The organism is Leptothrix mechoopdaensis (SeqCode) (assembly GCF_053893855.1).
The window spans coordinates 3,185,168-3,641,186 of record NZ_CM132699.1; the positions used below are offsets into that span (position 1 = coordinate 3,185,168).

Here is a 456,019-nt window from a genome sequence, read left to right on the forward strand (position 1 = left end):
CAGCACCTCGTAGAGCATGCGGGCCGAGCGGCCGGTGCGGCGCTCGGCGCGCAGGCGTTCGAGCAGGCTCCAGGCGTGCTGGCCGAGCAGGCGCTGGACGATCTCGCGATCGGACAGGGACGTGTAGTTGTAGGGAATCTCGCGCAGGCGCGGTGCGGTGGCGACGGTATCGACATCGGCCGCCAGGGCAGCGGGCGTCAGGGGAAGCGGAGCATTCATGGGCTGAGGACCGCGGGCGCAGGCAGCGCGCGAGAGATGCGCGGCGGGCAGGTTTCCCGCCGCTGGATACGGGGCTCGGAGACCGCCAAAGGCAGGCCTGAGCGCGATCGCAGATGGTAGCGCAGGGGCGTATTTTCCCTGGGTGGAAGGCCCTTGCCGGCCCTTCCGCTTCGTGACACAAACCTGACGTCCGCCGCGACGCCATCAAACGGTCACGCACCTGACCGAAGCTCGCGGCTTCTTCCCTGATCGTCGACCCCTCCGGAGCTTCCCCGATGAACAAGTCCGTCGCCCACCTCAGCCTGGCACTGGCCGGCCTGGTCGCCAGCTTTGCCAGCCAGGCCCAGACCGAGATCCAGTGGTGGCACTCGATGACCGCCGTCAACGGCGAGTGGGTCAACGACCTGGCCGCGCAGTTCAACGCCAGCCAGTCCGACTACAAGGTCGTGCCCACCTACAAGGGCAGCTACGACGAGTCGATGACCGGCGCGATCGCCGCGTTCCGCGCCGGCAACGCGCCGCACATCCTGCAGGTCTTCGAGGTCGGCACCGCCACGATGATGGCCAGCAAGGGCGCCGTGGTGCCGGTCGGTCAGGTCATGAAGGACGCCGGCCTGAAGTTCGATCCTGCCGCCTACATCCCCGCCGTGGCCGGCTACTACACCGCCCCGAACGGGCAGATGCTGAGCTTCCCGTTCAACTCGTCGACGACGGTCTTCTACTTCAACAAGGACGCCTTCAAGGCCGCCGGCCTGAACCCCGACAAGGCCCCGGCGACCTGGCCCGAGGTGGCGCTGGCCGCCGCCAAGCTCAAGGCCAGCGGCCACAAGTGCCCGCTGTCGATCGCCTGGCAGGGCTGGACGCAGCTCGAGAGCTTCTCGGCCTGGCACAACACCGAATACGCGACCAAGTCCAACGGCCTGGCCGGCCTGGACGCGCGGCTGAAGATCAACTCGCCGCTGCACGTGCGCCACATCGAGAACCTGGCCAACATGGCCCAGCAGGGCCTGTTCGTCTACAAGGGCCGCGCCAACGTGCCCGAGGCCAGCTTCATCTCCGGCGAGTGCGCCATGATGACGACGTCCTCGGGCTTCTACGGCAACGTCAAGAAGAACGCCAAGTTCGCCTACGGCCTGTCGCCGCTGCCCTACTACCCCGACGTCACCGGCGCGCCGCAGAACACCGTCATCGGCGGTGCCAGCCTGTGGGTGCTGTCGGGCAAGAAGCCGGCCGAGTACAAGGGCGTGGCGAAGTTCTTCGACTTCCTGTCCAACGCCGAGGTCCAGTCGGCCAGCCACAAGCGCACCGGCTACCTGCCGATCACGCTGGCGGCCTTCAAGCTGACCGACCAGTCCGGCTTCTACAAGGACAACCCGGGCACCGACGTGGCCGTCAACCAGATGGTGCGCAAGGTGACCGACAAGTCGCGCGGCATCCGGCTGGGCAACTACCTGCAGATCCGCACCATCGAGGACGAGGAACTCGAACAGGTCTGGGCCGGCAAGAAGACCGCCAAGGAAGCGCTCGACAGCGTCGTCGCACGTGGCAACGAGCTGCTCGAACGCTTCGAGAAGGCCAACCGCTGAACACGCGCCGGCCTGATCCGTGTCCGCCGACAAGCGCGTCGTCTTCCGGTCCCGCTGGCTGCCCTGGCTGCTGCTCGCGCCGCAGCTGGCGGTGATCGGGGCGTTCTTCTTCTGGCCGGCCGGTCAGGCGCTGCTGCAGTCGCTGCAGCAGAGTGACGCCTTCGGCACCTCGGTCGAATGGGTCGGGCTGGAGAACTTCCGCAACCTCTGGAACGACCCGCTCTACCTCGCGTCGTTCAAGACGACCGCCGTGTTCTCGGTGCTGGTGGCGGGGCTGGGCCTCACGCTGTCGCTGCTGCTGGCGGTGTTCGCCGACCGGGTCGTGCGGGGCGCCACGTTCTACCGCACGCTGCTGATCTGGCCCTATGCCGTCGCGCCGGCGATTGCCGGGGTGCTGTGGCTGTTCCTGTTCTCGCCCGGCATGGGCGTGGTCGCGCACGCGCTGCGCTTCGTCGGCATCGACTGGAACCACCTGCTGCGCGGCGACCACGCGATGGCGCTGGTCGTCATCGCGGCGGTCTGGAAGCAGATCTCCTACAACGTGCTGTTCTTCATCGCCGGGCTGCAGTCGATCCCGGCCTCGCTGATCGAGGCCGCCGCGATCGACGGCGCGCGACCGTGGCGGCGCTTCTGGACCATCCAGCTGCCGCTGCTGTCGCCAACGACCTTCTTCCTGCTGGTCATCAACATCGTCTACGCCTTCTTCGACACCTTCGCGATCGTCGATGCGGCCACGCAGGGCGGGCCGGGCAAGGACACCTCGATCCTCGTCTACAAGGTCTACCACGACGGCTTCAAGGCGCTGGACCTGGGCGGCTCGGCGGCGCAGTCGGTCGTGCTGATGGTGATCGTGGTCGGGCTGACCGTCCTGCAGTTCCGCTTCGTCGAGAAGAAGGTCACCTACTGATGACGAATCGAGTCGCCCGATGATGGTCGAACGCCGTCCCTGGCTGGACCTGCTGGCCCATGCCGTGCTGCTGCTGGGCGTGCTGGTGGTGGCCTTCCCGGTCTACGTGACCTTCGTGGCATCGACCCACACGGCACAGGACGTCGTGCAGTCGCCGATGCCGCTGCTGCCCGGCGGTCATTTCGTCGACAACTACCTGACCGCCCTGGCCGGCACGCGCGAGGGCACCGGCTCCAAGGCCGCCGTCGGCCACATGATGGCCGTCAGCCTGGTCATGGCGCTGGGCATCGCGCTGGGCAAGATCGCGATCTCGCTGCTGTCGGCCTTCGCGATCGTCTACTTCCGCTTCCCGCTGCGCCGGCTGTGCTTCTGGGCCATCTTCGTCACGCTGATGCTGCCGGTGGAGGTCCGCATCGCGCCGACCTACAAGGTCGTCTCGGACCTCGGCATGCTCAACAGCTACGCCGGCCTGACGATCCCGCTGATCGCCTCGGCCACCGCGACCTTCCTGTTCCGGCAGTTCTTCCTGAGCGTGCCCGACGAGCTTGCCGAGGCCGCCCGCATCGACGGCGCCGGGCCGATGCGCTTCTTCAAGGACGTGCTGCTGCCGCTGTCGGCCACCAGCATGGCCGCGCTGTTCGTCATCCAGTTCATCTACGGCTGGAACCAGTACCTCTGGCCACTGCTGGTGACCACCGACGAGCGCATGTACCCCGTCGTCATCGGCATCAAGCGGATGATTGCCGGCGGCGACGCGCAGATCGAATGGAACATCGTGATGGCCACCGCCATCCTGGCGATGCTGCCGCCGGCGCTGGTCGTCGTGCTGATGCAGAAGTGGTTCGTCAAGGGCCTGGTCGACACCGAGAAATAACGTCAGGCATCCAGTTCAAGGACCACCCCGTGGCAGCTCTCTCCCTGCGTCAGGTCATCAAGCGGTACGGCTTCGGCAAGTCCGCCCAACAGGTCGTGCACGGCGTCGATGCCGAGATTGCCGACGGCGAGTTCATCGTCATCGTCGGGCCCTCGGGGTGCGGCAAGTCGACGCTGCTGCGCATGGTCGCGGGGCTGGAGGAGATCAGCGCCGGCCAGATCGCCTTCCGCAACGCGGCCGGCGAGCGCATCGTCAACGACCTGGAGCCGGCCGAACGCGACATCGCGATGGTCTTCCAGAACTACGCGCTCTACCCCCACATGAGCGTGTACGACAACATGGCCTACGGCCTGAAGATCGCCGGTCTGGACAAGGCCGAGATCCGCCGCCGGGTCGACAAGGCTGCGGCCATCCTCGAACTCGGCGCGCTGCTGGAACGCCGGCCGCGCCAGCTGTCGGGCGGCCAGCGCCAGCGCGTCGCGATGGGCCGCGCGATCGTGCGCGAGCCGCAGGTCTTCCTGTTCGACGAGCCGCTGTCCAACCTCGATGCCAAGCTGCGCGCGCAGACCCGGCTGGAGATCCGCCGGCTGCACGCCGAGCTGGGCATCACCTCGCTGTTCGTCACGCACGACCAGGTCGAGGCGATGACGCTGGCGCAGCGCATGATCGTCATGAACGCCGGCCGCATCGAGCAGATCGGCACGCCCGAGGCGGTCTATGCCGAGCCGGCGACGCCGTTCGTCGCGACCTTCATCGGCTCGCCGCCGATGAACCTGGTCGAGACCCGCGTCGAGCCCGGCCGTCAGGCGCGCTGCGCCGGTCTGGCGCTGGCCCTGCCCGGCGACCTGCCCTTCGCGCTGCCGGCACCCGGCGCGCCGCTGCTGCTGGGCGTGCGGCCCGAACACCTGGACATCGCCCCGCCGGATGCGGCCGGCTGGCCCGCCGTCGTCGAGATGGTCGAGATGCTCGGCGCCGAACGGCTGGTGCACGCCCGCCTGGCGACGCCCGAACCGCAGGCCGCGCCGCTGCTGACCGCCCGCATCGACGCGGCCCGGCCGGCACCGGTCATCGGCCAGCCGGTGTCGCTGGTCTGCGCCCACGAGAACCTGCACGGCTACGACCCGCAGACGCAGAGACGGCTGCCGCGCGCCTGAAAATCGGCGTCTTTCCGACCCGTGGCCCCCGGGCCCGAACCACCATGTCCGCTGCCCGCCTGACCCCCTGGCCCTACCCGCGCTGGATCGCGCACCGCGGCGCCGGCAAGCGCGCGCCCGAGAACACGCTGGCCTCGTTCCGCCACGGCGCCGCGCTCGGCTGGACCAGCTACGAATGCGACGTCAAGCTGAGCGCCGACGGCGAGCTGTTCCTGCTGCACGACGACACGCTCGATCGCACCAGCAACGGCCACGGCGTGGCCGGCGCGCAGGACTGGTCGGCCCTGTCGCGGCTGGACGCCGGCGCCTGGCACGGCCGGGCCTACGCGGGCGAGCCGCTGCCCCGGCTGGAGGCCATCGCCCGGCATTGCCTGGCGCGTGGCCACACGCTCAACATCGAGATCAAGCCGACCACCGGCACCGATGCGCCGACCGGCCGGGCCGTCGCGCTGGCCGCACGCGAGCTGTGGCGCGAGGCGGTCGAGGCCGGCCGCAGCCCGTGGCCGCTGCTCAGCAGCTTCCGCCCCGACGCGCTGGCCGCCGCCCGCATCGCCGCGCCCGAGCTGCCGCGTGCGCTGCTGCTCGACAGCCTGCAGGCCGACAGCTGGCAACGCGCCGACGAGCTGGGCTGCGTCGCGGTGGTGCTGAACCACCGCCTGATCGACGGCCCCGAGCTGATCGCGCATCGCCATGCCGACGGCCTGCGCGTGCTGGTCTACACCGTCAACGACGCAGCCCGCGCCCGCGAGCTGTTCGACTGGGGGCTGGACGGCGTCATCAGCGACGCGGTCGACGACATCCGCGAACAGGTCGGCGCGTTGCCCGAGCTCGCGCCATGACCGGTTCGGCTGACGTGATGCGGCCGCTCGCCACGCTGAAGGTCGTCGAGTTCGAGGGCCTGGGCCCCGGCCCGCTGGCGGGCTGGATGCTGGTCGGGCTGGGCGCGCAGGTCACGCTGGTGCGGCGTCCGGGCGGCAACCCGATGGCCGATCAGCTGGGCGGCCCGCACGGCACGCGGCTGGTCGACGGCAAGCGCCACGTCACGCTGGACCTCAAGCGCGCCGAAGGCCTGGCCGCCGCGCGCGAGCTGATCGCCACGCACGACGCGCTGATCGAGGGCAACCGCCCCGGCGTGATGGAGCGCCTGGGCCTGGGCCCGGCCGACGTCGCCGCGCTCAACCCGAAGCTGGTCTACGGCCGCATGACCGGCTGGGGCCAGACCGGGCCGCTGGCGCAGGCGGCCGGGCATGACCTGAACTACGTTGCGTTGAGCGGCATGTTGTCGCTGGGCGCGCGTCGTGATGGCGAGCCGCCGATCGTGCCGCCGACCGTGCTGGGCGATGCCGGCGGCGCGCTCGGCCTGGCGCTGGGCATCGTCAGCGGCGTGCTGGCGGCGCGTCAGCCGGACGGGTGGGGTTGCGTGGTCGACGCGGCGATCGTCGACGTCGTCGCGATGCTCGGCACGCTGGCGCTGTGGATCCACGGCGGCGGCCAGCTGGCCGGCCCGCGCGCCGACAGCCCCTTCCACGACTCGCCGTTCTACGAGGTCTACCGCTGCGCCGACGGCGGCTGCATCAGCCTGGCTGCGCTGGAGCCGGCGTTCTGGGCCATCGCGCTGCAGCGGCTGGGGCTGGACGACATCGCCCCGGACGGCCAGTACGACGTGCGGACCTGGCCGGCGCTGAAGGCGCGCCTGACCACGCTGTTCGCGAGCCAGCCGCGCTCACACTGGGATGCGCGCCTGGAAGGCAGCGACGCCTGCTACGCCCCGGTGCTGGGTCTGGCCGAAGCCGCCGCCCATCCGCACAACGCCGCGCGCGGCACGCTGCGGGTCGACCCGGTGACGGGGCAGATCCATGCCGCGATGGCGCCGAGGTTCTCGGCGCTGGATCAGGACCGGTGATCGGGACCGAAGATCAAGACCGGTGATCAAGACCGGTAATCGGCGTTGATCTTCACGTAGTCGTACGACAGGTCGCAGGTCCAGACGGTCGCCCGCGCGTTGCCGCGGTGCAGGTCGACGCGCACGGTGATCTCGGCCTGCTTCATGACACGCGCGCCGTCTTCCTCGCGGTAGTCGGGGTGGCGGCCACCCTGGCGGGCGACATGCACGTCGTCGAGGAACAGGTCGATGGTCGACTGGTCCAGGTCGGCGATGCCGGCGTAGCCCACCGCCGCGAGGATGCGGCCGAGGTTGGGGTCGCTGGCGAAGAAGGCGGTCTTGACCAGCGGCGAATGGGCGATGGCGTAGGCCACCTGGCGGCACTCTTCCTTGGTCCGGCCGCCCTCGACGCGCACGGTGATGAACTTGGTCGCGCCTTCGCCGTCGCGCACGATGGCCTGGGCCAGCTGCTGCGAGACCTCGATGACCGCCTGGCGCAGCAGCGCGCCGTCGGGCGATTCCAGCTGCTCGATCGGCGCGTGGCCGGCCTGGTGGGTCGCGATCAGCAGGAAGCTGTCGTTGGTCGACGTGTCGCCGTCGATCGTGATGCGGTTGAAGCTGCGGTCGGCGGCCTCGCGCACCAGTTCCTGCATCAGGTGCGGCGCCACGACCGCGTCGGTGGCGACGTAGCCCAGCATCGTCGCCATGTTCGGCCGGATCATCCCGGCGCCCTTGCTGATGCCGGTCACCGTGACCGTGCGCCCGCCGATCTGCACCTGCCGCGACGCCGCCTTCGGCAACGTGTCGGTGGTCATGATGGCCTCGGCGGCCAGTGCCCAGTTGTCTTCCTTGCGATCGGCCAGCGCCGCCGGCAGACCGGCCTGGATGCGGTCGTTGGGCAGCGTCTCCATGATCACGCCGGTCGAGAACGGCAGGACGTCCTCGGGCGCCAGGTCCAGGTGCTGGGCCAGCGCGATGCAGACGGCGCGGGCGCGCGCCAGGCCGTCCTCACCGGTGCCGGCGTTGGCATTGCCGGTGTTGATGACGATGGCGCGCTTGGCCGGGCCGGCGGCCAGGTGCTCGCGGCAGATCTGCACCGGCGCTGCGCAGAAGCGGTTGCTCGTGAAGACGCCCGCGACGCTGCTGCCCGGTGCCAGCGTGATGACCGTCAGGTCACGTCGGTTGGCCTTGCGCACGCCGGCCATCGCCACGCCGAGTTCGACGCCGGCGACCGGGTGGAGTTCTTCAGGCAGGGGGGCGCGCAGGTTGACGGGCATGGCGGCGGCTTCGGGGTGGGGTGGACGGATCGGGAGACGGTTCGACAGACGGTTCGGCTCAGCTCAGCTTGCCGTGGCAGGCCTTGAACTTCTTGCCGCTGCCGCACGGGCACGGATCGTTGCGGCCGGCGCGCATCGCCTGGGCCAGCGGCTGGCCTTCGGCCGGCGCGGCGTCCTGCGAGACGCTGCCGTCCTCGTTCGGATGCGTGTAGGTCACGTTCTCGATGTGTTCGGCGCGCGCCTCGATCGCCTCGGCGGCCTGCTCGGCCTCCTCGCGGGTCTGGATGCGCACGGTCATCAGCACGCGCGTGACCTCCAGCTTGGTGCGGTCCAGCAGCTGGCTGAACAGCTCGAAGGCCTCGCGCTTGTATTCCTGCTTCGGGTTCTTCTGGGCGTAGCCGCGCAGGTGGATGCCCTGGCGCAGGTAGTCCAGCGCGGCCAGGTGCTCGCGCCAGTGCGAGTCGATGTGCTGCAGCAGCACCATGCGCTCGAAGCCGGCGAACTGCTCGCGGCCGACCAGCGCGACCTTGGTCTCGAAGGCCTCGTCGGCCGCCTTCACGACCGCCTCGACGATCTCCTCGTCGGTGACCGCATCGCTCTTCTCGACCATCGCGCGCAGCGCGACGTCGACGTGCCAGTCGTCCTTCAGCACCTTCTCCAGCGCCGCCAGCTCCCACTGCTCCTCGACCGACTCGGCCGGCACGTGCAGGCGCACGATGTCGGTCATCGCGCCACGGCGCAGGTGGGCGATCTGGGCGTGGACGTCGGTCTGCTCCAGCAGCTCGTTGCGCTGCGCATAGATGACCTTGCGCTGGTCGTTGGAGACGTCGTCGTACTCCAGCAGCTGCTTGCGCATGTCGAAGTTGCGGGCCTCGACCTTGCGTTGCGCGCTCTCGATGCTGCGGGTGACGATGCCGGCCTCGATCGCCTCGCCGTCGGGCATCTTCAGGCGTTCCATGATCGCCTTGACGCGGTCGCCCGCGAAGATGCGCATCAGCGAGTCTTCCAGAGACAGGTAGAAGCGCGAGCTGCCCGGGTCACCCTGGCGACCGGCGCGGCCGCGCAGCTGGTTGTCGATGCGGCGGCTCTCGTGGCGTTCGGTGGCGATGATGCGCAGGCCGCCGAGCGACTTGACCTGCTCGTGCAGGCCCTGCCATTCGCTCTTGAGCTGCGCGATGCGCACGGCCTTCTCCTCGTCCGACAGGGCCGCGTCGGCCTCGACGAACTGGACCTGCTTCTCGACGTTGCCGCCCAGCACGATGTCGGTGCCGCGACCGGCCATGTTGGTGGCGATCGTGACCATGCCCGGCCGGCCGGCCTGGGCAATGATCTCGGCCTCGCGGGCATGCTGCTTGGCGTTGAGCACCTGGTGCGGCAGGCCGGCGGCGGTCAGCATCTTGGCGACCAGCTCGGAGTTCTCGATCGAGGTCGTGCCCACCAGCACCGGCTGGCCACGCTCGTGGCACTCGCGGATGTCGGCGACGACCGCCTCGTACTTCTCGCGGTCGGTCTTGTAGACGAGGTCCAGCTCGTCCTTGCGGATGGTCGGCCGGTTCGGCGGGATCACCACGGTCTCGAGGCCGTAGATCTCCTGGAACTCGTAGGCCTCGGTGTCGGCCGTCCCGGTCATGCCGCCGAGCTTGCCGTACATGCGGAAGTAGTTCTGGAAGGTGATCGAGGCGAGCGTCTGGTTCTCGGCCTGGATCTGCACGCCTTCCTTGGCCTCGACGGCCTGGTGCAGGCCGTCGCTCCAGCGCCGGCCGGTCATCAGGCGGCCGGTGAACTCGTCGACGATCGTGACCTCGCCGTTCTGCACCACGTAATGCTGGTCGCGGTGGAACAGGTGATGCGCCCGCAGCGACGCGTAGAGGTGGTGCACCAGCGTGATGTTGGCCGCGTCGTACAGCGACGCACCCTCGGCCAGCAGGCCGGCCTGGGCCAGCAGCGCCTCGGCCTTCTCGTGGCCTTCCTCGGTCAGGAAGACCTGGTGGCTCTTCTCGTCGGCGGTGAAGTCGCCCGGCTCGATGACGCCTTCGCCGGTGCGCGGATCGGCCTCGCCGATCTGCTTCTTCATGTGGGGCACGACCGCGTTGATCGCCACGTACATCGAGGTCTGGTCCTCGGCCTGGCCGCTGATGATCAGCGGCGTGCGGGCCTCGTCGATCAGGATCGAGTCGACCTCGTCGACGATCGCGTACTGCAGCGGGCGCTGCACGCGGTCGACGACCTCGTAGACCATGTTGTCGCGCAGGTAGTCGAAGCCGTATTCGTTGTTGGTGCCGTAGGTGATGTCGGCGGCGTAGGCGGCCTGCTTCTCCTCGCGCGGCATGTTCGGCAGGTTGATGCCGGTGGTCATGCCGAGGAAGCCGTAGAGGCGCCCCATCCACTCGGCGTCGCGGCGCGCGAGGTAGTCGTTGACGGTCACCACGTGCACGCCCTTGCCGGGCAGCGCATTGAGGTAGACCGGCAGCGTGGCCATCAGCGTCTTGCCTTCGCCGGTGCGCATCTCGGCGATCTTGCCGTTGTGAAGCACCATCCCGCCGATCAGCTGGACGTCGAAGTGACGCATCTTCAGGACCCGCTTGCTGCCTTCGCGCACGGTGGCGAAGGCTTCGGGCAGCAGGTCGTCGAGGCTCGTTCCCTGAGCCAGCCGCTGACGGAACTCGGCGGTCTTGCCGCGCAGCTCGTCGTCGGTGAGCTTCTCGAACTGGGGCTCGAGCGCATTGATGCGCTCGACCACGCGTCGGTACTGCTTGAGCAGGCGCTCATTGCGGCTGCCAAAAATGGACGTCAGGAGCTTGGGCAACATGGACGGGACAAACGTGACGGCCCTGGCGCGAGGGCACCCGCCAGGGCCGGTGTGATGGGCTTCGTCGTCGACGTGTCAGGCGACGGGAAGGAGACCGGAGCAGGCCTGCAGATCAGGCCGGAACGTCACCTTGCAAGGACCCCGGGAAGAGCCCTTTCCCCGTGTCGCCGACGGTGCGGGTCGACGCAGAAAAATCGCGTGAGTCTATCACCGGGCCCCGGGGGCTCCAGGCTGTGCGGCAGCCCGGGCCTCGGGGCGGTCACCCTTCAGCGACAGGCTCTCGCCACGGGCCAGGAACCGCGCCGGGTTCTGCGGCACGCCATTGAGCAGCACCTCGAAATGCAGGTGCGAGCCGGTCGAGCGACCGGTGTTGCCGATCTGCGCGATGGCCTGCCCACGACGCACCAGCTCGCCCGGCTTGACCATCATCTTCGAGGTGTGGGCGTAGCGGGTGATCAGGCCGTTGCCGTGGTCGACCTCGATCATCTGGCCGTAGGCGCCGGACATCTCGGCAGTCAGGACCACCCCTGCGGCGGCCGAGCGGATCGCCGTGCCGACCGGGCCGGGGAAGTCCAGCCCGGTGTGCAGCGCCGGGCGCGAGGTGAACGGGTCGATGCGGAAGCCGAAGCCCGAGCCGACCGGGCCGACCACTGGCGGCGCGCTCGGCACCATCATCAGTTCGAGGCGCCGTTCGAGCAGCCGCGACTCGATCAGCGTGAAGACGTCGCCGCTGCGGCCGGCCTTGGCGTCGAGCGAGTCGACCAGCTCGTTGAGGTGGGCCATCGAGGGCGTCTCGGCAGCCGGCGTCACCGGCAGGTAGGGACCGCCCGCGCCGCCCTTGGCCACCGGCAGGTTCTTCCCATCCAGCGTCGACGGCGCAGCCTCGGCGGCGCGGATCTCCTCGGGCTTGATGCCGGCCAGACCGGCGACGCGCTCGCCCATCGCTTCCAGCCGGACGACCTTGGCCTGCATCTCGCCGACCTTCTGGGCGATGGCGTCGAGGTTCTCGCGCAGGAAACGGTCGCGCTGCTCGGTGTCGTCGGTGACGACCAGCCCGGCCAGGTCGCCGACGATGGGCCAGCCGGCCCGCGCCGCCTTCAGCACGACCATGTGGTAGATCACGCCGGAAAGCAGCATCAAGGCCAGCAGCAGGCCGACGACGGCGGTCACCAGGCCAGCGGGGCTCACGTGAAAGGAACGCGTGCGAGCCAGGCCGCCGTGGGTGATCAAGATGTCCATCGTCACTAAACTCCTGGTGTGAAACACAGCCCGCCCGCCGTTCCCGACGCACTGGCCATGGGTCAGGCGCTCGCCCGTTGCGAGCCCCTGCTGAGCCTGCAGCGGCGCCTGGCCGAAGCCGACGCGCGCATGCAGGCCATCCGGCCTCTGCTCCCCCCAGGTATGTTGGTTTCGGTGTCCTCGGGCCCGACCGAAGCCGATGGCTCGGGCTGGACCCTGCTGGCCGCCAATCCTGGTGTGGCCGCCAAGCTGCGCCAGCTGCTGCCCCGATTCGAGGCGGCGCTGCAAGATCGAGGCCTGCAGGCTAGCCCAATCCGGATACGCGTTCAATCGACCCGACGGCCCTGACCGTTGTGCCATCCCCCGCCCGCAGGGGCCGGATCCAGCGGGGCTGACAGCTGCGATTCATGCCGCCCCAGTCGAGCGTGACCTGAACCACGAAACCCTCGCCGGACATGTCAGGAGACGTGTTCAGGCCCTCGCGGCGCGCAACGTGCGCGCGAATTCCGCCAGTGCCGCGATGCCACTCTCCTCGGCACGTCGGCACCAGGCCTGCAGGTCCTGGACGAGTTGGTCGGCCGACACGTTGGTGCGGGTCCAGAGCGCGCGCAGTTCCTCGCGCATCGCCACCAGCTTGGCCAGCGCGGCACTCTCGTGGCAGGCCTGCGCGACCTCGCCCTGCAGCTCGGCAGGGATCTTGTCGGCGTCACGGTGCAGCCAGCGGGCGGCCAGGCGCATGCGGCGCCAGGCGTCGGTGCCCTGCATGCCCTGCGTGCGCAGGCGCTCGAGTTCCTCGGCCACGACGCTGCGCAGGCCGCCGGCGTACTGGGCCATCACCTCGTAGCGGTTGGCGATCAACGCTTCGAGCGTCTGGTTGTCGGCCACCGGCTTGACGGTGCCCAGGCGCAGCTGCGGCGGGGTCTTGCGGACCTTGGCCAGACCGACCAGCTCCATCGCGCGGATGTAGCCCCAGGCGATGTCGAACTCGTAGGGCTTGACCGACAGCTTGGCCGAGGTCGGGTAGGTGTGGTGGTTGTTGTGCAGTTCCTCGCCGCCGATCAGGATGCCCCAGGGCGAGACGTTGGTCGACGCGTCGACCGCCTCGAAGTTGCGGTAGCCCCACCAGTGGCCGATGCCATTGATGATGCCGGCGGCGGTGATCGGGATCCACAGCATCTGGACGGCCCAGACGGTCGCGCCGATGGCGCCGAACAGCAGCAGGTCGATGACCATCATCAGGCTGACGCCCAGCGCGCTGTAGCGGGTGTAGACGTGGCGCTCGATCCAGTCGTCCGGCGTGTTGTGGCCGTACTTGCGCAGCGTTTCCTGGTTCTTCGCCTCGCTGCGGTAGAGCTCCGAGCCGGTCAGCAGCACGGTGCGGATGCCGCGCGTCACGGGGCTGTGCGGGTCATCGACCGTCTCGCACTTGGCGTGGTGCTTGCGGTGGATCGCGACCCACTCCTTCGTGACCATGCCGGTGGTCATCCAGAGCCAGAAGCGGAAGAAGTGCGACGGGATCGCATGGAGGTCCAGCGCACGGTGCGCCTGGCTGCGGTGCAGGAAGATCGTCACGGCGGCGATCGTGATGTGCGTCACGACCAGCGTGTAGGCCACGATCTGCCAGCCGCTGGCGTTCAGCAGGCCGTCGGAGAACAGGTCGAGCAGGGCGCTCGCAATCTGGGAAAACTCGGGCATCGGGGTCCTTCGGGGTCACGGTCGGACGGGTCGGTCCGACCGCCGATTGTATTGGGGGGGTCCCGAAAGCCCGAAACCCGGGCAACCCCGTTCGAGGGATACCCTGATGCCGACCCGATTCGGTCCTGACCTGCGTCAAGCCCGCGTTCACGCCGGCCGATGCCGGGGAACTTTCAGCGCCGCTGCCAGACCGCCGCGAAGAAACCGTCGGTGCCGTGCCGATACGGCCACAGGCGCAGGTGGCCGGCGTCGACCAGCTCGGCCGCGTTGGCCACGCCCTGGCGCGTCAGCACCTCGGTCACGTCGACCGGGATGAAGTCGGGGTGCGCGGCGCTGAAGGCGTCGGCAATCTCCTCGTTCTCGGCCCGCAGCAGGCTGCAGGTGGCGTAGACGAGCCGCCCGCCCGACTTCACCAGCCGCGCCGCGCTGGCCAGGATCGCGCCCTGCTTGGCGGTCATCTCGGCGATGGCCTCGGGGCCCTGGCGCCACTTCAGGTCCGGGTTGCGGCGCAGCGTGCCCAGGCCCGAACACGGCGCGTCGACCAGCACCCGGTCGATCTTGCCGGCCAGCCGCTTGACGCGTTCGTCGCGCTCGTGGGCGATGCCGGCCGGGTAGACGTTGGACAGGCCGCTGCGCGCCAGACGCGGCTTCAGCGCCGCGAGCCGGTGCGCCGAGACGTCGAAGGCGTAGAGCCGGCCGGTGTTGCGCATCATCGCGCCCAGCGCCAGCGTCTTGCCGCCGGCACCGGCGCAGAAGTCGACCACCATCTCGCCGCGCTTGGCCTCGGTCAGCAAGGCCAGCAGCTGGCTGCCCTCGTCCTGCACCTCCATGTCGCCCCGCAGGAAGGCGTTGCTGCGGTTCAGCGGCGGCTTGCCCAGCGCGCGCAGGCCCCACGGCGACCACGGCGTCGGCGTGGTGTGGATGCCTTCCTCGGCCAGCGCGGCCTGGGCCAGTTCGCGCTTGGACTTCAGCAGGTTGACGCGCAGGTCCAGCCCGGCGGGCTGACGCAGGCTCTCGACCAGCGGCCAGAAGCCGTCGCCGACCTGGTCCTTGAGCGGCGCGGCCAGCCATTCCGGCAGGTTGTGGCGCAGGCTGTCGGGCTGCTTGTCGAGGCTCAGCAGGCGGGCCGTCGTCAGCCACTTGAGTTCCTCGGGCGTGGCGGCGGCGCGCAGGAAGGCCTCGGTGCCTTGCCAGGCCAGCAGGCTCAGGCGGCGTTCGAGCGAACCCTTGCCCGACTTGGCCAGGTACTGCAGCCGGATCTTGTCGCGCAGCACCGCGTAGACCGTCTCGGCCAGCGCGTGGCGCTCGCGCATGCCCAGCGACTTCTCGCGCCGGAAGAAGGACGAGACGACCGAGTCGGCCGGCTGCGTGAAACGCAGCACCTCGTGCAGCAGTTCGTCGCACAGCGCGAACAGGGCTTTGGGATTCATGTCGTGTCCTTGCCACCGGCCACGTCGGCCAGCAGGTGTTGAGCGGCGGCGCCGGTGTGGCGCACGCGCAGGCCGTCGAGCGCCAGTTCGCCAAGGACGAACCAGCGCACCGCCATCGGGTAGAGGCGATGTTCCTGGACCAGCACGCGGCTGGCCAATGTCGGGGCGTCGTCGCCGTCCAGCACCGGCACGACCGCCTGGGCGACGATCGGGCCGTGGTCGAGTTCGGCGGTGACGAAATGGACCGTCGCGCCGGCCACGCGGCAACCCGCGTCGATCGCGCGCCGGTGCGTGTCCAGGCCGGAAAACGCTGGCAGCAGCGACGGGTGGATGTTGAGCATGCGGCCTTCGTAGCGCGCCACGAAAGCCGGCGTCAGGATGCGCATGAAGCCGGCCAGCACGACCAGGTCGGGCTGGTGGCGGTCGATCTCGGCGGCCAGCGCGTCGTCGAAGGCGGCACGGTCGGCGTGCGCGCGGTGGTCGAGACCGATGGCCTCGATGCCCTGTCCGCGGGCCCAGTCGAGGCCGGCGGCGGCGGGCTTGTTGCTCAGCACCGCGACGATCCTGGCCGGCCAGCCTTCGCTCAGGCAGGCCTGCTGGATCGCCTGGAGGTTCGAGCCGGTGCCGGAAATCAGGACGACGATGCGCTTCATGAGGGGGGCGAGTGTAGCGAGGGCCTCCCGCGCGGCCGGCCGCGACGGGTCGCCTGCCTACAATCCGCCCTCCCCGCGACAGGCCCGATCACCACGGGTCCGGCGGCCGATCCGGGCCGCGCGCCGCAGCCGTCCACCACCCTTCCAGACACGACCCCGCCACCATGTCCAACCGCGTCCTCACCGGCATCACCACCACCGGCACCCCGCACCTGGGCAACTACGTCGGCGCGATCCGGCCGGCGATCACCGCCAGCCGCGAGCCGGGCGTCGAGAGCTTCTTCTTCCTGGCCGACTACCACGCGCTGATCAAATGCGACGACCCGGCCCGCATCGAACGCTCGCGGCTGGAAATCGCCGCTGCCTGGCTGGCCGCCGGGCTGGATCCGGCCCGCGTCACCTTCTACCGCCAGAGCGACATCCCCGAGATCCCCGAGCTGACCTGGCTGCTGACCTGCGTCACCGCCAAGGGCCAGATGAACCGGGCGCACGCCTACAAGGCCGCCGCCGACGCCAACGTCGCGGCTGGCGAGGACACCGACGCCGGCATCACGATGGGGCTCTACAGCTACCCGATCCTGATGGCCGCCGACATCCTGATGTTCAACGCCCACCGCGTGCCGGTCGGCCGTGACCAGATCCAGCACATCGAGATGGCGCGCGACGTCGCCCAGCGCTTCAACCACCTGTTCGGCGCCGGCCGCGAGCTGTTCGTGCTGCCGCAGGCCGAGGTCGAGGAAAGCGTCGCGACGCTGCCGGGGCTGGACGGCCGCAAGATGTCCAAGAGCTACGACAACACCATCCCGCTGTTCGACGGTGGCGCCAAGGCGCTGCGCGAGGCGGTCGCGCGCATCGTCACCGACTCGCGCCTGCCGGGCGAGCCCAAGGAGCCCGAAGGCACCGCGCTGGTGACGATCTTCGACGCCTTCGCCGATGCCGACGAACGTGCCGCCTTCCGCGCCGCGCTGGTCGGCGGCCTGGGCTGGGGCGAGGCCAAGCAGCGGCTGGTCGACCAGATCGAACGCAGCGTCGCGCCGATGCGGGAACGCTACGAGGCGCTGATCGCCCATCCGGAGCGGATCGAGGAGACGCTGCAGGCCGGCGCCGCCAAGGCCCGAGCGATCGCCCGCCCGCTGCTCGACGAACTGCGCCACGCCGTCGGCCTGCGCCGCATGCAGCCGCGCGCCGCAGCCGCCGTCGACACCAAGGGCGGCACCAAGGCGAACGCCGCCGCGCTGGCCCAGTTCAAGCAGTACCGCGAGGGTGATGGCCGCTTCCACTTCAAGCTGGTCGCGGCCGACGGCTCGGTGCTGATCCAGAGCGAGGGTCTGGCCGAAGGCCGCGAGGCCGGCCGCTGGGTCCAGCAGCTGAAGAACGGCGACGCCGCCGCGCTGGACGCCGCGCCGATCGAACGCGGCACCGGCTACGACCGCTCGGCCGCGCTGGCGGCGATCGAGGCGATCGCCCGGGCCGCCGCCGAACAGCAAGCGAGCAAGGGCTGAGCGCCGCCCGCCACGAGCACGCCATGCCGGCGCTGCACCTGACCGACATCGAGGCCGCCATCAACTGGTGGCGCGAACGCCGCCCGACCCCGGACGGCGCGCCCCTGTGCCCGGAGCTGACCGCGCTGGCCGAGGTCTACGCGCTGATGGTCTATCACCGCGAACGGACCTGCGACGAGGCGACGATGCCGGCCACCGCGCGCGAGGCCTGGCTGGCCTGGTACGCGACGACGCCCGACGCGCCCTGCATCGCGATCTGCTCGACCACCCAGGGTGACGCCGTCTGCAAGGGTTGCGGCCGGACCTGGGACGAGGTCCAGCACTGGCCGGCGATGGGTCCGGCTGCCAAGCGCGAGGTCTGGCACCGCATCACCGCAGAGGGCACCGCCTGGCGCTTCAACCGCTACGCCGAGCGGGCACGCGGCCACGACGGGCAGGCGCCGATCTGAGCCAGGGCCGCCGGTTCAGTCGGCGGGGATCTTGGCGACCATCGCCTCGACCCGATCGATCAGTTCGAGCGGGCTGAAGGGCTTGACCAGATAGGCATCGGCGCCCGACTGCTCGCCGGCACTGACGTCGCTGCTCTGGCCGCGAGCGGTGAGCATCACGACCAGCGTCGCGCTGAGCTCTGCATCGCCCTTGATGGCGCGGCAGACCTGAAAGCCGTCGAGGCGGCCCGGCATCATGACGTCGAGCAGCATCAGGTGCGGACGCATCTTGCGAGCCAGCGCCAGGCCGGTCTCGCCGTCGGGGGCCTCGTGGAGTTCGAAGTCGCTGAATTCCAGCGTCATGCGGATCAGCTTGCGGATGTCCGCCTGGTCTTCAACGATAAGGATGCGGTGGGTCATGGCGGATCTGACCTGTTCGGTTGGGAGCGCGGCGCATCGTCACGCGGGAATTTCGCTTGGGTTCGGTCTGGTGAGACTGTAACGGCAGGCGCTGCAGCGGTCATCACCGTTGTCCGATGCCCGGGGCACGGGCAATCGGGCACCGGTGTCCGGGACGGCGTCAGGCCTGCAGATCGCGGTGGGGCGATCGACCCAGTCGCGCCAGCTCGCTTTCGGCCCAGCTGCGCACGGCCATGCCGGGCACCGGCTGGTGCATCACGCGGACCCGATCCGGCAGACCGCCACGTTCGGCAATCTGCTGCGGCGACTGGGCGGTGATCGCCAGCACGCGCAGGTTCGAGTAGTCGTGAAGGCCGGCCAGCGTCAGCAGCATCGCGTAGCCGTCGATGTCGGGCATCGACAGGTCGGTGATCAGCAGATCTGGCGTTTTTCGTCCGAGCTGAAGTAACCCGGTGTAACCATTGTTAGCCCCACGCAGCGTGATGCTGCCGTAGAGCGGCTGCAGCGCCTCCTGCCAGACCTGCAGCTGGTCGACGCTGGCGGCGACCAGGAGGACGTCCAGCGGCGCCATCGCGGGCTGCAGCATCTGGGTCGTCTGGGCGGCGGCCCGCAGGCCGCTGCGCTGGGCCAGGGCCTCGACGGCCGACAGGCGGATGCGGCGATGACCGCCGGGCGTGCGCCCGGCTGGAAGCGTTCCCGCCTCCACCCAGAGCTGAACGGTACGCAGGGAGACGCCCAGCCGCATCGCCGCTTCGCGGGTCGTCAGCAAGGGGTCGAGAGGGTCGGGCGCAAAATGCGGACGGGACATGGCGGGGGTCCTCATGGAGGTGGCGGGCAAGCTCAGGACGTTCAAGATCGCGTGACTCCGGTGCTTGATCAGAAGTGCGAGTTCTTGTGTCTTCGGCTGCCGTGTCCCTGAACTGAAGTGCCGAGTTTACAAAATGTGACATTCACCACAACCTGAGCACGAAATCTGCAGTTCAGCGCTTGGATTCCGCCGGCCTCTCCAACGGTGCCAGGCCGCTGATTGCCGACCGGACAAGACGACCGATGAGCAAGGCCTTCACCAAAGAGAACGATGCCGACGACGACGAGGACCAGGCCGGGGGCCTGCCGCCTCTGCCGGCGGGGACGCGCAACTACCTGACGCCCGAGGGATATCGACGCCTGCGCGACGAACTGTTGGGGCTCATCGACGTCGAGCGCCCGAAGATCGTGGAAGTCGTCTCATGGGCCGCGAAGAACGGCGACCGCTCGGAGAACGGCGACTACCTCTACGGCAAGAAGCGGCTGCGCGAGATCGACCGCCGCATCCGCTTCCTCACGAAGCGGCTGGACATCGCCGAGGTGGTCGACCCGTCCGCGCATCACGGCAGCGACCAGGTCTTCTTCGGCGCGACCGTGACCTACGCGAACGCCGATGGCAGCGAGCGCACGATCACGATCAAGGGGATCGACGAGGCCGACAACCTCGCCGGCGACGTCAGCTGGGTCTCGCCGATCGCCCGGGCGCTGATCAAGTCGCGCGAAGGCGACGAGGTCCAGCTGATGACCCCCGGCGGGTTGACCCGGCTGGAGGTGATCGAGGTGCGCTACCCGGCACCGGGCGGGCCGCTCAGCCCTTGATCCGGGCGACCTTCTCGACCGCCGGGGCGCGCCGCACGACACGCAGCACGTCGGCCAGGTGCTGGCGGTCGCGCACGGCCAGCAACAGCCGCAGCTCGGAGGTCTCGCCCGACTGCGCCGCGTCCATCTCGATGTGGGCGATGTCCGCCTCGGCCCGGCTGACCGCCTGGGCCACTTCGGCCAGCACGCCCTTGCCGTTGTTGACCAGCACGGCGACGGCGCTCTGGAACAGGCGCTTGGGCTGCTCGGCCCATTCAACCGCCAGCCAGCGTTCCGGGTCGCGCTCGTGCAGCTTGCGCCCGACGGCGCAATCGGCGGTGTGGACCGTCAGGCCTTCGCCGCGACCCAGGTAGCCGACGATGTCGTCGCCCGGGATCGGGTGGCAGCAGTTGCCAAGCTGGACCGTCGCGTTCTCGCTGCCGTCGATCACGACGGTGCCCTGCGTCGGCGCCTCGCTGTCGGACGCGTAGCGGCCCAGGCTCAGCGTGACGGCATCCGGGCGCCGGCCGGCCTCGGCCATCTGGCTGGCCAGGCGCTTGGCGACGATCGTCGCGATCTTGCGGCCCAGGCCGATGTCGACCAGCAGCTCGCGGCGGTGGCGGTTGCCGCTCCAGCGCACCAGCGACTGCCACAGCGCGACATCCGCATCGGGCGCGTCGTCGCCATGCGCGGGCATCTGCAAGCCCTCGGCGCGCAGCGCCTGCGCCAGCAGCTTGTGGCCGAGCTCGTAGGACTCGTCGGCCTCCATGTTCTTCAGGAAGTGCCGGATCTTGGAACGCGCCTTGCCGGTGCGCACGAAGTTCAGCCAGGCCGGGTTCGGCCGGGCGGACGCCGCCGTGACGATCTCGACCACGTCGCCCGAACGCAGTTCGGTGCGCAGCGCGACGGCCTCGCCGTTGACCTTGGCGGCGACGCAGTGGTCGCCCACGCGCGAGTGGATCGCGTAGGCGAAGTCGATCGCGGTTGCGCCACGCGGCAACGCCAGGATCTTGCTCTTGGGGGTGAAGACGTAGACCGACTCGGGGAACAGGTCGATCTTGACGTGCTCCAGGAACTCGGCCGAGTCGCGCGTCTCGCTCTGGATGTCGATCAGCGACTGCAGCCACATCGTGCCGAGGTTCTCGGCCTCGGGCACATCGGTGCCCGACTTCACCTTGTAGATCCAGTGCGCCGCGACGCCGGCCTCGGCCACCGCGTGCATGGTCTCGGTGCGGATCTGGAACTCGACCGCCGTGCCGACCGGGCTGACCACGGTCGTGTGCAGGCTCTTGTAGCCGTTCGCCTTCGGGATCGCGATGTAGTCCTTGAAGCGCCCCGGCACCGGCTTGTAGAGCTGGTGCAGCACGCCGAGCGCGAGGTAACACTCGGGCAGCGTCGCCACCACGATGCGGAAGCCGAAGATGTCGCTGACCTGGGCAAAGCTGAGGTGCTTCTCCTGCATCTTCGAGTAGATCGAGTGGATCGTCTTCTCGCGCCCGTAGACCTGCGCCGGCACCGTCGCCTGCGCCATGGCGTCCTCGACCTCCTGGCGAACCCGGTCGACCACGTCGCGCCGGTTGCCACGCGCCTTGTGGACGGCCTTGGACAGCACGCCGTGGCGCCACGGCCGGAGGTACTGGAACGACAGCTCCTGCAGCTCGCGGTAGGTCTGGTTCAGGCCCAGTCGATGGGCGATCGGCGCGTAGATCTCGAGCGTCTCGCGGGCGATGCGGCCCCGCTTGGAGGCGGCCATCGAGTCCATCGTCCGCATGTTGTGCAGGCGGTCGGCCAGCTTGACGAGGATGACGCGCAGGTCGCGCGCCATCGCCAGCAGCATCTTGCGGAAGGACTCGGCCTGGGACTCCTCGCGGGTCGAGAACTGGAGCTTGTCGAGCTTGGTCAGGCCGTCGACCAGTTCGGCGGTCTGGGCGCCGAAGCGCTCGACCAGCTCGGTCTTGGTGATGCCGCAATCCTCCATCGCGTCGTGCATCAGCGCGGCCATGATGGCCTGCGCATCGAGCCGCCAGTCGGCACACAGGCCGGCCACCGCGATCGGATGGGTGATGTAGGGCTCGCCGCTGGCGCGGAACTGGCCGAGGTGGGCCTCGTCGGCGAATCGGTAGGCCTCGCGCACGCGCTTGAGGTCGGCGGCGTCGAGGTAGTCGAGCTTCTCGGTCAGCGCCGCGAAGGACGAGGCGCTGACCCCGTGCGCGCCGGGCGTCGGACCGCGCACCGGCGCGGCGATCGCCGCCCCGCCCTGGTCGTCATCAGGCGCAAGCCGCGCCGCCCCCCGTCCGACCCAGGGAGTGAAGAACACACGTCGAAGGACATCGGCAGCACGAGACACCATGCTGTCACTCTACCCTGCTTGGCGTGGGCATGGCAGGCTGGCGGGCTTGGCCGCACCGCCCGGGTGCGGGTGCGCCACGATCAGGGGCGCGAAGAAGCCGCAAGACAGGCCGATCCCGACACTTCAGGCCGGCCCAGAAACGAAAAATCCGGCTCGAGGCCGGATCCTTCAGCGAGCGCGCGGACCGATCAGCCCGGCACCTTGCGCAGCATCTCCAGACCGACCTCGCCAGCGGCGATCTCGCGCAGCGCGGTCACGCCGGGCTTGTTCTTGGTCTCGACCTTCGGCGCGTGACCCTGGCTCAGCATGCGTGCGCGGTAGGTTGCGGCAAGCACCAGCTGGAAGCGGTTCGGGATCTTGTTCAGGCAGTCTTCGACGGTGATGCGGGCCATGTGATTTCCATCCAGCGGCATGAGGAGCCAGCCCGGCGGGCTGCCCCCTGTGGCGGCGTCAGTTCAGTTGAAGGGCGTCGAACACAGCCGACCGGCTGCGACGCTGAGCCGCCCATTTTAGCCGCTGCGCGTGGACGATCGCCTTCAGGTCGAACAAGGCGGTCTCGAACAGGGCATTGACCACGACGTAATCGAAGTGCCGGGCCTGCGCGACCTCATGGCGCGCGTTGACCATGCGCTGCTCGATGACCTCGCCGGCGTCCTCGCCACGGCGCAGCAGGCGCTGACGCAGTTCGTCCCAGGACGGCGGCAGGATGAAGATCAGCACCGCCGTCGGGAAGATCTGCTTGATCTGCAACGCGCCCTGGTAGTCGATCTCGAGCACGACGTCCTCACCCTGGCTGAGGCGGGCCTCCATCGCGGCGCGCGAGGTGCCGTAGAGGTTGCCGTGCACCTCGGCCCACTCGAAGAAGTCGCCGCGATCGATCATGGCGCGGAACTCGTCCTTGCCGATGAACCAGTACTCGCGGCCGTGGCGCTCCTGGCCGCGCGGCGAACGTGTCGTGTGGGAGACCGACACCATCAGGCGCGAATCGAGTTCCAGCAGCGCCTTGACCAGGCTGGACTTGCCGGCTCCGGAAGGGGCGGCGACGACGTAGAGATTGCCGGGGTATTCCATCTCTGTCACTCCGTTCACTCGACGTTCTGGACCTGTTCGTCGAGTTGACGCCTAAGCCGTTGTTCTTGCACCTGTTTTGCCTCGACTTATCGCCCGAACCCCACAACTCACCCCACAGGGGTCAGCTGCACGATGTTCAGCGACGGAACCAGAGAATGTCAGCAGGGCAGAACTGTAGCTTGAGCGTGCGCCGAGGAACATCGAGCGGGAGATGCAGACTTCCGAAACGGGCGGCCTGGGCTGTCTAGCCGGCCCACTCCTCGGCCCGGACGCACCGAATCTTTTGAAATGACTGTCAACCCGGTCGAGTCCTACCGCACCAGTTCGAGGATCAGACGCTGCGGCGAGCCCACGCCCATGAAGCCACCGATCATCAGCGTGACGCCGTCAGGTATTGCCTCGACATGCCCCGCGACGGCCAAGCCGCCGAGCGCATCAGCCATTCCAACTTCACTGACTCCGCCTACTGGACGGTGGCGCAGCTCGTGGCGCATCACACTGTGAACGGCCGCGCGCCGTCCAACGGCGACTTGTTCGGCATCAACAGGTTGCCGGACGGACGCATCATCGTCGGTGTCGATTTCAAGGGAGTGAAGGAACGGGCTTCCTACATAACGCCCGTGCTTGACAGCGTCAGGCCGATGGCGGTGATGACATTGATGGTCTACACGCTGAGCTCGGCGGAGCGGGCGGCGACAGCAGTTCACTAGGTCCTCGGCGTCGGAGATGGCAGCACTTTTCGAAGCAGCGAAATCTCACGCGCGGCCACCTCCGCCGCACTCTCACCGCTCAGCGGGTATTCGATCGCCCACGGCGCCGCAACCGGAAGACAACGAAGCACCGAGCGCCAAGGCGCGGCCGAATCTTCCGGCATGACCGCGACCCACCGGTCAGGACGGCGCTGCACGCCCTTGACGTGCACGTACTGGACACGATGTGCCAAGGCCTCGGCCGCCAGCCGCGGGCAAGGTACAGAAATACGACAAAGCGTCAGCACCGCACCGAGCGACGCCTCGGTCCTTTGAAGACTACGCCAAGGCGTTGGACATGACCTCGCCGACCTGCTGGAGGCGTCCACCCCAAGCTGCGGCAGTCAGAAGGCCGCAAGTATTCGATTGGCCTGCAGGACTCAACCACGGTACGACACGAACGCGATACTCCGGCTGTCCGGCGCCCACGAGTTGACGTTCATCGTGCCCTGCCCGCCGAACAGCTGGACCAGGGCTCGGCTCTCGCCACCCTCGGCAGGCACGAGGCGGATCTCGACCTGGCGGTCGGGCGGGTGGTCGCCCGGGGCGACGTCGTCACGGCCATAGGCCACGTAGACGACCCAGCGGCCGTCGGGCGAGACGTGCGGGAACCAGCTGTTGCGGTCCTCCTGGACCATGTGGGTCGGCTCGCTGCCGTCCGCGCCCATGCGCCAGACCTGCATCAGGCCGCTGCGGGTCGAATTGAACCAGATGTGGCGGCCGTCGGGCGAATACTCCGGCCCGTCGTCCAGCCCGGGCGTGTCGGTCAGGCGCGTTTCCGGGCCACCGTCGATGTCGATGGTGTGGATGTCGTACTGCCCGCCCCGCTCGGCGCAATAGGCCAGTCGACGGCCGTCGGGCGACCAGCCGTGCAGGTAGCTCGGGCCACGCTCGGTCACCAGTCGCGGCTCGCCACCACCGATGGGCACGCATGTAGATGCGCGAGGCGCCGTCCTCGTGCGCGAAGTGGCTGATGGCCAGTTCCGTGTTGTCCGGTGACATCACGTGGTCGTTGTTGCAGTCGACCGCGTAGCCAGTGTCGATGCGGCGCACCTCGCCGCTGGCCAGCTCGTAGGCGTACATGCCGCCCTGGCTGTTGTAGACCAGCGTGCGGCCATCGGCCGTCCAGTTCGGCGCCTCGATGACGACGTCGAAGACCTTCAGCACGGTGCGCTCGCCGCTGAAGACATCCAGTGTCTCCAGCACGCTGGTCGAGGCCCGCCGCGCCAGCAGGGCGCGCAGTTCGGTGAGGGTGAGCTTCTGGCTCATGGTTCAGCGCATCTCGTCGAGGGGCTGTGCCGCGCCGCTCAGCAGCGCCTGCATCAGCAAGGTGTGGTCGGCTGCATGATTGACGCTGAGCTCAAGCCCGAGCGCCGCCTTCGAGTCGACATAGCTGTAGGACCCGCCCGGCCAGTAGCCCACGTGGTACGGCAGGCCCACGCCGATCTCGCCGAGCGTCTGCTGGAAGGCCCTTCGGTCATCCACCTTCAGGCAGACGAGGAAGACACCCGGCCCATGCCGATCGAGGTGATCGCGCCACGGGCTGGGGCCGGGACCTGGCTGCATCAGCTCCAGCACGAGGTGACCGAGGTCGTACTTGGCGACCTGCAGGTCGGTGTAGTCGGCCGGCCGTGCGTCTGGTGCACGATGCCGCCGGCGAATAGGGTCTCCACCGGCGCCTCGGGCCGGCCGAGCACGCGGGACCAGTGGGCGCTGGCCAGGTGGGCGTCGGGGACGACGAGGCAGATCTGGAAGATGTCGGGCGAGGAAGGCATGGCAGAGGGTCCTGGTGGAACACCATGATCCCACCGATGACGCGAAGCTCGCGCATCGGTGAGTCGGTCCGGTTCAGACCCGCTCGACGACGACTGCGATCCCCTGCCCCACGCCGATGCACATGGTGCACAGCGCGTAGCGTCCGCCGATGCGGTGCAGCTGGTTGACGGCGGTGGTCACCAACCGCGCACCGCTGGCACCCAGCGGGTGGCCGAGCGCGATGGCGCCGCCGTTCGGGTTGACGCGGGCGTCGTCGTCGGCGAGGCCGAGGTCGCGCAGCACCGCGAGACCCTGGGCGGCGAAGGCCTCGTTCAGCTCGATCACGTCCATCTGATCAAGCCGAAGCCCGGTCAGCGCGAGCACCTTGCGTGTCGCCGGGGCCGGGCCGAAGCCCATGATGCGCGGGGCCAGTCCGGCCGTGGCCATGCCGACCACACGGGCTCGCGGCGTGAGCCCGTGACGCGCCGCGCTCGCCTCATCGGCCAGCAGCAGCGCGCAGGCGCCGTCGTTGACGCCCGACGCGTTGCCAGCGGTCACGGTGCCGTCCGGGCGCACGACGCCCTTCAGCTTGGCCAGCGCTTCGAGGCTGGTTTCGCGTGGATGCTCGTCCAGGCTGACAACCACCGCATCGCCCTTCTTTTGAGGGATGGTGACCGGGCAGATCTCGGCCGCGAACACGCCGGCCTTCTGCGCCGCCACGGCCTTGAGCTGCGAGGCCAGCGCCATGCGGTCCTGCGAGGCCCGGTCGATGCCGAAGTCGGTGGCGACGTTCTCGGCCGTCTCGGGCATCGAGTCCACGCCGTACTGCGCCTTCATCAGCTTGTTGACAAAGCGCCAGCCTATCGTCGTGTCGTAGACCGCGTTGCTGCGCGAGAAGGCCGATTCTGCCTTGGGCATGACGAAAGGCGCGCGGCTCATGCTCTCGACGCCACCGGCGATCATCAGCCCGGCCTCGCCGGCCTTGATGGCGCGCGCGGCCGAGCCGATGGCGTCCATGCCCGAGCCGCACAGGCGGTTGATGGTCGCGCCGGGCACGTCCATCGGCAGGCCCGCCAGCAATGCGCTCATGCGGGCGACGTTGCGGTTGTCCTCGCCGGCCTGGTTGGCGCAGCCGTAGAGCACGTCGGTTACGGCCGACCAGTCGACGTTCGGGTTGCGTTCCATCAGCGCACGGATGGGGATGGCGCCGAGGTCATCGGCACGCACCGACGACAGCGCGCCGCCGTAGCGGCCGAAGGGGGTGCGAATGGCGTCGCAGATGTAGGCGAGGGTCATGGGCAGCAGGCGTCCGTTCAATCCACCAGCAGGGCGCCGGTCATGCCCTGCAGCGTGGCCCGGTCGAGGCCGTCGACCCGGTCGATCACGCGCAGGCCGCCGGGCACGACGTCGAGCACGGCCAGGTCGGTGTAGATGCGGCTGACGCAGGCCAGCCCCGTCAGCGGGTAGGTGCAGCGGTCGACGATCTTGGGCTCGCCGGACTTGGTGACGTGGTCGGTCATGACCCAGGTCTGGCGCGCGCCGACGGCCAGGTCCATCGCGCCGCCCACCGCCGGAATCGCGTCGGCCGCACCGGTGTGCCAGTTGGCCAGGTCGCCACCGCCGGAGACCTGGAAGGCGCCGAGCACGCAGATGTCGAGGTGGCCGCCGCGCATCATCGCGAAGCTGTCGGCATGGTGGAAATAGCAGCCGCCCGGCAGCAGCGTCACCGGTTGCTTGCCGGCGTTGATGAGGTCGTAGTCCTCCTCGCCCTCGGCCGGCGCGGGGCCGAAGCCGATCACGCCGTTCTCGCTGTGCATCATCAGTTCGCGTTCTGGCGGGATGTGGTTGGCCACCAGCGTGGGCAAGCCGATGCCGAGGTTCACCACGGCGCCATCGGGGATATCGCGCGCCACGCGCTGCGCGATCTCGTCTCGGGTCCAGCGTTTCATGGGCATGTCTCCTTCAGGCCGCCGCCTTGAATCCGCCGGCCGCCGTGACGGCCCGCTCGATTGGCACGACCCGCTGCACGAACAGGCCGGGGGTCACGACCGCCTCGGGATCGAGCGCACCGAGCTCGACCACCTCGTGCACCGTCGCGATCGTGCAGCGCGCGGCCATGGCCATCACCGGCCCGAAGTTGCGCGCGGTCTTGCGATAAACCAGGTTGCCCCAGCGGTCGCCGCGTTCGGCCTTGATCAGCGCGACGTCGGCATGGATGGGCGACTCCAGCACATGCATCTGGCCGTCGATCTCGCGCGTCTCCTTGTCGGCGGCCAGCGGCGTGCCGTAGCCGGTGCGGGTGTAGAAGCCGCCGATGCCGGCACCCGCTGCGCGGATGCGCTCGGCCAGGTTGCCCTGTGGCACCAGTTCCAGCTCGATGCGGCCTTCGCGGTAGAGCCGGTCGAAGTGCCAGGAGTCGGCCTGGCGCGGGAAGCTGCAGATGATCTTGCGCACCCGCCCGGCACCGAGCAGCGCGGCCAGCCCGGTATCGCCGTTGCCGGCGTTGTTGTTGACGATGGTCAGCTCGCGCGCGCCCTGGTCGATCAGGGCGTGCACCAGCTCGTTGGGCAGGCCGGCGGTGCCGAAGCCGCCGACCATCACGGTGGCGCCATCGGCGATGTCGGCCACGGCGGCGGCCAGCGTGGGCATCAGCTTGTCGATCATTCGGGGATCTCGAAGTCCAGCACGTGGCGCTCGCGGCGCAGCGGTCCGATGCGCTGGCTCACCGCCTGATGCTGGGGGTGTTGAAGGTAGGCCTCGAGCGCGGCCCGGTCGTTGAACCACGCCACCAGCGCCACGTCGACGTTGCCGGGCAGGTCGTCCCGGGCTAGGCCGACGTCGTAGCGGCGGGTGCCGGCAACGATCGAGCGGCAGCTCAGGAGTTCGGCCTGAAAGGTCACGGCGTCGCGCGGGTCGTGCAGCCGCCAGAGCACGCTGTGGCAGATCACGGCGCCTCGGCCGCGACGGGGTTGAGCACGAAGGTGTGGCGCAGCGCATGCCGGCCTGAAGCCTGCATCGGCATGTCGGCCACCAGCGAGCTGCGCACGCCGAAGACGACGTCGCTGTCGAGGTGATCCGAGCCTTCGCGGAAGATGTGGGTCACCAGCGTCTCATGCCCCGCCGCGCGGATCAGGAAGTGCACATGCGCCGGTCGCCACGGATGCCGGCCGGTGGCCAGCAGCAGCTGGCCGACCGGACCGTCGGTCGGCACCGGATAGGGCGTGGGCAGCAGCGCGGTGAATCGGGCCCGGCCCTGCGCATCGGTGCGCAGTACGCCACGGGCTCGGCGCTCCGGCAGGTCGGCATGCTGGACGTCGTAGAGCCCGTCCGCGTCGGCCTCCCAGACATCGACCTCGGCATCGGCCAGCGGCCGGCCGTCGAGCGAGCGGACCTCGATCTCGACGTCCAGTGGCTCACCGGGTGCGCCACCGCGCAGGTCGGCGCCGTCGGCCAGCTGCGGCGCGTCCTCGGTGTGGAAGGGCCCGAACACGGTCGCCTCGGTGCAGCCGGCCGGCTTGTCGTGGTTCTGCGCCACCAGCAGCATGGACAGGCCCAGCACGTCCGACAGCAGGATGAACTCTTGGCGCGTAGCGCTGCAGGTCTGCCCGGTCGCGGTGAGAAACTGGATGCCGGCCATCCACTCGTCCTCGGTCAATTCGACCTCGCGGGCGAAGTCGTGCAGGTGGGTGACCAGTGCGCCGATGACCTGCTTCAGGCGCGGGCTGCCGCAGCCCTCGATGCGCTGCAGGAAGGCGGGCGTGATGGTCTGGGCGTCGATGTTGCGCATGGTGGGTCCGGGTCAGAGCCGCAGCGTGCGGCGGGTCGGGAACAGGCTCAGGCCCCAGCGCTGGTGCAGCCAGCCGGCCAGGCCCTGCTTGAAGCGCAGCGTCATGACGATGGCCAGCAGGCCCAGGCCGAGCAGGTAGGCGCTGCCCCAGTCGCTGAAGGCCTTGTTGAGGCCCCAGAAAACCAGCGCGCCGATCAGCGGGCCCTCGATGCGGCCGATGCCGCCGATGACGACCATGAAGATCGCGAAGGCACTCCAGTTGACGCTGAAGGCCGCGTCCGGGCTGATGCGCAGGTTGCCGACGAAGTAGAGGCCGCCGGCCAGCGCCGCGCCGGCCGAGGCGACCACGTAGACCGCCAGCTTCATGCGGCCCACGGCGATGCCCTGGCTCTCGGCGGCAACCTCGTTGTCGCGGATGGCCTGCAGCGCCAGGCCCTGGCGGCTGCGCAGGAACAGGTAGACGCCGGCCAGTGCCAGCACCACGCAGGCCAGCGCGGTCCAGAAGGTCAGGCTCTCGCGGGTGGCCTTCGGGATGCCGCGCAGCGCCGTCAGGCTGGTGCCGGACCCGCCGCCGACCAGGGCCAGGTTGGCGAAGCCGAGGCGGAAGACCTCGGCGATGACCCAGGTGCCGATCGCGAAGTAGCCGCCCTGCAGCCGGAAGGCGATGCGCGAGACCGGCACCGCGACCGCCGCAGCGACGACCGCCCCCAGCCCGATCGCGACGAAGGGCTTGACGCCGCCGAAGTTGGCCAGCATCAGCATCACGTAGCCGCCCAGGCCGAAATAGGCCTGCTGGCCGATCGACACCATGCCGCCGTAGCCGGCCAGCAGGTTCCACATCAGCGCGAACAGGAAGTAGCAGGCGATCTCGACGAACTCGCGCATCCAGCTCGGTTCACCCCAGGCCGGCAGCGTGGCGGCCAGCACGACCAGCGCCAGGCCGACCCACAGGGCGATCCGGCTGGCACGCGTGGCGCGGATGACCTCGACGGTCTCGGCGGCCGGCCCGGCAGGCATCACAGGAACTACGACGGCAGCAGTCATCTCGGCTCAAGCCTTGGTCTTGGGAAACAGGCCCTGCGGACGCACCACGAGCACCGCGAGGAAGACGATATGGCCGACCCAGATGCCCCAGCCGGGGTCGAGCCGGAAGCCGACCTGCTGGGTCACGCCCAGCAGCAGCGCCCCCAACCAGGTGCCCCAGAACGAGCCCATGCCGCCGATGATCACGGCCTCGAAGGCGAACAGCAGCAGCAGCGGGCCGTCGGACGGCGAGACCGTCGTGCGCATGGCCTGCAGCACGCCGGCCAGCGCGATCAGCGTGAAGGCAATGGCGGTCGCCAGCGCATAGACGTGGCGGGCGTCCAGGCCCATGGTCTCGGCGATCTCGCGGTCGTCCGAGACGGCGCGGAAGGCCCGGCCCAGCGCCGTGTGGCCGAACAGCCATTGCAGGCCGGCGGTGGCCAGCAGCGCGACGGCCGCGATCAGCAGCGGCAACACGCCGACCGAGCGTTCATCGGCCAGCACGATGGCCTGCGTGGCCAGCGCCCCGACGTCGATCGAGCGCGGGTCGGCCGAATAGACCGCCAGCAGGCCGTTCTGGATCACGATGGCCAGCCCGAAGGTCACCACCAGCGAGGGCAGCGGATCACTGCGCACCCCGCTGGCCAGCGTGCTGTTGAGGACCTGGCGCTGCAGCAGGTAGCCGGCCGCGAAGGCCAGCGGCAACAGCAACAGCAGCGCCAGCAGCACGGCCAGCAGGCCGCCGGCGGCGCCCATCAGCGGCGCGACCAGCGAGATGGCGGCAAAGGCGCCCAGCACGATGAAGTCGCCCTGGGCGGTGTTGGTCAGGCGCATGACGCCGAACATCAGCGACTGGCCCAGCGCGAACAGCGCGTACAGGCTGCCCAGCAGCAGGCCGGGGATGAGGATGTCGAAGATCGCTTGCATGGTCCTGGCCTCAGGCGGGCTCGATGCCGAAATAGGCCGCGCTGACCTGCTCGCGGGTGACCGACAGGCTGGCGCCGGTCAGCGACACGCGGCCCTCCTGGAAGCAGTAGAGGCGGTCCGACACGCGCTGCGCGGTGCCGACGTCCTGTTCGACGACGACCACGCTCAGGCCCTCGGCCACCAGCTTCGGCAGGGCGTCGTAGATCTCCTTGATGACGATGGGCGCCAGGCCCAGCGACAGCTCGTCGCACAGCAGCACCTGCGGGTTGCTCATCAGCGCCCGGCCGATGGCGACCATCTGCTGCTGGCCGCCCGACAGCGCGGTGCCCGGGTTGCGGCGTTTCTCGGCCAGCACGGGGAACATCGCGTACAGGCGGTCCAACGACCAGGGTCCGGGTCGGCCGGCCTGTGCGCCCATCAGCAGGTTCTCCTCGACCGTCAGGCTGGGGAACAGCCGCCGGCCCTCCGGCACCATCGCGATGCCACGGCGCACGATGCGTGCGGGCGAGTGGCCGCCGATGGCAGCGCCTTCGTGGCGGAACTGTTCGGCCGCCACCGGCACCAGCCCGGTCAGCGCCTTGAGGAAGGTGCTCTTGCCGGCGCCGTTGGCGCCGATGATGGCGACGACCTCGCCGGCCGCGAGCCGGAAGTCGATGCCAAACAGGGCCTGCGCGTCACCGTAGGACGCACACAGGCCGCGGGTCTCGATCAGGGGTGCGTGAGGGTTGGCCGTGCTCATGCCTCGATCCCCATGTAGACCCGGCGCACGTCCGGGTCGGCCATGACGTCCTGCGGCTTGCCCTCGGCCAGCGCTCGGCCGAAGTTGATGACGAAGAGCCGGTCGGCGATGGCCAGCAGCGCATGCACCACGTGCTCGATCCAGACCATGGTGACGCCCTGGGCCTTGATGCGGCCGAGTTCCTCGACCAGCTCGTGGGCCTCGTGTTCGGTCAGCCCGCCGGCGATCTCGTCGAGCAGGAGCAGCTTCGGGTCGGTGGCCAGCGCGCGGGCCAGTTCGAGGCGCTTGCGGTTGAGCAGCGTCAGGCTGCCGGCCAGGCGGTTGGCCTGGGCCTTCAGGCCGGTCTGTTCCAGAACCTCGGCCGCACGCTGCCAGGCCGCCTTCTCGCTCAGGCCAGCGCCGAAGACCGCGGCGGTGACGAGGTTCTCGAACACCGTCATGTGGCCGAAGGGCTGCGGCACCTGGTAGCTGCGGCCGATGCCGGCGCGGCAGCGCTGGTGCGGCTGCAGGGTGCCGATGTCGCGGCCGTCGTAGCGGATGCGGCCGCTGTCGGCCCGCACGTCGCCCGAGATCAGGTTGAACAGCGTGGTCTTGCCGGCGCCGTTGGGGCCGAGGATGCCGAGCGTCTCGCCCGGCGCGACTGACAGCGAGATGCCGTCGGTCACCTTCAGCGCCCCGTAGGACTTGCAGACCTGGTCGAGCACGAGCAGCGACATGGCGGACTTCGGGGCGCGCGCCGCTCAGAGCAGCGACAGCTTGCCGCCGGCCGGCACCTTGGGCGCCGCCGCGTTGTTGACCACCACCAGCTCGACCTTGTTCTTCGAGCCGGCCGGCGTCTTGACCCACTGGCCCAGCACCAGCGGCGTCTTGCTGACGTTCTTGAACGGCCCCTGCCCGCCCCAGGCCACCGGGCCGACGACGGTGTCGAGCTTGGACGCCGCGACCGCGTCGCGCACATCGGCCGCCTTCAGCGACTTGCTGCGCCGCAGGGCATCGGAGGCCACCTCGAACAGCGCATGGGCGAAGCCGATCGGCTGGGTCCACTGCTTCTTCGTGCCGGCTTCGTAGGCCTCGGCCAGCGCCTTGGCCGACTGCTTCGTCAGGCTGGAGGCAAAGGGATGCGACGGCGTCCACCAGACCTCGGTGCTGAGGCCGTGGCCCAGGTCGCCGAGCGCCTCGATCGCGCCGGGGAACAGCAGCGCCTTGCCGAGCGTGATGACCTTGGGCTTGAAGCCCTGCTGACGCGCCTGGGTCAGGAAGGTCTTGGCATCGGGCGGGATGACCACGCCGGTGACGATCTCGACGCCGTCCTTCTTGAACGCGGCGATCTGGGCGCTGAAGTCCTGCGTGCCGTTCTGGAAGCGGCCCGGGTCGGTCAGCGTGTAGCCCATGCCGGCCAGCGGCTTGGGGAAGCCCAGCTCCTTGTCGCCCCACGCATTGCCATCACCGTCGTTGGGAAACAGGCCGCCAACCTTCTTGTTGGTGGCCACGCTGTTCCAGCCGTTGGTGAAGTTGGCGATGACGTCCTCCAGGCCCCAGAAGAGGTGGTAGGTCCAGTCGAAGCCGGTGGCCGGGTTGCCCTTGCGGCCGAAGAACCACGGCTGCCACGGCACGACCGAGCTGATGCAGGGGATCTCGTTGAGCTCGCAGGCATCGCTGACCGGGTTGGCGGTCTCGGGCGTGCCCGCCGTCAGCACCAGCGCGACCTTGTCCTTGAGGATCAGGTCATTGGCCACCTCGCCGGCGCGGTTGGGGCTGGACTGGCTGTCCTTCAGCACGATCTGCACCTCGTGCTTCTTGCCGCCGATGACGAGGCCGTCCTTGAACGCGGCCTTCATCTGCTCGATGACCCACTTGTCGGCCTCGCCGAACGGAGCCAGCGGGCCGGTCTGCGGCGACACATAGCCGATCTTGACCACGTCGGCTGCCCACAGCACGGGCGTGACGGTGGAGGCGGTCAGGGCGGCGGTGCCCTGGACAAAGTGGCGGCGGTTCATGGTCATGGCGGTCTCCGTGCTTGTTGGGGAATCGATCGTTCAGGACGCGGGTGTCGTGCCGTCCTGGGCCCGCTGCAGCAGCTCGCGCAAGGCGTCGCGCACGAGCGGTCGTGGGTTCGGGTAGGGCGTGCTCACCGCCAGGTCGGCCACCCGGTCCAGGCCGTCCTCGGGCATGCCGATGGCGGCCAGCGTGGTGGGGGCGCCGACGCGGCGCGCCAGGGCCTGCAGCGCGATGGCGGCATCGACCGGCCGGTCGCCGACCTGCGCCTCGCCGGCAGCCCGCAAGGCCCGCGCGATGCGGGCCATGGCCGGCGCGGCGGCCTCGGCGTTGTAGGCCAGCGCGTGCGGCAGGACGACGGTGTGGACCTCGGCATGCGGCAGGTTGAAGCTGCCGCCCAGCGTGTGGCAGAGCTTGTGGTGCAGGCCCATCGCGACCGCACCGAGCACGCTGCCGGCCAGCCAGGCGCCATACAGCGCATCGTGGCGTGCGGCCAGGTCCTGCGGGTTGCGCAGCAGGCCGCCCATCGCGGCGGCACTGGCCCGGATGGCCTCCTCGGCCATCAGCGCGACGACCGGGTTGCCGTCGTGCGCGTAGAGCCCTTCGGCCGCATGGGCGATCGCGTTCATCGCGCTGGTCAGGCTCATCGCCAGCGGCAGGGTCAGTGTCAGCAGCGGGTCATAGAGGACCGTGCGCGGCAGCACGCGGGCGTCGCGCCCGGTCTTCTTCACGCCGTCCTCGGTGATGCCCCAGATCGAGGTCATCTCGCTGCCCGCGTAGGTGGTCGGGATCGCGAGGATGGGCAGGCTGGATTCCAGCGCAATGGCCTTGCCCAGGCCGGTGGTCGAGCCGCCGCCGATGGCCACGGCGCAGTCGGCGCCCAGCCGTTCGGCCTCGCCGCGGGCGGCCCGTGCGGACTCGATCGGCACGTGCATCACCGCCTTCGGGTGAATGCCGGCACAGCGGTCGCCCAGATGGCGGGCCACCCGCTCGGCACTGTCGACCTGTTCGGGTGTGCACAGCACCAGCGCACGGCTCGCGCCCAGTTGCGCGACCTCGGCCCCAACCTGCTCCAGGCTGCCGGCGCCGAACACCACGCGCTGCGGGTGGCTGGTGTAGACGAAGGGGGACATGCCGGTCACCGCAGATACCAAGGGGCGATTTGCGCATCGACGTTGACCCAGACGCTCTTGACCTGGGTGTACTCGCGCATGGCCTCGAAGCCCATCTCGCGGCCGTAGCCGCTCTGGCCCACGCCACCGAAGGGCGAGCCGGGGTTGACCCGCTTGTAGCTGTTGATCCAGACCATGCCGGCCTTGATCTCGCGGGCAAAGCGGTGGGCGCGCTGCAGCTGGCCCGTCCACAGGCCGCTGCCCAGGCCGTAGTCGGTGCTGTTGGCGATCTGCAGGGCCTCGGCATCGTCCTTGAAGGTCAGCACCGTCACGAAGGGGCCGAAGACCTCTTCCTGCGCGATGCGGTCGGCCGCGCTGAGGGCCCGCACCACCGTCGGCTCGACATAGCAGCCAGCGGCCAGGTCACCGCCCGGCGCACGCCCGCCGAGCAGCACCTCGCCGCCCTGCTCGCGCGCCACGTCGACATAGCCGAGCACGCGGTCGCGATGCTGGCGGCTGGTCAGCGGGCCCATCTCGGTCTGCGGGTCCATCGGGTTGCCGACCCGGATCGTGCTGGCCAGCGCGGTGAAGCGTTCGAGGAACTCGTCGGCGATGCGCTCGTGCAGCATCAGCCGGCTGCCGGCGATGCAGGCCTGGCCCTGGTTGTGGAAGATGGCCCAGGCGCTGCCGTTGACCGCCGCGGTCAGGTTGGCGTCGTCGAAGACGATGTTGGCGCCCTTGCCGCCCAGCTCCAGCTGCACCTTCTTGAGGTTGCCCGCGCTGGCCTGCACGATGCGCCGGCCGGTGGCGGTGCTGCCGGTGAAGGCGATCTTGCCGATGCCCGGGTGTTCGGCGATCAGCTGCCCGGCGACGTGGCCGAGGCCCGGCACGATGTTGACGACGCCGTCGGGCAGGCCGGCCTGGCTCATCAGCTCGGCGATCTTCAGGCTGGTCAGCGGCGTGATCTCGGCCGGCTTCATGACGATGCAGTTGCCGGCGGCCAGCGCCGGGGCCATCTTCCAGCTGGTGAACATCAGCGGGAAGTTCCACGGCACGACCTGGCCGATCACGCCGATGGGCTCGCGCTGCACGTAGTTCAGGAAGCCCGCCTCGACGGGAATCACGTCGCCCTGGAACTTGTCGGCCATGCCGCCGAAGTAGCGGTAACAGGCGGCGGTGCGCGGCACGTCCAGCGCGCGGCTGTCCTTGATCGGATGCCCGGTGTCGAGCGACTCCAGCCGCGCCAGTTCCTCGGCATTCGCCTCGATGAGATCGGCCAGGCGCAGCAAGATGCGCCCCCGGTCGGCCGCCGCCATGCGGCTCCAGCCCGCAAACGCCCGCTGCGCCGCCGCGACCGCCCGGTTGATGTCGGCCGCCCCCGCCATCGCCACGTCGGCAATGACCGAGTTGTCATGCGGGTTCAGCGTCGCCAGCGTCTGCCCGTCGAGCGCGTCGACGAACTGCCCATCAATGAAAAGCTGGTGCCGTATGGGCGTGCGCAAGCCCACCGCAGCCTCGATATCCGCGAGATTCATAACGCATCCAAAGAATGAGGAGGGCCGCCACCAGGCGCCCGACACCCCAGCACGCACGGTGGATCCGGCTCCGCCGGTCCACCCGTGCGCCCCCCCGGGGGGGTGCGGCGTCAGCCGCTCCGGGGGGGGTTCAGAACTTCACAGGCACTTCGGGCGACTCGCCCTTCTGGATCTCGTAGACCAGGCTCGGCGAGCCGTTCTCCCAGACCAGCAGCATCGAACGCTTCGGGCTGTAGCCCTGGTGGCGGCAGTAGGCCGGCATGGCAGCCATGTCACCGGCCTTCATGATCACGCGGGCCAGCGGCTTGCCGGTGTGCTTGTCGGCGCAGTCCCAGTGGATCTCGTCGGTCATCTGGAAGAACCACTCGACCCGGTCGTTGGCGTGGATGATGGGCAGGATGTGCTCTTCCGTCGTCGGGCACATGTAGCTGTACTTGACCACGCTGGTGAAGCTCGGATTCCAGGTCACCTGGCTGCGCGACAGGAAGCCGAACAGGTTGAAGGCGTGCACCTCGTTCTCGAAGCCCGGCTCGGGATGCAGCTCGGGCTGCTCCTGCGGCACGTCGGCAAAGCCTCGGTTGACGGGCGCGCCACGCTCGTCGCTGCGCAGGTTCAGGTCGCCCTTCAGGCCGACGCAGCGGGTCGCCAGTTCACGGGCGCGGGTGATGGCCGCCGTGTTGTTGCCGCTCTTGCGGCCATAGGGCGAGCCGGTTTCCTGCGGTGCGCCGAAGGGGTCGAAGCCGGCGTTGGTCCAGTCGTCGAGGATGGCGAAGAAGGTCGCGCCGATCTGCTCGGTCGGGAAGTTCTCGAGCCGGTCGACGCCGGCGTCCTTCATCGTGCCGTTGAAGCTGCCGCAGTACAGGTCGACCGTCTTGTAGTGGTTGGTCGTGCCCAGCACGTGATCGAAGTTGACGCCACCGTAGAAGAAGCCCCAGGCCACGTCGCGCATCAGCGCCCGCAGGAAGTTGCCGATATCCATGGTGTGCGAGAGCGGGCGGCCGTCGCGGGTGGTCCAGTTGATGTGGGCGAAGTACTCGTCGCGGCGGAAGCGGAAGCCGCCCAGCTCGAAGGCCTTGTAGCCGAGCGTCGGGTCGGGCTGGCTGGCGATCACGTGGGCGATGTCGGCGGGTGCGTTCATGGGGAACTCCTGGAAGCGTCGGTGGGCGTCGTGTCGGGTCGGTCAGGCCGTCTGGCAGATCTCTGCCCAGCGTTCGATCGACAGCTCGCCCTTGCAGGTCTGCAGCACCAGCACGCCGGGGCTGGCCGAGCGGAACTGGTAGGCGGTGTTCTTGGGCAGCAGGCCCTGGTGGCCGCGCTTCAGGCGCATCCAGCCCATGCGGGCACCGCGCGGTTCGCCCTGCACCAGCACCGCGCCGTTCTTCTCGGTGTCTGCCACGCGCTGCGCGGCATCGAGCTGGATCAGGTGGACCTCGACGTCGCCGTCCATGCACAGCGCGAACTCGTCGTGCGCACAGGTGAACCACGGCGAGCTGCCGTCGGCGCGCAGCGTCTCTAGCACGTAGATCTGGTTCTGGCCGAAGACCACCTTCTCGTAGGGCCGCGATTTGTTCGCGATTTCAAAGCAATTGGAGAAGGCGTAGTTCTTGACGTCGTCGTCGATGGCCTGGACACCACCCTTCTCGTAGGACGAGATCGAGCCGAACTGGGTGACGTACTGAAGGTCTTGCATCGTGAGTCTCCTGGGGTCTGCCGCTCGCAGCGCGGTCTTCACCGTCTGCGCTTGGCGCCAGTCTAGGAGCCGGCCCTAGGGATCACTAGCGGGCAGTGTTCGACCGCTTTGTTCGGAACAACCGAACAATCACAGGGGAAAACCCTGTTCCTTCAGTCGACCAGACGGGCGTCGATCAGGCCGGCGGCGAGCAGCGCCTGATCCCAGGGCGGCTCGCCGCCGTGGAAGCTCTCGTTGAGCATCTCGAGGAAGAAGCGCAGCTTGAGCGAGCTGCGCATCAGGGCCGGGTAGAAGACGCTGAGCCAGAAGGAACTGAGCTGCCATTGCGGCAGCACCAGCGAGAGCTTGCCGGCCAGCACCGGCTCGCCCGCCACCAGCGTGGGCAGGCAGACGATGCCGGCGTGTTCCTCGGCGTATTCGCGCAGCAGGTGCACGCTGTTGGTCAGCATGACCGGCGCCAGTTCGGTCGCATAGGGCCCGTCCGGCCCGTGGAAGACCACCCGTTCGCGGGTCGGATAGCCCGAATACCAGCCGATGCGATGCGCCTGCATCTCGCGCGGATGCAGCGGCCGGCCATGCTGCTCCAGGTAGGCGGGCGTGGCACAGAAGACCCGCCGGACCGGGAACAGGCGCCGCGAGACCAGTTCCTCCGAACGCGGCGGGAAGATCTGCAGGGCGCAGTCGAAGCCTTCCTTGACCGGGTCGATGGCGGCGTCGTTGACGACCATCTCCAGCGACACCTGCGGGTAGCGCGACTGGAACTCGCGCAGCACGCCGGCCAGATGGCCCAGCACGAAGCCCGGCAGCGCGTGGACGCGCAGCTTGCCCACCGGCGCGGTGCCGGCGCCGCGCATCTGGTCGACCACCTCGTTGGTGCGGCCGACCAGGTCGACGCACTCGCGCAAGAAGGCCTGGCCGAGGTCCGACAGCCGCACGCTGCGGGTGTTGCGGTGGAACAGCGGCGCGCCGATGAAGGCCTCGAGCTGCTGGATACGCTCGGTGATGACCGAGCGCGAGACCCGCATCTGGCGCGCGGCGGCGGCGAAGCTCTGGGCTTCGGCGACGCGGACGAAGGCGTCGATGGCTTGAAAGCGATCCATGGAAGAGGTGGCTACCTGCGCGAGGCCATCAGCAAGCCCATCATTCTGCAGGGCCCGCCTGGCCAGCGGCTGCCCACACGGCGCATCGGGTCACGCAGATGGCCCCCCCCAAGACTCTGAATGGTGCGGCGGGGGGCAGGGACGGGAACATGGGGCGAGGCGATCACGCAGTCACACGACCGATTGGTCGTCTTGCGCAAGCCATGCCTAGATGGCTGGCTCGCTGCCTTGTCGCCTCGGCCGACAGCTTCGGCGTTGAGCTCCGCCGCATCCGGTTGCCGGGATAGAACAGCCGGTCACCCCGCAGCACGAGCACCCCGTCAATGTTCGAAACGGATGTCATGGCAACCTCCTGAAGTCACGGACGGGCGGATTGCACTGAACGTCGCGGCTGAAGATCGGACAAGGCCCGAGAGGACATGCGCAGGTGAGCTCGCACCTCGTCGGCCACCGTGTCGAGACGCTCCCGATAGAACCTCGCCGCCTGGCTCTCGCCACGGGCCAGCAAGTTCGTCAGGTGGCGCAGGTCACGGCCGAGGCTGGACATCTCGGCGTTCGAGGCGGTGAGCGCCGCGAGACTCCCCAGCCGGTCGCCTTCACCGCCCAGCGCCGCCACACCCTCGAGTAGGCCGGCCACGTGGTCGCCCAGGCTCAAGCCCGCTCGACGGGCCGCGTCGTTCAAGGCCAGCACGTGAACCGGCCGCATGCGCAGCGACACCCGCTGGACGGCGCCGCGCGAACGCCGCGAGCCACGGGGCCGGTCGGATCGGTGGCCAATTGGTTGAGCGGCCAATGCATCGGCCAGCACACGGCGCACGACGTCCGACGGCGACACGCCCATCTCGTCGGCACGCTTCAAGAGCGCCGCCTTCAGGCCCTGCAGGTCGACGCTGATCCGGTCTCGCGCGGTCGGGTTCATCTCGGACTCCTGAGCTCGGAGAGCAGGTCGGACCGTGTCCGACAACTGGCGCCAATGCGCCTATCTCTGCACTCACCAACGCCTTCAGTCTGATCTCGAATCGAAGCCTTTTGGGCGATGACTTCGAGGTCAAATTCATCGATGGGAACGGGCCGAATCGAAGAGAGGCACAGCCAAAGCGGAACACGACCGGAACACGACCGGAACACAACCGGAACGCGACCGGAACAAATCCGGAACACAAGCGGAACAAGACCGGCACAAAAGCGGAACAGATTCCCCCGTCGAATCGATCTGCCGACGTGCAGTTGTCAAACCGTTTGACAACTCACCCGCACCGCCCAAGAAAAAGGGGCGCCACCTGGGCGCCCCGATCGATGGTGTGCGAGCGGCTTCAATCGACCATGAATCCCAGCAGCGCCAGTCCTTCCACGGCCACCAGCAGCGGCTCTGGGCCGCCTATCCGCCGGATGTACATGTGGCCCGGTTCGGCGGGATGCACGTCGACCACCAGCTCGAAGCGCTCGCCGGCCTTTTCGACCATCAGCTTGACGGGTCCTGGCGTCGTTGGTCGTCCCTGGTCGGCCCGAGCCGCGACATTGCTGTTCATCAGGTCGAACTCCAACTGTGCGGGGCTGTTCGATATCAACGCTGTCGGCCCAATTGCCGGCTGCATGACCTCGATCCCTGGCATTCGAGCTTCGGTCGACGGATCCGACAGACTTGCCCGAAGTTCGTCAATCCGACGTCGAGTGATCTCGGGCTGCGCGGCTAGCCAGGTCTCCAGCTGCTGCGGGTGACTCTCGTGAAGCTTCCGCAGCTCATGCAGCTCCAGAAGTCCCCGGCACCGTCCTTCGCGGTAGGCCTGCAGCAACCAGTCCGGTGGATCGATCATGGCCGTCACCAGGGTGACCCACTGCCGGCTCTTGCCCAGCTGCCGCGCGATCTCGGCCTGGCTCTCGCCGAGCTGCAACCGCTTCTGCACGAACATCGCCAGCTCGAGTGGACGCAGGCCCTCGCGCTGCTCGTTCTCGATGACCTGGTCGTATCGATCGGCCGTGGTGTCGACGAAGACCGGGATCTGCTGCAAGCCGGCCAGTCGTGCCGCTCGCAGTCGCCGGGCGCCGAAGTTCAGCACCCAGCGGCCCGGCGGGGTCGTGCTCGGGCGAACCGACACCGGCTGACGAACGCCTCGCGCGCGGATGGTGTCAGCCAGCTCGTGCAACGAGCCTTCATCGAACTCCCGGCGCGGCTGGTCCGGGTCCTCGTCGATCGCATCCAGGTCCACCAGCAGCGGCGTGCCACTGGTGTGCGGCACGGGCGCATCCAGCGCCACCAGGTCAGCCAATAGCAGCGTCATGGCGCGCCTCCTGGGTGATGGTCGACGCCGTGCTCGTGATCGGCGAGGTCAGGTCATTGGAGAGCAGGGTCGCGACGGCAGACTTGCCGACACCGCCCTTCTGGTTGCACAGGACCAGGGTCTTCATGGGAACACTCCAGCTGCAGGGGATGAAGCCGGGTCGGCGGGTGTTCGAGCCCGTGGCACCGGCGCTGGCGCGTGTGCATCGTGCGGTGGTTGCAGGGCACGGAGGCTGCCCGGCGCCCGGTCCTCGATGGATCGGCGACGGGCCTCGCGAGCCGGCCGTCACGCGGACGGCGAGCCGTTTTTGAACCCCCTGCCCTGCGCCCCAAACAACGAACGCGCGCTGGCTCAACGATGGAGCCAGCGCGCGGGCTTGGGGGCGATGAATCCGGGGGCAGATCCATCACCGGGGCGGTTCTGGCGCCCCGGATGTCCTCGGATCAGGTCTTCAGCTTGCGCATCTCCTCGGCCAGGATCCACAGCGCGCGGTTGAGGCTGACGCTGCGGTCGATGCTGCCAACCGGCCGCGTCTCGATGCGGCGGCCCTGCGCGCTGCGGCCCGGCAGGCCGCCCCGCAACGCGTTCTCCTGGACCCGCTGGAAGGTGTGCCACAGGCTCGGGCCGATGTCCTCGAAGCGGCGCGGCATCGTCAGCTGCTCGACGGTGACCGGCGCAGGGTGCTGGCCGTCGACGGACTCGCCGAAGCGCAGGGCCAGGGCGGCCGTCGCGAAGGCACGTTCCTCACTCTCTTCCATCCGGATGGCCTTCATCTGCGCGGTCGACTCGTTGACGGCGCCGAAGTCTTCCAGCACGCGGTAGGCGCCCTCGATGACGTCGTGCTCGATGTGGCCCTTGTGCGGGATGCGGATGTCGCGTGCGACCTGACCAACCACCAGGCCGTTGCAGCACACGAAACGGAAGACCCCGGCCAGCATCTGGTAGGCGCTGGCGCCGTCGTGGCTTCTATGAGGATTCTTCTGTCAATGCCGCCTTCACGGCGGCCGTGGCGGTGCGCAGTTCGATCGTGGGTCGGAGACCTTGAATGGTCCGAGGCTGAGCTCGATCCAACTTCTATCCGTGTGGGCATCGACCCACACCACATGCCGCATGCGCGCCAGTTGCGCTGGCAAGTCTCCAGTTACCGATGCGCCCCTTCTGTTTGATCGGCCAATGTCGAGCAGTGACCCGCCACGACGCCGGGCGCATCGACCCGAAATCAAGTTGCTGCGAAGGACCACGTGAAGCCATCCATTCAGCGTCTGAAGTTTGGAAAGGATGTGGCCGCTACGAAGTTGGCGTCACCAACTTCAGACGAGCCCCCAGCGGTATCTCACCGTTCTGGAGAAACCGCCACATGGCGACGGCCAGGCGGCGCGCAAGGGCCACGATTCCGACGCGGCGCATGCGGGCGCCAGCGTTTGCGAATCGTCGATTGAACCAATGTGTCAATCCACTGTCTGGTTGGCGTCGTAGCCAGCCCCAAGCCAGTTCCACGAGCAAGGCACGGACGCGTTTGTTGCCCACCTTGCTGATGCCCTGCTCCGTTTCGCTGCTACCGCTGGCGTAGGGAGTGGGGGCCAGTCCGAGGCAGCCAGCAAGCTCTCGACGATTTGAGAATCGTCGCCAGCCAAACACCTCGTGCACAAGCACCCAGGCGCCCTTCGGACCGATCGCACCCAGACGTGCAAGCTGCGCGACCATCGGATGTTGACCCTTGGCCAGTTCGCGCCGGCGCTCCAGTTCAATCGCCCGCACCTGGTCCTTCACCAGCTTGAGGCGAGCAATCTCACGCTCGATCTCTTCGCGTAGCTTCGGAGCGACCTGTTCGCCATACTCTTGCCACCAGGCCGGCCAGTCACGTCCAGCGATGCTGACGTCGGGTCGCAGGTTGTGAAGCACGAGCAGCGCGCGAATGCGGTTCATGTGCGAGGTTCGCTCGTGCATGAGTCGATGCAACTCGCGGTGCACACGGCGCGCGTCCTCGTCCATCTCCGTCGGCTCGCGCAGCACCGACCACACATGTTCTCCACCGTGTTGGCGTACGAGCATCGTTCGCAGCTTCTCTGCGTCGAGGCGGTCGGTCTTGGCCCGGCGTGCCCGCCGGTTGACCTCAATGCTCGAAGCGTCAACCACGATGCTGTCCACGCCCAACGCCACAAGCCTCCGGTGCAGCCACCATCCGTCGCGACCCGCCTCGTAGCAGCTATGTACCGCAGCGTCGTGCGGCGCCTTCAGTCGCGAGCGGGTCGTCTCAATACAGGTGACGACGGCCTCCACGTCACCGGCTGGGACGTCGTAGCGGCTCGCGCGATGCCGAACGTCGCCGATGCTCAACTTCCACCGCTTGTCGCCGAGCTCCAGGCTCATGAACAGGTCATCTCGCAGCGCCACATGCTCGTCGCGAGGCAATGAATCGATCGATGTCATTTCCAGGCTCCTTCCGGGTCTGAGTTGGCGAGAGATACGTTGTAGTCCAAACAGGACCGTGGGCGGCAGCATGGCCTCGCGAGGGCATCAAGTGCTGGTTCGGCCCGGCTGTCGACGCCGGATGTGATGTTCAGCCTCCATAGCATCTGTTGATCAGGATGATCTCGTTGGCCTCGCTGTCGCGGCCGCGTGCCTGGACCTGGCCGGCGTGACGCATGCGGATCAGGTGCTTGGTGTACGCGGTCTTGCCCTCGGTGCGGCTCTGGCTCTGCGCGACCATGTAGGGCTCGAAGCCTTCGCGACGCAAGCCGCGCAGAACCTCGATGGTCGGGATGTAGGTGTACCTTTCCGAACGGCTCGCGTGCTTGCCCTCGGCAAAGATGGACGGCGCTGCGGCGCGCATCTGTTCGTCGTCGATCGGCGTGTCGCTGCGATGAACACGGGTGTTGCGCGCTAATCGGGTGGCGAGTTGCGGGCGGGTCGACGGCGTCGCCAGGGGCTGGTTGAACGGGTGCATGGTCATCTCCTGCGGGTGCGGTGGAGGAACCGGGCCGGCCTGGCCGACCCGGTCGAGTCGGGACGGATCAGGCGGCGCTGTGGCTGGGCTGGAGGTCGCTGCGCGGCTTGTGGCTCGGACGGGTGCGGCTCTGGTGCGCGCTGGCAGCGGTGGCCGGCGTGCGGGCGTCGGTGTCGTCGATGCCTTCCGCGTGGCCGTCGCGTTCGCGGCGGGCTTCGGACTCGGCGCGGCTGTCGAGGTAGTCGACCTCGTCGGCCGTGAAGGTCAGCGTGTGGACCGTCTCGCCGTCCTTCTCGTACCGGTGATTCCGGACCCGGCCGATGATGTTCACGTGCGAGCCCTTGCCCAGGTAGCGCGCGGCGTTCTCGGCCTGGGCACCCCACAGGGTCCACTGGATGGCGGTGGCTTCCTCGTTGCGGTTGTCGCCGGATCCGCGCCGGTTGTTGCTGATCGCGGTGAGCACCGCGCGGGCGATCGGGCCTTCGCGGCCGTTGACGGTGTCGAGCTTGACGGCGCCGGCCAGGTGGGCGTGGCGCTGGGTGACGTGGACGTGGGCCATGACGGACTCCTTGCGTGAGCGCATCGGCCGGGCCCCGATCCGGGTGTCCCTGGAAACCGATCCTCTCGCTTGGGCCTTCCTCGCACCCGCCCACGGGCGGGCGGGGGGTGGGCAGGGCCCCTTCCCTCACGGGAAGGGGTGGGGGATGGGTGGTGTGTCCTGCAGCCGGTGCGGTGCGCCAGTCTCCTGGCCCACCGCTGAAAGATCCCCCACAAGTCCCCCTCGCCCAAAGGACGGGGGCTTGTGGGGGGAGCGCGGTGGGCCGGTCTGGTGCAGGGCTGCCTCCCGCCTGCGGGCGGCGAAGAGCATCGAAGTCGACCGCGATGACCCGAACCCCGGCGCCTCTGCGGCCGACGTGCCACCAAGGCAGCGTCAGCGGACGACTGGCGCGGCGGGCGAGACGGGGTGAGCCAGATCGGCTGTTCGGATTGCCGTCGCGCGGCCCGGCATCGGGCGTGGCGGGTGAACGGTGAGGTCGATCAGCCGGAAGGCACGCGAGGCGGGACGGGCGGCTGTTCGGCCAGCGGGCCAGCGTGGGCGGCGCAGCCGCTCAGGCGGACAGGACCGCGATCACCGGGCACGGGAAAGAGCCGCGCTTCCACATGCCGCCGCCTGGGCCGGCCCGGCTGGATTGCGTGAGGGACGGCCGCCCGGCAGGGGCGAGACACCGGACACTGGCCGGAGGCTCGACGCGCAGCGCAACGGCCCGACCCCGCGCAGCGGGGGACGCCCAAGCTCGCTGGGACATGGCTCGGGTATCGGACAAGTGGCTAACCCGACATCACGCCAGCCAAGGTGGGCCTCTACGACCGCAACGCCACCCGAACTCTTTCCGTCGCGGTCGAACCAGGGGGGTGCCGAAGAACTTCATCGGCGTCTTCGCGCGGCTGCTGACGGTGGAACTGGGCCTTACGATGGCTCAGACAAGGCAAGGCGATGGACCAGACGGTCGGGCGGTCGGCACAGATCGCACGGGTTCATTCTGCAAAGTCTTGAGGGGTCAACTCACCCTGCCTTGAATCAGCCGATGTCTTCAGCACATAGCCGAGCAGGCGATAGCCCTTCTGACGCCGCTCCCACATCCGCTCGAGCATCGGATGGCCAAGGTCGACCACGTCGACCACGCGAACGTCCGACTTGCCGGCATGCGTGCGGTGAAGGCGCCCGACATACTGCTGCAAGGTGCCCTTCCAGGATATGGGCATCGCCAGGATCAGCGTGTCGAGTGGCGGGTGATCAAATCCTTCGCCGACCAGCTTCCCTGTGGCCAGAAGGACACGTGGCACATCGGGCGGCAAGGCATCGAGTTGGGCCAGCACGGCGGCGCGCTGCTTGCTGGACATCCGGCCCTGCATGACAAACACCGGCGTGGCGCGACCTGCCAGCAACTGGGCGATGGCCGCCAGATGCTCGGTCCGCTCCGTGAGCACCAGCACCTTGCGTCCCGCCGCGACAGCGGCGACGACTTCCTCGACGACCTCCGCCGTTCGATCTGCATCGCTGGCCAGGTGCTGGAAGAGGCTTTGCACGGGCACATCGCTGGCCAGCCCGATCGACCGCGACATGAACCGCGGAACGACCACCAGGTCGCTCGGCGCACCGATGGGACGACCCGCCTGGTGCCGGATCGGACCGCACTGCATGAAGATGATGGGCTGCTGGCCATCCCGACGAATCGGCGTGGCGGTCAGGCCGACAACAAATCGCGCCTTGACCGTCCTGAGGATGGCGTCGAATGACGTCGCGCCGATGTGGTGGCACTCATCGACGATGACCTGGCCGTACTGCTCGACCCTTGCATCCACCTCGCCCTTGCGTGACAGGGACTGCATGACGGCAACGTCGATGATTCCCGTCGGCCTGTCCTTGCCGCCCCCGATGACGCCGACGTTCCTGCCGTCGACGCCGAGGAATGCTTCGAGACTCTGCCGCCACTGCCTCAGCAGCTCGGTCCGGTGGACCAGGACCAGCGTGCTGACGGCGCGCCTGGCGATGATGGCCGAGGCAACCACTGTCTTGCCAAACGCGGTCGGCGCGCACAGGACACCCGAATCTGACGGAAGCAAGGCCTCGGCGGCATTCGACTGATCTTCACGCAGGACGCCAGCGAAGCGCACATGGATCGGCTGACCACGGGTGCGCTCGTCACGCACGTTGGCTGCGATGTCATTGCCGCGCAGGAGTTCCAGCGCGGGCTCGAGGCAGCCCCTGGGCAGGCCGATGTGATGCGGGAAATTCTCGGCGCAGCCGATCACCCTCGGCTTGTCCCAGACCGACATCCGCAGGGCCTGGGCCTTGTAGAAGTCCGGGTTCTGGAACGCCGCCAGCCGAACAAGCCGGTCTGGCCAGCGCCTGCGGCAGCTGGGCCTTCTCGAAGTACACCAGGTTCGACAGCGTGATGTCCAAGGAGCTTGGCAAGGTCTCCTTCAGTCGGTCGTCGTCGACTGAGCGGCGCCGCCATGGCTCCCGCAGGTCTTCTTCCTCGACGAACGTGACATCCAGGGGATGGCCTCCTGCCGTGGCTCGCAGCACCGTCGGCTCGATGTCCGGTATCGCCATGCGCGCCACGCCCGCCAGGTAGGTCCACTGATCGTCGTAGGGTCGCCAGTCCGGGTCGACGAAGACGCTGTTGCCAGCCTCGCGGGGTGTCTTCTGCAACGGCAGCGCGATGAGGTTGCCGAAGCCGCCCTTGGGCATCGTGTCCTGGTTCGGAAACAGGCGGTCGTACGAGGTCAAGGCCAGCTGACGGGTCGCCGCGCACGCATGGCTGATCACGGCCGTGGCCAGACGACGAGCCTCCCGCGCGGAGACCCGGCCGGAGAAGAAGATCCATGCATGAGCGCCGTTGCCGGACCGGGACACCTCGATCGAGACCGGCACACCCAGCGCGTCACAACTGCGCCGGAAGGCCTGGGCATCCGACCGCCAGTCCTCGTCGTCGAAATCCACCGCCACCAGATGGCAGCTGTCGTCCGGCAGCAGGGGGTACAGACCAGCGGTCAGCTCGCCGGCGAGGTGGCGGTAGAGCACGGCGTCCGTCAGCGGGATCAGCTCGCGACGGTTGCACTCGGAACACTTGATGCGCGGCTTCTCGCACACGCCCGGCCGCCATTCGTTGGCGCAGGCCGGCGCGTAGCCTGACTTGCCGGAGGTCTTGCTCTCCCAGCGCACCGGGAAGACGTCGGTCCGGCCCTGGAAGAGCCGACCGAACAGGGCGACCTTCTCGCCGGGACTCAGCCGGACCGGCGGCGGTTGTGGCGACGACGCTACCGCCTTCGGCAACGGCAGGTCAGCGCCGCGCTGGTCAGCGGCGACGCCCGGCAGGACACGCTCGCGCCATTCGATGCCGTGAGCATCGAGCAGCTTGATCAGTCGCGCGTTTTCTGCGCGCAGGGCGGGTGCTTCGTCAGGATCGGCCAAGCCTGTCGACCTCGGCATGGCCTGCCATCTGCTCGGGTGTCGAGCGTCGCAGGCGGGGGTGGGGGTTGGGGTTGGGGGTGGCAAGGGTTCGAGCGGCGGACTGCCCGTCGATCCGGCGAACAATGTCAGATACTTTAGTACACTTCTGACTTCCAGAGCATGCCACCCAGCCTACCCATGTCCGCAGCCACCATGAGCCTGCCCGAACAAATCGTCCAGCAAGCCAGGTCGCTGCCGGAAGGCGGCGTGCTGTCGCCCAAGGAGTTCCTGCATCTGGGCAGCCGGGCGGCCGTGGACCAGGCCTTCTCGCGCCTGGTCAAGGCCGGCAGCCTGCTTCGCGTGGCGCGGGGCAGCTACACGCTCCCGGTGGCCAGTCGCTTCGGGACCCGGGCGCCCGCGCCGCAAAAAGTCGTCGAATCGCTGGCGGCAGCCAGCGGCGAGACGGTGGTTCCGCATGGCGCCGCCGCCGCGAACGCGCTGGGCCTGACCCAGCAGGTGCCGATCCGCGAGGCCTACCTGACCACCGGGCGCACGCGCAAGCTCAAGCTAGGCCGCTCTGAAGTCATCGTGAAGCAGGCACCGCGATGGATGTTCGTGCTGGGTTCGCAGCCTGCAGGCGCCGCCATCCGGGCGCTGGCCTGGCTGGGGCGCGAGCACGCCCAGGCGTCGCTGCGAAAGCTCCATCGCAGCCTGCCGCCGGCCGAGTGGCAAGCCTTGACGAGCCACCGCGCCAGCCTGCCCTCCTGGATGGCCGAAGCCATCGGGCGAGAAGCACTTCGTGGCTGATGCCTTCTTCGCGCTGAGCGACGCGGACCGGCGTGATGTGCTGGAAGTGGCTCGCGAGTGCAGCGGCCGCCCGACGCACCTGCTCGAGAAGGACGTCTGGGTCGTCTGGACGCTCGCCGCCCTCTTCGACTCGCCCGTTGCCGACCAGTTGACGTTCAAGGGTGGCACATCGCTGTCCAAGGCCTACCGCATCATCGAGCGCTTTTCCGAGGACATCGACCTGACGGTCGACATCCGCCGCCTGATCCCGGATCTGGCCGGCGAAGGCCGGGAACTGCCGGCCAGCCGCAGCCAGGCCGACAAGTGGACCCGCGCCGTGCGCGACAGCCTGCCGGGCTGGGTCGATGCCCAGGTGCGCCCGTGGCTCGCGCAGCGCCTCGCCGAGAGTGGCATCGCAGCGGAGTTGCACGTTGCCGGCAAGGAGAACGAGCAACTGCAGCTGCACTACCCAGCACTGAGCGGGGGAACCGGTTATGTCGCGCCTGTGGTGACCCTCGAATTCGGAGGCAGGGCAACCGGCGAGCCTCATCAGACGATGCCGATTGCCTGCGACATGGACGGCCATGTCGAGGGCGTCGAGTTCCCCACGGCAGCACCCCAGGTGATGAGCGTCAGCCGCACGTTCTGGGAAAAAGCCACCGCAGCGCACGTCTACTGCGCGCAGGCGCGGTTGCGCGGTGAGCGGTTCGCCCGGCATTGGCACGACCTGGCCGCCATCGCGCGGTCGACCCACTTCGACCAGGTCGTCGCCGACCGTGCCGTCGCCCAGACGGTGGCGGACCACAAGTCGTGCTTCTTCGCCGAGAAGGATGCGACGGGGTCCTGGATCGACTATGGCCTGGCGACGCGTGGTGGCCTTCAGATCGTGCCGGCGGGCGCGGCGCGCGAGGTGCTGGCCGCAGACTATGCGGCCATGGTCGCCGACGAGGTGATGCTGGGTAGCGCCGTGCCGTTCGACGCGCTCATGCGAGCCTGTGAGGACCTGCAGGACCGGGCGAATCAGGTGTGAAGGCTCGAATGCCTCGTCGAAGACTCTGAACGGTCGGACGATCACTCGGGGTGCCGGGCATCGTGCCGACCAGCTTCACCGGGGTCGGGGCCCACGACGTCGGCCTTCGCCGGTCGATCAAGGCGGGCAGGACGATGTCCAGGTTGGCGACTTGCCGACGGCTCTCCAGCGACCGGGTCAGGAGGTACCGAACGAAGCACCGACGGACGGGGCTGGCTTCGCGATGGAAAGTGCCTCTTGCCACCAATGCGAGACGCACTTGTCGGATCCGACAACCGCTCACCGCGCTCGATGCGGGCCAGCAGTCGTGACCACACGCCCAGCGCGGCAGCCCGTTCCGCAAAGTAATCGTGCCGGTCGTAGATGCCTTCGACATGGCCGAGCTTGTGGTTCAGGGACCGCTCCGCGACGAAGCGGTCCACCCCCAGACCGGCCAGATGCGTCCGCGCCGTCCGCCGCATGTCGTGCACCGTGAAGTGCTCGATGTCGAGCACATTCAGGCGCTTGAGCGCCACGTTCAAGGTGTCGGGCCCGACGTGGTCGAAACGGTTCGATCGCACCACACCCATGCGGAGTCGTATCAGCCGACGGGCCGGGAAGACGTACGGGCTGCCACACGCGTAGATCCTGGCCTCCTCCAGCCATCCGATGACAGGTTTCGTGAGCGGGATGCGGATGGAGGTCCGTGTCTTGGTGCTGTCCCGGCTCAGGGTCCAGACCCCGGCCTCGAAGTCGAACGCATCCCAACGGGCCGACAACAGCTCCATCTTCCGGACACACAAGGCCAGCAGCAGCCAGACGGAGAGCTCGTTCTCGCGCCCGAAGTTCGGGGTGGTGCGCATGGCCAGCGCCAGTTGCTGGAGCTCCTTCTGGGTCAGCCAGCGATCGCGCGAGGATTCGGTGCCACCCGCATCCTGCAGGTCGAACTCCGCTGCCGGGTTGCGGTCGATCCAGTGGTTGCGCACACCCATCCGGAACATGCGGCACATGTAGCGCAGGGCATCGTTCGCGACGGTCGGCGCCCCGGCGGCCACGATGCGCGTGAGCACGCGGTCGACGTGGACGGGCAGCACGTCAGCGGGTGCCACGTTGCCGATGACCGGATTGATGTGAAGGCGCAGCACGCGCTCGACGACGTCCGGGTGCTTGTACCGGGGCAGGATGTAGCGCGCGAACCAGATCTCGCCCAGGCGCTGCACCGTCGGCACCTGGAGCTCCAGGACCTTCTCGGCCTGCTTGATGGCGGCGACGTCGACACCGCGCTCGATCTGCTCCCGGTCCTTGCGGACCCGCTCGCGGGCGTCCTTCAGCGAGATCTCGGGGTAGCGACCGAGGACCTTCTCCTTGGACCGGCCGTTCAGCCGGTAGCGGAGGATCCATGACGCCTTGCCGGCCCGGGCTGCGGCGGCGCTGGCCACGAAGGTCAGGCCTTCACCGATGCCACGGTCCACCGGGCCGGCGGCCAGCCAGGCGCGAAGGGCCCGGTCCGTGATGGGTCGATGCTGTTCGTTCATGTCCCGTTGCTCCTGTGAAGCTGTGGGGTCTTTTGTCGGATGAGCACGCCAAGGGAAGCGCTCGCCCCGAAAAACCCCACAATAAACCCCACAGGTTGAGCGCGCTGCGCTGACATCACCCGGGACAGCCTGGGACAGGCCGAGACAAAAAACCCTTACAGAACAACGGGTTGTAGAACATTCCGGGACCCTTGCGGATCGCCTGAATCGTCATTCCAAATTTTGGACCTGTTCGCGCAGCTGCTCGATCGCGACCTTCATCTCGACCGAGATCTGGGTCAGCTCCAGCGCCGCCGATTTCGAGCCGAGCGTGTTGGCCTCGCGGTGCAGTTCCTGGATCAGGAAGTCGAGCCGCTTGCCGACCTCGCCGCCGGCCTTCAGCAGGCGCTCGATCTCGTCGAGGTGGGCGCCCAGGCGGGACAGTTCCTCGGCGACGTCGATGCGCAGCGCATAGGCCGTGGCTTCGGCCAGCGCCCGCTCGGCCAGGGTCTGCGTGGGCAGGTTGGCGGCTGCCCCGGCGGCCTGCAGGGCCTCGTTCCAGCGGTCGATGAAACGCTGCTGCTGGCGCGCCACGACCTGCGGCACCAGCGGCACCGCCTGGGTCGCCAGCCGACGCAGCGTGTCGATGCGCTCGGCCATGATCTTGACCAGCCGATCACCCTCGCGGGCACGAGCGTCACGCAGACGTTCGATGCACTGCTGGACCGCCGCGATCACCTCGGCGTCATCGGGCGGCGAGTCGGACTGGTTGCGGCACCAGTGCAGCACCTCCTGCACCGACAGCGCCGCGGCTTGCGGCAACTGGTCACGGACGAGGCGATCGACCTGCGCGAGCTGCTCCAGCTGCTCGCGTCGGGGCATCGGCGCGATGCCTTCGGACTGGCGTTCGCTGCTGAGCCGGAGCTCGATCTTGCCGCGCTTGAAGGCGGCCCCGACACGCTCGCGCAGCTGGGGTTCCAGACCGCGCCATTCGTCGGGCAGACGCAGTGCCAGATCGAGGAAACGGCTGTTCACCGAACGCAGCTCAACCCCGATGGACACGGAGGTTCCGGCCCCTTGCGCCCCCGACTGTGGCGCCTGTGCCGACAGGCCGGCCGCAACGCTTGCAAAGCCGGTCATGCTGTAAACTGCCATGGCGGATACCGCTAACCAAAACACGATTATGTCAAAGCCAAAACCTGCCCCGTTGCCCGCTGGCACAGTGGTAGGCGGCTATCAAATCGTTCGCAAACTGGCGGCAGGGGGTTTCGGCGTGGTTTACCTCGCCGAAGACGCCGAGCGACGATTGGTGGCCCTCAAGGAATACCTGCCTTCGTCGCTGGCCGAGCGGGCTGTCGGCGAGCTGATCCCGGTGGTCAAGGCAGAGAAGCAGCCGCTGTACCGGCTGGGCCTCAAGAGTTTCTTCGAAGAAGGCCGCTCCCTCGCGCAGATCTCGCACCCGAGCGTCGTCTCGGTGCTGAACTTCTTCCGCGAGAACGAGACCGTCTACATGGTGATGAACTACCTGCAGGGCGACACGCTGCAGGACTTCATCGTCACCGCGCGCGACCTCAAGCGCGACAAGGTGTTCCGCGAAAGCACGATCCGCTCGCTGTTCGACGAGATCCTGCGCGGCCTGCGCATCGTGCACCAGCACAAGATGCTGCACCTGGACATCAAGCCGGCGAACATCTTCATCACCAACGACAACAAGGCGGTGATGCTCGACTTCGGTGCCGCCCGCGAGGTGCTGTCCAAGGAAGGCAACTTCATCCGCCCGATGTACACGCCCGGCTTCGCCGCGCCCGAGATGTACCGGCGCGACGGCACGCTCGGCCCGTGGACCGACATCTACGCGATCGGCGCCTGCATCTACGCCTGCATGCAGGGCTACCCGCCCAACGACGCGCCGCAGCGCATCGAGAAGGACCGCCTGAGCCTGTCGCTGTCCCGGCTGCGCAATGTGTATTCGGACAACCTCATCGAGGTGACCGAGTGGTGCATGTCGCTCGACCCGCTGGCCCGTCCGCAGAGCGTGTTCGCGCTGCAGAAGGAACTGGCGCGCGAGACCGAGCGGCGCTACACCAAGCTCAGCTTCAGCGAACGGCTGAAGCTGCAGCTCGAGAACATCAAGAGCGGCGCCAAGGCCTGAGCGGCCGGCCGCTCCTGCCTGCCTCCTTCCCCTCCGCACACGCCTCCCCTCGCCCATGCGTTTCTCCGTCTACCAGATCAGCCGTCGCGGCGGACGCGAGAAGAATGAGGACCGGATGGGCTACTGCTACACCCGCGAGTCCGGCCTGTTCGCGCTGGCCGACGGGATGGGCGGCCACCCGGAAGGCGAGGTCGCCTCGCAGCTGTCGCTGCAGACGCTGGCGGTGATGTTCCAGCGCGATGCCAAGCCGACGCTGAAGGACCCGCGCCGCTTCCTGACCGAAGGCATCCTCGCCGGCCACCACCAGCTGATCCGCTACGCGACCGAACGCGCGCTGCTGGACACCCCGCGCACGACCATCGTCGCGGCGATCCTGCAGGGCCGCGAGGCCTACTGGGCCCACTGCGGCGACTCGCGGCTTTACCTGGTGCGCGGCGGCAAGCTGCAGGCCCGCACGCGTGACCATTCCTATTCCGAGCTGCAGGAGACGCTGGCCGGCGTCGTGCCGATCGGCGAACGCGTGAACCGCAACGTGCTGTTCACCTGCCTGGGCAGCCCCGGCAAGCCGGTGATCGACCTGATCGGCCCGCTGACGCTGCAGCCGGGCGACAAGATCCTGCTGTGCTCGGACGGCCTGTGGGGCGCGATCGACGACGACACGATCACCGACCACCTGACCCGCAGCCCGATCACCGACGCCGTGCCCGACCTGGTCGAGCTGGCCTTGCGGGTGGCCGGCGAGAAGAGCGACAACGTCACCGTCATCGCCGTCGAGTGGGAATCCGCCGAGGACGAGGAAACCACGCCCGGCATCGAGACCGACGACCTCGGCAGCGACGTCTTCGCCTCGACCATCCAGGCCAGCGTCGGCCCCGGCAACCCGGACGACCTGCTCGACGAGGCCGAGATCGAACGCTCGATCCGCGAGATCAACGAGGCGATCAAGCGCAGCGCACAGAAACGTGGCTGACCACGGCTGAGCCTGCCCGGCGATGCCCCTGCAGCGGCCCTGGTGGCCGCTTTTTTCACGACCTTCCTTCCCGAGAATCCGCCCATGACCTCCACCCGTCCGAACGGCCGCGCGGCCGACGCGCTGCGCCCGGTGCGCATCACCCGCAGCTACACGAAACATGCCGAGGGCTCGGTGCTGATCGAGTTCGGCGACACCCGCGTGCTGTGCACCGCCAGCGTCGAGGAACGTGTGCCGCCGCACAAGAAAGGCAGCGGCGAAGGCTGGGTGACGGCCGAGTACGGCATGCTGCCGCGCGCCACCCACACGCGCAGCCAGCGCGAGGCCGCCAAGGGCAAGCAGACCGGCCGCACGCAGGAGATCCAGCGCCTGATCGGCCGCTCGCTGCGCGCGGTGTTCGACCTGGCCGCCCTGGGCGAACGCACGATCACGCTGGACTGCGACGTGCTGCAGGCCGACGGCGGCACCCGCACCGCCGCGATCACCGGCGCCTTCGTGGCCGCGCACGACGCGGTCGAGACCCTGCTGGCCGCCGGCAAGCTGGCCGCCAGCCCCATCCGCGACCACGTCGCCGCGATCTCGGTCGGCCTGCTGGACGGCGTCGCGCTGCTGGACCTGGAGTACGTCGAGGACTCGGCCTGCGACACCGACATGAACGTCGTGATGACCGGCGCCGGCGGCTTCGTCGAGCTGCAGGGCACGGCCGAGGGTGTGCCCTTCACGCGCGAGCAGATGGACACGCTGGTCGAGCTGGCCCGCGCGGGCATCGTCGACCTGGTGCAGGCGCAGAAGCGCGCGCTGGGGCTCTGATGACGATGCGGGTCGTGCTGGCGTCGAACAACGCCAAGAAGCTCAAGGAACTCGGTGCGCTGCTGGCGCCGGCCGGCGTCGAGCTGGTCACGCAGGGCTCGCTGGGCATCGCCGAGGCCGACGAGCCGCACCACACCTTCCTGGAGAACGCGCTGGCCAAGGCCCGCCACGCGGCGGCCGCGAGTGGCCTGCCGGCGCTGGCCGACGATTCCGGCCTGTGTGTCGACGCGCTCGGCGGCGCGCCGGGCGTGTATTCGGCCCACTACGCGACGCAGGATGACGCCGACCTCGCCGGCCTGGACCGCGAATCGCTGCGGACCCGTCAGGACGCCGCCAACAACGCCAGGCTGCTGCAGGCGCTGGCCGACCGCCGCACGCCGGCCGGGCGCAGCGCGCGTTTCGTCTGCACGCTGGTGGCCGTGCGCAGCGCCGACGATCCGGAGCCGCTGGTCGCCTTCGGCCGCTGGCCCGGCCAGATCCTCGAAGCCGCACGCGGCGAGGGCGGCTTCGGCTACGACCCGCTGATGTGGATCCCGGCGCTGGGCGCCAGCGCGGCGGAACTCGACGCCGCCGTCAAGAACGCCCACAGCCACCGCGCGCTGGCCGCCGCCGAGATGCTGCGCCAGCTCGACGCGGCCTGGTCGCACCTGCTCTGACCATGTCCAACACCCCGCTGAACGCCGCCGCCGCCGACCGTTTCCTGCGCGCCGGCACGCTGAACCTGACGGCGCAGCCGCCGCTGTCGCTCTACGTGCACCTGCCGTGGTGCCTGAAGAAGTGCCCGTACTGCGACTTCAACTCGCACGAGAACGGCGGCCAGGCGCTGCCCGAGGCGCAGCAGCGGCGCTACCTCGACGCGCTGGTCGCCGACCTGGAGGCCGCGCTGCCGCTGGTCTGGGGCCGGCCGGTGGTGTCGGTCTTCATCGGCGGGGGCACGCCCAGCCTGTTCCCGCCCGAGGCGATCGCGCGGCTGGTCAGCGACATCCGCGCCCGCCTGCCGCTGATCCCGGACGCCGAGGTGACGCTGGAGGCCAACCCCGGCACCTTCGAGCGCGAACGCTTCCGTGCCTACCGGGCCGCTGGCGTGACCCGGCTGTCGATCGGCATCCAGAGCTTCAACGACCGCCACCTGAAGGCGCTCGGCCGGGTCCACGACCGGGCCCAGGCGCTGGCGGCGGCCGAGGAAGCCGCCGCGTCGTTCGAGACCTTCAACCTCGACCTGATGTACGCCCTGCCCGGGCAGACGCTGGCCGAGCAGGCCGAGGACCTGGCGACCGCGCTGGCGCTGCAGCCGCCGCACCTGTCGGTCTACCACCTGACGATCGAGCCGAACACGCGCTTCGCGATCGACCCGCCGAACGTGCCCGACGACGACCAGGCCGCCGAGATGCTCGACCAGATCAGCGCGATGACCGGCGCGGCCGGCCTGCAGCGCTACGAGGTGTCGGCCTACGCCAAACCCGGGCACCGCTGCGCGCACAACCTGAACTACTGGTCGTTCGGCGACTACCTGGGCATCGGCGCGGGCGCACACGGCAAGCTGAGCTTCCCGCACCGCGTGCTGCGGCAGGTGAAGTGGCGCGAGCCGGCGCGTTACATGGACGAGGCGCTGCGCGGCACCGCCACGTCCAACGAACACGAGGTCGCGCGCCAGGACCTGCCGTTCGAGTTCATGCTGAACGTGCTGCGCCTGCGCGACGGTTTCCCGCTGACGCTGCTGGCCGAACGCACGGGCTTGCCGATGTCGGCGATCGAGGCCGGCCTGGCGCGGGCCGAGCAGCACGGCCTGATCACGCGCGACTGGGCCCAGGTGCAGCCGACCGCTCGCGGCTTCGACTTCCTGAGCGACCTCCAGGAGATGTTCCTGGCCTGACCCCGTTCAGACCCGCGACAGCGCCACGCCCGAGGTCGAGCGCAGGTGCTCCATCAGGTAGGGGCCGATGCGCTTGAGCGGCAGCACCTCGTGGCAGGCGCCGGCGGCGATGGCCTCGCGCGGCATGCCGAAGACGACGCAGCTGGCCTCGTCCTGCGCCACGTTGTGGGCACCGGCATCGCGCATGACCTTCATCGCCCGGGCGCCGTCCGCGCCCATGCCGGTCAGCATCACGCCGATCGCGTTGCGGCCGGCCACGCGGGCGGCCGACAGGAACAGCACCTCGACGCTGGGCCGGTGGCGGTTGACGGGTTCCTCGCTGGTGACGCGGGCCACGTAGTTCGCGCCCGAGCGTTCGATCGACAGGTGGAAGCCCCCGGGCGCCAGGTAGGCGTGGCCCGGCAGCACCCGTTCACCGTCGACCGCCTCCTTCACCGCGATGCGGCACAGGCTGTCCAGCCGGGCCGCATAGCTCTTCGTGAAGCCGGGCGGCATGTGCTGGGTGATCAGCACCGCCGGCGCGTCGGCGGGCATCGCCATCAGCACCTCGCGGGTCGCCTCGGTGCCGCCGGTGGAGGCGCCGATGAAGATCAGTTTCTCGGTCGACAGCCGCCCCAGCGCGGCCACCGGCGCCGCACTCTCGCCGGCCGCAGGCGCGTGGCCCTCGGGCGTCGGCGGGGCCGAGACATGGCGGGCGACCTTGGCCTTGGCGGCCACGCGGATCTTGTCGGTGATCTCCTGGGCCAGCTGGCGGATGCCGTCGGTGATGCCGATCTTGGGCTTGGCGACGAAGTCGACCGCGCCCAGTTCGAGCGCCCGCAGCGTGACCTCGGCGCCGCGTTCGGTCAGCGTCGAGACCATCACCACCGGCATCGGCCGCAACCGCATCAGCTTGGACAGGAAGTCCAGCCCGTCCATCCGCGGCATCTCGACGTCCAGCGTGATGACGTCCGGATCGAGGTTGCGGATCATCTCGCGCGCCGCATACGGGTCGGCCGCCGCGCCGACGCAGGTCATGTCCGGCTGCCGGTTGATGATCTCCGCCAGGATGCTGCGGACCAGGGCCGAGTCGTCGACCACCACCACGCGCGTCTTCGACGTGTTCGGCATGTTCGGCATGGTCTCTCCTTGTCGCTTGTCGTCTTGTGGTGCTGAGCTCAGAACAGGTCGACGCTGCCGCCGGCGCTGGTCGTCGTGCGGGCCTTCTGGGCCGCGTCGCGGTCGGTCGCCGCAATCGCCTCGACGCTGGTCGGCGCCAGGCGCTTGACCATCGCCTTGCCGCTGGCCGGGAAGAAACACACCTTGCGGGGGTAGATCTCCAGCACGTCCTTGGAGACCACCGGGATGCGCTCGGTCGACAGGTAGTCCAGCACGAAGGCGGTGTTGCGCTCGCCGACGTTGAGGCTGCTCATGCCGCTCATGACCGCGCCGCCGCCGAACACCTTGGCCTCCAGCGTGCCGCGCGACGCACCGCGCTTGAGCAGCTCGTTGATCAGCAGTTCCATCGCGTAGGAGCCGTAGCGCCCGCCATCGGTCGCGCCCAGGCCGGCGTCCGGCAGCATGAAGTGGTTCATGCCGCCGACACGCGCATTGCGGTCCCACAGGCAGGCGGCGATGCACGAGCCCAGCGTGGTCATGATCAGCAGGTCCTCGTCGTGCACGAAGTACTCGCCGGGCAGGACCTTGACGGCATCGGCCTTGAAGAAGGCGTCGTAGAAGAAGAACGAGGCCTCGCCCGGCTTGCGCGGCTGGCCGCGCAGCTGCTCGATGCGGCTGCTGCGCGGGGGTGAGGGACGTGCCGGCGCGGAGGAAGAGGGGGTCATCGGGAGGCCTGCTGGATACGACGGAGGAGGCTTGGCGGCCGTGACCGCGCTGGCGTGGGTGGCCATGGTGTTCAGGCCCTCTGGTAGACCGTCTTGCCGCGCAGCTGGAACAGGTCGCGCGAGTCGGTGAAGTTCTCGGAGTGGCCGACGAACAGGTGGCCGCGCGGCTTCATCACCGCATGCATGCGCTCCAGCACGCGGCGTTGGGTCGGGGCGTCGAAATAGATCATCACGTTGCGGCAGAACACGATGTCGAACGGCTCTCCGAGGGCCCAGTTCGGGCTCATCAGGTTGAAGGGCCGGAACTCGATCAGCTTGCCCAGCTCGGGCCGCACGCGGATGTAGCCGGCGTTGTTGCCGGTGCCGCGCATGAAGTGGCGCTTGAGGCGCTCGGGGCTCAGGCCGCGCGAGTCGTGGGCGTAGACGCCGCGCCGCGCGGTCTCGAGCACCTGGGTGTCGATGTCGCTGGCGACGATGCTCAGCGCCGGGTTGTTGCCCAGCGCTTCCAGCGCGCACATCGCGATCGAATACGGTTCCTCGCCGGTCGACGCGGCGCTGCACCAGATGCGCACCGGCGTGCGCGGGCCGATCGCGCGCAGCACCTCGGTCAGCACCGGGAAGTGGTGTTCCTCGCGGAAGAACGAGGTCAGGTTGGTCGTCAGGCAGTTGACGAACTGCTGCCACTCGCGCTCGCCGGCATCGCCGCTGGCGCTCTCCAGCCATTGCAGGTAGGACGAGAAGCTGCGGTGGCCGGTCTCGCGCAGGCGGCGCGACAGGCGGCTGTAGACCATCGCCTGCTTGTGCTCGTGCAGGCTGATGCCGGCACGCTGGTGGATCAGCTCGCGCACCCGCTGGAAGTCCCGCGTGTCGAAGGAGAACTCGCGTCCCTGGACATCCAGGGACATGTCCGGGGCAAGGATCGGGTCGGAGAGGGACATGGCGTGGAGGAGTGGCGAACAGGGACGGCTCATCGGGCGGACGCCACGACGCAACGGTTCCAGTGTGTCGGCCCGGCCCCCTGCGCCACGCCCGGAGTTGAGGCGCCAAACACGGCCATTTCCATTTCGGGCGCAAATCGGGCTCGCTGTAGACTGAACCCAACCGCAATGGAGGGGCGAGGCCGCCCTGCCGAGCGCCCCACGCCCACCAGCCGCCGTCCACGTGAACGACCAGCGCACGTCCCCCGGATTCCTCGATGCCCGCGGCACCGCCCACGAAGGCGGCGACAGCGTGCTCGGCGCGTTCGACTACCCGACCGGCTACGGCGACTTCGACGCCCACACCAGTCCCCTGTCGACCCCGCCGATCGGCGTGACCGGCGGGATGCTGCAGCTCGACCTGGCGCTGCGCCTGCTCGAACGCAGCGGCCACCGCTTCCCGGTCGACGCGCAGGTCGGCTCGCAGGCCTGGATGCAGAGCCTGGTCGACGGGCTGTGCAACCTGTCCAGCCGCGACCCGCTGACCGGTCTGCCGAACCGGCGCGAGTTCGAGTCCGCGCTCGAACAGCAGGTCGACCGCGTCGCCCGTTCGGGCGAACCGGCCGTGCTGCTGCTGTTCGACATCGACCACTTCAAGCGCATCAACGACACCTGGGGCCATGCCGTCGGCGACCTGGTGATCCAGGCCATCGCACGCGGCCTGCAGGACAGCGTGCGGCCGATGGACAGCGTGGCCCGGCTGGGCGGCGAGGAGTTCGCCGCCGTGCTGCCGAACTGCCCGCCGACCTTCGGCCACATGGTGGCCGAGCGGGTGCGCCGCAACATCGAGTCGATGAAGATCCCCATCGGCCAGGACCGCCATGTCCAGGTCACCGTCAGCGTGGGCGGTGCCTACGCGCCGCGCTGGGTGCGCTCGTCGCGCACGATCTGGCTCGAAAGGGCCGACCAGCAGCTCTACCGGGCCAAGGGCGAGGGCCGCAACCGGACCTGCCTCGAGACCCCTCTGCAGACCGATGTGAGCGCAGCCGAACGCGGCATGTTGCTGGGCGCGTCGCCGTCAACCTACCCGCCCGAATCCGAGACCTCCGCGCCATGACCGCCCCGACCCCGAACCCCTCGCCGGCCAGTCCGCCGAACCCTTCGCCGCTGGCCACCGCGGCGGCCTCGGCCAACGCGGCCAACCGCACGCTGGCGCGCATCACCGCCGTCACCAGCGGCAAGGGCGGCGTGGGCAAGACGATGGTCTCCGCCAACCTGGCCGCCGCGCTCGCCCGCCGTGGCGAGCGTGTGCTGGTGATCGATGCCGACCTCGGCCTGGCCAACCTGGACGTGGTCCTGAACCTGCAACCGCGCGCCACGCTGCACGACGTCTTCACCGGCAAGGTCGCGCTCGAGGCCGCGCTGGTCGAGGCCCCGGGCGGCTTCCACGTGCTGCTGGCCGGCTCCGGCCTGGTCGAGTATTCGCACCTGACGCCCGAGGTGCGCGAGCAGCTGGTGGCCGTGCTGGCCAAGGTCCGGCCGCGTTATGACCGGGTGCTGCTCGACACCGGCGCCGGCATCTCGGACGTCGTGCTGTTCGCGGTCTCGCTGGCCGACGAGGTGCTGGTCATCGCGACCCCCGAACCGACCGCGATGGCCGATGCCTACGCGACGATCAAGGTGCTGGCGATCCAGCAGGGCCGCGATGTCGTGCAGCTGGTCGTCAACCAGACCCAGCGCCTGGGCGAGGGCCGCAACGTCGCCCAGCAGCTGCAGACCGTCATCGACCGCTTCGTGCAGCGCCCCGACGGCCAGCCGGTGCGGCTGAACTACGTCGGCGAGATCCCGTCGGACAACTCGGTGCGCCATGCGGTGCAGCGCCGCCAGCTGATGGTGGCGACCTACCCGGGATGCCCCGCCGCGCTGGCCATCACGCAGGTTGCGGGCAAACTCCCGGCCCTTGCCCAGCGCTGATGGGCCTTGCCGGACCTGCCCACCTGACCCGATGACCGACGCCGCTTCCGACCCGAACAACGACTCCGACACCACCCGCCCCGCCACCGCCTTCGACTGGGTCGGCGGCGAAGCCAAGGTCCGCGCGCTGGTCGACCGCTTCTATGACCTGATGGACCTGGAGCCCGGCTACCGCGAGCTTCGGGCCACCCACGGCACCACGCTGGACGATGCCCGCGACAAGCTGTTCTGGTTCCTGTGCGGCTGGCTCGGCGGCCCGCAGCACTACGTCGAGCGCTTCGGCCACCCGCGCCTGCGGGCCCGTCACCTGCCCTTCGCGATCGGCCTGCGCGAGCGCGACCAGTGGCTCGCCTGCATGCACCAGGCGATGAACGAGACGGCGCTCGATCCGGCCCTGATCGCCCGGCTCGACGAGAGCTTCTTCGGCACGGCCGACTGGATGCGCAACAAGGGCGGCTGAGGGCGGCTGAGACCGGCGACCGGCTCAGCCCGGCGCCGGGTCGCCCCGCTCCACGCGTTCCACCCGCGCCGCCTCGGCCCGCCGCCGCTGCTCGCGCTGGCCGCGTCCCAGCGAGCCGGCCAGCAGCACGATCAGCGCGCCGGCACCGCCGTCCGGTCCACGTGCCTGCGTGAAGGCCAGCACCTCCTGGCGCTGCACCAGCCAGCTGCGCACCTTGCCCTTGAGCACTGGCTCGCGGCCCGGTGAACCCAGCCCCTTGCCGTGGACCACGCGCACGCAGCGCCAGCCGCGCTTGCCGGCGTCGGACAGGAAATTCGCCAGCGCCTCGCGGGCGTGGTCGCGGGTCAGGCCGTGCAGGTCGATCTGGCCCTGCACCGTCCAGCGGCCCAGGCGCAGCTTCTTCAGCACGTCCGGGCCCAGTTCGAGGCGCCGGAACGACAGCTGGTCGTCGGTCTCCATCAGCGTCTCGGGATCGAACTCGTCGGACAGCGACGCGCGCAGCACCTGGCGGTCGTCGAGCTCGCGCTGCAGCGGCTCGGGCGCGGGCCGCGGACGCTCGATCGCCGCCAGATCGCTGGGCGGCAGCGGCGTGACGTTGCCGAGCGTGTCGCGCAGCGTGTGCAGGAACAGCGCCTGTTCGCGCCGGCGCGCTTCCTCGCGCTGGCGGGCCAGCTCGGCGGCGCGCTCCTCGGCCTCGCGGCGCGCCTGCGCCTCCTTCATCAGGCCCTTCAGGTCGGCCAGATCGCGCCAGCCGCCGCCCTGGCGCGGGCCCGGTCGCGGCGATCTCACATCAGCCCCCGCTCGGCGAAGCTCAGGACCTGCGCGCCGCCCACGATGAAGTGGTCCAGCACCCGCACGTCGACCAGCGCCAGCGCGTCGGTCAAGCGGCGCGTCAGCACCTCGTCGGCGCGTGACGGCTCGACCTGGCCGGACGGGTGGTTGTGCGCCAGGATCACCGCCGAGGCGTTCAGCGCCAGCGCCCGCTTGACGACCTCGCGCGGGTAGACGCTGGTCTGCGCGACGGTGCCGCGGAACATCGGCTCGTAGGCCAGCAGGCGGTGGCCGGTGTCGAGGAACATCACGCCGAAGACCTCGTGCTCGTGGGCGCCGAGCTGCAGCCGCAGGAAGTCGCGGACCTTGTCGGGGCTGTCGAAGACCGGCTGGCCGGCCATCTCGGCACGCACCGCGCGCCGCGCCAGTTCCAGCACCGCCTGCAGTTCGGCCCGCCGGGCGGGGCCCAGGCCCTTGACGCCCTTGAGCGCCTGGTTGTCGGTGCCGATCAGGCCGGACAGGCCGCCGAAGCGGGTCAGCAGCTCGCCGGCCCACTCCATCACGCCGGTGCCCTTCAGGCCGGTGCGCAGCAGCAGCGCCAGCAGTTCGACGTCGGCCAGGGCGGCAGGCCCCATCGCCAGGAGCTTCTCGCGCGGTCGCAGCGTGGCGGGCAGGTCATTCATCGGGGTTCCAGTCCGTCGGCGCGGGCCGCGCACCTAAAATCAAGGTCAGTCTACCGAACACAGGATCACCGCGTGCCTCAGGTCCAACCGGGTTCTTTCCTCACCCTGCACTATCGATTGGCCGGCCCTGACGGGGCCGACATCGTCAACACCTTCGACGAGAAGCCCGCCACGCTGTCGCTGGGCACCGGCGAGCTCGCGCCCGCGATCGAGGCACAGCTGCTGGGCCTGGAGGAAGGCACCCACACCACGCTGACGCTCGACCCGGGCGTCGCCTTCGGCCAGCGCAACCCCGAGCTGCTGCAGCGGGTCAAGCTGGCGTTGCTGCGTGACCTGGGCGACCCGGACGCCGAGTACCACGTCGGCGACGTCGTCCAGTTCCCGACGCCGGACGGCCAGGGCAGCTACGCCGGGGTCGTGCGCGAGGTCAGCCCGCCCGAGGACGACTGGGCGCTGTTCGACTTCAACCACCCGCTGGCCGGCCAGGCCGTGACCTTCGAGGTCAAGCTGATCGGGGTGCTGTGATGGCCTCGAACGAAGGTGCTGTCCGGACCATCGCGCTGCAGGAAGTGGTGCTGGCGCAGCCGCGCGGCTTCTGCGCCGGCGTCGACCGCGCGATCGAGATCGTCGAGCGCGCGCTGACCCTCTACGGCGCGCCGATCTACGTGCGCCACGAGATCGTGCACAACACCTTCGTCGTCGCCGACCTGAAGGCCAAGGGCGCGATCTTCATCGAGGACCTGGCCGACGTGCCGGCTGGCGCGACGCTGGTCTTCAGCGCCCACGGCGTCAGCCAGGCGGTGCGCCTGGAGGCCGCGCAGCGCGGCTTCCAGATCTTCGACGCCACCTGCCCGCTGGTCACGAAGGTCCATGTCGAGGTCGCCAAGCTGCGCCGCGAGGGCTACGAATTCATCATGATCGGCCACAAGGGCCACCCGGAAGTCGAGGGCACGATGGGCCAGCTCGACGACGGCATCTACCTGGTCGAGGACGTCGAGGACGTCCTGCGGGTGCAGGTGCGCCAGCCCGAAAGGCTGGCCGTGGTGACGCAGACCACGCTGAGCGTGGACGACGCCTCCAGCATCCTGGCCGCCGTCAAGGCCCGGTTCCCGCTGGTGCGCGAGCCCAAGAAGCAGGACATCTGCTACGCCACCCAGAACCGGCAGGACGCCGTCAAGCTGCTGAGCGCGGAGGTCGACATCCTGATCGTCGTCGGCAGCCCGACCAGCTCGAACAGCAACCGGCTGCGCGAGGTCGCCGAGCGGCGCGAGATCGCCGCCTACATGGTCGACAACGCCAGCGAGCTGAAGGCCGAGTGGTTCGAGGGCCGCCAGCGCGTCGGCCTGACCGCCGGTGCCTCGGCGCCCGAGCTGCTGGTGCAGCAGGTGATCGAACGCCTGCGTGCGCTGGGCGCGACCAGCGTGCGGACGATGCCCGGTGTCGAGGAGACGATCGAGTTCCCGCTGCCGCTGGGCCTGGGCGACCGCTCGATGGCGGCCGCCGCCGCGTCCCGATCCTGACGCTGCTCCGCGCCCATCGATCGAACGCCCGCGGCCCGCAAGCGCCTTCACGGGCCCACCACCGACACGACGGCACCGAACGCCCCGAAGGCGTCGGCGCCGAGCTGATCCAGAAAGACCTCCCATGCTCGACATCACCCTGCTGCGCCGCGATCTCGACGCCGTGCTCGAACGCCTGGCCACGCGCAAGAACCCGCAACCCTTCCTCGATGCGGACCGCTTCCGCACGCTCGAAGGCGAGCGCAAGACCATCCAGACCCGCACCGAGGAGCTGCAGGCCCGCCGCAACGCGCTGAGCAAGCAGATCGGCGCCGTCAAGGGCAAGGGCGGCGACGCCAGCGCGCTGATGGCGGAAGTCGGCGGCCTGGCCGACGAACTGAAGGCCGGCGCCGAGCGGCTCGACCAGATCCAGTCCGAGCTGTCGGACATGCTGATGCACGTCCCCAACCTGCCGCAGGCCGGCGTTCCGGTCGGTGCCGACGAGAGCGCCAACGTCGAGGTCCGCCGCGTCGGCACGCCCAGGACCTACGACTTCCCGGTCAAGGACCACGTCGACCTGGGCGGCCCGCTCGGGCTGGATTTCGAGACCGGCACCAAGCTGGCCGGCTCGCGCTTCTCGTTCCTGAAGGGCCCGGTCGCGCGGCTGCACCGGGCGCTCGCCCAGTTCATGCTGGACCTGCAGTCGGGCGAACACGGCTACACCGAGTGCTACACGCCCTACATCGTCAACCGCGAGGTGCTCGAAGGCACCGGGCAGTTGCCCAAGTTCAAGGAAGACATGTTCTGGGTCTCGCGTGGCGGGGATGAAAGCCAGCCCGAGCAGTACCTGATCTCGACCTCGGAAATCTCGCTGACCAACAGCGTGCGCGAACAGGTCCTGGCCGCCGATGCGCTGCCGATCAAGCTGACCGCCCACAGCCCCTGCTTCCGCTCGGAAGCCGGCTCGGCCGGTCGCGACACGCGCGGCATGATCCGCCAGCACCAGTTCGACAAGGTCGAGATGGTCCAGATCACCACCGCCGAGCAGAGCGATGCGGCGCTGGAGGAGATGGTCGGCCACGCCGAGGCGGTCCTGCGCAAGCTTGAACTGCCCTACCGCGTCGTGCTGCTGTCGACCGGCGACATGGGCTTCGGCGCGGCGCGCACCTATGACCTGGAGGTCTGGCTGCCGGCCCAGGACACCTACCGCGAGATCAGCTCGTGCAGCAACTGCGAGGCCTTCCAGGCCCGTCGGATGCAGACGCGCTACAAGAACGCGCAGGGCAAGAACGAGTTCGTGCACACGCTCAACGGCTCGGGCCTGGCGGTCGGCCGCGCCCTCGTCGCGGTGCTGGAGAACCACCAGAACGCCGACGGCAGCATCACCATCCCGGCGGCGCTGCGCCCCTACCTCGGCGGCCAGGAACGCCTCGCGGCGGGCTGAAAGACGAACCGAACCGGTTGATCGACGCCGTTTTCGTCGTCTATACTCCGGCCTCTTTGCGGTAGAGACCCACCGCAAGGAGCCCACCGAAGCCCTGTCAGCAGGTCGACGGCCGGAGCGAACACCAGGAGAGGTGGCAGAGTGGTCGAATGCGCCGGACTCGAAATCCGGTATACGGTACCCCCGTATCGAGGGTTCGAATCCCTCCTTCTCCGCCAAGACAAAGCCCAAGTGATTGATTCACTTGGGCTTTTTTCTTGGGCGCGAGCTTGCCCCATCTCATGCCGCACCCGGCCAGAGGCGCCCGTCGCTGGGTGAACGTGAACGACAGCAGCGATCGGGCGACGATGCTTCGGTTTAAAGTCTCTCGATGGAGATGCCATCCGTGGCCGCTGCACGCCGGACGCTCGATCCCTCTTCGAGCCTGAAAGATCGGGTGTGAGCGGGCGGCCATCCAGACCATGAACATGCCCAGCCTCGATCGACGACTCTTCTGCCTGGGCCTGCCAGCCTGCATGACGGTGCCGGCACGCGCCGCGCAGACGCTGCGTGTCCTGGCCTGGCCGGGTTACGCCGACCCGGACGTCGTCGAAGGCTTCGAGCGGCGCCGGCAGGTCAAGGTCGAGGTCACCTTCATCGACTCCGACGAGGCCCTGTGGCAGAAGATCGGCCAGAACGAGGGCCGCGATTTCGATGTCTTCGCGGTGAACACCGCCGAGCTGCAGCGCTACATCGCCCAGGGGCGGGCGTCGCCGATCGACACGACGGCCATCCCCAACCTCGGTCGCCAGCTGCCTCGCTTCCGGGAACTGACCGCGATACCCGGACTGGTCCATGGCAACGCGACGTACGGCATCCCCTACACCTACTCGGAGATGGGGCTGATCTACGACCGCCGCCAATGGCCGAAGGCACCGGCGTCGATCGCCGAGCTGTGGAACGAAGGCTACCGGGGCAAGGTCATTGCCTATGACGGGGGCGTGCACAACTTCTCCCTGGCGGCGCAGGCGCTCGGGCTGGCCACGCCGTTCAGGCTGGGCGAGCGGGACTGGCCCCGGGCCGTCGACCGCCTGATCGCGCTGCGACGCAACGTCGCGTCGTTCTATACCCAGCCGGAAGAATCGGTGGCCCTGTTCCGCCAGCACAAGGCCGCGCTGATGTTCGCGAACTACGGCACGCAGCAGCTGCACGCCGTCAAGGCCGCCGGCATCGACGTCGGCTATTCGATCCCCAAGGAAGGGGCGCTGGCCTGGCTGGACTGCTGGGCGATCACGCGCGCCGTCCGGGACCGGGGGCTGGCCAACGCCTGGATCGACTACATGCTGGGGGAAGGTCCCGGCCAGGCGCTGGTGACGCGGCAGGGGCTGGCCAACACCGCCGTCACGCCGGAGTCCTTGCGGCAGGCGGCCAACCTGGTCTGGCTGCAGCCGGTCGAGAGCGAGGATCGCCGCAACCAGATGTGGTCGCGCATCATTGCCGGTGACCGTGCCAGCAAGGTGCTGATGCCTTGAAGCTCGGGATCGCGTTCAAGCTGTCGGTCCTGCTGGCGCTGGTGGGGGTGCTGGCCGCCGGCCTCACGGGCTTCTATGCCAACAACGCCAGCCAGGACCTGTTGGTGAATGCAGCCAAGAACCAGCTGCTGACGTCCACCCAGGTGCTGGCCCGGCGCATCACCCTGACGCGCGAGGAGATCGCCCGCAACCTGCAGGTGCTGGCCGATCACCCCGCTGCGCTGGCCACGATCGAGACGGCCGACGCCACGCACGCCGACCAGGTCGCGACGCTGTTCAACCTGATGATGCAGGCCAACTCGGCCTACACGCAGATCCGGCTGATCTCGGCCAGCGACCACGGCCTGGAGCGGGTCCGGGTTGACCGGGCGGGCGGCAGGACCGTCCGCGTGCAGGAGGACGATCTGCAGGAGAAGGGCCACTTTGCCTACGTGTCCCAGGCGCTGAAGCTGCGCGCCGGCGAGGTCTACCTGTCGCGGATCTCCGTCACGCACGAGCGCGGCACGAACGACGGCATCGACCGCCCTGCCCTGCAGCTGGCGATGCCGGTGACTCATGCCGACGCGCCGGCGATCGGTGTGGTGGTCATCACCGTGGACCTCGACAGCATGTTCGAACTGCTGGCGACCGACCTGCCCAGCGACTTCAAGCTCTACCTGGCCAACGGCAGCGGCGACGTGCTGATCCACCCGGACCCCAGCAAGACCTTCGGCTTCGACAAGGGGCGGCGGGTGGAGATCCAGGACGAGTTCGGCCCGGTCAACGAGATCGTCGCGGGCCAGCAGAAGGAAGTGGTCTTCGACACGGGCAAGTCAGGTGACAGCGAGACCGGGATGGTGGCGGCCTTCACGAGCCAGGCGATCGAGGGCCCGTCGGAGGACGGTCGCCTGATCCTGGGGCTGGCCCGGCCGCTCGAGAACCTTCTGGAACAGACCCGCAAGCTCGGCACCACCATGCTCCAGATCGTCTTCGGTCTCTGCGTGGCCTTCATCCTGCTGGCGATTCCGCTGGCGCGTGCGGTGATCCGCCCGATCGATGCCATCGGCAGGGCCGCCGATCGCCTGTCCTCGGGCTTGCCGCCCACCGAGCTGCCGCTGCATCGCGAGGACGAGATCGGCGCCCTGGCGCGGAGCTTCCGGGACATGCAGGACCAGCTGTCGCGGCAGCTGACCGCGCTGCTGTCCAGTCAGGCGCAGCTCGAACATCTGGCCCAGCACGACACCCTGACGGGACTGCCCAACCGGTATCTGCTGCTCGAGCGCCTCAAGCGTGCGGTGGCCGACAGCGCGCGCAGCGGCAAGCATGGCGCCCTGCTGTTTCTCGATCTGGACAACTTCAAGACGCTCAACGACACGCTCGGTCACGACGTGGGTGACCAGCTGCTGCAGCAGGTGGGCCGCCTGCTGACCGAGCAGGTGCGCGGCTCCGACACCGTCGCGCGGCTCGGTGGCGACGAGTTCGTGGTGGTGCTGGAAGACCTGGACCCGTCCGCGGACGAGGCGCTGGTGCAGACATCGAACGTGGGACGCAAGCTGCTGGCCACGCTGAACCGTGCGTTCCAGTTCGGGACCTATGCCCACCACAGCACGGGAAGCATCGGCGCGACGCTGTTTGTCGGCGACCAACGGCCGCCGGACGAACTGCTCAAGCAGGCCGACCTCGCGATGTACCAGGCCAAGACGGCTGGCCGGAACGCGCTGCGCTTCTTCGATCCGGAGATGGAGACGCTGGTGCAGGCGCGCATGGCGCTCGAAGCGGACCTGCGCCTGGCCATCCAGGGCGAGCAGTTTCAGCTGCACTACCAGGTCCAGGTCGATGCCGACGGCCGCGCGCTGGGTGTCGAGGCCCTGCTGCGCTGGCAGCATCCGCGACACGGGATGGTGCAGCCGACGTCGTTCATCCCGGTGGCCGAGGACACGGGCCTCATCCTGCCCATCGGTCAATGGGTGATCGAGGCCGCCTGCCGGCAGCTGGTGCGGTGGGCCGAGGATCCCGTCATGTCCGGGCTGACCGTGGCGATCAACCTGAGCGCCCGACAGCTCCGGCAACCGGACTTCGTGGCCTCGGTGGCGACGGCCCTGGAGCGTTCGGGCGCCCGGCCCGGGATGCTCAAGCTGGAGCTCACCGAAAGCGTGCTGGTCGAGGACGTCGAGCAGGCGATCGAGAAGATGACCCGGCTCCGGGCGCTCGGCATCCTGTTCTCGCTCGACGACTTCGGCATGGGCTATTCGTCGCTGGCCTACCTCAAGCGCCTGCCGATCGACGAACTGAAGATCGACCGGAGCTTCGTCAGGGACATCCTGACCGACGTCAACGATGCGGCCATTGCGCGGATGGTCGTGGTCCTGGCCGACAGCCTCGGATTGCGGGTGGTCGCCGAAGGCGTGGAAGACCAGGCCCAGATCGACATGCTGACGAAGATCGGCTGCCGGATCTACCAGGGCTACCTGTTCGGTCAGCCGATGCCGCCGGAAGCGGTCGCCGCGCTCGTCAAGCGGGTCGCGGCCACGCCGGCCTGAAGTCGACCGGCCTGATGACGACCGGCCAGAAGACCGCTTGACCTGCGCTCAGGGCGTCGACAGCTTCCACACCGTCAGCTTCGCGCCCGCCGGGACGACGAGGTAGCCCTCGCCGAAGCCCATGCCGGTGTAGGGCACCGCGACGTTGTGTTCGTCGGTCGCGGACATGCCCGTGCCGGCGCTGCCGGTCCAGAGCAGCGCACCGGTGGTGGTGTCGAGGGCATGCACGGTCCCGTCGCTGGCGCCGATGAACACGATGTTGTTGACCATCAGCGGCGCCGAGACCAGCGCGGCGGAAGCGGCGTAGCTCCAGGCGGCGAGCGAGGTGTCGAGATCGATGCGACGCAAGGTGCCGCCCTGCAGCACGTAGGCCTTGCCATCGGCCAGCACGGGGATCGCGGTGCTCGGGACCGAACCGAGCAGCTGGCCGGTGCTGGTGGCACGGACCTGCCCATCGTTGAAGACAGAAGGGTCGCGCACGAAGATCCGGGCGCCGTCGGCCGCCACGGTGCGGCCGCCACCGCCACTGCAGCCGCCGCTGACCCACCAGATCGTCTGGCCGGTCAGCGGGTCGAACTTGTAGATCTGGCAGGGATAGGACACGTAGACGCCGTCGGCCGTGACCGCCGGCGAGCTGTGGTCGCCGTTGGCCACCGGGCTGGACCAGAGCAGCGCGCCGTTCAAGGCATCGACCGCATAGACGGTGCCGCCGGACCCCGCCCCGCTGACGTAGACGAGGCCGTTGACGGCCGTCGGCGGCGAACTGAACAGGTACTGCACCGGCAGCTGGGACGACCACAGCGACGCACCGGTCGCCGCATCGAAGGCCCGCAGCAGGCCGTCGGAGTTCAACACGAAGACCCGCCCGTTGTCGTAGGCGTGGCCGGTCCACGGAAAGGTGCCCGCCAGCGACACCGGTCCCCAGGCCAGCTGGCCGGTCAGCTGGTCGTAGGCGCGCAGCTCGCGTCCGATCAACCCGGATGCGTTCGACACCGCCGTCACGAACACCTTGCCGGCGGCGATCAACGGGTAGGAGACCTCGCCGGTCAGCGTCACCGACCAGCTCGGCGACGCCGGCAAGGTCAGCGCGCCGGGCCAGGTGGCGCGCCCGCTGTGCGCCGGGTCGACCTGGAAGGTGACCGACTGCGACAGCGGCGGCGTCGGCGACGGCGTGACCTGGAAGACGTTGACCGGGAGCTGCGCACTGACCGCCCCCAGCGTGGCGTTGACGACGGCGGCGCCACGCGCCACGGCCAGCACCAGGCCGGCGTTGTCGACCGAGACGACGCCGGGCGCCTGGCTGGTCCAGGTCACCTGGCTGGTGATGTCCTGACGCGAGCCATCGGACCAGACGCCGGTGGCGGTCAGCTGACGTGTCGCCCCGGGCGCAAGCGTGATCCGAGTCGGCGCCAGCTCGATCAGACCCAAGGTCGGGACCGGCGGTGGCGGGCCGACCACCGTCACGTGCGTCTGCTGGAAGGCGTTGATGATGAAGAAGGAGTCCGGGTCGGCCTGGGCAACCGGCAGCAGGCGGCCCAGTCCGGTGATCAGCGTCGTCGGCCCGACGGGCAGACTGCCGGCCGGGAACACCGCATTGCGCTCCGACGCCCCCAGGAAGGCGAACCCGCCCGTCGGCCAGATCAACTGCCCGTTCACGTCGACGGCGCCAACGAGGTGATAGCCGCCGACACCGGCGCCGGCGTCCTGCCAGACCATCACGAGGTCGTTCGCGTTGATCCAGGTCGTGCCGGTCGCCGGCACCAGGATGGTCGGAAACGCGGGAAACGCGACAACGTCCGGGGCGTAGACCTTCCCACCCAACCGGACGGAGAACGTCACGGGATCGCCCGCGCGGATCGTGACGCCGCTGGCGTAGCTCTCGAACTGAGGGTCGTAGCTCAGCGCCGAGCCGTTCAGGGTGACGACGGCGTTGCCGATGGCGGCGCCAGTGGCGCGGTCGCGGACCTCGACGCTGATCACCGCGTTGTAGCCGGCCGGCAACGCACCGGGTGGTGCGTCGGTCGACTCGAAGCCGTACATCGTCGCGAGGATGACGGGGGCGCCACTGCCACCACCGCCTCCACCGCCACCGCAGGCACCGAGACTCATGGCCAGCAGCATCACCAGCAGGCCGAACAGCCTGCGGATTCCCCGTCCCGCGATCAACACCTCATCCCCCTCGACCCATGATGCTTGGGTTTATGGGGCGAGTGTGACATCGGTCACGGGTGACGATCCAGGGGTCGGACCCAGGGCCGACCGGGTCGCGCGGACCCGGTCTTCGAGCGGGATCAGCCGCCCAGGTACTCGACCTCGAACACCAGCGTCGCGTTCGGCGGGATGACGCCGCCGGCGCCACGGGCGCCGTAACCGAGTTCAGCAGGGATCTGCAGCACGCGGGTGCCGCCGACCTGCATGCCGGCCACGCCTTCGTCCCAGCCGCGGATCACCATGCCGGCACCGAGGTGGAAGCGGAAGGGCTGACCGCGGTCCTTGCTGGAGTCGAACTTGCGGCCACGGCCGTCGGCCTTGGTCGGGTCGTGCAGCCAGCCGGTGTAGTGCACGGTCACTTGCTGACCGGCGGTCGCGGTGCTGCCGCTGCCGACGACGGTGTCTTCGTACTGCAGGCCACTGGCGGTGGTGATCATGGGGCGCCCTTCATCGCTGAAAAAAGAGGGCGCGATGATGCCACCGTGCCTCGCTGTAACCGCTGCGTGCGAACACGCAGGATTCAGTCGGGCCAACGGGCGTCACGCCAGGCCTGCACGGCGGCGGCGAGCGTCTGCGCCACGCCGCTGGCCGGGACCAGGTCGAGCCGCAACCCGAGCACGCCGGCGGCCTGCTGCAGCGCCCGGGCCGGATCGGCCAGGTCGAGCGGCGCGGCGCCGTTCTGCTTCGACAGCTTCGCGCCGTCGGCCGCCAGCACCAGCGGCGTGTGCAGGTAACGCGGCGTCGGCAGACCCAGCGCGCGCTGCAGCAGGATCTGGCGCGCGGTGTTGTCGGCCAGGTCCTCGCCCCGCACGACATCGGTGATGCCCTGCTCGGCATCGTCGACGACCACCGCCAGCTGGTAGGCCCAGAGGCCATCGGCGCGTTTCAGCACGAAGTCACCGACCGCCGCCTCGACCGCCTGTTGTTGCGGGCCGAGCCGGCGATCGGTCCAGGAGACCGGCGCGGTGCCACCGGCCCGGCCGGTGTGCAGCCGCCAGGCCCGCGCCGCCCGTCCGGCCAGTCCGCCCCGTTCCGGTCGGCAGGTGCCGGGATAGGGGCGATCGCCGTGGCGTTCGTGGACACGGCCCGCGCGGGCGGCGGCGGCTTCGATGTCCTTGCGGGTGCAGGCGCAGGGATAGGCCAGCCCGGCATCGACCAGCCGCGCCAGGGCGGCGGCATAGGCCGGATCGCGGCGCGACTGCCAGAGCGGCGGGTCATCGCTGACCAGCCCGCAGGTGGCCAGCTGGCGCAGGATCTCCTCGGCCCACGCCGGGCTGCAGCGCGGCAGGTCGACGTCCTCGATGCGGACGATCCACCGACCGCCCCGGGCCCGCACATCCAGCCAGGACGCCAGCGCCGCGACCAGCGAACCCGCGTGCAGCGGTCCGGTCGGCGACGGCGCGAAGCGGCCCCGCACGGGCCCGCCTGGCGGCGTCACAGCACCAGGCCGGCGTGCTGCTCGAGCAGCGCCTTTCGGGTCGCCGGGCGTTCCAGCTGGGTCAGCCACCAGGTCAGGCCGCGGCCTTGCGCGGCGCTGCGGCGCCAGGCGTAGTGCAGCTGCACCTCGCGGGCCGGGTCGTCGGTCTCCAGCACGACCAGGCGACCGGCCTCGGCGTGGCGGCGCACCAGGTTCTCGGGCAGGCGGCCACAACCCAGGCCACGCAGCTGGGCCTCGACCTTGGCGGCCAGCGACGGCACGGTCAGCACGTCCTGGCCGGCCTGCACGCCGACGGTGACCGGCTCGAAGCGCTGGGCCGTATCGGCGATGGCGATGATGCGGTGGCGCGCGATGGTCTCGGAACTGAGCGGCTGCGGCTCGCGCGCCAGCGGGTGGTGCGGCGCGACCGCCAGCACCATGTGCAGCTGGCCAAGCGGCGCGGTCTGGATGTCGTCGATCGCGGTGGCCTTGGGCGCGACGCCAATGGCCAGGTCGGCCTGGCCGGTCACCAGCGCCTCCCAGGTGCCGGCCAGCACCTCGCTGCGCAGGCGCATGCGGGTCGGCGGACAGGTCGACAGCGGTGCCGAGGCAGCGCCGGCATGGGGCGGCTGGGCGTCGCGCATCGGCTCGATCGACTGGGCGTAGAACGCGTCGATCAGGTCGAACAGCGCGGCCGGCGCGATGATGTTGTCGACGGCGATCGCGAGTTCGGCCTCCCAGCCGGTGGCCACGCGCTGGACCCGGTTGGCGACCGCGTCGATCTGCTGCAGCAGGCGCCGGCCCTCGCGCAGCAGCTCGTGGCCTGCGGGCGTCAGCTGGGCCTGGCGCGAGCGGCGGTCGAACAGCAGCGCGTCGAGCGACTCCTCAAGTTGACGCACGCTGTAGGTCAGCGCGGACGGCACCTTGCCCAGCTCCCGCGCCGCTGCGGCGAAGCTGCCGGTGCGGGCGATGGTGTCCATCATCTCGAGGGCTTCGGGGGTCAGCGCAAGGCGACGTTGAGGCGAGGTCACGTGGGGAATGGGCTGAGTCTTGGCGGGGTTCGGTCGGCCGGAACGACAGGCGAGCCGGGGCTCACTTCAAGCCGCTTGAATGATGCCATCACGCCGGCTCAGACCTGGGCGAGGGCAAGCCCGCCATCATCTGGGGACCCACTGGAGAGCCTCATGTTCGCCCTGCATCGATCCGAACAACGCGGCCTGGCCGATCACGGCTGGCTGCGCAGCCAGCACAGCTTCTCGTTCGCCGACTACTTCGACCCGGCCCGCATGGGCTGGGGCAACCTGCGTGTGCTCAACGAGGACCGCATCGCGCCGGGCACCGGTTTCGGCACCCACGGCCACCGCGACATGGAGATCGTCAGCTACGTGCTGTCGGGCGAGCTGGCGCACCGCGACAGCATGGGCAACGGCGCCGCGATCCGCCCCGGCGAGGTCCAGCGCATGACCGCCGGCACCGGCGTGCGGCACAGCGAGTTCAACCACGCGCCGCAGGCGAGCACGCACTTCCTGCAGATCTGGCTGCTGCCGTCGCGGGCCGGTCTGGCACCGGGCTACGACCAGCGCGAGTTCCCGGCCGAACAGCGCCGCGGCCAGCTGCGCCTGGCCGCCGCGCCGGCCGACAGCGCCGACGCCCGGGTCGACGGCGTCATCGGCCTGCATGCCGACGCGCGGCTCTGGGTCGGCCTGTTCGACGGCGACGAGTCGGCCACGCTGGCACTCGACCCGGCGCGCAAGGGCTACGTCTTCCTGGCCCGCGGCGAGCTGGACGTGAGCGGCCACTCGCTGCGCGCCGGTGACGCGCTGGCCATCGACGGCGAAGCAGCGCTGCAGCTGTCGGGCGGGCGTGATGCCGAGGTGCTGGTGTTCGACCTGGCGCCCTGAAACGGGGGCCGTCGGACGCGTCGGCCGCTGGCGTGTCGATTGATAAAGTGAGCGCATGCCCGCCTCGTTCACCCTCTTCGACTTCCTGCCGCTGGCCGACTGGCTGGCCCTCGCGTGGTTCTTCGCCTGCTGGATCGGCTACGTGCAGTTCGCGCGTCGCCGCGCCCTGATCGACGGTTCGCTGCTGGCCGCGTCCGACGCCTTCCGGCACCGCTGGATGTACCAGACCGCCGTGCGCGAGAACCGCGTGTTCGACGGCGTCGTGCTGCAGAACCTGTCGAGCGCGCCGTCCTTTTTTGCCTCGACCACGATCTTCATCATCGGCGGCCTGATCGCCGCGCTGGGCACCTCGGACAAGGCCAGCGACCTGGTGCGCGAACTGCCCTTCGCGGCGCGCACGACCGCGCTGGTGTTCGAGCTCAAGCTGCTGCTGCTGACGGGCATCTTCGTCAGCGCCTTCTTCCGCTTCACCTGGGCGATGCGGCAATACGGTTTTGTCGCGCTGGTGATCGCATCGGCGCAGGAGCGCGAGGTCTACCAGGCCGACGAGGCCTTGCGGCAGGGCTTCGCGCAACGCGCCGGACGCATCGTCGCGCTGGCCGCCGACACCTTCAACAACGGCCTGCGGTCGATCTACCTGAGCTTCGCCGCCGTGCTGTGGTTCGTCTCGCCACTGGCGTTCGCGCTGGGCAGTGCGGCGGTCATCTGGGTGCTCTACCAGCGCGAGTTCCACTCGGACATCCGCGCCCTGCTGAAGGACGCGGCGCAGTCGCGCTGACAGGCGACCGGTGCGGTCAGCCGAGCAGGTTGGCCAGCGACATCAGCGCCAGCAGCAGCATCCACAGCACGACCGAGCGCCACACCAGGCCGACGACCGAGCGCAGGTGCGAGAACTGCGGCGTCGCGCCCGGCGTGCTGCCGTCGGACAACACGGCCTCGGCGCCGGCCTCGAGCGTGCGAGCGGTCTCGGCGGCCTGGCCGCCGGAACCCGGTGCAGACGCACCGCCCAGCGACAGGCCGACAGCACCGGCCGCCGCCGCCAGCAGCACGCCATCGTTGGCGTGGGTCCACAGGCTCGCATGGCGTCGCCAGCAGTCGACCGCATCCTCGAAGTTGCCGACGATCGCGAAGCCGGCGGCGGTCAGGCGGGTCGGCACATGGTCGATCACCGCAAAGGCCTGCTGCGAGCGCAGCGCCAGGCGCTCGTTGGTCGGCGCGCCCAGCACGCGGCTCTTGTAGGCCCAGTAGCGCGCGCAGAAGGCCGACATGCGGTAGACCACCGCCCCCATCGGGCCGAGCCCGAGCGCCGAACCCAGCACGAACCAGAAGAACACGCCGAAGACGTGGCGGTGCGCGGCGATCAGCGCGTGTTCGATGACGTGGCGCAGCAGCTCGGTGCGCGGCAGCTCGCTGGCATCGAGATGGCGCCAGGCCTGCAGCAGCTCGCGGGCGCGGTCCTCATGGCCCGCCTCGAGCGCGTCACGGATGTCGGTGAAGTAGTGGCTGAACTGGCGGAAGCCGAGCGTCACATAGAGCACCAGCAGGTCCCACGCCAGCGCCAGCAGCAGGCTGAATTCCGACAAGCCCCAGTGCACCAGGAAGACCAGCGCGGCCGGCACGAACACCGTCACGGCCCAGACGACCCAGGCGTGGTGTTCCCGTCCGGCATCGAAGTTGCGCCCGGTCCAGCGGGACCAGGCCACCAGCGCCTCATGCACCGGGTTGCCCTGCGGCAAGGGGCGCAGTTGTTCGATGACGAGGGCAAGCAAGACCGCTAGGAAACTCATCCTTCGATGATACCGGCGGCCTCCGGCGGGTCCCCGGTCGCGGCTCAGGCCGACAGCAGGTGATAGAAGTTGCGCAGCATCGCCGCCGTGGCGCCCCAGATGAAGTATTCGCGCGGCCGGCCCTGGGCATCGAGTCCCTGCCACGGCATCGACAGGAACTGGCGCGAGATGCCGTCGGCCTCGTAGCGGTGGCGGCGGTGATGCGCCGGCGTCATCAGGAAGGACAGCGGCACCTCGAAGGCTTCGGCGACCTCCTGCGGGTCGATGCGCAGCTCGAACGGCGGACGGACCAGCGCGACCACCGGCGTGACGATGAAGGACGTCACCGTGTGGTAGGGCGGCATCCGGCCGATGACCTCGACATGGCGGGCCTGCAGCCCGACTTCCTCCTCGGCCTCGCGCAAGGCCGTCACCACGGCATCGAGTTCACCCGGCTCGGTGCGGCCGCCTGGGAAGCTGATCTGCCCGGCGTGGTCCTTCAGGTGATCGGTCCGGCGCGTGAGCAGCACGTGCAGCCCGTCGTCGCGTTCGACCAGCGGGACCAGCACGGCGGCATGGGCCGGCTCGCGCGTCAGGCCCAGGCGTGCGGCGTCGCCGGCGAAGGCGGGCGTCCAGGGCGGCGGTGCGGCCAGCCGGCGGCGCAGGGCGTCGGCACTCAGGTGCTCAGGGCTGACCGGGGGCAGGTGATCGTCATGGCCGATGACGGGAATGCCGCGCGGATCGCGGATCAGGCCGGGTGGCTGGGAAGACATCCCGTCAGCTTAGGCCGGAAACGACAAGACCGCCCGGAGGCGGTCTTGGTGGTGTGGCGGCGCCGTGCGGACGGCACGTGCGCAACGCACATCGCGGAGACACCGGTCGAGTCGACCGGCGCTGGCTCAGGCCAGCTTTTCCTTGATGCGCGCCGACTTGCCGCTGCGCTGGCGCAGGTAGTACAGCTTGGCGCGGCGGACGTCACCGCGACGCTTGACCTCGATCGACGAGATCAGCGGGCTGTAGAGCTGGAAAGTCCGCTCGACGCCTTCACCGCTCGACACCTTGCGAACGATGAAGTTGCTGTTCAGGCCGCGGTTGCGACGGGCGATCACGACACCTTCGTAGGCCTGCACGCGCTTGCGGGTGCCTTCGACGACGTTCACGCTGACGATCACCGTGTCGCCGGGGGCGAAGTCGGGGATGCTCTTGTTCAGGCGAGCAATCTCTTCTTGCTCGAGTTGGCGGATCAGATCCATGGGTTCACTCCAGACGATCATGCCGACACAAGGGGCCGCAGCTTGCGAATCCGGACCCGGTCCGGAACCCGCCAACCTTCGAGCGGCACGCCCCGGGATCGGGACGGAAAGCTCGGCAGAGGATCAAAGCCAAAAATTATAACCCGTTCTCGCGCAGCCAGCGCTCATCGGCTGCACTCAGGGCGCCTGCAGCGCGGGCGGAGGCGATCATCTCGGGGCGGCGACGGGCGGTGATCAGCAACTGCTGCTCACGCCGCCAGCGGGCGATGCGGCCGTGGTGACCGGACATCAGCACCTCGGGAACCGCGTCGTCGCCCAGCATCTCGGGACGGCTGTAGTGCGGGCAGTCGAGCAGGCCGTCGGAGAAGCTGTCCTGCTGGTGCGAGGCCGCGTCGTTGAGCACGCCCGGCTGCAGCCGCGTGACCGCATCGAGCAGCGCCAGCGCCGGCAGTTCGCCGCCGGACAGCACGAAGTCGCCGAGGCTGATCTCCTCGTCGACATGGCGCTCGATGAAGCGGTGGTCGATGCCCTCGTAGCGCCCGCACAGCAGCACCGCGCCCGGCCCTTCGGCCAGCTGGCGCACGCGCGCCTGGGTCATCGGCACGCCGGCCGGGCTGAAGTGGATGACGGGCAGACGTCGGGACGATTCGCCCTGATCGGCGCGGACGGCGGCCAGCGCGCGTTCCAGCGGCTCGACCAGCATCACCATGCCCGGGCCACCGCCGTAGGGCCGGTCGTCGACGCGGCGGTAGTTGTCCTCGGCGTAGTCGCGCAGTTGCCACAGCCGCACGTCGACCTGCCGGCTCTCGTAGGCACGGCGGGTCACGCCATTGCGCAGGAACGGCTCGAACAGCTCGGGGAACAGCGTGAAGACGTCGAAGCGCATGGCTTGGCGGGCGGCGCCCCGTGGTCGGGAGGACTCAGTAGTCCAGGCCCCAGTCGACCAGGATGCGCTTGTTGGCGATCTCCACGGCGTCGACGTAGGCAGCCACGAACGGGATCAGGCGCTCGCCGTCGGCCGGCTCGCCCTTCTCGTCGGTGGACGGATAGCGCAGACGCAGCACGCTGTGCGGACCGGTGTCGAGCAGGTCGGCGACCGTGCCCAGCGATTCGCCCTGGCGGTTCACCACGTCCAGGCCGATCAGGTCGATCCAGTAGTACTCGCCATCGCGGGCGGTGGGGAAGCTCGAGCGCGACACGAAGATGCGAGCGCCCTTCAGGGCCTCGGCCGCGTTGCGGTCGGGCACTTCCTCGGCGCTGGCGACGATGCCTTCGCCGTGCTCGCGAACCTGCGTGATCTTCAGCAGGCCGGGCAGCGGCGGACCGTCACGGCGCACCGGCTTGCCCTCGGGCGGCTCCAGGAACCAGCGGCGCGAGGAGAACACCGCCTCCGGATCGGCCGCATAGGTCTGGACGCGGAACGCGCCCTTGATGCCCCAGGCATCGATCACCCGGGCGACCTCGACGAGGTCGTCCGGGCGGGAGGTGTCGTCGACCTGCGTCATGGCGTCAGCACGGATGGCCAGAGCGGGCGCAGGGCGACGGCGCGCCGATCAGGCGGCAGCCGGAGCGGCCTTGGCCTTGGCTTCCTTGACCAGGCGGGCGACCGTGGGCGACAGCTGGGCGCCGTGGGCGACCCAGTGATCCACGCGGTCCAGCGCGATGCGCAGGGCTTCGGTGCCTTCCGGCGCGACCGGGTTGTAGAAACCCACGCGCTCCAGGAAACGGCCGTCACGGCGGTTGGCGCTGTTGGCGGCGACCAGGTTGTAGAACGGGCGACGCTTGGAGCCGCCGCGAGAGAGTCGAATCACGACCATGGTGTATTCCAGACTGTCAGTGACCGGCTGCAGGCTTCGGAGCGACAAGGGCTGCACAGGCAGCCTGCAGGGTCTACATGGAGTGATCCGCCCGACCGGGAGACACGCGGGCCAGCAGATCATCGATCGGGCTCGGCGGGCGGTTCCCCGTCGCGCGTCACCCGTGCGTTCGTGCGTCTCGTCTCCGGCCCCGTCAGATACGTGCTGCGTCGATCCTGTCTGCACGACACGATCCGATCAGCCGTCACCGGAAAACCCGAGATTATAAACTGCCTGCAGAACCCATCCACCGATCGCTCACCCAAGTTGCTCATGACCCCGACCAAGTCCAAGACCCTCGCCACCTGGATCGCCGTGATCGGCGGGCCAATCGGCCTGCACCGCTTCTACCTGCACGGCCTGCGCGACCCGTGGGGCTGGGTTCACGCGCTGCTGACCTTCCTCGGCGCGATGGGGGCGCAACGGGTGCTGGACCTGGGGCAGGACGACCGCCTGGCCTGGGCGCTGATGCCGCTGGCCGGCCTGTCGGTGGTGGCGGCGATGGGCGCCGCCATCTTCCACGGCCTGCGCGCCGACGAGGCCTGGAATGCGGTGCACAACACGGATGCGCCCGCCTCGCCGCCGACCGGGTGGGCAACGGTGCTGGGTGTCGTCGCGGCGCTGCTGATCGGCGCGACCGCGCTGCTGTCGGTCATCAGCTTCAGCCTGCAGCGCTACTTCGAGATCGACCTCGACGCGACCCGCGCCGCCGAGATGGCCGATCCGGCCCGCAAATGACGCTTCAGAAGAACCGGAAGCTGACCAGGTAGGCGCCCGAGGCCACCGCCGCCGAGGCCGGGATCGTGAAGATCCAGGCCCAGACGATGTTGCCGGCCACGCCCCAGCGCACCGCCGAGGCCCGCTGGGTCGAGCCGACGCCGACGATCGCGCCGGTGATCGTGTGGGTGGTCGACACCGGCACGCCCATCGCGGTGGCGATGAACAGCGTCATCGCCCCGCCGGTCTCGGCGCAGAAGCCGCCGACCGGCTTGAGCTTGGTGATCTTCTGGCCCATGGTCTTGACGATGCGCCAGCCGCCGAACATCGTGCCCGCGCCGATCGCCAGGTAACACGACCAGATCACCCAGGACGGCGGCATCTTGTCGGCCGCCGAGGCATAGCCGGTCGCCAGCAGCAGCATCCAGATGATGCCGATCGTCTTCTGCGCGTCATTGCCGCCGTGGCCCAGGCTGTACAGGCCGGCCGACACCAGCTGCAGGCGACGGAACCACTTGTCGATGCGCTTGGGCGGCATGCGCCGGAACAGCCACGACACCGCCACCATCAGCAGCGAGCCGAGCAGGAAGCCGAGCGTCGGCGAGAGAAAGATGAACAGCACCGTCTTCCAGATGCCGGCGCCGATCAGCGCCGCCGCGCCCGCCTTGGCGACGACCGCCCCGACGATGCCGCCGATCAGCGCGTGCGACGAGCTCGACGGGATGCCGTACCACCAGGTCACGATGTTCCAGACGATCGCGCCGATCAGGGCGCCGAAGACGACGTGCTGGTCGACGATGCCCGGCTCGACGATGCCCTTGCCGATCGTGGCGGCCACCTTGAGCTGGAAGATCATGATCGCGACGACGTTGAAGAACGCCGCGAACAGCACCGCCTGCTGGGGCTTGAGCACCCCCGTGGACACGACGGTCGCGATCGAGTTCGCGGCGTCGTGGAAGCCGTTCATGAAGTCGAAGGCGATGGCCAGCAGGACCAGCACCGCCACGACCCAGAACCCGGTCTGGACTGCTTCCATGACAGCCCGCCGCTCAGGAGTTCTCGAGGACGATGCCCTCGATCAGGTTGGCGACGTCCTCGCACTTGTCGGAGATCGATTCGAGCTGCTCGTAGATCGCCTTGAGCTTGATCAGCTCGCGGATGTCCTGCTCCTCGCGGAACAGCTTGGACATGGCCGCGCGCATGACCCGGTCGGCATCCGACTCGAGGCGGTCGATCTCCTCGCAGGTCTTGATGGTGGCCTCGGCCACGCCGTTCTTGGACAGCTGCGGCAGCAGGCTCACCGCATGGGCGACACGTTCGCAGCACTTGGCGGAGATGTCGCCCAGCCGGATCACCTCCTCGGTGATGCGGCGCACGTCGTACAGCGACAGCGTCTCGGTGGTGTCCTGCAGCAGGTCGAGGATGTCGTCCATCGCGTTGATCAGCGAGTGGATCTGCTCGCGGTCGATCGGCGTGATGAAGGTCTTGTGCAGCAGGCGGTTGACCTCGGCCGTGATCTTGTCGGCGGCGTGTTCGGCACCGTCGACCTCGGCCGCGAACTTCTCGCGCAGGATCGGGTCACCGTAGTCCTGCAGCATGGCCTGGAAGGAACGCGCGCCCGAGACGATCGCCCGGCCATGCTCGTTGAACATCTCGAAGAAGTTGCCCTCTCGGGGCAGCAGTTTGCCGAACAGCATGGGGGCTCCGTGGGTCCAGGCGTGCCGTCCGGCACCGACGGCGAGTCGGTCAAACGGTCACGGAAAAGTCATTTTTGTGGCGGGCGCGAGTGTATCCGGACCTGCTTCGGTGACCGGAACAAGCGAAGCACAGAAGCGCGTGACGTCGGTGTGACGGGACCGTGACGGTACGGTGACGCCACGTTGAAGTTCCGACAGCGGCTGCGTGTCGCAGGCGCCGTCAGCCGAGCCGCTCGATGGCCTGGTCGGCGACGGCGCCGAGGTGGTCGCGCGCCAGCCCGAGGCCCGGCAGGACCAGATCGGGCGCCAGGTCCAGCAACGGTCGCAGCACGAAGGCCCGCTGGTGCAGACGCGGATGCGGCACGGTCAGGACCGGATCGTCGATGACCCGCTCGCCCCACAGCAGCAGGTCGAGGTCAAGGGTGCGCGGCGCGTTGCGGTAGGGCCGCTCGCGGCCGTGGCGCCGTTCGATGGCCTGCAGCGCGGCCAGCAGTTGCCAGGGCGCGCGCGGGTCCTCGTCGACGACATCAAGCGCGACGACGGCGTTCAGGTATTCGGGACCGGACGAGTCGATCGGCGCCGTCCGGTAGCGAGCCGAAGCGCCGACCCAGCGGCAGCCGGGCAGTTCGCGCAAGGCCGCGTAGGCCGCGTCGAGCGTCGCGTGGACGTCGCCCAGGTTGGCACCCAGCGCGACATGGCAGCGCACGGTCCGGGTCACGCGGGCCTCCCGGGCGGGATCAGGCGTCGGCGCCCTGCTCGCCTGCAGCAGGCGCGCCATCCGGGCCGGCCGAACCGGCGCCGTTGGGCTTGCGACGACGCCGGCGTTTGCGGGCCGGCGCACCGGCTGCGGCCGGGCTGGCCGCGCCGCCCGCCGCCGCGCCGCTGCGGCGCGCCTGGTCTTCCTGGCGCGCCAGGTCGAGCAGTTCGGTGCGCTGCTCGTCGTCGGCCAGCGAGTAGTCCTCCCACCAGCCGGCGAGCGAGTCATCGACCTCGCCGGCATCGGCGCGCAGGCGCAGGAAGTCGAAGCCGGCGCGGAAGCGCGGCTGGGCCACCAGTCCGGCGGCGGTCGACGGCGTGCGGCGCTCGAAACGCGGCTGCATCAGCCAGATCTCGCGCATGTCGGCGGCCAGCTTGCCGCGCCCGGAGATGTCGCCGATGCGGGCGTCGAAGACCGCGTCGATGGCCTGCTGCAGCGCCGGCAGCGGGCCTTCGCCCCGGTGGCGCAGCGCGTCGGCGCGCTTGACCACCTCGTGCCACAGCATGCAGGCCAGCATGAAGCTGGGCGCCACCGGCTTGCCCTCGCCGACGCGGCGGTCGGTATCGGCCAGCGCCATGTGGATGAACTTCTCGTGGCCGTCGTGGCGGTGCGCGTCGTCCAGCACGGCGTCGAGGATCGGGAACACGCCGCGGTGCAGGCCCTGCTTGCGCAGCTCTTCCAGGCTGGCCAGCGAGTGGCCGGTCTGCAGCAGCTTGATCATCTCGTCGAACAGCCGCGAGGCCGGCACGTTGGCCAGCAGGTCGGCCATGCGCAGGATCGGCGTGCGGGTCGCGGGCTCGATCTCGAAGCCCAGCTTGGCGGCGAAGCGCACCACCCGGACGATTCGCACCGGGTCTTCGCGGTAGCGCGTCTCCGGGTCGCCGATCATGCGCAGCACGCGGCGGCGGGCATCGGCGATGCCGTCGTGGTAGTCGACGACGATCTCGCGGCGCGGGTCGTAATACAGCGCGTTGACGGTGAAGTCGCGCCGCGCGGCGTCCTCGGTCTGCGAACCCCAGACGTTGTCGCGCAGCACCCGCCCGCTGGCGTCGACCGCATGGCTGCGGCCCTGCAGCTCGGCGCGCGAGGTCTTCTCGTTGCCCTCGACCGCCTCGGAAGCGCTGGCGTCGACCAGCGCGCGGAAGGTCGACACCTCGATGACCTCGTGCTCGCGGCCACGGCCATGCACGACGTGAACGATGCGGAAGCGCCGGCCGATGATGAAGGCGCGCTTGAACTGCGACTTGACCTGTTCGGGCGTCGCGTTGGTGGCGACGTCGAAGTCTTTCGGGCGGTGGCCCAGCAGCAGGTCGCGCACCGCGCCGCCGACGATGTAGGCCTCGTAGCCGGCGTCCTGCAGCGTCGTCACGACCTTGATGGCGCGCGGGTCGATCAGGCCGGGGTCGATGCCGTGTTCGGCGCGGCCGACCTCGACACGCTGACCCGCCGGGACACGCGCCGGCGCCGGGCGCTGCTCGCGTTCGCTCTTGCCGAGCAGCTTCTGGATGAGGTTCTTGATCATGAAAAGAGCCGCAGGATGCGCCAGCCGCGTTCGACGGCGATGGCTTCGAGCGCGGGACTCGGGTTGGTGGCCACCGCATCGGTGGCGATCTCGAGCAGCGCGAGGTCGTTGGGTGAATCGCTGTAGACGCTGACGCTGGCGAAATCCCCGAGCGTCAGGCCCTGCGCGGCGAGCCAGTCGTGCACGCGCACGACCTTGCCCTCGCGGAAGGTGGGTGTACCACGGATGCGGCCGAGCCAATCGCCGGAGCCGGTGCGCTCCAGGTCGACCGCCAGCAGGTGCTCGACGCTGAAGGCGCGGGCGATCGGCGTGGTCACGAAGGCGTTGGTCGCGGTGACGATGGCCACCAGATCGCCGCGCTGCTGGTGAAAGGCGACCAGTTCGCGCGCGGCCGGCCGGATCTGCGGCGTGATGACCTCGGCCATGTAGCGCGCATGGGCCGCCTCGGCCTCGGCCAGCGGGCGGTGACGCCAGGCCGAGGTCGCGAAGTCGATGTAGGCCGGCAGGTCGAGCGTGCCGGCCTGGTACTGGGCGAAGAAAGCGTCGTTGCGGCGCCGGAACTCGTCGCCGTCGGCCCAGCCGATGGCGACCATGAACTCGCCGAAGGCGTGGTCCGAATCGATCGGCAGCAGCGTGCCGTCGAGGTCGAACAGGCAGAGGTGGCGCGGTTCGGCCGGGGTCGGGGCGGGATTCAAGCGGTCTCCGGTTCGTTGAGCACCTCGCGCAGCAGCGGCAGCGTGACCGCGCGCTGGGTCGACAGCGCATGGCGGTCGATCCGGTCGAGCAGGTGCATCAGGTGGCTCAGGTCGCGGGCGCAGCGCTTGAGCAGGTAGTCGATCACGTCGTCGTTGAGCAGCACGCCGCGGCGGTCGCCCTCGCGGCGCAGCAGCGCGCGGACCTGTTCCTCGCTGGGCGGCACGAGTTCGTAGACGAGACCCCAGCCCAGCCGCGTGCGCAGGTCCTCGCGCAGCGTCAGGTCGATCGGCGGCAGGCGGCCGGCGGCCAGCACGGGCACGCCGTAGGTGCTGGCCTGCACGAACAACGCGAAGGCGGCGCGCTGACGTTCGGCGTCGTAGCGGTCGCAGTCGTCGAGCAGCAGCAGGCCGCACTGCTCGTCGAACTCCCACGGCAGCGGCGACTGCAGATCGTGCGCCGCGACCATCAGGCCACGTTCCTGGGCCAGCGTGGCGGCCGCGCGCAGCAGGTGGCTCTTGCCACAGCCGGCGGGCCCCCACAGGTACAGCGGCGTGGCCGGTTGCGGCGTCAGCAGCGCGGCCTGCACCTGCGGCCACTGGGTGTTGGCGCCGGGCACGAAGGTGTCGAGCCGCCAGGCGGGTTCGGGCACCAGGGCCAGCGGCACCTGGCGCATCGGGTTCGGGTTGGAGGAAGGTTGTCGGTCGACCATGTCGGCAGTCGCGCTCAGCGCAGGTACAGCGGGCTGGCCAGGTAGGCGCTGCGCACGCGTCGCAGCGCGACCAGCGTCAGCGCCCCCGCCGGCAGCGCGATCAGCACGCCGACGAAGCCGAACAGATGGCCGAAGGCCAGCAGTGCGAAGATCACCGCGATCGGGTGCAGGCCGATGCGCTCGCCGACCAGGCGCGGCGTCAGCAGGAAGCTCTCCAGCAACTGGCCGACGCCGTAGATCAGCAGCACCGCCAGCAGCCCGTACAGGTTGGCGAACTGCAGCAGCGCGGCCAGCATGGCCAGCAGCGCGCCGAGTCCGAAGCCGAGGTAGGGCACGAAGATGCCCAGGCCGGTGAAGACGCCGATCGGCAGGGCCAGGTCGAAGCCGGCCAGCGCCAGCGCCACCGTGTAGTAGGCGGCCAGCACGCCCATCACCATGATCTGGCCGCGCAGGTACTGGCCGAGCACCTCGTCGCACTCGTCGAGGAAACCCCGCACCCGGGCCGACTGGCGCGGCGGCACCAGCTCATGCAGCCAGGCGATCAGGCGCGGCCAGTCCAGCAGCAGGTAGAACAGCACGACCGGCAGCAGCACGAGGTTGCCGACCACCGCCAGCACGAAGCTGCCGCCGATGCGCGCCGAGCTGACCAGCGCGGCCAGGCTGTCGTCGACGTTGGCGTTGAGGTACTTGAGCACGAAGGCCTTGACGCTGGCCGTGTCCAGGCTGACCTGGATGCCCCAGCCGCGCAGCATCGGCACGACGCTCTCGTTGATGCGCGCGGCCAGCAGCGGGATCTGCTCGCGCAGCAGCGGCAGTTCGCGCGACAGGATCGGCACCACCAGCAGCAGCACGCCCAGCACCAGCGCCAGGGCGACCAGTTCGACGGCGATGACCGCCAGCAGGCGCGGCCAGCGCCGCCTTGCCAGCCGGTCGACCGCAGGCGCCAGCACATAGGCCAGCACGGCCGCCGTGACGAACGGCATCAGCACCGGCGACAGCAGCCACACCAGGCCCAGGCAGCCCAGCGCCAGGCCCAGCCAGGCCAGCGCCATGCGTTGTGCGGGGTGAAGGTTCATGTCGGTGCGATCACGCTTGCCGCGGTGCGGCAAAAGCCCGCGATTCTAGGAAAAGCCGGCCAGCGCCCCCGACCGATGACCGGCTCAGTGCCAGCGCGGCGGCCCGGACTCGCGCAGCGCCTCGAGCTGCGCCTGCACGTGCGCGCGGTCACGTCCGCCACGCTGGTGGCGCAGGTAGCAGCTCAGGTCCTCGATCGCGGCGGCGTTCTGGCCCAGGCGCGCCAGCGTCTGGCCACGTTCGCGGCGCCAGCTCCAGTCGTCGGGCAGCAGCGTCACGAGACGCTGCTGGACCTGCAGCAGGCGCGACCAGTCCTCCTGGCTGCGGAACAGCGCCTCGAGGTTGCGCAACATGCGCGAGACGATCTCGCGCGGCTCGGTCGGTTCGATGAAGGGCGACAGCCAGTCGGCCGGCATGCCGCCGCCTTCGAGGCCCCAGTCGCGATGCTCGCGGCTGCGCTGCGCATAGGGCTCGACCAGCGATTCCAGCTCCTGACGCGACAGCGACCGGCCGTTCAGCGGGTCGATCAGCGCGTCGCCCAGCGGCAGTCGCAGGCGGACCAGGAAGTGGCCGGGGAAGGACACGCCGCGCGCGTCCAGCCCGATCTGTCCGGCGAGTTCCAGGTAGATCACCGCCAGCGAGATCGGGATGCCGCGGCGCGTGCGCAGCACCTCGTGCAGGTAGCTGTTGGCGGGGCTGTAGAAGTCGTTGACGTTGCCGGCCAGCCCCATCTCGACGTAGAGGTACTGGTGCAGCGCCCGGACCCGCTCCAGCGGTTCGGCGTCGGCCGACAGGTGCTGGCGGGCGGCCTGGGCATGCGCGTCGAGCGTCGCCAGCACGGCCTGGGTGTCAAGCGCCGGATCCGCGTCCTGGGCCAGCGAGACGGCAGCCTCGGTCAGCGCGAACTGGTCGTCGTCCGCCACGAGCGAGGCGAAGTAGTCGAGCGGTGTGGGCGCGGTCCAGAGCATGGAACGAGTGTATCGAGGCCGGCCCGCTCGTTTCGGTCTTTGGAGAACCGGCTCAGGCCCGCCGCGCGAACTGGCGCAGGTCGACGCCGACCAGGCGCAGCGTGCCGAAGTAGGCCAGCGCCGCCGCCGTCAGCACGCCGGCCAGCACGGCCACGCGCAGACCCGGCGTCGCGCCCAGCGCGATCCAGTCCCAGTGCCGCACGGCGGCGAGCAGCAGCGCCGTCATCGCCGTGCAGCCGGCCAGCACCTGCAGGCCGAAGCGCCGCCAGCCCGCCAGCGGCCGGTAGCTGCCGCGACGGCGCAGGCCGGTCAGCAGCCAGGTCGCGTTGACCATCGCCGCCAGCCCGATCGACAGCGCCAGCCCGGCGTGGCCCAGCAGCGGCACCAGCGCCAGGTTGAACAGCTGCGTCAGCACCAGCACGGTGATGGCGATGCGCACCGGCGTGCGGATGTCCTGCCGCGCGTAGTAACCCGGCGCCAGCACCTTGATGGCGATCAGGCCCAGCAGGCCGGCGCCGTAGCCCATCAGCGCGGAGACGGTCTGGTGCACGTCGACCGCCTGGAACCGGCCGTAGTGATACAGCACGGTGACCAGCGGCTCGGCGAACACCAGCAGCGCCAGCGCGCACGGCAGCGCCAGCATCAGCACCAGGCGCAGGCCCCAGTCGAGCAGCGCGGAATAGCGTTCGGTGTCGCCCCCTGCCTGGGCCGACGACAGCTGCGGCAGCAGCACCACGCCCAGCGCGACACCCAGCAACGCGGTCGGGAACTCCATCAGGCGATCGGCATAGGTCAGCCACGACACCGAGCCGGCCGGAAGATGCGAGGCAATCTGCGTGTTGACCAGCAGCGACAGCTGCGCGACCGACACGCCCAGCAGCGCCGGCGCCATCTGCCGGAGGATGCGGTGCACGCCGTCGTGATGCCAAGCGGCCCGCACCTGGCCCAGTCTGGCACCGATGCGCGGCAGCAGGCCGACCCGGTGCAGCGCCGGCACCTGGATCGCCAGCTGCAGCACGCCGCCGATCATCACGCCCACCGCCAGCGCCTCGACCGGCGGGCGGCCGGCACGTTCGAACACCGGCGCCAGCCACCACGCGGCGGCGATCACGCTGAGGTTGAGCAGCACCGGCGTGGCCGCCGGCACCGCGAAGCGCTTCCAGGTGTTGAGGATGCCGGCCGACAGCGCCACCATCGACATGCAGCCGATGTACGGGAACATCCAGCGCGTCATCGTGACGGCCTCGGCCTGTGCGCCATCGGGCAGACCCGACGCCATCAGCCAGACCAGCACCGGCGCACCGACCACGCCCAGCAGGCAGACCAGCACCAGCACCCAGGCCAGCACGGTCGCCACCGCGTCGACCAGCGCGTGGGTCGCCTCATCGCCGTTCTGGGTCCGGCTGGCGGCCAGGATCGGCACGAAGGCCTGCGAGAACGCGCCCTCGGCGAACAGCCGCCGCAGCAGGTTCGGGATCCGGAAGGCGACCTGGTAGGCGTCGGTCGAGCTGCTGGCACCGAACGCGGTGGCGATCAGCTGCTCGCGGACCAGACCGGTGATGCGCGACAGCAGCGTGAAGGCCGAGACGACGGAAGCGGAGCGCAACAGGCTCATGAGAGGGCAGACCCAGGGACGGAGCGGCGGATTATCGGGGTCGCCCGACCGCCCGAAGCCGCCTTCGGCAGAGCGGGCATGGACGACCCCGGATGCCAGTGCTATACTTTGAGGCTTTCCACCCGGACTCCAAACACCATGGCCACCGCTTCCAAAGCCAAGAAAAAGACGGTCCGCATCGCGTCGGGCCGCAAGCGCGCCCGTCAGGACGTCAAGCTCAACGCCGCCAACACCGCCCTGCGCTCGCGCTTCCGCACCGCCGTCAAGAGCGTGCTGAAGGCTGTCGCCACCGGTGACAAGGCCAAGGCCGGCGATACCTTCAAGGCTGCCCAGGGCGTGATCGACTCGATCGCCGACAAGGGCATCTTCCACAAGAACAAGGCCGCCCGTCTGAAGAGCCGCCTGTCCGCCAAGGTCAAGGCCCTGGCCCCCGCGGCCTGAAGCTTCTCCGGGTGGACGCCTCAAGGGGCCCGCAACAGCGGGCCCTTTGTCATTGGGGCCCCGCTCCCGTCAGGCAACGTGCTTGTCGGCCTCGCTGGTGAAGGCATCGGCGTAGAAGGATTCCTCGGGCAGACCGGCCTGCGACACGAAATCGCGCTTGGCCGACTCGACCATGATCGGCACCCCGCAGGCATAGACCTCGTGACCTGACAGGTCCGGCAGGTCGGCCAGCACCGCACGGTGCACGAAACCGGTCCGGCCGTTCCAGCCCTCGCCCTCGCCCGCCTCCGACAGCACCGGCACGTAGCTCAGCCACGGCAGTTCGGCGGCGGCCTGGACGGCCCAGTCGTGCAGGTAGAGATCGGCCGCGCGCCGCGCGCCCCAGTACAGCGTCGCCGGGCGACCGGTGATGCCCTTGGCGCGCATGTGCTCGATCAGCGCCTTGATCGGCGCGAAGCCGGTGCCCGAAGCCAGCAGCACGATCGGCCGCTCGCTGTCCTCGCGCAGGTAGAAGCTGCCGTACGGCCCTTCGAGCCGCAGGATCTCCTTCTCCTTCATCGCGCCGAAGACGTGGTCGGTGAACTTGCCGCCCGGCATGTGGCGGATGTGCAGCTCGATCGACGTCGGCAGGTCGTCCGGCGCATTGGCCATCGAGTAGCTGCGCCGCGAGCCGTCGCGCAGGATGAACTCGACGTACTGGCCGGCGTGGTAGCGGAACACCTGGTTGGCCGGCAGTTGCAGCGTCACGACCATCACGTCGGGCGCCACCTTCTGCAGCGTCGACACGCGCGAAGGCATCTTCAGGATCGGGAACTGCCCCACCGCCGTGACCTGGCGCTGCTCGATCGTGCAGTCGGTCTGCGGCGTGGCGCAGCAGGTCAGGATCAGGCCGGCCTCTTCCTCGGCCACGCTGAGCGCCTTGAGCTGGTGGGCGCCGTGGATCACCCGGCCTTCGAGCAGCCGGCTCTTGCAGGACCCGCAGGCGCCGTCCTTGCAGCCATAGGGCAGGCCGATGCCCTGCCGGATCGCGGCGGGCAGGATGGCCTCGTCGCGCATCACCTCGAAAGTACGGCCGGCGGGCTGCACGGTCACGGTCAGGTTCATCTCGTTATCCTCGGCTGACAGGTCGTCGACAAGGGCGGAATTGTGCCCCGCGAGCCTGATCCGACCCTTCACCACCGTCCTGCCGATGAACCGTTCCGAGTCCCCCGCCGCCTCGCCGGCCCGTGCCCCCCTCGGCGCCCTGCCGCGCCGGATGCGCCGCAGCCGCCTGCTGATCGTCGGCTGCGGTGATGTCGGCCTGCGGGTCGCGCGGCAGAACCCCGGTGGCGAGGCCGGCCCGCGGCTGCTGGCGCTGACGTCGCAAGCCGGCCGCCGCGACGAGCTGCGCGCCCTCGGCATCACCCCGCTGCTCGGCAACCTCGACGATCCCGCCAGCCTGCGCCGGCTGGCCGCGCTGGCCGGCCGCGTGCTGCACCTGGCGCCGCCTCCCGGCCACGGTGACGGCGATCCGCGCACGCTGGCGCTGCTGCGCAGCCTGGCCCGAAGTGGCGCGGTGCAGCGGCTGGTCTACGCCAGCACCACCGGTGTCTACGGCGATGCCGGCGGTATCCGCTTCGACGAGACCCGCGCCACCGCGCCGGCCAGTGCGCGGGGCCAGCGACGGGTCGTGGCGGAACACCAGATCCGCGCCTGGGCGCTGCGCCACGGCGTCTGCGCGTCGGTGCTGCGCATCCCCGGCATCTACGCGCTCGACCGCCCGGGCGGCCACCCGCGCGAGCGCCTGCTGCGCGGCACGCCGGTGCTGCGTGACGAGGACGACGTCCACACCAACCACATCCACGCCGACGACCTGGCGCGCGCCTGCCGCGCCGCCTTGTGGCGCGGCGCGCCGCAGCGCGTTTACCACGCCTGCGACGACTCGGCGCTGAAGATGGGCGAGTACTTCGACCTCGCCGCCGACCTGTGCGGCCTGCCGCGCCCGCCACGCATCAGCCGCGCCGACGCGCAGACGCAGCTGTCGCCGATGCTGCTGAGCTTCATGTCGGAATCGCGCCAGCTGGACAACCGGCGCCTCAAGCGCGAATTGCGGGTGACGCTGCGTCACCCGCACGTGCGCACCGGCCTGCTGGCCTGACGCCGGGCCGGGCTCAGATCCCGGTGGCGCGCTTGAGCGTCATCTGCCGGTCGACCGCGTGCAGCACCAGCCGGACGATCTCGCCGTCGCGGTTGACCTCGACCTGCACGTCGCGCTCGGCATCGCCGCCCTGCCAGATGCGGCGATAGAAGCCGGGCAGGTCCTCGACGCTGGCGCCGTCGATGCGCACGATGCGGTCGCCCTCGCGCACGCCGGCGCGCTCGGCCGGGCTGTCGCGGCTGACGCGCATCACCGTCAGGCGGCCGTCGGACTCGTCGCAGTTCAGGCCCAGCCAGGCGCGCTGGCTGGCCTGCGAGCGACCGCGCTGGCGCAGCTCGTCGACGATCGGCTTGAGCAGGTTGATCGGCACGAACAGGTTGCCGGGCACACGCCCCGAAGGCGACGCATCGGACCCACCATCCTGGCGCAGCCACGCACCAGGCTGACGCAGGCTGGCACGCGCATCGCGCAGCACCAGCGAGCCGATGCCGACCAGTTCGCCGTGCCGGTTGTAGAGCCCGGCGCCGCTGTGATCGGGCCGGGCCGGCGCGGTGAACAAGGCGCCGTCGATCAGGTATTCCCAATAGCCGGCGAACTGGCCGCGGGCCATCAACCGGGCCGGGCTGACCGCCCCGCCGCTGCCACCGCTGACGAACATCAGCGTCTCGTCCGGGCCGATGGCCGCCGAATCGCCCAGCGGCACCGGCAGCATCGGCAAGGGCAGCAGCGCCTGCACCAGGCCGAAGCCGGTCGCGACGTCATAGGCCAGCGGGCGGGCGGGCACGACGCGACCGTCGTCCAGCACCAGGTCGACCTGCTCGGCCTCGAGGATCAGGTAGCCGATCGTCAGCACGACGCCGTCGTCGCCGATCACCACGCCGGAGCCCTTGCGCACGGCGCCGAGCGTCTCGGCCGACACCGACCCGTCGACGACACGGACCATCAGGCCGATCGAGGCGTCGCTGGCGCGCTGCAGCGCCTCGCCCATCGCGCGGCGCTCGTCCTCGGTCGTGGGGATCAGGCGTGGATCGGCCGGCCCGATGACCGGGACGGTGTTCGACGAGCCGCCGGGCGTGGCCGCCTCGACGGGTGTCCACATCGCCGCTCCCAGCGACAACGCGACGACCGCCAGCCAGGCCCAGCGCCAGACGTCGGGCGCGACCGTGCGCCACGACCACTGCGCACGCCACCAGCGGTGGACGGGATCGGAGCAGACAACCAGCTTCATGGTGCACCCCTTCCGGATCTTGATGCCCGGAAACCCAAGCATGAACCGGACCCGAGCCCCCAGTGGAACTGGGGACTTTTCATCGGGTGGGAAGTGCCCTGGAAGGGGCTGCGGAAGGCGCCTCGGCGTCGCCGAGGCATTCGCCCCGTTCAGCGCCGTCGGCGCGGCGGGAACGGCGGCTGGCCGCGCCAGAAACGGATCATCAGCCAGCCCCCGAGCATGCCGCCGAGGTGCGCGAAGTGCGCCACGCCGCCATAGGGGCTGGCGAAGCCGAACAGCAGTTCGAGGCCGCCGAAGACGGCGACGAAGACCTTCGCCTTCATCGGGATGGGTGGGAACAGCGGCATGATGGTCCGCTCCGGGAACATCATCCCGAAGGCCAGCAGCAGGCCGAACAGGGCGCCCGAAGCGCCCAGCGTCGGGCCGAGCTGGCCGATCAGCGCGGTGAAGACCAGCTGGGTCAGGCCACCGGCGATCGAGCTGGCCGCGAGGTACTGCATGAAGCGGCGCCGGCCCCACATCAGCTCGATCTCGGCGCCGAACATGTAGAGGCCGAACATGTTGAAGAACAGGTGCAGCGGCTCGCCATGCAGGAAGGCGTAGGTGAACAGCTGCCACGGCATGAAATGGCCGCTGGCCACCGGCCACAGCGCGAACCAGCCCTCCAGCCAGGGCCCCATCAGCAGCTGGACGCAGAACACGGCCGTGCAGAACAGCATCAGCGCCTTGGTGACCGGAGGAAGCTGGGGCATCGCGTTGGGGTGCTGGAAAAACGAAGCCGCTCAAGGCGGCGCGGAGGGGGCAGGCAAGGCCCTGGAAGCGGGCCGCCGGACGACATCGACCGCAGGCTGGTGCCGGAGGCCGGACTCGAACCGGCACACCTTGCGGCGGGGGATTTTGAGTCCCCTGCGTCTACCGATTTCGCCACTCCGGCTGCGTCGGTCGATGCGTCAAAGAGCGGCGGATTATGGCATGCACCCCCCTGGGGACCCGGCCACGAACGTGCCACGCGGCAGGGCGCCACGCCTGCTGCGACAATTTCGGCAGGAGAAGCCATGAGCCTGCACAACGACTACCCGACCATCGAAGACGTCATCGGCCGCACGCCCCTGGTGCGGCTGCAGCGGGTGCCCGGCGCGGCCTGCGATGCCCGCGGCAACGTGATCCTCGGCAAGCTCGAGGGCAACAACCCGGCCGGCTCGGTCAAGGACCGCCCCGCGATCAGCATGATCCGGCGCGCCGAGGAGCGCGGCGACATCCGGCCGGGCGACACGCTGATCGAGGCGACGTCGGGCAACACCGGCATCGCGCTGGCGATGGCCGCGGCGATCAAGGGCTACCGGATGGTCCTGATCATGCCGGAGGACCTCTCGATCGAGCGGGCCCAGACCATGAAGGCGTTCGGCGCCGAACTGGTGCTGACGCCCAAGTCCGGCGGCATGGAATACGCCCGTGACCTGGCCGACCAGATGGCCCGCGAAGGCAAGGGCCGCGTGCTCGACCAGTTCGCCAACGCCGACAACCCGCGCATCCACTACGAGACCACCGGTCCGGAGATCTGGAACGACACGCGCGGCCGCGTCACCCACTTCGTCTCGGCGATGGGCACCACCGGCACCATCACCGGCGTGTCGCGCTACCTGAAGGAACGCAACCCGGCGATCCGCATCGTCGGCGCGCAGCCGTCCGAAGGCTCGCGCATCCCGGGCATCCGCAAGTGGCCGACCGAGTACCTGCCGCGCATCTACGACCCGGCCGGCGTCGACGAGCTGGTGCTGGTCGACCAGAACGATGCCGAGGACATGGCGCGCCGGCTGGCCCGCGACGAAGGCCTGTTCGGCGGCATCTCGGCGGCCGGCGCCTGCTGGGTCGCGCTGCAGCTGGCCCAGCGGCTGGAGAACGCGACGATCGTCTTCATCGTCTGCGACCGCGGCGACCGCTACCTGTCGACCGGCGTCTTTCCGGCCTGACCCGGCCAGACTCCGGCCCCGCCCTTGAGCACCACCGCCCCCGTCTGGCGCCACTGCCCGCTGTGCGCCAGCGCGCTGGAATGGCGCGCCGAGCTGGAGGACGGCGGCCCGACCCGGCGCCTGCGCTGCAGCGCCTGCGAGTTCACGCACTGGAACAACCCGACGCCGGTGCTGGCGGCGATCGTCCAGTGCACCGACCGCGACGGCCGCATCCTGCTGGCCCGCAACGCGGCCTGGAGCCGGCCCTTCCACGGCCTGATCACCGGGTTCATGGAAGCCGGCGAGAGCCCGGAGGACGGCATCCGCCGCGAGATCGCCGAGGAGACCTCGCTGCAGGTCGAGGCGCTGACGCTGGTGGGCGTGCACGACTTCCAGCGCATGAACCAGGTGCTGATCACCTACCACGCGCTGGCGCATGGCGAGGTCCGGCTGTCGCCCGAGCTGGTCGACTACAAGCTCGTCGCCCCGGCCGACCTGCTGTGCTGGCCGGCCGGAACCGGACAGGCACTGGCGCTGTGGTTGCGCGGCCAGGGCATCGAACCGCGCTGGATGGAATAGCGGAACCGGCAGCAGGTGGCTCATTCGATGAGCCACTCACGCACGCTTCCAGTGCATCCGGACCGGCGCCGATGCACCACTTCGGATCACGCACCATCGCGTGGCCTGCGGCCTTGCAGCCGGCCGCCCAGGCTCAGCCCTTGAGCCCGTGACGCCATGGCTCGCCGTGCCGGATCGGCCGCGCGGTGCGCAGGAAGTGGCAAGTCACGCCAGTTCCCGTCGCCCATCCCCTTCAAGTGCGGGATAGGGCTGCGCCCCGATTCGTTGACGTGCCCGCACCGCGCTGCCTACCGTGACCGCAGTGCCTCGACATGCCGCCACGGCGGCCGTCGGGGCTCCGATCACCCCACGTCCACGACACCATGAACGACCTCATCAACCTTGCCTGGGTGGCGCTGTGCACCGCCTTGGTGTTCTTCATGCAAGCCGGCTTCGCACTGGTCGAGGGCGGCTTCGCGCGCGCCAAGAACTCGATCAACGTGATCATGAAGATCTACCTGGGCACCTGCTTCATCGGCGTGTGCTTCTGGGTGCTGGGCTACGGCCTGGCCTTCGGCCAGAGTGCCGGCGGCCTCTACGGCACCACCGGCTTCATGCTGCTGCAGCTCGACAGCCTGCCGGCCATCGGCCTGCTCTACCAGATGATGTTCTGCACCACCGCCGTGACCATCGTCTCGGGCGCCGTCGCCGAACGCATGCGCTACGGCGCCTACCTGGCCTTCGCGGTCGTGATGGCGCTGGTCATCTACCCGGTCTATGCCCACTGGGCCTGGAACCCGGACGGCTGGCTCAAGCAGCTCGGCTTCGTCGACTTCGCCGGTGACGGCGCCGTCCACTCGGTGGGCGCCTGGTGTTCGCTGGCCGGCCTGCTGGTCGTCGGTCCGCGCCTGGGCCGCTACAGCAAGCAGGGCGAGGTGCGCGACATCCCCGGCCACAACCTGCCGATGGTCGCGCTGGGCGGCTTCATCCTGTGGCTGGGCTGGTTCGGCTTCAACGGCGGCAGCGTCAGCGGCCTGGACAGCGCCAACCTCGGCATGGTCCTGATCAACACCTACCTCGGCGCCTGCGCCGGCGGCCTCGGTGCCCTGGCCTTCATGAAGCTCGGGCGCAAGCCGGTGCTGCTCAGCGCGTCGATCAACGGCAGCCTGTGCGGCCTGGTCTCGATCACCGGCGGCGCCGGCACGATGAACCCGGCCACGGCCATGGCGGCCGGCGCCATCGGCGGCATGTTGTGTACCTGGGGCGCCGAGAAGATCCGCCAGTGGCGGGTCGACGACGCGGTCGACGCGATCGCCGTGCACGGCATCGGCGGGGTCTGGGGCCTGATCGCCGCCGGCCTGTTCTTCGAGGGCGACCTGTTCAACCCGCACCGCGTGATGGTGCAGCTGCTCGGCGCCGCGACCGCCTTCCTGTGGGCCTTCCCGACCGCCTGGGCGGCCTTCAAGCTGATCGACCGTCTGCTGGTGGCGCGCGCCCCGACGCTCAACGAACAACGTGGCCTGGACTACACCGAGCACCACGAGATCGCCTATCCCGAGTTCCAGGACTCGCCCGGCCAGCTGAGCATGGGTGCCCGCACGGAGGCCCGCGATGTCGCTTGATCCCGCCGCCCACCGCCGCCGCGCCGCGCTGGCCACCTTCACGCCCGTGCTGGGCGAGGACGCCCTGATGGACGCGCTGTGGATGCTGCAGGACAGCCTGCACGGCCAGAGCGCGCGCGAGATCATCTCGGCGGTCGACCGCGTGGCCGCGCGCCACGGGATCGACGCCCCGACCTGCAAGCGTCTCTACGAACAGTTCTACCGCGCGCTCAGCCTGCCCGACGACCAGCTGCCGCTGGACCCGTGGCCGGTGATGCAGAGCCTGCGCCCGGCCTCGGCCGCGCCGATGCGTCCGGCCGCCGTGGCCTGGCCGGCACCCGCACCCATGACTGCACCGATGGTGGCCCCTGCCTACGCCGCGCCGGTCATGCCGCCGCCGGTCGCCGCACCGGTGCCCGCCCCTGCCCCCGCGCTGCCGGATGCGCCGCCCGCCGTGCTGGTGTTCGAGGCGCTGATCACCGCCGCGCTGGCCGAGGTCCGGCTGCGGCACCCGGGCGAGCTGGCCGACCTGCGCGACAGCTCCGTGTCCGGTCTGGACGGTTCGCGCCTGGGCGCCAGCTCACGCAACCTGGTGCGCAACGCCTGGCAGCATCAGGCCGAACCGGGCGCCTGGCGCCTGGTGCTGCCGACGCCGGAACTGGGCGAGCTGGTGCACCTGTTCTACGTCGCACTGTGCGAGGCGCTCGGCCCGGTCGACGCCGATCAGGTGCTGACGCGCGCCGTGCGCGAGGCCGAGCAGGTGCCGGCGGCGCAGCGGCATTCGCCGCGCCTGTTCCTCTGATGCCGGACGCCCTGGGCAAACACGCTCAGGGCGCACACGCTCAGGGCGCGTCCTTGTGCAGCGTCACCGGCTTGGGCGACATCCGGCTGCGTAGCCGGATGTTGATCATCTCCACGATCACCGAGAAGGCCATCGCGAAGTAGATGTAGCCCTTGGGCACGTGGGTGTCGAGGCCCTCGGCGATCAGCGTGACGCCCACCAGCACGAGGAAGGACAGCGCCAGCATCTTGATGGTCGGATGGCGGTCGACGAACTCGCCGATCGACTTGGCGGCGAACATCATCACGGCCACCGAGATCAGGATCGCCAGCACCATCACCGAGATCTGGTCGGCCAGGCCGACGGCGGTGATCACCGAGTCGAGCGAGAACACGATGTCGATGATGGCGATCTGCACCAGCACGCCCGAGAAGGTCGCCACGGCCGGGGTCCTGGCCTCGCCATCGCCCTCGCCATGACCGCCTTCGAGCGAGGCGTGGATCTCGTGCACGCTCTTCCACAACAGGAACAGGCCACCGCCCAGCAGGATCAGGTCGCGGCCTGAAATCTCGTTGCCCATCACCGTGAACAGCGGGTTCGTCAACCGCATGATCCAGGCCAGCGACATCAGCAGCGCGATGCGCGAACCCATCGCCAGCGACAGGCCGAGCCGGCGGGCGCGATCGCGCTGGGCTTCGGGCAGGCGGCCGACCAGGATCGAGATGAAGATGATGTTGTCGATGCCGAGCACGATCTCGAGCGCGGTCAGGGTCGCGAGCGCGATCCAGGCATTGGGGTCGGCGAACCAGTCGAACATGGGTTTCCCTCGGGGTTGCGTGATCTGAACGTCAAAAGGCCGGTGCCTCTCGGCACCGGCCCATTCTTGTCGAAGCGCGCTCGGATCCGGCCTCGCCGCCGAAAGTTCCCGGCTCAGAGTTCCCGGCTCAGACCTCGATCTGGATCTGGATCTGCCCGTCGGCGATGCGCGCCGGCCAGGTCTTCAGCTTGACGCACACCGGCGCCCCCAGCGGGCGGCCGTCGCGGATGTCGAAGCGGCCGTTGTGCTTCGGGCATTCGATGACGTGTTCCATCACCAGCCCGTCGCACAGGTGGACCTTCTCGTGCGTGCACAGGCCGTCGCTGGCGTAGACCTGGCCGTCGTAGCGGTAGACCGCGTAGGTCCGGCCGCCGTGGTCGAAGCGCATGACGTCCTCGTCGTCGAGGTCGTCCAGTGCGCAGACGTTCACCCAATCGCTCATCGCGGGTCTCCTGCTTTCCGGTTCAAGTGTTGTCGTGTGGAAAACGCCGGGCTCAGCCTTGCGGCGCGGCTGCAGGCATCGGTCGCTGCACGAAGTGGCCGGGCTCGCGGCGCTGGCGCAGCACGGCGGGGATGATCTCGCGGTAGGCCTCGACGGTGCTGCGGTAGGCGGGCGGGCAATCGGCCCGGATCGCCTCGTGCAGCCGGGGCAGCGCGTGGTACGGGACCATCGGGAACATGTGATGTTCGACGTGGTAGTTCATGTTCCAGTAGAGGAAGCGGAACACCGGGTTCATGTGGACCGTGCGGCAGTTGCGGCGATGGTCGGTCACGTTCTCCGGCAGGCCGGCGTGCTGCGTGAAGCCGAAGAAGTTGAACAGCCACGCACCGGCAAACGACGGCAGGCCGATGAAGAACAGCGGCAGCCAACTCTCGGTGGCGACGGCGGTGGCGACGACCGCCGCGTAGACCAGCAGCCAGACGCGCGCCTCGCGGACCATCTTCGGCCACTCCGTCTCGGGCACGAAGGTCTTCTCTTCCTCGTCCAGCCGGCCGAAGGCATTGGCGACGACCCGTGCCAGCTCGCGCGGACCGCCCTTCAGCTGGAACAGGTTCAGCAGCGTCGAGACGACATCGGTCGGCACCGGCACCGCGATCTCCGGGTCGCGGCCGGTCACCAGCGTGTCGGTGTGGTGGCGCGCATGGCTCCAGCGCCAGCGGGTCGGGCGGCGCAGCACCATGAAGCTGGCGACCTGGTAGAGCGCGTCGCTCATCCAGCGGGTCTTGAACGGCGTGCCGTGGCCGGCCTCGTGCCAGCGCGAATCGGCCGGACCGCAGTACAGCGTCGCGTAGACGAAGAAGGCCAGCGCGAACCAGGCCGTGCCCCAGCTGGCCGCCATCGCCGCACCGGCCAGCGCGATGACGCCGAACCAGATCAGCGTGTCGCGGATGGCGGGCCCGTCGCTGCGCTTCATCAGGTCCTTCATCAGCGCGCGCGGCACCTCGCAGCGGTACCACTCGGCGTTGACCAGGCCGGCGGCCTGCGCGCGTTCGCCGGCACCGCCGATCAGGGCGTAGTCGGACCGCGTCGGCTGCGGGCCGCGGATGGGGGCTGGGGGGGCCGGGGCGGCCAGCGTGGCCAGGGTTGGGGGGGATGCGCTCATGTCTCTCGTCACCTGCTGCTCGTGTGGCCGCGATGCTAGGCAGGCCGTCGGCGGGGCACAATGAAAATCCATCATTTCCCATCAGAAGCCATCAAGCATGGCGCAACGCATCATGTCATTCCCATCATTTGATTCAGGAGCAGCGACATGGGCCAGCGCGCGACCCTGACCGACGTGGCCCGCGCGGCCGGCGTCAGCAGCGCCACGGTCGACCGGGTGCTCAACAGCCGGCTGCCGGTCAAGGAGGCGACCGCCCTGCGGGTGATCGAGGCGGCCGAGCGGCTGGGCCACCACGGCGCACGCCTGATGCGCGAGCGCCTGCGCGAGCACACGGACCTGCGCTCCTTCGGCTTCTGCCTGCAGAAGCGCCACGCCTCGTTCTATCGCCGCTTCGCCGAAGACCTCAACGCCGCCGTCGCTGCACCGGGACAGGCGCGTGCGGTGGCGGTGATCGAGTACATCGACGCGCTCGATCCGGCCGAGATCGCCCGCCACATCCTGGACGTCGGCCGGCAGGTCGACGCGCTGGCGCTGGTGTCCATCGAGCACCCGCACGTCAGCGAGGCGATCCGCACGCTGCACGCCGAGGACCGGCCCTGCTGGACGCTGCTGTCGGACCTGAGCGTGCCCGAGCGCGCCGGCCATGTCGGCGTGGACGGCCGCAAGAGCGGTCGCACCGCCGCCTGGACCATCAGCCGCATGGCCCGCACCCCGGGCCCGGTGGCGGTGTTCGTGGGCAGCTACCGCTACCTCGGGCAGGAGGCCTGCGAGATGAGCTTTCGCGCCTACCTGCGCGAGCACGCGCCGCAGTTCCGCGTGCTCGACACCTTCGTGAACCTCGAGGACGACCAGCTGGCCTACGAGACCACGCTGGACCTGCTGCGCCGCCATCCGGACCTGGTCGGTCTGTACGCGGCCGGCGGCGGCGCGGCCGGGGTGATCCGCGCGCTGCGCGAACGCCCGGTGCCGGGCCCGCACGTCGTCACCGTGTGCAACGAGCTGACCCCGGAACATCGCGCCGGCCTGGCCGACGGCCTGGTCGACCTGGTGCTGGGCACGCCCACCCGGCGCATCGCCCGCACCGTCGTCGACGCCATGCACGCGGCGCTCGACCGGCGCACGTCGACCAGCGCCGCCGCCACACCCCACCCGCTGGCCGTCCCGATGACGCTGTCGGCGGAGCTGCATGTGGCGGAGAACCTGTGAGCGAAAAAAGAGGCAGACCGCTTGGCGCCGGTCTGCCTCTCATGCCCTCGAACCTCTGGCCGAGGCCGATCAGCTGCGGCGCTTGCGCTGGCGGTACTGGTCGGCCACGACGGCCGCCACGATGATGGCGCCCTTGACCATCTCCTGGTAGTACGCGTCGATGCGGATGAAGGTGAAGCCCGAGGTCATGACGCCCAGGATCAGCACCCCGATCACCGTGCCGGTGATGCGGCCCAGGCCGCCCGACAGCGAGGTGCCGCCGATGACGACCGCCGCGATGGCGTCCAGCTCGTACATCACGCCCATGCCGGACTGGCCGGAGATGGCGCGGGCGGCGGTCACCGTGCCGGCGATGCCGCTGAGCACGCCGGCCACCGCGTAGATCCAGATCAGGTGGCGGTTGACGTTGATGCCCGAGACGACGGCCGCCTGGCGGTTCGCGCCGATGGCATAGGTGAACTTGCCGAAGCGGGTGTAGCGCAGCACCACGTGGAAGATCGCCGCGACGATCAGGAAGATGAAGACCGGCACGGCGCCCGAGCCGATCCAGGCGAAGTCGTCGGTCAGCATCGACACCGGCATGCCGCCGGTGAACCACTTGGCGAAACCGCGCGCCGCGACCATCGTGCCGAGCGTGGCGATGAAGGGCGGGATGGCGGTGAAGGCAATCAGCGAGCCGTTGATGACGCCGATCACCAGCCCGGCGAACACGCCCGCGAGGATCGGGTAGATCGCCGGCAGGTCGGTCAGCTGCGGGAACACCGCGCGGGGGAAGTCCGAGACCTGCGCCAGGCTGGCCGCGACCACGGCAGATGCCGCCACGACCGAGCCGGACGACAGGTCGATGCCGCTCGTGATGATCACCAGGTTGACGCCCACCGCGATGATCCCGATCACCGCCATCTGCAGGATGATGATCTGCAGCCGCTCCGGGTTCATCAGGAAGCTCTGGCCGTTGACCCACCAGCCCAGTGCCTCGAAGAACAGGCTGATGCCCACCAGCACCAGCAGGATGCCGAGCTCGGGCGGCAGCTTGCGGCGCGGCGGCTTGAAGGTCATGGACTGCGCGCCCACGCTTGCGTTGAGTTGGTTCATGCTTGCCTCGAAATCAAAGTCTTCACTGCGACGCCAGTTCCATGATGCGGACCTGGTCGGCCTCGGCCCGGTCGACGATGCCGGTCATGTGGCCCTCGTGCATGACCATCACGCGGTCGCTCATGCCCAGCACCTCGGGCATCTCGGAGGAAATCATCAGCACCGCCACGCCCTGGCCGGCCAACTGCGTCACGAGCTTGTGGATCTCGGCCTTGGCGCCGACGTCGATGCCGCGGGTCGGCTCGTCCAGGATCAGGATCTTGGGGTTGGTCAGCAGCCAGCGGCCGATCAGCACCTTCTGCTGGTTGCCGCCTGACAGGTTCTGGATCACCTCGGCCAGGTTGGGCGTCTTCACGCGCAGCTTGGCGCTCATGGCCTCGCAGTCGCGCTTGAGCTCACCCTCCTGCACGAAGCCGAACTTGACGTAGCGCTGGCTCAGCACCGCCGCATCCATGTTGGCCAGGATGTCGAGCAGCAGGAAACAGCCGGTGTCCTTGCGGTCCTCGGTCAGGAAGGCCATGCCGGCGCGCATCGCCTGGGCCGGGTTGCGGATGTCGACCGGCTGGCCGTCGATGCGGATCTCGCCGGTCGTCGCCGGCACGACGCCGAACAGCGCCTCGGCCACGTTCGAGCGGCCCGAGCCGACAAGCCCCGCCAGGCCGAGGATCTCGCCGGCGCGCAGGTCGAAGCTGACGCCGCTGAAGATGCCCGCGACGCCCAGGTCGCGCACCGACAGCACGACCTCGCCGATCGGCACGGTCTCCTTCGGGAACATCTGCGTGACCTCGCGGCCGACCATCATCTTGATGATGTCGTCGCGCGTGACCTCGGTCGACGCGCGGGTGTCGATGTACTTGCCGTCACGGAACACCGACACCTCGTCGGCGATCTCGAACAGCTCGTTCATCTTGTGCGTGATGTAGACGATGCCTTTGCCCTGCGAGCGCAGCTGCTTGATGATGCGGAACAGGTGGGCGACTTCCTTGTCGGTCAGCGCGGAGGTCGGCTCGTCCATGATCAGCACGTCCGAGTCGAACGACACGGCCTTGGCGATCTCCACCATCTGGCGGCTGGCGATGGACAGGCTGCGGACCTCGGCCTCGGGGTCGATGTCGATGACCAGCCGGTCGAACAGGGCCTGGGTGCGGCGGCGCAGCTCGGCGTGGTCGACGAAGCCGAGCCGGTTCTTCGGCTCGCGGCGGATCCAGATGTTCTCGGCCACCGTCATGTAGGGCATCAGGTTGAGCTCCTGATGGATCATGGCGATGCCGTTGTTGAGCGCATCAAGGGGGCCTTGCAGCGTCAGGGGACGGCCCTTGACGCGCAGCTCGCCCTGATCGGGGATGTAGACGCCGGCGATGATCTTCATCAGCGTCGACTTGCCCGCGCCGTTCTCGCCCATCAGGGCATGCACGGTGCCGGCGCGCAGCTTGAAGCGCACGTCGTCGAGCGCGACGACGCCGGGAAAGGCCTTGCGCACGCCTTCGATCTCGAGCAGCGGGGGCTCGACGGCGGCAGCGGGGGCGGTGAGGGACATGCGACAACCTCTCGTACAACGAAAGGAGCGCCTGACGACCCGAAGGCCGGCAGGCGCTCCGGCACCGATCAGTTCTTGCCGGTGTACTTGCTCAGGTTGGCCGGGGTGACCAGCTCGAACGGCACGTTGACGAAGCGCTCGACCTTCTGCTTCTTGATCAGCTTCAGCGCGGCGTCGATGGCGCCCGAACCCTGGCCGGCGGCGTTCTGGAACACGGTGACCTTCAGGTCGCCCGCCTTCATCGAGGCCAGCGCGTCAGGCGTCGCGTCGATGCCGGCGACGATCGAGTTCGGCGTCCACTTCTTGGCGGCCTTCAGCGCGTTGATCGCGCCCAGCGCCATCTCGTCGTTGTTGGCGATGATGGCGTCGAACTTCACGCCCGAGGACAGCCAGTTGGTCGTGATGTCCTGGCCCTGGGTGCGGTCCCACTTGCCTTCACGCTTGTCGGCGATCTTGATGCCCGAGCATTCCTTGGTCGCGACGACTTCTTCGATGTCCTTGGTGCGGGTGCGCGCAGCTTCGTTGGACAGCTCGCCCATCAGCACCAGCACGTCGCCCTTGCCCTTGAGCAGGCGGCAGACTTCCTGGGTCTGCAGCGTGCCCGACACCTTCTCGTCGGAGGCCACGAAGGCGACGCCGGCGGGCAGCTTGTCGAAGTCGACCGGCTTGCGGTTGACGTAGACCAGCGGGATCTTGGCGTCGGTCACCATCTTGGTGATCTTCGGGGTCGCGTCGGTGTCGACCGGGTTGACGATGATGGCGTCGACCTTCTGCGCGATCAGGTTCTGGATCTGGCTGAGCTGCTTGCCCACGTCGTTGCCAGCGTCCTCGACCTGCACGGTCGCGCCAGCCTTCTTGCCGGCTTCGAGCGTGCCGTTCTTCAGGATGGTCAGGAAGGTGTCGAGCTGGGCCATCGCCAGGCCGACCTTCTGTGCGTGGGCCAGCGGGGTGGCCAGGGTGCCGGCAACAGCAACGGCAAGCAGGATCTTCTTCATGGTCAGTCTCCTCGGTTCGGAACGTTCGGGGTCGGACGTGTGGGCAGGTCGACACCCGGGTTGGGCACCGCGTCGGCGTCCGGGTGGCGCCTTCGCGATTTCGGTGTCGCCCCCCATGGACGGCACCGCTTTCGGGCTGCTGCACTGACGGGGATCAGCGTCTCAGCACGGCGCCAATGTAGTTCCGCCGCCCGTTTTTTTGGAAATGAATTTCTGCGGAGTTACCCCTAGCGAAGTTCATTTCGCTTGTTCTAGACTCGGCGCCCATCGCCTCGGCTACCCGAGGTTTCCCTTCCCGCAGCCCCATCCGATGGCGCCCCGCAGCGGGCGAAAGCGTCAGAAAGCGTCTCCATGAGTGCCTTCAACTTCCCTTCCGGCCGCCGCATCGACCTGGCCTGTCTCGGCCGCGTCGCGGTCGATCTCTACGCCCAGCAGTTCGGCAGCCGACTGGAAGACGCCCGCAGCCTGCAGATGTACCTGGGCGGCTCGTCGGGCAACCTGGCCTTCGGCGTGGCGCGGCTGGGCCTGAAGAGCGCCATGATTTCGCGCGTCGGCAACGAGCAGATGGGCCGTTTCCTGCGCGAGACGCTCGAACAGGAAGGCTGCGACGTCAGCCAGCTGCAGACCGATCCGGAACGCCTGACCGCGCTGGTGCTGCTGGGCCTGAAGGACCGCGACACCTTCCCGCTGCTGTTCGTCCGCGAGAACTGCGCCGACATGGCGGTCGACGCCGCGCTGATCGACGAGAACTTCATCGCCCAGTGCCGCGCGCTGGCCTTGACGGGCACCCACCTGTCGACGCCGACGACGCGCCGCGCCGCCACCGCCGCGCTGACCGCCGCGCGTCGCCACGGTGTCGTGCGCGTGCTCGACATCGACTACCGCCCGGTGCTGTGGGGCCTGACCTCGCGCGGGGCGGGCGAGAACCGCTACGTCGCCGATGCCAACGTGACGCTGCAGCTGCAGCAGATGCTCGGCCACTTCGACCTGCTGGTGGGCACCGAGGAGGAGTTCCTGATCGCCGGCGGCGTCAGCGACGACCTGATGGCCTCGCTGCGCGCCGTGCGCGACGTGTCGGCCGCGACGCTGGTGGTCAAGCGCGGGGCGCTGGGCTGCTGCGTCATCGAGGGCGCCATTCCGGCCGCGATCGACGACGCGCCGACCTACAAGGGCGAGCGCGTCGAGGTGCTCAACGTGCTGGGCGCCGGCGACGCCTTCCTGTCAGGCCTGATGACCGGTCTGTTGCAGGGCAAGGACTGGGCCGGCGCGACGCAGATGGCCAACGCCTGCGGCGCAATCGTGGTGTCGCGCCACGCCTGCTCGGCCGCGATGCCCACGCCGGCCGAACTGGCGCACTGGTTCGGCGGCAGCCGCAACCCGAAGGTCGATGCCGACGAGCAGCTGGCCCACCTGCACCGCGTCAGCGCCGCCCGGCCGGACTGGTCCGAGCTGTGCGTCATGGCCTTCGACCACCGCAGCCAGTTCTTCGACCTGGCCCGCGAGGCCGGTGCCGACGAGGCCCGCATCCCGAAGCTCAAGCAGCTGCTGGTCGGCGCGGCCGAACAGGTCGAGCAGAGCCACCGGCTGCAAGGCCACATGGGCGTGCTGATCGACGGCGGCGACTACGGCCGCGACGCGCTGGCCGCCGCCACCGGGCGCGGCTGGTGGGTCGGCCGGCCGGTCGAGCTGCCGGGCTCGCGCCCGCTGCGTTTCGACGGCACCCGCTCGATCGGCAGTGCGCTGATCCACTGGCCGACCGAGCAGGTCGTCAAGTGCCTCGTCCACTACCACCCGGACGACGATTTCCAACTGCGCCTGGCGCAGGAACAGACCGTGCTGGAGCTGTGGGAAGCCACCCGCGAGAGCGGCAACGAACTGCTGCTGGAGGTCATCCCGCCCAAGGCGATGACGCCCGCCGGCACCGAGGACGAGGCGGTGCTGCGCGCCGTCAAGCGCTTCTACAACCTGGGCGTGAAGCCCGAGTGGTGGAAGCTCGCGCCGATGCAGCCGGCCGGCTGGACCGCGCTGGAAGCGCTGGTCGCCGAACGTGACCCGCATTGCCGCGGCGCCGTGATCCTGGGCCTGAACCAGCCGCTGCAGTACCTGGCCGACAGCTTCGCGCAGGCGACCAACCCGATCGTCAAGGGCTTCATGGTCGGCCGCACGCTGTGGGTCGAGCCGTCGCTGAAGTGGCTGCGTGGCGAGATCGACGACGCCGCCTTCCAGCAGCAGGTCGGCCGCAACTTTGCCGTGCTGATCGAGGCCTGGCAGAACCGCCGTGGCGGCCAGCGCGCCGCCGCCTGATCCGACACGCCCGCCCCTTCAGCTTCATCGAGGCACGAGCCATGAACACGATCCGTCTCACGATGTCCCAGGCGCTGGTGCGCCACCTCGCCGCGCTGCGTGTCGAGGTCACCACCGCCGACGGCCGCACCGAGCTGCTGCCCTACTGCGGCGGCGCCTTCGCCATCTTCGGCCACGGCAACGTCGCCGCGCTCGGCGAGGCGCTGTACGCGCAGCGCGACGTGCTGCCGACCTGGCGCGCCCACAACGAACAGGGCATGGCGCTGGCCGCCGTCGCCTATGCCAAGGCCAACTTCCGCCAGCGCATCCTGGCCGTCAGCAGCTCGATCGGACCGGGTGCCACCAACATGGTGACGGCCGCTGCCGTGGCGCACGTCAACCGCATCCCGATGCTGCTGCTGCCCGGCGACACCTTCGCCAACCGCGCGCCGGACCCGGTGCTGCAGCAGATCGAGAACTTCGGCCAGGGCGATGTCAGCGCCAACGACTGCTTCCGCCCGGTCACGCGCTACTTCGACCGCATCACCCGGCCCGAGCAGATCCTGACGGCGCTGCCGCGCGCGATCCAGGTCATGACCGACCCGGCCAGCTGCGGCCCCGTCTGCCTGGCCCTGCCGCAGGACGTGCAGGCCGAGGCCTTCGACTGCCCCGAGTCCTTCCTGAAGCCGGACGTGATCCGCTGGCGTCGCCCGCCGGCCGATGCCGGTGAACTCGAACGCGCCGTCGCGCTGCTGAAGACCGCCCGCCGGCCGCTGATCGTGGCCGGTGGCGGCGTGCTCTACAGCCAGGCCTGGGACGCCCTGCGCGCCTTCGCCGACACGCACGGCGTGCCGGTGGTCGAGTCGCACGGCGGCAAGAGCGCGCTGCCCTGGGACCACCCGCTCAACCTCGGCGCGATCGGCGTCGACGGCGTCACCGTCGCCAACCAGATGGCCCGCCAGGCCGATGTCGTGCTGGCCGTCGGCACCCGCCTGCAGGACTTCACCACCGGCTCGCACGCGCTGTTCGCGCAGGCCCGGCTGCTGAGCCTGAACGTGCAGCCCTACGACGCCGGCAAGTGGAGCGGCACCGGCCTGGTCGCCGATGCGCGTCTCGGCCTGCAAGGCCTGAGCGCCGGGCTGGCCGGCTGGTCGGCCGATGCCGGCTGGACCGCGCAGGCCCGTGAACAGGCCGCTGCCGGCCAGGCCTGGATCCAGCAGATCACCACCGCCGCGCCGCAACCCGGCGTGCTGCCCTATGACGCCGAGGTAATCGGCGCGGTGCGCGACTCGCTCAACGACGCCGGTGGCGACAGCGGCGCGAAGGACATCGTGGTCTGCGCCGCCGGCACGCTGCCGGCCGAGCTGCACAAGCTCTGGCGCGCCCGTGCGCCGGGCGGCTATCACATGGAATACGGCTACTCGTGCATGGGCTACGAGATCGCCGGCGGCCTGGGCGCCAAGATCGCCGCGCCCGAGCGCGAGGTCATCGTGATGGTCGGCGACGGCTCCTACATGATGATGAACTCCGAGCTGGCGACCTCCGTGCTGCTGGGCCGCAAGCTGATCGTGGTCGTGCTGGACAACCGCGGCTACGGCTGCATCGAGCGGCTGCAGCGCGCCTCGGGCGTGCCGGGCTTCAACAACATGCTCGACGACTGCACCGCCGAGGGCGGCGAACGCAGCACGCTGGACTTCGCGCTGCATGCCCGCGCGATGGGCGCCGACGCTGTCCACGTCGCCAACGTCGCCGAGCTGAAGGCGGCGATGGTCAAGGCCCGCGCCGCGACCAAGTCACAGGTCATCGTGATCGACACCACCCACACCCGCACCTCGCCGGGCGGCTGCTGGTGGGAGGTCGCCATCCCCGAGGTCTCGCCGCGCGGCGATGTCGAGGCCGCGCACGGCCGCTACGTCGACGGCAAGCAGGGCCAGCGGCTCTGAATGGCTTTCACCATCCCCGACACTCCTTCCCCTTCTCTTCAAGACTGAGCACCGACATGAGCTGGAACGTCCGCATCGGCATCAACCCCATTTCCTGGATGAACGACGACCTGCCCTCGCTGGGCGGCGAAACCCCGCTGGAGACGGCGCTGCGCGAAGGCGCCGAGATCGGCTACGTCGGCTTCGAGCTGGGCAACAAGTTCCCGAAGGACGGCCCGTCGCTGAAGGCCAAGCTCGACGAGTTCGGCGTGGTCTGCGTCTCGGGCTGGTACTCGGGCTTCCTGGCCGAGGTCGCCCCCGGCCAGACGAACGAGGCGGCCGTCGCCGCCGAGATCGAGCGCTGCGCCGCCCACATGGCCAAGCTGCAGTTCAACGGCTGCAACGTGGTCGTCTACGGCGAGTGCGCCGGCACGATCCAGGGCCAGATCGACACCCCCGTCGGCAAGCGCCCGCGCTTTGCCAGCGCCGCCCTGTGGCAGGCCTATGCGGAGCGCCTGAACGCCTTCGGTGAACACCTGCTCAAGACCTACGGCATCCGGCTGGCCTACCACCACCACATGGGCGCCTACGTCGAGTCGCCGGCCGACATCGACCAGCTGATGGCGCTGACCGATCCGGCCAAGGTCTTCCTGCTGTTCGACACCGGCCACGCCTGGTACGGCGGCGCCGCCGACCCGGTCGCCACGCTGAAGAAGCACCTCTCGCGCGTGGTCCACGTGCATTGCAAGGACGTGCGCCCGAGCGTCATCGGCCAGGCCCGCAACGACGGCTGGAGCTTCCTGACCGGCGTCATCAACGGCACCTTCACGGTGCCCGGCGACGGCGTGATCGACTTCGACGGCGTGCTCAGCACGCTGCACGCCGCCGGCTACGAAGGCTGGCTGGTGGTCGAGGCCGAACAGGATCCGGCCGTCGCCCCCAGCTACCAGTACGCCCAGAAGGGCTACCGCACGCTCAAGGCGATCGTGGACCGGCTCGGCGCCTGAGCCACACCCGGCCCCACCTGAAGTCCCGCAGTCCCGCAGTCCCGCAGTCCCGGAGTTCGCACCATGTCCCTGCTCGTCAAGGCCCGCCCGGGCCGCGAGATCTGTGAAGTCACCCCCGCCTCGGCCGGCTGGAAACACGTCGGCTTCAAGGCCCTGCGCCTGGCCCCCGGCGATCGTGAAGGCCTGTCCACCGGCGAGCGCGAGCTGTGCATCGTCGTGCTGACCGGCACGGTCGACGTGGTGGTCGACGGCGAAACGCACACGGGCCTGGGCACGCGCGACAGCGTCTTCGACGGTCCGCCCGATGCGATCTACGTGCCCGGCGGCAAGGCGGTCGAGATCGTCGCCAGCCGCGCCGCCGAGGTCGCGCTGTGCACGGCGCCGTACAAGGGCGCGAACGGTGGTCACCCCGTCAAGCGCATCGACGGCAGCGCGATGCGGCTGAGTTCGCGCGGCAAGGGCAGCAACACGCGCCACGTCTGCGACATCCTGCCGCAGGACGATCCGTCGGCCGACCACCTGCTGGTCGTCGAGGTGATCACCCCGGGCGGCAACTCCAGCAGCTACCCGCCGCACAAGCACGACCGCGATGTGCCCCCCGAGGAAACCCTGCTGGAGGAGACCTATTACCACCGCATCAACCCGCCGCAGGGCTTCGCGTTCCAGCGCGTCTACACGGACGACCGCAGCATCGACGAGTCGTGCGCGGTCGAGGACCATGATGTCGTCATGGTTCCCAAGGGTTATCACCCATGTGTGGCACCCCACGGTTACGACCTTTATTACCTGAACGTGATGGCGGGCCCCGGCCGGCTCTGGCATTTCAAGAATGACCCAGCTCATGAATGGATGCTCAAACCGACCTGATCCGGCAAAGTCAACGTACCGTCGCGTAACTGAGACACCAACCCAACCGGGGTTTACACCCAAGCATCACGCTTGATTTCCCGCAACCGATTGCGCCCCGGGAACCCCTGTCAGGCGCACGCCCCAGGACGCTGCAGCGCACAAATCATGTGCATGCAAAGTAACCCGCTGAAATCTTGCGGTGCAGCACGCACACGATGCGTGGAAGAAACTGGTGCGGCACAAAATGACATCCAGTTTGCAGAGTGGCTTCCACGCAACGACTCGATTGCCGAAAAGCCAGCCGCAGATACAGTTCACCCCGAACTTGGATTTAACCCCGTTCACCCACGGCCGGCTCGCGGCCAATTTCGCAACCCGAGAGGAGAAACTCGAATGCAACGTTTCATCAAGCTGAGCGCCGTCATGGCCGCCGTCATCGCTGCTCCGGCCTTCGCTGCCCCGACCCTGGACGCGAACCTGGAACTGGACAACAAGGCGCAAGGCCAAGGCCGTGGCATGAGCCAAGGCGGTCGCGTCGAGTTCAACGTCGCTGGCAAGGCCGGTGACGACAACGGCTTCGTGGCCGGCCGTGGCACGCTGCTGCTGAAGAGCGACGGCACCACCGGTACCGACGACATGTGGGGCCAGATCGGCACCAAGATGGCCGACGTCAAGTTCGGTCGCTTCGAAGCCGCTGACCTGTTCCCGGCTGGCAAGGACGTCTACGTCGACAGCGCCGGTGCCGCTTCGGGCTACCGCGCCAACAAGCTGCGTGGCCGTTTCGATGGCAACCCCGCTCACTTCGCCCTGACCGTGAACGCCGGCGCCGCCGCGTTCGAACTGGGCCTGGCTGACTCGAAGGTCGCTGGCGAAGTCAAGGGCGTCCGCCCGGTCGTGTCGTTCAACGCCGGCCCCGCCGCTGTGAAGCTGGGTCTGGAAAGCGTGACCACCGTCGGTGGCGCCAAGTACGACGGCTTCGGCGCGACGGTCGGCCTGGCTGTCGGTGGCGGCAACGTCAACCTGAACGCTGCCAACGGCAAGAACAAGACCACGAACGTCAAGGACAGCAGCATTGGCGTGAACGCCGTGTTCGGCCCGGCTGGCATCGCCTACGTGCAAGACAAGACCGGCTCGGTCAAGCAGAACACCATCTACGCTGCTTACTCGCTGCCCCTGTTCGCCACCGGCGCGACCATCACCCCGGCCGTGTCGAGCAGCTCGTCGAGCGGCTTCCAGACCAAGTCGGGCGTCGCTGTCCGCGTGAACTACGCCTTCTGATGACCGGGCTGCCAGCCGCAAGGCCGGCAGCCTGAGGATGGGGTGACCCTTCCTCGACTCAGACCCCAAGGGCCGGCTTATGCCGGCCCTTGGTCTTTCTGGCATCGATCTTCTCGAAGCCCCTCCACATGAACGCTCCCTTGCAGGTCGCCCTGATCGGCCACGGCTACGTCGGCCGCACCTTCCACGCCCCGCTGATCGCGGCGACGCCCGGCCTGCGGCTGGCGCTGATCGCCTCGTCCGGCGACGCCGCCGCGCTGCGCTCGCAATGGCCGGGCGTGCGGGTCGAGCCGGACTACGTCGCCGCCGCGACCGCCGACGGCATCGACCTGGTCGTCATCGCCACGCCCAACGACCGCCACCACCCGCTGGCGCGCGCCGCGCTGCTGGCCGGCAAGGCCGTGGTGATCGACAAGCCCTTCACCGTCACGCTGGATGAGGCCGAAGACCTGGTGACGCTGGCACGCCAACGCGGCCAGCTGCTGTCGGTCTTCCACAACCGGCGCTGGGATGGCGATTTCCTGACGCTGCAGGCGCAGATTGCCGCCGGCACGCTCGGCGAGGTGCGCGAGTTCGTCTCGCGCTTCGACCGCTACGACCCGATCCCGCGTGACCGCTGGCGCGAGCGCGCCGGGCCGGGCGCGGGGCTCTGGTATGACCTAGGGCCCCACCTGGTCGACCAGGCGCTGTGCCTGTTCGGCGCGCCCGACACCGTCACCGGCGACATGACCCGCCTGCGCGACGGCAGCGAGGCGGTCGACTACGCCCAGGTCACCCTCGGCTACACGGCACCGCAGCGCCGCGTGACGCTGCATTGCACCCGCCTGGCAGCCCTGCCCGCCCCGCGTTTCGAGATCCACGGCCAGCTCGGCAGCGTCGTGTGCGAAGGCCTGGACGTGCAGGAAGACCAGCTCAAGGCCGGCCTCGTGCCCGGCGCGCCCGGCTGGGGCGAAGACCCGCGCCCGCTGCGCTGGATGGACTGGCGCGACGCCGCGCCGCACCTGCCGCAGCCGGCCAACACCCGCGCGCCGCGCGATGCCGTCGCCCTGCCCCGCCTGCCAGGGCGTTACCCGGCCTACTACGCCGGCATCCGCGACGCGCTGGCGCACGGCGCCGCCAACCCGGTCACGGCCGAGTCGGCGTTGCGCACGATGCAGGTGATGGACGTCGCGATGCGCAGCGCCGAGCAGGGCCGCACGCTCGCGTTCGCGCCGGCCTGAGCCGGCGCCACGGTCAGCGCCAGGGTCGGCGCCCAGATCAGCGCGAGGACAGCTCCACCGCGTCGGCCTGCTGTTCCAGCGAGCCTTCGCGGGCGACCGCCGCCAGCCACGGACGGGCGGCCTCGCGCTTGCCGACCTCGATCAGCGCACGCGCCAGGTCCAGCTTCAGGGCGGCCTGATCGCGCAGACGGGCGTCCTGCGTGCGGGCCTCGGCGTCGCCCGTCGGTGCGGCGACGCTGGCCGAGACGATCTCGCCGTCGGCCCCGCGCACCAGCTGCGCGGCCGGTTCCAGCGTCTCGACCGCACGCGCCAGGTCGGCCGCCGCGTTCGAGATGTCCAGCACCTTCGGGCGCCGCCGCCGGGTCACGCCCTGCTCGTCGACGAAGGTGGACGGCAGCGCGTCCTCGTTGACACGACGCGGCCGGCGCATGCCCCACCACAGGCCACCGGCCAGGCCGACCAGCAGCACGGCCATGCCGTAGGGCAGCCAGCGGGTCAGGCCATCGGTCGTGACCGGCCGGGGCGCCGGGGCGGGCGCGGCCGAGGCGGGTGCGGGGGCGGAAGCGGGTTCGGGCGCCGACGCGACCGGGGCCGGTTCGGGGGCCGAAGCCGGTGCCGGCGCAGGCTCCGGAGCAGGTGCCGGAGGCGGCGTCACCGGTGCCGGTGCGGGAGCCGGCGCAGGGGCCGGCTCGGGCGCCGGTGCCGGCTTCGGCACGATCGCCAGCGGCGTCAGCGCCGGCACGGCCTTGCCCTGGTTGAGCGCGTCGAGGTGGATGTCCACCAGCGCGGCGGCACGGCCGGCCGGCTCGGCGCGGACCGCGTCCAGATCGGGGATCTGCAGCGTCACGCCCTTGCGCAGCCGGTGCATGTTGCCGCCCTGGAAGGCGTCCGGGTTGGCGCGCAGGATCGCCACCATGACCTGCGGGCGGCTCGGCGTGTTGCCGCTGACCACCGTGCCGGCGATGGCCCACAGCGTGTCGTTGCTGACCGTGACACGGCTGCCGGCCGCGGACGCCGCCGCAGCGGGTGCCGCGGCCACCGTGTTCGCGCCCTGCTGGGCCCCGGCCGCCAGCGGCACCGAGGTCCAGCCGGCGCAGGCCGCCATCAGCAGCACGGCCAATGGCCGGAGGGTCGGAGTCGTCATCGTCGTGGGCTTCCGGAGGTTGTGGGCCTCAGACCTTCAGGGTGTCCATCAGGTCGATCATGAACTCGGTGGCTTCGGCTTCCTGGGCCATGAAGCCTTCGAGGCCGAGCGCCTGCAGCACCGCGCCGCCGTCCGAGCCGGGCGCGTCCATCGCCGGCAGCAGCTCGCGCAGCGGCGCCACCAGATGGGCCGCGCGCGGGCCGGCCAGCAGCACGTGGCGCACGTCGCCGATGTCGCTGGTGACGAGCGGGCGCAGCTGGCGGCGGATCACAGGGCTCAGGCCGTTGTAGGCGCGGGCCAGGAAGAAGCCGGCGTCGGCCTTGCCCTGCACCAGCTGCTTGGCCACCAGCACGTAGGAGCCGACGGTCGCGTTCGTGGTGTTGCCGGCGTTCAGGTCGGCGCTGGCCAGCGTGATCATCCCGAGCAGGTTGACCACCGGGTCGCTGGTGACGGCCAAACGGGCGCCGCCACGCAGGTCCTCGACCCGCTGCACCGGCGAGTCCACCGGCACGGCGATGACGACCTCGTCGGGCAGGTTGCGCGGCGCGGCCAGCGCGACGAAGCCCTTCTGGCGCACCAGCATCGCGGCGTCGTACGGGTTGGCGTAGATCAGGTCGACGCGGTCGGCGTCGATCGCCGCGCGCTGCGACTCGAAGTTCTCGAACAGTTCGAGGTGGATGCGTTCGCCCAGCCGGCGCTGCAGCCACGTGTTGAACACGTACCAGCCGGCGATGTGGTCGGGCGAGAAGTCGGGGCTGACGGTGAGCTGGAGGGTCATGTCGCGAGCTCCTCGGCTCGCATCCGCGCGTACTCGGCGGTGTGGGCCTCGACCTGGGTGCGCGAGGGCTTGCGCCGCACCGAGGTGTAGCCCACCACGACGCCGTCGCGGATGTTGGGGATCACGGTCGCCAGCACCCAGTAATGGGCGCCGTCCTTGCGCAGGTTCTTGACGTGGCCCTGCCACGTCTGGCCGCGCTGCACCGTCTGCCACAGGTCGCGGTAGGCGGCCGCGGGCATGTCCGGGTGTCGCAGGATGCAGTGCGGCTGGCCGATCAGCTCGTCGCGTTCGTAGCCCGACATCTCGACGAACGCGGGGTTCGCGTGCGTGATGACGCCGGCCGTGTCGGTGCGCGAGACGATCAGCTTGCCGTCCGGGAACGGCACCTCGTGTTCCACCGTCCAGACGGTGCGTTCGAAGCCGTCGTGATGGCGCAGCCGGTGCTCGCGCCGTTCGGGCGCGCCGGGCAGCAGCCAGGCTTCCTGGAAGTCGGTCATGGTGCGGGTCCTGGCCTCTTGCGTCAGATGACCTTGCTGATCGAGTCGGCGGCGCGCTTGACGTCCAGGAAGATCAGGCCGAGGCGGGCGTTCGGCTTGCACAGCGCGGTCAGCACGGCGTCGTTGCCGGCGTGGGTCATCAGCACGTAGCCGCGATGGCCCTTGACCAGCACCTGCTCCAGCTCGCCGCGGGCCAGCTCGCGCGAGGTCCGGTCACCCAGCGACAGCATGGCCGCGCTCATCGCGCCGACGCGGTCCTCGTCCATGCCGGCGGGCAGCATGGAGGCCATCATCAGGCCGTCGGTCGACAGCACGGCCGAGGCCTCGATGTCGGCGGTCGAGCCATTGAGTTCGCTCAGGATGGAGTTCAGTAGTTCTGCGCGCATGGCGGGTTCCTTTTCGTGGGGTTCGTGGGTGGAGTCGGGGTGCGGATCGGATCGAATCGCGACGGATCGGCCTGGGTCAGGCCGCGCCGCCGTAGCGCACGCCGAGGGTCCAGATCAGCGTGGTGTAGGCCTCCTGGTTGAAGCGCGGTTGCCCGCCCACGACCAGGATGAAGTAGTCGTCGCCGAAGTACAGCGGCCAGAAGCCGAGTTCGCTGTAGCCACCGGCGTTCATGAAGCCCCAGCCGTCGCCGCGCAAACGCATGTTCCCGTGCAGCAGCTGGGCATGGCGTTCCTGCACCGAGGCCAGGTCGGCGCCGAGCGCGGCGAGTTCCTCGGACTGCTCGTGCGCGAAGCCGGCGGTGCCCAGGTAGAGACCGCGCTTCTCGGCCAGGATCGCCTTGCCCTCGTCGGACAGCTGCGCCAGCACCGGCGGCAGCAGCGCCTCGATGCGCTCGGGCGGCACCTCGACCTGCACCGGCAGGCCCTGGATGAAGCCCGAGGACTGCATGCGGTAGACGAACTCGAGCGCGTCGTGTTCGTTCAGGCCGGTCCACTGCGCGATCAGGCCGGGGCTCAGGCGCGGCGTGGCCGGCTCGCGCAGCAGGCGCTGCAGGAAGCTGCGCGCCGGATCGCGGTCCGGCCGGCTGGCGGCGTAGTAGGCGCCGGCCGGGGTCGGGTGCAGGTAGTACTCGCCGGTGAGGGTGTAGTGGTCCATGGTGGCGCGGGGTCTCGCTGGAAGGGCGGCTGGACCGGTCTCAGATGACCGGGTCGATCGACAGCAGCATGGCCTGGATCAGCGAGGACACGTCCTCGCGGCGGCGGGCGTCGACCTCGAAGATCGGCGCGTCGATGTCCAGCTCCTTCATCTGCCGCACGTAGTCGTCGATCGTGGGCGACGAGCGCGTGTCCATCTGCGTGATGCCGATGACCAGGCGGGTGCTGGAGATGAACTCGTGGAAGGCCTTGACGTAGAACTTCATGTCCTCGAAGGGCGTCGGGCGGGTGTTGTCCAGCAGCAGGACCAGGCCGATGCCGCCCTGCGTCAGGATCTCCCACATGAAGTCGAAGCGCTCCTGGCCGGGCGTGCCGTACAGGTGGACCTTCTCGGTCGGGCCGAGCCGGATCATTCCGTAGTCCATCGCCACGGTCGTCGCCGGCTTGCGGCGCGTCGTCATGTCGGACGCCTGCTCGTCGGTGCGGATCGGCTCGATGTCGCTGATCGAGGCGATCGCCGTGGTCTTGCCCGCGCCCACCGGGCCGGTGAAGATGATCTTGTGGTCTTTGTGAGCCATGGTGTGCGCAAGGCGGCTGGCCTGCGTGGAGGTGTCGGGGTGGCGTCGGACGGGACGGCGGGTGCGGACGGTCGCGCGGCGCTCAGGCCTGCAGCCAGCCCAGCAGGCGGGTCAGCAGGCCACGGTTGCGGGCGCCGCGACGCTGGGCCCGCTTGACCGAGCTGCCGTCCTCGGTGACGAGGTCGGACGCGGCGGCCGCGCAATAGAAGGCGAACACGTGGCGCTGCGGGATCTTCAGCAGCTCGGCGGTCTCGATCAGGCCGGCGCCCCGGGTCGCCCACAGCGCGGCCACGCGCATCGCGTGGGGCGTGCGCTGCACGCGGGTCAGGTTGGGCCAGTGCTTCAGGTAGACCGGGCGCTTCAGGTCGACACCGGTCGGCAGGCGGCCCTGCGACTGCAGCAGGCCGGCGCGCCACAGCAGGCGGTCGAGCGGCTGCCAGGCCTCGCCCTCGCGCAGCTGCAGCGCGGCCTGCTCGTGGCGGTTCAGCGCCAGCGTCTTGATGCGTTCGGGGCCACGCGCCAGCAGCTCGGCCAGGCGGTCGGCCTCGAAACCGAGCAGCACGCGGTTGCGCGGCGCATCGACGATGACGCGGCCGGCGCTGAACTCGAACTGCGTCGGCACCTGCCACTTGCGGCCGATCAGGTAGGCCTCGGTCAGCGCGGCGACCAGCGACTGGCCCGGATCGAAGCGCAGCGAGCGGTCGGCCTGCAACGCCTCGGCCGTCGCATCGGCGCGGCTGCCGCAGTAGGTCAGCTCGTCGGCCTGGTCGGTCGGGCTGGACAGTCCGCGCCAGACGACGGCCGGACGGGCGACGGCCTCGTCGCCGCTGGCATTGGCGTTGTCGTTGGCGTTCGCGGCGTCGTTCGATGCGGCTTCGGCGGCATCGTCCTGCGACGTAGCCTCGGCGGTCGCGTCGGCGGCGGGTTCGCCATAGGGCTCGATGCGCACCACCGGCTCGGCCTCGAGCGTGATCACCGGCGAGGCGGTGCCGGCATCGCCGACCGGGCCGTCGTTGGCGGCCGGCGTGGCGACGCGGGCGCCGGTCTCGGCGGCGTCGGGTCCGGTCTCGTCGAGATCGTGTTCGTCGCGGTCGTCGTCATCGCCGTGATCGGCGTGATCCGTCGAGGCGGCCTGACCGCCGTCGCGCGCACCGTGCAGCACGACGCCGTTCGGGTCGACCCAGCGCGTCGGACCCTTGCGACCGCGCTTGCGCACATGGGTCTTGTTGAGCGGCACCACCACCGGGCGAGCCGCCGGCACGGCCGGACTGACGCTGGCGGTGCCGAGGACGACCGGCTCGGGCGCGACCGTCTCACGCACCGCGTCGGCGACCGGCTCACGCACGGGCTCACGTACCGGCTCACGCACCGACCCTGCCGCCGCCGGGTAGGTCGTGCGGGCGACGGCCGGACGCGCGGCGGCCTGGGCCGGCTGTGGCGCGGCCGGCGCGCCGAACAGGCGCTTGAGAAAGCCGCCGATGCCGGCCGGCCGAGGATCCGGCTGACGCGCCGGGCGCGGTTCGTGGCGCAGCGGCTCACGCGGCGCCGGGCGGGGTGCTGAAACGGGTGCGGCAACAGATGCGGCAACGGGTGCGGCAACGGGTTCGGCGATCGGCGCCGCCACCGGCGCGACAGCCGCCACGACAGGTGCCGGAGCCGGTGCCGCCTCGGCCTCGACCACCGGCGTGATCTCCGGAACGACGACCGGAACGACGACCGGCTCGGCGACCTGGGCCACGACGGGGACCACGACCGGCTCGGGCACCACGACCGGGGCCGGTGCCGGGGCAGGTGCCTGGACCACCGGCGCCGCCGCCTGCATCGGCTGCCAGCGCATCGCCCCCAGTTCGGCGGCGGCCTGCAGCAGCGCGGCCGGCGTGATGGGCTTGCGCACCCAGACCGTGCCGGGCAGTTCCTGCGGCTGGATCGACATCGCGATGCCGGGTCGACCGGTGCCGGCGTGCCAGCTCTCCCAGTGCTGGCGCGAGGCCAGCGTGTCGACGTCGAAGATCGCGGCGTGGGCCTGCTCGGGGTCGGTGACCGAGAAGCTGCTGCGACCGGTGCTGGAGAAGAAGTAGTCCAGCACGGCCTGGGTCCGCGGCGGCAGCGACAGCAGCACCACGTTCAGGCGGGAAGGCGGCTTGAGGTGATCCACGGGGTCCGGGCTCGGCTAGGGGAAATCGGTGACGGGTGGCGAGGCGAGTGCGCCTCAGGCCCAGCCCGCCGGCAACTGGCCGTATCGGGCCAGGAGGCGTTCTGCCATCGCGGTCTTCGCCGCGTCGTCCCGGCTGTGCCGGTAGATGCCCAGCAGCTCGCGCTGCACGTCGGCGTCGGTCGGGTCGTCCAGCAGGCCCTGTTCCAGCAGCGCGCGGGCGGCATCGAGGTTGCCCTCGTCGAGCATCGCGGCGGCCTGCTGGTGCAGCGTCTGCACGGCGGCGGCGACGCGCTGGTGGCTCACCATCTGAGCCATGCCGACGATGGCCGGGTGGAACAGCGAACCCGGTGCCGACGGCAGGGCCACGCCCCGGTTCAGGCCGACGTCGAGGTAGGCACGCAGGAAATGCGCGTCCTCGGGTGCCAGCCAGGCTTCGGCCTGGTCCAGCAGCCGGCCGCGCAGCGCACGGCCACGCGGGCCCAGCGCCAGGAACAGGTCGACCAGCGCGCCGAAGGCGAGGTCGGTCAGCGGTGCCACGCAGGCCAGCTGCACGCGCCGCACATGGGCTTCCAGGTCGAGCGGGTCGCGGGCAATGGCCGCGCCCAGGTGACGCCACTGTTCGCGCGCATCCCCCTGGTCGAGTGGCGCCAGGCTGCCCGGACGGTGGCGCGAGAACACCGGGTGCAGCGTCAGCCCGTCCGGGCCGGCTGCGGCGGCGAGCGTGGCGTCCAGGCTCACGCTGCGGCTCCGGCCTGCTTGTTCTTGACCAGGTGGCCGGTGATCTCGGCACCGGCCTGCATCTCGAGCGCGTCGTAGTGGACGTCGCCGGCGATGCGGGCATTGGCGCGCAGGTCGACCAGGCCGGTGGCGTAGATCGTGCCGACGATCTCGCCGTAGACGATCACGTGGGAGACGCGCACGTCGCCCTCGATGCGGCCGCCGTCGCCGATCACCAGCGTGCCGGCCTTGACGTCCGAGACGGTCACGTCACCGCGGATCGCGCCGTCGATGCGCAGGCCGCCGGTGAACACGAGGTCGCCCTCGATGCTGGTGCCCGGGCCGATCAGGCAGTCGATGCGTTCCTGCAGCGGATCGCCCTTCTTCTGCTTGCCGCCGAAGAAGGAACGCACGCCCTGGTTGGGTGCGGGAAGGGACTGGCGCTGGGTGCTCATGAGGGGTTCCGATCTGGCCCGGTGCGGGGCCGAAAAGGCGGATCTGGAAGACTTGGACCGACCTGATCGATCGGTTCCGGGAATGGAATTCATGGTAGCCACGGGCCCCCCGTGAACCGTGTCTGAAGCGTCCCCATCCCCTCGAACGAGGGTGCCGCCGCACCCCAAAAAATCCCGCTCCGACGGGCCTTCCGGCCGATCGGTGCGGCGGGCGTCAATAAGTCACACCCGCCAGGGGGCCTGGCTCATGACACGACCCTTTCCGGCTGGACTGGCTCATCGACTGAGCCACCCGGGGCGGTATCGGACGCGACATCCGGGCCACGACCGGCGCCCCGAACCGGCAAAAGAAAACCCGCCGGCGGCGGGTTCGGGGGGTGATCCGGCAGAGCCGGCGGCGGGCTGCGCCGTCGCGTCAGGTCTCGACCAGGCTGCGCACCTCGTCGAGCGAGATCTGGCCGGCCACCATCTTGTCGAGCGCGTCCTGGCGCAGGCTGTGCAGGCCCTCGTGGGCGGCCTGGCGCTGCAGGTTCCAGCCCGGCGCGCCGGCCCGCACGAGGCGGCGCAGGTCGCGGCTGAGCGTCAGCAGCTCATGCACCGCGATGCGCCCGCGCAGGCCGGTGTGACCGCAGCGTTCGCAGCCCTGGCTCTGGTAGCGGCGCAGGCGGCCGTCGCGGCCGTGGCGTTCGGTCCATGTCTTCAGCAGGGCCTCGCGGTCGGCCTGGGCGTCCTCGACGGCGCCGCCGTGGAAGTAGCCGTCGACCCAGTCGTCGATCTCGTTGTCCTTGGCGGTGCGGCTCATGCGGCAGGCGTTGCACAGGCGGCGCAGCAGGCGCTGGCTGTGCACGCCCAGCAGCGCGTCGGCCAGGTCCCAGGCCGGCACGCCCTGGTCGATCAGGCGCATCACCGCATCACCGGCGTTGCGCGCGGTCATGCCGGCGATGACCAGCCGGCCACGCAGCGCGGCTTCCACCGCCAGCCGCGCGGTCGCGGCATCGCCGACATGGCCGACCATGATCACGTCGGCATCGGTGTTCATCAGCGAGCGCAGCGCCAGCTCCATGCTCTGGCCGTCCTCGGCGCGCACCTCCATCTGGCGCAGGCCGGTCTGCAGGCGCTCGATGCGTTCTTCCAGCGTCCAGATGCGGCGCTCCGGGCGGTTCAGGTGCGACAGCATCGCGTGCAGCGTGGTCGTGCGGCCCGAGCGGGCCGGGCCGGCGCACAGGATCAGGCCGGCCGGCCGGTCGAGCAGCTGGCGCAGCCGCGCCAGGTCGTCGCCGGGCATGCCGATGGCGTCGAGCGCATAGGGCTTGAGCCGCGCCGGCAGTCCCAGCACGACGTCCTCCAGCCCGTCGTGGGTGGGCAGCGTCAGCACGCGCAGGTCGATGGCGTGCTGCGGCACCAGCCGGGCGAACGACAGGCGACCTTCCTGCGGCTTGCGGTTCTCGCTGATGTCGAGATCGGCCAGCGCCTTGATGCGCGCCAGCATCGGGCTGCGCCAGGCGGCCGGCAGCTCGCTGTGGACCTCCAGCCGGCCGTGCCGGCGCAGGCGCACCTGCAGCTTGTCGTCCACCCCCATCGCCTCGATCTGGACGCTGCTGGCGCCGCGCGCGAGCGCGTCCAGCACGATGTTGGACAAGGTCTGCAGCAAGGGGCTCTCGTGCCGCGAGGCGGCCGCCCGGGCGCGCTGCGACAGCTCGGCCGGATCGGTCGGCTCCGGGGCCGGGGGTTCGGCGGAAGCGGCCGGCTCGGGGTCCTGCAGAACCGCTGGAGCGGGCAAAGCGGCGGGAACGGGAACGGGAACGGGAGCGGGCAATGGAGCGGTCTCCGGCGCCGGCAGGTCCAGCGCGATGTCCAGCGACGGCACCTCGATGCCGGAGTCGATGACCCGTTCGGGCGAGGCCTTCGGCGGCTCGACCGGCCGGGCCGGGGACACCGCGCCCAGGCCCATCGGCGCGGTCACCTGGCGCTGCGGCGCGGGCGTGGCCGCCGCCACCGCTCGCGCCGCCGCCGCTGGCAAGGCGCGCTTGATGACCTTGGCCGTCTCGCGGTCGCTGGCCTTGAGCTCGAACGGGATCGCGTCGACGCCCGTGCCGTAGGCCCGCTCGATCGCCAGCTGGAGCGAGCCGCTGCCGGCCAGCGTCGGCGCGACATGGGTCTGGGTGATGCGTTCGACCTCGGACACCAGCTCGTGCTGGCTGGCGTCGAGCATGGCCACGACCAACCGGCCGCCGCGCCGCATCAGCGGCAGGACCTGCAGGCGGCGGGCATCGGCCAGCGGCAGCAGCGCGGTCACGCTGGCATCGACCGGGAAGTGATCGACGTCGACGACCGGATAGCCCAGCTTGCGGGCCAGCGCGATGCGCAGGTGCTGCACGTCGACCACGCCCCGCAGCAGCAGCAGTTCGCCCAGCGGCTGGGCCCGTTCGGAACGCTGCACGTCCAGCGCCTGCTGCAGCTGGCCTTCGGAGATGAAACCGAGCTGCACCAGCGCCTCGCCGAGCCGCACGGTGGGCATGCGGGCCTGGGCATCGAGCGCGGTGGTCAGCTGTTCGGGCGTGACCAGCTGGCGCGACAGCAGCTGCTCGCCCAGCTTGCGGTTGCGCTGCACCTGCTGTTCGGTCAGCGCCTGCTCCAGCTCGTCGGAGGTGGTGGCCATCTGCTCGACCAGCATCTGGCCCAGCGGGTCACCGATGCTCTGCTGCACCAGCATCGCGCGCGGCACGAAGATGCGCTGGACCGAGCCGAGCGCGTCGACCGGCGCGAACAGGAACAGGCCGGACGGCAGGTCCAGGTGACCGACCGTGCGGCCACTGAGCCGCCCGCCGTCCTGCAGGTGGACGGTGTAGGTCAGGCTGCGGCGGTGCCCCAGCACCTGGCCGACCGCGTCGCCGCTGGCGTCGGCCACCATCGCCGCACTGAGCGGCGACAGGCTGCGCTTGAGCGTGATGCGGCGGATCTGGCTGAAGCGCAGCGCCACCGGCACCTTGTCGGGCGGCAGCAGCACGCGGGCCTGGCCTTCATCGGTGTCGAAGGCGACCAGCGTGCCCATCATCAGCTGACCGCCGCGGGCCTCGACCTCGCAGGGTTCGGGCTCCAGCGACGGCGTCGGCTGCGGGTAGGCCGCCAGCGGCGGCGTCGGCCAGGCGTAGGGTGTCCAGCCGGTCGACGTCGGGTTGGCCGACGTGACGGGCGGCGAGCCGGAGGGCGCGGCAGGCGAGGCGGCGGCCGAGGTCGTCGAGCTCTGGATCGTGGCGGGTGGGGACATCGGGGGCCTCGTGGACTGCGGTGCGCCACTGCGGCGCCCTGCCCTGGCACGGACCAGGGGGTATCACGATCCTAGGCAGGCCACCCGGCCCCCAAACAACCGAAAAGCGGTCGGAAGCGGGGGCAGGTCGTCAGTTCGACGCCGCCGGCGCCACGCGGGCCGGCTCGTCACCGGTCATCGGGATGGCGACGATGCGCACCTCCAGCGACTCGGTGCCCTTCAGGTCCGCGGCCTGCACGGCGCGGCTGCGCGGGTCGAGCGCGGACTTGGGCACGCCGGCCACGCGCATCAGCTGATTGCGCACGGCGGTGACGCGGTAATAGGCCATGCGCGAGGACTCGCTCAGGCCTTCGACGTAGTCGGTCGTGATCGTGTAGCGCTGGCCGCGCGCGAACTGCTCGCCGAACTGCTTGCGGAAATGCTGCGCCAGCCGCTGCGCCTCGTCGGCGTCCAGGTCGAGTGCGCCGGGGATGAAACGCACGGTGATCGAGGTCGGGCCGAGCGCGAACTCGTGCACGCCGCGGCTCTTGGGGACCGGGCGCGACAAGGTGCCATCGGTCTTCTCCTCGCCCTTGCCGTCGACGGTCTCGACGGTCTCGCGGGCCTTCGGCGAACTGAGCACCGGCTTGTACTTCTGCTCGGCCAGGTAGAGCTTCTTCTGCAGCGTCTCGACGGTCTTGGTCAGGTCCTCGATCGACGGCTGGCGCGGCTTCTGGTCGGACTGGCCGGTGCGCGGCTGCTGCTCCTTCGCATAGGTCGGCGGCAGGGTCTCCGGGACCTTGGGTTTGATATCCGAAGGCTGCACCGGGATCGCCTCGGCGGACGGGTCCGGGAACTTCGCCTCGAAGGTCTTGGACGGGTCGGGCTGGGGCGCCTGACTGGCCTCGACCCGGGCCCGGGCGGAGAAGAAGATCACCGCCATCGACAGGATCACGATCAGCAGGATCAGGAACATGACCATGTTGACGAGGGTGTCGACGTAGCCGGGCCAGAAGTTCTGGTCGTCGTCGAGGGAAGAAGCAGCTGCAGCCATGAGGTCACCGATCTGAGGTGTTGGGGGTGGACGGGGGCTTGGACGGGGGGGACGGCAGGACCAGCGTGGAGCCGGCCGTGATGTGGACGAGGACGTTGGCCTGGTCGCCCGGCACGAAGGTGTCGGGCTTGCGCGGGCGTCCGCCCTTGAGGCCGTTCAGGCGCGCGGCCTTGGACTTCGCGGCCGAGCGGGACTGGCCGCCGATGCGGCCGATCGCGGCCATCCATTCGGGGCTGTGGTTGTCGGCCTGATCGCCGTCGCGCTCGGCCCGGTCACGCGCGGCGTCGTGCGACGGCAGGCCCGGATCGGCCGGACGGGTGGTCGACAGCAGCTCCTGCAGCGTCGGCATCGCGGGGTTCGCCGGCTTGGCGGGGTGGGCCGGCGTCGAGAGTTCATCGCGGTCGCGGAACAGGCCGTCGAGCGTCAGGTCTTGCTTGTGCATGGGCTTGTGCATGGGTCGCCTCCTCAGGTCATCGGGACGTGGACGGAGGCCCGTGGGTGCTTGCCGGAGCTGCAGGTTCGGATCACGCGTCCACGTGGCGAAACCGCCTTCGTGTCGCATGGCCCGCAGGGATCGACGTCCCCGCATGCCTGCCCCGGGATCACCGTGTTGATCGGACCTTCCGGCCGCCTCCAGGTGGTGGCGGTGGGGGTCGCGGGGGCACGGGCCTTGGGTGTCGGGCAGTCTCAAATAGCCCCTGAGTGGCTTCAATGACACGTATGGGTAGATCCGAAGCGATGAAATCGGTCACCGGTCACCGGTCCATCGGCCGCCAGGGCCGATGGACACGGTGACTCGGCGAGCCGGCCTCACAGCACCTTCAGCAGGCCGGCATCGGCCCACTGCTGCGCGCTGGTGTAGGCCGTGGTCACGCCGGTCAGCACGATGGTCTGCGAGACGCTGCCGGCGCCGCTGCCGTCGAGGTCGATGCGCAAGGTCGTGTCGACGCCGTCGTCGCCCACCTCGATCCAGTTCGACAGCACCGCACCCGCGACGTAGCCACGCAGCAGCGCGGCGACATCGAGCCGGTTGCCGTTGGCGATGTCGAAGGCGTCGATGCGGTCGCGGCCGGACTGGTTGACCAGCCACTGGAAGGTGTCGACGCCGCCCCGCCCGATCAGGTGATCGTTCAGGCCGGTGGCCTTCAGCACGTCGTTGCCGGTGGTGCCGAGGAAGACGGTCTGCGTGTCGGTCGTGTCGTGCGGCAGGTTGACGCCGTTGAACACGACCTTGTCGCCGGCATCCATGACCACCAGCAGGGTCGAGTTGTCGATCGCCAGCGCCGCATCGTCGAACGTCACCGTGTTGGCCGCGCCGTTGACGGCCCAGACCTGCTCGACGTTACGCACCCCGCTGGTCAGCGAGGTCGCGTCCAGCGCGGTGCCGCCCTGCAGGAAGAGCACGTCGTAGCCGTAGCCGGCATCGAGTCCCTTCAGCACCGACTCGCCCGACCAGGTCAGCACGTCGTTGCCCGAACTGCCGCGCAGCGTCGTCACCGTCGGCGACGCGTAGCTGCCCGGCGACGTGCTGGTGTCGCCCAGGAAGACCGAGAACTCCGAGTAGGTCACGCTCTGGTAGTAGCCGCCCGAGCCGACGCCCTGACGGGCGAGTTCCCAGGTCGCGCTGGTCGAGAACGGCACCGTCGTCGCGTCGCTGGCCACGCGCACGCCGTCCATGAAGATGGACTGCGCCGCATCGATGTGGTTCAGCGACGGCGTGCCCGCGCTGCCGGCGTTGCGGTGGACCTCGTAGACGATGTCGTTGGCGACACCCTGGCTGACGACGCCGCCCATCAGGCGGCCGTCGCCGGTGCCGGCGACGTAGTTGCCCTCGTCGAACACGAACACGTAGACGCCGCCCTGCCACTCGCCGAAGTGCGAGCTGAGGCGGTCGCGGTCACCCGCCCCGAGCTGGAACAGCGTGCCCGAGCCGGTGCCGGCCCAGTTCGACTGCACCTTCACGGAGATCACCGCATCGGTCCAGCCGGTGCCGGCCAGGCCGTTGGTCAGCAGCATCGAGTCGTCCATGCCCGAGGTCGTCGGCAGGCCGCCGGGGGCCGCAGCCACCAGCGTGCCGCCGTTCAGGCCGCTGTTGAAGCTGATGCCGTAGGAGCCGTCCGAGCGCGTGACGATGGCGCCGTTGTAGACCAGCACGCCCTGGCTGGACGCCAGCGTCTGGCCCATGTCGCGGCCGTTGCCGGACTGGTCGTACCACTTGCTGACATAGCCGTGCGCGTTCGTGCCGGTGCCGACGAAGGCCGACAGCGCGGCGGTGTCGAGCCGGCCGTAGGCGTCGAAGCCGATGTCCTGCTCGGTGTTGTCCAGGCTGCGCCGCACCCGCACCGCTGCGGTGACGAGGTTCGGGTTGACGTCGACCAGGCTGTAGATGGCCTGCATGCGCGTCGCGTCGACCTCCTGGATCACGCCGGTGCCCACGCCATCGGCGAGCACGCCGCCGACCGGTGCGCCAAGGTTGATCTGCAGCTTGTCGTTGACCTCCTTGTAGTAGTCGCCGTTGACGCCGAAGGTGATGAAGCGCGTGGTCTCGCCGGCCGCGAAGTCCAGCGTGCCCGCCGTGGCGCCCGTGTAGTCGCTGCTGGCGCCCAGCGTGCCCGGCACCTTGATGTTGTCCAGGCTGACGCTGGTGCCGATCGCCGTGGTGGCGTCCTTGAAGGTCAGCGTCGTCGTCGCCGCCGAGGCGGTGAAGGTGAAGCTGCGGGCGCCCGCAGCGGCCGAGACGACATTGGTGGCCGCCGTGTTGTTGACCGCGACGTTGACCGCCGCCGCACTGCCCTGGTCCCAGCTGACGGTGTAGGTCTGGCCGCTGACCGTGTTGAGGACCTGCGACAGCGTGCCGCCCTGCGTCGCCGTGGCATTGCCGAACTGCGCCGCACCGGCGCCCCAGGTCGGGGCCGTGCCGCCACTGGGCGCGGCCGTCCAGCCGAACAGGCTGCCGGCGGCGAAGTCGCCGTTGGCCACGCCGGTGTTCCTGACCGAGCTGAGCGCCGTGTCGACCGACCAGCCCACCGAGCCCGGCACCGACAGGTCGCCGGCCCGCGTGACCAGGTAGGCCAGCGTGCGGCTGCCGGTGTTGCCCTCGATCACGTTGGCGTTGGAGATCGAGTAGGTCGAGGCCGCCACCGGCGCGGTCGACATCACCTGCGAGCTGTTGCCGGCCCGGTCGGTGGCGGTGACCCGCGCCGTCGTCGTCGTGCCGATCGACAGGCCGCCGAAGCTGCCGCTGACCGGCGTCGCCGCGGCGGTGTTGACCGACCAGTAGCCGAGCGCATCGGTGCTGGTCGCCCAGCTTGCCTCGTAGCTGGCGGGGCTGCCATCCGTGTCGAGCTCGACCGTGATCAGGCCGTTCGGCTCGGCTGTGCCGGACAGGACCGGCTGGCTGACCACGTTGGTGCCCAGGCTGAACGCATTGGCCTGCAGCGTGGTGTCCAGCAGGTAGGGCTGGGCCAGCGTGGCGCTGGCCTTGGTCCCGGCCGCGTTCGCCACGCGGGCCTGGAAGGTGCCCGAGGCCGCCAGCGTCACGCCGGCCTGCGAGAAGGTCGTGCCACCGACCGTCGGCGGCGCGGACACGGTCTGCCAGGTGGTGCCGTTGTTGAGGCTGACCTGCACCACCTCGCCGGCCGCCAGCCCCTTGCTGAGGCTGCCCAGCAAGGTCTGGCTGGCCACGCTGGTGACGAAGTCGGTCAGCATCGGGCTGCCCGCGACGCTGCCGGCCGGTGCGGTGTCCGCGCTCAGTCGCAGGCCGCTGACCGTCGTCGCCGGCACGCCGGTGGTGTCCACCGACACCGGAACCGCCACGCCGAGGTTGCCCGTGTAGGTCGTGTCGAACGGGTTGCCGGCGCTGTCGGTCAGACCGGTGCCCTGGATGGCCACGAAGTAGATCGCGCCGCTGGGCGCCGTGTCACCGGCGGCGATGGCGTACTGGTAGACCAGGCTTCTGCTGCCCGAGCCGGACAGGTAGGTCGCCGTCCGGGCGCCGTTGCCGATCTTGATCGACAGCGTGGGCGTGCCCGTCACCGTCACGGCTTCGCTGGTCGTGAAGGTGATGCGCAGCCGGTCACCGACCGTCAGGGCGCCGGTCTTGGGCACGCCGACGCTGTTGAAGGTGGTGAGGATCGCGCCCTCCGCGACGATCGCCGGCACCGCCGTGTCGACCCGGAAGGCCGGGTTGTCGGCCACGGCGGCGAATTCGAGCACGGCGGCATTGCCCGCCAGGTCGCGGATCGCGCCGCCGTTGAGGTCCAGCGCGGTGGCTGGCGTACCGGACACCGGGATGGCGATGCCGTCGGCATCGTTCAGCCCGGCCGTCACGGTGTAGCGGAACCGCAGCGAGCTGCTGCCGCTGCCGCCAAGGTAGTCGGCCAGCACCGAGGTACCGCCCGCCGCACCGGCCAGCGAGCCGATGTCCAGCGCCAGCTTCGGCACGCCGGTGACGACCACCGGCTCGCTGAAGTCGACCTGCACGACGACCGTGTCGTCCGGGTTCAACAGGTTGTTCTGCTTGCCGGTCGCGCTCTGCAGGGAGACCGACGACACGGTGGCCGCGGTCGTGTCGGCAACGAGGTTGCCGGTCCGCACCGACACGTCGGTGACCACCTGGCCGGACGCATCCTGCAGGCCGGCCACGAGGCTGGCGGCGACGCTGATCGCGCCGTTGTCGGCCGGGGAGGCGCTGGCGATCGTGTAGGTCCAGCTGCGCGTCGCCCCGGTCGTGATGACGGGGGTCAGCGCCAGACCGGTCTCGGCGCCGATGGTCAGCGTCGGCAGACTGGCGAGCGTGCCAGTCACCGGTTCCGAGTAACTGGCGGTCACGGCCACGAGGTCACCGGCCATCAGCCGCGCCGCGCCGGACAGCGGATTGCCGGCCCGTGTCGCGCTGCAGGCCACGCCGGTCAGCACCGGCAGGCCGAACAGCAGGTGGCCGACGGCAGGGCCGGCGGGCACGTTCGACAGCGTCAGCGCGTAGGTCGTGGCGCCCACGCCGGCGCCGTCGAGGTCGAGCACGAGCGTGGTGTCCCGGCCGCTGCCGGTGGACGTCGCGCCGACCACGAAGGACGACAGGCTGGCCGGGTTGACGGCCTGGCCCTGGATCGCGACGAGGTCGGTGCCCGGCGTGAAGTCGGCGACGCTGGCCGACAGGCCGCTGGCCATGCCGTAGGCGCCGACCAGGACGGTGTCCTGGCCGTCACCGGTCCGCACGGTCGCCGCAGCGGTCTGGCCGAGCGGGATCACGTCGTTGCCGGCGCCGCCGCTGACGTCACCCATCGCCTGGCCGGCCCAGAACCAGCCCAGGGTCTGGTGCGACAGCGTGCGGGTGGCGCCGGTGGCCCGGCTGCTGGCGGTGATCGTGACGTCGTCGTGGAAGCCCGGCGCGACGCTGCTGCCCGGGATCGTCAGCGCGTAGCGGACGGTGCCGCCCGCGTCGGTGGTGGTGTCGCCGAAGGCGAGCAGCCGGCCGCCGATGCTGACGGTCACCAGCGCTGCCTGGTCCAGCGTGCCGCTGAACTTCAGGCCGTGCTGGATGCCGCCGCTGACGCCGGTCGAGGTCCGCGTGTCGGTGACCGAGGCATAGGCCGTGGTCGAGCCGTTCAGCGCGACCGGCACCCCTTCGGTGACGACCGACAGCTGCTGCGCCCAGGCGTTGACCTGGACCTGGCCGAAGACCGGCGCGGCCGAGGCCGACTGGATCGCCACGCGGACGCCGGCCGCATCGACCTTCGTGCCGGCGGTGTCGCGGTAGCGCGCCACGATGTCGTGCGTGCCGGTGCCCAGCGCCGTCCGGACGTCGAGCGCCAGCGTCCGGTCACCGCTGCCGAGGTCGGCGGCGACCAGCGTGCGCGAGCCGAGCAGCGTGCTGCCCTCGAACAGCGAGATCACGTCGCCGATCGCCGCCTTGCCGGCGTCGTAGGTGACGTCGATCGTCGGCGTGGTGTCCTCGTCCGCCAGTTCCTGGGCATAGACGATGCGCAGGTTGGCCAGCGTGTGGGCCGACGGATCGGGTGAGCCGCGGGTGCCCTTGAGCTGCAGCGTCGCGGCATGGGCGGCCGGATCGGCCTGCAGTTGGTACAGGTCGACGTCCGGCGCCAGCACGTTGGGGTTCGCGCCGCCGGCACCGTCGTTCTCGAGGCCCTGGATCGACAGCACCGAAGCGGAGGTCGCCACCAGGCCGAGGCCGGCCGACTTCACCGCCGCGCCGTCCTGCACCCGCAGGTCCACCGCCGTGCCCGACAGCGCACCGCCCGGCAGGCTGGCCACGCCCGTGGCCACGCCGGCGACATCCGCCGACACGCCGCGGATGGCCGCCAGGAAGCCGGTCGCGTTGCCGGCGTAGGCGGCCGGCAAGGCCGGGTTGCCCGACTCGCCCGGCATCAGTTGATGCGGGTCGCCGGTGCCCCACAGGTCACCCAGGTTGCCCAGCATCCGCCACGACATCTGCCGCGTGCCCGCCTGGGCGGCGGCCGACAGCGTGGCCGGCGCGGTGGCGTCCACCACCAGCGTCGCGCTGACCGAGCCGGCATTGCCGGCCAGGTCGGTCAGCGTGACCGTGGCGACACGGTTGCCCGAGGCCACGCCGGTGGCGTTGCGCAAGCCGACCGCGCCGACCAGGGCCTGCACGTTGGCGGCCGTCAGCGCGCTGCCGTCGGTCTTGCCGATCGTCAGCGTGCGGGTTGCCGCGTCATAGCCGTAGCTCAGGCCGCCCACGCCGGCCACGGTCCTGCGGTCGACGGTCGCCAGCGAGGCGGCGAGGCCGACCGGTGCGTCCAGCCACAGCGTGTCGCGGGCGGTATCCATGCCGCTGCCCGACAGGGTCCAGCCGATCGAGCGCACATCGCCCGCCACGACCGTGGCGAGCTTGGCGGCATCGACGAAGGCGACGCCCGAGGCGCCCGCCACGGCCGCGCCGGAGACGATCCGGGTCGACGCCAGCTGCGTGCCGGCCATGCCGGCGTCCAGGTCCAGCTGCGGCGCCTGGGTGTCGAAGGACAGCACGGCGGTCGAGGCCGGGCCGATGTTCGCGCCGTTCAGCAGGCGGAACTCGAACACGCGCTCGCCTTCCTGCGGCGTCGCCCAGCTGTCCTTCAGCCGGATCGCCTCGACGATGGCCTTGACCTGGGCCGCGCCCAGACCGGCCTTGCCGATCGTCAGCGTGCGGGTCGAGGCGTCATAGCCATAGCTCAGCCCGGTCACGCCGCCGACGGTCTTGCCGGTGACCGGCGCGAAGGTGGTCGCGAGGCTGACGTCGCCGTCCAGCACCAGCTTGTCGTAGCGGGCATCGAGCCCGGCACCGGACAGCTTGAGCTGGAGCCCCGTCAACGTCGACGCGGCCGGTGCGGCCACGTTCGACAGCACGGCCGCACCGGCGGCCAGCGTGGCCGGCGCGAGCTGGCGCAGCGGCTGGCTGAACTGGGTGCCGGCCAGGGCCGCGTCCAGGTCCAGCGACAGCAGCGCGCTGGCGACGCGCACGCCGCCGGACGTGACCGTCTCGACCGTGCCGCCCGCATCGGTGCCGCTGGCCTGGACGGTCAGGATCCGGTCGACCTGGTCGGACGTGACGAGGTAGCTCGCGCCGGTCGCGCCGAGGATGTCGACGCCGTTGGACTTCCAGCGGTAGGTGTAGGCGGCGGGATTGCCGTCCGGGTCGGACAGGCCGCGGGTGTCGGCCGTCAGCGTCTCGCCGGGCGACGCGCCGCCGCCGATCACGAGGCTGCCGGTGGGCAGGTCGTTGACCGCCGTGACGACCAGGCTGCGGCTGGCCGTCTCGGTGCCGCCGGCCGCGTTGGTGGCCGAGAACGTGATGGTCCGCGCGGCCGTCGACGGTGCATCGGACAGGTTGAGGTACTGCACCGCCGCAGCGGCCGCCTGCAGCTGGGCGGGCGTGAACGCGCCGGTGCTGGTGAAGGTCAGCGTGCCGCTGCCGGCGTTCCAGCTCGCGCCGGTGATCGGGCCCATCGTCGCGAAGTCGGCGATGAAGTCCAGCCGGTCCTGACCGGCGACGTAGCCGGCGCTGATCGAGACCGCCGCTGCGGTCAGCCGGCCGCCCGTGTCGGTGACCGTCAGCGAGGCATCGACGGCGGTGGCCGGCGCGTTCTCGGTGTAGGCCAGCGGACGGCTGTCCAGCGTCAGCGTCGGCAGATGGGTGTCGACCACGATGGCGCGGGCGCCGCCGAGGTTGGCCGTGCCGGTCGGCAGCGCCGTGCCGGTCATCGTGTTGCCGGCGATGTCGCGGGGCCGCTGGACGCCGCCCGCCCCACCCGGCACATAGCTGCGCACCGTCAGGTCGGCGCTGTCCTGGCCGGCGGCGACGGTGTAGGTGCCGCGCAGCAGCGTCGCGACGCTGGCGTCACGGCTCAGCACCACGGTCGCGCCCGTGTCGAGCGTGACGCTGACCTGGGCGCCGGGCTGCAGGGCCTCGGCGCTGGTGGCGGTCAGCACGATCGCGGCGTCGCGGGCATAGGTGCCGTCGGGCGACGTGGCCGAGAACGACAGCAGGGTCGGCGCGACGAGGTCGCGCATCAGCGTCGGGTTGGCGATGCTCGACGACGTGACGTTGCCGGCCGCATCGAACAGCCGGACCGAGACCATGCCGCCGTTGCCGATCGCCGCCTGCAGCTCGGCCGGCGTCGGCGTGCCGTCGCTGGTCGTGTAGGTGACGGTGGTGTCGCCGGCCGCGATGGCGGTGTCGCTGCCGATCCGCGTGGCGCCGACGTAGAACTCGGCCTTGCCGCCGGTGGCCTCGCCGGCCTTGATCGTGGCCGACAGCGCCAGCGCGGTGCTGGTCATGTTGAGCGTGTTGGCGACGACGGTGCCGCCGCTCGGCGTCAGCGTCAGCGCCGTCGGGGCGGCCGGCGCGATGACGTCGCGTTGCAGCATCGCGTTGCCGCCGGCGGACAGCGCGCTGTTGCCGGCCGCATCGAACAGCTTGACCGAGACGACACCGCCGGCCGTGATGGCGGCCTGCAGTTCCGCCGGGGTCGGCGTGCCGTCGCTGGTCGTGTAGCGGACCGCCGTGTCACCGGCGGCGATGTCGCTGTCGGTGCCCAGCAGCGTGCTGCCGATGTAGAAGTCGGCCTTGCCACCGGTCGCCTGACCGGCCGCGATGAATGCCGACAGCTCAAGCGCGGTGTTGGTGCCATTGAGCGTGTCGGCCACGACGTTGCCGCCCACCGGCTGCAGCGTCATGCCGATCGGCGCTGGCGGCGCGGTCGTGTCGACCCGCACGTCCAGCACCACCGAGGCCGCGCTGACGTTGCCCGCCAGGTCGGTCTGCACGGCGGTGTAGGCGTGCGAGGCGCTGCCGTGGCCGTCGAGGTTGACCAGCACGGCGCCCGGCTGGGCGACGGTCGTGCCGGCCCGGCCGCCGGACATGGCATCGGCCATGACCTGGGCCGCGCCGCTGTTGCTGCGCATCCAGGCGCCGGCCGGCACCTGCTCGGGCTGGCTGGCGAAGACGCCCGGCGTGGCCGAGGCCTCCCAGTACCACTCGGCCGTGCTGCCGTCGCCACGGGTCAGGTGGTAGCCGCTGCCCTCGCGGGCCCAGACGTACCAGGCGCCGCTGTCGTCACCCAGCCGGTAGACCGGCCGGCTGGCGTCCAGCACGCTCGCGCCGGACGGTGCGTAGGCATCGCTGAAGGCCGGCAGGCCGATCAGCGTGGTGGCGACCTCGGCCGAGGTCAGCAGCTGGTAGCTGCCGTTGGCGCTGCTGGCCTCGCCGGCACCGTTCATCAGGCCGCGGACCAGCAGGCGCGCCGGGACCTGCAGCGACCAGCTGCCGTCCAGCGTCGACGCGGTCACGCTGCCGACCGTCGTGCTGCCGTTGAGGACCGTCACCGTGGCGCCCTTCTCGGCATTGCCGCCGAGCGTGAAGCCGCTGCTGATGACGAGGCCGTCGCCGTTCGGATCCCCGGCCGTCACGCGCAGGCCGTCCGGTGCCGACACCACGGTGTCGACGTGGATGGCGCGCTGCACGCTGGCCGCCGCGCTGCCGTCGTTCGGCGTCGCGGTGATCTTCAGGACAGGATCGGGCCGGCTTTCACCCGCCGGGAAGGCGCTGCCCGCGATGCGCGCGGTGTAGCGGCCGGTGGCGGCGTCGTAGCTCGCGCCGACCAGCGCCACGTCGGTGCCGTCCAGTCGCGCGGTGTAGCGGCTGGCGTCGAACAGCGTGCGGCTGCCGGCATCGTTGACCTGCAGGTCGATGACGATCGGCCCGCCCCGTTCGGCCAGGTTGACGGTGTTGTCGCTGCCCGCCACGTCGGCCAGCGTCAGGTTGGACGCGGTGGTGGTGAAGTCGTAGCCGGTCGCGTCGCTGCTGCCGGTCAGGCCTTCGAACGGGTTGCCCGACAGGTCGGTCACCGCGCCCGCCGGCAGGGTCAGCACGTAATGGGCCAGCCGGGCCAGCGGACGGGCCGGCTGGATGACCAGCTGCTGGCCGTTGATGCTGACCTGGCTGCGGTCGGCAAGGTCGATGACGACGTCGGTGCCGTCGGCATACCGGGCGTCGTTGCGCACGATGGCCACGCGCGAGCGCAGCGTGTTGGCGCCCTCCACCAGCCGCACGCCCCTGGCGATCCAGGTGCTGCCGGTGCCGTCGGCCAGCACTTCCTCCAGGCCGGCCGGACGTGACCAGGTCTTGCCCGCATCGGTCGAGAACTCGATCCGCTCGTTGACCTCCAGCCGGTGGTTCAGGCTGATGCGCACGTCCTGCGCCACGAGGTTGGTGACGCCATCGTCGGCGCTGCCGTAGGCCTGCTCGGCGCCCAGCGGACTGGCGTCATCGCGGCGGGCGAAGAACGAGTCGCGGCCCGGCTCCAGCGCCACGCCGGTCACGGCGGTGCTCGGGCGGACGGTGTCGACGGCGATCGCATCGCGGCTGTCGAGCCCGGAGAAGACCTGGGCCTGGCGGCTGTTGCCGGCCGAGTCGGTGGTCGTGACGACACCGCCACTGACGCTGGAGACGGCGCTGCCGAGCACCGCGAGCGCGTCGTCGGTGATGCGCAGGCGGGCCTGGCCGGTCGAGTCCAGACGGGCCTCGGCCACGGTCACGGTGCTGCCGTTGAGGGTCAGCTGCAGCGTCGCCACGGTGCCGGCCGAGCCGCTGACGACCAGCGCGCCGTCGCGCAGCTCGTCGATGTCCAGCGTCACGCCGGCCTTCTCGCCACGGGCGGTCACGTCCGGCCGGGTCAGCGCGATCTGGTTGTCCTGGATGTAGGACACCAGCGTCAGGCCGGCATCGGCGCCGGGCAGCGGCACGGTGGCGGCCGCCTCGAACAGGCGGTCCTGGACGGTGTTGGCGTCGACCGCCGCGTTGCCGACGGTGCGCCAGATCAGGCGCGCCTCCTGGCCCGGCTGCTCGCTGTAGTTCAGCGTCGCGGCCAGCAGGTCGAGGGTCTCGTCGTGCGTGGCCTTGTCGGTGCCGGTGGCCTGCAGGGCCGAGACCAGCGCGAGCGCCAGGCCATAACCCTGCTCGCGGCGCGACAGGGCCGTGAAGGCCGCGTTGGTGGCCTCGCCGTCGTTGATCGTGACCGGCGAGGTGGTCAGCAGGTCGGGGATCGAGAACAGCGCCGCGATGGCGTTGTTGGCCTTCTGGATCGCCACCAGCGCAGCCGCCTTGCCGTCCGGCGCGGCCGACTGGCCGACCGCGTCGGCGATCAGGTCACGTGCCGTGCCGCCCGGGGCGACACCGGCCTTGCGCACCGCCAGCTCGGTCAGCGCGGTCACGTGCATGACGTGCGCACCGCCGCCGACCTCGCCGATCGCGCGCAGGTCACCGCCCATGTCCATCGCCTGGCCGGTGGCCTCGTCGGTGTAGTTGGTGCCCGCGCCGTTGTCGTGGACGACCACGGTCACCAGGCCCTTGTAGCCGGCGAACTTCGTGTCGAACTCGACCCGGTAGCTGCCGCCTTCACCCAGCGCGACCGCCTTGCCGCCCTTGTTGAGCAGCTGGCCCTGGTCGTTGTAGACCATCACCTCGGCATCGCTGAGCGTGCCCAGCGCGGCCTTGCCGGAGACGCTGGCGACCGTCGCCGTCATCGGCTCGGCGGTCAGCGCGCTGTCGTGGCTGCCGCGTTTGTGGGTGGCCACCAGCAAGGCACCCAGCACGGCCGCCAGCGTCGGCCAGGCCACGCTCCAGTTGTCGGTCTTGCGCGAGCTGACGTTGACCTCGGTGTCGCCGACCTGCTTCTGGGCGCTGGACTGGCCGTCCAGCTGGCCGGGCACCGCGGAGGCGCCCTTGGGCACGTCCTGCACCGGGCCCTTGCCCGGCTCGCGCTGATCGACCGGACCGGCCTTGTCGACCGGGTCGGAGCGGGCGGGCACCTCGTCCTCGGCATCGGCCATCGGCCGCTTCACGATCGCGTTGTTGCGGTTGTAGCGGGTGATGCCGTCGGAGCTGACGGTCAGGTTCGCTTCCGGCGACAGGCTGATCTCGTCGATCTTGCCGAACAGCTGGCCGAGGGTCAGCCGGCCGTCGCTGAACTGCAGCAGCAGCTCAGGCTGCGTCAGCGCCGCCACGGCACCGCCGCTGAGGATGACGCGGTCGCCGTTGGCCATCACCAGCAACATGTCCACGTCGAGCGCCCGGATGTCGCGGATGTTCTGGATCGACAGCTTCTTGAGCAGTTCGGAGGCGTCTTTGATCTGGACTGCGTTCGTGGTCATGTCTGGTTCCGTGAGAGAGGGTTCGGTCCGGGCGGCCTGTGCGCGCCCGGACGCTGGGAATCACGCGAGGACGCGGAAGGCCTGGTAGGCCAGCGACGTGCGGTCATCCTGGGAAATCGATTCGTGGCTGGCGGCGTACTGGAGGTGCGACGGCGAGGCGAGGTCACCGCCGGTCGCCGTCCAGAAGCCGGTGCTGCCGTCGGACGGCACCTGCCAGTCCGCCGGGATGGCCGCCTTGACCGTCCATTGCGACTGCGTCAGCAGGGCGCCGAACTTGCCGCCCGCCAGCGCCAGCCCGACGCCCTGGGCGTTGGGCACGAGGTTGCGGATGTAGGCGGTCTTGTCGGCCAGGCCGATGACGCCGTCGCCGTTGACGTCGAGCACGTAGTCGGCAAAGCCCGAGCCCTGGTGCGACAGGATCAGGCGCGCCTGCGCGGCCGGCGCGGAGGTGCCGTTGGAGAACGCGATCGCGTTGCCCAGGCCCAGCGTCGTGTTCGACTCGATCAGCTCGCTCGGTGCGGACAGCACCTCGGAGCTGACGTTGCGCAGGTCGGTCAGCCCGAGCTTGACGCTGACCTGGTGGCCCAGGTCGGCCGCCGTGGTCAGGTAGGTGCGCGCGGCCGTGCCGGAAAGCGGCCCGGTGACCGCCTCCTGGTCGCGGTACCAGGTGTAGTTGCGCGAACCGTCGAGCACGCCGTCCTGGTCGGTCACGCGGTCGACGAAGGCGAGCAGCTCGCCGACGCGGGTCACGCCCTTGACGACGATGTCGCCGTTGACCGGGCGGTTGGGCACCAGCACCGACAGCGCCAGCGTCGCGACCGGATCGGCCGTCGTGGCGTCGCCGTCACCGGCGCTGACGGTCAGCACGTCCGCGCCCTTGTCGGCCGTCGAGCGCTGCAGCACGGTCTCGTTGGGGGTGTAGGTCAGCGAATCCAGCACGGCCTGCAAGGCCGGCTGCGCGCCCTTGAGCACCAGCGTCCCGCTGCCCTGCCCCGTCAGCTCGACACCGCTGGCGGCGCCTGCGACGACGGCCAGCTTGCCGTGCGCGACCGACACCGTGACCGATGCCAGCGCGCCTGCGCCGATGTCGACGTCCTCGGCCTTCACGCCCGGCAGGGCATGGACGACGTTGAGGATCAGGTCCGACGGCGCGACCGGCAGCGTGATGACCGGCGCGTCGCCGATGCTGCGCACGTGGACCGTGAACTCGGCGTCCGAGACCAGCCCGGAACCGTCGACCGCCCGCATCTGCACGACGCGGTCGCCGTGGGCGTTCAGCACGTCGCGGTAGGTCAGGCTGGCGAGCGCCGCGTTGACGACCTCGACCGTGCCGCCGAGCGACAGCAGCTGCGGGCCCGGCCCGGTGTCGGCCGGCGCCAGCGGGGTCGTCGCTGCCGACAGGACCGGCTTGCCCGCCAGCGTCGCGCCGAGCGTGCCGGCCGCGACGGTGAGGTCGACCCGCACCAGCGCGCTCTCGCTGCCGGCCGGGTCGGGATCGGTCACGCTGACGCCGTCCAGGCCGAGCGGCACGCTGGTGGTGTCCTCGTCGACCAGCAGGCCGCCGGTCTGCAGCGCGGCGGCCAGCGTCAGCATCGGTGCCGCGAACGGACGCGGCGCGACCGGCACGGCCAGGCTGCCGCTGGTCAGCGCGCCCTCGGCATCGGTGACCAGCAGCGTCAGCGTGTCGGTCGTGAAGGTCGGGTGCAGCGCGAGGTAGTCGCCATCGCCGGTGTAGGTCAGGCTGGCCAGCGCCGTCTGCACGGCGGTCGGCGCGCCCTGCAGGCGCAGCGTCGAGCCGCCGCCGGTCGTGGCGGTGGCCGTCACGACCGCGCCGGACGCACCGGCCAGCGCGGACAGCCGGCCGTGCTGCACGCCCAGGTCGACCGTGACGCTGGCGCTGTCGACGTCGATCACGGTGATGCCCGTCATCGGCGCGGCACTGCCGGCCACGAAGCCGTTGCCGGGGCTGGTCCCCAGCTGCAGCACCGGCGCGTCGTTGACCGCACCGACCTGGATCGCCAGCGTCACCGTCTGGCTCTTGGCGCTGCGGTCCGAGACCGTCGCCACGAGCGTGTCGGCGCCGTTGAAGTCGGCCGCGCCGAGGTAGCTCAGCGAGGCCAGCGCGTCGTTGAGCTGGCGGACCGTGCCGTACAGCTCCAGCTGCGCGGAGTTGTTGCCGATCACCTGGCCGGCCCGGCCGGCATCGACCGTCAGCGAGCCGGAGCCGCGCACCGCGTCGCGGTTCAGCGTCAGCACGATGCGGTCGATCGCGCTGGCGCTGTCGGCCGCATCGGCGTCGCCCACCGTCAGCGCGGTCGCCCCGCTGGTGACGCTGGTGGCGAGCAGCGGCAGGCGCATGTCCTCGCTGACCAGCAGGCGGGCGTCGGCCACGGTCCACGGCAGCGGCAGGGTCAGCACCGGCGCGGCGGCCGTGTCGACCCGCAGCGGCAGCGTGGTGCCCACGCCCGGGTTGCCGTTCTGGTCGAAGACCGAGCTGCTCGCCACGCGGATCGTCGTGTCGGCCACGATGCTGACGGCCGGCGTGAACTCGGCGGTCCACTGCAGCGGGTTGCCGGCAACCGGCGCGAACTTCGCGAGCCGGCCCACGGCGTCGCCGCCGTAGACGCTGATGTCGTCCGGCGTGAAGCCGGTGATGGCCTCGGACGCGGTGAAGGTCAGCGTGCGCACGTCCATCGCGCCACGGCCGTCGACCGAGATCGCGATCGTCGGCGGCGTCTGGTCGGGCATGCCTTCGAGCCGGAACAGCGACGCCGGGTTGGCGTTGCCGTACTGGTCGCGGAACAGGCCGGCGGTGGCGCCGAGCGTGAACTGGCTGACACCGGTGCCGTCGGCGCTCAGCGTGGCGGTCGCCCGCCAGACCGGGATCGTGCCGTCGAGCTGCTGCGTGATCGGGCCGAGCGGGCTCAGCGTGGCGTGGCCGCCGAGATCGGTGCGCACCAGCCGCGCCAGGTCGAAGCCGAAGGGCTGCTCGTTGAACGTGAAGGTCAGCGTCGACGAGGTGTTCGGCGCCAGCACGAAACGGTCGGAGGCGATGACCAGCCCGGGTCCGGTGCGGTCGATCGTCAGGCCGTCGGCCGGCATGCCCTCGACCAGCGACGCGGCGCTCTGCCGGCCGCCCTGGATCTGGTAGGTCATCAGGCGCGTGTAGATGCCTTCCGGTGCCGGCTTCGGCGCCTTCAGCACGACCTCCGGGCCGCCGTCGACGTAGTCGATCGCGTCACCGGTGCCGCCGCGCTGGCCGAGCATCACGTCGTTGCCGTCGAAGACGTCGTTGCGGTTGCGGTCGTCGAACACGACGATGCGGGCGCCGTCGGCATAGGTGGCGGGCCGCACGGTGAACGACAGCGTCGCGGCCGAGCCGGAGACCTGGCCTTCCTTGAAGGCGATCGAGACCGGGTCCGGCGTGACCGGGATGATGCGCAGCGCCGGTGCCGGCGACGAGGCCTGCGACGCCATCACGTTGGTGGCGCTGGCCTGGATCACGCGGATGTCGGTGTAGGTGCCCTCGCCCAGCGCCTCAGCCGCGCTGACGCTGACCGAACGGACCGTGTCGCTGATCTCGGCGCTGCCGAGGAAGCGGTCACCCGCCGCCAGGTCGTAGTGGCCGTCCTTGTTCTTGTCCATGAACAGGATGGCGGTGTTGCCGCTGGTGCCGCCCTTGAAGTTGAACTTCGGCGTCGAGATGTAGGTGTAGTGGTCGACCGGCGCCATGCCCTCGCCGGCCAGGCCGCGCGCGTCCATCACCGGGTCGAAATCGAGCCCGGTCAGCACGTCGGGCTGGGCGGTCGAGATGGTCAGCGTGCCGATGTCGGGCGCGCCCTTGACGGTCTGCGCCCGGCTGACGTTGCCGGCCGCATCGACCTGCACGACCCGCAGCGTGGTGTAGTCGCCCGGCGCCAGCGCCGCGCCGACCGTCAGCTGGCCGCGCACCGAGGCGGCGCCGTCGGCATCGCCGAGCTTGACCCGGCCGAGCACCGGCCGGCCATCGGGGCGACCGGTCGCCGCCGGATCGTCGAACAGCAGCACCGTCGCGCCACCTTCGCCGACCAGCGTGAAGGTGGGCGTGTCGTCGCTGGTCTTGCCGTCGTTCTGCACGCCGCTGTCGCTGTCGGCGCTCAGGTAGGCCTGCTCGACCAGCGCCGGCGCGATCGTGTCGATGCGGTGCGGCATCGCCCCGGCGGGCACCGGCGCGCTGGTGATGACCAGCGGGTTGCCGGCCAGGTCGGTCAGCGTGCCGCCGTTCAGCGACATCGCGTTCGGCTCCAGCGTGACGCCGGCGCTGTTGTCGCCGCTGCGCACGACGTAGGAGAAGGTCAGCACCGGGGTGCCCAGGCCGCTGGTCAGCTGCGCATCGACGCTGGCGGTCGGCGACAGGTTCAGGCGCACCGACGGCACCATGCCCGGCGGCACGCCGGCAGCGGGCGCGTAGTAGGCCGCACGGCCGAAGGTCGCGGTGACGCGGATGACCTCGCCGACGGGATCCCAGGCCTGACCGACGGGCGGCGCCAGCAGGTCCAGCCGGGGCGGGGAGGCATCGGGCAGCATCACCTGGATGGGCGCCAGGACGATCGACGGGCTGCGGTTGTCGGCCACGTCGGAGAGCATCGCGGTCAGGCGCAGCACGCCTTCGGGCAGCGGTGCGGCACCGCTGGCCAGCGCGACGTCGAGGTAGCCCTGGCCGACGCCCAGCGCGGGCGCGTTGGCGAGTCCCGAACCGGTCGGGCGCACCAGCGTGCCGGACCCGTAGACCAGCTCGCCGCCATCGAAGCGGCCATTGGCGTTGGCATCGGCGAACAGGGTCACGCGGGTGTCGACCTCGCCGGTGACGCGCACCGACGGCACCGCCTTGCCGGTCACGCCATCGACCGCCGACAGGCCGGAGTCATCGCTCGCCAGCAGCGCCGCCTGCGGGCGCAGCGGCGCGTAGGTGTCGATGCGCATGTTGATCGTGTCGGCCAGCGCGTTGACGCGGCTGTTGTTGCCGGCCGCGTCATAGGCGATCGGCAGCAGCGCATAGGCCCTGCCGGCCGGCGCCGCCGCGTCGCCACCGGTCAAGCCGGCCACGGCGGTGCCGTCGGCCAGCTGGCCGACCGTCAGCACGCCGACACCTTCGGGCGACAGGCGCACCGAGCCCATCAGCGTGCCGGCGGCGTCCTTCAGCTCGACGCGCGTCAGCGCCTCGCCACGGACGTCGAACGCCGGTCGTGTCAGCGAGGTCACCAGGTCGCCGGCCTTGCCGGTGTCGAAGGCCGGCTGCAGCGCCAGCACCGGCGCCTTCGGCGGCTCGGCATCGACGCCCTGGCGGGTGTTGGTCAGGGCGGTGTCGACCAGCAGCGAGAACAGCGTGGGCAGCGCGCCGCCCGAGATGTCGTGGATCGTGCTCGACCCGTTCGGCGCGTGCAGCGCGTCCTTCGGGATGCTCAGGTTGCCGGTCAGGCCCAGGTCCTGGCGGACCGCGTAGCGGAACTCCAGCAGGAAGCCGCCATTGGCGCCGACCGGATCGACCAGCGTCGCTTAGGTCGGCACCGGACTGCCGAAGTCCAGCCGCAGCTGCGGCGCGTTGGTCGTCACGTCGACCGAGCCGTCGGCCTTCCGGAAGCCCCAGTTCACCGGCGTCGGCAGCAGGACCTTGACGCGGATCTCCTCGCCGACGCGGTAGCGGTTGTTGCCGAAGGCGTTGATCTCCGGAACGCTGGTGATCGCCACCGGCCGGTGGTCGAAGTTCATGCGGATCGCCGGCAGCACGAAGTCCGGCGCGGCATTGGCACCGGGCTCGATCGACAGGTCGTAGCGGCTGACGACGTCGGCCGGCACGGCACCCGGCTTGAGCGCCAGCGTGTTGCCGCTGGCATCGGGCCGCACGACGATGCCCTGGTCACGCGCGAACAGCGGCAGGGTCACCAGCAGCGGCGTCGGCGTCGACGAGCCCGCCGAGGTCGAGGCGGCCGTCTCCATCGTGTAGACGTAGGTGTAGTCCAGCGAGCGGCCTTCCACGCCCAGCGGGTGGAAACGCAGCAGGTAGCTGGTGCCCTTGGTCGCGCCCTTGGCCGGTGTGATCTGCAGCGTCAGGCCATCGGCCAGGCTGGTGTAGGCGATGGTGTTGGTGGTCGGGTCGATCTGCTCGCCGACCGTGGGCATGGCGGGGCTGCGCGCCACCACGGCGACCTTGGCCAGCGCCGACTGGATGTTCGAGCTGACCAGCGCGCTCTGGAAGTAGGTGTCGCCGGTCAGGTCCAGCTCGGTCTTCGCGGCGCTGCGCAGCACCGGCTTGATCGGGTCGCCACCGGCCGCCGCGACCAGGTTGTCCTGCAGGAAGGTGATGACGCCGTCGAGCCCCGGCGTGCGCTCGCTGGAGGCCATGTAGGACAGGATGCCGAGCGCCTTGCCATACGCGTTCGGCGCGGCCGAATCGGCGTTCACCGGCACGGGCGTGCTGTTGACGAGGTCGAAGGCGCCCAGCTCGCTGAACTGGTCGGCGATGGCCCGGTGGACCGCCGTGATCGCCTGGTCGGCCAGGGCCGGCGTGGCGAACAGCGCCGGGTCCGACAGCATCAGCTGGTCGATGTAGTGGGCCGCTGCGGTGGTCAGCGGCGAGACCGTCATCACCTTCGGCGACGCGGTCGTCTGGGTCGAGTCGTTGGACGCGCCCGGCGCCCGGCCGACCCAGGCCGACAGCACCGTCTCGCCCAGGCCGGTGTCGAAGGCGGCGCCGGCCGGGTTGGGCGTGTGCTCGTCATCGAAGTTGGGCGCCTCGCCATTGCCGTCGCGCACCTCGATGCGGACCGGCTCGCCACTGGCCAGGGCGCCGAAGCGGGCGATCCGGAAACGGATCTCGCCAGTGCGGGCATCGACCGTCATCGCCGCCGGATCGATGTCGCGGAACTCGCCCCGGATGTCGAGCACGCGCACCTTCAGGCCGGTCATGCGGCCGGCCATCGGCGTGACGCGGAAGGTGTAGTAGTCCGCTGCGGACGACGCCACCACCGGCACGGCGGCCGGCGATGACGACTTGCCACCCAGCGAGGCCAGCACCGCCAGACCGGCCGCGCCGCCGCCGAGCAGCACGCCCGTGCCGGTGTACCAGGGCTGGTCGTTCGACTCCGGGCCGTCCGCATCGGCATCGGCCGACGGATCGGAGGCCCAGCGCGACGCGGCCTCCGCTGCTTCCGCCGCCGCACCACGCGGCACGGCATCGCGCATCAGCTCCTCGCCCAGGTTGACGGGAGCCGCTTCACCGACCGCGTCGGCCGGTGCCGGCGCCACGAGATCGGCCTCGTCGTCCTCCGGACGCCGCGCCGCCGTCCGACCCGGACCCGTCACGCGCTCGGGACGTGGTGCCGCTGCAGGGGCATGCGGTGCCAGGGTCCCCGCAGGAACGGACAACCCGTCCAGGGCGGCAGCAGCAGGGTTCACGGGCGTCTTGGAATTCGAAGGCATGGCGATGGGTCGACTCAGGTGCGTCGCGTGCGACAGGAGAGGTCAGTGGCCAGGTGGCCACGGCGATGTCGGCGTCGGGGCGGCGGCCGGCAAGGCCGCCGCGGGGAGTCCGTCAGCCCGGTGACCGAGGGGCCTCGGCGGCCGGGTCACCCAGCAGGTCGTCCAGCAGGTCGTCGAGCTTGCGGTGCAGCTGCGCGATCTCGTGGCGCACGGCGATCTGCTCGCCCTGCTGGCCGGCGTCGAGGCGCGCCACCAGCTCCAGCAGCTGCGGCTGGACCCGGTCGGCCAGTTCCCGCAGCAGGCCGTCGAGCCCTTGCAGCGAACGGTGGGTCTCCACGGCATGGGCATCGATCCGGGCCAGCTGGCCGGTCTGCTCGGCCAGTTCGCGCGAGGTCTCGGCGACGGCGCCCAGCACGGCGGTCAGTTCGCGGTGCACGCCACCACGCAGCTCCAGATGCAGCTGCGACGACTGTTCGCGCGACTGGGCCGCCAGATCGACGATCGAGCTGCGGGTCGCCATCAGCTCGCGCAAGGCGGTGCCGTGGTGGTCCGAGATCAGCTGGGTCTGGCGCGAGATGTCCACCAGCGCCTGCGTGCCCGTCTCCGCCGAATCCACCAGCAGGCCCTGGCCCTTCTGCAGGCCATCGAGTCGGCAGGTGACGAGGTCCAGACGCTGCGTCAGCGCGTTCATCGCGGCCGCGAACTGGGCCCGCACATCCTCGGCGTCCGGACGGGCCTTCAGCGTGGCCGCGACGCCTTGCAGGGCCTCGCAGGCCAGGCGCACCTTCGACGACGACAGCACGATCGCGTCGGACTGCCGGGCCAGGTCGCCCCGCATGCCGATGAAGGCTTCGAGCTGCAGCCGCACCAGCCGGTCATCGGTCAGCTGGACCGTGCCGATCGGCTGAGCCGCCGCATCGGCGTCATCCGCAGACGCGCTCGAACATGGCATCGGCGATGCCGTGGAAGGCCGACTCGGCCGCCGCCGAGGTCTCGGACTGGACCCGGCGCAGCGTCAGCATCTGCAGGCCGTTGACCATCGAGCCGCCCAGGCCGAACAGCGAGGCGACGAACGCTTCACCCATGCCGGCGAGCGGTCCGCTCATCTGCATGAAGAAGCGGTTCATCGTGTCGGCCGAATCGCCCTGACCCGACGACGCCATGACGCCGATGAGCCCGGCCACGTCCTTGAGCGTGACGATCAGGCCGAGGAAGGTGCCGAACAGGCCAAGTCCGATGAGGGTGTTGGCGATGTGTCCCGGCACGATCAGCCGGCGCGCGGTGCTGGCATGGAACACGGCGATGCGGGCTTCGAGCACCGCCGCATCGGGCGTCGGGCTGGCCTGCAGCGTGCCGAACAGCTCGACCACGTCGATCGGCGCATCGGCCCGTGCCAGGGCACGGCCCAGGTTCTCGCGCCGGACGTCGACCAGCGCGCCGCGCGGATCCGACAGGACCATGCGCAGCTGCTCGACGAAGCGGCTGTCCCGCACCAGTCGAAACGCCTGTGCGATGGCCACGGCCTGGCCGGTCACCGTCGTCACGAGGATGAAGATCGCGAAACGCGGGTTGGCGGAACTGCTGATCAGCCGCGCGATGCTCTCGTAGAGCCAGACGTTGCCCAGCACGTAGCCGATCGACACCGCCACACAGGCAACGAGTGCCCACGGACGCGATCGGCCGGTGGCCGCCGCAAGACGAGACCGAACCGTTTTCAAGCTCATGATTGCTTTCATGTGGAAGTAGTGGGAAGTCGCCGCCATCGCAGGACTGCCCGCGGCTGAACGTGTCGATGGCGCGGGGTCCGCGGACGATTCGGTGACCCGTGCGCAAGTGATGGCGAGTCTCGGGAATGGGCCCCGGGCCTTCAATGACGACTAGAAGCCAGTGCCAGCACTTGTCCTCACATGAACTTGTATGAATCAGCGCGAATGCGTCATCGGCGACGTGATTGGCGGAAGGTCCAGGTGTTCATCGAACCCGAATCGGCAGACCTGAAACCGAGGGGCCGATCGCCGGCGCTGCCGTGCGGGAGGTCCCCCTGCCCCCTCGTGAACCCAGGCGACCCGACCGGCTGACCGGCACTGCTGCCGCCATTGACAGGCGCACCGCTCTGGCTGCGCTCACGGGCCCAGAGGTGGGCTTCGCGGTAGATCGAGGGCAGGGCCTGGGACAGGCCCGGATAGATCGCCAGCGGCCCTGGCAGCCAGCCGGCGGGCTGGCGGAACTGGCTGCGCGAGAACTCCAGCAAGGAGCCCAGCAGCCCGCCCCGGACGCTGGCGTCGGCGTCGCGGTGCTGGATGCCCAGCGTGGTGCTGACGTGGTGTCGCAGGCCGAGCATGAAGGCCTCGTCGGCCAGCGCGAGATCCTGGGGCGCGACACGGCGCGCCAGGACCTTCATCAGGCGCGCCTGCACCAGCCCGGTGTAGGTCCAGGCACGGTCGACCGGTCCGGCGTCGACAGCTTCGAGCACCATCAGCCAGGCCTGCAGGACCGCACGCGGCACGTCACCGGCCAGCTCGGACAGACGCGCCGGCCGCACCGACGACCGGGCCCGGACGCCCTCCTGCTCGACCAGCTGGCCGATGCGCATCACCGTGGCCGGATCGCTGGCCAGCGCGGTCGCGAGCGACTCGCAGGAGGCGCCGTGCTGCAGCAGCAGCCGCGTCCGCCGCAGCACGAGCGGCATGCAGGCCGGCAAGCCGGGCGCCTGGATGACATCGGGCACCGCGACGGCATAGCCCTGGGCCAGGTCGAAGCCCATCGCGCGCGCCATCTCCAGATCGGACGCCCGCTCGACCTTCTCGGCCAGCAGGCGCACGCCGTGGCGTCGCGCCAGCGCCATCATCTGCGCCAGCTCGTCGCGCCGTGCGCGTTGCCAGTCGATCTTCACGACCTCGACGTCGGCGATCAGGGCCCAGCGGCTGTCGTCGAGCGTCTCGATGTCATCGAGTGCGAAGCGCATGCCGCGCTGTCGCAGCTCGCGGACCCGCCGCACGACCGCCGGCGAGGCGACGACGCTCTCGAGCAGTTCGACGATGCCCCAGCCCGGGGTGATCGCCTCGACGATCGGGCTCATCAGCACCTGTTGATCGACGTTGACGAAGAACGAGAGTCCGTCGGTCTTGCGCGGCAAGCCCAGATCCAGCACCGCGGTGGCCAGCACCTCGCAGGTGGCCAGCAGGTCGTCGGTGATGGTGCCGGCCGCCGCGCCGCCCGCCGGTCGATACAGCAGCTCGTAGCCCAGCGCCATGCCCTGCATGTCGGCGATGACCTGCAGGCCGACACAACGGGCCTGGACGGCGGGGGCCGCCGTCGGACCGCCAGCCTCCGGACGCCACGCGGCTGGCTGCGAGCGGGACAGCGGCGTGCCGGACGGCACCAGCGGGCGGCGCATGCCGGTGGCCCAGGCGGTCGAGGCATCGTGGGCATCGGCCTCGAAGGGACGGGTGTGCATCGGCAAGGTCGTTTGCATGGTGTGGGGCTCGGGGTGACCGACCTGGCGAAGGTCGAGGGCGGGGGCTGCGGCTGGAACGGGGGGTGGGCGAGCGCCGGATCGGTCTCGTCCGGGATCGCCCGGGGCCGCCCGGGATCGCGCTCAGCCGCGCAGGGATTCGGAGACGGCGATGTCGGCCAGCGGTTGCTCGCGGACCATGCGTCCGGCGATGTCGAACAGCTCGGACATGCCACCGGCCGCCGAACTGGACGCGCTGGCGTCGAACATCAGCCGCAGGCCGATGTCGAGCACGGCACCGAGCAGGCATTGCCGGTGCAGCCAGGCGTCCTCGATCGCGGGCGCGGCCAGGGGCATCGCCGGGTGGCTGACCATCCGGGACGGCAGCGTGTGCCGGAAGTACGCGAGCTGCCCGAGCAGCGTGGCCTGGCGCTGCAGCTCGTGGCGCTCGGGGGACAGGCGCTCGATCAGCAGGCGCAGGAAGGTCGACAGGTGGCGCGCCTCGGCGGCCCAGACGGGTCGACGGCAGGCCTGGTTCTGGCGGGCCTCGTGCTCGAACACCTGCAGCCAGGCGGCACCGGTGGGGCTGCGCAGCCGCGCCACCATGTCCTCGATGGAACCGGGACGTGTCGGTGCGCCGCACAGGCCGTCACACGCCAGCAGCATCACCCGCAGCGCCAAGGCGGGATCGCGCTCGATCAGGATTGCCAGCTCGGCATCGTCGGCGCCCTGGACCATGCGCACGTGCAGCCGTTCGACCGCGACCGGATCGCAGGCCGGCAGCTGGTCGGCGGTCCAGGTGACCGGTGCGGCGAGCAGCGGACCGGAGAAGGCGTGGACACCCTGGGAGCGGTACTCGCGGAAGACATCGAGCCGGTCGATCCCGCGCAGGTGCAGCGGCCGACCGCGCAGTTCGGGCCACAGCCCCGCGAGGTTGCCGCGATCGTGCGTGCCGATGTCGAGGTGGTAGCTGTCGACCTGCCCGTCGAGCTGCTGGAGCCGCGCCGCCGTCGCGCCATTGCAGGACAGCGACACCGACAGGCCGCGCTCGCGCAGACCCTGCAGGCGTTCGAGCAGTGCCGGTGTGCCCAGGACCTGGGTCGGCAACTGGATCACGGCCCAGCGCGGCGACAGGACATCGACCAGCGAGGACGTCATCACATCCTCGCGAACCCCGATGAACACGGGCTGGTCTTCACCGAACACGCGCAGGCCGACCGACAGGACGAGGTGGCACAGACCGTCGATCCAGCCGCTCAGGTCCGTCTGGCTTGCCACGCTGCCGTGCCGCGAGAAGGCATCGTGCAGGGGCATGAGCTGGAGGGCGACCTCCTGGCCCAACGCGTTGACAACCTTGGCGGTGCGCACGCCGACCTGCGGAAGGTCCAGCACATCTGCGGCGGCCGGGAGCGAGGCCGTTGAGCGCGTGCCGGGTGTGGCCGCAGCGGCGGCGGCGGTGGCGGCGGTGTAGGGCGCGGCATCGTCGTCGGTACGGGCCGCCGGATCGGCCCTGGAGGAAGCCTCTGGCGAGGTCGACGTCGCGCCACCGTGGGCGTGGAAAGGCAGGACCGGACGGGAGGTCCGGCGCGCGGGAACCTCGTTCGGCACGGGGTTCCCGCGGATCAGGTCCGCGCTTCGGGGCTGAGGTGCAGTGGGCATGTCTGGACTCCTCGTCGGCACCGGTTTCTTCCCGGTGTGATCGACTGTCCGGCCAGTGTGCGAATCGCACCCCGGCACGCCCACTACCTATTGCCACTGTTCTCCAAAAGGGCCCTACAGCTTGAAGTTGGCCCCTTCTTGTACTGAAAAAACCGGCGCCCTCCGGAGGCCTCAAACGACCGTTTCGACCTGCCCGCTGTGCAGCGATCGGGTGATCGCCAGACCGATGCGCGTGGCCTCCATCGCGTCCGAAAGCGTCAGGTCCAGCGGCGCCACGCCGCGACAGGCAGCGACGAAGGCGTTGATCTCGCGCGTGAAGGCGCCTTCGAAGCGGGCGTGGAAATCAGGCAGGACGGCATGGCCGACACCACGCGCATCGCTGCGGATCACGCGGTCCAGCGCGGCGTGTTCGCCGACCAGCAGCTTGCCGGCCGTGCCGATCACCTCGGTGGTCGTCTCATGGCCATGCGCGAAGGTGCGCGAGGCATAGAAGACCGCGCGCGCACCGCCCTCGAACTCGACGATCGCCAGGCCGTTGTCGACGTCGTTGCACTCGGCCAGACCGGGGTGCAGCGCGATCGTGCCGCTGGCGAAGGCCCGCAGCGCCTTCGGTCGGCCGAGCATCCAGCGCGCCAGGTCGATGTCGTGCACGCTGCAGTCCATGTAGATGCCGCCGGAGGTCGGCGCGAAGCGCACGAAGAAGCCATCGGGGTCGTTCTGGTCGCAGGTCTGCGAGCGCACGAGGAAGGGCCGGCCGATGTCACCGGCGGTGATCGCCGCATGGGCGTTCTGGTAGCTGGCATCGAAGCGCCGCACGAAGCCGACCATCGCGATCTGGCCGGGATGCTGCTCGGCCACGGCCAGCACGCGCTCGCAGTCGGGCACGTTCAGCGCCAGCGGCTTCTCGACGAACACGTGCTTGCCGGCCTTCAGCGCCGCGATGGTCTGGTCCGCATGCAAGGTGGTCGGCGTGACCAGCACGACCGCGTCGACGTCCGGGTCGGCGATGAAGGCATCGAAGTCGGCGTGAACGCGCGACACGCCCAGCACGTCACGCGCATGGTCGCGTTCGGCCTCGACCGGGCTGCAGGCCGAGACCAGCTGGACATGGCGGGTCGAGAACGCCAGCGCCTCGGCATGGCGGCGGCCCAGCCGGCCCAGGCCGGCGATGCCCACGCGCAAGGGCGTGCTGCGAACGGTGGAAGAGGTCATGGGAACAGTCCTGGCGCGGGCGTGGATGGGGAAGACGGCTCAGAGCCTGACCGGCTGGCCGCTGTTGGCGCTTTCGGTCGCCGCATCGGCCAGGATCTGCGCCTTGACGCCGTCGGCCACCGTCGTGCGGAAGGCCGCGCCGGTCTGCAGGCAGTCGAAGAAGTGGGCGATCTCGGCCTTGTAGGCGGCCGCGTAGCGCTGCAGGAAGAAGGCCTCGGGCTTGTCGGCGCGCACGCCGCTGGCGTCCCATTGCACGACCTGGCTGGGCGTCTGGTTGCCGCACTGGAGCATGCCCGTCGAGCCCAGCACCTCGAAGCGCTGGTCGTAGCCGTAGGCGGCGCGGCGGCTGGTGTTGATCTGGCAGAGACGGCCCTTCTTCGTGCGGATCGTGACGGCGGTGCTGTCGTAGTCGCCCAGGCCGGCGATGGCCGGGTCGGTCAGCACCGAGCCGGAGGCGCTCAGCCAGTCGGCCTCGTCGCCGTCGGCGCAGAGGATCCAGCGGAACACGTCCAGGTCGTGGATCAGCATGTCGCGGAAGATGCCGCCCGAGGCCTTGATGTACTCGGCCGGCGGCGCGCCCGGGTCGCGGCTGGTGATGATCAGCATCTCGGGGTTGCCGATCTCGCCCTTGTCCATGCGGGTGCGGGCCTCGTTGAAGGTCGGGTCGAAGCGGCGCTGGAAACCGATCATGCAGGCCACGCCGGCTGCCTTGACGGCCTCGCCGCAGGCGATGGCACGCGGCACCGACAGGTCGACCGGCTTCTCGCAGAAGATGTGCTTGCCGGCCGCCGCCGCACGCGTGATCAGGTCCGAGTGGGTCGTCGTCGGCGAGGTGATCGCGACGGCGTCGATGCTCTTGTCGGCCAGAACGGCCTCGATCGTCGAGACCTCGGCGCCGAGCTGCTGCGACAGCTGCGCGGCGCTGTCGCCCATCGGGTCGCAGATGGACTTGAGCCGGACGCCCGGCAGCGCGGCCAGGTTGGTGGCGTGGATGCGGCCGATGCGGCCAGCGCCAAAGACGGCGACGTTCTTCATGGGTGACTCCTCGACGGGACGGGTGTTCGATAGGCGGTGCGGACTATAGCCAGACCGCCTTCTTTTTTGGAATTTTTTTTCTGAAACTGACGGTCATTGAATAATGCGTACCCGGCGTGTGACCGATCTGCGCCGAGGCCACTCCTAGGGGAAACACCGAGGAGCGGCCCGGCGACCCGGTCCGGAGACCCGTCCGATTGACCATAAAAGGTCAAGGTCCATCCGGACGCATCCGCGCCGCCGACCTAGAGTCGATGCCCATCGCACCGATCCGGATGCCGCCCCAGGAGACCCCATGTCCGCCCTTCGTTTCTGCCTGAACCGCATGTCCGCCCCGCGCATGGGCTTCGAGGCCTACGCCGCCATGACCCGCCGGCTGGGCGTGCAGGCGATCGAGATCCGCAACGACCTGGGCGGCGTCGAGATCACCGACGGCACGCCGGCCGCGACCATCGGCGCCATCGCGCGCGACCACGGCCTGGTGATCCGCTCGATCAACGCGCTGCAGCGCTTCGAGCAGTTCACGCCCGAACGCGAGGCCGAAGCCGTCGAGCTGGCCCGTTATGCCCGCGACTGCGGCGCCCAGGCGCTGGTGCTCTGCCCGACCAACAGCCGCGCCGATGCCCGTTCGGCCGACGCGCGCCACGCCGCGCTGGTCCATGCGCTGAAGGCGCTGCGGCCGATCCTGGCCGACCACGGCATCGTCGGCCTGGTCGAGCCGCTGGGCTTCGAGGAATGCGCCGTGCGCCGCAAGTCGCAGGCCGTGCGCGCGTTCGAGGAGATCGGCGCCGACGCGACCTTCCGGCTGGTCCACGACACCTTCCACCACCACCTGGCCGGCGAAGGCCTGTTCTTCCCGCAGTGGACCGGGCTGATCCACATCTCCGGCGTCGAGGACTCGGCCGTGACCGTGCCCGACATGCGCGACGGCCACCGCGTGCTGGTCGGCTCGGCAGACCGACTGGGCAACCCGGCGCAGATCCGCCGCCTGCTCGATGCGGGTTATGCCGGCTATGTGTCGTTCGAGCCCTTCGCCGAATCGGTCGCCGCGTCGGCCTCGATCGAGGCCGAGCTGGCCGCCAGCATGGCCTGGCTGGATGCGGCCGTCGCCGACGCGCAACCGGCCTGATCGGGCCAGGGCCTGAACGTGTCGATGCCAGCCCCAGCCGCGCAGGTCCGGCGCAAGCGGTCGGCCCGCTTCGTCGAGATCGCCAGCGCGGCCGGCGTCAGCGTGTCGACCGTCAACCGCGTGCTCAACGAACGCGGCAGCGTCTCGGCCGAGACCCGCGCCCGGGTCGTCGCCGCCGCCAAGCAGCTCGGCGTGCCACGCGTGCTGCCCGACCCGCGCCACGGCCTGACCCGCTACGACGTGATCCTGGCGGCCAGCCCGACGCCCTACTTCAGCCGCCTGGAACTGGCCCTGCAGCGCAGCGCGCAGATGCTGGACGCCCGCATCGTGATCCACCGCCACCGCGTCGACGCGGCCGACGAGGCCGCGCTGCAGCAGGCCATCGGCCAGCCGCGCCACCGGCGTGACGGCCTGATGGTCGCCCTGCACGACAGCCCGCTGGTGCGCGAGGCGCTGCACGGCCAGCGCGAGCGCGGCATCCCGGTGGTGACGCTGATGAGCGCGATCGGCGGCCCTGGCGAGATCGAGGGCCTGCGTTACGCCGGCATCGACAACCTGCGTGCCGGCCGCACCGCCGGGCATTTCATCGGCCGCATGACGCCGCCCGAGCCCGGCCCCGGCCCGGGCCGCGTGCTGCTGCTGACCCATCGGCTGAGCTACCGCGCCCACGCCGAGCGCATCGCCGGTTGCCAGCAGGCGCTGGCCGAACACGCGCCGCACCTGCAGGCCGGCCCGCCGGTCGAATGCCTGGACGATGCCGACCGGGTCCGGATCGCCGTGCAGCAGGCGCTGCAGGACAGCCGGCGCGACGGTGTGCCGCTGGCGGCCGTCTACCACAGCGGTGCCGGCACGGCCGGGGTCGCCAGGGCGTTGCAACAGGCCCGCGAGCTGCTGCCCCGGCGCATCACCTGGATCGGCCACGAGCTGAGCGACGACCACCGCCGCTGGCTGCGCGAGGGCCTGCTGGACCTCGTCATCGACCAGGATCCGGACGGCCAGATCGTCGCCGGGCTGCACCACCTGCTGCACGCCAGCGGCTACGTCGACGAGGCCCCGCGCGACGAGCCCAACGACTTCCGGCTGTTCTGCGCCGAGAACCTGCGCGACCTGCCGCCCTACCTGGATGGACCGCTCAATGCGCCGCTCGAGAAGATCGTGCGCTGAGGCGCGGGCCGTCGCACGGCCGGCGGCCCGATCAGCTGGTCGTGTCGCGCGTCTCGCGTGCAGCGGCCGTCGTGGTCGGCCGGTACGGCAGTTCGAGCCGGTAGGCCAGCGCGATGAACAGGCTCTGCGCCAGGCCCATCGTGCTGGTCAGCGAGCGGAAGCCGAAGGTCGAGTTGTCCTGCACCACCAGCGCGACCTGCGCGTCGCGCGCCAGCGGGCTCATGCGGCTGTCGGTGATCGCGATCAGCCGCGCGCCGCGCTGCACCGCCTGCTGGGCCACCGTCACGGTCTCCTCGGCATAGGGCGAGAACGAGATCGCGATGATCACGTCGCCCGCGCGCACCGAGCGCGTCTGGCCCTCGTGCATGCTGCCCATCGCGCTGACCAGCATGATCCGCTTGTCGGTGTGCTGCAGCGCGTAGTCGAGGTAGACGGCGACCGAGAAGCTGCGCCGCGAGCCGCAGATCCAGATCACGTCGGTCTCGGCCAGCAGGTCAACGGCCTGCTTGAAGGCCGGGCCGCTGAGGTCGTTCTGCAGCTCCTGCATGCCGGCGATGCTGCCGCCGAGGAACTCGTGCGCGATCTCGACCGACGACAGGCTGCCCGCGCCCGAGTCGATCACCTCGCGGATGCGGGCCTTGTAGTTGCGGCTCGGCGCGATCTGCTGGCTCAGGCCGTCGCGGAAGATGCGCTGCAGCTCGGTGTAGCCGCTGAAGCCGAAATGCTTGGCGAAACGCACGACCGCCGAAGGCTGCACGCCGCATTGCGCCGCCACTTCCTGGATGCCTTCGAGCCCGAGGTGGTCGCGGTGCTGTTCGACATGGCGGGCAATCAGCTTGAGCTGCTTGCTGAGGCTCTCGTACTCCTGCGAGATGCGCTTGAGCAGCTGCTCGACGCTGAGCTTCTGGGGGGCGATGTCGGACATGGGAGGCGCGGCGGTGCAGGCCCGTTGGGTGGCGTTGACGGTCGATTGTACGAAGCCGGTTTTCGTTCCTCCGCCACGGTGGAACCACGTTTTCCCCTAGCTCAAAAAATAGAAATCCATTTGCAGACGCGGGGGTCGATTCCTAGAATCGTTCCATTCCGGGCCTCTTTTCTGGCTCCCCAGGCTCCCCTGGCTCCTGCCCCGGCCCCCCGAACCCCTCTGCGAGCGCGCCATGCCCCACAACCTTGAACCCGCGATGGTGATCGTCGGCGCCGGCCATGTCGGCGGCCGCGCGGCCCAGCACCTGCGCGACGCCGGCTGGACCGGCGAGATCGTGCTGATCGGTGCCGAGACCGCCCTGCCCTACGAGCGCCCGCCGCTGTCCAAGGGCATCCTGACCGGCGAACAGACGCTGGCGCAGACGGCGATCCTGACGCCCGAGGCCTGTGACAGCGCCCGCATCACGCACTGGACCGGCACGGTCGCCTCGATCCACCCGATGGCCCGCCAGGTCATGCTGACCGACGGCCGCAGCCTCGCCTACCAGGCCCTGCTGCTGGCCACCGGCGGCCATGCCCGCGTGCTGGCCATCCCCGGTGCCGACCACCCCGCCGTGCAGGCGCTGCGGACCCAGGACGACGCGCTCGCGCTGGCGCCGCGCCTGAAGGCCGGCGCGCATGTCGTGCTGGTGGGCGGCGGCTTCATCGGGCTGGAGGTCGCCGCCTCGGCCCGCAAGCTCGGTTGCACCGTGACGCTGCTCGAAGGCGCCCCGCGCCTGATGGGCCGGGCCGTGCCGGCCAGCGTCGCCGAACGTGTGCTGGCGCTGCACCGCCGCCACGGCGTCGACGTGCGCCTGGGCGTGGTGCCGAAGTCCTTCGAGCCGGCCGGCGCCGGCCTGATCGTCCACCTGACCGACGGCGAGCCGCTGCAGGCCGACGCGGTCGTCGTCGGCATCGGCATCGAGCCGGCGACCGAGCTGGCGCGCGCTGCCGGGCTGCGCATCGAACGCGGCATCGTCGTCGACCGCCGGCTGGCGACCTCCGCGGCCGGTGTCTACGCGGCCGGCGACGTGGCCGAATTCCCGAGCCCGCTGTCGGGCCAGCCGATCCGCCAGGAGACCTGGCACAACGCCGAGACCCAGGCCCGCGTCGCGGCGCTGAACATGCTCGGCGGCGACGCCAGCTACACCAGCACCGCCTGGTTCTGGTCCGACCAGTTCGACTGGCAGCTGCAGGTCAGCGGCGAACCCGCGCTGGGCGTCACCGCCGTGCAGCGTCCGCTCGGCGACATCGATGCCGAGCTGAACCTCTACCTCGACGGCAACGGCCGCATCGTCGGCGTCAGCGGCTGCGGCCCGACCACGGCGGTCGCCAAGGAACTCAAGCTCGCCCGCACGCTGGTCGAACGCGGCGTGCACGCCACCGCCGAGCAACTGGCCGATCCGGCCGTGAAGCTCAAGAGCCTGTTGACGACCTGACCCTTCCCCGGAGACACCATGAAGAAGCCCCAACGTCCGACCATCGCCGACCTGCAGGCCCAAAAGGGTCGCCGGCAGCTGAGCATGTTGCGGGTCGAGACGCTGGACGAGGCCGCCGCCGCGCAGCAGGCCGGCGTCGACATGGTGTCGGTGCCGCCCGCGCTGCTCGGCCCGGCCTTCCGCGAGGCGGCGCCGACGATCTTCGCGATCCCCGGCCTCGAATACGGCGACTTCATCACCGCCGAGGACTACCTGCGCGCCGCCTTCGCCGCGATGCGGGCCGGCGGTGATGCCGTCTACTGCGCCGCCAGCATGGGCATCGTGCGACGGCTGCGCGACGAGGGCATCCCCGTGTGCGGCCACAGCGGCCTGATCCCGTCGCAATGCACGTGGACCGGCGGCTTCAAGGCGGTCGGCAAGACGCTCGACAGCGCGCTGCTGGTCTGGCGCCAGGTCCAGGCGCTCGAAGCGGCCGGCGCCTTCGCCGCCGAGATCGAGGTCGTGCCGGCCGAGGTCGCGACGCTGATCTCGCAGCGCACGAAGCTGCTGCTGATCTCGATGGGCGCGGGAGCCGGCTGCGACGCGCAGTACCTGTTCGCCAGCGACGTGCTCGGCTTCAACCGCGGCCATGTGCCGCGCCACGCGAAGCAGTACCGCAACTTCGCCGCCGAACTCGACCGTCTGCAGGCCGAACGGGTCGCCGCCTTCCGCGAGTACCAGGCCGACGTGGCCAGCGGCACCTACCCCGAGAAGCGCCACGAGGTGGCCGTCGCGCCAGACGTGCTGGCGCAGTTCGCCGACGCGCTCGAACGCGCCTGAGCCGGAGCCCCCGGCGACCGGCGCTTCCCCTTTACCCACTGCTTCAGAGCCCTCGTCCTGCCGGTCCGACCGGCCGGTGGGGCGCAGCCTTGTCCCTCCACACGAGTACCCGCCATGAGCCCGACCTACGTCCTCACGCTTTCCTGTCCTGACCAGCCCGGCATCGTGCACGGCGTCGCGGGCCTGCTGTATTCGCTCGGCGGCAACATCACCGAGGCGGCGCAGTTCAACGACGCGCAGACCGGCCTGTTCTTCATGCGCGTGCAGTTCGCCTGCGAGCAGACGCCGCAGGCCGGCCTGGAGAACGCGCTGGCCGAGCTGGCCGCGCAATGGCGCATGAGCACCGAGCTGACACGCGCCGACACGAAGATGTCGACGGTCATCCTGGTCAGCCAGCACGGCCATTGCCTCAACGACCTGCTGTTCCGTTTCAAGAGCGGCCTGCTGCCGATCGACATCCGCGCGATCGTCTCGAACCACCGCGACTTCTACCAGCTGGCCGCCAGCTACAACATCCCGTTCCACCACATCCCGGTGACGGCGGCGAGCAAGGCCGATGCCGAGGCGCGCCAGCTCGACATCATCCGCAACGAGGCCGCCGAGCTGGTCGTGCTCGCGCGCTACATGCAGGTCCTGAGCGACCCGATGTGCCGCGCGCTGGCGGGCAAGGCGATCAACATCCACCACAGCTTCCTGCCCAGCTTCAAGGGCGCGCGGCCCTACTACCAGGCGCTGGACCGCGGTGTGAAGCTGATCGGCGCGACGGCGCATTACGTGACGGCCGATCTGGATGAAGGACCCATCATCGAGCAGGACGTCGCCCGCGTGGACCACAGCCTGACGGTCGACGACCTGACCGCCATCGGCCGCGACACCGAGAGCCAGGTGCTGGCCCGCGCCGTCAAGTGGCACAGCGAACACCGCGTGCTGCTCAACGGGCACAAGACCGTCATCTTCAAGTGAGCATGACTGGCTCATCGAATGAGCCTGTGCCGGCAGCGCCGATCGCGCCGCTGCGGGTCGGCATCAACATCGACGGCGTGCTGCTGCACGACGGCATCCGCACGCCGCAACCCGCGACGCGCTACGCCTGGGTGCGGCACAGCGGCGCGTTCGACTACGTCGAGAAGAACATCGATCCGGGCGAGGACTTCTCGCCCTGGTTCGACCTGGTCGAGCGCCACGGCATCCCCATCGGCGTGTTCGGCGGCATCTTCTGCGCCGGCCGCGACGAGGCCCGGATGCGCTGGGGCCTCGCCACCGGCGGCCGGCTCGGCGCGACGCTGTTCAACCTGCAGCTGTACGCGCGCCATGCCGGCGGCCGGCCGATCACCGACCAGCAGGTCGCGGACTTCTATGCCGAGGCGCTCGAACACGGCGAACCGGTCGGATGCCTGCCGACGCTGGAGGTCCACGTCGACATGTGGAGCGAGGACTTCCACCGCGTCGAACGCGTGGCCGAGCTGCTGGCGCGCCGCCACCTGCCGATGCGCCTGACGCTCGACCATTCGCACCTGATCTTCAAGATCGGCCATGCCGCCGAACTGGCGCTGAGCGGCCTGTCCGACCAGCCCGACGGCGCCCGCGCGCTGCTGTCACCCGACAGCGACCTGGCGCTCTACGCGATGTGGCTGCGCGAAGGCTGGGTGGCCCACGCGCATGCCCGCAGCGTCGCGCCCGGCATCCCGCACAACGCAGCGATGAACCGCCAGCGCGGCCTGCCGGGACGGGCCATCCAGTACCCCTTCATCGCGCCACCGCCGGGCACCTTCCACGCCGAATGGCGCGAGGACGCGCTGCGCCCGTGGAAGGACGCGGTGATCGCGCTGCTCGACTGGATGCGCCAGCACCCGGACCGCGCGCCCCGGCAGATCAGCTGCGAGTTCATCCCCTTCGCCGACTACGGCGGGGGCGGGCGGTATTCGATCTGGGACAACAACCTCGCGTGCGCGGCGTGGTTGCGGGGCGTGTGGGCGGGAGCGTGTCGGTGAGGCTGCAAATCCCCCCTGCCCCCCTTTTTCAAAGGGGGGTTCAACGCGCGGTCGGGACAGTGAGTTCCGATTGCAAGAGCTGGATTCAACGCGCGGTCGGAACAGTGAGTTCCGATTGCAAGAGCTGGATTCAACGCGCGGGCGGGACAGTGAGTTCCCCCCTTTGCAAAAGGGGGGCCAGGGGGGATTTGGGCTCCCCCAACCAGCACCCCAACCACCCGCCAGCCAGCCCTACCCCCCAGCCGCCTGACCCGCCTCGGCGGTGACTTCAGCGGCTTCGACCGCCCCACCATCGGCCGTCTCGGCCCCGTCCACCGCAGCCTCCGCGACGACTTCCGCCTCGGCCGCCGCAGCCTCCGCCACCGCCTGCGCCGCCTCGGCGCGCGCCTGCTCCACCAGATAGCTCACCGCCGCCATCACGAGGTTGGCGACGCGGTGCGGCGGGTTGGCATAGAACTCGGTCCAGGCCTGCGCGCGGTGTTCGTTGTAGTCGGCCGCGACATGGCCGACGCGGCGTTCCTGCCAGCCCAGGCGGACGGCGATGCCGATCAGCACGTCCATCACCAGCCAGCTGCCCAGCCGCAGGTCCGCGTTGGCGCGGAAGATGTCGCTGAGCGCGAGCAGCGCCTCGATCGTCAGCTGGCGGTACTCGGGTGCCTGGATCTTCTCGAGCAGTTCCTCGACCTGCAGCGCGAAGCCGCGTTCGCCCGGCGTGCTGTCGGCACGGGCCAGCGTGCTGTCGAGCCGGTTGCGGGCGTCGAGCTGGTCACCGATGACGAGGCCCGGCACCTGGCGCAGCAGCGCCCAGATGCGTTCGTGGAAGTCGCCGGGCACACGCGTCAGCACGCCGCTGAGCTCGCGCCACGCCAGCCAGCCGGGCACGTCGTCGGGCAGCACCGGGTCGTGCGAGGCCGAGAAGTCGACCGCCACCAGCGCGGTCTCGCCGTCGCCGGTCTCGTGCACGCGCAGCGACTGCAGGCGCACGAGGTCGCGGCCCATCTCCTGCTCGCGGGCGATGACCTCGCGCAGCCGCGCCATCAGCGCCTGCGGGCTGCAGTCGAGCAGGTGGTCGAAGGCCTCCGCCTGGCTGATCGCATGTTCCAGCGCCAGCCGGCCGGTGATCAGCAGCAGCAGGTACCACGGCCGCAGCGTCAGCGTGCCCTTGAACAGGCCTGGGTCGGCCTTGATCATGGTGCCCAGCAGCAGCACCAGTTCCTGGATCAGCAACCGCGCCCGGGCGTCGTCACCGCCGAAGCGGCGCAGCCGCTCGAACAGCTCGGCATTGCCCAGCGGCGAGGAAATGATGGCCTGGACGTCGTAGGCGCGGCCGAGCGAGACCTGCTTGCCGCGGCCGACGATCTGCGAGACGGCGTCCTCCAGCGTCTCGTCCTGGATGTCCAGCACCGCCGCTGCACGGCGCAGCACGCCCCAGCGGCGTTCGGCGCCGGCGCGGGCGTAGATCGCCTCGGCCAGCTCGCGCACGGTGCCGCCGAGCGACGAACGCGCATCCAGCCCCCAGCGCTGCGACAGCAGCGACAGCACCTCGATCTGCTCGTAGGGGTTACGGCTGCGGGCCAGCAGGCGCTGGTGGAAGGACGGGTCGTGCTCGCGCTCCAGCGTGGCCGCGCGGGCGGGACTGAGCGCGCGCGTGGCGGCCTCTTCCCAGTGCAGCACGGCGGCGGCGACGGCGCCGGTGTCGGGCGCCGAACGTGGTTGCGGCGGCAGCGGCGGCAAGTGGTCGATGGTGCACACCGCCGTCTGCGGCAGCAGCTCGGCCAGCGTCGCGGTCGTCAGGCTGCGCAGCCACGCCAGCAGGGCGTCGGCGCCACGCGTGTCCAGCATCGGCTGGGTGATCAGCACGGCCATCAGCGGCCGTGACGGGCGACGCTCGCGGCGGTGCGGGAGCATCGGCGTGGCGTCGTCGGCGGCCACGCGGGCGTCGACCGCCCACGGCAGGTGGCGGGCATGGCGGCCCAGCCACGCGATCTCGGCCTGCATCTCGTCGATCAGCAGGCCGTTGTCCAGCCCGAGATAGAAGCCCTGGCGGTTGAACAGCGACGGCAGGAAGACCGTCGTGCGCCCGCCCTGGCGGTAGACCTTGCTGGTGGCCAGGGCGCCCAGGCGCTGGGCCGGGCGGCCGCTCAGGCCCAGGTCGTCCCAGCGGCCCAGGTGGGTCAGCGTGGCTTCCAGCTCGTCGGCATATCGGACCTCGGCCAGCGGCCGGACCTCGGCCAGCGTCTGCGCCCGGATGCCGTGCACGGCCAGCCGCGCCTGCACCAGCGGATCGGTCGCCAGCAGGGTCAGCTGCACGGTGGCATCGGCCGGACTCGACGCGGCAACGCCCTTGAGCGGCTCCAGCGTCCGTTGCCGGTTCAGCGGGTCGAGCTGTTCAGGCCGCACCCAGCCTTCCTGCAGCAGCGCGCCGACGAGGTAGAGGCTCTGGGCCCACACCAGCGGCACGTTGTCGTTGGGCTCGCGGTCCTGGCTGTGCGGCTGCTCGCGCTCGGCGTCGATCCGGTCAGCCGGCACGATGTACAGCTCGGGCAGCAGGCGCTGGCCATCGCGCTCGACCATCAGCGATTCGAGCCGCTCGCGGTAGTCGGCCGCGCCGGCCGTGTCCTCGCGCAGGCGGGCGTCGATCAGCAGATAGGTGAAGAACAGCGGCCACTCGCTCTCGATGCGGCGGAAGCGCTGCAGCTCGCCCTGTTCGTAGTGCAGCCGGCTGTGGTCCTCGACGACGGTCTGGTGGCCGTCGCGCAGGAAGCGCTTGCAGCCGTAGCGGCCCTGCAGCTTGGCGACGATGCGCGTGCGCGTGGCCTCGATCAGCGCCGGGTCGTCGACCGCGAAGGCCGGGTAGCCGATCACCGACAGCAGCGCGCCGTCGGTCTCCTTGCTCTCGGACTCGCGCGGCAGCAGCGCGGCCAGCGTGCTGCGGGCATGTGCGATGTCGTCGCCCTGGACGAGGATGCGCGGCGCCCGGCCGGGCAGCAGGTCGGCGTCGGCGATGGCTTCGAGCGCGGCCTTGGCCATGCCCACCGAGCTGGCGTTGATCTCGGCCCGGCCCTGGTTCTGCTTGTGGCCACGCTCCCAGATGCCGTAGTCGGGCGTGCGGTGGGCGCGGGCGAGGTAGTGGACGAGGTTCTGCACGAACGCGACCTCGTGCGGCTCGCGCACGATCGACAGGCCGCTGGCGCTCATCTGCGCCAGCTGCAGCAGGAAGATCGCGGTCGCGTCGATCTGCAGGTGGCCCCATTCCGCGTCACCCACGACCGGGTCGCCGGTGGTCGTCGCGTACTTGGCGTGCAGGGCGTCCAGCGGGTGCTGGGTGTGCTTGAAGCGCTCGACCTTGTGGGCCTGCTTGAGCATCGCCGCCAGCAGGCCGCGCATCAGCGCCTCGACCCGCTCGCGCAACTCGGCCGACAGGGCGGGATCGCGCTCGCGGTGGGCCAGTTCCAGCGCCCAGATGGCGAGGATGCTGTAGACGTTGTCGCGCACCCAGGCGTGGGTGTAGTCGCCATGCACCGTGATCGCGGTGCTCGCCGGCAGCAGGCCGGTGGCCGCGTCCTGGCGCGACAGGATGATCTGGCGGGCCTGCTCGACCCAGCCGGAGAGACGGTCGGTGGCGGGGGTGCCTTCGATGGGAAGGTCGGCCTGGCGGGCCGCAGCCTGCGTCGGAGGGGTCATGGTGTTCTCCCGTGACTCAAGGGTTAACCCTCATTCTGCGGGACGCCACGTCCTTCCAGTTACAGGTGGGGTTCGAAACTGCAAGCGCGTGAACGATCGCAGGCCCGTGCCCGGACCCATGCAAGCCACGGGCCCGGCGGGTGCGTCCGCTTCAGCCCGCGTCGACCACGAACATCACGGTCGCCAGCGGCGGGATGGTCAGCGACAGCGACTGCGCGCAGCCGTGCTGGCCGACCGCCTCGGTCGGGCGCACGGGGTTGTGCACGCCGCTGCCGCCGTAGACCGCCGCGTCGCTGTTGATCAGCTCGCGGTAGGCGCCGGCCTGCGGCACGCCGATGCGGTAGTTCTCGCGCACCACCGGGGTGAAGTTGCAGACCACGACGACGTGCGTGCCGTCGTCGCCCCAGCGCACGAAGGACAGCACCGAGTTCTCGGCGTCGTCATGGCTGAGCCACTGGAAGCCGTCGGGCGTGACGTCGCGCTGGTGCAGCGCGCCGTGGTGGCGGTAGACGCGGTTGAGGTCGCGCACCCAGCGCTGCACGCCCTGGTGCGCCGGGTAGTCCAGCATGTGCCACGGCAGGGCGGTGTTGGCGTTCCACTCGGTGCCCTGGCCGAACTCGCAGCCCATGAACAGCAGCTTCTTGCCCGGGTGGCCCCACATGAAGCCGTAATAGGCCCGCAGGTTGGCGAAGCGCTGCCATTCGTCGCCGGGCATGCGCGCGAGGATCGAGCCCTTGCCGTGCACCACCTCGTCGTGCGAGAGCGGCAGCATGAAGTTCTCGCTGAAGGCGTAGACCAGGCCGAAGGTCATCTGGCCGTGGTGGTACTTGCGGTGCACCGGATCCTGCTGCATGTAGCGCAGCGTGTCGTTCATCCAGCCCATGTTCCACTTGAAGTGGAAGCCCAGGCCGCCGGCCTGCAGGTCCGGACTCGGCGGGCGCGAGACGCCGGGGAAGGCGGTCGATTCCTCGGCCACGGTCATGGCGCCGTCGCGCTGGGTGCCGACGATGTGGTTCATGCGGCGCATGAAGTCGATCGCCTCCAGGTTCTCGCGGCCACCCCAGCGGTTCGGGATCCACTCGCCGTCCTTGCGGCTGTAGTCGCGGTAGAGCATCGAAGCGACCGCATCCACGCGCAGGCCGTCGACGCCGTAGCGCTCCAGCCAGTACAGCGCGTTGCCGACCAGGAAGTTGCGCACCTCCGTGCGGCCGTAGTTGTAGATCAGCGTCTGCCAGTCCTGATGGAAGCCCTCGCGCGGGTCGGCGTGTTCGTACAGGTGGCTGCCGTCGAACCGGCCCAGGCCGTGGGCGTCGGTCGGGAAGTGGCCCGGCACCCAGTCGAGGATCACGCCGATGCCGGCCTCATGGGCCTTGGCGACAAAGTAGCGGAAGTCCTCCGGCGAGCCGAAACGCGAGGTCGGCGCGTACAGGCCCGTCGGCTGGTAGCCCCAGGAGCCGTCGAACGGGTGCTCGTGGACCGGCAGCAGCTCCAGGTGGGTGAAGCCCATGTCCTGCGCGTAGGGCACGAGCTGGTCGGCGATCTCGCGGTAGGTCAGCCACTCGCCGCGTTCGTTGCTGCGCCAGGAGCCGAGGTGGACCTCGTAGACCGAGATCGGCGCCTTCATCGAGTTGGCCTCGCGGCGGGCCGGATCGGCCGGCACGACCGGCGGCAGGCCGTGGATCATCGAGGCGGTCTGCGGCCGCATCTCGGCGCGGAAGCCGACCGGATCGGACTTGACGTGCAACTGCCCGTCGGCGCCCTTGATCTCGATCTTGTAGAGGTCGCCCGGGCCGGCGTGCGGCACGAAGATCTCCCAGACGCCGCACTCGCGGCGCAGCCGCATCATGTGGCGGCGGCCGTCCCAGTTGTTGAAGCCGCCGACGATCGAGACGCGCCGGGCGCTCGGCGCCCAGACCGCGAAGCGCGTTCCGGCCACGCCGCCGATCTCGACCGGATGCGCGCCCAGCTGCTCGTAGGGCCGGTGGTGCGTGCCCTCGGCCAGCAGCCACAGGTCGGTGTCGCCCAGCAGCGTCGAGAAGCGGTAGGCGTCCTCCATCACGTGGCGATGGGTGCCCCAGTCGACGTCGAGCACGTAGACCTCGCGCTCGGCGCTCGGCGGCAGGGTCGCCTCGAACACGTCCGAGCCGGGGATGCGCGGCAGTTCGGCCAGCACGGCACCGCCGTCGCGGCGCAGCGCCCGCACGCCGGCGGCGCCTGGCAGCAGCACCCGCAGGACCCAGCCGGCGCTGGCCGGATCGCCCCCCAGCGGGTGCAGGCCGAGCACCGAGAACGGATCGCCGTGATCGCCCTGCATCAGGGCGGCAAGGGTGGCGGCATCGAGCATGGCAGTCTCCGGCGGTGGTCTGTGCGAGTGGTCTGTGCGGGCGCGCAGTATGGGTTCAGGTCAGCGGGTGCGGGCGAACAAGCGGCGAACAGGAATCGCGCGGTCCGCCAGCGGCCTCAGGCGCGGCGGCAGTCCAGCCAGACCATCTGGTAGGGCGCCAGCGTCAGGTCGCTGCGCAGGTCGTGGCCGTTCTGCGCGATCAGGTCGGCGGCCGCGCCCGGCATGCCCGAGAGCACACGTGCCGCGACGACCTGTTCCTTCTCGCTGAAGTTGGCCAGCACGAGGATGTTGCCGCCGCCGGCCTGGCCTTCGCCATTGCGCAGGAAACCCAGCACGGCCGGGTTGCCCGACCAGAACGGGGTCAGCCGGCCACCGGCGAAGGACGGCAGGTGCTGGCGCACGCGGATCATGTGCGACAGCCCCGCAAAGATGCGCCCGGCATCGGTCGACGGGTCGAGCCGCTGCTCCCAGCGCGCCACGTCGCGGGCCGGCCGGTGGACCCAGCGGCTGTCGCCGGCCTTGCCCGGGTCCTGCAGGTAGCCGTGGTCGTTGAGCGCGCCGAACTCGTCGCCCAGGTAGATCAGCGGGATGCCGCCCGAGGACAGCGCCACGCCGTACAGCAGCAGCATGCGCGCGACCGCGTGCGGGTCGCCCTGCTCCAGCCCGCACAGCGACGCGGCCGTGCCACTGATGCGGCAGTCGCCGGTGGCCGGGTTGTCCTGGAAGGGCACGCCGCGCGCGAAGCTGCCGGGGAACCGGTTGACGAAGAAGCGGTTCAGGAAGGTGCGGTGGTCGAAGCCGTGGATGCCCAGCTGGATCGCGTCCTCGTCGGCGAAGGTCCAGCCGATGTCATCGTGGCTGCGCACGTAGTTGACCCAGGCGGTGTGCTGCGGCAGGTGGTGGCGTTCGGCCAGCGCCTTCTGCAGCATGTTGACCTCGCGCGTGGCCAGCGTGTTCCACAGCAGCGCCATCTGCAGCGGGTTGTACGAGATCTGGCACTCGGCCGGATCGATGTACTTGACGACGTCGTCCGGGTGGACGATCGCCTCGCTCTTGAACAGCATGGCCGGCGCGGCGATGCGGGCGACCGCGTTGTAGGCCCGCAGCAGCTTGTGCGCCTCGGGCAGGTTCTCGCAGCTGGTGCCCAGGCGCTTCCAGATGAAGGCCACGGCGTCCATGCGCAGGAACTCGACGCCCAGGTTGGCGATGTGCAGCATCTCGCCGGCCATCGCGTCGAACACGTCCGGGTTGCCGTAGTTCAGGTCCCACTGGTAGCTGTGGAAGGTGGTCCAGACCCAGCGGTTGTCGGGCAGCGGGCTGAAGGCGCCCGGGTGCTCGTCGGGGAAGATCTCGCGCAGCGTGCGCTCGTAGGCATCGGGCTGCTCGCGGCCCTCGAAGATGTAGAAGAAGTCCTTGTGGCGCGGGTCGCCGGCCAGCGCGGCACGGGCCCACTCGTGTTCATCGCTGGTGTGGTTGAAGACGAAGTCCAGCACCAGCGAGATGCCCTCGTCGCGCAGCTTCTGCGCCAGCCGGCGCAGGTCGTCGATGTGGCCCAGGCTGGGCTTGACGTCGCGGTAGCTGCTGACCGCATAGCCGCCGTCGTTGTGCGGCTCGGGGCACAGGAAGGGCGGCATCAGGTGCAGGTAGGTCAGCCCGAGCGACTTGAAGTAGGGAATCTGCGCCTCGATGCCACGCAGGTTGCCGCCGTACAGGTCGGCATAACAGACGCCGCCGACCATGCGGTGCGACTGGAACCAGTCGGGCTCGGCCTCGCGGCGGCCGTCCAGCGCGCGCAGGTCGGCCGGGCGCGAGGTCCACGACTTCCAGCAGGTCTGCAGCAGCCGGGTCAGGAAGGCCTCGAAGTCGGGCCGGTGGCCATAGAGCGGCGCGAGCTCGCCGACCAGCGTGGTCAGGTGCTGCTGCAGCCGGGCAGCGAAGGCCGGCCACAGCGGGTCGCGGGCGTGCGCACCGGCGACGGCGGCATGGGCCCGCTGCACGCGGGCATCGGCATGGTCGAAGGCCGCGACGGTGGCGGCGGGGCTGGATGAGGTGTTCGAGGCCACGGTGGGTCCTTCCTTCATCGATGGGATCGGGGTGGTCGTTGTCGGGTTCAGCAAGCCGGGCTCAGCCGAGCAGCCGGATCACGCGGGCTTCCCACGGCCGCATCGGCAGCGCGTGCAGGTCGGCCCCGGCCGGCGTCTCGATGTTGGCGATGACGGTCTCCCAGCGTGCGGCCGGGATGTCGGTGGGCAGCTCGAACAGCTGCTCGTCGGCGCTGAAGTTGCACACCACCAGCCAGCGTTCGGCACCCAGCGTGCGGGTGTAGGCGTAGAGCGCCGGATGCTCGGCCAGCAGCAGGTCGTGGCGGCCGTCGACGACGATCGGATGCGCCTTGCGCAGCGCGATCAGCCGGCGGTAGTAGTGATAGACCGAGCCCGCATCGGCCACCGCCTGCGCGGCGTTGACCTGCGGCCAGCTCGGGTTGAGCTTGAGCCACGGCGTGCCGGTCGTGAAGCCTGCGTTCGGGCCGTCGTTCCACGGCATCGGCGTGCGGGCGTTGTCGCGGCCCTTGGCATGGATCGCGCGCATCACCTCGGCAGGGTCCTCGCCCCGTTCGGTCGTCGCGACGCGGTACATGTTGCGCGTCTCGATGTCCTGGTAGTCGTCGATGGTCGGGAAGCGCACGTTGCCCAGGCCCAGTTCCTCGCCCTGGTAGACATAGGGCGTGCCCTGGTGCAGGTGCAGCCAGGTGCCGAGCATCTGGGCCGAACGGACGCGGTGCTCGCCGTCATCGCCGAAACGCGAGACCGGCCGCGGCTGGTCGTGGTTGCTCAGGTAGAGGCTGTTCCAGCCGCAGCCGTGCAGCTCGTCCTGCCAGCGTGCCATCGTGCGCTTGAGGTCGCGCAGGTCCAGCGGCTTCAGCGCCCACTTGCCACGCGGATCGCCGGGCAGGCTGTCGAGGTCCATGTGCTCGAACTGGAACAGCATGTTGAGCGCGCCATCGACCGGGTCCGAGATCTCGCGGCCCTGCCGGGTGGTCGCCATCGGCGCCTCGCCCACCGTCAGCGTGTCGTGGTGGTCGAGCACCTCGTGGCGCATCTCGCGAAGGTATTCCAGCAGGCGCGGGCCGTTGCAGGTCAGCGCGAAGCCGGGCTGCAGGAAGCCGTCGCGCACGACCGGCGCGTCGGGCAGGCTGCCGTCCTCGCGCCACGGCTTGGAGATCATGTTGATGACGTCCATGCGGAAGCCGTCGACGCCGCGTTCGAGCCAGAAGCGCATCAGCGCATAGACCTCCTGGCGCAGGGCCGGGTTCTCCCAGTTCAGGTCCGGCTGCTTGCGGCTGAACATGTGCAGGTAGTACTCGCCGGTCGGCTCGTTCCATTCCCACACCGAGCCCGAGAAGGCCGCTTCCCAGTTGGTCGGTGGCGAGCCATCGGCCTTCGGCTCGCGCCAGATGTAGTGGTCGTGGTACGGGTTGTCGCGGCTGCTGCGGGCCTGCTGGAACCACGCGTGTTCATCGGAGCTGTGGTTGACCACCAGGTCCATCACCAGCTTGATGCCACGCGCGTGCATGGCCGCCAGCATCTCGTCGAAGTCGGCCAGCGTGCCGAACTCGGGCGCGATGTCGCGGTAGTCGCTGATGTCGTAGCCGTTGTCGTCCTGCGGCGAGCGGTAGACCGGCGACAGCCAGACCACGTCGACGCCCAGCGCCTGCAGGTGGTCCAGCTTCGAGGTGATGCCACGCAGGTCGCCGATGCCGTCGCCGTTGCTGTCGCAGAAGCTGCGCGGGTAGATCTGGTAGACGACGCTGGTTTTCCACCAGGGTGTGTTCATGACGGCATTTCCTGCTGAACGACGGGGACGCGAACGCACACACGGGCCGGCCGGCGGCCCGTGCGGGTTCGGGGTCGAGGGCCGCGGACGGGGCCCGGGGTCAGGCGCGGATCAGGCCCGGATCAGGCCGGCAATTGGACCGTGCGGCGGAAGGCCTGGCCGCCGGCATCGAACACGTGGCAATGCTCGGCCCGCACGCGCAGCGTGATGCGGTCGCCGGCGTTGGCACCGGAATGGCCTTCGACACGCAGCGTGGCCATCGGCGCGTCGGCGGCGATGTCCAGGTAGAGCATCGACGAGTCACCCAGCCGTTCGAGCTGGCGCACCGACGCATGCAGCGACGCACCGACGCCTTCGTCGCCGGCCAGCAGGTGCTCGGGGCGGATGCCCAGCGAGACCTTGTCGCCCGGCTTGGCGGCACGGGCGTCGACGGCGGCGGTGATCTGCTCGCCATGCACCTCGACGACCGCGTGGTCGGCCTCGGCACGCACCAGCTTGCCGGGCAGCACGTTCATCTTCGGGCTGCCGATGAACTCGGCCACGAACAGGTTCTGCGGCCGGTGGTACAGGTCCATCGGCGTGCCGAACTGGGCCACGCTGCCCTCTTCCTCGACCGCCTTGCCGGCACGCAGCAGCACGATCTTGTCGGCCAGCGTCATGGCCTCGACCTGGTCGTGCGTCACGTAGATCATGCTGGCGGTGCCGATGTCGTGGTGAAGCTTGGCAATCTCCAGACGGGTCTGCACGCGCAGCGCGGCGTCCAGGTTGGACAGCGGCTCGTCGAACAGGAAGACCTCGGGCTCCTTGACGATCGCGCGGCCGATCGCCACGCGCTGGCGCTGGCCGCCCGACAGGGCCTTGGGCAGGCGGTCGAGCAGGTGGGTCAGCTGCAGGATCTCGGCCGCGCGCTTGACCTTCTTCTCGATCGCGATCTTGTCGGAGCCCAGCACGCGCAGGCCGAAGGCCATGTTCTCGGCCACCGTCATGTGCGGGTACAGGGCATAGCTCTGGAACACCATCGCCACGCCACGCTGCGCCGGTTCGAGGTCGTTGACACGACGCCCGCCGATGGCCAGGTCACCGGAGGTGATGTCCTCCAGGCCCGCGACCATGCGCAGCAGCGTCGACTTGCCGCAGCCCGAAGGCCCGACGAAGACGCAGAACTCGCCCTTCTCGATGGTGAGGTTGGCGTTGTTGATGGTCAGCGGCAGGCCGGGGGCATAACGCTTGCAGATCTGCTTGAAGTCGATGCGTGACATGGCGAGCGTGGTGGGTTGGACGAGAGGTTTGGAAGATCAGCCGGCCGGTCAGGCCAGTCGGGCGAAGAACACGCCGAAGGGCTCGAAGGCCACCGTCGTGCCGTCGAGCGTGGCGCCACGCGCACCGCTGTCGGACAGGACGTCGGCCACGGCCATCGTGGCATCGAGGGGGAGCGCGGCCGTCGTCGGGCTCAGGTTGAAGGCGCACAGCACGCGCTCGCCGGCGTGCTCGCGCACGAAGGCCAGCACCTGGGCGTCTTCACCGACCAGCGTCAACGAGCCCTTGAGCAGCGCCGGCTGCGTCTTGCGCCAGGCCAGCAGGCGGCGGTAGGCGTTCAGCGTCGAGGCCGGATCGGCTTCCTGCCGGTCGACCGCCAGGGCCTGGTGGTCCGGGCTGACCGGCAGCCATGGCTTGACGCTTGCACCGGCCGGGCTGAAGCCCAGGTCCTGACCGTCGGCTTCCCACGGGAACGGCGTGCGACAGCCGTCGCGGCCCTTGAAGTCCGGCCACATCGTGATGCCGTACGGGTCCTGCAGGTCCTCATAGGCGATGACCGCTTCGGGCAGGCCGAGCTCGTCGCCCTGGTAGATGCAGACGCTGCCGCGCAGGCTCAGCTGCAGCGCGGCGGCGGCACGCACCATCGCGGCCTGGGTCTGCGCGTCGAAGCCGGTGTTCCAGCGCGAGGCCAGGCGCACGCAGTCGTGGTTGGACAGGGCCCAGCAGGCCCAGCCCTTGTCGGCCGTCGGCGCGACACGCTCGAACTTGGCGATGACACCACGCACGTACGCCGCGCTGCCGTCGGGCGACAGCAGGTCGAAGCAGTAGCCCATGTGCAGCTTGTCGAAGTCGGCGGTGTACTGCGCCACCATCAACATGCCGGACTCGTCACCGATCTCGCCGACCATCGTCGTGTCGGGGTACTGGTCGACCAGCGCGCGGATGCGCTGCAGGAAGCCCAGTGCGTCAGGCCGGCTGCGGTCGTAGATGTGCTGCTGCCAGGCGTACGGGTTGGTCGAGGCGACCGTCGGGTTCGACGCGTCGGGTTCGCCGATGCCGGGGTTGCTGCGCAGCTCGGCGTCGTGGAAGCAGAAGTTGATCGCGTCGAGCCGGTAGCCGTCGACACCGAAGTCGAGCCAGAACTTCACCGATGCGAGCAGCGCTTCCTGCACCTCGGGATTGTGGAAGTTCAGGTCCGGCTGGCTGGCCAGGAAGTTGTGCAGGTAGTACTGGCGACGCCGGGTGTCCCATTGCCACGAGCTGCCGCCGAACACGCTGAGCCAGTTGTTGGGCGGCGTGCCGTCGTCCTTCGCGTCGGCCCAGACGAACCAGTCGGCCTTCGGGTTGTCGCGGCTGGAGCGGCTTTCCTTGAACCACGGGTGCTGGTCCGAGCAGTGCGACAGGACCTGGTCGATGATGACCTTCAGGCCCAGCGCATGGGCGCGGTCGACCAGCGCCTTGAAGTCGGCCAGCGTGCCGAACATCGGGTCGATGTCGTTGTAGTCGCTGACGTCGTAGCCGAAGTCCTTCATCGGCGACTTGAAGATCGGCGACAGCCAGATGGCCTCGGCGCCGAGCTTGGCGACATGCTCCAGCCGGCGCGTGATGCCCGGCAGGTCGCCGATGCCGTCGCCGTTGCTGTCCTGCCAGCTGCGCGGGTAGATCTGGTAGATGACGCCGCTGCGCCACCACTCGTTGTTCGGGGCCTTGGTGGCGACGGCGGAGGAGGTACTGCTGCTCATGGTGTGTCTTCGGGTGATGTCAGGTCAGGCGCGGGCCAGCTGTGCAAACAGCACGCCCCAAGGTTCGAAGGCGACCACGTCGCCCTGCACGGCCGCACCGTGCACGCCGCTGCCAGCAAGGACCGGGCCGATGCGCATGGCGGCACCGTCCGCCGCTGCGGGCGACCAGCGCACCGCCGTGTCGGACAGGTTGAAGGCGCACAGCACGCGCTCGCCGTCGTGCTCGCGCACATAGGCCAGCACCTGCGGGTGCACGGCCAGCAGCGTCATGTCGCCGTGGATCAGCGCCGGCACGCCGCGCCGCCACGCCAGCAGCGCGCGGTAGGTCTCGTAGACCGAGCCGGCCTGGCCGCGCTGGCGGTCGGCCGCCAAGGCGCGGTGCGGCTCGGCCACCGGCAGCCACGGCTTGACGGTTGAACCCGCTGCACCAAAGCCCAGGTCGGCCGCATCGGCCTCCCAGGCCATCGGCGTGCGGCAGCCGTCGCGGCCCTTGTAGTCCGGCCACATCGTGATGCCGTACGGGTCCTGCAGGTCCTCGAAGGCGATGTCGGCCTCCGGCAGGCCGAGTTCGTCGCCCTGGTAGAGGCAGGCGGTGCCACGCAGGCTCAGCTGCAGCGCGGCGGCGGCCTTCAGCAGGCCGACCGGCGGGTGGGCGCCGCCCCAGCGCGTGGCCACGCGCGGGATGTCGTGGTTGGTGATGGCCCAGCACGGCCAGCCCTGGCCGACGATCTGGTTGAAGCGCGTGAACACGCCGTGCAGGTAGGTCGACCCGTGCGGCTCGCCGAGCAGGTCGAAGCAGTAGGCCATGTGCAGCATCGGCAGGCCGTCCGGACCGGGCGCGGTGTACTGCGCCACGCGGGCCAGGCCGTCGTCGTCGCCGATCTCGCCGACCATCGTCGTGTCCGGGTACTGGTCGACCAGCGCACGCAGGCGCTGCAGGAACCGCAGGTTCTCCGGCTGGCTCTTGTCGAAGTGGTGCCACTGCCAGGCGTACGGGTTGACCGGGCTGACCGCCGGGTCGCTGCCATCGGGCATGCCGCGGCCCGGGTTGGGGCGCAGCTGCTGGTCGTGGAAGTAGAAGTTGACGACGTCGAGCCGGTAGCCGTCGACGCCGAAGTCGAGCCAGAACTTCACCGAGTCCAGCACGGCCTGCTGGACCTCGGGGTGGTGGAAGTTCAGGTCCGGCTGGCTGGTCAGGAAGTTGTGCAGGAAGTACTGGCGCCGGCGCGTGTCCCATTGCCAGGCGCTGCCGCCGAAGATGCTCAGCCAGTTGTTGGGCGGCGTGCCATCGGCCTTCGCGTCGGCCCAGACATACCAGTCGGCCTTGGCGTTCTCGCGGCTGGATCGGCTCTCCTTGAACCACGGGTGCTGGTCGCTGGTGTGCGAATACACCTGGTCGATCATGACCTTCAGGCCCAGTGCATGGGCCCGCTCGACCAGCGCCTTGAAGTCGGCCAGCGTGCCGAACATCGGGTCGACATCGCAGTAGTCGCTGATGTCGTAGCCGAAGTCCTTCATCGGCGACTTGAAGAACGGCGACAGCCAGATGCCGTCGGCACCCAGCGCGGCGATGTGGTCCAGCCGGCGCGTGATGCCGGGCAGGTCGCCGATGCCGTCGCCGTTGCTGTCCTGGAAGCTGCGGGGGTAGATCTGGTAGATCACCCCACCGCGCCACCAGCCGCTGTTGCTGGCCTTCATCGTGTCAGCCCTTGACGGCGCCAGCGGTCAGGCCCGAGACGATCTTCTGCTGGAACACCAGCACGAGCACCACCAGCGGCACGGTCACGATGACCGAGGCGGCCATGATCGAGCCCCACGGGATCTCGTAGGCGGTGGCGCCCGAGATCATCGAGATGCCCACCGGCACGGTGCGGCGGAAGTCGTCGGTCACGAAGGTCAGCGCGAACAGGAACTCGTTCCACGCGCCGATGAAGGCCAGCAGGCCGGTCGACACGAGGGCCGGCGCGAGCAGCGGCATGAAGACCTCGAAGATGATCCGCATGGGGCCGCAGCCGTCCATGATCGCGGCCTCTTCCAGCTCCTTGGGCAGACCGCGCATGAAGGTGGTCAGCATCCAGACGGTGAAGGGCAGCGTGAACACGGTGTAGGGCACGACCAGGCCGATGGCGCGGTTGTACAGGCCGAGCGACTGCATCAGCTCGAACATGCCCGACAGCACGGCCACCTGCGGGAACATCGACACCGCCAGGATCGCCAGCAGCAGCGTGCTCTTGCCCTTGAAGTTGATGCGGCCCAGCGCGTAGGCCGCCGTGATCGCCATGAACATCGAGATCACCACCGTGATGGTGGCGACCATGATCGAGTTGCCCAGCTGCGTGCCGAAGGGCTGCTTGCCCTGGAACAGCGTGATGTAGTTCTGGATGGTCGGCGACTCCGGTAGCAGGCTGGTGCTGAACAGCGCGGTGCCGGTCTTGAGCGAGGTCGTGACGGTGTACAGGAAGGGATAGACCGAGATGACGACGACGAGGAACGCGAAGAAGTAGATCGCGATCGAGCCCCACAGAGGACGCTTGTTCATCAGTTGGACTCCTCGTTGAGCTTGACCCGCGCGGCGCGCATGAACAGCACGGCGGTCAGGAAGATGATGAACGTCAGCGATGTCGAGGCGGCCGAGCCGGAGCCCAGGTTGCCGTTGTCGACCATGTCGCGGCGCACGTAGCCCGACATGCTGATGGTGCTGCCGCTGTTGGACGTCAGCACGAAGATGAGGTCGAACACGCGCAGCGCGTCGAGCAGGCGGAAGATCACCGCGACCATCAGCGGATGCTTGATCAGCGGCAGCGTCACCTTCCAGAACAGGCGCAGCGGGTGCACGCCATCGACGCGGGCGGCCTCGTAGCAGTCCTTGGGCAGGGTCTGCAACGCGGCCAGGCACAGCAGTGCCATGAAGGGAGTCGTCTTCCAGACGTCGACCGCCACGACCGTCCACAGCGCATAGGCCGGATCGGCGGTGAACGCGATCTTGGTCGTGATGAAGCCGAAGTCGACCAGCAGCTGGTTGATCAGCCCGAACTGGTCATGCAGGATCCAGCCCCACATCTTGGCCGACACGATGGTCGGGATCGCCCAGGGCACCAGCACGGCGGTGCGCACCAGCGCACGGCCCTTGAACTCCTGGTTCAGCAGCATCGCCACGCCCAGGCCGGCCAGCGTCTCCAGCGCCACCGACACGATCGAGAACTGGAAGGTGTTCTTGATCGACACACCCCAGTCGGTCTCCCAGAACTCCTTGGAGAACACCGAGTTGCCGAACAGCCCGTACTCCGAGAAGTAGTTGTCGAAGCCGATGTAGCTGTATTCGGAGATGTTGTTGATGTTGGTGTCGGTGAAGCTGAACCAGATGGAACGAGCCAGCGGCCAGCCGGCCACCAGGACCATCAGGACCAGCATCGGGATCAGGAAGGTCCAGGCGATGCGCGCGCGGTTTTTCATGGGAGGGTCCCGACTGCAAAGACAGGAACGGGGCGCGACCGGTGAAGGAAGGCGCCCCGTCGGAGCTGCGCCCCGAGGGGCGCAACGTCACTCAACAGATCACCACTTGTTCTTCTTGATCTGCTTGAGCTTGGCTTCGAGCTTCTTGACGGACTCGGCGCCGGTCGACTTCTTCGACAGCACTTCGTGGGTCGCGTCCCAGAACGCTTGCGAGACTTCCGGGTACTTCAGGCCGGTCGCGGTGGCCGGACGGGCCGCAGCGTTGGTGAAGACGTCCAGCAGCTCGACCATGAACGGGTTCGCCTTGGCGATGTCGGCGTCCTTGTACAGGGCCGGGATCGTCGGGTTGTACGAACCACCGACGGCGCGCTTCTTCTGGATCTCGGCGCTGGCCATGTACAGGGCCAGCGAGGCGGCGGCGTCAACGTTCTTGGAGTACTTGTTGACGGCCAGCTGCCAGCCACCCAGCGTGGCGGCCTTCTTGGCACCCGGGCCGGAGCCGGCGGGCAGGGCGGCGACGCCGATCTTGTCCTTGATCGGGCTGTCAGCGGCCTGACCCAGCGACCAGGCGTACGGCCAGTTGCGCATGAACGCAGCCTTGCCGTTCTGCCACACGCCGCGGGCGTCTTCCTCGCCGTAGTTCAGCACGCCGCTCGGAGCGATGTTGCCGATCCACGAGGCGGCGGTGTCGAGCGCCTTGGCAGCCTGCGGGTTGTTGATGGTGATGTTGCCCTTGTCGTCGATGATGGTGCCGCCGCCGTGGCTGACGACCCACTCGAGCGCGTCGCAGGTCAGGCCTTCATAGGCCTTGGCCTGGAACACGAAGCCCTGGAAGTCCGGGGTGGCAGCGCGTTCGGCGTCCTGGATCTTCTTGGCGCCAGCGGCCAGCTCTTCCCAGGTGCCCGGAACCTTCACGCCGTGCTTGGCCAGCAGGTCCTTGCGATAGAACAGCAGGCCGGCGTCGGTGAACCAGGGGATGCCCAGCAGCTTGCCGTCGACGGTGTTGTTGGCCACGATCGCCGGGAAGTGCTCCTTCTCGACGCCCTTGCTGTACTTCTTCAGGTCGACCAGGTGGTCCTTGATGACGCCCGGCCAGACCACGTCGATCATGATGACGTCGAGGTCGGACGACTTGGCGGCGAACTGCTGACGCAGCAGGGCCAGGTTGTCGGTCGTGCTCGCCGGCGGCGTGTACATCTTGACGGTGTGGCCGTTCTTCTTGCCCCACTCTTCCGCGAACTTGCCGCAGAACTCGACGTCGGCAGCGTTGTTGCCGCAGGAGATGGTCAGCGTGGCGGCTTGAGCGCCGGCCAGGCCGCCGAAAGCCAGGGCGAGCCCGGCGACGATGTGCTTGTAGGTGATCGACATGGAAGGTGTCTCCGCAAAAAGGGGTGGCAAAAGCCGCCACGCCGCCAATGTAATTTCCATACATCGATCTCCGAATCAGGGTAAACACTGAAGTTTGGAAGGTCGTCACTCAACCGCAATCACGTTTTTGTCCAGGACAATGGACTTTCGCAATCGATTGCGAGTTGCCGATCCGAACAAACACGGATTTCCATGCGGGCCTGACCACTTCCGGGTTACAACGTAATTTCATTACACTGATTCCCATGAGCTCCCCCGAGTTGACGGTCGTGTACCCCGATGGCCTGCGGCTGCTGGCCGACGTTGGCGCCTCCAACGTGCGCTTCGCGCTCGAGTGCGCCCCGGACCAGTACAGCGCCTCGGACGTCCTGCCCTGCGCCGCCTTCGAGTCGCTGGAAGAGGCGGTGCGCAACTTCCTGGCCAGCCAGGGCAACCCGGCCGTGCGCCATGCCGCGTTCTCGCTGCCCAACCCGATCTCGGGCGACCACGTCCAGCTGACCAACCACCCGTGGTCGTTCTCGGTCGAGGGCATGCGCCGCGGGCTGGGCCTGAAGACGCTGCTGGCGGTCAACGACTACAGCGCGCTGGCGATGGGCCTGACCCGGCTCGAACCGTCCGAGCAGGTCCAGGTCGGCGGCGGTGAGCCGTCACCCGGTGGCGTGCAGGGCGTGATCGGTCCGGGCAGCGGCCTGGGCGTGTCGGCGCTGATTCCCGTGCAGGACCGCTACGTGACGCTGCCCAGCGAGGGCGGCCATGCCAGCTATGCGCCGCAGGACGCGCAGGAGGCGCTGGTGGTGGCCGCCGCGCAGGCGCGTCACGGCCATGCCTCGGGCGAACGGCTGATCTCGGCCAGCGGGCTGGAGCTGATCTACGAGACGCTGGCCGCGCGCACCGGCGGCAGCGTGCCGGCCACGCTGGCCGCGCCGGAGGTGTCGGCCCGCGCACTGGCCGAGCCGCATTGCCCGGTCGCACGCGAGGCGCTGTCGATGTTCTGCGCGATGCTCGGCACCGTCGCCGGCAACCTCGCGCTGACGCTGGGCAGCACCGGCGGCATCTACATCGGCGGCGGCATCGTGCCGAAGATCCTGCCCTTCTTCATGCAGTCCGCGTTTCGCGCCCGCTTCGAGCAGAAGGGCCGTTTCACGCGCTGGCTGCAGGCCATCCCGACGTGGGTCGTGGTGGCGCCGCGTTCGGCGCTGCGCGGCGCCTCGGCCTTCCTGGAAGACCATCTGACGGCCGACCACGGCGCCGAGCCGCTGCTCGACGATGTGCGCGCGGCGCTGCAGAAGCTGTCGACCTCCGAGCGACTGGTCGCCAACGACCTGCTGTCGGCGCCACGTGCCTGGATGAGCGACCCGATCGCCCGCATCGCCGACCGCTGCGGCGTCAGCACGCCGACCGTGCTGCGCTTCTGCCGCTCGATGGGCTTCAAGGGCCTGGCCGACTTCAAGCTGCGGCTGGGTGCCGGCCTGTCGGGCACGACCAAGGTCACGCACCGCGGTGTCAGCCCCGAAGCGCCCACGGCCGAGCGCATGGCGACCATCCTCAACAACTCGATCTCGGCGATGGTGGCGCTGCGCGACCGGCTGCATCCGGAAGCCTTCGAGCAGGCCGTGACCCTGCTCGCGAACGCCGGTCACATCGAGGTCTACGGCGTCGGCACGGCCGCGCTGGTGGCCGAGGAGGCGCAGCACAAGTTCGGCCGCGTCGGCCTGCGCGCGGTGGCCCGCACCGACGCGCAGCTGCAGAGCATCACGGCGGCCTTCCTGGGCGGCGACGACGTGCTGCTGGTGATCTCGAACTCGGGCGCCATCGAGCCGATCAACGAGGCCGTCACACGCGCCCGTCGCGGCGCCGCCAAGGTCATCGCGATGTGCCCGCAACGCAGCGACCTGGCCCGCCTGGCCGATGTCGTCCTGCCGGTCGACCACCCGGAAGACCGCCAGGCCCTGGTGCCGATGGTCTCGCGCCTGATGCAGACGGTGATCCTCGACGTCCTCGTCTCCGACCTCGCCCTCCAGCGCCGCGACCTGATCGCCCGCCAGCTCGCCCGCCAGGACGACCTGCGCTACGAGACCCTCAGCTCGCACAGCCGTTGAGTCGGCGCATCGGCACGACCGCGTCGGACGCCGCAATGGGGTGCGTGAACGACGTGGACCGCCGTGATTTCGCAATCCCTGGATGGTCGACCCGGCAGGCTGGATGCCTTGATGGTCATCTGGCCACGTCCATCCACGGCCGGAAACAGGAATGCAGCCCCTGCCCGAGCTGCATCGTGTGTAGGCGTTGTATACGGGCTTGGGCAGAGCCACTCCTCGCTTCCACGCGAACATTGTGCCCTTCGCCAACACGCACGATTTCACCGATGCGAACGCCGGCAAGAAGGTCCTGTCGTCCAGGCGCATGCTGATGCGGCACGGCGACATGCCGCGTTTCAGCGACCGCGTGACGGGCCGTGCAAAAGCCGGTTGAACGGTGTTGAAAGAAGGCTGGACACGCCGACTTCGCGCGTGACGCGCCTTGGCCCAGAGCCCGTCGGACACCGAAGGTGTCCGACCTACCAGAACGCCATTCAACGCCCCACATCCCGCCGCCCTCCGGCGGCGCCATTGGGGGTGGCCGGGCACGACCGTGTCCGACCTACCGGTGTGGGCGATGGCGGATTGAACGGGGTTCGGGCGGCATTCCGAACGGTTGCCGAACGCATTCCACGCGGCTCCCCATGACCCCCCGGTAGGTCGGACACCTCCGGTGTCCGACGGGCTCGTGCCCATCGAACCCAGGGCCGAGCGCCGGGCCGCCCCAAGCCGGCCCGGTCCCCTCGGGGGACCGACCGGTGTACTCACCGGGCGAGGGGCTGACATCCTTCCGGCCCGGTGTCCCCACGGGGGACCGCCCGGCGTACCCGCCGGGCGAGGGGCCTACATCACTTCGCCGTCGGCATCGTGAACTCGGCGCCCTTGGCGATGCTGGCGGGCCAGCGTTGCATGATCGACTTCTGCTTGGTGTAGAAGCGCACGCCCTCTTCGCCGTAGGCGTGCATGTCGCCGAACAGGCTCTTCTTCCAGCCGCCGAAGCCGTGCCAGGCCATCGGCACGGGGATCGGCACGTTGATGCCGACCATGCCGACCTGGATGTGGCGGGCGAACTCGCGGGCGACGTTGCCGTCGCTCGTGTAGCAGGCCACGCCGTTGCCGTACTCGTGGGCGTTGACCAGCTCGACCGCGCTGGCGAAGTCGGGCACGCGCACGCAGGACAGCACCGGGCCGAAGATCTCTTCCTGGTAGATGCGCATCGACGGCGTGACGTGGTCGAACAGCGTGCCGCCGGTGAAGAAGCCGCCCTCGAAGCCGGGCACCTTGAAGTTGCGGCCGTCGACGACCAGCTGGGCGCCCTCTTCCACGCCGATGCCGATGTAGCCCTCGATGCGGTCACGCGCCTGGGCCGTGACGATCGGGCCCATCTCGGCGTCCAGCTCCATGCCGTTCTTGACCTTCAGCGTGCGGGCACGCTCGGCCACGCGTTCGACGACGCGGTCGGCGATGTCGCCGACCAGCACGGCCACCGAGATCGCCATGCAGCGTTCGCCGGCCGAGCCGTAGGCCGCGCCGATCAGCGCGTCGACGACCTGGTCGACGTCGGCATCGGGCATCACGACCATGTGGTTCTTCGCGCCGCCGAGCGCCTGCACGCGCTTGCCGTGGTGCGCGCCGGTCTCGTAGATGTACTGCGCGATCGGGGTCGAGCCGACGAAGGACAGCGCCTTCACGTCGACGTGCGTCAACAGCGTGTCGACGGCGACCTTGTCGCCCTGGACGACGTTGAACACGCCCGCCGGCAGGCCCGCCTGGGCCAGCAGGTCGGCCATGAACAGGGCGGCCGACGGGTCACGCTCGCTGGGCTTGAGCACGAAGGTGTTGCCGCAGGCGATGGCCACCGGGAACATCCAGCACGGGACCATGCACGGGAAGTTGAACGGCGTGATGCCGGCGACGACGCCGAGCGCCTGGCGCATCGTCCAGTTGTCGATGCCGGTGGAGACCTGCTCGGTGTAGTCGCCCTTGAGCAGCTGCGGGATGCCGCAGGCGAACTCGACGATCTCGATGCCGCGCGTCACCTCGCCCTGGGCGTCGGTGAAGACCTTGCCGTGTTCGGCCACGATGATCGCGGCCAGCTCGTCGCGGTGCTGGTTCAGCAGCGCGAGGAACTTGTCCATCACGCGGGCACGGCGGATCGCCGGGGTCTGCGACCAGGCCGGGAAGGCGGCCTTGGCGGCGGCGACGGCGGCGTTGACCTCGTCGACCGAGGCCAGCGCGACCTGGCGGGCGACCTGGCCGGTGGCCGGGTTGAACACGGCCTGCGAACGGCCGCTGGTGCTGGCGACGACCTGGCCGCCGATGTAGTGGCCCACGTCGGCCGTGGAAGTGAATGCGTCGGGTGCGCCCATGTCGGTCTCCTGGAGGTGGGCAGACCGCCGAAGCGCAGGCTGCCGGGTTCATGTGCTGAACGTGAGGCCAGTCTAGGCAGCGGTGTCACGCCGAAAAAGGGCCGGGGCCTGACTACACTGTTCGCGGCCACGAACAATCCTCCGTGAAAAACCGGAACAAAGCCGGAGCGAAGCCGGAGCAAAGCCGGAACAACGCTCCCCCAACCCGGGACCGAACATGGACACACGCCGCGTCGACGGACTCTGGTCCCACATCCATTGGCTGGGCGTGCTGGGCGCGCTGGGCAGCTACACGGCCGCCGCGCAGCGGCTGGGGGTCAGCAAGGCGGCGATGAGCCAGCGCATCGCCGAACTGGAACGTGCCGCCGGCGTGCCGCTGGTGCGCCGCACCACCCGCAGCGTGCGCCTGACCGAGGCCGGCCAGCAGCTGGCCGACAGCACGCGCGACGCCTACTCGCAGATCGAGCGCGAGCTGGCACAGGTCAAGGACCTGGCCGCCGCCCCGAGCGGCCTGCTGCGCGTGACGGCACCGGTCGCCCTCGGACGCCAGCAGATCGTGCCGCGCCTGGCGAGCTTCCTGCGCGAGGTGCCCGAGGTCCGCGTCGAGCTGGTGCTGACCGACCAGCTGCTGTCGCTGGCCCAGGAAGGCTTCGACCTGGCGATCCGCCACACCGCCCGCCCGCCCGAGACCCACGTCGCCTGGACGCTGTGCGAGACCCGCTCCTGCCTGGTCGCCAGCGCCGACTACCTGGCCCGGCGCGGCACGCCTGCCGATCCGGCCGAGCTGGCGGCCGACCTGGGCCGCCACGACTGCCTGTCCTACGCCCGGCCGGGCGAGACGCCGACGTGGCAGTTCCAGCCGGTGCTGCCGGCCGGCGACAGCGCGGACGCTGGCACGCCGCCGCCACCGCTGACCGTCGCGATCCGCGGCCCGTTCAGCGCCAACAACAGCGAGGCGCTGCGCGAGGCGGCGGTCGACGGCCTGGGCATCGCGCTGCTGCCCGACTTCAGCGCCCAGTCCGCCTTGCGCGCCGGCACGCTGCAGGCGCTGCTGCCGGGCTGGCGGCCGGTCGGGAGCTTCGGCGAATCGCTGTTCGCGATCCGCCCCTACAGCCCCTACGTGCCGCGCGCCGTGAACGCGCTGGTCGCCTTCCTGCGCGAGAGCCTGAAGGACGGCTTCCAGCCCTGATCAGCGCGCGCGCGCCGGCAGGTCGTAGCGGTCGGCCTCCATCACCTTGACCCAGGCGCGGACGAAGTCGCGCACGAACGCGGCCTCGCCGTCGGCAGCGGCATGAACCTCGGCCAGCGCGCGCAGCTGCGCGTTCGAGCCGAACACCAGGTCGACCACCGTCGCCGTCCAGCGCCGTTCGCCGCTCTGGCGGTCACGGCCCTCGAACACGCCTTCGGCCTTGGACGACGGCTGCCAGGCGGTGCGCATGTCGAGCAGGTGGACGAAGAAGTCGTGGCTCAGCGTGCCGGGGCGATCGGTGAAGACGCCGTGTGCGCCGGCATCCGCGTGGGTGTTCGCGTGGGTGTTCGCACTGACACCCAGCACCCGCAGCCCGCCGACCAGCACGGTCATCTCCGGCGCGCTCAGGCCCAGCTGCTGCGCCTTGTCGACCAGCAGGTGGGCGGCGACGCCGGACAGCCCGTCGCGGGCGAAGTTGCGGAAGCCGTCGGCCGCCGGCTCCAGCACCGCGAAGGACGCCGCGTCGGTCTGCTCGGCCGTCGCATCGGTGCGGCCGGGCGTGAACGGCACCGTCACGTCATGACCGCCCCGGCGCGCCGCCGCCTCGATCGCGGCACCGCCGGCCAGCACGATCAGGTCGGCCAGCGAGACCCGCTTGCCGCCGATCTGGGCCGCGTCGAAGGCCCGCCGGATGGCGTCCAGCCGGTCCAGCACCCGGGCCAGCTCGTCGGGCCGGTTGACGGCCCAGTCCTTCTGCGGCGCCAGCCGGATGCGCGCGCCGTTGGCGCCGCCACGCTTGTCGCTGCCACGGAAGGTCGAGGCCGAGGCCCAGGCCGTGCGCACCAGCTCGGCGACATCCAGACCCGAGGCCAGCACCTGCGCCTTCAGCGCGGCCACGTCGGCCGCGTCGACCAGCGGGTGATCGACCGGCGGCACCGGGTCCTGCCAGATCAGTTCTTGCTGCGGCACCAGCGGGCCGAGGTAACGCGAGCGCGGGCCCATGTCGCGGTGGGTCAGCTTGAACCAGGCCCGGGCGAAGGCGTCGGCGAAGGCGGCCGGATCCTGGTGGAAGCGGCGGGCGATCTTCTCGAACGCCGGGTCCATGCGCAGCGACAGGTCGGCCGTCGTCATCATCGGCGGATGGCGGCGCGCCGGGTCGTGCGCGTCCGGGATCAGGTGCTCGGGCCGGACATCGCGCGGCGTCCACTGGTGCGCGCCGGCCGGGCTGCGGGTCAGCGCCCACTCGTAGCCGAACAGCATGTCGAAATAGCCGTTGTCCCAGGTCGTCGGGTTGGGCTTCCAGGCGCCCTCGATACCGCTGGTGGTCGTGTGCACGCCCTTGCCGCTGCCGAAGGTGTTGTGCCAGCCGAGGCCCTGCTGCTCGACCGGTGCGCCTTCCGGTGCGGCGCCGACGAGGGCCGGGTCACCGGCGCCGTGGGCCTTGCCGAAGGTGTGGCCACCGGCGATCAGCGCGACGGTCTCCTCGTCGTCCATCGCCATGCGGGCGAAGGTCTCGCGCACGTCGCGGCCCGACGCCACCGGGTCGGGCACGCCGTTCGGGCCTTCCGGGTTCACGTAGATCAGGCCCATCTGGACGGCGGCCAGCGGCCGGGCCAGTTCACGCTCGCCGCTGTGGCGCTGGTCACCCAGCCAGGTCGACTCGGGACCCCAGTCGATCTCGTCTTCCGGCGCCCAGATGTCGGGCCGGCCACCGGCGTAGCCGAAGGTCCGCAAGCCCATCGACTCCAGCGCGACGTTGCCGGCCAGCACGAGCAGGTCGGCCCACGACAGGTTGCGGCCGTACTTCTGCTTGATCGGCCAGAGCAGCCGGCGCGCCTTGTCGAGGTTGCCGTTGTCGGGCCAGCTGTTGAGCGGCGCGAAGCGCTGGTTGCCGGTGCCGGCGCCGCCCCGGCCGTCGTGGATCCGGTAGGTGCCGGCCGCGTGCCACGTCATGCGCACGAACAGGCCGCCGTAGTGGCCCCAGTCGGCCGGCCACCAGTCCTGCGAGTCGGTCATCAGTGCCTTCAGGTCGGCGATGACGGCGTGCAGGTCGAGCGAGCGGAAGGCCGCCGCGTAGTCGAAGTCCGGCGCCAGCGGGCTGGCCTGCGGGCCGTGCTGGTGGAGGATCGACAGGTTCAGCTGCTCGGGCCACCAGCGGGCATTGCCCGGGGCACCCTGGCGGGTGCGGGCACCGTGGGTCGAATGGAACGGGCATCGGGCTTCCTGGCTCATCGTCTTCTCCTGGGTTGAGGCGGTACGCGAGTCGATAGTTTTTGTCGATCGACAAAAGACTTCCATTTGCCAGATCCAATATCCGACTTAGAGAGGATGCATCGCCTTCGACGGACTTTCCGTGCGCGGGGCCACGAACCGCGCCGGTTGCCACCGGGCTTGCTCGCATGCGCGGGGCTGGGGCCGCTCCTAGCATGGACCGACAGGTCCCACCTGGAGCGAGACGATGACAACAAGACTGCGCCTGCTGGCCGGCCCTGCCGTGCTGGCCTGGATGGCCGTGGCCGGAACGGTGTCCGCCGCACCGGCCGCTCCGGCCGCATCAGCCCGGTCCGTCACGGACGAGACCGAGATCCGCCTGCCCAGCTGCGTCTCCGGCAGTGCGCCGCTGGCGCTGCCGGTATCGGTCGAGCAGGCCACCCTCGACCTGGCCGACCGGCGCCGCTTCCAGGCCGCCGCCGAGCAGCGCTACCCGCTCTACCAGCGCGGCGGCGGCGCCCCGGCCCAGGTGCTGCTGGTGCGGCGCGGCGGGCGCTGGGTCTACGTGACGCTGTGGTCGCAAGGGCACAGCGGCACCTGCGTGGCGGCGCTGTTCGCGGCCGAGCGCTTCGACTTCACGCCCGGCTGGCTGGCCAAGTACCAGCCGCGACCGCTGGACCGGCTGGACTGAGCGCCGAGGCTGCGGGCTTGCACCGTGCCAACGCGGCACGGCGTGTCGGCCTGTTCTCAGGGCTAACCAGCGCCCGGGAACTTTTCCCTAGGTGACGTGGCAGGCGGTGCTTACGGTGACGGCATGAAACCCGTCACCCCGCCCATGAACACCTTCGTCCACACCCCGATCGCGGCCGCGCTGCTGAGCCTGGCCGCGCTGTCGTCGGCCCCGCTGGCCCGCGCCCAGCAGGGCTCGGAACCGCAGCGGCTCGACCGCGTCGAGATCGTCGGTACCACGCCGCTGCCCGGTGCCGGCGTGTCGCGCGACCAGGTGCCGTCCAACGTGCAGGGCCTCGGCGCCGCCCGCATCGACGAGATCGGCGCGGCCAACCTGCCCGAGCTGCTCGACCGCGGGCTGGGCAGCGTCAGCGTCGTCGGCACGCAGGGCAACCCGTACCAGATGGAGGTGAACTTCCGCGGCTACACCGCCAGCCCGCTGCTGGGCCAGCCGCAGGGGCTGTCGGTGTTCCTCGACGGCGTGCGCATCAACGAGGGCTTCGGCGACATCGTCAACTGGGACCTGCTGCCGCGCAACGCGCTGGCCAGCCTGACGCTGGTGCCGGGCTCCAACCCGACCTTCGGCCTGAACACGCTGGGCGGCGCGCTGGCGCTGGCCACCCGCAGCGGCGACACGCACCCGGGCACCGAGGCCGAGGTCTCGCTGGCCTCCTTCGGCCGCCGCGACCTGGAGCTGTCGCACGGCCGCAAGGTCGGCGAGGACACCTACCTCTTCGTCGCCACCGACCTGTTCCGCGAGGACGGCTGGCGCGAGCACTCGCCGTCCGAGGTGCGCCAGCTGTTCGTCAAGCTCAACGGCGACAGCGGCCCGCTCGACTGGGCGCTGTCCTTCAACGGCGCGGACAACCGGCTGATCGGCAACGGCCTGCTGCCGACCTCGATGCTGGAGACCTCCCGCACGCAGGTCTACACGCGCCCGGACGAGACCCGCAACCGGCTCGCCGCGCTGACGCTGCGGGCCGGCTACGACCTGGGCGACGGCGAGAAGCTGGAAGCGCTGGCCTACCGCCGCCAGCTGGACGCCCGCACCGTCAACGGCGACGTCAACGAGGCCTACGACCCGGCCAATCCGGACCCGACGCTGGTGGTGCTGGAATCCGGTGTCGAGAACCGCACCCGCGCCCGCCAGCGCGGCGACGGCGTCGCGCTGCAATGGAACCGCCAGCGCGAGACCGGCCTCGTGACGCTGGGCGCCTCGATCGACCGCAGCCACACCCGCTTCTCGCAGACCGAGGCCGAAGGGCTGCTCGACGCCAGCCGCGCCGTCGAGGTCACCAACCCCGAGGCGACCAACGCCAGCATCCGCGGCCGCAGCCGCACCAGCAGCCTGCACGCCAGCCTGTCGGAAGCCGTCGCGCCGGGCCTCACGCTGAGCGCCTCGGGCCGTTACAACCAGACCCGCGTCAGCACGGTCGATGTCGGCCGCGCCGACCTGGGCCTGGCCACGCAGCTCGACGCCGACCAGACCTTCCACGCCTTCAACCCCGCCGTCGGCGCGACCTGGGTGCTGGACCCGGCGCTGACCGCCTATGGCGGCTACAGCCAGGGCAACCGCGCGCCGAGCCCGATCGAGCTCGGCTGCTCGGACCCCGCCACCCCCTGTGTGCTGCCCAACGCGCTGCAGGCCGACCCGCCGCTGCGGCAGGTCATCGCCCGGACCTTCGAAGCCGGCCTGCGCGGCAAGCTCGACGGCGGCTGGCGCTGGAACGTCGGCGCCTTCCGCAGCGTCAACCACGACGACATCCTGTTCGTCAGCAACGGCCGCGCCGCCGGCTACTTCGCCAACGTCGGCCAGACCCGCCGGCAAGGTCTGGAAGCCGGTCTGCAGGGCCGCAGCGGGCCGTTCGACCTGGCCGTGAACATCACCCAGCTGGCGGCCACCTACCGGACCGGCCATTGCCAGGTCGCCGCCTCCAACAGCAGCGCCAACACCAGCGCCGCCTGCGCTGGCAGCGACGAGATCGAGGTCCGCGCGGGCGACCGCCTGCCCGGCCTGCCCGACCGGGTGTTCAAGCTCGACCTGGGCTGGCGGCCGATCGCCGGCCTGCGCCTGTCGGCCAACGTGCAGGCGCAGTCGGGCAGCACGCTGCGCGGCAACGACAACGGCCAGCACCAGCCCGATGGCGTCAACTTCTTCGGCGACGGCCGGGTGCCCGGCTACGCGCTGCTGAACCTGCAGGCGCAGTGGAAGCTGGGGTCGGGCTGGGCGCTGATCGGCAAGGTCAACAACGCGCTCGACCGCCGCTACGCCAGCGGCGGCGCGCTGGCCGAGAACGCCTTCGACGCCGGCGGCGCGCTGCAGGCGCCGGCCGACTGGCGCCATGAGGCCTTCGTCGCGCCGGGCGCGCCGCGTTCGTTCGCGCTGGCGCTGCAGTGGCAGTTCAAGGACTGAACCCGGCGCTTCCGTGATCGAGCTGACAGACGCCAGCCGGATCGCCCGGCAACATGGCGTCATGACGCTCGACCCCCGCGCCCCGCCCACCCGCGCCTACGCCGGCGGCCCGACCCTCGCCGGCGAGCCGGTGCTGCTGTGGATCCGCTCCAACCACCCCAGCGACCGCAGCCAGGACCGGCTCGTCACCGTGCGCCCGGGCGAGTCGCATGACGGCCTGAGCTACGAGCACATCGCCGCCTCGTTGCAGTCGCACGGCTGGGTCGACCTGCCGCGCGCCGCGCCGGCCAGCGTGGCGGCGGCGCCCGGCTTCGATGCCGTGCGCGCCGCCTATGTCGCGCGCTTCCCGGGCGTGAAGGTGCCCCGGCCGTTCGCGATCGACGACGACGAGGTCGCCCGCGTGATGCAGGCCGCGCTCGACGCCGGCCGGCCGGTGCCCGAGGACCACGACTGGTGGTGGTTCGTGCCCACCGACGACAGCCGGCCCGCCTCGGTGTAGACCCGGGGCTGCGCGGCGCAGCCTTCCTGCGCATGCTGGTCGGGCGATGAACACCGACCCCTCCCTTGCCGACTGGCGCGACCTGGCGCTGACCCTCGAACGCGAGGTCGCGCAGGCCGTCATCGGCCAGGCGCCGACCTTGCGGCTGATCACCGTGGCGATCTTCGCGCGCGGCCATGTGCTGCTCGAAGGCGACGTCGGCGTCGGCAAGACCACCGTGCTGCGGGCCTTCGCGCGCGGCATCGGCGGCGAGTTCGAGCGGGTCGAGGGCACCGTCGACCTGATGCCCGGCGACCTCGTCTATCACACGCAGGTCGACAGCGCCGGCAAGCCGCGCATCGACCCGGGGCCGCTGCTGCGCCACGGCGAGCGGCTGACGACCTTCTTCTTCAACGAGATCAACCGGGCCCGTCCGCAGGTGCAGTCGCTGCTGCTGCGGGCGATGGCCGAACGGTCGGTGACGGCCTTCGGCGCCGAACACCGCTTCCCGCACATGACGGTGTTCGCCGACCGCAACCGGATCGAGAAGGAAGAGACCTTCGAGCTGGCCTCGGCCGCCCGTGACCGCTTCATGTTCGAGCTGGGCATGGCCACGCCGGTCGACCGCGAGGTGCGCCGCGCGCTGGTCTTCGACACCGCCTTCCACGATGCCGACCGGCTGATCGAGCAGGTCACGCCCGGGCTGCTGCCGTGGCAGCGGCTCAACGAGATCGGCGCGCTGATCCAGCGTTCGGTGCGCAGCAGCGCGACGCTGGAGCGCTACGTGCTCGACCTGTGGGACGCCAGCGAACACCCGCAGCGCCACGGCGTGCAGCTCGACGGCGTCGACATGGACAGGCTGGTGCTGGCCGGCGCCAGCCCGCGTGGCATGAGCGCGCTGCTGCGGGCCGCGCGGGTGGTCGCCTGGCTGGCCGGCCGCACCCACCTGCTGCCCGACGACGTGCAGGCGGTGCTGCCAGCGGTGCTGGGGCACCGCATCTTCTTCACCCCCGTCCACGAGCTGCGCCGCGCCGAGCTGGCGCCCGCGCTGGTGCGGGCGATCCTGGAACGGGTCGCGGCGCCCTGAGCGGCGGCTGTCCCTGACGTGAGCGGCGCGCCCGACTTCCACTACCGCCTGCCCGGCAGCGTCGGCGGCCTGCGCCCGGGCGCGCACGCCGGCCGCAGCCTGGGCACCGGGCTTGCGTTCGCGGCGCACCGGCGCCTGCTCGATCACCCGGACCCGCGCCGGCTCGACCTGCGTGCCAGCCTGCGCGACCCACGCGGCGACTGGCTGGTGCGCATCCAGCGCCAGCGTGCGGCGGTGCCGGTGCAGGTGGTGGTGGACGTGTCGGCGTCGATGGCCTTCGGTGCCGCGCGGCCCAAGCTGAACGTCGTCGCCGACTTCGTCGAGGCGCTCGGCCGGAGCGCCTTTCGCAGCGGCGACGCGCTGGGCCTGCGGGCGCACGACCACGCGCCGCGCGACGACCTGTTCCAGCCACCCCGGCACAGCCGCGGTGCCGGCCTGCTGCTCGCCGACGCGTTGCGGCGCTGCGCCGATGCACCGGCGTCCGGCACCGCGTCGACCGCCCCGCCCACGTCACCCCGCCAGACCGCCGATGCGCTGGCGCAGACGCTCGCGCCGCTGGCCGGCCGCGACGGGCTGGTCTTCGTGGTGTCGGACTTCCACTGGCCGCTCGACACGCTGGGCGCCGCGCTGGCCCGGCTGGCGCCGGCCTGCGTCGTGCCGATCGTGGTCTGGGACCGCGCCGAGACCGAACCGCCCGACGGCCGCGCGCTGCTGGCCGTGCGCGATGCCGAGACCGGTGAGCGCCGCACGCTGTGGCTGGCCGAACCGCTGCGACGGCGCTGGCGCGACGCCGTCACCGAACGCCGCGAGACGCTGCACGCGCTGTTCGCCGCCCTCGGCCTGGCGCCCTTCCACCTGGGCGAACGCTTCGATGCCGAAGCCCTGACGCGGCATTTCCTGGAGCGGGTCGCATGACGTGGGCACGCCCGGTCCGGATCGCCGTGGCAACCGCCTTGCTGGGCCTGGCCGCCTTCGCGGTGCCGGCCGCCGAAGACCCGCCCGTGCCGGCGGCGGTGGTCCGGCAACCGCGCGCCTTCGGCCATGTGCTGGGTGACGTGCTGACGCAGCGGATCCTGCTGGACGACGCGGCCGTGCCGGTGGCGCCGCCCGCCGACCGCGTCGGCCTGTGGCTGGAACGCCGCGCGCCGCGTCTGGAGGTCGATGCCGAAGGCCGGCGCTGGCTGGCGCTGGATCACCAGGTCATCAACGCGCCGCGCACCTTGACCGAGACCCGCCTGCCGGCGCTGACGCTGGTGATCGCGCCCGGGCGGCGGGTCGCGGTGCCGGCCTGGCCGATCCGGATCGGCCCCATCACGCCGGCTGATACGCCGGTTGATACGCCGGCCGACACGCGGGGCTCGGGCGCTGCCGATGAACTCGCCGCGCTGAGGCCGGACCGCCTGGCCGCCCTGCCCGCCGCCGCGCCGCTGCGCCGCCAGCTGATGGGCTCGGCCGCGCTGCTGGGCGCGGTCCTGCTGGCGTGGGCCGGCTGGTGGGCCTGGCGCGAGGCCCGCGACGCCCGCCAGCTGCCGTTCGCGCAGGCCTGGCGGCAGATCCGCCGGCTGCGCCGCTCGAACCCGTCGCGCGACGACGCCCCGGAGGCCTGGCGCGCGCTGCACCACGCGCTGAACGCCAGCGCCGGCCGGGCGGTGCAGGGCTCGACGCTGGACCGGCTGCTCGACGCCGCGCCGCACCTGCAGCCGCTGCGCCAGCCGCTGACGGACTTCTTCCGCGCCTCGGACGACCGTTTCTTCGCCGCCGTCGACGACCCGGCCGCCGCTGACCACGTCCCCGACTCGCGCCCGCCCTACCCGCTGTTGTCGCTGGCCCGCGCCCTGCGCGACGCCGAGCGGCGCCAGCAAGGCTGAACCCGCCCCGCCATGGTCGACGACTTCGCCCAACCCGCCTGGCTGCTGCTGCTGCCACTCGCGCTGCTGCCGCTGCTGCGCCGGCGCACCGACACGCTGGTGCTGGCGTCGATCGCCTGGCTGCCGCACGACCGCACCGGCCGGCTGGTCGGCCTGCTGTGGCGCGCCTGCGCGGTGCTGGCGATGGCCGGCATCGTCGTCGGCCTGGCCGGACCTGGCCGCAGCGGCACGCAGGTGCTGCGCACCGGGCGCGGCGCCGAGGTGCTGATCCTGATGGACCGCAGCGCCAGCATGGACGCCAACACGCTGCAGAAGGACGTCAAGTCCGGCGGCCAGTTCAACGCCAGCCGGCCGACCAAGAACGCGGTGGTGCGCGGCCTGCTGAGCGAGTTCGTCGCCAGGCGGCCCGACGACCGCTTCGCGCTGATGACCTTCAGCACCAGCCCGATGGTGGTCGCCCCGTTCACCGAGGACCACGCCACGATCCAGGCCGGCCTGCAGGCCACCGCCGTCGGCCGCGGCCTGCCCGACACGCTGATGGGCCGCGCGCTGCTGGCGGCGATCGACCAGTTCGAGGGCCGACCGTATTCGGGCAGCCGCATCGTCATCGTCGTGTCCGACGGCGGCGCGCGGCTCGACGACCTGCAGCGCGAGCGCATCGCCGCCGGGCTGGCGCGGCTGAAAATCGGGCTGTACTGGATCTACATCCGCAGCAGCCCGAACTCGCCCGACCTGACCACCGACGCGGTCGGCACGCTGGATTCCGAGGAGGAACGGGCGCTGCACACCTACTTCCGCAGCCTCGCCACGCCCTACCGGCTCTACCAGACCGACGACGCCGAGGCGATGGCCTCGGCAATGGCCGAGATCGACCGCCAGCAGAACCTGCCGCTGTCCTTCCTGGAACGGGTCGCGCGGGTCGACCACGGCCCGGCGTGTTTCCTGGTCGCGCTGGCCGGCTGCCTGGGCCTGCTGGCCTGCCGCGCGCTGCAGCTGACACGCTGGCCCGGAGCGGCACGATGAGGCGGCGCACGATGCACGCCGCCTTCGCGCTGGCGACGCTGGCCGCGGGCGCGCTGGTGGCCGTCCAGGGCACGCGGCTGTGGCGCCTGCAGCGGCTGCAGGCGGCGGTGGCCGAAGCGGCCTCGGCCCCTGCGACAGCCACCGACGACATGCTGCGCGACGCGCCGCGAGCCGTCCGCCTGGCCCGCGCGACCGCGCTGGCGCAGGCCGGCGCTGCCGATGCCGCCGTGCGGCTCTACGGCGGCCTGATCGAGCCCGGCCGGGTCGACGCGATCGGCCGCGATGCGCTGTTCGACCTCGGCAACCTCTACCTGCGTCAGGGCCTGGGTCTGGGCCGGGACCCGAAGGCCGATGCCGCCGCCGCCGGCCCGCTGGTCGAACTGGCCAAGCAGCGTTACCGCGACCTGCTGCGCGCCGACCCGGGCGACTGGGACGCGCGCCACAACCTCGAGCGCGCGCTGCGCCTGGCGCCCGAGGAACACGAGGCCGTCGTCGAGGCCGACAGCGAGCCGGTCGAGCGCCGCCAGGTCCAGCTGCGCGGCATGACACCGGGCGACCTGCCGTGAGGCGCTGGCGGGCCGTGCTGCAGGCCCACGGCGTCTTCTTCGCGGCGGCGCTGCTGCTGGCCGCCGCGACCTGGATGCCGCCGGTGACGCTGCAGCGGCCGACCTTCAGCTACCTCGTCACCTTCGACATCACGCAGAGCATGGACGTGCCCGACCAGCAGGTCGACGGCACCCCCGCCAGCCGGCTGGCGCTGGCCCGGGCGGCCAGCCGCGAGGCGCTGCGGCGGCTGCCCTGCGGTTCGCGCATCGGCTGGGCCGTGTTCACCGACTACCGCGTGATGCTGCTGACGATGCCGGTGGAGGTCTGCGCCCACTACGACGGCCTGCTGGCCACGCTCGACGGCATCGACGGCCGGATGCGCTGGGCCCAGGCCAGCAAGGTCGGCAAGGGCGCCAGCTGGGTGGTGCGCACGGCGCAGAAGATCGGGCCGGACACGCGTGTGGTGTTCTTCACCGACGGCCAGGAATCGCCGCCGCTGCGCACGGCCGGCGAGACGCCGCCGATCCAGGACATCACGCCCGGCGAGGTGCGCGGCTGGCTGATCGGCGTCGGCGGCGACACGCCCGCGCCAATCCCGCGCAGCGACGCCGAAGGCCGCCCGATCGGCCACTGGGCCGCCAGCGACGTGGTCCAGCGCTTCGGCCCCGGCACGCCGGGGAGTCCGCACGAACACCTGTCGGAGCTGCGCGAGCCGCACCTGAAGGGGCTGGGCGAGCTGATGGGCCTGGGCTACCGCCGGCTGGTGACGCCGCAGTCGCTGGTCGACGCGATGCTCGACCCGGCGCTGGCCAGCCCCGCCCCGGTCGTCACCGACCTGCGCTGGCTGCCGGCGCTGCTGGCGCTGGCGCTGCTGGCCTGGCGCTTCCGGCCGGACCTGCCGGGTCTGCCAGCCACACGCCTGCGGCGCAAGGCCTGAGCGGCGACACTCGCCGCCCATGCAAGCCCTGCTCGACGCCATCGCCACGATGGCCCTGCCCACCGACGCCACGCGCGTCTTCCACGGCCGCGGCGGCCGGCATCCGGGCTGCGAACACTGGACCCTCGACGCCTGGCCGCCGGTCCTCGTGCTGACCAGCTTCCAGCCGGTCGACGCGGTCGAGGTCGATGCGGTCGGCCAGGCGCTGGCGCGGCGCTGGGCCGACGTCGCGCCGGCCGGCGAGCCGCTCAACTGGGTCTTCCAGCAGCGCCAGCCCGGCGGTCGCGTCGAGACCCGGCTGATGGCCGGCGCGGTGCCCGATCCGCATGTCGTGACCGAGGACGGCACGTCCTACCTGGTGCATGTGCTGAAGGGCCAGAACCACGGCCTGTTCCTGGACATGGCGGCCGGCCGACGCTGGGTGCGCGCGCATGTCGCGCAGTGGCCCGGCATGAAGGTGCTGAACCTGTTCGCCTACACCTGCGCCTTCTCGGTCGTGGCGATGCAGGCCGGCGCGCGCGGCGTCGTCAACCTGGACATGGCCGACGGCGCGCTGGCGATCGGGCGGCGCAACCACCAGCTCAACGGCCTGCCCGCCAGCGCGGCGGCCGGGGTCAGCTTCCTGGCCCATGACCTGTTCAGCTCCTGGGGCAAGGTCGGCCGCGCCGGGCCCTACGACCTGGTGATCGTCGACCCGCCGAGCTACCAGAAGGGCAGTTTCGTGGCGACCAAGGACTACGCCCGCCTGATGCGCCGACTGCCCGACCTGCTGGCGCCCGACGGCCATGTGCTGCTGTGCCTGAACGCGCCCGAGCTGGGCCTGGCCTTCCTGCAGGAGCAGATGGCCGAGCTGGCGCCGACGCTGCGATTCGTCGAACGGGTCGCGAATCCGGACACGTTTGCAGACGTGTCGACGGAACGCGCGCTGAAGGTGCTGGTCTACGTGGCTCCTGAACCTGGAGCCCCTGCATGACCCGATCGATCTCCCAGCGCCTGCGCGAGGCCGCCGAATCGCTGTCCACCGAGCGCGTGTCCGTCGCCACGCTGGCCGACGCCCACGGTCCGGCGCTGCACGGCAGCCTGCTGCTGCTGATGGCCGTGCCCAGCCTGCTGCCGGTGCCCGGCGCCGGCACCGTCATGGGCCTGGGCATCGCGGCGCTGGCGCTGGCGATGCTGCAGGGCCGCGACGACGCCCCGCTGCCGCGCCGCGTCGCCGAGCTGGAGATGTCGCAGCACTGGGCCCGCCGCGTGCTGGGCCTGATGGCGACGATCTACGGCCTGGCCGAACGCTGGTCGTGCGAACGGCTCGCGCACCTGGCCCCCGTCCGCCCGACCGCCTGGCTGGCGCTGGTGCTGGCCGTGATGGCCGCGATCCTGGTGTTGCCGATCCCCTTCGGCAACATCCTGCCGGCCCTCGCGGTGGCGACCATCGGCCTGGGCCTGGCCTTCCGCGACGGCCTGGTCGTCGTCGTCGGCACCGTCATGGCCGGCCTGACGCTGCTGCTGACCTCGGCCGCGCTGTTCGCGCTGGCCACGCAGCTGCAGGTCTGGGTCGTCGACTGGATGTCCTGATCGGCCGCCTTCCATCCCAACCTTCCCCTGACCTGAGCACCCTGCCCATGACCCTCCTCGACCACCCCATCACCCGCCGCTGGCCCGCTCAGCACCCGGACCGTTTGCAGCTGTACTCGCTGCCCACGCCCAACGGCGTCAAGGTGTCGATCGCGCTGGAGGAGACCGGCCTGGCCTACGAGCCGCACCTGGTCCGCTTCGACACCAACGACCAGATGACGCCGGAGTTCCTGGCGCTCAACCCGAACAACAAGATCCCCGCGATCCTCGATCCGGACGGCCCGGGCGGCCGGCCGCTGGCGCTGTTCGAGTCCGGCGCGATCCTGGTCTACCTGGCCGACAAGACCGGCCAGCTGATGCCGACGGACCCGGCGCTGCGCTACGAGACGCTGCAGTGGCTGATGTTCCAGATGGGCGGCATCGGGCCGATGTTTGGCCAGCTCGGCTTCTTCCACAAGTTCGCCGGCAAGGACTACGAGGACAAGCGCCCGCGTGACCGCTACGTGGCCGAGTCGCGCCGCCTGCTGGGCGTGCTGGACCAGCGCCTGCGTGGCCGCGCCTGGGTGATGGGCGACGACTACTCGGTGGCCGACATCGCCATCCTCCCGTGGGTCAACAACCTGGTCGGCTTCTACGGCGCGGGCGAGCTGGTCGGCTGGCCGGACTTCACCGAGGTCCAGCGCGTGCTGGCCGCCTTCCTGGCCCGCCCGGCGGTGCAGCGCGGCTTGAACATCCCGGCCCGGCCCGCAACATGAACTATCTTGCCTATAAGGCACCTTGATGCATTAAAGTTCAGGTCATCCATTCCCGAGGAACCGCGATGACCGAACTTCTCCCCAACCACGTCCACGGCAGCCGGGTTACCGGCACCGGCCCCGGCACCCTGCTGACCGACCCGGTGACCGGCGCCGAGCTGGTGCGGGTCTCCAGCGCCGGCCTGGACCTGCCGCGCGCCTTCGCCCACGCCCGCGAACAGGGCGGCGCGGCGCTGCGCGCGCTCACCTTCGGCCAGCGGGCCGAGAAGCTGGCGGCGGTCGCCAAGCTGCTGCAGGCGAACCGCGAGGCCTACCACGCCATCGCGCTGGCCAACTCGGGCACGACGGCCGCCGACACCGCCGTCGACGTCGACGGCGGCATCTACACGCTCGGCCAGTACGCCCGCTGGGGCGCGAAGCTCGGCGACGCGCAGGCGCTGCTGGACGGCGGCGCGGTGCCGATGAGCAAGGACGGGCTGTTCCAGTCCCAGCACCTGCTGGTGCCCACGCGCGGCGTGGCGCTGTTCATCAACGCCTTCAACTTCCCGAGCTGGGGCCTGTGGGAGAAGGCCGCGCCGGCCCTGCTCGCCGGCGTGCCGGTGATCGTCAAGCCGGCCACCGCGACGGCCTGGCTGACCCAGCGCATGGTCACCGACGTGGTCGACAGCGGCCTGTTGCCCGAAGGCGCGCTGTCGGTCATCTGCGGCAGCTCGGCCGGGCTGCTGGATCAGCTCCAGCCCTTCGACGTGCTGAGCTTCACCGGCTCGGCCGGGACGGCTGAAGTGATCCGCTCGCATCCGGTCGTCGTGAAGAACGCCGTGCGCCTGAACATCGAGGCCGACAGCCTGAACGCCGCCGTGCTGATGCCCGACGCCAGCGCCGAGGCCGTCGCGCTGTTCGTGCGCGAGGTGGTGCGCGAGATGACGGTCAAGTCCGGCCAGAAATGCACCGCCATCCGCCGCGCGCTGGTGCCGCAGGCGCTGTACGAGACGGTCGGCGCGGCCATCGCCGCCAAGCTCGCCGGCATCACGGTCGGCAACCCGCGCGACGCCTCGGTGCGCATGGGCGCGCTGGTCAACCGCGAGCAGTTCGACGGCGTGCTCGGCGGCATCGAGCAACTCGCCGCGCTGCCGCACATGCGCTTGATGTTCGACGGCCGCCGCCAGCCGCTGGTCGACGCCGACCCGGCCGTGGCCGCCTGCCTGGGCCCGACGCTGCTGGGCTGTGACGACCCGGACGGCACCGCCGCCGTCCACCGCATCGAGGTCTTCGGCCCGGTCGCCACGCTGATGCCCTACCGCGACATCGCCCACGCCCGCGCCCTGGTCGCGCGCGGCGAAGGGTCGCTGGTGTGTTCGCTCTACGGCGACACGACACCCGAAGGCAGCGCCGCGCTGGCGGCGACCGCCACCGACCTGGCCGCCTGCCACGGCCGCGTCCACATCGTCAGCCCGTCGGTGGGCAGCACGCAGACGGGCCACGGCAACGTCATGCCGCAGTCCCTGCACGGCGGCCCCGGCCGCGCCGGCGGCGGCGAGGAACTCGGCGGCCTGCGCGCGCTGGGCTTCTACCTGCGGCGCAGCGCGATCCAGGCGGATGGCGCGGTGCTGGCAGGGCTGGGGGCGGTGGCGCTGGGGGTCTAGCCCTCCACCTCCAGCCGATACCCCACCCCATAGATCGACCGGATCGCCTCCACCCCCGGCCGGATCTGCTCGATCTTGCGGCGCAGGTTCTTGACGTGGCTGTCGACCGTGCGGTCGTTCAGCGCGCGGCTGTCGTCGTGCAGGCGGTCCAGCAGCTGGTCGCGTGACCAGACGCGGCCGGGCGTGCTGGCCAGGGCCTTGAGCAGGCGGAACTCGACCGGCGTCAGGTCCAGCGGCAGGCCGGACAGCGTGGCGAGGTGGCGCTCGTCGTCCAGCAGCAGGCCACCCGCTGACGCCGACGGCGGCGCGCCGGCACCCGCCAGCAGGCGCCGCTCGCGGCGCAGCAGCGCGTGGATGCGGGCGACCAGTTCGCGCGGGCTGAAGGGCTTGCAGACGTAGTCGTCGGCGCCGGCCTCCAGGCCGATCAGGCGGTCGACCTCCTCGACCCGCGCGGTCAGCATGACGATCGGCACGGCGCGGTTGCCGTGCGGGTTGGCGCGCAGGTCGCGGCACAGCGTCAGGCCGTCGCGGCCGGGCAGCATCAGGTCCAGCACGATCACGTCGGGCATGCGCGCCTGCACCGCCGGCATCACCGCCAGGCCGTGGTCGACGATGCGGGTGCGGTGGCCGGCCGCCGTCAGGTAGTCGCTGACCAGCCGGGCCAGGCGCGGCTCGTCCTCGACGATCAGGATGTCGGCCGGGTCGATCGCGGCGGGCGTGCTCATCGTTCGACGCCCGGGCCGATCGCCGCGTCCGCCGCGCTGGTCAGCAGCGGCAAGCGCACCTCGATCGCCACGCCGCCCAGCGGCGACGGCCGCGCGCCGATGTCGCCGCCGTGCGCCTGCACGATGCTGCGGCAGATCGCCAGCCCCAGCCCGCTGCCGCCGCCGGCCCGGCCGCGCGAGGACTCGACGCGGTAGAAGCGCTCGAACAGGCGCGGCAGCTGCTCGGCCGGCACGCCCGGTGCGCTGTCGGCGATGTCGATGACGGCCAGGCCGCCTTCGGCCGCCACGCGGATGCGCAGCGTGCCGCCCGGGTCGGTGTAGCGCACCGCGTTGTCCAGCAGGTTGTGCAGAAGCTGGCGCAGCCGGTCCGGGTCGGCCTGGACCGTGAGAGGCAAAGGCGCCGCGCCGGTGTCGACCTGCAGCGCCAGGCCGCGCTCGGCGCAGCGGGTGGCGAACTGCGCGGCCTCGCGCGCGACCAGCTCGGCGAGGTCCAGCGGCACCTTGCGATAGCGCAGCGCGCCGACATCGGCCAGCGCGAGTTCGTGCAGGTCGTTGACCAGCTGGGTCAGCGCGTTGACCTCGCCCTTGAGCACGCCGAGGCTGTCGGGCGTCAGCGGGTGGATGCCGTCCTCCATCGCCTCGATCTCGCCGCGCAGCACGGCCAGCGGCGTGCGCAGCTCGTGCGAGATGTCGGCCATGTAGTCGCGCCGGATGCGCTCGTTGCGGTCCAGCGTCAGCGCCAGCTGGTTGAAGTCGCGCGCCAGCTGGCCGACCTCGTCGTCGCCCTGCACCGGCACGCGCGTGTCGTGATGCCCGGCGGCCAGCCGGTGGGTCGCGGCGGCCACGGCCCTCACGGGAGCCAGCAGCGCGCGGGCGATCCACCAGGCGACCAGCGCGGCGAGCAGCAGCGACAGCGCGCCCATCGCCAGGCTGGCGCGCCACTGGCCGTCGCGGAAACGCACCGAGGCCTCGTCGGTGACCGACTGGATCGGCGCCAGCGCGATCCAGCCGACGGTGCGGCCGTCGACGACGATCTCGCGCTGTTCGGAGTCGGGGTAGAGGTTCGGGTAGCCGATGACGCGCTCGCGCTGCGCGTCCAGCAGCGTCAGGCGCCGGCCCAGGCCCAGCAGGTGCGGCGCGAGCAGGTCCGGATCGGCGTCCCACGGGCCGCTCAGGTCGGTGCCCACCTCCGCCTCGATCAGCCGGAACCAGATGCCCGGCCGGCCGCGCATGAACGCCCAGCTGTCGCCGTGGCCGACATAGGCCTCGCGCAGGCGCGGCAGCGCGGCGTCCATGCGCTGGACCGCCTGTTCGTTGAGGTAGCCGATGAAGCCGCGGCTGAGGCTCAGCTGCGTGGCCAGCCCCATCGCCAGCGCGACGACGGTGGCGGTGGCCAGCACGGCCAGGAACAGGCGCAGGGTGATGCTCGGGCGGGTCATGTCGAAGCGGTCATGTCGGACCGGATTGGCGCATCGGCCGGCCGCGCTGGCAAGCCTGCCGGTCAAGCCGCTGGCGCGCGAGCGGGCTTCCAAAGTTCCTGCACATTTGCCGCGCAAGCTGACGGCCATCGAAGCTCAAGCGGCCCCACGAAGGCCGCACACGACCATGACCTCGCACCGTCTCTTGCGCGCGCTCGTCGCCACGCTCGCGCTCTTCACCGGCCTGTGGCTGCTGGCCGAACCGCAGCTGCCGCAGCCGCTGACCTGGTTCTCGTTTCGCGCCGTGTTCATGCAATACAGCGGCATCGTCGCGATCGGCGTGATGAGCGTGGCGATGCTGCTGGCGCTGCGCCCGACCTGGCTGGAGCCGCACCTCGACGGGCTCGACAAGATGTACCGCCTGCACAAGTGGCTGGGCATCACCGCGCTGGTCGTGTCGGTGCTGCACTGGTGGATGGCCCAGGGCACCAAGTGGATGGTCGGCTGGGGCTGGCTGACGCGCCCGGTGCGCGGGCCGCGTCCGGCTGCGGTCGACAAGGGCCTGATCGAGGGCCTGCTCGGCGCCCAGCGCGGGCTGGCCGAATCGGTCGGCGAATGGGCCTTCTACGCCGCCGCCGTGCTGCTGGTGCTGGCGCTGGTCAAGCGCTTCCCGTACCGGCTGTTCGCCAAGACGCACACCTGGCTGGCGGCGATCTACCTGGTGCTGGTCTTCCACTCGGTCGTGCTGGTCAAGTTCCCGTACTGGGGCCAGCCGGTGGGCTGGCTGATGGCGCCGCTGCTGGCCGCCGGCAGCGTGGCCGCCGTGCTCGTGCTGATCGGCCGTGTCGGCGCGCGCCGCAAGGTGCAGGGCGCGATCCACGCACTGCAGCACTACCCGGCGCTCGACGTGCTGGAGACCCGCATCACGCTGCAGGACGGCTGGCGCGGCCATGCGGCCGGGCAGTTCGCCTTCGTCACCGCCGACCCGAAGGAAGGCGCGCACCCGTACACCATCGCCTCGGCCTGGGACCCGGCCACGCGCGAGATCACCGTCATCACCAAGGCACTGGGCGACCACACGCGCCGCCTGCCCGAGCTGCTCAAGCCCGGCATGGCCGTGACGGTCGAAGGCCCGTATGGCCGCTTCGACTTCCAGGACGGCAAGCCGCGCCAGATCTGGGTCGGCGCGGGCATCGGCATCACGCCGTTCATCGCCCGCCTGAAGCAGCTGGCCGGTGACCCCGCTGCGGCCGGCGTCGCCCGCATCGACCTGTTCCACGCCACCGCCGTCGAGGACCCGGTCGCCCTCGACAAGCTGCGCGCCGACGCCCTGGCCGCCGGCGTGCGCCTGCACGTGCTGGTCGACGCCCGCGACGGCCTGCTCGACGGCGAGCGCATCCGCGCGCTGGTGCCCGACTGGCAACAGGCCAGCCTCTGGTTCTGCGGCCCGACGCCGTTCGGCCACAGCCTCCTGCGCGACTTCATCCGCCGCGGGCTGCCGCGGTCGGTGATGCATCAGGAGCTGTTCCAGATGAGGTGAGGGGCGGTGGGCGGGACCGCCTCACCCCCCCAACCCCTTCGCGTGATGCCTCAGGTGGTCCTCCACGAAGCTCGCGATGAAGTAGTAGCCGTGGTCATACCCGGCCTGCCGCCGCAGCGTCAGCGGTTGCCCGATGGACGCGCAGGCGGCTTCGAGGGCCTCGGGGTGGAGCTGCTCGGCGAGGAACTTGTCGGCCAGCCCCTGGTCGACCAGGATCCCGCCGGGATAGGGCACCGAGGTCTGTGCCGCCATCAGCAGGCTCGCGTCGTGAGCCACCCAGGTCGACTCGTCCTGGCCGAGGTAGCCGGTGAAGGCCTTGCGGCCCCACGGGCAGCGGGTCGGCGCGCAGATCGGCGCGAAGGCCGACAGGCTGCGGAACATCCCCGGGTGACGCAGCGCCAGCGTCAGCGCGCCGTGGCCGCCCATCGAATGGCCCGTCAGGCCGAGCCGGTCGCCGTCCAGCCCGAACTGGGCGACGACGGCCGGGATCAGCTCCTGCACGAGGTAGCTCTCCATGCGCCAGTGGCCAGCCCACGGCGCGTGTTCGGCGTCGAGGTAGAAGCCCGCGCCGACGCCGAAGTCCCAGTGGTGGTCCTCACCGTCGATGCCGGCGCCGCGCGGGCTGGTGTCGGGCATCAGCAGGGCCAGACCGAGTTCGGCGGCCACCCGCTGCGCACCGGCCTTCATCGTCGCGGTCTCCTCCGTGCAGGTCAGGCCGGCCAGGTAGGTCAGCAGCGGCACCTTCTGGCCGGCGAGGGCCTGCGGCGGCAGGTAGAGCGCGAACCTCATCGGCAGGCCGATGACGCCCGATGCGTGCTTGAAGAACCGTTGCACGCCGCCGAAGCAGCCGTGTTCGTTGACGAGTTCGAGGCGGTCGAAGTGGGCGGCGCTCATCGGATCAGAACTCCACCACCGCCCGGATCGAATCGCCGCGCTTCATCAGCGCGAAGCCCTCGTTGATGTCGGCCAGCTTGAGCTTGTGGGTGATCAGGTCGTCGATGTTGATCTTGCCGTCCATGTACCAGTCGACGATCTTCGGCACATCGGTGCGACCGCGTGCGCCGCCGAAGGCCGAACCCTCCCACTTGCGGCCCGTCACCAGCTGGAACGGCCGCGTGCTGATCTCCGCGCCCGCCTCGGCCACGCCGATGATGATGCTGCGGCCCCAGCCCTTGTGCGTGCACTCCAGCGCGTCGCGCATGACCTTGGTGTTGCCGATGCATTCGAAGCTGTAGTCCGCGCCGCCATCGGTCAATTGCACGATCGCGTCGACCAGGTTGCCGCCCGCTGCGGCCACGTCCTTCGGGTTCAGGAAGTGGGTCATGCCGAACTGGCGCGCCATCGCCTCGCGACCGGGGTTCAGGTCGACGCCGATGATCTTGTTGGCGCCGACCATCTTGGCGCCCTGGATCACGTTCAGCCCGATGCCGCCGAGGCCGAAGACCACGACGTTCGCGCCCGCTTCCACCTTGGCCGTGAAGATCACCGCGCCGATGCCGGTCGTCACGCCGCAGCCGATGTAGCAGACCTTGTCGAACGGCGCATCCGGCCGGATCTTGGCCAGCGCGATCTCCGGCACCACCGTGTGATTCGCGAAGGTGCTGGTGCCCATGTAGTGAAAGATCGGCTTGCCGTCGAGGCTGAAGCGGCTGGTCGCATCGGGCATCAGGCCCTTGCCCTGCGTGCCGCGAATGAGCTGGCACAGGTTGGTCTTGCGGCTCAGGCAGAACTTGCACTGGCGGCATTCGGGCGTGTAGAGCGGGATGACGTGGTCGCCCTTCTTCAGCGTCGTCACGCCCGGTCCGACATCGACCACGATGCCCGCGCCTTCATGGCCCAGGATGGCCGGGAAGATGCCTTCCGGGTCCGCGCCCGACAGCGTGTAGTAGTCGGTGTGGCAGATGCCGGTGGCCTTGATCTCGACCAGCACCTCGCCGAAGCGCGGGCCGTCCAGATCGACCGTCTCGATGGTCAGGGGTTCGCCGGCTTTCCAGGCGACGGCGGCTTGGGTCTTCATGTCTTCCTCCTTGTTCGGATCGTGTGGACCGGGCGGGCGCGCACGGTTGGGATCGGATCGATTGTGCCCAGGCCGCCCGGTTCACCCGGCCCGGGCATGCGAGAGGTCGCGCCCTAGCCCTCGACCCGCTCCAGCGCATGCGGCCCCGCCTTCAGCCGCTCGACCAGGAAGGCCAGGCAGGCCTTCAGCCGCACGGTCTGATCCAGCCGGGCGGCGGTGACGGCCCAGACGTCGGCGCTCTGGTGGTATTGCGGCAGCACGCGCACCAGCTCGCCGCCGCGCAGCTGCTCGGCCACGTCCCAGCCGGCCAGCAGGATGATCCCGCGGCCGTCCAGCGCCCAGTTGCGCACGATGTCGCTGTGGTTCGAGCCCATCGGCCCGGTGACGCGCACGGAGGCCGGGCCGTCCGGCCCCTGCAGGCGCCAGACGCCGAAGGTCTGGTGGCGTTCGCGGTAGAGCAGGCAGTCGTGGCCGGCCAGCTCGGCCAGCGTCTGCGGCAGGCCGCGCCGGGCGATGTAGGACGGCGCGGCGCACAGCACGCGGGCGTTGCGCACGATCGGGTGGGCGATCAGGTGCGGCTCGGTGACCTCGCCCATGCGGATGTCGATGTCGAAGCCTTCGGCCAGCAGGTCGACGCGGCGGTCCAGCAGCTCCAGCCAGATCTCCAGCCCCGGGTGACGCGCCTGCAGCTCGGCCAGGATCGGCGAGACATGGTGGCGACCCAGCCGCAGGCTGGTGCTGATGCGCAGCGGGCCGCTCAGCGCCAGCGCGTCGCCGGGCGCATCGGCCGTCCGCGCGACGCTGTCCTGCAGCCGGTCGACGGCCTCCAGCACCTGCCGCGCCCAGCCCAGCGCGGCCTCGCCGGCCTCGCTGATCAGCACGCGCCGGGTGGTGCGGTGGAACAGCGCGACGCCGAGTGCCCGTTCCAGCTCGGCCACCCGCTTGCTGACATAGGCCGGCGACATGCCCAGCTCGGTCGCCGCCGCGACGAAGCTGGCGCGGCGCGCGACCAGCGCGAAGACACGCAGGTGGTCGAGGTCCCAGGCTGTGTTGGGGCGCGGGTTCATTGATGACAAGCCGTGAATTGAGACGCGACGGAAGCCCCGATTACAAGCCAGTTCGTGCGCATTAACGTCACCGTCCCGGCTTCCTACCGTCAGGACTTCCCATGACCACCGTCACGGTGCGCAATGAGCGCACGGCCCGCCCCCCCCGGACCCGCATCGCCGTCGCCGGCGCCGGCTACATCGGCCTGGCCCACCTCGACGCCATCGCCCAGTGGCCCGACCGCGCCGAGCTGTCGGCCATCGTCGACCCGTCACCCGCCGCCCGCGCGGTGGCCGACCAGCGCGGCGTGCCGCTGTACGCGTCGCTCGACGAGCTGATCACCCGCGACCGCCCCGACGGCGTCGTGCTGGCCACCCCCAACGCGCTGCACGTGCCGCAGGCGCTGAGGTGCATCGACGCCGGCCTGCCCATCCTGCTGGAAAAGCCCGTCGCCCCGACCGTGGCCGAGGCCGAGACGCTGGTCCGCGAGGTCGAATCACGCGGCGCACGCGTGCTGATCGGCCATCACCGCGCCCACAGCCCCATCATGGCCAGCGCCCGCGAGGTCATCACCTCAGGCCGACTCGGCCGCCTGGTCGGCGTGATGGGCAGCGCGACCTTCTACAAGCCGGCCGAATACTTCGAAGCCGGCCCCTGGCGCCGCGAGCCGGGCGGCGGGCCGATCCTGCTCAACCTGATCCACGAGATCCACAACCTCCGCATGCTCTGCGGCGAGATCGTCGCGGTGCAGGCGTTCTCCTCGAACGCGGTGCGCGGCCATGCCGTCGAAGACACCGTCGCCATCAACTTCCGCTTCGCCAGCGGCGCCCTGGGCACCTTCCTGCTGAGCGACACCGCCGCCTGCCCGCGCAGCTGGGAACAGACCAGCCACGAGAACAAGGCCTACGACCACCACCCCGACGAGGACTGCTACGTCATCACCGGCACCACCGGCAGCCTGTCCGTCCCCAACCTGCGCCTGAAGACCTACCCCCGCCCGGAAGACCGCTCCTGGTGGAAACCGCTCGACGCCACCACGATCCCCCTGCTCCGCGACGACCCGATCCGCCTCCAGATGTCCCACTTCATCGACGTCGTGCGCGGCGAGGCCGCACCGCTGGTCAGTGCGCGGGATGGGTTGAGCAATTTGAGGGTGACGGAGGCGGTGGTGGAGGCGGCGGGGAGTGGGGGGGGTTGTGGGGGTTGGGTGAAGGGAGGACACATCGAGGGACGGATGCTGACGTTCGGGAACTGATTTGCGAATCACAAGAACAAGCTCACAGCCGTCTAATCACGGCACCGATTTCTCGACTTCAATCCCTCAATCAACCCTTAAACCGACACAGCAACCGCGGCTTGGCACCGGACCTACAGAACTGCGAATAAATAACTCCAGCAAATGTGGCCAGCGCCCACTCGTCAAGAGTCGAGTCAAGCCAAACGCCTTGAGGCGCCAGCCATCATGACCAATTTACGACCTTTTGCACCAAGGTTTCCGCGCCAGCCTCATGAAGTCCTTGCGCTCGCAAGAAAGCACGCAGGGACTCTTGAGAATAACCATTGAACCAAAGTCGAACTGCTTCACCTTCAAGTTCAGCGATAAGCTGAGCCTGAGTCCTGAAAGTTCTAGTGGGTTTCGAAGCAGTGTCTGCGTTTGACTTTGGCTTGGATTCCGATTGCTTGTTATTCTCAGGAGACGCTGGAGCAGCGCGGCGTGTAGCCGAACGACCGATTGCCCTATCGTACTCTTTCCGACGCGACTCATCACCGAGTACATCCCACGCCTGATTGATGATCTTCATGACGCGCTCAGCGTCTGATGATGAGTTCCGATCTGGATGGTACTTCTGTGCCAACACCTTGAATGAAGCCTTAATCACTTCGATGGGTGCATTGGGTGTGACGAACAAGTTATCGTAATGTGAATGTTGAACTTCCATGCGCGCAAATGGTTGATTTTTGAAAGTTTGGCTATCGAGCGAAGCAGGTGCTCGCCGCGCCCCACAAAAACACGGCCGGCGGAGCTCTGGAGTTATCCATCAGACTTGGAATGGAAATCGGCCCATTGCGCCCTAAACGAGCGCAAGGTTGAACTAAGGATGCTCTGCACAACTCCCACCCCACCATGCTTGCCCCAACGGCCAGCCCTTGAGACGATCGCTGCATGAAACAAGCAAGCCTCGGCCTGGGTCAGTCGACCAAACGTACGCGCCGCCGCGAGTTCCTGGGTGAGATGGAACAGGTGGTGCCTTGGGCAAGCCTTGTGGCGCTGGTGTCGCCCTATTTGCCGGAAGGCCGTCGAGGCCGTCCGCCGTTTCCGGCCGAAGCGATGCTGCGTATCCACTTCATGCAGCAGTGGTTCAACCTGTCGGACCCGGCGATGGAAGATGCGCTGCACGACGTGCCGCTTTTCCGTGAGTTCGCGGGGCTGGGTGGCTGGGACGACCGCCTGCCCGATGAATCGACCATCCTTCGTTTCAGGCACGCGCTGGAGAAGCACAAGCTGGCTGATCAGATTCTCCAGACCATCAACGAACTGCTGACGTCCAAAGGCCTGCTGCTCAAGAGCGGCACGGTGGTCGATGCCACGTTGATCGCCGCGCCGAGCTCGACCAAGAACGCCAGCGGCGAACGCGATCCGGAGATGAAGCAGAGCAAGAAGGGCAACCAGTGGTATTTCGGGATGAAGTGCCACATCGGCGCAGATGCCGAATCGGGACTCGTGCATACCGTGCGCGGCACGACCGGCAGTGTGAATGACGTGGTCGAGGCCAACCGCCTGCTGCACGGTGAAGAAGCCGAAGCCTTCGGAGATGCGGGCTACCAAGGTGCGCACAAGCGCATCGACGCCAAACCGGGGGTGACGTGGCATGTGGCGATGCGGCCGGGCAAGCGCAAGTTGCTCGATCTGACCCAGCCAATCGACGCCCTGACCGAGCGGATCGAGAAACTCAAGGCGAGCATCCGAGCAAAGGTGGAACACCCGTTCCGGGTGATCAAGCGGCAGTTTGGATACGTCAAGGTTCGCTATCGCGGCCTGGCCAAGAACACGGCCCAGCTCGTCACGCTGTTTGCGTTGTCCAACATGTGGATGGCGCGCGGGAAACTGTCGGGCGCACGGGGATGAGTGCGCCTGAAAACCGGGCGCAGGGTGCCTGGCACCCGGTTTTCGGTGCTGGTTTGCGGCGCTGCGAGTCGAATTCAGGGTTTGGCGCGTCATTGGACGGCGAAGTCAGGTTGCCGAAGGGTGGGCTGGCGGGTTGTGCAGAGCATCCCTAAGTGAGCAAGTCACGGATCACCTCGCTGCGGATCTGCGGATGTACTGATTTGGTTGCTTCTATGGGCAAACACGTGATCTGCAAAACACCTCCGGACGGACATCTTTCCAGAGAAAGTCGTGATGAAGCTAGCCTGATCCTAGCGTGAACTTTCCGGTAGTTCTGCACTTGCGGCATTTCCAACGGACGACGCTTGCATGCTCAACTCGGTCGATTATTCCGCCGCAGGCGGGATGCCTTGGCAGATCAGCTTCGGCGGCAGCCATGTGCTCTTGATGTTGTTTTTTTTGTTGCCGTGCCTCCTCTTGTAATCGCAACGAGTCCTCGCGAGCGCGTAGCGTCTTCTCATCCCTCATCGATTGAACACGAAGTTCAATATAACGCGCCGCCGCCTTTACTTGATCCATCTTGCAATCCGATAAAGCTCTAGCCCACAGACCATCTCGGCGAAGACCATTTTCAATCTCGCGCAGCGCGTCTGCGTAGAGCGCCTCATCCGACAAACGGGATTCCGCAGCCTTAGCCTTGTTGAAGTCAAAGATTCCCATCAGATGCCCCCATCAATACAAACCGACCTTCGCTCGAACAGCAGCGAATCACCTGAACACAAGGATAAGTCCCAAATTGTGGCTCACCAAATGCCTAGGTCGGCGATGACGAAGTCGTTCAGCGAAGCGTTCGCCGACCGCCGTCTGCGCTCAAAAACGCCAACCCTTTTGCCAACCCGACCGCCCCCGCAACCCCTTGTCACGCCTCACTTTTCCGCCATTTCCCCGATCACTTTTGCCAGCCTTTTTGCCAACCTTTTTGCTAACCTTTTTGCCAACCCGATCACCCCCCAAACACCCCCGCCAGGAACCCCAGCGCCTCCCCCCAGGCCGCGTCCGTGCAGGCCGGGTCGAACCTCGGACCCTCGTCGCGCATGAAGGCGTGTTCGGCCGGGTGCAGGCGCTGGGTGTAGCGGGTGCCGGCGGCGTCCAGGGCGGATGAGAGGGTGGCGCGGCCTTCGGGGGGGATGTGGGGGTCGTGTTCGCCCCAGACCAGCAGCAGCTCGCCGGTGATGCGGGGGATTGCGGCGAGGGTGCCGGCGTCTGCGTCCTGGCCGAGCTTGCCGTTGTGGACGCCGGTGGCGTAGAAGCAGACGGTGGCGCGGACGTCCGGTTGCAGGGCGGCGCGCAGGGCCAGGTGGCCGCCGATGCAGAAGCCGGCGGCGCCGAGTGCGCCGGGGGTGACGGCGGGGTGGCGGGCGAGCCAGTCGAGCGCGTCGCGGCAGTCGGCGTCGAAGGCGGCGACCGGCGTGCGCAGGGCGTTGTCGAGGCCGCGGGTGCGGCCGTCGTCGTCGAAGGGGATGGCGGTGCCGGGGGCCTCGATGCGGCGGTAGATGTCCGGCGCCAGCACGGTGTAGCCGTGGCCGGCCAGGCGGGCGCAGGCGCGGCGCATCGGGCCGGTGATCTGGAAGATGTCCGAGTAGAAGACGATGCCCGGCCAGCGGCCCGGGGCGTTCGGGCGGGTCAGCAGGCAGCGCATCGACGCGCCATCGGCAGTCGGGATGTCGACGGTTTCGGTGGTGATGATCATGGCGGGCGGACGGGTTGGCGACGAGGCGCGAGGCCGAGGTGAGGCCTCGATGAAGGCCGCGAGTTTGCCGTCTGGACGGGTACAGGCCACTGCCAGAATCGCCCAACCCAAGCTGTTCGAGGAGCCCCGCCCCATGCGCGTCCTGCTGGTCGAAGACGACACGATGATCGGCGAGAGCCTGCGTGAATCCCTGCGCCGACAGGGCATGGCGGCCGACTGGGTGCGCGATGGCGACGCGGCCGATGCGGCGCTCAGCACCGAGCAGTTCGACGCCGTGCTGCTGGACCTGGGCCTGCCGCGCCGCGACGGCCTGAGCGTGCTGCGCGCGCTGCGCGAACGGGGCGACACGACGCCGGTGATCGTGCTGACGGCGCGCGACGCGCTGCCCGACAAGGTCGCCGGGCTGGACGCCGGAGCCGACGACTACCTGGCCAAGCCCTTCGAGCTCGACGAGCTGCTGGCCCGGCTGCGCGCGCTGCGGCGCCGCCACGAGGGCCGCGCGCGCACCGTCCTGCAGGTCGCCGACCTGCGGCTCGACCCGGCCACGCACGAGGTCAGCCGCAGCGGCCGGCCGGTGCTGCTGTCGGCGCGCGAGTTCTCGCTGCTGCAGCTGCTGATGGAACGCCCGGGCGCGATCGTCTCGCGCGCCCAGCTGGAGGACCGCCTGTACGGCTGGGGCGAGGAGGTCGAGAGCAACGCGATCAGCGTCTACATGCACCAGCTGCGCAAGAAGCTCGGCGACGACCTGCTGCACACCGTGCGCGGGCTGGGCTACTACTGCGGTCCGGCCAAGGACGGCACGGCCTGATGGCGCTGTTCGACACGCTGCGCGGCCGGCTGTTCGCCTTCCTGTTGACGCTGGCGACGCTGACGGCGCTCGGCGTCGGCGGTGGCACCTGGCTGAGCGTGCGGGCCGAGGCCGACGAGCTGTTCGACTACCAGCTGCAGCAGATGGCGCTGTCGCTGCGCGATCAGGGCGGCGTCACCGATGCCGAGTCGGCCGCCCTGGCCAACCCCGAGTTCGACTACGTGGTGCAGGTCTGGACCGTCGAGGGCCTGGTGCTCTACAGCAGCCGCCCGCCCGGTCACACCGAGGCGCTGCCGAGCCGCGCGGTGCTGGGCTTCAGCGACCAGCTGATCGGCGGCGAGACCTGGCGGGCCTATGGCGCGGCCACGCCGCTGCGGGTGATCCAGGTGTCGCAGCCGCTGTCGGTGCGACGCCGGCTGGCGACCCGCGCGGCGCTGCGCAGCACCTTGCCGATCGGGCTGGCCGCGCCGCTGGTGGCCGGGCTGATGTGGTGGCTGATCGGCCTGTCGCTGGCGCCGCTGCAGCGGGTCGTGCAGGCCGCCGGCGCCCGCGACGCGGCCAGCCTGGACGCCCTGCCCGACCAGGGCCTGCCCGGCGAGCTGCGCCCGCTGGTCGGCGCCTTCAACAGCCTGCTGGCCCGGCTGGCGACGGCCTTCGCGCAGCAGCGCACCTTCGTGGCCGATGCCGCGCACGAGCTGCGCACGCCGCTGACCGCGCTGAAGCTGCAGCTGGGCCTGCTGCAGGGCGCCGCGCCCGGGCCGGAACAGGACGCCGCGATCCAGCGCCTGCGCGCCGGCATCGACCGCGCCGCCCACCTGGTCGAGCAGCTGCTCGCGCTGGCCCGCGCCGAACCGGGCGCCGCTGCGCCGCTGCAGCCGCTCGACCTGGCCGAGATCGCCCGCCTGGCGCTGGCCGACGCGGCCGTGCTGGCCGAACGGCGCGGCGTCGCCATCACCTGCGACGCGGCCACGCCGGTGCCGCTGCAGGGCGACGCCCAGGCGCTGCGCAGCGCCATCCGCAACCTGCTGGACAACGCGGCCAAGTACGGCGCGCGGCAGGTCCGCGTGGCCGTGCTGACCGAGGCCGGCCGGCCGCTGCTGCGGGTCGACGACGACGGCCCGGGCATCCCGCCCGACCAGCGCGCGCGTGTGTTCGACCGCTTCCAGCGCGGCGAATCGGCCGTCGCGGGCCAGACCGAAGGCAGCGGCCTGGGCCTGGCGATCGTGCAGGCGGTGGCGCGCCGGCATGGCGCGGAGGTGGTGCTGGGGGAATCGGCGACCGGCGGGTTGCGGGTGGAGCTGCGCTGGGGGTGAGGCGGGCTTGTCCACCCCCCTTCACCTCCACCTCACCCTCCACTCACCCTCCCCTCACCCTCGGTTTCCAGAATGCCCTTCAGGTCGACGCGATCCCCGTGTCGACGGCAGACAGGAGCACCGCAGATGTCCACGCACACGAACCGCAAGCTCACCGCCACCGCGCTGGCGTCGCTGTTGATGGTGATCACGCTCGGGGCGGGCGCCGCCGATGGCTGGTCCTTGCCGGGCTGGCTGAACAAGGACAAGCCGGCCGCCACGGCCACCGCCACCGCGTCGACCGGCACCACGACCAACGCGCCGCCGGTGCTGCCGGCCGCGCAGGTGCCGAACTACCGCGCCATCGTCCAGACCCAGGGCCCGGCGGTTGTCGGCGTCACCGTCGCCGGGCTGCGGCAGGCCAGCGATGACGCGGGCAACGATGCCGCGCCGTCCGCCGACGACCCGTTCTTCCGCTTCTTCCGTGGCGTGCCCGGACTGCGCATGCCGCCGCAGGGCGCGCAGCCCTTCCGCGGCCAGGGGTCCGGCTTCATCGTCAGCGCCGACGGCCTGGTGCTGACCAACGCCCACGTGGTGCGCGACGCCCGCCAGGTCACCGTGAAGCTGTCGGACCGGCGCGAGTTCTCGGCCAAGGTGCTGGGCAGCGATCCGGCCACCGACATCGCGGTGCTGAAGATCGACGCGACCGGCCTGCCGACCGTCGCGCTGGGTGACCCGCAGCGGGCCCAGGTCGGCGACTGGGTGCTGGCGATCGGCGCGCCCTACGGCTTCGAGCAGACCGCCTCGCAGGGCATCGTCAGCGCCAAGGGCCGTTCGCTGCCGGGCGAGAACGTGGTGCCCTTCATCCAGACCGATGCGGCGATCAACCCGGGCAACTCGGGCGGTCCGCTGTTCGACGCCGAAGGCCGCGTGATCGGCGTCAACGCGCAGATCTACTCGCGCAGCGGCGGCTTCCAGGGCCTGGCCTTCTCGATCCCGATCGACGTGGCGATGCAGGTCAAGGACCAGATCGTCAAGACCGGCAAGGTCGAACATGCCCGCCTGGGCGTGACGCTGCAGGACCTGTCGGCGCCGCTGGCCGCGTCCTTCGGGCTGAAGGCGCCGGACGGCGCGCTGGTCGCCAGCGTGATGCCCGGCAGCGCGGCCGACAAGGCGGGCCTGAAGGCCGGCGACGTCATCACCGCCGTCGACGGCCGCCCCGTGCAGGTGGCCGGTGACGTGTCGACCCGCGTGGGCATGGCGCGCCCGGGTGACCGCATGAAGCTGGCTCTCTGGCGCGACAAGGCGGGCGAGGACCTGAGCGTGACGCTGGGCCGTGCCGAGCCGGACCGCGACAGCGCGGCGGCTGCGCCGGAACATGGGGCCCTGGGCCTGGCGATCCGCCCGCTCGACCGCCAGGAACTGAAACGCGCCGGGCTGGATCACGGGCTGCTGATCGAGCAGGTCTCGGGCCCGTCGCAGCTCGCCGGCATCGAGCCGGGTGACGTGCTGCTGGCGCTCAACGGCAAGCCGGTCGACCGGCTGGAGCAGGTCCAGGCGGTGCTGAAGCAGCATCCGCGGCAGGTCGCGCTGCTGGTCGTGCGCGACGGTCAGCAGCTGTTCGTGCCGGTGCAGCTGGGCTGATCAGCCTGGCGGATCACCCCGGCGCGTGGGCCCCATACACCAGCCGCTCGTCGATCGACAGGTGGGCGTGGTGCAGGCCCATCGCGCCGCCGATCGCGCAGGCGTCGGTGCCCAGGGTCGAGACCTCGATCAAGGGCAGTTCGTGCGGGGTGACCAGGTGCTTGTCGATCGACGCCAGCACCTCCCCCCGCACCGGCTCGAACAGCGCGGCGACCGGGCCGCCCAGCAGGATGCGGCCCGGGTCCAGCACGCTGATCAGCGAGGCCAGCCCGCGGCCCATCCACCAGGCCCATTCGGCCATCGTGCGCAACGCGGCCGGCGTCTGCGCGCCGAGTGCGGCGATGACGTCGTCGAGCGTGTCGGCCACACCGCCGTGATGCCGCAGGCGCGCCAGCACGGCCTCGCGGGCGACGTAGCTCTCGAACGAACCCTGCACCGCCGTGCGCGACTCGTAGCCGTGTTCGCCCAGGTGGATGTGGCCGATCTCGCCGGCCTGGCCACGCTGTCCGCGCAGCAGTCGGCCGGCGCTGGCGATGCCGCCGCCGACCCCCGCGTCGAGGTAGACGAACAGCGCCTCCGCGCCCGGTGAGCCGTGGCAGCCGAACAGCTCGGCGGCGGCGAAGGCGTTGGCATCGTTCTCGGCGGTGATCGGGCCTTGCCAGCGCAATCGTTCGGCCATCCGCTGCCGCAGCGGCACCTGCTGCCAGCCCAGGGCCGGCGCGCGCACGACCACGCCGGACGGGTCGACCAGGCCCGGCGCGATCAGGCTCAGGCCCAGCACCGGCTGGTCGGACGGCAGTTGCGCGAGCAGGCCTTCGACCAGCCCGGCGAGCCGGTCGATCACCGGTTCGACCTCGCCGTAGCCGGCCTGGAACGCGACCGTGCGGCTGTGCACGATGGCGCCGGCGAGATCGAGCGCGACCACCGACAGATGGCCCACGCCCACATCGGCGCCGATGAAGGCGGCATGACCGGCGTTGAGCTGCACGCCCTGGCCCGGGCGGCCGGTGCGGCCGGCGACGCTCGGGCTGCCATCGGTCGTCTCGCGCACCAGCCCCTGTTCGATCAGCCCGGCGATCAGGTTGCCGGCGGTCGAGCGCATCAGGCCCAGGTCTCGCGCCAGATCGGCGCGGCTGGCGGTGCCCTGGCGGTAGAGCCGGTCGAGCACGCGGACCTCGTTGATGTGCCGCACGGCACGGGGCATGGACATGGGCAGATGCTCGGGAAGGCCGATGAATGCGGGGGTTCAGGCCGGCAGGACCAGCGAGGCCGCGCCCACCAGCCCGGCGTTCGGGCCGAGCGCGGCCGGCACCACCGGCACGTCGCGGAACGACGGGATCGCGCGGCGCGCGATCTGCGCGGCGATGCCCGGCTGCAGCAGGTCGAAGCCGGCCGATACGCCACCGCCGATCAGCACCTTCTGCGGGCTGAAGATGTGCAGCAGGCTGACGATGCCGATGCCCAGCTCCTCGGCTTCCTGCGCGACCAGTTCGAGCGCCAGCGCATCACCGGCCCGCGCCGCGTCCATCACGTGGCCGCCGTGCAGGTCGGGGCCGATGGCGGCCAGCGCGCTGTCGGGCCGCAAGGCGGCGCGGCGGCGGGCGCGCTGGACCAGCGTGGTGCCCGAGGCCTGCGCCTCCCAGCAGCCCTGGTTGCCGCAGCTGCAGGTCTCGCCCTGCGGCTGGGTCGTCATGTGGCCCAGGTGCGCGGCCATGCCACGACGGCCGCGCAGCACCCGCCCGTCGGCGATCACGCCGCCGCCGATGCCGGTGCTGACGGTCACGTAGACCAGATCGGTCAGGCCGCGACCGGCCCCGAAACGCCATTCGCCGATGGCGGCGCTGACGGCGTCGTTGTCGAGCCGGACCGGCCGGCCGAGCGCCTCGGTCAGCCAGGCGACCAGCGGGATGTCGAGCCAGCCCGGCATCGTCGAGATGCTCAGCACCACGCCGGTGTCAATGTCCAGCGGGCCGGGCGAGCTGACGCCCACGCCGGCGATGCGGTCGGCGGCAACGCCCTGCGTCACCTGGTCGACCAGCCGGCGGATCTGCTCGACCACCGCGCGCGGACCACCGGCCAGATCGGTGCGGTCGGCCGCGCGCGCCAGCAGCTCGCCATCGGCCCGCATCAGCGCCGTGCGGACCTGCGTGCCGCCCAGGTCGACGCCCACGGCCAACGGCCCGACCGCGCCGCTCATTGCGCCGCCAGCCACGCCATGCGGGCGTCCAGGTCGGCATCGCCGAAGGCCAGCGAGCCCAGCACGACACCTTCGGCACCGGCCGCACGCAGCAGCGGCACGGTCTCGTGACGGATGCCGCCGTCGGCGATGACGCGGATGCGGCCGTCCAGCCCGGCCGCCTTGACCATCGCGCGGGCCTCGCGCAGGCGGTCCAGCGCGTCCTCGTGCAGGCCCTTGCCCTTGACGCCGATGGCGGTGCCCAGCAGCGTGATGAACTGGATCTGTTCCAGGTAGGGCTTGAGCGTCGCCACCGGCGTCTCGACCCGCAGCACCAGGCCAGGGATGCAGCCGCGGCGGCGGATGTGGTCCAGCGCGCCGGTCGCCACGCTGGCGCATTCGGCATGCACGGTGATGACGTCGGCGCCGGCATCGGCGAACTGGTCGATCTGCGCGGCCAGGATGCTGTCCTCGACCATCAGGTGGACATGCACCGGCACGTCGCTGGCGGCCCGCACGCGCGCCAGCAGGTCGGGGAAGAACAGGAAGGCCGGCGCGAAATGGCCGTCGGCGACGTCGATGTGCAGCAGGTCGGCGTGGGCGTCGATGCGCTGAAGGTCCCGGCCGATGTTCAGCAGGTCGGCCGACCAGACCGAGAACTCGGCGATCGGGCGGGTCGTTGGCAGGCGGTCGAACCAGCCAGTTTGGGGATGGGGCATCAGGTGGGTCTCCGCAGGGGTTGTGGACGGTGGAATCAGGGTTGACCTTGCAGGTGCAGTCGCAACGCGGCATGCAGGTCGTGGACATGGGCGGCCTTGTCGACCGCCTTCGGGGTGATCTCGACCAGCCGCGCGTGTGGCATCAAGGCGGCCAGCGCGCGGGCATGGGCCATCGGGTGGATGGCGTCGCGCTCGTGGCCGATGACGCTGACCGGCACGCGGATCGCGCGGACCTCGTCGTCGCTGACGCCGGGGCCGTCGGCGGGGATGCGGCTGAGCAGCTCGACGGTCTCGGCGATCGGCTGGCGCGAGAAGAAGCCGCGCAGCGAGGCCAGGTTGTCGGGCGCGACCTCCGCCAGCCGGCGCGCGGTCGAACTCGCCTCGAAGGCTGCCAGCGCCCGCTCGGGCTGCATTCGCGAGAGCCAGTCGCCGACCTCCAGGTTGGGCCGGCCGTTCTCCGGCGCCGGCCCGGTCACCCAGGCCGGCCGCACCAGCACCAGGCTGCGCACGAGTGCGGGCCGACGCACGGCCAGGCGCAGCGCGATGGCCGCGCCCATCGAGATGCCGCCGATGTCGACCGGGCCGCAGCCGCTGCGGTCGATGACCTGCTCGATCAGCGCGGCCACGTCGTCGGCCAGCGTCGCGATCGACAGCGCCTCGGGCGGGCCCAGCGGAGAAGGCCCGTGGCCACGGCATTCCAGCGTCAGCAGGCGCAGATCGCCGTCCTGATCGAGGTGATCCGGGCAGGCCTCGGCCGTCTGCGCCACGCTGCCGCACAGGCCGTGCTGGAACACGAAGGGCCGGCCGCTGACGGCGTCGTGCACGGCCAGGTCCAGGCCGTCGCGCGGGAGCACGCCGCGCTGCAGGCGGTCGAGCTTCATGCAGTGACCTCGGCCAGCGCCGTGCGCAGGAACACGGCGACGCCAGCGGCTTCGTCGGCCGCCAGCCCGTGCGTGATCAAGGGGCCGCTGAAGCCCACCCGCTTCAGGCAGGCGAGGTAGTGCGGATAGTCGAGCACACCGGTGCCCGCCGTCGCGAAACGGCCGTCGGCATGGCGGTCCTTGGCATGACCCATGACGATGCGGTCGGCCAGCAGGTCGATCGCGGTCGACACGGTGCGGCGCTGCTCGTCGAGCGTCGCCACCTCGAACAGGTTGGCGGGGTCCAGCACGATGCGCAGCCGGTCGCTGCCAAGCTGGTCGATCAGCGCGCGGGCCCGCGGTGCCGAGTCCACGACGTTGGCCAGCTCGGGCTCGATGCCCAGGAAGATGTCGTGCTGATCGGCAATCCCGATCGCCGTCTCCATCGACGCGAGCAGGTCGCGCCAGGCCTCGGGCGTGGTGTTGTCCGGGTGAGCGCGCCACTGGTCCTGCGCATCGCGCGTGCCGGTGCACAGCGTGATGACGCGCGTGCCCAGCGCCGCGCACGACGCCGCCAGCGTCGCCAGCCGCGCATGGCCGGCCGCACGCACGGCCGGATCGGGGTGGATCATGTTGTAGGTGCCCGAGACGGCCGTCATCGACACGCCCAGGTCACCTGCTGCCTGCGCAACCGCCCGTGCGGCAACAACCTCGATGGCATCGGGCATCGCGGCCAGGCCGGAGCAGGCCATGTTGTATTGCGTGGCCGTGTAGCCGGCCGCGCGCACGGCGGCCAGCACGGTCTGCGGATCGCTTCCGGGAAAGGTCTTGGCGAAGATGCCCAGCTGGATCGATGCCGGCATCACAGGCCCCCTTCGACATCGGCCAGCCGCACCGGCTTGCCGCTCTCGGCGCTGCGGGCGATGGCCACCATCGCGCGCACCGACTCGACGCCGTCGCGCACGTTGGCGCCGTTCATCGGCACGCCCTTGAGGATCACGTCGGCGAAGCCCTCGACCTGGCGGCGGTAGAAGTGCCCGTCGGCACCGAGCGGGCGGCGCGTGGTGGCGTCGCGCTCATGGAAGATCTCGACGTCGCTGCTCTTGTAGTACCAGGGGTTGTAGGTCTTGCCGATCACGCTGCCGTTCTGGCCGTAGATCTGGAAGCCCTCGTGCCAGTCCATGCGCACCGCGACGGTCAGGTCCATGTGGCCGAGCGTGCCGTTGGCGAACTCGGTCTCGACGAACCAGCAGCGCGCGCCGAAACGTTCCGACAGGCGGGCGTGGACCGACACGATGTCGCCCGCGAAGTAGCGCGCCGTGTCGACCAGATGGCAGCCGTGCGCCAGCATCAGGTAGCGCCGCATGTCGGCCTTCGGGTCCTGCGCCGGCTTCTTGCGCGCCGCGCTGGTCACCATCAGCGGCTGCACCGCATCGGTCATCGTGTAGCGGTGGGTCGAGTCGCAGTACCAGACCTTCAGCGCCAGCAGCTGGCCCATCTCGCCGTCGATGAAGGCCTTGGCGGCCTGCAGGCCCTCGTCGAAACGTTTCATGTGGCCGACCTGCAGGATGCGCCCGCTGGCCTCGACGGCGCGCTGCAGTTCCAGCGTCTCCTCTACCGTGATGCCCAGCGGCTTCTCGCACAGCACGTGCTTGCCCGCCTCCAGCGCCTGGATCGCGGCCGGCACGTGGAAGGGGTCGGACGTCGCGACGATGACCGCCTCGACCTCCGGATCGGCCAGCATGGCCGCGTAGTCGCTGAACTGCTTCTTCGGCGCATGCGTGGCCGCCATGCGCTCGCGCAGGTCGTCGGCGACGTCGCAGATCGCGTGCAGTTCGGCATTGCGCGCCTTGGTGCAGCTCTCGAAATGCGCGGCCTGCGCAATCGGGCCGCAACCCAGCACGCCGATGCGCAGCAGGCGTTCTTCCTTGTTGATGGGCATGGGGATCGGTCCTTGGCAGTCGGAGAAGTGGCGCGGGCGCTGACGCCGGAGGGTCAGCGGGGCAATGTTGGGTTGGCGAACAAATTAGAGAGTGCTTGGGTTTGTTTGGCATCGATGCAAACCCTGAGGGGGGCGATCCGGGGGGGGTGAGCGTAGTTGTGGGAGCCCAAATCCCCCCTAGCCCCCCTTTTGCAAAGGGGGGAACCGATCCGGCAACACCGCGCGGTCTTCCTGGAACCCCCCTTTGAAAAAGGCTCATCACGGATTCCTGTGCTGGTCAAGCCCCAACGGACACGCCGATAGGTTGTTGTACAGCCTGCCGTTGCTCAAAGACGTTGGGCGCGACGTTGCCCAGCTTCGAGTGCCTGCGCACGCTGTTGTAGAAGCCGACGATGTAGTCGGCGATGTCCTGGGTGGCTTCGCCGTGGTTGGCGTAGTCGCGATGCCAGACGCGCTCCATCTTGAGGTTCAGGAAGAAGCGCTCCATGACCGCGTTGTCCCAGCAGTTGCCCTTTCGGCTCATGCTGCCGATCAGGCCATGGCGTGCGAGCAGCGCTTGATGCTGGCCGCTGGCGTACTGGCTGCCGCGGTCCGAGTGCACGATCAGACCGGGGGCGGGTCGACGTTGGGCAATGGCCATCTGGAGCGCCGAGCACACCAGTTCGGCGGGCATGTTCGGCGCCATCGACCAGCCCACGATCTTGCGGGCGTACAGGTCCATCACGACGGCCAGGTACAGCCAGCCGCTGCGCGTGCGGATGTAGGTGATGTCGCTGACCCAGGCCTGGTCAGGCCGGCTCGGATCGAAGCGCCGAGCCAGCAGGTTTTCCGAGACCGGCAGCGCGTGCGCGCTGTCGGTGGTGTGGATGAACTTGCGTTGCCACCGGGGGCGCAGACGGTGTTCGCGCATCAGGCGGCGCACGCGGTAGCGTCCCACTCGAAAGCCCAGATCCTGCAGCGCCGAGACCAGGCGACGACTGCCGTAGACCTTCTCGTTGGCGACAAACTCGGCCTTGAGTTGCGCGCTGATCAGGCAAGCCGCTGGCGCCTGCCGTTGTCGATGTCGCGCGCCGTAGTAGCCCGATCGGCTCACGCCCAGGACGCGGCAAAGCCGCTCGACGGGGTAGGCCTTCTTGTGCAGATGCTCGACGAGCCGGTGGCTCATCGCAGTTCCCGGACGAAGAAGGCCGATGCTTTTTTTAGGATCTCCACATCGCCCCGCAACTGCCTGTTCTCGGCCTCAAGTTGCCGGATGCGTTGCTGCTCGGCCGTCAGCGGCTTGCCGATCCCCGACCGACCGGCCGCCTCTTCATCGACCTGCGTCAACCAGCGACGTACCGCCGTCTCGCCCAGCTTCATGTCTCGGCAGACCTCGCTCACGCTCAGTCCCTGATCCCGAATCATCTGCACGACCTGCAGCTTGAACTCGGCGCTGAACGTCCTTCTTTCCTTCTTGCTCATCTGTCCTCTCCGGGGGTTGACCACCTAGCGAGGTGTCCAGGGAGATTGGACCAGCACAGGGGGGATTTGCAGTCCATCCCACCGCGCCTCCCATCACCCCATCACCCCATCACCCTCCCCGCCGCCCCCAACACTCCCCTCGATCACCGCCATCACCCCATCCAACTCCATCAGCACCTGCCGGTTGTCGAACCGCAGCACCCGCAGGCCCAGCGCCTCCAGCGTCCGGGTGCGCCGCTGGTCGTAAGCCTGGGCATCTGCCTCGAAGTGCTGCGAGCCGTCGAGTTCGATCACCAGACGTTCGGCCGCGCAGTAGAAATCGACGATGTAGCCGGCGATCGGCTTCTGGCGGTTGAACCGCAAGCCCTTCACCTGCTCGCGCCGCAGACGTGACCACAGGCGCTGCTCGGCGTCCGTCGACTGGCCGCGCAGGTCACGCGCCAGGGTCTTGAGTCGGGGCTGGTAGGGCAACACCACGATCGGCTCGGCGTCGCCGCCTCACCCCCACTGCAGGCACCGCATGCTCAGCGTGCCTTCCTGGAAGCCCTCGAACACGTGCCGGACCCGTTCGCCGGTCTGCGCCGCACCCAGCGCGACCAGCATCGGGTGGTAGTGGTCCGGGAAGGGGACGGCGGCGCGGGCCTGCGGGCCGAGGCGCTGGTAGTCGGACAGCGCCGTGGTGTCGCCGGCGTCGAGCGCGGCGCGCACGGACTGGTCGAAGCCGTCGGCCCAGTCGGTCTGGCCGCGCGGGCTCTCGGTCTGGTCGACCATCACGGCGCGCAGGTTGTGGACGATGTTGCCGCTGCCCACGATCAGCACGCCCTCGGCGCGCAGGGCGGCCAGGCGGCGGCCGACGGCGAGCTGATAGGGACCGGCCTGGGTGATGTCGATCGACAGCTGGAAGACCGGCACGTCGGCAGCCGGGTAGAGGTGCTTGAGCACCGTCCAGGCGCCGTGGTCAAGCCCGCGGCTGGCGTCGATGCCGACGGGGCGCGGGGCCAGCGCGGCGGCGCTGCGGCGGGCTGGTTCCGGGGCGCCGGGGGCCGGGTAGCGCTGTTCGTGGAGGGCCTTCGGGAAGCCGCCGAAGTCGTGGATCAGCTCGGGCTGCGCGGTGGTGCTGACCTGCAGCGTGTCGCGCGTCAGCCAGTGGGCCGACACCATCAGGATCGCGCGCGGCCGGCCCAGTTCGCGGCCCCAGGCCTGCACGCGGCGCGACCAGGCGGTCTCGCGCACGACGTTCATGGGGCTGCCGTGGCCGATGAAGATCGTGGGCGCGGGGCCCTTCATCGCGGGCAGGGCTGACGCGTTGACGGCGTCGGCCGCGCGGGCCGGGTCACTCGCCAGCCAGGCCGACAGGCCGGCCAGCGCGGTGCCCAGGCCGCCGACGGCGGCGACCTTCATCAGCCGGCGTCGCGAAGGTGAAGCGTGTTCAGGGGTCATGGCTAGCCAGCATAGCGAGCGCCCCCGCGCCGCCGCTATCGTCTCGGCCCCCGCACCCCGCTGCCACGCCCCTGCCGAGAAGGACTTCCCGATGTCTACGTCCACGCTGTCGTCCCTGCGCCTCGCACCCTTCCACCTCGACGACGCGGGCATCGCCTGGGTCGAGGGCCTGCTGCGCACGCTGTCGACCGAGGACAAGGTGCGCCAGCTGTTCAACCTGGCCTGCCACGGCGACGACGACGCCACGATCGACCGGCTGGCCAGCCTGCGCATCGGCGGCGTGACGCGCTTTGCCGGCACCGACCTGGCGACCAGCTGGCGCGCCACGCGCGCGCTGCTCGAACGCAGCGAGATCCCGCCGCTGATCAGCGGGGACATCGAGGGCGGCGCGATCTCGATCCCGTTCGGCACGCAGCTGCCCAACCAGCTCGGCCTGGCCGCCACCGGCTCGACGGCGCTGGCCGAGGAGGCCGTGACGGTGCTGGCGCGCGAGGCCCGCGCGCTCGGCTACAACTGGACCTTCACGCCGGTGGTCGACATCAACGCGGCCTTCCGCAGCGCGATCGTCGCGACCCGCTCGTATGGCAGCGACCCGGCGACGATCCTCGAACAGGCCCGCGTCAACGTGCGGACCTTCCAGCGCCACGGCATCGCCGCGACCGCCAAGCACTGGCCCGGCGAGGGCTACGACGACCGCGACCAGCACCTCGTCACCACCATCAACCCGCTGTCGCCCGAGGACTGGCACGCGCGCTACGGCCACGTCTACCGCGGCCTGATCGACGACGGCCTGATGACGGTGATGTCGGCCCACATCGCCCTGCCCGCCTACGCGCAGCAGCACGGCGTGACGGGGCTGGAGACCTGCCGGCCGGCCTGCATCTCTGCGCTGCTCAACGAGACGCTGCTGCGCGGCGAGCTGGGCTTCAACGGCCTGATCGTGTCGGACGCCTGCGCGATGGCCGGCCTGGGCAGCTGGGCCGACCGGGCCACCTTCGCGCCCGAGGTCATCGCCAACGGCTGCGACGTGTTCCTGTTCCCGGCCCCGTTCGAGGTCGACTTCCCGCATGTGATGAAGGCGCTGTCGGACGGCCGGCTGAGCGAGGAACGTGTCGAGCAGGCCGTCACCCGCGTGCTCGGCCTGAAGGCTGCGCTGGGCCTGCACCGCATGACGCTGGACGAGCGCCTGCCGCCGCTGGAAGACGCCCGCGCGACGGTGCGCGCGCCGCAGCATGTCGAGGTCGAGGCGCGTGTGGCCGGCGCCAGCGTCACGAAGGTCAAGGACGTGAACGGCATCCTGCCGCTGTCACCGGACCGGCACCGCCGCGTCGTCGTGCTGACCGACCCGGCGCGCGGCGGCTTCGCCGGCCAGCCGGCCTTCCCGCTGACGCTGGCCGACGACCTGCGCGCGCGCGGCTTCGAGGTGCGCGCCTTCGACCCCGAACACCCGCCGACGCCGGCCGACACCGACCTGCTGGTCTACCTGCTGGCGCAGGAGTCGCTGCTGGTGCGCTCGCACATCTACCTGGACTGGGCCACGCTGCACGGCGACTGGCGCCTGGGCATGCGGCGCTTCTGGCACGACATCCCGACCGTGCTGGTCTCCTACGGACAGCCCTACTACCTGTACGACGCGCCACGCATGCCCTGCGTGGTCAACGCCTACACCGCCAACGCGCCGATGCAGGCCGCCGTGCTGCAGCGCCTGCTGGGCGAGGCGCCGTTCACCGGCGTCAGCCCGGTGGATGCGTTCTGCGGTCTGCCGGATGCGCGGTACTGAACGAGGACGTGAGCGACGACGAGAGCGAGGAAGAGAGCGAGGACGAGGACGCCTCACCGGCACCTGACAGGCTCAGCGCCTGAGCCACCGCCCGCGCCAGCTCGGCGCGGGTCAGCGGCTTGGCCACGCGCACGGTGATGCCGGCGGCGGCCGCGCGTTCATCGAGCTGCGGGCCGCCGTAGCCGCTGGCCAGCACGATCGGCAGGTCGGGGCGACGGGCGCGGATCTCGCACGCCAGCGCGGTGCCGCACAGGCCGGGCATCAGCTCGTCGGTCAGCACCAGGTCGAAGCGGTCGGGCGCGGCATCGAAGCGGGCCAGCGCCAGCGCGCTGTCGCTCAGGCCGGCCGGCTCGTAGCCGAGCTCGGCCAGCATCTCCTCGGCCAGCTCGACCAGCGCGGGCTCGTCGTCGACCACCAGCACGACCTGGCCGTTGCCACGCGGCAGGTCGGCCTCGCGTCCGGTCGGCTCGGGCGCGGCCGGCTGCGCGTCGACACACGGGAAGTAGAGCGAGAAGGTGGCGCCCTGGCCGGCGCGGCTGCTGACGTCGATCGCGCCGCCCAGGTCGGCCATGACGCTGTGGACGACCGCCAGCCCCAGCCCGGTGCCGCGCAGCGCCGAGCGGGTCGTGAAGAAGGGTTCGAACAGCCGGCCCATGACCTCGGGCTCGATGCCGGGGCCGCTGTCGCTGACGCTCAGGCGCGCGTAGCGGCCCGGCTTGAGCGTGCTGGCGTGCAGCAGGCGCGGCCGGCTGAGCGTCTCGACGTCGAGCGTCACGCGCAGGCGGCCACCGTCGGGCATGGCCTGGACCGCGTTGGTGCACAGGTTCATCGCGGCCTCGTGGATCAGCGTCGCGTCGCCGTCGACCGCCGCCTGCGGCGCCTGCAGCTGGCGCGCCAGCACGATCGAGGCCGGCAACGAGGCCTCGATCATGCGCAGCGCCTCGTCGACCAGCGGCTGCAGCCAGAGCGTGTCGTGGCGGCGCGGCGTGCCGCGGCTGAAGGACAGGATGCGCTCCACCATCGACTTGCCACGCTGGCCGGCCTGCAGCACCTGGTCGAGCTGACGCGCCTGGGTCGAGCCCTCGGGTGCCTGCGTGCGGGCCAGCTCGCCCCAGCCGATCACGGCGGCCAGCACGTTGTTGAAGTCGTGTGCGACGCCACCGGCCAGCGTGCCCAGGGCCTCCAGCTTGCGGGCCCGCTGCGCACGGTCCTGTTCGGCCGCCCAGGCGGCCTCGGAGGCCCGCCGCAGCGCCACCTCGCGGGCATGGCGCAGCGTCATCAGCGTGGTGACCAGCAGGGCGGATGCGGCGAAGGCGCCGATGACGCTGGCCAGCGCGGTCCAGTCGGCCAGCGCGACGTCCTGGTCGCGGCCCAGCACGACCAGCACCGGGTGATGCGCCAGCGGCTGCACGGCCACCAGCCGCTGACGGCCGTCGCGGGCGGCGTAGCGCAGGCCCTGCGACGCGTCGGGGTCGTCCCACAGGGTGTTCAGGACCTCGACCGGCATCGGCGCGATGTCCGGCGCCACGGCATCGACCGGCTGCGAGACCCGCGTGCCGTCGCGCCGGTACAGCGCCACGGCGATGTCGGGCGACGGCATCACGGAGGCGTAGCCGCCGTCGAGGAAATCGGGTTGCGTGACCAGCACGACGACGCCGCGGAAGCGGTTCTCGCGGTCGCGCCAGTCCATCGCCAGGCCGATCGACACGTCGCCGTCGTCGTAACGGCTGCGGAAGGGCTGGCCGATGTAGAGGCCGCCCGGCCCGTTGCGTTGCGCCCCGACGTAGAAGTCGCGCCGCGCCAGCGACACCGGCGCGGCCGACACGGTCGGCGCAGCGACATCGCGCGAGGTCGCCACCACGCGGCCCTGCTCGTCCAGCACGGACAAGGCCCGCGCCCGGGGCAGCGCCGCGACGCGCGCGCGCAGCAGCTCGTGCAGGTTGGCATGGCCGGGCGAGACCAGGCCGTCGCTCAGCTCGGTGCGGGTCGCGCGCAGCACCGTGTCGGCGGTGACCAGCGTGGTGTCGGCCTGCGCGGCCACCGCATCGGCGAGCGCGCCGAGCGTGCGCAGCTCGGCCTCGATCGTCTGCGCCCGCAGCGTCCACAGGCCGGCCACCACCAGCAGCGCCACCGCCGCCTCGCCGACCAGCACGGCCAGCACGCTGCGGGTGCGCAGCAGGTCGCGCCAGCGTGGCGTGGCCCAGGGCGTGGGTGGGTCGGACAGGGCCGGATCGGGGCGGGTCGGGGCATTCATGGCGTCGGCGAGCCTAGCGCGTTCATGCCGATCGCGCCGGCAACGGTGCCTGCTTACCATCCGCGCCTTCTTCTGGAGGAAGCGCAATGCAAGGCTCGGGCGTGTTCACGCAACTCATGTCTCATGTCGTCGCCGCGATCGGCCACGTCGCGATCCGCTGGCGGCGCCTGCAGGGCACCGTCGAACGGCAGGCGTTCGGCGCGCAACCCAGCATCCCGCCGGCCCGTCCGCAGGGCATCCTGCCGACGCTGAAGATGCCCACCGCACGCGGCTGGGCGCCGGGCACGAAGCCGGTCGCCGCCGCCGGCCTGAAGGTCAACGCCTTTGCCAGCGGGCTGGACCACCCGCGCTGGATGCTGGTGCTGCCCAACGGCGACGTCACGGTCGCCGAGGCCTGCTTCCTGCCCGGCACGATCAATTCGCTGTTCGACTACGCGATGGTCAGCACGATGGCCCGCGCCGCCGCCACCGGCCAGAGCGCCAACCGCATCACGCTGCTGCGCGATGCCGATGGCGACGGCGTGGCCGAGATCCAGCAGACCTTCCTGAAGGACCTCAGCCAGCCCTTCGGCATGGCGCTGCTGGACGGCACCTTCTACGTCGGCAACACCGACGGCCTGGTCGCCTTCCCCTATCAGGACGGCCAGACCCGCATCGACGCGGCCGGCACGAAGCTGGCCGACTTCAAGCCCGGCGGCCACTGGACCCGCAGCATCCTGCCGAGCGCGGACGGCAAGCGGCTCTACATCGGCGTCGGCTCGCTCAGCAACATCGGCGACGACGGCATGGCGGCCGAGGAAGGCCGCGCCTGCATCTGGGAATTCGACCGCGAGACCGGCCGCGCGCGGCTGTTCGCCGAAGGCCTGCGCAACCCCGTCGGCCTGGCCTGGGAGCCCGTCACCGGCGCGCTCTGGACGGTGGTCAACGAACGCGACGGCCTGGGCGACGAGACGCCGCCGGACTACCTGACCTCCGTGCGCGATGGCGGCTTCTACGGCTGGCCCTACTGCTACTGGGGCCGCACGGTCGACGACCGCGTGCCGCAGGACGCCGCCCGCGTCGCCAGCGCCCTGCAGCCCGACTACGCGCTGGGCGGCCACACCGCCTCGCTGGGCCTGTGCTGGATGCCGGCGGGCACGCTGCCGGGTTATCCGGACGGCATGGTGATCGGCCAGCACGGCTCGTGGAACCGCAGCACGCTGAGTGGCTACAAGGTCATCTTCGTGCCCTTCGTCGACGGCGAGCCCTCGGGCCCGTCACGCGACATCCTGAGCGGTTTCCTGGCACCGGACGAGAGCGAGTCCTGGGGCCGCCCGGTCGGCGTGACGATCGGCCCGGACGGTCGTTCGCTGCTGGTCGCCGATGACGTCGGCAACGTGATCTGGCGCGTCACGGCGGCGTGATCCCGATACGTGACGGCCGGTTGATGACATCCGGCGTCACACGATGACATCGGTCATCGCGGCGGGGTTGCAGGCGCAACGCCCGCCGCCGGACTTGCAGCTCAGGGGTAACCCTCGGGTCCGACAGTGGAGTCACCGCAAGCCACACAGGCCAGCGGATCTGCCACTCACCTGCAAGGACACATCATGACCACCCGCCTCCATCGCATCGCCGCCGCTGCCGCCCTCCTGACCAGCCTGTTCACCGCCGGTGCGGCCCATGCCGGCGGCGCCGTCGGCGTCACCGAATCGGACCGCCAGCTGGCCGAGAAGGTCCAGGCCGCCGTGCTGGCCGCCGCACCGTTCCAGGACGCCAAGACCGACCTGACCATCCGCGCCGACCAGGGCAAGGTCGAGATCAGCGGCTGGGTCGCCTATGACAACGACATCGCGCCGGCCCGCAACATCGCCCGTCAGGTCGCCGGCGTGCAATCGGTCTCGACGCAGATCCGCGCCTGGTCGACCGAGAGCGACTACCGCGTCGGCCTGGCCAACCCCGAGCTCTACAGCGCCCCGACGGCTGCAGGTCCGATGAGCACGGGCAACGTGGCCGATGACGGCCTGGCCGCCAGCGTGCGCAGCGCGCTGCTCGGCACGGGCGCCTTCACGTTGCAGAACACCGAGCTGAAGGTCAACGCCAGCGGAGGCCGCATCGAACTGACCGGCTGGCTCGCGAATGCCGGCGACGAGGACACCGTCTACCAGGCCGCCCGCCAGGTGCCGGGCGTGACCCGGGTGGTGACCCACTTCCATTCGTGGGCGAGCGAATGAGTGCGGTCCGGCGCGGACCGGTTCGCCGGCCCGCGCCACCCGTGCTTCATCTGTCATGAACGGCAAGCCCGGATCGGCTGCGGGGTCGTCGAGGACACCGCTACATTGACCGGGCCTGAGCCGCGAGCCCCATCCGGAGCCACCTGGCGCCAGGTGGAGTACCTCGCGTGAACACCTATCCGCACAGGCCCCCGGCGCTGCCGGTCGTGGCCTCGCCCCTGACGATGATGCCGATGAACACGGGCTACCCGCCGCTCCAGCCACCCGGCGATGCCGGCCCGCTCGGCCAGCCCGCCGACGAACCCGTGATCCCCGCCGGCGCCGCCCACATCCTGGTCGTCGACGACGACCCGTCGCTGCGCGAGCTGCTGCAGGACTACCTCGGCGACCACGGCCTGCGCGTCAGCGCCGTGGCCGATGGCCGCGCGATGATGAGCCGCTTCGACCAGGACGCGATCGATCTGGTCGTGCTCGACCTGCGCCTGCCCGGCGAGGACGGCCTGCAGCTCGCGCGCCTGCTGCGCCAGCGTGTGCCCAACCTGCCCATCGTGCTGCTGACCGGCGTGGCCGAGGAGGCCGACCGCGTCATGGGCCTCGAACTCGGCGCCGACGACTACGTCACCAAGCCCTTCAGCCCGCGCGAACTGCTGGCCCGCATCCGCGCCGTGTTGCGCCGGGCCCAGCCACAGGCGGGCCTGATGGCACCGGCCGCCGCGCCCGGCACGCTGGCCTCCCCGCTGCCCAGCGGCGCCGTCGCGGTCCGCGAGGACCCGCGCCGCGCCTGCCGCTTCGCCGGCTGGGAGCTGAACCTGCGCACCCGCCGCCTGAGCGCACCCGACGGCCGCAAGCTCGAACTGAGCAACGGCGAATTCAGCCTGCTGCTGGCCTTCTGCAGCGCGCCCCAGCGCGTGCTGAGCCGCGACCAGCTGCTGACGCTCTCGCGCCTGCACAACGCCGAGGTCTACGACCGCACCGTCGACGTCCAGGTACTGCGCCTGCGCCGCAAGATCGAGGCCGATCCCTTCCACCCCACCCTGATCGTGACCGAACGCGGCGCAGGCTACCGCTTCGATGCGGCGGTGGAGACGCTGTACTGAGGAGGAGAGGCAAGGCCGCCGGCTAGGTCGACGGCATCGCAATCCCGGTTCAAGGACAGCCAGATCCGCGTCATCACGTCGATCCGTTGCGACGCCCATTCGTGGTTCCACACCCGGATGATCTGGAAGCCTTGCTCGCTCAGCCACGCATCTCGCGCAAGGTCATGGGGTCGCTGTTCCGAATGCTGGCCACCATCCAGTTCAACGATCAGCCGGGCGCTGAAACAAACGAAGTCCGCCACGTATCGGCCGATCGGGACCTGCCGCCGAAACTTGAACCTGGCCAGCCGCCGCGACCGCAGGCATCGCCAGAGTTCCATCTCCTGCGGCGTCTGTTCACGTCGCAACGATCGAGCGCGATCGGCGATCCATGCCGTGAAGTCTTCAGCTTCTTCCATGTCGGCTCCCCAGGTCGATGATCGTGTGGATCATCGCGCATCAGGGCGGGCCACGGGTCTGGCGCTGGGGGTTGTGGGGCAGTGTGGGACGAAACCCCTCACCCTACCCTCTCCCGCAAGGGGAGAGGGGTTCGTGCCTCGTGTTGATCGGTTTTGTTGGCAGTGGCTCAGTCGATGAGCCAGTCACCAGACTACGTCAACGCGACACCCTTCCAACCGCGTCCTCCCTCTCCCCTTGCGGGAGAGGGACCGAGGGTGAGAGGTTTCTTACCAGCCGCGCCAGCCTCCCGTCCATCATTTGCGTCGCCGGAGGGCGACGGGGAATGGACCCCTCACCCTACCCTCTCCCGCAAGGGGAGAGGGGTTCTTGCCTCGTTTTGATCGGTGTTGTTGGCAATGGCTCAGTCGATGAGCCAGTCATCAGACTACGTCAACGCGACACCCTCCCAACCGCGTCCTCCCTCTCCCCTTGCGGGAGAGGGACCGAGGGTGAGGGGTCTCCCGCCAGCCGCTTCCCCATCACCCCTTCAGCAACCGCCTCATCACCACCACCAGCCCCCACGCCAGCAGACCGCCGGCGAGGATGGCCAGGGGGATGCCCCAGCGGGCGTCGAGGCGGCCGCCGAGCAGGGCGAGGCAGTTGCTGCCCGTATCCGGCGAGGTCGCGGCCGAGGCCAGCGCAGGGAGCGCGAGCAGGAGGCGGACGAGGAATCGAGGCATGGCGGACCAGGGGCGTATCGGGTGGGCAGGGTCGTCGATCGACCCTGATGCCAGTCTGCGCCGCTGCCGCTGCGGGTGCGTTGCGCGCGCGCCCTGTCCGTGTGACGAATGAAACCGTCGATCGCGCAGGCTCAGCCGGTGTTCAGGCGCGGGCGTCGAACTGCAGGATCGCCCGGCCGATCTGTTCGAGCGGCAGGATGTCGTCGACCGCGTGCAGCTTGATCGCTTCCTTGGGCATGCCGAAGACCACGCAGGTCTCCTCGTTCTGCGCCACGGTGCGGGCGCCGGCCTCGTGCATCTGCAGCATGCCGCGGGCACCGTCGTCGCCCATGCCGGTCATGATGATGCCCAGCGCGTTCGGGCCGGCGCATTCGGCCACCGAGCGGAACAGCACGTCGACCGACGGCTTGTGCCGGTTGACCGGCGGACCGTCGCTGACGACGGCGTAGTACTGGCCGCCGGACTTGCGCAGCTGCATGTGGCGGCCGCCCGGCGCGATCAGGGCGACGCCGCGTTCGAGGCGGTCGCCGTCGCGGGCCTCACGCACGTTCATCGCGCAGAAGCCGTCCAGGCGCTGCGCATACAGCGCCGTGAAGCGCTCCGGCATGTGCTGGGTGATGGCGATGCCGGGCGCGTCGGCCGGCATCTGGCGCAGCACCCATTCGATCGCCTGCGTGCCGCCGGTCGAGCTGCCGATCACCACCGGCTTGTTGATGGCCAGCGCATGCACGCCTGCGGCCCGGGCCCCGTGCAGCGGCGTGGGCACCGGCTCGCTGGACGCCACTTCCGCCGTGCGACGGCGCGGCCGCGAGCGGGCCGCCGCCTTGAGCGTCTGGATCAGCTCCAGCCGGCTTTCCTGCAGGTGCTGCTTGAGCCCGAGCTTGGGCTTGCCCAGCACGGCCACGGCGCCGGCGGCCAGCGCTTCGAGCGCGACCTTGCCGCCCTCGTGGGTCAGCGTCGAGCAGATCACGGTCGGGATCGGGTTGCTGACCATCAGCTGGCGCAGGAAGGTCAGGCCGTCCATGCCGGGCATCTCGATGTCGAGCAGCAGCACGTCGGGCTTCAGGCGGCGCAGCGCCTCGGTCGCGATCAGCGGGTTGGGGGCGCTGCCGACGAGTTCGATGTCGGCCAGGCCGCTGAGCAGGTGGGCAACGGTCTGTCGGACGACGGCCGAATCGTCGACCACATAGACCTGGATGGACGGCATGGGAACCTTCTTCGTGTGAGCGGGAGCGTGGGCTGGAGCCGGCTTCAGGCAGGTGCCTGCGAATCGACGACGCGGCAGACCGGCGCATCCGGTCCGACCCGCCAGCTGAGCTTGCGGTAGCCGGTGCCGCCGACGTTCTGCTCCAGCACGCGGATGCCGCCGGCTGTCAGCAGTTCCAGCACGCGCTGGACATTGCGCAGGCCGACATGCTCGGCGTACTGGCGCGGGAACATGTTGGCGCCGCCGTAGACCCGCGCCAGGCACAGCCGGGGCGTGATGCCGCGGGCCAGCAGCCCGTCGGCCATGGCCTGCAGCGCGTCGCGGGCGTGGTGGGTGTCGGGCGGTCGGCGCGGGTCGCTGTCGCTGGCATGCACGACATGGCACATCGCGCCGACCGTCCCGCGCGGGTCGACCAGCGTGACGGCCACGCACGAGCCCAGCAGCGTGTCGAGCCGGTCGCCGCTGTTGACCACGCGCACGTCGCCCGGGTTGAGCACATGCACGCGCGGCGGCGTGTAGACATCGGCCAGCGTGGCGGGTGCGGTCAGGGAGGGCATGTCGACACCTTCGGCGGTACGGCGGGGCCGGCTCAGCGTTTCGCCGGCTTGCGGAAGGCGCCCGGCACGACCGGCTCCAGGCCGGCCTCGGCATGGGCACGGCCTTCGGCGGTGCCCATGAACAGGATGCCGCCGGGCTTGAGCGTGGTCAGCACGCGGTCGATGACCTGGCGCTTGGTCTCGGTGTCGAAGTAGATGAGCACGTTGCGCAGGAAGACGAAGTCGAACGGCCCGATGCCGTGGATCGGCTTGCACAGGTTGAGCTGGCCGAAGCGGACCCGCTCGCGCAGTTCCGGCTTGACCATCACCTGCCCTTCGGCCGGGCCTTCGCCCCGCAGGCAATGGCGTTTCAGGCGATCGGGGCTGACGTGGCGCAACCGGTCGACCGGGTAGACGCCCTGCTTGGCCGACAGCAGCACGCGGTGGCTGATGTCGGTGGCGAGGATCTCCCAGTCCGGTCCGATCTGGCCGGACTTCTGCAGTTCGGACAGCAGCATCGCGGTGCTGTAGGCCTCGTCGCCAAACGACGCCGCCGCGCTCCACAGCGCCAGCGGCGCACGGCTGCGGCGGCCGACCAGCTCGCGTTCGAGCAGCTCGAAGTGGTGCGGCTCGCGGAAGAAGTAGGTCTCGTTGGTGGTCAGCAGGTCGACCGCCATCTGGAACTCGGCGGCCTCGTGTTCATCGAGCAGCAGCGCCAGGTAGTCGTCGTAGCCTCGCAGCCCGAGGCGCTGGATGCGCGGGGCCAGGCGAGACGCCACCAGCGACTTCTTCGACGCGTTCATCGACAGCCCCACCGTCTCGTACATGAGCGCGGTGATGCGGTTGAAGGTGCGGTCGGAGAAGTCGTTGACGGTCGGCTGCGGCGGCAGGGTCGCCAGCAGCGCGGCCGAGGTCGATTCAAGGGTCATGGTCTGCACACGCCGGCGGCCCGTCTCAGGCCGCCAGGCGCTCCTGTTCCTCGTCGCACAAGGAGGCCAGGGCCTCGATGTCGAGTGCGTGGTCGGTGTCCAGCAGCGTCACGAAACGCTCCTGCCGCCGCACCACGCCGCGGATGAACTCGCGCCCGATGGCGCTGCCGAACTGTGGGGGCGGCTCGACCTGGGCCGGGTCGATGTCGATGACCTCGGCCACTGCATCGACCATCAGGCCCAGCTCGACACGCTCGACATGCGTGCCGTCGAGCCGGCGGGCCTCGAAGATCACGATGCAGGTCTTCTCGCCGACCTCGGCCACGCCCCGGCCCAGCCGGGCCTGCAGGTCGATGACCGGCACGACGGCGCCACGCAGGTTGATGACGCCGCGCACGAAGGTCGGCGTGCGCGGGACCAGCGTCATCTGGCCGTACTGGATGATCTCGCGCACCGCCTCGATGCCGACGGCGAAGACACGCTCGCCGAGCCAGAAGGTCAGGTGCTGTGCGTGGCCTTCATCGGCCTCGTCCGGGACGCCGCTCATCGCCGGCTCCTCAGTAGGGGCGGAAGTTGGCCGCGCCGAGCGTGCCGGTGGCGCGGGTCGCCGTGCCGCCGCTGGCCGGACGGGCGTTCGCCACCGGGGCCGGACGGCGACGCGCGCCGCCGTCGAAGTCCACCACCGTGCGACGGCCGGCATCGGCGCCACCGCTGTGGAAGAACGAGATCGCCTGCTGCAGCTGCTCGGCCTGGCCGGACAGCTCCTCGCTGGTCGCCGCCAGTTCCTCGGAAGCCGACGCGTTCTGCTGCGTCGCCTTGCTGAGCTGGCCCATCGCGCCGCCGATCTGCGTCACCGACGAGCTCTGCTCCTCGGACGCGGCGGAGATTTCCTGCACCAGGTCGGAGGTCTTCTTGATCGACGGCACGATCTCGTCGAGCAGCTTGCCGGCGCGCTCGGCAGTCGACACGCTGTTGGACGCCAGGTCGCCGATCTCCTTGGCCGCTTCCTGGCTGCGTTCGGCCAGCTTGCGGACCTCGGCGGCGACGACCGCGAAGCCCTTGCCGTGTTCACCGGCCCGCGCCGCCTCGATGGCCGCGTTCAGCGCCAGCAGGTTGGTCTGGTAGGCGATGTCGTTGACGATGCTGATCTTGGCCGCGATCTGCTTCATGGCCTTGACCGTCAGCGTGACGGCCTGGCCGCCCTCCTCGGCTTCCTTGGAGGCCTTGGCGGCCATGCCGTCGGTGACCTTGGCGTTGTCGCTGTTCTGCGAGATCGACGCCGACATCTGCTCGATCGACGCGGTGGTCTCCTCGACCGACGCGGCCTGTTCGCTGGCGGCCTGCGACAGCGACTGCGCCGTGGCGCTGACCTGGCCCGATGCGCTGGTCAGCTGGTCGGCCGCGCCGCGCACCTCCTCGATGATCCCGGCGAGCTTCTCGCTGGTCGAGTTGGCGTCCTGCTTGACCTGCTCGAAGATGCCCTGGGCCTCGCGCACGATGCGCTGGCTGAGGTCGCCGGAGGCCAGGCCGGAGAAGACCCGGCCGACGTCCTCGATGATGGCCGCCAGCGTCTCGCTGGTCGCGTTGGCATCGGCCTTGAGCTGGCCGAAGGTGCCGGCGTAGTCGGCGGTGATGCGCTGCGACAGGTCGCCGTTGGCCAGTGCGGACAGCACGCGGCCGACGTCGGCGGAGATGACCGAGGTCGTCTCCATCAGCGCGTTGACGCCGCTGCACAGGTCGGCGATCGGGCCGGTCTTGCCTTCGAGCGGGATGCGGCGCGTCAGGTCGCCGGCGGCGGCGGCCTGGGTCACGGCCTGAGCCTGTTCGACGGCCAGCGTCAGCATCTGGCGCGAGCGGACCTCGGCGCTGACGTCGGTGGCGATCTTGACGACCTTGTTGACGCGGCCCATCTCGTCGCGCACCGGCGCGTAGACGGCCTGGATCCAGACCTCCGTGCCGGACTTGGTGACGCGCTTGAAGACCTCGCTGTGCGGCTTGCCCTCGTTGAGGTCACGCCAGAACTGCTCGTAGGCCGGGCTGACCGCATAGGTCGGCTCGACGAACATGCGGTGGTGGCGGCCGACCACCTCGTCCTCGCGATAGCCCATCAGATCGAGGAAATTCGCGTTCGCCTTGAGCACATGGCCCTTCAGGTCGAACTCGATGTAGGCATAGGACAGGTCGATCGCACCCAGGATGCCGCGCGCGTTGTGGCGCTCCAGCTCGGCCTCGGTGATGTCGTAGCGCACGCCCAGGTACTTCTCGGGCTTGCCGTTGGCACCCAGGATCGGCGCGACCACCGCGTCGACGTAATACGGCGTGCCGTCCTTCGCGCGGTTCTTGATGACGCCGCGGAAGATCTCGCCGCGACCGATGGTCTGCCACAGCGACTTGAAGGTCTCCTTGGGCATGTCCGGGTGGCGGGTCGTGTTGTGCGGATGGCCGATCAGCTCGTTGCGACCGTACTTCGAGACCTCCATGAACTTGTCGTTGATCGACAGGATGTCGCCCTTCTTGTCCGACCACGAGACGATGCTCGTGACGTTCATGATGTCGGTGCGGACCTTCAACTCGGACTCGGCGGCGGCCAGGCGGGTCAGCAGCTCGGCCTTCTCGGCCTTCTCGGCTTCGGCGGCCGCCTCGGCCTCGGCGCGGGCACTCTCGGTGGCGGCGCGGGCGCGTTCGGCTTCGGCACGGGCCCGTTCGCTGTCCAGGCGGGCCTGCTCGGTGCGCTGCACCGTCTCGGCGGCGTCACGCAGCGCGGCTCCGGCGAACAGCCGGGCGATCCAGGGGGTTTGGTTCGGGTTCATGTGGTCTGTCCTTCGGTGTTCGGGCGAGCGGATTCGGGGAAGAGCGGGGTCACGGTGGCGGTCGGACGTCGTCGGCCGCCGGGCGGCGACGCGGCCCGTTCGGCCAGCTGGCCCAGGGCCTGGACGTCGAGGATCAGCGCGACCTCGCCGTTGCCCAGGATGGAAGAGCCGGAGATGCCGCGCAGCGACCGGAAGATCGGTCCGAGCGGCTTGATGACGGTCTGGTGCTGGCCCATCAGCGCGTCGACGACGATGCCGTAGGGGCCGGCATGGCCCTTCACGACGACGATGCTGGGCAGTTCGGCGGGCGGCGCCTCCAGGTCGTAGAGCGTGCGCAGGTCGATCACCGGCAGCAGCTCGCCGCGCAGCTCGACGCAGCGCCGGCCGCTGTCGAACGCGTCGGCGTCGCTGCGGTCGATGCAGGCACGCCGGCCCTCGATGACCTCGACGACCGAGGCCAGCGGCAGCACGAAGCGCGACTGGGCGGCGCTGACGAGGAAGCCGTCGATGATGGCCAGCGTCAGCGGCAGGCGGATCTGGATCTGCGTGCCGCGACCTTCGACGCTGTGGACCGTGACGCTGCCACGCAGCGCCTCGATGTTGCGCTTGACCACGTCCATGCCGACACCGCGGCCGGACAGGTTGGTGACCTGCTCGGCGGTCGAGAAGCCCGGCGCGAAGATCAGGTGGAGGATCTCGGCATCGGCCGGCGTCACGCCCGGCTCGACCAGGCCGCGTTGCCAGGCACGTTGCAGCACCTTGTCGCGCGAGATGCCGCGGCCGTCGTCCTCGATCGTGATCAGGATCGAGCCCGACTCGTGGCGCGCGCTCAGCATCAGCGTGCCGGTGCCGGCCTTGCCCGCCGCGACGCGTTCGTCGGCCGGCTCCAGGCCGTGGTCCAGGCTGTTGCGGACCAAGTGCATCAGCGGGTCGACGATGCGTTCGACCATCGACTTGTCGAGTTCGGTCTCGCCGCCCAGGATCTCCAGCGCGACTTCCTTGCCCAGCTGCGCGGCGGTGTCGCGCACGACCCGGCGGAAGCGGCTGAAGGTCTCGCCGATCGGCACCATGCGCAGCTGCAGCGTGCCGTTGCGGATCTCCTCGATCAGCCGGCCCATGTGCAGGTGGGCCTCGATCAGGCTGCCCTGGCGGGTCTGGCGCGACAGCATCGCCGCACCGGCGCCGGCCGTGACCAGCTCGCCGAGCAGGTTGATGACGGCATCGAGCCGGTCGGCCTGCACGCGGATGTAGCGGTGCTCGTCGGCCGACGCACCCTCGCGCTCCTTGCCGCCCTTGCGTTCGGTCCGCTCTGTCTTGTCAGCCGCCGCCGACGCCATCTGGCCCTGCTTCTCGATGGCCGCATCGATGACCTTCGGGTCCAGTCCGGTGCGGGCCTGCAGCACCTCGCCCAGGCGCGGCGCCTCCGTCGACGAGCGGGCCTTCAGGGTGGCCTGCTCGGCCAGGCAATGGTCCAGGTCCTCTCGCGTGACAGCCCCGATCGCCACGAGGATCTCGCCCAGCCGAGGCCGGTCGGGCATGGCGTCGATCATGGCCTTGTAATGCGAGGCCGGCGTGCCCGGCGCGGTCAGCCGCAGCGTGCAGTCGTCACGCACGAAGGCGAAGGCGGCCTCGATCTCCTCGCGGCTGGCCGTCGTGTCCAGCGTGAACTGGAAGGCGCCGTGGCAGCTCTCCGGATCGATCCGGTCGAGCGGCGGCACGGCCTCGGTGTCGCAGCAGATGCCATGCACCTCGCCGAGCGTGTCCAGGTAGGCCAGCACCGACAGCGGATCCATGCCGTTGCGGAAGGTGTCGGGGCCGAAGGCCGCGCACAGGTGCCAGCGCGGCACGGCGGTCGACACGGGCTCGGCCGGCGCGACGGCGGCCGGCGCTGCGGCGGCGCCGTCGAGAGCCGCCAGCATCGCCTTCAGCCGGGTCGACAGGTCGGCGCGGTGGTCGCGCTGATCGGGCGTCTCGGCCTGCGCATCGGCGGCCTGGGCGATCAGCAGGCGGATCTGGTCGTTGCATTGCAGCAGCAGCGTGCTGACCTGCAGGTCGAGTTCGATGCGGCCGTCGCGCAGCCGGTCCAGCAGCGTCTCGACGTCGTGCGTGAAGGCGACGATGCGGTCGAGCCCGAAGATGCCGGCCGAGCCCTTGACGGTGTGGGCGCAGCGGAACAGCGCGTCGAGCTTGTCGCGGTCGCCCGGGTGCTCTTCGAGTTCCAGCAGCAGCTGCTCGATCTGTTCGACCTGCTCGGTGGCTTCCTGGATGAAGGTCGGCAGCGCGTCGGCCACGAAGCCGAGGTCGATCTCGCGGGATTTCCTCGTGCTCATCGTGTTTCCTCGGTGGTGACCGTGGTGGTGGCCGTGTTTGTGGCCGTGGCCGCATGGCGCTCCAGCCACGTCGTCAGGCCCAGCACCTGGCAGGCGCGGACCAGCGCATCCGTGGGCGACTGCAGTCGCCAGGCGCGTTCGTCGCGTTCGCACAGGCGCGACAGCGACACCAGCAGCTGCACGCCGGCGCCGTCGACATCGACCACCTCGGCGGCATCGACCTGCAGCGTCGTGTCGGCATCGGTGATGGCGGCCAGCGCGGCCAGCAGCGCGTCGCGCGTCTCGGTGGCCGTGAAGATGGTCAGCTCGGCCGGCAGCACGACATTCGTGGCGGCGCTGTTCATGGCAGCACCAGCTTGGCCACCGCGTCCAGCAGCACCGGCGGGTTGAAGGGCTTGACGATCCACGCCTTGGCGCCCGCCACCTTGCCCTGCTGCATGCGGTCACCACCGTTCTCGGTGGTCAGCATGATCACGGGGGTGAACTTGTAGCGGGCGTTCGCCTTCATCTGCGTGACGAAGGTGATGCCGTCCATGCGGGGCATGTTGACGTCGCTGACGACCAGGTTGATCTTGCGGCCGTCCAGCTTGGTCAGCGCGTCCATGCCGTCGCCGGCCTCGATCACCTCGTAGCCGGCGCGCGTCAGCGCGATGGAGACGACCTGGCGCAGCGAAGCGGAGTCGTCGACGATCAGGATGGTCTTGCTCATGGTCGGAGGGTCATCGGTGGGGGACGTCGGGGGACAGGGGCGACGGCGGTGTCGGCGTCAGAAGAACACCGCACCCGCACTGGCGTGGTTGGCCTGGGTCGGGTCGAGGCTCAGGTCCTTCTGCTCGGCGGTCGTGTAGCCGGCCGACAGCAGGGCATCCCATTCCTCGGCCGCCGGCAGCCGGCCGGTCTCGGCGGCTTCCAGCAGGCAGGCCCGCGTCGCGGTCATGGAGTGGGTGATCTGGTCGAGGATCTGCTGCACGCGGTCCTGGAACTGGAAGGCCACGAGCAGCTGCTCGACCTGGACGCGCACTTCCTCGCTGCGACGGGCCAGGTCGACGGTGCGGGCGTTCAGCACCTCGACGGTGTGGTCGACCCGCTCGATGACGGAGGTGATGGTCTGCTCGGACTTCTCGAACAGCTGCTGGTCGTCCTTGACCTGATCGGTGGCCTGGGCGAGCGTCTGGCGCACCTGTTCGCCGAAGGTGCGGACCTGTTCGCCGATGCGCCGGCCGGTCTCGCCGGAGGCGGTCGACAGGCGCCGGACCTCGGCCGCGACGACGCTGAAGCCGCGTCCGGCCGGACCGGCACGGGCGGCCTCGATGGCGGCGTTGATGGACAGCAGGTTGGTCTGGCGCGCCAGGCCGTCGACGTCCTCGGCCATGTCGCGCAGGCCGCTGGAGGCGCGGTCCAGGCCGCGCACGGTGCCCAGGATCTGGTCACGCGACTTGACGAAGGCGCCGAAGCTCAGCACCAGGTCGCGCAGCTCGCGGTCGCACTGCGACAGCATGTTGACGCGCAGCACGAGGTCGGAGTGGTCGACCGGTTCGGCGCTGACCGGCGTGATGTCGTCGAGCTGTTCGAGGATGACGCGGAAGCCGCCGATGAGCTGGTCGGTCGCGTCCCGCATCTGGGCCTGCACGCCTTCGATGTGCTGGGTCCAGAGCTGCGTGGCGGCCTCGATGCGCTGGGCCGCCTCCTGGGCCGACAGCGCCACGCTGGCGGATACCGGCGCATCGGCCGGGCCGGTGGTCTGTTCGCCAGCGCGCCAGGCCTGCCAGCGTCGCGGCAGGCCCAAGGCCCAGATGGCCAGCAGGGCGCCGGAGAGCCAGCGGGCCCATTCAAGCTGCAGGAGGCCGGCGGTGAGCCAGCCGAGCAGCCACAGGGCGGGCCAGAGGATCGAGGTGGGAGAGAACATGGGCGACAGCGGCGTCAGGACACGTTGGGGGGTGTCGTGACTCTCGCCGCTGGGTCGCCTGCGGATTTCCTGATGAAAGGGGTGTTTTCAGCCCAGAAAGGTGCCCACCCGGGTATGTCCTGGACAAACCCCGAGCGGATCGCCCGGGGCGTGCCGGACCGTCAGCCGAACAGCTTGGTCGCGATCGTCGCGACGTGGCGGCCCTGGAAGCTGGCCATGCCGAGTTCCTGCTCGCTGGGCATGCGCTCGCCGTTGCTGCCGGTGATCGTCGAGGCGCCGTAGGGGCTGCCGCCCTTGATCTCGTCCAGGCCGGTCTGGCGCTGTTCGGCATAGGGCAGGCCGACGTAGACCATGCCGTGGTGCAGCAGGGTCGGGATGAAGGTCAGGATGGTGCTTTCCTGGCCGCCGTGCTGGGTCGCGCTGGACGCGAACACCGAGCCGACCTTGCCGACCAGCGCGCCGGTCGCCCACAGGCCGCCGGTCTGGTCGAGGAAGTTGCGCATCTGGGCGGTCATGTTGCCGAAGCGGGTGCCGGTGCCGAAGATGATCGCGTCGTAGTTCGCCAGCTCGGCCGGCTGGGCGATCGGGGCGGCCTGGTCGGCCTTGCCGTGGGCGGCGGCAAAGATGTCGGCCGGCACGGTCTCGGGCACGCGCTTGACGTCCACCTGGGCACCGGCCACCTCGCGCGCACCGGCGGCGACGGCGTGGGCCATCGCTTCGACGTGACCGTAGAAGCTGTGATAGAGAACGAGAACCTTGGCCATGGATGACTCCTGCGCTGACGGGTGGATGGAAAGAGGGAACGAAGGGAGAGCTGCCGCGCAGGACCGGTCGACCGGAACCCAGGCGGTGGACGGATTGTGGGAAGTCCGCCTGCCACGATGACCGGATGGTTTTGATCCTTGCGTTCAATCGCGGCGAACGATAGGCGGCGACAAACAGACCCGTCCGGGCGCCGCTTCTCCGCCCACCGGCCGACGACCGGCCGGCCTAGGCTGGTGGATCGAATCGACCTCCACCGGAGCCGCCCTTGCAGTCCCATCCTTCCGCGCACCACGCCACGTCCGGCGAACCGGCCAATCAGGCCATCGGCGTCCGCGCCGACCTCATCCTGCTGGCGACGCTGGCCGCCAGTGCCGTGGCGGCCCTCGCCATCGGCAACCACTACGGCGGCATCGGCCTGGCCCTGATCGCCTCGGCCGTGCTGCTCGCCCTCGGCGGCGCCGCAGTCGGCCTGGCGCGCGGCACGCTGCTGTCGCGGCTGGTGCTGTCGGCCACGCTGGCGGCCTCGGTCGCGCTGCACATCCAGCTGGGCCAGGGCACGACCGAATTCCACTTCGGCGTGTTCGCGCTGCTGGCGCTGCTGCTGGTCTACCAGGACTGGCGCCCGATCGTCTTCACCGCCGCGCTGTTCGCCGTCCACCACCTTGTCTTCGACCGCCTGCAGGCGGCCGGGCTGGGCGTGTACTGCATCACCGCACCGAGCCTGCCGGCCGTCATCCTGCATGCCACCTACGTGGTGCTGCAGACGGCGCTGGAGGTCAGCATCGCGGTCACGATGCGCCAGCAGACCCGCCAGGGCAACGAGCTGGGCCACCTGGTCCGCCAACTGGTGCGCGACGGCCGCATCGACCTGGGCGCCGCCACCGTCGACGCCCGTACACAGGCCGGCTCGGCACTGGGCGACGCGCTGGCGCAGATCCGCGAGGCGATGCGGTCGCTGCGGGTGTCGGCCGTGCAGGTCGAGCAGTCCAGCGCCGAGATCGCGCAGGGCAACCAGGACCTGTCCAACCGCACCGAAAGCGCGGCATCCAGCCTGCAGCAGACGGCGGCCTCGATGGCGCAGATCGCCGGCACGGTGCAGCAATCGGCCGCCTCGACCCGGCTGGCCAATGAACTCGCGGATTCAGCCGCCGACGTGGCCCGGCGCGGCGGCGCGGTGGTCGGCGAGGTGATCGGCACGATGCAGCAGATCGAGACCAGCTCGCGCAAGATCGGCGACATCATCGGCGTGATCGACGGCATCGCCTTCCAGACCAACATCCTGGCGCTCAACGCCGCCGTCGAGGCGGCGCGTGCCGGCGAACAGGGCCGCGGCTTCGCGGTCGTCGCCAGCGAGGTCCGCAGCCTGGCCGGCCGTTCGGCCGAGGCCGCGCGCGAGATCAAGTCGCTGATCGGCAATTCGATGACCCAGGTCGAGGCCGGATCCGCCCATGTCCAGCGGGCCGGCGCGACGATGCAGGAGATCGTCTCGGCGGTGCAGCGCCTGACCGACACGCTGGCCGAGATCAGCGCGGTCTCGGCGGCGCAGTCGGGCGACATCGCCCAGGTCAACGGTGCGGTCGAACAGCTCGATCACATGACCCAGCAGAACGCCGCGCTGGTCGAACAATCGGCCGCAGCAGCCGCCAGCCTGCGCGAACAGGCGGCCCGGCTGACGGCGGTGCTGGACGGCTTCGGGCTGGAAGAACGGAGCTGAGGCGTGCTCAGGCCGTCATCGTCTTGACGATCTGCGCCGGCGTCGGTGCCGGCCAGCCGGCTTCCTGGCAGACCCGCACCATCGCCTCGTTGGTGTCGAAGTAGACCTGCCAGTAGTGGTCGGTGTGGCAATACGGGCGCACCGAGATGACGCAGCCGACCAGGTTGACGTCGAGCAGGTTGACCTCCGGCGCCGGGCTGGTCGCGACGTTCGGGATCTGCGCGATGGCGGCCTTGAAGCGGGCGATGGCGTCCAGCGGATCGACCCCGCCGGCCAGCTGCGCGGTGCGTTCGACGCGGCGCACCGGGCGGGCCGAGTAGTTGACGATGTTCTCGGCAAAGATCTTGGTGTTGCCGATCAGGGTCAGCACGTTGTCGGGCGTGATGATGGCCGTGCCGAACAGGCCCAGCTCGTGGATCGTGCCAACGGTGCCGCCGATCTGCACGAAGTCGCCGACCTTGAACGGCCGCAGCACCAGCATGAAGGCACCGGCCGCGAAGTTGCCGAGCATGCCGCTCCAGGCCGCGCCGATCGCCACGCCGGCACCGGCCAGCATCGCCGCGAACGAGGTCGTCTGGATGCCGAAGTAGCCCAGGATGCCCAGCACCAGCGTGATGTTCAGCGCGATGGCGACGATCGAGCCGAGGTACTTGGTCAGGGTCGGATCGACCGCGCTGCGGTTCATCGCCGCCTGCATCACCGACACCACCTTGCCGATCAGCCACCGGCCGATGATCCAGAACGCGATCGCCGCGGCGATCTTGATGGCGAGCTCGGTCAGCGTCGTGCTGAGGAAGTTCTCGATCGACTGCATGTTCATCTCGTGGCCCTCGAAGTGGTCCCGGCCGCGTCAGGACGCGCGGCTCGGTGCAAACGATTCTGCCGATTCGGGGTTACAACCCAAGCAGAATCTGAGGCGGGGCTCAGGGATGCGGCGAGGACGCGACAAGGGCGGCATCGGCGTCGGTCGGCGGGAGGGCCGGTTCAAGGCGCGCGGGAAGGGGTTGTCCATCGGCACGAGCCCGTCGGACACGGGGTGTCCGACCTACCGTGGCGAGGTGGACGACGTGGACGAGCGATGCCGATCGCCCCGGCATGGCACCGCGCGTTCCGCGCCGATCACGCGACTGGACAACCGGTCCGGGCCTGCCTGCGGTAGGTCGGACACCCCGTGTCCGACGGGCTCTTGCACATGCGCTGCCGCCCCGCTCACCCCTCCGCCAACGCCCTCGCGATGCGCTGGCGGTTGACGCGGGTCTTGGGGACGTGGAAGTCGAACCACTGGCGCACGTCCTCTTCCAGCCCGATGCCGTGCATGTAGTTGTAGAGCGCCTTGCGCAGGCCCACGCCGAGGGCGTCGTGGTCGACGCCGGTGGGGTCGTCGAAGCCGATGTCGTTGCGGGCGAAGACACGGCCCGGCGGGGGTTCGGGCAGCGGGCGCAAGGTCACGCCGTAGGCCGCCGGTTCGAGGCCGACGGGTGAGTGAACGGTGCAGGCGAAGCGGTGGAAGTAGCCCGACTGGATGCAGCCCTCGGCGAACAGCTGGCGGACGTATTCGAGTGCGTCGACGGTGTCCTGCACGGTCTGGGTCGGGAAGCCGTACATCAGGTAGGCGTGGACCAGGATGCCGGCCTCGGTGAAGGCCCGCGTGACGCGCGCGACCTGGTCGACCGAGACGCCCTTCTTCATCAACGCGAGCAAGCGGTCGGAGGCAACCTCCAGCCCGCCGGAAATGGCGATGCAGCCGCTGTCGGCGAGCTGCTCGCACAGCTCGCGGCTGTAGCTCTTCTCGAAGCGCACGTTGCCCCACCAGCTGATCGCGGTGCCGCGCCGTTGCAGCTCGGCGGCCAGCGCCTTGAGCGACTTGGGCGGCGCGGCCTCGTCGACGAAGTGGAAGCCGGTCTGGCCGGTCTCGGCCACGATCTGCTCGATGCGGTCGACCAGCACCTCGGCGCTGGCGGCGTCGTAGCGGCCGATGTAGTCCAGCCCGACGTCGCAGAAGCTGCACTTCTTCCAGTAGCAGCCGTGCGCCACCGTCAGCTTGTTCCAGCGCCCGTCGCTCCACAGCCGGTGCATGGGGTTGAGCATGTCCAGCAGCGACAGGTAGCGGTCGGTCGGCAGGCCGTCCCAGGTGGGGGTGCCGACCTGCTCGAAGGGGACGTCCGGCTCGACGAAGTTGATGTAGCGGACGCGGCCTTCCGGGCGCTCCGCATCTGCATCCGCATCCGCATCGTCACGCACGAAGGTGCGCACCAGCCGGCTGCGGCCACGCTGGCCGGCGAGGTGTTCGAGCAGCGCCAGCAACGGGCGTTCGCCGCCGTCGAGCGTGACGGCGTCGAAGAAGTCGAACACGCGGGCATCGTCGAGCGTGCGCAGCTCGGTGTTGACGTAGCCGCCGCCCAGCACGAGCACGGTGCCGGGCGCGTGCGCCTTGATCGTCTGCGCGATCCGGAAGGCCGCGTAGACAGCGCCCGGGAAGGGCACCGAGACCAGCACGACCTCGGGCCGGTGGCGCTCGAAGGTGTCCAGCGTCAGGCCGTGCAGCAACGCGTCGACCAGCGTGGGCGGCGCAGCCAGCGCCTGCGCCAGCGGGTCGAAGGTGGGCTGGCTCATCGCCAGGCTCTCGGCGTAGCGGACGAACTCGAAGCGCGGGTCGATGGCCTCGCGCACCACGTCGGCCAGATCGTTGAGGTACAGCGTCGCCAGGTGCCGCGCACGGTCCTGCTGGCCGAGCGCGCCGAAGGCCCAGGCCAGCGGGTCGCCGCCGTCCGGATCGTCGGGATCCTCGTAGGCATCGAGGCTCGCGAAGCGCGGGCCCTCGGGCAGGAAGGTCCGCCCGACGATGCGGTGGGCGATCGTGCTGTCGCGTCCCTGAAGGAAGGCGATGGCCGGGCCGATGGTCGACAGGTAACGCGCAGCCTCGTCCAGGAAGCCCTGCGCGAGCGGCCCGCGCCGGTCGGCCGGCACGGCCTCGATGCGCGCGCGGATCTCGTCCAGACCCTGCCGCGACAGCAGCCGCAAGGCCAGCGCCAGCGCCAGGTCTTCCTGGACCGCGTGATGGCCGCGCGAGCGCAGGAAGCCGGTCAGGTAGGCGCTCGACGGGTAGGGCGTGTTCAGCTGCGTCATCGGCGCGATGACGCTGAGGATGCGCGGCGTGGCGCCGAGATTCGTGGGCAAGGGCATGGCGGGCGGGATTGTCCGGCAGCCGCTACGCTGGCGGCATGAGCGCCCCTGACAGCCCTGCCCTGACCTCGTTCCCGCCCGGCTTCCACGCCCTCGTGACCGGCGCCAGCGGCGCCATCGGCGCGGCGCTGGTCGACCACCTGCAAGCCCTGCCGCAGGCGCCGCGCGTGCGGGCGATCAGCCGCCAGGGCGATCCACCGCTGGACCTGTGCGACGAGGCCGGCATCGCCGCCGCCGCCCAGGTGCTGGCGGCGGAGGTCGGTGAACACGGGCCGTTCCAGCTGGTCATCCATGCCGGCGGGGTGCTGCACACGCCCGGCTTCATGCCCGAGAAGCGGCTGGCCGACCTGAACCTGGCGCAGCTGCAGCAGACCTTCGCGGTCAACACCTTCGGCCCGGCGCTGCTGATCCGCCACCTGAGCCCGCTGCTGGACCGCCAGCGCGCGGTGTTCGCGCTGCTGTCGGCCAAGGTCGGCAGCATCGGCGACAACCGGCTCGGCGGCTGGACCGCCTACCGGGCCTCGAAGGCGGCGCTGAACATGGTCATCAAGACCGCCTCGATCGAGCTGCGCCGCAGCCAGCCCCGCACCACGCTGGTCGCGCTGCACCCGGGCACCGTCCAGTCCGCCCTGTCACGCCCCTTCCGCGGCGGCGAACTCGGCCGGCCACCGGCGCAGGCGGCGTGCGACCTGCTGCACGTCATCGACGGCCTGACGCCGGAGGACAGCGGCGAGTTCTTCAGCTGGGATGGCAGCCGGCTGCCGTGGTGAGGGTGCGCAGCTCCCGGTCGGGTCCAGGCGCATCCGGCGCGAGCCCGTCGGACACCCAGGTGTCCGACCTACCGGAACACCGGGCCCCTTGACCGGACGGCTCCGTCAGCCCGAATGCATTCTTGGGCCGGTCGGACGCGCTATTCGGTCAGTCACGTTATTCGGTCGGACGCGCTCTTCGGTCGGTCGCACCCTTCAGTAGGTCGCGCTCTTCGGTCGGTCGCGCACTTCGGTAGGTCGGACACCTGGGTGTCCGACGGGCTCTTGGCCGAAGAGGCAACACGAATGGCTTGGGAACCATCGTTCACGGCCGAGAGGCACGCGCCCTGGCGCCCCTGGCAAGCTCACATCACCTTGCCCGGATTCATGATCCCCAGCGGGTCCAGCGCGTTCTTCAGCGACGCCTGCAAGGCCCTTTCCACGGGGCTCTTGTAGCGCGCCGCCTCGTCGCGGCGCAGCACGCCGAGTCCGTGTTCGGCGGAGATCGAACCGCCGCGGGCGGCGACGGCGTCGTGGACCAGGCGGTTCAGGTCGGCCTCGTGGGCCAGGAACCAGGCGGCGTCGGCCGAGCCGGGCGGGCCGCAGCGGTCGGCGGGGGGCGAGACGTTGTAGTGCAGGTTGCCGTCGCCCAGATGCCCGAAGGTGACGAGCCGCAGCGTCGGCCAGCGCGCGGCGATCGCGGCGTCGGTCGTGGCGATGAACTCGGCCAGGCGCGAGATCGGCAGCGCGATGTCGTGCTTGATCGTGCGGCCCTCGGCGCCCTGCGCCTCGGAGACGTTCTCGCGCAGCGCCCACAGGGCCTCGAACTGCGCCAGCGAGGTCGACACGGCGGCGTCCTGCACCAGGCCGGCGTCGATCGCCTCGCCCAGCAGCGCTTCAAGCGCGGCCATCGCGTCGGCCTCGTCGCGCGGCTCGCCGAGTTCGATCAGCACATGCCACGGCGAGCGCTGCGCCAGCGGCGAGCGGCAGGCCGGCATGTGGCGTTCGACCAGGCGCAGACAGGTCTCGCTGACCAGCTCGCAGGCGGTCAGGCGCGGCCCCAGGGCGGCCTGGGCGCGCTGCAGCAGCTCGACCGCATCGGCAGGGCTCGCGACGGCGACGAAGGCGGCCACCTGGGCGGCCGGCGGCGGCACCAGCTTCAGCACGGCGGCGGTGATGACGCCGAGCGTGCCTTCGCTGCCGATGTAGAGGTCGCGCAGGTCGTAGCCGGTGTTGTCCTTGCGCAGCCCGCGCAGGCCGGACCAGAGTTCGCCCTCGGCCGTGACGACCTCCAGCCCCAGGCACAGCTCGCGCGCGTTGCCATGCCGCAGCACCTGCACGCCGCCGGCATTGGTCGCCAGGTTGCCGCCGATGGTGCAGCTGCCTTCGGCGGCCAGGCTGAGCGGGAACAGCCTGCCGGCCGCCTGCGCGGTCTGCTGCGCCTCCAGCAGCGTCAGGCCGGCCTCGACCGTCATCGTGTTGTTGAGCGGATCGACCTCGCGCACGCGCCGCAGACGTCGCAGCGACAGCACCAGCGCGGCGCCGGAATCGTCCGGCGTCGCGCCGCCCGACAGGCCCGTGTTGCCGCCTTGGGGCACGACCGGCACACGATGCCGATGGCACCAGCGCACGATCTCGGCGACCTGTTCGGCCGTCTCGGGCTGGGCGACCGCCAGCGCGCGGCCGGTCCATTTGCCGCGCCAGTCGGTCAGGTAGGGCGCCATGTCGGCCGGATCGGTCAGCAGCCGGGCGCCGCTGGCCTGTTGCAGCGAGGCGATCTGGATGGCGTCGGTCATGGCAGCGTCGGTCATGCGCCCTCCCCGTCCTGCCAGCGCACGCCGTCGAACAGCGCGCGCACCACCTCGGCGGCCGGCACGGCGCGGCAGCCGCTGGCGTTCTGGCCGGACCACAGCGGCGTGAAGTCGGCGCAGCCGACCGCCTCGGCCGCCGCACGCAAGGGTGCGAGCGCGGCGGTGGCGAGCGGAAAGGCCGGTGCGATCGGCCGTCGCGGGTCGATCGGTCCGAGCTCACGCATCAGCCGCGTCACCAGGCCGCGGGCCGGGCGGCCGGTGTAGAGGTTCGTCAGCGCCGTCCGGTCGGCCGCCGTGCCACGCAAGGCGGCGCGGTGCAGGTCGCTGGTCGTCGCCTCGTCGCAGCACAGGAAGGCGGTGCCGACCTGCACCGCGCTGGCGCCCAGCGCGAAGGCGGCGCGCACGCCGGCCGCGTCGGCCATGCCCCCGGCGGCGATGACCGGCACGCGGACCGCGCGCACGACCTGCGGCAGCAGCGCGAACAGGCCCGGCTGCGTGGCCATCGCGGCCAGCGGTTCGAAGGGCGTGGCGCGCACGGTGGCGATGTCGGCGCGGAACAGATCGATGCCGTCGGGCAGGAAGGTGCCGCGATGCCCGCCGGCCTCCAGCCCCTGGGCGATGACCGCGTCGACGCCCTGGCGTTCGAGCCAGACGGCCTCGTCCAGCGTCGTGGCCGAGGCGATCACCCGCGCGCCCATCGCCCGCACGGCATCGAGCAACTCGGGCTCGGGCAGGCCGAAGTGGAAGCTGACGACCTCCGGCCGGAACGGCGCCAGCGCGGCGGCCATCGCGGCATCGAAGGGCGCACGGCCCGGTCCGGCGGGGATCGTGGCGGCGTCGATGCCCCATTCGGCGTGGTACGGCGCCAGCGCGGCGCGCCAGGCGGCTTCGCGGGACGCATCCGGCGCGGGCGGCACGTGGCAGAAGAAGTTGACGTTGACCGGCCCGTCGTGCGCGGCGCGCAGGCCGGTCAGCTGGGAGCGCAGCGTCTCGGGCGTCAGCATCGCGGCGGGCAGCGAGGCCAGCGCGCCGGCCGCACCGGCCGCCGCTGCCAGCCGGTGGTCCTGCACGCCGGCCATCGGCGCCTGGATCAGCGGCAGGCGGGTGCCGACCTGGCGGGTCCATCGGTTCATGTCGTCTGCTTCCGGTCAGGGGGACAAGGCGCGACAGTTTGCCCGCAGCCGGCCGCTGAGGTGTTGCGTCGCCGCTGTCGCCAGCGTCGGGAAGCGGGTCGCGCCGCGATACTTGGCGACATGAACGCCCACCGCTTCCACCGTGCCGCCGCCGCGCTCTGCGTGGCCTCGTCCGCCCTGCTGCTGGCCGCCGGCCTGACCGGCTGCGTGACCACCCCGCCGCCGCCGGTGCGGGTGAAGGTGCTGGCGATCAACGACTTCCACGGCAACCTGAAGCCGCCGCTGGGCGGGATCCGGCTGGCCGATCCGGCCGATCCGCAGAAGTCGGTCTCAGTGCCGGCCGGCGGCTCGGAATACCTGGCCACGGCCGTGAAGACGGCGCGGGCGAAGAACCCGAACCACGTCTTCGTCGCCGCCGGAGACCTGGTGGGCGCCAGCCCGCTGCTGTCGGCGCTGTTCCACGACGAGCCGACGATCGAGGCGCTCGGCATGATGGGCCTGGACGCCAGCGCCGTCGGCAACCACGAGTTCGACCACGGCACCGCCGAACTGCTGCGGCTGCAGCGCGGCGGCTGTCACCCGAAGGACGGCTGCCGCGGCCCGGTCGCCGCCTGGCCGGGCGCGAAGTTCCCCTACCTGGCCGCCAGCACGATCGACACGGCCACCGGCAAGACGCTGTTTCCGCCCTACGTCGTCAAGCGCTTCGAGGGCATCCCGGTGGCCTTCATCGGCCTGACGCTGAAGGACACGCCGATGATCGTGTCGCCCAGCGGCGTGGCCGGTCTCGAGTTCCGCGACGAGGTCACGACCGTCAACGCGCTGGTGCCCGAGCTGCGCGCCCAGGGCATCGAGGCCATCGTGGTGCTGATCCACGAGGGCGGCTTCCCGAGCGGCGGGCCGAACGAATGCCCGTCGATCTCGGGCCCGATCGTCAAGATCGTCGAGGGCTTCGATCCTGCCGTCGACGTGGTCGTCAGCGGCCACACCCACCGCGCCTACAACTGCCGCATCGCCGGCCGGCTGGTCACCAGCGCCGACAAGTACGGCACGGTGCTGACGGAGATCGACCTGGCGATCGACCGGCGCACCCGCGACATCGTCGAGGCGAGCGCCGACAACGTCGTCGTGCGCCATGACGTGTACGCCCGCGACGCCGCGCAGACCCGCCTGATCGCCACCTGGGAACCGCTGGCCGCCCCGCTGGCGCGCCGCATCGTCGGCATCCTGAGCGCGCCGCTGACGCGCGACGAGAGCCCCGCTGGCGAGAGCACGCTCGGGCAGGTCGTGGCCGACTCGCAGCTGAGCGCGACCGAACACCCGTTCGAGCGGCGGCGCCCAGCTCGCGCTGATGAACCCGGGCGGCCTGCGCGCCGATCTCAAGCCGGGCGGCGACGGCCAGGTCCGCTACGAAGACGTGTTCGCCGTCCAGCCGTTCTACAACAACCTCGTCACGCTGAGCCTGACCGGCGAGCAGCTGGTGCAGGTGCTGGAGCAGCAGTGGCTGAACCAGCCCAAGCCGCGCATGCTGCAGGTCTCGCGCACGCTGCGCTACCAGTGGCGCGCCAGCGCCCCGGTCGGCCAGCGGGTGGTGCCGGGCAGCGTGATGCTCAACGGCGTGCCGATCGAGCCGCAGCGGCGCTACCGCGTCACCGTCAACAGCTTCCTGGCCTCCGGCGGCGACGGCTTCACCGTGCTGGCGCAAGGCCAGGAACGCCACACCGGGCTGATGGACCTCGACGCGATCGAGGTCTGGTTCCGCGGCAACGACCGCATCCAGCCCGGCAGGCTCGACCGCATCCAGCGGCTGGACTGAGCGCCCGTTTGGGTATCCTCGACCGTTACCCCTGCGCCTGACCGCACCGAACCACCCCTCCCCTTCCGTCCCAGGAGAGCCCCGGCATGACCCGCGTCTTCAACTTCAGCTCCGGCCCCGCCGTCCTGCCCGAGAGCGTGCTGCGGCAGGCCGCCGAGGAGATGCTCGACTGGCACGGCTCGGGCATGTCGGTGATGGAGATGAGCCACCGCGGCCCGCAGTTCATGGCCATCCTGGACGAGGCGCAGTCGCTGTTCCGTGAGCTGCTGGGCGTGCCGGACGACTACCGCACGCTGTTCCTGCAGGGCGGCGCGATCGGCGAGATGGCGATCGTGCCGATGAACCTGCTGGGCGCGAAGACCGGCATCGACTTCGTCAACACCGGCACCTGGTCGAGCAAGGCGATGAGCGAGGCCGGCCGCTACGCCCGCATCAACGAGGTCGCCAGCTCGGCGGCGACCAAGTTCGACCGCATCCCGGCCTTCGAGACCTGGAAGCTGGACCCGGACGCGGCCTACGTCCACATCTGCTCGAACGAGACCATCGGCGGCGTCGAATACCACTGGACGCCCGACACCGGCGACGTGCCGCTGGTGGCCGATGTCTCCAGCAACATCCTGTCGGCGCCGATCGACGTCTCGAAGTTCGGCCTGCTCTACGGCGGCGCGCAGAAGAACGTCGGCCCGGCCGGCCTGACGCTGGTGGTGGTGCGCGACGACCTGCTCGGCCGCGCGTTGCCGATCACGCCCTGCGCCTTCGACTTCGCCCAGCAGTCGGACAACGGCTCGATGCTCAACACGCCGCCGACCTATGCGATCTACATCGCCGGGCTGGTGTTCCGCTGGCTCAAGGCCCAGGGCGGGCTGGTCGCGATCGAGGCGCTGAACCGCCGCAAGGCCGGCCTGCTGTACGACACCATCGACAGCAGCGGCGGCTTCTACGTCAACCCGGTGGCGGTGCCGGATCGCTCGCTGATGAACGTGCCGTTCCGGCTGCCGGACGCCCGCCTGGACGCGCCTTTCCTGGCCGAGGCGGAAGCCGCCGGCATGGTCCAGCTCAAGGGCCACCGTTCGGTCGGCGGCATGCGCGCGTCGATCTACAACGCCATGCCGGTCGAGGGCGTGCAGCGCCTGGTCGACCACATGCGCGACTTCGCCCGCCGCCACGGCTGACCAGCAGGCAAGCCGCGACGATGCCCGCAGCCGCCCGTCACGCCCACGCTCCTGAGCGCCGTCGCTGGTTGCGGCTGGCCTGTCAGGCAGGCGCGCTGGGCCTGCTGGCGCCGGCATTGACGACGCTGCCGGGCTGCGCCCGGGCCGAACCGCAGCTGCGTGTGGGCAGCAACATCTGGCCGGGGTATGCGCTGCTGCACGCGGCAGAGGAACTGGGCCAGCTCGATCCGGCCCAGGTCCGGATGATCGAGATGCCGGCGGCCTCGGACGTGCTGCAGGCGCTGGCCGCCGGGACGATCGAGGCCGGCGGGCTGACGCTGGACGAGCTGCTGACCGCCCGCGCCGACGGGCTGGACCTGGTCGCCGTGCTGGTGTTCGACGAATCTCGCGGTGGCGACGCGGTGGTGGCGCGGTCGAACGTCCGGGACCTGCAGGACCTGGCGGGACGGCGCATCGGCGTCGAGCAGAGCGCCGTCGGCGCGCTGGTGCTGCAGGCCGCCCTGCGCAGCGCCGGACTGCGGCTGGACCAGGTCGAACCGGTGGTGCTGACGGCGGCCGAACATGTCGACGCCTGGCAGGACCGGCGCATCGACGCGCTGGTGACCTTCGAGCCCACCGTCAGCCTGCTGCAGGCCCAGGGCGGACGGCGCCTGTTCGACAGCCGCTCGATGCCGGGCGCGATCCTGGACGTGCTCGCCGTCCACCGCCCGGTGCTGGAACGCCACCCGCAGGGCCTGCGCAAGCTCGCGGCGGCGCACCTCGGACTGCTGGCGCAATGGCAGAAGGAGCCAGCCCGGCTGGAACCGGTGCTGGGCCGGCAGCTCGGCCTGTCACCGACCGAGCTGCGGCAAGCCTACGACGGCCTGTCTCTGCCGGACCTGGATGCCAACCGGAACTGGCTGGGCGGCCAGACGCCGATGCTGGCGACCAGCGCCAACGCGCTGGTCGACGTGATGACGATGGGCCGCATGCTGCCGCGCCGCCCGCCGCTGGAAGGTCTGACCAGCACGCTGGCCCTGCCGGCCGGAGCGCCGACATGAGCCGGCCGCTGTCGCTGCGCGTGGCGCTGCCGGTGGTGGTTGCGCTCGCCTTGCTGGGCACGGCCGGCGCGAGCCTCTGGAGCGCCTGGCGATCGTCGATCGACCGGCTGGAGCAAAGCTCGCGCAGCCAGATCCGCGCCGAGATGCACCGCCTCGTGCGCATCGGCACCGACGGCAACAACGACGGGGAAGCCCTCGACGCCGAACGCATCTGGCGCGAGATCAGCCACCTGATGACGTCGCCCCTGGTGCGCGAGGTCGCGCTGATCGACGCCAGCGGCAAGGTCCTGCATGCCCACCGGCGCAGCTGGGTCGGGCGGTCGGCGACCGAGGTCATCCAGGACTGGGATCCCGCCTGGCTGCAGGCCAGCCTGCAGACCCGACAGCCGCAGGTGCACAGCCACCACGGCGGCGAGCACCTGTCGGGTTTCCAGAGCTTCCTGGGCCGCACGCTCGACCTGGCGCAACCGCGTCAGCTGGCCGCGACGGTCGTCTACCTCGGCATGGACCTGACCCCCGCACACGACGACCTGGCGCTGCGGGAAGTGCGCGAGCGTGCCCCCGAACTGCTCGCGCAGCTGGCCGTGATCCTGCTCGTGGCCGGCGTCGCCCAGCTGGCGATCGCCCGCCCGATCGGTCGCCTGCAGGCCATCGGCGCACGCTGGGGCCGCGGTGACCTGGACCTGCAGGCGCCGGTCAGCGGCCCGGCCGAGATCGCCGACCTGGCCACCACCTTCAACCAGATGGTCGACACGCTGCGACGCCAGCGCGACGACCTGGTCGCCAGCGAGGACCGCCTGTCGACGGTGCTGTACTCGACCGGCGACGCGCTGCTGGCGACCGACGCGCGGCAGCACATCACGCTGCTCAACCCGGCCGCCGAGAAGCTGACCGGCTGGCGCGAGCACGAGGCCTGCGGCCGGCTGGTCGACGAAGTCTTCCGGATCGAACATGCCCACACCGGACAGCCGGCCGAGATCCCCGTCCAGCGCGTGCTGGAGACGGGTCTGGTGGTCGGCCTGGCCAACCACACGGTGCTGGTCTCGCGCCACGGCAAGCGCACCCACATCGCCGATAGCGCCGCGCCGCTGCGCAACGCGCGCGGCGAACTGCGTGGCGTCGTGCTGGTGTTCCGTGACGTGACCGATTCCTACCGGCTCGAACAGGCGCTGGCCGAGAGCGAGCTGCACTACCGCGCGCTGGCCAATGCGGGCCACGCGCTGATCCTGACGACCGACAGCCGCGGTCGCAGCGTCTGGAGCAACGAGCCCTGGCGCGAATGGACCGGGCAGCGGGAGTCGCAGCTCGGCGAGGTCGACTGGCTGACCCTCGTCCACCCGGAGGACCTGGACACGGCCTGGCTGGACTGGCGCCGCGCGGTCGCCCAGGCCACCGCCTTCGAGCAGGAACTGCGCCTGCGCCGCACCGATGGCGGCCACGCCTGGGTGCTGGTCAAGGCGGTGCCCCGGCGCAACGGCGACGGCCGCTTCATGGGCCATGTGCTGCAGGCCATCGACACCAGCCGCGAGCGCGAGACCCATCAGCGCATGGCCAGCCAGCTCGACGAACTGCGGCGCTGGCAGGCCGGCGTGATCGGGCGCGAGGAGCGGGTGGCCGAACTGAAGTCCGAGGTCAATGAATTGCGCACGCGGCTGGGCCTGCCGTCGCGTTACGAGGTCGGTGCGCCGGCTACGATTTCCGCTCCGAACGATCTCGACAGGAACACGTGAGCGATCCGGCTCGTGCCGCGGCAGGTGCCGCACTCGTCTTCGCGGCCAACATCTGCCTGGCGGCGCTGGGTGCCGTCGACCTGAAGGACATCGGTGCGACGTCCTGGCTGCAGGCCGGCGGCTCCGCGCTGCTGACCGGCGCGCTGATCCTGCTGGCGCTGCGCGGACGGCAACACGCGCGCGACGAACAGGCGCGCCTGAACGAGCTCATCGAGATGGCCGACGTCGGCATGTGCCTGACCGAGGCCGACGGCCGGCTGGCGAGCTTCAACCGGCGCTACCTGGAGATCGTGGGCTGGGACGCGACGACCCTGGTCAAGATGCGCTTCCAGGACTTCACGCACCCCGACGACCTGGCGGCCGACCAGCACCAGATGGATGCGCTGACCAGCGGCCGCATCAGTCGCTACCGGATGCAGAAGCGCTACCTGCGCCAGGACGGCAGCGTGGTCTGGGCCCTGCTGACGGTCAGCCGGGCGGGGCCGGGCGACGGTCAGGTCGCGGCCGACCAGTACATCGCCACCATCCAGGACGTCAGCGAGCTGCACGACGTGCGCGAGGCGCTGCAGCTGCAGCGCGCCCAGCTCGAACAGATCATCCGCAGCATCCCCGACTGCATCGCGGTGCGCGACGTCGAAGGCCGCTACCAGCTGATCAACCCGGCGGCCGAGCGGCTGGTCGGACAGCCCGCCGCCGAGGTCATCGGCCGGCGGCCCGAGGACGTCTACCGCGACGGCGTGCTCAGCGACACCCGCGAGGTCGACCGCCAGGTGCTCGACCGCGGCGAGCCGATCCGGCGCGAGGCCGTGCTGACCGGCGAGTCCGGGGCCCAGGCCATCGTCGACCTGGTGATCTCGCCGCTGCTGGGGCCCGACGAGCGACCGCTCGGCGTCATCTCGGTCGGTCGCGACGTGACCCGCGAGCGCCACAACCTGCGCCTGCTCGAACAGGCCGGCCAGCGCAACCGCGAGCTGCTGGTCGAGGCCGAACGTTCACGCCTGGCGCTGCTGTCGTTGCTGGAGGACCAGCGCGAGGCGCAGGCCGCCCTGGCCGCCAGCGCCCGCCAGCTGCAGGCGGTCGTCTCGGCACTGCCCGACCTGATCTTCCTGTTCGACGCCGACACCCGGCTGGTCGACATCTGGACCAGCAACGAGCAGAACCTGCTCGGCCCGCGCGAGTCCTTCATCGGCAAGCGACCGCACGAGTACCTGCCGCCGGAGCTGGCCACGAAAGGCGTGTCGAGCATCCTCGGTACCCTCGCCGGCGAGCAGCCCGAGCCATTCGAGTACAGCCTGGCGCTGCCCAGCGGCACACGCTGGTTCGAGATGCGCACGGCCCGCGCCGGCGAACAGGTGGTGCTGGGCATCGCCCGCGACATCACCGGCGAGCACAACGCGCGGCAGGCGCAGCGCCGCACCGAGGAAAGCCTGCTGCTGGCCATCGACGGCACCGGCGACGGCCTGTGGGACTGGGACCTGCTGACCGGCCAGGGCAGCTACTCCGGCAGCTGCGAGCGGCTGCTGCGCTACACCGGCAGCGAGCCATTCGCCAGCGTGATCCGGCCCAAGGACCGGCTGCACCCTGAAGACCGCGACCGCACGCTGGCGGCGGTGCGTGAGGCGATCGACCGCGGCAACCGCTTCGACGCCACCTTCCGGCTGCTCTGCTACGACGGCGAGCACCGCTGGTTCCACGGCCGCGGCATGTGCCACCGCGACGCGCAAGGCAAGCCGATGCGCTTCTCGGGCGTGCTGTCCGACCTGACCGACCGGCTGCGCGACGAGGAACGCCTGCGCCTGGCCGCCCAGGTGCTCGACAGCACGCAGGAAGGCGTGATGATCACCGACGCCCAGCGCCGCATCGTCTCGGTCAACCGGGCCTTCACGACGCTGCTGGGCTACACCGAGGAAGAGGTGCTCGGCCGCAAGCCGCGCATGCTGAGCTCGGGCCGGCACGAGGCCAGCTTCTACGACTCGATGTGGCAGCAGCTGGCGCAGACCGGCCAGTGGAAGGGTGAGATCTGGAACCGCCGCAAGGACGGCGAGCTGGTGCCCGAGCTGCTGTCGATCAGCGCGGTGCGCGACGTCAGCGGCGCGATCTCGCACTACGTCGGCGTGTTCGCGGACATCTCGCTGATGAAGGATTCGGAGGCGCGGCTGGAATTCCTGGCCCACCACGATCCGCTGACCCGGCTGCCGAACCGGCTGCTGTTCAACCAGCAGATCGAGCAGGCGCTGCACCAGGCCCAGCGCGAGAAGCGTCGCCTGGCCGTGCTGCTGCTGGACCTGGACCGCTTCAAGGACATCAACGACAGCTACGGCCACCTGGCCGGCGACGAGCTGCTGCAGCACGTCGCGCAGCGCCTGACCGGGCGGCTGCGCCAGTCCGACACGCTGGCCCGGCTGGGCGGCGACGAGTTCGCGCTGCTGATGCATGACCTGCGCTACGACGACGACGCCGCACGGCTGGCCAGCGAGCTGCTGGCCGCGCTGTCGCAGCCCTGGCGCAGCAGCGACGGCGTGGAGGTCAACGTCGGCGTCAGCATCGGCATCTGCATCTACCCCGACCACGGCCAGAGTTCGCAGGCGCTGCTGCAGGGCGCCGATGCCGCGCTCTACCGCGCCAAGGGTGACGGCCGCGGCGTCTACCGCTACTTCGCCGACGAGATGACGCAGTCCGCGCGCGAGCGCCTGCACCTGGAGACCCGGCTGCGCCGCGCGCTGCAGGACAACCAGCTGCTGCTGCACTACCAGCCGCAGGTGGAGCTGCACAGCGGGCGCATCGTCGGCGCCGAGGCGCTGGTGCGCTGGATGGACCCGGACCACGGCCTGATCCAGCCCGGCCGCTTCATCCCGGTGGCCGAGACCACCGGCCTGATCGGCGACATCGGCGCCTGGGTGCTGGCCGAGGCCTGCCGTCAGGGCAAGGCCTGGCTGGACGAAGGCCTGCCGCCGCTGACGCTGGCGGTGAACGTCTCGCCGCGCCAGTTCCGCCATGCCGACCTGGCCGCGCAGGTCATGCAGACGCTGATCGAGACCGGTCTGCCGGCCGAGCAGCTGGAGCTCGAACTGACCGAAGGCGCGCTGATGGAGCGCGAGCAGGAAGCCCTGCACGTGCTGCAGCGGCTGCGCGCGATCGGCGTGGGCATCGCGATCGACGACTTCGGCACCGGCTATTCATCGCTGGCCTACCTGAAGCGCTTCCCGCTGGACGTGCTGAAGATCGACCGCAGCTTCATCGCCGACATCCCCAACGACCCGGACGACATGGAGATCGCCGCCGCGGTCATCGCGATGGGCCACAGCCTGGGCATCCGCGTGCTGGCCGAGGGCGTCGAGACGGTCGACCAGCTGGCCTTCCTGCGCTTCAAGAACTGTGACCGCTACCAGGGCTTCCTGTGCAGCCGCCCGGTCCCACCGGACGAGTTCGCCGCGCTGCTGCGGGCGCAGGGCGAGCGCGGGGCGGGGTGAAGGACTGTCGGGCTGAAGAACCGAAAGGCTGAAGGGGTCAAGGCCCGAACGGCCGTCCGGACCACCCCGATCCCCAGTGGCTCATCCGATGAGCCCGCCCGCCCGACCCTCTCGGAACCCCCCTTTGCAAAAGGGGGGCAGGGGGGATTTGGGCTCTCGGAGAGGCGCGCCGGTCAGCACCGCAAATCCCCCCTCACCCCCCTTTGCAAAGGGGGGAATGCTGCGCGGGCAGGTTGCCCGTCAGCGAAGTGATCAGCTCAGTGGCCAGCTCACTTGCGCGGCCGCTTCTTGGCGGCAGCTTTCGCAGCGGCGGCCGCTGCGGCGGCGGCCACTTCCGGCGGGGGGGCGGTGAAGAGCTTGGCGGCGCGGCCCTTCAGTTCGAGCAGTTCGGTCGGGGTGATCGAGTACTTGCGGCCGACCACGTCGACCTCGATGCGGAACTCGACTTCCTTGTTGCCGTTGCGCAGGATGCCGCAGGTGAACTCGTAGTCCCCGGACTCGGCCGGGAAGCCGTCGGCCTCCAGGTCGTGTTCCAGGTACTTCACGTCGCGGATCTCGCCGCTGGCCAGGTCCAGCATGCCGGTGGACTCGATGACGTCGTCACTGAGTTCGTCGTTGATGGTGATCGGCAGCTTCAGGTCCATGGTGCGGGGGCGGTGTGAGTTGGAAGGCCGCGCCAGACGCTCGGGTTCCGGCGCGGGGCGCGGATCATGCCACGCCGGTCTGTGCGCGGCGTCGCGGCAAGGGCACATCCAGGTTGCGCTGGATCACCTGCTGCAGGCCTTCGGGCGACAGCTGCTCGGGGGCGATCGGCGGGTCGACCAGCACCTCGACGCGGCTGAAGAAGCCGCGCCGGAACGGCCGCACCATCGCCTGGCCGCCCTCGATGCGCGAGAAGGTCGAGCCCCACAGGTTGCGCAGCGACACCGGCACGACCGGCGCCGGGTGGCTGGCGACGATCTTCATGATCCCGCCCTTGAAGGGCTGCAGCCGGCCGTCGCGGGTGATGCCGCCTTCCGGGAAGATGCCCAGCAGGTCGCCGTCGGCCAGCACCGCGCGGGCCTGCTCGAAGGCGCGCTCGTAGGCCACCGGATCGTCCTTCTGCGGCGCCACCGGGATCGCCTTGGCGAGCCGGAACAGCCAGCCCAGCACCGGCACCGCGAAGATGCGGTGGTCCATCAGGAAGCGGATCGGCCGCGGGCTGATCGCCATCAGGATGACCGCGTCGACGTAGCTGACGTGGTTGGCCGCGACGATCGCCGCGCCCTGCACCGGCAGGTGCGCATCGCCGCGCAGCCGGACCCGGTAGACGACGTGGGTCATCACGAAGGCGATGAAGCGCAGCAGGTACTCGGGCACCAGCAGGAAGATGTAGCCGGCCACCAGCACGTTGGCCAGACCGGTCGCGAGGAAGACCTGCGGGATGCTCGCGCCCGAAGACAGCAGCAGCCCCGCCAGCAGCGAGCTGGCGATCATGAACAGGGCGTTGAGGATGTTGTTGGCCGCGATGATCCGGGCCCGGTGGCTGGCCGGCGAGCGCAGCTGGATCAGCGCGTACATCGGCACGCTGTAGAGCCCCGCCGACAGCGCCAGCAGCGCCAGGTCGGCCATCAGGCGCCAGTGGGCCGGCTGGGCCAGGAAGCTCGCCAGCGTGTGGCTGGCCATGCCGGCCGGCGGCGGCAGGCCGCGGCTGGCGAAGTAGAGGTCGATCGAGAACACGCTCATGCCGATCGCGCCCAGCGGCACCAGGCCGATCTCGACGTGGCGGCGCGACAGCACCTCGCACAGCAGCGAGCCGATGCCGATGCCGATCGAGAACACCACCAGCAGCAGCGAGGCCACACGCTCGTCGCCATGCAGGACCTCCTTGGCGAAGGCCGGGAACTGGCTCAGGAACACCGCGCCGAAGAACCACATCCACGAGATGCCCAGCAGCGAACGGAACACGACCAGGTCGCGGTGGGCCAGCGTCAGGTTGGCCCAGGTCTCGGTGAACGGGTTGAAGTTGATGCGCAGGTTCGGGTCGGTCGCGGGCGTGTCGGGCACACGTTGCACCACCAGGCGGCCGGCCAGCGCCACGGCGAGGCAGGCGATGGCCACGGTGGTCGCGCCGATCTGCGGCAGCGAGATCAGCAGCCCGCCGGCGACATTGCCCAGCAGGATCGCCACGAAGGTGCCCATCTCCACCATGCCGTTGCCGCCGGTGAGTTCCTGCTCGCGCAGGTGCTGCGGCAGGTAGGCGAACTTGACCGGTCCGAACAGCGTCGAGTGCAGCCCCATCAGGAAGACGCAGCCCAGCAGGACGCTGACCTTGAGCCCGGCGTCATCGAGCAGGAAGCCCCAGGCGGCCAGCGCCATGATGGCGACCTCGAGGTTCTTGACCGCGCGCATGACGCGCGCCTTGTCGTACTTGTCGGCCAGCTGGCCGCTGGTGGCCGACATCAGCACGAAGGGCAGGATGAACAGCGCGCCGATCGCCAGCCCGGCCAGCGACGGCGGCAGCCACGCGACCTGCAGCTGGTAGGTCACCAGCACGGTGAAGGCGAACTTGAACAGGTTGTCGTTGGCCGCGCCGAGGAACTGGGTCCAGAAGAACGGCGCGAAGCGGCGCTGGCGCAGCAGGTCGAACTGGCTGGGTTCGTGCGATTCAGGGCGCATGTCGGACTCGGGTTGGCGGCAGGGGTTCGCGTCGATTGTGGTGCAGCGCGGTGACGGGCTGGCGGCAGGTCCGGCGCTCATCGCAGCACCTGCATCGGGGCGCCCAGGCCACGTCCTGCCACGAAGCCGAACACCGATTCGACCGTCACGGTGGCGATGCGGTCGCCGTAGCGGTCGGCGTCCGGGTGGTCGTCGAAGGCGATGTGGGCGGTGCCCACCCGCGCGCCCAGCCGCTTCATCGGGCCGATGCGCAGGACGGTCGGCTGGTAGCCCTTGAAGCGCAGCCAGGCCTGCGCGCCGGTGCGGTCGGCGATGGCGGGCTCGGCGGCCATCGCCAGCATCTCCAGCGCCCACTGGTTGGACTGCTGGTAGCGGGTCGCCCAGGGGTAGGCGACCATGTTGTAGGGCCGGTGCTGCAGCGCGGCCACGCGGACATCGTCCTGCAGCAGCGGCAGAAGCGCGGCCTGCAGCGCGGGGGTGGGCACGACCACGCCGGCCTCGAAGCGGTAGACGTCGTCGAGGAAGAACAGCCCCAGGCCCTGGCGGTACAGGTTGCCCGTCGCCGTGCCGCAGGCGTTGAGCTTGTGGACGACGCGCCAGCCGCAGGCCGCGTCGTCTCGGTAGGCCAGACCCAGGTGCGACCAGCGCAAGCCCCATTCGTCGAGGTTGCGGCCGGCGCGCGCCAGCAGCACGACCCGCGCGCCGGTGGCGTCGAGCGCGTCGCCGACGCGGCTCGCGAGTTCGAGCGCCTGGGCGGCCGATTCGGTCCGCAGCGGGCGGGCCTCGCAGTTCTGGCCGGCGTAGGCCGGTGCGGCGACGGCACCGATCACCGCCAAGGTCAGGGCGGCCAGGGCGGTCGAGGCGGTTTGCAGCGTCTTCTTCAGCTTGGGCATGGTGGGCTCCCGGGATTCAGCGGATTCAGCGGATTCAGTCGGTTCACCAGGTCAGGCGCTGGTCGTGCATCAGCGCGCTGGCTTCGGGCCGGGGCACGAAGCAGATCAGCTCGCCGGAGGCCGACAGCAGCGTGCCGGCGGCGACGCTGGTGACGCTCAGCGCCGTGCCCGCGCCGATCGCCGCGCCCCGTGCCATCCGACCGGAGAAGCGCAGCACGACACGGGCGCCGTCGGAGGCCCGCTCCAGCACCCAGACCGTGCCGGTGGCGGAGGCCTGCACGGCCACGACGGTCAGCACCGCCGCGCCGCCCAGCACGACGAAGCCGGTCGACGCGACGACCGCGACCGGCAGGCTCAGGGCGGCCGAGGAGGCGGCACTGGCGTCGGTCACCGCGTCGTGCTGCGCCCGGGCCGGCGCCGCGCCCAGCAGCGTCGCGCAGAGGGTCAGCGCCAGCAGGCGGCGCAGGGCGTTCGGGAGCGGAAAGGTCTTCATGGCGATGTCCTCGTGTTGGCGTCGCCCGGAAGTGGGTGACGAGGACCTCATCGTGCGAGGGCCGACCCCAAGGTGCAACGAGAAGGCACGACATATCATCGAAGCGCACCATCGGTATCGAATTGCAATACCGATGACCCACCGGAGCGTTCCACGATGTCGACCACCGCCGACCTGATCACCGTCCTGAAGCGCGAGCTGAAGACCGCCGGCATCACCTATGCACAGCTGGCCGTGGCGCTGGGCATGGCCGAATCCAGCGTCAAGCGCATGCTGTCGCAGGGCGACATGCCGCTGACGCGCGTCGACGCGATCTGCCAGGTGCTGCGCACCGATTTCGCCGAGCTGGCCCGCCGGGTGGCCGAGCAGCAGCCAGCCCGCCACGAGCTGACGCTGGAACAGGAACGCGCCGTCGTGGCCGACCACAAGCTGCTGCTGGCGGCGATCTGCTGCCTGAGCCAGTGGACCTTCGAGCAGGTGCTGGCCAGCTACCGCTACGACGAGGCCGAGCTGGTGCGCTACTTCGTGCAGCTCGACCGGCTGGGCGTCATCGAGCTCAAGCCGCTGAACCGCTACCGCCTGCGCCTGGCCAAGACCTTCCGCTGGCGGCCGATGGGCCCGGTGATGGACTTCTTCCGCCGCACCGTCGTGCCCGACTACTACGCCGGCGGTTTCGACGGCGACGGCGAGCTGCTGACGCTGGTGCACGGCGAGATCGGCCACGCCCAGGCCAGCGCCTTCCACGAACGCCTGTCACGCGTCGCCCAGGACTTCGCCCAGCAGCACCTGGCCGACCAGCGCCTGGCGGAGGCGCACAAGCGGCCCTACACGCTTGTGATCGGGATGCGCTCGTGGCTGTTCGGGCCGTTTGCCGCCTTGAAGCGCCCATGAAAAACGCCCCGCAGGGCGGGGCGTTTCAGGTCAGGCCAAGAGCCGCTCGCGGGACGAGCGCCGGGCCGCCCCAAGCCGGCCCGCGCAGCCCCCTTGGGGGGCGGCCCTGCGTATCCGCAGGGCAGGGGCCGACACGTTCAATAGTTCTGACCGAGCTGTCCGAGGATCGCCGGGTTCTCCAGCGTGCTGGTGTCCTGGGTGATCGTCTCGCCCTTGGCGATCGAGCGCAGCAGGCGGCGCATGATCTTGCCGGAGCGGGTTTTGGGCAGGTTCTCGCCGAAGCGGATGTCCTTGGGCTTGGCGATCGGGCCGATCTCCTTGCCGACGTGGTCGCGCAACTGCTTGGCGATGGCCTTGGCCTCGTCGCCGACCGGCAGCGGGCGCTTGAGCACGACGAAGGCGCAGATGGCCTCGCCGGTGGTGTCGTCCGGACGGCCGACCACGGCGGCCTCGGCGACCAGCTCGGTGCAGCTGACCAGCGCCGACTCGATCTCCATCGTGCCCATGCGGTGACCGGAGACGTTCAGCACGTCGTCGATGCGGCCGGTGATGGTGAAGTAGCCGGTCTTGGCGTCACGGATCGCGCCGTCGCCCGCCAGGTACAGCTGGCCCTTGAAGTCCTCGGGGTAGTAGGACTTCTTGAAGCGCTCCGGGTCACCCCAGATCGTGCGGATCATCGACGGCCACGGCTTCTTGACGACGAGGATGCCGCCCTGGCCCCACGGCACTTCCTTGCCGGTCTCGTCGACGACGGTGGCCTGGATGCCCGGGAAGGGCAGCGTGCAGGAGCCCGGCACCAGCGGCGTCGCGCCGGGCAGCGGGGTGATCATGTGACCGCCGGTCTCCGTCTGCCAGAAGGTGTCGACGATCGGGCACTTGCCGCCGCCAACGTGCTGGTGGTACCACTCCCAGGCGGCCGGGTTGATCGGCTCGCCGACGGAGCCCAGCAGGCGCAGGCTGCTCAGGTCGTAGCTCTTCGGGTGGACGGCGTCGTTGGCCTCGGCGGCCTTGATCAGCGAGCGGATCGCCGTCGGCGCGGTGTAGAAGATCGAGACCTTGTGGTCCTGGATCATCTTCCAGAAGCGGCCGGCGTCCGGGTAGGTGGGCACGCCCTCGAACACGATCTCGGTGCCGCCCAGGGCCAGCGGGCCGTAGGTGATGTAGGTGTGGCCGGTGACCCAGCCGATGTCGGCGGTGCACCAGAACACGTCGTCGGCCTTCAGGTCGAAGGTCCACTTGGTGGTCAGCGCGGCGTGCAGCAGGTAGCCGCCGGTGCTGTGCTGGACGCCCTTGGGCTTGCCGGTCGAGCCGGAGGTGTACAGCAGGAACAGCGGGTGTTCAGCCTCGACCCAGGTCGGCTCGCAGGTGGTCGACTGGCCGGCGACGAGGTCGTCCATCCAGAGGTCGCGGCCGGCGGTCATGCTGATCGGCGCGCCGGTGCGCTTGACGACGATGACGTTCTTGACCGAGTCGCAGCCGCCCAGCGTGATCGCCTCGTCGACGATGCTCTTGAGCGCCAGCTGCTTGCCGCCGCGGACCTGGAAGTCGGCGGTGATGACGGCCTTGGCGCCGGTGTCCTCGATGCGGTCGCGCAGCGACTGGGCCGAGAAGCCGCCGAAGACGACCGAGTGGGTCGCGCCGATGCGGGCGCAGGCCTGCATGGCCGCGACGCCGTCGATCGACATCGAGATGTAGATGACGACGCGGTCACCCTTGGTGACGCCCAGGCTCTTCAGGCCGTTGGCGATCTGGCTGGTCTTGGCCAGCAGCTCGCTGTAGGAGGCCTTGGTGACCTCGCCGCCGTCGGCCTCGAAGATGATCGCGGTCTTGTCGCCCAGGCCACGCTCGATGTTGCGGTCCAGGCAGTTGTAGGACGCGTTCAGCGTGCCGTCCTCGAACCACTTGAAGAACGGCGAGTTCTCGCTGTTCAGCACCTTCGTGAACGGGGTCTTCCACGACAGCAGCTCGCGCGCCAGACGGGCCCAGTAGCCCTCGTAGTCGCGCTCGGCCTCGTCGACCAGCGCCTGGTAGGCGGCCATGCCGGACACATGGGCGGCGGCCTGGACCGCAGCGCTCGGGTTGTACAGCTTGATCTCGGCTTCGCTCATGTGCTTGTCTCCGACAGGTCGATGGGTCTGGATGGCGGGAAGGGAATTGCCCGCACCTTAGAAAGGGGCTCTTACGAGCCCCTGACTCTCCGATGCAGCTTCGTGGCTGGGCGGTCCGGAGGCGCCGGAAGGTGACCCGATCCTGACACGGCCCCAAACCTAGAATCGCCCCGCTCTCTCGATGCTGCCGGACCGGCGGCGCCCTTTCCACCGATCGCAAACCCCTGGTTGAGCCCGATGAAGGACCCTGCACAAGTGAAGCTTGCCCCGCTGCCCAACCTGATCTTCGCCAGCCGCTGGCTGCAGCTGCCGCTGTACCTGGGCCTGATCCTGGCGCAGGCGGTCTACGTGTTCCATTTCTGGGTGGAACTGGTCCACCTGATCGAGGCCGCCTTCGGCAACCAGCACGCGCTGGAACAGCTGATCCGGAGCATCGGCTACAAGAACGACGCGGCGGTCACGGCGCTGAACGAGACCATCATCATGCTGGTGGTGCTGGCGCTGATCGACGTGGTGATGATCTCCAACCTGCTGATCATGGTCATCGTCGGCGGCTACGAGACCTTCGTCTCGCGGCTGCGGCTGGAAGACCACCCCGACCAGCCCGAGTGGCTCAGCCACGTCAACGCCTCGGTGCTGAAGGTCAAGCTGGCCACCGCGATCATCGGCATCAGCTCGATCCACCTGCTGAAGACCTTCATCAACGCCGACAACTACACCGAGAAGGTGCTGCTGTGGCAGACCACGATCCACGCGGTCTTCCTGCTGTCGGCGCTGGCCATCGCGCTGACCGACCGGATCATGACGCCGCCGCCGGCCAAGGACGGCGCGGCGCACTGATCCGCGATGCACTGATCCATCGCGGCACGGGGTTGCTTCAGGACGCCACAGCCGTTGTCAGGCTGTGGCGAGGATGGGCTGGCTAAACTGACCGCCCTGCCTGCTCACCCCCCCGTGACCGCCATGACCACCATCCGCCAAGCCGACCTCGTCGAGAGCGTCGCCGCCGCGCTGCAGTACATCAGCTACTACCACCCGGCCGACTACATCGCCCACCTGGCCCGCGCCTACGAGCGCGAGGAATCGCCCGCCGCCAAGGACGCGATCGCCCAGATCCTGACCAACAGCCGCATGTGCGCCGAAGGTCGCCGGCCGATCTGCCAGGACACCGGCATCGTCAACGTCTTCCTGAAGATCGGCATGGACGTGCGCTGGGAGGGCTTCACCGGCTCGATCGACGACGCCGTCAACGCCGGCGTGCGCCAGGGCTACCTGAACCCGGACAACGTGCTGCGCGCCTCGGTGCTGGACGACCCGATCTTTGCCCGCAAGAACACCAGGGACAACACGCCCGCCGTGATCCAGATGGAGGTCGTGCCGGGCGACACCGTCGAGGTGACGGTGGCCGCCAAGGGCGGTGGCAGCGAGAACAAGTCGAAGATGTACATGCTCAACCCGGGCGACAACATCGTCGACTGGGTGCTCAAGACGGTGCCGACGATGGGCGCCGGCTGGTGCCCGCCGGGCATGCTGGGCATCGGCGTCGGCGGCACGGCCGAGAAGGCCGTCCTGATGGCCAAGCAGGCGCTGATGGACGACATCGACATGTACGAGCTGCTGCAGCGCGGCCCCAGCAACAAGCTGGAGGAGCTGCGCATCGAGCTGTACGAGAAGGTCAACGCGCTGGGCATCGGCGCGCAGGGCCTGGGCGGGCTGACGACCGTGCTGGACGTCAAGATCAAGACGTACCCGACGCACGCGGCCAGCAAGCCGATCGCGATGATCCCGAACTGCGCCGCGACGCGCCATGCGCACTTCGTGCTGGACGGCTCCGGCCCGGCCTACCTGGAGCCGCCGAGCCTGGACCTGTGGCCGAACGTCCACTGGGCGCCCGACTACAACAAGAGCAAGCGCGTCGACCTGAACGCGCTGACGCCCGCCGAGGTCGCCAGCTGGAAGCCCGGCGACACGCTGCTGCTCAACGGCAAGATGCTGACCGGCCGCGACGCCGCCCACAAGCGCATCGCCGACATGCTGGCCAAGGGCGAGGCGCTGCCGGTGGACTTCACCAACCGCGTCATCTACTACGTCGGCCCGGTCGACCCGGTGCGCGACGAGGTGGTCGGCCCGGCCGGCCCCACCACCGCCACCCGGATGGACGGCTTCACCCGCATGATGCTGGAGCAGACCGGCCTGATCGCGATGGTCGGCAAGGCCGAGCGCGGCCCGGTCGCCATCCAGGCGATCAAGGACAACAAGAGCGCCTACCTGATGGCCGTGGGCGGCAGCGCCTACCTCGTCAGCAAGGCGATCAAGGCGGCCAAGGTGGTCGGTTTCGCCGACCTGGGCATGGAAGCGATCTACGAGTTCGACGTGGTCGACATGCCGGTGACGGTCGCCGTCGATGCCGGCGGCACCAGCGCCCACATCGAGGGCCCGAAGATCTGGCAGGCGAAGATCGGCAAGATCCCGGTCGTCGAGGCCTGACCGGGTCCTGCGCCCGCTCGATCACGCCCGCGGGATCTCCACCCCGCGTTCACGCAGCAGCGCCAGCACCAGCAGGTTGACGTCGGACTGCACGTTGCCCTGGCCATTGTCCGGATCGGCGATCCAGAAGTGGATCGCCAGCTCCAGGCCGATGTTGGCGAAGCTGCGCAAGTGGACCGCCGGGCCGGGATCGGCCAGCACGCGCGGCACGGTCGCGATGCGCTCGCACAGCTCGGGGATCAGCGTCGCCACATCGGTGCCGTGGGCCACGATCACGCTGGTCGACAGCAGCAGGCGCGAATCGGCCAGCGACAGGTTCTGCACCGTCGTGGTGATCAGGACCTCGTTGGGCACGATCGCCTCGCGACCGGTGACGGCGCGGATCACCGTGTAGCGGGTCGTGATGTCGGTGATGCGGCCCTCGAAGTCCGACACCTTGACCAGGTCGCCGATGCGCACCGACCGCTCGGCCAGGATCACGAAGCCCGAGACGTAGTTGGCCGCCAGCTTCTGCAGGCCGAAGCCGATGCCCACGCCCAGCGCGCCGCCGATGACGCTGAAGGCGGTCAGGTCGATGCCCACCGCGCTGAGCGCGACCAGCAGGCCGACGAACATCAGCATCGCCCGCAGCGCGTTCGCAGCGGCCTTGCGCAGCGACAGCTGCTCGCCCTGGGCGCCGGCCAGCAGCCGGGCCTCCAGCGCCGCCGAGATCCACAGCGAGACCATCAGCACGAAGCCGGCCGACAGCGTGCCCTCGATCAGCGTGCGCAGGCTGATCGCGTGGCTGCCCATCTTCCAGCGGATCTCGTCGAGCCCGTCCATCACCGCCGGCAGCACGCCGGTGACCCACAGCACCACGGCCGCCCAGGCCAGCCACGAGATGGTCCGCTCGACCAGCCGCATCGCCCGCGATTCGGGGAAGGCGACCGTCAGCACCCGCACGCTCAGGCGGATCAGCGCCAGGCTCAGCAGCACCGGAATCGCGACCTTGAAGACCGCCAGCGGCACGCCCGCGTCGCGCAGCAGGTGGCGTGCGAGGTAGGCCAGCGCCAGCGCCAGCGTCGGGAACAGCACGCCGTCGACCAGCGCCTGCCCGAACCAGATCGACGCCAGCGGCGCCTCCTGGCCGGCCAGCCGGCGGGCGGCCAGCACGCGCTGGCGCAACAGGGCCACCAGGCCACCGCTGACCAGCAGCGTGAGCGCCAGCACGACGGCCTCGACCAGCGCGTCGCGGCGGGTCAGGGCGGTGAGCAGCTGATCGAGTTCGGGAGCGGCAGGCAGCATCGGATCGTTTCGGCGCGGGTTCGGTGGAGCGGCTTCCCGCGCCGCAGCGGGCCCGGGAAGCGCGGCATTGTGGTCCAGCCCGTCGCCATCCTTCTGTGGCAAGGTGTACCCCGATGTCACCGCCGCCGCTGCCCCCGCTGACCCGCATCCCGCCCGAACTCGTCGGCGCGCCGCTCGTCGTGCTGCACCAGGACGAGCACCTGCTGGTGTTCGACAAGCCCGCCGGCCTGCCCTCGGTGCCCGGCCGCGGCGAGAGCCTGCAGGACTGCCTGAGCGCGCGCGCCCAGGCGATCTGGCCGGATGCGCGCATCGTCCACCGCCTCGACATGGCGACCTCCGGCGTGCTGGTGATGGCGCGCGGGGCTGATGCCCTGCGCACCCTCAGCCTGGCCTTCGAGCAGCGCCGCGTGCGCAAGGGCTACGAGGCGATCGTCGCGGGCGAGCCGGCCGAGCCGGGCGGCACCGTCGACCTGCCGCTGATCTGCGACTGGCCGAACCGGCCGCGCCAGATCGTCGACCGGCAGGCCGGCAAGCCCTCGCGCACGCACTGGCAGCGCATCGGTCCCACCGCCCTGCCCGGCACCTGCCGGGTCGCGCTGGAGCCCGTCACCGGCCGCACGCACCAGCTGCGGGTCCACCTGCTGGCGCTCGGCCACCCGATCGTCGGCGATGCGCTCTACGCGCCGCCCGAGGTGCTGGCGCTGTCGCCGCGGCTGCTGCTGCATGCCTGCCGGCTGGAACTGCCCCATCCCGACGACGGCAGGGCCATGAACTTCGCCAGCGCGGCCCCGTTCTGAGTCAGGAATCGCCGGAATGCCGAACTCCAAAATCCGCGCGTGCGGGATTTCGCGGAATGCGGCGGCAATCGGCTCCGCACGAACTCGGCCCTCTTTCCATCAGGTGTAATCCCGCTTGAATCGTCAAACTCGTTCCAAAGGAAGAAGCAGCATGACCATCGTCGCCGTCGTCGGTCTCGGCTATGTCGGATTGCCCCTCGCAGTCGAATTCGGCAAGAACTACCGCACCATCGGACTCGACATGTCCGCCGAGAAGATCGCGGCCTACAAGCGTCATGTCGATCCGACCGGCGAGGTGAGCGGCGACGAGCTGCGCGCAGCCGCCCAGCTGCAGCCGACCACCGATGCGGCCGACCTGCGCGAGGCCGACTTCATCGTCGTGGCCGTGCCCACGCCGGTCGACGAGGCCCACAAGCCCGACTTCTCGCCGCTGGTCGGCGCCAGCACCTCGGTGGGCCGCAACCTCAAGCCCGGCGCCATCGTGGTCTATGAATCGACCGTCTACCCCGGTGCCACCGAGGAAGTCTGCATCCCGATCCTCGAACGCGAGTCGGGCCTGAAGTGGAAGAAGGACTTCCATGTCGGCTACTCGCCCGAGCGCATCAACCCGGGCGACAAGCTGCACACGCTGACCAGGATCGTCAAGGTCGTCTCCGGCGACACGCCCGAGACGCTCGACAAGGTCGCCGAGGTCTACGGCAGCATCATCACCGCCGGCGTGCACCGCGCCAGCAGCATCAAGGTGGCCGAGGCTGCCAAGGTGATCGAGAACACGCAGCGCGACCTGAACATCGCGCTGGTCAACGAGCTGTCGCTGATCTTCCACCGCATCGGCATCGACACCACCGAGGTCCTGCAGGCGGCCGGCACGAAGTGGAACTTCCTGCCCTTCCGTCCGGGCCTGGTCGGCGGCCACTGCATCGGCGTGGACCCGTACTACCTGACCGACAAGGCCGAGCGCGTGGGCTATCACCCGCAGGTCATCCTGGCCGGTCGCCGCATCAACGACGGCATGGGCAAGTTCATCGCCGAGCAGACCGTCAAGGAACTGATCAAGCACGGCTCGCCGGTCAAGGGCGCGCACGTCATCGTGCTGGGCCTGACCTTCAAGGAGAACTGCCCGGACCTGCGCAACAGCAAGGTGATCGACGTGATCCGCGAGCTGGAGAGCTACGGCATCACCGTGCACGTGCATGACCCGGTGGCCGAGTCGGCCGAGGCGATGCACGAATACGGCGTCGAGCTGCGCGAGTGGCAGCACCTGCCGCGCGCCAACGCGATCGTCGCGGCCGTCGCGCACAAGGAATTCGTCTCCCGTCCGCTCGACGAGACGCTCGGCAAGCTCGCCGCCGGCGGCGTCTACGTCGACGTCAAGTGCCAGGCCGACCAGGCCGCGCTGGAAGCCCGCGGCGTGCACGTCTGGCGCCTGTGATGTGGCAGCTCCCGTCTGACCTCGCGGCCACGCTGGCCGCACGTCCGCAGCGCTGGCTGGTCACCGGCAGTGCCGGCTTCATCGGCTCGCACCTGCTGGAGACCCTGCTGCGCCACGGCCAGACCGTGACCAGCCTGGACAACTTCGCCACCGGCCACCGCCACAACCTCGAAGCCGTGCGCCTGGCCGTGGGCGACGAGGCCTGGGCCCGCCACACCTTCATCGAGGGCAGCATCGCCGACCCGGCGGTCTGCGAGCAGGCCTGTGCCGGCGCCGACCGGGTGCTGCACCAGGCCGCGCTCGGCTCGGTGCCGCGTTCGCTGAAGGACCCGCAGACGACGCACCTGGCCAACGCCACCGGCTTCCTGAACATGCTGGTCGCCGCCCGCGATGCCGGCGCGCAGCGCTTCGTCTACGCCGCGTCCAGCTCGACCTACGGCGACTCGCCGACCCTTCCCAAGGTCGAGGACGTGATCGGCCGGCCGCTGTCGCCGTATGCCGTCACCAAGTACCTCAACGAGCTGTACGCCGACGTGTTCGGCCGCTGCTACGGCATGCAGACCATCGGCCTGCGCTACTTCAACGTCTTCGGCCCGCGCCAGGACCCGGACGGCGCCTATGCGGCGGTGATCCCGCGCTGGATCGCCGGCATGCTCAAGGGCCAGCGCTGCACCATCAACGGCGACGGCGAGACCTCGCGCGACTTCTGCTACATCGCCAACACCGTGCAGGCCAACCTGCGCGCGGCGCTGGCGACCGACGAGGCCGCGATCAACCAGGTCTACAACATCGCCGTCGGCGACCGCACCACGCTGAACCAGCTGCACGCCGCGCTGGCCAGCGGCGTGATGCGCGAGCGCCCCGAGCTGACGGTGGCCGAGCCGGACTACGCCGACTTCCGTGCCGGCGACGTGCGCCACTCGCTGGCCGATGTCGCCAAGGCCCGCGAGCGCCTCGGCTACCAGCCGACGCACAACGTCTACCAGGGTCTCGAAGAGGCGATCGCCTGGTACGTGGCGAATGTCCGTTGAAGCACCTCGCATGACGGTCGACGCCGGGCTGACCAGCGTCGCGATGGTCGTCTACAACGGCCAGCAGGACATCCGCGCGGCCATCGACAGCGTGCTGGCGCAGCGCCACGTGCGCTTCGAGCTGGTCGTCGTCGACGACGGATCGACCGACGGCACCTGGGACATCCTGCAGAGTTACGGCGACCGGCTGCGGCCGGTGCGCCAGCCCAACGGCGGCCTGCCGGTGGCGCGCAACACCGCGCTGGCGAACTGCCGCGGCGATGTCATCGCGCTGATGGACCACGACGACCTGTGCCACCCGGACCGGCTGGCCTGCCAGCGCGCGGTGCTGGACAGGTTTCCCGAGGTCGGCCTGGTCAGCTCGGACTTCAGCGCCTTCGATGCCAACGGCCGCATCGACGATTCCCACATCGCCCACTACTACTCGCAGTGCAGCCCGGACGCTGGCGGCGTCGCGGCGCTCTACCCGGTGCAGGAGCGGATCGACCTGTCGGCCCTGCTCGACGAGCCGCGCATCGACGCCCGCTCGGTCGAGCTGCTGCACGGCCAGGTCTACACCTCGCTGGCGGCCGGCAACTTCGTCCATCCGCCGACCGTCATGGTGCGCCGCTCGGTGGTCGACCAGGCCGGCGTGTTCGATCCGGCGATGCGCACGATGTGCGACTGGGACTGGCTGGTGCGGGTTTCGCGCGTGACCTCGCTGGCCTACCTTGGCGCGCCGCTGCTGGACTACCGGCGCTCGGACCGCCAGATGTCGTCGCAGGCGCTCAAGCCACGCAGCAGCGTCGATGCACTGAACGTCGCGATGCACATCTGCTCGCGCGACCCGGGGCTGTTCCATGCCAGCGAACGGCTGCTGGCCCAGCTCGGCGAACTGCATGCCAGCGCGGCCTATGCGAATGGCGAACTGCAACCGCTGCTGGCACTCACGCTGATGGCCAACGCGGTGCTGCGCTACCGCTATCACGGCAAGCTGCTGCTGCCGACGATCGTGCGTTCGCTGATGCCCGGCTGGCTGCTCGATGCGCTGCGCAGCCTCAAGCAGAGGCGCTCGGCCTGAGACCGGCCGATCCCGCTTCTGCATGACGAAGGGCGCCCGAGGGCGCCCTTGTTGCTGGTCGGCCCGGAAACGCTCAGCGCCCGCTGCGCGCGCCTTCCAGCTGGCGGCCGAGCAGCAGGTCGAGCACGCCCTTGAAGGGCTGGAACATCGCGTGGATCGGGTTGGTGTGCGTCACGCCGTCGATCACGCCGAAGACCAGCTCCTCCTTCTTCTTCGGCAGGTAGAGCGTGCCGAAGGCCCAGTCCCAGATGTTGAAGAAGAAGCCGAGGTTCTTGCCGTAGTGGACCGGGTCGACGCTGTGGTGGATCTGGTGCAGCGCCGGCGAGCCGATCAGCCAGCCCAGCCAGCCCGGGAACGTGACCCAGACATGCGAATGGCGCAGGTTGGCCGCCAGCAGGTTGAACAGCTTCTGGAACATCCAGATGTTGATGAACACGTAGCCGGTGTTGAGGAAGCTCAGGTCGAACCAGATGCCCAGCAGGCCCATCGTGGTGCCGGTGATGGAGACGATCAGCAGGCTCTCGGTGATGACCTCGACCGGATGGACGCGGTACAGCGTGAACGGGTTGAGGTGCTCGGCCGAATGGTGGACGCGGTGGAACTCCCACAGCAGCGCGCTCTTGTGCAGCAGCCAGTGGTTGAAGAACGCCGCGAAGTCCTTGGCCGCGAACAGCACCAGGCCCAGCGCGACCTGGACCGGGAAGGACGCCGTCCACTGGCCGACGCCGACGTAGGGGCTGATGACGGCCTGCATGCCCTGCGCGAAGGCCAGGATGGTCAGCGCCTCGGTCAGCCAGTAGACCGGGCTGATGGTGTGGTTCAACAGGGTCAGGCCCATGTCGACCGCGAAGCTGCGGTGCAGGTACACGCGGGCCGGGAACAGCCAGGCGAAGAAGCCGCGCACGGTCTTGCGCACCTGTTCGGCCTCGCGCAGGTAGACCCAGGCCGCGAAGACGCAGCCCGACAGCAGGTAGAGCCAGAAGGTCCGTCCGCGCGAGTAGCTGACGATGTAGTGAAGGTCGGAGATCCGGTGGACGATGTCGTCGAAGATGCCTGTCATGCCTGGCCTCGGGAAAAGAAGAAGTCGACCGTCGTTCTCTCAGAGCGTGAACAGCTCCATCAGGCCCCAGTCCTGCAGCTGGGAGATGACGAGAAGAAGGATGTGGAGGAGCCGGACGCGGGTGCGCGCGAAGACGGGTCGCTTCGTCGGCACCGGCGTGCGCGTGTTGATCGGATCGGGGCCGGCGGCGCGGGCCGGCGTGGCCGCGTCAACGAAGCGGTGCAGCAGCCGCAGGCGACCGTTGCGCTGTCCGGACTGGTCCGGATCGGGCGCGTAGCCCAGCCGCTGGTAGAGCGCGATGGCGGCGGCGTTGTCGTGGCGGACCGTCAGCCCGATCTCGTCGAGCCCGCGATCACGGGCCTGCTTGCCGGCCCACGTGACCAGCAGCTCGCCGAGCCGGCGGCCGCGCTGCCGTGCGTCGACGGCCAGCATGTCGATCCAGAGCCGGTCGGCCGGCAGCCAGTGGGCGGTCTGCGCGTCCGGCTCCCGCAGCGTCACGATGCCGACGACGCGGCGATCGGGACCGCGGACCACGCCGGTCAGGCCCGGGCTGGAACACAGCGCCCGGCGCAGCTCCTGCAGGTCGATGTCCGGAAAGCTCGCCTGCAGCACACGCCGCGCCGACGGCCAGTCGCGCAGGCGCAGGCGCTGCACCGACGGGCTGGTGGGAACGAGCGGCGCGGGGTCCATCGTCAGGCTGTTTTCGGCAGGCGGCCGCGCTTCTTCAGCACGTGCTTGACCGAGCGCGCCAGCACGACCGGCATCAGCCGGCCGTGGCGGCGCTGCAGTTCGTGGGTCCAGGTGGGCACCTGGGCGGTCGACCAGTCGGTCTTGTGGCGTGTCACGCCCGACGAGGCCCGCATGCCCGACAGGTCCATCTCGCGCAGGCCCGTGCCACACAGCTCGCGCACGATCTCGGCCTGCAGCGTGACGCCGGGCGACAGCGCCGCGTGGGCGGGTGCGTAGGTGACGTGGCGCGAATGCGCGATCTCGCCATGCGTGAGGATCAGCTTGGCGCCGATGTCCTCGCCCGCATGGTGCAGGAAGTAGAACGACACCTGCGCCGGCCCCAGCCGCTTCAGCAGGTCGGCATAGAAATGGCGATGACGCTCGTTGCGACCGATGCCGATGCCGGCATCGGCCTTCCAGCTCAGGCGTTCGATGGCGACGAAGCGGTCGAGCGTGGCCTCGACCTCGTCGGCCGTCGGCCGGACATGGTCGACCACCGCCACCGGGGCCTGCTCGAACAGCTTGCGCCAGCGGCGCCGCCAGTTCTGCCGGACGCCCGAGGGCAGGCTCTCGATGTAGCGCTCGAACGGCAGGTCGAGCCGGATGGCGTGGAACTCGGAATCGGGCACCACCTGCGACTGGACCAGGCGCCGCAGCGACTTCGGCAGCGGCAGGTCGGCCGGTTGTTCGCGCAGCCGCAGCAGGTCCCAGCGCGAGCGCTGGCGCGCCAGCTCGTCGCCGACCAGCGCCCAGGCCTGCGCCTTCGGCAGCGTCGTCAGCAGGCCGGGGCGATCGCCTTCCCACATCGCGATCCACTCGAGAACACGGGCGGGGATGCGGTGGATCACGTCACGGCCGATGCGCAACGGCGCCAGCGCCACCAGGCGGCCGGCCTGGCGCACGACGACGATGAACAGCCGGTCGGCGTCGGTCGCGAAATGGCGCCAGCTGCTGGCGACGAACGCATGGGTGTCGAACAGCGTCGCGTCGGGCACCCGGGCCTCCAGCGCCTGCCATTCGTCGGCCAGCGCGGCGAGATCCTCGGGGCGGTCGAGCACGCTGACCTCGAACCGCGCCGCGTCCAGCAGCGGCTGCGCAGCCTCGCGCCGCACGGCCAGGGGGTCGGGCGTGACGGGGACGGGCAGTTCGGAAACGGTCATGACGGCGATCGGAAGAAGGCACGTGGAGGGCGTGCCGGAGCAATGGACGGGATTGTCCGCACGACCGGCCCGGCTCGGACCCATCGGCTCGGGGGGCAGGCGGGAGAAAACCGGGGGCTGCGGCAATTTCTCACCGCACCGCGCAGCGACTTGACCGGCGTCAGCGTGCGGCCGCCAGGCCGTCTTCGGCCGGTGCGTCGGCCGGGGAGGCGGCGCGGGCACGGCGGCGGCGAACCCAGTCGGTGGCGATATCTTCCAGCCGGAAACGCAGCCGCGGGCGCTGCAGCACGACCCAGTGCATCTCGCCGGCCAGCGTCGAGAGCTGGCGCTTGTAGCGGTGCTCGCCGGCCAGGAAGTCGTAGACCCGGTAGCCGGCCGCCGCGCACAGCGCGACCGCCTCGGCGTGGCAGACCAGCCCGGGGCTGTCGGAGCCGTCGACCAGCGTGTAGTCGATGCCGCTCTGGTAGTTGCCGACCTCGCCGTTGAAGACGAAGTTGTAGAGCACGCCGAGCGTGCGCTCGCCGACCTTGATCTCGATGAACTGCACCTCGCCACGCGGCCAGGCCGTCGTGATCAGGCGGCGGTGGAATTCCTGCGAGTAGTCGTTGCCGAAGGCGCCGGGCTGGCCGCGCGCCTGCCAGTAGGGCTGGTGCAGGCCCTGCAGCCGGCCGAACATCGCCAGCGCGTCGTCCAGGCTGTCGGCCGCCCGCGCGGTCACGGCACCCAGCTTGGCGTAGGCCTTGCCCGACTTGCGGACCTGGTAGCGCGGCTTCTCCTTGAGCAGCGGCAGGTAGCCGCCGGTGTGGGCCCGCACCGCGTCGAGGTCGACGCCGAAGACCGGCCGCGTGCGCGTCTGCGCCGTCACGCGGCCCAGGCCGGCCTGCAGCAGGTCATAGCCCTTGACGAAGCCCGGCAGCACCAGCTCGTCCCAGCCCGGGGCCGAGCCGACCAGCCAGCGTGCCAGCGCCTGCTGGGCGGCGGCCTCGAAGCCGCGCCGGGCCAGCAGGCCGTTGTATTCGATCGTGACGTCGTCGTGCAGCTCGTGGCCGTCGCCATTGAGGTGGAGCCGCCGGCTGATGACGAAGCCGCGCCGGCGTTGCGTGCGCCGGCCGACCACCACCATCGCGACGGTCTCGCCGCCCTGCGTCATCGTCAGGACCGGCGGGCGCTCGGCCGCCGGCATGGCACCGAGCCAGGCGCCGATCCACGTCCAGGAGGTGAAGAAGGAACCCTCGGCCTGCGCCTCGGCCGCGCGCCAGCGGGCCCCGAGCACGTCGAGGTCCGGGCACGCTGCGAGCGTGCAGATGAGTTCAGGCTGATCCATCGATTCCCTTGCGGCGCAGCTGCGCCAGTTGATGCTTCGCGCTGCGCAGGCAACCCTGCGTCAGCAGGGCCAGGTCGCCGCGCCGCGACACGCTCAGCACGAGCGTGGCGACACGGCGCCGATCCGGCCAGAGTGCGGTGATGAAGGAGTCGGCGGTCGAGCCGCTGTCGAACACGTCGATGCCGGGCAGGGCCTCGCGCACCGCGAGCAGGAAGCCGATCTCGCCGAGGATGCCGGGCGACAGCTTGGCGTGGCCCGGGTCGAAGCCGACCTTGAAGGCGAAGCCGCCGCGGCCGTCGATCAGGTTGCTGCTGCTGTGGATCACCCGGTCGCCCAGCAGCAGCTCGACCATCACGGCGCGGTCGGCCGCCGCGCTGCCACTCATCAGGTCGCGGAAGAACGCTTCCTCTTCCGGATGCGAGCGCATCGAGGTGCCCTGCTCGCCCTTCCAGCCGGCATGTTCGAGCGCGAGGTGACGCTCGATCGCGTCGGCGTCGATCTCCACGCCGCGCAGCACCCGCAGGCTGACACGCTGGGCCGGATCGGCCTTGCGCGTCGCCGACAGGTAACGCTTGGTCTGCGACGGCAGACGGGCGCAGACGGCCTCGTGGGTCTGCGCAGGCGGCGCCATCGTGGCGCGGTCGAAGGAGTCGAGCGTGCCGCTGCGGCGGCCGAGCGCCTGCACCGCATCGACCAGCGCCCGGCTGCTCGCGTCGTCGACGGCGCACAGGCGCAGCACCACGGCCGGCAGGCCGGCGCGGCGCCAGCCGTCGACCATCGCGGCGGCCGCAGCGGCCAGCGCAGCGCCGTCCAGCAGCACGCCGCCCAGGAAGCTGTGACGCGACAGGTAGCCCTCGGCATGGCCCAGCGGCACATGGCGATCGGGCGTGCGGGACTGCAGGGCCACGAGACCCTGCAGGCGCCACAGGCCGGCGTCATCACGCTGTTCGACCAGATGGATGGCAGGCGACTGGCCCGCATCGAGATGGCGCATCGCCGGCAGCATGAACTGCGGCGCCAGATAGGCATTCGGGTTCGCGGCGCGCGACACCAGATCGGCCCAGTTGTCGATGTCGCACGGTGTCAGCCGGTCGGCGGGCACGATCCGGCTGCGCCAGCCGGCGCCATGTGCGGGAGCGTGAGTCGTTCCGGTTTCGATACTGATGAATCGGTTCACGCGCAGGCAGGTCGTCGTAGGGAGGAGGCGCCGCTCAGGGCGTGAGAACAGGGAAGAAGACGGGGCCGATGACCGAGGATCCGGTCAGCTCGGGTTCAGATCGGCCGCCAGTTTAGTGAGCGCCCCCCGAGGTTCAGCGTGCATAAGCAACACCCGGGACGACTGCGTCGAGCGAGTCGACAGCCCCCCCGGAATCGGGTGGTGCGGGTGTCGCACGGTCGGGCCGACAGCAGGACTTTCGGCACACGAGCGGCGCCTGTCGAGCCCCCGACCCCTGCTGGAGCGCCAATTGCGCGGAGGACCTCACGCCGCGCGAAAAGTCGCTTCACAGGGCGATGACAGAATCTCTTCGGGTCTTCCCGGTGTCTGAACCGGAGGCCTGCGGCGCACGGCCCGAAGCCGTCCGACGACCGCATCCCGACCATCCCGGCGGGCCCGCACGACAGCCGTCGCGCCGGTCCCGACCTGTTTCCCCAGGGGAGTCCACTCTTGCCCATCCTCACGTCCATCGGCGTGCTTGTCCTGCTCGTGGCAGCGCTGCTGTTCGCGATCCTGCGCAGCCGCAACATGCACATCTGGATCAAGGACTACGTGTTCGGCAGCTGGCGCCGGCCGGCCTCGGCGCGCCAGGGTCCGACCCATGTGCTGTTCTGCTTCGTCGACCACTACGAGCCCGGCTGGAAGCGGCCCGACTACGACACCGAATGCCGCCGCGTGCAGCGCTGGGTCGACGACTACCCCAAGCTCTGCGAAGGCCACCGCGATGCCGACGGCCGCGCGCCGCAGCACACCTTCTTCTATCCGGAAGAGGAGTACCGGCCCGAGCACATCGACCAGATCGTCAAGCTCTGCCAGCAGGGCTACGGCGAGATCGAGGTCCACCTGCACCACGACAACGACACCGAGGCCGGCCTGCGCGAGAAGCTGCGCCGCTTCGTCGACACGCTGGCCGAGCGCCACCGCGCGCTGCCGGTCGATCCGGCCACCGGCAAGCCGATGTGGTCCTTCATCCACGGCAACTGGGCGCTCGACAACTCGCGTCCGGACGGCCGCTGGTGCGGTGTCAACAACGAGCTGATCGTGCTGCGCGACGAGGGCTGCTACGCCGACTTCACGATGCCCAGCGCACCGTCGGACACGCAGACGAGCACCATCAACCGCGTCTACTACGCCGAGGACGACCCCTGCCACCCGAAGTCGCACGACCACGGCGTGCGGGTGCGCGTGGGCGGCAAGCCCAGCGGCGACCTGATGCTGATCCAGGGCCCGCTGGGGCTGCTGTGGGGCTCGCGCAAGTTCGGCCTGATTCCGCGCATCGAGGCCGGCGACATCACCACCAAGAACCCGCCGACGCGCGAGCGTGTCGACGTCTGGGTCGAGACCGGCGTTCACGTCGAGGGCCGGCCGGACTGGGTGTTCGTCAAGATCCACACCCACGGCACGCAGGAACGCGACATGGACACGCTGCTCGGCCAGCCCGTCAGCGACATGTTCAGCTACCTGGAGAGCCGCTACAACGACGGCCAGAAGCACGTGCTGCACTACGTCAACGCCCGCGAGATGTACAACATCGCGAAGGCCGCCGAACAGGGCCTGTCGGGCAACCCGAACCAGTACCGCGACCACGTCGTGCCTCGCCCGGGCTTCCTGCATGACGCCTGACCTGCTGCTCGCCACGCTGTTCTGGGGCGCCTGGCTGCTGGTGGTCTATGCCCACGGCCTGTACCCGATCCTGCTGCTGCTGCTGACCCGCGGCCGCGTCGCGGCCATGCCGAAGTCGCGCCCCGACCTGTCGACCGATGACCTGGAGGCCCCGCGCGTGGCCTGCATCGTCGCGGCCTACAACGAGGAACGCCACGTCGCCGCGCGGGTCCGCAACCTGCTGACGCAGCAGTACCCGGCCGACCGCCTGCGCGTGCACATCGGCTCGGACGGCAGTTCGGACCGCACCGCCGAGCTGCTCGGCGCGATCGACGATCCGCGCGTCGATGCCGCCGTGTTCAGCGTCAACCGCGGCAAGGCCAGCGTGCTCAACGACCTGGTCGCGCGCGCCGCCGATGCCGACATCCTCGTGCTGAGCGATGCCAACACGCTGTTCGAGCCGGACGTGGTGGCTCGTCTCGTGAGCCACTTCCGCGACCCGACGGTGGGCGCGGTCTGCGGCGAGCTGCGGCTGCTCGATGCGCGCGGCAGCAACCAGGACAGCGTGTACTGGCGGGTCGAGCAGGCGCTCAAGCGCAGCGAGGCCTCGATCGGCGGCCTGCTCGGGGCCAACGGCGCGATCTACGCGATCCGCCGCGAGCTCTACGAGCCGCTGGCGGCCGACACCATCGTCGACGACTTCTGCGTCGCGATGGCGGTCGTCGCGCGCGGTCACCGGCTGGTCTACGACGCCGATGCGGTCGCACTGGAGGACACGCCCGACGACATCGCCGACGAGTACCGCCGCCGCGTGCGCATCGGCATCGGCAACTACCAGGCCTTCTTCCGTCACCCCGAATACCTGACCCGCACCAACGCGGCCACGCGCCTGACCTATGTCTCGCACAAGGTGCTGCGCTGGTTCACGCCGCAGCTGCTGGGCGTGGCGCTGCTGGCCAGCCTCGTGCTGGGCCTCCTGGGCTCGACCTTCTACGGCGCGCTGGCGCTGGCGCAGGCCGCGCTGTATGGCGGCGTGACGCTGTGGCAGCGCCTGCCCAGCCCCCCGCGCCTGCCGAAGCTGGTCAACCTCGTCGTGTTCTTCCTGGCCCTCAACGGGGCCTTCCTCGTCGCCTTCTGGCGCTACCTCACCGGCCAGTACTCGGGCTCGTGGCGTCGCACCGAACGCGGCTAACCCTCGGATCCCCAAGATGACTTTGAGAATCGGCATCGTGGGCTGCGGCAAGATCGCCGACAGCCATGTCGAGCAGGTGCGCGCCGTCGGCGGCGCGGAGGTGGTGGCGGTCTGCGACCGCGAGCCGCTGATGGCCGAACAGCTGGCCGCCCGCATGGGCATCCCGGCGACCCATTCCGACGTGATCGAGATGATCACGCGCGAGAAGCTCGACGTCGTCCACATCGCGACGCCGCCGGACTCGCACCGCGCGCTCGCCACGCTGGCGATGCGGGCCGGCGCGCACGTCTTCCTGGAGAAGCCGGTGGCGCTGGACGGCGCGCAGACGCGCGACATCGTCGCGGTGGCGCGCGAGACCGGCCGCAAGCTGAGCGTCAACTACCTCTACAACTTCGAGGCCCCGTCGCTGGAGCTGCGCGAGTGGCTGGCGGCCGACAAGCTCGGCCGCATCGTGCATGTCGACGCGACCTACGGCTACGACCTGGCCGGCGACTACGGCGTGGCCGTGCTGTCGGACGCCGGCCACTGGGTCCACCGCCTGCCCGGCAAGCTGTTCCACAACGTGCTGGACCACCTGGTCTGCAAGCTCGCGATGGTCGTGCCCAACGTGCCGGCGCAGGCCCAGTGCGTGGCCTACCGCTCGCGCCCTGCCGTCGGCAACCCCGTCATCGACGCGCTGCCCGACGAGCTGCGCGTGACGCTCAAGGCCGGTGACGTGACCGCCACCGCGCTGGTCAGCGCCCATGCCCGCCCGGTCGGCCACACGATGCGCGTGTTCGGCAGCCGCGACTCGGTGGCGATGGACTTCGTCGGCCGCACGCTGGTGCCGGTCGCCCGCCAGACCCAGCCCAGCGCGCTCGGCCGGCTGTTCCCGGCTTTCGTGCAGGCCAAGGCCTTCGCCAGCGCCGGCAAGCGCAACGTCGGCCGCTTCCGCCGCCACGAGTTCCACTTCTTCCAGGGCATGCGCCTGCTGCTGGACGGCTTCTACCGCTCGATCCGCGAGGACAGCGCGCCGCCGATCCCGTACGACGAGATCCTCTGGTCGGTCGACACGATCGACCGCATCGTCGAGGCGATCGCCGCCAGCGCGGCCGTCCCCACCGTCACGCCCGTCACGCCGGACACGGCCCCCCAAGCATGAAGATCCTCGTCACCGGCGCCGGCGGTTTCCTCGGCGCCCGCATCGTGCGCAGCCTGCTGGCCATGGGCCAGAAGGACCTGCGCTGCCAGATCCGCGAAGGCCGCGGCGCCGACAAGCTCGCCGCCCTGGCGCGCGAACACCACGGCGCGCAGGTCGAGGTCGTGGCCTGCAACCTGCTGTCGCCCGCCGACACCGTCGCGCTGCTGCAGGGCGTCGACCTGATCGTGCATGCCGCCGCCGGCACGCGCGGCGCGGCCGCCGACATGATGCTCAACACCGTCGTGGCGACGCGCAACCTGCTCGACGCGATGGTCGAGCAGAAGGTCCGCCGCCTTGCCGTCGTCAGCTCGTTCGCGGTCTACAACACCGAGGTGCTGGCCGACGGCGCGCTGCTCGACGAACGCTCGCCGACCGAGGCGCAGGGCGTCGCCAAGGGCGCCTATGCCTACTCGAAGGTGCGCCAGGAACAGCTGGTGCTGGACTACCAGCGCCGCCACGGCTTCGAGCACGTCTTCATCCGCCCCGGCGTGATCTACGGCGACGGCGGCTCGCCGTTCTCGTCGCGCGTGGGCATCCGTGCGCTCGGCTGGTTCTTCAGCCTGGGCGGCTCGGTGCTGCTGCCGCTGACCCATGTCGACAACTGCGCCGACGCGGTCGCCGTGGCCGCGCTGAACGGCGAACCGGGCGGCATCTTCAACGCCGTCGACGACGACCTGCCGACCTGCCGCCACTACCTCGACCGCTACCGCCGCGAGGTCCAGAAGCTGCGTGTCTTCCCGATGCCCTACGCGATGCTGGCCTGGGGCGCCAAGCAGCTGCTGGCCTACAACCAGCGTTCCAAGGGCCAGCTGCCGGCCGTCCTGACGCCCTACGTGGTGCGCTCGATGTACCGCCCGCTGCGCTACGACAACGGCGCGCTCAAGCGCATCGGCTGGCGTCAGGCGGTCAGCACGAAGGAAGGCCTGGACATGACGATGCGGGCGCTGAAGGCGCAGCTCGAGCGCCTCGCCCGTGGCTGATCTGGCCGGCCGCCCGCCGCGACGCCTGCTGCACCGGCTCGTCCTGGTGCTGGCGGCCGTCGGGCTGGGCATCCTGCTGGCCTGCGGCGGTGGCTCGAACGACAGCGTCGTCGATGCCCTGCCGGCCGCGACGGTCGGCGCCCACCCGCGCATCCTGCTGACGCCGGCCAAACTGGCGCAGCTGCGCGCGGCCAGCACGACGACCGAATACGCCGACTTCCGCAACCTGATCGACAACCGGCTGGCCGATCCGGCCGGCTACAGCGACGTCGGCATCTGGCCGGTGGCGCTGCTGGGCGCGCTGACCGGTGACGCGCGCTACTGCGCCGAGGCGATCCGGCTGGCCGATGCGGTCGTGCTGGGCGACGCCGACCTGTCGACCTTCGCCAGCGACACCTCGCTGCGCGGCGGCGAGATCCTGGAGGACGTGCTGCTGACGCAGGACTGGTGCCATGCGCAGGTCAGCGCCACGCAGAAGGCGCGCTGGTCCGACTACGCGGCCCGTGGCGTCGACCGCATGTGGAGCGACAACGACACCACCTGGCCGTTCGACGACCCTCACAACAACTACTGGTACAACGACCTCGAAGGCACGCTGCTGGCCGGTGTCGTGACCGAAGGCGACCACCCGCGCGCGGCCGAGTTCCGGCGCCTGTTCGCCAGCAAGTTCGTCAACGTGATGGCGCCGGCCTGGCGGGCACCGGCCTGGGCCGGACCGGGCGGCAAGGAAGGCAGCCACTACGACAAGTGGCACCGCAGGGTCTGGAAGCTGTTCGGCTGGTGGCGCGACGCGACCGGGCAGGACCTGTTCGCCCGCATCACGCCGCAGATCCCCGAGCAGCTGAACTTCTGGATGCACCAGATCACGCCCGGCCGGAACCACCTCTACCAATGGGGCGACGAGGCGCAGGACTCGACCGGCACGCTCAACAACGCCGGTCGCGAACTGATGCTGACGATGATCGGCCTGGCGCCCGGCTCGGTCGAGGCCAGCCACGCCCAGGACCTGCTCGCCAACTCGGCCTGGGCCGACTTCGACCGCCGCGCCGACCGGCCGCTGAACTTCCTGCTCAAGGCCAGCGGCGTCACGCCACGCGCGATCAGCGCCAAGCCCGACCTCTACCTCTACACCGAGCCGCGCTACGCCGGGAAGGCCTTCATCCGTTCGTCCTGGGACACCGGCGCCAGCGGCCTGAGCTACAGCTACCGCGCCCGCTGGGGCAACGCGAGCGACCACGACCACGTCGACAAGCCCGGCTTCCAGTGGTTCGCCAACGGCGAGTTCGTCGTGATCGACCCGGGCTTCTACTCGGCCTCGGGCCTGCCCGGCCGGGCCAACCAGGCCGGCGCGCAGGTGGCCAACATCGTCCGGCTGGCCGGCATCGACGCCGACACGGAGACGCAGAGCCCGCCGGTCATGCGCGCGGCCATCGCACCGGCGAACGCGGCGACCTGCACGGCCGGTGCGCTCGACTGCTTCTACTACCACGCGATCGACGCGACGACGATCTGGCCGCAGGCCACGCTGTACCGGCGCGACTACCTGCACTTCGGGCCGGACGTGCTGATCGTGTTCGACCACGTCAGCACGCCCGGTGCGATCGACAAGTCCTGGCAGATCAACACCACCGCGCTGCCGGCCGTGGCGGGCAACCAGGCCACCGTGACGACCGCCGCGAACACCTTGCGCGTGGCCAACCTGTGGCCGACCACCGCGACCGCCGCGGTGCGCGACTGGCGCACCAGCCCGACCGCCGGCGAGACCTACAGCGGCGGCTTCCGGCTGAGCTACACCGACAGCGCCAGCGACGGCTGGAGCCTGAAGGTGCTGGACATCGGCAAGCCCGCCGCTGCGGTCAACCTGGCCGGTTCGAGCTGCGCACGGGCGGGCAACACCTTGAGCTGCACGATCGTCGTGCACGGCCAGACCCGCCGCATCACCTACCCCGCCGACGCGAGCACGCCGGCCGTCATCCAGTGAAACAGGATCCTCCCTTGCCCGTGCCCTCCCCCTCCGCGCTGCGCCCGGTCGTGCTGGGCCGCAACTCGCGCGTCTGGGCCGCCGTGAAGCCGCACCTGGCCGATGGCGGCGCGCACTGGCAGGCGCTCGGTCATGCCGAGCTGGACGGCTTCGCGTTCACGCCGGCCGACCGCGTCTGGGTGCTGTCGTACTCGCGCGATCCGGCCGAGAACCGCGCGCTGCTGCAGCGCCTGGCGGCGGCTGGCGTCGCCGAGATCGTCTACCTGTCGTCCAGCTCGACGATCGTCGACGGCCGCACCCGCTGCTACGAATACCCGCGCGTCAAGGCCCTTGCCGAGGCCGAGGCGCTGGCGCTGCCCAACGGCCGCGCGCTGGTCGTCGGCCTGATGCACGACCGGCTCGACGAGCTGCCGGCCGGCCTGAACATCGCCACCCGCCATGCCGACCTGGCCGCCTTCATGGCGCGGCCGGACTGGGGCCCCGACAACGCCCGCCGCCGAACGCTGTTCGAGCCGGTCCGGCGCGACTGGCGCAGCCCGGCCGAACGCACCGCCCATGCCGTCTATGCCGGCCTGATGCGCCTGACCGGCCCGTGGCCCTGCCTGCTGCGCCCGCTCGACCTGCTGCTGCGCCTGGCCGGCTGGCGCTGGTATGGCTACACCCACCTCGCGAACCGTCTATGGATGTCGAAGATCTCGTGATCGGATCGGGCCTTGCCGCGCTGGGCGCGGTGATCGGCCTGGAACACAGCCCGTCGGTGCTGGTGCTGGCCGGCCCGGCCGAAGGCCGCCATGCCCACTACGACGAACGCGCCACGGTGCCGTGCGCCTACCTCGGCCAGGGGGGCCTGGGCAACGACTGGCACGGCGTCATCCCGACCGGCTGGCGGCGCAATTTCAACGACGCCAGCGCGGACGAGTTCAGCGCGCTGTTCGCCCGCTTCTACCCGCACACGCCGGTGCGCGAGCGGCTCGGCCAGCCTTCGCTGTTCGTGCCGTGGAAGGCGATCCGGCCGCGCCCCGAACTGGCCCGGTTGCTGGCCGAACGCGGGCCGCAGCGGCTGCGCGTCGTGCCCGCGCTGGCCGAGCGTTTCACGCGTGTGCCCGGTGGTGTCGAGGTCGAGGCCGGCGGCCAGCGCTGGCGCGCCCGCCGGCTCTGGCTGGCCGCCGGTGCGCTGCACACGCCCGAGCTGGTCGACCGTTCGCTGGGCCTGCGCGTCAGCCGCGAGACCGCGTCGGACCACATCACCTGCTACGTCGGGATGACCACCGGCGCGCCGCGCCCGGCCGTGCAGCGGCACCGCGAAGGGCTGATGTTCCCGGCCCGCTACGGCGCCCGTGAAGTCGCGCTCTACACGCTGCGACCGGCCCATTTCGAGTTCGCCCGGCTGGACCATGCGATCGAGGCCCGCGCGGTGTTCGGCATGCCGACCGGCAACGCGGTCGCCAAGATCGTCCGGCGCGCCTCGCCGGGCCTGCTGGCCGAGGCCTTCTACAACCGCTTCGGCCTGTTCGCCTCGGCGCGCGCCTACAGCGTCATGGCGCAGACGCCGCTGGTCGACGGCTACCACCGCACCGGCGACGCCGCCCGGCCGCTGGCGCCGCTGGAGCCGGCCTTCGCCCGCGCGGTCGAGGCCGTGCGCGCGGACCTGCCGCTGGACGGCGTGCAGCTGTCGCGCCGACCGGACATCCGCATCCCCGGCATCCACCTGCACCACACGCTGGACCGCGAGGCGCTGCAGGCCCACGACCTGGACCATCCCGGCTCGCCGGTGCAGGTCGTCGACGCCTCGACGCTGCGCGACATCGGCCCCGATCACCACAGCTTCAAGATGATGATCGGCGCCGTGCGCCGGGCCCGCGCCGCCGTGCCGGCGCAAGGCTGAGGCCGGCCCGATGCGGCGGCGCACGCTGCTGGGCCTTGTCCTGCCCGCCCTGTCACCGACCGTGACGCGGGCCGGTGCCACCGGCCAGACCGGCTTCACCGCCCGGCCCTACCTGTTCAAGCCCGACGAGGCACGGCTGCGGGCCTCGCGCGCGGCGCGCGATCCGGAAGCGATCGGGGCGACCAGCAACGACCGCGGCCGGCCGATCGGCTTCCTGTCGCTGGCCGCCGAGGCGCTGGTCCGGCGCCGCGACCTGGACGACCTTCCGACCTGGCATCTGGCCGTCGCCGGCTGGATCGACGAACGCCCCGCGCTGGTCGACCTGGCCTTGCGCGAGGCGCTGCAGATCGTGCTGGACGCACCCGGCGGCGACCGTGGCCGCAGCGACCGCTTCCAGCACGTCGAGGCCCGCATGTTCGACGTCGCCGCGACGATCGACCTGGCGCTCGCCGTGTCGCCCGAGCGTGTCAGCCCGGCCCAGCTTCGCCTGGCCGCCGCCTGGGTCAACGGCACGCTGGAGAACTGGAACCGCGAGAACCGCGCCTACTGGCCGCTCGACAACCCCCTCAACAACTACTGGCACAACGGCTTCCTGGCCCATGCCGTGGCCGGCCTGGCCAGCGAGGGCTGGAACCCGCAGGCATCGACCTGGCGCGCCCGTTTCGTCGAGATGGCGCGCCGCTACGCCGAGGCGACCACGCCGCCGCGCTGGCACGGCCCGGTGCAGTCCGAAGGCCACTACTACGGCGCCTATGTCAGCCATGCGCTGTGGGCGATGGCCCTGCACGACGCCGTGCTCGGCACCCGGCTGATCGACGAGGCCCAGGTGTCGTGGACCGAGCAGATCAAGCTGGTGCTGTATCAGCTGCGACCGCACCTGCAGCAGTTCTTCCTGGTCGGCTCGGAGGCCAGCGACAGCACCGCGCCGCACACGCCGGTGACCTGGTCGCATGCGCTGCAGCTGGTCCACGCCGCACGCGGCACGCCCGAGGCCGCGCTGGCGCGGCAGGTGCTGCTGCGGGTCGATGCCGAGCAGACGCTGCCGCGTGCCGAACGGGCCTGGTCGGGCTACTACTGGAACCTGCAGCGCGGCCACGAAGGCGTCAGCCCGGCGCAGCTGCCGTCGCTCTTCGTCGCGCCCACGCCGGGCGCCGGCCTGATCGGCCTGCGCTCGAAGGCCGGCTTCGAACCGCGCGATGACGCCCGCGCCGCGCTGGTCTTCGCCAACCGCTTCGACAGCAGCCCGGCCTGGAGCCACGCCAACCCGGACGCGCCCGGCTTCCAGTGGGCCGTCGGCAGCGACTGGCTGGTGACCGATCCGGAACAGGCCGGCCGCAGCGGCATCCTCGGCGAGGCCGGCGGACGGGCGCAGAGCGACATCTCCAACATCGTCACCCTCGACGGCCAGCGCAGCAGCGAGCGGGGCGGCCACCCGCGCATCCTGCGCGCCGAGGCGCTCGATGCGGCGGCTGGCGCCTGCCATGTCGTGCAGGTCGATGCGCAGCCGTACTGGACGGCGGCGTCGGTCTACCGGCGCGACTACGTCTGGCTCGACGACCTGCGCAGCGTGCTGGTGTTCGACCGCATCAGCTCGCCGATGGCGCGGACCTGGCGGCTGCACCTGCCGGTCGAACCGGTGATCGGCGGCAGCACGGCGACCTGCCGCATCGGCCGGCGCAGCCTGCAGGTCCACGACCTGATGCCGGTCGAAGGCCAGCCCTGGCAGGCCGTCAACCTGGCCGGGCAACTCACGGAACGCGAGGTCTGGCGGCTGTCACGCACGGAGCCGCGCGCCGGCCTGCGGCCCGACTACCGCGCGCTGGTGCTGTGCAGCCTGGACGGCCACGCGCGCCCGGCGGGTCTGCAGTCGGTCGACGGCACGCACGAGGTCCGGCTGATGCTCGGTGCGAAGGAGATCGTGGTGCGGCTGCACGACGACGGCCGACGGCCGGTGATCGCGGCGGCGGCGGCGCGCTGAGCCGGCCGCACGTTGCGGCGCAGGCTCACGCGATGAGCCTGTCAGGCCTCGGCCGGGTCCGGGTCGCCGTGGAAGCGGTCTTCGAGCCGCTGGATGCGCGCACGGGTCGCCTCCGAGCGCAGTCCCAGGCGCGCCAGCACGGCGGTCAGCAGCTGGAAGTCGGCCCGTTGCCAGGCCCGCAGCACGGTGGTCAGCAGCAGGCCGAGCAGCAGCACGATGACCGCGCCGATCAGGCCGCCCCAGCGTTCGGGCAGCAGCGCATAGGGCAGCGCGCCAACCAACGTCGCCAGCGCGAAGGCCACGCCCATGCGGATGCAGGGCTTCAGGTCGATGCGGATGGTCGCGCCGCGCAGGAAGTAGACGACCTGCACGGCGGCACCGCCGACCCGCGTGATCGCGAAGGTCAGCGACGCGCCGATCAGGCCCAGCCAGGGCACCAGCGCGAAGGCGCAGATCAGGTTGATCAGCAGCATCCAGCCGGTGGTGCGGACGCGGTCGTCCTGGCGGTCCTGCGTGGCCAGGAAGGCGCCGACGACCGATGAGGTCAGCGCCAGTCCGGCACCCGCGAGGGTCAGCTGCACCGCGAAGATCGCCGGCGCGTAGGGTTCGCCGTAGACCAGCAGCACGACCGGTCGCGAGGCGAAGAAGCCGGCGGCGGCGACCACCAGGCCGATGAACCAGTAGTAGCGCAGCGCCGTGTTGACGATCGGCGCCATGCCACGCGGGCCTTCACGTCCGGTGGCGTGGGCCATGACCGGCATCAGCGTGGACTGCAGGCCGGCGGTCAGGATGTCGACGGCGCCCTTGGTCAGCGTGCCGGCGATGGCGAAGAAGCCGATCTCGGCCACGGTGCCGAAGTCGCTCAGCACGAAGGTCTCGATCGTGCGGTTGGCGGCCATGCCCAGCACGACCATCGCCGCCGTCAGCCACAGGTGCTTCATGACGCGGCGGAGTTCGTCCGGCGCGATCGGGCCGGCCTTGGGCGACAGGCCGCCCCGTTGCAACAGCACGGCCACGAACAGGTAGCTCAGCACGCAGGTCAGCGCATAGCCGCCCAGGAAGCCCAGTGCATCGGGTCTCTCGCGCTGCACGACCAGCGACACCGCCAGGTAGATCAGCGCCGACACCACCGGCGCGCTGGCCGCGTAGTCGTAGCGCTGGTGACCCAGTGCGTTGGCATGCAGGAAGGTGAAGCGGGCCTTGGCCGCCACGCTGACCGCGATCAGCACGACAAAGGCGACCGGCGCATCGGCCCACTGGTCCGGCCGGATCAGTGCCGTCGCGATGGCCAGCACGGTCAGCACGATCAGCACGCCGGCCAGCTGGATCATGCCGAGCCGTGCGGCGATGGCACGTGCCAGCGCCGGGTCGTCCTTGCCGCAGGCCTCGGCCACGAAGCGGATCGCCGACATCGACGAGCCGTGATTGCCGGTGAAGAACAGCGTGCCGCTGAGCCAGATCGCGAAGCTGAAGAGTCCGAACTCGGTCGGCCCCAAGGTGCGCGCGATGACGATGCTGACCACCAATCCGATCGCGTACTCCGCCAAGTTTGCAACCGTATACAGCAGGGCGTTGCCCAGGGCGGCCAGTCTTCGACTCATCTTCGTCTACTCTCGTCTCGATGCTCAGATCAATCAGGAATTCTGCGTGATGCGACTGCTCCACATCGTCGAGTCACTCGACCGAGGCGGCCTCGAACGTGTAGTTTGTGACCTTGCCGCCGAACAATTTCGACGTGGCCATCAGGTCGAGGTGCTGTGCCTGTTCACACGCGGCGAGTTCGCCGAGGAACTCGCTGCCACCGGGGTCCGCGTCCATCAGGCCGGCAAGCGACAGGGCCTGGACTGGGCCACGCTGGCGACGCTGCGCCGCACCGTTCGGGCGGGTGGCCACGAGCTGATCCACACCCACAACCCGGTCGCCAACTACTACGCCGCGCTGGCCGAACTGACGAGCTGGCGCTCGCTGCCGATCGTCAACACGCGCCACAACATGGGCGCGCGCAACCCGAAGGACCGGCGCGAGAAGCTGTTCCGGCTGTCGGTCGCGCGCACCGCGAAGGTCGCGATGGTGAGCCAGCAGGTCAGCCAGAAGTTCATCGACACCGGCGTGGTACCGGCCTCGAAGGCGGCGGTCGTGATGAACGGCATCCCGCTGCAGCGTTATCACGTGGCCGATGCGGCGCAGCGGGCCGCTGCCCGCGCAGCGCTGGGCCTGCCGGCCGATGCGCTGGTGATCGGCACGGTCGGCCGGCTGGTCGGCGTCAAGAACCATGCGCTGCTGCTGCAGGCGGTGGCACCGCTGAAGGCGCGTCACCCGGGCCTCGTCGTCGCGATGATCGGTGACGGTCCGCTGCGTGGCGAACTGGCGGCACTGGCTCAGTCGCTGAGCCTGGGCGACGCGGTGTGTTTCATCGGCGAGCGGCCGGACGTGCCGCAGGTGATCGGCGCCTACGACGTGTTCGCGATGCCGTCGCTGTCCGAAGGCCACTCCATTGCCCTGCTGGAAGCCGCCAGCAGCGGCCTGGCCATCGTCGCCACCGCCGTCGGCGGCAACCCCGAGATCGTGCAGGACGGCCGCAACGGCCTGCTGGTGCCCAGCCAGGATGCACCGGCGCTGACCGCCGCGCTCGACCGGCTGCTGGGCGACGCCACGCTGCGGGCCCGGCTCGGCGGCGCGGCCCGGCAATGGGCCGTCGACGAGGTCTCGCTCGACGCCATGACCGATCGCTACGAGGCGCTTTACCGTGCCGCCACGCGGCGTTGAAGCGGCGAAATTCCTCTCAAGTCCCCGCGCCGTAGTCCGATAACCTCGGATCCGGCACCATCCACGCCCTGCGCGACCGTCCGTCGCGCAATTTTTTGTCCACAATAGAAGTCAGATATCAGACATGTCAGTTTCCGTTGCCATCATCGAAGACGACTCCCGGGTCCGCGATCACGTCGCTGGCCTGATCCGGGCATCGAACCTCTGCACCCTCGCGGGAACTGCGCGTGACCATGCCGAAGGCATGGCGCTGATCGCCGACAACCAGGCCGATGTCTACCTGGTGGACCTCGGCCTGCCGGACGGCGACGGGGTCGACCTCATCGCCGCCATCCGGACCCATTGCCAGCCCGCCCACAGCATGGTGCTGAGCGCCTTCGGCGACCCGCGCCACATCGGCCGCAGCATGAAGGCCGGCGCCACGGGCTACCTGCTGAAGGACGAACGCGCGCCCGCGCTGATCGATGCCATCGTGGCGCTGCACAACGGCGAATCGCCGATCAGCCCGCAGGTCGCGCGGGTGCTGGTGCAGCACGTCGCCAACCAGGGCCTGCCGGAAGTCCCGGTCGACCGCAGCGAGGCCCGCAGCCGTTTCGGGCTTCAGCCACGCGAGATGGAGGTGCTGAGCCTGCTCGGCGCCGGTCTGCCGCTGATGCTGATCGCCGACCGCATGGGCATCTCGCACCACACCGTCAACCAGCACCTGCGCGGCGTCTACCGCAAGCTGTCGGTGCGCTCACGGGCAATGGCGGTGCATGTCGCGGGCAACCACGGCCTGCTGGACGACTAGGTCGACGCCCGGCCGGCAACACCGTGCGGCTGCGGCATCCGGGCCCGCGCGCGCTCGCAGACCGCGAGCGTCTGCCGGGCCACGTCGGCCCAGCTGCGACCGAAGCGCGCGGCCAGTGCGGCGGCCGGGTAATGACCGGCCTGCACGCCGTCGAGCACCCGGCCCAGCGCGGCGGCCAGGCCGTCGACATCGCGCGGCTGGATCAGCTCGCCCGAGTCCGCATCGACGATCTCGCGCGTGCCACCGACGTCGGTCGCCACCACCGGCACGCCACTGGCCAGCGACTCGACGACCACGTTCGGGTAGCCCTCGCTGTAGCTCGGCAAGGTCATGACGTCCGAGGCCGACAGCCACAGCGCGACGTCCTGCGGCTGCACCGCGCCGGGCCGGTGGACCCGGTCGGTCAGGCCGAGCGCGGCGATCTGCGCGTCCAGCGCGTCGCGGTAGACGCCGTCGCCGACCACCGCCAGGCGTGTCTTCGGCCGTTCGGCGGCGATGCGGGCAAAGGCCTGCACCAGCTCGTCCACGCCCTTGGCCTGCACGAGGCGGCCGACGTAGGTGATCAGCGTCGCGTCGTCCGGCACGCCCAGGCCGGCGCGCACGGCGGCGCGTTCGCGCGGGTGGAACAGCGCCGTGTTGCAGCCGTTGACGAGGGTCGTGACACGCGCGGGCTCGGCGCCGTAGCGCTCGATGGCCTGCTGGCGCAGTTCCTCGCTGACGGTCAGCACCTCGGTGGCCTCTCGCAGCGCGCGGCCGGTGTAGTGGCTGGAGATGCGGTCGCGCACGCGGATGTCCGAGCCGCGCGAGCCGATCACGCACGGCTTGCCCAGACCCTGCGCGACCCGCAGCGCGGCATAGCCTTCGGGGTAGATCCAGTAGGCCAGCACGACATCCGGATCGAACGCGGCCAGGCGCGGACGCAGGCCGAACTGGGCGATCCAGCCGTTGAACGGCCGCGACACCAGCGGCAGCGCCGGGTAGTCGAAGGCCTGCATGCGCACGCCCGGCAGGCTGTAGTCGGGCGGGAAGGTGCCGTAGATGTAGCCGCGCGGCTGCAGCCGCGGGTGGCGCGGGTAGCGGGCGGTGGTGAAGAAGACCTCGACGTCGGCGATCTCGCCCAGCGCCTTGGCGGTCTCGAACACCGGGCGGCCGCGGGTCAGGTCCCACGGCACCGGGAAGACCGAGGTGACGAAGGCGATGCGGGTCGGCCGGCTCATTTGAACCACTCGGGCAGCGCCAGCATGGCGCGGAAGTAGTCGCGCGTGGTGTCGCGTTCGATCGACTGGCGCAGCAGGCCCAGCGGGTGGACGGCACCGCCCCAGTTGGTGCCGGCGTCGTAGGCCGCGCCGATCGAATAGCCGCTCAAGGCGACCTGCACCAGCGCCTCCTGGCTCACCGCATGAGCCCGTCCGGCCGGGTAGGCGATCGACAGGCAGGGCCGCTGCAGCTGGTTCTCGATCTCGCGGCGCGAAGCCTCCAGCTCGAAGCGCAGCTCGTCGGCATCGAGCCGGGCGATCAGCGCGTGGTTGACGGTGTGCGAGCCGAACTCGATGCCGCCGTCGGCCATCTCGCGGATCTGGTCCCAGCTCATCGTGCGCACCAGCGCCTGGTCCTCGGCCCGCAGCGAGGCGGCGTGTTCCTCGCGCAGCCGCCGCACCGTCGCCATCAGCTCGGCATGCGGGCGGCGCTTGAGGTAGCCCAGCAGCCGGCCGCCGGCGGCGCGGCGCTGCGCGCGGCTGTCGTCCGGGCGCAGTTCGAGCTCGCCGTCCAGCGTCGGGATCACGCCTTCGCGGGCGCGCAGCACCACGTTGGGCGCGGCGTCGTGCCAGAACGGCTCGTCGCCGCCGATGTAGCCGGTGGCGATGAAGACCGTTGCCGGGATGCCGTGTTTCTTCAGGATCGGATAGGCGTGCTGGTAGTTGTCGGCATAGCCGTCGTCGAAGGTGACGATGACCGGCCGGCGCGGCAGCTTCTTTCGGCCACGGAGGTACAGGCCCAGGTCGGACAGCGAGATCGGGTCGTACTCGCGCCGCACCAGTGCCATCTGCCAGTCGAACTCCTCCGGCGTGGCGCTGACCAGGCCGAGGTCGTAGGGATGGGTGGCCTCGTCGACCTCGGGCAGGACGCGGTGGTAGGCCAGGATCACGATCGACGTGCGGCCGCGGTCATGGGCCAGGTTCAGCGCACCCAGTGCGCCGATGCCGGCCAGTCGCGTGCCCAGCTGGACTCGGTTCATCTTGGATCCTTCAACGGTTCAGAGCGGGTTGGCCGGCAGCGCATCCAGGCGCAAGCCCTGCGCGCGCCACTGCGGCAGCAGCCGGTCCAGCGCGGGTGCCGCGCCGGCCGAGTCGTCGTGGAACAGCAGGATGTCGCCGGCCTTCGGCGGGTCCGCCTCGAAGCCCTGCACGATCTGCTCGGCGGTCCACTTGAAGTCGTAGCTGTCGCGGGTCCACATGACGATGCGCCGGCCCAGGCCGAGCGCCTGGCGGATCAGGCCGAACGACGCATAGCCGTAGGGCGGCCGGAACCAGCCGCCGTCATAGGCCGGTTGCCAGGCCGCCATGACCCGGTCCAGGCCCTCGATCTCGAGCCGCCGGGCCGGTGCGGACATGCGGTCCATGCGCGGGTGGATCAGCGAGTGGTTGCCGATGCGGTGGCCGCGCCGCACCACCTCGTCGACCAGCTCGGGATGGGCATGCACGTCGCGGCCGACCATGAAGAAGGTGGCGCGTGCGCCGTGGCGATCGAGCACGTCCAGCACCGCACGGGTGTGGCCGGCGTTCGGGCCGTCGTCGAAGGTCAGGTAGACGGTGTCGGGCGAGGGCAGGCGGTAGAGCACGCGGCCGGGCAGCAGGAGCTTGGCGAGCAGCGTCTTCAGGGAAGGCATGGGCAGCGGAGGGGGTCGGAAGTTCGGGTCGGGACCAGGGTGCGAGGCGCGGGCGGACGGCCCGTCACATCAGCAGGCGCGTGGCGGTGTAGAGAAGCAGGATGCTGGCCAGCGTGGCGGCCAGCAGGCGCTGCCACAGGTCGCCGAAGCGCACCGGCGAGAGGTCCGGCTCGCGATGCCGCGCCAGCTGGTAGACCGCGACGATCAGCGCCATCTCGACGTAGACCACGACCACGTAGGTGCGCGACAGGAAGAAGCAGCACACCAGCACGGCGACATAGCTGTAGAGCAGCGCGCGCGCCAGGCGCTGGGTCTCCTGCCAGACCTGCCGGCGCGCGTGAACGGCTGCGGTGGCGGCCTCGGCGGCCTCGTCGACCGGCAGCATCGCGCTGGCCGGCGCCACGTCCATCGTGCGGTCGACCGGCGGTTCGGCCTTCGGCAGGTCGACGGGCCAGTGGCGCACCACCCGCAGCAGCATGATCAGCGTCAGCAGCACGCCCGAGAACCAGACGAAGTAGCCCACCACGCCCAGCTCGGCCAGCGCCAGCATGAAGGAGTTGTGCGCGGTCAGCAGGTTGTGTTCGGTGAACAGGCCCTTGCCGATGCCGAACAGCGGGTTCGAGCGCAGCATCTGGAAGCCCTCGTACCAGGCGTCGATGCGGCCGGCGGCGGACTCCTCGTCGGCCGACATGTTGGCCAGACGACCCGGCGCGGCGGCGATCAGGCCCAGGCCCAGCACCGGCAGCAGCATCAGGCCGCGCTTGAGACCGTAGCGCCACACGAAGTACGCGAACAGGATGCCGCCCAGTGCCAGCAGGGCACCGCGCGAGTTGGTCAGGAACACGCCGTAGACGATCACGCCGGCCATGGCGCGCCAGAACCAGCGCAGCAGGAAGCCGGTGCCGCCGCCGCCCAGGTACATCGCCATCGGCAGCGACATCAGCATCGACATCGCCAGGTCGTTCGGATCGTTCAGGAAGCCCAGGTAGGTGATGCGCTCGTCGATCGTCTTGGCGCCGGTCCAGCCGATGCCCGCGTTGGCCATCTGGTCGGCACCGTGCAGGCTCATCAGCACGGAGGCCAGCACCAGCAGGCCGAACACGGCCTTGAACTTGGCCTCGCGGTCCAGCGAGGTCGCGAGCATGAAGAACAGGATCACGACCGGCGAGAACTCGGTCAGCACGGTGACCGCACCACCGCCCCAGCCGACCAGCAACAGCGACAGGCTCATCAGCAGCATCTGCAGCGGCAGCAGCCGGAACTGCGGCGCGCCGAGGTCCTTGCTCTGGCGCAGCAGCCAGAACACCGCCGCGCCGACCAGCAGCACCGGCAGCACCGGCACGCCCTGGAAGCTCGGCAGGTATTCGTGCGGACGCACGTACAGCACGGCCAGGTAGGCCAGCAGGTAGAGGAAGGGCTGGAAGGGACTGAACATCGGCAGGTCTCAGCGGCGGGCGACGGGAGCCGGACGCGCACGCCAGGCCTGCAGGACCCGGTCGAGCGTGGCGCGCACACGTGCTTCCCAGCTCATGTCCTTGACGGCGGCCATGCGCGCGGCGGCCCGCGCGTCGGCATCGGGCCCCCGGCCCTCGGCCAGCGCAGCCTCGATCTGGGCCAGGTAGGACTCGCGGCCATCGGCGATGCGCACGACCTCGCCGAAGCGCTCGACCTCGGGCGTGTGCACGGTCACCACCGGCTTGCCGGTGGCCAGGTACTCGCGCAGCTTCAGCGGGTTGGCGTTGAGCACCTGCCGGTTCAGGCGGTACGGAATGATCGCCACGTCGAAGGCCTTGGCCCAGCCGGGCAGGCTCTCGTAGGGCTGCGGCCCGACCATCGTGACGTTGGGCAGGCGCGCCAGCGCGCTGACGTCGACATGCGGATGGCCCACCAGCAGCCACTGCCATTGCGGGCGCTGCTGCGCCAGCCACTCGATCAGCTCGATGTCGGTCCAGGCGGCGATCAGGCCGAAGTAGCCAATCACCGGCGCCTGGCCCTCCTTCAGCCGCGCGGCCTGCGGCGGCACGACGGTGGCGGCGGCGCGGGCGCGGGCGAACAGCTCGACGTCGACGCCGTGCGGCGAGAACGTGGTCTGCGGATTGATCGCCTGCTTGGCCGCGACGAGGTTGGGCGGCGCGACGAAGACGAGGTCGCACTGGCGCGTCAGCAGGTCGTCGCACGCGGCGATGCGCTCGACGTCCACGCCCGGATGCGCGGCGTAGTCGTCGATGCAGTAGTAGACCGCCAGCTCGTGCGGCACCGCCGCCAGCATCTGCGCCGGATGCGGCACGACGAACCACAGGATCGGCCGGGTGATGCCGGCATGGCGCATCGCGCGGCGCACCGCCCAGGCACCGAAGTGGCGGCTCAGCCAGGCGACGCCCGGCACGCGCCGCCACGGCAGTTGCGGCACCGTGCAATGCCACAGGCCGTCGCTGACCTGGACCGGCCGACGCAGCGTCTGCGCCAGCTTGCGCCACAGCCGCGACAGGTCGCGGCCGCTGGCCTTGGGTGGGCGCATGCCCGGTGAATCGACATACAGCACCGGCACCTGCGCGCCCAGGCGGCGGGCGATGTGGTGGCTGCTGGTGCGGTTCTCGGCATACCACTCGTTGCCGAAGTAGACGACGCCGACACCCGGCTCCCGGCTCAGTTCATGGGTCATGGCTTGCTCATCGGCGCGGGCATCTCACCAGCGCGCCTGGTAGGAATCGGGGCGGAAGCGTGCGTCGCGGGTGACGGCCGACAGGTCGACGAACTCGAAGGCCTCGGCCCGCAGGGTCTTGAGCTGGCGGAGGGTCGCCTCCTGCCACTGCGCCGACGGGTCGCCCTGAACGAACAGGTCACTGCCGATGTCGGCCACGTAGAGGCCGTGCTCGCGCATCGCGCGGGCCAGCGCGCGGGCCTGCACCGTCCAGTCGGCAGGGATCACGAAGTCGGCCTTCAGCCGCATCAGCGCACCGAACGGCACGCCACCGGGCGTCGGCCGGCCGGCGACGTGGCGGGCCGGCCAGACCGCCTTCTTGTCGAGGATGGCGTCGCGCAGCGTCACGCGCAGCGCATGCCGGACGGCGCCGGCGCTGGCCTCGTCGACCCGCGCCAGCAGCGGCAGGATCGGCAGGCCGGCGGCATCGGCCGAGGTCCAGCCGTCCGGCCGCATGGCCATCGAGCGCAGGTCCCAGCTGGCCGTCGCGTAGCTGCTCCAGACGCCGTCGATGCGGTAGGAGAAGAAGCTCTCCCAGAGTCGGCAGGCGCCCTGGTCGACAACCAGCACATGACGGTCGCCGCAGCGCGAAGGGTCTTCGCAATGGCCGTGTTCGATCTTCTGGCCTTCGGCGAACGGGAAGCGCCGCTGGGCCGGCTCGACCCGGTCGCAGCCCTGCACCACGCGCACCGCGCCGGCCTCGAGCACGGCGCAGTCGCTTTCGGAGGGGTAGCCCTTGCCATTGCCGTCACGGGCGTCGGTGATCTCGTAGGACAGCACCGGCCAGTCGGCTTCGGTCGGCGACAGCGTCACCAGGTTCCACGGGATGCCGTAGTAGTCGTCCGGGCGGCGCGGGTCGTCCTGGCGCCCCCAGTCCGGATGCAAGCGGCGGCTGGCGCCGATCGACTGGATCCAGCGCGCACTGTCCGGATGAACCGGGAACCGCGCCGTGTCGTCGATGCGCAGGTTGAAGACGGCCTCGTCCGGAAAGACCGGGCAGCGACCCAGCATCGGGGCCGCCGAGGCGCTGCCGAGGGCCAGCGCGCAGGCGGCCAGCAGAAGTCGGGCGGAGGTGGGGAACAGCATCCGTCGTGGGGTTGGTTCGGGGCGCTCAAGGGCCACACGAAAGGGTAGGAAACCTGCCGAAAACGTGCCTTGACAGACGCTCCGACAGAGCCGGCAGACCTTAACACGGCACCCGTGAAGGGCCTTCCGGGGTGACGTGACGGACTTCACTCAGACCCGGTCGGGGCTGCGCGGCCCGCCGCGGTTACATCTTCTCGACGGCTTGTAAGCCGGATGTTTCGGCGTGACCCGCCGGCATCCCCCGAATCCGGCGGAGGCGAGCCGGCGGCGATCACCCAGGCGTGTATTCCGTCACGGTCGAGGGGACGAAAAACCGGCGAATGTGAAACCGCCCGGTCGCGAACTTGCAAATCGCGCCAATCCCGCAACGGGCACTTACATCCGAAATGGGCAGGAAATGTCGAGCTTTTGCTTACCTGGCCTTCCGGGGCCTCGCCGACATTCCACCCACGGCCTCGGCGAAACCGGACGGGAACCCGGCCAGCCGCCCGCAAGGGCCACTCCAGACAAACCGACAAGGGATATCCAGATGAACGACAACCACGCCCGCTACCTGCGCACGCTGTTCGCGCTGTCGGCCACCGCCTCGATGCTGGCGGCCTGCGGCGGCGGAAGTTCAGGCTCCTCCACCGACACCGGCACCACCACGCTGAGCTCGGCCGATCAACAGATGGCCGAGGTCCTGCGCCGCCGTCGCACCACCCCGCCGGCTCCGGCACCCGCTCCGGCGCCGGCGCCGGCTCCGGCTCCTACCCCTGCTCCGGCACCGGCTCCGGCCCCCGCTCCTGCGCCGGCTCCCGCTCCGGCGCCGGCCCCCGCTCCTGCGCCGGCTCCCGCTCCGGCGCCTGCACCGGCACCCGCTCCGGCCCCGGGCAGCACCGCCGGCTCGATCACCAACCCGATCCTGTTCGTCACCCAGGTGCCGCCGTCGGCCGACTTCGCGACCCGCACGTCGACCTTCGCCAACCACCTCAGCGACATCGAGAGCGTGCCGCGCGGCGGCGACCTGATGATCCGCTACCCCGACGGCACGCTGCGCAACCTGACCCGCGAGGCCGGCTTCGGCATGGACGGCCTGCAGGGCGCCAACGCCATCGCGGTGCGCGAGCCGACGGTCCACTGGAGCGGCACCAAGGCGGTCTTCAGCATGGTCGTGGGCGCCCCGACGGCGCAGTACAGCCAGAGCAAGACCTACTGGCAGATCTACGAGGTGACCGGCCTGGCCAAGGGCCAGACGGCGACCGTCACCCGCGTGGCGACGCAACCGGCGACCTACAACAACCTGTCGCCGCTGTACGGCACCGACGACCGGATCCTGTTCACCTCCGACCGGCCGCGCGGCGGCGAGGCCCACCTCTACCCGCAGCTCGACGAGTACGAGAGCACGCCGACCAACACCGGCATCTGGAGCCTGAACGCCGCCAGCGGCGACCTGCGCCTGCTCAACCACACCGTCAGCGGCGCGTTCTCGCCGTTCATCGACAGCTTCGGCCGGGTCATCTTCACCCGCTGGGATCACCTGCAGACCGACCAGCAGGCCGAGGACAACAGCGCCGGCGCACTGAACTACGTCAGCGAGGCGGCCGGCGCGGCCACCTCGGCCAAGGCGGAGGTCTTCCCGGAATCGCGCGTCGGCTCGACCAGCGTCTACGGCACCGTCAACCCGCTGCGCTTCAACCTGTTCACGCCGTGGCAGATCAACCAGGACGGCACCAACGAGGAAACCGTCAACCATGTCGGCCGGCAGGAACTCCAGCCGGGTTATCAGACGGCATCCTTCGCAAACGACAGCGCACTCCAGAGTTATTCCAATCCGGGCTTCACGTCGAATGGCCTGCTGATTCGTGATGACGGCGGCCTGTTCCAGCTGAAGGAAGATCCGCGCAGCCCCGGCAGTTATTTCGGGATCCTCACCAGCGAGTTCTATACCTATACCTCGGGAGCGATCGTGAGATTCAACGGCGGCACCGCCGTGAATCCCGAGGCGATGGCCTTCACGAGCGTCACGAACGCCAACATGACCGGCGGGCGCTTCCGCAACCCGCTGCCGCTGTCGGACGGCCAGATGATCGCGTCGCACACGCCGAGCACGACCATCGGCACGCCGACGTCGACCGAGTTCACGCTCAAGCAGCTGAGCTACGACGCCACGCTCAAGCAGTACACGGCCGGCGCCTCGCTGACCGGTGGCATCACCAAGACGATCTCCTGGTGGAACCCCGACACCAAGATCACCTTCACCGGCAAGCTCTGGGAGATGGAAGCCGTCGAGGTGGTCGCCCGCACCCGCCCGGTGGCTGCCGCCCAGGCCGCGCTGGACACGCCGGAGAAGGCCATCCTGACCGAGGAAGGCATCGACGAGACGGCCCTGCGCAACTGGCTCAGCGCCAACAACCTGGCGCTGATCGTGACCCGCAACCACACCAGCCGTGACCGCGCCGACAAGCAGCAGCCGTTCAACCTGCAGGTGCCCGGCGGCGTCAAGACGGCGGTCGGCACCGGCAAGGTCTACGACATCGCCAACTACCAGATCTTCGAGGCCAGCTCGGTGCGCGGCTACAGCAGCCGGCCGGGTCGCCGCCCGATCGCCCAGCCCAGCGGCACGGTGTCGGCCAAGAACCCGGCCAACGCGGCCGGCCCGATCGCCAGCGTGAAGATCGCCGCCGACGGCTCGACCGCCGCCTTCGTGCCGGCCCGCCGTGCGCTGGCCTGGCAGACCACCGATGCCGGTGGCAACGCGGTGGTCCGCGAACGTGTCTGGGTGACCTTCCAGCCGGGCGAGGTGCGGGTCTGCGCGTCCTGCCACGGTGTCAACAAGGCCGACCAGGCCGGCAACCCGGCACCGACCAACAAGCCCGAAGCGCTGCGCACGCTGATGCGCTACTGGGCCACGCTGCCGAAGTGACCTAGAAGCCGGCCCGCTCCAGCGCCAGTCGCACGGCGGCCAGCTGGCGGCGTGACACCGCCAGCCATTCACCTTCCGGGTCGACACAGACGGCCCAGCCCTCACCGGCCTCGTGGACCTCGGTCCCGGGGCCGGTTTTCCGTTGCAGCGACCGCACCGCGCGGACCGCGACGATGGCGTTGCGGTGGATGCGCACGAAGCCGGCGCCCAGCCGCGGCTCCAGCTCGGCCAGCGACTCGTCGAGCACCAGCGTGCGGCTGGCGGTGCGCACCGTGACGTACTTCAGCTCGGCCTTGAGCACCAGCACCTCGGCCAGCGGCAGGCGCTGGCGGCTGCCGCGGTCGGCGATCCAGAGCATTGGTGCATCGGCCGCCGGGTCGAGCGGCGCCGGCGCCGTCAAGGCCTGCGGATGGGTGTCGCCGCCGATCCGCGCGACCCGCGCCAGCGCCTCCTGCAGACGGGCGCGGCGCACCGGCTTGGTCAGGTAGTCGAGCGCCTGGACCTCGAAGGCCTGCAGCGCGTGTTCGGCATGGGCGGTCACGAAGACGACCGCCGGCGGGTGGTCCAGGTGACGCAGCCGGGCGGCCAGTTGCAGGCCGTCCAGCCCGGGCATGTGGATGTCCAGCAGCAGCAGGTCGCAGCGGTGCGCGGCCAGCCAGGCCAGCGCGGCCGAGGCGCTGCCGAGTTCGGCCACCACCTCGGCCGGAGGCGCGAGGCAGTCGCCCAGCAGCGTGCGCAGCCGCAGCCGGGCCAGCGGCTCGTCGTCGACGATCGCCACCTTCAGCGCCGGTCCGAAGGCCGCAGCGGTCGTGTTCATCGCGCCCCTTCCCGTCAACGATCGGCCAGCGGCACGGCGATGCGCACGCGGTAGCGGTCGCTGGCGACGACGCCGGCCTCGAAGCGCATCGTCAGGTCGTGCAGCAGCATCAGGCGCTCGCGCACGTTGCGCAGCGCCATGCCCTGGCCACGCGCCCGGTCGCCGCGCGCACCGGCCGCCGCGCGGGTCTCGGCCGCGCCGGGCAGGGTGTTGGTGACGCTGATCAGCGCCTGGCCCTTGTGGGCCTGCGTGCGCACATGCACGGTGCCGCCGTCGGCCGCCGGCTCGATGCCGTGCTTGACGGCGTTCTCGACCAGCGGCTGCAGCAGCAGCGACGGCACGCGCGCCGCATCGGTCGCAGCGTCGATCTGCCAGACCACCTGCAGGCGCTTGCCGAAACGCACCTGCTCGATGGCCAGGTAGCGGCGCGCCAGCTCGACCTCCTCGCCCAGCGTGGTCTGGTCACCCGAGCCGACCAGCGCGGCGCGGAACAGCTCGGAGAGGTCTTCCAGCACGTCCTCGGCCTTGGCCGGATCGACCCGCACCAGCGCGATCGCGCTGTTCAGCGCGTTGAACAGGAAATGCGGCCGGATGCGCGACTGCAGCTCGGCCAGCCGCGCCACGGTCGTCGCCGGCAGGCGCAGCCGGGCGCGCAGCTGCAGGCCCTGGAACAGCGTGGCGGCCAGCGCCGCACCGGTCGCCAGCGGCGCCAGCGCGCCCAGGCCGGACGGCATCAGCAGGCCGAGCTGGACGATGAAGGCCCACGGCAACACGGCGCAGAGCCCCCCCAGGCCGGCCATCGCCAGCCACTGGCCCGGCAGCGGCAGAGCCTCCCAGCGCGCCCGCAGCGCGCAGACCAACGCCAGCCACAGCAGCGTCGCGGGCAAGGCCATCGCGGTCATCAGGGCGCTGCGGGCCAGCCAGTCGGCCCAGCCGCCGGCGACATGGGCCAGCCCGAGCGCCAGCACGCCATGCACCGCCAGCAGCGCGCGCAGCACGACGCCGGCCTGGCAGACGTCGAACACCGAGGCGGGTGCGGCCGTGGCCGCCGGACGCGCCGGACGGACCGTGCCGGCGTCGGGCGCGCGGCCCCGGCTGGCCGCATCGTCGAGCCGGCCGTGACCGGTCGACAGCCCGGTCAGCCCGGCCGGCGAGGTGTGATCGCCGCCCTGCGCCAGCACGTCGTCCAGCCAGGTGGTGGGGCCGACATCGACGTCGTCGCGTGGCGGTGCCGAGGGCCGGGGCGGCGGCACCCCGGCCGGGCGGGAGGCGGGCGGATCGGGCAGATCGGGCATCGGAAGGCGCTCCCTACAATCCCGCCATTCTCCCAAAAGCACCCTTGACGCCCCATGAGCACGCACCAACTCGACACCAAGTCCCAGGCCTGGTCGGCCCTGTTCTCCGAGCCGATGAGCGAGCTGGTCAAGCGCTACACCGCCAGCGTGTTCTTCGACAAGCGGCTCTGGCAGGCCGACATCGACGGCAGCCTCGCGCACGCCGAGATGCTGGCCGCGCAGGGAATCATCGGCGCGCAGGACCTGGCCGACATCCAGCGCGGCATGGCGCAGATCCGCGCCGAGATCGTCGCCGGCACCTTCACGTGGAAGCTCGAACTGGAGGACGTCCACCTCAACATCGAGGCCCGCCTGACCCAGCTCGTCGGTGACGCCGGCAAGCGCCTGCACACCGGCCGCAGCCGCAACGACCAGGTCGCCACCGACGTGCGCCTGTGGCTGCGCGGCGAGATCGACGCCATCGCCCTGCTGCTGACCGACATGCAGCGCGCGCTGGTGCATGTGGCGAGCCAGAACGTCGACGCGATCCTGCCGGGCTTCACGCACCTGCAGGTGGCTCAGCCGGTGAGCTTCGCGCACCACCTGCTGGCCTACGTCGAGATGTTCGCGCGTGACGCCGAACGGCTGTCGGACCTGCGCCGCCGCGTCAACCGCCTGCCGCTGGGCTCGGCCGCGCTGGCCGGCACCAGCTACCCGCTGGACCGCGAGCGCGTGGCCCGCACGCTGGGCTTCGAGGGCGTCTGCCAGAACAGCCTGGATGCCGTCAGCGACCGCGACTTCGCGATCGAGTTCAGCAGCTTCGCGACGCTGGTGATGGTCCACGTCTCGCGGCTGGCCGAGGAGATCGTGATCTGGATGAGCCAGAACTTCGGCTTCATCGACCTGTCGGACCGCTACTGCACCGGCTCGTCAATCATGCCGCAGAAGCGCAACCCGGACGTCGCCGAGCTGGCACGTGGCAAGAGCGGCCGCGTGGTCGGCCACCTGATGGGCCTGATCACGCTGATGAAGGGCCAGCCGCTGGCCTACAACAAGGACAACCAGGAAGACAAGGAACCGCTGTTCGACACGGTCGACACGGTCAAGGACACGCTGCGCATCATGGCCGAGATGATCGGCGGCGAGGTTGCCGCCGACGGCACCCGCAGCGCCGGCCTGAAGGTGAAGCGCGACGCGATGGAACGGGCCGCGCTGCGCGGCTACGCGACCGCCACCGACCTGGCCGACTACCTCGTCAAGAAGGGCCTGCCGTTCCGCGACGCGCACGAGGTCGTCGCCCATGCGGTCAAGACCGCCATCGGCCTGGGCCAGGACCTGTCGGAGCTGCCGCTGGCGACGCTGCAGGGCTTCGACGCCCGCATCGAGGCCGACGTGGCCGAGGCCCTGACGCTGGCCGGCTCGCTCAACGCCCGCAACACGCTGGGCGGCACCGCGCCGTCGCAGGTGCAGGCGCAGATCGCGCGCCACCAGGCCCGTCTGGCCTGAGTCCGAACCCACCCGCCACGATGACCGCCGACGCCACCGAGCGCCTCGCGGTCATCGCCACCGACCCGGGCGCCTCAGCCTCGCTGGTTCAGGCCCTGAAGGCCGCAACGGCCGCGAATGCCGCGAATGCCGATCAGCACGGGCTTCCCGACGACCTGCTCGATGCGGCACCGCTCGCGCAAGCGGTGCTCGCCGGCCACCTGCCCGCCTGGCCGGCCGACGTCTTCCTCGTGCTGATCGGGGCCGCCGACGGTCGTGCCGACCCGGCCACCGCGACCTTGCGCACCGCGCTGTTCGCGGCCGGCGTCGACCACGCCGTCGTCAGCGGCCCGCTTGACCAGCAGCTCGCCGCCACCCGTTCCACCTGGCAGACCCGCCAGTCCGCGCGTCGCCTCGACCGCGCCGGCCTGGCCGCACGCGGCCCGAAGTGGCGCCATGCCTGCGGGCGCTGTGGGGATGGGGACTGCGAGGCGCGGCTGTTCGAGGCGGTCAGACGCGCCCGACCGACCGCGTGAGGGCGCGGCCTCGCGACAGGTCGTCGAAGGACCGGCGGGCGTGATCCCTGATGGGCTGCCCGTTCACGGCAAGGTCGCGACGCTGCGCACGCCGTAGGCGCCCATGCCGATGGTCGGCGCAGCGGCCGCGTAGCCGGCCAGCAGCAGTTGACGCTTGCCCGAATTGCCTTCGAGCAGGTGCGAGAGCGCCATGCCGTTGATCGTCTGCCCCTTGAAGGCGCACAGGTCGGCGGTGTCGAACGTCAACGTCGCATCGAACAGGTTCTTGCCCGAGGCCCGAGGCGTCAACTTGCCACTGAACGGGCAACCACCGGCCATCGAACCCGTGATGACCCCGGCGGTCGACACCGACAGGGTCAGGGCCTCGGCAGGCGCTCCCGCGTTGTTGTAGCTGTCGAGTGTCCAGGTGCCGGCGACATCCGCCAGCTTGGCAGCCTTGTGGTAGTCGATGAGGGTCGCCGAAAGCTCCGCGCCCTTCACGCTCACACCGCCGTATTGGCCGGACCAGGTCCACGCATTGGTGTCATAGGTCGCCGTCAGGGCCTGCGCGGCCGGGCCGGCCACGCCGTAGTCGATCAGGTCGGTGGCGCTGTAGGCACCATCCTTGTACGAGCCCTTGGCATGGAGGAAGCCCTGCATCGTGAAACCGGTCGAGCCGTTGCCGCCATAGAGGCCCCACAACTGACCGTCTTCCAGCAACAGCAGACGGACCGTGCTGGCGGTCGCCCCGGTGGCCGTGCGGGTGCCGCCGTAGACGCCTTCGGGTGATGCGGGCGGGGTCGCCGAGGTCGAGCCACTGCCGTTGCCGCTGCCGCCGCCACACGCCGCGAGGCTGGTGATCGCCACGAGGGCCACGACGGCCAGGCAGGTCTTGAGGGAGTCGATCTTGTCGGTCATGGGCACGTCCCGGGACGGTTGTGAGGGTGAGCGGAATTCTTCGATTCCGGCCCGCGGCCGTCTGTAATCCAGATGGACTACCCCGCCTCACGACACCTGGACGGGCTCACGTCTGCCCTGGGCGGGCGCCGATCACGCGCTCGCGTTCGCACTCGCACTCGCACTCGCACTCGCACTCGCACTCGCGTTCGCGATGCGCGAGCCCATCCCCGTCACAGGCTCACCTCTTGAGCCACCCCGCGCTCAGGCCGCCCGCCCCAGCGGCTCGCGTTCGGCCAGGCTGCTGCGGCTGTAGGGCTCGTCGCGGACGCGGGCGACGGCGTAGAGCCAGACGGCGTCGCGGAAGGCGGCCAGCGACAGGGGCGTGTGGAAGCTCGGGCGGCGGATCACCGCCGCCAGCAGCGCGGCGACGCCGTGGGCGTGCCAGGCGTCGCGGATCGCCGGCCAGATGTCGGGGTGCTGTTCGAGCGGGGCGCCCTCGTAACCATCGGCGTCGCCGAGGTCGGCGCGGACGTTGTAGTGCATGCACAGCTCGCCCAGCACGCGCTCGACGTTGGCTGGCTGACCGAGCTGGCGGTAGTGGTCCAGCAGACGCAGGTAGATGCCGGGGCTGCGGCCGATGCGGCCCTTCAGAGCGCCTTCCAGCAGCGTCGCGCTGGCGGCGGGTGCGCCTTCGGCGGCGATGGCGTCGATCTTCTCGAGCAGCAGCGCATGGCGGGTGTCGTCGAGGCCGTCGGGGTCGAACTCGGCCTCCTCGGGCGGCAGGACCTGGGGCACCGGCATGTAGGCGCGGGTCGAGACCTTCGGGCGCGGCGGCATGTCGGGGGCGACACGCGGGCGCTCGGGCGGCGCCTCGGTGTTCGGGCTGGCGGCCTCGCGCGGCGGGTAGGCATCGCGGCCCCAGGCGGAGTGGGCGACCGAGACGCTCCAGCGCGACGGCGCGACGGCCGCGTCGACCTGGGCCTCGGCCTCTTCCTCGAACAGCTCGAAGCGGGTGTCGCGGCCGATCGCCTCGGGCTTGCGACGGCGCCGGTTGATCGCGTAGCGCACCAGCAGCCAGGCGAAGCCGAGCACGCGCGGCAGCACCAGCAGGCCCAGTCCGCCGCCCACGACGAGCAGGGCGACACGCATCCAGCCGGCGCTTTCGCCAACGCGGTCGCGTTCCTGCTCGGTCTGGTCCAGGCGCTCGCGCAGCGCGGCCAGCGTTTCCTGCGAACGACGTTGCTCGTCGCGCATCGATTCGAGCTGCTGGTAGAGGCGCTCGACGGCCGCCGTCATCTCGGCCGCGGCCTGCGATGAGGCGACCGAAGGCGCGACCGCCGCAGCGGCCGGCGCGGGGGCCTGGGCGGCGCGCACCTTCGGGGCGGGCGCGACGGCCGGGGCCTGCGCGGCCTTCGGCGAACGGGCACGCGGCGCGACCTTCAGGCTGGCGTTGCCGCCTGCGGCCGAAGCCGCCGCGTCGACCGTGCCCGGGCCGGGCAAGGCGGTGCCGGTGGCGATGCCGGCGTCGCCGCCGTCACGGGCCAGGCCGGGGGCGTCCAGCGGCGGATCGACCAGCAGCGTGAACTCGCGCGTGTAACGGGCGCCGCAGACCAGCGCCGTGCGCACCCGCACGACCGGTTCGCGGACCGATTCCTCGTCGCGCAGCGTCACCCACAGCTCGCCGTCGGCCGCCGTGCTGGACTGGACGACGCGCAGCAGCGACACCGCGCCGGCGTCCTGGCCGTGGAACACGGTGGCCTGCACGCAACGCGACAGCGAGGCGCCGGGCTCGATGTCGGTGGCGCGCACGCGCAGCACGACCTCGATCGGCGCGCCGACACGGGCCCGCACCTGGGCCACGTCGATGGATTGCGCCTGGGCCAGCCCGACCTGGAGCCAGCAGACGGCCCAAGCCACGCGCGTGAGCCGTCGGGCTGCGCGCGGGAGGCTGTCGTGCCATCGAACCGATCCGACCATGGGTTGCCGCCTTCGCTTGGGATAGCCGACAGTTTCCATTGTTTACATGCGCGGTGGTGTGCAACCAACGCACCTGAGGGGTCCCTGCCGGGAAAAAGGATCACGAGGTTGTCATGCTGCGACGCCTTTCACGCACTGCCTCCCCCGGAATGCGGGGGAGGCGCCGGAACCCTGTAACAGGGGCTCACAGCCCCCTTCGCTTGGGATCGACATACTTGGCGCGATGTCCTCCCCTGCGTCTTCTGTCCTCCCCTCGTCACCCGCCCGGCTGCCCCGGCGTCGCGCCGTGCAGCTGCTGGGCACCGCCCTGCTGCCGGGCTGGCTGTCCGGCGCGGTGCTCGCCGCCGATGCGCCGGCCGACGGCGCGCCGGCCGGCTCGCCCGATGGGGCGGCGGCCCGGCTGATCGACGCCCAGCTGTCGCCGCACCAGGCGGCGCTGGACCTCGGCCCGGTGCCCGACGCGGTGCTGACCGGCTACGTCGCCGGGGTCACCGCCGCGCTGCAGCGCACGCTGACGCGCACCGACCTGACGCTGGCCACGCGGGTGCTGCGCGCCCATCACCTGCAGGCCTACGCCTACCCGGCCGGCACGATCGGGCTGAGCCGCGGCATGGTGCTGGCGCTGCGTGACGAGTCCGAGCTGGCCGCGCTGATCGCCCTGCAGGCGGCCCATGCCGAGCTGCGCCAGATGACGCTGCCGCCCGGCGCGCGCGATGCCAAGCAGGCGGTGGTGACCCAGGCGGTCGCCGCCAGCCAGGCCTCGGCCTGGTCGCCGGCCCTGGGCATCGACGGCCGGCTGGGCACCAGCACGCTGCTGCCGGTGCGCACCGAGGCGCAGGCCCGCGAGGCCGACACCCGCGCGATGCAGATGCTGGCCGACAGCGGCTACCCGGCGATGGCGCTGTCGACCACGCTGCAGCGGCTGGCCGAGCTGCGGCGCGGTCAGCCCGGGCTGTTCGCGGCCTTCGATCTGGGCCAGCCGGGGCTCGACGCCCGCGCCGCCAGCACCCGCCTGGCGGCCGAACAGCGCCACGCCGCCACGCGCGGCCGACCGGTGCGGCGCGAGCGCTTCATCGCCGGCACCGCCGGCCTGCTGCCGGCCCAGGTCGCGATCGTCGACGCGCAGACCGCCGAGCAGGCGATGCTGCGCCAGGAATGGCCGTTCGCGCTGGAGCGGCTGCAGACCGCGCTGGGCCAGCAGCCGCGCGACTACGGCCTGCTGATGCGCAACGCGCAGTGCCTGCAGGCGATGGGCCGGCTGCGCGAAGCCCGCGGCCATGTCGCCGCCGCCCGCGAGGTCGATCCGGACGGCGCGCTGGCCTGCAAGCTGGGCGCGACGCTGGCGCTGTCGCAGCGCGATCCGGCCCATGCGTGGCTGGAACTGGAGTCACACGACCGGCTGCTGCCGGGCGATCCGGCGGTCGTCTTCCTGAAGGGCCTGACGCTGGAAGCGCTGGGCCAGGCGGCCAAGGCGGCCGAGCATTACCGCGCCTACCTGGGCTACACGACCCAAGGCCAGGCGGCCCAGTACGCCAGCGCCCACCTGAAGCTGCTGGGGCGCTGAGCCGGTCATGCCGGCTGGCTAAGATCGTCGCCGACCACCCCCGGCCCGTAGGCCAGGATGGCCTGGAACCCCAGCAGACACGGAGCAATTCCCATGGCGATGGACGTGATCGACTACGAGATCAAGGGCGCCGAGATGCAGTTCGTCGAGGTCGAGCTCGACCCTGGCGAAGCGGCGATCGGCGAGGCCGGCAGCATGATGTTCATGGACGCCGGCATCGGCATGGACACCGTCTTCGGCGACGGCAGCCAGCAGCAGGGCGGCGGCTTCTTCGGCAAGCTGCTGGGCGCCGGCAAGCGGCTGGTGACGGGCGAGTCGCTGTTCACCACGGTCTACACCAATCACGCGGCCGGCAAGCAGCGTGTCGCCTTCGCGGCGCCCTACCCCGGCAAGATCCTGCCGATGGACCTGCGCCAGCTCGGCGGCACGCTGATCTGCCAGAAGGACGCCTTCCTGTGCGCCGCGCGCGGCGTGTCGCTGGGCATCGCGATCCAGCAGAAGCTGTCGACCGGGTTCTTTGGCGGCGAGGGCTTCATCATGCAGAAGCTCGATGGCGACGGCCTTGCCTTCGTGCACGCCGGCGGCACGGTGGTGCGGCGCGAGCTGAAGCCCGGTCAGGTGCTGCTGGTCGACACCGGCTGCGTGGTCGCCTACACGCCCGGCGTGAGCTTCGAGATCCAGTACGTCGGCAAGATCAAGACGGCGCTGTTCGGCGGCGAGGGCCTGTTCTTCGCCAAGCTGACCGGCCCGGGCACGATCTGGCTGCAGAGCCTGCCGTTCTCGCGCCTGGCCAGCCGCATCTTCGCGGCCGCACCGCAGACCGGTGGCGGCGGGCGCGAGGAAGGTTCGATGCTGGGTGGCCTGGCCGCCGGCGGATTGCTCGGCGGCCTGCTCGGCGGCGACGACGACTGAGTCGCGCGCCCCGCCCCGCTCAGCGGACCACCAGCACCGGCACGGTGCCGTGTGTCAGCACCTTCTGGGTCTCGCTGCCCAGCAGCAGCGCGGCGACGCCACGGCGGCCGTGCGAGGCCATGACGATCAGGTCGCTGGCCTGGCTCTTGCCGAAGTCGAGGATGGCCTCCCACGGATGCAGCGCCTCGATCGACGCGGCCGTGCAGGCCACGCCGGCCGCCGCGCAGGCGTCCTTGACGACCTGCAGGTGCTTGACCGCGATGCGCTCCTGCGTGTCGTAGAACTCCTGCGGCGGCACCGGCTGCATCTCGGTGATGGCGCTGTACGGGAAGGGTTCCTTGACCGCCAGCGTGGCGATCTCGGCACCGGTCAGCCGGGCGAGCCCGATCGCGGTGGCGACGGCCTTGTCGGTGATGTCGGAACCATCGGTGGGAACGAGGATGCGCTTGTACATGTGACCTCCAGGGGGCGGCGTGAAAGGTGCCGCGACGAGGTCATCATGCGCCGTTGGATGCCGGGCGTCTTGACGGCGGTCAAGCCTCTCCACGCGCCAGCGGGCGCTGCGGCTGGCTGCACCATTCGCTCCAGGAGCCGGCATACAGGCGCGAGCCCGGCAGGCCGGCGATCGTCATCGCCAGCAGGTTGTGGCAGGCGGTGACGCCCGAGCCGCACTGGTGCACGACCTCCCCCGGCGAGCGGCCGGCCAGCAGCGTGTCGAAGGCCGCCCGCAGCGCCTCGGCCGGCAGGAAACGCCCGTGGCCATCGAGGTTCTGCGCGAACGGCCGGTTCAGCGCGCCGGGGATGTGGCCGGCCACCGGGTCGAGCGGCTCGACCTCGCCGCGATAGCGCTCGGGCGCGCGGGCGTCGATCAGCACGCCCTGGCCGATGCGGGCCTGCACCGTGTCGGCGTCGACCCAGGCCATGCCGGGTTCGGCCGGCAGCGGGTAGGCGCCCCGGTCGGCCACGGTCGCGGCCGGGCCGGCCTCCAGCGCGCCACCGGCGGCCTGCCAGGCCGCGAGGCCGCCATCGAGCACGAACACCGGGCCGTGGCCCAGCCACTTCAGCATCCACCAGGCCCGCGCGGCATACATGCCGCCGTGGGCGTCGTAGAGCACCACCGCCGTGTCGGGCGCCACACCGTGGCGGCCGAAGGTCGCCGCCGTGCGGGCCATCGACGGCAGGGGGTGCCGGCCGCCGCACAGCGCCGTGGCATCGCCCTTGGCGCCGAGGTCATGGTCGAGGTGCAGGTAGCCGGCCGACGGGATGTGGCCGGCCGCGAAGGCCTCCTGTCCGGCATCGGGCCGCATCAGGTCGAAGCGGCAGTCGAACAGGCGCAGCGGCGGCGCGCCTTCAGCGGCCAGCAGGGCCTGCAGTTCGGGCGCGGAGATCAGCGGGGTGGTCGGCAGGTTCATGGGCGTCGGGGCGTCGGGGCGTCGGAAAAGGGCTGGAAGGTCGATGGGCACGGGCGTTCACTCGATCTCGGGGACCAGCGTGTCGGGCCCGCGATCGGTCTTCTGGCGATCATGGCGCAAGCGCGCGGCGGCGATGCCGGCGGCCACGACCAGCAGCATGCCGGCGACCGACAGCAGGTGGACCGGGTCACCGAACAGCAGCACGCTGTAGACGAACGCGAAGGCGATGCCCAGGTACTGCAGGCTGGCGTTGACCAGCGGCTTGCCGATCGCGTAGGCCCGCGTCATCAGCAGCTGCGCGCTGGTCGCGAACAGGCCCACCGCCAGCAGCGCCAGCGCGCCCTTCGGGGTGTGGCCGTGGAAGCCGTCGTTGAAGGCGGTCAGCACCGCGCCGGCCAGCAGGCCGCCGAGCGAGAAGTAGAAGACCACGCGCGTCTCGGGCTCGCCAGCCCGGCCGAGCGCGCTGACCTGCAGGTAGGCCATCGCCGAGAGCATCCCCGACAGCAGGCCGATGACGCCGTGCCACAGCTGCGAGGCCTCGATCGTCGGCCGCAGGATCGCGGCCACGCCGCAGAAGCCGGCCAGCGCGGTCAGCACGAGGCGGCCGTCGATGCGGCTGCCGCCGAGCATCACCGAGCCGCCGATCAGGAACAGCGCCATCCAGACCGAGGACATGTAGTTCAGCGTCATCGCGGTGGCCAGCGGCAGGCCGGTGATCGCGTAGAACCACATCAGCAGCGAGCTGACGCCGCTCAGCCCGCGCCAGAAATGCATCGCCGGCACGGGGGTGCGCCACGACGTGCGCTGGCGCCGCATCAGCAGCAGCATCAGCAGCAGGCCGACGATGCCGCGGTACATCACGATCTCGGTGCTCGGGTACCAGGCCGAGGCGATCTTGACGGCCACGCCCATGCTGGCGAAGAGGAAGGCCGCGCCGATCATCATCAGCGTCGGCGACTGGAAACGTCGGAGCATCGGTCGAGTGTCGGCGCAAGGCCGTGAAGGAAACAAGGCCGCCCTGCGGGAACAGGACGGCCTTGTGGTCAGGCGGGGCAGGCGGTGTCAGGCGGTGTCAGGCGGCGTCAGTCGCCCAGCGCATCGCCCATCTGGCGCCGGTACCACTCGTGGAAGTGCTGCATGCCGTCCTCCATCGGGCTCTGGTACGGGCCGACCTCGTTGTCGCCACGCCGCATCAGGGCCTTGCGGCCGGCATCCATGCGCTCGGCGATCTCGTCGTCCTCGATGCAGGTCTCCATGTACGCGGCGCGCTGCGCCTCGACATAGTCGCGCTCGAAGGCGGCGATCTCCTCGGGGTAGTAGAACTCCACCGTGTTGAGCGTCTGCTCCGGGCTGATCGGGTGCAGCGTCGAGACCGTCAGCACGTTGGGATACCACTCGACCATGATGTGCGGGTAGTAGGTCAGCCAGATCGCGCCGTGCTTCGGGGCCACGCCGTCCTGGAAGCGCATGACCTGGTCGTGCCAGCGCTCGTAGACCTTCGAGCCCGGCTTGCCGAGCGCCTTGCCCGCGCCCTGGGCCACGCCGACCGTCTGCACCGAGTACTCGCGGCCCATCTCCCAGCGCAGGTCGTCGCAGGTGACGAAGTTGCCCAGGCCGGGGTGGAAGGGACCGACGTGGTAGTCCTCCAGGTAGACCTCGATGAAGGTCTTCCAGTTGTAGTGGCAGAGGTGCTGCTCGACATGGTCGAACACGTAGCCGTCGAAGCTCAGTTCCGCGCGCGGCCCGATGTGGCCGAGGTCGGCCTCGATGTCGCGGCCGTTGTCCTCGAAGACCATGCCGTTCCACGTGCGCACCGGGTAGTTGCGCAGGTTCAGGCAGGGGTCCTCGCGGAAATGCGGCGCGCCGATCAGCTGGCCGTCCAGACCATAGGTCCAGCGGTGCAGCGGGCAGACGATGTTCGAGCCGGTCTGGCCCCGGCCCTTGAGCATCACGGCCTGGCGATGGCGGCAGACGTTGGAGATCAGCTCCACGCCCCGATCGGTGCGGACCAGCGCACGGCCTTCGCCCTCGTGGGCCAGCGCGTGGTAGTCGCCAACCCGGGGCACCATCAGCTCATGCCCCAGGTAGCGCGGGGCGGAGGGAAAGATCTGTCGCATCTCCTTGTCGAAAAGTGCCTGGTCAAAGTAGGCCGTGACCGGCAGTTGCGTGCGACTTCTTTGTAGAGCTTCCAGTGTGATGCTCAGGTCGGACATGATCCCCAGGATCTCCAAGTGCATGTCGAACCACCACCCCGATCGGCCCAGGCTTGGACGGTATCGACGCGCTGGACACGATCAACCCGCCGGAAGCCACCGCTCGGGTGTTTCGGGCCAGTCAGAACGGACAGCGCGGGGGGCCGGGGTGGGCGGACGCCCAAGGCCAGCCGCGAATTCTAGCCGGGGGGTCGCGCAGCGGGTCGCCGCCTACAATCCCAAGCTTTCCAGACCCCTCCGAGCCCCATGACCCAGAGCGCGCCTCCGTCGTCCGAACCGGCCCACTACGAGGCCGCGCTGCAGGAGCTCGAACAGCTCGTCGCGCGCATGGAAGGCGCCCAGATGCCGCTGGACCAGTTGCTCGAGAGTTACCAGCGCGGCGCCGTGCTGCTGAACTTCTGCAAGACCCGGCTCGAAGCCGTCGAGCAGCAGGTGCAGGTCCTGGAGGCCGGCCAGCTCAAGCCCTGGAGCGACGCCGCATGAACGCGCCGGACTTCGACGCCTGGATGCAGGCCTGCCTGGCGGAGGTCGAGACCGAGCTGGGCCGCCACGTGCAGGCCGATGCACCGGCCGGCCTCGGCCAGGCGATGCGCTATGGCGTGCTCGACGGCGGCAAGCGCCTGCGCCCGCTGCTGGTGCTGGCCGCCGCCCGCAGCGTCGGCGGTGACCCCGTCGCCGCGATGCTGGCGGCCTGTTCGGTCGAGCTGATCCACGCCTATTCGCTGATCCACGACGACATGCCCTGCATGGACAACGACGTGCTGCGGCGCGGCAAGCCGACCGTCCACGTCCAGTTCGGCGAAGCCCAGGCCATGCTGGCCGGCGACGCGATGCAGGCGCTCGCCTTCGAGGTCTTGACCCCCGAGGGCGGCCGCGTCGCCCCGGTCCTGCAGGCGCGCCTGTGCGGCCTGCTGGCGCGCGCCTCCGGCGTGCAGGGCATGGCCGGCGGGCAGGCGATCGACCTGGCCCACGTCGGCAAGCCGATGGACGAGGCCGCGCTGCAGGACATGCATGCCCGCAAGACCGGTGCCCTGCTACAGGCCAGCGTGCTGATGGGCGCCGCCTGCGGCGAGACCACGCCGGCGCAATGGCAGGCCTTGTCGGACTACGGTGCGGCGATCGGCCTGGCCTTCCAGGTGGTCGACGACATCCTGGACGTGACCCAGGCCTCCGAGACCCTGGGCAAGACCGCCGGCAAGGACGCCGACCAGAACAAGCCGACCTATGTCTCGCTGCTGGGACTGGAAGGCGCACGTGCTCGCGCCCGGGCGCTGCATGCCCAGGCCCGCGCCGCGCTGGATCGCGCCGGCCTGATCGACCCGGCCCTGCTGCGCTGCCTCGCCGACCGGCTGGTCGACCGCGAGACCTGAGACCTGACGCCCCCGCCACCGCACCCGCACACGATGACCGAACCCTACCCGCTGCTCGCCCGCATCCAGTCGCCGCGTGACCTGCGCGCACTCGGCCGTGCCGAGCTGCCGCAGCTGGCGCTGGAACTGCGCGAATTCATCCTGCAGAGCGTCTCGCGCACCGGCGGGCACCTGTCGTCCAACCTCGGCACGGTCGAGCTGACGATCGCGCTGCACTACGTGTTCGACACGCCCGAGGACCGGCTGGTCTGGGACGTCGGTCACCAGACCTATCCGCACAAGGTCCTGACCGGCCGGCGCGACCGCATGACCACGCTGCGCCAGCTCGGCGGCCTGAGCGGCTTCCCGCGGCGCGACGAGAGCGAGTACGACACCTTCGGCACGGCGCACTCGTCGACCTCGATCTCGGCCGCGCTGGGCATGGCGCTGGGCGCGCAGCAGAAGGGCGAGAAGCGCCATGCCGTGGCCATCATCGGCGACGGCGCGATGACCGCCGGCATGGCCTTCGAGGCGCTCAACAACGGCGGCATGCCCCATGCCGGCCGGGTGCCCAACCTGCTGGTCGTGCTCAACGACAACGACATGTCGATCAGCCCGCCGGTCGGTGCGCTGAACAAGTACCTGGCGCGGCTGATGAGCGGCAAGTTCTACGCCGCCGCCCGCGAAGGCGCCAAGCAGGTGCTGAAGAACGCACCGCCGCTGTTCGAGCTGGCCCGCCGCTTCGAGGAACACGCCAAGGGCATGGTCGTGCCCGGCACGATCTTCGAGGAGTTCGGCTTCAACTACGTCGGCCCGATCGACGGCCATGACCTGGACGCGCTGATCCCCACGCTGGAGAACCTGCGCGACAAGCCGGGCGCGCAGTTCCTGCACGTCGTCACCAAGAAGGGCTACGGCTACAAGCTCGCCGAGGCCGACCCGATCGCCTACCACGGCCCCGGCAAGTTCGACCCGCAGATCGGCCTGGTCAAACCGGCCGCCGTGCCCAAGCCGACCTTCACCCAGGTCTTCGGCCAGTGGCTGTGCGACATGGCCGCCGTCGACCCGCGCCTGGTGGCGATCACGCCGGCGATGCGCGAAGGCTCGGGCATGGTCGAGTTCCACAAGCGCTACCCGGCCCGCTACCACGACGTCGGCATCGCCGAGCAGCACGCCGTCACCTTCGCCGCCGGCCTGGCCTGCGAGGGGCTCAAGCCGGTCGTGGCGATCTATTCGACCTTCCTGCAGCGGGCCTACGACCAGCTGATCCACGACGTCGCGCTGCAGAACCTGCCGATGGTGTTCGCGCTCGACCGCGCCGGCCTGGTCGGCGCCGACGGGGCCACGCACGCGGGGGCCTACGACATCGCCTATGTGCGCTGCATCCCCAACCTGTCGATGCTGACGCCGGCCGACGAGGCCGAGACGCGCCGCGCGCTGAGCACCGCCCACGCCCACGACGGTCCCGTCGCCGTGCGTTACCCGCGTGGCAGTGGCGCCGGCGTGGCGACCTCGCCGGACCTGGACACGATGCCGTGGGGACAGGGCGAGATGCGGCGTGAATCGTCTGCGGCGGGCGCCCAGGCGGGCCAGCCGCGCATCGCCATCCTGGCCTTCGGCACGCTGCTCTACCCGGCGCTCGAGGCGGCCGACAAGCTCGATGCGAGCGTGGCCAACATGCGCTTCGTCAAGCCGCTGGACCAGGCGCTGGTCGAGCGCCTGGCGCGCAGCCACGACGCGCTGGTGACGGTCGAGGAAGGTTGCCTCCCCGGAGGTGCCGGCAGTGCCGTGCTGGAAGCCCTGCAGGCCGCCGGCATCCAGGTGCCGGTGCTGACGCTGGGCCTGCCCGACCGCTTCATCGAACACGGCGATCCTGCCGTGCTGCTGGCCCGCTGCGGGCTCGATGCGGCCGGCATCGAGGCGTCGATCCGCGAGCGCTTCGTCAGCACCGCCGCGCCGCTACGTCACGTCGCCAACGGCTGACGCGGCTCGGTCAGCCTCCGGGCCTCCCGGCGTCAGCGCGCCAGTTCGGCGTCGCGCTGCGCCTTGGGCAAGGCGGCCAGCCGGCGCACCTCGGCATAGAAGGCCGGCCAGTCGCGGCCGACGCGCTCGAACAGGCGCTCGAACTCGGGCACCTGCGCGTTGTAGGCCGCCAGCACGCCCAGCTGCGCGTTGTTGACCCCGGCGAACCACTCGTCGTAGCCGGCAAAGCCGCGCCACGGGCCGTCGTCCGACGCCTTCAGCGCCGCATGTCCGTCCCGCAACGCGGCCAGCGCACGGGCCTTGCCGGCGCGCTTGTCGGCCTCGCTGGCATCGCTGCGGTAGAGCGCCAGGAGCTGCTCGCGCGTGGCCATCGTCAGGCGACGGAAATCGTTGCGGCGGGCCTCGGCCGCAGCCTCGGCGCGTTCGATGCGCGCACGCAGCTCGGGGCTGGCTTCCTCGGCCAGCCACTGGCGGCTGCCGATGCGTTCGACCGCCGTCGCGTAGGACTCGTTGAAGACCGTGTCGCCCTCGGCAAACGCCAGCTGGTGCGACAGCTCGTGGATGATCAGCCGCGCCAGTTCGAGCTCGCTGTAGCGCGTCACGAAGGTGTTCAGCAGCGGGTCGGCCAGCCAGCCGTGCTGCGGCACCTTGCCCAGCGTCGAATAGGCCGGCACGCCGTAGACGAAGGTGTCCAGGCCCTGCGCCTTCAGCTGCTCGGCCTCGGCCTTCGCCTCGGCCGGGTCGTAGTAGCCGCGATAGCCGACGCAGCCCACCACGACGAAGCACCAGGTGTGCAGGTCCAGGCTCAGCTCGGGCGCGGCAACGACGTTCCAGACGGCCGCCGGCCGGCCCAGGTCGGCATAACGCCGGTAGCTGCCGTTGTCGGGCAGATGCAGCCGGCGCACCGCGTAGTCGCGGATCTTCTGGCTGAAGACCAGCCGCTCGCGCAAGTCGGTCGACAGGTCCGGCCGGGCCAGCACACGCTCGACCGGCTCGGCGGCGTTGAGGATCTTCACGTGCCCCGCCGTCGACTGCCAGTAGTAGCCCAGCGTGCCGCAGCCGCTGATGCCCGCAGCGGTGGCCACGGCCAGCGCGACGGCGCCCAGCCCCAGCGCCAGGCGGCGTGGCCGGCTCATGCGGCCTCCACCTCGACCAGCACGTCGTAGAAACACGGCGCGTTGCCCATGTCGGTCAGGCGCTGGTGGGTGACCTCGTTGACGTTGGTGCCACGCAGGCCGAGCTTGCGCCACCAGATGCCCAGGCCGTTGACGACACCCGGCCGGGCCCGCGTGCTCAGGCGCGCGGTCGCGTGGTAGCTGCCGCGGTCGTTGTGGACCCGCACCAGCGCGCCGTCGGCCAGCCCGCGCGCGGCGGCGTCGTCGGGGTGGATCTCGACGATCGGCTCGGCCTCGATGTCGCGCAGGCTCTTGACGTTGACGAAGCTGGAGTTGAGGAAATGCCGCGCCGGCGGCGAGATCATCGCCAGCGGATAACGCGCCGCCAGCGCCGGGTCGGACTCGGCGCTTTCCCACGGCGCGACATGGTCGGGCAGGCCCCAGCCCAGGGCCGGCGCGCTGATGCGCACGCGGCCGTCGGGGGTCGGGAATCCGCCGTCGGCAAAGGGCGCGTCGGGCAGCGGCAGGCGCTGCCAGCCGTCGCGGCGCAGCGTGTCGAAGTCGATCGGGGCCTTGAAGGCGACCCGCGCGAGCTGCTCGTCGTCATCGCGGAAACAGGGCTCGTCGTAGCCCATCGCGGCGGCCAGGCGGCGGAAGATCTCGGTGTTCGGCAAGGCCTCGCCGAGCGGCGCGATGGCCGGCTCGTTGATCAGCACGTCGGTGTGGCCGTAGCTGGTGTGCACGTCCAGGTGTTCGAGCTGCGTGGTGGCCGGCAGGACGATGTCGGCGTGGTCGGCGGTGTCGGTCAGGAAATGCTCCAGCACGACCGTGTAGAGGTCCTCGCGCCGGAAGCCCGCGACCACCTCGGGCGACTGCGGTGCGACCGCGACCGGGTTGCTGTTGTAGACGATGACCGCCTCGATGCGCGGACCGAAGTCCGGTGATGCCGGCCGCAGCAGGTCCGCACCGATCGTGCTCATGTTGATGACACGCGGTTGGCGTCCGGCCAGCAGGTCCGGGCGCTGCAGGGCGGCGTCGTCGCGCACGGCCGCGTAGCTGCCCGAACTCGACAGCAGCAGGCCGCCGACCGCGCCGTCCGGCGTCGGCCGCCAGGCGCCGATCAGGCAGGGCAGCAGCGCGATCAGCCGCACCGCGTTGCCGCCGCCGCGCACCCGCTGCATGCCGTAGTTCAGGCGGATGGCGGCCGGGCGGGCGTCGGCGTAGTCGCGGGCCAGCGTGCGGATCACCTCGGCGTCGATGCCGCAGACGGCCGCCGCACGTTCGGGCGGCCACTGCAGCGCGCGCTCGCGCAGTCCGTCCCAGCCGTCCGGGCCGGTCTGCACATGGCGGGCGATGTAGTCGTGGTCGAGCCGGTCGTGCACGATCAGCTCATGCATCAGCGCCAGCGCCAGCGCGCCGTCGCTGCCGGGTCGCAGGGCGATGTGCTGGTGGCACTTGTCGGCCGTCTCGGTGCGGCGCGGGTCGATGCAGACCAGCTTGGCGCCGGCCCGCTTGGCCTGCTGCGCATAGGTCCAGAAGTGCAGGTTGGAGGCAATCGAGTTGCTGCCCCAGATCACGATGAGCTTCGCCCGCGCGTACTGCTGCACCCGCATCCCGACCTTGCCGCCATAGGTCAGCGCCAGCGCCGCGCCACCGGCCGAGGCGCAGATCGTGCGGTCCAGCCGCGAGGCGCCGAGCCGGTGGAAGAAGCGCCCGGCCATGCTCTCGCCCTGGATCATCCCCATCGTGCCGGCGTAGCTGTAGGGCAGCACCGCCTGCGGGTCGCGTGCGGCGATGGCCGATAGCCGCGTGGCGATCTCGCGCAACGCCTGGTCCCACGAGATGCGCTCGAACTGGCCACTGCCCTTGGGGCCGACACGCTTGAGCGGGTGCAGCACGCGTTCGGGGTGATGGGTGCGCTCGGCATAACGCGAGACCTTGGTGCACAGCGCGCCGTGGGTGGTCTCGTGTTCGGCCCAGCCCTGCACATGGACGACCCGTTCGGCGCCGGGTTCGCCCTGCACGGTGACCTTCAGGGCGCAGGTGTCGGGGCAGTCGTGCGGGCAGGCGCCATGCACCACGCGGGTCGGTGCGGCGGCGGCGGAAAGGGGCGTTGCAGCAGTCATCCACGGATCATGGCATGGCCCGGAAGGGCCGATTTCGACGGCCTGCAGAGCGGCCGGGAGCCACGGCTAAGATCGAACGGCAGGCCGGCCGGAGCCTCAACAGGAGCCCTTCCACCATGTCCCCGAGAGAACCCCGACTGATCGACGCCATCGTGGACGACGCCCCTGCGCTGGCCGAGATCCGGCGCGACATCCACGCCCATCCGGAGCTGTGCTTCGAGGAAGAACGCACCAGCGACCTGGTCGCGCGCTGTCTGGGCGAATGGGGCATCGAGCACCACCGCGGCCTGGGCCGGACCGGCGTGGTCGGCATCATCCGCAACGGCACCTCGGACCGCGCGATCGGCCTGCGCGCCGACATGGACGCGCTGCCGATGACCGAGCACAACCGCTTCGCGCACGCCAGCCGCCACGCCGGGAAGATGCACGCCTGCGGCCACGACGGCCACACCGCGATGCTGCTGGCGGCGGCCAAGCACCTGTCGCGTCAACGTGATTTCGACGGCACCGTCTACCTCGTCTTCCAGCCGGCCGAAGAGGGCGGCGGCGGGGCCCGCGAGATGATCCGCGACGGCCTGTTCGAGCGCTTCCCGATGCAGGCGATCTTCGGCATGCACAACTGGCCCGGCATGGGCGCGGGCACCTTCGGCGTCTGCCCCGGGCCGATCATGGCGTCGAGCAACGAGTTCCGCATCACCATCACCGGCAAGGGCTGCCACGCCGCGCTGCCGCACAACGGCATCGACCCGGTGCCCGTGGCCTGCCAGATGGTGCAGGCCTTCCAGACCATCGTGACGCGCAACAAGCGGCCGATCGACGCGGCGGTGATCTCGGTGACGATGATCCACACCGGCGAGGCGACCAACGTGGTGCCCGACTCGTGCGAGATCCAGGGCACGGTGCGGACCTTCTCGCTGGACGTGCTCGACCTGATCGAGCGCCGCATGCGCGAGGTCGCCGAACACACCGGCGCGGCCTACGGCGCCAGCGTCGCCTTCGAGTTCCACCGCAACTACCCGCCGACCGTGAACCACCCGGCCGAGGCCGAGTTCGTGCGTGGCGTGATGGCCGAACTGGTCGGGGCCGAGCAGGTCATCGCCTTCGAGCCGACGATGGGCGCCGAGGACTTCAGCTACTTCCTGCTGGAGAAGCCCGGCGCCTATTTCATGATCGGCAACGGCGACGGCGGCCACCGCGACCACGGCCACGGCCTGGGCCCCTGCAACCTGCACAACCCGACCTACGACTTCAACGACCGGCTGATCCCGCTGGGCGCGAGCTTCTGGGTCCGGCTGGTCGAACGCTGGCTGGCCAAGGCCTGAGGTGATGACTGGCCTGACCGGTTCAGGCGGTCACGCCGGACAGGTCCGTTTTTGACCGCCTCCGGTCCGCTGACGGCCTCGCCGCCGGCCCGCTCCGCGACGACGATGAAGGCCTTGCAACCCACCCGCCGACGCACCATGACCACCGCCCTGCTCCTGATCGATGTCCAGGCCTCCTTCCCCGCCCGCCCCTACTGGGACGAGCGCGAGGCACCGGCCTTCCTGGCCGCCTGCAACACGCTGATCGACGGCTGCGTCGAACGGGGCGTGCCGATCGTGCAGGTCTTCCACACCGACGGCCCGGACGAGCCCGCCAACCCGTTCGCACCGAGCAGCGGCCTGATCCGCCCGCTCGACGGCCTGCGCGGCTACCCGCCGGCGCTGACGGTCCACAAGCACCGCCACAGCGCGCTGGTCGGCACGGGGCTGGCGATCTGGCTGCACCAGCAGGGCATCCGCCGGCTGATCGTCGCGGGCATCCGCACCGAACAGTGCTGCGAGACGACCGCCCGCCATGCCAGCGACGAGGGCTGGGAGGTCGACTACGTGCTCGACGCCACGCTGACCTTCGACATGCGCACGCCCGACGGCGCGCTGCTGTCGGCCGCCGCGATCAAGGAACGCACCGCCACCGTGCTGGCCGGCCGCTTCGCGACGATCTGCTCGGTGCAGCAGGCGCTGTCGCGCGCTGCGGCGTGAGTGGCATGAGCGGCATGAGTGGGGCGATCGGGGTGAGCGTCGTGGACGTCCTGTTCATCGTCCTGCCCGACACCCTGCTGCTGGACCTGGCCGGCCCGGCCGAGGCCTTCCGGCTGGCCAACCAGAACCTGGCCCGGCAGGGCCACGCGCCGCTGTTCCGGCTGCGCCATGCCGGGCCGCTGGCGCAGACCACGTCGTCGGTCGGCCTGCAGCTGGCCGGCATCGAGCCGCTGCCCGATACGCTGGAGCGGCCGACCTGGGTCGTGCTGATGGGCCGCCCCGGCGAGGCCGCTCAGGTCGTGCGGCGGCAGCGGCCCTGGCTGGACACGCGGCAGTGGCTGGCCCGCGTGGTCGCACCGCAGCTGGACATGCCGGGCACGCCGCACCGGCTGCTGACGGTCTGTTCCGGCGCGCTGCTGGCGGCCGATGCCGGCCTGATCGGCACGCGCGCAGCCACCACCCACCACGAGCTGCTGGCCGACCTGGCCCGGCTGGCGCCGGCCGCGCAGGTGCGCGCGAACCGTGTGTTCATCGAGGACGGCCCGCTGCTGACCAGCGCGGGCATCACCGCCGGCATCGACCTGGCGCTGCACTGCATCGCCCGGCAAGGCGGCGAGGCGCTGGCCGCCGCCGTCGCGCAGGTCATGGTGGTGTTCCACCGCCGCGCGCCGGACGACCCGGAACGCTCGCCGCTGCTGGCCTGCCGCAGCCACCTGCATCCCGCCGTTCACCGGGTCCAGAACGCGGTCGCCGAGGAACCGGCAAGGGCCTGGACGCTGGCCGACCTGGCCGAGGCGGCGCACGTCACGCCGCGCCATCTCGCGCGCCTGTTCCTGGCCCATGCCGGCGTGACGCCGCGCGACTACGTCGAGCAGGTCCGGCTGGCCTGGTGCCACGAGGCGATGGCCGCCGGCCGGCCGCTCAAGCAGGCGCGCGAGCTGGCCGGCTTCAGCTCGGAACGCCAGTGGCGACGGGCGCGCCAGCGGGCCCGCAGCCAGACCCCGCCCGGCGCAGGGCCGGAAGCGGCCGAGGCTGGTCAGGCGTCGGCCCACGCGTGAACATCGGCCCCGGTCGCCCGCCCCGAGGTGCCCGAGGAGAACCGACATGACCCTGCCCATCCCGCGCCGCTGGCCCCTGGCCGCCGCCCTCATCGCCCTGTTCGCCCTGCTCGCCGGCCTCGTTCCGGCCTACGCCGCCGACATGCCCAGCACCGCCAGCCCGGCCGACAGCCGCACCGAGCTGGCCCCTGCCCGCCGCGCGATCGACAAGGCCGACTGGGCCGGCGCGATCCGCGAACTCGACAAGGCGCTGGCCCGCAACGAGCGCCAGCCCGAGGCCCACACGCTGATGGGCCTGGCGCTGCGCAAGAGCGGCCAGCCGGAACGGGCACTGAAGTCCTACGAACGGGCGCTGCAGCTCGATCCGCGCAGCCAGGGCGCGCACGAGTACATCGGCGAGGCCTACCTGATGCTGCGCCAGCCCGAACAGGCGCGGGCTCATCTCGTGAGCCTGAAGCAGCTGTGCGGGGAACAGTGCGAGGCCTACCGCGACCTGTCGCAGGCCATCGCGGCCTACAAGCCCTGAGCGGACCGGTTCAGGCTGGCAGGCCGAACGCGGCCAGTTCGCGCGCCGCCTGGGCGGCGTTCTCGAACAGCACGGCGTGCAGGCCGAGCGCGCGGGCCGCGTCGACGTTGGCGACGTGGTCGTCGAGGAACACGGTGTCCTCGGCCGCGATGCCGAAGCGGTCCAGCGCCAGCCGGAAGATCGCCGCGTCAGGCTTGGCCAGCTGGACGCGGCCGGAGAACACGCCGTCCTCGAACTGGCCGAGAAAGGCGTGCGTGGCCTGCAGGTGGTCGGCGAACGGCGCCGGCATGTTCGACAGGTAGAACAGCCGGTGGCCGGCCTGGTGCAGGCGGCCGATCCACGCGACCGTGTCGGGCAGCGGCTCCAGCGCCGACGGGATGGTGTCGACCAGCCGCTGCAGCTCGCGCGCCGGCAGGCCGGTCTGTGCGGCCAGTGCCTCGACCAGTTCGGGGATCTCGATCGTGCCGTGGTCGAAGCGGCCCCAAGGCCCGGTGTAGCCGCGGAAGATCCGGTCGGCCAGCGCCCGCGCCGCGTCGGCATCGGGCGCGTGTTCGGGCAGGACCTGCTGCAGCAGGTCGACCGGCTGCCAGCGGAAGACCACCGCGCCGAAGTCGAAGATCAGGTGCCGCGTCATGCCAGCAGGCGCGACAGCAGCGCGGCGGTCGAGCCGTCCAGCCCCGCCGTGTCGCCGCTGGTGAAACGCGGCAGCAGCTGGTTGCACAGCGCCTTGCCGAGTTCCACGCCCCACTGGTCGAAGCTGTTGATGCCCCACAGCGCGCCGCTGGTCCAGACGCGGTGTTCGTACAGCGCGATCAGCGCGCCGAGCGATGCCGGCGTCAGCGCCTCCAGCACGAAGGTCGAGCTCGGCCGGTTGCCGGGGAAGGTGCGGTGGCGCGCGACGGTCTGCGCGTCCAGCGCGGCGCTGGCGGTCGGGGCCTTCTCGCCCAGCGCCTCGGCGGTCGACTTGCCCAGCATCAGCGCCTGGCTCTGCGCCAGGCAGTTGGCCAGCAGCTTGACGTGCTGGTCGGCCAGGCCGGCCTTCAGCACCTCGGGCACGTCCGGGCCGTGGTTGGGCGTCTTGACCGCGATGAACTCCACCGGGATCACGTCGGTGCCCTGGTGCAGCATCTGGAAGTAGGCGTGCTGGCCGTTGGTGCCGGCCTCGCCCCAGACCACCGGGCAGGTCGCATACGGCAGCGGCTGGCCGTCGAGGTCGACGCACTTGCCGTTGCTCTCCATCTCCAGCTGCTGCAGGTAGGCCGGCAGGCGGCGCAACCCCTGGTGATAGGGCGCGATGCTGCGGCTGGTGTAGCCCAGGAAGTTGCGATACCAGACGTCCAGCAGCCCGAGCTGGATCGGCAGGTTCGACGCCAGCGGCGCGGTCGCGAAGTGGCGGTCCATCGCGTGGGCGCCGGCCAGCAGGTCGCGGAAATGGGCCGCGCCGATCGCCAGCGCGATCGGCAGGCCGATGGCGCTCCACAGCGAATAACGGCCGCCGACCCAGTCCCAGAAGCCGAAGGTGGTGGTGATGCCGAACCTGGCCGCCGCCTCGACGTTGGTCGTCGTGGCCGCGAAGTGCTTCGCGATGGCCGCCTCGCCGCCGTCGCCGTAGCCGGCCAGGAACCAGGCCCGCGCGACCTGGGCGTTGGCCATGGTCTCCTGGGTCGTGAAGGTCTTGGAGGCGACGATCACCAGCGTCTCGCGCGGGTCCAGCCGGCGCAGCACCGGGGCGATGTCGTGGCCGTCGACGTTGGAGACGAAATGCAGCGTCAGCGAGCGGCTGGCGTAGGCGTCCAGCGCCGGCACGACCATCTGCGGGCCCAGGTCCGAGCCGCCGATGCCGATGTTGACGACATGGCGGATGCCGCTGCGCGCGGTGTCGCGGACCTGCTCGACCCAGTCGAGCATGCGGTCGAGCACGCCATGCACGTCGTCGGAGAACGGCGCCACGCCGCGCGGCGCGCGCAGCGCCGTGTGCAGCACCGCGCGGCCTTCCGTGTGGTTGATCGGCTCGCCGGCCAGCATCGCGTCGCGGCGCGATTCGAGCTGGCAGTCGCGCGCCAGCTGTTCCAGCAGGCCGCGCACCGTCGTGTCCCAGTGGTTCTTGGACAGGTCGGCGTGGATCTCCGGCGCGTCGAGGCTGAAGGCCGCCGTCCGGCCCGCGTCGCCGGCAAAGGCGTTGCGCAGGTCGAAGGCACGGCCGGCACCGGCGTGGTGGTCGGCCAGGGCGGCCCAGGCGGGCGACTGGTCACAGCGGGTCACGGACATGGGTCGGTCTCCTCGTGGGCTTGGGGTCAGATCGCGAGGATCATCTGGTCGAGCTTGCCGGCGTCGACCGCGAAGGCGCGGATGCCCTCGGCGAGCTTCTCGGTGGCCATCGCGTCGGCGTTCAGCGCGTAGCGGAAGGCGGCCTCGTCGAGGCGGACCCGCTCGATCGCGGCGTCGCGCGCGGCGGCGGCATCGAGCGCGGCGGTGATCGGGGCCTCGCTGGCCTGCAGCTGGGCCAGCAGGTCGGGGCTGATGGTCAGCAGGTCGCAACCGGCCAGCGCGGTGATCTGGCCGACGTTGCGGAAGCTCGCGCCCATCACCTCGGTCGCGATGCCGAACTTCTTGTAGTAGGTGTAGATCTGGCTGACCGAACGCACGCCCGGGTCGTTCGCACCGGCGTGGGCGGCCTCGTCCCAGGCCGCGCCGGCCGACTTCTTGTACCAGTCGTAGATCCGGCCGACGAAGGGCGAGATCAGCTGCACGCCGGCATCGCCGCAGGCCACCGCCTGGCAGAACGCGAACAGCAGCGTCAGGTTGCAGTGGATGCCCTCGCGCTCCAGCTCGGCGGCGGCCTGGATGCCTTCCCAGGTCGAGGCAATCTTGATCAGCACCCGGTCGCGGCCGATGCCGGCGGCCTCGTACAGGCCGATGAGGCGGTGCGCGCGGGCGACGGTCGCGGCGCGGTCGAAGCTCAGGCGGGCGTCGACCTCGGTCGAGACGCGGCCGGGCACGACCTTCAGGATCTCCAGCCCGAAACGGACCAGCACGCGGTCGACCACCTCGTCGAGCGGCAGGCCGCGGTGGGCCTTGACCGTGTCGGCCAGCAGTGGCGCGTATTCGGGCTGCTGCACCGCCTTGAGGATCAGCGACGGGTTGGTCGTCGCGTCGCGCGGGGCGAACTGGGCGAGCTGCAGGAAGTTGCCGGTGTCGGCGACGACGGTGGTGTGGCGCTTGAGCTGATCGAGCTGGTTCATGGCGTTGGGGGTGCTGCGGCTGGGAAGGCCGGAATTAGACCGCATGAGTGGTCCGCTTGAGTTCAAGCGAGTTACGGCCGCGACAGACCGTCCGGTCGGTCATCGAACGACCGTTCGTCATGGGAGAAACGGCCTGCGGCGGCGTCCGGCCCCGGTCCCGGATTGACCTCGAAAAGAAACTCATGCATCATCGTTTCTGAAACAAAGTTACACCGCCAGCGCCGACACAGCGAACCGCCTGACGGCCCGGTGTGACCCGGCAATCGACTCCACTCGAAAAGGTCCACATGTCCTTCGACCTCGTTCTCTTTGGCGGCACCGGCGACCTCACCTGGCGCAAGCTCATGCCGGCCCTGTTCCAGGCCTTCCGCCACGGCAAGCTGCCCGGCGGCGGGCGGATCCTGGCGGTGGCCCGCGACGAGCGCAGCGATGCGGACTACCGCAAGTTCATCAAGGACCGCTTCGTCGAGGTCGAAAGCTCCAAGCGCCCGAACGAGGAAGAGTTCGCCCGCTTCGCCGAGCTGCTGCACTACCGCCGCATGGACCTGTCGCAGCCGGCCGACTACGCCGGCCTGAAGCAGTGGCTGGACGAACGTGGCGCCGACACCGTCGTGCTCTACCTGGCCACCAGCCCGCACCTGTTCACCGCGATCACCGAGCAGCTCGGCGCGGCCGGCCTGAACGCGCCGCACATCCGCGTCGTGCTGGAAAAGCCGCTGGGCCATGACCTGGCCAGCGCGCAGGAGATCAACCAGGTCGTGCGTTCGGTCTTCACCGAGCGGCAGGCCTTTCGGATCGACCACTACCTCGGCAAGCCCTCGGTCCAGAACCTGATGGCGCTGCGCTTCGGCAACGCGCTGTTCGAGCCGCTGTGGCGCCGCGAGAGCATCGCCAACATCCAGATCACGCTGGCCGAATCGCTCGGCGTGGGCACGCGCGGCGACTTCTACGACCGCACCGGCGCGCTGCGCGACATGGTCCAGAACCACGCGCTGCAGCTGCTGACGATGATCGCGATGGAGCCGCCGTCGACCAGCGACGCCGACGCGATCCGCGACGAGAAGCTCAAGGTGCTGAAGTCGCTCAAGCCGTTCACGGCCGAGAGCGTCAACCGCGACGTCGTGCGCGGCCAGTACCGCGCCGGCAACGTCGACGGCAAGAAGGTCCCGGGCTACCTCGACGAGGTCAAGGTGCCGAACGGCAGCCACTGCGAGACCTTCGTGGCGATCCGCACCGAGGTGCAGAACTGGCGCTGGGCCGGCGTGCCGTTCTACCTGCGCACCGGGAAGCGCCTGGCCGCGCGCGACGCGCAGATCGTCGTCAACTTCCGCCCGGTCCCGCACCCGATCTTCTCGGGCGTGCACCGCGCCAACAAGCTGGTGATCAAGCTGCAGCCGGAAGACGGCCTGGAGCTGCACCTGCTGGCCGCCAAGGGCACGGGCGTGGGCGACATGCTCGCGCCGGTCTCGCTGGACCTGGACTTCGACAAGGCCTTCCAGAGCGACCGCGTCGGCGCCTACGAGCGCCTGCTGCTGGACGCCATCGCCGGCCGCCTGAACCTGTTCGTGCGCAGCGACGAGCAGGAAGAGGCCTGGCGCTGGGTCGAGCCGGTGCTCGACACCTGGGCGCGCGAGCACAGCGGCGGTGGCGAAGGCCCGCGCGGCTATGCCGCCGGCAGCTGGGGCCCGGCGGCGGCCAGCGCGCTGGTCGCCCGCGACGGCAACGCCTGGAGCGAAGAGCAATGATCTGGCCGCTGCCGCCCTCCTCGACGCCCGCGTCCCCGTCGTCGGGGTTGCCGGGCGGCAGTTCGTCGTCGGGCCTGGGCCCCGGCGCATCCACCCCCTCATCCCTGGTGGATGACGGTCGAACGGCCAACGTGACACGATCGGCCCCCACCATGCTCGACCGCATCCGCGCCTCCCTCCCCGCCCTGTCGCCGGCCGAACAGCGGGTCGGCAAGCTGGTGCTGGCGGACCCGCGCAGCTTCTCCAGCCTGCCGGTGGCCGAACTGGCCGACCGCTCCCACGTCAGCAAGCCGACGGTGGTGCGGTTCTGCCGCAGCGTCGGCTATGACGGCCTGGCCGACTTCAAGCTGAAGCTCGCCGGCACGGTCAACGAGGGCGTGCCCTTCGTGCACCGCGCGGTCGACGAGGACGACAAGCCGAACGACCTGATCGTCAAGGTCATCGACAACGCGGTCAGCGCGCTGCTGAAGTACCGCGGCGACGTCGCGGCGCACGCGATGGAACGGGCGATCGAGGCGCTGACGGCCTCGGCGCGCGACGGTCGGCGGATCCAGTTCTACGGTGTCGGCAACTCGGGCATCGTGGCGCAGGACGCGCAGCACAAGTTCTTCCGGTTGGGCGTCAACGCGGTCGCCTTCAGCGACGGTCACGTCCAGGTGATGGCCGCGACGATGCTGCAGCCGGGCGATTGCGCCGTGATGATCTCGAACTCGGGCCGCACCCGCGACCTGCTCGACGCCGCCGAGATCGCGCGCCGCAAGGGCGCCCAGACCATCGTGATCAGCTGCAGCGGTTCGCCGCTGGCGCATCAGGCGCAGATCCTGCTGGCGGTGGATCACCCCGAGGACTACGACCGCTACAGCCCGATGGTCAGCCGCCTGCTGCACCTGACGGTGATCGACATCCTGACAACGGCAGTGGCGCTGCGCCTCGGCCCGGACCTGCGGCCGACGCTGCAGGAGATCAAGCGCAACCTGCGCGCCAAGCGCTACGCCTCGCCGGAATGACGGCGACCCGGCGCGCGGCCGGGTCGGTCAGAGAGATCGTTCAGAGGGTTCGTTCAAAGGCAGTTGGCCAGGCCGTAGAGGCCGGCCAGGCGCACCAGGCGCGCCGGCAGCGACTGGGTCGCGAAGGTGCGACCCTGCGCCAGCGCGTGGCGCTTGCAGCTCAGCAGCACGCCCAGTGCGCTGGAGTCGAAGCGGCTGAGCTGCTGGCCGTCGATCACGACGGGCGTGCCGGAAGGCAGCGCATCCATCTGCTCGTGCAGGGTCTTCAGCGCCGGAGGCGTCTCGACGTGGGTCAGTCGTTCAGGCAGGCTCAGCATGGGACGGACATTCGACTCGTGTTGACGCTTCGGGGATCGGTAGCCGACAGGGCCGGTTTCACTTGGCCGACGAGGACTTGTTGCGCTCGGCCAGCTTCGTGATCAAGCCATCGATTCCTGACGCGGAGATTTCCTGGTTGAAGCTCGACCGGTAGGTTTCCACCAACCACACGCCGAGCACGTTGACGTCGTAGATCTTCCAGCTGTCGCCGTCCTTCTCCAGGCGGTAGTCGAGCTGAATCGGCTCACCCTTGCCCTTGACCTCCGTGCGCACCAGCACCTCGGTGTCCTCGGGCTTGGCGCGCAGCGGCTTGACCGACACCGACTGGTCCTTCACCTGCGTCAGCGCACCCGCGTAGGTGCGCACCAGCAGGGTCTTGAACTCGTCCTGCAGACGGCCTTGCTGATCGGGCGTGGCGGCGCGCCAGTGGCGGCCCATCGCCAGCGCGGTCATGCGCTGGAAGTTCACGTGCGGCAGCACCTTGTTGTCGACCAGCGCCACGATCTTCTTGAGATCGCCGGCCTGGATGCCCTTGTCGGACTTCACGGTCTCGATCACCTCGGTCGACACCTGCTTGACCAGCGCGTCGGGCGCGACGGCCTCGGCCCGGGCGGCCGACGAGCCCAGCAGGGCGGCGGTGACGAACAGGGTGGACCACAGACGCTTGAACATCGATTTCCTTTCGGTGGCAGCCGGATCGCTGCCTGCTAGCAACGGCTGCGCCGTTGCGGCGGTGGACAGGGGGGTTTCTCGATCAGGGCCGGCTGGCGGCAGGCGCCGCAGGGGCCGGACGAGGTGCAGAGGTCGGCGCAGAGGCCGGCGCGGCGGCCGGCGCCGGCTCCTCGTCGTCCCGATACGGATTGGCGCCGCTGGGCACGTCCTCGTCACCGCCGTCATCGGGCGGGTTGCCGTTGAAGACGAGGCTGCGGCGACGCTGCAGGTAGGCATCGCGGGTGAACGTGTACTTGTCCAGCGCGATGGTGTCGAGCAGGTTGGTCGCCTGCAGCAGGTCGGCGCGCAGGTTGATGAAGCGCGTGGAGGTCACGCCCAGCGCCGCCGAGGTCGGCGAGACCAGGCTGGCCGGGCTGACGGCGATCGAGCCGGGGATGTCGAAGCTGTCGCGCAGCGTCGACGGGCCGAGCAGCGGCCAGACCACGTAGGCGCCCTGCGGGACGCCCCAGACACCCAGCGTCTGGCCGAAGTCCTCGCCGTGTTTCTCGAAGCCCAGTTCGCTGGCGACGTCGAAGAAACCCAGCACGCCGAAGACGGTGTTGGTGCCGAAGCGGCCCAGGTCGGACAGGCCGTCGCCGAAGCGCCCCTGCAGGACCAGGTTGGTGGCCGACCACAGGTCGCCGAAGTTGCCGAAGAAGTTGCTGATGCCGTGGCGCAGCGGCTGCGGCAGCACGTCGCGCCAGACCGTCGCGACCGGCTTGACCACCGCCTCGTCGACCGTGTCGTTGAAGGCGAACACGCCGCGGTTCCACGGCTCCAGCGGATCGGGCTGCTGCGCCGTCGCGCAGGCCGTCAGCAGCGCGCACAGGCCCAGCGCGAGCCAGCTGGCGACGCGGCGCATCACTTCTTCTCGCCCCCGCTGGCGTCAGCGGCCTTGTTGTAGAGGAACTGGCTGATGAGCGTCTCCAGCACCACCGCCGACTGGGTCTGCGTGATCTGGCTGCCGGCGGCCAGGTTGACCGTGTCGCCGCCGGGTTCGAGGCCGATGTACTGCTCGCCCAGCAGGCCGGCGGTCAGGATCTTGGCCGAGCTGTCCTTCGGGAAGACGAAGCGCTTCTCGAGTTCGAGCTCGACGCTGGCCTGGTAGGTCTTGTCGTCGAAGCCGATGCGCGCGACCCGACCGACCACCACGCCGGCACTCTTGACCGCCGCGCGCGGCTTGAGGCCGCCGATGTTGTCGAAGCGGGCGACCACCGTGTAGGTGGGCTCGAACGAGATGGCCAGCAGGTTGCCGGCCTTCAGGGCCAGGAACAGCAGCGCGGCGGCGCCGATCGAGACGAACAGGCCGACCCACAGGTCGTGACGGGATTTCTGCATGAGGACGGTCCGATCAGATCGAGAACATCAGCGCGGTGAGCACGAAGTCGAGCGCCAGCACGGCCAGCGACGACACCACCACGGTGCGGGTCGTCGCGCGGGCCACGCCCTCGGGCGTGGGCTGGCACTCGTGGCCCTGGTGCAGCGCGACGAAGGTGACGGTGAGGGCGAAGACGACGCTCTTGATGACGCCGTTGCCGACGTCCTTGAACACGTCCACGCCGGCCTGCATCTGCGACCAGAATGAGCCGGCGTCGACGCCGATCAGCACCACGCCGACCAGCCAGCCGCCGATGATGCCGACCGCGCTGAAGACGGCGGCCAGCAGCGGCATCGCGATCAGGCCGCCCAGGAAACGCGGTGCCAGCACCCGCTGGATCGGGTCGACGGCCATCATCTCCATCGCGGCGAGCTGCTCGCCGGACTTCATCAGGCCGATCTCGGCGGTCAGCGAGGTGCCGGCCCGGCCCGCGAACAGCAGCGCGGTCACGACCGGCCCGAGTTCACGCACCAGCGACAGCGCGACCAGCAGGCCGAGCGCCTCGGCCGAGCCGTAGCGCTGCAGCGTGTAATAACCCTGCAGGCCCAGCACGAAGCCGACGAACAGGCCGGACACGCCGATGATGGCCAGCGAATGGTTGCCCAGGAAATGCACCTGGTCGATCACGAGCCGGAAGCGGCGCAAGGCCACCGGCACCAGCACCAGCAGGCGGGCCAACAGGCGCGTGGCCAGGCCGATGTCGGCGAGCGTCTGACGGGTGCCGGCACCCAGGGCGATGAGGGCGCGCTTCATCGGCGGGCCTCCAGGCCGTAGTCCTGCGCGGCCGTGGCGGCCGGGTAGTGGAAGCGCACCGGACCGTCCGGCGCGGCGTCGACGAACTGGCGCACCAGCGGGTCTTCGGAGGCCCGCATCTGCGCGGGCGTGCCTTGTGCGGCAATGCCGCCATTGGCGATGAACACGACGTGATCGGCGATCAGGAAGGTCTCCTCGACATCGTGCGAGACGACGATGCTGGTCACGCCCAGCGCGTCGTTGAGGGCCCGGATCAGCCGCGCGGCCACGCCCATCGAGATCGGGTCGAGGCCGGCGAAGGGCTCGTCGTAGAGGATCAGGTCCGGGTCCAGCGCGATGGCGCGGGCCAGTGCCACGCGCCGGGCCATGCCGCCCGAGACCTGGCTGGGCATCAGATCGCGCGCGCCACGCAGGCCGACCGCATCGAGCTTCATCAGCACCAGGTCGCGGATCAGCTCTTCGCTCAGCCTCGTGTGCTCGCGCAGCGGGAAGGCCACGTTGTCGAACACCGAGAGGTCGGTGAACAGGGCACCGAACTGGAACAGCATGCCCATCCGCCGACGCGCGTCGTGCAGGCCGCGACGGTCGAGCGTGGCGAGATCCTGGCCATCGAACAGCACCTGGCCCGACAGCGGCGAGAGCTGGCGGCCGATCAGCCGCAGCACGGTGGTCTTGCCGCCGCCGGAGGTGCCCATCAGCGCGACCACGGAGCCGCGCGGGACCGTCAGGTCGACATCGCGCAGGATGATGCGGTCACCGTAGCCGCAGGTCACCGAACGCAGTTCGACCAGCGGGGACGACAAGGTGGAGTCGGGCGAGGCGGCAGTCAACGGGGGATGGATTCCGGCAGGTGCGTCCCTGGAGGCGGGATGCAGGTGGCACGTCGGCGGGCGGGTCAAAGGCGAGAAATGATAGGGGAAAGCCCCAGTTCAGTTCAGGCAAGGCCGAATCGTGCCCGAAAAGCATCAAGCCGCAACGCGCCGATGGCAACGGCGTGATGCGGCTTGGTGCGGCATGCGGGGAAGGCGTGACAGGCCGCAACAGCCTGTCGACGCGCTCAGCGCGGCAGCGTGGTCGAACCCATCAGGAATTCGTCGACGGCGCGGGCGGCCTGGCGACCTTCGCGGATCGCCCACACCACCAGCGACTGGCCGCGACGCATGTCACCGGCGGCGAACACCTTGGCGACGTTCGTCTTGTAGCCACCGACGACGTCGACGCCCGCCTTGGCGTTGCCACGCGGGTCCTTCTCGACGCCGAAGGCTTCCAGCACCGTGTTGACCGGGTTGACGAAGCCCATCGCCAGCAGCACCAGGTCGGCCTTGTAGGTCTTCTCGGTGCCGGCGACCTCGACCAGCTTGCCGTCCTTGAACTCGACGTTGACGGTCTGCAGGCCGGTGACCTTGCCCTTGTCGCCCAGGATGGCCTTGGTCGAGATCGCGAACTCGCGCGTGCAGCCCTCTTCATGGCTGGACGAGGTGCGCAGCTTCAGCGGCCAGTACGGCCACACCAGCGGCTTGTTCTCCTTCTCGGGCGGCTGCGGCATCACCTCGAACTGCGTGACGCTGGCGGCGCCGTGGCGGTTGCTGGTGCCCACGCAGTCGCTGCCGGTGTCGCCGCCACCGATCACGATGACGTGCTTGCCGTCGGCGCGCAGCTGGTTCTTCAGCTTGTCGCCGGCGTTGACCTTGTTCTGCTGCGGCAGGAACTCCATCGCGAAATGGACACCGTCGAGCTCGCGGCCCGGCACCGGCAGGTCACGGCTCTGCTCGGAGCCGCCGCACAGCACGACCGCGTCGAAGTCGGCCTTCAGCTGCTCGGCCGAGATGACTTCCTTGGCGTCGTTGGTGACCTTGCTGCCCTCGGGCATCGCGCCGATCAGCACGCCGGTGCGGAAGGTCACGCCTTCGGCCTGCATCTGCGCGACACGGCGGTCGATGTGCGACTTCTCCATCTTGAAGTCGGGGATGCCGTAGCGCAGCAGACCACCGATGCGGCTGTTCTTCTCGAACACCGTGACGTCGTGGCCGGCCCGCGCGAGCTGCTGGGCTGCCGCCAGGCCGGACGGGCCGGAGCCCACCACCGCGACCTTCTTGCCGGTCTTGACCTTCGGCGGCTGCGGCACGACCCAGCCCTCTTCCCAGGCCTTGTCGATGATGGCGTGCTCGATCGACTTGATGCCCACCGCGTCGTTGTTGACGTTGAGGGTGCAAGCCGCCTCGCACGGCGCCGGGCAGATGCGGCCGGTGAACTCCGGGAAGTTGTTGGTGCTGTGCAGGACGGTGATGGCATTGCGCCAGTCCTGCCGGAACACCAGGTCGTTGAAGTCCGGAATGATGTTGTTGACCGGGCAGCCGTTGTTGCAGAACGGCGTGCCGCAGTCCATGCAGCGCGCGCCCTGCACCTTCGCCTCGTCGGCCTTCAGGCCGATGACGAATTCCTTGTAGTTCTTCAGTCGCTTCTCGACCGGTTCGTAACCCTCTTCGAGGCGTTCGAACTCGAGAAAGCCGGTGACCTTACCCATGATGTGCCTTCAGTGTTCTGTGCTGTGACGTGCCGTGGCTCAAGACGTTCCGCTCACTTGGCGGGAACGGTCTTGCTGCCCTTCTTGTCGCCCTTGTCGCTGCCCTTGGCCTTGGCGATCGTGGCGTCGGTGGCCTGCTGCGCACCCATCTCGCCGAGGGCGCGGCGGTACTCGTGCGGGAACACCTTGACGAAGCGGCCACGCGATTCGCTCCAGTTGTCGAGGATGTCGCGGGCCCGCAGCGAGCCGGTCCAGCGGTGGTGGTCCTCGATCAGCTTCTTGAGCAGGGCCTCGTCGGTCTGACCCTTGTGCCAGATCGGCAACTCGATGGTCTGTTCCTGCTCGGCCGACGTGAGCACCTTCTCCAGGGCGACCTGGGCGGTGTTGCAGCGACCGGCAAAGCTGCCGTCCTCGTCGTAGACGTAGGCGATGCCGCCGGACATGCCGGCCGCGAAGTTGCGGCCCGTCTTGCCCAGCACGACCACCGTGCCGCCGGTCATGTATTCGCAGCCGTGGTCACCGGTGCCTTCGACGACCGCCGTCGCGCCCGACAGGCGCACCGCGAAGCGCTCGCCAGCCACGCCACGGAAGAAGGCCTCGCCGCTGGTCGCACCGTACAGCACGGTGTTGCCGACGATGATGTTCTTGGTCGCGTCACCGCGGAACTCGATCGACGGACGCACCACCACGCGGCCGCCGGACAAGCCCTTGCCGGTGTAGTCGTTGGCCTCGCCGATCAGGTAGAGCGTGATGCCCTGGGCCAGGAACGCCGCGAAGCTCTGGCCGCCGGTGCCTTCCATCTGGATGAAGATGGTCTGGTCGGGCAGGCCTTCCGGACGGTGCTTGATCAGCTCGCCCGACAGCATCGCGCCGACCGAGCGGTTGACGTTGCGCGCGTCCTCCATGAACTGCACCTTCTCGCCACGTTCGATGGCGGGGCGGCACTTCTCGATCAGGCGCACGTCCAGGGCCTTGGCCAGACCGTGGTCCTGTTCCTCGATGTGGCGGCGCGAGACCGAGGCCGGCACCGCCGGCTGGTGGAACACGCGACCGAAGTCGAGGCCCTTGGCCTTCCAGTGGCTGATGGCCTTCTTCGTGTCGAGCAGGTCGGCGCGGCCGACCAGTTCGTCGAAGGTGCGGATGCCCAGCTGCGCCATGATCTGGCGCGCTTCCTCGGCGACGAAGAAGAAGTAGTTGACGACGTGCTCGGGCTTGCCGGTGAACTTGGCACGCAGCACCGGATCCTGCGTGGCCACGCCGACCGGGCAGGTGTTGAGGTGGCACTTGCGCATCATGATGCAGCCCTCGACGACCAGCGGCGCGGTCGCGAAGCCGAACTCGTCGGCGCCCAGCAGCGCGCCGATCACCACGTCGCGGCCGGTCTTCATCTGGCCGTCGGCCTGCACGCGGATGCGGCTGCGCAGGCGGTTGAGCACCAGCGTCTGCTGGGTCTCGGCCAGGCCGAGTTCCCACGGCGTGCCGGCATGCTTGATCGACGACCACGGCGACGCGCCGGTGCCGCCGTCGTGGCCGGCGATCACGACGTGATCGGCCTTGCACTTGGCCACGCCCGCAGCGATCGTGCCCACGCCCACTTCCGAGACCAGCTTGACGCTGACCGAGGCACGCGGGTTGGCGTTCTTCAGGTCGTGGATCAGCTGGGCCAGATCCTCGATCGAGTAGATGTCGTGGTGCGGCGGCGGGCTGATGAGGCCGACGCCCGGCACCGAGTAACGCAGGAAGCCGATGTACTCGGAGACCTTGCCACCCGGCAGCTGGCCGCCCTCGCCGGGCTTGGCGCCCTGGGCCATCTTGATCTGGATCTGGTCGGCCGAGACGAGGTACTCGGTCGTGACGCCGAAGCGGCCCGAAGCCACCTGCTTGATCTTCGAGCGCAGGCTGTCGCCGTCCTTCATCTCGTAGTCGGCGGCGATGACCTTGCTGCCGATGACGTCCGAGACCTTGGTGCCGGCGGTGATCTTGATGCCCTTGAGCTCGTTGCGGTAACGCGCCGGGTCCTCGCCGCCTTCACCGGTGTTGCTCTTGCCGCCGATGCGGTTCATGGCCAGCGCCAGCGTCGAGTGCGCCTCGGTGCTGATCGAGCCCAGCGACATCGCGCCGGTCGCGAAGCGCTTGACGATGTCGGCGGCCGATTCGACCTCCTCGACCGGGATCGCCTTGGACGGATCGATCTTGAACTCGAACAGGCCGCGCAGCGTCAGGTGACGGCGGTTCTGGTCGTTGATGATCTGGGCGTATTCCTTGTAGGTGTCGAACTTGCCCGAGCGCGTGCTGTGCTGCAGCTTGGCGATGGCGTCCGGCGTCCACATGTGCTCCTCGCCACGGGCGCGCCAGGCGTACTCGCCGCCGGCATCGAGCATCGTCGCCAGCACCGGGTCGTCACCGAAGGCGGCGCGGTGGTTGCGGATGGCCTCCTCGGCCACCTCGAACACGCCGATGCCCTCGACCTGCGTCGGGGTGCCGCGGAAGTACTTCTCGATCAGGTCGCGGTTCAGGCCGATGGCCTCGAAGATCTGGGCGCCGCAGTACGACATGTACGTGCTGATGCCCATCTTCGACATGATCTTCGAGAGACCCTTGCCGATCGCCTTGACGTAGTTGTAGATCGCCTTGTCGGCCGACAGCGCGCCGCCGAGTTCCTGGTGCATCGCGGCGATGGTCTCCATCGCCAGGTAGGGGTGCACGGCCTCGGCGCCATAGCCGGCCAGCACGGCGAAGTGGTGGACCTCGCGCGCCGATGCCGTCTCGACCACCAGGCCGGCGGTCGTGCGCAGGCCTTCGCGGACCAGGTGATGGTGGATCGCCGACAGCGCCAGCAGCGCCGGGATCGCCACGTGGGCGCGGTCCATCGCGCGGTCCGAGATGATCAGGATGTTGTGGCCGCTCTTGATCGCGTCCACCGCCTCGGCGCACAGCGACGCGAGCTTGGCCTCCACGCCCTCATGGCCCCAGGCCAGCGGGTAGGTGATGTTCAGCTCGTAGGTCTTGAACTTGCCACCGGTGTGACCGGCGATGCCGCGCAGGCGCGCCATGTCCTCGAAGTCGAGGATGGGCTGCGCCACCTCCAGCCGCATCGGCGGGTTGACCGCGTTGATGTCGAGCAGGTTGGGCTTCGGGCCGATGAAGCTGTTCAGCGACATCACGATCGCTTCGCGGATCGGGTCGATCGGCGGGTTCGTGACCTGCGCGAACAGCTGCTTGAAGTAGCTGAACAGCGGCTTGTTCTTGTCGGACAGGACCGCCAGCGGCGAGTCGTTGCCCATCGAGCCGATGCCTTCTTCACCGTTCGCGGCCATCGGCGCGAGCAGGAACTTCAGGTCTTCCTGCGTGTAGCCGAAGGCCTGCTGGCGGTCCAGCAGCGACTCGGTCGGCGCCGGCACGGCGGGCGCGCCCTCGGCCGGGATCGCGTCGAGCTTGATGCGGACGTTCTCGATCCACTGGCGATAGGGCTTGGCCGAGGCGAACTGGTTCTTCAGTTCCTCGTCATCGATGATGCGGCCCTGCTCGAAGTCGATCAGGAACATCTTGCCCGGCTGCAGGCGCCACTTCTTGACGATCTTGTTCTCGGGGATCGGCAGCGTGCCGGCTTCCGAGGCCATCACGACCAGGTCGTCGTCGGTGACGATGTAGCGGGCCGGGCGCAGGCCGTTGCGGTCCAGCGTGGCGCCGATCTGCTTGCCGTCGGTGAACACCATCGAGGCGGGGCCGTCCCACGGCTCGATCATCGCGGCGTGGTACTCGTAGAAGGCGCGACGGCGCTCGTCCATCAGCGTGTGCTGCTCCCAGGCCTCCGGGATCATCATCATCGCGGCGTGCGCGAGCGGGTAGCCGCTCATCGTCAGCAGTTCGAGCGCGTTGTCGAACGTAGCCGTGTCGGACTGACCCTCGAAGCTGATCGGGTAGAGCTTCTTCAGGTCCTCGCCCAGCACCGGCGACTTCATGACGCCTTCGCGGGCGCGCATCCAGTTGAAGTTGCCCTTGACGGTGTTGATCTCGCCGTTGTGCGCCACCATCCGGTACGGGTGGGCCAGCGGCCACTCGGGGAAGGTGTTGGTCGAGAAGCGCTGGTGCACCAGCGCCAGCGCCGAGGTGCAGGCCGGGTTCTGCAGGTCGAGGTAGTACTTGCCGACCTGGTCGGCCAGCAGCAGACCCTTGTAGATGATCGTGCGGCAGCTCATGCTGGGCACGTAGTACTCGCGGCTGTGGGTCAGCTTGAGCTTCTGGATCGCCGCCGAGGCGGTCTTGCGGATCACGTAGAGCTTGCGTTCCAGCGCGTCCGGCACGATGACGTCGTCACCGCGACCGATGAAGATCTGGCGGATCACAGGCTCGGTGGTGCGCACCGTCGGCGACATCGGCATGTCGGCGTCGACCGGCACGTCGCGCCAGCCCAGCAGCACCTGGCCTTCGGCCTTGACCGCACGCTCCAGCTCCTGCTCGCAGGCCAGACGGGAGGCGTGTTCCTTGGGCAGGAAGATCATGCCCACGCCGTATTCGCCCGGGGGCGGCAGCACGACGCCTTGCGCGGCCATCTCGGCGCGGAAGAAGTCGTCGGGGATCTGGATCAGGATGCCCGCACCGTCGCCCATCAGCGCGTCCGCGCCGACCGCGCCGCGGTGATCGAGGTTCTCCAGGATCTTCAGGCCCTGCTCGACGATGGCGTGCGCCTTCTGGCCCTTGATGTGCGCGACGAAACCGACGCCGCAGGCGTCATGTTCGTTGGCGGGGTCGTACAGACCGCCCTGGGCGAGCGTCCGGATGTCGGACGGGGTGACGATCGTGGAATCGGTCTGCGGTTCGGTCTGGGACGTCAATCCCGAGGCGGCCTGGTTCATGGCGCACTCCTGGCGATGGAAGAAAACGGCGTGAAATTTACTGCAGTGCAGCGTGAGCCTCAATCCCAAATAAATGGGGTCAGACTCGTTAAAGAATCGCCTCGGTTACGCTGAGGAGATAAATGGGGACAGATTAATGCGCGGGTCACGCACCGGCAGCGTTCAGCGTTCGCTGTCGCCGCCCTGCCTTGGTGCGCGAGGCGGTCGCCCGCGGGGCCTGGGAGCCAGCGGACGGTCGGTCGAGCCGCCGAGATGGGCAAGAAACGCGCCCGATCCGAGTGGCCAGCCCTTCACCAGCGCGTCCTCGACCTGTTGCAGCTGCGCCACCGGGAGCGGCTCGTCGAGCAACCGCTGCCACGCCAGCTCGCGTTCGAAGGGCGTGTTGCCCAGCCCCCAGAACAGCGGGTGGGCACTCACGACCGGGTCGCGGGCGCGGCCCAGGTGGTGACCGGCGCTGGACCAGGTCCAGTCCGACGCCCGCATCACCAGCCCGGCGCGCTGGGGTGATTGCTCGATCGACCGGGCGGCGGTCAGCAGCCACGGTTCCGGCTCGATGACGGTGGCGCGGTAGCGCCCGTCCCACAGCGTGCCGGCGCGGCCGTGGCGACGGTTGTGTGCGCTCACGTAGCGTCGGCCGACGGCCTGCATCAGCTTGCTCAAGGCATCGGCGCTGGGCGGCGTCAGCAGCAGGCGGACCTGGTCGTCGAGCAGCGCGTAGGCATGCACGACGACCTTGAGGTTGGCCGATGCCTCGTGCAGCGCAGCCAGGTAGGCGCGGCGATCGTCGGCATCGGCGAAGACCGGCGGGTGCGCCAGCCCGCGCTGCAGCACGAGGTGCGGCAGGCCGGCGAGCGCGAGACGGGGCAGACGGGCCATCGGGAAGGGGCTGAAGTGACCGTCTCCAGACGGCCGACACGGCATTGTCCCGCCCCTCCAACCCCAGCCTCATGCGACAGAATCGAAGCGCCGCGTCCCGCATCCGGCGGGACCGCAGTTCCGGAGATTTCGCCACCATGCGCGCAGACAACGTCCTGGCCACCATCGGCCACACCCCGCACATCCGCATCAACCGCCTGTACGGCGCCGGCGCCCAGGTCTGGATAAAGTCCGAACGCAGCAACCCGGGCGGCTCGATCAAGGACCGCATCGCGCTGGCGATGGTCGAGGACGCCGAGGCCAGCGGCGCGCTGAAGCCCGGCGGCACGATCGTCGAGCCGACCTCCGGCAACACCGGCATCGGCCTGGCGATGGTCGCGGCCGTCAAGGGCTACGCGCTGGTCCTGGTGATGCCCGAGAGCATGAGCATCGAACGCCGCCGGCTGATGCTGGCCTATGGCGCGCAGTTCGTGCTGACCCCGCGCGAGAAGGGCATGAAGGGCGCGATCGAGAAGGCCCAGGAGCTGGTCGCGTCGACCCCGGGCGCCTGGATCCCGCAGCAGTTCGAGAACCCCGCCAACATCGCGGTGCATGTGCGCACGACGGCGCAGGAGATCCTGGCCGACTTCCCCGACGGCCTGGACGCGCTGATCACCGGCGTGGGCACCGGCGGCCACATCAGCGGCTGCGCGCAGGTGCTGAAGGCGGCGTGGCCGAAGCTGAAGGTGTTCGCGGTCGAGCCGGCCGCCTCGCCGGTCATCAGCGGTGGCAAGCCGTCGCCGCACCCGATCCAGGGCATCGGCGCGGGCTTCATCCCGCGCAACCTGCAGACCGAGCTGCTCGACGGCGTCATCACCGTCGAGGCCGACGTGGCCAAGGACTACGCCCGCCGCAGCGCCCGCGAGGAAGGCCTGCTGGTGGGCATCTCCAGCGGCGCGACGCTGGCCGCGATCGCGCAGAAGCTGCCGGAACTGGGCGCAGGCGCCCGCGTGCTGGGCTTCAACTACGACACCGGCGAGCGTTACCTGTCGACCGCCGACTTCCTGCCGCAGGAAGCCTGAAGCCGCTGGACCGGCGCCGGGCGCTTCAGCCCGGCGCGCGGAACAGCCGCCGCCCGGTCAGCCGCTCATGCTCGCGGATCGCGTAGCGGTCGGTCATGCCGGCGATGTAGTCGGCCACCGCCCGATGCAGCAGCGGCGAGCCGGCGAAATCGTCCGGCATCTCCTGCGGCCGTTCGACGTAGATCGCGAACAGCTCGGTGACGATGCGCTGCGCCGTCTCGGTCGTCTCCATCACCGCCGGATGGCGGTACAGCGCCTTGAACAGCAGCCGCTTCAGCTCGGTGCTGGCCGCGCGCATGGCGGGGCTGAAGCGGACCAGCGGCGCCATCGCGCGGGCCGCGTCGGCATCGGCCGGACGGGCCGCGTCGAGCGCCGCGCGGGTCGCGTCGATGACGTCGTAGACCTGGGCCGACAGCACGCGCCGCAGGATCTCGAACAGCAGCCGGCGCGGCCGGGCCTGTCGCAGCGACGGGTGTTCGCGCAAGGCCGCCTCGCGGTGCTCGCCCAGCAGCGGCAGCTCGCAGACCTGGTCGAGCGTGATCAGGCCCGAGCGCACGCCGTCGTCGACGTCGTGGGCGTTGTAGGCGATCTCGTCGGCGAGGTTGGCGAGTTGCGCCTCCAGCCCGGGCTGGCTGCGCTCGATGAAGCGCCGGCCGATGCCGCCGGGCTCATGGCGCTCGATCCAGCGCGCCACCCGCAAGGGGCAATGCTTGAGGATGCCCTCGCGCGTCTCGAAGCTCAGGTTCAGGCCGTCGAAGTCGGGGTAGCGCTGCTCCAGCACGTCGACCACGCGCAGGCTCTGCAGGTTGTGCTCGAAGCCGCCATGCGGCGCCATGCAGGCGTGCAGCGCGTCCTGGCCGGCATGGCCGAAGGGCGTGTGGCCGAGGTCATGGGCCAGCGCGATGGCCTCGACGAGATCCTCGTGCAGGCCGAGCGATCGGGCGATCGAGCGGCCCAGCTGCGCGACTTCCAGCGTGTGCGTCAGCCGGGTCCGGAACAGGTCGCCTTCGTGGTTCAGGAAGACCTGGGTCTTGTAGACCAGCCGCCGGAACGCGGTGCTGTGGACGATGCGGTCGCGGTCGCGCTGGAAGGCGTTGCGCGTGGGCGCCGCCGGCTCGGCGTGGCGGCGGCCACGGCTGTGGCTCGGGTCGCTGGCCCAGGGCGACAGGCGCTGGCCGGGGCCCGTCGAGCCGCGTGTGCCGCGGCGGTCGGCCCGGTCAGGCACAGGCCGCCGCGATGACCTCGCGCACCAGCGTCTCGGGCGCGCCCTGCATGCGGGCGTGGCCCATGCGGTCGATGACGACGAAGCGGATCTCGCCGCCTTCGGCCTTCTTGTCGACCTGCATCAGCGCCAGGTAACGCTCGGCGCCCAGATCGGGCGCGCGCACCGGCAGGCCGGCACGTTCGCAGATGTGGCGCATGCGCGCGACGAACCCGGCCGGCATCAGCCCGAGCCGCGCCGACAGGTCGGCGGCCATGACCATGCCGCAGCCGACGGCCTCGCCGTGCAGCCACTCGCCATAGCCCATGCCGGCCTCGATCGCGTGGCCGAAGGTGTGGCCGAAGTTGAGGATGGCGCGGTTGCCGCTCTCGCGTTCGTCGCCGCCGACGACCTCTGCCTTGATCTCGCACGAGCGCGCCACGGCACGCGCCAGCGCGGTCTTGTCGCGTGCCATCAGCGCCGGCAGCTCGGCCTCGATCCAGTCGAGGAAGGCGGCATCGGCGATCGGGCCGTACTTGATGACCTCGGCCAGACCGGCCGACAGCTCGCGCGGCGGCAGGGTGTCGAGCGTGTCGAGGTCGCAGATCACGCGCACCGGCTGGTAGAACGCGCCGATCATGTTCTTGCCCAGCGGGTGGTTGACGGCGGTCTTGCCGCCCACCGACGAGTCGACCTGCGCCAGCAGCGTCGTGGGCACCTGCACGAAGGGCACGCCGCGCATGTAGCAGGCGGCGGCGAAGCCGGTCATGTCGCCGACCACCCCGCCGCCCAGCGCGACCAGCACGGTCTTGCGGTCGCAGGTCGCGCCCAGCAGGGCGTCGAAGATCAGGTTGAGCGTCTGCCAGTCCTTGTGCGCCTCGCCGTCCGGCAGTTCGACGGTCAGCACGCGCCTGTAATGGGCCGACAGGCCGCGCCGGACCGTCTCGGCGTACAGCGGCGCGACGGTGGTGTTGGTGACGATCACGGCGGTGCTGGCCGCCGGCAGGCCTTGCCAGGTGCTGGCCGCGCCGAGCAGGCCGGCGCCGATCAGGATGTCGTAGCTGCGCTCGTCGAGCGAGACGCGCACGGTGGCGTGGAGCTTGGAATCGGTCGTCATGGGCGTGGGGAACGGGGCAGGACGCTGGACGGCACGCGCAGCGGATCGACCAGGCCTGCCAGCTCCAGCTGCATCAGCACCATGTTGATCAGCGTGGCGACCGAAGGCCGGCCGGTCTCGATGATGAAGTGGGCCGTCTCGCGGTAGAGCGGATCACGGTCGCGGAAGAGTTCACGCAGCTTGCGCAGCGGATCGGCGACCTGCAGCAGCGGCCGCTGGGTGTCGTGGCGCAGCCGGCGGAACAGCTCCTCGGGCGTGGCCCGCAGGTAGACGACGGTGCTGCCGTCGCGCAGCGTCTGCCGGTTGGCCTCGCGCAGCACGGCGCCGCCGCCGGTGGCGATGATCTGCGGCGGCTGCGCGACGATGTCGGCGATGACCTGCTGTTCGATGTCGCGGAAGGCGGCCTCGCCCTCGCGTTCGAAGAAGGCGCGGATCGAACAGCCCAGGCGCTGCTCGATGACGTGGTCCGCGTCGACGAAGGACACGCCCAGCGCATGCGCCAGATGACGGCCGGCCGTCGACTTGCCCGCGCCCGGCATGGCCACGAGGCTGAGCGAACGCTGCAGGGCTTCGCCGGCAGGGGCCGGCGCGAGGGCGGCGAGGGGATCGTGTCGGGGGTCCAAGCGGATGGGCGCGAGAGAGGCAGGTGGGCGATTGTCCACCGGCCGCAGGTCGCGGCGGCTGGCCTGGCGGCGGACCCGGTCGATCAGCGCGTCAGCGCCGAGTTCCGGTCGGTGATCACCTTGGGCGTCAGGAAGATCAGCAGCTCGGTCTTGTTGGCCACCCGCGTCTTGTTGCGGAACAGCGCGCCGACGTAGGGCAGGTCACCCAGCAGCGGCACCTTGTTGATGGTGTCGGTCTCGGTGGTCTCGAAGATGCCGCCGATCACGACCGTGCCGCCGTTCTCGACCAGCACCTGCGTCTTGACGTGCTTGGTGTTGATCGCGAAACCCGCCGAGGTCTGCTGGCCGACGCTGTCCTTGTTGACGTCGACGTCCATGATGATGTTGCCCTCGGGCGTGATCTGCGGCGTGACCTCCAGCTTCAGCGTCGCCTTGCGGAAGGCGATCGACGGCGCGGTGTTCTGGTTGCCGCCGGTCTGGTAGGGCAGTTCGGTGCCCTGCTCGATCAGCGCCTTGACCTGGTCGGCCGTGACGACGCGCGGGCTGGAGACCAGCTTGCCCTTGCCTTCGGCTTCCAGTGCCGACAGTTCCAGGTTCAGGAAGCGGTTCGAACTGGCGCCGAACAGCGACAGCGCGAAGGTCGCCGCCGAGGCGCCGCCCAGCGAGCTGGTGTTGGCCGGCAGGTTCACGAACTGCGAGTTGTTGTAGATCGTGCCGGTCGCCGTCTGCAGCGTCGTGTCGCCGATCGACGCGTAGTTGCCGCCGACGGCCACGCGGGTGTTGCCGCCGAAGCCCGGCGAGCCCACTCCGTTGATGCCGCGCAGGTCGGTCGCCCCGAGCTTGACGCCCAGCGTGCGGCCGAAGGTGTCGACCGCCTCGACGATGCGCGCCTCGATCATCACCTGACGCACCGGCACGTCGATCTTGGTGATCAGCTGGGCGACCTCTTCGAGCTTGGACGGGATGTCGGTGACGAACAGCTGGTTGGTGCGGGTCTCGAACACCACGCTGCCGCGGTTCGATAGGATGCGGGTCACGCCACCGGTCTGCTGGCTGGACGAGCTGCCGGCCTGCTGGCCGGTCAGGCCCTTGGCCACTTCCTCGGACTTGGTGTAGTTGAGCTGGAAGCTCTGGGTGCGCAGCGGCTCCAGGTCGGCGATCTGCTTGCGCGACTCCAGCTCCTGCTTCTCCTTGGCGGCCAGCTCGTCCTTTGGCGCGATCCACAGCACGTTGCCGGTCTTCTTCACGCCCAGGCCCTTGGCCTGCAGGATGATGTCCAGCGCCTGGTCCCACGGCACGTCCTTCAGCCGCAGCGTGACGTTGCCGGTGACGGTGTCGCTGGTCACGACGTTGAAGTTGGTGAAGTCGGCGATGACCTGCAGCAGCGAGCGGACCTCGATGCTCTGGAAGTTCAGCGACAGCTTGTCGCCGTTGAAGCCCGGGCCGTTGGTGAGCTTCTGCGGGTCGGCCTTCTGCGGCCGGACCTCCAGCACGAACTGGTTGTCGGTCTGGTAGGCGCTGTGTTCCCAGTTGCCACGCGGCTCGACCACCAGGCGCACCCGGTCACCGGTCTGGCTGGCGGAGTAGGCCTGCACCGGCGTGCCGAAGTCGGTCACGTCCAGGCGCTTGACGAGGTTGTCGGGCACGGTCGAACGCAGGAACTCGACGACCAGGTTCTGGCCCTGCTGGCGGATGTCGACGCCGACCTGGTTGCTCGGCAGGTCGACCACGACGCGGCCCGAGCCGTCACGGCCGCGGCGGAAGTCGATGTCGCGGATGCGCTCGGGCGCGGCGTTCTGGCTGTCGGCGAAATGGACCGCCTCGCCGGCCTTCGGCGCAGCGGCGGCCACCAGCGGCGCGGCGGCCGTGGTCGAGGCGAGGTTGGCGGCCAGCGGCACCGGCTCCAGCGTCACCAGCAGCGTCTTGCCGACCTGCTCGGTGCGGTAGCGGGTCGGCTGGCGCAGGTTCAGCACCAGCCGCGTGCGGTCACCGGCCAGCGCCAGCGCATAGGAGCGCAGGTTGCCGAGGTTGACCTCCTGCGTGGCGCGCACGGTGCTGCCGTTGACGACGCCCAGCAGGTCCAGCGCGATGCGGGCGGGCGACTGCAGCACGAAGCCGCGCGGCGGGTTCAGCAGCGGCTCGTCGAGCTCGATGCGCAAGGTCTCGCCGCCGCCCTGCTGGCTGCTGGTGATGGACTGGATGACGGTCTGCGCCTGGGCCGAAGGGGCCAGCGCCAGCGCTGCCAGCGTCGCGACGGTGGTGGCGATGCCCGCCAGCAGGGCCCGGCCGCGGGTACGCCACGGCTTGGTCCGCGTATGGGTTGCGACGGTCATCATCGACTTCTCTCCTGGGCGCGTTCCTGCAGCGTGAGGGTGCTCATGCGTTCGACCCACTCGCCGAGCGGGTCCTGCACGATCTCACGCAAGGTGATCTCTGTTTCGGTGATGCGGGTGATGCGGCCGTAGTTCTGGCCGATGTAGTCACCCACCTTGATCTGGTAGAGCAGGTTGTCGGCCCGCAGCAGTGCATACGGCCGGCCGCTGCGCACGACGCTGCCGACCATCGACAGGTTGTCCAGCGGATAGGCCTCCAGCGGCTCGCGGCGCCGGTTCATCTCGGCCGCCAGCAGCGAGTTGGGCTGGCGGGTCTCCTGCTTGAGCGCGACCTGCAGCTTCTGGATGCTGAAGGGTTCGACGTCGCGCACGGCCATGTAGGGCTGTGGATCGAACTTGCGCGGCGGCAGCAGCGGCGGCACGCGCGGCTTGGCCTCGCGGCGCTGCTGGTCCATCCAGTCCTGCAGCTCCTGGTGCGGATCACCGCAGGCGCTCAGCAGCAACGAACAGCCCAGCACGGCCAGCAGGGCCAGCGACAGGCCACGCTGCGGTCGGCGTGCGGCCGTCGGACGATCGGTCGTCGGGCGGGCGTGCATCACTTGGCACCTCCGGCCTTCTTGGCCTCGGCGGCACCCTTGCGGCGCTGCTCGACCTCGGCCGGGTCGAGGTAGCGATAGGTGCGCGCGGTGGCCTCCATCGCCAGCTGCCCGCCCGCCGCACCCGGCGCCGACGGCGTCGTCGTGCCCGGCTGGACCGGCGAGCTGATGTTCAGGTTGTGCAGCGTGACGATGCGCGAGAGGTTGGCGATGTCGGCCGCGAAGGCGCCGATGTCGTGGTAGCGGCCGGTGACGCGCAAGGCGATCGGCAGCTCGGCGTAGTAGTCCTTGATGACCACCGACCCCGGCCGGAACAGCTCGAACTGCAGGCCGCGGCCGAGGCCCGCCTGGTTGATGTCCGACAGCAGCGCGTCCATCTCGGCCTTGCCCGGCAGCTGGCGTTCCAGCTGGGTCACGTATTCCTGGACCTGCAGCTTCTGCTTGCGCAGCTCGTCGAGGTTGATCGCCTGGGCGAGCTTGCCCTTGAACTCGTCCTTGAGCTGCTGCTCGCGGGCGTTCTCGGCCGACAGCTCGTCCATGACGCCCGACAGCATCGAGAACCAGATCAGCGCCAGGACGAACAGCGCGACGATGACGCCAGCGGCGATCTTGGGCAGTGCCGGCCACTGGCCCGGCTCGTTGAGGTTGAGGCCGCGGAACTGCGAGCGGACCTGCGCGAGCGTGCTCTCGAGGTCGAAGTTGAGGTTCTGGCGCGAGGTGGCCATGTCTGTGTCTCCCTCAGGACGCCGAGGCCGCACGGGCCGGCGCCGAAGCCGCCTCGCCGGCACGCGGGACCGCATCGAGGTCCTGCGGCCGCTTGAGGGTCAGGCGGATCGCGAAGTCGAACAGGCGCTTCGGGTCGCGCACGCCGGCCGCCTGGGCGCTGGCGCGGATCTCGACCAGCTCGGGCCGCTCCAGCCAGGCCGAGTTGTAGGCCGTGTTGCGCAGGAACTCCGAGACCCGCTCGTTGGTCTGGGCCACGCCGGTCACCGCGACGGCCTGCCCTTCCTGCCGCACCGAGGTCAGGTAGACGCCCTCGGGGGTGCGGCCGGCCAGCTCGTTGAGCAGGTGCACGGGCATGTTGCGGTCGATCTGGAAGTCCTCGACGACCTTCTGGCGCGCCTTCAGCGCCTCGATCTCGGACTTCAGCGACGCGATGTCCTTGATCTGCACCTCCAGCCGCCGGATCTCGGTCTGCAGGAACTCGTTGCGGGACTGCTGGGCCCGCATCATCTCCATCAGCGCGAGATACCAGATGCCCGCCATCAGCAGGCCGACGATGCCCGCCAGGACCATGCCGGCGTAGAAGGCCTGCTTGCGGCGCCGCCGCCGCTCTTCGCGGTGGGGCAGGAGGTTGATGAGGATCATTGCAGGAACCTCCGCATGGCCAGCCCGCATGCGGTCAGGTAGGCAGGCGACTCGCGCCGGAGCTTGGACTCGCGAACGGAGCCGCCGAGCTTCATGCCCTCGAAGGGGTTGACCACCATCGACGCGAAGCCGGTCAGCTCGGTGACGCGGTCCTTCAGGCCGGGCAGCGTGGCCGTGCCGCCCGACAGCATCACGTAGTGGACGCGGTGGTGCGGCGTGCTGGTGAAGAAGTACTGCAGCGCCCGGCCGATCTCCTGCGACAGGCTGTCGACGAAGGGGGCGAGCAGCGAGCTCTCGTAGTCCTCGGGCAGGTCGCCGGCCAGCTTCTTGGTCTCGGCCTCCTCGAAGGACAGGCCGTACTGGCGCGAGATCAGCTGCGTCAGCTGGGCACCACCGAAGGCCTGGTCGCGGTCGTAGAGGATCTCGTTGTCGCGCAGCACCTTCAGGCTGGTGGTGTCGGCGCCGATCTCGAACAGCGCGACCAGCGCGTCACGGCCCTCGTTGGGGAGCGCCGCGATGACCCGGCCGATCGCCATGCGCGAGGCGTTCGACTCGATGTCGAGCACCACCGGCTTGAGCCCGGCCGCCTCGGCCAGACCCTGGCGGTCCTGCACGCGGTCCTTGCGCGATGCGGCGATCAGCACCTCGACATCGCCGACCTGGTCGGGACTCGGGCCGATCACGCAGAAATCGAGGCTGACCTCGTCGAGAGAGAACGGGATGTACTGGTTCGCCTCGGCCTCGACCTGGATCTCCATCTCCTCTTCCCGCAGACCGCCGGGCAGGATGATCTTCTTGGTGATCACCGAGGACTGCGGCATCGCCATCGCGACGTTCTTGGTCTTGGTGCCGCTCTTGAGAACGACGCGGCGAACCGCCTCGGCGATCTCGTCGAACTTCTCGATCTGGCCGTCGGTGATCCAGCCCTTCTCGAAAGATTCGCTGGCAAAACGTTCGACCACATATTCGCCGGAGGCGGTCTGCCCCAGCTCGACGAGCTTGACGCCTGAAGAGCTGATGTCCAGTCCGATCAGCGACGCATGCTTGCGACCCAAAAGGATGTCGAGAACACTCACGCGCTTCCCCAATGACGGCACATCCACCTGTGGCGGACTGTTAATAACTTACTTCAATGCTATCAACAAAGTAGTTGACGCACAAAGATTTTTCCGGTTTTCGGGTCTGTCCCGAGTTGCGCCACACCGACGCCACCGAGCCAACCCAAGCGGTGTGAAGATTGTCACGTCCTGCCCACGAAACCAAGCGTGAGAAGCGTATCGCGACACGGTCAATTCGGGGCTTGACCGCTTCCTATAATCGCGCTCCCCTGCCAGTCCAGCCCCTTTCCGGGGCGCCTCCATGAGCGAATCCGCGCCTGCCTCGTCGTCCGCCAACGCAGCCCCGGCGGGCGTGCGCCGAGGCTCCACCTGGAGCCTGCCGCTGCGCGTGCTGGCCTGGACGGCCGGCCTGATCGGCGGCGGCGCGCTGGTCGTGGCGATGCTGCTGGGCATCGCGCTGGCCACGGCCTACCCGAACCTGCCCGAGATCCGCAGCCTGGTCGATTACCGGCCGAAACTGCCGATGCGCATCTACTCGGTCGAAGGCACGCTGCTCGGCGAGTTCGGCGAGGAGCGCCGCAGCTACCTGACGATCGACGAGATCCCGAAGGTGATGCAGGACGCGGTGCTGTCGATCGAGGACTCGCGCTTCTACGAACACGGCGGCATCGACTACCGGGGCGCGCTGCGGGCGGCGATCGGCAACCTGCGCGAGGTCCGCAGCCAGGGCGCCTCGACCATCACGATGCAGGTCGCGCGCAACTTCTACCTGTCGACCGAGAAGACGCTGACGCGCAAGATCTACGAGATCCTGCTGTCGTTCAAGATCGAGGCGGCGCTGAGCAAGCGCCAGATCCTCGAGGTCTACATGAACCAGATCTACCTCGGTCACCGCGCCTACGGCTTCGCGGCGGCCAGCGAGATCTACTTCGGCAAGCCGCTCAAGGACGTGACGATCGCCGAGGCCGCGATGCTGGCCGGCCTGCCCAAGGCGCCGTCGGCCTACAACCCGCTGAGCAACCGCCAGCGCGCCGAGCAGCGTCAGCGCTACATCGTCGAGCGCATGCGCGAGAACGGCTACATCACCGACGCCCAGCGCGAGCAGGCACTGGCCCAGGTGCTGCGCTACCACGCCCCGCGCGACAGCACCTCGCACGCCGAATACGTCGCCGAGGCGGCCCGTCAGCTGGTCCACGCCCAGTACGGCGACGACGCCTACACCCGCGGCCTGAACGTCTACCTGTCGATCCGGGCCGGCGACCAGAACGCGGCCTACAAGGCGCTGCGCCGGACCATCCTGGACTTCGAGCGCCGCAAGCCCTATCGCGGCCCGGAGGCGACCGTCGACCTGCCGTCCGACAAGCGTTCGCTCGATACCCGCGTGGCCGAGGCGCTGGAAGACCATCCGGACAACGACGACCTGCTGGCCGCCGTCGTGATCGAGGCCAGCACGAAGAAGGTCGTGGCGATGCTGCAGACCGGCGACACGATCGAGGTCACCGGCGAAGGCCTGCGCAACGTCGCCGGTGCACTGGGCAGCAACGCGCAGCCGCAGGTCCAGATCCGCCCGGGCGCGGTGATCCGGGTCATGCAGGACGCCAAGAAGGCCTGGTCGATCGGCCAGCTGCCGCAGGTCGAAGGCGCCTTCGTGTCGATCGACCCGAACACCGGCGAGATCCGGGCGATGGTCGGCGGCTTCGACTACCTCAAGAACAAGTTCAACCACGTGACGCAGGCCTGGCGCCAGCCGGGGTCGAGCTTCAAGCCGTTCATCTACTCGGCCGCGCTGGAAAAGGGGATCGGTCCGAGCACCATCGTCGACGACGCCCCGCTGTTCTTCGACGCCGACGCCACCGGCAGCCAGCCCTGGGAGCCGAAGAACTACGACGGCACGTTCGAAGGCCCGATGCCGCTGCGCAAGGCGCTGGCCAAGTCGAAGAACATGGTCTCGATCCGCGTGCTGCAGGCGATCGGCCCGGACTACGCGCAGCAGTGGATCAGCCGGTTCGGCTTCGAGGCCGAGAAACATCCGGCCTACCTGACGATGGCGCTCGGTTCGGGCACGGTCACGCCACTGCAGCTGGCCTCGGGCTATTCGGTCTTCGCCAACGGCGGCTACCGGGTCGCGCCGATGCTGATCAACCGCATCACCGACAACCGCGGCAAGGTCCTGAGCCAGACCCAGCCGGTACCGCTGGACGAGTCGATGCGGGCAATCGACGCCCGCAACGCCTTCATGATGAGCAGCCTGCTGCAGGAGGTGACGCGCAGCGGCACGGCGGCACGCGCCCAGGCCACGCTGAAGCGGCCCGACCTGTACGGCAAGACCGGCACGACCAACGACTCGAACGACGCCTGGTTCGCCGGCTACCAGCCCGGCCTGGTGGCGGTGGTGTGGATCGGCTACGACCAGCCGCGCAAGCTGGGCGACCGCGAGACCGGTGGCGGCCTGGCCCTGCCGGCCTGGATCGACTACATGTCCTACGCACTGCGCAACGTGCCGGTCGCCGAGATCGCGCCGACGCCGGGCCTGTTGCAGTTCAACGGCGACTGGGCCTACGAGGAGAACGGGGCCACCGTGAACCGCCTCGAGGACGGCCCGCACAGCGCAGGAGCCGCAGCGTCCGAAGAGCGCCGCAGCATCCTGGACCTGTTCCGCAACTGAGTCAGGCCGGCTCGAAGCGCAGCGCCTTGCCGGCCTGCGCGCTGGCCTGGATCGACAGCAGCTCGAAGAACTCGGCGCCCGTGCGGGTGTCGAGCCAGCGGCCGTCGACATGGCGGAAGTGGTAGCCACCGGCCCGCGCCGCCAGCCAGATCTCCTGCAGCGGCGGCTGGGTGTTGATGACCAGCTTGCTGCCGCCCGGCATGGCCAGTTCGAGCAGGCCGCCGGTGCGATGGGCGTCGATGTCGACCACGTCCTCGTCCAGCCAGCGATCGACGCAAGCCTCGATCGCCGCGAGCACGGCGGCCGATCGGCTGCGGTAGTCGGCATCGCTCAGCGGCGTGGCGGCAGGGACGGTCGGCAAGGTCATGGTCGGTAGAATTCCGTTGATGTTTTCAAGACGTCGAACAAGGCTTCAGACGAGTTTAGCGCCGGGGTTCCGGGGCTCGATTCGCCCCGCCGGACTGCCCCTGGCGACCGTGTTGGCAGCCGTCGCGCTGCTCGCCGGCTGCGGCCAGAAGGGCCCGCTGCAACGGCCTTCGGACGCGGCAGCCGCTGCGGCCGCCGCAGCCTCCACCCCCACCCGATCCAACGCTCCCCGATCCGCACCATGACCCTCCCCGGCGCTCCCTACCTGTCCCGTCGCGACGGCCAGCTCCAGCTTGAGGACGTCGCGCTCGACGCGCTGGCACGCGAGTTCGGCACGCCCCTCTACGTCTATTCGCAGGCCTCGATGCTGGGGGCGCTGGCGGGCTACCAGCGCGCGCTGGCGGGCCGTCCGCACCTGGTCTGCTACGCGATGAAGGCCAACTCGAACCTGGCCGTGCTGCAGACCTTCGCGCGCGCCGGCTGCGGCTTCGACATCGTCTCCGGCGGCGAACTGCAGCGCGTGATCGCGGCCGGTGGCGACGTCGGCAAGGTCGTGTTCTCGGGCGTCGGCAAGACCCGCGCCGAGATGAAGCTGGCGCTGGAAGCCGGCGTGCGCTGCTTCAACGTCGAGAGCGAGCCGGAGCTGGACGCGCTGTCGGCCGTGGCCGTTTCGCTCGGCCGCGTCGCGCCGGTCAGCCTGCGCGTCAACCCGGACGTCGACGCCGGCACGCACCCCTACATCTCCACCGGCCTGAAGGGCAACAAGTTTGGCGTGGCGCACCAGCGCGCCGTCGAGGTCTACCGCCACGCGGCCTCGTTGCCCGGCCTGGCGGTGCGCGGCATCGACTGCCACATCGGCTCGCAGCTGACCGAGGTCGCGCCCTTCATCGACGCGCTCGATCGTGTGCTGGACCTGGTCGAGGCGATCGAGGCCGCCGGCATCCCCATCCACCACCTGGACCTCGGTGGCGGCCTGGGCATCACCTACACCGACGAGACGCCGCCGACGGCCGATGCGCTGCTGGGCGCGCTGCTCGCGCGCATCGACGCGCGCGGCCACGGCCACCGCGAACTGGTGTTCGAGCCGGGCCGCTCGCTGGTCGGCAATGCCGGCGTGCTGCTGACCGAGGTGCTGTACCTGAAGCCGGGCGAGACCAAGAACTTCTGCATCGTCGACGCCGCCATGAACGACCTAGCGCGACCGGCGATGTACGAGGCCTGGATGGGCATCGTGCCCTGCGTCGAACGCGCCGGTGCCGAGGCGCCGACCTGGGACGTCGTCGGACCGGTCTGCGAATCCGGCGACTGGCTCGGCCGTGACCGCGCGCTGGCGGTGCAACCCGGCGACACGCTGGCGATCGTCTCGGCCGGTGCCTACGGCATGTCGATGGCCAGCAACTACAACACCCGCGGCCGCGCCGCCGAGGTGATCGTCAGGGGCGGTCAGGCCCGACTGGTGCGCGAGCGGGAAACCGCCGCCCAGCAGTTCGCTGGCGAGCGGCTGCTCGAGGACTGACGTTCGGCAAACCCGTCAGAACAGTGGCTGGCCCTTCGGGCCGGTCAGCCGGATCGGGCCGTACCAGGCCTCGCTGCGGCTCTGGGTGTTGTCGGCGTCGGTCATGACGGCCACGCCGATCAGCGCGCCGGGCTCCTCGCCATAGAGGCGGCGGTAGTCGGCGGCGACGTCGCGCTGGTACTCCAGCCAGCGCTTCAGGCGCGACGGGCCGGATTCCAGCACCAGCTTGCGCACGCGGTCGGTACGCGCCGCGTGGATCACGCTGTCGACCGGCGCGCGGTTGTCCCACACGTACATCAGCGTCGCGTAGGGCGGGCGTTCGCCGGTGAGTGTCTCGGCCAGATCGAACAGCATGCGGTCGCGCATGCCGAGCCGGGTGTGGTCGCCGTCGAAGGCCAGCACGATGCGCACCGGTGCGTCCTCGGCATCGCGGTCGCTCAGGTCGGCGTCGGTGATCAGGCCGGGCACCTTCCAGCTGAAGCGCAACTGGCCCAGGTCCGCCGGCGCCACATGGACCTTGCGTCGCCACATGCTGGCCGAGCGGTCGGCGCTGGCATGCAGGCAGGCGCGGCCGGCGTCGTCGGCAGGCACATAACGGGTGACACGCTTGCCGGGCAGCGGCACGCCTTGCCAGTCCGGCCCGAAGCCTGCCGCCAGCGCGGCGTCGACCGTCACGGGCGCTTCGGTCACGTCCCGCCCGACGGGAGGGGTCGACGCGCAGCCCGTGAGGAAGGCGGCCAGCAGTCCGGTGGCGACAACGGACACCGGGCGGCGTTGCGCCGGAAACAAGGACCAGAAATGGGGCAAGGACAAGGACAAGGCGGATCCGGTGCGTAGGTTCGTCGGGCGCGAGCATCGGGCAGGCGCAGCGACACCGCCAACGGGGCAGAACCCGAAGACGTCGACATGGCGCGACAAAAAGGGCCGCACGAGGCGGCCCTGGTTCAGGCGGCGGTCACGGCGACCACCGGTTCGAAGGATCAGAAACGATGGCGCACGCCGATCGCGACGTTGTTCGAATCCGTGCCGGCCGTCTTCGTGAAACCACCCAGGAAGCCGGCGCCGCCAGGAGCGGCCTGCGCCAGCGGCTTGTTGTTGAAGCGCGCGAGCACGAGGTTGACGTCGGTGCGCTTGGACAGCGCATAGGTCCAGGCCACGCCGTAGGACGTGGTGTCGGCGTCCGCCGCGCGGCGGTCGTCCATCAGGCTGTAGGACACCACCGAGGTCAGCTGGCCGACGGTCAGCGTGTAGCCGACGTTGAAGAGCCTCGCATCCTGCTTCAGCGCGGTGATGAAGGCACCCTGCACCAGCGCGGCCTGGCCGGCGGTCGCGCCACCGGCGATCAGGGCGGCGGGGATGGTCGACAGGCCGCTCGGGTGCTCGTCCTTGATGGACCCGGTCATGCCCGACAGCGTGCCCGGGCCGACGGCCAGCGTCCCGCCAAACACGGCGGTCTTCAGGCTGGTCTCGCCCAGTTCGTTGTTGCGCACGTTGTAGCCACCGCCGACGGACCATCCGTCGGCCTTGTAGATCGCGTTGATCGCCTTGAGCCGGTTGGCGTTCGACGGCGTGGCGCCATCGAAGGTGACCATCGCCGCAGCGGACAGGCCGTCAAGCTGGATGCGGTAGGCCACGGCGTTGTCGACCCGGATGTCGACGCCGGACGGCACCGCGCTGACCTGGCCGGCCGACAGGCTGGACTGGGTCTTGAGCGCGTCGAAGGTGGCGAACACCTCGTAGGCCGGCGTGTACTGGCGACCGGCCAGGATGCCGCCCACCGGGGTCACGAGGCCGATGAAGGCCTGGCGATCCCAGAAGCCGTTGCGCAGGTTCACGCCGATGGTCGACCCGACGGTGCTGGCCACGCCGGTGACGGCACCCTGAAGGGCGCCCGGCAGGCCGAGCAGTGCCGCGTCGCTGAGCCGGTCCGGCGCCTGCGAGCCCGATTGCGGCCGGTTGCTGACGGTGCCGTTGTTGGCCTCCAGCCGGCTCTCCAGCACGAACAGGGTGCGCCAGCCGCCGCCGATGTCCTCGTTGCCGCGCACACCCAGGCGCGAACCGTCCATCACCCCGCTGACCAGACGGGTGTTGCCCGACTTGATCCCGCTGACGTAGTTCAGGCCGGCATCGACCACGCCGTAGAGTTCAACCGACGAGGTCGCCGGGGTCTGCGCCGATGCGGCACCGCAGGCGCCGGCCAGCGCGGTCAGGGCGAGGATCTTCTTGGACATCCGAGTCTCCGGGTTTGAATAGAACGACCGTACTATTTTGTACAGGCCTGAGGCACTTGGATCGGCCTCGTTGTCGCGCGGACACGCAGGCTTTCCCTAGCGGCACGCCCGAACATGAAAAAAGCCGCCCCGAGGGGCGGCTTCCGATTCAGCTCAGGCCGAAGCCGTGATCGACAGGTCGATCAGAACTTGTGCCAGATGCCGATGTCGGCGGTCGGCTTGCGAGCGGCCGTGCCTTCAGCAGCGGTGGCCGTCAGCTTGTTGGTCACTTCGATGTCCGAACCGCTGGTCTTGCCGATGCTGGTGTAGAACTGGGTGCGCTTGGACAGGTTGTATTCCAGACCCACGCCGACCTTCTTGGCGCTGCCGGTGGCGGCGGCGTCGTCACGGTTCATGATGCGATAGCCGACCTTGTAGGTCACGTCGCCCACGGGGATGCGCGCGCTGAACGTCAGGCGCTTGTCCTTCGTGCCGGCGGCGTTGGTGTCGCTGCGCTCGTACTGGGTGAACAGCAGAGCCGCGCCCAGGTCGTACTTGGCGTACAGGCCGGTGGTCTTCTTGTCGTTGTCGTTGCGGTCCGTGGCGGCACCGACGGCGGCCGGGCCGAAGGTGTAGACAGCGCCGAAGCCACGCGGGGCGACGGTGTTGGTCTGGTTGGTGTCACCCAGGCGGCGAGCTTGCGCAGCGTGGATCACCAGGCCACCCAGGCTGGCCGAGCGAACGTAGATCGCCTGGTTCGAGCGCAGGTTGGCTTGCGCCGGGTTCGCGCCACGGCCGTCAGCGTGGACAGCGGCCGCGCCGTCGCCACCGCTCCAGGCTTCGAAGCCACCGTTGATTTCCTGGTCGGGCATCAGGATGCGGCCCAGACGGACGTCGCCGATGTCGTTGTTCTTCAGGCCCAGGAAGGCATTGCGATAGAACTGCTGGCCGTTCACGTCGTCGCTGGCGTTGCCAACGGTCGTGGTGTTGGCGCCGTTCTGGGTGCCGCTCTGGATGTTGAAGCGGTGGTTCAGCGTGAAGAACGCGCTGTTGCCGTTGCCCAGGTCTTCAACGCCCGAGAAGGTCAGGGCGTTGCGCGACGAACCTGCACCCTTCAGACCGGTGACACCAGCGGTACGGTTCAGGCCGGCGTCCAGGGAGCCCGACAGGGTCACCGACGACTGGGCCGAAGCCACACCAGCAAACGCGCTCAGCACGGCGAGGGCGATCAGGGACTTTTTCATCAAGAATCTCCTAGGGGGACAGGATTGAGGAACCGCAATGCTTCAGGGTTGAAACTTCTTTACCTTCAGCGGCTGCGGCGAACCTCCTTGTTGGAAGGTGTCATGATTCCAACAGACGCTGGAACGCCTTGCCAAGCCGTAGTCTCCACAAGCAGGGACTTGCGTTGCCCGAGTGCAACACGCGATTTCATCACGCCGTGGGTCCGACTCAAATAGGCCGCGCGCAAGATGACTCCTTGATGTAACCCACCGCATAAGCTCATTCACGATGCAAACAAGCGACACCCTGGATCGCGTCCTCGCGACGGTCGACATCGGCCTGCGCACGGTGTGGGGTCATCACCACGCGCAACGTGCCCGCCCGCAGCCGGATGTCGTTTCCGAAGCATCGGGAAACGAGCCGGAGACGATGACCGAGGCCGAGCGCGCGCTCGCCGGTGCGCTGATGCGCGTCAACCATGTCGGCGAGGTCTGCGCCCAGGCGCTCTACAACGCCCAGGCACTGGCCACGTCGGATCGTGAGTTGCGGGACCACTTCGACGCGGCGGCGGCCGACGAGGTCGATCACCTGGCCTGGACCGAGCAGCGCATCCGCGAACTCGGCACGCGGCCATCGGTGCTGAACCCGCTCTGGTATGCCGGCGCCTTCGCGATCGGGCTGGCGGCCGGGCGCATGGGCCGCCGCGCCAGCCTGGGCTTCGTGATCGAGACCGAACGCCAGGTCGAACAGCACCTGCAGAGTCACCTCGACCGCCTGCCCGCCCAGGACCTCAGCTCGCAGGCGATCGTCACGCAGATGCGCGACGACGAGGCGCGTCATGCCACCGAAGCAGCCGACGCCGGCGGTCTGCGCCCGCCCCCGCCGGTGCGCTGGCTGATGCGGGCGGCCGCGAAGGTCATGACGACGGCCGCGCACCGCATCTGAACGGGACGACCTCGGCTCCGGTCAGGCCTCGTTGACGACCTCGACCTTGACCTCGATCTCGGCCGTCCTGGCCAGCATCGCGGTCGCCGAGCAGTACTTGTCGTGCGACATCTGGACGGCCCGCTGCACGGCGGTCTCGGGCAGGTTCCTGCCGGTCACGATGAAGGTCATGACGATGCGGGTGAAGACCTTCGGGTCGACCTCGGCCCGATCGGCCTGGACCTGCACCTTGCAGCCGCTGATGGCATGACGGCCACGCTTGAGGATCAGCACGACGTCATAGGCCGCGCAGGCTCCGGCGCCGGCCAGCAGCGTCTCCATCGGCCGCGGCGCCAGGTTGCGGCCGCCGCCCTCGGGCGCGCCGTCCATCGTCAGCAGGTGTCCGCTGCCGGTTTCGGCGGAAAAGGCCATGCCGTTGGACGGCATCCAGTTGATCGTGCATTCCATGGTGGTCGGTCGGCGACGGGCGCCAAGCATCGGTTGATCGGTCAGGGCGGCGGATTGTCACTCCGTCACATCGTTGTCTAACCCATACGGGCGGACCGTGCCGGACGTCATGTCTTGCGCGTCGATCAGGCAAGGGAATTCGTCGTTCTACGTTGCAACGCACCATGACGCCCGCATAGAATCGATCCCAAGGAAAAGAAGCGGCCAGTCACCAAAAAGTCAATCAAGTACTGCCCGCATGTCGGCTCGTCCCGACAGGTTCCACAAGTTGTCTCCTCCACCCTCCTCAAAAGGTGGATTAAGCCCAAGACCCCCGGTCTTGGGCTTTTTTTATGTCTGTTCGTGCCCATGATCCGGTCAGCAGGGCGCGGAAGGGGGTCACTTATGATCATCGCCCCCCTAGATCCGCCGCTGCCCCGCCCATGCCTTCCGCGCGCAAGACCCCTGCCTCAAAGACCCCCGCTCCGTCCGCCAAGGTGAGGTCCGCCAAGGAAACGCCCGCCAAAGAATCGCCCGCCAAGGCCCAGGCCGCCAAGGTCGCGCTGGCCAGCACCTACCTGCAGCGCATCCTGAACGCGAAGGTCTACGACGTCGCGCACGAGACCGAGCTGATGCCGGCGCAGAACCTGTCCGCGCGACTCGGCAACCGCGTGCTGCTCAAGCGCGAGGACAACCAGCCGGTCTTCAGCTTCAAGCTGCGCGGGGCCTACAACAAGATGGCCCACCTGACGCCCGAGCAGCTCGCGCGCGGCGTGATCTGCGCCTCGGCCGGCAACCACGCCCAGGGCGTCGCGCTCGGCGGCCAGCGGCTGGGCTGCCGCGCGGTCATCGTCATGCCGACGACCACGCCGACCGTCAAGGTCGACGCGGTGCGCGCACGTGGCGGCGAGGTCGTGCTGCACGGCGAAAGCTACTCCGACGCCTACGACCACGCGCTGGGCGTGGCGCGCGAGCAGGGCCTGACCTTCGTGCACCCGTTCGATGACCCGGACGTCATCGCCGGCCAGGGCACCATCGGCATGGAGATCCTGCGCCAGCATCAGGGCCCCATCCACGCGGTCTTCGTGGCGATTGGCGGCGGCGGCCTGATCTCGGGCGTGGCGGCCTACCTGAAGGCGGTGCGCCCGGAGATCAAGGTGATCGGCGTGCACACGCACGACTCCGACGCGATGGCCCGCTCGGTCGAGGCCGGCAAGCGGGTCCGGCTGGCCGATGTCGGCCTGTTCGCCGACGGCACCGCCGTCAAGCAGGTCGGCGAGGAGACCTTCCGGCTCGCCCGCGTGCTGGTCGACGACTACATCCGGGTCGACACCGACGCGGTCTGCGCCGCGATGAAGGACGTGTTCCAGGACACCCGCTCGGTGCTGGAACCCTCCGGCGCGCTGGGCGTGGCGGCGGTCAAGCAGTACGTCGAGCGCACCGGCATCCGCGGCGAGACGCTGGTGGCCATCACCTGCGGCGCCAACATGAACTTCGACCGCCTGCGCTTCGTCGCCGAGCGGGCCGAGTTCGGCGAAGCCCGCGAGGCACTGTTCGCCGTGACGATCCCCGAGGAACGTGGCTCGTTCAAGCGCTTCTGCGAGCTGATCGGCCCGCGCAGCGTGACCGAGTTCAACTACCGCATCTCGGACGAGCGCCAGGCCCACATCTTCGTCGGCCTGAGCCTGAGCAAGCCGGGCGAGTCGGCCGAGATCGCCACGCTGTTCGCGCGCAATGGCTTCAGCGCGATCGACCTGAGCCACGACGAGCTGGCGGCCGACCACATCCGCCACCTCGTCGGCGGTCACTCGCCGCTGGCGGCCGACGAGCGGCTGTTCCGCTTCGTCTTCCCCGAGCGTCCGGGCGCGCTGATGCGCTTCCTGTCCAGCATGCACCCGGGCTGGAACATCAGCCTGTTCCACTACCGCAACCAGGGCGCCGACTACGGCCGGATCCTGGTGGGCATCCAGGTGCCGAAGTCGGACCGGACAAAGTTCCGCCAATTCCTGGACACCCTCGCCTATCCCTGCGTCGAGGAAACCGACAACCCGGTGTACCGTCTCTTTCTGCGCTGATCCGGCCGCTCCGGGCCGCCCGCGCACCGGTCGCGGCCCGTCGCGATCCGACCTGTCGACCCGAGACGAGCCATGTTCACCGAGACCCCGCCGCTGGTCGCTCCCACCACGCGACCCTCGCTGCAGCAGGCGTTGCAGCTGAGGCTGCAGCGCCGTTCGGCGCTGGGCGGGCACATGGGCGAACTCGAACCGCTGGCGATCCGGCTGGGCCTGATCCAGAACGCGCTGCGGCCTCGGCTGCGCCAGCCGCAGCTGGTGGTGTTCGCCGGTGATCACGGGCTGGCGGTCGACGTCTCGTCGCCGCAGCACCGCAGCACGGCGCAGACCGTCGACGACATCGTCAGCAACCGCGTCCCGCTGCCGGTGCTGGCACATCGACAGGGGCTGACGCTGACGCTGGTCGACAGCGGCCTGAGCACGCCGCTGCGGGTCCAGCCCGGCGTGCTGGCGCGCAAGATCGCGCACGGCACGCGCAACTGCCGGGTCGCCCAGGCGATGACGCTGGAGCAGCTGCATTCGGCCATCCGCGCCGGCATGGAGATCGCCGACGCGCTGCCGGGCAACGTGCTCGGCTGTGCCGGCATCGGCATCGGGTCGGTCGAGGCGGCCGGGCTGCTGATCTCGCGCATCACGGGCCTGCAGCTGCGCACCATCCTCAACGCCGGCGACCGCATGCCGTCGATGACGCTGGAACACCTGATGGTGGTGCTGCAGGCGGCCCAGACCCGGCACAGCCAGGTCGAGGATCCGGTCGAGGCACTGGCGGCCTACGGCGGCTTCGAGACCGCGATGATGGTCGGCGCGCTGCTGAAGGCGGCCGAGAAGCGTCACCTGATCCTGATCGACGGCATCGTGGCCTGCGCCGCGCTGATCGTCGCGACGCACATCGCCGGGCCGGTGGCCGACTACTGCGTGTTCTGCCGCAGCACCGACCACGCCGGGCTGGATGCCGTGCTCGGCGGCTTCAAGAGCACCGCGCTGCTGACGTTGGGCATGGACAGCATCGACGGCACCGGCATCGCGGTGAGCTGGCCGCTGGTGGCCAGCGCGGCCTCGTTGCTGTGCGATGTCGCCGATGGCCCGGAACCGGTCGTGCTGACCGACGAGGCGCCGGATTCGGCGCGCGACTTCATCCACCTGCCCGAACGCTGAGTGCCGGGCCTGGACCCGGCCTCAGCGCAGGGTGGCCGGCGGCGGTTCGTTGACCGGCTGGGCGGCCTGGCCTTCGAGTTGCGGCACCACCGGCGGCGCCGGGTTGAATCCCGGCTGCGGGGCCTGCATCGCCGGCGCGAGCGGCGCGGCCGGGTTGAATGCCGGCTGCGCAGCGGGTACGGCCGCACCGGCAGGCGGTGACAGCTGACCGGTCTGCGGCGCGTTCGGCAAGGGCAGGTCGAGCACCGCGACGGGCGCGCCGCCGGCCGGGCCGACCTCGACCTGGCGCTGGCTCACCGACTTGACCACCCAGCCCGGCGCCACCTCGCCACCGACGGCGATCATGCGGGCCGGCAGGCCGTCGACCGACAGCATGGCCCAGCCACGATCGGCGCCACTGGCCCCGGCGACCACGCCGAGCAGCCGCAGCCGGCTCGCCGCTGCCGTCTGCTGCGGGGCTGCCGTGCCGTCGGGTTCGGACGGATTTGCAAACAATCGCAAGATGTCGCCGCGCGCGGACTGGTCCGCGCCGACGGTCCGCACCTGGTCGGGCAGGCCTTGAGGCTGCACGCCGAGACGCAAACCCCAGAAAACGAGGCTGCCCGCGAGGAGCGCCCAGACCAGCCAAGCCGTGGTACGTGCTGCCATGATCCGACCATTATGATGGACGGCTCCCCAGACGACGGACCCACCCGAACGCCGCGATGACAGCCCCGCTCCAGAAGTTCACGACCGCCCGCCACGCCATCCGGCGCGGCTTCACCCTGATCGAGCTGATGGTGGTGCTGGTCATCATCGGCGTGCTGGCCGCGCTGGTCGTGCCCAACGTGCTGGACCGCGCCGACGACGCCCGCGTCACGGCCGCTCGCACCGACATCGGCAACCTGATGCAGGCACTCAAGCTCTACAAGCTCGACAACCAGCGCTACCCGACCGGCGAACAGGGCCTGCAGGCGCTCGTGGCACGTCCGTCGGCCGGTCCCAATCCGCCGAACTGGAAGCCGTATCTGGAGAAGCTGCCCAACGACCCGTGGGGCCGCCCCTACCAGTTCGCCAACCCCGGCGTGAAGGGCGAGATCGACGTGTTCTCCCTCGGCGCCGACGGTCAGCCCGGCGGCGAAGGCAAGGATGCCGACCTCGGCTCCTGGCAGTGATCGCCCGTCGATGAGCCTTCGGCCGTGAGCCCCCTCGGCGCGACGCCGCGCGCGAAGGCGAGCCACGGCTTCACCCTGCTGGAACTGCTGATCGTGGTCGCGCTGATCGCGGTCGCCAGCGCGGTCGCCAGCCTCGCCCTGCCCGACCCGGCCAGCACGCGGCTCGAACAGGAAGCCGCCCGGCTGGCGACGCTGCTCGAAGCCGGACGGGCCCAGTCGCGGGCCCTCGGCCTGCCGGTGCGATGGGCCCCCGGGCCGGCGCCGGGCCGCGAGCCGAGGGTCTCGGCCGCCGACCTCGCCGCGCCGCCCGACGCCTTCCACTTCGAAGGCCTGCCCGACAACCACGGCCTGCCGCTGCGCTGGATGACGGCTGGCGCCGATGCGCCGCAGGTCGAGCTGCCCGAAGGCCGCACGTCGATCCCGCTCGGCCCCGAGCCGGTGATCGGCGTCCAGCGCGTGGTGCTGCACCTCGGCGATCGCCGCGCCCTGGTCGCCAGCGACGGCATCGGCCCCTTCCGCGTGATCCACGACGATGTCGCGAAACCCTGAACGCGCCACCTCGCGTCCGGCCGCTCGGGGCCTGACGCTGATCGAGGTGCTGGTCGCGCTCGCGATCGTCGCGATCACGCTGGCGGCCGGCCTGAAGGCATCGGCCGCGCTGACCGCCAACACGCAGCGCCTGGCCGACGTGCTGGCCGCGCAGTGGTGCGCCGACAACCTGCTGACCGAGCTGCGCCTGACGCGCCAGTTCCCCGCCGTGGGCGACACCGACTTCGTCTGCGAACAGCTGGGCGAGGGCTACCGCGGCCAGCTGGTGGTGCGGCCCACACCCAACCCGAACTTCCGCCGCGTCGACGCGCGCGTGGCCGACCTGCAGGGCCAGCCGATCCTGCAGCTGACGACCATCCTGCCGAGGCAATGACGATGCAGCGCCGGTCCCTCACGCCTCGATCACTGCGTCGATCACCACCCCGAACCCCGCCCCGCGGCTTCACGCTGGTCGAGGTGCTGGTCTCGCTGTTCATCCTCGCGCTGATGGCGGGCATGGCCTGGCAGGGCGTCGACATGGTCATGCGCAGCCGCGAGACCGTGCAGGCGCGCATGGACGGCCTGTTGCGGCTGCAGTCGGTGATGGGCCAGTGGGAGGCTGACCTCGGCAACGTGCTCGACACCCAGCAGGTGCCGGGCCTGAACTTCGACGGCGCGACGCTGCGGCTGACCCGCCGCAACGACGACGGCGTGCAGGTGGTCGCCTGGACGCTGCGCGGCGGCAAGCTGGTGCGCTGGACCACGCCGACGCTGCGCGACGCCGACGCGCTGCAGGACGGCTGGCTGCGCAGCTACCAGCTGCTCGGCAACGAGGCCGGCACGCTGACGATGTTCGAGCGGGTCTCGCGCTGGCAGGTGCATGTCTTCCTCAACAGCAGCAACGCCTGGAGCAACGCGCAGTCCAGCGGCGACGTCGCCAGCGACAAGGCCGACAAGCCCGAAAAACCCGACAAGCCCAAGAGCAGCCTCGTCGCCGGACAGCGCGAGACGCTGCCCGACGGCGTGCGGCTGATGCTGACCTTCGGCGACGGCGCGGCCCATGCCGGCACGCTGCAACGCGACCTGCGGCTGGTGCATCCATGAACGCGTCGATTCGACCGGCTCCGCAGCCTCAACGTCAACGTGGTGCCGCCCTGCTGACCGCGATGATCATCGTCACGCTGATCGCGACGCTGGCCGCCGGCATGGTCTGGCAGCAATGGGTTGCCGTGCAGGTCGAGGCGGCCGAGCGCAGTCAGGCACAGGCGCGCTGGATCCTCAACGGCGCGCTGGACTGGGCCCGGCTGATCCTGCGCGAGGACCAGCGCACCAGCGACGTCGACCACCTCGGCGAGCCCTGGTCGGTGCCGCTGGCCGAGGCCAAGCTGTCGACCTTCCTGGCCGCCGACCGCAACAACAACGCCGACGACGGCAGTGCGCCGGAGGCCTATCTGTCGGGTGTCATCCGCGACGCCCAGGGCCGCTACAACCTGCGCAACCTGGTGCGCGAAGGCAAGGTGCAGCCGGTCGAGCTGAAGACGCTCGAACGGCTGTGCCAGCTGCTGGGACTGCCGGCCTCGCTGGGTCTGCAGATCGGCGACGCGATGCGCCAGGCGATGCCGGGCACGACGGTCGAGATCACCGGCATGGAGGACAACCGCCGCCGCACCCCGCTGCTGCCCGCCGGCGTCGAGGATCTCGGCTGGCTGGGCCTGAACCCGGCCACCGTCCAGCGGCTGGCGCCCTTCGTCAGCTGGCTGCCGGTCAACACGCCCGTCAATCTCAACACCGCGCCGCGCGAGGTCATCGCCGCCGTGGTGCCGGGCGTCGACCTGGCCGGCGCCGAGCGGCTGACCCAGGCCCGCCTGCGCAAGCACCTGCAGACGGTCGAGGATGCCCGCGAGATCCTCGGCCCGGAGGCCGCGCTGGACACCCAGCGCATGAGCGTCAACACCCGTTTCTTCGAGGTCGACGGCACGATGCGGCTGGACACGCTGGTGGTCAGCCAGCGCTCGCTGCTGGAGCGCAACGCGCAGACCCGCGACGTGCGCGTGCTGCGCTCGGTGCGCATCGATCCGGCAACAGTTCGCACGTCACTCCAGCAATGAAGCGCAACCCCCTGATTCAGCGGGACTTCCGGACCTCGGCACCTACAATCGAACGACGTTTTTCCAGATCCCCATGAGCCTGCTGATCCTTCCCCTGCCTCCGAGGGCCCGCCTGCTGGCCGGGGCCACCTCGGGCCATGCGGAAGGTCACCAAAACCCAGGCGAAGGCTGGCGCTACCTGCTGAGCCCGGACGCCCGCAGCGTCGGCGCCGAAGGCCGTGCCCCGACCGCCCTGCTGCCGGCGGCCACCAGCACGGTGCTGGTGTGTGCGCCGGGCGATGTCAGCTTCCACCGCATCACCGTGCCGCGTGCGCCGGCCGCCCGCATGGACGGCGCCTTGCGCGGGCTGCTGGAAGAGCGGGTGCTCGACGACATCGACGGCCTGCATCTCGCGCTCGAACCCGGTGCCCAGCCGGGCGCCGAGGCCTGGGTCGCGGTGCTGGACGCCGCCACGCTGAAGTCCGCGATCGAGCAGCTCGAATCGGCCGGCCGTCCGGTCGACCGGGTGGTGCCGGCGCAAGTGCCTTCACGCGATGCGGCCGACGTCGCGACGCTCGACGTCGCCAGCATCCACACCGGCCTCGACGACGGTGCCGACCGCCACGACGGCCGCGCCTGGGTCACCCTTGACCATGCCGGCGGCCTGCTCGCCTGGCCCTGGAACGCGGCGGCCGGCAAGCCCGGCGCGCTGACCCAGGCGCTGCTGCCCGATCCGCTGCCCGCCGACCTGACCTGCAGCGCCAGCCCGTCGCTGGTGCAGGCCACCGAGGCCTGGCTCGGCCGCGCGGTCGCCGTGCGCACGCCGGCCCAGCGCCTGCTCGCCGCCGTCCAGGGCGACTGGAACCTGCGCCAGTTCGCGCTGGCACCGCGCCACCGTGGCGCCACCGTGCTGCGTGACGCCCTGACCCGCCTGCGCAGCCCCGCCTGGCGCCCGGTCCGCTGGGGGCTGGCCGGTCTGATCGGCGTGCAGCTGCTCGGCCTGAACGCCTGGGCCTGGCAGCAGCGCAGCGAGCTGGCCGATCGCAAGGAACGCATGACCCAGCTGCTGCGCAGCGCCCACCCGCAGGTCCGCGCGATCCTGGATGCGCCGGTCCAGATGCGGCGCGAGAACGAGACGCTGCGGGCCGCTGCCGGCAAGGCCGGTGACACCGACCTCGAACCGATGCTGCAGGCCGTCGCCAGCGCCTGGCCCGACAAGGTGCCGGTCCAGACGCTGCGCTTCGAGAACGCCCGCCTGACGCTGGCCGCCCCGCAGCTGGGCGACGACGAGATCGCGCAGATCCGCAACCGCCTGCAGCCGGCCGGCTGGCGGCTCGAAGGCAATGCCGGTGCGCTGAGCCTGACCCGCGCGCCCGCAGGAACCGCACCATGAGCCGCCCGATCAGCCGCCCCACCAGCCACCCGATGAACCGCGACGCCATGCAAGCGACCCGGCTGGCGCCGCTCACCGCCGCCCTGGCCCCCCATCTGGTGCCGCTGCAGGCCCGCTGGGCCGGCCTGGCGCCACGCGAGCGCCGGATGCTCGGATGGGCCGCTGCCGCTGTCGCCCTGCTGGTGGTCTGGCAGATCGCGATCCAGCCGGCGATCCGCACGCTGAACACCGTGCCGGCCCAGCGTGCCGCGCTGGATGCCCAGCTGGCCGAGATGCAGCTGCTGGCGCAGGAAGCCCGCGAGCTGCGGGCCCTGCCGCCCGTCTCGCCCGAACAGGCCGAAGCCGCCTTGCGTGCCGCCGTGACGCGCCTGGGCGCCAACGCCCGTCTGCAGATGACCGGCGACCGCGCCACCGTCGCGCTGACCGGCATCGACCCGGCCACGCTGACCGGCTGGCTGGCCGAGGTTCGCGGCGCCGCCCGCGCCCGCGTCGTCGAACTGCAGCTCAGCCGGACCGGCGGCCTGTACGGCGGCAGCGTCGTGCTGGCGCTGGGTCGACCGGCCTGACGCCGCCACGGCAAAGACACGACATGGCGCGCCCGTCCACCTCTTCCTCGCTGTCGCAACGGGCCCTGCGCGCGTTGCGTCGCCAGCCGACGGCGGCGATGGCCGGCCTGCCGTCGGCCTTCGGCGTCGCGGCTCCGGGGCATCGCCTGGCCGCCCTGAAACGCGAGCGGGAAGCCGCCGCCGCCGAACGCCAGCCGCGCCGCTGGGCGATCTGGGGGGCGGTCTGCGGCACCTTGCTGACGGCCGTGGCCTTCGCGCCGGCGCGCTGGCTGGCCGACGCGGTCGCACTGGCCACGCGCGATCAGGTCCAGTTGGCCGACGCACGCGGCACGGTCTGGTCCGGTGACGCGATGCTGGTGCTGGGCGCCGGTGCCGGCAGTCGCGAAGCCCGCGCCCTGCCTGGCCGGCTGGCCTGGACGCTGCGCCCGACGCTGGCCGACGGCGCCGGCCTGGCGCTGGACCTGCAACAGGACTGCTGCATCCACGGCATCGCGCAGCTGCGCGTGCTGCCCGGCTGGGGCCGCCTGCGGGTGCAGGTGCTGGGCCTGGACACGCGCGGCGCGCCGGCCGCGCCCGAGCCCGACGGCACGACCTGGCTGGCCCAATGGCCGGCCGCCTGGCTGGTCGGCCTGGGCACGCCCTGGAACACCCTGCAACCCGGCGGCGCCTTGCGCCTCAGCACCCGCGGGCTGCGGCTCGAATGGGCGGCCGGCCGCTTCTCGATGGAAGGCCAGGCCACCGTCGAGCTGCGCGACTTCTCGTCCCGGCTCACCACGCTGCCGCGCCTGGGCAGCTACCGCGTCGACGTCAGCGCCGACCCGGCCCAGGCCGGCACCGCCCAGGTCGGCCTGAGCACGATCGACGGCGCACTGCTGCTGTCCGGACAAGGCAGCTGGAGCGCCAGCGGCCTGCGCCTGCGTGGCGAGGCCCGTGCGGCCGAAGCCGACCAGGACGCGCTCAGCAACCTGCTCAACATCATCGGACGGCGCGACGGCGCACGCTCCCTGCTCTCGATCGGATGACCATGACGCTGCGTCCCGCTCCGGCCGCAAACCGCCCGACCCGGCGGACCTCCTTGCCACGTCCGATGCCGGCCTTGTGCGCGACGCTGCTGGCGCTCGCGCAACTCGCTCCGGCGCTGATGCCGCTGGCCGCCGCGCAGGCCAAGAAGCCGCCCGCAGCCGTCGGCAATGCCGCCACGCTGGGCGCACCGGCATCGGCCGCCGCCGCCGCGCCCCCTGCGGCCGGGACCGAAGGCCCGTTCAAGTGCCGCGCCTCGGCGCCGAACCGCTATTGCCTGAACTTCCCGAACGCCGAGATCGACGACATCTCGCGCGCGCTGGCCTCGATCCTCAAGCGCCAGATCGTGGTCGACCCACGCGTCAAGGGCACGATGCGGCTCTACAGCGACCAGGAGCTGACCCAGCGCGAGGTCTTCCTGAACTACCTGTCGGCGCTGCGCGGCATGGGCTTCGCGGTGGTCGAGTCGGGTGGCCTGCTCAAGGTCGTCCCGGAGGCCGAGGCCAAGCTGCAGAGCGGCACCGTCTCGGTCGGCTCGGTGGTCGGTCGCGGTGACCAGATCCTGACCCAGGTCTTCCGCATCCAGCACGAGAACGCCAACAACCTGGTGACGGTGCTGCGCCCGCTGATCACGCCGAACAACACGATCAACGCCAACCCGGGCAACAACAGCCTTGTCATCACCGACTACGCCGACAACCTGCAGCGGCTGGCCAAGATCATCTCGGCGCTCGATGTGCCGGCGCACACCGGGCTGGAGGTCTTCCCGCTGCAGCACGCGCTGGCGTCCGACCTGGCGCCGATCGTGCAGCGCTTCGCCGATGGCGGCGGCGCGGCAGGAGCCGCTGGCGCGCCGGGCACGACCGGCGTGTCGGTGGTGGCCGATCCGCGCACCAACGCGCTGCTGATCCGCGCCCCCAACCCGGCCCGGCTGGCCGCCGTGATCGCGGTGATCGACAAGCTCGACCGTCCGTCGGCCACGGGCGGCCCGGCCGGCAACATCTATGTCGTCTACCTGAAGAACGCCGATGCGGTGAAGCTGGCCCAGGTGCTGCGCGCGGCCTACGGCGCCGGCGCCGGTACGGGGGCAGGCGGTGGCGGCGGCGCAGCGGGTGGCACGGGCGCGGCCCTGCCGGGTCAGGGCCAGACGCTGGCGACGGCCGGTGGCAACAACGCCGCCTCGCCGCAGGCCACCTCACCGGTCGCGGCGGCGGCCAGCCCGTCGACCGGCGGCTTCATCCAGGCCGACCCGGCCACCAACTCGCTGATCATCAGCGCGCCCGAACCGGTCTACCGCCAGCTGCGCGGCGTGATCGACCAGCTCGATGCCCGCCGCGCGCAGGTCTATGTCGAGTCGATGATCGTCAAGATGGACGCGACCCAGGCGGCCGAGTTCGGCTTCCAGTGGCAGACGCTGCTGGGCAGCAAGGGCGACAAGTACGGCGTGGCCGTCGGCACCAACTACTCGGCCACGGCCGGGGCCGGCTCGAACATCGTCAACCTGTCGCTGGCGGCGGCCACCAACACGACGCCGTCGCTCGGCACCGGCCTGAACGTGGGCCTGTTCAAGGCCATCAACGGCGTCTACACGCTCGGCGCGCTGGCCCGTTTCCTGGAGTCCAACACCGGCGCCAACATCCTGTCGACGCCCAACCTGGTCTCGCTGGACAACGAGGAAGCCAAGATCGTCATCGGCCAGAACGTGCCCTTCGTGACCGGCACCTTCACCAACACCGGCACCGGCACCGGCGCGACCAACCCGTTCCAGACCATCGAGCGCAAGGACGTCGGCCTGACGCTGCGGGTCAAGCCGCAGATCGGCGAGAACGGCACCGTGCGCATGGTGATCTTCCAGGAGAACTCGACCGTCACCTCGGTCTCGTCGACCGCCGGCCCGACCACCGACAAGAGCTCGATCGAGACCACCGTCGTGGTCGACGACGGCCAGATCATGGTGCTCGGCGGCCTGCTGAAGGACGACTTCGGCGACAACGAGGAAAAGGTGCCCGGCCTGGCCAGCATCCCGCTGATCGGCAACCTGTTCCGCTCCGAGAAGCGCCAGCGCACCAAGAGCAACCTGCTGGTGTTCCTGCGCCCGGTCGTGATGCGGACCCAGGAGGACGCCAACGCGCTGACGCTCGACCGCTACGACGCGATCCGGGCCCAGCAGCAGAACGGCCAGCCCAAGCCGTCGGTGATCGGTGACGTCAACGACTCGGTGGTGATCCCCGAGATCCGCCGCCCCGGCGCCGCCGGCAGTGCGCCGGCCGCCCCCGCCACGCCGGCCCCGGCCGACTGGGGCAAGCCGGCCACCGGCCGCTGAGCGGGGCCGCGACATGCGCCACCCGCTGCCCTACGCCTGGGCCAAGGCCCAGCGCATCCTGCTGGAAGACGACGGCGAGCGCCTGGTGCTGTGGGCAGATGCGGCGGTCGACCGCAGCGCGCTGGCCGAGGTCCAGCGCCTCTACGCGATCGACGCGCTCGAGCTGGAGCCGCCCGAGTCGCTGGCCCGGCGCATCGCGGCGGCCTATGCCGGCGGCGAGTCGAGCGCGGCGGCGGTCGTCGGCGAGGTCGAGAGCGCCGTCGACCTGAGCCGCATGCTGCAGGACCTGCCGGCGGTCGAGGACCTGCTCGAAGCGAGCAACGACGCGCCCATCATCCGGATGCTCAACGCGCTGCTGACGCAGGCCGCCAAGGACGGCGCCAGCGACATCCACATCGAGCCCTACGAACGCAGCAGCGCCGTGCGCTTCCGCGTCGACGGCACGCTGCGCGAGGTGGTGCAGCCCAACAAGGCGCTGCACGCCGCGCTGATCTCGCGCCTGAAGATCATGGCCGAGCTGGACATCGCCGAGAAACGCCTGCCGCAGGACGGCCGCATCTCGCTGCGGATCGGCGGCCGCGCCATCGACGTGCGGGTGTCGACCCTGCCCGGCGTGCACGGCGAACGCGCGGTGCTGCGCCTGCTGGACAAGGGCGAGGCCAAGTTCTCGCTGGCCGGCCTGGGCATGGAAGGTGACACGCTGGCGCGTTTCCAGCGCCTGATCGCCCAGCCGCACGGCATCGTGCTGGTGACCGGCCCGACCGGCTCGGGCAAGACGACCACGCTTTACGCCGGCCTGGCCGAGGTCGACACCAGCACGACCAACGTGCTGACGGTCGAGGACCCGGTCGAATACGAGCTGCCCGGCATCGGCCAGACCCAGGTCAACGCCCGCATCGACCTGACCTTCGCCAAGGCCCTGCGCGCCATCCTGCGGCAGGACCCGGACGTCATCATGATCGGCGAGATCCGCGACCACGAGACCGCGCAGATCGCGGTGCAGGCCTCGCTGACCGGTCACCTGGTGCTCGCCACGCTGCACACCAACGACGCGCCGAGCGCCGTCACGCGGCTGACCGACATGGGCATCGAGCCCTTCCTGCTCAGCTCCAGCCTGATCGGCGTGCTGGCCCAGCGGCTGGTGCGCAAGCTGTGCACCGATTGCCGCCGCCAGGACGACCGCGGCCGCTGGCACGCGGTCGGCTGCGAGGCCTGCGGCCGCACCGGCTACCGTGGCCGGACCGGCATCTACGAGCTGATGGTGGCCGACGACAAGGTGCGCGCGCTGGTCCACAACCGGGCGGCCGAATCGCAGCTGTTCGTCGCCGCCGAACAGGGCGGCATGAAGACGATGCGCGAGGACGGCATGCGGCTGGTCGAAGCCGGCATCACGTCGAGCGAAGAACTTCTGCGCGTCACGCGGGAATGACCGACTGAGCCATGCCCGCCTACCGCTTTGAAGCCCTCGACGCTGACGGCAAGACCCAGACCGGCCTGCTGGACGGCGACAACGCCAAGGCGGTGCGCTCGATGCTGCGCGCCCGTGCGCTGGTGCCGATGGACGTGCAGCCGGTCGCCGGCCAGGAAGGCTCGGGCGCGCAAGGTGGCGCGGCGCTGGGTGGCAAGCGGGTGTTCACGTCGACCACGCTGGCGATCTGGACCCGCCAGCTCGCCGGCCTGGTCGCCGCCGGGCTGCCGCTCGAACGGGCCCTGACCGCGCTGGCCGACGAGGCCGAGGAACCGCGCCAGGCCGAGCTGCTCGCGCACCTGCGCGCCGAGGTCAACGCCGGTTCGACCTTCGCCCGCGCGCTGGCCACCGCGCCGCGCGAGTTCGACGACATCTACCGCGCCGTCGTCTCGGCCGGCGAACAGACCGGCCAGCTCGGCCTGGTGCTGGAGAAGCTGGCCGATGACCTCGAAGAACGCCAGGCGCTGAAGGCCAAGCTGATCGGCGCGGCGCTCTACCCGGCGATCGTCTCGCTGGTCGCCATCGTCATCGTCGTCTTCCTGGTCACCTACGTGGTGCCGCAGGTCGCCCAGGTCTTCGTCGGCGGCAAGCGGGCGCTGCCGTGGCTGACCAGCGCGATGCTGGGCATCAGCGCCTTCCTGCGCAGCTGGGGCTGGCTGCTGCTGCTGGCCGTCGGTGGCGCGGTCGGCCTGCTCGGCGTGATGCGCCGCAACCCGGCCACGCGCGAACGGCTCGATGCCGGCTTCCTGACCCTGCCGCTGCTGGGCAAGCTCGCGCGCGGCTACAACGCGGCCCGCTTCGCCGGCACGCTGGCGATGCTGGCCGGCGCGGGCGTGCCCATCCTCAAGGCCCTGCAGGCCGCCGCCGAGACGCTGTCCAACGAGGCCATGCGCGCCGATGCGCTCGACGCGCTGGCGCAGGTCCGCGAAGGCGCGCCGCTGGCCTCCGCGCTGGCCGCCAAGAAGCGTTTCCCCGGCCTGCTGTCGATGTTCGCCCGCCTGGGCGAACAGACCGGCGAGCTGCCGCAGATGCTGCAGCGCGCCGCGACCCAGCTCGGCAACGAGGTCCAGCGCCGCGCGATGCAGACGGCCACCATCCTGGAGCCGCTGCTGATCGTGGTGATGGGCCTGGCCGTGATGCTGATCGTGCTGGCGGTGCTGCTGCCGATCATCCAGCTCAACACCTGGGTGAAGTGATCATCACCCGCCGCTCAGCGCCTGCACGATGTGCACCGGCACGCCCGGATCGAGCCGCCGGCCGAGGTCGTGGACCGGCTGGGCCTCGATGAACACGCGCATGTGCGGCCGCAGCCGGTCCTGCTCGTCGACCATGCGGAAGCGCAGCCCCGGGTACTGACGGTCGAGGTCGCGCAGCAGCGCATCGAGCGTCGCGCCGTCGGCGTCGACCCACATGCGCTTCGTGTAGGACAGCAAGGACGACGGGATCAGCACCTTCACGACGACACCTTCACGTCAGGCCGCCCGCCAAGCGGCCTCGACCGAATAGATCTCGGGCAGGTGCCGGGCGATGCAGCGCCAGCTCTCGCCCTCGTCGGCGCTGGCCCAGAGTTCGCCTTGCGTGGTGCCGACATAGAGACCGACGCGGGCGCAGTCGTCGCGGGTCATCGCCTGGCGCTTGATCGTCCACCAGGCCTGCTCGGGCGGGAAGCCCTGGTCCTGGCGCTGCCACGTGCGCCCGCCGTTGCGGGTCACGTAGGCGGCCGGCTTGCCACCCGGCGCGGTGCGCGGCCAGACGTCGGTGCCGTCCATCGGGAAGACCCAGGCGGTGTCGTCCTCGCGCGGGTGGACCACGATCGGGAAACCGATGTCGCCGACCTTCTTCGGCATCTTCGTGCCGACCCGCTGCCAGGTCGTGCCGGGCCGGTCGAGGCGGTAGATGCCGCAGTGGTTCTGCTGCCAGAGACGGTCCGGGTTGCTGGGCGAGAGGCGCACGCAATGCGGGTCGTGGAAGGTCGGGTTGCCGACGTCGAAGCCGCCGACGACCTGCATGCCGTCGAGCAGCGGACGCCAGGTCTCGCCGCCATCGGTCGACTCGTGGAAGCCGCCGCCGGACATGCCGAAGTACAGGTGCCGGCGGTCGCGCGGGTCGAGCAGGATCGAGTGCAGCTTCGGGCCGTCGGGCGTGCCGTCCTGGACCGTGCCCATCCACGGCCGCATCGTCAGGTTGTCGTTGACGCCGGGCAGGCCGCGCCAGGTCTTGCCACCGTCGTCGCTGCGGAACAGGCCCTGCGGGGAGGTGCCGGCATACCAGCTGCCGGGCTCGTCGGCCGGGCCGGGCACGAGGTGGAAGGTGTGGTCGACGCTGCGACCGGCCTGGCCCTCGGGCGCCTTGTCGAAGGCGGGCGGGCGCTCGGCCTCGGTCCATTTCCGGCCGAAGTTGGTCGAGCGGAAGATGGTCGGCCCGAGGTGGCCCGTCTTGGCCGAGGCCAGCAGCGTGCGGCCGTCGCGCGGGTCGAGCACGAGGTGCTGGATGACGTGGCCGTGGAAGTGCGGCCCCTCCAGCGCCCAGGTCTTGCGCCGGGCGTCACCGCGCAGGATCCACGCGCCCTTGCGGGTCGCGACCAGCAGGACCAGCTCGCGCGGCGGGGCCTTGGGGGTCTTCGCTGCCTTCGGGGGTGTGGCAGTCTTGGCGGGCGTGGCGGGTGTCTTCTTCGATGCCATCGTGTCTCCTCGTGGTGCACCGGTCGGGCGCCGGCGTGGCGCAGTGTCACGCCATGACCCTGGCTCGTCCAGAGCTTGTCGAGGCCAGGAAAGCCCCGTGGTCATCGGCACGCGCATTGCTAATCCTTCACGCGAGCGGCACGTGATGTCGTCGGGAACCTCCGGATTGAGGGGCCTTCCGGGGTGACATCCGGGCCACGCCTGCTGCATGCTTTGCTGCAATGAACCACGTGTTCCCGAGCTGGAGGTCCGCATGATCCCGTCCTCGTCCACCGACCTGGTTGCCGCCCCGTCCAAGGCGATCCCGATCGCCCAGATGCGGCATGTCTACCGCCTCGACGACGTCGAGAAACGGCTGACCAAGCTGCCGCAGAAGGAACACGAGAACCTGCGCGCGACCTACGAGCGCATGCTCGAGAAAGGCCCCGAGCGCTTCCAGGTCAAGCCGTCGTCGCTGCCGGCGATGGACCACCTCTACGACACGCTGCCCAACTTCCACGAGGTGCTCGACGACGTCCGCCGCCAGCTCGCGCTGTGCGAGGACAGCCGCGACGCGCTCGAGATCACGCCGATGCTGCTGCTCGGCCCGCCCGGCGTCGGCAAGACCCATTTCGCGCGCGAGATCTCTCAGCTGCTGGGCACCGGCATGGGCTTCATCTCGATGAGCTCGCTGACCGCCGGCTGGGTGCTGTCGGGTGCCAGCTCGCAGTGGAAGGGCGCGCGGCCGGGCAAGGTCTTCGAGACCCTGGTCGACGGCTCCTACGCCAACCCGGTGATGGTGGTCGACGAGATCGACAAGGCCGGCGGCGAACACGCCTACGACCCGCTCGGCGCGCTCTATGGCCTGCTCGAACACGATACCGCCCACACCTTCATCGACGAGTTCGCCGAGGTCGCGATCGACGCCAGCCAGGTCATCTGGGTGGCCACCGCCAACGACGGCCGCGCAATCCCCGAGCCGATCCTCAACCGGATGAACGTCTACGAGGTGCAGATGCCCGACCGCGACGCCGCGCGCCGCATCGCGCTGCGCCTGTACCAGGGCATCCGCGCCGGCCACGACTGGGGCCGCCGCTTCGAGGAACAACCCGGCGACGACGTGCTCGACGCGATGGCCGACCTCGCCCCGCGCGAGATGCGCCGCGCCTGGATGACCGCCTTCGGCAACGCCAAGCTCGCCCGCCGCGAACGCATCATCCCCGCCGACCTGCCCGACGGCAGCGCCGGCAAGCGACCGAGCATCGGGTTCATGAACTAGGGCAGGCGCCCTTCGGCCGCGTCGCTGGCCGACCGTGTGCCCGACGCAGCCTCCGACGGTGCGCCCGTCAGCGGGACACGCTCGGCCGGGACGCGATCGACGAGGTCGGCGGCCAGCCTTCAGGCCGCCCGACGCCCCACCACCCGCCTCAGCCCGGCCAGATCCAGCACCCGCACGCCGCCGTATTCGATCCGGATCAGGCCTTGCTGCTGCAGCGAGCGCAGCGCCTCGTTGACGCGCTGGCGGGACAGGCCGACCAGGTAGGCGAGTTCCTGCTGGGTGATGCGCAGCACCTCGCCGACGCCGGGGTAGAGGACCGGGTGGAACAGCGCGGCCAGGCTGCGCGCGACCTTGGTGTCCGGGTCGTTCATGCGGTCGATCTCGCGTGCGGCGATGAACTGGCCGAGGCGCTCGTTGAGCTGGTTCATCACGTAGCGGTTGAAGCCGATGCTGCGGCCGAGCAGCCACTCGAAGGTCGTCACCGGCAGGCCGGCCACCACGCTCTTGCGCAAGGCCTCGATGTTGTAGCGGTAGACCTCGTGCTTGAGCAGCGTGCCCTCGCCGAACCACGCGCCGGGCGGCACGCCGGTGAAGGTGATGGCGGCGCCTTGCGAGCTGTCGTTGCTCATCTTCAGCAGGCCGTCGACGACGCCGAACCAGAAGCCGGCCGGGCGGCCGATCTTGCAGACGTAGTCGCCGACCGCCGCGTCGGCCACCTGCAGGTCGGCGCTGACGCGGGCACGTTCGTCGGGGGTCAGCAAGCGCAGCCACGGGACCATGTCGAGCTCGGCCGGCAGGGCCGGGCGGGCGCGCTGGCGCAGCGGCGTGCGGGTGGCGGCGTGCAGCGGCTCGCTCGATTCGTCCGGCTCGATCGCGTTGCTCATCGGAAGGCTCCTGATCCTCGCTGTCGGGACGCTGACAGGACCGCCCCGGGAAAGTCCTGCCCCGGGAAGTCCCGCAAATTGTCGTCGGGCCGACAACATGGCGTCAAACCTCCGGCCTAGGATCCGCTCCCGAGTGACATCGCTGCGTGGCCCCGCCCGGGCCCGCCGACCCCGAGGAGACCCGTGGTGACCGACACGTTCCCGCGCCTGCTGCTGGCGCATGCGAAGCAGCGCCCCGATGCGCCCGCGCTGCGCGAGAAGGAATACGGCATCTGGCAGACCTGGACCTGGCGCCATCTGGCCGAACAGGTCCGTGCGCTGGCCAGCGGCCTGGCCCAGGCCGGGCTGCAGCCGGGCCAGCACATCGTGGTGGTCGGTGACAACCGGCCGCGCCTGTACGCCACGATGCTGGCCGCGCAGTCGATCGGCGCGATCCCCGTGCCGCTCTACCAGGACGCGGTGGCCGCCGAGTTCGTCTTCCCGCTCAACAACGCCGAGGTCACCTGCGCGGTGGTCGAGGACCAGGAACAGGTCGACAAGCTGCTGGAGATCCGCGAGCAGTGCCCGCAGCTCTCGCACATCTGGTTCGACGACCCGCGCGGCCTGCGCAAGTACGACGAGCCCGGCCTGGCCTCGCTGGACAGCCTGGTCGAGTCCGGACAGGCTCATGCGCTGAGCCACCCCGGCTTCCTGGAAGCCGCGATCGACAAGACCCGCACGGCCGACGTCGCGGCGATGTTCTTCACCTCCGGCACGACCGGCAACCCGAAGGGCGTCGTGCACACGCACGCCTCGCTGATCGACCGGGCCGGCGCCGGTGCCCGCTTCGACAAGCTGAGCAGCGCCGAGGAGGTGCTGGCCTACCTGCCGCCGGCATGGATCGGCCAGAACTGCTTCAGCTACGCGCAGTGGCTGGTCTGCGGCTACGTCGTCAACTGCCCCGAGTCGGGCGCGACGGTGACGATCGACCTCAAGGAGATCGGCCCGACCTACTACTTCGCCCCGCCGCGCGTGTTCGAGGGCCTGCTGACCAGCGTGATGATCCGCATGGAGGACGCCAGCGCGATCAAGCGTGGCCTGTTCCACCACTACATGGCGCTGGCCCGCCGCATCGGCCCGGCGCTGATGGACGGCAAGGCGGTCAGCGCGCTGGACCGCATGCGCTACCGGCTCGGCGACCTGCTGGTCTACGGCCCCTTGCGCAACACGCTGGGCTTCAGCCGCGTGCGCGTGGCCTACACGGCCGGCGAGGCGATCGGGCCGGACCTGTTCACGTTCTACCGCTCGATCGGCATCAACCTCAAGCAGCTCTACGGCTCGACCGAGACCGCCGTGTTCGTCTGCCTGCAGCCGGACCACGAGGCCCGCGCCGACACGGTCGGCGTGCCGATCGAGGGCGTGCAGATCAAGCTGGCCGACAACGGCGAGATCCTCGTCAAGAGCGGCGGCCTGCTCAAGGAGTACTACAAGAACCCGGCCGCCACGGCCGAGGTGCTGGGCGCCGATGGCTGGTACCACACCAGCGACGCCGGCTTCATCGACGGCCACGGCCATCTGAAGATCATCGACCGCGTCAAGGACGTCGGCCGGCTGCGTGGCGGCGCCAACGACGGCGCGATGTTTGCGCCCAAGTACGTCGAGAACAAGCTGAAGTTCTTCCCCTACATCAAGGAGGCGGTGGCCTTCGGCGACGGTCGCGAGAAGGTCTGCGCCTTCGTCAACATCGACGTCGAGGCGGTCGGCAACTGGGCCGAGAAGCGCAACCTGCCCTATGCCGGCTACACCGACCTGGCGCAGAAGCCCGAGGTCTACGAGCTGATCCGCCAGTGCGTCGAGCAGGTCAACGCCGACCTGGCGCAGGACGACAAGCTCGCCGGCAGCCAGATCAGCCGCTTCCTCGTGCTGCACAAGGAACTCGATGCCGACGACGGCGAGATGACGCGCACCCGCAAGGTCAAGCGCGGCTTCATCAACGACAAGTACCAGGTGCTGGTCGAGGCGCTCTACGGCGGCAGGACCGAGCAATTCATCGAGACGGCGGTGAAGTTCGAGGACGGCCGCAGCGGCAGCGTCTCGGCCACGCTGAAGATCGTCGACGCCAAGACCTATCCGGCCGCGAGGAGGGCCGCGTGATGACCGGACAGAACCCCCTGGCCGAGACCGGCACCAAGGTCATCGGCGACGTCGTGCTCGACGTGCGCAACATCAGCCTGCGCTTCGGCGGCGTGAAGGCGCTGACCGACATCAGCTTCAACGTCCGCGAGCACGAGGTGCGCGCCATCATCGGCCCGAACGGCGCGGGCAAGAGCTCGATGCTCAACTGCATCAACGGCGTCTACACGCCGCAGGAAGGCCAGATCACCTTCCGCGGCCAGACCTTCAGCCACATGAACTCGCGCCAGGTCGCGGAGATGGGCGTCGCGCGCACCTTCCAGAACCTGGCCCTGTTCAAGGGCATGAGCGTGATCGACAACATCATGACCGGCCGCAACCTGAAGATGCGGACCAACCTGTTCCAGCAGGCCTTCCACCTCGGACCGGCCCGCCGCGAGGAGGCCGAACACCGCGCGCACGTCGAACGCATCATCGACTTCCTGGAGATCCAGGCCTTCCGCAAGACGCCCGTCGGCCGCCTGCCCTACGGCCTGCAGAAGCGTGTCGACCTGGGCCGCGCGTTGGCGATGGAGCCGCAGGTGCTGCTGCTCGACGAGCCGATGGCCGGCATGAACGTCGAGGAGAAGCAGGACATGTGTCGCTTCATCCTCGACGTCAACGACGAGTTCGGCACCACTATCGTGCTGATCGAGCACGACATGGGCGTGGTGATGGACATCTCCGACCGCGTCGTCGTGCTGGACTACGGCAAGAAGATCGGCGACGGCACGCCCGAGGAAGTCCGCAACAACGAGGACGTCATCTCGGCGTACCTCGGCACGAGCCACTGAGGCAGGAGCAACAAGATGGGTTTCTTCCTCGAAACGCTCTTCGGCGGCCTGATGGCGGGCATGCTGTATTCGCTGATCGCGCTGGGCTTCGTGCTGATCTTCAAGGCCAGCGGCGTCTTCAACTTCGCGCAGGGCGCGATGGTCCTGTTCGCCGCGCTGGCGATGGCCCGCTTCTCGGAATGGGCGCCCAAGCTGATGGGCTTCGACCACAAGATCCTGGCGAACCTGGTCGGCTTCGTGCTGGCGATGGTCGCGATGATCGCGGTGGCCTGGATCATCGAGCGGCTGGTGCTGGGCAAGCTGGTCAACCAGGAAGGCATCACGCTGCTGATGGCCACGCTGGGCATCACCTACTTCCTCGACGGCTTCGGCCAGACCGTGTTCGGCAGCGACATCTACAAGATCGACGTCGGCCTGCCCAAGGACCCGATCTTCCTGTTCGAGAGCACCTTCCAGGGCGGCGTGCTGATCAGCCAGGAAGACCTCTACGCCGCGCTGATCGCCGCTGCGCTGGTGGCCGCACTCAGCCTGTTCTTCCAGAAGACGGCCACCGGCCGGGCGCTGCGGGCGGTCGCCGATGACCACCAGGCGGCGCAGTCGATCGGCATTCCGCTGAACCGCATCTGGGTCATCGTCTGGTCGGTCGCGGGCTTCGTCGCGCTGGTCGCCGGGATCATCTGGGGCAGCAAGCTGGGCGTGCAGTTCTCGCTGTCGCTGGTCGCCCTGAAGGCCCTGCCGGTGGTGATCCTCGGCGGCCTGACCAGCGTGCCCGGCGCCATCATCGGCGGGCTGATCATCGGCGTGGGCGAGAAGCTCAGCGAGGTCTACATCGGCCCGAAGGTCGGTGGCGGCATCGAGATCTGGTTCGCCTACGTGCTCGCGCTGATCTTCCTGCTGGTGCGTCCGCAGGGCCTGTTCGGCGAAAAGATCATCGATCGCGTCTGACGCGGCCACAGAAGAACAACGGAGTCATCCCATGCTCTACCGTGAGAACGGCCAGTTCAAGACGAGTTACCCGGCGGACCAGCAGATCTTCCCGATCCGGCAGGACCGCATCGCCATCGGCCTGCTGCTGGCCTTCGCGGTGTTCGTGGTGCCGATGGTGGCGCCCGAGTACCTGTTCCGCGCGGTGCTGATCCCCTTCCTGATCCTGTCGCTGGCGGCCCTCGGGCTCAACATCCTGGTCGGCTACTGCGGCCAGATCTCGCTGGGCACCGGCGCCTTCATGGCGGTGGGCGCCTACGCGGCCTACAACTTCGCGGTCCGCATCGAGGGCATGCCGCTGATCGGCTCGCTGTTGATGGGCGGTGTCTGCGCCACCGGCATCGGCGTGCTGTTCGGCATCCCGTCGCTGCGCATCAAGGGCCTCTACCTTGCGGTGGCGACGCTGGCCGCGCAGTTCTTCGTCGACTGGGCCTTCCTGCGCATCAAGTGGTTCACCAACGACTCGTCGTCGGGCTCGGTCAGCGTGGCCGGCCTGAAGGTGCTGGGCCTGCCGATCGAGACGCCGGTGCAGAAGTACCTGTTCTGCCTGGCCTTCCTGTGCGTCTTCGGCGTGCTGGCCAAGAACCTGGTGCGCAGCAACATCGGCCGCGAGTGGATGGCCATGCGCGACATGGACGTGGCGGCCGCCGTCATCGGCATCCGGCCGGTCTACGCCAAGCTGACCGCCTTCGCGGTGTCGAGCTTCATCGTCGGCGTGGCCGGCGCGCTGTGGGGCTTCGTGCACCTCGGCTCGTGGGAGCCGGCGGCCTTCAACATCAACCGATCGTTCGACCTGCTCTTCATGGTCATCATCGGCGGCCTGGGTTCGATCATGGGCAGCTTCTTCGGCGCCGCCTTCATCGTGATCGTGCCCATCATCCTCGACAACGTGACGGTGACGCTGGGCCTGTCGACCGCCACGGCAGCGCACCTGACCTCGATGATCTTCGGCGCGCTGATCGTCTTCTTCCTGATCGTCGAACCGCACGGGCTTGCCCGCCTGTGGTCGATCGCCAAGGAGAAGCTGCGCCTCTGGCCCTTCCCGCATTGATCTCGCCGACCCACCCCATCCAACCCAGGAGACGACCATGAAACTGAAGTCCCTCGCCCTCGTCGCGGCCCTGACCGCGAGCACCGTGGCCAGCCTGCTGACCGCCACGGCCGCACAGGCTCAGGCCAAGGAACAGTATTTCCCGGTGCTGGTCTACCGCACCGGCGCCTACGCGCCCAACGGCATTCCCTGGGCCAACGGCTATGTCGACTACATCAAGCTGGTCAACGCCAACGGCGGCCTGAACGGCGTCAAGATCAGCTACGAGGAATGCGAGACCGGCTACGCGACCGACAAGGGCGTGGAGTGCTACGAGCGCCTCAAGGGCAAGGGCGCGACCGTGTTCCAGCCGCTGTCGACCGGCATCACCTTCGCGCTGACCGAGAAGGCCCCGGCCGACAAGATCCCGCTGATCACCGCCGGCTACGGCCGCAGCGAGTCGCAGGACGGCGGCGTCTTCAAGTGGAACTTCCCGCTGCTGGGCACCTACTGGATCAACGCCGACGTGCTGGTCCAGCATGTCGGCAAGAAGGAAGGCGGCCTCGACAAGCTCAAGGGCAAGAAGGTCGCGCTGGTCTATCACGACTCGCCGTTCGGCAAGGAGCCGATCCCCCTGCTGCAGGAGCGCGCCAAGATGCACGGCTTCGAGCTGCAGCTGCTGCCGGTCACCGCGCCGGGCGTGGAGCAGAAGTCGACCTGGCTGCAGATCCGCCAGAGCCGCCCGGACTACGTCTTCCTGTGGGGCTGGGGCGTGATGAACTCGACCGCCCTGAAGGAAGCCGTGGCCACCGGCTACCCGCGCGACAAGATGTACGGCGTGTGGTGGGCCGGCGCCGAGCCGGACGTCAAGGACGTCGGTGATGCCGCCAAGGGCTACAACGCCGCGGCCATGCAGCACGGCGCGCAGCCCGATGCCAAGGTGGTGCAGGACATCATCGCCAAGGTCCACGGCAAGGGTCAGGGCACGGGTCCGAAGGAAGAGGTCGGCTCGGTGCTCTACATGCGCGGCATGATCTCCGCGATGCTGGCCGTCGAGGGCGTCAAGCGCGCCCAGGAGAAGTACGGCAAGGGCAAGGTCATGACCGGCGAACAGGTCCGCTGGGGCCTGGAGAACCTGGCGCTGGACCAGAAGAAGCTCGACGGCCTGGGCTTCTCCGGCGTGATGCGCCCGGTCTCGACCAGCTGCGTCGACCACGTCGGCGCGGGCTGGGTCCGCGTCCACACCTGGGACGGCGCCAAGTGGAACTTCACCTCCGACTGGCTGCAGGCCGACGAGCAGATCATCAAGCCGATGGTCAAGAGCGCCGCCGACAAGTACGCCGCCGAGAAGAAGCTCGACCGCCGCACCCCGGCGGATTGCCAGGGCTGAGTCCGGACACAGGGAGCCACCTGCGTGGCTCCCTGTGCCTGACGAAGCGATCCGGCCTGCAGGCCGGATCGTGGGGGAGTGGTGGCAGACCACCATCTCCCTCGAAGCCTCCCGACAGCAGTCCACCGACCTTGAACGAGACAAGGGTCATCCCATGAGCCAGCAGTCCAACATCCTCCTGAACGTCAATGGCATCGAGGTCATCTACAACCACGTCATCCTGGTGCTCAAGGGCGTGAGCCTGCAGGTGCCCGAGGGCAAGGTCGTGGCGCTGCTGGGCGGCAACGGGGCCGGCAAGACGACGACGCTGCGGGCGGTCAGCAACCTGCTGGCGGGCGAGCGCGGCGACGTCACCAAGGGCAGCATCGAGCTGCGTGGCGAGCGCATCGAGAAGCTCAGCACGTCCGACATGGTCGAGCGTGGCGTCGTGCAGGTGATGGAAGGCCGTCACTGCTTCGCGCACCTCTCGATCGAGGAAAACCTGATGACCGGCGCCTACACCCGCCGCGACGGCAAGGCCGCCGTGGCGCAGACGCTGGAGAAGGTCTACAACTACTTTCCCCGCCTGAAGACGCGCCGCAACAGCCAGGCGGCCTACACCTCGGGCGGCGAGCAGCAGATGTGCGCGATCGGCCGCGCGCTGATGGCCAACCCGAAGATGGTGCTGCTCGACGAGCCCTCGATGGGCCTCGCGCCGCAGATCGTCGAGGAGGTCTTCGAGATCGTGAAGGACCTCAACACCCGCGAGGGCGTGACCTTCCTGCTGGCCGAACAGAACACCAACATCGCGCTGCGTTATGCCGACTACGGCTACATCCTGGAGAACGGCCGCATCGTGATGGACGGCGCCGCGAAGGACCTGCGCGAGAACGAGGACGTCAAGGAGTTCTACCTCGGCATGGGCGGCGGCGACCGCAAGAGCTTCAAGGACGTCAAGTCCTACAAGCGCCGCAAGCGTTGGCTGGCTTAGGCCCCCCCTACGGCCTTCGGCCGCCGGTCACTGGGCCCACCCCCTACGGCCTTCGGCCGCCCCCTCAAGGGGGCCGTCCTGGTGGACCGGCGGAGCCGGATCCACGGGACGAACTTGAAGAAGTCCTACTTTGACTGCGCAGAGGTTGGCATGACGGAAGAGTGGGGCTTTGCCGCGCCGGCGTTCAAGGTCGATGAGGCCCTGGTGCGATTGCGGCGCGACTTGAAGGAGGCCGGGCTGGTCGAGCGCGCGGGCGTGTTCGAGCGGCGCGGGACGGCGATTGCCAAGGTGGCAGCGGGTGATGGCGTCGTCGATGCGGCGATCGTCGAGCGGCCGTCGCGGCGCAGTCCGCAGTGGCGGGCGCGGCCGCTGAAGTCGGGTGCGGACGTGCGCGACTTCGTCAACCTCGTGAAGAAACAACTGGGCGCGTGGAGCCAAGACGATGAGTGAGCATCTCGACACCCTGGAGACCCGGGACCCGGTCGATCGCGAAGCGGCGCTGATGTCCGCGCTGCCCGGCCAGGTGGCCCATGCGCAGCGACATGCACCGGCGTTCGCGCAGATCCTCGCGGGCGTCGACGCGGCGCACGTCAACAGCCGTGCGGCCCTGGCGAGCCTGCCGGTCACGCGCAAGAGCGAACTGCTCGAACGCCAGAAGGCGCTGCGCGCCAGCGACGTCTTCGGCGGCCATTCGGCGATCGGCTGGATCGGCCAGCCGGGCCTGCACCGCACGCGCCGGGTGTTCCAGTCGCCCGGCCCGATCTACGAACCCGAAGGCGAGGCACGCGACTACTGGCGCATGTCGCGCGCGATCCATGCCGCCGGCTTCCGCGCCGGAGAGCTGATCCACAACAGCTTCAGCTACCACCTGACCCCCGCCGGCTCGATGATGGAGACGGGCGCGCACGCACTGGGTTGCGCCGTCTTCCCCGGTGGCGTGGGCAACACCGAGCTGCAGTTGCAGGCGATGGCCGAGCTGCGGCCGGCCGGCTACATCGGCACGCCGAGCTTCCTGAAGATCCTGGTCGAGAAAGCCGCCGAGACCGGCGTGGCCATCGCCAGCGTGCGCAAGGCGCTGGTCAGCGGCGAGGCCTTCCCGCCCAGCCTGCGCGACTGGCTGATCGAACGCGGCATCGCCGGCTACCAGTGTTATGCGACCGCCGACCTGGGCCTGATCGCCTATGAGACCTCGGCCCGCGAGGGGCTGGTGATCGACGAGGGCGTGATCGTCGAGATCGTCCGCCCGGGCACCGGCGAGCCGGTCGCCGAGGGCGAGGTCGGCGAGCTGGTCGTGACCTCGCTGAACCCGGACTACCCGCTGATCCGCTTCGGCACCGGCGACCTGTCGGCGGTGCTGCCGGGCCGTTGCCCGACCGGCCGGACCAACGCCCGCATCAAGGGCTGGATGGGCCGGGCCGACCAGACCACCAAGGTGCGCGGCATGTTCGTCCACCCCGGCCAGGTCGAGCAGGTGCGGCGCCGCCACAGCGAGCTGCTGCGCGCCCGGCTGGTCGTCAGCGGCGAGATGGCCGATGACCGCATGACGCTGCAGGTCGAGGTGGCCGGCACGCCCGACGGGCTGGTCGCCCGCATCGCCGACAGCGTGCGCGACGTCACGAAGCTGCGGGCCGAGGTCGTGCTGGTGGCACCCGGCAGCCTGCCCAACGACGGCAAGGTGATCGAGGACGCGCGCAGCTATCGCTGAGGGCCGGCGCGTCAGCCTGTCGGCGCCGATTACGTGTTTCCCGACATGGCATCACGCCCGGGCGAACCTACGATCCCGGCACCGATCCTCCACACCCAGGAGCCCCTGATGAAACACCTGATGCTGGGCGCGATTGCCGCGCTGACCGCCGCTTCCGCGATGGCCCAGGGCTACCCCGAGAAGCCCGTCACGATCGTCGTGCCCTTCACGGCAGGCGGCCCGACCGACAAGGTCGCGCGCGACTTCGCCGAGGCCCTGCGCAAGCACCTCAACAACCAGTCGGTCGTGATCGACAACGTCGGCGGCGCCGGGGGCACGCTGGGCGCCGCCAAGACCGCCAAGGCGGCGCCGGACGGCTACACGCTGCTGCTGCATCACATCGGCATGGCGACCTCGCCGGCGCTGTACCGCAACATGCCCTACAAGACGCTCGAGGACTTCGAGTACGTCGGCATGATCAACGAGGTGCCGATGACGGTGGTCGGCCGCAGCACGCTGCCGGCCAACAACTTCGCCGAGCTGCAGAAGTGGCTCGACGCGAACAAGGGCAAGATCAACCTGGCCAACGCGGGCCTGGGTTCGGCCTCGCACCTGTGCGGCCTGCTGTTCCAGCAGAGCCTGAAGATCGACATGACGACCGTGCCGTACAAGGGCACTGCGCCGGCCATGAACGACCTGCTCGGCGGCCAGGTCGACATCATGTGCGACCAGACCACCAACACCACGTCGCAGGTCGAGGGCGGCAAGGTCAAGGCCTATGCGGTGACGACGACCAAGCGCCTGACCACCCCCGCCTACGCCAAGCTGCCGACGCTGGACGAGGCCGGCCTGAAGGGCGTCAACGTCAGCATCTGGCACGGCCTGTATGCCCCCAAGGGCACGCCCAAGCCGGTGCTGGACAAGCTCAACGCGGCGCTGAAGTCCGCGCTGGCCGATGCCGACTTCGCCAAGCGCCAGGAAGCGCTGGGCGCGGTCATCATCCACGACGCACGCAACAACCCGGCCGACCACAAGAAGTTCGTCGAGGCCGAGATCAACAAGTGGGGCCCGGTCATCAAGGCCGCCGGCCAGTACGCCGACTGATCGCTGAGCGCCTCACGGCAACAGGCCGCAACCCGTCAGGGCTGCGGCCTTTTTCGTGGCCGGCTCAGATCAGGTCGTCGACGTCGCCGCTGCGCGCCTCGACGTCGGACGGCAGCAGCTGGATCGAGGCCCGCAGGCCCGGCACCGCGCTCATCAGCGCCTGCTCGACCGACGCCCGCAAGGCGGCTGCGCGACCGAGCGACCAGCCCGCCGGCATGTGCATGTGCAGGTCGACGAAGTTGCGCGCACCGGCGCGGCGGGTGCTGACGTGGTCGAACCGGATGGTCGGGTGGTCGAACTCCTTCAGCACCGCCTGGATGCGGTCCTGGATCTCGGGCTCGACGGCGTGGTCCATCAGGCCCTCCGCCGAACGCCAGACCAGCGAGCCGCCCTCGCGCAGGATGTTGAGCGCCACCGCGATCGCGATCAGCGGGTCGAGCCAGAACCAGCCGGTGAACTGCACCGCGATCAGCCCGCCGACCACGCCGATGGAGGTCCAGACGTCGGTCAGCAGATGACGGGCATCCCCTTCGAGCGCCATCGAGCGGTGTTCACGGGCCTTGCGCAGCATCGCCCAGGCCAGCGCGCCGTTCAGCCCCGAACTGATCACCGACAGCGCCAGACCCAGACCGAGCGCCTCCAGCGGCTGCGGATTCAGCCAGCGCTGGATGGCCGCGACGATGATCGCCAGCGCGGCCACGAAGATCAGCAGGCCCTCGAAGCCTGACGAGAAGTACTCGGCCTTGTGGTGGCCGTACGGGTGTTTGTCGTCCGGAGGCAACGCCGCGATCGTGACCATGGCCAACGCGAACATCGCGCCGGCCAAATTCACGAGGGATTCCACCGCGTCCGACAACAAGCTGACGGAACCGGTGGTCCACCACGCGGCGGTCTTGAGTACGATCGTGACCAGGGCCACCAACACCGACAACTTGAGATAGCTGCTGACTTGCATCGCATGATTGTCGGGGGAACGCGGGGCAGCGATCGAAGTCCGCCCCGTTCCGCACCGCACGCAAAACGCACCCATGCACATCCTGCTGCTCGAAGACGACATCGACCTGGGCCAGGCGGTCTGTGACCACCTTGAAGCCGCCGGTCACGAGGTGTACTGGTGCAAGCTGATCGCCCAGGCACGCGGCGTGACCTGCGACATGGCGCTGTTCGATCTCAACCTGCCCGACGGAGACGCCACCGACCTGCTGCGCGACTGGCGCAGCCAGGGCATCCAGACGCCGGTGCTGGCCCTGACCGCGCGCGATCAGGTCAGCGACCGGATCCGCGGCCTGCAGGCCGGCGCGGACGACTACCTCGTCAAGCCCTTCGACCTCGACGAACTGCTCGCGCGGGTCGAGGCGGTGCGCCGCCGCAGCACGCCGTCGCCGCGCCTGAAGGTGCGCGACAACGAGATCGACCTCGAACACCGCACCGTCCTGCGCGGCGGGCTGGTGCTGGACCTGACGGCGCTCGAATGGGCGATCCTGCGCTGCCTGGCCAACCGGCCTGGCCGCATCCACAGCCGCGCCGAGATCGAGTCCGAGATCTCGGCCGGCGGCCTGCACAGCGGCGACAGCAACACGCTGGAAGTGATCATCAGCCGGTTGCGCAAGAAGATGGGCACCGAGACCATCAGCACGCACCGCGGCCTGGGCTACCGGCTCGATGTCTGAGACGACGCGGCGCTACAGCCTCGAAGGGCTGCTGCGCAACCGCGTGCTGCTGCTCATCGGGGTGCTCTGGCTGGTGGCGTCGCTGGCCGCCTTCTACGGGCTGCGCGAGAAGGCCAAGATCCTGCTCGACGACACCCTGCTCGAAGCCGCCGAGCAGCTGCTGGCGATGCCCGATGCCGCGCTCGGCCAGGGCGAGGCGCCGCCCCGGGTGCTGGAGATCGGCGGCGACGAGACCGACATCGTCTATCAGGTCTTCGATGGTGCCGGCCACCTGCGGCTGCGCTCGCACGCCGCGCCCAAGGCACCGCTGGTCCAGACCGAAGAGCAGGGCCTGGTCGAGTCGGCGGACTGGTATGCGCTGGTCGTGAGCCATCCGGACCGCACCCGCCGCGTCATCGTGGCGCAGGCCCGCGCCGAACGACAGGCCACGCTGTGGAGCGTCTACGCCTGGCTGCTCGGCCCCGTGCTGCTGGTGCTGCCGCTGGCGGCCTGGACGCTGCATCACGTGCTGCGGCGCAGCTTCCTGACGCTGGAGCCGATCCGCAAGGACCTGTCGACGCGGGCGCCGCACCAGCTCCATCCGGTCGCGCACACGCAGCTGCCCGACGAACTGCAGCCGATGCTGGAGACGGTCAACAGCCTGATGGCGCGGGTCAGCAAGCTGGTCGAGGCCGAGCGTGCCTTCGCCGCCCACACCGCCCACGAGCTGCGCACCCCGCTGGCGGCGGCACGGGCCCAGGCGCAGCGGCTGGCGCACGAGGCGCTGGAGAACGGCGCGCCTCGACTGGCCGAACGCACGCAGGCGCTGGTGCGCCAGCTGGACCGGCTGACGCGCCTGGCGAGCCGCTTGCTGCAGCTCGCCCGGATCGACTCGGGCGTCGCGCTGCGCCGCGAGGCCATCGACCTGAGCCAGCTGGCCGGCCTGGTGATGGACGAGTTCGGCGAGGCGCGCGCCAGCGGGCAGCTCGACATCCATGTCGAGTCACAGCCGCTGGAGCCGATCGAAGGCGACATCGATGCGCTGGGCATCGCGTTGCGCAACCTGATCGACAACGCGCTGAAGCACGGCGGCGCAAGGTCCCGCGTGCGCATCTGTGTCGGGCCGGGGCGGCTTGCGGTGCAGGACAACGGCCCCGGCATCCCGGCCGATCAGGTCGACCGGCTGGCCCTGCCCTTCGAGCGTGGCTCGACCTTCGCCGAGGGTTCCGGCCTGGGCCTGACGATGGTGCAGACGGTCGCCCGGCAATCGGGCGCGACGCTGGCCTTCACCACGCTCGACGGCACCGATCCGGTCTGGCGTTTCGAGGTCAGCCTGAACTTCCCGGTCCAGGTCCAGGTCCGGGAACAGGACGCGGCCGGACCCGCCTGATCAGCCCAGTTCGACCCGAGCGAACTTCCGCTTGCCGACCTGGACGACATAGCTGCCGGCGGCCAGCTTCAGGCCCTTGTCCGACACGACGCTGCCGTCGACACGAACGCCGCCCTGCTCGATCAGGCGGTTGGCCTCGCTCGACGATGGCGCGAGGTTGGCCTGGCGCAGCAGCGCGCCGATGCCCAGCGGGGCGCCGGACAACGTCACCGTCGGGATGTCGTCGGGCACGCCACCGCGGGCGCGGTTCTCGAAATCCTGCTCGGCCGCATCGGCCGCTGCCGCACCGTGGAAGCGGGCGGTGATCTCGCGGGCCAGCTGCACCTTGGCGTCCTTCGGGTTGCGACCGCCGGCCACCTCGGACTTCAGCGCGGCGATGTCGGCCTCGCTGCGGAAGCTCAGCAGCGTGTAGTAGGTCCACATCAGGTCATCGCTGACCGACAGGATCTTGGCGTACATCGCGTTCGCGGGCTCGCTGATGCCGATGTAGTTGCCCTTGGACTTGGACATCTTGTCCACGCCGTCCAGACCGACCAGCAACGGCATCGTCAGGATGCACTGCGGCTCCTGGCCGTACTCCTGCTGCAGGTGACGGCCCATCAGCAGGTTGAACTTCTGGTCGGTGCCGCCGAGCTCGAGGTCGCTGCGCAGCGCCACCGAGTCGTAGCCCTGCATCAGCGGGTAGAGGAACTCGTGCACCGAGATCGGCGTGCCGGCCTTGTAGCGCTTGGTGAAGTCGTCGCGCTCCATCATCCGGGCAACGGTGTAGCGCGAGGCCAGCGAGATCAGGCCACGCGCGCCGAGCGGATCGCTCCATTCGGAGTTGTAGCGAATCTCGGTGCGGGCCGGATCGAGCACCAGGCTGGCCTGCCGGTAGTAGGTCTCGGCGTTGGCCTTGATCTGCTCGGGCGTCAGCGGCGGACGGGTGGTGTTGCGCCCGGACGGGTCGCCGATCATCGACGTGAAGTCGCCAATCAGGAAGATCACCGTGTGACCGATGTCCTGCAGCTGGCGCAGCTTGTTGAGCACCACGGTGTGGCCGAGGTGGATGTCCGGCGCGGTCGGGTCCAGCCCGAGCTTGATGCGCAAGGGCTGGCCGCTGGCCTCCGAACGCTGCAGCTTGCGGATCCAGTCGGCCTCCGGCAACAGCTCCTCGCAGCCCCGGCGGGTGACCTGGAGGGCGGCCTGGACCGCATCGGACAGGGGCTCCCGCGCGGGGGTCTCGGACGTGCGTTCAGGCTGGCTCGACATGAAAGATCGCTACGGGTTATTACAAATTTCACGGTGGTACGCGTCGGTATACTGATTTGACGCGTTCGGCGGCCCTGGATTCTAGGCGTCGCCCACCCCGCATCCGACGGGCAGGCCACCCGCCTTCCCGACCCGACATGGCCCGCCACGCGGGCACTCATCTGGTGACATCGGTTGAAGATTCGAAGCGAACACGTGCGCCTGTGCATGGCACGTGCCGAACTGGCATTGCGCCAGCATCCCCGGGTCCTGAGCGGCGCCGCCCTGACGCTGCTGCTGGGCAGCGCGGTGACGGCCTTCGGCGTCGCACCGCTGACGCCGATCGACACCACGCCGGTCAGCACCCGCATCATCACCGAGACGCTCTCGGTGCCGGATCTTGCGCAACAGGCTTCGTCGCTCGACGATCTGGCACTCGCCCTGCACCGCAACGATGTGACCCGCGCCGGCGACACCGCCGATTCGTTGCTGGCACGCCTGGGCATCCAGGATCTCGAAGCGGCCAGCTTCCTGCGTCGTGATCGCACGGCACAGCGCATCCTGACCGGCCGTACCGGCAAACGCGTGCAGGCCACCAGCCAGGCCGGCGCCAACGGGCAGCTCCGGGAACTGATCGTGCGCGGTCCCGCCCTCGACAGCTCGCGCGCACTGACCCACTTCTCGCGGGTGACGATCCAGCGAGAAGGCCGCGGTTTCAACATCCACGAGGAAGACGTGGCCCTGGGCGTCGACGTGCGCAGCAGCGCCGGAACGATCCAGTCCAGCCTGTTCGCCGCCGCCGACCAGGCTGGTCTGCCCGACTCGGTCACCGCGCAGATGGCCGAGATCTTCGGCAGCGACATCGACTTCCGTCGCGAACTTCGCAAGGGCGACACCTTCGCGGTGATCTACGAGTCGCTGTCGGCAGACGGTCAACCGCTGACCTGGGGCGCCAACGTCGGACGCGTGCTGTCGGCCCGCTTCGTCAACGACGGCCATGTGCTGGACGCTGTCTGGTTCCAGGAAGGTGATCAGCGCGGCGGTTACTACAGCGCCGACGGCAAGAGCAAGGCGCGTGTCTTCCTCGCCTCGCCGCTGGCGTTCTCGCGGGTAACGTCCGGCTTCTCGATGCGTTTCCACCCGATCCTGCAACAGTGGCGCGCCCACCTCGGCGTCGACTACGCGGCGCCCACGGGCACGCCCGTGCGCAGCATCGGTGACGGCACCGTCGAGTTCGCAGGGGTCCAGAACGGCTACGGCAACGTGGTGATCGTCCGCCACGGCGGCGAACACAGCACCGTCTATGCCCACCTGAGCCGGATCGGCGTGCGGGTGGGCCAGAAGATCGGCCAGGGCGAAACGCTCGGCGCGGTCGGCAGTACCGGCTGGGCAACCGGCCCGCATCTGCATTTCGAGTTCAAGCAGGGTGGCCGCCAGGTCGATCCGATCAAGGTGGCCCGAAGCTCCGAGGCCGTCAGCCTGAGCACCGCCGCACTGGGTCGCTTCCGCAGCATGGCTGCGCTTGAGCAGGATCGCCTCGCCGGCGCCATCGCCTCCGCCTCTGCGGTCGCCCAGATGGAGTGAGCGGCGCACGGCCGCGACGATGATCCGCTGCATCGGCCTGATGTCGGGCACGTCGATGGACGGCGTCGACGGCGTCGTCGCCCGATGGGATGACGACGGCCGCTGGCTCGGCGTGGATGCACACGCGCAATTGCCCTTCTCTGCGGAGTTGCGTGCCGGGCTGATGGCCCTGCAGGCCAGCGGCCCCGACGAACTCCACCGCAGTGCCCTGGCCGCCCATTCACTGGCGGAGGTCTATGCGGCCACGGTCGCGCGGCTCCTGTCCGACACGGGCCTGCAGCCGCAGGACATCAGCGCCGTCGGTGCCCACGGTCAGACCGTGCGTCACCAGCCCGGCCTGCACGACGGCATCGGCTACACCTGCCAGATCAACAGCCCGGCGTTGCTGGCCGAACGTTGCGGCATCGACGTGATCGCCGACTTCCGCAGCCGCGACGTCGCCGCAGGTGGACAGGGCGCGCCGCTGGTTCCACCGTTTCACGGCGCCGTGTTCGGACGCACCGATGCCACGCTCGGAGTCGTCAACATCGGCGGCATCGCCAACCTGACCGTGCTGGTGCCTGGCCAGCCTCCACGCGGCTGGGACACCGGTCCGGGCAATGTGCTGATGGATGGCTGGATCGCCCGGCACCAGGGACTCCCCTACGACAACGCTGGCCGCTGGGCCGCGCAAGGCCGGGTGGACAGCGGGCTGCTGGCCGCACTTCTGTCCGAGCCCTACCTGAGCCTGCCACCGCCCAAGAGCACGGGGCGGGACCTGTTCCACGCCGACTGGTTGCAGCACCGGCTGTCGGCGGCCGGTTGCATCGGCTTGAACGCCGTCGACGTCCAGGCGACGCTCTGCGAGTTCACGGCCGCGTCGATCGCCCAAGCCATCCAGCGCGCCGCGCCAACCGCGCGCGAACTGCTCGTCTGTGGCGGCGGCGCCTACAACGATGACCTGATGCGGCGCCTGAAGATCGCCCTCCCAGGCATGCGCGTGTGTGGCTCCGATCAGGCTGGCTTGCCGCCGATGCAGGTCGAAGCCGCCGCCTTTGCCTGGCTGGCGCACCAGCATCTCCTCGGTCGGGCCGGGAACGAGCCAGCGGTGACCGGAGCGCGCGGGCCGCGCATCCTCGGCGCCCGCTACCCGGCCTGATCTCGCTCCAGGCGTCGTCTGCGGACATGAAAAAGCCGCCCGGAGGCGGCTGATCGCGGCGTGACCGGGCGGTCAGACCGAGAAGCTCGATCCGCAACCGCAGGTGGTCGTCGCGTTCGGGTTCTTGATGACGAACTGGGCGCCCTGGAGGTCTTCCTTGTAGTCGATCTCGGCGCCGACGAGATACTGCAGGCTCATGGCATCGATCAGCAGCGTGACGCCGTTCTTGGCCATCTGCGTGTCGTCGTCGTTGACGATCTCGTCGAACGTGAAGCCGTACTGGAAGCCGGAGCAGCCACCACCCTGCACGAAGACGCGCAGCTTCAGGTCCGGGTTGCCTTCCTCGGCCACCAGATCAGCCACCTTGGCGGCGGCGCTGTCGGTGAAGATGATGGGCGCGGGCATCTCGGTCTGGACGTTTTCCGCAACGGCGCTCATGGGCGACTCCTGATTTCTGCTCGAAGGAACCCGAGGCTGCGAGGAGCCCCGGCTGGGTGGATCAATTCGTGTCGTTGCCGGTGGCCAGCAGCTTCAGCGAAGGCTTGTCGTCGATGACGGCGCCGGGGAGAACCCCGCCGCTCATGCGCTGGAGCGCTCCATCGATCGACGCGCCCTGGTGCATCTCGAGCGACTCGTAACGAACTTCGCCTTCGATGCGTGCCTTGGGCTGCAGCTCAAGCAGGTGAGTCGACTCGACCGGCCCGATCACGGTGCCGTTGATGATGACATGGCCGGCCTTGACCGTGCCCACGACCCTGGCTTTCTCGCTGATCACGAGGATGCTGGTGTCATCGGCGCTGGCGACCACATCACCCTGGACTTCGCCGTCGATGCGCAGGCCGCCGCTGAAGCGAAGAAGGCCCTGCACGACGGTGCCTTCACCGACGAGGCTGCGGATCGCAGGCTGCTTTTTCGAACCGAACATGGACTTTTCCTGGAGAACAGTGGATGAGCGAGTGGACGACGTGCAGCGCGCGCTGACGCGTCAGAGGCGTGCGGTGTCGGAGGTCTGAACCTTGCCGGCCGCATCGTAGACCTTGATTTCCACTATTTTCACAACGGCAGCTGACGGGTAGTCGGCCGCACCTTCCAGACGCTGATACTGCTTCAGATTCACGCTCTGCGTGGGCTCACGCAGCACGTGCGACCAGGCCTTGCCGTCGAGCGTGCCACTGAGCGCCAGCTCGTAGCGACCCTGGAACACCGCCGTGCGGCCGCTGGCCTGCATCAGCAGACCCTGATAGCGCAGGCGCCCGGGCGCCTCGATCTCGACCTGCAGGCCGCGCAGGTTCAGCACCCGGTTGCCGCCGGTCGAGGGCATCAGGCGCTCGAAGAAGGCCAGGTCACGGGTCAGCGCAAGGTTCTCGGCCTCGAGTGACTTCACGCGGGCGGCGAGGCTGTCCTGTGTCGCGCGCTCGGTCTTCAGCAGCGTGTCGGCCGAGTTGGCGACCGAGACGGCGCGGTCATGTTCGCCGCGCAGCCGGGAGATCTCGTCACGCAGCCGGACCAGCTCTTCCTGGGCACCACGGTCGATGCCCGCGATGTCCTTGCCGAACTCGTAGGCCCAGAGTCCGAGCGCTGCGCAGAACCCCAGCATCAAGGCGAACGCGGCCCAGCGCAGGGGCCAGGGCAGGCGGCTGCGCACGGCGACCCGTGGCGCACTGACCGACAGACGACGACGGAGTAGCTTCCAGCGCATGGAGAGGAGCAATGGGGAACCGGAGAGATGCATGGCCGGGCTCGGCAGCGCCCGCACCATACACGAAGGGCCACCCACGGTGGCCCTTCGTCTTGTGAACAGGGTTGCACCCTGTTCCAGTCCGCAGCGGACACCACCTGAAAGGGTGGTGCCGGCTGGCGCTGTCGATCAGCGCTTGCTGAACTGCTTGCGGCGGCGAGCGCCGTGCAGACCGACCTTCTTGCGCTCAACTTCGCGCGCGTCACGCGTCACGAAGCCGGCGTTGCTCAGCTCGGGCTTGAGCGCGGCGTCGTAGTCGATCAGCGCGCGCGTCACACCGTGACGCACCGCACCGGCCTGACCCGACTCGCCACCGCCGTGCACGTTGACCTTGATGTCGAACGCTTCCGCGTTGTTGGTCAGCAGCAGCGGCTGCTTGCAGATCATGATCGAGGTCTGACGGCCGAAATACTCTTCGACAGCCTTGCCATTGACCGTGATCTTGCCGGTGCCCTTCTTGATGAAGACACGCGCCACCGACGACTTGCGACGGCCCGTGCCGTAGTTCCATTCACCGATCATCGCGGCTCCTTAGATGTCCAGCGTCTTGGGCTGCTGAGCGGCGTGCGGGTGCTCACCACCGGCATAGACCTTCAGCTTCTTGATCATCGCGTAGCCCAGCGGACCCTTGGGCAGCATGCCCTTGACCGCCTTCTGGAGCGCGCGGCCGGGGTGCTTGGCCTGCAGGTCACGGAAGTTGGTCTCGTAGATCCCGCCCGGGAAGCCCGAATGGCGGTAGTACTTCTTGTCGAGCGACTTCGTGCCGGTCACGCGGAGCTTTTCCGCGTTGACGACGACGATGAAATCACCGGTATCCACGTGAGGCGTGTAAATGGCCTTGTGTTTGCCGCGCAGGCGGAGGGCGACTTCGCTGGCCACCCGTCCGAGGACCTTGTCGGTCGCGTCAATCACAAACCACTCATGCACGACCTCGGCCGGCTTGGCGCTGAAGGTCTTCATGGCAAATCTTTCATTTGCGGGTTGAGGTGCTACTGGCATCCCGGCGCATCGGTGCCGCTTGTCGGTGCGGCCTCTCAGGTCGGGCTTCGAAAGCCTGTCCGGCTTGACGCCGGATGACTTCCTGTCTTTCCGCGTAGCTGAAACGGAAAAGCCCGCGAGTATAGCGCATGCGCACACTCGCGGGCCTGGCCTGTGACCCGGGAAGCCCCGGGTCAGGCGTGCGGCATCACTTGCCGGTCGGGACCTTGCCTTCGACGCCCTTGACGTAGAAGTTGATGCCGCCCATGAACTTGTCGTCGGCGACCTCGTCCTTCTTCAGGACTTCCTTGCCGTCCTGACCCACGATCGGGCCCTTCCAGACAGCGAAGCTGCCGTCGGCCAGGCCGGCCTTGGCCTTCTCGACCTTCGCCTTCAGGTCGGCCGGAACCTTGTCGCTGATCGAGACGATGTCGATCGCGCCTTCCTTGACGCCCCACCAGACGCCGCCCGTCTGCCAGGAGCCTTCCAGCGCGTCCTTGACGGCCTTCTTGTAGTACGGCGCCCAGTTGATGATGGCCGACGCCAGGTGCGCGTTGGCCGCGTACTTGCTCATGTCGGAGTCCCAGCCGAAGGCGAACTTGCCCTTCTCCTCGGCCTTCTGCAGCACCGCGCTGGAGTCGGTGTTCTGGAACAGCACGTCGGCGCCGCCCGAGATCAGGCTCTGCGCGCCTTCGCCTTCCTTCGGCGGATCGAACCACTTGTTGACCCACACCACCTTGGTCTTGACCTTGGGGTTGACGCTCTGGGCGCCCAGGGTGAACGAGTTGATGTTGCGGATCACCTCGGGGATGGGGATCGAGCCGACCACGCCCAGCACGTTGGACTTGGTCATGCCGCCGGCGATCACGCCCGCAAGGTAGGCACCCTCGTAGGTGCGGCTGTCGTAGGTGCGCAGGTTCGGCGCGGTCTTGTAGCCGGTGGCGTGCTCGAACTTGACGTCCGGCGTGTCGGCGGCGACCTTCAGCATCGGCTCCATGTAGCCGAAGGTGGTGCCGAAGATCAGCTTGTTGCCCTGGCCGACCAGGTCGCGCATGACGCGCTCGGCGTCGGCCGACTCGGGCACGTTCTCGACGAAGCTGGTGACGATCTTGTCGCCGAACTCGGCCTCGACGGCCTTGCGGGCGTTGTCGTGGGCGAAGGTCCAGCCGGCGTCGCCGACCGGGCCGACGTAGGCGAAGGCGACCTTCAGCGGTTCGGGCTTGGCGGGTGCCGCGGCGGCCGAGGCCGGTGCGGCGGCGGGCGCGGCCGGAGCCGCCTCTTCCTTCTTGCCGCAACCCACCAGCGCGGCGGTGGCGGCCAGCGCGGCCCAGCTGGTGGCCTTGAGGATCGTTCGCTTCGAGAGCTTGGTCATGCGTTCTCCAGATGTCGTGAGAGTGACGGTCGACTGCGGGGTGAAATTATGGGGGGGCTCAGGAGCCCGGGAAGAAGGGCTTGCCGATCGAGGCCGGCATGTTGATGCGTATCCACGTCGGATTGCGCGAGATCAGCACCAGGACGACCACCGTGGCGAGGTAGGGCAGCATGGTCAGCCATTGGCTGGGAATCTGCACGCCCTCGCCCTGGAGGTGGAACTGCAGCATCGTGACGCCGCCGAACAGGTAGGCCCCGAGCAAGACCCGGGCCGGGCGCCAGGTCGCGAAGGTCGTCAGCGCGAGCGCGATCCAGCCCTTGCCGGCCGTCATGCCCTCGACCCACAGCGGCGTGTAGATGACCGACAGGTAGGCCCCCGCGACACCGCACAGCGCCCCGCCAGCCAGCACGGCGGCGAAGCGGATGCGGCGCACCGGATAGCCCAGCGCATGGGCCGATTCGGGCGATTCGCCGATCGCGCGCAGCACCAGTCCGGCACGCGAGCGGTAGAGGAACCAGGCCAGCGCGAGCATGAACAGCACGGTCAGGTAGACCATCGGGTGATGCTTGAAGAAGGCCGGGCCGATGAAGGGGATGTCGGCCAGCACGGGCACCTCGAAGCGCGGCCGCTCGGCCAGCTTGGCCTGCGTGTAGCTGATGCCCAGGAAGGCCGAGAAGCCGCCGCCGAACAGGCTCAGCGCCAGGCCGGAGGCGTACTGGTTGGTGTTCAGCCAGATCACCAGCACGCCGAAGATGGCGGCCATCGCGGCACCGGCGAGCGCACCGGCACCAAAGGCGAGCCAGTCGTTGCCGGTGTGCACCGAGGTGGCGAATCCGGCGATCGCGGCGACCAGCATCATCCCCTCGGCGCCGAGGTTGAGGATGCCGGCCCGCTCGTTGATCAGCAGGCCCAGCGCGGCGATGGCCAGCACGGTGCCGGCACTCAGGGTGGCGGCCAGCAGCAAGGCGATTTCGTTCATGGCATGGGGTTCCGATGAGGGTGTCGGGGCGCCGGCATCAGGCCGTGCGAGCCTGGCTGGTGGCCGTCTTGGCGGTCGTGGCCGGGGCTGCCGGCGCCTTGCGCGCGACCCAGCGCAGCCGGTAGACGATCAGCGTGTCGCAGGCCAGCAGCGAGAACAGCAGCAGGCCCTGGAACACGCCCGTGATGGACTTGGGCAGACCCATGCGCGACTGCGCCAGCTCGCCGCCGATGTAGAACATGCTCATCAGCACGGCCGAGAACACGATGCCCACCGGATGCAGCCGGCCGACGAAGGCCACGATGATGGCCGCGAAGCCGTAGCCGGCCGGCACGTACGGCGTCAGCTGGCCGAGCGGTCCGGCCGCCTCCAGCGCACCGGCCAGGCCGGCCATGCCGCCCGACACCAGCAGCGCCGTCCACAGCGCCGCGCGTGACGAGAAGCCGGCATAACGCGACGCCGCCGGCGCCAGCCCGCCGACCTGCAGCGCATAGCCGCGGTAGGTGCGGAACAGGAACACCGTGAAGGCCACCACCAGCGCCAGCGCGACCAGCACGCCGATGTTGGCGCGCAGCCCGGTGAACAGCTTGGGGATGCGGGTGATCGCGTCGAAGGTGACGGTCTGCGGGAAGTTGTAGCCCTGCGGATCCTTCCAGGGGCCGTAGACGAGGTAGCTCAGCACCATCTCGGCGACGTAGACCAGCATCAGGCTGACCAGGATCTCGCTGGCGTTGAAGCGGTCGCGCAGCAGCGCCACCACGCCGGCCCAGACCATGCCGCCGAGCACGCCGGCCAGCAGGACCACGACGACGATGCCGCGCCCCATCCAGGCCCAGCCCGAATCGGGTCCGACCTGCAGCGCGACCCAGCCACCGGCCAGCGCGCCGAAGATGTACTGGCCCTCGGCGCCGATGTTCCACAGGTTCGAGCGGAAGCACACCGCCAGACCCAGCGCGATCAGCACCAGCGGCACCGCCTTCACACTCAGTTCCGACAGCGCGTAGGCGTTCTTGATCGGCTCGTGGAAGAACACCTGCAGGCCCTTCACCGGGTCCTTGCCCAGCATCACGAACAGCGTGATGCCGATCAGCACGGTGATGACCAGCGCCAGCAGCGGCGAGGCCAGCGACATCCACTGCGAGGGCTGGGCCCTGGGTTCGAGCTTGAACATGTCGGTTCCTTGGTTCTCTCTCGTGCGCGGCCGTGGCCGGCTCAGGCGTGGCCGGGGACGGCGGCGGCGTCCTTCGCGTCCCACAGGCCCGACATCCATTCGCCGATGCGTTCGATGGTCGCCTGCGCCGTCGGGATCGACGGCGAGACGCGGCCCTGCGCGATGACGACCATGCGGTCGCAGATCTCGAACAGCTCGTCAAGCTCCTCGCTGACCACCAGCACCGCGCCGCCCGCGTCACGCAACGCCAGCAGCTCGCCGCGGATCTGCGCGGCCGCGCCGACGTCCACGCCCCAGGTCGGCTGGCTGATGATCAGCAGCTTCGGCTGGGCGTCGATCTCCCGGCCGACGATGAACTTCTGCAGGTTGCCGCCCGACAGCGACTTGGCCGCCGCGTCCGGCCCGCCGGCCTTGACCTTGAAGCGCTCGATCAGGCCGGCGGCCTGCGCGCGGATCGCGGCCATCTTCAGCCAGCCACCGGCGCCGACGCCTTCGGTGCGCGTCAGCAGCACGTTGTGCGCGAGCGAGAGCGTCGGCACGGCGCCGCGACCCAGCCGTTCCTCGGGCACGAAATGCAGTCCCAGCTTGCGACGCCGGCGCGGCGACGCGCGCGAGACGTCGTGGCCGAACAGCGCCAGGCTGCCGGGCGCGGCGCGCGGGTCCTCGCCGGACAGCGCGGCCATCAGTTCCTGCTGGCCGTTGCCCGACACCCCGGCGATGCCGACGATCTCGCCGCAGCGCACGTCCAGCGCGATGTCGGCCAGGTTCATGCCGAACGGATCCTGCTTGGCCAGGTTCAGGCCCTTGACCGCCAGCGCGACCTCGCCCGGCCGGCTCGGCCGGTGCTGCAGCGCCGGCGGCTCGGCGCCGATCATCAGGCGCGACAGCGACGCGTTGGTCTCCTGCGTCGGGTCGACCTCGCCGGTGACCTTGCCGCCGCGCAGCACCGTGCAGTGGTGGCACAGCGCGCGGATCTCGTCGAGCTTGTGGCTGATGTAGAGGATCGCGCAGCCCTCGTCGGCCAGCTGGCGCAGCGTCACGAACAGCTTGTCGACCGCCTGCGGCGTCAGCACCGAGGTCGGCTCGTCGAGGATCAGCAGCTGCGGCCGCGTCAGCAGCGCCCGCACGATCTCGACCCGCTGGCGCTCGCCGACGCTGAGCGTGTGGACCGGCCGCAGCGGGTCGACGTCCAGGCCGTAGACCCCGGCAACCTCGCGGATGCGGGCGGTGACATCGGCCAGGCTCATCGACTTGTCCAGGCCCAGCCAGACGTTCTCGGCCGCCGTCAGCGTGTCGAACAGCGAGAAGTGCTGGTAGACCATGCTGATGCCCAGCGTGCGCGCCTGCGCCGGGCTGGCGATGCGAACGGTCTGGCCGTTCCAGCGGATCTCGCCGGCATCGGGCTGCACCGCGCCGTAGATCATCTTCATCATGGTCGACTTGCCGGCGCCGTTCTCGCCCAGCACGGCATGGATCTGGCCGGGCATCACCGTCAGGCTGACGTCGTCGTTGGCGCGCACCGCCGGGTACTGCTTGGTGATGCCGCTGAGTTGCAGGCGAGGAACAGGGCTCATCGGTGGGCTCCAGGTCAGGCGGTCGGCCGGGCACGGCCGGCAATCCAGGTCTCGCGCAGGTTGCGCTCGTCGCTCAGCATCAGCCAGGCGAACAGGCGCTCGTGCAAGCTGCGCGCCAGCGCGTCGCGGTGCGTCGCGACCGGGCCGGCGGCCCAGTCCCAGACGCACAGGTCGGCCGTGCAGCCGGGCTCGAACGAGCCGATCTCATGGGCCAGCCCGAGCGCCTCGGCGCCGCCGCGCGTGGCCGCATGCAGGGCCTTGTAGGCCGACAGCCGCACGCCCTGCATCGCCTGCATCTTGTAGGCATCGGACAGCGTGCGCTGGATCGACAGGCTGGTGCCACCGCCCACGTCGCTGGCGATGCTGACGCGCGCGCCGGCCGCCTCCAGCGCCTGCCAGCCGAACAGGCCGCTGCCCAGGAACAGGTTGCTGCTCGGGCTGTGCGCGATCTGCGCGCCGGTGTCGGCCAGCAAGGCACGGTCGGTGTCGTCGAGCCAGATGCCGTGGGCCAGCACCGCACGCTCGTTGAGCAGGCCGGCGCGGTGGTAGACGTCCAGGTAGCTGCGCGCCTCGGGGAACAGCTCGGCGACCCAGGCCACCTCGGCGCGGTTCTCGGCCACATGGGTCTGCATGTACAGGCCCGGGATCTCGGCCAGCAGGCGGCCGGCCATCGCCAGCTGCGCGGGCGTGCTGGTCGGCGCGAAACGCACCGTCAGCGCATACGACAGGCGACCGGTGCCATGCCAGCGGGCGATCAGCTCGCGGCTGTCGGCCTCGGCGCCGACAACGTCGTCGCGCAGGCCGTCGGGCGCGTGGCGGTCCATCAGCACCTTGCCGGCGATCAGCCGCATGCCGCGCTCGTGCGCCGCCGCCAGCAGCGCATCGGCCGAGACCTTGTGGACGGTGGGGAACACCACTGCCGTGGTCGTGCCGTGCGCCAGCAGCGCGTCCAGGAAACCCGCCGCGCCGGCCCGCGCGACGGCCGGATCGGCATAACGCCGCTCGGCCGGAAAGGTGTAGGTCTCCAGCCAGTCCAGCAGCTCGGTGCCGTAGCTGGTGATCACGTCCAGCTGCGGGCTGTGCACGTGGGTGTCGATGAAGCCGGGCAGGATCAGCTGGCCGGTGCGGACCTCGCGCTGCCAGTCCGGTCCCGGGGCCTCGGCCTGCACCGTGACGATGCGGCCGTCCTCGATCAGCAGCCAGTGGCCGGGCCGATGGCGCACGCCGGGATGGCCGTCCTGCGGCGCCGACCAGCCCGGATCGGCGGTGAAGTCGAGCAGGTCGCCCTGCAGCGCGATGCGGCGCGGCGCGGTCATGACGGCTTCCCGTTGGACACGTTCGAAACGTTCGACACGTTGGTCACGCCGGGCGCGTGGGTCGTGCGGGCGCTGCCCAGCGTGCGGGCCACGTCGCGCACGGTCTCGCGCAGCCAGCGCAGGGAAGCGGCGTTGTGGCTGACGTCGTGCCACAGCTGGTAGTAGGTCATGCTCGGGAAGTTGACGGGACAGCGCACGATGCGCAGCGGCAGGCTGTCGAGGTAGCGCTGGCAGAACAGCCGGCCGGTCGTCAGCACCAGCTGGGTCTGCGCCAGCATCAGCGGCATCAGCGCGAAGTGCGGGCTGCGCACGACGATGCGGCGCTGCTTGCCCAGCCGCTGCAGGTGTTCGTCGATCACGCCGACCGCGCCGGCATGCAGGGCCGTCGGCGCGATGTGTTCGGCGTCGAGGTAGCGCTCGAGCGTCCAGCTGCGCGGGTTGCGCACGGCCGGGTGGTCCTGCGCGACGAGGCAGACGACCTCGTCGGCGAACAGCCGCCCCAGGTGCAGCTCGCCGGGCGGTTCAAGCCAGTTGCCGATCACCAGGTCGACCTCGCCGCGCGCCAGCCGGGCGCGGTAGTCGTAGTCGGCCGACAGCGGGTGGATGGTCAGGTGGGCCAGCGGCGCCTGCTGCTTGACGCGCGCCACCAGCGCGGGCAAGAAACTCGGGTCGAGGTAGTCGCTCGCCGCGATGCGGAACTCGACCGCCTGCGACTGCGGCGAGAAGGCCCGGAACGCGCGGTCGCCGAACTTGCCGCCGAACAGCTGCTCGGCACTGCGCAGCAGCGCCTCGGCCGGTGCCATCAGCTGCAACGCGACCTCGGTGGGCACCATGCCGGTGCCCGCACGCACCAGCAAGGCGTCACCGGTGAGGGCGCGCAGCCGCTTGAGCTGGGCGCTCACGGCGGGCTGGGTGGAGGCCAGGCGCATCGCGGCTCGCGAGACGCTGCGTTCGGTGATCACGGTATGGAGGACCCTGACGAGATGAAGCTCGATCTTGTCAAAGTCGACACGGCTGTTCATACGGCTTCGAGCATAGCAACCATCATTCCCGACGTATACCGCTCACAGACGAACGGAGTATCTTGCGGGTAACTCCCGATCCCGTTCCACCCGTTGCAGACGCACCCACGACGACCAAGATGACCACGATGACCATGCCCCGGCCCATCCGCTTCATCCACCGCGGCGAGATCACCCAGCCCGGCGCCGTGCCGACGACCCGCAGCCTGCTCGACTGGCTGCGCGAGGACGCCCGCGGCTGCGGCACCAAGGAAGGCTGCAACGAAGGCGACTGCGGCGCCTGCACCGTGCTGGTCGCGGAACTCGCCAGCGAGCAGGACCGCGCCACGCCCGGCGCCACGCTGATCGGCTCGGGCGACGACACCCTGCGGCTGCGCAACGTCAACGCCTGCCTGGCCTTCCTGCCCACGCTGGACGGCAAGGCCGTCATCCCGGTCGAGGACCTGCCACGCGCCTGCGGCCTGCCGCCCGGCACGCTGCACCCGGCCCAGCAGGCGCTGGTCGACTGCCACGGCTCGCAATGCGGCTTCTGCACCCCCGGCTTCGTGATGACGATGGCGGCGGTCCACGAACGCCAGTGCGCCGCCGGCGGCCCGGCCGACCGCGCGACGCTGGCCGATGACCTGGCCGGCAACCTGTGCCGCTGCACCGGCTACCGGCCGATCCTCGATGCGGCCGGGCAACTCGGCCGGCCCGGCAGCGCGCGGATCGACGCCGCCGCACTGGCCACACAGCTGCGCACGCTGGCACAGGACCCGCCGCTGCACCACGCCGCCGCGCATCCCGCCCGGCCCGATCGCATCGAGCATTTCCACGCCCCGCGCAGCCTGGACGCCGCCGCCGCGCTGAAGGCCGCCGAGCCGGATGCCCGCCTGCTGGCCGGTGCCACCGACATCGGCCTGTGGGTCAACAAGCAGTTCCGAGACCTGGGCACGCTGATCTACCTGGGCGAGGTCGCCGAGCTCAAGCGCATCGACCGCCACGACGGCCTCTTGCGCATCGGCGCGGCCGTCAACCTGGAGGACGCCTGGGCCGCGCTGGCCACGCTGGACGGTGAGCTGGTCGACGCCTGGAAGCGCTTCGCGTCCCCGCCGGTGCGCCATGCCGGCACGCTCGGCGGCAACATCGCCAACGGCTCGCCGATCGGCGACGGCCCGCCGACGCTGCTGGCGCTCGACGCCACGCTGCAGCTGCGCCTCGGCGACGTCAGCCGTGCCCTGCCGATCGACCAGTTCTACCTGCGCTACGGCGTCAACGCGCTGCAAGCCGGCGAGCTGCTGGTCGCGATGGACGTGCCGCTGCCCGCGCCCGGCACGGCGCTGCGCGGCTGGAAGGTCTCCAAGCGCATCGACAGCGACATCTCCACCGTCTACGGCGCCTTCGCCTTGCGGCTCGATGCGGCCGGCGTCGTCGCGCATGTCCGGCTGGCCTGGGGCGGCCTGGCCGCGACGCCGAAGCGCGCCGCACAGGCCGAGGCCGCGATGCTCGGCCAGCCCTGGAACGCCGCGACGCTGGCGGCCGCACAGGCCGCGCTGGCGGCCGAGTTCCAGCCGCTGACGGACCTGCGCGCGAGTGCCGGCTACCGCCAGCGCATCGCCGCCAACCTGCTGCACCGGCTGTGGCTGGAGACCCGACCGGACGACCCGCTCGATCCGTCGCGGACCCGTCTGCGCCTGGCCGGCAAGACCCTCGACACCCCGGAGGCCGCATGAACGCCCCGACCTCGCTCGCCGCCGTCACCACCGCCCGGGACCCGCGCCGCGTCGGCGTGGCCCGCGCGCATGAATCGGCCCATCTGCACGTGCAGGGCAGCGCGCCCTACATCGACGACATCCCCGAAATGGCCGGCACGCTGCACGCAGCGCTCGGCCTGTCGCCGATCGCGCACGGCACGCTGACGGGCCTTGACCTGGACGTGATCCGCGCCCAGCCCGGCGTTGTCGCGGTCTACACCGCCAGCGACTTCCCCGGCCCGAACCAGTGCGGGCCGATCGTGCATGACGACCCCATCCTGTGCGACGGCACGCTGCGCCATGTCGGCCAGCCGGTCTTCCTGGTGGTGGCACGCACGCGTGAGCTGGCTCGCCGCGCCGCCGCCAAGGCCCGGCAGGTGATCCGCGCCGAGCCCCTGCCCGCCGTGCTGACCGCCCGCGAGGCCCATGCGCTGGGCCAGTACGTGGTCCCGCCGATGGTGCTGGACCGTGGCGACGCCGACGCCGCACTGGACGCCGCGCCGCATCGCCTGGCCGGCAGCTTCAGCCTGGGCGGACAGGAACAGTTCTACCTGGAAGGCCAGATCTCCTACGCCATCCCGCAGGAGGACGGCGGCCTGCTGGTGCACTGCTCCACGCAACACCCCAGCGAGATGCAGCACATGGTGGCTCACGCGCTGAGCCTGTCCTCGCACCGCGTGCAGGTGCAGTGCCGGCGCATGGGCGGCGGCTTCGGCGGCAAGGAATCGCAGTCCGCGCTGTTCGCCTGCTGCGCCGCGCTGGCGGCCAGCCGGCTCGGTCGGCCGGTCAAGCTCCGGCCCGATCGCGACGACGACTTCGCCATCACCGGCCGCCGCCACGGCTTCGAGTTCGACTACGAGGTCGGCTTCGACGACGCCGGCCGCGTGCTCGGCGTGCGCGTGGACATGATCTCCAACGCCGGCCATTCCGCCGACCTGTCGCCGCCGGTGATGACCCGCGCGCTGTGCCATTTCGACAATGCCTACTGGCTGCCGGCGGTGCGCATGCGCGGCTACTGCGCCCGCACCAACACGCAGAGCAACACCGCCTTCCGCGGCTTCGGCGGACCGCAGGGCGCGCTGGCCATCGAGGTCATCCTCGACGAGATCGCGCGCCAGCTCGGGCGCGATGCGCTGGCCGTGCGGCAGGCCAACTTCTACGGCACCGACATGCACAACGTCACGCCCTACGAGCAGGTGGTCGAGGACAACGTGATCGAGCCGCTGGTGCGCCAGCTGGCCGAGAAGGCCGATCACGACGGGCGTCGCGCCGCCATCGCCGCCTTCAACGCCGACAGCCCGATCCTGAAGAAGGGCCTGGCGCTCACGCCGATCAAGTTCGGCATCAGCTTCAACGTCGCCCACTTCAACCAGGCCGGCGCGCTGGTGCACATCTACACCGACGGCTCGATCCTGGTGAACCACGGCGGCACCGAGATGGGCCAGGGCCTCAACACCAAGGTCGCGATGGTCGTCGCACACGAGCTGGGCGTCGGCTTCGAGCAGGTCCGTGTGACGGCGACCGACACGCAGAAGATTGCCAACACCTCCGCCACGGCGGCCTCCACCGGCAGCGACCTGAACGGCAAGGCCGCGCAGGACGCGGCCCGCCAGATCCGCGCCCGGCTGGCCGAGTTCATCGCCGCGCGCTGGCAGGTCGACGCCGCCGGCATCACCTTCGGCAACGATGTCGTCGCGCATCCGGCTGGCCACGCCATCGGCTGGAGCGAGCTGATCGGGCAGGCCTACATGGCCCGCGTCCAGCTCTGGAGCGACGGCTTCTACGCCACGCCCGGCCTGCACTGGGACCGCACGCGGCTCAAGGGCAAGCCGTTCTTCTACTTCGCCTACGGGGCCGCGCTCAGCGAGGTCATCGTCGACACGCTGACCGGCGACTGGAAGCTGCTGCGCGCGGACCTGCTGCACGACGTCGGCGCGTCGCTGAACCCTGCGCTGGACATCGGCCAGGTCGAGGGCGCCTTCGTGCAGGGCATGGGCTGGCTGACCACCGAGGAACTCTGGTGGCAGCCGATGAACGGCTCGCCCAACGCCGGCCGGCTGATGACCCACGCGCCCAGCACCTACAAGATCCCGACCGCCAACGACGTGCCGGCCGCGCTGCACACGACCCTGTTCGAGAACCGCAACGTGGCCGACAGCATCCACCGCAGCAAGGCCGTCGGCGAGCCGCCGCTGCTGCTGCCCTTCAGCGTCTTCCTGGCCATCCGCGATGCGGTCTCGTCGGTCGGCGATCACCGCGTGCAACCGCCGCTGCGCGCACCGGCGACCGGCGAGGCGATCCTCGATGCGGTCGACGCGGTCCGGGCGGCACTGCAGGCCATCGGCCCATGAACACGGCCCACGCCACGCCGCCCGAGCTGGTGCTGCACGCCACCGCGCAGCAGTGGCTGGCGGCCGGGCGCGTCGCCATCGACGTCTGCATCAGCGCCCATCGCGGCTCGGTGCCACGCGAGACCGGCACGCACATGCTGGTCTCGGCCACGCAGGTGCTGGGCACGATCGGCGGCGGTCACCTGGAGCTGCAGGCGATCGACGCGGCCCGTGCGCTGCTGGCGCAAGGCCCGGATGCGCTCGCCGCGCTGGCCGCCGCACCCCGCATCTGGCCCATCGCCCTGGGCCCGTCGCTCGGCCAGTGCTGCGGCGGCCACGTCACGCTGACGCTGCGCCCGCTCGACAGCACCGCGCTGGCGGGCTGGCACCTCAGGCCGCCGCTGCTGCACCTGCAACTGCACGGCGCCGGCCACGTCGGCCGCGCCATCGTGCGGCTGCTGGCCGATCTCCACGTGTCGGTGCAATGGGTCGACACGCGCGAGAGCGAGTTCCCGCCGCTGGCCGCGCACGAGACCGCCCACATCGAACGCCTGTGCAGCGACAGCCCCGAAGCCGAGGTCGCCAGCGCCCCGCCGGGCGCGTTCTTCCTCGTGCTGACGCACAGCCACGACCTCGACCTGCGCATCACCGAGGCCATCCTGCGGCGCGGCGACTTCGCCTGGTGCGGCCTGATCGGCAGCCAGACCAAGCGCGCCCGCTTCCTGCACCGCCACGAGGCCCGCGGCATCAGCGCCGCAACCCTGTCCCGCCTGACCTGCCCGATCGGCCTGCCCGGCATCCCCGGCAAGGAACCCGAAATCCTCGCCATCGCGGTGGTGGCGCAGTTGCTGCAGGTGGCGCAAGCGAGGTTGGCCACGACGTCCATCCCGACGGAAAGCATCCCCCGGTAGGTCGGACACCTCCGGTGTCCGACGGGCTCGTGGCGCGTGATGCGTGGGGTTGCATCAGCGAACCGACCGGGCGATGCGACGGGTGCGTTCAACGAGGTTGTGGGGCGGTGGCCCATTGGCACCAGCCCGTCGGACACGTCCCGTGTCCGACCTACCGAATGTGCGTCGGCCGATGGCGACGTTTCATTGCGTATCACACGTGGATCGAATGCTGTCCGGTGGCGAAATCCCACCGCGCATCCACCCTGTATCGAAATCCGTGGTAGGTCGGACACCTCCGGTGTCCGACGGGCTCGTGCCGCGTGATGCGTGGGGTTGCATCAGCGAACCGACCGGGCGATGCGACGGGTGCGTTCGACAAGGTCGTGCATCGGTGGCCTATCGGCGCGAGCCCGTCGGACACGTGCCGTGTCCGACCTACCGAAGGTGCGCCGGCCGATGGGCGGCGTTTCAATGCGCATCAAATCTGGTTCGAATGCTGTCCGATGGCGTCGTCTTGCCGCGCCTCAACCCTTCATCAATCGCCGTCCGGTAGGTCGGACACCTCCGGTGTCCGACGGGCTGACTCAATCCGCCAGCACCCCTGGCACCGTGTTGCGGGCCGCCGCCGTGTGCAGGGCTTCGGTGAAGTCCTCGGCCGACATGGGTTCGCCGAACAGGAAGCCCTGGAAGCGGCTGCAGCCGAAGGTGCGCAGCATCTCGCCCTGGGCGGCGAGTTCGACGCCCTCGGCGACGACGCTCAGGCCGAGGCTGGCGGCCAGGGCGACGATCGCGCGGGACAGGTGGGCGTCGACGTTGTCGTCGAGGATGTCGCGCACGAAGCTGCGGTCGATCTTGAGCTGGTCGAAGGGCAGGCGCTTGAGGTAGGCCAGCGACGAGAAGCCGGTGCCGAAATCGTCAAGCGAGAAGCCCACGCCGTGCTGGCGCAGCCGGTGCATGCGTGCGGCGATGTCGTCGACGTCGCCGAGCAGCGCGCTCTCGGTCAGCTCCAGCTTCAGGCGCGACGTCGGCACGCCGGTGCGCTGCAGGATCTCGATCACGGCCTCGACGAAATCGGGCTCGCCCATCTCGCGGGCGCTGATGTTGAAGCTGACCGTGATGTCGCGCATCTGCGGGTCCTCGGACCAGCTCACCAGCTGGCGGCAGACCCGCTCCAGCAGGGCTCGGCCCATCGGCACGATCAGGCCGGTTTCCTCGGCCAGCGCGATGAACTCGTTCGGGCCGATCAGGCCGCGTCGCGGGTGCTGCCAGCGCACCAGCGCCTCGGCGCCGAGCGCGTGTTCGCCCTCGCCGACCTGCAGCTGGTAGACCAGCCGGAACTGCCATTCCGACAGCGCCACGCGCAGTTCGGCCTCCAGCCGCGAACGGGCCTCGACGGCCGCCTGCATGGCCGGATCGAAGCTGCGCAGACAGCCCCGGCCGGCGTGCTTGGCCGCGTACAGCGCGATGTCGGCCCACTTCAGCAACTGCTCGGCCTGCTGGGCCTGGTCGGCATCGACCGCCACCACGCCGATGCTGGCCAGGCAGTGGTGCTGGCGGCCGTCGATCCGGTAGGGCTGCGCCAGCACGCGCAGCAGCCGCTCGCCGACGCTCTGGCCGACCGACTGCGCCAGCTCGATCGAGCGCTTCTCGTGCAGCAGCAGCACCGCGAACTCGTCGCCGCCCATGCGCGCGACGATGTCGCCACGCGCCACCGACGCGCGCAGCCGCTCGGCCACCTCGCGCAGCAGCTGGTCGCCGGTGTCGTGGCCGTGGGCATCGTTGATCAGCTTGAAGTGGTCCAGGTCGATCAGGTACAGCGTCGCGCCGCTGCGGCCCAGCAGGTCGCCTTCCAGGCTCTGGCTCAGCAGCTCGACCAGCTTGCGGCGGTTGGGCAGGTCGGTGACCGGGTCGTAGAAGGTCAGGCTCTGGGCCTGCGCCTCGGCGTCCTTGCGGCGCGAGATGTCGGTCAGCGTGCCGATCATGCGCAGCGGCTCGCCATTGGCGTCGTGTGCCACGACCCGGCCGACCTCGTGGACCCAGACCTCGCTGCCGTCACCGCAACGCAAGCGATGCTCGCTTTCGTAACCGCTGGCAATGCCGCGCCGGTGCCGTTCCAGGCGGCGCTGGGCGGCGCTGGCGTCGTCCGGGTGGATGCGCTCGCGCCAGTCGGCGAAAGGCACCGCCGCGCCAGCCTCGGCCGGCAGGCCGGCCAGCAGACGGCATTGCGGCGACAGCGTCACCAGGCCGCTGCCCAGGTCCCAGTCCCAGACGCCCTGCTCGGCGCCCTCGACGGCGCGGATCCAGCGTGCGTCGCTCTGGCGCTGCTGCTCCTGCGGTTCGCGCAGGTGCAGCACGTTGGCGATGCGCGCGCGCACCACGCTGGCCCGCAGCGGCCGCGTCAGGAAGTCGGTCGCGCCCAGCTGCAGCGCGCGGTCCTCGAAGACCTCGTCGGGCTCGCCGCACAGCACGACCACGGGCAGGTGGCGCCAGGCCGGCTCGGCACGCACGCGCTGCAGCAGCGCCAGCGCCTCGTCGCGGTCGTCCAGGCCCAGCAGCAGCGCGTCATGGCGGCCCTTGTGCAGGGCCGCCAGGCCGGCCGCCGCGCCGGGCGCGGTCTCCAGCAGATAGAGCGCCTGCAGGGCGGCGCCCAGGGTTTGAACGACCTGCGGGTCAGGGGTGACCAGCAGCAGCCGCATCCAGCTCGACATCTTGGTGGGATCCGTTTCTTGGAGGTCCTGACTCGGGGTCGGGGACCGTATCCGAAGCAGTATGCCCGCGCCGTTCCGAGCCCGAAACTGAAGAATATGAAACGACGCAACAGCCCGACACAAGGTGACGCTTTGCGGCGCCGACACTTTCAATTCCGGCACGGGGCGTCAGCAGGTGTCTGATTCGCAACCGGCTGAAACACCGTGAACGATTGGCGGTCCGACACCACGTCCACCCCGTTTGAGGTGCCAGACTTGGACTTCGCGCCACACCAGGGTCGGCCTTCAACGGCTATCTTGGTGACCCATCAGCACTCGCGCACCCTGGACATCACGTGGACGGCCCGACCGACAGCAGCACCCCCGCCGCCCCCCCGAGCCCCGAGGCTCCGACACCCGGCGATCCCCCCCGCGTCCGGACGACGCGACTGCGGTGGTTCGCCCGCGTGCTGCGCTGGAGCCTGCCCGCCGCAGCGGTCGGCGCGGTCGGCGCGGCCGGCCTGCACGAGCTGCAGCACTCGCGCCTGCAGGCCTGGCTGCTGAGCGGCTTCACCAGCGAGCTGCACCACGTCGTCGAGGCCGGCCCGAGCCCCGCCATCCGCTTCCCCGGCGACGGCCCGTATGACGAGCGGCTGGGCTACCACCGCCTGCCCGACTGGACCCGCTCGCTGGCCAGCCAGGGCTACCGCGTCAGCGCCCAGGCCCGCATGAGCGAGACCCAGCTCGGCCTGATCGACACGGGCCTGTTCGCCATCTACCCCGAGAAGGACCAGGCCGGCCTGGACGTCAGCGACTGCGCCGGCGAACCGCTGTTCACGTCGCGCTACCCGCGCCGCGTCTATGGCCGCTGGGAGGACATCCCGCCGCTGCTGGTCGACGCGCTGCTGTTCATCGAGAACCGCGAGCTGCTCGACCCCGAGCGGCCGCGCATGAACCCGGCGATCGAGTGGGTGCGGCTGGGCAAGGCGGTCGGCGAACAGGCGCTGCGGCTGATCGGCGACGACAGCCGCGCGCCCGGCGGCAGCACGCTGGCCACGCAGATCGAGAAGTACCGCCACTCGCCCGACGGCCGCACCGACGGCGCCGGCGAGAAGCTGCGCCAGATGGCCTCGGCCTCGCTGCGCGCCTACACCGGCGGCGAGCTGACGATGCCGCGCCGGCGCGAGATCGTGCGCACCTACCTCAACACCGTGCCGCTGGCCGCCCGGCCCGGCTGGGGCGAGGTCCACGGCATCGGCGACGGCCTGTGGGCCTGGTATGGCCAGGACTTCGACGAGCTCAACGACCTGCTGCGCGCGCCGCCGGCCGACCCGCCCGCCGATGCCGCATCGCCGCCCGCCCCCGAGGTTGCCGACGCCGCCGAACGCCGCGCCGCCGCCTTCAAGCAGGCCCTGTCGCTGATGGTCGCGCAGCGCCGGCCGTCGTTCTACCTGGGCCCGAACCAGGACCGCGCGCTGGCCGACCTGACCGACAGCTACCTGCGCGTGATGGCCGATGCCGGCGTCATCCCGGCGACGCTGCGCGACCGCGCGCTGGCGATCCCGCTGCGCCGCAGCGCCAGCCCGCCGCGCGAGCCGCAGCCGCCCTTCAGCGAACGCAAGGCCGCGACGGCACTGCGCACCCGCCTGCAGTCGCTGCTGGCGGTGCCGCGCGCCTATGACCTCGACCGGCTCGACCTGCGCGCCGACAGCACGCTCGACGCCCGGCTGCAACTGGCCGTCACGCAGACGCTGCGCAGCCTGCGTTCGGTCGACGCCGCGCGCGCCGCCGGCCTGTACGGCTTCCGGCTGCTGCAGGACGGCGACGATCCGCAGCACCTGCAATTCAGCTTCACGCTCTACGAACGCGGCGAACACGCCAACCTGCTGCGGGTGCAGACCGACAACGTCGACCAGCCCTTCGACATCAACGAGGGCGCGCGGCTGGACCTGGGCTCGACCGCCAAGCTGCGCACCCTCGTCAGCTACCTGGAGGTGATCGCCGAGCTGCACGCGCGCTGGTCCGGCCAGGACCGCGACGCGCTGAAGGCGCTGCCGCTGTCGCCCAACGACGTGCTGTCGCGCTGGACCCGCGACCAGCTGCTGGCCGCGCCCGAGCCGATGGCGCTGGAGGCGCTGCTCGATGCCGCGATGCGGCGCAGCTACTCGGCCAGCCCGCACGAAATCTTCTACACCGGCGGCGGCCAGCACACCTTCTCCAACTTCGACCCGCTCGACGACGGCCGCACGATGGACCTGCGCGAGGCGCTGCGGCGTTCGGTCAACCTCGTCTTCATCCGGCTGATGCGCGACGTCGTCCGCCACCACGCCCACCAGGGCCCGGCCGCGCCGCTGCTGCGCGAGGAGACGGGGCCCGAGGCCGAGGCGCTGCGGCGCGTCTACCTCGAACGTTTCATCGAGCACGAGGGCCGCGAGTTCCATGCGCGCTTCCACGCGCGCTACCGCAACCTGACGCCCGAGGCGGTCGAGGACCGGCTGGTCGACACGATCCGCGGCACCCCCGGCCCGGAGCGCCTGGCCGCCGCCTTCGGCGCGCTGCAGCCCGATGCCGATGCCGCCGCGCTGACCGCCTTCATCGTCCGCCAGAACCAGCGCAGCACGGCGCAGAACGGCGTCGCGCTGCCGACGCCGACGCCCGAACAGGTCGAGCGCCTGCTCAAGCGCCACGGTGGCGCCTCCCGGCAGACGCTGGAGACCCGCGCGCTGCTGACCGGCCTGCACCCGATCGAGCTGTGGACCGCCGCCGAGCTGCGCCGCGACGGCCGCCTGCGCCTGTCCGACCTGATCGCCAGCGGCGCCGAGGCCCGCCGCATGGCCGGCGCCTGGCTGCTGTCGCCCGGCAAGCGCGGCGCGCAGGAGGTCCGCATCCGCCAGATGATCGAGGACGAGTCCTTCGCCGAACTGCACCGCCGCTGGCAGCGCCTGGGCTACCCGTTCGATGCGCTGACACCGTCCTACGCGACGGCGCTGGGTGCCTCCGGTGACCGTCCGGCGGCGCTGGCCGAGCTGATGGGCATCCTCGTCAACGACGGCGAACGGCGGCCGTCGAGCCGGCTCGACCACCTCGCCTTCGCGATCGGCACGCCCTACGAGACCCACCTGCAACGCCAGGTCGAACCGGCCCGCCGCGTGCTGCCCGAGGCGCTCGCCAAGGTCGTGCGCACCGCCCTGGTCGACGTGGTCGACAACGGCACCGCCTCGCGCCTGAAGGGCAGCCTGAAAGACGCCGCCGGCGCGGTCATCCCGATCGGCGGCAAGACCGGCACCGGCGACCACCGCTACGAGGTCTACGGCCGCAACGGCCAGCTGACCTCGGCACGGGTCGTCAGCCGTTCGGGCACCTTCGTGTTCCTGATCGGCGATCGCTACTTCGGCACCATGATGGTCTACGCCGCCGCCCCCCATGCCGAGGGCTACACCTTCACCAGCGCCCTGCCCACGCAGGCCCTGAAGACCATCATGCCGGCGCTGCAGCCGCTGCTGCAGAAGGGCCTGTGCCAATCGGATGCCCAGCGGTCCACGACACCGCCCGCGCCGGTGCAGGCGGCGGGCAAGGCGGGCGGTCCGGGCTGAGTCGGAGGGTGGCGGGCCGAGCGGCCTGAAGCCGTGCCTCTATGATCGACCGGTTGGTGCTCGCGCCCTGCATCCGTGCAGGCGCAGTTCAACGGGAATCAGGACGGGCCGGCGCCAGCACGGACCAGCCCCAACCTGAGCTGCCCCCGCAACGGTAAGCGGACGGGGATCGGATCGATCCCCAGCTCGTGTCGAATCCACTGGAAAGCCTGGCTTTCCGGGAAGGGCACACGGGTCGTCTTCGCCAGCCCGGATACCGGCCAACGAAGTGGTGCGTCGCGCAAGCGGCACGCCTGATGGCGCCGGGCTGCGGGGAAGCGGCCGGGCGCGTTTTCGCTTCGGTCCTTCACATGTTCCCCAAGTCCTACCGCCTGCGGGCCACCCCGCATGGGCGCGCCGTGTTCGCGCGCCTGTCCGGCACCTTCGTCCTTTCCTTCGTTTCACTCTGCACCGCCGTCTCGGCGTATCCGTCCGTGCAGGACCCGCCCCGACCGCCCGTCACCACGCTCGAACGCGTGGTCATCACGGCCAACCGGACCCCGCAACCCCTGTCGACCGTGCTGGCCGATGTCTCCACGCTCGATCGCGACGACATCCAGCGCAGCGGCGCCATCGGCGTGGCCGACCTGCTGGCCCGCCTGCCGGGCATCGAATTCGCCCGCAACGGCGGACCCGGCACGTCCACCAGCCTGCTCGTGCGCGGCAGCGAGAGCCGCCACACCGCCGTCTACATCGACGGCGTGCGGGTCGACTCGCAGTCCACCGGCGGCGCCTCCTGGGAGCAGATCCCGCTCGACATGATCGACCACATCGAGGTGCTGCGCGGCCCCGCCGCTGCGGTGTATGGCTCGGACGCCGTCGCCGGCGTGGTGCAGCTGTTCACCCGTCGCGGCAAGGGCGAGGCCCGCACGACCGCATCGGCGAGCGTGGGTTCGCACGGCACCGCGCAGGCGCAAGCCGGCATCAGCGGTTCGGCCGATGCGCTGGACTACGCGCTGTCGGCCGGCCAGGGCCACAGCGCGGGCTTCGATGCCCGGACCGCCGCCGCCAGCGGCCACAACCCCGATCGCGACGGCTGGAAGCGCCAGTCGGCGCAGGCGCGGGTGGGCTGGCAGGTCGAGCCGGGGCACCGCCTGGACGCGTCCTGGCTGTCCAGCCGGCTGCGTTCCGGCTACGACGGTTCGGCCACCGCCGACGACGAGAACCGGCACACGCTGACGACCGGCAACCTGGCCTGGACCGGCCGCTGGCACGCGGATGCGACCACCCGGGCGCAGCTCGGCCAGACCGGCAGCAGCTATGCGACGCAGCCGAGCATCTACCGCACCGAGACCACGCTGCGCAACGCCACGCTGCAGCATGAGCAGCGCCTCGGCGGCCAATGGCTGTCGGGCACGCTGGAGCGCCGCGACGACCGGCTCGACAACGCCGCCACGAGCTATGCCGCCCGGCTGCAGGGCGACCGTCATCAGGACGCCATCGGCCTGGGCTGGCGGGGCACCTTCGACGACCACGGGCTGCAGGCCCACATCCGGCATGACGACGACAGCGAGTTCGGCGGCAAGAACACCGGCAGCCTGGCCTGGGGCTGGGCCTTCGTGCCGGACTGGCGCGTGATGGCGTCGACCGCCACCTCGTTCCGCGTGCCCACGCTCTACCAGCGCTACAGCTCGTACGGCAACGCGGCCCTGCAGCCGGAAACCGGCCGCCATGTCGAGGCAGCGCTGCGCTGGACCGCCGCAGGCGACGAGGCCAGCCTGACGGCCTGGCACAACCGCGTCAGCCAGCTGATCAGCTTCGGCGCACCCGGACCTTGCGCTGACCGCTCGGGCTGTTACGTCAACGTCGGCCGTGCCGACCTGAAGGGCGTGACGCTGGCCGGTCGCACGTCGTGGCGCACGGTCGCGTGGCGCGGTTCCGTCGACTGGCACGACCCGCGCAATGCCGACACCGACAAGGTGCTGGTCCGCCGGGCCCGGCGACTGGCCAGCGTCGGGGCCGACACCGGCATCGGCAGCTGGACGGCGGGCGCCGAGTTGCAGGCCGCCGGCCTGCGGTTCGACGACGCCGCCAACACCCGGCGCCTGGGCGGCTACGGCCTGCTGAACCTGCACGCCGGCACCGAGCTGAGCCCCGGCCTGGCGCTGGACGCCCGCATCGACAACCTCGCCGACAAGGCCCACGAGCTGGCGCGCGCCTACGCCACCGCCGGACGCCAGCTGCAGCTGACGCTGCGCTGGGCGACGCCCTGATCGGTGACAACTCCCACCACCGCAAAGCCCATGCAGATCGAATCCCCACCCACCTCGCGCGAGGACCGCCCGCCCCCGGCCGAACGGCGCGGCCTCGTCATCGTCCACACCGGCGACGGCAAGGGCAAGAGCACGGCCGCGTTCGGCCTGGCGCTGCGCGCCCACGGCCGCGGCAAGGCCGTTCACGTGCTCCAGTTCATGAAGGTGCCGTCGGCGCGCTTCGGCGAACACCGCCTGTTCGCGCAACTCGGCGTGCCGATCGAGGGCCTGGGCGACGGCTTCAGCTGGAAGAGCCGCGACCTGGACCACTCCGCGCAACTGGCCCGCGACGGCTGGGCCCGCGCCGACGCACTGATCCGCGCCGGCGAGCACTTCCTGGTCGTGCTCGACGAGATCACCTACCCGCTGCGCTATGGCTGGGTGCCGCTGGATTCCGTGCTGGCCTGCCTGCGCGAACGGCCTGCCCATGTCCACGTGGTGCTGACCGGCCGACAGGCTCCCGCCGAACTGATCGACCTGGCCGACACGGTCACCGAGATGCGCCTGGTCAAGCACCACTTCCAGGCCGGCATACCGGCCCAGCGCGGCATCGAGGACTGAGCCGGTGACGGCGAGAACGCCCGCACCATGGGCGTTCTCGTCTGAACCGACGGCCGGCCGCACGATGCGACGGGTGCGTTCAACGAGGTCGTGGGGCGGTGGCCCATCGGCACCAGCCCGTCGGACACGTCCCGTGTCCGACCTACCTAAGGTCGCCGGCCGATGACGGCGTTTCATGGCGCATCACACGTGGATCGAATGCATCGGTAGGTCGGACATCTCCGATGTCCGACGGGGCTCGTGCCGGTCGACACATTGGGTTGGATCAGCACGCACACCGCACGATGCGACGGGTGCGTTCAACGCGGTTGTGGATCGGTGGCCCATCGGCGCCAGCCCGTCGGACACGTCGCGTGTCCGACCTACCGAAGGTGCGCCGGCCGATGGCGGCGTTTCATCGCACATCAAACCTGGTTCGAACGCCTTGGTAGGTCGGACACCTCCGGTGTCCGACGGGCTCGTGCCGGTCGACACGTTGGGTTGGATCAGCACACACACCGCACGATGCGACGGGTGCGTTCAACGCGGTCGTGGGGCGGTGGCCCATCGGCGCCAGCCCGTCGGACACGTCCCGTGTCCGACCTACCGAAGGTGCGCCGGCCGATGGCGGCGTTTCATGGCGCGTCAAACCTGGTTCGAACGTCTTGGTAGGTCGGACACCTCCGGTGTCCGACGGGCTCGTGCTGGTCGACACGTTGGGTTGGATCAGCACACACACCGCACGATGCGACGGGTGCGTTCAACGCGGTCGTGGGGCGGTGGCCCGTCGGCACCAGCCCGTCGGACACGTCCCGTGTCCGACCTACAGAAGGTGCGCCGGCCGATGGCGGCGTTTCATGGCGCATCAAACCTGGTTCGAACGCCTTGGTAGGTCGGACACCTCCGGTGTCCGACGGGCTCGTGCCGGTCGACACGTTGGGTTGGATCAGCACACACACCGCACGATGCGACGGGTGCGTTCAACGCGGTCGTGGGGCGGTGGCCCATCGGCGCCAGCCCGTCGGACACGTCCCGTGTCCGACCTACCGAAGGTGCGCCGGCCGATGGCGGCGTTTCATGGCGCGTCAAACCTGGTTCGAACGTCTTGGTAGGTCGGACACCTCCGGTGTCCGACGGGCTCGTGCTGGTCGACACGTTGGGTTGGATCAGCACACACACCGCACGATGCGACGGGTGCGTTCAACGCGGTCGTGGGGCGGTGGCCCGTCGGCACCAGCCCGTCGGACACGTCCCGTGTCCGACCTACCGAAGGTGCGCCGGCCGATGGCGGCGTTTCATGGCGCGTCAAACCTGGTTCGAACGTCTTGGTAGGTCGGACACCTCCGGTGTCCGACGGGCTCGTGGCGGTCGACACGTTGGGTTGGATCGGCACGTGTAGCGGGCGATGTGCCGGGTGCGTTCAATGCCGTTGTGGGGCGGTGGCCCATCGGCACCAGCCCGTCGGACACGTCGCGTGTCCGACCTACCGAAGGCGCGCCGGCCGGTGGCGGCGTTTCATGGCGCATCACACGTGGATCGAATGCATCGGTAGGTCGGACACCTCCGGTGTCCGACGGGCTCGTGCCGGTCGACATTTTGGGTTGGATCGGCAGACGTACCGGGCGATGTGCCGGGTGCGTTCAATGACGTTGTGGGCCGGTGGCCCATCGGCACCAGCCCGTCGGACACGTCCCGTGTCCGACCTACCGAAGGTGCGCCGGCCGATGGCGGCGTTTCATGGCGCATCACACGTGGATCGAATGCATCGGTAGGTCGGACACCTCCGGTGTCCGACGGGCTCGTGCCGGTCGACATGTGGTGATGTCCCAGCGCGTGGTGTAAGTCCACAGCCCGGACAGGCTGGGATGCGCGGGTTACTCAGCGTGCCACTGCAGACAGCCGAGTCGGGACAGTATCACTGAGGGCCTGCAGGCCTTCGAGCTGCATGTAGCGCCGGGTCAGGCTCCACTCGTCGTTCTGCTCGAGCATCATGGCCCCGACCAGTCGAGTGATGGCGTTGTCATTGGGGAAGATGCCCACGACGTTGGTCCTGCGCTTGATCTCCGCGTTGAGCCTCTCCAGCGGGTTGGTGCTGTAGATCTGTGGCCAATGCGCCCTGGGGAAACCCATGAAGGCCAGCACGTCGTTCTCGGCCTCGTCCATCATGGCGCTGAGCTTGGGCAGCTTCTCGCGGAACTGGTCGGCCACGCTGCGCCATTGCATCCTTGCCGCCTCGGCCGTCTCCTGCACGAACACCGTGCCGATGGCCGCGCTCACCATACGCCGCTGCGTCTTGTTGGCATAGGCCAGGACGTTGCGCATGAAGTGCACGCGGCATCGCTGCCAAGTGGCCTTGAGCGTCTTTGCCGCGGCCGCCTTGATGCCTTCGTGGCTGTCGCTGATGACGAGCTTGACGCCCCGCAGTCCGCGTCGGTTCAGGCTGCGCAAGAACTCGGTCCAGAACGGCTCTGCCTCGCTGGCCCCGACCTTGATGCCCAGCACCTCACGCTGCCCCTCGGTGTTCACGCCCACAGCCACTATCACCGCGACACTCACGATGCGGCCCGCCTCGCGCGTCTTCACGTAGGTGGCGTCGATCCAGAGGTACGGCCAGTCGCCTTCGATCTGCCGGTTCAAGAACGCGCCGACACGCTCGTCGAGTTCGGCGCAAAGGCGCGACACCTGGCTCTTGGACACGCCGCTCATGCCCATGGCCTTGACCAGGTCGTCCACCGAGCGCGTGGAGATGCCCTTGATGTAAGCCTCCTGGATCACCGCCGTGAGCGCCTTCTCGGCGGTTCTGCGCGGCTCCAGGAACTCGGGGAAGTAGCTGCCTTGGCGCAGCTTGGGGATATTGAGTTCGACACTGCCGGCACGCGTCTCCCAGGTGCGATCCCGGAAGCCGTTGCGGCTGTTCAAACGCTCAGCGCTCTTCTCGTCGTAGCCGGCGCCGCAGCGCCCCTCGACGTCGATCTCCATGAGCCTCTGGGCCATGAACTGCACCATCTGGCGCAGCACATCAACGTCGGCTCCCTTCTCGGCCAGTTCGGCCAATGCCATAGTGGAGGTGGTCATCGTGATTTCCTTTGGACAAGGGTTGGTGGGTCGCACCTCAACCTTATCCGGGACCACGATGGCCACCCTCTACGGGCCGCCTCGCCTAAAAACTTACACCACCTCGCGGGGCATCACCCTTTGATGAGCGCCTCTTCTTCCACTCTCCCCCTGCCAAGGGGGAGTACCCCGGGCACCGGGGGGAGGGGGTCAGCGACCGTCGCAACCGCCAGCGTTGGCCGGACCGTCAGACGATCTTGTGTCGCCGCAGGAAGCCGTCGACCAGGCCGAGGCGGGCGAGCGGGTCGGGCAGGGCCATGAGCTTGTGGCGTGTGGCCAGCGGGATCGGGAGGATCTCGCACCAGCGGTTGGCGACCCAGCCGGCGTCGTCGTAGCGCAAGGGGTGCTTGAACGGCGCGCCGCCGCGGTCGTCCAGGGCGATGACGGCGCGTTGCAGCGCGGTGACCGAGCCGGCGTGTTCGGGCAGCGGGGCGACCGGGTCGTCTGCCGTGATCAGCGTGGCGCGCGCGGCGACCCAGAGGCCGTCGGGGCGCTGGCTGGCGCCGTCGAGTTCGAAGCGGCGGCCGCCGTGGCAGCGCACCTGCAGGATGCCGGGCTGGTCGGCGTCGCATTCGGCGATGCTGGCCAGGCAGCCCACCGCCTCGAAGCGGACCGGGTCCTGCGCGGTGCCGCGCACCTCGCCGCCCTGGATCAGCGTGACGATGCCGAAGCCGGTGCCCTCGCGCAGGCACTGGCCGATCAGGTCGAGGTAACGCGCCTCGAACACCTTCAGCGCCAGCACGCCGTCCGGGAACAGCACGGTGCCGAGCGGGAACAGCGGCAGGGCGTGCAGCGGCAGGTCGGGTGGGGCGGTGGTCGTCACGTGTGGGGCCGGCCGCTCAGAGGCTGGTGTCCTTGGCTTCGAGTTCGCGGTGCCGGATGAGGGTCGGGATGCGCTCGCGGAAGCGCGCCGCCAGCGTCTCGACGCCGTAGACCGAGCGGTGCTGGCCGCCGGTGCAGCCCAGCGCCACCGTCAGGTAGCTGCGCTGGTCCATGCCGTAGGACGGCAGCCAGCGATCGAGGAAAGCCTCGATCTGGTCGAGCATCTCGGCCGCCTCGGGCTGCGCCTTCATGAACTCGACGACGCCCGCATCACGCCCGGTCAGCGCTCGCAGCTCGCGCACGTAATGCGGGTTGGGCAGCACGCGCAGGTCGTAGACCAGGTCGGCGTCGCGAGGCACGCCCTGCTTGAAGGCGAACGACTCCAGCACCAGCGTCAGCGCGCTGTGCGAGGCCCCCACCAGCTGGCGCACCCACGAGCGCAGCTGCGCCGGGCGCAGGTCGCTGGTGTCGATCACCGTGGCAATCGCGTGGACGTCGGCCAGCAGCGCCCTTTCGGTCTCGATCGCCTCGAACAGCGCCGTGTAGGACGTGCCCTGGCTGTCCTGCCGGGTCGACAGCGGGTGGCGGCGGCGGGTCTCCGAGAAGCGCTTGACCAGCGTGTCGGTGCGCGACTCCAGGAAGATCGGCAGCACCCGCGTGCCTTCGCGGCGCAGCTGGTCGACCAGCGGCAGCAGGCGAGGCAGCGAGGCGGCGTTGCGCACGTCAACCGCGACGGCGATGTGGCTGACCTCGCGCTGGCGCTGCAGCCGGATGAACTCGGGCAGCAGCTCGGGCGGCAGGTTGTCGACGCAGAAATAGCCGGCGTCTTCCAGCGCGGCCAGCGCGACCGACTTGCCGGAACCCGAGATGCCCGAGATCAGGATGACCGGCTCGGGCAGGCGCATGTTGGCGGAGGGACGGGTCGGGGACTTCATGGGGCGGACGGCTCGGGACTGCAGAAGGTGGAGGGCGACGTCGTCACGACGCTCGCGCGGCCGCGCTGAGCATCTCCTGCGCATGGGCCAGGCCCGCGCCGGACAGCTGCTGGCCGCCCAGCATGCGGGCGATCTCGGCCACGCGGGCCTCGCCGGCGACCGGCGCGATGCGGCTGAGCGTGCGCCCGTCGCGGGCGGCCTTGCTGACGACCAGGTGCTGCTGCGCGCAGGCGGCGACCTGGGCCAGGTGCGTGACAGCCAGCACCTGACGCTGCGCGCCGAGCTGGCGCATCAGCCGGCCGACCGTCTCGGCGACCGCGCCGCCGACGCCCGAATCGATCTCGTCGAAGATCAGCGTGCCGGCCGCCTCGCCCTGGTCCATGCGCAGCTGGCTGGTCGTCACCGCGATGGCCAGCGCGATGCGCGACAGCTCGCCGCCCGAGGCCACCTTGCCCAGCGGGCGCGGCGTGCTACCGGCATGACCGGCGACGCGGAACTCGGCCGCTTCCAGGCCATGCGCCTGCACCTCGGCCAGCGGCTCCAGCACGACCTCGAAGCGGCCGCCGGACATGCCCAGCGTCTGCATCGCCGCGCTGACGGCGTCCGACAGCTTCGGCGCGGCCTGCCGGCGCAGTGCGGTGATGGCGCGGGCTTCCGCCAGCACGCGGGCGTGGCTGCGCTCGGCGGCCTGCGTCAGCGCGTCCAGGTCGGAAGCGGCGTCGAGCTGCGCCAGCTCGGCCTGCCAGCCGGCCAGCGTCGCGGCCAGTTCCTCGGGCGGGCGGCGGTAGCGGCGCGCCAGGCCCATCCAGGCCGACATGCGGGCATCGACCTCGGCCAGCCGTTCCGGGTCGAGTTCGGTGCGGCGCAGCGCCGCGTTCAGGCTGTGGGCCGCGTCCGACAGCTGGTCGCGCACGCCGCGCAGCACTTCGAGCGCGTTGCCCAGCGTGGCGTCGTAGCCGGAGACGCCTTCCAGCGCGTCGACCGCCCGGTCGACCAGCGTGCCGGCGCTCTCGTCGGCCTCGCTGCACAGCTGCAGCGCCAGCTGGGCGGCGTCCAGGATGCCCTGGGCATGGGCCAGGCGCTGGTGTTCGCCGTTCAGCTCGGGCCACTCGTCCTCGCCGGGCGCCAGCCGGGCCAGCTCGCCGATCTGCCAGGCCAGCCGCTCGCGCTCGCGCGCCAGCTCGTCGCCGCGGGCCCGGGCGGCGTCCAGCAGGCCCTGCTGCTGACGCCATTCGGCCCAGGCCTTGCCGAGCGCGGTCGTGTCGGCACCGGCGTAGGCATCGAGCAGCGCACGCACCGAGGCCGGCCGGGTCAGGCTCTGCCAGGCGTGCTGGCCGTGGATGTCGACCAGGTGTTCGCCCAGCTCGCGCAGCTGCGTCAGCGTCGCGGGGCTGCCGTTGATCCAGGCGCGGCTCTTGCCCTGCGCGTCGACGGTGCGGCGCAGCAGCAGCGCGCCGTCGTCGGCCAGCTCGCCGGACTGGAAGCCGGCCTCGTCCAGCCAGGCATGCAGCGTGGCCGGCACGGGCTCGAACTCGGCGCCGATCTCCGTGCGGGCGGCGCCTTCGCGCACCACGCCGGCGTCACCGCGCCCGCCGAGCGCCAGCTGGAGCGCGTCGATCAGGATCGACTTGCCCGCGCCGGTCTCGCCGGTCAGCACGCAGAAGCCGGTGCCGAAATCCACTTCGAGCGCGTCGACGATGACGAAGTCGCGCAGGGTCAGTCGCTTGAGCATGGGGAGTCGCGAGAAGGGTGAGGGGCCGGATCAGCCCGGCGCGCCGCCGTCGTGGCTGGCGGGCATGGCGCCTTCGTTCCAGTGCAGCTTGCGGCGCAGCGTCGCGTAGTAGTTCCAGCCGGGCGGATGCAGGAAGCGGACCCGGTGCGCCGAGCGCCGCACGCTGATGCGGTCGCCGTGCAGCAGGCTGGCCAGCGACTGCATGTCGAAGTTGGCGCTGGGTTCGCGGCCGGCGACGATGTCGATCGTCACCTCGCCGCTGTCGGGCAGCACGATCGGCCGGTTCGACAGCATGTGAGAGGCGATCGGCACCAGCAGCCAGCCGGCCACGCCCGGGTGCAGGATGGGGCCGCCGGCCGACAGCGCATAGGCGGTCGAGCCGGTCGGCGACGCCAGGATCAGGCCGTCGGCGCGGAAGTTGGCGACGAACTGGCCATCGACCGCCACGCGCAGTTCCAGCATCGCGGTGGCGCCGCTGCGCAGCACCACGTCGTTCATCGCGACGGCCTCGTAGATCGACTCGCCGCCACGCAGCACGCGGCCCTGCAGCATCGCGCGGGACTCTTCCTCGAAGTCGCCCGACAGCACCGCGTTGATCGCGTGGCGCAGCTGCTGCACCGGCACGTCGGTGATGAAGCCCAGCCGGCCCTGGTTGATGCCGACCATCGGCACGCCGTAGCGGGCCAGGTGGCGGGCGATGCCGAGCATCGTGCCGTCGCCGCCGACGACGATCGCCAGGTCGCAGCTGCGGCCCAGGTCATCGGCCGAGAGGGCCTGATAACCGGTGATGCCGGTGGCCTGCGCGGTGGCCTGCTCGACCGACACCTCCAGCCCGCGACGGGTCAGGATGTGGGCGATTTCCTCAAGCATCGGCCGCATGCCGTGCGATTGGTACTTGCCCACGAGCGCGGCATGACGGAAGCGGGAGGTCATCGGGAAATTACACCACAGGGTCCGCGACGGACCGGCTTCCGAAAGGGCTTCTGGCGGCGTGTTCCACCCCCATCGGAACCGGTGTCCTGCCGCCGACCCCGCGCGCCGCCGCGCTCCTAAAATCGGGCCATGCTCGACGACCGCGCCAAGATGTTGCTCAAGACCCTGGTGGAGCGGTACATCGCCGACGGCCAGCCGGTGGGTTCGCGCACCCTGTCCAAGACCTCGGGGCTCGAACTCTCGCCGGCCACCATCCGCAACGTGATGTCCGACCTCGAGGAACTCGGCCTGATCGCCAGCCCGCACACCTCGGCCGGGCGGATCCCGACCGCGCGCGGCTACCGCATCTTCGTCGACACCATGCTGACCACCCGGCGCGCGGCGGTGACCGGTGCCAATGCGGCCATCCCCGGCGGCGTCATGCTCGACGAGGCGCTGCAGCCCGATCAGCCCAAGAGGGTCATCGCGCACGCCGCGCAGATGCTGTCCAACCTGAGCCAGTTCGTCGGCGTCGTGACGGCCCCGCGCAAGGCCAGCGTGTTCCGCCACATGGAGTTCCTGCGCCTGGGCGAGCGCCGCGTGCTGCTGATCCTCGTCTCGCCCGATGGCGACGTGCAGAACCGCGTGCTGTTCACCGCGCACGACTACACCCAGGGCCAGCTGGTGGAGGCCACCAACTACCTCAACGCCCACTACGCCGGCCAGAGCATCGAGGCCGTGCGCGAGCGGCTCAAGACCGAGGTCGACGCCCTGCGCGGCGAGATCGGCGTGCTGATGCAGGCCGCTGTCCAGGCCGGCAGCGACGCGGTCCACGAGGACGCCGACCAGGTCATCGTCTCGGGCGAGCGCAAGCTGCTGGACGTGCAGGACTTCAGCACCGACCTCGGCTCGATCCGCAAGATGTTCGACCTGTTCGAGCACAAGACCCAGCTGCTGCGCCTGCTCGACGGTTCCAGCCGCGCCGAGGGCGTCAGCATCTACATCGGCGGCGAGAGCGGCGTGGTGCCGATCGAGGAGCTGTCGATCGTCTCGGCGCCCTACGAGATCGACGGCCAGATCGTCGGCACGCTCGGTGTCATCGGCCCGACCCGCATGGCCTACGACCGCATGATCCAGATCGTCGACATCACCTCGCGTCTGGTGGGCAACGCGCTGAGCCAGAAGCAGGGCTGACGCCCGCGCTTGCAGGCCGCTTCAGGTGATGCGGTAGAAGTCCAGCATCACCCGGCTCGCCTCGCGCTGGCCGACCGCCAGCGCCATCACCCGGTTCAGGTGCCGCCAGGCCGGCGCGCCGGTGGTGAAGCGCACGAGGGTGCGGAAGAAGTACGCGTCACGTTCGACCGGCTCGCCGCGCGCCAGCCGCGCCATGACCTCGTCCGGACCGTGGCGCAGGCCATCGCTCTGGACCTCGATCAGGCCGCCGTCATCGGCCCGGATGACGTAGTGCGCCGCGATCTCCAGCACCCCGTCGGCGCGCAGGATCTGCCAGTCGACGCCGCCTTCGACCAGCGTGCCGTTGAGCTCCGGCCCGCGCACCGACCCGCCGCCCAGCGGCACGTAGCGGCGTTCGCCGTGCTTGGCCGGGCCGAGCGTGACCAGCGGCTGCACCTCGCAGACCACCTGGGTCATCGGCTGCAGGACGGGGGGCGGGGGCAGGGTGTGCATCGGGCGAGGGTCAGTCAGGATGGACAGCAGGGGAGGGGCGCTGGGCATCATGCCGCCGCGCCCCGCCGTCGCACAGCCCGGCGCGGTCATCCGAGAGGATGACGCCGTCCGGCCCGGCCGCCCTGAACCCTTGTACCCCCGCACGCCACGCCACGCCACGCCCCACCATGACCGTCCTGCCCCTCGAACCCCGCACCGGCACGGCCTGGGCCGCCGGCTTCGGCGACGTGGTCGGCGCCATCGGCGAGGCCGACTTCGCCGAACGTGCGCTGGGTGCCCTCAACGCCGTGGAGCTGCGCGCCGCCTCATGGTCGGTCTACCAGGTCGGCCGCCAGCAGCCACCGGTGCTGCACCTGTCGGCCAGCCTGGGCGTGGCCGACACCACGCGGCACTGCTTCGCCGCCTACCGCGCCGGCCTGTACCGCGCCGATCGCAGCTTCGACGCCGTCCGCCCCGGCCATGCAGCCGTGCTGCGCATGCATGCCGACGAGGCCCCAAGCGCCGACCACCGCGAGGCCATCTACCGCCGCCACGGCGTGCTCGAACGCCTGTCGGTCGTGACCCGCCAGAGCAGCCCGTCGGGCGACGACCAGGTCTTCGCCGTCAACCTCTACCACCACGAACACCAGGGCCGCTTCAGCCCCGGCGAGATCGAGGGCTTCGCCGCCGTCGCCCCGCTGCTGCTGGCCTGCGTCCAGCGCCATGTGCGGCTGTGCCCGGCCACGCCGGCAGAAGACGGCCAGACCCCGCGCGCCCGGCTGCTGGCCCGCTGCCCCGCCCTGACCGACCGCGAGCTTGACGTCTGCGAGCGCCTGCTGCGGGGCTGGAGCTACGACGGCATCGCCGCCGATCTCGGCCTGTCGCTGGCCACCGTCAAGACCTACCGCGCCCGTGCCTTCGAGCGCCTGGGCATGCACTTCAAGAGCGAGCTGTTCGCCGCCTTCCTGCCGCGTCAGTGACGCCGCAGCGTGCCCGCGTTGTCCTCCTCTGGGATGACAGGTGGTCGCCCCCTCGGCCGGCACACTGCTCCGCATCACGACAGGAGACTGCCCCATGCGCACCCGCCGTCTTGCCCTGCTGGCCATGCTCGCCGCCAGCGCCGCCGCCCTGGGTGTGCCGACCGGCGCTGCAGCCCAGACCTACCCGGACCGCCAGGTCAAGCTCGTGGTCGGCTTCCCGCCCGGCAGCGGCCCGGACGTCGTCGCCCGCCATCTCGGCCAGAAGCTCGGTGACCTGCTGAAGCAGCAGGTCGTGGTCGACAACCGCGCCGGCGCCGGCGGCCAGATCGCCGCACAGGCCGTGGCCCGTTCGCCGGCCGACGGCTACACGCTGCTGCTCGGCGAGGTCGGCTCCATCAGCATCTCGCCGGCCGCCTACGGCAAGCTCCCCTACGACCCCGCCAAGGACCTGCAGGGCGTCGCCGAGGTGGTCCGCTCCGACTTCGTGCTGGTCGTGCCCACCAGCTCGCCGGCCCGCTCCGTCGCCGACTTCGTCAGCGCGGCCAGGGCCCAGAAGGACAAGGTCAACTTCGGCACCTTCGGCGCCGGCACGCCCGGGCACTTCGGCGCTGAAGTCTTCGGCGACCTCGCCGGCTTCGGCGTCGAGCCGATCCACTACCGCGCCACCGGCGACGCCGTCACCGCCATCGTCAGCGGCGACGTCAAGGGCGCCTTCGTCTCGACCGCGCTGGCGATGGCCCAGGTCAAGGGCGGCAAGATGCGCGCGCTGGCCACGACCGCACCCGAACGCTCGCCGCTGCTGCCCGACGTGCCCACGTTTGGCGAGTCCGGCTACCCCAAGGCCGACTTCTCCGCCTGGTTCGCCATCCTCGTCCCCGCCGGCACACCCGCCGCCGTGCTCGACACCCTGAACCGCCAGACCGTCGCGGCGGTGCAGTCCGCCGAGGTCCGCCAGAAGCTCCAGGAAGCCGGCTTCACCGTCATCGGCAGCAGCCGCGCCGACACCGAACGCATGCTCAAGTCCGAAGCCACCCGCTGGTCCGCCGTCGTCAAGGCCACCGGCTTCAAGGCCGACTGACCGCCCCCGCCACCCTCGTACACTCCGCGCCGCGGGCCTCTAGCTCATGCTTGGTTAGAGCAGCGGACTCATAATCCGTTGGTGCCGGGTTCGACTCCCGGGGGGCCTACCAGGACCCGGTTTCACAATGGTTTGATTCGACGGCTCGGTGCGCAGGCATCGGGCCGTTGGTGTTTGTGGGGTCGATGTTGATGTTCCTTGATCGCGGCTTTGCCGCAGCCTGGATGGGCGTGTCTGTCTCCTGATCCGAGATGGTTTCGTTCAGGTACCGGTCGCGCCAGGATACCCACGCAGGAATACGTGGACCAAGTCAACCGTTGCATCATTCAAGAGAGCCGTCTGTGCCCCGCAGCGAGAGCAAGGTCCAGGGAGCTGGAAGCGGGCACCAACCGGAATCCTTTCATCGTTGTCTGGGTGATCGAGCAGAACTGAGCCACTCGAATCGAAGTTGATGGACCTGGCTTGCCGCCCAGCCTGCCGAGCAGAGAGCATGTACAAGATCTTGATGGCCTTGGTCGCCTTTTTCGTCTCCGGCTTAGAGGCTGAAGCTGCGCCACTTGAAAGAGATGAGCGCGAGATCATTCGGAGTGCGCATGTCTTCCACATCATGGGGGCTAGCCTCGAATCAATGCAGACGCTTCGTGCGCAACTGACGGCTGTGCCGGAGGATCAACTGCTGGGTGAGTTCACAAGGCTGGCGCGCGAGAAAAGCTCAGATGTCGGCTCTGCGTCTTCCGGTGGTGACCTGGGTCTTGTCGTCGAGGGCTCGATGGACGAACAGTTCGAGTCTGCCGTTTTCTCACTGCAGCCGATGCGCATTTCGTCGCCCCACCGGTCCGCGTATGGATGGCATCTGGTGATGGTGGCTTCCGTCCAGCAGCAATCTGTTCGTGATGTCTGCGTGCGGTCTCTCCAGGAGGCTCAGAAGACTGCTCCGATCACCCCGGATGCCCTGTATCGGTTTTCGATCGAAAGGCAGTCGCCGGCAAGTCTGCACCCCGATGCCCTGCAATTCATTGGAGAAGGTTGGGGTCCCCCATTGAACTGGAAAGACAACCTCGCCTACTGGCGGGTCGAGTCCGATCCTGATCCCGGCATGACCCGACTCGTCATCCATTCTGAAATGCCATTCGCCATCTTGGGCTCTTCTCCACGTGGCTGTCGACGTTCAGAACGAGACGTTTTTCTGGTTGACTGTGCCGCAAGAACGGTTGCCTTGATCTCGCATGCGGAATATGAAGGCCGTGGTGCGGCGGGGAGACGCCTCATGAACACCGTATTCGGCCCGGACAAGCGAACGTTCCAGCCAGCGAATGCCGGGTTTCTTGCGCAGGTCGAAAGACAAGCGTGCATGAATGTCACGGTTGCGAGTTCCATGCCGTAGGTTGCAGGCGATCGAGAAGAGCTGCTGGCGAGCGATGCGGAACCCGCCGCCTCGGCAAGGCCCGAACCGCACGCACCGTTCCGCTCCGAGTCGTCCTAGCCTGCCTCTGCCATCACGCGGATGAAGGTGCGGTGACCGCCACCGGCCGTCGGGGTGTCCTTCACCTCGAACACGCCGCTCGCCACGATGGCCTCCTTCAGCGTCGGATGCCCGTAGCGCTTGGAAAGGTGTTTCATCTCCTTGGCCTGATCGGCCCACAGGTGCTGGTCGACTTCGGAGAGGTCGATCCAGCCGTCGTCCTCGCCACGCGACCGGGCGAACCGTCGTGCGGCTTCGATCAGCGGGCTGCACGCGAGAAACGCCTGTTCCATCTGGCGCTCACCCTCTGGTGACGCCATCCACTCGGCAAGCGTCTGCCGAGCCTTCCAGTCAGCCTTCAACGTTTCACGGAGAGGCTGCGCCTGCCGGTGCTGCTGATCCAGCCAAACAAGGGCGTCGCGCGTGCTGTCTGCGGATGCAGGATTCCAGCGCGACAGGAAATGGTGGACCAGTTCATTCCTGGCCTGTCGCACGGCCTCGATCTCGTTTCGCAGCCAACCATCCTCATCATCGATCGTGTAGCGGAAACCGTAGACCTTGCGGTCGCTCGGCTGGGCATCTTCCTCGTCGGCGCGAGTCGACAGCACGTCCGTCACCACCCGCTGCGCCACCTGACCCAAGGTCTGAGAACGAATCGCTTCCAGTCGCTACGCAGGCTGTCTGGCGATGTCTTCAAGGCTGCCTGCCAGTTGAGAGGCCAACCACAGATCCTTCAGTCTGGCCTCGATCTCCAGATAGAGCATCACGTTGCGCCCGATGCGCCGCAGCACCTCGTCCGCATCACCCTTCCCAGCCCCTTCAATCCCCACGCTCACCCCCACTCTTCCCATCCTCCGCCGCCGCCTCCATCCGCGCCGCCAGCTTGTCCAGGATGTTCGGGATCAGCTTCTCCGAGAACCCCGCGACGAAGGACCAGAGCAGGGCCTTGGCGGCGTCGAGGCTGCTGGCCGGGACGATGCGGAAGACGCTGGAGAAGCTGATGTAGGGCGCGTCGGCGCCCGCGAAGGCCGGGAACAGCGGGCCTTGCAGCATGCCCGTCAGGAAGAAGGCGTAGCAGACCCAGCCGAGCAGGCCGGCGATCACCGGGCTGACGTAGATCTGCAGGATCGCGTTGGCCTCCAGGTGTTCCGGGGCGATGTTCTTCAGGCGGAAGTAGGTGCTGATGACGCCGCCGCCCGCGCCGATCAGGAAGATCGCCAGCGTCAGCGGGATGTCGTCGCGGTTGGCGCTGAACCACAGGCCCTTGGCCAGCACCAGGAAGATCACGAGAGGGGGCATGCAGGCATGCACGAAGGGGCTGCGGGGCATGAGCTTCATGGTCGATCTCCGGGCGTCGGGGCGTGGGCGCGTGCGTGTCGGATGACGGCACGATTCTGATCCCGCGCCACCGCCGCCCGCCATGTCCGCAGCCGCCCGGGCGGCAGGTTTCCTCGCTGCGATCGGCCTTGTGGCGCGGATGGGTCACCAACGAAGGTTCGGGGAAACCGAACGCCGACTCCGCTCCGGCCTGCTGGGACCGATGAGCGCGCGCCGCCACACTCGCCCACCGAAGCCCACTGCAGGAGTCTGTCCATGCCCTACGCCCTCGTCTGGTCCGTCGTCCTGATCCTTCTGGCGCTCTGGTCGCTGACGGCCTGGGTGCTGCACGCCGCCAGCGTCTGGGCGGTCACGCATGCCGGCGGACTCGGCGACGTCGCCACCGGCATCGGTGCCGTTCGCCCGCCCGAGTGGCTGGCCCTCTGGGTGCCCGCCGAACTGCTCGATCTCCTGCCCGCGATGCTGGCCGACCTCGGCCCCTTCGTGCAGTCGCTGCTGGAAGCCGCGCCCGCCCTGTCGGGTGGCCTCACCGTGCTGGCCTGGGCCATCTGGGCCATTGGCGGCCTGATGCTGATCGGCGCCGGCGTGGCCGGTCATCTCGGCCTGCTGGCCTGGCGCCGTCGCACCACCCAGCCGGCCATGGCGCCGCGCCGTGTCGCGATCGTCGACTGAGCCCGCCGCGCCACCCGTTCACCCGACCCTCCGTTCCTTCTCGCCACCCACTCGCCTCATGGACACCGGCACGCTGCTTTTCGGCCTCATGACCCTGACCTTCGTCGGCGTCACCCACCACGCCTGGAGGCTGGGCAACGACCGACGCGACGTCGTGCTGCTCGGTTCGATCGGCGCGCTCTGCGGGGTCGGGGCGGTGGTGACGGCGGTTTTGTGAGGCGGGCCTCAGAACCCCTTCACGCAGCGCACGGAGCCGCTGTCCTGGCTGATCAAACCAGCACCCGGGATCGCCGCTGCGGGGTTCACCCCACCGCGAGCCCCGTGGCGATCGCCCCCATCGCCCGCGCCACATAACTCTCCTTCTCCCCCACCGGCGCCACGTAATGCAGCGCGCTGCGGGCGGCGTCTGCGCCCTTCAGGCGGGCGATGACCCAGGCGGCGAGGTAGGGCGAGGCCAGGCAGCCGCCGGCGGTGGCGACGTTGCCGCGGGCGAAGAAGGGCTGGTCCAGCACCTCGACGCCGGCTTCCTGGACCCACGGCCTGGTCAGCAGGTCGGTGCAGGCGGGCACGCCGTCGACCATGCCGAGCCGGGCCAGCAGCAGCGTGCCGGAACACTGCGCGCCGATCAGCTGGCGTTGCGGGTCCAGCGCCAGACGGCCCATCAACACGGGGTCTGCGGCAATGTCGCGGGTCTTCATGCCGCTGCCGACGATCACCGCATCGGCCTGCGCCGCATCCTCCAGCGTGGCCTGCGCATGCACGGTGACGCCGTTCATCGACGTCACCGTCGGCGTCGGACAAGCCAGGCTGACGCGCCAGCCCGGCTCCTTCACGCGGTTGAGGACGCCCAGGGCGATCAGCGAATCGAGTTCGTTGAAGCCGTCGAAGGTGAGGATGGTGATGTGCATGGCGGCGACTTTACGGGCGCCCGCCGGCTGTCGCATCCGGGCACGCAAGCCCGGCTAAGCGCCGAATCTCCATCACTTCAGGTGATCCGGGTTCGCGCGCGCGCGTGGGACCGTCGACGGTCCTGTCCACGTGACAACCCTTTCGTCTCACCTCTCTGGATCACCCGAGGCAAACCATGAGCACAACCCCCATCAAGGCGGCCACCGCCGGCACCACCCGCATCGCCACCCCCACGCTCCGTCTGGCCAGCGACAGCGGCAGCAGCAGCACGGATGGCATCACCAACGGCAAGACCATCAACGTGGACGGTCTGCAGGCCGGGGCCAGCTGGGAATACAGCCTGGACGGCGGCAGCACCTGGATCACCGGCACCCGAAACTATTTCGACTTGCCCGCGACCGTCATCGACACGGGCAAGGTCTACGCCAAGGACGCCGTGCAGGTCCGGCAGACCGATGCCACCGGCACCAGCGCCATCGGCAAGAACAGCGCAGCCTGGACCTTCGATACCCGCATCGCCACCCCCACGCTCAGCCTGGCCAGCGATACCGGCAGCAGCAGCACCGACGGCATCACGAAAAGCAGGACCGTCAACGTGGGAGGTTTGGAAGCAGGGGCCAGCTGGCAATACAGCCAGGACGGCGGCAGCACCTGGAAGACCGGCAGTGGCAGCTCGTTCGAACTGAGTGCCGACAAGACCAAGCGACTCAAGCTCGCCGATGTGACGGCCAGTTCGGTCGCCGCAACACTGGGCGGCGGCTGGGTTGAATCGAGAGAGGCCGCCACGCTCACCGATTTCCGCGTCGTCGGCGCCACCAAGACCGCCTGGATGATCGTGGAGGACGTCGGGTATACCAAGGGCGTCAAGCTGGAGTTCTCGTCAGACGCCAGCGGCAATCTGCAGGTCATGGCCGTGGATGCGGCTTTTGCCTGGGGCTCGCATATCCGTGACTGGACCAGCACGCGACTCACGACCACGGTGATGACGAACTCGGACTCGACTGCCGGATACGGGATCCAGGCCTTGAAGATCGGCGATGTGGCCGTGGCGGGCAGCGGGTATCTGGCGGGTTACTGGAGCTACAGCGTCGACGGTCTGACGGATGCGCCCGAAGGCACCACCTATACCTACGCCGTGCGTCAGACGGATGCCGCCGGCAATGTGGCGACCAGCACGCTGAAGACCTACACGCTGGACCCCCGCATCGCCACCCCCACGCTCAGCCTGGCCACCGACAGCGGCAAGAGCAGCACCGATGGCATCACCAACAAGAAGACCGTCAACGTGGGCGGGCTGGAAGCTGGGGCCGCGTGGCAATACAGCCTGGACAGCGGCGGCACCTGGAAGACCGGCAGCGGCAGCTCGTTTGAGCTGAACGATGACGTCAGGAAAATGAGACTCTCCGATGTCACCGCCAGTTCTGTCGAGGCAAGACTGGGCGGCGGCTGGACGTCATCGAGAGCATTCGGCGTGGCTGCTGACTTCCGGGTCGTGGGAGCCACCAAGACGGTTTGGATGCTCGTGGAATGCATGGGGAATACACAGGGCGTCAAGCTCGAGTTTTCGGACGACGCCAGCGGCCGACTTCAGGTCAAGGCGGTGGCGGCGGCTTCTGCCGTCGATCTGCATTTCAGTGATTGGGCGAGTGCGCGCCAGTGGCCTACCAAACTGGCGGATAACGAGGCTGCTGACGGGCTCGGGATCTGGTCCGTGAAGGTTGCCGGTCTCTCCGTGGCGAGCGACGGGTATCTGGCGGGTGCCCGGAACTACACCGTCGACGGCATGTTCATTTCGACCGAATCCACCACCTGCCTCGTGCGCCAGACGGATACGGCCGGCAATACCGCCACCAGTGCGGCGGCCAAGTACACGCTGGACACCGCCATCGGCACTCCCACGTTCAGCCTGGCCAACGACACTGGCAGCAGCAACACGGACCGCATCACCAATGCCAATGGCGTGAAGGTGAGCGGCCTGGATTCCGGAACCAACTGGCAATACCAGGTCGATGGCGGCACCTGGACGACGCTCGGGAAACTCAGGCTGGCGGACCTGAAGGCTGAACACATCCGCGGTGTCGTCGATGGCGCCATCTGGCTGGCACCACAGCCCGCCACAGCGACCGATTTGCGCACCGTCGGCTCGATCAAGACCGTCTGGATGGTGGTCGAGGAAAAGGGCAGCCTGAAGGGCGTCAAGCTCGAGTTCTCCGAGGATGCCGGCGGTCATCTGCAGGTCAAGGCGATCGATGCCGCCGTGGCCGGGGGAACGGTCGTCAGCGAATGGAGTTCGTTGTATCAGACCACCATGCCCCTGGGTTTCTCGGACGATGCCGCTGGCTACGGCGTCAAGGCCATCCAGATCGGGACGGCGTCGGTGGCCAATGGCAACTATCTGAAGGCCGACAGCCATACGGCGGTCGACACCTTGAACCTTCTCCTGACGGAAGGCACCCACAGCTATGCGGTGCGCCAGACCGACACCGCCGGCAACACGGCCACCAGCGCCACGGCGAGTTACACGCTGGATAACACGGCCCCCGCCCGTGTCAGCCTGTCGGCCGTGAACATCAGGTGGACGGACGGCGTGTCGTTCGGGGAAATCTTGAATCCCTATATCGACGTGAATGGCCTGACGCCCGGCAGGGCTTGGGAATACAGCATTGACGATGGCAATTCCTGGAATACCGGCAGTGGGAAGACATTCGATCTGCCGCGGAAGAACCTCCTTCAGAACGGCGACTTCAACGACGGGTACAACAAGTTCACGACCAACTACGCCAAGGGTGTCATGCGGCCGGGCGGCATCCTCCAGACGACCTCTTTCAATGACAAGGGCGATGTCTGGTCGGGTCAGGGCGGTGATGGCGGTGGCTTCCTTTATGTGGACGGTGCCGCACTCGGTGGGTTCTGGCATCAGCGCGTCTACATGGAGGAGGGCACCATGTATGACTTCTCGTACTACCGCAGGGCGACGGTGGACTGTCGGGCGTATGGCGTGCCCACCGTGGAGTTGACCGTCAATTGGGCGGGTAAAGGGTCGAGCGATTGGCGAGTCATCCTGCCGGGTCAGAAAGATACCTTCAGCGCCACCGGTTGGTCGCGAGTCACGCGGACGTTCACGGCCAAGGCCTCGGGCTACAGCACGCTGGCCTTGCAGGATACGAATGCGTCGGGCGATGCCAATGATTTCGGCATCGACAGCATTTCCTTGGCGAAACACGCATTCTGGGAAGGACTGGCCCGTGTCCGGGAAACCGACGCGGCGGGCAACGAGACCATCACGCGGTCGCCGACCATCACCCCCATCGCCCTCGACCTCGATGCCAGCGGCGCGATCGAGACGGTCGGGCTGGCCCATTCCGCCGGCACCTTCGACCTGAAGAACGACGGCCAGGCCGTGCATTCGGCCTGGATCGGCAAGGGCGATGCCTGGCTGGCGGCCGACGACAACGGCAACGGCAAGATCGACAGGCTCGACGAACTGTTTGGCGGACTGGGTGCGCGCGATGCCTTCATCAAGCTGGCCGGGTATGACAGCAATGGCGATGGCGTCGTGGATGCGGCCGATGCCGGGTTTGGCCAGTTGCGGATCTGGCGCGACGCCAACGGCGATCACCAGAGCCAGCCCGACGAGTTGCTGACCTTGCTGGCGGCCGGCGTGAAGAGCCTGAAGGTGCGGGCCGACACCCAGCACTGGACGGTCGACGCGCAGGGCGTGACGCACGGCGATACCGCCACGGCCACGCTGGCCAACGGGCGGGAAGTGGTGCTGACCGACCTGTGGCTGCCCACGGGTGCGTCCGATCCGGTGGCCGCGCAGCTGGCGGTGCCCGCCGTCCTGCCATTCCCCGAACTGCAGCCGGTGCCTTCGGCGGTGCTGGCCTGACGGGAAACTCGCGCGTCTCGCGCGGGTTTTGAGCAGGGTGGGTCCGAGCCCGGATGGGTTGATCCGGGCTCGGGCTGGCAAACCGGTCGGTCGGCTTTTGCCATCACGGCATTGCGTTGTACCTGCACCTTTTTTGGTGATGGGAGCGTCGACGGGTTCATGGGACTGTCGGCGGCCTTGGCCGGGAATCGCCCAGCCTGTCCGTCGACCGCCCACCATGCCCTTCCACACGATCCAGCCCGGCGCTGCCGAAACCCTCAGCGCCGATCTGAAGGCCGACAACCTGGCGCGTCTGCGCGCGCTGTTCCCTGAACTCGCCACCGAAGGCCCGGGCGGTCCGGCCTTGGATGTCGACGTGCTGCGCGCGTTGATCGGTGATGCGGCGGTGGGGGAGGGCGTCGAAAAATACGGCCTGTCCTGGCACGGCAAACGCGCCGCCCGCCGCCTCGCCCTGACCCCCAGCAGCGCCACGCTGCGCCCGTGTCGCGCCGACAGTGTCGACTGGGACTCCACCCGCAACCTGATGATCGAGGGCGACAACCTCGAAGTCCTGAAACTGCTGCAGCGAAGTTATGCGGGCAAGGTCAAGCTGATCTACATCGATCCGCCCTACAACACCGGCAAGGATTTTGTCTACCCCGACAATTTCCAGGACAGCATCCGCAACTACCTCGAACTGACCGGTCAACTCGACGGCGGCCGCAAGATCACCACCAACTCCGAGTCCAGCGGCCGGTTCCACACCGACTGGCTGAACATGATGTACCCGCGCCTGAAGCTGGCGCATTCGTTGTTGAAGGATGACGGCGTGATTTTCGTCAGCATCGCCGACCACGAGGTTCACAACCTGCGGTCGGTGATGGATGAGATTTTCGGTGGCGAGAATTTCATTGCATCGGTGATCTGGCAGAAGGTTTACGCGCCGAAAAGTTCAGCGCGGCACTTTTCGGAGGATCACGACTATTTGCTCGTTTATGCGAAGAATTCGGATGAATGGGTGCCGAACCTGTTGCCGAGAACTGCTGAGCAAGATTCCATCTTCAAGAACATGGATAACGATTCTCGGGGTGCTTGGCGTGCTAACAACATGGCGGCCAGAAACTATTACAGCAAGGGAACCTATCCGATTCGGTGTCCGGGTGGTCGGGTGATTGATGGCCCGCCGCGCGGCTCATACTGGCGAATCTCTGAAGAGAAGTTCAAGGAGTTGGATCGTGACAAGCGAATCTGGTGGGGATTGGATGGAAACAATGTTCCAGCGCCCAAGATCTTTCTTAGTGAGGTGATGGATGGGCGCGTGCCGCAAACACTCTGGACTTACCAGGAAGTTGGGCACACTCAGGAGGCGAAGCGGGAATTGTTGTCGCAGGTCGAGTTTTCAAATTCCGATGTTGTTTTTGAGACGCCAAAGCCGACTCGGCTGATTAAGCGAATACTGCAGTTGGCTACCAAGGCAACTGAAGCGGATCTCGTCTTGGACTTCTTTGCAGGCACTGGCACCACGATGGATGCCGTCTATGCGCAGAACGCTGAGGATGGTGGCAATCGTCGATGCATCTTGGTTCAACTGCCGGAAGCCGTCGAAGGGATGAATGAGCAGAACTGGCGATCGGTTGCCGACATCACCCGTGCGCGCATCAAGGCCGCCGGGCAGCGGCAGAAGGACGGGGATCCGCTGTTCACCGGCGATGTCGGCTTCAAGGCCTTCCGCCTCGACACGTCGAACTTCACCGCCTGGAATCCGAAGGTGGAGGCGTTGGGGGAGAGCCTGTTCGAGCAGGTCGAACATGTCGTCGCCGGGCGCAGTGAGGATGACCTGTTGCATGAGGTGCTGCTCAAGCATGGACACGACCTCTGCGAGCCCGTGCGGGCGCGGGAGCTTGGGGGGAAGGTGGTGCAGCGGGTCGGTGGCAAGTTCGTCTGCTTGGCCGCGCACATCGGCCGGGACGATGCCGAGCCGGTGGCGTTGGGGATCGTGGAATGGCTGCGCGACGAGCCGGAAGAGGGCGAGCGCAGTGCGCTGTTCCGGGATGGGGCGTTCGAGGATGACGTGGCCAAGGCCAACCTGGCCGCGATCCTGGAGCAGCACGGGCTCAAGCGGATGTTCAGCCTGTGAGCGGGGGCGCGTCATGAAACTCCACTTCGACCCCGACCTCCCCCACCAGCAGGCCGCCATCGAGGCCGTCTGCGACCTGTTCCGCGGCCAGGAGGTCAGCCGCCACGAGTTCAGCGTGCTGGCCGGTGCGCAGGCCGGGGCGCAGCAGGCGCTGGTCGATGCCGAGCTGGGGGGCATCGGCAACCGGCTGGTGCTGGACGACGCGGCGATCCTGGCGAACCTGCAGGCGGTGCAGCAGCGCCACGGCCTGCCGGTCAGCGAGCGGCTGACGCCCGACTTCACTGTCGAGATGGAGACGGGCACCGGCAAGACCTATGTCTACCTGCGCACGATGTTCGAGCTGCAGCGCCGCCACGGTCACAGCAAGTTCGTGATCGTGGTGCCGTCGGTGGCGATCCGCGAGGGCGTGTTCAAGACGCTGCAGGTCACGCGCGAGCACTTCGAGTCGCTCTACCCCGGCGCCAAGGGCTATGCCTTCTTCACCTACGACGCGGCCCGGCTCGGCCAGGTGCGGCAGTTCGCGACCAGCGCGCAGCTGCAGGTGATGGTGATCAGCGTCGGCGCGATCAACAAGTTCGGCGATGCCGAGGCGGCCGAGGCCGAGGAACACGACGAGGCGCTGCGCCGCGAGCGCAGCCGCAACGTGATGTACCGCAGCAGCGAGAAGACCGGAGGCGAGCGGCCGATCGACCTGGTGCGGGCGACCCGGCCGATCGTCATCGTCGACGAGCCGCAGAGCGTCGACGGCGGCATCGACGGCCGCGGCCGGCAGGCGCTCGCGCGCATGGCGCCGCTGTGTACCTTGCGCTATTCGGCCACCCACGTGGACACGCACAACCCCGTCTACCGGCTCGATGCGGTCGAGGCCTTCGAGCGCCGGCTGGTCAAGCAGATCGAGGTCGCGTCGGCCAGCGTCGAGCAGGCCCACAACCGGCCGCATGTGCGGCTGCTGCGCATCGCGCGGCGCGGCGCCCAGATCGTCGCCAGCGTCGAGCTGGACCTGCTCGGCAAGGCCGGCCACGTGCTGCGCCAGACCGTGTCGGTGCAGGACGGCGACGACCTGCAGCGGGTCACGCAGCGCGAGCTGTACGCGGGCCTGCGGATCGGCGCGCTGCGCATCGGCGTGGCTGGCAGCGGAACCGGCAGCACCCGGCAGCCCGCCCAGGACGCGCTGCTCGAACTGCAGGTGCCCGGCAACGTCGTCCACCTGCGCGAGGGCGAGGAACACGGCGGCATCGACCCGCTGGTGCTGGCGCGGCAGATGATCCGCCGCACGATCCGCGAACACCTCGTCAAGCAGCGCCGGCTGCGCCCGCTGGGCGTCAAGGTGCTGAGCCTGTTCTTCGTCGACGCGGTCGCGCGCTACCGGCTGCACGACGAACACGGCGAGCCGCAGCCGGGGCCCTACGCGACGATCTTCGAGGAGGAATACGGCCGCTGGGCGCAGCACCCGGATTTTGTCGACCTGTTCGACAAGGCCGATGAACACGGGCATCCCGGCCGACCGGAGGTGCGCGAGATCCACGCCGGCTACTTCTCGGTCGACCGCCGCCGCGTCGGCAGCCGGATGGTCGAGCTGGCCCGCGACACCAGCGGCAGCAGCGCCGCCGACGACGACACCTACCAGCTCATCATGCGCGACAAGGAGAAGCTGCTGGGCTTCGCCTCGCCGCTCGCCTTCATCTTCAGCCACTCGGCGCTGAAGGAGGGTTGGGACAACCCGAACGTGTTCCAGATCTGCCAGTTCAGCACCCGCCAGACCGACCGCTGGCGCCGCCAGACCATCGGCCGCGGCCTGCGGCTGTGTGTCGACCAGAGCGGCGCGCGGGTGCGCGGGGCCGAGGTCAACACGCTGACCGTGATCGCCCACGAGGGCTACCGCGCCTTTGCCGACGCGCTGCAGAAGGAGTTCGAGGCGGAAGGCCATGCCTTCGGCGGCCCGCGCCGGCAGGTCGAGATCCGCGACGCCGACGACCGCCGGCCGGTGCCGGTGCGCCGGGCCGTGCTGGACAGCCCCGAGTTCAAGGCGCTGTGGGAGCGCATCAAGCACAAGACGACCTACCGCGTCGCCTTCGACCCGCAGCGGCTGGTCGAGGCCTGCATCGACGCGGTGCGGCGCGCCGCGCCGATCGGCCGGGCGCGGCTGCACTGGCGCCAGGCCGGGCTGCTGATCGGCGCGTCCGGCGTCGAGGCCGACGAACGCGGTGGCGCCGAACTGCTGGCGCTGGACGAGGCCGGGCTGGCCTTGCCCGACCTGCTGACCGACCTGCAGGACCGCACCCAGCTGACGCGCCGCAGCCTGGCGCGCATCCTGGTCGACAGCGGCCGGCTGGACGACTTCCGCCGCAACCCGCAGCGTTACATCGAGACCGTCGCCGACGCCATCAACCGCTGCAAGCGGCTCGCGCTGGTCGACGGCATCCGCTACCAGCGCCTGGGCGACGAGGCCTACTACGCGCAGGAGCTGTTCGAGCAGCACGAGCTGAGCGGCTACATGAGCGACATGCTGTGCGACACGCGCCGATCGGTCCACGAACACGTGCTGGTCGACTCGGAGGTCGAACGCGCCTTTGCTGCGCAGCTCGAACGCAACGACGCGATCCGGGTCTACGCCAAGCTGCCGAAGTGGTTCCAGGTGCCCACGCCGCTGGGGGCCTACAACCCCGACTGGGCCGTGCTGGTCAACACGCCCGACGGCGAGCGGCTGTACTTCGTCGCCGAGACCAAGGGCAGCCTGATCGAGGGCGACCTGCGCGAGACCGAGGGCGGCAAGATCGGCTACGGCCGGGCCCACTTCAAGGCCCTGGCCGAGTCACTGGCACCGGACCTGCCGGCCGGCGAACAGGCGGCCCGCTACGGCGTCTGCACGGACGTCGCCGGGCTGGTCGAGCTGGCCCACGCGGCGACCGAATCCGGCGCGACCTGACCGTGCCCCCACGCCGCACCCCACACCGCACCCCACACCGGACCGCGCCCCATTCACGCCCCCTTCATCGAGCCCGTGCCAAGCTGCCGCGTCCATCGGCCTGGCGCCGCACGACGGCTCGCCGATTTCCCACCCACCGCCCCAGAGGCTTCAACATGTCCCTGCAACTTGCGACCCGCTCCCAACGCTACGACCTGCCCAGCATGGTCTTCCACTGGCTCACGGCCATCGTCGTGACGATCACCTTCATCCTCGGCCCGGGCGGCTTCGGCCGGCTGATGCACGAGGGCGTCGACCCGGCCACGCGCCTGGACATCGTCTGGCACGAGACCCTCGGCCTGTCGATCTTCGGCCTGACGCTGCTGCGCCTGCTGTGGGTCGCCATGCGCCCGGCCGCCCCGCGCTTTCCGGCCAGCCCGGTCATGGCGCTGGCCGCCAAGGCCGGTCACCTGGGCCTGTGGACGCTGCTGCTGGTGCTGCCGCTGACGGCGCTGCTGGCACTGGGCAGCGAAGGCCACCCGCTGACGCTGCTGGGCGGCGTGCGCCTCGACAAGATCCCCTTCTTCGGCTCCACCCCGCTGGGCGAGATGGCCGACTGGGGCGAGGTCCACGAACTGCTCGGCGACGCCATCATGTGGATCGCCGGCCTGCACGCGGCGGCGGCGATCTTCCACCACGTCATCCTGAAGGACGGGGTGCTGCGGTCGATGTTGCCGCGCTGAGGATCACCCCGGTGGCGATCCGCGGCGGCTTCGGCGAGGATCTCCCGCTGCGGCCGGTCGCGGGGATCGGCTCTCCACCGCAAGGGCATCGCATGAACAAGAACCGCCTGGAGGCCTTCAGCGACGGCGTCATCGCCATCATCATTACGATCATGGTGCTGGAGTTCAAGGTGCCGCATGGCGAGACCTGGCAGGACCTGCTGCCGCTGTGGCCGGTGTTCCTGAGCTACGTGCTGAGCTTCGTCAACGTCGGCATCTACTGGAACAACCACCACCACCTGCTGCACGCGGTGCGCCGCGTCGACGGGCGCATCCTGTGGGCCAACCTGCACCTGCTGTTCTGGCTCTCGCTGATGCCCTTCGCGACCGCCTGGATGGGCGAGAACCACTTTGCCGCCCTGCCAGTGGCCGTCTACGCGATCGACCTGACGCTGTGCGCGCTGGCCTACACGCTGCTGCAGGTCCAGATCATCCGACTGCACGGCCGCGACTCGCTGCTCGCCAGCGCCGTCGGCAGCGACCGCAAGGGCAAGCTCTCGCTGGCGTCCTACCTGCTGTCGGTGCCGCTGGCCTTCGCCGGCCTGCCGTGGCTGTCCGGCCTGCTGATCGCGGCCGTGGCGTGCATGTGGCTGGTGCCGGACCGGCGCATCGAGCAGCGGCTGAGTGCGTCGCCGAAGGGCGACGGGAAATGAACCCCTCACCCTTGATCCCTCTCCCGCAAGGGGAGAGGGGGTCTTGCATCGTGTTGATCGGTCTTTCTGATGGTGGCTCATTCGATGAGCCAGTCTCAAAACCACATCAGCGCGACACCCTCCCAACCGCGTCCTCCCTCTCCCCTTGCGGGAGAGGGAATGAGGGTGAGGGGTCTGTCGCCAGCCGCGCCAGCCTGCCGTCCGGCAAGTGCGTCGCCGGAGGGCGACGGGTCATGGCGCTCTGCCGCCAACCACCCCGTCAGGCTGCGCCTGCCACCCCTCCGGAGGAGGGGAATGAAGACACGTTGCCGACGGCAACGCTGATGTCCTGCGGGTATTGACGCGCCAGCGTCACTTCTTCGGCTGCGCCACGATCACCGGGTCGATGCGGAACAGGTTGGCCGAGGTTGGGTCGACCGTCACCTTGACCCAGTGCAGGCTCGGGCTGCCGAAGGTCTGCAGGCGGGTGAAGTTGGTCAGCATGTTGTTCGGCGCGTGCAGCGGCTTGTCGATCTTGAAGGCGTGGGTGTCGCCGTGGACGAACAGCACCTGGCCGTCGAAGGCTTCGGTGAGCTTGGCGATTTCGGACATGAAGTTGCGATAGCCGCTGACGGCCGGTTGCGTGCTCTCGTCGAGGTCCTCGGTCTCGGGCAGGTCGAAGCCCGGGTCGGCCTGGATGACCAGCACGATGCCGCGTGCCTTCTCGGTGCGGGCCTGTTCGAAGGTCTGCTTCAGCCAGACGATGTTGGCGGCGTCGCGTTCGAGGTATTCGGCATTGGACGCATCGCAGTCGGCGGCCTTGCGGGCGCTCTTGGCGGTGCATTCCTTGGCGTTGAGGATCACGTTGTTGTTGCTGCCCGGCACGTTCAGGCCGGCGAACACGACCGGGCCGCGGCTGAAGCGCACGTTCTCGATGTACTTGTCGCCGGCGGCCTTGCCCTGGTGGACCAGCGGCATCGTCGTCGCGCCCAGGCTGTCGAGCGTCGGGAACATCACGCGGCGCAGGTGGGCCAGGCGTTCGAGCGCGTCGTAGCCGCCGTTGTTGGTGCGGTGGCAGTCGGTCCACTCGTTGTCGCCGGGGATGTAGACGACCGGCTGCTTCATGCCGCCGAACATCTTCAGTGCATCGGTGTAGATGGCGTCGTCGCAGCGCGAGCTGCCGTCCTTGATGTCGCCGTCGTAGATCGAGAAGGCGATGTCCGAGGCGTTGATGCTGGCCAGCACCGCCGGCAGCCGGCTGTCGTCGCCGGCCTTCTTGTAGGGCATGTCGCCCCACAGGCCAAAGGTGTAGGCGCCGGTGGCGGCCGATGCGCCGTGGTGCCGGGCGTGGCGTTCGGCCATGCCGGCGCAGCCGGCGAGGCCGGCCAGCAGCAGCGGCGCGGCGAGCGTGGCAAGGCGCCAGGACAGGCGGGGGCGGTTCGTGTTCATGAGCGGTCCTTGAAAGGCAGAACGGCCCGTGTCCATCGACACGGGCCGCAAGAGCGACAGGGTTCGGATCAGCCGTTGATCAGAAGGTGTAGCGCACGCCGACGCCCAGGGCGCGCGGGTCCTTGCCGGCGGCCGAGGCGGCCGGGAAGTTGTCCGAGGCGACCAGGGTGCCGCGGGCGTTCGCGTCGTTGCTCAGCTTGGTCACGTAGCTGTAGAAGGTGACCTGCTTGTCGAAGGCGTAGTTGGCTTCGAAGGCCATGCCCTTGATGCCGTCGTTGGCGCCGCTGCTCGACTCGCCCGACGTGCCCAGGCTGGCCTTCAGGGTCAGCGCGCTGTCCAGCGCGTAGGCGCCCGTCAGCACGGCGTTGCTGGTTTCCTTGCCGTTGCTGTTGTCGAGCTTGCTGATGGCGATGCCGGCCGAGACGGGGCCCAGGGCGGTGCCGAGCGTGAACTTGGTGGCCTTCATGGCCTTGCCGGCGGCGATGGCGTCCTTCTGGTTCTCGATCGCGACGCCACCGTTGAAGGTGCCGTCGTTGTATTCGACCGAGGCGCCGAAGACGGTCTTGTTCAGCGCGGTGGTCTTGGCCTCATCGGGCGAATAGGCGACCTTGGCGACGATGTTGGCGAACTTCGGGCTGGCGTAGTGCAGCACGTTGGTCTTGCGGGTGTGCACGTTCTGGAAGTTGGCGTTGCCGATGGCGACGCGGCTGCCCTTGCCGTGGACCAGGATCTCGATCAGGTCGCCCTGGCCCCACAGGCCACCGGCGGTGCCTTCCAGCGCCTTCAGCGGCATGTCGTAGGTGCCGACCAGCACGGTGCCGGCGGCGGCGGTCTTCAGGCCGACGAAGCTGTTGCGGTTGGCGAAGGTCTTGCTGTTGGCGGTGTCGTCCGGGGCGACGCCGGTCTCGACCTGGAAGATGGCGCTCAGGTCGGCGTTGAGCTTGTGCTCGCCCTTGATGCCCAGGCGCGACGCGAAGTTGCTGGCCATGACGCGCGAGACGGCGCCGTCGTTGGTGCTTTCGAGGCCGAGGTCGACGCGGCCGTACCAGGTGAACTCGGTCGACTGGGCCGAGGCGGCACCGGCCAGCGACAGCAGGGCGGCGGCGGCGAGGATCTTGCGGGTGTGTTGCATGGTGAGGTCTGGCCTTCGGTGATGGGTTGCGGATGGCGTGGTGAAGCGCGTTCCACATGGTCGTCAGCGCATGTGGCAGATCCGTGAATACCCCGATGAACACGGGGATCGCGGCGCAGGCGCGACATTCCGAAGGGCGGCAAGGCCTGTCACGCGACGGTCATGTGACGGGGCTATTCGCGCGCCGGGCGAAGGGCTACAGAATCGCGCCATGAACACCTCCCAGCCCCCTGTCTCCGCCACCGTTTCCGCCACCGTTTCCGTCCCGGTCTCCGATCAGCCCGTCGCCGTCGTCACCGGCGGCGCGCGCGGCATCGGGTTGGCCATTGCCCGCTGGTTCCTCGACCGCGGCCATCGGGTCGCGCTGTGGGACATCGACGCCGAGACGCTCGGTCGCACCGCCGCCGAACTGGCGCTGCCCGAACGGGTGCTGGCGATCCATGTCGACGTCTCGCAGCCCGACCAGGTCCAGGCCGCGACCGACCGTGTCGTGGCCGCCTTCGGCCGCATCGACGCGCTGGTCAACAACGCCGGCGTGGCCGTGTTCAAGCCGGTCGGGCAGACCACCTGGGACGACTGGCGCACGGTGCTGTCGACCAACCTCGACGGCGCCTTCCTGTGCACGCAGGCGGTGGCGCCGGTGATGCAGCGGGGCGGGCGGGGTGGGGCGATCGTCAACATCGCGTCGATCTCGGGGCTGCGCGCGAGCACGCTGCGGGTGGCCTATGGCACCAGCAAGGCGGCGCTGATCCACCTGACCAAGCAGCACGCGACCGAGCTCGGCACGGTCGGCATCCGCGTCAACGCGGTGGCACCGGGGCCGGTCGAGACCGAGATGGCCAAGCTGGTCCACAGCGTGGCGATCCGGGCCGACTACCACGACGTCATCCCGCTCGAACGCTACGGCACGACCGAGGAAATCGCCCAGGTGGTCGGCTTCCTGTGCAGCGATGCGGCCAGCTACGTCAACGGCCAGGTCATCGCGGCCGACGGCGGTTTCGAGGCGGCCGGCGTGGGCCTGCCGACGCTGCGCCGCATGGCGCGTGGCGGCTGAGCGCCGATCCCGTCAGAGGCCCGGCCCGATGCGCGCGCCCCGCCAGATCGTCCACCCCGGCCCGTCGCGCCGCGAGGCCAGCGTGCTGCCGGTGCGGCTGGCCACGCATGATCTGAGGCTAGGCACCGGCACGAGCTTCCTGGATGCCGTCGACACGGCGGTGCGCGCGGCTTGCGGCGGCCCGGCCAGCGGTGTGCTGCACCTGAAGGGCGGGCGCTGCGAGCCGTGGCCCTATGTGCTGCCGGCGCTGTCGCGCACGCCCGAACACGCGGTGTATTTCAGCGAACGCCACGAGGCGGTCGGCGCGGTCGAGCTGGTCGAGGCGACCGTGACGCTGGGCCTGCGCGCCGATGGCCGGCCCTGGCTGCACAGCCACGTCGACTGGATCGAGGCCGACGGCACCCGCGGTTGCGGCCACGTGCTGCCCGAACAGGCCCGGCTGGCCGATGCGCCGCTGCAGGCGACGTTCTGGCAGATGCGCGATGCCGACTACACCGTGCAGGCCGACGAGGAGACGCGCTTCTCGCTGTT

General features: G+C 70.1%; 386 protein-coding genes, 3 tRNA genes, 3 pseudogenes and 1 riboswitch (2 of these 393 cut by a window edge). Of the genes and pseudogenes, 166 read left to right on the plus strand and 226 right to left on the minus strand.

The window, feature by feature from the left end:
- On the minus strand, positions 1-219 hold the 5' end (the start) of the coding sequence (locus tag ACWA7K_RS13755) for a DUF3683 domain-containing protein (protein WP_456161958.1). The gene continues 3,708 nt to the left of window position 1, outside the view; only the first 219 of its 3,927 coding nucleotides appear in the window; the start codon lies at positions 217-219; the stop codon falls past the left edge of the window.
- A 275-nt stretch (positions 220-494) separates the two neighbouring features.
- Here ACWA7K_RS13755 and ugpB point away from each other — a divergent pair, with 275 nt between their 5' ends.
- From ugpB to ACWA7K_RS13785, 6 genes are read left to right on the plus strand one after another with little or no spacing between them, the layout of a single operon-like run.
- Entirely contained in the window at positions 495-1,805 is a 1,311-nt protein-coding gene (gene ugpB, locus ACWA7K_RS13760) for a sn-glycerol-3-phosphate ABC transporter substrate-binding protein UgpB (RefSeq protein WP_456161959.1), read from the plus strand.
- Between the two features lie 19 nt (positions 1,806-1,824).
- Entirely contained in the window at positions 1,825-2,712 is an 888-nt protein-coding gene (ugpA, locus tag ACWA7K_RS13765; RefSeq protein ID WP_456161960.1) for a sn-glycerol-3-phosphate ABC transporter permease UgpA, read from the plus strand.
- A 22-nt stretch (positions 2,713-2,734) separates the two neighbouring features.
- On the plus strand, positions 2,735-3,586 hold the full coding sequence (gene ugpE, locus ACWA7K_RS13770) for a sn-glycerol-3-phosphate ABC transporter permease UgpE (protein WP_456168822.1): 852 nt from the start codon (positions 2,735-2,737) through the stop codon (positions 3,584-3,586).
- A 29-nt stretch (positions 3,587-3,615) separates the two neighbouring features.
- A complete protein-coding gene (ugpC, locus tag ACWA7K_RS13775) occupies positions 3,616-4,740 on the plus strand; it encodes a sn-glycerol-3-phosphate ABC transporter ATP-binding protein UgpC (protein WP_456161961.1) in 1,125 nt (374 codons plus the stop codon).
- A 44-nt stretch (positions 4,741-4,784) separates the two neighbouring features.
- A complete protein-coding gene (gene ugpQ, locus ACWA7K_RS13780) occupies positions 4,785-5,579 on the plus strand; it encodes a glycerophosphodiester phosphodiesterase (protein ID WP_456161962.1) in 795 nt (264 codons plus the stop codon).
- Positions 5,576-6,643, plus strand: a complete 1,068-nt coding sequence (locus tag ACWA7K_RS13785; RefSeq protein ID WP_456161963.1) for a CaiB/BaiF CoA transferase family protein — start codon at positions 5,576-5,578, stop codon at positions 6,641-6,643. Before ugpQ ends, ACWA7K_RS13785 begins: the two co-directional genes overlap by 4 nt.
- 26 nt (positions 6,644-6,669) lie before the next feature.
- On the opposite strand, the gene argJ is transcribed toward ACWA7K_RS13785, so the two are convergent.
- From argJ to ACWA7K_RS13800, 3 genes are all read right to left on the minus strand, one after another.
- Entirely contained in the window at positions 6,670-7,899 is a 1,230-nt protein-coding gene (argJ, locus tag ACWA7K_RS13790) for a bifunctional glutamate N-acetyltransferase/amino-acid acetyltransferase ArgJ (protein WP_456161964.1), read from the minus strand.
- Between the two features lie 58 nt (positions 7,900-7,957).
- Positions 7,958-10,708: a preprotein translocase subunit SecA gene (gene secA, locus ACWA7K_RS13795; RefSeq protein ID WP_456161965.1), complete on the minus strand. Its 2,751-nt coding sequence runs from the start codon at positions 10,706-10,708 to the stop codon at positions 7,958-7,960.
- A 207-nt stretch (positions 10,709-10,915) separates the two neighbouring features.
- Positions 10,916-11,947 (minus strand): M23 family metallopeptidase, encoded by a 1,032-nt coding sequence (locus tag ACWA7K_RS13800; protein ID WP_456161966.1) that lies wholly within the window; start codon positions 11,945-11,947, stop codon positions 10,916-10,918.
- Positions 11,948-11,965: 18 nt separating this feature from the next.
- On the opposite strand from ACWA7K_RS13800, the gene ACWA7K_RS13805 reads away from it, so the two are divergent.
- On the plus strand, positions 11,966-12,295 hold the full coding sequence (locus ACWA7K_RS13805; protein WP_456161967.1) for a hypothetical protein: 330 nt from the start codon (positions 11,966-11,968) through the stop codon (positions 12,293-12,295).
- 123 nt (positions 12,296-12,418) lie between these two features.
- Here ACWA7K_RS13805 and ACWA7K_RS13810 read toward each other — a convergent pair whose 3' ends face one another.
- From ACWA7K_RS13810 to purN, 3 genes are all read right to left on the minus strand, one after another.
- Positions 12,419-13,642 (minus strand): DesA family fatty acid desaturase, encoded by a 1,224-nt coding sequence (locus ACWA7K_RS13810; RefSeq protein WP_456161968.1) that lies wholly within the window; start codon positions 13,640-13,642, stop codon positions 12,419-12,421.
- Between the two features lie 173 nt (positions 13,643-13,815).
- Entirely contained in the window at positions 13,816-15,072 is a 1,257-nt protein-coding gene (locus tag ACWA7K_RS13815; protein WP_456161969.1) for an RsmB/NOP family class I SAM-dependent RNA methyltransferase, read from the minus strand.
- On the minus strand, positions 15,069-15,725 hold the full coding sequence (purN, locus tag ACWA7K_RS13820; protein WP_456161970.1) for a phosphoribosylglycinamide formyltransferase: 657 nt from the start codon (positions 15,723-15,725) through the stop codon (positions 15,069-15,071). The genes ACWA7K_RS13815 and purN overlap by 4 nt, the downstream gene beginning before the upstream one ends.
- Before the next feature lie 164 nt (positions 15,726-15,889).
- On the opposite strand from purN, the gene ACWA7K_RS13825 reads away from it, so the two are divergent.
- Positions 15,890-17,227 (plus strand): tryptophan--tRNA ligase, encoded by a 1,338-nt coding sequence (locus ACWA7K_RS13825; RefSeq protein ID WP_456161971.1) that lies wholly within the window; start codon positions 15,890-15,892, stop codon positions 17,225-17,227.
- Positions 17,228-17,250: 23 nt separating this feature from the next.
- Positions 17,251-17,676: a DUF3717 domain-containing protein gene (locus tag ACWA7K_RS13830; protein ID WP_456161972.1), complete on the plus strand. Its 426-nt coding sequence runs from the start codon at positions 17,251-17,253 to the stop codon at positions 17,674-17,676.
- Positions 17,677-17,691: 15 nt separating this feature from the next.
- Here the strand turns inward: ACWA7K_RS13830 and ACWA7K_RS13835 are convergent, their stop codons facing one another.
- A complete protein-coding gene (locus tag ACWA7K_RS13835; protein ID WP_456161973.1) occupies positions 17,692-18,075 on the minus strand; it encodes a response regulator transcription factor in 384 nt (127 codons plus the stop codon).
- 160 nt (positions 18,076-18,235) lie between these two features.
- Complete coding sequence (locus ACWA7K_RS13840) at positions 18,236-18,883, minus strand: excisionase family DNA-binding protein (RefSeq protein ID WP_305749469.1); 648 nt, start codon at positions 18,881-18,883, stop codon at positions 18,236-18,238.
- Between the two features lie 242 nt (positions 18,884-19,125).
- Here ACWA7K_RS13840 and greB point away from each other — a divergent pair, with 242 nt between their 5' ends.
- The gene (greB, locus tag ACWA7K_RS13845; protein WP_456161974.1) at positions 19,126-19,701 is read left to right on the plus strand and encodes a transcription elongation factor GreB; all 576 of its coding nucleotides are present in this window, start codon (positions 19,126-19,128) and stop codon (positions 19,699-19,701) included.
- Here the strand turns inward: greB and ACWA7K_RS13850 are convergent.
- From ACWA7K_RS13850 to gmk, 3 genes are all read right to left on the minus strand, one after another.
- Complete coding sequence (locus tag ACWA7K_RS13850) at positions 19,691-22,030, minus strand: RelA/SpoT family protein (protein ID WP_456161975.1); 2,340 nt, start codon at positions 22,028-22,030, stop codon at positions 19,691-19,693. The genes greB and ACWA7K_RS13850 overlap by 11 nt on opposite strands.
- Before the next feature lie 188 nt (positions 22,031-22,218).
- The gene (rpoZ, locus tag ACWA7K_RS13855; RefSeq protein ID WP_130483027.1) at positions 22,219-22,422 is read right to left on the minus strand and encodes a DNA-directed RNA polymerase subunit omega; all 204 of its coding nucleotides are present in this window, start codon (positions 22,420-22,422) and stop codon (positions 22,219-22,221) included.
- A gap of 58 nt (positions 22,423-22,480) precedes the next feature.
- Positions 22,481-23,101: a guanylate kinase gene (gene gmk / locus ACWA7K_RS13860; RefSeq protein ID WP_456161976.1), complete on the minus strand. Its 621-nt coding sequence runs from the start codon at positions 23,099-23,101 to the stop codon at positions 22,481-22,483.
- Positions 23,102-23,505: 404 nt separating this feature from the next.
- Here gmk and ACWA7K_RS13865 point away from each other — a divergent pair, with 404 nt between their 5' ends.
- Positions 23,506-23,811: a hypothetical protein gene (locus ACWA7K_RS13865; RefSeq protein WP_456161977.1), complete on the plus strand. Its 306-nt coding sequence runs from the start codon at positions 23,506-23,508 to the stop codon at positions 23,809-23,811.
- Positions 23,812-24,230: 419 nt separating this feature from the next.
- Here ACWA7K_RS13865 and ACWA7K_RS13870 read toward each other — a convergent pair whose 3' ends face one another.
- The 27 genes and pseudogenes from ACWA7K_RS13870 to ACWA7K_RS14000 form a co-directional block, all read right to left on the minus strand.
- Positions 24,231-24,779, minus strand: coding sequence for a hypothetical protein (locus tag ACWA7K_RS13870; RefSeq protein WP_456161978.1), 549 nt, complete (start codon positions 24,777-24,779; stop codon positions 24,231-24,233).
- Between the two features lie 343 nt (positions 24,780-25,122).
- Positions 25,123-25,416, minus strand: coding sequence for a hypothetical protein (locus tag ACWA7K_RS13875; protein ID WP_456161979.1), 294 nt, complete (start codon positions 25,414-25,416; stop codon positions 25,123-25,125).
- Positions 25,416-25,625: a hypothetical protein gene (locus ACWA7K_RS13880; RefSeq protein WP_456161980.1), complete on the minus strand. Its 210-nt coding sequence runs from the start codon at positions 25,623-25,625 to the stop codon at positions 25,416-25,418. The genes ACWA7K_RS13875 and ACWA7K_RS13880 overlap by 1 nt, the downstream gene beginning before the upstream one ends.
- Positions 25,626-25,698: 73 nt before the next feature.
- The gene (pcaF, locus tag ACWA7K_RS13885; RefSeq protein ID WP_456161981.1) at positions 25,699-26,901 is read right to left on the minus strand and encodes a 3-oxoadipyl-CoA thiolase; all 1,203 of its coding nucleotides are present in this window, start codon (positions 26,899-26,901) and stop codon (positions 25,699-25,701) included.
- A 17-nt stretch (positions 26,902-26,918) separates the two neighbouring features.
- Entirely contained in the window at positions 26,919-27,554 is a 636-nt protein-coding gene (locus ACWA7K_RS13890) for a 3-oxoacid CoA-transferase subunit B (RefSeq protein WP_456161982.1), read from the minus strand.
- A 13-nt stretch (positions 27,555-27,567) separates the two neighbouring features.
- Positions 27,568-28,269 carry a 3-oxoacid CoA-transferase subunit A gene (locus tag ACWA7K_RS13895; protein ID WP_456161983.1) on the minus strand — a complete coding sequence of 234 codons (702 nt, stop codon included), beginning with the start codon at positions 28,267-28,269 and terminating at the stop codon, positions 27,568-27,570.
- Entirely contained in the window at positions 28,266-28,553 is a 288-nt protein-coding gene (locus tag ACWA7K_RS13900; RefSeq protein WP_456161984.1) for a Dabb family protein, read from the minus strand. The genes ACWA7K_RS13895 and ACWA7K_RS13900 overlap by 4 nt, the downstream gene beginning before the upstream one ends.
- Positions 28,550-29,392 (minus strand): dioxygenase family protein, encoded by an 843-nt coding sequence (locus ACWA7K_RS13905; protein ID WP_456161985.1) that lies wholly within the window; start codon positions 29,390-29,392, stop codon positions 28,550-28,552. The genes ACWA7K_RS13900 and ACWA7K_RS13905 overlap by 4 nt, the downstream gene beginning before the upstream one ends.
- Before the next feature lie 12 nt (positions 29,393-29,404).
- Positions 29,405-30,436: a branched-chain amino acid ABC transporter permease gene (locus ACWA7K_RS13910; protein ID WP_456161986.1), complete on the minus strand. Its 1,032-nt coding sequence runs from the start codon at positions 30,434-30,436 to the stop codon at positions 29,405-29,407.
- Between the two features lie 6 nt (positions 30,437-30,442).
- A complete protein-coding gene (locus tag ACWA7K_RS13915; RefSeq protein ID WP_456161987.1) occupies positions 30,443-31,342 on the minus strand; it encodes a branched-chain amino acid ABC transporter permease in 900 nt (299 codons plus the stop codon).
- Between the two features lie 10 nt (positions 31,343-31,352).
- On the minus strand, positions 31,353-32,081 hold the full coding sequence (locus tag ACWA7K_RS13920) for an ABC transporter ATP-binding protein (RefSeq protein WP_456161988.1): 729 nt from the start codon (positions 32,079-32,081) through the stop codon (positions 31,353-31,355).
- On the minus strand, positions 32,078-32,797 hold the full coding sequence (locus tag ACWA7K_RS13925) for an ABC transporter ATP-binding protein (protein ID WP_456161989.1): 720 nt from the start codon (positions 32,795-32,797) through the stop codon (positions 32,078-32,080). The genes ACWA7K_RS13920 and ACWA7K_RS13925 overlap by 4 nt, the downstream gene beginning before the upstream one ends.
- A gap of 24 nt (positions 32,798-32,821) precedes the next feature.
- The gene (locus tag ACWA7K_RS13930) at positions 32,822-34,084 is read right to left on the minus strand and encodes an ABC transporter substrate-binding protein (protein ID WP_456161990.1); all 1,263 of its coding nucleotides are present in this window, start codon (positions 34,082-34,084) and stop codon (positions 32,822-32,824) included.
- A 33-nt stretch (positions 34,085-34,117) separates the two neighbouring features.
- Positions 34,118-35,209, minus strand: coding sequence for a maleylacetate reductase (locus ACWA7K_RS13935; RefSeq protein WP_456161991.1), 1,092 nt, complete (start codon positions 35,207-35,209; stop codon positions 34,118-34,120).
- A gap of 5 nt (positions 35,210-35,214) precedes the next feature.
- A complete protein-coding gene (locus tag ACWA7K_RS13940) occupies positions 35,215-36,678 on the minus strand; it encodes an aldehyde dehydrogenase family protein (protein ID WP_456168824.1) in 1,464 nt (487 codons plus the stop codon).
- 175 nt (positions 36,679-36,853) lie between these two features.
- Positions 36,854-37,861: a hydroxyquinol 1,2-dioxygenase gene (locus ACWA7K_RS13945; RefSeq protein WP_456161992.1), complete on the minus strand. Its 1,008-nt coding sequence runs from the start codon at positions 37,859-37,861 to the stop codon at positions 36,854-36,856.
- A gap of 42 nt (positions 37,862-37,903) precedes the next feature.
- Positions 37,904-38,413 (minus strand): hydroxyquinol 1,2-dioxygenase, encoded by a 510-nt coding sequence (locus ACWA7K_RS13950; RefSeq protein ID WP_456161993.1) that lies wholly within the window; start codon positions 38,411-38,413, stop codon positions 37,904-37,906.
- 152 nt (positions 38,414-38,565) lie between these two features.
- Positions 38,566-39,513 (minus strand): LysR substrate-binding domain-containing protein, encoded by a 948-nt coding sequence (locus ACWA7K_RS13955; protein ID WP_456161994.1) that lies wholly within the window; start codon positions 39,511-39,513, stop codon positions 38,566-38,568.
- Between the two features lie 358 nt (positions 39,514-39,871).
- Entirely contained in the window at positions 39,872-40,432 is a 561-nt protein-coding gene (locus ACWA7K_RS13960; RefSeq protein ID WP_456161995.1) for a hypothetical protein, read from the minus strand.
- A 394-nt stretch (positions 40,433-40,826) separates the two neighbouring features.
- The gene (locus ACWA7K_RS13965) at positions 40,827-41,792 is read right to left on the minus strand and encodes a ParB/RepB/Spo0J family partition protein (protein WP_456161996.1); all 966 of its coding nucleotides are present in this window, start codon (positions 41,790-41,792) and stop codon (positions 40,827-40,829) included.
- The gene (locus tag ACWA7K_RS13970; protein WP_456161997.1) at positions 41,773-41,919 is read right to left on the minus strand and encodes a ParA family protein; all 147 of its coding nucleotides are present in this window, start codon (positions 41,917-41,919) and stop codon (positions 41,773-41,775) included. The genes ACWA7K_RS13965 and ACWA7K_RS13970 overlap by 20 nt, the downstream gene beginning before the upstream one ends.
- 316 nt (positions 41,920-42,235) lie before the next feature.
- Positions 42,236-42,745, minus strand: a pseudogene (locus tag ACWA7K_RS13975) (DUF932 domain-containing protein); the annotation flags it as partial.
- Between the two features lie 334 nt (positions 42,746-43,079).
- Entirely contained in the window at positions 43,080-44,222 is a 1,143-nt protein-coding gene (locus tag ACWA7K_RS13980) for an IS110 family RNA-guided transposase (RefSeq protein ID WP_456210154.1), read from the minus strand.
- A gap of 148 nt (positions 44,223-44,370) precedes the next feature.
- Positions 44,371-44,739 (minus strand): annotated as a pseudogene (locus ACWA7K_RS13985) (DUF932 domain-containing protein); the annotation flags it as partial.
- Between the two features lie 67 nt (positions 44,740-44,806).
- Positions 44,807-45,298 carry a single-stranded DNA-binding protein gene (locus ACWA7K_RS13990; protein ID WP_456161999.1) on the minus strand — a complete coding sequence of 164 codons (492 nt, stop codon included), beginning with the start codon at positions 45,296-45,298 and terminating at the stop codon, positions 44,807-44,809.
- 977 nt (positions 45,299-46,275) lie between these two features.
- Entirely contained in the window at positions 46,276-47,577 is a 1,302-nt protein-coding gene (locus tag ACWA7K_RS13995; protein WP_456210156.1) for a DEAD/DEAH box helicase family protein, read from the minus strand.
- Positions 47,465-48,718: a TOTE conflict system archaeo-eukaryotic primase domain-containing protein gene (locus ACWA7K_RS14000; RefSeq protein ID WP_456210157.1), complete on the minus strand. Its 1,254-nt coding sequence runs from the start codon at positions 48,716-48,718 to the stop codon at positions 47,465-47,467. The genes ACWA7K_RS13995 and ACWA7K_RS14000 overlap by 113 nt, the downstream gene beginning before the upstream one ends.
- Positions 48,719-48,895: 177 nt before the next feature.
- On the opposite strand from ACWA7K_RS14000, the gene ACWA7K_RS14005 reads away from it, so the two are divergent.
- Together ACWA7K_RS14005 and ACWA7K_RS14010 are read left to right on the plus strand one after the other, a co-directional pair.
- Complete coding sequence (locus tag ACWA7K_RS14005) at positions 48,896-49,504, plus strand: DUF6088 family protein (protein ID WP_456162001.1); 609 nt, start codon at positions 48,896-48,898, stop codon at positions 49,502-49,504.
- Positions 49,497-50,513: a nucleotidyl transferase AbiEii/AbiGii toxin family protein gene (locus ACWA7K_RS14010; protein ID WP_456162002.1), complete on the plus strand. Its 1,017-nt coding sequence runs from the start codon at positions 49,497-49,499 to the stop codon at positions 50,511-50,513. The genes ACWA7K_RS14005 and ACWA7K_RS14010 overlap by 8 nt, the downstream gene beginning before the upstream one ends.
- Before the next feature lie 41 nt (positions 50,514-50,554).
- On the opposite strand, the gene ACWA7K_RS14015 is transcribed toward ACWA7K_RS14010, so the two are convergent.
- A complete protein-coding gene (locus ACWA7K_RS14015; RefSeq protein ID WP_456162003.1) occupies positions 50,555-52,027 on the minus strand; it encodes a tyrosine-type recombinase/integrase in 1,473 nt (490 codons plus the stop codon).
- Between the two features lie 210 nt (positions 52,028-52,237).
- Complete coding sequence (locus ACWA7K_RS14020) at positions 52,238-53,161, minus strand: YicC/YloC family endoribonuclease (RefSeq protein WP_456162004.1); 924 nt, start codon at positions 53,159-53,161, stop codon at positions 52,238-52,240.
- A gap of 28 nt (positions 53,162-53,189) precedes the next feature.
- On the opposite strand from ACWA7K_RS14020, the gene ACWA7K_RS14025 reads away from it, so the two are divergent.
- From ACWA7K_RS14025 to hemW, 5 genes are all read left to right on the plus strand, one after another.
- Positions 53,190-54,158: a serine/threonine protein kinase gene (locus ACWA7K_RS14025; protein WP_305749474.1), complete on the plus strand. Its 969-nt coding sequence runs from the start codon at positions 53,190-53,192 to the stop codon at positions 54,156-54,158.
- Positions 54,159-54,213: 55 nt separating this feature from the next.
- Complete coding sequence (locus ACWA7K_RS14030) at positions 54,214-55,128, plus strand: PP2C family protein-serine/threonine phosphatase (RefSeq protein WP_456162005.1); 915 nt, start codon at positions 54,214-54,216, stop codon at positions 55,126-55,128.
- Positions 55,129-55,212: 84 nt separating this feature from the next.
- A complete protein-coding gene (gene rph, locus ACWA7K_RS14035) occupies positions 55,213-55,938 on the plus strand; it encodes a ribonuclease PH (protein WP_456162006.1) in 726 nt (241 codons plus the stop codon).
- Between the two features lie 5 nt (positions 55,939-55,943).
- Positions 55,944-56,594 (plus strand): RdgB/HAM1 family non-canonical purine NTP pyrophosphatase, encoded by a 651-nt coding sequence (gene rdgB, locus ACWA7K_RS14040; protein ID WP_456168826.1) that lies wholly within the window; start codon positions 55,944-55,946, stop codon positions 56,592-56,594.
- Positions 56,595-56,596: 2 nt separating this feature from the next.
- Complete coding sequence (hemW, locus tag ACWA7K_RS14045; protein ID WP_456162007.1) at positions 56,597-57,811, plus strand: radical SAM family heme chaperone HemW; 1,215 nt, start codon at positions 56,597-56,599, stop codon at positions 57,809-57,811.
- Between the two features lie 6 nt (positions 57,812-57,817).
- On the opposite strand, the gene ACWA7K_RS14050 is transcribed toward hemW, so the two are convergent.
- The 3 genes from ACWA7K_RS14050 to ACWA7K_RS14060 all read right to left on the minus strand — a co-directional run bounded on the left by ACWA7K_RS14050 (position 57,818) and on the right by ACWA7K_RS14060 (position 60,572).
- Positions 57,818-58,930, minus strand: a complete 1,113-nt coding sequence (locus ACWA7K_RS14050; protein ID WP_456162008.1) for a protein-glutamate methylesterase/protein-glutamine glutaminase — start codon at positions 58,928-58,930, stop codon at positions 57,818-57,820.
- A 38-nt stretch (positions 58,931-58,968) separates the two neighbouring features.
- A complete protein-coding gene (cheD, locus tag ACWA7K_RS14055; RefSeq protein WP_456162009.1) occupies positions 58,969-59,634 on the minus strand; it encodes a chemoreceptor glutamine deamidase CheD in 666 nt (221 codons plus the stop codon).
- Positions 59,635-59,705: 71 nt separating this feature from the next.
- The gene (locus ACWA7K_RS14060) at positions 59,706-60,572 is read right to left on the minus strand and encodes a CheR family methyltransferase (RefSeq protein WP_456162010.1); all 867 of its coding nucleotides are present in this window, start codon (positions 60,570-60,572) and stop codon (positions 59,706-59,708) included.
- A gap of 223 nt (positions 60,573-60,795) precedes the next feature.
- Here ACWA7K_RS14060 and ACWA7K_RS14065 point away from each other — a divergent pair, with 223 nt between their 5' ends.
- The 3 genes from ACWA7K_RS14065 to ACWA7K_RS14075 are packed head-to-tail and all read left to right on the plus strand — an operon-like array spanning position 60,796 to position 62,985.
- Positions 60,796-61,668, plus strand: coding sequence for a GGDEF domain-containing protein (locus ACWA7K_RS14065; protein WP_456162011.1), 873 nt, complete (start codon positions 60,796-60,798; stop codon positions 61,666-61,668).
- Positions 61,665-62,525: a MinD/ParA family protein gene (locus ACWA7K_RS14070; RefSeq protein ID WP_456162012.1), complete on the plus strand. Its 861-nt coding sequence runs from the start codon at positions 61,665-61,667 to the stop codon at positions 62,523-62,525. Before ACWA7K_RS14065 ends, ACWA7K_RS14070 begins: the two co-directional genes overlap by 4 nt.
- Before the next feature lie 31 nt (positions 62,526-62,556).
- Positions 62,557-62,985: a group II truncated hemoglobin gene (locus tag ACWA7K_RS14075; protein ID WP_456162013.1), complete on the plus strand. Its 429-nt coding sequence runs from the start codon at positions 62,557-62,559 to the stop codon at positions 62,983-62,985.
- Positions 62,986-63,009: 24 nt separating this feature from the next.
- Here ACWA7K_RS14075 and ACWA7K_RS14080 read toward each other — a convergent pair whose 3' ends face one another.
- Both ACWA7K_RS14080 and radC read right to left on the minus strand, forming a co-directional pair.
- Entirely contained in the window at positions 63,010-63,774 is a 765-nt protein-coding gene (locus tag ACWA7K_RS14080; protein ID WP_456162014.1) for a Smr/MutS family protein, read from the minus strand.
- Entirely contained in the window at positions 63,771-64,439 is a 669-nt protein-coding gene (gene radC, locus ACWA7K_RS14085) for a RadC family protein (RefSeq protein WP_456162015.1), read from the minus strand. Before radC ends, ACWA7K_RS14080 begins: the two co-directional genes overlap by 4 nt.
- Before the next feature lie 72 nt (positions 64,440-64,511).
- Here radC and ACWA7K_RS14090 point away from each other — a divergent pair, with 72 nt between their 5' ends.
- The 6 genes from ACWA7K_RS14090 (at position 64,512) to ACWA7K_RS14115 (ending at position 71,412) form a co-directional block, all read left to right on the plus strand.
- Positions 64,512-64,964: an FKBP-type peptidyl-prolyl cis-trans isomerase gene (locus ACWA7K_RS14090; RefSeq protein ID WP_456162016.1), complete on the plus strand. Its 453-nt coding sequence runs from the start codon at positions 64,512-64,514 to the stop codon at positions 64,962-64,964.
- Positions 64,964-65,959, plus strand: coding sequence for a 4-hydroxy-3-methylbut-2-enyl diphosphate reductase (gene ispH / locus ACWA7K_RS14095; protein WP_456162017.1), 996 nt, complete (start codon positions 64,964-64,966; stop codon positions 65,957-65,959). Before ACWA7K_RS14090 ends, ispH begins: the two co-directional genes overlap by 1 nt.
- A 124-nt stretch (positions 65,960-66,083) precedes the next feature.
- Complete coding sequence (gene serS / locus ACWA7K_RS14100; protein ID WP_456162018.1) at positions 66,084-67,382, plus strand: serine--tRNA ligase; 1,299 nt, start codon at positions 66,084-66,086, stop codon at positions 67,380-67,382.
- 127 nt (positions 67,383-67,509) lie between these two features.
- A tRNA-Ser gene (locus tag ACWA7K_RS14105) sits at positions 67,510-67,600 on the plus strand.
- Between the two features lie 243 nt (positions 67,601-67,843).
- A complete protein-coding gene (locus ACWA7K_RS14110) occupies positions 67,844-68,893 on the plus strand; it encodes an extracellular solute-binding protein (protein WP_456210159.1) in 1,050 nt (349 codons plus the stop codon).
- Positions 68,890-71,412 carry a bifunctional diguanylate cyclase/phosphodiesterase gene (locus ACWA7K_RS14115; RefSeq protein WP_456162020.1) on the plus strand — a complete coding sequence of 841 codons (2,523 nt, stop codon included), beginning with the start codon at positions 68,890-68,892 and terminating at the stop codon, positions 71,410-71,412. The genes ACWA7K_RS14110 and ACWA7K_RS14115 overlap by 4 nt, the downstream gene beginning before the upstream one ends.
- A gap of 48 nt (positions 71,413-71,460) precedes the next feature.
- Here the strand turns inward: ACWA7K_RS14115 and ACWA7K_RS14120 are convergent, their stop codons facing one another.
- The 4 genes from ACWA7K_RS14120 to ACWA7K_RS14135 form a co-directional block, all read right to left on the minus strand.
- Positions 71,461-73,521, minus strand: a complete 2,061-nt coding sequence (locus tag ACWA7K_RS14120) for an outer membrane protein assembly factor BamB family protein (RefSeq protein ID WP_456210161.1) — start codon at positions 73,519-73,521, stop codon at positions 71,461-71,463.
- Between the two features lie 182 nt (positions 73,522-73,703).
- Positions 73,704-74,060: an FKBP-type peptidyl-prolyl cis-trans isomerase gene (locus ACWA7K_RS14125; protein ID WP_456162022.1), complete on the minus strand. Its 357-nt coding sequence runs from the start codon at positions 74,058-74,060 to the stop codon at positions 73,704-73,706.
- An 83-nt stretch (positions 74,061-74,143) separates the two neighbouring features.
- Positions 74,144-75,061, minus strand: coding sequence for a tRNA glutamyl-Q(34) synthetase GluQRS (gene gluQRS / locus ACWA7K_RS14130; protein ID WP_456162023.1), 918 nt, complete (start codon positions 75,059-75,061; stop codon positions 74,144-74,146).
- Entirely contained in the window at positions 75,058-76,023 is a 966-nt protein-coding gene (locus ACWA7K_RS14135; RefSeq protein ID WP_456162024.1) for a LysR family transcriptional regulator, read from the minus strand. Before ACWA7K_RS14135 ends, gluQRS begins: the two co-directional genes overlap by 4 nt.
- Before the next feature lie 201 nt (positions 76,024-76,224).
- Here ACWA7K_RS14135 and ACWA7K_RS14140 point away from each other — a divergent pair, with 201 nt between their 5' ends.
- Both ACWA7K_RS14140 and ACWA7K_RS14145 read left to right on the plus strand, forming a co-directional pair.
- A complete protein-coding gene (locus ACWA7K_RS14140; protein ID WP_456162025.1) occupies positions 76,225-76,941 on the plus strand; it encodes a pirin family protein in 717 nt (238 codons plus the stop codon).
- A gap of 55 nt (positions 76,942-76,996) precedes the next feature.
- Complete coding sequence (locus tag ACWA7K_RS14145; RefSeq protein WP_456162026.1) at positions 76,997-77,719, plus strand: DUF599 domain-containing protein; 723 nt, start codon at positions 76,997-76,999, stop codon at positions 77,717-77,719.
- Between the two features lie 16 nt (positions 77,720-77,735).
- Here ACWA7K_RS14145 and ACWA7K_RS14150 read toward each other — a convergent pair whose 3' ends face one another.
- The 6 genes from ACWA7K_RS14150 to rpsP form a co-directional block, all read right to left on the minus strand.
- Entirely contained in the window at positions 77,736-78,728 is a 993-nt protein-coding gene (locus ACWA7K_RS14150) for a CobD/CbiB family protein (RefSeq protein ID WP_456162027.1), read from the minus strand.
- Positions 78,729-78,772: 44 nt separating this feature from the next.
- On the minus strand, positions 78,773-79,480 hold the full coding sequence (locus tag ACWA7K_RS14155) for a CoA pyrophosphatase (RefSeq protein ID WP_456162028.1): 708 nt from the start codon (positions 79,478-79,480) through the stop codon (positions 78,773-78,775).
- A gap of 126 nt (positions 79,481-79,606) precedes the next feature.
- Positions 79,607-79,960, minus strand: a complete 354-nt coding sequence (gene rplS / locus ACWA7K_RS14160) for a 50S ribosomal protein L19 (protein WP_456162029.1) — start codon at positions 79,958-79,960, stop codon at positions 79,607-79,609.
- Positions 79,961-80,096: 136 nt separating this feature from the next.
- Positions 80,097-80,846, minus strand: coding sequence for a tRNA (guanosine(37)-N1)-methyltransferase TrmD (trmD, locus tag ACWA7K_RS14165; protein WP_456162030.1), 750 nt, complete (start codon positions 80,844-80,846; stop codon positions 80,097-80,099).
- A 34-nt stretch (positions 80,847-80,880) separates the two neighbouring features.
- Complete coding sequence (rimM, locus tag ACWA7K_RS14170; RefSeq protein WP_456162031.1) at positions 80,881-81,465, minus strand: ribosome maturation factor RimM; 585 nt, start codon at positions 81,463-81,465, stop codon at positions 80,881-80,883.
- A 48-nt stretch (positions 81,466-81,513) separates the two neighbouring features.
- Positions 81,514-81,777 (minus strand): 30S ribosomal protein S16, encoded by a 264-nt coding sequence (gene rpsP / locus ACWA7K_RS14175; RefSeq protein WP_456162032.1) that lies wholly within the window; start codon positions 81,775-81,777, stop codon positions 81,514-81,516.
- A 312-nt stretch (positions 81,778-82,089) separates the two neighbouring features.
- Here rpsP and ACWA7K_RS14180 point away from each other — a divergent pair, with 312 nt between their 5' ends.
- Positions 82,090-82,554: a hypothetical protein gene (locus ACWA7K_RS14180; RefSeq protein ID WP_456162033.1), complete on the plus strand. Its 465-nt coding sequence runs from the start codon at positions 82,090-82,092 to the stop codon at positions 82,552-82,554.
- 4 nt (positions 82,555-82,558) lie between these two features.
- Here the strand turns inward: ACWA7K_RS14180 and ACWA7K_RS14185 are convergent, their stop codons facing one another.
- The 9 genes from ACWA7K_RS14185 to murJ form a co-directional block, all read right to left on the minus strand.
- A complete protein-coding gene (locus tag ACWA7K_RS14185; protein WP_456162034.1) occupies positions 82,559-83,569 on the minus strand; it encodes an anion permease in 1,011 nt (336 codons plus the stop codon).
- Positions 83,570-83,582: 13 nt separating this feature from the next.
- Positions 83,583-84,230 carry a DUF47 domain-containing protein gene (locus ACWA7K_RS14190; RefSeq protein ID WP_456162035.1) on the minus strand — a complete coding sequence of 216 codons (648 nt, stop codon included), beginning with the start codon at positions 84,228-84,230 and terminating at the stop codon, positions 83,583-83,585.
- Positions 84,231-84,450: 220 nt separating this feature from the next.
- Positions 84,451-84,948, minus strand: coding sequence for a 2-amino-4-hydroxy-6-hydroxymethyldihydropteridine diphosphokinase (gene folK, locus ACWA7K_RS14195; protein ID WP_456162036.1), 498 nt, complete (start codon positions 84,946-84,948; stop codon positions 84,451-84,453).
- 19 nt (positions 84,949-84,967) lie between these two features.
- On the minus strand, positions 84,968-86,509 hold the full coding sequence (gene pcnB, locus ACWA7K_RS14200) for a polynucleotide adenylyltransferase PcnB (RefSeq protein ID WP_456162037.1): 1,542 nt from the start codon (positions 86,507-86,509) through the stop codon (positions 84,968-84,970).
- The gene (locus ACWA7K_RS14205; RefSeq protein ID WP_456162038.1) at positions 86,506-87,204 is read right to left on the minus strand and encodes an HAD family hydrolase; all 699 of its coding nucleotides are present in this window, start codon (positions 87,202-87,204) and stop codon (positions 86,506-86,508) included. Before ACWA7K_RS14205 ends, pcnB begins: the two co-directional genes overlap by 4 nt.
- Entirely contained in the window at positions 87,201-87,914 is a 714-nt protein-coding gene (locus tag ACWA7K_RS14210; RefSeq protein WP_456162039.1) for an HdaA/DnaA family protein, read from the minus strand. Before ACWA7K_RS14210 ends, ACWA7K_RS14205 begins: the two co-directional genes overlap by 4 nt.
- Positions 87,915-87,928: 14 nt before the next feature.
- Entirely contained in the window at positions 87,929-88,990 is a 1,062-nt protein-coding gene (locus ACWA7K_RS14215; RefSeq protein WP_456162040.1) for an AI-2E family transporter, read from the minus strand.
- 84 nt (positions 88,991-89,074) lie between these two features.
- Positions 89,075-89,956 (minus strand): SirB1 family protein, encoded by an 882-nt coding sequence (locus ACWA7K_RS14220; RefSeq protein ID WP_456162041.1) that lies wholly within the window; start codon positions 89,954-89,956, stop codon positions 89,075-89,077.
- Between the two features lie 52 nt (positions 89,957-90,008).
- Positions 90,009-91,571, minus strand: a complete 1,563-nt coding sequence (gene murJ / locus ACWA7K_RS14225; protein ID WP_456162042.1) for a murein biosynthesis integral membrane protein MurJ — start codon at positions 91,569-91,571, stop codon at positions 90,009-90,011.
- A gap of 138 nt (positions 91,572-91,709) precedes the next feature.
- Between murJ and rpsT the strand changes: the two genes are divergently transcribed.
- On the plus strand, positions 91,710-92,012 hold the full coding sequence (gene rpsT, locus ACWA7K_RS14230) for a 30S ribosomal protein S20 (protein ID WP_456162043.1): 303 nt from the start codon (positions 91,710-91,712) through the stop codon (positions 92,010-92,012).
- A 69-nt stretch (positions 92,013-92,081) separates the two neighbouring features.
- Here the strand turns inward: rpsT and ACWA7K_RS14235 are convergent, their stop codons facing one another.
- Positions 92,082-93,116, minus strand: a complete 1,035-nt coding sequence (locus ACWA7K_RS14235; protein WP_456162044.1) for a CDP-6-deoxy-delta-3,4-glucoseen reductase — start codon at positions 93,114-93,116, stop codon at positions 92,082-92,084.
- An 85-nt stretch (positions 93,117-93,201) separates the two neighbouring features.
- On the opposite strand from ACWA7K_RS14235, the gene ACWA7K_RS14240 reads away from it, so the two are divergent.
- Positions 93,202-94,149 (plus strand): SDR family oxidoreductase, encoded by a 948-nt coding sequence (locus ACWA7K_RS14240; RefSeq protein WP_456162045.1) that lies wholly within the window; start codon positions 93,202-93,204, stop codon positions 94,147-94,149.
- 13 nt (positions 94,150-94,162) lie between these two features.
- Here the strand turns inward: ACWA7K_RS14240 and ACWA7K_RS14245 are convergent, their stop codons facing one another.
- The 3 genes from ACWA7K_RS14245 to ACWA7K_RS14255 form a co-directional block, all read right to left on the minus strand.
- On the minus strand, positions 94,163-95,377 hold the full coding sequence (locus ACWA7K_RS14245) for a S1C family serine protease (protein WP_456162046.1): 1,215 nt from the start codon (positions 95,375-95,377) through the stop codon (positions 94,163-94,165).
- 149 nt (positions 95,378-95,526) lie between these two features.
- A complete protein-coding gene (locus ACWA7K_RS14250) occupies positions 95,527-96,129 on the minus strand; it encodes a rhomboid family intramembrane serine protease (protein ID WP_456162047.1) in 603 nt (200 codons plus the stop codon).
- A 97-nt stretch (positions 96,130-96,226) separates the two neighbouring features.
- Positions 96,227-96,311, minus strand: a tRNA-Leu gene (locus ACWA7K_RS14255).
- A 121-nt stretch (positions 96,312-96,432) separates the two neighbouring features.
- Between ACWA7K_RS14255 and cysM the strand changes: the two genes are divergently transcribed.
- The 4 genes from cysM (at position 96,433) to ACWA7K_RS14275 (ending at position 100,287) form a co-directional block, all read left to right on the plus strand.
- Positions 96,433-97,347 carry a cysteine synthase CysM gene (cysM, locus tag ACWA7K_RS14260; protein ID WP_456162048.1) on the plus strand — a complete coding sequence of 305 codons (915 nt, stop codon included), beginning with the start codon at positions 96,433-96,435 and terminating at the stop codon, positions 97,345-97,347.
- Between the two features lie 24 nt (positions 97,348-97,371).
- Positions 97,372-97,905 (plus strand): NUDIX domain-containing protein, encoded by a 534-nt coding sequence (locus ACWA7K_RS14265; RefSeq protein ID WP_456162049.1) that lies wholly within the window; start codon positions 97,372-97,374, stop codon positions 97,903-97,905.
- 362 nt (positions 97,906-98,267) lie between these two features.
- Entirely contained in the window at positions 98,268-99,506 is a 1,239-nt protein-coding gene (locus ACWA7K_RS14270; RefSeq protein WP_456162050.1) for an ammonium transporter, read from the plus strand.
- Positions 99,496-100,287 carry a hypothetical protein gene (locus ACWA7K_RS14275; protein WP_456162051.1) on the plus strand — a complete coding sequence of 264 codons (792 nt, stop codon included), beginning with the start codon at positions 99,496-99,498 and terminating at the stop codon, positions 100,285-100,287. The genes ACWA7K_RS14270 and ACWA7K_RS14275 overlap by 11 nt, the downstream gene beginning before the upstream one ends.
- 40 nt (positions 100,288-100,327) lie before the next feature.
- Here ACWA7K_RS14275 and ACWA7K_RS14280 read toward each other — a convergent pair whose 3' ends face one another.
- From ACWA7K_RS14280 to ACWA7K_RS14290, 3 genes are all read right to left on the minus strand, one after another.
- On the minus strand, positions 100,328-101,083 hold the full coding sequence (locus ACWA7K_RS14280; RefSeq protein WP_456162052.1) for a TerC family protein: 756 nt from the start codon (positions 101,081-101,083) through the stop codon (positions 100,328-100,330).
- A gap of 127 nt (positions 101,084-101,210) precedes the next feature.
- A complete protein-coding gene (locus tag ACWA7K_RS14285; RefSeq protein ID WP_456162053.1) occupies positions 101,211-101,525 on the minus strand; it encodes a MocE family 2Fe-2S type ferredoxin in 315 nt (104 codons plus the stop codon).
- Between the two features lie 52 nt (positions 101,526-101,577).
- Complete coding sequence (locus ACWA7K_RS14290; protein WP_456162054.1) at positions 101,578-102,687, minus strand: fatty acid desaturase family protein; 1,110 nt, start codon at positions 102,685-102,687, stop codon at positions 101,578-101,580.
- 147 nt (positions 102,688-102,834) lie between these two features.
- On the opposite strand from ACWA7K_RS14290, the gene ACWA7K_RS14295 reads away from it, so the two are divergent.
- Entirely contained in the window at positions 102,835-103,893 is a 1,059-nt protein-coding gene (locus ACWA7K_RS14295; protein WP_456162055.1) for a LacI family DNA-binding transcriptional regulator, read from the plus strand.
- A gap of 69 nt (positions 103,894-103,962) precedes the next feature.
- Here ACWA7K_RS14295 and ACWA7K_RS14300 read toward each other — a convergent pair whose 3' ends face one another.
- The 3 genes from ACWA7K_RS14300 to ACWA7K_RS14310 form a co-directional block, all read right to left on the minus strand.
- Complete coding sequence (locus tag ACWA7K_RS14300; protein WP_456162056.1) at positions 103,963-104,988, minus strand: ABC transporter permease; 1,026 nt, start codon at positions 104,986-104,988, stop codon at positions 103,963-103,965.
- A 22-nt stretch (positions 104,989-105,010) separates the two neighbouring features.
- Positions 105,011-106,525, minus strand: a complete 1,515-nt coding sequence (locus ACWA7K_RS14305) for a sugar ABC transporter ATP-binding protein (protein WP_456162057.1) — start codon at positions 106,523-106,525, stop codon at positions 105,011-105,013.
- A 68-nt stretch (positions 106,526-106,593) separates the two neighbouring features.
- Positions 106,594-107,520 carry a sugar ABC transporter substrate-binding protein gene (locus tag ACWA7K_RS14310; RefSeq protein WP_456162058.1) on the minus strand — a complete coding sequence of 309 codons (927 nt, stop codon included), beginning with the start codon at positions 107,518-107,520 and terminating at the stop codon, positions 106,594-106,596.
- 351 nt (positions 107,521-107,871) lie between these two features.
- On the opposite strand from ACWA7K_RS14310, the gene ACWA7K_RS14315 reads away from it, so the two are divergent.
- From ACWA7K_RS14315 to ACWA7K_RS14340, 6 genes are all read left to right on the plus strand, one after another.
- Positions 107,872-109,824, plus strand: a complete 1,953-nt coding sequence (locus tag ACWA7K_RS14315) for a bifunctional 5-dehydro-2-deoxygluconokinase/5-dehydro-2-deoxyphosphogluconate aldolase (RefSeq protein WP_456162059.1) — start codon at positions 107,872-107,874, stop codon at positions 109,822-109,824.
- Between the two features lie 41 nt (positions 109,825-109,865).
- Complete coding sequence (gene iolD / locus ACWA7K_RS14320) at positions 109,866-111,746, plus strand: 3D-(3,5/4)-trihydroxycyclohexane-1,2-dione acylhydrolase (decyclizing) (protein WP_456162060.1); 1,881 nt, start codon at positions 109,866-109,868, stop codon at positions 111,744-111,746.
- Between the two features lie 56 nt (positions 111,747-111,802).
- The gene (iolE, locus tag ACWA7K_RS14325; protein WP_456162061.1) at positions 111,803-112,732 is read left to right on the plus strand and encodes a myo-inosose-2 dehydratase; all 930 of its coding nucleotides are present in this window, start codon (positions 111,803-111,805) and stop codon (positions 112,730-112,732) included.
- 63 nt (positions 112,733-112,795) lie between these two features.
- Positions 112,796-113,599, plus strand: coding sequence for a 5-deoxy-glucuronate isomerase (iolB, locus tag ACWA7K_RS14330; protein WP_456162062.1), 804 nt, complete (start codon positions 112,796-112,798; stop codon positions 113,597-113,599).
- 375 nt (positions 113,600-113,974) lie between these two features.
- A complete protein-coding gene (locus tag ACWA7K_RS14335) occupies positions 113,975-114,859 on the plus strand; it encodes a hypothetical protein (protein WP_456162063.1) in 885 nt (294 codons plus the stop codon).
- 128 nt (positions 114,860-114,987) lie between these two features.
- Positions 114,988-116,079 carry an oxidoreductase gene (locus tag ACWA7K_RS14340; RefSeq protein ID WP_456162064.1) on the plus strand — a complete coding sequence of 364 codons (1,092 nt, stop codon included), beginning with the start codon at positions 114,988-114,990 and terminating at the stop codon, positions 116,077-116,079.
- Between the two features lie 37 nt (positions 116,080-116,116).
- On the opposite strand, the gene ACWA7K_RS14345 is transcribed toward ACWA7K_RS14340, so the two are convergent.
- The 21 genes from ACWA7K_RS14345 to iolG all read right to left on the minus strand — a co-directional run bounded on the left by ACWA7K_RS14345 (position 116,117) and on the right by iolG (position 155,294).
- Positions 116,117-117,223: a FimV/HubP family polar landmark protein gene (locus ACWA7K_RS14345; protein ID WP_456162065.1), complete on the minus strand. Its 1,107-nt coding sequence runs from the start codon at positions 117,221-117,223 to the stop codon at positions 116,117-116,119.
- Positions 117,224-117,251: 28 nt separating this feature from the next.
- The gene (locus ACWA7K_RS14350) at positions 117,252-118,001 is read right to left on the minus strand and encodes a phosphate/phosphite/phosphonate ABC transporter substrate-binding protein (protein WP_456162066.1); all 750 of its coding nucleotides are present in this window, start codon (positions 117,999-118,001) and stop codon (positions 117,252-117,254) included.
- Positions 117,998-118,498: a PAS domain-containing protein gene (locus tag ACWA7K_RS14355; RefSeq protein ID WP_456162067.1), complete on the minus strand. Its 501-nt coding sequence runs from the start codon at positions 118,496-118,498 to the stop codon at positions 117,998-118,000. The genes ACWA7K_RS14350 and ACWA7K_RS14355 overlap by 4 nt, the downstream gene beginning before the upstream one ends.
- Positions 118,499-118,521: 23 nt before the next feature.
- A complete protein-coding gene (locus tag ACWA7K_RS14360) occupies positions 118,522-118,884 on the minus strand; it encodes a roadblock/LC7 domain-containing protein (protein WP_130480888.1) in 363 nt (120 codons plus the stop codon).
- A gap of 76 nt (positions 118,885-118,960) precedes the next feature.
- Positions 118,961-119,599 carry a hypothetical protein gene (locus tag ACWA7K_RS14365; protein WP_456162068.1) on the minus strand — a complete coding sequence of 213 codons (639 nt, stop codon included), beginning with the start codon at positions 119,597-119,599 and terminating at the stop codon, positions 118,961-118,963.
- Between the two features lie 40 nt (positions 119,600-119,639).
- Positions 119,640-120,176, minus strand: a complete 537-nt coding sequence (locus ACWA7K_RS14370) for a GTP-binding protein (protein WP_456162069.1) — start codon at positions 120,174-120,176, stop codon at positions 119,640-119,642.
- 82 nt (positions 120,177-120,258) lie between these two features.
- On the minus strand, positions 120,259-122,331 hold the full coding sequence (locus ACWA7K_RS14375) for a hypothetical protein (protein WP_456162070.1): 2,073 nt from the start codon (positions 122,329-122,331) through the stop codon (positions 120,259-120,261).
- 54 nt (positions 122,332-122,385) lie between these two features.
- Positions 122,386-123,069 (minus strand): hypothetical protein, encoded by a 684-nt coding sequence (locus ACWA7K_RS14380; RefSeq protein ID WP_456162071.1) that lies wholly within the window; start codon positions 123,067-123,069, stop codon positions 122,386-122,388.
- Positions 123,066-123,503, minus strand: coding sequence for a bactofilin family protein (locus ACWA7K_RS14385; protein WP_456162072.1), 438 nt, complete (start codon positions 123,501-123,503; stop codon positions 123,066-123,068). The genes ACWA7K_RS14380 and ACWA7K_RS14385 overlap by 4 nt, the downstream gene beginning before the upstream one ends.
- 415 nt (positions 123,504-123,918) lie before the next feature.
- Positions 123,919-126,771: a GspE/PulE family protein gene (locus ACWA7K_RS14390; protein ID WP_456162073.1), complete on the minus strand. Its 2,853-nt coding sequence runs from the start codon at positions 126,769-126,771 to the stop codon at positions 123,919-123,921.
- 130 nt (positions 126,772-126,901) lie between these two features.
- The gene (locus ACWA7K_RS14395) at positions 126,902-127,804 is read right to left on the minus strand and encodes a vesicle formation protein (protein WP_456162074.1); all 903 of its coding nucleotides are present in this window, start codon (positions 127,802-127,804) and stop codon (positions 126,902-126,904) included.
- 4 nt (positions 127,805-127,808) lie between these two features.
- On the minus strand, positions 127,809-128,258 hold the full coding sequence (locus ACWA7K_RS14400) for a hypothetical protein (protein ID WP_456162075.1): 450 nt from the start codon (positions 128,256-128,258) through the stop codon (positions 127,809-127,811).
- 356 nt (positions 128,259-128,614) lie between these two features.
- Complete coding sequence (locus ACWA7K_RS14405; protein WP_456162076.1) at positions 128,615-140,476, minus strand: beta strand repeat-containing protein; 11,862 nt, start codon at positions 140,474-140,476, stop codon at positions 128,615-128,617.
- Between the two features lie 60 nt (positions 140,477-140,536).
- Complete coding sequence (locus tag ACWA7K_RS14410; RefSeq protein WP_456162077.1) at positions 140,537-145,765, minus strand: Ig-like domain-containing protein; 5,229 nt, start codon at positions 145,763-145,765, stop codon at positions 140,537-140,539.
- Between the two features lie 246 nt (positions 145,766-146,011).
- Complete coding sequence (locus ACWA7K_RS14415; RefSeq protein ID WP_456162078.1) at positions 146,012-147,817, minus strand: hypothetical protein; 1,806 nt, start codon at positions 147,815-147,817, stop codon at positions 146,012-146,014.
- Between the two features lie 229 nt (positions 147,818-148,046).
- A complete protein-coding gene (locus ACWA7K_RS14420) occupies positions 148,047-148,886 on the minus strand; it encodes a hypothetical protein (RefSeq protein WP_456210163.1) in 840 nt (279 codons plus the stop codon).
- Positions 148,858-149,577: a hypothetical protein gene (locus tag ACWA7K_RS14425; RefSeq protein ID WP_456210165.1), complete on the minus strand. Its 720-nt coding sequence runs from the start codon at positions 149,575-149,577 to the stop codon at positions 148,858-148,860. Before ACWA7K_RS14425 ends, ACWA7K_RS14420 begins: the two co-directional genes overlap by 29 nt.
- Positions 149,578-149,870: 293 nt before the next feature.
- Complete coding sequence (locus ACWA7K_RS14430) at positions 149,871-151,391, minus strand: EAL and HDOD domain-containing protein (protein ID WP_456210167.1); 1,521 nt, start codon at positions 151,389-151,391, stop codon at positions 149,871-149,873.
- 141 nt (positions 151,392-151,532) lie between these two features.
- Positions 151,533-153,047 carry a hypothetical protein gene (locus ACWA7K_RS14435; RefSeq protein WP_456162081.1) on the minus strand — a complete coding sequence of 505 codons (1,515 nt, stop codon included), beginning with the start codon at positions 153,045-153,047 and terminating at the stop codon, positions 151,533-151,535.
- A 171-nt stretch (positions 153,048-153,218) separates the two neighbouring features.
- Positions 153,219-154,259, minus strand: coding sequence for a Gfo/Idh/MocA family oxidoreductase (locus ACWA7K_RS14440; protein WP_456162082.1), 1,041 nt, complete (start codon positions 154,257-154,259; stop codon positions 153,219-153,221).
- Between the two features lie 39 nt (positions 154,260-154,298).
- Complete coding sequence (iolG, locus tag ACWA7K_RS14445; RefSeq protein WP_456162083.1) at positions 154,299-155,294, minus strand: inositol 2-dehydrogenase; 996 nt, start codon at positions 155,292-155,294, stop codon at positions 154,299-154,301.
- A gap of 295 nt (positions 155,295-155,589) precedes the next feature.
- On the opposite strand from iolG, the gene ACWA7K_RS14450 reads away from it, so the two are divergent.
- Positions 155,590-156,423 (plus strand): TIM barrel protein, encoded by an 834-nt coding sequence (locus ACWA7K_RS14450; protein ID WP_456162084.1) that lies wholly within the window; start codon positions 155,590-155,592, stop codon positions 156,421-156,423.
- Positions 156,424-156,447: 24 nt separating this feature from the next.
- Positions 156,448-157,587 carry a LacI family DNA-binding transcriptional regulator gene (locus ACWA7K_RS14455; RefSeq protein WP_456162085.1) on the plus strand — a complete coding sequence of 380 codons (1,140 nt, stop codon included), beginning with the start codon at positions 156,448-156,450 and terminating at the stop codon, positions 157,585-157,587.
- Between the two features lie 31 nt (positions 157,588-157,618).
- Here the strand turns inward: ACWA7K_RS14455 and ACWA7K_RS14460 are convergent, their stop codons facing one another.
- A complete protein-coding gene (locus ACWA7K_RS14460; RefSeq protein WP_456162086.1) occupies positions 157,619-158,512 on the minus strand; it encodes a MurR/RpiR family transcriptional regulator in 894 nt (297 codons plus the stop codon).
- A gap of 232 nt (positions 158,513-158,744) precedes the next feature.
- Between ACWA7K_RS14460 and ACWA7K_RS14465 the strand changes: the two genes are divergently transcribed.
- The 4 genes from ACWA7K_RS14465 to ACWA7K_RS14480 all read left to right on the plus strand — a co-directional run bounded on the left by ACWA7K_RS14465 (position 158,745) and on the right by ACWA7K_RS14480 (position 162,799).
- Positions 158,745-159,989 (plus strand): NAD(P)/FAD-dependent oxidoreductase, encoded by a 1,245-nt coding sequence (locus ACWA7K_RS14465; protein ID WP_456162087.1) that lies wholly within the window; start codon positions 158,745-158,747, stop codon positions 159,987-159,989.
- Between the two features lie 18 nt (positions 159,990-160,007).
- Entirely contained in the window at positions 160,008-160,808 is an 801-nt protein-coding gene (locus ACWA7K_RS14470; protein ID WP_456162088.1) for a 3-methyl-2-oxobutanoate hydroxymethyltransferase, read from the plus strand.
- Between the two features lie 114 nt (positions 160,809-160,922).
- Positions 160,923-161,771 carry a formyltetrahydrofolate deformylase gene (purU, locus tag ACWA7K_RS14475; protein ID WP_456162089.1) on the plus strand — a complete coding sequence of 283 codons (849 nt, stop codon included), beginning with the start codon at positions 160,923-160,925 and terminating at the stop codon, positions 161,769-161,771.
- 2 nt (positions 161,772-161,773) lie between these two features.
- Positions 161,774-162,799 carry a xylose isomerase gene (locus ACWA7K_RS14480; protein WP_456162090.1) on the plus strand — a complete coding sequence of 342 codons (1,026 nt, stop codon included), beginning with the start codon at positions 161,774-161,776 and terminating at the stop codon, positions 162,797-162,799.
- A 231-nt stretch (positions 162,800-163,030) separates the two neighbouring features.
- On the opposite strand, the gene ACWA7K_RS14485 is transcribed toward ACWA7K_RS14480, so the two are convergent.
- The 10 genes from ACWA7K_RS14485 to ACWA7K_RS14530 form a co-directional block, all read right to left on the minus strand.
- Positions 163,031-166,483, minus strand: a complete 3,453-nt coding sequence (locus ACWA7K_RS14485; protein WP_456162091.1) for a glycoside hydrolase family 15 protein — start codon at positions 166,481-166,483, stop codon at positions 163,031-163,033.
- Positions 166,484-166,634: 151 nt separating this feature from the next.
- Positions 166,635-168,827: a 1,4-alpha-glucan branching protein GlgB gene (glgB, locus tag ACWA7K_RS14490; protein ID WP_456162092.1), complete on the minus strand. Its 2,193-nt coding sequence runs from the start codon at positions 168,825-168,827 to the stop codon at positions 166,635-166,637.
- Positions 168,828-168,943: 116 nt separating this feature from the next.
- Entirely contained in the window at positions 168,944-170,908 is a 1,965-nt protein-coding gene (locus ACWA7K_RS14495) for an amylosucrase (protein ID WP_456210169.1), read from the minus strand.
- A gap of 43 nt (positions 170,909-170,951) precedes the next feature.
- Positions 170,952-172,661, minus strand: coding sequence for a glycoside hydrolase family 13 protein (locus tag ACWA7K_RS14500; protein WP_456162094.1), 1,710 nt, complete (start codon positions 172,659-172,661; stop codon positions 170,952-170,954).
- Between the two features lie 122 nt (positions 172,662-172,783).
- A complete protein-coding gene (locus ACWA7K_RS14505; RefSeq protein ID WP_456162095.1) occupies positions 172,784-173,920 on the minus strand; it encodes an ABC transporter ATP-binding protein in 1,137 nt (378 codons plus the stop codon).
- A 48-nt stretch (positions 173,921-173,968) separates the two neighbouring features.
- On the minus strand, positions 173,969-175,660 hold the full coding sequence (locus ACWA7K_RS14510; protein WP_456162096.1) for an alpha-glucosidase family protein: 1,692 nt from the start codon (positions 175,658-175,660) through the stop codon (positions 173,969-173,971).
- Positions 175,661-175,684: 24 nt separating this feature from the next.
- The gene (locus tag ACWA7K_RS14515) at positions 175,685-177,358 is read right to left on the minus strand and encodes an alpha-glucosidase family protein (protein WP_456162097.1); all 1,674 of its coding nucleotides are present in this window, start codon (positions 177,356-177,358) and stop codon (positions 175,685-175,687) included.
- Between the two features lie 4 nt (positions 177,359-177,362).
- Entirely contained in the window at positions 177,363-178,199 is an 837-nt protein-coding gene (locus ACWA7K_RS14520; protein WP_456162098.1) for a carbohydrate ABC transporter permease, read from the minus strand.
- The gene (locus ACWA7K_RS14525; protein ID WP_456162099.1) at positions 178,199-179,113 is read right to left on the minus strand and encodes a carbohydrate ABC transporter permease; all 915 of its coding nucleotides are present in this window, start codon (positions 179,111-179,113) and stop codon (positions 178,199-178,201) included. Before ACWA7K_RS14525 ends, ACWA7K_RS14520 begins: the two co-directional genes overlap by 1 nt.
- Positions 179,114-179,212: 99 nt before the next feature.
- On the minus strand, positions 179,213-180,481 hold the full coding sequence (locus tag ACWA7K_RS14530) for an ABC transporter substrate-binding protein (RefSeq protein ID WP_456162100.1): 1,269 nt from the start codon (positions 180,479-180,481) through the stop codon (positions 179,213-179,215).
- Between the two features lie 245 nt (positions 180,482-180,726).
- Here ACWA7K_RS14530 and glk point away from each other — a divergent pair, with 245 nt between their 5' ends.
- On the plus strand, positions 180,727-182,580 hold the full coding sequence (gene glk, locus ACWA7K_RS14535) for a glucokinase (RefSeq protein ID WP_456162101.1): 1,854 nt from the start codon (positions 180,727-180,729) through the stop codon (positions 182,578-182,580).
- A gap of 235 nt (positions 182,581-182,815) precedes the next feature.
- On the plus strand, positions 182,816-182,953 hold the full coding sequence (locus ACWA7K_RS14540; protein ID WP_456162102.1) for a hypothetical protein: 138 nt from the start codon (positions 182,816-182,818) through the stop codon (positions 182,951-182,953).
- 454 nt (positions 182,954-183,407) lie between these two features.
- On the opposite strand, the gene ACWA7K_RS14545 is transcribed toward ACWA7K_RS14540, so the two are convergent.
- Positions 183,408-184,928 (minus strand): CoA-acylating methylmalonate-semialdehyde dehydrogenase, encoded by a 1,521-nt coding sequence (locus ACWA7K_RS14545; RefSeq protein WP_456162103.1) that lies wholly within the window; start codon positions 184,926-184,928, stop codon positions 183,408-183,410.
- Between the two features lie 217 nt (positions 184,929-185,145).
- Between ACWA7K_RS14545 and ACWA7K_RS14550 the strand changes: the two genes are divergently transcribed.
- Positions 185,146-186,117, plus strand: a complete 972-nt coding sequence (locus tag ACWA7K_RS14550) for a LysR family transcriptional regulator (protein WP_456162104.1) — start codon at positions 185,146-185,148, stop codon at positions 186,115-186,117.
- On the opposite strand, the gene katG is transcribed toward ACWA7K_RS14550, so the two are convergent.
- Entirely contained in the window at positions 186,118-188,349 is a 2,232-nt protein-coding gene (gene katG, locus ACWA7K_RS14555; RefSeq protein ID WP_456162105.1) for a catalase/peroxidase HPI, read from the minus strand. It abuts the gene before it with no gap.
- Between the two features lie 226 nt (positions 188,350-188,575).
- Between katG and ACWA7K_RS14560 the strand changes: the two genes are divergently transcribed.
- From ACWA7K_RS14560 to ACWA7K_RS14620, 13 genes are all read left to right on the plus strand, one after another.
- Complete coding sequence (locus ACWA7K_RS14560) at positions 188,576-189,019, plus strand: hypothetical protein (protein WP_456162106.1); 444 nt, start codon at positions 188,576-188,578, stop codon at positions 189,017-189,019.
- A gap of 123 nt (positions 189,020-189,142) precedes the next feature.
- Positions 189,143-191,470, plus strand: a complete 2,328-nt coding sequence (locus ACWA7K_RS14565; RefSeq protein WP_456210171.1) for a TonB-dependent receptor — start codon at positions 189,143-189,145, stop codon at positions 191,468-191,470.
- 61 nt (positions 191,471-191,531) lie between these two features.
- Entirely contained in the window at positions 191,532-191,969 is a 438-nt protein-coding gene (locus ACWA7K_RS14570) for a hypothetical protein (protein ID WP_456162108.1), read from the plus strand.
- 46 nt (positions 191,970-192,015) lie between these two features.
- Positions 192,016-193,035, plus strand: a complete 1,020-nt coding sequence (locus ACWA7K_RS14575) for an AAA family ATPase (RefSeq protein ID WP_456162109.1) — start codon at positions 192,016-192,018, stop codon at positions 193,033-193,035.
- A gap of 18 nt (positions 193,036-193,053) precedes the next feature.
- The gene (locus ACWA7K_RS14580; RefSeq protein WP_456162110.1) at positions 193,054-193,950 is read left to right on the plus strand and encodes a DUF58 domain-containing protein; all 897 of its coding nucleotides are present in this window, start codon (positions 193,054-193,056) and stop codon (positions 193,948-193,950) included.
- On the plus strand, positions 193,947-194,903 hold the full coding sequence (locus tag ACWA7K_RS14585) for a calcium incorporation protein MxaA (RefSeq protein ID WP_456162111.1): 957 nt from the start codon (positions 193,947-193,949) through the stop codon (positions 194,901-194,903). The genes ACWA7K_RS14580 and ACWA7K_RS14585 overlap by 4 nt, the downstream gene beginning before the upstream one ends.
- 12 nt (positions 194,904-194,915) lie before the next feature.
- The gene (locus ACWA7K_RS14590; protein WP_456162112.1) at positions 194,916-195,926 is read left to right on the plus strand and encodes a vWA domain-containing protein; all 1,011 of its coding nucleotides are present in this window, start codon (positions 194,916-194,918) and stop codon (positions 195,924-195,926) included.
- Positions 195,923-196,492, plus strand: coding sequence for an MxaK protein (locus ACWA7K_RS14595; RefSeq protein ID WP_456162113.1), 570 nt, complete (start codon positions 195,923-195,925; stop codon positions 196,490-196,492). The genes ACWA7K_RS14590 and ACWA7K_RS14595 overlap by 4 nt, the downstream gene beginning before the upstream one ends.
- Complete coding sequence (locus ACWA7K_RS14600) at positions 196,489-197,409, plus strand: MxaL protein (RefSeq protein WP_456162114.1); 921 nt, start codon at positions 196,489-196,491, stop codon at positions 197,407-197,409. The genes ACWA7K_RS14595 and ACWA7K_RS14600 overlap by 4 nt, the downstream gene beginning before the upstream one ends.
- Positions 197,410-197,428: 19 nt before the next feature.
- A complete protein-coding gene (locus ACWA7K_RS14605) occupies positions 197,429-198,382 on the plus strand; it encodes a class I SAM-dependent methyltransferase (protein WP_456162115.1) in 954 nt (317 codons plus the stop codon).
- Complete coding sequence (locus ACWA7K_RS14610) at positions 198,379-198,981, plus strand: exopolysaccharide biosynthesis protein (RefSeq protein ID WP_456162116.1); 603 nt, start codon at positions 198,379-198,381, stop codon at positions 198,979-198,981. Before ACWA7K_RS14605 ends, ACWA7K_RS14610 begins: the two co-directional genes overlap by 4 nt.
- A 47-nt stretch (positions 198,982-199,028) precedes the next feature.
- A complete protein-coding gene (locus tag ACWA7K_RS14615) occupies positions 199,029-199,736 on the plus strand; it encodes a glutathione S-transferase N-terminal domain-containing protein (RefSeq protein ID WP_456162117.1) in 708 nt (235 codons plus the stop codon).
- A 65-nt stretch (positions 199,737-199,801) separates the two neighbouring features.
- Positions 199,802-201,379: a 3,4-dehydroadipyl-CoA semialdehyde dehydrogenase gene (locus tag ACWA7K_RS14620; protein ID WP_456162118.1), complete on the plus strand. Its 1,578-nt coding sequence runs from the start codon at positions 199,802-199,804 to the stop codon at positions 201,377-201,379.
- Here the strand turns inward: ACWA7K_RS14620 and ACWA7K_RS14625 are convergent.
- On the minus strand, positions 201,376-202,104 hold the full coding sequence (locus ACWA7K_RS14625) for a response regulator (protein WP_456162119.1): 729 nt from the start codon (positions 202,102-202,104) through the stop codon (positions 201,376-201,378). The genes ACWA7K_RS14620 and ACWA7K_RS14625 overlap by 4 nt on opposite strands.
- Positions 202,101-203,543 carry a sensor histidine kinase efflux regulator BaeS gene (baeS, locus tag ACWA7K_RS14630; RefSeq protein WP_456162120.1) on the minus strand — a complete coding sequence of 481 codons (1,443 nt, stop codon included), beginning with the start codon at positions 203,541-203,543 and terminating at the stop codon, positions 202,101-202,103. The genes ACWA7K_RS14625 and baeS overlap by 4 nt, the downstream gene beginning before the upstream one ends.
- A gap of 166 nt (positions 203,544-203,709) precedes the next feature.
- On the opposite strand from baeS, the gene ACWA7K_RS14635 reads away from it, so the two are divergent.
- Complete coding sequence (locus ACWA7K_RS14635) at positions 203,710-205,062, plus strand: ferredoxin reductase family protein (protein WP_456162121.1); 1,353 nt, start codon at positions 203,710-203,712, stop codon at positions 205,060-205,062.
- 21 nt (positions 205,063-205,083) lie between these two features.
- Here the strand turns inward: ACWA7K_RS14635 and fghA are convergent, their stop codons facing one another.
- The 3 genes from fghA to ACWA7K_RS14650 form a co-directional block, all read right to left on the minus strand.
- A complete protein-coding gene (fghA, locus tag ACWA7K_RS14640) occupies positions 205,084-205,956 on the minus strand; it encodes an S-formylglutathione hydrolase (protein ID WP_456162122.1) in 873 nt (290 codons plus the stop codon).
- 4 nt (positions 205,957-205,960) lie between these two features.
- Positions 205,961-207,079 carry an S-(hydroxymethyl)glutathione dehydrogenase/class III alcohol dehydrogenase gene (locus tag ACWA7K_RS14645; protein ID WP_456162123.1) on the minus strand — a complete coding sequence of 373 codons (1,119 nt, stop codon included), beginning with the start codon at positions 207,077-207,079 and terminating at the stop codon, positions 205,961-205,963.
- Positions 207,080-207,192: 113 nt separating this feature from the next.
- Complete coding sequence (locus tag ACWA7K_RS14650) at positions 207,193-208,146, minus strand: LysR family transcriptional regulator (RefSeq protein WP_456162124.1); 954 nt, start codon at positions 208,144-208,146, stop codon at positions 207,193-207,195.
- A gap of 101 nt (positions 208,147-208,247) precedes the next feature.
- Here ACWA7K_RS14650 and ACWA7K_RS14655 point away from each other — a divergent pair, with 101 nt between their 5' ends.
- The gene (locus ACWA7K_RS14655; protein ID WP_456162125.1) at positions 208,248-209,381 is read left to right on the plus strand and encodes a Gfo/Idh/MocA family protein; all 1,134 of its coding nucleotides are present in this window, start codon (positions 208,248-208,250) and stop codon (positions 209,379-209,381) included.
- A 205-nt stretch (positions 209,382-209,586) separates the two neighbouring features.
- On the opposite strand, the gene ACWA7K_RS14660 is transcribed toward ACWA7K_RS14655, so the two are convergent.
- Positions 209,587-210,066 carry a J domain-containing protein gene (locus ACWA7K_RS14660; protein ID WP_456162126.1) on the minus strand — a complete coding sequence of 160 codons (480 nt, stop codon included), beginning with the start codon at positions 210,064-210,066 and terminating at the stop codon, positions 209,587-209,589.
- A 224-nt stretch (positions 210,067-210,290) separates the two neighbouring features.
- Here ACWA7K_RS14660 and ACWA7K_RS14665 point away from each other — a divergent pair, with 224 nt between their 5' ends.
- Entirely contained in the window at positions 210,291-211,253 is a 963-nt protein-coding gene (locus tag ACWA7K_RS14665; RefSeq protein ID WP_456162127.1) for an IS5 family transposase, read from the plus strand.
- A 279-nt stretch (positions 211,254-211,532) separates the two neighbouring features.
- Here the strand turns inward: ACWA7K_RS14665 and ACWA7K_RS14670 are convergent, their stop codons facing one another.
- Positions 211,533-211,952, minus strand: a complete 420-nt coding sequence (locus tag ACWA7K_RS14670) for a hypothetical protein (protein WP_456162128.1) — start codon at positions 211,950-211,952, stop codon at positions 211,533-211,535.
- Between the two features lie 283 nt (positions 211,953-212,235).
- A complete protein-coding gene (locus ACWA7K_RS14675; RefSeq protein ID WP_456162129.1) occupies positions 212,236-212,982 on the minus strand; it encodes a dienelactone hydrolase family protein in 747 nt (248 codons plus the stop codon).
- Between the two features lie 133 nt (positions 212,983-213,115).
- Between ACWA7K_RS14675 and ACWA7K_RS14680 the strand changes: the two genes are divergently transcribed.
- The 3 genes from ACWA7K_RS14680 (at position 213,116) to ACWA7K_RS14690 (ending at position 216,726) form a co-directional block, all read left to right on the plus strand.
- On the plus strand, positions 213,116-213,790 hold the full coding sequence (locus tag ACWA7K_RS14680) for a response regulator transcription factor (protein ID WP_456162130.1): 675 nt from the start codon (positions 213,116-213,118) through the stop codon (positions 213,788-213,790).
- Positions 213,790-215,103 (plus strand): ATP-binding protein, encoded by a 1,314-nt coding sequence (locus ACWA7K_RS14685; RefSeq protein WP_456162131.1) that lies wholly within the window; start codon positions 213,790-213,792, stop codon positions 215,101-215,103. Before ACWA7K_RS14680 ends, ACWA7K_RS14685 begins: the two co-directional genes overlap by 1 nt.
- Positions 215,104-215,229: 126 nt before the next feature.
- Positions 215,230-216,726, plus strand: coding sequence for a Do family serine endopeptidase (locus ACWA7K_RS14690; RefSeq protein WP_456162132.1), 1,497 nt, complete (start codon positions 215,230-215,232; stop codon positions 216,724-216,726).
- A gap of 13 nt (positions 216,727-216,739) precedes the next feature.
- Here ACWA7K_RS14690 and ACWA7K_RS14695 read toward each other — a convergent pair whose 3' ends face one another.
- The 9 genes from ACWA7K_RS14695 to ygiD form a co-directional block, all read right to left on the minus strand.
- Positions 216,740-217,936: an ROK family protein gene (locus ACWA7K_RS14695; RefSeq protein WP_456162133.1), complete on the minus strand. Its 1,197-nt coding sequence runs from the start codon at positions 217,934-217,936 to the stop codon at positions 216,740-216,742.
- A gap of 36 nt (positions 217,937-217,972) precedes the next feature.
- Positions 217,973-218,938, minus strand: a complete 966-nt coding sequence (locus ACWA7K_RS14700; RefSeq protein WP_456162134.1) for an ROK family protein — start codon at positions 218,936-218,938, stop codon at positions 217,973-217,975.
- Positions 218,920-219,621 carry a ribulose-phosphate 3-epimerase gene (locus ACWA7K_RS14705; protein WP_456162135.1) on the minus strand — a complete coding sequence of 234 codons (702 nt, stop codon included), beginning with the start codon at positions 219,619-219,621 and terminating at the stop codon, positions 218,920-218,922. The genes ACWA7K_RS14700 and ACWA7K_RS14705 overlap by 19 nt, the downstream gene beginning before the upstream one ends.
- A 35-nt stretch (positions 219,622-219,656) precedes the next feature.
- Entirely contained in the window at positions 219,657-220,502 is an 846-nt protein-coding gene (locus ACWA7K_RS14710) for an alpha/beta fold hydrolase (protein WP_456162136.1), read from the minus strand.
- Entirely contained in the window at positions 220,499-221,344 is an 846-nt protein-coding gene (locus ACWA7K_RS14715) for a sugar phosphate isomerase/epimerase family protein (protein ID WP_456162137.1), read from the minus strand. The genes ACWA7K_RS14710 and ACWA7K_RS14715 overlap by 4 nt, the downstream gene beginning before the upstream one ends.
- The gene (locus ACWA7K_RS14720; RefSeq protein ID WP_456162138.1) at positions 221,344-222,423 is read right to left on the minus strand and encodes a Gfo/Idh/MocA family protein; all 1,080 of its coding nucleotides are present in this window, start codon (positions 222,421-222,423) and stop codon (positions 221,344-221,346) included. The genes ACWA7K_RS14715 and ACWA7K_RS14720 overlap by 1 nt, the downstream gene beginning before the upstream one ends.
- Before the next feature lie 277 nt (positions 222,424-222,700).
- A protein-coding gene (locus ACWA7K_RS14725; RefSeq protein ID WP_456162139.1) for an IS3 family transposase occupies positions 222,701-223,884 on the minus strand; the annotation gives its coding sequence in 2 pieces (ribosomal slippage) (positions 222,701-223,614 and positions 223,614-223,884; 1,185 coding nt in all).
- Positions 223,885-223,977: 93 nt separating this feature from the next.
- A complete protein-coding gene (locus ACWA7K_RS14730) occupies positions 223,978-224,355 on the minus strand; it encodes an endonuclease domain-containing protein (protein ID WP_456210173.1) in 378 nt (125 codons plus the stop codon).
- A 27-nt stretch (positions 224,356-224,382) separates the two neighbouring features.
- On the minus strand, positions 224,383-225,324 hold the full coding sequence (ygiD, locus tag ACWA7K_RS14735; protein WP_456210175.1) for a 4,5-DOPA-extradiol-dioxygenase: 942 nt from the start codon (positions 225,322-225,324) through the stop codon (positions 224,383-224,385).
- A gap of 91 nt (positions 225,325-225,415) precedes the next feature.
- Between ygiD and ACWA7K_RS14740 the strand changes: the two genes are divergently transcribed.
- Complete coding sequence (locus tag ACWA7K_RS14740) at positions 225,416-227,104, plus strand: glycoside hydrolase family 3 protein (RefSeq protein WP_456162142.1); 1,689 nt, start codon at positions 225,416-225,418, stop codon at positions 227,102-227,104.
- Here the strand turns inward: ACWA7K_RS14740 and ACWA7K_RS14745 are convergent.
- On the minus strand, positions 227,058-229,358 hold the full coding sequence (locus ACWA7K_RS14745) for an ATP-binding protein (RefSeq protein ID WP_456162143.1): 2,301 nt from the start codon (positions 229,356-229,358) through the stop codon (positions 227,058-227,060). The genes ACWA7K_RS14740 and ACWA7K_RS14745 overlap by 47 nt on opposite strands.
- A gap of 116 nt (positions 229,359-229,474) precedes the next feature.
- Here ACWA7K_RS14745 and ACWA7K_RS14750 point away from each other — a divergent pair, with 116 nt between their 5' ends.
- From ACWA7K_RS14750 to ACWA7K_RS14760, 3 genes are all read left to right on the plus strand, one after another.
- Positions 229,475-230,761 carry a PQQ-dependent sugar dehydrogenase gene (locus ACWA7K_RS14750; protein ID WP_456210177.1) on the plus strand — a complete coding sequence of 429 codons (1,287 nt, stop codon included), beginning with the start codon at positions 229,475-229,477 and terminating at the stop codon, positions 230,759-230,761.
- A gap of 186 nt (positions 230,762-230,947) precedes the next feature.
- Positions 230,948-231,571, plus strand: a complete 624-nt coding sequence (locus ACWA7K_RS14755) for a BON domain-containing protein (protein WP_456162145.1) — start codon at positions 230,948-230,950, stop codon at positions 231,569-231,571.
- A gap of 167 nt (positions 231,572-231,738) precedes the next feature.
- Positions 231,739-232,668 carry a response regulator gene (locus ACWA7K_RS14760; RefSeq protein WP_456162146.1) on the plus strand — a complete coding sequence of 310 codons (930 nt, stop codon included), beginning with the start codon at positions 231,739-231,741 and terminating at the stop codon, positions 232,666-232,668.
- On the opposite strand, the gene ACWA7K_RS14765 is transcribed toward ACWA7K_RS14760, so the two are convergent.
- The 12 genes from ACWA7K_RS14765 to wrbA all read right to left on the minus strand — a co-directional run bounded on the left by ACWA7K_RS14765 (position 232,632) and on the right by wrbA (position 244,268).
- Entirely contained in the window at positions 232,632-233,066 is a 435-nt protein-coding gene (locus ACWA7K_RS14765) for an endonuclease domain-containing protein (RefSeq protein WP_456162147.1), read from the minus strand. The two genes, ACWA7K_RS14760 and ACWA7K_RS14765, sit on opposite strands and share 37 nt — an antisense overlap.
- Before the next feature lie 519 nt (positions 233,067-233,585).
- Entirely contained in the window at positions 233,586-233,786 is a 201-nt protein-coding gene (locus ACWA7K_RS14770) for a hypothetical protein (protein ID WP_456162148.1), read from the minus strand.
- A gap of 142 nt (positions 233,787-233,928) precedes the next feature.
- Entirely contained in the window at positions 233,929-234,993 is a 1,065-nt protein-coding gene (locus ACWA7K_RS14775; protein WP_456162149.1) for a protein-glutamate methylesterase/protein-glutamine glutaminase, read from the minus strand.
- Between the two features lie 44 nt (positions 234,994-235,037).
- Entirely contained in the window at positions 235,038-235,550 is a 513-nt protein-coding gene (locus ACWA7K_RS14780; RefSeq protein ID WP_456162150.1) for a chemotaxis protein CheD, read from the minus strand.
- 32 nt (positions 235,551-235,582) lie between these two features.
- Entirely contained in the window at positions 235,583-236,458 is an 876-nt protein-coding gene (locus ACWA7K_RS14785; RefSeq protein ID WP_456162151.1) for a CheR family methyltransferase, read from the minus strand.
- A gap of 25 nt (positions 236,459-236,483) precedes the next feature.
- Entirely contained in the window at positions 236,484-237,005 is a 522-nt protein-coding gene (locus ACWA7K_RS14790; protein ID WP_456162152.1) for a chemotaxis protein CheW, read from the minus strand.
- A gap of 10 nt (positions 237,006-237,015) precedes the next feature.
- The gene (locus ACWA7K_RS14795) at positions 237,016-239,268 is read right to left on the minus strand and encodes a methyl-accepting chemotaxis protein (protein WP_456162153.1); all 2,253 of its coding nucleotides are present in this window, start codon (positions 239,266-239,268) and stop codon (positions 237,016-237,018) included.
- A complete protein-coding gene (locus ACWA7K_RS14800) occupies positions 239,265-241,598 on the minus strand; it encodes a chemotaxis protein CheW (protein WP_456162154.1) in 2,334 nt (777 codons plus the stop codon). Before ACWA7K_RS14800 ends, ACWA7K_RS14795 begins: the two co-directional genes overlap by 4 nt.
- Positions 241,595-241,942, minus strand: a complete 348-nt coding sequence (locus ACWA7K_RS14805) for an STAS domain-containing protein (protein WP_456162155.1) — start codon at positions 241,940-241,942, stop codon at positions 241,595-241,597. Before ACWA7K_RS14805 ends, ACWA7K_RS14800 begins: the two co-directional genes overlap by 4 nt.
- Positions 241,939-242,307 (minus strand): response regulator, encoded by a 369-nt coding sequence (locus tag ACWA7K_RS14810; protein ID WP_456162156.1) that lies wholly within the window; start codon positions 242,305-242,307, stop codon positions 241,939-241,941. Before ACWA7K_RS14810 ends, ACWA7K_RS14805 begins: the two co-directional genes overlap by 4 nt.
- Before the next feature lie 57 nt (positions 242,308-242,364).
- Positions 242,365-243,504, minus strand: coding sequence for a methyl-accepting chemotaxis protein (locus tag ACWA7K_RS14815; RefSeq protein WP_456162158.1), 1,140 nt, complete (start codon positions 243,502-243,504; stop codon positions 242,365-242,367).
- 161 nt (positions 243,505-243,665) lie between these two features.
- Positions 243,666-244,268: an NAD(P)H:quinone oxidoreductase gene (gene wrbA / locus ACWA7K_RS14820; RefSeq protein WP_456162159.1), complete on the minus strand. Its 603-nt coding sequence runs from the start codon at positions 244,266-244,268 to the stop codon at positions 243,666-243,668.
- A gap of 266 nt (positions 244,269-244,534) precedes the next feature.
- Here wrbA and ACWA7K_RS14825 point away from each other — a divergent pair, with 266 nt between their 5' ends.
- Positions 244,535-245,983, plus strand: coding sequence for a methyl-accepting chemotaxis protein (locus ACWA7K_RS14825; protein WP_456162161.1), 1,449 nt, complete (start codon positions 244,535-244,537; stop codon positions 245,981-245,983).
- 7 nt (positions 245,984-245,990) lie between these two features.
- Here ACWA7K_RS14825 and ACWA7K_RS14830 read toward each other — a convergent pair whose 3' ends face one another.
- Together ACWA7K_RS14830 and ACWA7K_RS14835 are read right to left on the minus strand one after the other, a co-directional pair.
- Entirely contained in the window at positions 245,991-246,803 is an 813-nt protein-coding gene (locus ACWA7K_RS14830; protein WP_456162162.1) for a mechanosensitive ion channel family protein, read from the minus strand.
- A gap of 389 nt (positions 246,804-247,192) precedes the next feature.
- On the minus strand, positions 247,193-249,166 hold the full coding sequence (locus tag ACWA7K_RS14835; protein ID WP_456162163.1) for a B12-binding domain-containing radical SAM protein: 1,974 nt from the start codon (positions 249,164-249,166) through the stop codon (positions 247,193-247,195).
- A gap of 38 nt (positions 249,167-249,204) precedes the next feature.
- Here ACWA7K_RS14835 and ACWA7K_RS14840 point away from each other — a divergent pair, with 38 nt between their 5' ends.
- Positions 249,205-249,936, plus strand: coding sequence for an SDR family NAD(P)-dependent oxidoreductase (locus ACWA7K_RS14840; protein WP_456162164.1), 732 nt, complete (start codon positions 249,205-249,207; stop codon positions 249,934-249,936).
- Between the two features lie 344 nt (positions 249,937-250,280).
- On the opposite strand, the gene ACWA7K_RS14845 is transcribed toward ACWA7K_RS14840, so the two are convergent.
- Both ACWA7K_RS14845 and ACWA7K_RS14850 read right to left on the minus strand, forming a co-directional pair.
- Positions 250,281-251,726, minus strand: a complete 1,446-nt coding sequence (locus ACWA7K_RS14845) for an FAD-binding oxidoreductase (protein ID WP_456162165.1) — start codon at positions 251,724-251,726, stop codon at positions 250,281-250,283.
- A complete protein-coding gene (locus ACWA7K_RS14850; RefSeq protein ID WP_456162166.1) occupies positions 251,723-252,859 on the minus strand; it encodes an NAD(P)H-dependent flavin oxidoreductase in 1,137 nt (378 codons plus the stop codon). Before ACWA7K_RS14850 ends, ACWA7K_RS14845 begins: the two co-directional genes overlap by 4 nt.
- 120 nt (positions 252,860-252,979) lie before the next feature.
- Between ACWA7K_RS14850 and ACWA7K_RS14855 the strand changes: the two are divergent.
- The 6 genes and pseudogenes from ACWA7K_RS14855 to ACWA7K_RS14880 all read left to right on the plus strand — a co-directional run.
- Positions 252,980-253,792: pseudogene (locus ACWA7K_RS14855) on the plus strand (metallophosphoesterase); the annotation flags it as partial.
- 415 nt (positions 253,793-254,207) lie between these two features.
- Positions 254,208-254,672 carry a 5'-nucleotidase C-terminal domain-containing protein gene (locus ACWA7K_RS14860; protein ID WP_456210469.1) on the plus strand — a complete coding sequence of 155 codons (465 nt, stop codon included), beginning with the start codon at positions 254,208-254,210 and terminating at the stop codon, positions 254,670-254,672.
- Between the two features lie 86 nt (positions 254,673-254,758).
- Positions 254,759-255,844 (plus strand): 3-phosphoserine/phosphohydroxythreonine transaminase, encoded by a 1,086-nt coding sequence (gene serC / locus ACWA7K_RS14865; RefSeq protein ID WP_456162168.1) that lies wholly within the window; start codon positions 254,759-254,761, stop codon positions 255,842-255,844.
- A 20-nt stretch (positions 255,845-255,864) separates the two neighbouring features.
- Positions 255,865-256,884, plus strand: a complete 1,020-nt coding sequence (locus ACWA7K_RS14870; RefSeq protein WP_456162170.1) for an ABC transporter substrate-binding protein — start codon at positions 255,865-255,867, stop codon at positions 256,882-256,884.
- The gene (locus ACWA7K_RS14875; RefSeq protein WP_456162171.1) at positions 256,881-258,614 is read left to right on the plus strand and encodes a PAS domain S-box protein; all 1,734 of its coding nucleotides are present in this window, start codon (positions 256,881-256,883) and stop codon (positions 258,612-258,614) included. Before ACWA7K_RS14870 ends, ACWA7K_RS14875 begins: the two co-directional genes overlap by 4 nt.
- On the plus strand, positions 258,611-262,084 hold the full coding sequence (locus tag ACWA7K_RS14880) for a sensor domain-containing protein (protein ID WP_456162172.1): 3,474 nt from the start codon (positions 258,611-258,613) through the stop codon (positions 262,082-262,084). Before ACWA7K_RS14875 ends, ACWA7K_RS14880 begins: the two co-directional genes overlap by 4 nt.
- Positions 262,085-262,353: 269 nt before the next feature.
- Here ACWA7K_RS14880 and ACWA7K_RS14885 read toward each other — a convergent pair whose 3' ends face one another.
- The 4 genes from ACWA7K_RS14885 to ACWA7K_RS14900 all read right to left on the minus strand — a co-directional run bounded on the left by ACWA7K_RS14885 (position 262,354) and on the right by ACWA7K_RS14900 (position 266,128).
- Positions 262,354-262,728: a hypothetical protein gene (locus ACWA7K_RS14885; RefSeq protein WP_456162173.1), complete on the minus strand. Its 375-nt coding sequence runs from the start codon at positions 262,726-262,728 to the stop codon at positions 262,354-262,356.
- Between the two features lie 64 nt (positions 262,729-262,792).
- A complete protein-coding gene (locus tag ACWA7K_RS14890) occupies positions 262,793-264,742 on the minus strand; it encodes an MFS transporter (RefSeq protein ID WP_456162174.1) in 1,950 nt (649 codons plus the stop codon).
- Positions 264,743-264,819: 77 nt separating this feature from the next.
- Positions 264,820-265,635 carry a DUF2145 domain-containing protein gene (locus ACWA7K_RS14895; RefSeq protein ID WP_456162175.1) on the minus strand — a complete coding sequence of 272 codons (816 nt, stop codon included), beginning with the start codon at positions 265,633-265,635 and terminating at the stop codon, positions 264,820-264,822.
- Positions 265,636-265,678: 43 nt separating this feature from the next.
- Positions 265,679-266,128, minus strand: a complete 450-nt coding sequence (locus tag ACWA7K_RS14900) for a hypothetical protein (protein WP_456162176.1) — start codon at positions 266,126-266,128, stop codon at positions 265,679-265,681.
- Between the two features lie 156 nt (positions 266,129-266,284).
- Between ACWA7K_RS14900 and ACWA7K_RS14905 the strand changes: the two genes are divergently transcribed.
- On the plus strand, positions 266,285-267,019 hold the full coding sequence (locus tag ACWA7K_RS14905) for a helix-turn-helix domain-containing protein (protein WP_456162177.1): 735 nt from the start codon (positions 266,285-266,287) through the stop codon (positions 267,017-267,019).
- A 137-nt stretch (positions 267,020-267,156) separates the two neighbouring features.
- Here the strand turns inward: ACWA7K_RS14905 and acs are convergent, their stop codons facing one another.
- Entirely contained in the window at positions 267,157-269,127 is a 1,971-nt protein-coding gene (gene acs / locus ACWA7K_RS14910) for an acetate--CoA ligase (protein ID WP_456162178.1), read from the minus strand.
- 237 nt (positions 269,128-269,364) lie between these two features.
- Here acs and ACWA7K_RS14915 point away from each other — a divergent pair, with 237 nt between their 5' ends.
- Complete coding sequence (locus ACWA7K_RS14915) at positions 269,365-269,967, plus strand: TIGR00645 family protein (protein WP_456162179.1); 603 nt, start codon at positions 269,365-269,367, stop codon at positions 269,965-269,967.
- 123 nt (positions 269,968-270,090) lie between these two features.
- Complete coding sequence (locus ACWA7K_RS14920; protein ID WP_456162180.1) at positions 270,091-271,614, plus strand: fumarate hydratase; 1,524 nt, start codon at positions 270,091-270,093, stop codon at positions 271,612-271,614.
- 21 nt (positions 271,615-271,635) lie between these two features.
- Here ACWA7K_RS14920 and ACWA7K_RS14925 read toward each other — a convergent pair whose 3' ends face one another.
- Positions 271,636-272,898, minus strand: a complete 1,263-nt coding sequence (locus ACWA7K_RS14925; RefSeq protein ID WP_456162181.1) for a mechanosensitive ion channel family protein — start codon at positions 272,896-272,898, stop codon at positions 271,636-271,638.
- Positions 272,899-273,011: 113 nt separating this feature from the next.
- Here ACWA7K_RS14925 and ACWA7K_RS14930 point away from each other — a divergent pair, with 113 nt between their 5' ends.
- The 4 genes from ACWA7K_RS14930 (at position 273,012) to ACWA7K_RS14945 (ending at position 277,218) form a co-directional block, all read left to right on the plus strand.
- Positions 273,012-273,695: an RluA family pseudouridine synthase gene (locus ACWA7K_RS14930; protein WP_456162183.1), complete on the plus strand. Its 684-nt coding sequence runs from the start codon at positions 273,012-273,014 to the stop codon at positions 273,693-273,695.
- Positions 273,696-273,846: 151 nt separating this feature from the next.
- Positions 273,847-275,127 (plus strand): nucleotide sugar dehydrogenase, encoded by a 1,281-nt coding sequence (locus tag ACWA7K_RS14935; protein WP_456162184.1) that lies wholly within the window; start codon positions 273,847-273,849, stop codon positions 275,125-275,127.
- On the plus strand, positions 275,127-276,158 hold the full coding sequence (locus tag ACWA7K_RS14940; RefSeq protein WP_456162185.1) for an SDR family oxidoreductase: 1,032 nt from the start codon (positions 275,127-275,129) through the stop codon (positions 276,156-276,158). The genes ACWA7K_RS14935 and ACWA7K_RS14940 overlap by 1 nt, the downstream gene beginning before the upstream one ends.
- Positions 276,159-276,168: 10 nt before the next feature.
- Positions 276,169-277,218, plus strand: a complete 1,050-nt coding sequence (locus ACWA7K_RS14945; RefSeq protein ID WP_456162187.1) for a glycosyltransferase family 2 protein — start codon at positions 276,169-276,171, stop codon at positions 277,216-277,218.
- 73 nt (positions 277,219-277,291) lie between these two features.
- Here ACWA7K_RS14945 and ACWA7K_RS14950 read toward each other — a convergent pair whose 3' ends face one another.
- The 5 genes from ACWA7K_RS14950 to ACWA7K_RS14970 form a co-directional block, all read right to left on the minus strand.
- A complete protein-coding gene (locus ACWA7K_RS14950) occupies positions 277,292-278,278 on the minus strand; it encodes a sterol desaturase family protein (RefSeq protein WP_456162189.1) in 987 nt (328 codons plus the stop codon).
- A gap of 39 nt (positions 278,279-278,317) precedes the next feature.
- Complete coding sequence (locus ACWA7K_RS14955; RefSeq protein WP_456162191.1) at positions 278,318-278,968, minus strand: GNAT family N-acetyltransferase; 651 nt, start codon at positions 278,966-278,968, stop codon at positions 278,318-278,320.
- A 2-nt stretch (positions 278,969-278,970) separates the two neighbouring features.
- Positions 278,971-280,167 (minus strand): GNAT family N-acetyltransferase, encoded by a 1,197-nt coding sequence (locus tag ACWA7K_RS14960; RefSeq protein WP_456162193.1) that lies wholly within the window; start codon positions 280,165-280,167, stop codon positions 278,971-278,973.
- Positions 280,168-280,327: 160 nt separating this feature from the next.
- Entirely contained in the window at positions 280,328-281,491 is a 1,164-nt protein-coding gene (locus ACWA7K_RS14965; protein ID WP_456162194.1) for a GNAT family N-acetyltransferase, read from the minus strand.
- The gene (locus tag ACWA7K_RS14970) at positions 281,478-282,593 is read right to left on the minus strand and encodes a GNAT family N-acetyltransferase (protein WP_456162195.1); all 1,116 of its coding nucleotides are present in this window, start codon (positions 282,591-282,593) and stop codon (positions 281,478-281,480) included. The genes ACWA7K_RS14965 and ACWA7K_RS14970 overlap by 14 nt, the downstream gene beginning before the upstream one ends.
- A gap of 564 nt (positions 282,594-283,157) precedes the next feature.
- On the opposite strand from ACWA7K_RS14970, the gene ACWA7K_RS14975 reads away from it, so the two are divergent.
- The 8 genes from ACWA7K_RS14975 to ACWA7K_RS15010 are packed head-to-tail and all read left to right on the plus strand — an operon-like array spanning position 283,158 to position 293,505.
- Positions 283,158-284,330, plus strand: a complete 1,173-nt coding sequence (locus tag ACWA7K_RS14975; protein ID WP_456162196.1) for a hypothetical protein — start codon at positions 283,158-283,160, stop codon at positions 284,328-284,330.
- On the plus strand, positions 284,320-285,501 hold the full coding sequence (locus tag ACWA7K_RS14980) for a glycosyltransferase family 2 protein (protein ID WP_456162197.1): 1,182 nt from the start codon (positions 284,320-284,322) through the stop codon (positions 285,499-285,501). The genes ACWA7K_RS14975 and ACWA7K_RS14980 overlap by 11 nt, the downstream gene beginning before the upstream one ends.
- Positions 285,502-285,517: 16 nt before the next feature.
- The gene (locus tag ACWA7K_RS14985; RefSeq protein WP_456162198.1) at positions 285,518-286,642 is read left to right on the plus strand and encodes a Gfo/Idh/MocA family protein; all 1,125 of its coding nucleotides are present in this window, start codon (positions 285,518-285,520) and stop codon (positions 286,640-286,642) included.
- The gene (locus tag ACWA7K_RS14990; RefSeq protein ID WP_456162199.1) at positions 286,639-287,661 is read left to right on the plus strand and encodes an NAD-dependent epimerase/dehydratase family protein; all 1,023 of its coding nucleotides are present in this window, start codon (positions 286,639-286,641) and stop codon (positions 287,659-287,661) included. The genes ACWA7K_RS14985 and ACWA7K_RS14990 overlap by 4 nt, the downstream gene beginning before the upstream one ends.
- Positions 287,654-289,642: a hypothetical protein gene (locus ACWA7K_RS14995; RefSeq protein WP_456162200.1), complete on the plus strand. Its 1,989-nt coding sequence runs from the start codon at positions 287,654-287,656 to the stop codon at positions 289,640-289,642. Before ACWA7K_RS14990 ends, ACWA7K_RS14995 begins: the two co-directional genes overlap by 8 nt.
- 20 nt (positions 289,643-289,662) lie before the next feature.
- Positions 289,663-290,343 carry a hypothetical protein gene (locus ACWA7K_RS15000; RefSeq protein WP_456162201.1) on the plus strand — a complete coding sequence of 227 codons (681 nt, stop codon included), beginning with the start codon at positions 289,663-289,665 and terminating at the stop codon, positions 290,341-290,343.
- Positions 290,322-291,527: a hypothetical protein gene (locus ACWA7K_RS15005; protein WP_456162202.1), complete on the plus strand. Its 1,206-nt coding sequence runs from the start codon at positions 290,322-290,324 to the stop codon at positions 291,525-291,527. The genes ACWA7K_RS15000 and ACWA7K_RS15005 overlap by 22 nt, the downstream gene beginning before the upstream one ends.
- 10 nt (positions 291,528-291,537) lie before the next feature.
- The gene (locus tag ACWA7K_RS15010) at positions 291,538-293,505 is read left to right on the plus strand and encodes a hypothetical protein (RefSeq protein ID WP_456162203.1); all 1,968 of its coding nucleotides are present in this window, start codon (positions 291,538-291,540) and stop codon (positions 293,503-293,505) included.
- A gap of 41 nt (positions 293,506-293,546) precedes the next feature.
- Here ACWA7K_RS15010 and ACWA7K_RS15015 read toward each other — a convergent pair whose 3' ends face one another.
- Positions 293,547-295,106, minus strand: a complete 1,560-nt coding sequence (locus tag ACWA7K_RS15015) for an oligosaccharide flippase family protein (RefSeq protein WP_456162204.1) — start codon at positions 295,104-295,106, stop codon at positions 293,547-293,549.
- Between the two features lie 49 nt (positions 295,107-295,155).
- Between ACWA7K_RS15015 and ACWA7K_RS15020 the strand changes: the two genes are divergently transcribed.
- Positions 295,156-296,271, plus strand: coding sequence for a glycosyltransferase (locus ACWA7K_RS15020; RefSeq protein WP_456162205.1), 1,116 nt, complete (start codon positions 295,156-295,158; stop codon positions 296,269-296,271).
- A 124-nt stretch (positions 296,272-296,395) separates the two neighbouring features.
- On the plus strand, positions 296,396-297,061 hold the full coding sequence (locus ACWA7K_RS15025; protein WP_456162206.1) for a response regulator: 666 nt from the start codon (positions 296,396-296,398) through the stop codon (positions 297,059-297,061).
- Here the strand turns inward: ACWA7K_RS15025 and ACWA7K_RS15030 are convergent.
- The 6 genes from ACWA7K_RS15030 to ACWA7K_RS15055 all read right to left on the minus strand — a co-directional run bounded on the left by ACWA7K_RS15030 (position 297,058) and on the right by ACWA7K_RS15055 (position 303,735).
- Positions 297,058-298,278: a glycosyltransferase gene (locus ACWA7K_RS15030; protein WP_456162207.1), complete on the minus strand. Its 1,221-nt coding sequence runs from the start codon at positions 298,276-298,278 to the stop codon at positions 297,058-297,060. The genes ACWA7K_RS15025 and ACWA7K_RS15030 overlap by 4 nt on opposite strands.
- Positions 298,275-299,297, minus strand: a complete 1,023-nt coding sequence (locus ACWA7K_RS15035) for a polysaccharide deacetylase family protein (protein WP_456162208.1) — start codon at positions 299,295-299,297, stop codon at positions 298,275-298,277. Before ACWA7K_RS15035 ends, ACWA7K_RS15030 begins: the two co-directional genes overlap by 4 nt.
- An 18-nt stretch (positions 299,298-299,315) precedes the next feature.
- Complete coding sequence (locus ACWA7K_RS15040; protein ID WP_456162209.1) at positions 299,316-299,948, minus strand: polysaccharide deacetylase family protein; 633 nt, start codon at positions 299,946-299,948, stop codon at positions 299,316-299,318.
- Positions 299,949-300,012: 64 nt separating this feature from the next.
- A complete protein-coding gene (locus tag ACWA7K_RS15045) occupies positions 300,013-301,383 on the minus strand; it encodes an O-antigen ligase family protein (protein ID WP_456162210.1) in 1,371 nt (456 codons plus the stop codon).
- A gap of 9 nt (positions 301,384-301,392) precedes the next feature.
- Positions 301,393-302,610, minus strand: coding sequence for a glycosyltransferase (locus ACWA7K_RS15050; RefSeq protein WP_456162211.1), 1,218 nt, complete (start codon positions 302,608-302,610; stop codon positions 301,393-301,395).
- A 24-nt stretch (positions 302,611-302,634) separates the two neighbouring features.
- Positions 302,635-303,735: a hypothetical protein gene (locus ACWA7K_RS15055; protein WP_456210179.1), complete on the minus strand. Its 1,101-nt coding sequence runs from the start codon at positions 303,733-303,735 to the stop codon at positions 302,635-302,637.
- 529 nt (positions 303,736-304,264) lie between these two features.
- On the opposite strand from ACWA7K_RS15055, the gene ACWA7K_RS15060 reads away from it, so the two are divergent.
- A complete protein-coding gene (locus ACWA7K_RS15060) occupies positions 304,265-306,640 on the plus strand; it encodes an HzsA-related protein (protein WP_456162213.1) in 2,376 nt (791 codons plus the stop codon).
- A 1-nt stretch (position 306,641) separates the two neighbouring features.
- On the opposite strand, the gene ACWA7K_RS15065 is transcribed toward ACWA7K_RS15060, so the two are convergent.
- Together ACWA7K_RS15065 and ACWA7K_RS15070 are read right to left on the minus strand one after the other, a co-directional pair.
- Positions 306,642-307,457 (minus strand): LytR/AlgR family response regulator transcription factor, encoded by an 816-nt coding sequence (locus ACWA7K_RS15065; protein WP_456162214.1) that lies wholly within the window; start codon positions 307,455-307,457, stop codon positions 306,642-306,644.
- A 14-nt stretch (positions 307,458-307,471) separates the two neighbouring features.
- Entirely contained in the window at positions 307,472-308,752 is a 1,281-nt protein-coding gene (locus ACWA7K_RS15070) for a sensor histidine kinase (protein ID WP_456162215.1), read from the minus strand.
- A 54-nt stretch (positions 308,753-308,806) separates the two neighbouring features.
- Between ACWA7K_RS15070 and argH the strand changes: the two genes are divergently transcribed.
- Together argH and ACWA7K_RS15080 are read left to right on the plus strand one after the other, a co-directional pair.
- Positions 308,807-310,237 carry an argininosuccinate lyase gene (gene argH, locus ACWA7K_RS15075; RefSeq protein ID WP_456162216.1) on the plus strand — a complete coding sequence of 477 codons (1,431 nt, stop codon included), beginning with the start codon at positions 308,807-308,809 and terminating at the stop codon, positions 310,235-310,237.
- A gap of 20 nt (positions 310,238-310,257) precedes the next feature.
- Positions 310,258-310,752, plus strand: coding sequence for a hypothetical protein (locus ACWA7K_RS15080; RefSeq protein ID WP_456162217.1), 495 nt, complete (start codon positions 310,258-310,260; stop codon positions 310,750-310,752).
- Between the two features lie 63 nt (positions 310,753-310,815).
- On the opposite strand, the gene ACWA7K_RS15085 is transcribed toward ACWA7K_RS15080, so the two are convergent.
- Together ACWA7K_RS15085 and ACWA7K_RS15090 are read right to left on the minus strand one after the other, a co-directional pair.
- The gene (locus ACWA7K_RS15085) at positions 310,816-311,649 is read right to left on the minus strand and encodes a hypothetical protein (protein ID WP_456162218.1); all 834 of its coding nucleotides are present in this window, start codon (positions 311,647-311,649) and stop codon (positions 310,816-310,818) included.
- A gap of 243 nt (positions 311,650-311,892) precedes the next feature.
- Positions 311,893-313,548, minus strand: coding sequence for a hypothetical protein (locus ACWA7K_RS15090; RefSeq protein WP_456162219.1), 1,656 nt, complete (start codon positions 313,546-313,548; stop codon positions 311,893-311,895).
- Between the two features lie 283 nt (positions 313,549-313,831).
- On the opposite strand from ACWA7K_RS15090, the gene ACWA7K_RS15095 reads away from it, so the two are divergent.
- Together ACWA7K_RS15095 and ACWA7K_RS15100 are read left to right on the plus strand one after the other, a co-directional pair.
- The gene (locus tag ACWA7K_RS15095; protein ID WP_456162220.1) at positions 313,832-315,172 is read left to right on the plus strand and encodes a tetratricopeptide repeat protein; all 1,341 of its coding nucleotides are present in this window, start codon (positions 313,832-313,834) and stop codon (positions 315,170-315,172) included.
- Positions 315,173-315,265: 93 nt separating this feature from the next.
- Complete coding sequence (locus tag ACWA7K_RS15100; protein ID WP_456162221.1) at positions 315,266-316,084, plus strand: TIGR00266 family protein; 819 nt, start codon at positions 315,266-315,268, stop codon at positions 316,082-316,084.
- Positions 316,085-316,103: 19 nt separating this feature from the next.
- On the opposite strand, the gene ACWA7K_RS15105 is transcribed toward ACWA7K_RS15100, so the two are convergent.
- The 4 genes from ACWA7K_RS15105 to ACWA7K_RS15120 all read right to left on the minus strand — a co-directional run bounded on the left by ACWA7K_RS15105 (position 316,104) and on the right by ACWA7K_RS15120 (position 319,709).
- Positions 316,104-316,538, minus strand: a complete 435-nt coding sequence (locus ACWA7K_RS15105; protein ID WP_456162222.1) for a universal stress protein — start codon at positions 316,536-316,538, stop codon at positions 316,104-316,106.
- 79 nt (positions 316,539-316,617) lie between these two features.
- Positions 316,618-317,496 (minus strand): sulfurtransferase, encoded by an 879-nt coding sequence (locus ACWA7K_RS15110; RefSeq protein WP_456162223.1) that lies wholly within the window; start codon positions 317,494-317,496, stop codon positions 316,618-316,620.
- Positions 317,497-317,553: 57 nt separating this feature from the next.
- Positions 317,554-318,471 carry a DMT family transporter gene (locus tag ACWA7K_RS15115; protein WP_456162224.1) on the minus strand — a complete coding sequence of 306 codons (918 nt, stop codon included), beginning with the start codon at positions 318,469-318,471 and terminating at the stop codon, positions 317,554-317,556.
- Positions 318,472-318,578: 107 nt separating this feature from the next.
- Positions 318,579-319,709 (minus strand): aromatic ring-hydroxylating oxygenase subunit alpha, encoded by a 1,131-nt coding sequence (locus tag ACWA7K_RS15120; RefSeq protein WP_456162225.1) that lies wholly within the window; start codon positions 319,707-319,709, stop codon positions 318,579-318,581.
- Positions 319,710-319,955: 246 nt separating this feature from the next.
- On the opposite strand from ACWA7K_RS15120, the gene ACWA7K_RS15125 reads away from it, so the two are divergent.
- The 3 genes from ACWA7K_RS15125 to dxs are packed head-to-tail and all read left to right on the plus strand — an operon-like array spanning position 319,956 to position 323,041.
- Positions 319,956-320,192, plus strand: coding sequence for an exodeoxyribonuclease VII small subunit (locus ACWA7K_RS15125; protein WP_456162226.1), 237 nt, complete (start codon positions 319,956-319,958; stop codon positions 320,190-320,192).
- Positions 320,189-321,079 carry a polyprenyl synthetase family protein gene (locus ACWA7K_RS15130; protein ID WP_456162227.1) on the plus strand — a complete coding sequence of 297 codons (891 nt, stop codon included), beginning with the start codon at positions 320,189-320,191 and terminating at the stop codon, positions 321,077-321,079. Before ACWA7K_RS15125 ends, ACWA7K_RS15130 begins: the two co-directional genes overlap by 4 nt.
- A 33-nt stretch (positions 321,080-321,112) precedes the next feature.
- Positions 321,113-323,041 (plus strand): 1-deoxy-D-xylulose-5-phosphate synthase, encoded by a 1,929-nt coding sequence (dxs, locus tag ACWA7K_RS15135; protein ID WP_456162228.1) that lies wholly within the window; start codon positions 321,113-321,115, stop codon positions 323,039-323,041.
- A gap of 32 nt (positions 323,042-323,073) precedes the next feature.
- Here dxs and ACWA7K_RS15140 read toward each other — a convergent pair whose 3' ends face one another.
- Together ACWA7K_RS15140 and ACWA7K_RS15145 are read right to left on the minus strand one after the other, a co-directional pair.
- Positions 323,074-324,177: an aminopeptidase gene (locus ACWA7K_RS15140; protein WP_456162229.1), complete on the minus strand. Its 1,104-nt coding sequence runs from the start codon at positions 324,175-324,177 to the stop codon at positions 323,074-323,076.
- Entirely contained in the window at positions 324,174-326,282 is a 2,109-nt protein-coding gene (locus ACWA7K_RS15145) for a molybdopterin-containing oxidoreductase family protein (RefSeq protein WP_456162230.1), read from the minus strand. The genes ACWA7K_RS15140 and ACWA7K_RS15145 overlap by 4 nt, the downstream gene beginning before the upstream one ends.
- A 116-nt stretch (positions 326,283-326,398) precedes the next feature.
- Between ACWA7K_RS15145 and ACWA7K_RS15150 the strand changes: the two genes are divergently transcribed.
- The 4 genes from ACWA7K_RS15150 to ACWA7K_RS15165 all read left to right on the plus strand — a co-directional run bounded on the left by ACWA7K_RS15150 (position 326,399) and on the right by ACWA7K_RS15165 (position 329,887).
- Positions 326,399-327,604 (plus strand): M20 aminoacylase family protein, encoded by a 1,206-nt coding sequence (locus ACWA7K_RS15150; RefSeq protein WP_456162231.1) that lies wholly within the window; start codon positions 326,399-326,401, stop codon positions 327,602-327,604.
- A gap of 138 nt (positions 327,605-327,742) precedes the next feature.
- Positions 327,743-328,303 carry a cysteine hydrolase family protein gene (locus ACWA7K_RS15155; protein ID WP_456162232.1) on the plus strand — a complete coding sequence of 187 codons (561 nt, stop codon included), beginning with the start codon at positions 327,743-327,745 and terminating at the stop codon, positions 328,301-328,303.
- Positions 328,304-328,317: 14 nt separating this feature from the next.
- The gene (locus tag ACWA7K_RS15160; protein ID WP_456162233.1) at positions 328,318-329,361 is read left to right on the plus strand and encodes a GlxA family transcriptional regulator; all 1,044 of its coding nucleotides are present in this window, start codon (positions 328,318-328,320) and stop codon (positions 329,359-329,361) included.
- A gap of 46 nt (positions 329,362-329,407) precedes the next feature.
- A complete protein-coding gene (locus tag ACWA7K_RS15165) occupies positions 329,408-329,887 on the plus strand; it encodes a tetratricopeptide repeat protein (RefSeq protein WP_456162234.1) in 480 nt (159 codons plus the stop codon).
- Positions 329,888-329,897: 10 nt separating this feature from the next.
- Here the strand turns inward: ACWA7K_RS15165 and ACWA7K_RS15170 are convergent, their stop codons facing one another.
- From ACWA7K_RS15170 to tal, 3 genes are read right to left on the minus strand one after another with little or no spacing between them, the layout of a single operon-like run.
- Entirely contained in the window at positions 329,898-330,521 is a 624-nt protein-coding gene (locus ACWA7K_RS15170; RefSeq protein ID WP_456162235.1) for an HAD family hydrolase, read from the minus strand.
- Positions 330,518-332,155 (minus strand): glucose-6-phosphate isomerase, encoded by a 1,638-nt coding sequence (gene pgi / locus ACWA7K_RS15175; RefSeq protein ID WP_456162236.1) that lies wholly within the window; start codon positions 332,153-332,155, stop codon positions 330,518-330,520. Before pgi ends, ACWA7K_RS15170 begins: the two co-directional genes overlap by 4 nt.
- A gap of 26 nt (positions 332,156-332,181) precedes the next feature.
- Entirely contained in the window at positions 332,182-333,129 is a 948-nt protein-coding gene (tal, locus tag ACWA7K_RS15180; RefSeq protein WP_456162237.1) for a transaldolase, read from the minus strand.
- Positions 333,130-333,416: 287 nt separating this feature from the next.
- Here tal and zwf point away from each other — a divergent pair, with 287 nt between their 5' ends.
- Together zwf and ACWA7K_RS15190 are read left to right on the plus strand one after the other, a co-directional pair.
- Complete coding sequence (gene zwf, locus ACWA7K_RS15185; RefSeq protein ID WP_456162238.1) at positions 333,417-334,874, plus strand: glucose-6-phosphate dehydrogenase; 1,458 nt, start codon at positions 333,417-333,419, stop codon at positions 334,872-334,874.
- A gap of 152 nt (positions 334,875-335,026) precedes the next feature.
- Complete coding sequence (locus ACWA7K_RS15190; protein ID WP_456162239.1) at positions 335,027-335,881, plus strand: MurR/RpiR family transcriptional regulator; 855 nt, start codon at positions 335,027-335,029, stop codon at positions 335,879-335,881.
- 53 nt (positions 335,882-335,934) lie between these two features.
- On the opposite strand, the gene ACWA7K_RS15195 is transcribed toward ACWA7K_RS15190, so the two are convergent.
- The 9 genes from ACWA7K_RS15195 to ACWA7K_RS15235 form a co-directional block, all read right to left on the minus strand.
- Entirely contained in the window at positions 335,935-336,198 is a 264-nt protein-coding gene (locus ACWA7K_RS15195) for an STAS domain-containing protein (protein WP_456162240.1), read from the minus strand.
- Between the two features lie 58 nt (positions 336,199-336,256).
- Entirely contained in the window at positions 336,257-336,871 is a 615-nt protein-coding gene (locus tag ACWA7K_RS15200) for an MlaC/ttg2D family ABC transporter substrate-binding protein (RefSeq protein WP_456162241.1), read from the minus strand.
- Positions 336,872-336,953: 82 nt separating this feature from the next.
- A complete protein-coding gene (locus ACWA7K_RS15205) occupies positions 336,954-337,772 on the minus strand; it encodes an MlaA family lipoprotein (RefSeq protein ID WP_456162242.1) in 819 nt (272 codons plus the stop codon).
- Positions 337,772-338,248, minus strand: coding sequence for an outer membrane lipid asymmetry maintenance protein MlaD (gene mlaD / locus ACWA7K_RS15210; protein ID WP_456162243.1), 477 nt, complete (start codon positions 338,246-338,248; stop codon positions 337,772-337,774). Before mlaD ends, ACWA7K_RS15205 begins: the two co-directional genes overlap by 1 nt.
- 13 nt (positions 338,249-338,261) lie before the next feature.
- Positions 338,262-339,041, minus strand: a complete 780-nt coding sequence (gene mlaE / locus ACWA7K_RS15215) for a lipid asymmetry maintenance ABC transporter permease subunit MlaE (protein WP_456162244.1) — start codon at positions 339,039-339,041, stop codon at positions 338,262-338,264.
- Positions 339,038-339,844 carry an ABC transporter ATP-binding protein gene (locus tag ACWA7K_RS15220; RefSeq protein WP_456162245.1) on the minus strand — a complete coding sequence of 269 codons (807 nt, stop codon included), beginning with the start codon at positions 339,842-339,844 and terminating at the stop codon, positions 339,038-339,040. Before ACWA7K_RS15220 ends, mlaE begins: the two co-directional genes overlap by 4 nt.
- 254 nt (positions 339,845-340,098) lie before the next feature.
- On the minus strand, positions 340,099-341,565 hold the full coding sequence (locus ACWA7K_RS15225; RefSeq protein WP_456162246.1) for a glutamate synthase subunit beta: 1,467 nt from the start codon (positions 341,563-341,565) through the stop codon (positions 340,099-340,101).
- A 53-nt stretch (positions 341,566-341,618) separates the two neighbouring features.
- Positions 341,619-346,421, minus strand: coding sequence for a glutamate synthase-related protein (locus tag ACWA7K_RS15230; protein ID WP_456162247.1), 4,803 nt, complete (start codon positions 346,419-346,421; stop codon positions 341,619-341,621).
- Positions 346,422-346,583: 162 nt separating this feature from the next.
- Complete coding sequence (locus ACWA7K_RS15235; protein WP_456162248.1) at positions 346,584-347,297, minus strand: transposase; 714 nt, start codon at positions 347,295-347,297, stop codon at positions 346,584-346,586.
- Between the two features lie 137 nt (positions 347,298-347,434).
- On the opposite strand from ACWA7K_RS15235, the gene cysK reads away from it, so the two are divergent.
- Entirely contained in the window at positions 347,435-348,358 is a 924-nt protein-coding gene (gene cysK, locus ACWA7K_RS15240) for a cysteine synthase A (RefSeq protein WP_456162249.1), read from the plus strand.
- Positions 348,359-348,383: 25 nt separating this feature from the next.
- Here the strand turns inward: cysK and ACWA7K_RS15245 are convergent, their stop codons facing one another.
- The 8 genes from ACWA7K_RS15245 to ACWA7K_RS15280 form a co-directional block, all read right to left on the minus strand.
- A complete protein-coding gene (locus ACWA7K_RS15245) occupies positions 348,384-349,526 on the minus strand; it encodes a deoxyguanosinetriphosphate triphosphohydrolase (RefSeq protein ID WP_456168828.1) in 1,143 nt (380 codons plus the stop codon).
- Positions 349,527-349,575: 49 nt separating this feature from the next.
- Positions 349,576-350,676, minus strand: a complete 1,101-nt coding sequence (gene aroB / locus ACWA7K_RS15250; protein WP_456162250.1) for a 3-dehydroquinate synthase — start codon at positions 350,674-350,676, stop codon at positions 349,576-349,578.
- The gene (locus tag ACWA7K_RS15255; RefSeq protein WP_456168830.1) at positions 350,673-351,215 is read right to left on the minus strand and encodes a shikimate kinase; all 543 of its coding nucleotides are present in this window, start codon (positions 351,213-351,215) and stop codon (positions 350,673-350,675) included. Before ACWA7K_RS15255 ends, aroB begins: the two co-directional genes overlap by 4 nt.
- Positions 351,216-351,382: 167 nt before the next feature.
- Positions 351,383-353,632 (minus strand): type IV pilus secretin PilQ, encoded by a 2,250-nt coding sequence (pilQ, locus tag ACWA7K_RS15260; RefSeq protein ID WP_456168832.1) that lies wholly within the window; start codon positions 353,630-353,632, stop codon positions 351,383-351,385.
- Complete coding sequence (locus ACWA7K_RS15265; RefSeq protein WP_456162251.1) at positions 353,632-354,228, minus strand: pilus assembly protein PilP; 597 nt, start codon at positions 354,226-354,228, stop codon at positions 353,632-353,634. Before ACWA7K_RS15265 ends, pilQ begins: the two co-directional genes overlap by 1 nt.
- Complete coding sequence (locus tag ACWA7K_RS15270; RefSeq protein ID WP_456162252.1) at positions 354,228-354,953, minus strand: type 4a pilus biogenesis protein PilO; 726 nt, start codon at positions 354,951-354,953, stop codon at positions 354,228-354,230. The genes ACWA7K_RS15265 and ACWA7K_RS15270 overlap by 1 nt, the downstream gene beginning before the upstream one ends.
- Positions 354,954-354,966: 13 nt before the next feature.
- Positions 354,967-355,596: a PilN domain-containing protein gene (locus ACWA7K_RS15275; protein WP_456162253.1), complete on the minus strand. Its 630-nt coding sequence runs from the start codon at positions 355,594-355,596 to the stop codon at positions 354,967-354,969.
- Positions 355,593-356,672 (minus strand): pilus assembly protein PilM, encoded by a 1,080-nt coding sequence (locus tag ACWA7K_RS15280; RefSeq protein WP_456162254.1) that lies wholly within the window; start codon positions 356,670-356,672, stop codon positions 355,593-355,595. The genes ACWA7K_RS15275 and ACWA7K_RS15280 overlap by 4 nt, the downstream gene beginning before the upstream one ends.
- Positions 356,673-356,955: 283 nt before the next feature.
- Here ACWA7K_RS15280 and ACWA7K_RS15285 point away from each other — a divergent pair, with 283 nt between their 5' ends.
- Positions 356,956-359,319 carry a penicillin-binding protein 1A gene (locus ACWA7K_RS15285; protein ID WP_456162255.1) on the plus strand — a complete coding sequence of 788 codons (2,364 nt, stop codon included), beginning with the start codon at positions 356,956-356,958 and terminating at the stop codon, positions 359,317-359,319.
- Between the two features lies 1 nt (position 359,320).
- Here the strand turns inward: ACWA7K_RS15285 and cyaY are convergent, their stop codons facing one another.
- Positions 359,321-359,686 carry an iron donor protein CyaY gene (gene cyaY, locus ACWA7K_RS15290; RefSeq protein WP_456162256.1) on the minus strand — a complete coding sequence of 122 codons (366 nt, stop codon included), beginning with the start codon at positions 359,684-359,686 and terminating at the stop codon, positions 359,321-359,323.
- A gap of 19 nt (positions 359,687-359,705) precedes the next feature.
- Here cyaY and lptM point away from each other — a divergent pair, with 19 nt between their 5' ends.
- Positions 359,706-359,930, plus strand: a complete 225-nt coding sequence (gene lptM, locus ACWA7K_RS15295; protein ID WP_456162257.1) for an LPS translocon maturation chaperone LptM — start codon at positions 359,706-359,708, stop codon at positions 359,928-359,930.
- On the plus strand, positions 359,927-361,201 hold the full coding sequence (gene lysA, locus ACWA7K_RS15300) for a diaminopimelate decarboxylase (RefSeq protein WP_456162258.1): 1,275 nt from the start codon (positions 359,927-359,929) through the stop codon (positions 361,199-361,201). Before lptM ends, lysA begins: the two co-directional genes overlap by 4 nt.
- A 15-nt stretch (positions 361,202-361,216) precedes the next feature.
- Here the strand turns inward: lysA and ACWA7K_RS15305 are convergent, their stop codons facing one another.
- The 3 genes from ACWA7K_RS15305 to ACWA7K_RS15315 form a co-directional block, all read right to left on the minus strand.
- Positions 361,217-361,891, minus strand: a complete 675-nt coding sequence (locus tag ACWA7K_RS15305; RefSeq protein WP_456210181.1) for a DUF3047 domain-containing protein — start codon at positions 361,889-361,891, stop codon at positions 361,217-361,219.
- Between the two features lie 290 nt (positions 361,892-362,181).
- Positions 362,182-363,432: a porin gene (locus ACWA7K_RS15310; RefSeq protein ID WP_456162260.1), complete on the minus strand. Its 1,251-nt coding sequence runs from the start codon at positions 363,430-363,432 to the stop codon at positions 362,182-362,184.
- Positions 363,433-363,614: 182 nt separating this feature from the next.
- Entirely contained in the window at positions 363,615-364,655 is a 1,041-nt protein-coding gene (locus ACWA7K_RS15315; protein WP_456162261.1) for a porin, read from the minus strand.
- A 268-nt stretch (positions 364,656-364,923) separates the two neighbouring features.
- Here ACWA7K_RS15315 and coq7 point away from each other — a divergent pair, with 268 nt between their 5' ends.
- Positions 364,924-365,580: a 2-polyprenyl-3-methyl-6-methoxy-1,4-benzoquinone monooxygenase gene (gene coq7 / locus ACWA7K_RS15320; RefSeq protein ID WP_456162262.1), complete on the plus strand. Its 657-nt coding sequence runs from the start codon at positions 364,924-364,926 to the stop codon at positions 365,578-365,580.
- Between the two features lie 21 nt (positions 365,581-365,601).
- Here coq7 and ACWA7K_RS15325 read toward each other — a convergent pair whose 3' ends face one another.
- Positions 365,602-366,027: an OsmC family protein gene (locus ACWA7K_RS15325; protein ID WP_456162263.1), complete on the minus strand. Its 426-nt coding sequence runs from the start codon at positions 366,025-366,027 to the stop codon at positions 365,602-365,604.
- Between the two features lie 422 nt (positions 366,028-366,449).
- Here ACWA7K_RS15325 and ilvA point away from each other — a divergent pair, with 422 nt between their 5' ends.
- Positions 366,450-368,081, plus strand: coding sequence for a threonine ammonia-lyase, biosynthetic (gene ilvA, locus ACWA7K_RS15330; RefSeq protein ID WP_456162264.1), 1,632 nt, complete (start codon positions 366,450-366,452; stop codon positions 368,079-368,081).
- Between the two features lie 72 nt (positions 368,082-368,153).
- Positions 368,154-369,233, plus strand: a complete 1,080-nt coding sequence (locus tag ACWA7K_RS15335; protein WP_456162265.1) for a nicotinate-nucleotide--dimethylbenzimidazole phosphoribosyltransferase — start codon at positions 368,154-368,156, stop codon at positions 369,231-369,233.
- A gap of 21 nt (positions 369,234-369,254) precedes the next feature.
- On the opposite strand, the gene ACWA7K_RS15340 is transcribed toward ACWA7K_RS15335, so the two are convergent.
- Positions 369,255-369,881 (minus strand): hypothetical protein, encoded by a 627-nt coding sequence (locus ACWA7K_RS15340; RefSeq protein ID WP_456162266.1) that lies wholly within the window; start codon positions 369,879-369,881, stop codon positions 369,255-369,257.
- Positions 369,882-369,937: 56 nt separating this feature from the next.
- On the opposite strand from ACWA7K_RS15340, the gene gspG reads away from it, so the two are divergent.
- From gspG to gspF, 11 genes are all read left to right on the plus strand, one after another.
- Positions 369,938-370,387, plus strand: coding sequence for a type II secretion system major pseudopilin GspG (gene gspG, locus ACWA7K_RS15345; RefSeq protein WP_456162267.1), 450 nt, complete (start codon positions 369,938-369,940; stop codon positions 370,385-370,387).
- A gap of 24 nt (positions 370,388-370,411) precedes the next feature.
- Positions 370,412-370,936, plus strand: coding sequence for a pilus assembly FimT family protein (locus tag ACWA7K_RS15350; protein ID WP_456162268.1), 525 nt, complete (start codon positions 370,412-370,414; stop codon positions 370,934-370,936).
- Positions 370,920-371,309, plus strand: coding sequence for a type II secretion system minor pseudopilin GspI (gspI, locus tag ACWA7K_RS15355; protein WP_456162269.1), 390 nt, complete (start codon positions 370,920-370,922; stop codon positions 371,307-371,309). The genes ACWA7K_RS15350 and gspI overlap by 17 nt, the downstream gene beginning before the upstream one ends.
- 2 nt (positions 371,310-371,311) lie before the next feature.
- Positions 371,312-372,019: a PulJ/GspJ family protein gene (locus ACWA7K_RS15360; protein WP_456162270.1), complete on the plus strand. Its 708-nt coding sequence runs from the start codon at positions 371,312-371,314 to the stop codon at positions 372,017-372,019.
- A complete protein-coding gene (gene gspK / locus ACWA7K_RS15365; protein WP_456162271.1) occupies positions 372,016-373,023 on the plus strand; it encodes a type II secretion system minor pseudopilin GspK in 1,008 nt (335 codons plus the stop codon). Before ACWA7K_RS15360 ends, gspK begins: the two co-directional genes overlap by 4 nt.
- A 73-nt stretch (positions 373,024-373,096) precedes the next feature.
- Entirely contained in the window at positions 373,097-374,395 is a 1,299-nt protein-coding gene (gspL, locus tag ACWA7K_RS15370; RefSeq protein ID WP_456162272.1) for a type II secretion system protein GspL, read from the plus strand.
- Positions 374,392-374,961: a type II secretion system protein GspM gene (gene gspM, locus ACWA7K_RS15375; protein WP_456162273.1), complete on the plus strand. Its 570-nt coding sequence runs from the start codon at positions 374,392-374,394 to the stop codon at positions 374,959-374,961. The genes gspL and gspM overlap by 4 nt, the downstream gene beginning before the upstream one ends.
- 23 nt (positions 374,962-374,984) lie before the next feature.
- The gene (gspN, locus tag ACWA7K_RS15380) at positions 374,985-375,983 is read left to right on the plus strand and encodes a type II secretion system protein N (protein WP_456162274.1); all 999 of its coding nucleotides are present in this window, start codon (positions 374,985-374,987) and stop codon (positions 375,981-375,983) included.
- A 2-nt stretch (positions 375,984-375,985) separates the two neighbouring features.
- On the plus strand, positions 375,986-378,304 hold the full coding sequence (gspD, locus tag ACWA7K_RS15385) for a type II secretion system secretin GspD (protein ID WP_456210183.1): 2,319 nt from the start codon (positions 375,986-375,988) through the stop codon (positions 378,302-378,304).
- 13 nt (positions 378,305-378,317) lie between these two features.
- On the plus strand, positions 378,318-379,733 hold the full coding sequence (gspE, locus tag ACWA7K_RS15390) for a type II secretion system ATPase GspE (RefSeq protein WP_456162276.1): 1,416 nt from the start codon (positions 378,318-378,320) through the stop codon (positions 379,731-379,733).
- An 11-nt stretch (positions 379,734-379,744) separates the two neighbouring features.
- On the plus strand, positions 379,745-380,968 hold the full coding sequence (gene gspF / locus ACWA7K_RS15395; RefSeq protein WP_456162277.1) for a type II secretion system inner membrane protein GspF: 1,224 nt from the start codon (positions 379,745-379,747) through the stop codon (positions 380,966-380,968).
- A gap of 3 nt (positions 380,969-380,971) precedes the next feature.
- On the opposite strand, the gene ACWA7K_RS15400 is transcribed toward gspF, so the two are convergent.
- Both ACWA7K_RS15400 and ACWA7K_RS15405 read right to left on the minus strand, forming a co-directional pair.
- On the minus strand, positions 380,972-381,229 hold the full coding sequence (locus ACWA7K_RS15400; RefSeq protein WP_456162278.1) for a MoaD/ThiS family protein: 258 nt from the start codon (positions 381,227-381,229) through the stop codon (positions 380,972-380,974).
- A gap of 15 nt (positions 381,230-381,244) precedes the next feature.
- Entirely contained in the window at positions 381,245-382,453 is a 1,209-nt protein-coding gene (locus ACWA7K_RS15405; protein WP_456162279.1) for a glycosyl hydrolase, read from the minus strand.
- A gap of 253 nt (positions 382,454-382,706) precedes the next feature.
- Here ACWA7K_RS15405 and ACWA7K_RS15410 point away from each other — a divergent pair, with 253 nt between their 5' ends.
- Positions 382,707-383,711 (plus strand): AAA family ATPase, encoded by a 1,005-nt coding sequence (locus ACWA7K_RS15410; RefSeq protein WP_456162280.1) that lies wholly within the window; start codon positions 382,707-382,709, stop codon positions 383,709-383,711.
- 119 nt (positions 383,712-383,830) lie between these two features.
- Here the strand turns inward: ACWA7K_RS15410 and ACWA7K_RS15415 are convergent, their stop codons facing one another.
- Positions 383,831-384,595: a Crp/Fnr family transcriptional regulator gene (locus tag ACWA7K_RS15415; protein WP_456162281.1), complete on the minus strand. Its 765-nt coding sequence runs from the start codon at positions 384,593-384,595 to the stop codon at positions 383,831-383,833.
- Between the two features lie 186 nt (positions 384,596-384,781).
- On the opposite strand from ACWA7K_RS15415, the gene ACWA7K_RS15420 reads away from it, so the two are divergent.
- The 9 genes from ACWA7K_RS15420 (at position 384,782) to ACWA7K_RS15460 (ending at position 394,702) form a co-directional block, all read left to right on the plus strand.
- The gene (locus ACWA7K_RS15420) at positions 384,782-386,728 is read left to right on the plus strand and encodes an AMP-dependent synthetase/ligase (protein WP_456162282.1); all 1,947 of its coding nucleotides are present in this window, start codon (positions 384,782-384,784) and stop codon (positions 386,726-386,728) included.
- Positions 386,728-387,540, plus strand: coding sequence for an ABC transporter ATP-binding protein (locus tag ACWA7K_RS15425; RefSeq protein ID WP_456162283.1), 813 nt, complete (start codon positions 386,728-386,730; stop codon positions 387,538-387,540). The genes ACWA7K_RS15420 and ACWA7K_RS15425 overlap by 1 nt, the downstream gene beginning before the upstream one ends.
- Before the next feature lie 15 nt (positions 387,541-387,555).
- A complete protein-coding gene (locus tag ACWA7K_RS15430; protein WP_456162284.1) occupies positions 387,556-388,485 on the plus strand; it encodes a branched-chain amino acid ABC transporter permease in 930 nt (309 codons plus the stop codon).
- 31 nt (positions 388,486-388,516) lie between these two features.
- Positions 388,517-389,575 (plus strand): branched-chain amino acid ABC transporter permease, encoded by a 1,059-nt coding sequence (locus tag ACWA7K_RS15435; protein WP_456162285.1) that lies wholly within the window; start codon positions 388,517-388,519, stop codon positions 389,573-389,575.
- A 37-nt stretch (positions 389,576-389,612) separates the two neighbouring features.
- On the plus strand, positions 389,613-390,944 hold the full coding sequence (locus ACWA7K_RS15440) for an ABC transporter substrate-binding protein (RefSeq protein WP_456162286.1): 1,332 nt from the start codon (positions 389,613-389,615) through the stop codon (positions 390,942-390,944).
- Positions 390,945-391,098: 154 nt separating this feature from the next.
- A complete protein-coding gene (locus ACWA7K_RS15445; protein ID WP_456162287.1) occupies positions 391,099-391,914 on the plus strand; it encodes an ABC transporter ATP-binding protein in 816 nt (271 codons plus the stop codon).
- Between the two features lie 114 nt (positions 391,915-392,028).
- Entirely contained in the window at positions 392,029-392,364 is a 336-nt protein-coding gene (locus ACWA7K_RS15450) for a hypothetical protein (RefSeq protein WP_456162288.1), read from the plus strand.
- Positions 392,357-393,619, plus strand: a complete 1,263-nt coding sequence (locus ACWA7K_RS15455) for a phenylacetate--CoA ligase family protein (RefSeq protein ID WP_456162289.1) — start codon at positions 392,357-392,359, stop codon at positions 393,617-393,619. The genes ACWA7K_RS15450 and ACWA7K_RS15455 overlap by 8 nt, the downstream gene beginning before the upstream one ends.
- A gap of 108 nt (positions 393,620-393,727) precedes the next feature.
- The gene (locus tag ACWA7K_RS15460; RefSeq protein WP_456162290.1) at positions 393,728-394,702 is read left to right on the plus strand and encodes a tripartite tricarboxylate transporter substrate-binding protein; all 975 of its coding nucleotides are present in this window, start codon (positions 393,728-393,730) and stop codon (positions 394,700-394,702) included.
- Positions 394,703-394,766: 64 nt separating this feature from the next.
- Here ACWA7K_RS15460 and ACWA7K_RS15465 read toward each other — a convergent pair whose 3' ends face one another.
- Positions 394,767-395,657: a cation diffusion facilitator family transporter gene (locus ACWA7K_RS15465; protein ID WP_456162291.1), complete on the minus strand. Its 891-nt coding sequence runs from the start codon at positions 395,655-395,657 to the stop codon at positions 394,767-394,769.
- Positions 395,658-395,730: 73 nt separating this feature from the next.
- Between ACWA7K_RS15465 and ACWA7K_RS15470 the strand changes: the two genes are divergently transcribed.
- Positions 395,731-396,372 carry a response regulator transcription factor gene (locus ACWA7K_RS15470; RefSeq protein ID WP_456162292.1) on the plus strand — a complete coding sequence of 214 codons (642 nt, stop codon included), beginning with the start codon at positions 395,731-395,733 and terminating at the stop codon, positions 396,370-396,372.
- Entirely contained in the window at positions 396,365-397,741 is a 1,377-nt protein-coding gene (locus ACWA7K_RS15475) for a sensor histidine kinase (RefSeq protein ID WP_456162293.1), read from the plus strand. The genes ACWA7K_RS15470 and ACWA7K_RS15475 overlap by 8 nt, the downstream gene beginning before the upstream one ends.
- On the opposite strand, the gene tyrS is transcribed toward ACWA7K_RS15475, so the two are convergent.
- Positions 397,742-398,992, minus strand: a complete 1,251-nt coding sequence (gene tyrS / locus ACWA7K_RS15480) for a tyrosine--tRNA ligase (protein ID WP_456162294.1) — start codon at positions 398,990-398,992, stop codon at positions 397,742-397,744. It lies immediately after the preceding gene.
- Between the two features lie 174 nt (positions 398,993-399,166).
- On the opposite strand from tyrS, the gene ACWA7K_RS15485 reads away from it, so the two are divergent.
- Both ACWA7K_RS15485 and ACWA7K_RS15490 read left to right on the plus strand, forming a co-directional pair.
- Positions 399,167-400,555 (plus strand): peptidoglycan DD-metalloendopeptidase family protein, encoded by a 1,389-nt coding sequence (locus tag ACWA7K_RS15485; RefSeq protein ID WP_456162295.1) that lies wholly within the window; start codon positions 399,167-399,169, stop codon positions 400,553-400,555.
- Positions 400,503-401,693: an anhydro-N-acetylmuramic acid kinase gene (locus ACWA7K_RS15490; protein ID WP_456168834.1), complete on the plus strand. Its 1,191-nt coding sequence runs from the start codon at positions 400,503-400,505 to the stop codon at positions 401,691-401,693. Before ACWA7K_RS15485 ends, ACWA7K_RS15490 begins: the two co-directional genes overlap by 53 nt.
- Positions 401,694-401,765: 72 nt before the next feature.
- Here ACWA7K_RS15490 and erpA read toward each other — a convergent pair whose 3' ends face one another.
- The 11 genes from erpA to ACWA7K_RS15545 form a co-directional block, all read right to left on the minus strand.
- On the minus strand, positions 401,766-402,131 hold the full coding sequence (gene erpA / locus ACWA7K_RS15495) for an iron-sulfur cluster insertion protein ErpA (protein ID WP_456162296.1): 366 nt from the start codon (positions 402,129-402,131) through the stop codon (positions 401,766-401,768).
- Positions 402,132-402,192: 61 nt separating this feature from the next.
- Positions 402,193-402,618: a bactofilin family protein gene (locus ACWA7K_RS15500; protein ID WP_456162297.1), complete on the minus strand. Its 426-nt coding sequence runs from the start codon at positions 402,616-402,618 to the stop codon at positions 402,193-402,195.
- Positions 402,619-402,678: 60 nt separating this feature from the next.
- Entirely contained in the window at positions 402,679-403,425 is a 747-nt protein-coding gene (locus ACWA7K_RS15505) for a DUF6776 family protein (RefSeq protein ID WP_456210185.1), read from the minus strand.
- A gap of 135 nt (positions 403,426-403,560) precedes the next feature.
- A complete protein-coding gene (gene rpsI, locus ACWA7K_RS15510) occupies positions 403,561-403,953 on the minus strand; it encodes a 30S ribosomal protein S9 (protein ID WP_456162299.1) in 393 nt (130 codons plus the stop codon).
- 9 nt (positions 403,954-403,962) lie between these two features.
- Positions 403,963-404,391 (minus strand): 50S ribosomal protein L13, encoded by a 429-nt coding sequence (gene rplM / locus ACWA7K_RS15515; RefSeq protein WP_456162300.1) that lies wholly within the window; start codon positions 404,389-404,391, stop codon positions 403,963-403,965.
- 226 nt (positions 404,392-404,617) lie between these two features.
- Complete coding sequence (locus tag ACWA7K_RS15520) at positions 404,618-405,781, minus strand: BMP family ABC transporter substrate-binding protein (RefSeq protein ID WP_456162301.1); 1,164 nt, start codon at positions 405,779-405,781, stop codon at positions 404,618-404,620.
- A 58-nt stretch (positions 405,782-405,839) separates the two neighbouring features.
- Positions 405,840-406,760 (minus strand): ABC transporter permease, encoded by a 921-nt coding sequence (locus ACWA7K_RS15525; RefSeq protein WP_456162302.1) that lies wholly within the window; start codon positions 406,758-406,760, stop codon positions 405,840-405,842.
- A 37-nt stretch (positions 406,761-406,797) separates the two neighbouring features.
- The gene (locus tag ACWA7K_RS15530; protein ID WP_456162303.1) at positions 406,798-407,931 is read right to left on the minus strand and encodes an ABC transporter permease; all 1,134 of its coding nucleotides are present in this window, start codon (positions 407,929-407,931) and stop codon (positions 406,798-406,800) included.
- Between the two features lie 41 nt (positions 407,932-407,972).
- Positions 407,973-409,505 carry an ABC transporter ATP-binding protein gene (locus tag ACWA7K_RS15535; RefSeq protein WP_456162304.1) on the minus strand — a complete coding sequence of 511 codons (1,533 nt, stop codon included), beginning with the start codon at positions 409,503-409,505 and terminating at the stop codon, positions 407,973-407,975.
- Between the two features lie 14 nt (positions 409,506-409,519).
- The gene (gene guaD / locus ACWA7K_RS15540; protein ID WP_456162305.1) at positions 409,520-410,821 is read right to left on the minus strand and encodes a guanine deaminase; all 1,302 of its coding nucleotides are present in this window, start codon (positions 410,819-410,821) and stop codon (positions 409,520-409,522) included.
- A complete protein-coding gene (locus ACWA7K_RS15545) occupies positions 410,818-411,843 on the minus strand; it encodes a LysR family transcriptional regulator (protein ID WP_456162306.1) in 1,026 nt (341 codons plus the stop codon). Before ACWA7K_RS15545 ends, guaD begins: the two co-directional genes overlap by 4 nt.
- Before the next feature lie 128 nt (positions 411,844-411,971).
- Between ACWA7K_RS15545 and xdhA the strand changes: the two genes are divergently transcribed.
- The 3 genes from xdhA to xdhC are packed head-to-tail and all read left to right on the plus strand — an operon-like array spanning position 411,972 to position 416,817.
- Positions 411,972-413,555, plus strand: a complete 1,584-nt coding sequence (gene xdhA, locus ACWA7K_RS15550; RefSeq protein ID WP_456162307.1) for a xanthine dehydrogenase small subunit — start codon at positions 411,972-411,974, stop codon at positions 413,553-413,555.
- Positions 413,552-415,927, plus strand: coding sequence for a xanthine dehydrogenase molybdopterin binding subunit (xdhB, locus tag ACWA7K_RS15555; protein ID WP_456162308.1), 2,376 nt, complete (start codon positions 413,552-413,554; stop codon positions 415,925-415,927). The genes xdhA and xdhB overlap by 4 nt, the downstream gene beginning before the upstream one ends.
- Positions 415,924-416,817, plus strand: coding sequence for a xanthine dehydrogenase accessory protein XdhC (xdhC, locus tag ACWA7K_RS15560; protein ID WP_456162309.1), 894 nt, complete (start codon positions 415,924-415,926; stop codon positions 416,815-416,817). Before xdhB ends, xdhC begins: the two co-directional genes overlap by 4 nt.
- Positions 416,818-417,383: 566 nt before the next feature.
- Here the strand turns inward: xdhC and ACWA7K_RS15565 are convergent.
- On the minus strand, positions 417,384-419,507 hold the full coding sequence (locus tag ACWA7K_RS15565; protein ID WP_456162310.1) for a putative bifunctional diguanylate cyclase/phosphodiesterase: 2,124 nt from the start codon (positions 419,505-419,507) through the stop codon (positions 417,384-417,386).
- Positions 419,508-419,953: 446 nt separating this feature from the next.
- Between ACWA7K_RS15565 and ACWA7K_RS15570 the strand changes: the two genes are divergently transcribed.
- From ACWA7K_RS15570 to cobO, 3 genes are all read left to right on the plus strand, one after another.
- Entirely contained in the window at positions 419,954-423,079 is a 3,126-nt protein-coding gene (locus tag ACWA7K_RS15570) for a transglycosylase domain-containing protein (RefSeq protein WP_456162311.1), read from the plus strand.
- Positions 423,080-423,116: 37 nt separating this feature from the next.
- A riboswitch (cobalamin riboswitch) is annotated at positions 423,117-423,358 on the plus strand.
- A 71-nt stretch (positions 423,359-423,429) separates the two neighbouring features.
- Positions 423,430-425,331, plus strand: a complete 1,902-nt coding sequence (locus tag ACWA7K_RS15575; protein ID WP_456162312.1) for a TonB-dependent receptor domain-containing protein — start codon at positions 423,430-423,432, stop codon at positions 425,329-425,331.
- A gap of 30 nt (positions 425,332-425,361) precedes the next feature.
- The gene (cobO, locus tag ACWA7K_RS15580) at positions 425,362-425,931 is read left to right on the plus strand and encodes a cob(I)yrinic acid a,c-diamide adenosyltransferase (protein ID WP_456162313.1); all 570 of its coding nucleotides are present in this window, start codon (positions 425,362-425,364) and stop codon (positions 425,929-425,931) included.
- Between the two features lie 1,857 nt (positions 425,932-427,788).
- Here cobO and ACWA7K_RS15585 read toward each other — a convergent pair.
- From ACWA7K_RS15585 to ACWA7K_RS15605, 5 genes are all read right to left on the minus strand, one after another.
- On the minus strand, positions 427,789-428,985 hold the full coding sequence (locus tag ACWA7K_RS15585) for an IS256 family transposase (protein WP_456162314.1): 1,197 nt from the start codon (positions 428,983-428,985) through the stop codon (positions 427,789-427,791).
- A gap of 226 nt (positions 428,986-429,211) precedes the next feature.
- Complete coding sequence (locus ACWA7K_RS15590; protein ID WP_456162315.1) at positions 429,212-429,847, minus strand: LON peptidase substrate-binding domain-containing protein; 636 nt, start codon at positions 429,845-429,847, stop codon at positions 429,212-429,214.
- A 16-nt stretch (positions 429,848-429,863) separates the two neighbouring features.
- Positions 429,864-430,781 (minus strand): RNase adapter RapZ, encoded by a 918-nt coding sequence (gene rapZ, locus ACWA7K_RS15595; protein WP_456162316.1) that lies wholly within the window; start codon positions 430,779-430,781, stop codon positions 429,864-429,866.
- 43 nt (positions 430,782-430,824) lie between these two features.
- A complete protein-coding gene (gene recN / locus ACWA7K_RS15600; protein WP_456162317.1) occupies positions 430,825-432,513 on the minus strand; it encodes a DNA repair protein RecN in 1,689 nt (562 codons plus the stop codon).
- A gap of 30 nt (positions 432,514-432,543) precedes the next feature.
- Positions 432,544-433,446 (minus strand): NAD kinase, encoded by a 903-nt coding sequence (locus tag ACWA7K_RS15605; protein WP_456162318.1) that lies wholly within the window; start codon positions 433,444-433,446, stop codon positions 432,544-432,546.
- Between the two features lie 129 nt (positions 433,447-433,575).
- Here ACWA7K_RS15605 and hrcA point away from each other — a divergent pair, with 129 nt between their 5' ends.
- Positions 433,576-434,619 (plus strand): heat-inducible transcriptional repressor HrcA, encoded by a 1,044-nt coding sequence (gene hrcA / locus ACWA7K_RS15610; protein WP_456162319.1) that lies wholly within the window; start codon positions 433,576-433,578, stop codon positions 434,617-434,619.
- 21 nt (positions 434,620-434,640) lie between these two features.
- Here the strand turns inward: hrcA and ACWA7K_RS15615 are convergent, their stop codons facing one another.
- Positions 434,641-435,111, minus strand: a complete 471-nt coding sequence (locus tag ACWA7K_RS15615) for a DUF3237 domain-containing protein (RefSeq protein ID WP_456162320.1) — start codon at positions 435,109-435,111, stop codon at positions 434,641-434,643.
- 167 nt (positions 435,112-435,278) lie between these two features.
- Between ACWA7K_RS15615 and ACWA7K_RS15620 the strand changes: the two genes are divergently transcribed.
- The 4 genes from ACWA7K_RS15620 (at position 435,279) to ACWA7K_RS15635 (ending at position 438,532) form a co-directional block, all read left to right on the plus strand.
- The gene (locus tag ACWA7K_RS15620) at positions 435,279-436,070 is read left to right on the plus strand and encodes a helix-turn-helix transcriptional regulator (RefSeq protein ID WP_456162321.1); all 792 of its coding nucleotides are present in this window, start codon (positions 435,279-435,281) and stop codon (positions 436,068-436,070) included.
- A gap of 94 nt (positions 436,071-436,164) precedes the next feature.
- Complete coding sequence (locus ACWA7K_RS15625; RefSeq protein ID WP_456162322.1) at positions 436,165-437,148, plus strand: Bug family tripartite tricarboxylate transporter substrate binding protein; 984 nt, start codon at positions 436,165-436,167, stop codon at positions 437,146-437,148.
- Between the two features lie 33 nt (positions 437,149-437,181).
- A tRNA-Ile gene (locus ACWA7K_RS15630) sits at positions 437,182-437,260 on the plus strand.
- Positions 437,261-437,638: 378 nt separating this feature from the next.
- A complete protein-coding gene (locus ACWA7K_RS15635) occupies positions 437,639-438,532 on the plus strand; it encodes a peptidylprolyl isomerase (RefSeq protein ID WP_456162323.1) in 894 nt (297 codons plus the stop codon).
- Between the two features lie 95 nt (positions 438,533-438,627).
- Here the strand turns inward: ACWA7K_RS15635 and ACWA7K_RS15640 are convergent, their stop codons facing one another.
- Genes ACWA7K_RS15640 through ACWA7K_RS15650 form a run of 3 tightly spaced genes read right to left on the minus strand, consistent with a single transcriptional unit; the run spans position 438,628 to position 439,948 of the window.
- Complete coding sequence (locus ACWA7K_RS15640; RefSeq protein ID WP_456162324.1) at positions 438,628-439,227, minus strand: hypothetical protein; 600 nt, start codon at positions 439,225-439,227, stop codon at positions 438,628-438,630.
- A gap of 51 nt (positions 439,228-439,278) precedes the next feature.
- A complete protein-coding gene (locus ACWA7K_RS15645; RefSeq protein ID WP_456162325.1) occupies positions 439,279-439,446 on the minus strand; it encodes a hypothetical protein in 168 nt (55 codons plus the stop codon).
- Positions 439,430-439,948, minus strand: a complete 519-nt coding sequence (locus tag ACWA7K_RS15650) for a hypothetical protein (protein WP_456162326.1) — start codon at positions 439,946-439,948, stop codon at positions 439,430-439,432. Before ACWA7K_RS15650 ends, ACWA7K_RS15645 begins: the two co-directional genes overlap by 17 nt.
- Before the next feature lie 255 nt (positions 439,949-440,203).
- Between ACWA7K_RS15650 and ACWA7K_RS15655 the strand changes: the two genes are divergently transcribed.
- Together ACWA7K_RS15655 and ACWA7K_RS15660 are read left to right on the plus strand one after the other, a co-directional pair.
- Positions 440,204-440,620 carry a hypothetical protein gene (locus ACWA7K_RS15655; RefSeq protein ID WP_456162327.1) on the plus strand — a complete coding sequence of 139 codons (417 nt, stop codon included), beginning with the start codon at positions 440,204-440,206 and terminating at the stop codon, positions 440,618-440,620.
- A gap of 58 nt (positions 440,621-440,678) precedes the next feature.
- The gene (locus ACWA7K_RS15660; protein ID WP_456162328.1) at positions 440,679-440,837 is read left to right on the plus strand and encodes a hypothetical protein; all 159 of its coding nucleotides are present in this window, start codon (positions 440,679-440,681) and stop codon (positions 440,835-440,837) included.
- An 85-nt stretch (positions 440,838-440,922) separates the two neighbouring features.
- Here the strand turns inward: ACWA7K_RS15660 and ACWA7K_RS15665 are convergent, their stop codons facing one another.
- Positions 440,923-441,528, minus strand: a complete 606-nt coding sequence (locus ACWA7K_RS15665; protein ID WP_456162329.1) for a DJ-1/PfpI family protein — start codon at positions 441,526-441,528, stop codon at positions 440,923-440,925.
- Positions 441,529-441,704: 176 nt separating this feature from the next.
- Between ACWA7K_RS15665 and ACWA7K_RS15670 the strand changes: the two genes are divergently transcribed.
- The 5 genes from ACWA7K_RS15670 to ACWA7K_RS15690 all read left to right on the plus strand — a co-directional run bounded on the left by ACWA7K_RS15670 (position 441,705) and on the right by ACWA7K_RS15690 (position 451,874).
- Positions 441,705-445,418, plus strand: a complete 3,714-nt coding sequence (locus tag ACWA7K_RS15670) for a hypothetical protein (protein WP_456162330.1) — start codon at positions 441,705-441,707, stop codon at positions 445,416-445,418.
- A 217-nt stretch (positions 445,419-445,635) separates the two neighbouring features.
- On the plus strand, positions 445,636-447,534 hold the full coding sequence (locus ACWA7K_RS15675; protein ID WP_456162331.1) for a site-specific DNA-methyltransferase: 1,899 nt from the start codon (positions 445,636-445,638) through the stop codon (positions 447,532-447,534).
- 13 nt (positions 447,535-447,547) lie between these two features.
- Complete coding sequence (locus tag ACWA7K_RS15680; protein ID WP_456162332.1) at positions 447,548-450,460, plus strand: restriction endonuclease; 2,913 nt, start codon at positions 447,548-447,550, stop codon at positions 450,458-450,460.
- 155 nt (positions 450,461-450,615) lie between these two features.
- Entirely contained in the window at positions 450,616-451,182 is a 567-nt protein-coding gene (locus ACWA7K_RS15685) for a cytochrome b (protein WP_456162333.1), read from the plus strand.
- 92 nt (positions 451,183-451,274) lie between these two features.
- A complete protein-coding gene (locus tag ACWA7K_RS15690; RefSeq protein ID WP_456162334.1) occupies positions 451,275-451,874 on the plus strand; it encodes a TMEM175 family protein in 600 nt (199 codons plus the stop codon).
- A gap of 351 nt (positions 451,875-452,225) precedes the next feature.
- Here ACWA7K_RS15690 and ACWA7K_RS15695 read toward each other — a convergent pair whose 3' ends face one another.
- Complete coding sequence (locus ACWA7K_RS15695) at positions 452,226-453,302, minus strand: hypothetical protein (protein WP_456162335.1); 1,077 nt, start codon at positions 453,300-453,302, stop codon at positions 452,226-452,228.
- 79 nt (positions 453,303-453,381) lie between these two features.
- Positions 453,382-454,434: a porin gene (locus ACWA7K_RS15700; protein WP_456162336.1), complete on the minus strand. Its 1,053-nt coding sequence runs from the start codon at positions 454,432-454,434 to the stop codon at positions 453,382-453,384.
- A 211-nt stretch (positions 454,435-454,645) separates the two neighbouring features.
- Between ACWA7K_RS15700 and ACWA7K_RS15705 the strand changes: the two genes are divergently transcribed.
- The gene (locus ACWA7K_RS15705; protein ID WP_456162337.1) at positions 454,646-455,488 is read left to right on the plus strand and encodes an SDR family NAD(P)-dependent oxidoreductase; all 843 of its coding nucleotides are present in this window, start codon (positions 454,646-454,648) and stop codon (positions 455,486-455,488) included.
- Positions 455,489-455,516: 28 nt separating this feature from the next.
- Positions 455,517-456,019, plus strand: partial view of a PCC domain-containing protein gene (locus ACWA7K_RS15710; RefSeq protein WP_456162338.1) — the 5' portion only. Its footprint extends 397 nt past the window's final position; the window shows 503 of its 900 coding nt (coding positions 1-503); the start codon lies at positions 455,517-455,519; its stop codon lies beyond the right edge, outside the window.

Bases quoted from the DNA above. Each gene is read 5' to 3' on its own strand.
- ugpB (WP_456161959.1), top strand. From the start codon at position 495: ATGAACAAGTCCGTCGCCCACCTCAGCCTGGCACTGGCCGGCCTGGTC.
- ugpE (WP_456168822.1), top strand. From the start codon at position 2,735: ATGGTCGAACGCCGTCCCTGGCTGGACCTGCTGGCCCATGCCGTGCTG.
- ugpQ (WP_456161962.1), top strand. From the start codon at position 4,785: ATGTCCGCTGCCCGCCTGACCCCCTGGCCCTACCCGCGCTGGATCGCG.
- ACWA7K_RS13785 (WP_456161963.1), top strand. From the start codon at position 5,576: ATGACCGGTTCGGCTGACGTGATGCGGCCGCTCGCCACGCTGAAGGTC.
- argJ (WP_456161964.1), bottom strand. From the start codon at position 7,899: ATGCCCGTCAACCTGCGCGCCCCCCTGCCTGAAGAACTCCACCCGGTC.
- secA (WP_456161965.1), bottom strand. From the start codon at position 10,708: ATGTTGCCCAAGCTCCTGACGTCCATTTTTGGCAGCCGCAATGAGCGC.
- ACWA7K_RS13800 (WP_456161966.1), bottom strand. From the start codon at position 11,947: ATGGACATCTTGATCACCCACGGCGGCCTGGCTCGCACGCGTTCCTTT.
- ACWA7K_RS13810 (WP_456161968.1), bottom strand. From the start codon at position 13,642: ATGCCCGAGTTTTCCCAGATTGCGAGCGCCCTGCTCGACCTGTTCTCC.
- ACWA7K_RS13815 (WP_456161969.1), bottom strand. From the start codon at position 15,072: ATGAATCCCAAAGCCCTGTTCGCGCTGTGCGACGAACTGCTGCACGAG.
- purN (WP_456161970.1), bottom strand. From the start codon at position 15,725: ATGAAGCGCATCGTCGTCCTGATTTCCGGCACCGGCTCGAACCTCCAG.
- ACWA7K_RS13825 (WP_456161971.1), top strand. From the start codon at position 15,890: ATGTCCAACCGCGTCCTCACCGGCATCACCACCACCGGCACCCCGCAC.
- ACWA7K_RS13830 (WP_456161972.1), top strand. From the start codon at position 17,251: ATGCCGGCGCTGCACCTGACCGACATCGAGGCCGCCATCAACTGGTGG.
- ACWA7K_RS13835 (WP_456161973.1), bottom strand. From the start codon at position 18,075: ATGACCCACCGCATCCTTATCGTTGAAGACCAGGCGGACATCCGCAAG.
- ACWA7K_RS13840 (WP_305749469.1), bottom strand. From the start codon at position 18,883: ATGTCCCGTCCGCATTTTGCGCCCGACCCTCTCGACCCCTTGCTGACG.
- greB (WP_456161974.1), top strand. From the start codon at position 19,126: ATGAGCAAGGCCTTCACCAAAGAGAACGATGCCGACGACGACGAGGAC.
- ACWA7K_RS13850 (WP_456161975.1), bottom strand. From the start codon at position 22,030: ATGGTGTCTCGTGCTGCCGATGTCCTTCGACGTGTGTTCTTCACTCCC.
- rpoZ (WP_130483027.1), bottom strand. From the start codon at position 22,422: ATGGCCCGCATCACCGTCGAAGACTGCCTGAACAAGATCCCGAACCGC.
- gmk (WP_456161976.1), bottom strand. From the start codon at position 23,101: ATGGAATACCCCGGCAATCTCTACGTCGTCGCCGCCCCTTCCGGAGCC.
- ACWA7K_RS13865 (WP_456161977.1), top strand. From the start codon at position 23,506: ATGCCCCGCGACGGCCAAGCCGCCGAGCGCATCAGCCATTCCAACTTC.
- ACWA7K_RS13875 (WP_456161979.1), bottom strand. From the start codon at position 25,416: ATGCAGCCAGGTCCCGGCCCCAGCCCGTGGCGCGATCACCTCGATCGG.
- ACWA7K_RS13880 (WP_456161980.1), bottom strand. From the start codon at position 25,625: ATGCCTTCCTCGCCCGACATCTTCCAGATCTGCCTCGTCGTCCCCGAC.
- pcaF (WP_456161981.1), bottom strand. From the start codon at position 26,901: ATGACCCTCGCCTACATCTGCGACGCCATTCGCACCCCCTTCGGCCGC.
- ACWA7K_RS13890 (WP_456161982.1), bottom strand. From the start codon at position 27,554: ATGAAACGCTGGACCCGAGACGAGATCGCGCAGCGCGTGGCGCGCGAT.
- ACWA7K_RS13895 (WP_456161983.1), bottom strand. From the start codon at position 28,269: ATGATCGACAAGCTGATGCCCACGCTGGCCGCCGCCGTGGCCGACATC.
- ACWA7K_RS13905 (WP_456161985.1), bottom strand. From the start codon at position 29,392: ATGCGCAACATCGACGCCCAGACCATCACGCCCGCCTTCCTGCAGCGC.
- ACWA7K_RS13910 (WP_456161986.1), bottom strand. From the start codon at position 30,436: ATGACTGCTGCCGTCGTAGTTCCTGTGATGCCTGCCGGGCCGGCCGCC.
- ACWA7K_RS13915 (WP_456161987.1), bottom strand. From the start codon at position 31,342: ATGCAAGCGATCTTCGACATCCTCATCCCCGGCCTGCTGCTGGGCAGC.
- ACWA7K_RS13920 (WP_456161988.1), bottom strand. From the start codon at position 32,081: ATGAGCACGGCCAACCCTCACGCACCCCTGATCGAGACCCGCGGCCTG.
- ACWA7K_RS13925 (WP_456161989.1), bottom strand. From the start codon at position 32,797: ATGTCGCTGCTCGTGCTCGACCAGGTCTGCAAGTCCTACGGGGCGCTG.
- ACWA7K_RS13930 (WP_456161990.1), bottom strand. From the start codon at position 34,084: ATGACCATGAACCGCCGCCACTTTGTCCAGGGCACCGCCGCCCTGACC.
- ACWA7K_RS13935 (WP_456161991.1), bottom strand. From the start codon at position 35,209: ATGTCCCCCTTCGTCTACACCAGCCACCCGCAGCGCGTGGTGTTCGGC.
- ACWA7K_RS13945 (WP_456161992.1), bottom strand. From the start codon at position 37,861: ATGAACGCACCCGCCGACATCGCCCACGTGATCGCCAGCCAGCCCGAC.
- ACWA7K_RS13950 (WP_456161993.1), bottom strand. From the start codon at position 38,413: ATGCAAGACCTTCAGTACGTCACCCAGTTCGGCTCGATCTCGTCCTAC.
- ACWA7K_RS13955 (WP_456161994.1), bottom strand. From the start codon at position 39,513: ATGGATCGCTTTCAAGCCATCGACGCCTTCGTCCGCGTCGCCGAAGCC.
- ACWA7K_RS13960 (WP_456161995.1), bottom strand. From the start codon at position 40,432: ATGAACCCGACCGCGCGAGACCGGATCAGCGTCGACCTGCAGGGCCTG.
- ACWA7K_RS13965 (WP_456161996.1), bottom strand. From the start codon at position 41,792: ATGACGCTGCTATTGGCTGACCTGGTGGCGCTGGATGCGCCCGTGCCG.
- ACWA7K_RS13970 (WP_456161997.1), bottom strand. From the start codon at position 41,919: ATGAAGACCCTGGTCCTGTGCAACCAGAAGGGCGGTGTCGGCAAGTCT.
- ACWA7K_RS13980 (WP_456210154.1), bottom strand. From the start codon at position 44,222: ATGACATCGATCGATTCATTGCCTCGCGACGAGCATGTGGCGCTGCGA.
- ACWA7K_RS13990 (WP_456161999.1), bottom strand. From the start codon at position 45,298: ATGGCCCACGTCCACGTCACCCAGCGCCACGCCCACCTGGCCGGCGCC.
- ACWA7K_RS13995 (WP_456210156.1), bottom strand. From the start codon at position 47,577: ATGTCGGTCTGGGACAAGCCGAGGGTGATCGGCTGCGCCGAGAATTTC.
- ACWA7K_RS14005 (WP_456162001.1), top strand. From the start codon at position 48,896: ATGTCCGCAGCCACCATGAGCCTGCCCGAACAAATCGTCCAGCAAGCC.
- ACWA7K_RS14015 (WP_456162003.1), bottom strand. From the start codon at position 52,027: ATGAACGAACAGCATCGACCCATCACGGACCGGGCCCTTCGCGCCTGG.
- ACWA7K_RS14020 (WP_456162004.1), bottom strand. From the start codon at position 53,161: ATGGCAGTTTACAGCATGACCGGCTTTGCAAGCGTTGCGGCCGGCCTG.
- ACWA7K_RS14025 (WP_305749474.1), top strand. From the start codon at position 53,190: ATGTCAAAGCCAAAACCTGCCCCGTTGCCCGCTGGCACAGTGGTAGGC.
- ACWA7K_RS14030 (WP_456162005.1), top strand. From the start codon at position 54,214: ATGCGTTTCTCCGTCTACCAGATCAGCCGTCGCGGCGGACGCGAGAAG.
- rph (WP_456162006.1), top strand. From the start codon at position 55,213: ATGACCTCCACCCGTCCGAACGGCCGCGCGGCCGACGCGCTGCGCCCG.
- rdgB (WP_456168826.1), top strand. From the start codon at position 55,944: ATGCGGGTCGTGCTGGCGTCGAACAACGCCAAGAAGCTCAAGGAACTC.
- hemW (WP_456162007.1), top strand. From the start codon at position 56,597: ATGTCCAACACCCCGCTGAACGCCGCCGCCGCCGACCGTTTCCTGCGC.
- ACWA7K_RS14050 (WP_456162008.1), bottom strand. From the start codon at position 58,930: ATGCCGAACATGCCGAACACGTCGAAGACGCGCGTGGTGGTGGTCGAC.
- cheD (WP_456162009.1), bottom strand. From the start codon at position 59,634: ATGACCCCCTCTTCCTCCGCGCCGGCACGTCCCTCACCCCCGCGCAGC.
- ACWA7K_RS14060 (WP_456162010.1), bottom strand. From the start codon at position 60,572: ATGTCCCTCTCCGACCCGATCCTTGCCCCGGACATGTCCCTGGATGTC.
- ACWA7K_RS14070 (WP_456162012.1), top strand. From the start codon at position 61,665: ATGACCGCCCCGACCCCGAACCCCTCGCCGGCCAGTCCGCCGAACCCT.
- ACWA7K_RS14075 (WP_456162013.1), top strand. From the start codon at position 62,557: ATGACCGACGCCGCTTCCGACCCGAACAACGACTCCGACACCACCCGC.
- radC (WP_456162015.1), bottom strand. From the start codon at position 64,439: ATGAATGACCTGCCCGCCACGCTGCGACCGCGCGAGAAGCTCCTGGCG.
- ispH (WP_456162017.1), top strand. From the start codon at position 64,964: ATGGCCTCGAACGAAGGTGCTGTCCGGACCATCGCGCTGCAGGAAGTG.
- serS (WP_456162018.1), top strand. From the start codon at position 66,084: ATGCTCGACATCACCCTGCTGCGCCGCGATCTCGACGCCGTGCTCGAA.
- ACWA7K_RS14110 (WP_456210159.1), top strand. From the start codon at position 67,844: ATGAACATGCCCAGCCTCGATCGACGACTCTTCTGCCTGGGCCTGCCA.
- ACWA7K_RS14120 (WP_456210161.1), bottom strand. From the start codon at position 73,521: ATGAGTCTCGGTGCCTGCGGTGGCGGTGGAGGCGGTGGTGGCAGTGGC.
- ACWA7K_RS14125 (WP_456162022.1), bottom strand. From the start codon at position 74,060: ATGATCACCACCGCCAGTGGCCTGCAGTACGAAGACACCGTCGTCGGC.
- ACWA7K_RS14135 (WP_456162024.1), bottom strand. From the start codon at position 76,023: ATGATGGACACCATCGCCCGCACCGGCAGCTTCGCCGCAGCGGCGCGG.
- ACWA7K_RS14140 (WP_456162025.1), top strand. From the start codon at position 76,225: ATGTTCGCCCTGCATCGATCCGAACAACGCGGCCTGGCCGATCACGGC.
- ACWA7K_RS14145 (WP_456162026.1), top strand. From the start codon at position 76,997: ATGCCCGCCTCGTTCACCCTCTTCGACTTCCTGCCGCTGGCCGACTGG.
- ACWA7K_RS14150 (WP_456162027.1), bottom strand. From the start codon at position 78,728: ATGAGTTTCCTAGCGGTCTTGCTTGCCCTCGTCATCGAACAACTGCGC.
- ACWA7K_RS14155 (WP_456162028.1), bottom strand. From the start codon at position 79,480: ATGTCTTCCCAGCCACCCGGCCTGATCCGCGATCCGCGCGGCATTCCC.
- rplS (WP_456162029.1), bottom strand. From the start codon at position 79,960: ATGGATCTGATCCGCCAACTCGAGCAAGAAGAGATTGCTCGCCTGAAC.
- trmD (WP_456162030.1), bottom strand. From the start codon at position 80,846: ATGCGCTTCGACGTCTTCACGCTGTTCCCCGAGCTGTTCGAGCCGTTC.
- rimM (WP_456162031.1), bottom strand. From the start codon at position 81,465: ATGACGCAGGTCGACGACACCTCCCGCCCGGACGACCTCGTCGAGGTC.
- rpsP (WP_456162032.1), bottom strand. From the start codon at position 81,777: ATGGTCGTGATTCGACTCTCTCGCGGCGGCTCCAAGCGTCGCCCGTTC.
- ACWA7K_RS14180 (WP_456162033.1), top strand. From the start codon at position 82,090: ATGACCCCGACCAAGTCCAAGACCCTCGCCACCTGGATCGCCGTGATC.
- ACWA7K_RS14185 (WP_456162034.1), bottom strand. From the start codon at position 83,569: ATGGAAGCAGTCCAGACCGGGTTCTGGGTCGTGGCGGTGCTGGTCCTG.
- ACWA7K_RS14190 (WP_456162035.1), bottom strand. From the start codon at position 84,230: ATGCTGTTCGGCAAACTGCTGCCCCGAGAGGGCAACTTCTTCGAGATG.
- pcnB (WP_456162037.1), bottom strand. From the start codon at position 86,509: ATGATCAAGAACCTCATCCAGAAGCTGCTCGGCAAGAGCGAACGCGAG.
- ACWA7K_RS14210 (WP_456162039.1), bottom strand. From the start codon at position 87,914: ATGGTCGACCGACAACCTTCCTCCAACCCGAACCCGATGCGCCAGGTG.
- ACWA7K_RS14215 (WP_456162040.1), bottom strand. From the start codon at position 88,990: ATGAACCTTCACCCCGCACAACGCATGGCGCTGGCCTGGCTGGGCCTG.
- ACWA7K_RS14220 (WP_456162041.1), bottom strand. From the start codon at position 89,956: ATGCTCTGGACCGCGCCCACACCGCTCGACTACTTCGCCTCGCTCGTG.
- murJ (WP_456162042.1), bottom strand. From the start codon at position 91,571: ATGAGCCTGTTGCGCTCCGCTTCCGTCGTCTCGGCCTTCACGCTGCTG.
- rpsT (WP_456162043.1), top strand. From the start codon at position 91,710: ATGGCCACCGCTTCCAAAGCCAAGAAAAAGACGGTCCGCATCGCGTCG.
- ACWA7K_RS14235 (WP_456162044.1), bottom strand. From the start codon at position 93,116: ATGAACCTGACCGTGACCGTGCAGCCCGCCGGCCGTACTTTCGAGGTG.
- ACWA7K_RS14240 (WP_456162045.1), top strand. From the start codon at position 93,202: ATGAACCGTTCCGAGTCCCCCGCCGCCTCGCCGGCCCGTGCCCCCCTC.
- ACWA7K_RS14245 (WP_456162046.1), bottom strand. From the start codon at position 95,377: ATGAAGCTGGTTGTCTGCTCCGATCCCGTCCACCGCTGGTGGCGTGCG.
- ACWA7K_RS14250 (WP_456162047.1), bottom strand. From the start codon at position 96,129: ATGCCCCAGCTTCCTCCGGTCACCAAGGCGCTGATGCTGTTCTGCACG.
- cysM (WP_456162048.1), top strand. From the start codon at position 96,433: ATGAGCCTGCACAACGACTACCCGACCATCGAAGACGTCATCGGCCGC.
- ACWA7K_RS14270 (WP_456162050.1), top strand. From the start codon at position 98,268: ATGAACGACCTCATCAACCTTGCCTGGGTGGCGCTGTGCACCGCCTTG.
- ACWA7K_RS14275 (WP_456162051.1), top strand. From the start codon at position 99,496: ATGTCGCTTGATCCCGCCGCCCACCGCCGCCGCGCCGCGCTGGCCACC.
- ACWA7K_RS14280 (WP_456162052.1), bottom strand. From the start codon at position 101,083: ATGTTCGACTGGTTCGCCGACCCCAATGCCTGGATCGCGCTCGCGACC.
- ACWA7K_RS14285 (WP_456162053.1), bottom strand. From the start codon at position 101,525: ATGAGCGATTGGGTGAACGTCTGCGCACTGGACGACCTCGACGACGAG.
- ACWA7K_RS14290 (WP_456162054.1), bottom strand. From the start codon at position 102,687: ATGAGCGCATCCCCCCCAACCCTGGCCACGCTGGCCGCCCCGGCCCCC.
- ACWA7K_RS14295 (WP_456162055.1), top strand. From the start codon at position 102,835: ATGGGCCAGCGCGCGACCCTGACCGACGTGGCCCGCGCGGCCGGCGTC.
- ACWA7K_RS14300 (WP_456162056.1), bottom strand. From the start codon at position 104,988: ATGAACCAACTCAACGCAAGCGTGGGCGCGCAGTCCATGACCTTCAAG.
- ACWA7K_RS14305 (WP_456162057.1), bottom strand. From the start codon at position 106,525: ATGTCCCTCACCGCCCCCGCTGCCGCCGTCGAGCCCCCGCTGCTCGAG.
- ACWA7K_RS14310 (WP_456162058.1), bottom strand. From the start codon at position 107,520: ATGAAGAAGATCCTGCTTGCCGTTGCTGTTGCCGGCACCCTGGCCACC.
- ACWA7K_RS14315 (WP_456162059.1), top strand. From the start codon at position 107,872: ATGAGTGCCTTCAACTTCCCTTCCGGCCGCCGCATCGACCTGGCCTGT.
- iolD (WP_456162060.1), top strand. From the start codon at position 109,866: ATGAACACGATCCGTCTCACGATGTCCCAGGCGCTGGTGCGCCACCTC.
- iolE (WP_456162061.1), top strand. From the start codon at position 111,803: ATGAGCTGGAACGTCCGCATCGGCATCAACCCCATTTCCTGGATGAAC.
- iolB (WP_456162062.1), top strand. From the start codon at position 112,796: ATGTCCCTGCTCGTCAAGGCCCGCCCGGGCCGCGAGATCTGTGAAGTC.
- ACWA7K_RS14335 (WP_456162063.1), top strand. From the start codon at position 113,975: ATGCAACGTTTCATCAAGCTGAGCGCCGTCATGGCCGCCGTCATCGCT.
- ACWA7K_RS14340 (WP_456162064.1), top strand. From the start codon at position 114,988: ATGAACGCTCCCTTGCAGGTCGCCCTGATCGGCCACGGCTACGTCGGC.
- ACWA7K_RS14345 (WP_456162065.1), bottom strand. From the start codon at position 117,223: ATGACGACTCCGACCCTCCGGCCATTGGCCGTGCTGCTGATGGCGGCC.
- ACWA7K_RS14350 (WP_456162066.1), bottom strand. From the start codon at position 118,001: ATGACCCTCCAGCTCACCGTCAGCCCCGACTTCTCGCCCGACCACATC.
- ACWA7K_RS14355 (WP_456162067.1), bottom strand. From the start codon at position 118,498: ATGACCGACTTCCAGGAAGCCTGGCTGCTGCCCGGCGCGCCCGAACGG.
- ACWA7K_RS14360 (WP_130480888.1), bottom strand. From the start codon at position 118,884: ATGCGCGCAGAACTACTGAACTCCATCCTGAGCGAACTCAATGGCTCG.
- ACWA7K_RS14365 (WP_456162068.1), bottom strand. From the start codon at position 119,599: ATGGACCACTACACCCTCACCGGCGAGTACTACCTGCACCCGACCCCG.
- ACWA7K_RS14370 (WP_456162069.1), bottom strand. From the start codon at position 120,176: ATGGCTCACAAAGACCACAAGATCATCTTCACCGGCCCGGTGGGCGCG.
- ACWA7K_RS14385 (WP_456162072.1), bottom strand. From the start codon at position 123,503: ATGAGCACCCAGCGCCAGTCCCTTCCCGCACCCAACCAGGGCGTGCGT.
- ACWA7K_RS14390 (WP_456162073.1), bottom strand. From the start codon at position 126,771: ATGTCCCCACCCGCCACGATCCAGAGCTCGACGACCTCGGCCGCCGCC.
- ACWA7K_RS14395 (WP_456162074.1), bottom strand. From the start codon at position 127,804: ATGGCTGCAGCTGCTTCTTCCCTCGACGACGACCAGAACTTCTGGCCC.
- ACWA7K_RS14400 (WP_456162075.1), bottom strand. From the start codon at position 128,258: ATGCACAAGCCCATGCACAAGCAAGACCTGACGCTCGACGGCCTGTTC.
- ACWA7K_RS14405 (WP_456162076.1), bottom strand. From the start codon at position 140,476: ATGACCACGAACGCAGTCCAGATCAAAGACGCCTCCGAACTGCTCAAG.
- ACWA7K_RS14420 (WP_456210163.1), bottom strand. From the start codon at position 148,886: ATGCCATGTTCGAGCGCGTCTGCGGATGACGCCGATGCGGCGGCTCAG.
- ACWA7K_RS14430 (WP_456210167.1), bottom strand. From the start codon at position 151,391: ATGCACACCCGTCCCTTCGAGGCCGATGCCCACGATGCCTCGACCGCC.
- ACWA7K_RS14435 (WP_456162081.1), bottom strand. From the start codon at position 153,047: ATGCCCACTGCACCTCAGCCCCGAAGCGCGGACCTGATCCGCGGGAAC.
- ACWA7K_RS14440 (WP_456162082.1), bottom strand. From the start codon at position 154,259: ATGACCTCTTCCACCGTTCGCAGCACGCCCTTGCGCGTGGGCATCGCC.
- iolG (WP_456162083.1), bottom strand. From the start codon at position 155,294: ATGAAGAACGTCGCCGTCTTTGGCGCTGGCCGCATCGGCCGCATCCAC.
- ACWA7K_RS14450 (WP_456162084.1), top strand. From the start codon at position 155,590: ATGTCCGCCCTTCGTTTCTGCCTGAACCGCATGTCCGCCCCGCGCATG.
- ACWA7K_RS14455 (WP_456162085.1), top strand. From the start codon at position 156,448: ATGCCAGCCCCAGCCGCGCAGGTCCGGCGCAAGCGGTCGGCCCGCTTC.
- ACWA7K_RS14460 (WP_456162086.1), bottom strand. From the start codon at position 158,512: ATGTCCGACATCGCCCCCCAGAAGCTCAGCGTCGAGCAGCTGCTCAAG.
- ACWA7K_RS14465 (WP_456162087.1), top strand. From the start codon at position 158,745: ATGCCCCACAACCTTGAACCCGCGATGGTGATCGTCGGCGCCGGCCAT.
- ACWA7K_RS14470 (WP_456162088.1), top strand. From the start codon at position 160,008: ATGAAGAAGCCCCAACGTCCGACCATCGCCGACCTGCAGGCCCAAAAG.
- purU (WP_456162089.1), top strand. From the start codon at position 160,923: ATGAGCCCGACCTACGTCCTCACGCTTTCCTGTCCTGACCAGCCCGGC.
- ACWA7K_RS14480 (WP_456162090.1), top strand. From the start codon at position 161,774: ATGACTGGCTCATCGAATGAGCCTGTGCCGGCAGCGCCGATCGCGCCG.
- ACWA7K_RS14485 (WP_456162091.1), bottom strand. From the start codon at position 166,483: ATGACCCCTCCGACGCAGGCTGCGGCCCGCCAGGCCGACCTTCCCATC.
- glgB (WP_456162092.1), bottom strand. From the start codon at position 168,827: ATGCTCGATGCCGCCACCCTTGCCGCCCTGATGCAGGGCGATCACGGC.
- ACWA7K_RS14495 (WP_456210169.1), bottom strand. From the start codon at position 170,908: ATGAAGGAAGGACCCACCGTGGCCTCGAACACCTCATCCAGCCCCGCC.
- ACWA7K_RS14500 (WP_456162094.1), bottom strand. From the start codon at position 172,661: ATGAACACACCCTGGTGGAAAACCAGCGTCGTCTACCAGATCTACCCG.
- ACWA7K_RS14505 (WP_456162095.1), bottom strand. From the start codon at position 173,920: ATGTCACGCATCGACTTCAAGCAGATCTGCAAGCGTTATGCCCCCGGC.
- ACWA7K_RS14510 (WP_456162096.1), bottom strand. From the start codon at position 175,660: ATGAGCAGCAGTACCTCCTCCGCCGTCGCCACCAAGGCCCCGAACAAC.
- ACWA7K_RS14515 (WP_456162097.1), bottom strand. From the start codon at position 177,358: ATGAAGGCCAGCAACAGCGGCTGGTGGCGCGGTGGGGTGATCTACCAG.
- ACWA7K_RS14520 (WP_456162098.1), bottom strand. From the start codon at position 178,199: ATGAACAAGCGTCCTCTGTGGGGCTCGATCGCGATCTACTTCTTCGCG.
- ACWA7K_RS14525 (WP_456162099.1), bottom strand. From the start codon at position 179,113: ATGAAAAACCGCGCGCGCATCGCCTGGACCTTCCTGATCCCGATGCTG.
- ACWA7K_RS14530 (WP_456162100.1), bottom strand. From the start codon at position 180,481: ATGTCGATCACCTACAAGCACATCGTCGCCGGGCTCGCCCTGGCTTTC.
- glk (WP_456162101.1), top strand. From the start codon at position 180,727: ATGAGCTCCCCCGAGTTGACGGTCGTGTACCCCGATGGCCTGCGGCTG.
- ACWA7K_RS14545 (WP_456162103.1), bottom strand. From the start codon at position 184,928: ATGGGCGCACCCGACGCATTCACTTCCACGGCCGACGTGGGCCACTAC.
- ACWA7K_RS14550 (WP_456162104.1), top strand. From the start codon at position 185,146: ATGGACACACGCCGCGTCGACGGACTCTGGTCCCACATCCATTGGCTG.
- katG (WP_456162105.1), bottom strand. From the start codon at position 188,349: ATGAGCCAGGAAGCCCGATGCCCGTTCCATTCGACCCACGGTGCCCGC.
- ACWA7K_RS14560 (WP_456162106.1), top strand. From the start codon at position 188,576: ATGACAACAAGACTGCGCCTGCTGGCCGGCCCTGCCGTGCTGGCCTGG.
- ACWA7K_RS14565 (WP_456210171.1), top strand. From the start codon at position 189,143: ATGAAACCCGTCACCCCGCCCATGAACACCTTCGTCCACACCCCGATC.
- ACWA7K_RS14570 (WP_456162108.1), top strand. From the start codon at position 191,532: ATGACGCTCGACCCCCGCGCCCCGCCCACCCGCGCCTACGCCGGCGGC.
- ACWA7K_RS14575 (WP_456162109.1), top strand. From the start codon at position 192,016: ATGAACACCGACCCCTCCCTTGCCGACTGGCGCGACCTGGCGCTGACC.
- ACWA7K_RS14585 (WP_456162111.1), top strand. From the start codon at position 193,947: ATGACGTGGGCACGCCCGGTCCGGATCGCCGTGGCAACCGCCTTGCTG.
- ACWA7K_RS14590 (WP_456162112.1), top strand. From the start codon at position 194,916: ATGGTCGACGACTTCGCCCAACCCGCCTGGCTGCTGCTGCTGCCACTC.
- ACWA7K_RS14595 (WP_456162113.1), top strand. From the start codon at position 195,923: ATGAGGCGGCGCACGATGCACGCCGCCTTCGCGCTGGCGACGCTGGCC.
- ACWA7K_RS14605 (WP_456162115.1), top strand. From the start codon at position 197,429: ATGCAAGCCCTGCTCGACGCCATCGCCACGATGGCCCTGCCCACCGAC.
- ACWA7K_RS14610 (WP_456162116.1), top strand. From the start codon at position 198,379: ATGACCCGATCGATCTCCCAGCGCCTGCGCGAGGCCGCCGAATCGCTG.
- ACWA7K_RS14615 (WP_456162117.1), top strand. From the start codon at position 199,029: ATGACCCTCCTCGACCACCCCATCACCCGCCGCTGGCCCGCTCAGCAC.
- ACWA7K_RS14620 (WP_456162118.1), top strand. From the start codon at position 199,802: ATGACCGAACTTCTCCCCAACCACGTCCACGGCAGCCGGGTTACCGGC.
- ACWA7K_RS14625 (WP_456162119.1), bottom strand. From the start codon at position 202,104: ATGAGCACGCCCGCCGCGATCGACCCGGCCGACATCCTGATCGTCGAG.
- baeS (WP_456162120.1), bottom strand. From the start codon at position 203,543: ATGACCCGCCCGAGCATCACCCTGCGCCTGTTCCTGGCCGTGCTGGCC.
- ACWA7K_RS14635 (WP_456162121.1), top strand. From the start codon at position 203,710: ATGACCTCGCACCGTCTCTTGCGCGCGCTCGTCGCCACGCTCGCGCTC.
- fghA (WP_456162122.1), bottom strand. From the start codon at position 205,956: ATGAGCGCCGCCCACTTCGACCGCCTCGAACTCGTCAACGAACACGGC.
- ACWA7K_RS14645 (WP_456162123.1), bottom strand. From the start codon at position 207,079: ATGAAGACCCAAGCCGCCGTCGCCTGGAAAGCCGGCGAACCCCTGACC.
- ACWA7K_RS14650 (WP_456162124.1), bottom strand. From the start codon at position 208,146: ATGAACCCGCGCCCCAACACAGCCTGGGACCTCGACCACCTGCGTGTC.
- ACWA7K_RS14655 (WP_456162125.1), top strand. From the start codon at position 208,248: ATGACCACCGTCACGGTGCGCAATGAGCGCACGGCCCGCCCCCCCCGG.
- ACWA7K_RS14660 (WP_456162126.1), bottom strand. From the start codon at position 210,066: ATGGAAGTTCAACATTCACATTACGATAACTTGTTCGTCACACCCAAT.
- ACWA7K_RS14665 (WP_456162127.1), top strand. From the start codon at position 210,291: ATGAAACAAGCAAGCCTCGGCCTGGGTCAGTCGACCAAACGTACGCGC.
- ACWA7K_RS14670 (WP_456162128.1), bottom strand. From the start codon at position 211,952: ATGGGAATCTTTGACTTCAACAAGGCTAAGGCTGCGGAATCCCGTTTG.
- ACWA7K_RS14675 (WP_456162129.1), bottom strand. From the start codon at position 212,982: ATGATCATCACCACCGAAACCGTCGACATCCCGACTGCCGATGGCGCG.
- ACWA7K_RS14680 (WP_456162130.1), top strand. From the start codon at position 213,116: ATGCGCGTCCTGCTGGTCGAAGACGACACGATGATCGGCGAGAGCCTG.
- ACWA7K_RS14685 (WP_456162131.1), top strand. From the start codon at position 213,790: ATGGCGCTGTTCGACACGCTGCGCGGCCGGCTGTTCGCCTTCCTGTTG.
- ACWA7K_RS14690 (WP_456162132.1), top strand. From the start codon at position 215,230: ATGTCCACGCACACGAACCGCAAGCTCACCGCCACCGCGCTGGCGTCG.
- ACWA7K_RS14695 (WP_456162133.1), bottom strand. From the start codon at position 217,936: ATGTCCATGCCCCGTGCCGTGCGGCACATCAACGAGGTCCGCGTGCTC.
- ACWA7K_RS14705 (WP_456162135.1), bottom strand. From the start codon at position 219,621: ATGCCCCATCCCCAAACTGGCTGGTTCGACCGCCTGCCAACGACCCGC.
- ACWA7K_RS14710 (WP_456162136.1), bottom strand. From the start codon at position 220,502: ATGAAGCTCGACCGCCTGCAGCGCGGCGTGCTCCCGCGCGACGGCCTG.
- ACWA7K_RS14715 (WP_456162137.1), bottom strand. From the start codon at position 221,344: ATGCCGGCATCGATCCAGCTGGGCATCTTCGCCAAGACCTTTCCCGGA.
- ACWA7K_RS14720 (WP_456162138.1), bottom strand. From the start codon at position 222,423: ATGCCCATCAACAAGGAAGAACGCCTGCTGCGCATCGGCGTGCTGGGT.
- ygiD (WP_456210175.1), bottom strand. From the start codon at position 225,324: ATGACCCCTGAACACGCTTCACCTTCGCGACGCCGGCTGATGAAGGTC.
- ACWA7K_RS14740 (WP_456162142.1), top strand. From the start codon at position 225,416: ATGTCTACGTCCACGCTGTCGTCCCTGCGCCTCGCACCCTTCCACCTC.
- ACWA7K_RS14745 (WP_456162143.1), bottom strand. From the start codon at position 229,358: ATGAATGCCCCGACCCGCCCCGATCCGGCCCTGTCCGACCCACCCACG.
- ACWA7K_RS14750 (WP_456210177.1), top strand. From the start codon at position 229,475: ATGTCTCATGTCGTCGCCGCGATCGGCCACGTCGCGATCCGCTGGCGG.
- ACWA7K_RS14755 (WP_456162145.1), top strand. From the start codon at position 230,948: ATGACCACCCGCCTCCATCGCATCGCCGCCGCTGCCGCCCTCCTGACC.
- ACWA7K_RS14765 (WP_456162147.1), bottom strand. From the start codon at position 233,066: ATGGAAGAAGCTGAAGACTTCACGGCATGGATCGCCGATCGCGCTCGA.
- ACWA7K_RS14770 (WP_456162148.1), bottom strand. From the start codon at position 233,786: ATGCCTCGATTCCTCGTCCGCCTCCTGCTCGCGCTCCCTGCGCTGGCC.
- ACWA7K_RS14775 (WP_456162149.1), bottom strand. From the start codon at position 234,993: ATGCCGTCCATCCAGGTCTATGTGGTCGACGATTCGGCCGTCGTCCGA.
- ACWA7K_RS14780 (WP_456162150.1), bottom strand. From the start codon at position 235,550: ATGCCCTCCCTGACCGCACCCGCCACGCTGGCCGATGTCTACACGCCG.
- ACWA7K_RS14785 (WP_456162151.1), bottom strand. From the start codon at position 236,458: ATGACCCTTGAATCGACCTCGGCCGCGCTGCTGGCGACCCTGCCGCCG.
- ACWA7K_RS14790 (WP_456162152.1), bottom strand. From the start codon at position 237,005: ATGAGCGGCGTCCCGGACGAGGCCGATGAAGGCCACGCACAGCACCTG.
- ACWA7K_RS14795 (WP_456162153.1), bottom strand. From the start codon at position 239,268: ATGAACCCGAACCAAACCCCCTGGATCGCCCGGCTGTTCGCCGGAGCC.
- ACWA7K_RS14800 (WP_456162154.1), bottom strand. From the start codon at position 241,598: ATGAGCACGAGGAAATCCCGCGAGATCGACCTCGGCTTCGTGGCCGAC.
- ACWA7K_RS14805 (WP_456162155.1), bottom strand. From the start codon at position 241,942: ATGAACAGCGCCGCCACGAATGTCGTGCTGCCGGCCGAGCTGACCATC.
- ACWA7K_RS14810 (WP_456162156.1), bottom strand. From the start codon at position 242,307: ATGAGCAAGACCATCCTGATCGTCGACGACTCCGCTTCGCTGCGCCAG.
- ACWA7K_RS14815 (WP_456162158.1), bottom strand. From the start codon at position 243,504: ATGTTCTCTCCCACCTCGATCCTCTGGCCCGCCCTGTGGCTGCTCGGC.
- wrbA (WP_456162159.1), bottom strand. From the start codon at position 244,268: ATGGCCAAGGTTCTCGTTCTCTATCACAGCTTCTACGGTCACGTCGAA.
- ACWA7K_RS14830 (WP_456162162.1), bottom strand. From the start codon at position 246,803: ATGAACATGCAGTCGATCGAGAACTTCCTCAGCACGACGCTGACCGAG.
- ACWA7K_RS14835 (WP_456162163.1), bottom strand. From the start codon at position 249,166: ATGCCCTTGCCCACGAATCTCGGCGCCACGCCGCGCATCCTCAGCGTC.
- ACWA7K_RS14840 (WP_456162164.1), top strand. From the start codon at position 249,205: ATGAGCGCCCCTGACAGCCCTGCCCTGACCTCGTTCCCGCCCGGCTTC.
- ACWA7K_RS14845 (WP_456162165.1), bottom strand. From the start codon at position 251,726: ATGACCGACGCTGCCATGACCGACGCCATCCAGATCGCCTCGCTGCAA.
- ACWA7K_RS14850 (WP_456162166.1), bottom strand. From the start codon at position 252,859: ATGAACCGATGGACCCGCCAGGTCGGCACCCGCCTGCCGCTGATCCAG.
- ACWA7K_RS14860 (WP_456210469.1), top strand. From the start codon at position 254,208: ATGAACCCGGGCGGCCTGCGCGCCGATCTCAAGCCGGGCGGCGACGGC.
- serC (WP_456162168.1), top strand. From the start codon at position 254,759: ATGACCCGCGTCTTCAACTTCAGCTCCGGCCCCGCCGTCCTGCCCGAG.
- ACWA7K_RS14870 (WP_456162170.1), top strand. From the start codon at position 255,865: ATGCCCGCAGCCGCCCGTCACGCCCACGCTCCTGAGCGCCGTCGCTGG.
- ACWA7K_RS14875 (WP_456162171.1), top strand. From the start codon at position 256,881: ATGAGCCGGCCGCTGTCGCTGCGCGTGGCGCTGCCGGTGGTGGTTGCG.
- ACWA7K_RS14885 (WP_456162173.1), bottom strand. From the start codon at position 262,728: ATGGACCTGAAGCTGCCGATCACCATCAACGACGAACTCAGTGACGAC.
- ACWA7K_RS14890 (WP_456162174.1), bottom strand. From the start codon at position 264,742: ATGCGCCCTGAATCGCACGAACCCAGCCAGTTCGACCTGCTGCGCCAG.
- ACWA7K_RS14895 (WP_456162175.1), bottom strand. From the start codon at position 265,635: ATGCCCAAGCTGAAGAAGACGCTGCAAACCGCCTCGACCGCCCTGGCC.
- ACWA7K_RS14900 (WP_456162176.1), bottom strand. From the start codon at position 266,128: ATGAAGACCTTTCCGCTCCCGAACGCCCTGCGCCGCCTGCTGGCGCTG.
- ACWA7K_RS14905 (WP_456162177.1), top strand. From the start codon at position 266,285: ATGTCGACCACCGCCGACCTGATCACCGTCCTGAAGCGCGAGCTGAAG.
- acs (WP_456162178.1), bottom strand. From the start codon at position 269,127: ATGAGCGAAGCCGAGATCAAGCTGTACAACCCGAGCGCTGCGGTCCAG.
- ACWA7K_RS14915 (WP_456162179.1), top strand. From the start codon at position 269,365: ATGAAGGACCCTGCACAAGTGAAGCTTGCCCCGCTGCCCAACCTGATC.
- ACWA7K_RS14920 (WP_456162180.1), top strand. From the start codon at position 270,091: ATGACCACCATCCGCCAAGCCGACCTCGTCGAGAGCGTCGCCGCCGCG.
- ACWA7K_RS14925 (WP_456162181.1), bottom strand. From the start codon at position 272,898: ATGCTGCCTGCCGCTCCCGAACTCGATCAGCTGCTCACCGCCCTGACC.
- ACWA7K_RS14930 (WP_456162183.1), top strand. From the start codon at position 273,012: ATGTCACCGCCGCCGCTGCCCCCGCTGACCCGCATCCCGCCCGAACTC.
- ACWA7K_RS14935 (WP_456162184.1), top strand. From the start codon at position 273,847: ATGACCATCGTCGCCGTCGTCGGTCTCGGCTATGTCGGATTGCCCCTC.
- ACWA7K_RS14940 (WP_456162185.1), top strand. From the start codon at position 275,127: ATGTGGCAGCTCCCGTCTGACCTCGCGGCCACGCTGGCCGCACGTCCG.
- ACWA7K_RS14945 (WP_456162187.1), top strand. From the start codon at position 276,169: ATGACGGTCGACGCCGGGCTGACCAGCGTCGCGATGGTCGTCTACAAC.
- ACWA7K_RS14950 (WP_456162189.1), bottom strand. From the start codon at position 278,278: ATGACAGGCATCTTCGACGACATCGTCCACCGGATCTCCGACCTTCAC.
- ACWA7K_RS14955 (WP_456162191.1), bottom strand. From the start codon at position 278,968: ATGGACCCCGCGCCGCTCGTTCCCACCAGCCCGTCGGTGCAGCGCCTG.
- ACWA7K_RS14960 (WP_456162193.1), bottom strand. From the start codon at position 280,167: ATGACCGTTTCCGAACTGCCCGTCCCCGTCACGCCCGACCCCCTGGCC.
- ACWA7K_RS14965 (WP_456162194.1), bottom strand. From the start codon at position 281,491: ATGGATCAGCCTGAACTCATCTGCACGCTCGCAGCGTGCCCGGACCTC.
- ACWA7K_RS14980 (WP_456162197.1), top strand. From the start codon at position 284,320: ATGACGCCTGACCTGCTGCTCGCCACGCTGTTCTGGGGCGCCTGGCTG.
- ACWA7K_RS14985 (WP_456162198.1), top strand. From the start codon at position 285,518: ATGACTTTGAGAATCGGCATCGTGGGCTGCGGCAAGATCGCCGACAGC.
- ACWA7K_RS14990 (WP_456162199.1), top strand. From the start codon at position 286,639: ATGAAGATCCTCGTCACCGGCGCCGGCGGTTTCCTCGGCGCCCGCATC.
- ACWA7K_RS15005 (WP_456162202.1), top strand. From the start codon at position 290,322: ATGGATGTCGAAGATCTCGTGATCGGATCGGGCCTTGCCGCGCTGGGC.
- ACWA7K_RS15010 (WP_456162203.1), top strand. From the start codon at position 291,538: ATGCGGCGGCGCACGCTGCTGGGCCTTGTCCTGCCCGCCCTGTCACCG.
- ACWA7K_RS15015 (WP_456162204.1), bottom strand. From the start codon at position 295,106: ATGAGTCGAAGACTGGCCGCCCTGGGCAACGCCCTGCTGTATACGGTT.
- ACWA7K_RS15020 (WP_456162205.1), top strand. From the start codon at position 295,156: ATGCGACTGCTCCACATCGTCGAGTCACTCGACCGAGGCGGCCTCGAA.
- ACWA7K_RS15025 (WP_456162206.1), top strand. From the start codon at position 296,396: ATGTCAGTTTCCGTTGCCATCATCGAAGACGACTCCCGGGTCCGCGAT.
- ACWA7K_RS15030 (WP_456162207.1), bottom strand. From the start codon at position 298,278: ATGAGCCGGCCGACCCGCATCGCCTTCGTCACCTCGGTCTTCCCGGTG.
- ACWA7K_RS15035 (WP_456162208.1), bottom strand. From the start codon at position 299,297: ATGAACCGAGTCCAGCTGGGCACGCGACTGGCCGGCATCGGCGCACTG.
- ACWA7K_RS15040 (WP_456162209.1), bottom strand. From the start codon at position 299,948: ATGCCTTCCCTGAAGACGCTGCTCGCCAAGCTCCTGCTGCCCGGCCGC.
- ACWA7K_RS15045 (WP_456162210.1), bottom strand. From the start codon at position 301,383: ATGTTCAGTCCCTTCCAGCCCTTCCTCTACCTGCTGGCCTACCTGGCC.
- ACWA7K_RS15050 (WP_456162211.1), bottom strand. From the start codon at position 302,610: ATGACCCATGAACTGAGCCGGGAGCCGGGTGTCGGCGTCGTCTACTTC.
- ACWA7K_RS15055 (WP_456210179.1), bottom strand. From the start codon at position 303,735: ATGCTGTTCCCCACCTCCGCCCGACTTCTGCTGGCCGCCTGCGCGCTG.
- ACWA7K_RS15060 (WP_456162213.1), top strand. From the start codon at position 304,265: ATGAACGACAACCACGCCCGCTACCTGCGCACGCTGTTCGCGCTGTCG.
- ACWA7K_RS15065 (WP_456162214.1), bottom strand. From the start codon at position 307,457: ATGAACACGACCGCTGCGGCCTTCGGACCGGCGCTGAAGGTGGCGATC.
- ACWA7K_RS15070 (WP_456162215.1), bottom strand. From the start codon at position 308,752: ATGCCCGATCTGCCCGATCCGCCCGCCTCCCGCCCGGCCGGGGTGCCG.
- argH (WP_456162216.1), top strand. From the start codon at position 308,807: ATGAGCACGCACCAACTCGACACCAAGTCCCAGGCCTGGTCGGCCCTG.
- ACWA7K_RS15080 (WP_456162217.1), top strand. From the start codon at position 310,258: ATGACCGCCGACGCCACCGAGCGCCTCGCGGTCATCGCCACCGACCCG.
- ACWA7K_RS15085 (WP_456162218.1), bottom strand. From the start codon at position 311,649: ATGACCGACAAGATCGACTCCCTCAAGACCTGCCTGGCCGTCGTGGCC.
- ACWA7K_RS15095 (WP_456162220.1), top strand. From the start codon at position 313,832: ATGTCCTCCCCTGCGTCTTCTGTCCTCCCCTCGTCACCCGCCCGGCTG.
- ACWA7K_RS15100 (WP_456162221.1), top strand. From the start codon at position 315,266: ATGGCGATGGACGTGATCGACTACGAGATCAAGGGCGCCGAGATGCAG.
- ACWA7K_RS15105 (WP_456162222.1), bottom strand. From the start codon at position 316,538: ATGTACAAGCGCATCCTCGTTCCCACCGATGGTTCCGACATCACCGAC.
- ACWA7K_RS15110 (WP_456162223.1), bottom strand. From the start codon at position 317,496: ATGAACCTGCCGACCACCCCGCTGATCTCCGCGCCCGAACTGCAGGCC.
- ACWA7K_RS15115 (WP_456162224.1), bottom strand. From the start codon at position 318,471: ATGCTCCGACGTTTCCAGTCGCCGACGCTGATGATGATCGGCGCGGCC.
- ACWA7K_RS15120 (WP_456162225.1), bottom strand. From the start codon at position 319,709: ATGTCCGACCTGAGCATCACACTGGAAGCTCTACAAAGAAGTCGCACG.
- ACWA7K_RS15125 (WP_456162226.1), top strand. From the start codon at position 319,956: ATGACCCAGAGCGCGCCTCCGTCGTCCGAACCGGCCCACTACGAGGCC.
- ACWA7K_RS15130 (WP_456162227.1), top strand. From the start codon at position 320,189: ATGAACGCGCCGGACTTCGACGCCTGGATGCAGGCCTGCCTGGCGGAG.
- dxs (WP_456162228.1), top strand. From the start codon at position 321,113: ATGACCGAACCCTACCCGCTGCTCGCCCGCATCCAGTCGCCGCGTGAC.
- ACWA7K_RS15140 (WP_456162229.1), bottom strand. From the start codon at position 324,177: ATGAGCCGGCCACGCCGCCTGGCGCTGGGGCTGGGCGCCGTCGCGCTG.
- ACWA7K_RS15145 (WP_456162230.1), bottom strand. From the start codon at position 326,282: ATGACTGCTGCAACGCCCCTTTCCGCCGCCGCCGCACCGACCCGCGTG.
- ACWA7K_RS15150 (WP_456162231.1), top strand. From the start codon at position 326,399: ATGTCCCCGAGAGAACCCCGACTGATCGACGCCATCGTGGACGACGCC.
- ACWA7K_RS15155 (WP_456162232.1), top strand. From the start codon at position 327,743: ATGACCACCGCCCTGCTCCTGATCGATGTCCAGGCCTCCTTCCCCGCC.
- ACWA7K_RS15160 (WP_456162233.1), top strand. From the start codon at position 328,318: ATGAGTGGGGCGATCGGGGTGAGCGTCGTGGACGTCCTGTTCATCGTC.
- ACWA7K_RS15165 (WP_456162234.1), top strand. From the start codon at position 329,408: ATGACCCTGCCCATCCCGCGCCGCTGGCCCCTGGCCGCCGCCCTCATC.
- ACWA7K_RS15170 (WP_456162235.1), bottom strand. From the start codon at position 330,521: ATGACGCGGCACCTGATCTTCGACTTCGGCGCGGTGGTCTTCCGCTGG.
- pgi (WP_456162236.1), bottom strand. From the start codon at position 332,155: ATGTCCGTGACCCGCTGTGACCAGTCGCCCGCCTGGGCCGCCCTGGCC.
- tal (WP_456162237.1), bottom strand. From the start codon at position 333,129: ATGAACCAGCTCGATCAGCTCAAGCGCCACACCACCGTCGTCGCCGAC.
- zwf (WP_456162238.1), top strand. From the start codon at position 333,417: ATGTCCTTCGACCTCGTTCTCTTTGGCGGCACCGGCGACCTCACCTGG.
- ACWA7K_RS15190 (WP_456162239.1), top strand. From the start codon at position 335,027: ATGCTCGACCGCATCCGCGCCTCCCTCCCCGCCCTGTCGCCGGCCGAA.
- ACWA7K_RS15195 (WP_456162240.1), bottom strand. From the start codon at position 336,198: ATGCTGAGCCTGCCTGAACGACTGACCCACGTCGAGACGCCTCCGGCG.
- ACWA7K_RS15200 (WP_456162241.1), bottom strand. From the start codon at position 336,871: ATGTTCAAGCGTCTGTGGTCCACCCTGTTCGTCACCGCCGCCCTGCTG.
- ACWA7K_RS15205 (WP_456162242.1), bottom strand. From the start codon at position 337,772: ATGCGCCGCGTCGCCAGCTGGCTCGCGCTGGGCCTGTGCGCGCTGCTG.
- mlaD (WP_456162243.1), bottom strand. From the start codon at position 338,248: ATGCAGAAATCCCGTCACGACCTGTGGGTCGGCCTGTTCGTCTCGATC.
- mlaE (WP_456162244.1), bottom strand. From the start codon at position 339,041: ATGAAGCGCGCCCTCATCGCCCTGGGTGCCGGCACCCGTCAGACGCTC.
- ACWA7K_RS15225 (WP_456162246.1), bottom strand. From the start codon at position 341,565: ATGGGTAAGGTCACCGGCTTTCTCGAGTTCGAACGCCTCGAAGAGGGT.
- ACWA7K_RS15230 (WP_456162247.1), bottom strand. From the start codon at position 346,421: ATGAACCAGGCCGCCTCGGGATTGACGTCCCAGACCGAACCGCAGACC.
- ACWA7K_RS15235 (WP_456162248.1), bottom strand. From the start codon at position 347,297: ATGGCCCGTCTGCCCCGTCTCGCGCTCGCCGGCCTGCCGCACCTCGTG.
- cysK (WP_456162249.1), top strand. From the start codon at position 347,435: ATGCGCGCAGACAACGTCCTGGCCACCATCGGCCACACCCCGCACATC.
- aroB (WP_456162250.1), bottom strand. From the start codon at position 350,676: ATGACGACCGATTCCAAGCTCCACGCCACCGTGCGCGTCTCGCTCGAC.
- ACWA7K_RS15255 (WP_456168830.1), bottom strand. From the start codon at position 351,215: ATGCCGGGCGCGGGCAAGTCGACGGCCGGCCGTCATCTGGCGCATGCG.
- pilQ (WP_456168832.1), bottom strand. From the start codon at position 353,632: ATGACCGTCGCAACCCATACGCGGACCAAGCCGTGGCGTACCCGCGGC.
- ACWA7K_RS15265 (WP_456162251.1), bottom strand. From the start codon at position 354,228: ATGCACGCCCGCCCGACGACCGATCGTCCGACGGCCGCACGCCGACCG.
- ACWA7K_RS15270 (WP_456162252.1), bottom strand. From the start codon at position 354,953: ATGGCCACCTCGCGCCAGAACCTCAACTTCGACCTCGAGAGCACGCTC.
- ACWA7K_RS15275 (WP_456162253.1), bottom strand. From the start codon at position 355,596: ATGATCCTCATCAACCTCCTGCCCCACCGCGAAGAGCGGCGGCGGCGC.
- ACWA7K_RS15285 (WP_456162255.1), top strand. From the start codon at position 356,956: ATGAGCGAATCCGCGCCTGCCTCGTCGTCCGCCAACGCAGCCCCGGCG.
- cyaY (WP_456162256.1), bottom strand. From the start codon at position 359,686: ATGACCTTGCCGACCGTCCCTGCCGCCACGCCGCTGAGCGATGCCGAC.
- lptM (WP_456162257.1), top strand. From the start codon at position 359,706: ATGTTTTCAAGACGTCGAACAAGGCTTCAGACGAGTTTAGCGCCGGGG.
- lysA (WP_456162258.1), top strand. From the start codon at position 359,927: ATGACCCTCCCCGGCGCTCCCTACCTGTCCCGTCGCGACGGCCAGCTC.
- ACWA7K_RS15310 (WP_456162260.1), bottom strand. From the start codon at position 363,432: ATGTCCAAGAAGATCCTCGCCCTGACCGCGCTGGCCGGCGCCTGCGGT.
- ACWA7K_RS15315 (WP_456162261.1), bottom strand. From the start codon at position 364,655: ATGAAAAAGTCCCTGATCGCCCTCGCCGTGCTGAGCGCGTTTGCTGGT.
- coq7 (WP_456162262.1), top strand. From the start codon at position 364,924: ATGCAAACAAGCGACACCCTGGATCGCGTCCTCGCGACGGTCGACATC.
- ACWA7K_RS15325 (WP_456162263.1), bottom strand. From the start codon at position 366,027: ATGGAATGCACGATCAACTGGATGCCGTCCAACGGCATGGCCTTTTCC.
- ilvA (WP_456162264.1), top strand. From the start codon at position 366,450: ATGCCTTCCGCGCGCAAGACCCCTGCCTCAAAGACCCCCGCTCCGTCC.
- ACWA7K_RS15335 (WP_456162265.1), top strand. From the start codon at position 368,154: ATGTTCACCGAGACCCCGCCGCTGGTCGCTCCCACCACGCGACCCTCG.
- ACWA7K_RS15340 (WP_456162266.1), bottom strand. From the start codon at position 369,881: ATGGCAGCACGTACCACGGCTTGGCTGGTCTGGGCGCTCCTCGCGGGC.
- gspG (WP_456162267.1), top strand. From the start codon at position 369,938: ATGACAGCCCCGCTCCAGAAGTTCACGACCGCCCGCCACGCCATCCGG.
- gspI (WP_456162269.1), top strand. From the start codon at position 370,920: ATGTCGCGAAACCCTGAACGCGCCACCTCGCGTCCGGCCGCTCGGGGC.
- ACWA7K_RS15360 (WP_456162270.1), top strand. From the start codon at position 371,312: ATGCAGCGCCGGTCCCTCACGCCTCGATCACTGCGTCGATCACCACCC.
- gspK (WP_456162271.1), top strand. From the start codon at position 372,016: ATGAACGCGTCGATTCGACCGGCTCCGCAGCCTCAACGTCAACGTGGT.
- gspL (WP_456162272.1), top strand. From the start codon at position 373,097: ATGAGCCTGCTGATCCTTCCCCTGCCTCCGAGGGCCCGCCTGCTGGCC.
- gspM (WP_456162273.1), top strand. From the start codon at position 374,392: ATGAGCCGCCCGATCAGCCGCCCCACCAGCCACCCGATGAACCGCGAC.
- gspN (WP_456162274.1), top strand. From the start codon at position 374,985: ATGGCGCGCCCGTCCACCTCTTCCTCGCTGTCGCAACGGGCCCTGCGC.
- gspD (WP_456210183.1), top strand. From the start codon at position 375,986: ATGACGCTGCGTCCCGCTCCGGCCGCAAACCGCCCGACCCGGCGGACC.
- gspE (WP_456162276.1), top strand. From the start codon at position 378,318: ATGCGCCACCCGCTGCCCTACGCCTGGGCCAAGGCCCAGCGCATCCTG.
- gspF (WP_456162277.1), top strand. From the start codon at position 379,745: ATGCCCGCCTACCGCTTTGAAGCCCTCGACGCTGACGGCAAGACCCAG.
- ACWA7K_RS15405 (WP_456162279.1), bottom strand. From the start codon at position 382,453: ATGGCATCGAAGAAGACACCCGCCACGCCCGCCAAGACTGCCACACCC.
- ACWA7K_RS15410 (WP_456162280.1), top strand. From the start codon at position 382,707: ATGATCCCGTCCTCGTCCACCGACCTGGTTGCCGCCCCGTCCAAGGCG.
- ACWA7K_RS15415 (WP_456162281.1), bottom strand. From the start codon at position 384,595: ATGAGCAACGCGATCGAGCCGGACGAATCGAGCGAGCCGCTGCACGCC.
- ACWA7K_RS15425 (WP_456162283.1), top strand. From the start codon at position 386,728: ATGACCGGACAGAACCCCCTGGCCGAGACCGGCACCAAGGTCATCGGC.
- ACWA7K_RS15430 (WP_456162284.1), top strand. From the start codon at position 387,556: ATGGGTTTCTTCCTCGAAACGCTCTTCGGCGGCCTGATGGCGGGCATG.
- ACWA7K_RS15435 (WP_456162285.1), top strand. From the start codon at position 388,517: ATGCTCTACCGTGAGAACGGCCAGTTCAAGACGAGTTACCCGGCGGAC.
- ACWA7K_RS15440 (WP_456162286.1), top strand. From the start codon at position 389,613: ATGAAACTGAAGTCCCTCGCCCTCGTCGCGGCCCTGACCGCGAGCACC.
- ACWA7K_RS15445 (WP_456162287.1), top strand. From the start codon at position 391,099: ATGAGCCAGCAGTCCAACATCCTCCTGAACGTCAATGGCATCGAGGTC.
- ACWA7K_RS15455 (WP_456162289.1), top strand. From the start codon at position 392,357: ATGAGTGAGCATCTCGACACCCTGGAGACCCGGGACCCGGTCGATCGC.
- ACWA7K_RS15460 (WP_456162290.1), top strand. From the start codon at position 393,728: ATGAAACACCTGATGCTGGGCGCGATTGCCGCGCTGACCGCCGCTTCC.
- ACWA7K_RS15465 (WP_456162291.1), bottom strand. From the start codon at position 395,657: ATGCAAGTCAGCAGCTATCTCAAGTTGTCGGTGTTGGTGGCCCTGGTC.
- ACWA7K_RS15470 (WP_456162292.1), top strand. From the start codon at position 395,731: ATGCACATCCTGCTGCTCGAAGACGACATCGACCTGGGCCAGGCGGTC.
- ACWA7K_RS15475 (WP_456162293.1), top strand. From the start codon at position 396,365: ATGTCTGAGACGACGCGGCGCTACAGCCTCGAAGGGCTGCTGCGCAAC.
- tyrS (WP_456162294.1), bottom strand. From the start codon at position 398,992: ATGTCGAGCCAGCCTGAACGCACGTCCGAGACCCCCGCGCGGGAGCCC.
- erpA (WP_456162296.1), bottom strand. From the start codon at position 402,131: ATGAGCGCCGTTGCGGAAAACGTCCAGACCGAGATGCCCGCGCCCATC.
- ACWA7K_RS15500 (WP_456162297.1), bottom strand. From the start codon at position 402,618: ATGTTCGGTTCGAAAAAGCAGCCTGCGATCCGCAGCCTCGTCGGTGAA.
- ACWA7K_RS15505 (WP_456210185.1), bottom strand. From the start codon at position 403,425: ATGCATCTCTCCGGTTCCCCATTGCTCCTCTCCATGCGCTGGAAGCTA.
- rpsI (WP_456162299.1), bottom strand. From the start codon at position 403,953: ATGATCGGTGAATGGAACTACGGCACGGGCCGTCGCAAGTCGTCGGTG.
- rplM (WP_456162300.1), bottom strand. From the start codon at position 404,391: ATGAAGACCTTCAGCGCCAAGCCGGCCGAGGTCGTGCATGAGTGGTTT.
- ACWA7K_RS15520 (WP_456162301.1), bottom strand. From the start codon at position 405,781: ATGACCAAGCTCTCGAAGCGAACGATCCTCAAGGCCACCAGCTGGGCC.
- ACWA7K_RS15525 (WP_456162302.1), bottom strand. From the start codon at position 406,760: ATGAACGAAATCGCCTTGCTGCTGGCCGCCACCCTGAGTGCCGGCACC.
- ACWA7K_RS15530 (WP_456162303.1), bottom strand. From the start codon at position 407,931: ATGTTCAAGCTCGAACCCAGGGCCCAGCCCTCGCAGTGGATGTCGCTG.
- ACWA7K_RS15535 (WP_456162304.1), bottom strand. From the start codon at position 409,505: ATGAGCCCTGTTCCTCGCCTGCAACTCAGCGGCATCACCAAGCAGTAC.
- guaD (WP_456162305.1), bottom strand. From the start codon at position 410,821: ATGACCGCGCCGCGCCGCATCGCGCTGCAGGGCGACCTGCTCGACTTC.
- ACWA7K_RS15545 (WP_456162306.1), bottom strand. From the start codon at position 411,843: ATGAACAGCCGTGTCGACTTTGACAAGATCGAGCTTCATCTCGTCAGG.
- xdhA (WP_456162307.1), top strand. From the start codon at position 411,972: ATGACCATGCCCCGGCCCATCCGCTTCATCCACCGCGGCGAGATCACC.
- xdhB (WP_456162308.1), top strand. From the start codon at position 413,552: ATGAACGCCCCGACCTCGCTCGCCGCCGTCACCACCGCCCGGGACCCG.
- xdhC (WP_456162309.1), top strand. From the start codon at position 415,924: ATGAACACGGCCCACGCCACGCCGCCCGAGCTGGTGCTGCACGCCACC.
- ACWA7K_RS15565 (WP_456162310.1), bottom strand. From the start codon at position 419,507: ATGTCGAGCTGGATGCGGCTGCTGCTGGTCACCCCTGACCCGCAGGTC.
- ACWA7K_RS15575 (WP_456162312.1), top strand. From the start codon at position 423,430: ATGTTCCCCAAGTCCTACCGCCTGCGGGCCACCCCGCATGGGCGCGCC.
- cobO (WP_456162313.1), top strand. From the start codon at position 425,362: ATGCAGATCGAATCCCCACCCACCTCGCGCGAGGACCGCCCGCCCCCG.
- ACWA7K_RS15585 (WP_456162314.1), bottom strand. From the start codon at position 428,985: ATGACCACCTCCACTATGGCATTGGCCGAACTGGCCGAGAAGGGAGCC.
- rapZ (WP_456162316.1), bottom strand. From the start codon at position 430,781: ATGAAGTCCCCGACCCGTCCCTCCGCCAACATGCGCCTGCCCGAGCCG.
- recN (WP_456162317.1), bottom strand. From the start codon at position 432,513: ATGCTCAAGCGACTGACCCTGCGCGACTTCGTCATCGTCGACGCGCTC.
- ACWA7K_RS15605 (WP_456162318.1), bottom strand. From the start codon at position 433,446: ATGACCTCCCGCTTCCGTCATGCCGCGCTCGTGGGCAAGTACCAATCG.
- hrcA (WP_456162319.1), top strand. From the start codon at position 433,576: ATGCTCGACGACCGCGCCAAGATGTTGCTCAAGACCCTGGTGGAGCGG.
- ACWA7K_RS15615 (WP_456162320.1), bottom strand. From the start codon at position 435,111: ATGCACACCCTGCCCCCGCCCCCCGTCCTGCAGCCGATGACCCAGGTG.
- ACWA7K_RS15620 (WP_456162321.1), top strand. From the start codon at position 435,279: ATGACCGTCCTGCCCCTCGAACCCCGCACCGGCACGGCCTGGGCCGCC.
- ACWA7K_RS15625 (WP_456162322.1), top strand. From the start codon at position 436,165: ATGCGCACCCGCCGTCTTGCCCTGCTGGCCATGCTCGCCGCCAGCGCC.
- ACWA7K_RS15635 (WP_456162323.1), top strand. From the start codon at position 437,639: ATGTACAAGATCTTGATGGCCTTGGTCGCCTTTTTCGTCTCCGGCTTA.
- ACWA7K_RS15650 (WP_456162326.1), bottom strand. From the start codon at position 439,948: ATGAAGCTCATGCCCCGCAGCCCCTTCGTGCATGCCTGCATGCCCCCT.
- ACWA7K_RS15655 (WP_456162327.1), top strand. From the start codon at position 440,204: ATGCCCTACGCCCTCGTCTGGTCCGTCGTCCTGATCCTTCTGGCGCTC.
- ACWA7K_RS15660 (WP_456162328.1), top strand. From the start codon at position 440,679: ATGGACACCGGCACGCTGCTTTTCGGCCTCATGACCCTGACCTTCGTC.
- ACWA7K_RS15665 (WP_456162329.1), bottom strand. From the start codon at position 441,528: ATGCACATCACCATCCTCACCTTCGACGGCTTCAACGAACTCGATTCG.
- ACWA7K_RS15670 (WP_456162330.1), top strand. From the start codon at position 441,705: ATGAGCACAACCCCCATCAAGGCGGCCACCGCCGGCACCACCCGCATC.
- ACWA7K_RS15675 (WP_456162331.1), top strand. From the start codon at position 445,636: ATGCCCTTCCACACGATCCAGCCCGGCGCTGCCGAAACCCTCAGCGCC.
- ACWA7K_RS15680 (WP_456162332.1), top strand. From the start codon at position 447,548: ATGAAACTCCACTTCGACCCCGACCTCCCCCACCAGCAGGCCGCCATC.
- ACWA7K_RS15685 (WP_456162333.1), top strand. From the start codon at position 450,616: ATGTCCCTGCAACTTGCGACCCGCTCCCAACGCTACGACCTGCCCAGC.
- ACWA7K_RS15690 (WP_456162334.1), top strand. From the start codon at position 451,275: ATGAACAAGAACCGCCTGGAGGCCTTCAGCGACGGCGTCATCGCCATC.
- ACWA7K_RS15695 (WP_456162335.1), bottom strand. From the start codon at position 453,302: ATGAACACGAACCGCCCCCGCCTGTCCTGGCGCCTTGCCACGCTCGCC.
- ACWA7K_RS15700 (WP_456162336.1), bottom strand. From the start codon at position 454,434: ATGCAACACACCCGCAAGATCCTCGCCGCCGCCGCCCTGCTGTCGCTG.
- ACWA7K_RS15705 (WP_456162337.1), top strand. From the start codon at position 454,646: ATGAACACCTCCCAGCCCCCTGTCTCCGCCACCGTTTCCGCCACCGTT.